405 protein-coding genes, 14 pseudogenes, 4 riboswitches and 1 other annotated feature (1 of these 424 cut by a window edge) are annotated in these 461,373 nt (G+C 44.0%); of the genes and pseudogenes, 184 read left to right on the forward strand and 235 right to left on the reverse strand.

Annotation, left to right across the window (positions count from 1 at the left end):
- Positions 1 to 1,228: the 3' portion of a glycoside hydrolase family 13 protein gene (locus EL84_RS22270; protein ID WP_047843156.1), read on the forward strand. 401 nt of this gene lie to the left of the window's left edge; 1,228 of the gene's 1,629 nt are visible here — the last part of the coding sequence; its start codon lies off the left edge, out of view; it ends in the stop codon at positions 1,226 to 1,228.
- Positions 1,229 to 1,280: 52 nt separating this feature from the next.
- On the forward strand, positions 1,281 to 2,951 hold the full coding sequence (locus EL84_RS22275) for a glycoside hydrolase family 13 protein (RefSeq protein WP_047843157.1): 1,671 nt from the start codon (positions 1,281 to 1,283) through the stop codon (positions 2,949 to 2,951).
- Between the two features lie 104 nt (positions 2,952 to 3,055).
- Here the strand turns inward: EL84_RS22275 and EL84_RS22280 are convergent, their stop codons facing one another.
- From EL84_RS22280 to EL84_RS22295, 4 genes are all read right to left on the reverse strand, one after another.
- The gene (locus EL84_RS22280; protein ID WP_047843158.1) at positions 3,056 to 3,337 is read right to left on the reverse strand and encodes a GNAT family N-acetyltransferase; all 282 of its coding nucleotides are present in this window, start codon (positions 3,335 to 3,337) and stop codon (positions 3,056 to 3,058) included.
- Positions 3,330 to 3,581 (reverse strand): (4Fe-4S)-binding protein, encoded by a 252-nt coding sequence (locus EL84_RS22285; RefSeq protein ID WP_047843159.1) that lies wholly within the window; start codon positions 3,579 to 3,581, stop codon positions 3,330 to 3,332. The genes EL84_RS22280 and EL84_RS22285 overlap by 8 nt, the downstream gene beginning before the upstream one ends.
- Before the next feature lie 269 nt (positions 3,582 to 3,850).
- The gene (locus tag EL84_RS22290) at positions 3,851 to 5,605 is read right to left on the reverse strand and encodes a methyl-accepting chemotaxis protein (protein WP_047843160.1); all 1,755 of its coding nucleotides are present in this window, start codon (positions 5,603 to 5,605) and stop codon (positions 3,851 to 3,853) included.
- Positions 5,606 to 5,888: 283 nt separating this feature from the next.
- Positions 5,889 to 6,728, reverse strand: a complete 840-nt coding sequence (locus EL84_RS22295; protein WP_047843161.1) for an alpha/beta fold hydrolase — start codon at positions 6,726 to 6,728, stop codon at positions 5,889 to 5,891.
- Between the two features lie 151 nt (positions 6,729 to 6,879).
- On the opposite strand from EL84_RS22295, the gene EL84_RS22300 reads away from it, so the two are divergent.
- Positions 6,880 to 7,743: a LysR family transcriptional regulator gene (locus EL84_RS22300; RefSeq protein WP_082219099.1), complete on the forward strand. Its 864-nt coding sequence runs from the start codon at positions 6,880 to 6,882 to the stop codon at positions 7,741 to 7,743.
- A gap of 17 nt (positions 7,744 to 7,760) precedes the next feature.
- On the opposite strand, the gene EL84_RS22305 is transcribed toward EL84_RS22300, so the two are convergent.
- A complete protein-coding gene (locus EL84_RS22305) occupies positions 7,761 to 8,165 on the reverse strand; it encodes a VOC family protein (RefSeq protein WP_047843163.1) in 405 nt (134 codons plus the stop codon).
- Between the two features lie 307 nt (positions 8,166 to 8,472).
- Here EL84_RS22305 and EL84_RS22310 point away from each other — a divergent pair, with 307 nt between their 5' ends.
- A complete protein-coding gene (locus EL84_RS22310; protein ID WP_047843164.1) occupies positions 8,473 to 10,212 on the forward strand; it encodes an ABC-F family ATP-binding cassette domain-containing protein in 1,740 nt (579 codons plus the stop codon).
- A 70-nt stretch (positions 10,213 to 10,282) separates the two neighbouring features.
- Here EL84_RS22310 and EL84_RS32315 read toward each other — a convergent pair whose 3' ends face one another.
- Together EL84_RS32315 and EL84_RS22320 are read right to left on the reverse strand one after the other, a co-directional pair.
- Positions 10,283 to 10,666, reverse strand: a complete 384-nt coding sequence (locus EL84_RS32315; RefSeq protein ID WP_047843165.1) for a hypothetical protein — start codon at positions 10,664 to 10,666, stop codon at positions 10,283 to 10,285.
- 324 nt (positions 10,667 to 10,990) lie between these two features.
- Positions 10,991 to 12,592, reverse strand: coding sequence for a response regulator transcription factor (locus EL84_RS22320; RefSeq protein ID WP_047843166.1), 1,602 nt, complete (start codon positions 12,590 to 12,592; stop codon positions 10,991 to 10,993).
- Positions 12,593 to 12,933: 341 nt separating this feature from the next.
- On the opposite strand from EL84_RS22320, the gene EL84_RS22325 reads away from it, so the two are divergent.
- Positions 12,934 to 15,216 carry a beta-glucosidase gene (locus EL84_RS22325; protein WP_047844342.1) on the forward strand — a complete coding sequence of 761 codons (2,283 nt, stop codon included), beginning with the start codon at positions 12,934 to 12,936 and terminating at the stop codon, positions 15,214 to 15,216.
- A 190-nt stretch (positions 15,217 to 15,406) separates the two neighbouring features.
- On the opposite strand, the gene EL84_RS22330 is transcribed toward EL84_RS22325, so the two are convergent.
- A complete protein-coding gene (locus EL84_RS22330) occupies positions 15,407 to 15,967 on the reverse strand; it encodes a TetR/AcrR family transcriptional regulator (RefSeq protein WP_053061564.1) in 561 nt (186 codons plus the stop codon).
- A 150-nt stretch (positions 15,968 to 16,117) separates the two neighbouring features.
- Entirely contained in the window at positions 16,118 to 17,800 is a 1,683-nt protein-coding gene (locus EL84_RS22335; protein ID WP_047843168.1) for a sensor histidine kinase, read from the reverse strand.
- A gap of 192 nt (positions 17,801 to 17,992) precedes the next feature.
- Between EL84_RS22335 and EL84_RS22340 the strand changes: the two genes are divergently transcribed.
- The 6 genes and pseudogenes from EL84_RS22340 (at position 17,993) to EL84_RS22365 (ending at position 26,301) form a co-directional block, all read left to right on the forward strand.
- Positions 17,993 to 19,639: an extracellular solute-binding protein gene (locus EL84_RS22340; protein ID WP_047843169.1), complete on the forward strand. Its 1,647-nt coding sequence runs from the start codon at positions 17,993 to 17,995 to the stop codon at positions 19,637 to 19,639.
- A gap of 52 nt (positions 19,640 to 19,691) precedes the next feature.
- Positions 19,692 to 22,532: an alpha-L-rhamnosidase gene (locus tag EL84_RS22345; RefSeq protein ID WP_047843170.1), complete on the forward strand. Its 2,841-nt coding sequence runs from the start codon at positions 19,692 to 19,694 to the stop codon at positions 22,530 to 22,532.
- A 55-nt stretch (positions 22,533 to 22,587) separates the two neighbouring features.
- A complete protein-coding gene (locus EL84_RS22350; protein WP_047843171.1) occupies positions 22,588 to 22,794 on the forward strand; it encodes a cytochrome P450 in 207 nt (68 codons plus the stop codon).
- A gap of 328 nt (positions 22,795 to 23,122) precedes the next feature.
- Positions 23,123 to 23,392, forward strand: a pseudogene (locus tag EL84_RS30935) (alpha/beta hydrolase); the annotation flags it as partial.
- Positions 23,393 to 23,832: 440 nt separating this feature from the next.
- Complete coding sequence (locus EL84_RS22360) at positions 23,833 to 24,606, forward strand: SDR family NAD(P)-dependent oxidoreductase (protein ID WP_047844343.1); 774 nt, start codon at positions 23,833 to 23,835, stop codon at positions 24,604 to 24,606.
- Positions 24,607 to 24,894: 288 nt separating this feature from the next.
- The gene (locus EL84_RS22365) at positions 24,895 to 26,301 is read left to right on the forward strand and encodes an MFS transporter (protein ID WP_053061566.1); all 1,407 of its coding nucleotides are present in this window, start codon (positions 24,895 to 24,897) and stop codon (positions 26,299 to 26,301) included.
- Positions 26,302 to 26,372: 71 nt separating this feature from the next.
- Here the strand turns inward: EL84_RS22365 and EL84_RS22370 are convergent, their stop codons facing one another.
- On the reverse strand, positions 26,373 to 27,593 hold the full coding sequence (locus EL84_RS22370) for a cytochrome P450 (protein WP_047843172.1): 1,221 nt from the start codon (positions 27,591 to 27,593) through the stop codon (positions 26,373 to 26,375).
- A 396-nt stretch (positions 27,594 to 27,989) separates the two neighbouring features.
- On the opposite strand from EL84_RS22370, the gene EL84_RS22375 reads away from it, so the two are divergent.
- Together EL84_RS22375 and tenA are read left to right on the forward strand one after the other, a co-directional pair.
- Positions 27,990 to 30,662, forward strand: coding sequence for an endo-1,4-beta-xylanase (locus tag EL84_RS22375; RefSeq protein WP_047843173.1), 2,673 nt, complete (start codon positions 27,990 to 27,992; stop codon positions 30,660 to 30,662).
- A 205-nt stretch (positions 30,663 to 30,867) separates the two neighbouring features.
- Positions 30,868 to 30,965: riboswitch (TPP riboswitch) on the forward strand.
- 113 nt (positions 30,966 to 31,078) lie between these two features.
- On the forward strand, positions 31,079 to 31,741 hold the full coding sequence (tenA, locus tag EL84_RS22380) for a thiaminase II (RefSeq protein WP_047843174.1): 663 nt from the start codon (positions 31,079 to 31,081) through the stop codon (positions 31,739 to 31,741).
- Positions 31,742 to 31,943: 202 nt separating this feature from the next.
- Here the strand turns inward: tenA and EL84_RS22385 are convergent, their stop codons facing one another.
- Genes EL84_RS22385 through EL84_RS22405 form a run of 5 tightly spaced genes read right to left on the reverse strand, consistent with a single transcriptional unit; the run spans position 31,944 to position 34,256 of the window.
- Positions 31,944 to 32,240 carry a spore coat protein gene (locus EL84_RS22385; RefSeq protein WP_047843175.1) on the reverse strand — a complete coding sequence of 99 codons (297 nt, stop codon included), beginning with the start codon at positions 32,238 to 32,240 and terminating at the stop codon, positions 31,944 to 31,946.
- A gap of 10 nt (positions 32,241 to 32,250) precedes the next feature.
- Positions 32,251 to 32,451 carry a hypothetical protein gene (locus EL84_RS22390; protein WP_047843176.1) on the reverse strand — a complete coding sequence of 67 codons (201 nt, stop codon included), beginning with the start codon at positions 32,449 to 32,451 and terminating at the stop codon, positions 32,251 to 32,253.
- 31 nt (positions 32,452 to 32,482) lie between these two features.
- Positions 32,483 to 33,619 carry a zinc-dependent alcohol dehydrogenase gene (locus tag EL84_RS22395; protein ID WP_047843177.1) on the reverse strand — a complete coding sequence of 379 codons (1,137 nt, stop codon included), beginning with the start codon at positions 33,617 to 33,619 and terminating at the stop codon, positions 32,483 to 32,485.
- Positions 33,616 to 34,002 (reverse strand): spore coat protein, encoded by a 387-nt coding sequence (locus EL84_RS22400; protein ID WP_047843178.1) that lies wholly within the window; start codon positions 34,000 to 34,002, stop codon positions 33,616 to 33,618. Before EL84_RS22400 ends, EL84_RS22395 begins: the two co-directional genes overlap by 4 nt.
- 11 nt (positions 34,003 to 34,013) lie before the next feature.
- On the reverse strand, positions 34,014 to 34,256 hold the full coding sequence (locus tag EL84_RS22405) for a hypothetical protein (protein ID WP_036615405.1): 243 nt from the start codon (positions 34,254 to 34,256) through the stop codon (positions 34,014 to 34,016).
- A gap of 188 nt (positions 34,257 to 34,444) precedes the next feature.
- On the opposite strand from EL84_RS22405, the gene EL84_RS22410 reads away from it, so the two are divergent.
- From EL84_RS22410 to EL84_RS22425, 4 genes are all read left to right on the forward strand, one after another.
- Positions 34,445 to 34,729, forward strand: a complete 285-nt coding sequence (locus tag EL84_RS22410) for a hypothetical protein (RefSeq protein WP_047843179.1) — start codon at positions 34,445 to 34,447, stop codon at positions 34,727 to 34,729.
- Positions 34,730 to 34,981: 252 nt separating this feature from the next.
- Entirely contained in the window at positions 34,982 to 36,067 is a 1,086-nt protein-coding gene (locus EL84_RS22415; protein WP_200904537.1) for an L-dopachrome tautomerase-related protein, read from the forward strand.
- A gap of 294 nt (positions 36,068 to 36,361) precedes the next feature.
- Positions 36,362 to 36,628, forward strand: coding sequence for a CD3324 family protein (locus tag EL84_RS22420; RefSeq protein WP_047843181.1), 267 nt, complete (start codon positions 36,362 to 36,364; stop codon positions 36,626 to 36,628).
- A gap of 156 nt (positions 36,629 to 36,784) precedes the next feature.
- Positions 36,785 to 37,867, forward strand: a complete 1,083-nt coding sequence (locus EL84_RS22425) for a nucleotidyltransferase domain-containing protein (protein ID WP_047843182.1) — start codon at positions 36,785 to 36,787, stop codon at positions 37,865 to 37,867.
- Positions 37,868 to 37,917: 50 nt separating this feature from the next.
- Here EL84_RS22425 and EL84_RS22430 read toward each other — a convergent pair whose 3' ends face one another.
- Positions 37,918 to 38,259, reverse strand: coding sequence for a nuclear transport factor 2 family protein (locus EL84_RS22430; protein ID WP_047843183.1), 342 nt, complete (start codon positions 38,257 to 38,259; stop codon positions 37,918 to 37,920).
- Between the two features lie 28 nt (positions 38,260 to 38,287).
- Positions 38,288 to 39,082, reverse strand: a complete 795-nt coding sequence (locus EL84_RS22435; RefSeq protein ID WP_047843184.1) for an SDR family oxidoreductase — start codon at positions 39,080 to 39,082, stop codon at positions 38,288 to 38,290.
- A gap of 176 nt (positions 39,083 to 39,258) precedes the next feature.
- On the opposite strand from EL84_RS22435, the gene EL84_RS22440 reads away from it, so the two are divergent.
- From EL84_RS22440 to EL84_RS22450, 4 genes are all read left to right on the forward strand, one after another.
- Positions 39,259 to 40,140, forward strand: a complete 882-nt coding sequence (locus tag EL84_RS22440; RefSeq protein WP_047843185.1) for a LysR family transcriptional regulator — start codon at positions 39,259 to 39,261, stop codon at positions 40,138 to 40,140.
- Between the two features lie 228 nt (positions 40,141 to 40,368).
- Positions 40,369 to 40,518, forward strand: a complete 150-nt coding sequence (locus EL84_RS32320) for a hypothetical protein (protein ID WP_164783315.1) — start codon at positions 40,369 to 40,371, stop codon at positions 40,516 to 40,518.
- Positions 40,519 to 40,955: 437 nt separating this feature from the next.
- Positions 40,956 to 42,506: a glycoside hydrolase family 32 protein gene (locus EL84_RS22445; protein ID WP_414855724.1), complete on the forward strand. Its 1,551-nt coding sequence runs from the start codon at positions 40,956 to 40,958 to the stop codon at positions 42,504 to 42,506.
- 66 nt (positions 42,507 to 42,572) lie between these two features.
- Entirely contained in the window at positions 42,573 to 46,376 is a 3,804-nt protein-coding gene (locus tag EL84_RS22450; protein WP_053061568.1) for a GH32 C-terminal domain-containing protein, read from the forward strand.
- A 124-nt stretch (positions 46,377 to 46,500) separates the two neighbouring features.
- Here the strand turns inward: EL84_RS22450 and arr are convergent, their stop codons facing one another.
- Positions 46,501 to 46,917 carry an NAD(+)--rifampin ADP-ribosyltransferase gene (gene arr / locus EL84_RS22455; RefSeq protein ID WP_047843187.1) on the reverse strand — a complete coding sequence of 139 codons (417 nt, stop codon included), beginning with the start codon at positions 46,915 to 46,917 and terminating at the stop codon, positions 46,501 to 46,503.
- A gap of 385 nt (positions 46,918 to 47,302) precedes the next feature.
- Between arr and EL84_RS22460 the strand changes: the two genes are divergently transcribed.
- From EL84_RS22460 to EL84_RS32325, 4 genes are all read left to right on the forward strand, one after another.
- A complete protein-coding gene (locus tag EL84_RS22460) occupies positions 47,303 to 47,785 on the forward strand; it encodes a MarR family transcriptional regulator (RefSeq protein WP_017688279.1) in 483 nt (160 codons plus the stop codon).
- 20 nt (positions 47,786 to 47,805) lie between these two features.
- A complete protein-coding gene (locus EL84_RS22465; RefSeq protein WP_047843188.1) occupies positions 47,806 to 48,381 on the forward strand; it encodes a nitroreductase in 576 nt (191 codons plus the stop codon).
- 17 nt (positions 48,382 to 48,398) lie between these two features.
- A complete protein-coding gene (locus tag EL84_RS22470; protein ID WP_047843189.1) occupies positions 48,399 to 48,884 on the forward strand; it encodes a nitroreductase family protein in 486 nt (161 codons plus the stop codon).
- A 185-nt stretch (positions 48,885 to 49,069) separates the two neighbouring features.
- Positions 49,070 to 49,219: a hypothetical protein gene (locus EL84_RS32325; RefSeq protein WP_200904538.1), complete on the forward strand. Its 150-nt coding sequence runs from the start codon at positions 49,070 to 49,072 to the stop codon at positions 49,217 to 49,219.
- Between the two features lie 506 nt (positions 49,220 to 49,725).
- Here the strand turns inward: EL84_RS32325 and EL84_RS22475 are convergent.
- Positions 49,726 to 50,670 carry an NAD(P)-dependent oxidoreductase gene (locus EL84_RS22475; protein WP_047843190.1) on the reverse strand — a complete coding sequence of 315 codons (945 nt, stop codon included), beginning with the start codon at positions 50,668 to 50,670 and terminating at the stop codon, positions 49,726 to 49,728.
- A gap of 177 nt (positions 50,671 to 50,847) precedes the next feature.
- On the opposite strand from EL84_RS22475, the pseudogene EL84_RS22480 reads away from it, so the two are divergent.
- A pseudogene (locus EL84_RS22480) lies at positions 50,848 to 51,150 on the forward strand (MFS transporter); the annotation flags it as partial.
- 52 nt (positions 51,151 to 51,202) lie between these two features.
- Here EL84_RS22480 and EL84_RS22485 read toward each other — a convergent pair.
- The 3 genes from EL84_RS22485 to EL84_RS22495 form a co-directional block, all read right to left on the reverse strand.
- A complete protein-coding gene (locus tag EL84_RS22485; protein WP_047843191.1) occupies positions 51,203 to 52,759 on the reverse strand; it encodes a glycine betaine uptake BCCT transporter in 1,557 nt (518 codons plus the stop codon).
- Between the two features lie 261 nt (positions 52,760 to 53,020).
- Positions 53,021 to 53,446, reverse strand: a complete 426-nt coding sequence (locus tag EL84_RS22490; RefSeq protein WP_047843192.1) for a MarR family winged helix-turn-helix transcriptional regulator — start codon at positions 53,444 to 53,446, stop codon at positions 53,021 to 53,023.
- A gap of 132 nt (positions 53,447 to 53,578) precedes the next feature.
- Complete coding sequence (locus EL84_RS22495) at positions 53,579 to 54,217, reverse strand: nitroreductase family protein (RefSeq protein WP_047843193.1); 639 nt, start codon at positions 54,215 to 54,217, stop codon at positions 53,579 to 53,581.
- Between the two features lie 290 nt (positions 54,218 to 54,507).
- Between EL84_RS22495 and EL84_RS22500 the strand changes: the two genes are divergently transcribed.
- On the forward strand, positions 54,508 to 55,443 hold the full coding sequence (locus tag EL84_RS22500; protein ID WP_047843194.1) for an NADP-dependent oxidoreductase: 936 nt from the start codon (positions 54,508 to 54,510) through the stop codon (positions 55,441 to 55,443).
- 124 nt (positions 55,444 to 55,567) lie between these two features.
- Here the strand turns inward: EL84_RS22500 and EL84_RS22505 are convergent.
- Positions 55,568 to 55,678 (reverse strand): annotated as a pseudogene (locus EL84_RS22505) (GlsB/YeaQ/YmgE family stress response membrane protein); the annotation flags it as partial.
- A gap of 157 nt (positions 55,679 to 55,835) precedes the next feature.
- On the opposite strand from EL84_RS22505, the gene EL84_RS22510 reads away from it, so the two are divergent.
- From EL84_RS22510 to EL84_RS22520, 3 genes are all read left to right on the forward strand, one after another.
- Positions 55,836 to 56,543: a response regulator transcription factor gene (locus tag EL84_RS22510; RefSeq protein WP_047843195.1), complete on the forward strand. Its 708-nt coding sequence runs from the start codon at positions 55,836 to 55,838 to the stop codon at positions 56,541 to 56,543.
- 41 nt (positions 56,544 to 56,584) lie between these two features.
- Positions 56,585 to 57,979 carry a sensor histidine kinase gene (locus EL84_RS22515; protein ID WP_047843196.1) on the forward strand — a complete coding sequence of 465 codons (1,395 nt, stop codon included), beginning with the start codon at positions 56,585 to 56,587 and terminating at the stop codon, positions 57,977 to 57,979.
- 101 nt (positions 57,980 to 58,080) lie between these two features.
- Entirely contained in the window at positions 58,081 to 58,785 is a 705-nt protein-coding gene (locus tag EL84_RS22520) for a hypothetical protein (protein WP_235431576.1), read from the forward strand.
- A gap of 123 nt (positions 58,786 to 58,908) precedes the next feature.
- Here the strand turns inward: EL84_RS22520 and EL84_RS22525 are convergent, their stop codons facing one another.
- The 4 genes from EL84_RS22525 to EL84_RS22540 all read right to left on the reverse strand — a co-directional run bounded on the left by EL84_RS22525 (position 58,909) and on the right by EL84_RS22540 (position 63,815).
- On the reverse strand, positions 58,909 to 60,216 hold the full coding sequence (locus EL84_RS22525) for a sensor histidine kinase (protein WP_200904539.1): 1,308 nt from the start codon (positions 60,214 to 60,216) through the stop codon (positions 58,909 to 58,911).
- Positions 60,191 to 60,889 (reverse strand): response regulator transcription factor, encoded by a 699-nt coding sequence (locus EL84_RS22530; protein ID WP_036613934.1) that lies wholly within the window; start codon positions 60,887 to 60,889, stop codon positions 60,191 to 60,193. Before EL84_RS22530 ends, EL84_RS22525 begins: the two co-directional genes overlap by 26 nt.
- Positions 60,876 to 61,838: a phosphatidylinositol-specific phospholipase C/glycerophosphodiester phosphodiesterase family protein gene (locus EL84_RS22535; RefSeq protein WP_053061570.1), complete on the reverse strand. Its 963-nt coding sequence runs from the start codon at positions 61,836 to 61,838 to the stop codon at positions 60,876 to 60,878. The genes EL84_RS22530 and EL84_RS22535 overlap by 14 nt, the downstream gene beginning before the upstream one ends.
- A gap of 891 nt (positions 61,839 to 62,729) precedes the next feature.
- Positions 62,730 to 63,815, reverse strand: coding sequence for a DUF1648 domain-containing protein (locus EL84_RS22540; protein ID WP_047843198.1), 1,086 nt, complete (start codon positions 63,813 to 63,815; stop codon positions 62,730 to 62,732).
- 460 nt (positions 63,816 to 64,275) lie between these two features.
- Here EL84_RS22540 and EL84_RS31820 point away from each other — a divergent pair, with 460 nt between their 5' ends.
- The 6 genes from EL84_RS31820 to EL84_RS22560 all read left to right on the forward strand — a co-directional run bounded on the left by EL84_RS31820 (position 64,276) and on the right by EL84_RS22560 (position 68,127).
- The gene (locus EL84_RS31820) at positions 64,276 to 64,602 is read left to right on the forward strand and encodes a hypothetical protein (RefSeq protein ID WP_161799443.1); all 327 of its coding nucleotides are present in this window, start codon (positions 64,276 to 64,278) and stop codon (positions 64,600 to 64,602) included.
- Positions 64,603 to 64,637: 35 nt separating this feature from the next.
- On the forward strand, positions 64,638 to 64,832 hold the full coding sequence (locus EL84_RS33150) for a hypothetical protein (RefSeq protein WP_366520059.1): 195 nt from the start codon (positions 64,638 to 64,640) through the stop codon (positions 64,830 to 64,832).
- 222 nt (positions 64,833 to 65,054) lie between these two features.
- Entirely contained in the window at positions 65,055 to 65,300 is a 246-nt protein-coding gene (locus EL84_RS31430; RefSeq protein ID WP_082219104.1) for a hypothetical protein, read from the forward strand.
- A 345-nt stretch (positions 65,301 to 65,645) separates the two neighbouring features.
- Positions 65,646 to 66,209, forward strand: coding sequence for a GNAT family N-acetyltransferase (locus EL84_RS22550; protein ID WP_047843200.1), 564 nt, complete (start codon positions 65,646 to 65,648; stop codon positions 66,207 to 66,209).
- 96 nt (positions 66,210 to 66,305) lie between these two features.
- Positions 66,306 to 66,881, forward strand: coding sequence for a TetR/AcrR family transcriptional regulator (locus tag EL84_RS22555; protein ID WP_047843201.1), 576 nt, complete (start codon positions 66,306 to 66,308; stop codon positions 66,879 to 66,881).
- Positions 66,882 to 67,086: 205 nt separating this feature from the next.
- The gene (locus tag EL84_RS22560) at positions 67,087 to 68,127 is read left to right on the forward strand and encodes an NADH:flavin oxidoreductase (RefSeq protein ID WP_200904540.1); all 1,041 of its coding nucleotides are present in this window, start codon (positions 67,087 to 67,089) and stop codon (positions 68,125 to 68,127) included.
- Between the two features lie 292 nt (positions 68,128 to 68,419).
- On the opposite strand, the gene EL84_RS22565 is transcribed toward EL84_RS22560, so the two are convergent.
- Entirely contained in the window at positions 68,420 to 69,439 is a 1,020-nt protein-coding gene (locus EL84_RS22565; RefSeq protein ID WP_047843202.1) for an alpha/beta fold hydrolase, read from the reverse strand.
- Positions 69,440 to 69,585: 146 nt separating this feature from the next.
- Here EL84_RS22565 and EL84_RS22570 point away from each other — a divergent pair, with 146 nt between their 5' ends.
- The 28 genes and pseudogenes from EL84_RS22570 to EL84_RS22705 all read left to right on the forward strand — a co-directional run bounded on the left by EL84_RS22570 (position 69,586) and on the right by EL84_RS22705 (position 99,420).
- Positions 69,586 to 70,494: a LysR family transcriptional regulator gene (locus tag EL84_RS22570; RefSeq protein ID WP_047843203.1), complete on the forward strand. Its 909-nt coding sequence runs from the start codon at positions 69,586 to 69,588 to the stop codon at positions 70,492 to 70,494.
- Between the two features lie 66 nt (positions 70,495 to 70,560).
- Positions 70,561 to 71,277 (forward strand): class I SAM-dependent methyltransferase, encoded by a 717-nt coding sequence (locus EL84_RS22575; RefSeq protein WP_047843204.1) that lies wholly within the window; start codon positions 70,561 to 70,563, stop codon positions 71,275 to 71,277.
- 255 nt (positions 71,278 to 71,532) lie between these two features.
- On the forward strand, positions 71,533 to 73,464 hold the full coding sequence (locus EL84_RS22580) for a fructose-bisphosphatase class III (RefSeq protein WP_047843205.1): 1,932 nt from the start codon (positions 71,533 to 71,535) through the stop codon (positions 73,462 to 73,464).
- A 192-nt stretch (positions 73,465 to 73,656) separates the two neighbouring features.
- Entirely contained in the window at positions 73,657 to 74,544 is an 888-nt protein-coding gene (locus tag EL84_RS22585) for an RCC1 domain-containing protein (protein ID WP_047843206.1), read from the forward strand.
- Between the two features lie 353 nt (positions 74,545 to 74,897).
- Positions 74,898 to 75,098, forward strand: a complete 201-nt coding sequence (locus EL84_RS22590) for a cation transporter (RefSeq protein WP_047843207.1) — start codon at positions 74,898 to 74,900, stop codon at positions 75,096 to 75,098.
- A gap of 29 nt (positions 75,099 to 75,127) precedes the next feature.
- Positions 75,128 to 77,566, forward strand: coding sequence for a heavy metal translocating P-type ATPase (locus EL84_RS22595; protein ID WP_152683058.1), 2,439 nt, complete (start codon positions 75,128 to 75,130; stop codon positions 77,564 to 77,566).
- Positions 77,567 to 77,594: 28 nt separating this feature from the next.
- Complete coding sequence (locus EL84_RS22600) at positions 77,595 to 78,473, forward strand: hypothetical protein (RefSeq protein WP_235431577.1); 879 nt, start codon at positions 77,595 to 77,597, stop codon at positions 78,471 to 78,473.
- Between the two features lie 16 nt (positions 78,474 to 78,489).
- Positions 78,490 to 79,119, forward strand: coding sequence for a nitrite reductase (locus EL84_RS22605; RefSeq protein ID WP_200904541.1), 630 nt, complete (start codon positions 78,490 to 78,492; stop codon positions 79,117 to 79,119).
- 5 nt (positions 79,120 to 79,124) lie between these two features.
- Positions 79,125 to 79,328, forward strand: coding sequence for a heavy-metal-associated domain-containing protein (locus EL84_RS22610; protein WP_047843210.1), 204 nt, complete (start codon positions 79,125 to 79,127; stop codon positions 79,326 to 79,328).
- A 33-nt stretch (positions 79,329 to 79,361) separates the two neighbouring features.
- Positions 79,362 to 79,601, forward strand: coding sequence for a glutaredoxin family protein (locus tag EL84_RS22615; protein WP_047843211.1), 240 nt, complete (start codon positions 79,362 to 79,364; stop codon positions 79,599 to 79,601).
- Positions 79,602 to 79,839: 238 nt separating this feature from the next.
- Positions 79,840 to 80,169, forward strand: a complete 330-nt coding sequence (locus EL84_RS22620; RefSeq protein WP_047843212.1) for a metal-sensitive transcriptional regulator — start codon at positions 79,840 to 79,842, stop codon at positions 80,167 to 80,169.
- 259 nt (positions 80,170 to 80,428) lie between these two features.
- The gene (gene licT / locus EL84_RS22625) at positions 80,429 to 81,268 is read left to right on the forward strand and encodes a BglG family transcription antiterminator LicT (RefSeq protein ID WP_047843213.1); all 840 of its coding nucleotides are present in this window, start codon (positions 80,429 to 80,431) and stop codon (positions 81,266 to 81,268) included.
- A gap of 146 nt (positions 81,269 to 81,414) precedes the next feature.
- On the forward strand, positions 81,415 to 83,280 hold the full coding sequence (locus EL84_RS22630; RefSeq protein WP_047843214.1) for a beta-glucoside-specific PTS transporter subunit IIABC: 1,866 nt from the start codon (positions 81,415 to 81,417) through the stop codon (positions 83,278 to 83,280).
- A 13-nt stretch (positions 83,281 to 83,293) separates the two neighbouring features.
- Positions 83,294 to 84,754 (forward strand): glycoside hydrolase family 1 protein, encoded by a 1,461-nt coding sequence (locus EL84_RS22635; RefSeq protein WP_047843215.1) that lies wholly within the window; start codon positions 83,294 to 83,296, stop codon positions 84,752 to 84,754.
- A 307-nt stretch (positions 84,755 to 85,061) separates the two neighbouring features.
- Positions 85,062 to 86,279, forward strand: a complete 1,218-nt coding sequence (locus EL84_RS22640; RefSeq protein ID WP_047844350.1) for a DNA polymerase IV — start codon at positions 85,062 to 85,064, stop codon at positions 86,277 to 86,279.
- Positions 86,276 to 86,623: a YolD-like family protein gene (locus tag EL84_RS22645; protein ID WP_036673624.1), complete on the forward strand. Its 348-nt coding sequence runs from the start codon at positions 86,276 to 86,278 to the stop codon at positions 86,621 to 86,623. Before EL84_RS22640 ends, EL84_RS22645 begins: the two co-directional genes overlap by 4 nt.
- Position 86,624: 1 nt before the next feature.
- Positions 86,625 to 86,993, forward strand: a complete 369-nt coding sequence (locus EL84_RS22650) for a hypothetical protein (RefSeq protein ID WP_047843216.1) — start codon at positions 86,625 to 86,627, stop codon at positions 86,991 to 86,993.
- A 456-nt stretch (positions 86,994 to 87,449) separates the two neighbouring features.
- Positions 87,450 to 88,370 carry a phosphate/phosphite/phosphonate ABC transporter substrate-binding protein gene (locus EL84_RS22655; RefSeq protein ID WP_235431579.1) on the forward strand — a complete coding sequence of 307 codons (921 nt, stop codon included), beginning with the start codon at positions 87,450 to 87,452 and terminating at the stop codon, positions 88,368 to 88,370.
- 30 nt (positions 88,371 to 88,400) lie between these two features.
- Positions 88,401 to 89,168: a phosphonate ABC transporter ATP-binding protein gene (gene phnC / locus EL84_RS22660; protein ID WP_047843217.1), complete on the forward strand. Its 768-nt coding sequence runs from the start codon at positions 88,401 to 88,403 to the stop codon at positions 89,166 to 89,168.
- 1 nt (position 89,169) lies between these two features.
- Entirely contained in the window at positions 89,170 to 89,961 is a 792-nt protein-coding gene (gene phnE, locus EL84_RS22665; RefSeq protein WP_047843218.1) for a phosphonate ABC transporter, permease protein PhnE, read from the forward strand.
- A complete protein-coding gene (gene phnE, locus EL84_RS22670; protein WP_047843219.1) occupies positions 89,958 to 90,797 on the forward strand; it encodes a phosphonate ABC transporter, permease protein PhnE in 840 nt (279 codons plus the stop codon). The genes phnE (EL84_RS22665) and phnE (EL84_RS22670) overlap by 4 nt, the downstream gene beginning before the upstream one ends.
- Before the next feature lie 47 nt (positions 90,798 to 90,844).
- Positions 90,845 to 91,849: a tyrosine-protein phosphatase gene (locus EL84_RS22675; protein ID WP_047843220.1), complete on the forward strand. Its 1,005-nt coding sequence runs from the start codon at positions 90,845 to 90,847 to the stop codon at positions 91,847 to 91,849.
- Between the two features lie 155 nt (positions 91,850 to 92,004).
- On the forward strand, positions 92,005 to 92,658 hold the full coding sequence (locus EL84_RS22680) for a GntR family transcriptional regulator (protein ID WP_047844352.1): 654 nt from the start codon (positions 92,005 to 92,007) through the stop codon (positions 92,656 to 92,658).
- A gap of 326 nt (positions 92,659 to 92,984) precedes the next feature.
- A complete protein-coding gene (locus tag EL84_RS22685; protein WP_053061573.1) occupies positions 92,985 to 94,271 on the forward strand; it encodes a diguanylate cyclase domain-containing protein in 1,287 nt (428 codons plus the stop codon).
- A gap of 461 nt (positions 94,272 to 94,732) precedes the next feature.
- Positions 94,733 to 96,207: pseudogene (locus EL84_RS22690) on the forward strand (spore germination protein).
- Positions 96,208 to 96,210: 3 nt separating this feature from the next.
- Positions 96,211 to 97,305: a GerAB/ArcD/ProY family transporter gene (locus tag EL84_RS22695; protein ID WP_047843221.1), complete on the forward strand. Its 1,095-nt coding sequence runs from the start codon at positions 96,211 to 96,213 to the stop codon at positions 97,303 to 97,305.
- Entirely contained in the window at positions 97,302 to 98,429 is a 1,128-nt protein-coding gene (locus tag EL84_RS22700) for a Ger(x)C family spore germination C-terminal domain-containing protein (protein WP_047843222.1), read from the forward strand. Before EL84_RS22695 ends, EL84_RS22700 begins: the two co-directional genes overlap by 4 nt.
- Positions 98,430 to 98,586: 157 nt before the next feature.
- Positions 98,587 to 99,420: an SPL family radical SAM protein gene (locus EL84_RS22705; protein ID WP_047843223.1), complete on the forward strand. Its 834-nt coding sequence runs from the start codon at positions 98,587 to 98,589 to the stop codon at positions 99,418 to 99,420.
- A 196-nt stretch (positions 99,421 to 99,616) separates the two neighbouring features.
- On the opposite strand, the gene EL84_RS22710 is transcribed toward EL84_RS22705, so the two are convergent.
- The gene (locus EL84_RS22710; RefSeq protein WP_036613919.1) at positions 99,617 to 99,973 is read right to left on the reverse strand and encodes a winged helix-turn-helix transcriptional regulator; all 357 of its coding nucleotides are present in this window, start codon (positions 99,971 to 99,973) and stop codon (positions 99,617 to 99,619) included.
- Positions 99,974 to 100,330: 357 nt separating this feature from the next.
- Between EL84_RS22710 and EL84_RS22720 the strand changes: the two genes are divergently transcribed.
- Positions 100,331 to 100,750, forward strand: a complete 420-nt coding sequence (locus EL84_RS22720; RefSeq protein WP_036613917.1) for an ester cyclase — start codon at positions 100,331 to 100,333, stop codon at positions 100,748 to 100,750.
- An 82-nt stretch (positions 100,751 to 100,832) separates the two neighbouring features.
- On the opposite strand, the gene EL84_RS22725 is transcribed toward EL84_RS22720, so the two are convergent.
- Positions 100,833 to 102,143 carry an amidohydrolase family protein gene (locus EL84_RS22725; RefSeq protein ID WP_047843225.1) on the reverse strand — a complete coding sequence of 437 codons (1,311 nt, stop codon included), beginning with the start codon at positions 102,141 to 102,143 and terminating at the stop codon, positions 100,833 to 100,835.
- Between the two features lie 166 nt (positions 102,144 to 102,309).
- Here EL84_RS22725 and EL84_RS22730 point away from each other — a divergent pair, with 166 nt between their 5' ends.
- The gene (locus EL84_RS22730) at positions 102,310 to 102,738 is read left to right on the forward strand and encodes a MarR family winged helix-turn-helix transcriptional regulator (protein ID WP_047843226.1); all 429 of its coding nucleotides are present in this window, start codon (positions 102,310 to 102,312) and stop codon (positions 102,736 to 102,738) included.
- Between the two features lie 354 nt (positions 102,739 to 103,092).
- Here the strand turns inward: EL84_RS22730 and EL84_RS22735 are convergent, their stop codons facing one another.
- The 4 genes from EL84_RS22735 to EL84_RS22750 all read right to left on the reverse strand — a co-directional run bounded on the left by EL84_RS22735 (position 103,093) and on the right by EL84_RS22750 (position 106,787).
- Entirely contained in the window at positions 103,093 to 104,511 is a 1,419-nt protein-coding gene (locus tag EL84_RS22735) for an MFS transporter (RefSeq protein WP_047843227.1), read from the reverse strand.
- Between the two features lie 83 nt (positions 104,512 to 104,594).
- Positions 104,595 to 105,185: a TetR/AcrR family transcriptional regulator gene (locus EL84_RS22740; RefSeq protein ID WP_047843228.1), complete on the reverse strand. Its 591-nt coding sequence runs from the start codon at positions 105,183 to 105,185 to the stop codon at positions 104,595 to 104,597.
- Positions 105,186 to 105,446: 261 nt separating this feature from the next.
- Positions 105,447 to 105,923, reverse strand: coding sequence for a nuclear transport factor 2 family protein (locus tag EL84_RS22745; RefSeq protein ID WP_047843229.1), 477 nt, complete (start codon positions 105,921 to 105,923; stop codon positions 105,447 to 105,449).
- A gap of 480 nt (positions 105,924 to 106,403) precedes the next feature.
- Positions 106,404 to 106,787 carry a RidA family protein gene (locus EL84_RS22750; protein ID WP_047843230.1) on the reverse strand — a complete coding sequence of 128 codons (384 nt, stop codon included), beginning with the start codon at positions 106,785 to 106,787 and terminating at the stop codon, positions 106,404 to 106,406.
- A gap of 351 nt (positions 106,788 to 107,138) precedes the next feature.
- Here EL84_RS22750 and EL84_RS22755 point away from each other — a divergent pair, with 351 nt between their 5' ends.
- The 5 genes and pseudogenes from EL84_RS22755 to EL84_RS22775 all read left to right on the forward strand — a co-directional run bounded on the left by EL84_RS22755 (position 107,139) and on the right by EL84_RS22775 (position 113,652).
- Complete coding sequence (locus EL84_RS22755) at positions 107,139 to 109,082, forward strand: DUF4832 domain-containing protein (protein WP_047843231.1); 1,944 nt, start codon at positions 107,139 to 107,141, stop codon at positions 109,080 to 109,082.
- Between the two features lie 332 nt (positions 109,083 to 109,414).
- A complete protein-coding gene (locus EL84_RS22760; protein ID WP_047843232.1) occupies positions 109,415 to 110,317 on the forward strand; it encodes an NAD(P)/FAD-dependent oxidoreductase in 903 nt (300 codons plus the stop codon).
- A gap of 89 nt (positions 110,318 to 110,406) precedes the next feature.
- A complete protein-coding gene (locus tag EL84_RS22765) occupies positions 110,407 to 110,808 on the forward strand; it encodes an Rrf2 family transcriptional regulator (protein ID WP_047843233.1) in 402 nt (133 codons plus the stop codon).
- Positions 110,809 to 110,873: 65 nt separating this feature from the next.
- Positions 110,874 to 112,330, forward strand: a pseudogene (locus EL84_RS22770) (DHA2 family efflux MFS transporter permease subunit).
- Positions 112,331 to 112,452: 122 nt separating this feature from the next.
- A complete protein-coding gene (locus EL84_RS22775) occupies positions 112,453 to 113,652 on the forward strand; it encodes an epoxide hydrolase family protein (protein ID WP_047843234.1) in 1,200 nt (399 codons plus the stop codon).
- Between the two features lie 89 nt (positions 113,653 to 113,741).
- On the opposite strand, the gene EL84_RS22780 is transcribed toward EL84_RS22775, so the two are convergent.
- A complete protein-coding gene (locus tag EL84_RS22780; RefSeq protein ID WP_047843235.1) occupies positions 113,742 to 114,590 on the reverse strand; it encodes an MBL fold metallo-hydrolase in 849 nt (282 codons plus the stop codon).
- Positions 114,591 to 114,995: 405 nt separating this feature from the next.
- On the opposite strand from EL84_RS22780, the pseudogene EL84_RS32595 reads away from it, so the two are divergent.
- Together EL84_RS32595 and EL84_RS22785 are read left to right on the forward strand one after the other, a co-directional pair.
- Positions 114,996 to 115,196, forward strand: a pseudogene (locus EL84_RS32595) (peptidase G2 autoproteolytic cleavage domain-containing protein); the annotation flags it as partial.
- A 499-nt stretch (positions 115,197 to 115,695) separates the two neighbouring features.
- Entirely contained in the window at positions 115,696 to 116,487 is a 792-nt protein-coding gene (locus EL84_RS22785) for an SDR family oxidoreductase (protein WP_047843236.1), read from the forward strand.
- A 160-nt stretch (positions 116,488 to 116,647) separates the two neighbouring features.
- Here EL84_RS22785 and EL84_RS22790 read toward each other — a convergent pair whose 3' ends face one another.
- A complete protein-coding gene (locus EL84_RS22790; protein ID WP_036613911.1) occupies positions 116,648 to 116,905 on the reverse strand; it encodes a GlsB/YeaQ/YmgE family stress response membrane protein in 258 nt (85 codons plus the stop codon).
- A gap of 204 nt (positions 116,906 to 117,109) precedes the next feature.
- Between EL84_RS22790 and EL84_RS22795 the strand changes: the two genes are divergently transcribed.
- The 13 genes from EL84_RS22795 to EL84_RS22855 all read left to right on the forward strand — a co-directional run bounded on the left by EL84_RS22795 (position 117,110) and on the right by EL84_RS22855 (position 131,522).
- On the forward strand, positions 117,110 to 118,762 hold the full coding sequence (locus EL84_RS22795) for an extracellular solute-binding protein (protein WP_047844354.1): 1,653 nt from the start codon (positions 117,110 to 117,112) through the stop codon (positions 118,760 to 118,762).
- A gap of 78 nt (positions 118,763 to 118,840) precedes the next feature.
- Positions 118,841 to 120,679 (forward strand): sensor histidine kinase, encoded by a 1,839-nt coding sequence (locus tag EL84_RS22800; protein ID WP_047843237.1) that lies wholly within the window; start codon positions 118,841 to 118,843, stop codon positions 120,677 to 120,679.
- Between the two features lie 3 nt (positions 120,680 to 120,682).
- Positions 120,683 to 122,224 carry a response regulator gene (locus EL84_RS22805; RefSeq protein ID WP_047843238.1) on the forward strand — a complete coding sequence of 514 codons (1,542 nt, stop codon included), beginning with the start codon at positions 120,683 to 120,685 and terminating at the stop codon, positions 122,222 to 122,224.
- A gap of 153 nt (positions 122,225 to 122,377) precedes the next feature.
- Complete coding sequence (locus tag EL84_RS22810; protein WP_047843239.1) at positions 122,378 to 124,426, forward strand: family 16 glycosylhydrolase; 2,049 nt, start codon at positions 122,378 to 122,380, stop codon at positions 124,424 to 124,426.
- 292 nt (positions 124,427 to 124,718) lie between these two features.
- Positions 124,719 to 125,093 (forward strand): DUF2750 domain-containing protein, encoded by a 375-nt coding sequence (locus EL84_RS22815; RefSeq protein ID WP_047843240.1) that lies wholly within the window; start codon positions 124,719 to 124,721, stop codon positions 125,091 to 125,093.
- A 198-nt stretch (positions 125,094 to 125,291) separates the two neighbouring features.
- Entirely contained in the window at positions 125,292 to 125,729 is a 438-nt protein-coding gene (locus EL84_RS22820; protein WP_047843241.1) for an Imm26 family immunity protein, read from the forward strand.
- Positions 125,730 to 126,052: 323 nt separating this feature from the next.
- Complete coding sequence (locus EL84_RS22825) at positions 126,053 to 126,259, forward strand: helix-turn-helix transcriptional regulator (RefSeq protein WP_036613900.1); 207 nt, start codon at positions 126,053 to 126,055, stop codon at positions 126,257 to 126,259.
- On the forward strand, positions 126,260 to 126,700 hold the full coding sequence (locus EL84_RS22830) for a hypothetical protein (RefSeq protein ID WP_047843242.1): 441 nt from the start codon (positions 126,260 to 126,262) through the stop codon (positions 126,698 to 126,700).
- Between the two features lie 359 nt (positions 126,701 to 127,059).
- Positions 127,060 to 127,632, forward strand: a complete 573-nt coding sequence (locus EL84_RS22835) for an RNA polymerase sigma factor (RefSeq protein WP_235431581.1) — start codon at positions 127,060 to 127,062, stop codon at positions 127,630 to 127,632.
- A complete protein-coding gene (locus EL84_RS22840; RefSeq protein WP_047843243.1) occupies positions 127,607 to 128,452 on the forward strand; it encodes a hypothetical protein in 846 nt (281 codons plus the stop codon). Before EL84_RS22835 ends, EL84_RS22840 begins: the two co-directional genes overlap by 26 nt.
- Complete coding sequence (locus EL84_RS22845; protein WP_047843244.1) at positions 128,433 to 129,308, forward strand: ABC transporter ATP-binding protein; 876 nt, start codon at positions 128,433 to 128,435, stop codon at positions 129,306 to 129,308. The genes EL84_RS22840 and EL84_RS22845 overlap by 20 nt, the downstream gene beginning before the upstream one ends.
- Positions 129,305 to 130,375, forward strand: coding sequence for an ABC transporter permease subunit (locus tag EL84_RS22850; protein WP_047843245.1), 1,071 nt, complete (start codon positions 129,305 to 129,307; stop codon positions 130,373 to 130,375). The genes EL84_RS22845 and EL84_RS22850 overlap by 4 nt, the downstream gene beginning before the upstream one ends.
- A 403-nt stretch (positions 130,376 to 130,778) precedes the next feature.
- The gene (locus tag EL84_RS22855) at positions 130,779 to 131,522 is read left to right on the forward strand and encodes an AAA family ATPase (RefSeq protein ID WP_414855725.1); all 744 of its coding nucleotides are present in this window, start codon (positions 130,779 to 130,781) and stop codon (positions 131,520 to 131,522) included.
- A 717-nt stretch (positions 131,523 to 132,239) separates the two neighbouring features.
- Here the strand turns inward: EL84_RS22855 and EL84_RS22860 are convergent.
- Entirely contained in the window at positions 132,240 to 132,440 is a 201-nt protein-coding gene (locus tag EL84_RS22860; protein ID WP_036673648.1) for a hypothetical protein, read from the reverse strand.
- A 298-nt stretch (positions 132,441 to 132,738) separates the two neighbouring features.
- Here EL84_RS22860 and EL84_RS22865 point away from each other — a divergent pair, with 298 nt between their 5' ends.
- Positions 132,739 to 133,929 carry a glycine C-acetyltransferase gene (locus tag EL84_RS22865; RefSeq protein ID WP_036673649.1) on the forward strand — a complete coding sequence of 397 codons (1,191 nt, stop codon included), beginning with the start codon at positions 132,739 to 132,741 and terminating at the stop codon, positions 133,927 to 133,929.
- Positions 133,930 to 133,966: 37 nt separating this feature from the next.
- Positions 133,967 to 134,926 (forward strand): L-threonine 3-dehydrogenase, encoded by a 960-nt coding sequence (locus EL84_RS22870; protein WP_047843246.1) that lies wholly within the window; start codon positions 133,967 to 133,969, stop codon positions 134,924 to 134,926.
- 735 nt (positions 134,927 to 135,661) lie between these two features.
- Here the strand turns inward: EL84_RS22870 and EL84_RS22875 are convergent.
- Positions 135,662 to 136,246: a TetR/AcrR family transcriptional regulator gene (locus EL84_RS22875; protein ID WP_051447337.1), complete on the reverse strand. Its 585-nt coding sequence runs from the start codon at positions 136,244 to 136,246 to the stop codon at positions 135,662 to 135,664.
- A gap of 157 nt (positions 136,247 to 136,403) precedes the next feature.
- Between EL84_RS22875 and EL84_RS22880 the strand changes: the two genes are divergently transcribed.
- The 5 genes from EL84_RS22880 to EL84_RS22900 all read left to right on the forward strand — a co-directional run bounded on the left by EL84_RS22880 (position 136,404) and on the right by EL84_RS22900 (position 143,538).
- Positions 136,404 to 137,093: an SDR family NAD(P)-dependent oxidoreductase gene (locus EL84_RS22880; RefSeq protein ID WP_047843247.1), complete on the forward strand. Its 690-nt coding sequence runs from the start codon at positions 136,404 to 136,406 to the stop codon at positions 137,091 to 137,093.
- Between the two features lie 277 nt (positions 137,094 to 137,370).
- Positions 137,371 to 137,614, forward strand: a binding site (T-box leader).
- Between the two features lie 108 nt (positions 137,615 to 137,722).
- Complete coding sequence (locus EL84_RS22885) at positions 137,723 to 139,603, forward strand: alanine--tRNA ligase (RefSeq protein WP_047843248.1); 1,881 nt, start codon at positions 137,723 to 137,725, stop codon at positions 139,601 to 139,603.
- Between the two features lie 882 nt (positions 139,604 to 140,485).
- A complete protein-coding gene (locus EL84_RS22890) occupies positions 140,486 to 141,481 on the forward strand; it encodes a glycoside hydrolase family 43 protein (protein ID WP_047843249.1) in 996 nt (331 codons plus the stop codon).
- A 561-nt stretch (positions 141,482 to 142,042) separates the two neighbouring features.
- The gene (locus EL84_RS31830; protein ID WP_106427116.1) at positions 142,043 to 142,180 is read left to right on the forward strand and encodes a paeninodin family lasso peptide; all 138 of its coding nucleotides are present in this window, start codon (positions 142,043 to 142,045) and stop codon (positions 142,178 to 142,180) included.
- Positions 142,181 to 142,701: 521 nt separating this feature from the next.
- Positions 142,702 to 143,538, forward strand: a complete 837-nt coding sequence (locus EL84_RS22900) for a class I SAM-dependent methyltransferase (protein ID WP_047843251.1) — start codon at positions 142,702 to 142,704, stop codon at positions 143,536 to 143,538.
- Between the two features lie 187 nt (positions 143,539 to 143,725).
- Here the strand turns inward: EL84_RS22900 and EL84_RS22905 are convergent, their stop codons facing one another.
- Positions 143,726 to 144,790 carry a GntR family transcriptional regulator gene (locus tag EL84_RS22905; RefSeq protein WP_047843252.1) on the reverse strand — a complete coding sequence of 355 codons (1,065 nt, stop codon included), beginning with the start codon at positions 144,788 to 144,790 and terminating at the stop codon, positions 143,726 to 143,728.
- Positions 144,791 to 145,051: 261 nt separating this feature from the next.
- On the opposite strand from EL84_RS22905, the gene EL84_RS22910 reads away from it, so the two are divergent.
- The 4 genes from EL84_RS22910 to EL84_RS22925 all read left to right on the forward strand — a co-directional run bounded on the left by EL84_RS22910 (position 145,052) and on the right by EL84_RS22925 (position 149,232).
- On the forward strand, positions 145,052 to 146,389 hold the full coding sequence (locus tag EL84_RS22910; protein WP_036673653.1) for an ABC transporter substrate-binding protein: 1,338 nt from the start codon (positions 145,052 to 145,054) through the stop codon (positions 146,387 to 146,389).
- An 84-nt stretch (positions 146,390 to 146,473) separates the two neighbouring features.
- Positions 146,474 to 147,370, forward strand: coding sequence for a carbohydrate ABC transporter permease (locus EL84_RS22915; protein ID WP_036673654.1), 897 nt, complete (start codon positions 146,474 to 146,476; stop codon positions 147,368 to 147,370).
- A gap of 31 nt (positions 147,371 to 147,401) precedes the next feature.
- Positions 147,402 to 148,220: a carbohydrate ABC transporter permease gene (locus EL84_RS22920; protein WP_370739079.1), complete on the forward strand. Its 819-nt coding sequence runs from the start codon at positions 147,402 to 147,404 to the stop codon at positions 148,218 to 148,220.
- 28 nt (positions 148,221 to 148,248) lie between these two features.
- Positions 148,249 to 149,232, forward strand: a complete 984-nt coding sequence (locus EL84_RS22925) for a family 43 glycosylhydrolase (protein WP_152683060.1) — start codon at positions 148,249 to 148,251, stop codon at positions 149,230 to 149,232.
- Positions 149,233 to 149,858: 626 nt separating this feature from the next.
- On the opposite strand, the gene EL84_RS22935 is transcribed toward EL84_RS22925, so the two are convergent.
- Positions 149,859 to 150,299 (reverse strand): GNAT family N-acetyltransferase, encoded by a 441-nt coding sequence (locus EL84_RS22935; protein ID WP_047843253.1) that lies wholly within the window; start codon positions 150,297 to 150,299, stop codon positions 149,859 to 149,861.
- A gap of 144 nt (positions 150,300 to 150,443) precedes the next feature.
- Positions 150,444 to 150,648, reverse strand: a pseudogene (locus EL84_RS32600) (LysR family transcriptional regulator); the annotation flags it as partial.
- 42 nt (positions 150,649 to 150,690) lie between these two features.
- On the opposite strand from EL84_RS32600, the gene EL84_RS22940 reads away from it, so the two are divergent.
- From EL84_RS22940 to EL84_RS22985, 10 genes and pseudogenes are all read left to right on the forward strand, one after another.
- Positions 150,691 to 151,008 carry a hypothetical protein gene (locus tag EL84_RS22940; protein ID WP_235431582.1) on the forward strand — a complete coding sequence of 106 codons (318 nt, stop codon included), beginning with the start codon at positions 150,691 to 150,693 and terminating at the stop codon, positions 151,006 to 151,008.
- Positions 151,009 to 151,167: 159 nt separating this feature from the next.
- On the forward strand, positions 151,168 to 152,292 hold the full coding sequence (locus EL84_RS22945) for a dimethylarginine dimethylaminohydrolase family protein (RefSeq protein ID WP_082219107.1): 1,125 nt from the start codon (positions 151,168 to 151,170) through the stop codon (positions 152,290 to 152,292).
- 26 nt (positions 152,293 to 152,318) lie between these two features.
- Positions 152,319 to 153,014, forward strand: coding sequence for a response regulator transcription factor (locus EL84_RS22950; RefSeq protein ID WP_036673666.1), 696 nt, complete (start codon positions 152,319 to 152,321; stop codon positions 153,012 to 153,014).
- A complete protein-coding gene (locus EL84_RS22955; RefSeq protein ID WP_047843254.1) occupies positions 153,001 to 154,317 on the forward strand; it encodes a sensor histidine kinase in 1,317 nt (438 codons plus the stop codon). Before EL84_RS22950 ends, EL84_RS22955 begins: the two co-directional genes overlap by 14 nt.
- A 523-nt stretch (positions 154,318 to 154,840) precedes the next feature.
- Positions 154,841 to 156,817, forward strand: coding sequence for a sigma-70 family RNA polymerase sigma factor (locus EL84_RS22965; RefSeq protein WP_047843256.1), 1,977 nt, complete (start codon positions 154,841 to 154,843; stop codon positions 156,815 to 156,817).
- Positions 156,818 to 156,890: 73 nt separating this feature from the next.
- Positions 156,891 to 157,001 (forward strand): annotated as a pseudogene (locus EL84_RS32605) (tyrosine recombinase XerS); the annotation flags it as partial.
- A 502-nt stretch (positions 157,002 to 157,503) separates the two neighbouring features.
- Positions 157,504 to 158,169, forward strand: coding sequence for a GntR family transcriptional regulator (locus tag EL84_RS22970; protein ID WP_047843257.1), 666 nt, complete (start codon positions 157,504 to 157,506; stop codon positions 158,167 to 158,169).
- Positions 158,170 to 158,184: 15 nt separating this feature from the next.
- Positions 158,185 to 159,876: a dihydroxy-acid dehydratase gene (gene ilvD / locus EL84_RS22975; protein WP_017688240.1), complete on the forward strand. Its 1,692-nt coding sequence runs from the start codon at positions 158,185 to 158,187 to the stop codon at positions 159,874 to 159,876.
- Positions 159,877 to 160,619: 743 nt separating this feature from the next.
- Positions 160,620 to 161,196 (forward strand): annotated as a pseudogene (locus EL84_RS22980) (helix-turn-helix transcriptional regulator); the annotation flags it as partial.
- A 457-nt stretch (positions 161,197 to 161,653) separates the two neighbouring features.
- Positions 161,654 to 162,634, forward strand: a complete 981-nt coding sequence (locus EL84_RS22985; protein ID WP_047843258.1) for a patatin-like phospholipase family protein — start codon at positions 161,654 to 161,656, stop codon at positions 162,632 to 162,634.
- Between the two features lie 93 nt (positions 162,635 to 162,727).
- On the opposite strand, the gene EL84_RS30940 is transcribed toward EL84_RS22985, so the two are convergent.
- The gene (locus EL84_RS30940; protein ID WP_053061576.1) at positions 162,728 to 163,120 is read right to left on the reverse strand and encodes a hypothetical protein; all 393 of its coding nucleotides are present in this window, start codon (positions 163,118 to 163,120) and stop codon (positions 162,728 to 162,730) included.
- 404 nt (positions 163,121 to 163,524) lie between these two features.
- The gene (locus EL84_RS22995; protein WP_047843259.1) at positions 163,525 to 164,337 is read right to left on the reverse strand and encodes a hypothetical protein; all 813 of its coding nucleotides are present in this window, start codon (positions 164,335 to 164,337) and stop codon (positions 163,525 to 163,527) included.
- 207 nt (positions 164,338 to 164,544) lie between these two features.
- Between EL84_RS22995 and EL84_RS23000 the strand changes: the two genes are divergently transcribed.
- The 7 genes from EL84_RS23000 (at position 164,545) to EL84_RS23030 (ending at position 174,190) form a co-directional block, all read left to right on the forward strand.
- Positions 164,545 to 165,540, forward strand: coding sequence for a S8 family peptidase (locus EL84_RS23000; RefSeq protein WP_047843260.1), 996 nt, complete (start codon positions 164,545 to 164,547; stop codon positions 165,538 to 165,540).
- Positions 165,541 to 165,603: 63 nt separating this feature from the next.
- Positions 165,604 to 166,515, forward strand: coding sequence for a trypsin-like serine peptidase (locus tag EL84_RS23005; protein ID WP_053061577.1), 912 nt, complete (start codon positions 165,604 to 165,606; stop codon positions 166,513 to 166,515).
- A complete protein-coding gene (locus EL84_RS23010) occupies positions 166,512 to 168,011 on the forward strand; it encodes a S8 family serine peptidase (RefSeq protein WP_047843261.1) in 1,500 nt (499 codons plus the stop codon). The genes EL84_RS23005 and EL84_RS23010 overlap by 4 nt, the downstream gene beginning before the upstream one ends.
- 57 nt (positions 168,012 to 168,068) lie before the next feature.
- Positions 168,069 to 169,304: a histidine phosphatase family protein gene (locus EL84_RS23015; RefSeq protein ID WP_053061578.1), complete on the forward strand. Its 1,236-nt coding sequence runs from the start codon at positions 168,069 to 168,071 to the stop codon at positions 169,302 to 169,304.
- A 498-nt stretch (positions 169,305 to 169,802) separates the two neighbouring features.
- The gene (locus EL84_RS23020) at positions 169,803 to 172,193 is read left to right on the forward strand and encodes a hypothetical protein (protein ID WP_235431583.1); all 2,391 of its coding nucleotides are present in this window, start codon (positions 169,803 to 169,805) and stop codon (positions 172,191 to 172,193) included.
- A complete protein-coding gene (locus EL84_RS23025) occupies positions 172,180 to 173,235 on the forward strand; it encodes an NAD(P)/FAD-dependent oxidoreductase (RefSeq protein ID WP_235431584.1) in 1,056 nt (351 codons plus the stop codon). Before EL84_RS23020 ends, EL84_RS23025 begins: the two co-directional genes overlap by 14 nt.
- A gap of 49 nt (positions 173,236 to 173,284) precedes the next feature.
- Positions 173,285 to 174,190 (forward strand): DNA/RNA non-specific endonuclease, encoded by a 906-nt coding sequence (locus EL84_RS23030; protein WP_047843264.1) that lies wholly within the window; start codon positions 173,285 to 173,287, stop codon positions 174,188 to 174,190.
- A 544-nt stretch (positions 174,191 to 174,734) separates the two neighbouring features.
- On the opposite strand, the gene EL84_RS23035 is transcribed toward EL84_RS23030, so the two are convergent.
- Positions 174,735 to 175,208, reverse strand: a complete 474-nt coding sequence (locus EL84_RS23035; RefSeq protein ID WP_053061579.1) for a MerR family transcriptional regulator — start codon at positions 175,206 to 175,208, stop codon at positions 174,735 to 174,737.
- 180 nt (positions 175,209 to 175,388) lie between these two features.
- On the opposite strand from EL84_RS23035, the gene EL84_RS23040 reads away from it, so the two are divergent.
- From EL84_RS23040 to EL84_RS23095, 12 genes and pseudogenes are all read left to right on the forward strand, one after another.
- Positions 175,389 to 176,231, forward strand: a complete 843-nt coding sequence (locus EL84_RS23040) for an SDR family oxidoreductase (RefSeq protein ID WP_047843265.1) — start codon at positions 175,389 to 175,391, stop codon at positions 176,229 to 176,231.
- A 57-nt stretch (positions 176,232 to 176,288) separates the two neighbouring features.
- Positions 176,289 to 177,014: an SDR family oxidoreductase gene (locus EL84_RS23045; RefSeq protein ID WP_047843266.1), complete on the forward strand. Its 726-nt coding sequence runs from the start codon at positions 176,289 to 176,291 to the stop codon at positions 177,012 to 177,014.
- 234 nt (positions 177,015 to 177,248) lie between these two features.
- Entirely contained in the window at positions 177,249 to 178,085 is an 837-nt protein-coding gene (locus tag EL84_RS23050; protein WP_047843267.1) for an oxidoreductase, read from the forward strand.
- A gap of 130 nt (positions 178,086 to 178,215) precedes the next feature.
- Complete coding sequence (locus EL84_RS23055) at positions 178,216 to 179,352, forward strand: NADH-dependent flavin oxidoreductase (RefSeq protein ID WP_047843268.1); 1,137 nt, start codon at positions 178,216 to 178,218, stop codon at positions 179,350 to 179,352.
- 113 nt (positions 179,353 to 179,465) lie between these two features.
- Positions 179,466 to 180,650: an MFS transporter gene (locus EL84_RS23060; protein WP_047843269.1), complete on the forward strand. Its 1,185-nt coding sequence runs from the start codon at positions 179,466 to 179,468 to the stop codon at positions 180,648 to 180,650.
- A 114-nt stretch (positions 180,651 to 180,764) separates the two neighbouring features.
- Complete coding sequence (gene licT, locus EL84_RS23065) at positions 180,765 to 181,613, forward strand: BglG family transcription antiterminator LicT (protein WP_047843270.1); 849 nt, start codon at positions 180,765 to 180,767, stop codon at positions 181,611 to 181,613.
- Positions 181,614 to 181,708: 95 nt separating this feature from the next.
- Positions 181,709 to 183,579: pseudogene (locus EL84_RS23070) on the forward strand (beta-glucoside-specific PTS transporter subunit IIABC).
- Positions 183,580 to 183,655: 76 nt separating this feature from the next.
- Positions 183,656 to 185,068, forward strand: a complete 1,413-nt coding sequence (locus EL84_RS23075; protein ID WP_047843272.1) for a 6-phospho-beta-glucosidase — start codon at positions 183,656 to 183,658, stop codon at positions 185,066 to 185,068.
- A gap of 46 nt (positions 185,069 to 185,114) precedes the next feature.
- Positions 185,115 to 185,765 (forward strand): YczE/YyaS/YitT family protein, encoded by a 651-nt coding sequence (locus EL84_RS23080; protein WP_053061580.1) that lies wholly within the window; start codon positions 185,115 to 185,117, stop codon positions 185,763 to 185,765.
- A gap of 27 nt (positions 185,766 to 185,792) precedes the next feature.
- On the forward strand, positions 185,793 to 186,866 hold the full coding sequence (locus tag EL84_RS23085; protein WP_047843273.1) for an NAD(P)-dependent alcohol dehydrogenase: 1,074 nt from the start codon (positions 185,793 to 185,795) through the stop codon (positions 186,864 to 186,866).
- Between the two features lie 131 nt (positions 186,867 to 186,997).
- A complete protein-coding gene (locus EL84_RS23090; protein WP_053061581.1) occupies positions 186,998 to 187,474 on the forward strand; it encodes a hypothetical protein in 477 nt (158 codons plus the stop codon).
- A gap of 299 nt (positions 187,475 to 187,773) precedes the next feature.
- Positions 187,774 to 188,208, forward strand: a complete 435-nt coding sequence (locus EL84_RS23095) for a hypothetical protein (RefSeq protein WP_047843275.1) — start codon at positions 187,774 to 187,776, stop codon at positions 188,206 to 188,208.
- 138 nt (positions 188,209 to 188,346) lie between these two features.
- Here EL84_RS23095 and EL84_RS23100 read toward each other — a convergent pair whose 3' ends face one another.
- The 5 genes from EL84_RS23100 to EL84_RS23120 form a co-directional block, all read right to left on the reverse strand.
- Positions 188,347 to 188,745 (reverse strand): RDD family protein, encoded by a 399-nt coding sequence (locus tag EL84_RS23100; RefSeq protein ID WP_081746009.1) that lies wholly within the window; start codon positions 188,743 to 188,745, stop codon positions 188,347 to 188,349.
- Between the two features lie 303 nt (positions 188,746 to 189,048).
- Positions 189,049 to 189,513 carry a hypothetical protein gene (locus EL84_RS23105; RefSeq protein ID WP_047843276.1) on the reverse strand — a complete coding sequence of 155 codons (465 nt, stop codon included), beginning with the start codon at positions 189,511 to 189,513 and terminating at the stop codon, positions 189,049 to 189,051.
- 148 nt (positions 189,514 to 189,661) lie between these two features.
- A complete protein-coding gene (locus EL84_RS23110; protein WP_235431585.1) occupies positions 189,662 to 190,624 on the reverse strand; it encodes an ABC transporter substrate-binding protein in 963 nt (320 codons plus the stop codon).
- 86 nt (positions 190,625 to 190,710) lie between these two features.
- A complete protein-coding gene (locus tag EL84_RS23115; protein WP_047843277.1) occupies positions 190,711 to 192,459 on the reverse strand; it encodes an ABC transporter ATP-binding protein in 1,749 nt (582 codons plus the stop codon).
- Positions 192,456 to 194,255 (reverse strand): ABC transporter ATP-binding protein, encoded by a 1,800-nt coding sequence (locus EL84_RS23120; protein ID WP_047843278.1) that lies wholly within the window; start codon positions 194,253 to 194,255, stop codon positions 192,456 to 192,458. Before EL84_RS23120 ends, EL84_RS23115 begins: the two co-directional genes overlap by 4 nt.
- Positions 194,256 to 194,686: 431 nt before the next feature.
- Here EL84_RS23120 and EL84_RS23125 point away from each other — a divergent pair, with 431 nt between their 5' ends.
- Both EL84_RS23125 and EL84_RS23130 read left to right on the forward strand, forming a co-directional pair.
- Complete coding sequence (locus EL84_RS23125) at positions 194,687 to 195,244, forward strand: helix-turn-helix domain-containing protein (RefSeq protein ID WP_036613859.1); 558 nt, start codon at positions 194,687 to 194,689, stop codon at positions 195,242 to 195,244.
- A 55-nt stretch (positions 195,245 to 195,299) separates the two neighbouring features.
- Positions 195,300 to 195,773, forward strand: coding sequence for a YbaK/EbsC family protein (locus tag EL84_RS23130; protein WP_047843279.1), 474 nt, complete (start codon positions 195,300 to 195,302; stop codon positions 195,771 to 195,773).
- A 169-nt stretch (positions 195,774 to 195,942) separates the two neighbouring features.
- Here EL84_RS23130 and EL84_RS23135 read toward each other — a convergent pair whose 3' ends face one another.
- The 10 genes from EL84_RS23135 to EL84_RS23180 all read right to left on the reverse strand — a co-directional run bounded on the left by EL84_RS23135 (position 195,943) and on the right by EL84_RS23180 (position 212,663).
- Complete coding sequence (locus EL84_RS23135; protein WP_047843280.1) at positions 195,943 to 198,450, reverse strand: WG repeat-containing protein; 2,508 nt, start codon at positions 198,448 to 198,450, stop codon at positions 195,943 to 195,945.
- Between the two features lie 174 nt (positions 198,451 to 198,624).
- Positions 198,625 to 200,040, reverse strand: a complete 1,416-nt coding sequence (locus EL84_RS23140) for a DUF4179 domain-containing protein (RefSeq protein WP_047843281.1) — start codon at positions 200,038 to 200,040, stop codon at positions 198,625 to 198,627.
- Positions 200,041 to 200,053: 13 nt separating this feature from the next.
- Positions 200,054 to 200,596: a sigma-70 family RNA polymerase sigma factor gene (locus tag EL84_RS23145; protein WP_047843282.1), complete on the reverse strand. Its 543-nt coding sequence runs from the start codon at positions 200,594 to 200,596 to the stop codon at positions 200,054 to 200,056.
- A 224-nt stretch (positions 200,597 to 200,820) separates the two neighbouring features.
- Entirely contained in the window at positions 200,821 to 201,099 is a 279-nt protein-coding gene (locus EL84_RS23150; RefSeq protein WP_047843283.1) for a hypothetical protein, read from the reverse strand.
- Positions 201,086 to 202,918, reverse strand: coding sequence for a hypothetical protein (locus tag EL84_RS23155; protein WP_047843284.1), 1,833 nt, complete (start codon positions 202,916 to 202,918; stop codon positions 201,086 to 201,088). The genes EL84_RS23150 and EL84_RS23155 overlap by 14 nt, the downstream gene beginning before the upstream one ends.
- A 4-nt stretch (positions 202,919 to 202,922) precedes the next feature.
- Positions 202,923 to 206,480 (reverse strand): DUF4132 domain-containing protein, encoded by a 3,558-nt coding sequence (locus EL84_RS23160; protein WP_047843285.1) that lies wholly within the window; start codon positions 206,478 to 206,480, stop codon positions 202,923 to 202,925.
- A 19-nt stretch (positions 206,481 to 206,499) separates the two neighbouring features.
- A complete protein-coding gene (locus EL84_RS23165) occupies positions 206,500 to 207,723 on the reverse strand; it encodes a VWA domain-containing protein (protein WP_235431586.1) in 1,224 nt (407 codons plus the stop codon).
- Positions 207,708 to 210,176, reverse strand: a complete 2,469-nt coding sequence (locus EL84_RS23170) for a DUF5682 family protein (RefSeq protein ID WP_047843286.1) — start codon at positions 210,174 to 210,176, stop codon at positions 207,708 to 207,710. The genes EL84_RS23165 and EL84_RS23170 overlap by 16 nt, the downstream gene beginning before the upstream one ends.
- Positions 210,164 to 211,264, reverse strand: coding sequence for an ATP-binding protein (locus EL84_RS23175; RefSeq protein WP_047843287.1), 1,101 nt, complete (start codon positions 211,262 to 211,264; stop codon positions 210,164 to 210,166). Before EL84_RS23175 ends, EL84_RS23170 begins: the two co-directional genes overlap by 13 nt.
- Positions 211,265 to 211,685: 421 nt before the next feature.
- Positions 211,686 to 212,663, reverse strand: coding sequence for an aldo/keto reductase (locus EL84_RS23180; protein ID WP_047844366.1), 978 nt, complete (start codon positions 212,661 to 212,663; stop codon positions 211,686 to 211,688).
- A 189-nt stretch (positions 212,664 to 212,852) separates the two neighbouring features.
- On the opposite strand from EL84_RS23180, the gene EL84_RS23185 reads away from it, so the two are divergent.
- From EL84_RS23185 to EL84_RS23200, 4 genes are all read left to right on the forward strand, one after another.
- Positions 212,853 to 214,052 (forward strand): cytochrome P450 family protein, encoded by a 1,200-nt coding sequence (locus EL84_RS23185; RefSeq protein WP_047843288.1) that lies wholly within the window; start codon positions 212,853 to 212,855, stop codon positions 214,050 to 214,052.
- A gap of 40 nt (positions 214,053 to 214,092) precedes the next feature.
- On the forward strand, positions 214,093 to 214,434 hold the full coding sequence (locus EL84_RS23190; RefSeq protein ID WP_047843289.1) for a ribosomal protein L7/L12: 342 nt from the start codon (positions 214,093 to 214,095) through the stop codon (positions 214,432 to 214,434).
- Positions 214,435 to 214,604: 170 nt separating this feature from the next.
- A complete protein-coding gene (locus tag EL84_RS23195) occupies positions 214,605 to 214,889 on the forward strand; it encodes an ArsR/SmtB family transcription factor (protein WP_036613842.1) in 285 nt (94 codons plus the stop codon).
- Between the two features lie 231 nt (positions 214,890 to 215,120).
- Positions 215,121 to 216,305 (forward strand): MFS transporter, encoded by a 1,185-nt coding sequence (locus EL84_RS23200; protein WP_047843290.1) that lies wholly within the window; start codon positions 215,121 to 215,123, stop codon positions 216,303 to 216,305.
- A 108-nt stretch (positions 216,306 to 216,413) separates the two neighbouring features.
- Here EL84_RS23200 and EL84_RS23205 read toward each other — a convergent pair whose 3' ends face one another.
- From EL84_RS23205 to EL84_RS23245, 9 genes are all read right to left on the reverse strand, one after another.
- Entirely contained in the window at positions 216,414 to 217,169 is a 756-nt protein-coding gene (locus tag EL84_RS23205) for an SDR family NAD(P)-dependent oxidoreductase (RefSeq protein ID WP_047843291.1), read from the reverse strand.
- Between the two features lie 323 nt (positions 217,170 to 217,492).
- Entirely contained in the window at positions 217,493 to 219,220 is a 1,728-nt protein-coding gene (gene poxB, locus EL84_RS23210; protein ID WP_047843292.1) for a ubiquinone-dependent pyruvate dehydrogenase, read from the reverse strand.
- A 256-nt stretch (positions 219,221 to 219,476) separates the two neighbouring features.
- Positions 219,477 to 220,238, reverse strand: coding sequence for an SDR family NAD(P)-dependent oxidoreductase (locus EL84_RS23215; RefSeq protein ID WP_047843293.1), 762 nt, complete (start codon positions 220,236 to 220,238; stop codon positions 219,477 to 219,479).
- Between the two features lie 151 nt (positions 220,239 to 220,389).
- Positions 220,390 to 220,695, reverse strand: a complete 306-nt coding sequence (locus EL84_RS23220) for a Dabb family protein (RefSeq protein WP_047843294.1) — start codon at positions 220,693 to 220,695, stop codon at positions 220,390 to 220,392.
- A 403-nt stretch (positions 220,696 to 221,098) separates the two neighbouring features.
- Entirely contained in the window at positions 221,099 to 221,350 is a 252-nt protein-coding gene (locus tag EL84_RS23225) for a type B 50S ribosomal protein L31 (RefSeq protein ID WP_036613829.1), read from the reverse strand.
- A gap of 144 nt (positions 221,351 to 221,494) precedes the next feature.
- Entirely contained in the window at positions 221,495 to 221,761 is a 267-nt protein-coding gene (locus EL84_RS23230) for an HPr family phosphocarrier protein (RefSeq protein WP_047843295.1), read from the reverse strand.
- Between the two features lie 166 nt (positions 221,762 to 221,927).
- Positions 221,928 to 222,995, reverse strand: a complete 1,068-nt coding sequence (locus EL84_RS23235; RefSeq protein WP_047843296.1) for an NAD(P)-dependent alcohol dehydrogenase — start codon at positions 222,993 to 222,995, stop codon at positions 221,928 to 221,930.
- 110 nt (positions 222,996 to 223,105) lie between these two features.
- Positions 223,106 to 225,253 (reverse strand): alpha-glucuronidase family glycosyl hydrolase, encoded by a 2,148-nt coding sequence (locus EL84_RS23240; protein ID WP_053061583.1) that lies wholly within the window; start codon positions 225,251 to 225,253, stop codon positions 223,106 to 223,108.
- Positions 225,250 to 227,439 carry a glycoside hydrolase family 52 protein gene (locus tag EL84_RS23245; RefSeq protein WP_047843297.1) on the reverse strand — a complete coding sequence of 730 codons (2,190 nt, stop codon included), beginning with the start codon at positions 227,437 to 227,439 and terminating at the stop codon, positions 225,250 to 225,252. Before EL84_RS23245 ends, EL84_RS23240 begins: the two co-directional genes overlap by 4 nt.
- Positions 227,440 to 227,659: 220 nt before the next feature.
- Here EL84_RS23245 and EL84_RS23250 point away from each other — a divergent pair, with 220 nt between their 5' ends.
- Positions 227,660 to 228,571 (forward strand): AraC family transcriptional regulator, encoded by a 912-nt coding sequence (locus tag EL84_RS23250; protein ID WP_047843298.1) that lies wholly within the window; start codon positions 227,660 to 227,662, stop codon positions 228,569 to 228,571.
- Positions 228,572 to 228,600: 29 nt separating this feature from the next.
- Here the strand turns inward: EL84_RS23250 and EL84_RS23255 are convergent, their stop codons facing one another.
- The gene (locus EL84_RS23255; RefSeq protein ID WP_047843299.1) at positions 228,601 to 230,004 is read right to left on the reverse strand and encodes an aldehyde dehydrogenase; all 1,404 of its coding nucleotides are present in this window, start codon (positions 230,002 to 230,004) and stop codon (positions 228,601 to 228,603) included.
- A 90-nt stretch (positions 230,005 to 230,094) separates the two neighbouring features.
- Positions 230,095 to 230,397 carry an ArsR/SmtB family transcription factor gene (locus EL84_RS23260; protein ID WP_017688208.1) on the reverse strand — a complete coding sequence of 101 codons (303 nt, stop codon included), beginning with the start codon at positions 230,395 to 230,397 and terminating at the stop codon, positions 230,095 to 230,097.
- 272 nt (positions 230,398 to 230,669) lie between these two features.
- Between EL84_RS23260 and EL84_RS23265 the strand changes: the two genes are divergently transcribed.
- The 5 genes from EL84_RS23265 (at position 230,670) to EL84_RS23285 (ending at position 234,651) form a co-directional block, all read left to right on the forward strand.
- Positions 230,670 to 231,347, forward strand: coding sequence for a GntR family transcriptional regulator (locus EL84_RS23265; protein WP_026081054.1), 678 nt, complete (start codon positions 230,670 to 230,672; stop codon positions 231,345 to 231,347).
- A gap of 40 nt (positions 231,348 to 231,387) precedes the next feature.
- Positions 231,388 to 232,455, forward strand: a complete 1,068-nt coding sequence (gene uxuA, locus EL84_RS23270; RefSeq protein WP_047843300.1) for a mannonate dehydratase — start codon at positions 231,388 to 231,390, stop codon at positions 232,453 to 232,455.
- Complete coding sequence (locus tag EL84_RS23275; protein WP_036613819.1) at positions 232,452 to 233,315, forward strand: SDR family oxidoreductase; 864 nt, start codon at positions 232,452 to 232,454, stop codon at positions 233,313 to 233,315. Before uxuA ends, EL84_RS23275 begins: the two co-directional genes overlap by 4 nt.
- Positions 233,316 to 233,524: 209 nt before the next feature.
- Positions 233,525 to 234,253 carry a DUF421 domain-containing protein gene (locus tag EL84_RS23280; protein WP_051447333.1) on the forward strand — a complete coding sequence of 243 codons (729 nt, stop codon included), beginning with the start codon at positions 233,525 to 233,527 and terminating at the stop codon, positions 234,251 to 234,253.
- 26 nt (positions 234,254 to 234,279) lie between these two features.
- Positions 234,280 to 234,651, forward strand: coding sequence for a DUF4363 family protein (locus tag EL84_RS23285; protein WP_047843301.1), 372 nt, complete (start codon positions 234,280 to 234,282; stop codon positions 234,649 to 234,651).
- 113 nt (positions 234,652 to 234,764) lie between these two features.
- Here the strand turns inward: EL84_RS23285 and EL84_RS23290 are convergent, their stop codons facing one another.
- The 6 genes from EL84_RS23290 to rpmG all read right to left on the reverse strand — a co-directional run bounded on the left by EL84_RS23290 (position 234,765) and on the right by rpmG (position 239,034).
- Positions 234,765 to 235,466 (reverse strand): M50 family metallopeptidase, encoded by a 702-nt coding sequence (locus EL84_RS23290; RefSeq protein WP_036613817.1) that lies wholly within the window; start codon positions 235,464 to 235,466, stop codon positions 234,765 to 234,767.
- A 54-nt stretch (positions 235,467 to 235,520) separates the two neighbouring features.
- Positions 235,521 to 236,003, reverse strand: a complete 483-nt coding sequence (locus EL84_RS23295) for a hypothetical protein (protein ID WP_036673725.1) — start codon at positions 236,001 to 236,003, stop codon at positions 235,521 to 235,523.
- A gap of 165 nt (positions 236,004 to 236,168) precedes the next feature.
- A complete protein-coding gene (locus EL84_RS23300; protein ID WP_047843302.1) occupies positions 236,169 to 237,302 on the reverse strand; it encodes a metal ABC transporter substrate-binding protein in 1,134 nt (377 codons plus the stop codon).
- On the reverse strand, positions 237,289 to 238,182 hold the full coding sequence (locus EL84_RS23305) for a metal ABC transporter permease (RefSeq protein ID WP_047843303.1): 894 nt from the start codon (positions 238,180 to 238,182) through the stop codon (positions 237,289 to 237,291). Before EL84_RS23305 ends, EL84_RS23300 begins: the two co-directional genes overlap by 14 nt.
- Positions 238,128 to 238,835: a metal ABC transporter ATP-binding protein gene (locus tag EL84_RS23310; protein WP_047843304.1), complete on the reverse strand. Its 708-nt coding sequence runs from the start codon at positions 238,833 to 238,835 to the stop codon at positions 238,128 to 238,130. The genes EL84_RS23305 and EL84_RS23310 overlap by 55 nt, the downstream gene beginning before the upstream one ends.
- A gap of 49 nt (positions 238,836 to 238,884) precedes the next feature.
- Positions 238,885 to 239,034: a 50S ribosomal protein L33 gene (gene rpmG, locus EL84_RS23315; RefSeq protein WP_036613813.1), complete on the reverse strand. Its 150-nt coding sequence runs from the start codon at positions 239,032 to 239,034 to the stop codon at positions 238,885 to 238,887.
- A 169-nt stretch (positions 239,035 to 239,203) separates the two neighbouring features.
- On the opposite strand from rpmG, the gene EL84_RS23320 reads away from it, so the two are divergent.
- The gene (locus EL84_RS23320; RefSeq protein ID WP_047843305.1) at positions 239,204 to 240,067 is read left to right on the forward strand and encodes a stalk domain-containing protein; all 864 of its coding nucleotides are present in this window, start codon (positions 239,204 to 239,206) and stop codon (positions 240,065 to 240,067) included.
- 69 nt (positions 240,068 to 240,136) lie between these two features.
- On the opposite strand, the pseudogene EL84_RS23325 reads toward EL84_RS23320, so the two are convergent.
- A pseudogene (locus EL84_RS23325) lies at positions 240,137 to 240,688 on the reverse strand (CobW family GTP-binding protein); the annotation flags it as partial.
- Positions 240,689 to 240,817: 129 nt separating this feature from the next.
- Between EL84_RS23325 and EL84_RS23330 the strand changes: the two are divergent.
- Positions 240,818 to 241,852 carry a permease gene (locus EL84_RS23330; protein WP_047843306.1) on the forward strand — a complete coding sequence of 345 codons (1,035 nt, stop codon included), beginning with the start codon at positions 240,818 to 240,820 and terminating at the stop codon, positions 241,850 to 241,852.
- Positions 241,853 to 241,935: 83 nt separating this feature from the next.
- On the forward strand, positions 241,936 to 242,919 hold the full coding sequence (locus tag EL84_RS23335; RefSeq protein WP_053061585.1) for a TIGR03943 family putative permease subunit: 984 nt from the start codon (positions 241,936 to 241,938) through the stop codon (positions 242,917 to 242,919).
- A 125-nt stretch (positions 242,920 to 243,044) separates the two neighbouring features.
- Here EL84_RS23335 and EL84_RS23340 read toward each other — a convergent pair whose 3' ends face one another.
- The 6 genes from EL84_RS23340 to EL84_RS23365 form a co-directional block, all read right to left on the reverse strand.
- Positions 243,045 to 244,346 carry a pyrimidine-nucleoside phosphorylase gene (locus tag EL84_RS23340; RefSeq protein ID WP_047843307.1) on the reverse strand — a complete coding sequence of 434 codons (1,302 nt, stop codon included), beginning with the start codon at positions 244,344 to 244,346 and terminating at the stop codon, positions 243,045 to 243,047.
- 179 nt (positions 244,347 to 244,525) lie between these two features.
- Positions 244,526 to 245,233, reverse strand: a complete 708-nt coding sequence (gene deoD / locus EL84_RS23345) for a purine-nucleoside phosphorylase (RefSeq protein ID WP_017688193.1) — start codon at positions 245,231 to 245,233, stop codon at positions 244,526 to 244,528.
- Positions 245,234 to 245,330: 97 nt separating this feature from the next.
- Positions 245,331 to 246,509 carry a phosphopentomutase gene (deoB, locus tag EL84_RS23350; RefSeq protein WP_047843308.1) on the reverse strand — a complete coding sequence of 393 codons (1,179 nt, stop codon included), beginning with the start codon at positions 246,507 to 246,509 and terminating at the stop codon, positions 245,331 to 245,333.
- A 29-nt stretch (positions 246,510 to 246,538) separates the two neighbouring features.
- The gene (locus EL84_RS23355) at positions 246,539 to 247,726 is read right to left on the reverse strand and encodes a NupC/NupG family nucleoside CNT transporter (RefSeq protein WP_036613804.1); all 1,188 of its coding nucleotides are present in this window, start codon (positions 247,724 to 247,726) and stop codon (positions 246,539 to 246,541) included.
- 230 nt (positions 247,727 to 247,956) lie between these two features.
- A complete protein-coding gene (gene deoC, locus EL84_RS23360) occupies positions 247,957 to 248,607 on the reverse strand; it encodes a deoxyribose-phosphate aldolase (protein ID WP_036613998.1) in 651 nt (216 codons plus the stop codon).
- A 213-nt stretch (positions 248,608 to 248,820) separates the two neighbouring features.
- Positions 248,821 to 249,759 (reverse strand): sugar-binding transcriptional regulator, encoded by a 939-nt coding sequence (locus EL84_RS23365; RefSeq protein ID WP_036613997.1) that lies wholly within the window; start codon positions 249,757 to 249,759, stop codon positions 248,821 to 248,823.
- Positions 249,760 to 249,995: 236 nt separating this feature from the next.
- On the opposite strand from EL84_RS23365, the gene EL84_RS23370 reads away from it, so the two are divergent.
- Positions 249,996 to 250,622: an FMN-dependent NADH-azoreductase gene (locus EL84_RS23370; RefSeq protein WP_036613802.1), complete on the forward strand. Its 627-nt coding sequence runs from the start codon at positions 249,996 to 249,998 to the stop codon at positions 250,620 to 250,622.
- A gap of 113 nt (positions 250,623 to 250,735) precedes the next feature.
- On the opposite strand, the gene EL84_RS23375 is transcribed toward EL84_RS23370, so the two are convergent.
- From EL84_RS23375 to EL84_RS23390, 4 genes are all read right to left on the reverse strand, one after another.
- Positions 250,736 to 251,086, reverse strand: coding sequence for a hypothetical protein (locus EL84_RS23375; RefSeq protein WP_036613800.1), 351 nt, complete (start codon positions 251,084 to 251,086; stop codon positions 250,736 to 250,738).
- A 132-nt stretch (positions 251,087 to 251,218) separates the two neighbouring features.
- Positions 251,219 to 251,881: a class II aldolase/adducin family protein gene (locus EL84_RS23380; protein WP_036613789.1), complete on the reverse strand. Its 663-nt coding sequence runs from the start codon at positions 251,879 to 251,881 to the stop codon at positions 251,219 to 251,221.
- 69 nt (positions 251,882 to 251,950) lie between these two features.
- Positions 251,951 to 253,441 carry a rhamnulokinase gene (locus EL84_RS23385; protein ID WP_047843309.1) on the reverse strand — a complete coding sequence of 497 codons (1,491 nt, stop codon included), beginning with the start codon at positions 253,439 to 253,441 and terminating at the stop codon, positions 251,951 to 251,953.
- A gap of 124 nt (positions 253,442 to 253,565) precedes the next feature.
- Complete coding sequence (locus tag EL84_RS23390; RefSeq protein ID WP_047843310.1) at positions 253,566 to 255,356, reverse strand: L-fucose isomerase; 1,791 nt, start codon at positions 255,354 to 255,356, stop codon at positions 253,566 to 253,568.
- A 413-nt stretch (positions 255,357 to 255,769) separates the two neighbouring features.
- Between EL84_RS23390 and EL84_RS23395 the strand changes: the two genes are divergently transcribed.
- The gene (locus EL84_RS23395; protein WP_036613786.1) at positions 255,770 to 256,786 is read left to right on the forward strand and encodes a LacI family DNA-binding transcriptional regulator; all 1,017 of its coding nucleotides are present in this window, start codon (positions 255,770 to 255,772) and stop codon (positions 256,784 to 256,786) included.
- Between the two features lie 228 nt (positions 256,787 to 257,014).
- Here EL84_RS23395 and EL84_RS23400 read toward each other — a convergent pair whose 3' ends face one another.
- From EL84_RS23400 to EL84_RS23410, 3 genes are read right to left on the reverse strand one after another with little or no spacing between them, the layout of a single operon-like run.
- Positions 257,015 to 257,908 (reverse strand): NAD-dependent epimerase/dehydratase family protein, encoded by an 894-nt coding sequence (locus EL84_RS23400; RefSeq protein WP_036613785.1) that lies wholly within the window; start codon positions 257,906 to 257,908, stop codon positions 257,015 to 257,017.
- A gap of 21 nt (positions 257,909 to 257,929) precedes the next feature.
- Positions 257,930 to 258,691 (reverse strand): SAM-dependent methyltransferase, encoded by a 762-nt coding sequence (locus tag EL84_RS23405; RefSeq protein ID WP_081746007.1) that lies wholly within the window; start codon positions 258,689 to 258,691, stop codon positions 257,930 to 257,932.
- Between the two features lie 30 nt (positions 258,692 to 258,721).
- On the reverse strand, positions 258,722 to 259,702 hold the full coding sequence (locus EL84_RS23410; protein WP_036613784.1) for a Gfo/Idh/MocA family protein: 981 nt from the start codon (positions 259,700 to 259,702) through the stop codon (positions 258,722 to 258,724).
- 190 nt (positions 259,703 to 259,892) lie between these two features.
- Between EL84_RS23410 and EL84_RS23415 the strand changes: the two genes are divergently transcribed.
- Both EL84_RS23415 and EL84_RS23420 read left to right on the forward strand, forming a co-directional pair.
- Positions 259,893 to 260,477 carry a bifunctional transcriptional activator/DNA repair enzyme AdaA gene (locus EL84_RS23415; RefSeq protein ID WP_082219113.1) on the forward strand — a complete coding sequence of 195 codons (585 nt, stop codon included), beginning with the start codon at positions 259,893 to 259,895 and terminating at the stop codon, positions 260,475 to 260,477.
- On the forward strand, positions 260,474 to 261,292 hold the full coding sequence (locus tag EL84_RS23420) for an SPL family radical SAM protein (RefSeq protein WP_047843311.1): 819 nt from the start codon (positions 260,474 to 260,476) through the stop codon (positions 261,290 to 261,292). Before EL84_RS23415 ends, EL84_RS23420 begins: the two co-directional genes overlap by 4 nt.
- Before the next feature lie 168 nt (positions 261,293 to 261,460).
- Here the strand turns inward: EL84_RS23420 and EL84_RS23425 are convergent, their stop codons facing one another.
- The 6 genes from EL84_RS23425 to EL84_RS23450 all read right to left on the reverse strand — a co-directional run bounded on the left by EL84_RS23425 (position 261,461) and on the right by EL84_RS23450 (position 268,511).
- A complete protein-coding gene (locus EL84_RS23425; protein ID WP_047843312.1) occupies positions 261,461 to 262,567 on the reverse strand; it encodes a Gfo/Idh/MocA family protein in 1,107 nt (368 codons plus the stop codon).
- Between the two features lie 96 nt (positions 262,568 to 262,663).
- A complete protein-coding gene (locus tag EL84_RS23430) occupies positions 262,664 to 263,389 on the reverse strand; it encodes a ThuA domain-containing protein (RefSeq protein ID WP_047843313.1) in 726 nt (241 codons plus the stop codon).
- Between the two features lie 70 nt (positions 263,390 to 263,459).
- Entirely contained in the window at positions 263,460 to 264,632 is a 1,173-nt protein-coding gene (locus EL84_RS23435; protein WP_036613779.1) for a Gfo/Idh/MocA family protein, read from the reverse strand.
- A gap of 54 nt (positions 264,633 to 264,686) precedes the next feature.
- A complete protein-coding gene (locus tag EL84_RS23440) occupies positions 264,687 to 265,736 on the reverse strand; it encodes a LacI family DNA-binding transcriptional regulator (RefSeq protein ID WP_047843314.1) in 1,050 nt (349 codons plus the stop codon).
- A 483-nt stretch (positions 265,737 to 266,219) separates the two neighbouring features.
- Complete coding sequence (gene glpX / locus EL84_RS23445; RefSeq protein ID WP_036613775.1) at positions 266,220 to 267,302, reverse strand: class II fructose-bisphosphatase; 1,083 nt, start codon at positions 267,300 to 267,302, stop codon at positions 266,220 to 266,222.
- Positions 267,303 to 267,992: 690 nt separating this feature from the next.
- Positions 267,993 to 268,511, reverse strand: a complete 519-nt coding sequence (locus EL84_RS23450) for a GNAT family N-acetyltransferase (protein ID WP_047843315.1) — start codon at positions 268,509 to 268,511, stop codon at positions 267,993 to 267,995.
- A gap of 121 nt (positions 268,512 to 268,632) precedes the next feature.
- Here EL84_RS23450 and EL84_RS23455 point away from each other — a divergent pair, with 121 nt between their 5' ends.
- Positions 268,633 to 269,277: a YczE/YyaS/YitT family protein gene (locus tag EL84_RS23455; RefSeq protein ID WP_047843316.1), complete on the forward strand. Its 645-nt coding sequence runs from the start codon at positions 268,633 to 268,635 to the stop codon at positions 269,275 to 269,277.
- Between the two features lie 81 nt (positions 269,278 to 269,358).
- Here the strand turns inward: EL84_RS23455 and EL84_RS23460 are convergent, their stop codons facing one another.
- From EL84_RS23460 to EL84_RS23555, 19 genes are all read right to left on the reverse strand, one after another.
- Positions 269,359 to 271,938 carry a X2-like carbohydrate binding domain-containing protein gene (locus tag EL84_RS23460; RefSeq protein ID WP_047843317.1) on the reverse strand — a complete coding sequence of 860 codons (2,580 nt, stop codon included), beginning with the start codon at positions 271,936 to 271,938 and terminating at the stop codon, positions 269,359 to 269,361.
- Positions 271,939 to 272,301: 363 nt separating this feature from the next.
- Positions 272,302 to 272,820 carry a (2Fe-2S)-binding protein gene (locus tag EL84_RS23465; protein WP_047843318.1) on the reverse strand — a complete coding sequence of 173 codons (519 nt, stop codon included), beginning with the start codon at positions 272,818 to 272,820 and terminating at the stop codon, positions 272,302 to 272,304.
- Entirely contained in the window at positions 272,817 to 275,345 is a 2,529-nt protein-coding gene (locus EL84_RS23470) for a molybdopterin cofactor-binding domain-containing protein (protein WP_047843319.1), read from the reverse strand. Before EL84_RS23470 ends, EL84_RS23465 begins: the two co-directional genes overlap by 4 nt.
- A 33-nt stretch (positions 275,346 to 275,378) precedes the next feature.
- The gene (locus tag EL84_RS23475; protein WP_047843320.1) at positions 275,379 to 276,293 is read right to left on the reverse strand and encodes an FAD binding domain-containing protein; all 915 of its coding nucleotides are present in this window, start codon (positions 276,291 to 276,293) and stop codon (positions 275,379 to 275,381) included.
- Positions 276,294 to 276,583: 290 nt separating this feature from the next.
- Complete coding sequence (locus tag EL84_RS23480; RefSeq protein ID WP_053061586.1) at positions 276,584 to 277,231, reverse strand: NTP transferase domain-containing protein; 648 nt, start codon at positions 277,229 to 277,231, stop codon at positions 276,584 to 276,586.
- Complete coding sequence (locus tag EL84_RS30945; RefSeq protein WP_053061587.1) at positions 277,197 to 278,477, reverse strand: XdhC family protein; 1,281 nt, start codon at positions 278,475 to 278,477, stop codon at positions 277,197 to 277,199. The genes EL84_RS23480 and EL84_RS30945 overlap by 35 nt, the downstream gene beginning before the upstream one ends.
- Positions 278,478 to 278,519: 42 nt before the next feature.
- Positions 278,520 to 279,842, reverse strand: a complete 1,323-nt coding sequence (locus EL84_RS23495) for a 5'-deoxyadenosine deaminase (RefSeq protein WP_047843321.1) — start codon at positions 279,840 to 279,842, stop codon at positions 278,520 to 278,522.
- A gap of 138 nt (positions 279,843 to 279,980) precedes the next feature.
- Positions 279,981 to 281,576, reverse strand: coding sequence for a gamma-glutamyltransferase (gene ggt / locus EL84_RS23500; RefSeq protein ID WP_047843322.1), 1,596 nt, complete (start codon positions 281,574 to 281,576; stop codon positions 279,981 to 279,983).
- Positions 281,570 to 282,811, reverse strand: a complete 1,242-nt coding sequence (locus tag EL84_RS23505; protein ID WP_047843323.1) for a pyridoxal-phosphate-dependent aminotransferase family protein — start codon at positions 282,809 to 282,811, stop codon at positions 281,570 to 281,572. Before EL84_RS23505 ends, ggt begins: the two co-directional genes overlap by 7 nt.
- Positions 282,812 to 282,817: 6 nt before the next feature.
- Positions 282,818 to 284,125, reverse strand: coding sequence for a Zn-dependent hydrolase (locus EL84_RS23510; protein WP_047843324.1), 1,308 nt, complete (start codon positions 284,123 to 284,125; stop codon positions 282,818 to 282,820).
- Positions 284,122 to 285,525, reverse strand: coding sequence for an allantoinase AllB (allB, locus tag EL84_RS23515; RefSeq protein ID WP_047843325.1), 1,404 nt, complete (start codon positions 285,523 to 285,525; stop codon positions 284,122 to 284,124). The genes EL84_RS23510 and allB overlap by 4 nt, the downstream gene beginning before the upstream one ends.
- 43 nt (positions 285,526 to 285,568) lie before the next feature.
- Positions 285,569 to 285,946 carry a hydroxyisourate hydrolase gene (gene uraH / locus EL84_RS23520; RefSeq protein WP_047843326.1) on the reverse strand — a complete coding sequence of 126 codons (378 nt, stop codon included), beginning with the start codon at positions 285,944 to 285,946 and terminating at the stop codon, positions 285,569 to 285,571.
- Positions 285,946 to 287,451: a factor-independent urate hydroxylase gene (gene pucL / locus EL84_RS23525; protein ID WP_047843327.1), complete on the reverse strand. Its 1,506-nt coding sequence runs from the start codon at positions 287,449 to 287,451 to the stop codon at positions 285,946 to 285,948. Before pucL ends, uraH begins: the two co-directional genes overlap by 1 nt.
- Before the next feature lie 241 nt (positions 287,452 to 287,692).
- The gene (locus tag EL84_RS23530; protein ID WP_047843328.1) at positions 287,693 to 289,315 is read right to left on the reverse strand and encodes a PucR family transcriptional regulator; all 1,623 of its coding nucleotides are present in this window, start codon (positions 289,313 to 289,315) and stop codon (positions 287,693 to 287,695) included.
- A gap of 221 nt (positions 289,316 to 289,536) precedes the next feature.
- Complete coding sequence (locus EL84_RS23535) at positions 289,537 to 292,281, reverse strand: CHASE3 domain-containing protein (RefSeq protein WP_047843329.1); 2,745 nt, start codon at positions 292,279 to 292,281, stop codon at positions 289,537 to 289,539.
- A gap of 176 nt (positions 292,282 to 292,457) precedes the next feature.
- Positions 292,458 to 293,846: a class II fumarate hydratase gene (fumC, locus tag EL84_RS23540; RefSeq protein ID WP_047843330.1), complete on the reverse strand. Its 1,389-nt coding sequence runs from the start codon at positions 293,844 to 293,846 to the stop codon at positions 292,458 to 292,460.
- 132 nt (positions 293,847 to 293,978) lie between these two features.
- A complete protein-coding gene (locus tag EL84_RS23545) occupies positions 293,979 to 294,989 on the reverse strand; it encodes an aldose 1-epimerase (RefSeq protein ID WP_047843331.1) in 1,011 nt (336 codons plus the stop codon).
- 179 nt (positions 294,990 to 295,168) lie between these two features.
- Positions 295,169 to 295,978, reverse strand: coding sequence for an MBL fold metallo-hydrolase (locus tag EL84_RS23550; protein ID WP_036673769.1), 810 nt, complete (start codon positions 295,976 to 295,978; stop codon positions 295,169 to 295,171).
- Between the two features lie 180 nt (positions 295,979 to 296,158).
- On the reverse strand, positions 296,159 to 296,431 hold the full coding sequence (locus EL84_RS23555; RefSeq protein ID WP_047843332.1) for a hypothetical protein: 273 nt from the start codon (positions 296,429 to 296,431) through the stop codon (positions 296,159 to 296,161).
- Between the two features lie 210 nt (positions 296,432 to 296,641).
- On the opposite strand from EL84_RS23555, the gene EL84_RS23560 reads away from it, so the two are divergent.
- From EL84_RS23560 to EL84_RS30950, 4 genes are all read left to right on the forward strand, one after another.
- Positions 296,642 to 297,874 carry an aminopeptidase gene (locus EL84_RS23560; RefSeq protein WP_036613753.1) on the forward strand — a complete coding sequence of 411 codons (1,233 nt, stop codon included), beginning with the start codon at positions 296,642 to 296,644 and terminating at the stop codon, positions 297,872 to 297,874.
- A gap of 90 nt (positions 297,875 to 297,964) precedes the next feature.
- Positions 297,965 to 299,197, forward strand: a complete 1,233-nt coding sequence (locus tag EL84_RS23565) for an aminopeptidase (RefSeq protein ID WP_047843333.1) — start codon at positions 297,965 to 297,967, stop codon at positions 299,195 to 299,197.
- Between the two features lie 246 nt (positions 299,198 to 299,443).
- Complete coding sequence (locus tag EL84_RS23570; RefSeq protein WP_017688141.1) at positions 299,444 to 300,034, forward strand: RNA polymerase sigma factor; 591 nt, start codon at positions 299,444 to 299,446, stop codon at positions 300,032 to 300,034.
- Positions 300,012 to 300,965 (forward strand): hypothetical protein, encoded by a 954-nt coding sequence (locus EL84_RS30950; RefSeq protein WP_053061588.1) that lies wholly within the window; start codon positions 300,012 to 300,014, stop codon positions 300,963 to 300,965. Before EL84_RS23570 ends, EL84_RS30950 begins: the two co-directional genes overlap by 23 nt.
- A gap of 2 nt (positions 300,966 to 300,967) precedes the next feature.
- On the opposite strand, the gene EL84_RS23580 is transcribed toward EL84_RS30950, so the two are convergent.
- A complete protein-coding gene (locus EL84_RS23580; RefSeq protein ID WP_047843334.1) occupies positions 300,968 to 301,480 on the reverse strand; it encodes a hypothetical protein in 513 nt (170 codons plus the stop codon).
- Positions 301,481 to 301,713: 233 nt separating this feature from the next.
- On the opposite strand from EL84_RS23580, the gene EL84_RS23585 reads away from it, so the two are divergent.
- Positions 301,714 to 302,364, forward strand: coding sequence for a hypothetical protein (locus EL84_RS23585; RefSeq protein WP_047843335.1), 651 nt, complete (start codon positions 301,714 to 301,716; stop codon positions 302,362 to 302,364).
- Between the two features lie 68 nt (positions 302,365 to 302,432).
- Here the strand turns inward: EL84_RS23585 and EL84_RS23590 are convergent, their stop codons facing one another.
- From EL84_RS23590 to EL84_RS32610, 17 genes and pseudogenes are all read right to left on the reverse strand, one after another.
- Complete coding sequence (locus EL84_RS23590) at positions 302,433 to 303,749, reverse strand: hemolysin family protein (RefSeq protein ID WP_036613746.1); 1,317 nt, start codon at positions 303,747 to 303,749, stop codon at positions 302,433 to 302,435.
- A gap of 377 nt (positions 303,750 to 304,126) precedes the next feature.
- The gene (locus EL84_RS23595; RefSeq protein WP_082219116.1) at positions 304,127 to 305,710 is read right to left on the reverse strand and encodes a sigma-70 family RNA polymerase sigma factor; all 1,584 of its coding nucleotides are present in this window, start codon (positions 305,708 to 305,710) and stop codon (positions 304,127 to 304,129) included.
- Positions 305,711 to 305,936: 226 nt separating this feature from the next.
- Positions 305,937 to 306,395 carry a spore coat protein GerQ gene (gene gerQ / locus EL84_RS23600; RefSeq protein ID WP_036613981.1) on the reverse strand — a complete coding sequence of 153 codons (459 nt, stop codon included), beginning with the start codon at positions 306,393 to 306,395 and terminating at the stop codon, positions 305,937 to 305,939.
- Between the two features lie 75 nt (positions 306,396 to 306,470).
- Complete coding sequence (locus tag EL84_RS23605; RefSeq protein WP_036613979.1) at positions 306,471 to 306,893, reverse strand: cell wall hydrolase; 423 nt, start codon at positions 306,891 to 306,893, stop codon at positions 306,471 to 306,473.
- Between the two features lie 160 nt (positions 306,894 to 307,053).
- On the reverse strand, positions 307,054 to 308,739 hold the full coding sequence (locus EL84_RS23610) for a hypothetical protein (RefSeq protein WP_152683063.1): 1,686 nt from the start codon (positions 308,737 to 308,739) through the stop codon (positions 307,054 to 307,056).
- Between the two features lie 204 nt (positions 308,740 to 308,943).
- The gene (locus EL84_RS23615; protein WP_047843337.1) at positions 308,944 to 309,693 is read right to left on the reverse strand and encodes an SDR family NAD(P)-dependent oxidoreductase; all 750 of its coding nucleotides are present in this window, start codon (positions 309,691 to 309,693) and stop codon (positions 308,944 to 308,946) included.
- A gap of 147 nt (positions 309,694 to 309,840) precedes the next feature.
- The gene (locus EL84_RS23620) at positions 309,841 to 310,233 is read right to left on the reverse strand and encodes a DUF2500 domain-containing protein (protein WP_017688132.1); all 393 of its coding nucleotides are present in this window, start codon (positions 310,231 to 310,233) and stop codon (positions 309,841 to 309,843) included.
- A 208-nt stretch (positions 310,234 to 310,441) separates the two neighbouring features.
- Entirely contained in the window at positions 310,442 to 311,011 is a 570-nt protein-coding gene (locus EL84_RS23625; RefSeq protein WP_047843338.1) for a hypothetical protein, read from the reverse strand.
- A gap of 252 nt (positions 311,012 to 311,263) precedes the next feature.
- Complete coding sequence (locus EL84_RS30955; RefSeq protein WP_053061589.1) at positions 311,264 to 312,349, reverse strand: collagen-like protein; 1,086 nt, start codon at positions 312,347 to 312,349, stop codon at positions 311,264 to 311,266.
- 316 nt (positions 312,350 to 312,665) lie between these two features.
- Positions 312,666 to 313,259: a C39 family peptidase gene (locus tag EL84_RS23635; RefSeq protein WP_047843339.1), complete on the reverse strand. Its 594-nt coding sequence runs from the start codon at positions 313,257 to 313,259 to the stop codon at positions 312,666 to 312,668.
- Positions 313,260 to 313,302: 43 nt separating this feature from the next.
- Positions 313,303 to 313,797, reverse strand: a complete 495-nt coding sequence (locus EL84_RS23640) for an AAA family ATPase (RefSeq protein ID WP_047843340.1) — start codon at positions 313,795 to 313,797, stop codon at positions 313,303 to 313,305.
- Between the two features lie 35 nt (positions 313,798 to 313,832).
- The gene (locus EL84_RS23645) at positions 313,833 to 314,375 is read right to left on the reverse strand and encodes a GNAT family N-acetyltransferase (protein WP_047843341.1); all 543 of its coding nucleotides are present in this window, start codon (positions 314,373 to 314,375) and stop codon (positions 313,833 to 313,835) included.
- Between the two features lie 28 nt (positions 314,376 to 314,403).
- On the reverse strand, positions 314,404 to 315,150 hold the full coding sequence (locus tag EL84_RS23650) for a class I SAM-dependent methyltransferase (protein WP_152683064.1): 747 nt from the start codon (positions 315,148 to 315,150) through the stop codon (positions 314,404 to 314,406).
- A gap of 241 nt (positions 315,151 to 315,391) precedes the next feature.
- A complete protein-coding gene (locus EL84_RS23655; RefSeq protein WP_047843342.1) occupies positions 315,392 to 315,817 on the reverse strand; it encodes an NUDIX hydrolase in 426 nt (141 codons plus the stop codon).
- The gene (locus EL84_RS23660) at positions 315,814 to 316,458 is read right to left on the reverse strand and encodes an SMI1/KNR4 family protein (RefSeq protein ID WP_053061590.1); all 645 of its coding nucleotides are present in this window, start codon (positions 316,456 to 316,458) and stop codon (positions 315,814 to 315,816) included. The genes EL84_RS23655 and EL84_RS23660 overlap by 4 nt, the downstream gene beginning before the upstream one ends.
- 208 nt (positions 316,459 to 316,666) lie before the next feature.
- Positions 316,667 to 317,446, reverse strand: coding sequence for a phosphotransferase family protein (locus EL84_RS23665; protein ID WP_047843343.1), 780 nt, complete (start codon positions 317,444 to 317,446; stop codon positions 316,667 to 316,669).
- A 300-nt stretch (positions 317,447 to 317,746) separates the two neighbouring features.
- Positions 317,747 to 317,919, reverse strand: a pseudogene (locus EL84_RS32610) (IS630 family transposase); the annotation flags it as partial.
- Positions 317,920 to 317,926: 7 nt separating this feature from the next.
- Between EL84_RS32610 and EL84_RS32615 the strand changes: the two are divergent.
- Positions 317,927 to 318,217, forward strand: a pseudogene (locus EL84_RS32615) (hypothetical protein); the annotation flags it as partial.
- 560 nt (positions 318,218 to 318,777) lie between these two features.
- On the opposite strand, the gene EL84_RS23670 reads toward EL84_RS32615, so the two are convergent.
- The 4 genes from EL84_RS23670 to EL84_RS23685 form a co-directional block, all read right to left on the reverse strand.
- On the reverse strand, positions 318,778 to 319,191 hold the full coding sequence (locus EL84_RS23670; RefSeq protein ID WP_047843344.1) for a hypothetical protein: 414 nt from the start codon (positions 319,189 to 319,191) through the stop codon (positions 318,778 to 318,780).
- A gap of 165 nt (positions 319,192 to 319,356) precedes the next feature.
- On the reverse strand, positions 319,357 to 319,629 hold the full coding sequence (locus tag EL84_RS23675) for a hypothetical protein (protein ID WP_053061591.1): 273 nt from the start codon (positions 319,627 to 319,629) through the stop codon (positions 319,357 to 319,359).
- Positions 319,630 to 319,752: 123 nt separating this feature from the next.
- Complete coding sequence (locus tag EL84_RS32165) at positions 319,753 to 319,962, reverse strand: hypothetical protein (RefSeq protein ID WP_047843345.1); 210 nt, start codon at positions 319,960 to 319,962, stop codon at positions 319,753 to 319,755.
- Positions 319,963 to 320,109: 147 nt separating this feature from the next.
- Complete coding sequence (locus tag EL84_RS23685; RefSeq protein WP_053061592.1) at positions 320,110 to 321,387, reverse strand: WD40/YVTN/BNR-like repeat-containing protein; 1,278 nt, start codon at positions 321,385 to 321,387, stop codon at positions 320,110 to 320,112.
- 337 nt (positions 321,388 to 321,724) lie between these two features.
- Between EL84_RS23685 and EL84_RS23690 the strand changes: the two genes are divergently transcribed.
- Positions 321,725 to 322,654 (forward strand): L-lactate dehydrogenase, encoded by a 930-nt coding sequence (locus EL84_RS23690; protein WP_036613729.1) that lies wholly within the window; start codon positions 321,725 to 321,727, stop codon positions 322,652 to 322,654.
- Positions 322,655 to 322,926: 272 nt separating this feature from the next.
- On the opposite strand, the gene EL84_RS23695 is transcribed toward EL84_RS23690, so the two are convergent.
- The 5 genes from EL84_RS23695 to EL84_RS23715 form a co-directional block, all read right to left on the reverse strand.
- Positions 322,927 to 323,847 (reverse strand): tyrosine-type recombinase/integrase, encoded by a 921-nt coding sequence (locus tag EL84_RS23695; protein ID WP_047843346.1) that lies wholly within the window; start codon positions 323,845 to 323,847, stop codon positions 322,927 to 322,929.
- 99 nt (positions 323,848 to 323,946) lie between these two features.
- A complete protein-coding gene (locus tag EL84_RS23700; RefSeq protein ID WP_047843347.1) occupies positions 323,947 to 325,026 on the reverse strand; it encodes a hypothetical protein in 1,080 nt (359 codons plus the stop codon).
- A gap of 259 nt (positions 325,027 to 325,285) precedes the next feature.
- Positions 325,286 to 326,722, reverse strand: coding sequence for an amino acid permease (locus tag EL84_RS23705; protein WP_036673796.1), 1,437 nt, complete (start codon positions 326,720 to 326,722; stop codon positions 325,286 to 325,288).
- A gap of 521 nt (positions 326,723 to 327,243) precedes the next feature.
- Entirely contained in the window at positions 327,244 to 328,614 is a 1,371-nt protein-coding gene (locus tag EL84_RS23710) for an amidohydrolase family protein (protein ID WP_390925575.1), read from the reverse strand.
- Between the two features lie 120 nt (positions 328,615 to 328,734).
- Positions 328,735 to 329,286 (reverse strand): CGNR zinc finger domain-containing protein, encoded by a 552-nt coding sequence (locus EL84_RS23715; protein WP_047843349.1) that lies wholly within the window; start codon positions 329,284 to 329,286, stop codon positions 328,735 to 328,737.
- A 143-nt stretch (positions 329,287 to 329,429) separates the two neighbouring features.
- On the opposite strand from EL84_RS23715, the gene EL84_RS23720 reads away from it, so the two are divergent.
- The 6 genes from EL84_RS23720 to EL84_RS23745 all read left to right on the forward strand — a co-directional run bounded on the left by EL84_RS23720 (position 329,430) and on the right by EL84_RS23745 (position 335,469).
- Positions 329,430 to 329,930 carry a DinB family protein gene (locus EL84_RS23720; RefSeq protein ID WP_047843350.1) on the forward strand — a complete coding sequence of 167 codons (501 nt, stop codon included), beginning with the start codon at positions 329,430 to 329,432 and terminating at the stop codon, positions 329,928 to 329,930.
- Positions 329,931 to 330,014: 84 nt separating this feature from the next.
- Positions 330,015 to 330,168: riboswitch (FMN riboswitch) on the forward strand.
- A gap of 144 nt (positions 330,169 to 330,312) precedes the next feature.
- Positions 330,313 to 331,293 (forward strand): DMT family transporter, encoded by a 981-nt coding sequence (locus tag EL84_RS23725; protein ID WP_047843351.1) that lies wholly within the window; start codon positions 330,313 to 330,315, stop codon positions 331,291 to 331,293.
- 326 nt (positions 331,294 to 331,619) lie between these two features.
- Positions 331,620 to 333,116, forward strand: a complete 1,497-nt coding sequence (locus EL84_RS23730) for an amidase (protein WP_047843352.1) — start codon at positions 331,620 to 331,622, stop codon at positions 333,114 to 333,116.
- A gap of 134 nt (positions 333,117 to 333,250) precedes the next feature.
- Positions 333,251 to 333,859, forward strand: coding sequence for a DUF1989 domain-containing protein (locus EL84_RS23735; RefSeq protein ID WP_047843353.1), 609 nt, complete (start codon positions 333,251 to 333,253; stop codon positions 333,857 to 333,859).
- 139 nt (positions 333,860 to 333,998) lie between these two features.
- Entirely contained in the window at positions 333,999 to 334,625 is a 627-nt protein-coding gene (locus EL84_RS23740; protein WP_047843354.1) for a LysE family translocator, read from the forward strand.
- An 82-nt stretch (positions 334,626 to 334,707) separates the two neighbouring features.
- Complete coding sequence (locus EL84_RS23745) at positions 334,708 to 335,469, forward strand: YqcI/YcgG family protein (protein ID WP_047843355.1); 762 nt, start codon at positions 334,708 to 334,710, stop codon at positions 335,467 to 335,469.
- A 56-nt stretch (positions 335,470 to 335,525) separates the two neighbouring features.
- On the opposite strand, the gene EL84_RS23750 is transcribed toward EL84_RS23745, so the two are convergent.
- From EL84_RS23750 to EL84_RS23765, 4 genes are all read right to left on the reverse strand, one after another.
- Positions 335,526 to 336,872 carry an amino acid permease gene (locus EL84_RS23750; protein ID WP_047843356.1) on the reverse strand — a complete coding sequence of 449 codons (1,347 nt, stop codon included), beginning with the start codon at positions 336,870 to 336,872 and terminating at the stop codon, positions 335,526 to 335,528.
- 623 nt (positions 336,873 to 337,495) lie between these two features.
- The gene (locus EL84_RS23755) at positions 337,496 to 338,389 is read right to left on the reverse strand and encodes an aldo/keto reductase (RefSeq protein ID WP_047843357.1); all 894 of its coding nucleotides are present in this window, start codon (positions 338,387 to 338,389) and stop codon (positions 337,496 to 337,498) included.
- A gap of 134 nt (positions 338,390 to 338,523) precedes the next feature.
- A complete protein-coding gene (locus tag EL84_RS23760) occupies positions 338,524 to 339,297 on the reverse strand; it encodes an SDR family NAD(P)-dependent oxidoreductase (RefSeq protein ID WP_047843358.1) in 774 nt (257 codons plus the stop codon).
- Positions 339,298 to 339,555: 258 nt separating this feature from the next.
- Positions 339,556 to 340,044 (reverse strand): GNAT family N-acetyltransferase, encoded by a 489-nt coding sequence (locus tag EL84_RS23765; RefSeq protein WP_047843359.1) that lies wholly within the window; start codon positions 340,042 to 340,044, stop codon positions 339,556 to 339,558.
- Positions 340,045 to 340,222: 178 nt separating this feature from the next.
- Between EL84_RS23765 and xerS the strand changes: the two genes are divergently transcribed.
- Positions 340,223 to 341,329 (forward strand): tyrosine recombinase XerS, encoded by a 1,107-nt coding sequence (gene xerS, locus EL84_RS23770; protein WP_047843360.1) that lies wholly within the window; start codon positions 340,223 to 340,225, stop codon positions 341,327 to 341,329.
- A gap of 240 nt (positions 341,330 to 341,569) precedes the next feature.
- Here xerS and mobB read toward each other — a convergent pair whose 3' ends face one another.
- A complete protein-coding gene (gene mobB, locus EL84_RS23775; RefSeq protein WP_053061593.1) occupies positions 341,570 to 342,109 on the reverse strand; it encodes a molybdopterin-guanine dinucleotide biosynthesis protein B in 540 nt (179 codons plus the stop codon).
- A 6-nt stretch (positions 342,110 to 342,115) separates the two neighbouring features.
- Positions 342,116 to 343,405 (reverse strand): gephyrin-like molybdotransferase Glp, encoded by a 1,290-nt coding sequence (glp, locus tag EL84_RS23780; RefSeq protein WP_047844381.1) that lies wholly within the window; start codon positions 343,403 to 343,405, stop codon positions 342,116 to 342,118.
- A gap of 200 nt (positions 343,406 to 343,605) precedes the next feature.
- Between glp and EL84_RS23785 the strand changes: the two genes are divergently transcribed.
- Complete coding sequence (locus EL84_RS23785; protein WP_152683065.1) at positions 343,606 to 343,896, forward strand: HNH endonuclease; 291 nt, start codon at positions 343,606 to 343,608, stop codon at positions 343,894 to 343,896.
- A 112-nt stretch (positions 343,897 to 344,008) separates the two neighbouring features.
- On the opposite strand, the gene EL84_RS23790 is transcribed toward EL84_RS23785, so the two are convergent.
- From EL84_RS23790 to EL84_RS23810, 5 genes are all read right to left on the reverse strand, one after another.
- Positions 344,009 to 344,749 (reverse strand): DUF4247 domain-containing protein, encoded by a 741-nt coding sequence (locus EL84_RS23790; protein ID WP_047843362.1) that lies wholly within the window; start codon positions 344,747 to 344,749, stop codon positions 344,009 to 344,011.
- 12 nt (positions 344,750 to 344,761) lie between these two features.
- On the reverse strand, positions 344,762 to 345,268 hold the full coding sequence (locus EL84_RS23795; RefSeq protein WP_047843363.1) for a DUF4178 domain-containing protein: 507 nt from the start codon (positions 345,266 to 345,268) through the stop codon (positions 344,762 to 344,764).
- A 23-nt stretch (positions 345,269 to 345,291) separates the two neighbouring features.
- On the reverse strand, positions 345,292 to 345,693 hold the full coding sequence (locus EL84_RS23800) for a DUF350 domain-containing protein (protein ID WP_036613690.1): 402 nt from the start codon (positions 345,691 to 345,693) through the stop codon (positions 345,292 to 345,294).
- 95 nt (positions 345,694 to 345,788) lie between these two features.
- The gene (locus EL84_RS23805) at positions 345,789 to 346,460 is read right to left on the reverse strand and encodes a PspA/IM30 family protein (RefSeq protein ID WP_047843364.1); all 672 of its coding nucleotides are present in this window, start codon (positions 346,458 to 346,460) and stop codon (positions 345,789 to 345,791) included.
- 111 nt (positions 346,461 to 346,571) lie between these two features.
- Positions 346,572 to 346,913 carry a hypothetical protein gene (locus EL84_RS23810; protein WP_047843365.1) on the reverse strand — a complete coding sequence of 114 codons (342 nt, stop codon included), beginning with the start codon at positions 346,911 to 346,913 and terminating at the stop codon, positions 346,572 to 346,574.
- A gap of 153 nt (positions 346,914 to 347,066) precedes the next feature.
- Here EL84_RS23810 and EL84_RS23815 point away from each other — a divergent pair, with 153 nt between their 5' ends.
- Positions 347,067 to 347,858, forward strand: a complete 792-nt coding sequence (locus tag EL84_RS23815; RefSeq protein ID WP_047844382.1) for a polysaccharide deacetylase family protein — start codon at positions 347,067 to 347,069, stop codon at positions 347,856 to 347,858.
- Between the two features lie 107 nt (positions 347,859 to 347,965).
- Here the strand turns inward: EL84_RS23815 and EL84_RS23820 are convergent, their stop codons facing one another.
- The 3 genes from EL84_RS23820 to EL84_RS23830 all read right to left on the reverse strand — a co-directional run bounded on the left by EL84_RS23820 (position 347,966) and on the right by EL84_RS23830 (position 351,234).
- On the reverse strand, positions 347,966 to 348,640 hold the full coding sequence (locus tag EL84_RS23820) for a 3D domain-containing protein (RefSeq protein ID WP_047843366.1): 675 nt from the start codon (positions 348,638 to 348,640) through the stop codon (positions 347,966 to 347,968).
- A gap of 2 nt (positions 348,641 to 348,642) precedes the next feature.
- Positions 348,643 to 348,837: riboswitch (cyclic di-AMP (ydaO/yuaA leader) on the reverse strand.
- A 224-nt stretch (positions 348,838 to 349,061) separates the two neighbouring features.
- Positions 349,062 to 349,784 carry an amino acid ABC transporter ATP-binding protein gene (locus tag EL84_RS23825; protein WP_017688094.1) on the reverse strand — a complete coding sequence of 241 codons (723 nt, stop codon included), beginning with the start codon at positions 349,782 to 349,784 and terminating at the stop codon, positions 349,062 to 349,064.
- Positions 349,771 to 351,234, reverse strand: a complete 1,464-nt coding sequence (locus EL84_RS23830; RefSeq protein WP_081746001.1) for an ABC transporter substrate-binding protein/permease — start codon at positions 351,232 to 351,234, stop codon at positions 349,771 to 349,773. The genes EL84_RS23825 and EL84_RS23830 overlap by 14 nt, the downstream gene beginning before the upstream one ends.
- 183 nt (positions 351,235 to 351,417) lie before the next feature.
- Here EL84_RS23830 and EL84_RS23835 point away from each other — a divergent pair, with 183 nt between their 5' ends.
- Both EL84_RS23835 and EL84_RS23840 read left to right on the forward strand, forming a co-directional pair.
- Positions 351,418 to 352,593 (forward strand): M20 family metallopeptidase, encoded by a 1,176-nt coding sequence (locus tag EL84_RS23835; protein WP_047843367.1) that lies wholly within the window; start codon positions 351,418 to 351,420, stop codon positions 352,591 to 352,593.
- A gap of 238 nt (positions 352,594 to 352,831) precedes the next feature.
- A complete protein-coding gene (locus tag EL84_RS23840) occupies positions 352,832 to 354,598 on the forward strand; it encodes an alpha-glycosidase (protein WP_047843368.1) in 1,767 nt (588 codons plus the stop codon).
- 147 nt (positions 354,599 to 354,745) lie between these two features.
- Here EL84_RS23840 and glgA read toward each other — a convergent pair whose 3' ends face one another.
- Together glgA and glgB are read right to left on the reverse strand one after the other, a co-directional pair.
- Positions 354,746 to 356,188, reverse strand: coding sequence for a glycogen synthase GlgA (glgA, locus tag EL84_RS23845; protein ID WP_047843369.1), 1,443 nt, complete (start codon positions 356,186 to 356,188; stop codon positions 354,746 to 354,748).
- Positions 356,185 to 358,191: a 1,4-alpha-glucan branching protein GlgB gene (glgB, locus tag EL84_RS23850; RefSeq protein ID WP_047843370.1), complete on the reverse strand. Its 2,007-nt coding sequence runs from the start codon at positions 358,189 to 358,191 to the stop codon at positions 356,185 to 356,187. The genes glgA and glgB overlap by 4 nt, the downstream gene beginning before the upstream one ends.
- Positions 358,192 to 358,384: 193 nt before the next feature.
- On the opposite strand from glgB, the gene EL84_RS23855 reads away from it, so the two are divergent.
- Entirely contained in the window at positions 358,385 to 359,611 is a 1,227-nt protein-coding gene (locus EL84_RS23855; RefSeq protein ID WP_047843371.1) for a glucose-1-phosphate adenylyltransferase, read from the forward strand.
- Positions 359,612 to 359,741: 130 nt separating this feature from the next.
- Here the strand turns inward: EL84_RS23855 and EL84_RS23860 are convergent, their stop codons facing one another.
- The 5 genes from EL84_RS23860 to EL84_RS23880 all read right to left on the reverse strand — a co-directional run bounded on the left by EL84_RS23860 (position 359,742) and on the right by EL84_RS23880 (position 365,279).
- Complete coding sequence (locus EL84_RS23860; RefSeq protein WP_047843372.1) at positions 359,742 to 361,250, reverse strand: sensor histidine kinase; 1,509 nt, start codon at positions 361,248 to 361,250, stop codon at positions 359,742 to 359,744.
- On the reverse strand, positions 361,247 to 361,945 hold the full coding sequence (locus EL84_RS23865; RefSeq protein ID WP_017688086.1) for a response regulator transcription factor: 699 nt from the start codon (positions 361,943 to 361,945) through the stop codon (positions 361,247 to 361,249). The genes EL84_RS23860 and EL84_RS23865 overlap by 4 nt, the downstream gene beginning before the upstream one ends.
- A complete protein-coding gene (locus EL84_RS23870) occupies positions 361,938 to 363,257 on the reverse strand; it encodes a hypothetical protein (protein WP_053061594.1) in 1,320 nt (439 codons plus the stop codon). The genes EL84_RS23865 and EL84_RS23870 overlap by 8 nt, the downstream gene beginning before the upstream one ends.
- 22 nt (positions 363,258 to 363,279) lie before the next feature.
- A complete protein-coding gene (locus EL84_RS23875) occupies positions 363,280 to 364,005 on the reverse strand; it encodes a phosphonate ABC transporter ATP-binding protein (RefSeq protein ID WP_036613671.1) in 726 nt (241 codons plus the stop codon).
- Positions 364,006 to 364,088: 83 nt separating this feature from the next.
- Complete coding sequence (locus EL84_RS23880; protein WP_047843373.1) at positions 364,089 to 365,279, reverse strand: MFS transporter; 1,191 nt, start codon at positions 365,277 to 365,279, stop codon at positions 364,089 to 364,091.
- 391 nt (positions 365,280 to 365,670) lie between these two features.
- Between EL84_RS23880 and EL84_RS23885 the strand changes: the two genes are divergently transcribed.
- Both EL84_RS23885 and EL84_RS23890 read left to right on the forward strand, forming a co-directional pair.
- On the forward strand, positions 365,671 to 366,591 hold the full coding sequence (locus tag EL84_RS23885; protein WP_036613670.1) for an ArsR/SmtB family transcription factor: 921 nt from the start codon (positions 365,671 to 365,673) through the stop codon (positions 366,589 to 366,591).
- 49 nt (positions 366,592 to 366,640) lie between these two features.
- Complete coding sequence (locus EL84_RS23890) at positions 366,641 to 367,405, forward strand: HAD family hydrolase (protein WP_047843374.1); 765 nt, start codon at positions 366,641 to 366,643, stop codon at positions 367,403 to 367,405.
- A gap of 35 nt (positions 367,406 to 367,440) precedes the next feature.
- Here the strand turns inward: EL84_RS23890 and EL84_RS23895 are convergent, their stop codons facing one another.
- The 9 genes from EL84_RS23895 to pdhA all read right to left on the reverse strand — a co-directional run bounded on the left by EL84_RS23895 (position 367,441) and on the right by pdhA (position 379,405).
- Complete coding sequence (locus EL84_RS23895) at positions 367,441 to 369,780, reverse strand: type IA DNA topoisomerase (protein ID WP_047843375.1); 2,340 nt, start codon at positions 369,778 to 369,780, stop codon at positions 367,441 to 367,443.
- Positions 369,781 to 369,905: 125 nt separating this feature from the next.
- Positions 369,906 to 370,397, reverse strand: coding sequence for a Fur family transcriptional regulator (locus EL84_RS23900; protein ID WP_036613667.1), 492 nt, complete (start codon positions 370,395 to 370,397; stop codon positions 369,906 to 369,908).
- 231 nt (positions 370,398 to 370,628) lie between these two features.
- Positions 370,629 to 372,116, reverse strand: coding sequence for a glutamate synthase subunit beta (locus tag EL84_RS23905; protein ID WP_036673826.1), 1,488 nt, complete (start codon positions 372,114 to 372,116; stop codon positions 370,629 to 370,631).
- A gap of 617 nt (positions 372,117 to 372,733) precedes the next feature.
- Positions 372,734 to 373,222, reverse strand: a complete 489-nt coding sequence (locus tag EL84_RS23910) for a dihydrofolate reductase (protein WP_047843376.1) — start codon at positions 373,220 to 373,222, stop codon at positions 372,734 to 372,736.
- Positions 373,223 to 373,272: 50 nt separating this feature from the next.
- Positions 373,273 to 374,067: a thymidylate synthase gene (thyA, locus tag EL84_RS23915; protein ID WP_047843377.1), complete on the reverse strand. Its 795-nt coding sequence runs from the start codon at positions 374,065 to 374,067 to the stop codon at positions 373,273 to 373,275.
- Positions 374,068 to 374,343: 276 nt separating this feature from the next.
- Positions 374,344 to 375,759 carry a dihydrolipoyl dehydrogenase gene (lpdA, locus tag EL84_RS23920; protein ID WP_036613658.1) on the reverse strand — a complete coding sequence of 472 codons (1,416 nt, stop codon included), beginning with the start codon at positions 375,757 to 375,759 and terminating at the stop codon, positions 374,344 to 374,346.
- Positions 375,760 to 375,762: 3 nt separating this feature from the next.
- The gene (locus tag EL84_RS23925; RefSeq protein ID WP_047843378.1) at positions 375,763 to 377,082 is read right to left on the reverse strand and encodes a dihydrolipoamide acetyltransferase family protein; all 1,320 of its coding nucleotides are present in this window, start codon (positions 377,080 to 377,082) and stop codon (positions 375,763 to 375,765) included.
- Between the two features lie 176 nt (positions 377,083 to 377,258).
- Positions 377,259 to 378,236 (reverse strand): alpha-ketoacid dehydrogenase subunit beta, encoded by a 978-nt coding sequence (locus EL84_RS23930; protein ID WP_036613653.1) that lies wholly within the window; start codon positions 378,234 to 378,236, stop codon positions 377,259 to 377,261.
- 101 nt (positions 378,237 to 378,337) lie between these two features.
- Entirely contained in the window at positions 378,338 to 379,405 is a 1,068-nt protein-coding gene (gene pdhA / locus EL84_RS23935) for a pyruvate dehydrogenase (acetyl-transferring) E1 component subunit alpha (RefSeq protein WP_017688072.1), read from the reverse strand.
- Positions 379,406 to 379,661: 256 nt separating this feature from the next.
- On the opposite strand from pdhA, the gene EL84_RS23940 reads away from it, so the two are divergent.
- Positions 379,662 to 380,396, forward strand: a complete 735-nt coding sequence (locus EL84_RS23940; RefSeq protein WP_047843379.1) for an alpha/beta hydrolase — start codon at positions 379,662 to 379,664, stop codon at positions 380,394 to 380,396.
- A 165-nt stretch (positions 380,397 to 380,561) separates the two neighbouring features.
- On the opposite strand, the gene EL84_RS23945 is transcribed toward EL84_RS23940, so the two are convergent.
- Together EL84_RS23945 and EL84_RS23950 are read right to left on the reverse strand one after the other, a co-directional pair.
- Complete coding sequence (locus EL84_RS23945; protein ID WP_047843380.1) at positions 380,562 to 381,032, reverse strand: low molecular weight protein-tyrosine-phosphatase; 471 nt, start codon at positions 381,030 to 381,032, stop codon at positions 380,562 to 380,564.
- Between the two features lies 1 nt (position 381,033).
- Entirely contained in the window at positions 381,034 to 381,735 is a 702-nt protein-coding gene (locus EL84_RS23950) for a trimeric intracellular cation channel family protein (RefSeq protein WP_082219118.1), read from the reverse strand.
- 182 nt (positions 381,736 to 381,917) lie between these two features.
- Between EL84_RS23950 and EL84_RS23955 the strand changes: the two genes are divergently transcribed.
- Complete coding sequence (locus EL84_RS23955) at positions 381,918 to 382,559, forward strand: thiamine diphosphokinase (protein WP_047843381.1); 642 nt, start codon at positions 381,918 to 381,920, stop codon at positions 382,557 to 382,559.
- Positions 382,560 to 382,855: 296 nt separating this feature from the next.
- Positions 382,856 to 383,356 (forward strand): C40 family peptidase, encoded by a 501-nt coding sequence (locus EL84_RS23960; RefSeq protein ID WP_047843382.1) that lies wholly within the window; start codon positions 382,856 to 382,858, stop codon positions 383,354 to 383,356.
- Positions 383,357 to 383,466: 110 nt separating this feature from the next.
- Here EL84_RS23960 and EL84_RS23965 read toward each other — a convergent pair whose 3' ends face one another.
- From EL84_RS23965 to metH, 26 genes are all read right to left on the reverse strand, one after another.
- Positions 383,467 to 384,171, reverse strand: a complete 705-nt coding sequence (locus EL84_RS23965) for a response regulator transcription factor (protein ID WP_047843383.1) — start codon at positions 384,169 to 384,171, stop codon at positions 383,467 to 383,469.
- A gap of 119 nt (positions 384,172 to 384,290) precedes the next feature.
- Complete coding sequence (locus EL84_RS23970) at positions 384,291 to 385,340, reverse strand: ThiF family adenylyltransferase (RefSeq protein WP_047843384.1); 1,050 nt, start codon at positions 385,338 to 385,340, stop codon at positions 384,291 to 384,293.
- Positions 385,337 to 386,104 carry a thiazole synthase gene (locus EL84_RS23975; RefSeq protein ID WP_047844385.1) on the reverse strand — a complete coding sequence of 256 codons (768 nt, stop codon included), beginning with the start codon at positions 386,102 to 386,104 and terminating at the stop codon, positions 385,337 to 385,339. The genes EL84_RS23970 and EL84_RS23975 overlap by 4 nt, the downstream gene beginning before the upstream one ends.
- Before the next feature lie 2 nt (positions 386,105 to 386,106).
- Entirely contained in the window at positions 386,107 to 386,310 is a 204-nt protein-coding gene (thiS, locus tag EL84_RS23980; protein ID WP_036613636.1) for a sulfur carrier protein ThiS, read from the reverse strand.
- A complete protein-coding gene (gene thiO / locus EL84_RS23985) occupies positions 386,307 to 387,479 on the reverse strand; it encodes a glycine oxidase ThiO (RefSeq protein ID WP_047843385.1) in 1,173 nt (390 codons plus the stop codon). The genes thiS and thiO overlap by 4 nt, the downstream gene beginning before the upstream one ends.
- A gap of 17 nt (positions 387,480 to 387,496) precedes the next feature.
- The gene (locus EL84_RS23990) at positions 387,497 to 388,159 is read right to left on the reverse strand and encodes a thiamine phosphate synthase (protein ID WP_047844386.1); all 663 of its coding nucleotides are present in this window, start codon (positions 388,157 to 388,159) and stop codon (positions 387,497 to 387,499) included.
- Between the two features lie 226 nt (positions 388,160 to 388,385).
- Positions 388,386 to 388,495, reverse strand: a riboswitch (TPP riboswitch).
- A gap of 75 nt (positions 388,496 to 388,570) precedes the next feature.
- Positions 388,571 to 390,121, reverse strand: coding sequence for an ABC-F family ATP-binding cassette domain-containing protein (locus EL84_RS23995; protein ID WP_036613631.1), 1,551 nt, complete (start codon positions 390,119 to 390,121; stop codon positions 388,571 to 388,573).
- Between the two features lie 138 nt (positions 390,122 to 390,259).
- Positions 390,260 to 391,243, reverse strand: coding sequence for a hypothetical protein (locus EL84_RS24000; protein WP_047843386.1), 984 nt, complete (start codon positions 391,241 to 391,243; stop codon positions 390,260 to 390,262).
- Positions 391,230 to 391,781: a hypothetical protein gene (locus tag EL84_RS24005; RefSeq protein ID WP_047843387.1), complete on the reverse strand. Its 552-nt coding sequence runs from the start codon at positions 391,779 to 391,781 to the stop codon at positions 391,230 to 391,232. Before EL84_RS24005 ends, EL84_RS24000 begins: the two co-directional genes overlap by 14 nt.
- The gene (locus EL84_RS24010) at positions 391,778 to 392,176 is read right to left on the reverse strand and encodes a hypothetical protein (RefSeq protein WP_047843388.1); all 399 of its coding nucleotides are present in this window, start codon (positions 392,174 to 392,176) and stop codon (positions 391,778 to 391,780) included. Before EL84_RS24010 ends, EL84_RS24005 begins: the two co-directional genes overlap by 4 nt.
- 16 nt (positions 392,177 to 392,192) lie before the next feature.
- Positions 392,193 to 392,678, reverse strand: a complete 486-nt coding sequence (locus EL84_RS24015; RefSeq protein WP_036673846.1) for a hypothetical protein — start codon at positions 392,676 to 392,678, stop codon at positions 392,193 to 392,195.
- A 62-nt stretch (positions 392,679 to 392,740) separates the two neighbouring features.
- Positions 392,741 to 394,807 (reverse strand): hypothetical protein, encoded by a 2,067-nt coding sequence (locus EL84_RS24020; RefSeq protein ID WP_047843389.1) that lies wholly within the window; start codon positions 394,805 to 394,807, stop codon positions 392,741 to 392,743.
- On the reverse strand, positions 394,797 to 396,623 hold the full coding sequence (locus tag EL84_RS24025; RefSeq protein WP_047843390.1) for an ATPase, T2SS/T4P/T4SS family: 1,827 nt from the start codon (positions 396,621 to 396,623) through the stop codon (positions 394,797 to 394,799). Before EL84_RS24025 ends, EL84_RS24020 begins: the two co-directional genes overlap by 11 nt.
- 7 nt (positions 396,624 to 396,630) lie before the next feature.
- Positions 396,631 to 397,461 carry a hypothetical protein gene (locus EL84_RS24030; protein WP_047843391.1) on the reverse strand — a complete coding sequence of 277 codons (831 nt, stop codon included), beginning with the start codon at positions 397,459 to 397,461 and terminating at the stop codon, positions 396,631 to 396,633.
- Positions 397,458 to 398,171 carry a hypothetical protein gene (locus EL84_RS24035; RefSeq protein ID WP_017688052.1) on the reverse strand — a complete coding sequence of 238 codons (714 nt, stop codon included), beginning with the start codon at positions 398,169 to 398,171 and terminating at the stop codon, positions 397,458 to 397,460. The genes EL84_RS24030 and EL84_RS24035 overlap by 4 nt, the downstream gene beginning before the upstream one ends.
- A gap of 75 nt (positions 398,172 to 398,246) precedes the next feature.
- The gene (locus EL84_RS24040; protein ID WP_047843392.1) at positions 398,247 to 399,266 is read right to left on the reverse strand and encodes an SAF domain-containing protein; all 1,020 of its coding nucleotides are present in this window, start codon (positions 399,264 to 399,266) and stop codon (positions 398,247 to 398,249) included.
- Between the two features lie 26 nt (positions 399,267 to 399,292).
- A complete protein-coding gene (locus EL84_RS24045) occupies positions 399,293 to 400,771 on the reverse strand; it encodes a serine/threonine protein kinase (protein ID WP_047843393.1) in 1,479 nt (492 codons plus the stop codon).
- A 227-nt stretch (positions 400,772 to 400,998) separates the two neighbouring features.
- On the reverse strand, positions 400,999 to 402,048 hold the full coding sequence (locus EL84_RS24050) for an SAM-dependent methyltransferase (RefSeq protein ID WP_047843394.1): 1,050 nt from the start codon (positions 402,046 to 402,048) through the stop codon (positions 400,999 to 401,001).
- Between the two features lie 6 nt (positions 402,049 to 402,054).
- Positions 402,055 to 402,834, reverse strand: a complete 780-nt coding sequence (locus EL84_RS24055) for an ABC transporter ATP-binding protein (protein ID WP_414855718.1) — start codon at positions 402,832 to 402,834, stop codon at positions 402,055 to 402,057.
- Positions 402,831 to 403,148, reverse strand: a complete 318-nt coding sequence (locus EL84_RS24060) for a thioredoxin family protein (RefSeq protein ID WP_036673857.1) — start codon at positions 403,146 to 403,148, stop codon at positions 402,831 to 402,833. Before EL84_RS24060 ends, EL84_RS24055 begins: the two co-directional genes overlap by 4 nt.
- Positions 403,148 to 403,486, reverse strand: coding sequence for a cyclic-phosphate processing receiver domain-containing protein (locus EL84_RS24065; protein WP_017688046.1), 339 nt, complete (start codon positions 403,484 to 403,486; stop codon positions 403,148 to 403,150). Before EL84_RS24065 ends, EL84_RS24060 begins: the two co-directional genes overlap by 1 nt.
- A gap of 19 nt (positions 403,487 to 403,505) precedes the next feature.
- The gene (locus tag EL84_RS24070) at positions 403,506 to 404,354 is read right to left on the reverse strand and encodes a deoxyribonuclease IV (RefSeq protein ID WP_036613608.1); all 849 of its coding nucleotides are present in this window, start codon (positions 404,352 to 404,354) and stop codon (positions 403,506 to 403,508) included.
- Positions 404,344 to 405,165, reverse strand: coding sequence for an Fpg/Nei family DNA glycosylase (locus EL84_RS24075; RefSeq protein ID WP_047843395.1), 822 nt, complete (start codon positions 405,163 to 405,165; stop codon positions 404,344 to 404,346). The genes EL84_RS24070 and EL84_RS24075 overlap by 11 nt, the downstream gene beginning before the upstream one ends.
- Positions 405,166 to 405,171: 6 nt before the next feature.
- Complete coding sequence (locus EL84_RS24080; RefSeq protein ID WP_047843396.1) at positions 405,172 to 405,981, reverse strand: TIGR01457 family HAD-type hydrolase; 810 nt, start codon at positions 405,979 to 405,981, stop codon at positions 405,172 to 405,174.
- A gap of 356 nt (positions 405,982 to 406,337) precedes the next feature.
- Entirely contained in the window at positions 406,338 to 407,276 is a 939-nt protein-coding gene (gene rnz, locus EL84_RS24085; protein ID WP_017688042.1) for a ribonuclease Z, read from the reverse strand.
- A 77-nt stretch (positions 407,277 to 407,353) separates the two neighbouring features.
- Positions 407,354 to 410,794, reverse strand: a complete 3,441-nt coding sequence (gene metH, locus EL84_RS24090) for a methionine synthase (protein WP_047843397.1) — start codon at positions 410,792 to 410,794, stop codon at positions 407,354 to 407,356.
- Between the two features lie 179 nt (positions 410,795 to 410,973).
- Here metH and EL84_RS24095 point away from each other — a divergent pair, with 179 nt between their 5' ends.
- Positions 410,974 to 411,519: a cupin domain-containing protein gene (locus tag EL84_RS24095; protein ID WP_047843398.1), complete on the forward strand. Its 546-nt coding sequence runs from the start codon at positions 410,974 to 410,976 to the stop codon at positions 411,517 to 411,519.
- A gap of 96 nt (positions 411,520 to 411,615) precedes the next feature.
- Here the strand turns inward: EL84_RS24095 and EL84_RS24100 are convergent.
- From EL84_RS24100 to EL84_RS24135, 8 genes and pseudogenes are all read right to left on the reverse strand, one after another.
- A pseudogene (locus EL84_RS24100) lies at positions 411,616 to 412,289 on the reverse strand (GntR family transcriptional regulator).
- 102 nt (positions 412,290 to 412,391) lie between these two features.
- Entirely contained in the window at positions 412,392 to 414,026 is a 1,635-nt protein-coding gene (locus tag EL84_RS24105; RefSeq protein WP_047843399.1) for an extracellular solute-binding protein, read from the reverse strand.
- Positions 414,027 to 414,273: 247 nt separating this feature from the next.
- Positions 414,274 to 415,146 carry a carbohydrate ABC transporter permease gene (locus tag EL84_RS24110; RefSeq protein ID WP_036613592.1) on the reverse strand — a complete coding sequence of 291 codons (873 nt, stop codon included), beginning with the start codon at positions 415,144 to 415,146 and terminating at the stop codon, positions 414,274 to 414,276.
- Positions 415,147 to 415,158: 12 nt separating this feature from the next.
- On the reverse strand, positions 415,159 to 416,088 hold the full coding sequence (locus EL84_RS24115) for an ABC transporter permease (protein WP_339177159.1): 930 nt from the start codon (positions 416,086 to 416,088) through the stop codon (positions 415,159 to 415,161).
- A 590-nt stretch (positions 416,089 to 416,678) separates the two neighbouring features.
- Positions 416,679 to 417,470, reverse strand: a complete 792-nt coding sequence (locus EL84_RS24120) for an HAD family hydrolase (protein ID WP_047843400.1) — start codon at positions 417,468 to 417,470, stop codon at positions 416,679 to 416,681.
- Positions 417,471 to 417,498: 28 nt separating this feature from the next.
- On the reverse strand, positions 417,499 to 418,008 hold the full coding sequence (locus EL84_RS24125; RefSeq protein ID WP_017688037.1) for a hypothetical protein: 510 nt from the start codon (positions 418,006 to 418,008) through the stop codon (positions 417,499 to 417,501).
- Between the two features lie 125 nt (positions 418,009 to 418,133).
- On the reverse strand, positions 418,134 to 418,343 hold the full coding sequence (locus tag EL84_RS24130) for a DUF896 domain-containing protein (RefSeq protein ID WP_017688036.1): 210 nt from the start codon (positions 418,341 to 418,343) through the stop codon (positions 418,134 to 418,136).
- Between the two features lie 95 nt (positions 418,344 to 418,438).
- A complete protein-coding gene (locus EL84_RS24135) occupies positions 418,439 to 418,816 on the reverse strand; it encodes a LysM peptidoglycan-binding domain-containing protein (protein ID WP_047843401.1) in 378 nt (125 codons plus the stop codon).
- Between the two features lie 297 nt (positions 418,817 to 419,113).
- On the opposite strand from EL84_RS24135, the gene lexA reads away from it, so the two are divergent.
- Entirely contained in the window at positions 419,114 to 419,740 is a 627-nt protein-coding gene (gene lexA / locus EL84_RS24140) for a transcriptional repressor LexA (protein ID WP_017688034.1), read from the forward strand.
- Between the two features lie 104 nt (positions 419,741 to 419,844).
- Here lexA and EL84_RS32760 read toward each other — a convergent pair whose 3' ends face one another.
- Together EL84_RS32760 and EL84_RS32765 are read right to left on the reverse strand one after the other, a co-directional pair.
- The gene (locus tag EL84_RS32760) at positions 419,845 to 420,516 is read right to left on the reverse strand and encodes an aldehyde dehydrogenase family protein (RefSeq protein ID WP_268794700.1); all 672 of its coding nucleotides are present in this window, start codon (positions 420,514 to 420,516) and stop codon (positions 419,845 to 419,847) included.
- A 1-nt stretch (position 420,517) separates the two neighbouring features.
- A complete protein-coding gene (locus EL84_RS32765) occupies positions 420,518 to 421,144 on the reverse strand; it encodes an aldehyde dehydrogenase family protein (RefSeq protein ID WP_268794701.1) in 627 nt (208 codons plus the stop codon).
- Between the two features lie 599 nt (positions 421,145 to 421,743).
- Here EL84_RS32765 and EL84_RS24150 point away from each other — a divergent pair.
- Both EL84_RS24150 and EL84_RS24155 read left to right on the forward strand, forming a co-directional pair.
- Entirely contained in the window at positions 421,744 to 422,223 is a 480-nt protein-coding gene (locus EL84_RS24150) for an FxLYD domain-containing protein (protein ID WP_047843402.1), read from the forward strand.
- 921 nt (positions 422,224 to 423,144) lie between these two features.
- The gene (locus EL84_RS24155) at positions 423,145 to 423,483 is read left to right on the forward strand and encodes a hypothetical protein (RefSeq protein ID WP_047843403.1); all 339 of its coding nucleotides are present in this window, start codon (positions 423,145 to 423,147) and stop codon (positions 423,481 to 423,483) included.
- Between the two features lie 129 nt (positions 423,484 to 423,612).
- Here EL84_RS24155 and EL84_RS24160 read toward each other — a convergent pair whose 3' ends face one another.
- Positions 423,613 to 423,918: a hypothetical protein gene (locus EL84_RS24160; protein WP_047843404.1), complete on the reverse strand. Its 306-nt coding sequence runs from the start codon at positions 423,916 to 423,918 to the stop codon at positions 423,613 to 423,615.
- A 91-nt stretch (positions 423,919 to 424,009) separates the two neighbouring features.
- Between EL84_RS24160 and EL84_RS24165 the strand changes: the two genes are divergently transcribed.
- Positions 424,010 to 424,462: a site-specific integrase gene (locus EL84_RS24165; protein ID WP_235431587.1), complete on the forward strand. Its 453-nt coding sequence runs from the start codon at positions 424,010 to 424,012 to the stop codon at positions 424,460 to 424,462.
- 333 nt (positions 424,463 to 424,795) lie between these two features.
- On the opposite strand, the gene EL84_RS24170 is transcribed toward EL84_RS24165, so the two are convergent.
- Positions 424,796 to 425,815 carry a phosphotransferase enzyme family protein gene (locus EL84_RS24170; protein WP_047843405.1) on the reverse strand — a complete coding sequence of 340 codons (1,020 nt, stop codon included), beginning with the start codon at positions 425,813 to 425,815 and terminating at the stop codon, positions 424,796 to 424,798.
- Positions 425,816 to 427,160: 1,345 nt separating this feature from the next.
- Here EL84_RS24170 and EL84_RS33155 point away from each other — a divergent pair.
- Positions 427,161 to 427,307 (forward strand): Arm DNA-binding domain-containing protein, encoded by a 147-nt coding sequence (locus EL84_RS33155; protein WP_282321089.1) that lies wholly within the window; start codon positions 427,161 to 427,163, stop codon positions 427,305 to 427,307.
- A gap of 33 nt (positions 427,308 to 427,340) precedes the next feature.
- Positions 427,341 to 428,240: a tyrosine-type recombinase/integrase gene (locus EL84_RS24180; protein WP_414855719.1), complete on the forward strand. Its 900-nt coding sequence runs from the start codon at positions 427,341 to 427,343 to the stop codon at positions 428,238 to 428,240.
- Between the two features lie 509 nt (positions 428,241 to 428,749).
- On the opposite strand, the gene EL84_RS24185 is transcribed toward EL84_RS24180, so the two are convergent.
- Positions 428,750 to 429,079 (reverse strand): YolD-like family protein, encoded by a 330-nt coding sequence (locus tag EL84_RS24185; RefSeq protein ID WP_047843407.1) that lies wholly within the window; start codon positions 429,077 to 429,079, stop codon positions 428,750 to 428,752.
- Between the two features lie 11 nt (positions 429,080 to 429,090).
- A complete protein-coding gene (locus tag EL84_RS24190; RefSeq protein ID WP_047843408.1) occupies positions 429,091 to 429,375 on the reverse strand; it encodes a hypothetical protein in 285 nt (94 codons plus the stop codon).
- A gap of 432 nt (positions 429,376 to 429,807) precedes the next feature.
- On the opposite strand from EL84_RS24190, the gene EL84_RS32055 reads away from it, so the two are divergent.
- Positions 429,808 to 430,605 (forward strand): hypothetical protein, encoded by a 798-nt coding sequence (locus tag EL84_RS32055; RefSeq protein ID WP_053061596.1) that lies wholly within the window; start codon positions 429,808 to 429,810, stop codon positions 430,603 to 430,605.
- Between the two features lie 41 nt (positions 430,606 to 430,646).
- On the opposite strand, the gene EL84_RS24205 is transcribed toward EL84_RS32055, so the two are convergent.
- Positions 430,647 to 431,186 (reverse strand): hypothetical protein, encoded by a 540-nt coding sequence (locus EL84_RS24205; RefSeq protein WP_047843410.1) that lies wholly within the window; start codon positions 431,184 to 431,186, stop codon positions 430,647 to 430,649.
- Between the two features lie 195 nt (positions 431,187 to 431,381).
- Between EL84_RS24205 and EL84_RS24210 the strand changes: the two genes are divergently transcribed.
- Together EL84_RS24210 and EL84_RS24220 are read left to right on the forward strand one after the other, a co-directional pair.
- On the forward strand, positions 431,382 to 431,960 hold the full coding sequence (locus EL84_RS24210; RefSeq protein WP_053061597.1) for an Ltp family lipoprotein: 579 nt from the start codon (positions 431,382 to 431,384) through the stop codon (positions 431,958 to 431,960).
- A 305-nt stretch (positions 431,961 to 432,265) separates the two neighbouring features.
- A complete protein-coding gene (locus EL84_RS24220) occupies positions 432,266 to 433,123 on the forward strand; it encodes an ATP-dependent DNA ligase (protein WP_047843412.1) in 858 nt (285 codons plus the stop codon).
- A 53-nt stretch (positions 433,124 to 433,176) separates the two neighbouring features.
- On the opposite strand, the gene EL84_RS32630 is transcribed toward EL84_RS24220, so the two are convergent.
- Positions 433,177 to 434,205 carry a fibronectin type III domain-containing protein gene (locus tag EL84_RS32630; protein ID WP_047843413.1) on the reverse strand — a complete coding sequence of 343 codons (1,029 nt, stop codon included), beginning with the start codon at positions 434,203 to 434,205 and terminating at the stop codon, positions 433,177 to 433,179.
- Between the two features lie 204 nt (positions 434,206 to 434,409).
- On the opposite strand from EL84_RS32630, the gene EL84_RS24230 reads away from it, so the two are divergent.
- Both EL84_RS24230 and EL84_RS32330 read left to right on the forward strand, forming a co-directional pair.
- The gene (locus tag EL84_RS24230; protein WP_047843414.1) at positions 434,410 to 435,081 is read left to right on the forward strand and encodes an SOS response-associated peptidase; all 672 of its coding nucleotides are present in this window, start codon (positions 434,410 to 434,412) and stop codon (positions 435,079 to 435,081) included.
- Between the two features lie 149 nt (positions 435,082 to 435,230).
- A complete protein-coding gene (locus EL84_RS32330; RefSeq protein ID WP_047843415.1) occupies positions 435,231 to 436,043 on the forward strand; it encodes a hypothetical protein in 813 nt (270 codons plus the stop codon).
- A 346-nt stretch (positions 436,044 to 436,389) separates the two neighbouring features.
- On the opposite strand, the gene EL84_RS24240 is transcribed toward EL84_RS32330, so the two are convergent.
- On the reverse strand, positions 436,390 to 436,731 hold the full coding sequence (locus tag EL84_RS24240; protein WP_047843416.1) for a hypothetical protein: 342 nt from the start codon (positions 436,729 to 436,731) through the stop codon (positions 436,390 to 436,392).
- Between the two features lie 263 nt (positions 436,732 to 436,994).
- Between EL84_RS24240 and EL84_RS32635 the strand changes: the two genes are divergently transcribed.
- Positions 436,995 to 437,702, forward strand: coding sequence for a hypothetical protein (locus tag EL84_RS32635; RefSeq protein WP_053061598.1), 708 nt, complete (start codon positions 436,995 to 436,997; stop codon positions 437,700 to 437,702).
- 334 nt (positions 437,703 to 438,036) lie between these two features.
- Positions 438,037 to 438,501: a hypothetical protein gene (locus EL84_RS24250; RefSeq protein ID WP_047843417.1), complete on the forward strand. Its 465-nt coding sequence runs from the start codon at positions 438,037 to 438,039 to the stop codon at positions 438,499 to 438,501.
- Between the two features lie 93 nt (positions 438,502 to 438,594).
- On the opposite strand, the gene EL84_RS32640 is transcribed toward EL84_RS24250, so the two are convergent.
- From EL84_RS32640 to EL84_RS24335, 18 genes are all read right to left on the reverse strand, one after another.
- The gene (locus EL84_RS32640; RefSeq protein WP_082219120.1) at positions 438,595 to 438,798 is read right to left on the reverse strand and encodes an IS3 family transposase; all 204 of its coding nucleotides are present in this window, start codon (positions 438,796 to 438,798) and stop codon (positions 438,595 to 438,597) included.
- 160 nt (positions 438,799 to 438,958) lie between these two features.
- Positions 438,959 to 439,201 (reverse strand): hypothetical protein, encoded by a 243-nt coding sequence (locus EL84_RS32060; RefSeq protein WP_047843418.1) that lies wholly within the window; start codon positions 439,199 to 439,201, stop codon positions 438,959 to 438,961.
- Between the two features lie 831 nt (positions 439,202 to 440,032).
- Positions 440,033 to 441,361 (reverse strand): type I glutamate--ammonia ligase, encoded by a 1,329-nt coding sequence (gene glnA / locus EL84_RS24260; RefSeq protein WP_036613569.1) that lies wholly within the window; start codon positions 441,359 to 441,361, stop codon positions 440,033 to 440,035.
- A gap of 129 nt (positions 441,362 to 441,490) precedes the next feature.
- Positions 441,491 to 441,904 (reverse strand): MerR family transcriptional regulator, encoded by a 414-nt coding sequence (locus EL84_RS24265; RefSeq protein WP_017687924.1) that lies wholly within the window; start codon positions 441,902 to 441,904, stop codon positions 441,491 to 441,493.
- A gap of 82 nt (positions 441,905 to 441,986) precedes the next feature.
- Positions 441,987 to 443,240, reverse strand: coding sequence for an aminotransferase class I/II-fold pyridoxal phosphate-dependent enzyme (locus EL84_RS24270; RefSeq protein WP_047843419.1), 1,254 nt, complete (start codon positions 443,238 to 443,240; stop codon positions 441,987 to 441,989).
- 83 nt (positions 443,241 to 443,323) lie between these two features.
- Positions 443,324 to 444,610: a GTPase HflX gene (gene hflX / locus EL84_RS24275; protein WP_047843420.1), complete on the reverse strand. Its 1,287-nt coding sequence runs from the start codon at positions 444,608 to 444,610 to the stop codon at positions 443,324 to 443,326.
- 124 nt (positions 444,611 to 444,734) lie between these two features.
- Entirely contained in the window at positions 444,735 to 445,706 is a 972-nt protein-coding gene (locus EL84_RS24280; protein ID WP_047843421.1) for an AAA family ATPase, read from the reverse strand.
- Between the two features lie 110 nt (positions 445,707 to 445,816).
- Positions 445,817 to 446,380, reverse strand: coding sequence for a DUF402 domain-containing protein (locus EL84_RS24285; protein ID WP_036672757.1), 564 nt, complete (start codon positions 446,378 to 446,380; stop codon positions 445,817 to 445,819).
- Between the two features lie 301 nt (positions 446,381 to 446,681).
- Positions 446,682 to 449,360 (reverse strand): PBP1A family penicillin-binding protein, encoded by a 2,679-nt coding sequence (locus tag EL84_RS24290; RefSeq protein WP_047843422.1) that lies wholly within the window; start codon positions 449,358 to 449,360, stop codon positions 446,682 to 446,684.
- A 170-nt stretch (positions 449,361 to 449,530) separates the two neighbouring features.
- Positions 449,531 to 449,773, reverse strand: coding sequence for an RNA chaperone Hfq (gene hfq, locus EL84_RS24295; protein WP_017687918.1), 243 nt, complete (start codon positions 449,771 to 449,773; stop codon positions 449,531 to 449,533).
- A gap of 373 nt (positions 449,774 to 450,146) precedes the next feature.
- Positions 450,147 to 451,103 carry a tRNA (adenosine(37)-N6)-dimethylallyltransferase MiaA gene (gene miaA / locus EL84_RS24300; protein ID WP_036613558.1) on the reverse strand — a complete coding sequence of 319 codons (957 nt, stop codon included), beginning with the start codon at positions 451,101 to 451,103 and terminating at the stop codon, positions 450,147 to 450,149.
- Positions 451,084 to 451,869, reverse strand: coding sequence for a class I SAM-dependent methyltransferase (locus EL84_RS24305; protein ID WP_047843423.1), 786 nt, complete (start codon positions 451,867 to 451,869; stop codon positions 451,084 to 451,086). The genes miaA and EL84_RS24305 overlap by 20 nt, the downstream gene beginning before the upstream one ends.
- A 17-nt stretch (positions 451,870 to 451,886) precedes the next feature.
- Positions 451,887 to 454,121, reverse strand: a complete 2,235-nt coding sequence (gene mutL, locus EL84_RS24310; RefSeq protein ID WP_047843424.1) for a DNA mismatch repair endonuclease MutL — start codon at positions 454,119 to 454,121, stop codon at positions 451,887 to 451,889.
- Between the two features lie 21 nt (positions 454,122 to 454,142).
- Positions 454,143 to 456,944 carry a DNA mismatch repair protein MutS gene (gene mutS, locus EL84_RS24315; RefSeq protein WP_047843425.1) on the reverse strand — a complete coding sequence of 934 codons (2,802 nt, stop codon included), beginning with the start codon at positions 456,942 to 456,944 and terminating at the stop codon, positions 454,143 to 454,145.
- A gap of 207 nt (positions 456,945 to 457,151) precedes the next feature.
- Positions 457,152 to 458,402, reverse strand: coding sequence for a putative amidoligase domain-containing protein (locus EL84_RS24320; protein WP_235431588.1), 1,251 nt, complete (start codon positions 458,400 to 458,402; stop codon positions 457,152 to 457,154).
- A gap of 201 nt (positions 458,403 to 458,603) precedes the next feature.
- Positions 458,604 to 459,164 (reverse strand): outer spore coat protein CotE, encoded by a 561-nt coding sequence (locus EL84_RS24325; protein WP_017687912.1) that lies wholly within the window; start codon positions 459,162 to 459,164, stop codon positions 458,604 to 458,606.
- Positions 459,165 to 459,239: 75 nt separating this feature from the next.
- Positions 459,240 to 460,217: an aromatic acid exporter family protein gene (locus EL84_RS24330; protein WP_036613548.1), complete on the reverse strand. Its 978-nt coding sequence runs from the start codon at positions 460,215 to 460,217 to the stop codon at positions 459,240 to 459,242.
- Between the two features lie 348 nt (positions 460,218 to 460,565).
- Positions 460,566 to 461,357, reverse strand: coding sequence for an ABC transporter permease (locus EL84_RS24335; RefSeq protein ID WP_370739078.1), 792 nt, complete (start codon positions 461,355 to 461,357; stop codon positions 460,566 to 460,568).
- Positions 461,358 to 461,373 lie beyond the last annotated feature (16 nt).

The raw sequence follows: 461,373 nt of genomic DNA on the forward strand, positions 1-461,373 counted from the left end.
AGGAACACCTCCGAACGACCTGGGGTCCACCTTTGGTGGTTCAGCCTGGGAATGGGTGCCTGAGATCGGGCAATATTATTTGCATCTCTTTTCCGTAAAACAGCCAGATCTCAACTGGGAAAACCCCAAAGTCCGGCAGGAGATATACAACATGATCAATTGGTGGATCGACAAGGGTGTGGGTGGTTTTCGCCTTGACGTGATCGACTTAATCGGTAAAGAACCGGATTTGAAGATTACGGGAAACGGACCTAATTTGCATAAATATATCAGGGAACTGAGCAAGGAGACGTTTCAAAAAGCGGAAGACCTGCTAACCGTTGGAGAAACATGGGGCGCCACTCCGGAAATCGCCAAACTGTACAGTAATCCAGACGGAAGTGAGTTTTCAATGGTCTTCCAATTTGAACACATCAGCTTGGATGAACAAGAAGGCAAAGGAAAGTGGGATCTTAAACCTTTGGATGTGATGGCATTAAAAACAGTGCTGTCCAAATGGCAGACAGAGCTCAAGGGTGACGCCTGGAACAGTCTGTTCTGGAACAACCATGACTTGCCTCGAATCGTGTCACGTTGGGGAAATGATGGAGAATTCAGAGTTGAATCGGCTAAAATGTTGGCTACCCTTCTTCATGGCATGCAAGGTACGCCTTACATATATCAAGGTGAAGAGCTGGGTATGACGAATGTTCAATATGCGATCGAGGATTATCGGGATATTGAATTGCTCAACTTTTATAAGGAAAGAATGGAGAAAGGTTATCCTGAACAAAGCGTGATGGAGTCGATCTACGCCAAGGGCCGCGATAATGCACGCACACCTATGCAATGGGATACTTCCGATAACTCGGGTTTTACACAAGTGGAACCTTGGATTAAGGTGAATCCAAATTATAAGCAGATCCATGCCGAGGAAAGTTTGAATAACCCTGAATCCATATTCCATTATTACCGGAAGTTAATCCAACTCAGAAAAGATCATGAAGTCATTGTATATGGTGATTATGAGTTGATCTTTCCAGAGAACCCAGACGTGTTTGCTTATACCCGAACGTTGAATAGTACGACAATTCTTGTGGTATGCAATTTCCAAGGATATACGACTGAACTTCCGCTTCAGGAGCAATTAACAGGTTCTCATCAGCTTTTGGTAGCTAACTATACAGGTGAACTCTCGGAGAGCGAATTACGTCCATATGAAGCCAGAATGTACCTTATCCATGATTAAAGCATAATACGTTATATAATGTTCAGTTCTCAAGAAAGAAGGATTGTATTCAATGAAAAGAGTATGGTGGAAAGAAGCAGTAGCTTATCAAATCTATCCGAGAAGTTTTATGGATTCCAACGGGGATGGCATTGGCGACATTAAGGGGATCATTTCAAAACTGGATTATATTCAAGATCTCGGTATTGATCTGATATGGATCTGTCCGATGTATAATTCACCTAACGACGATAATGGGTATGACATCAGCGATTACTGTTCCATTATGGATGAATTCGGCACGATGGCGGAATTTGATCAATTACTGAATGAAGTTCATCTTCGCGGCATGAAACTCATTATGGACTTGGTGATCAATCATACAAGTGACGAACACCCGTGGTTTATTGAATCCAGAGCTTCACTGGATAATCCCAAACGGGATTGGTACATCTGGAAAGATGGGAAGAATGGGGACGAACCGAACAACTGGGAGAGCATCTTTGGCGGTTCTGCTTGGGAATATGATGAAGTCTCCGGACAGTACTATCTCCATCTGTTCTCCAAAAAACAACCAGACTTGAATTGGGCAAATAAAGAAGTTCGGAAATCCATATATGAAATGATGAATTGGTGGCTGGATAAAGGGATTGATGGTTTTCGTGTGGATGCAATCAGCCATATTCACAAAGAAGAGGGTCTCTTGGACATGCCAATAAGAGAAGGCGTCAAATACATCTCCTCTTTTGAAAAACATATGAATGTCAAGGGAATCCAGAGTTATCTGCAAGAAATGAAAGAGAACACATTATCCAGATATGACGTCGTGACTGTTGGGGAAGCAAATGGAGTTAAGGTAGAGGACCAAGAAGATCTGCTGGATTGGATCTGTGAAGTCAGAGGGAAATTTAATATGGTCTTTCAATTCGAACACCTGGACCTTTGGAAAAACAGTACAGACAGGCAACTGGATGTTCCCAAATTGAAAAACGTCTTGACCAAGTGGCAAAAATCACTGGAAGGCGTCGGCTGGAATGCTTTGTTTATTGAAAATCACGATCAGCCTCGCAAAGTTTCATCTTGGGGAAATGATACGGAGTATTGGTATGAAAGTGCCACAGCACTTGGAGCCATGTACTTTTTCATGCAAGGCACACCTTTCATATATCAGGGGCAAGAGATAGGCATGACAAACGTGGCTTACCCTTCCATAGCGGATTATAACGACATAGCCGATCGGAATTTATATCAGATCAAACGCGAAGAGGGGATGTCGCATGAGGAGATCATGAACATCATCTGGGCTTCGAGTCGCGATAACTCCAGAACACCGATGCAGTGGTCTTCGGCCAAAGAGGCCGGGTTTACCAGTGGAACACCATGGCTGAAGGTGAATGACAATTACATCAATATTAATGTAGAGAAACAACTCCAGGAACCACGTTCTATTCTTCAATTTTATAAACAAATGATTCAGCTGCGAAAAGAGCACGATACGCTGACTTATGGGATCTATGAGCTCCTTATGCCGGATCATCCGAGTGTATATGCATATACACGCACACTGGCAGACCAACAGGTGCTGGTAGTAATCAATCTTTCTGAAGATATTGTGCAGCTTGGGGAAGAAGAACTCGGCCTCAACTTCTCAGAGATCTGGCTTACCAACTATGAGAATGGCTTGCTGCCACTGGTGTTGCGACCGTTTGAAACTATTGTTGGATTAAGCGATATAGTAAAGTAAAGTAGGATACGTAAAAAGAAAAAGGCGCCTATATCATTCAGAAAATGATATAGGCGCCTTCTATTGTTGTGTAACCACATGAAAATTAGCTGCGAATACTCGTTTTATTGATGGAGAACATCCGCGTATTCAGAGATACGATCGAAACGTCCCTTGGCAAACGGACATAGAGGTAAAATCTTAATACCGTTTTCCCGCGCGTATTCTACCATCGCTTTGATAAGTTCATCGCCAAGCCCTTGTCCTCGGTAAGCATTTTCCACCAATGTGTGATCAATGATGTATAGCTCTGTACTCGAGATTACATAGGTCATCACCGCAGCAATGTCACCGTTATCTTGAATAAGAAATCTTTTATTGGCAGGTTCATGTTCTACGTTATGCATGTTCATCCTCTTTCTTTGTTGAATATTCACCGTCCAGAAGCTTATACGTCAATGCTCCGCTTGGACATGTGTCAATATGCTGGGCAATGGCCTCCGAAGTGTCACCATCAGGATCAACCCAAGGACGCTTGCTTAAATCAAAAACAGCAGGGAGGCCCTTTACGCAAATACCGGAATGAATGCAAACATCCGAATTAAACATAACCTCGATATCTTTACCATAATATAATTTCTCTTTAACCATAGTGCATTCACATCTTTCACTGTTAAGTTTGAGTTTGTTTACAGATCGATACCCTAGGCATCCATGGTAAGCCATGTCTGCCTAGCCCTTAATGTCCGAATTATAAATGAGGAATCGTTAATAAGTCAACGTGACACAGGACAAGAACACGGTCATTTTATATGCTGATCATAACCCTGAGTCCTCCGAAAAATTAACGCTCCAAGAAAGTTATATTTCCGGCGATTCTAAGTTGTCATCTAACAACACCTTTAATGGAGTTTGGGAACTTATTTAGTGACTTCGATCTGAAATTGATCGGAATATGATTTGAGGTTGCCTGCAAGACCAGCGAGTTCCCCGGAGATGTTCGACAGTTCGTTTGCCGATCGCTGCTGCTCCACAGCACTAGCCGTGACTTCTTCGGCCATGGCTGAAGTTTCCTCGGTTGCGGAAGCAATATAACTGAGATTCTGTTCCAACTCCTGACGAATAGAGTGCATATCCATCGTCCGGCTGTCCAAACTCTGAGCCAACTCATGCACTTCGGTCGATAAGCGGCTAACCTGTCCAAATGCCTGGAGACAATCAGCGATTTGTTTCTCCTGTTCCTTAACAGCTACCATATTCGCATCAAAATGACTGCCCATCCGATGTATCTCTTGAACAAATGAACCCAGGATCTCATCAATCTCCTGGATCGAACGTTCGGATTGTTGAGCGAGCTGTCCCATTTCCCCAGCAACGACTGCAAAGCCTTTACCCGCTTCTCCAGCCCGGGCTGCTTCAATTGAAGCATTCAGGGATAGTATTTGAGTTTGTTTTAAAATGTTGTGAATCTGACCGCTAATAGAGGAAGCGAGTTCGGATTGAGTCGTCAGAGACCTGGAAATATCCTGTTGATGCTCAACACGCTTGGCATTCTCTCGGCCCTTCTCAAGCAGAACCTCATGTTCACGTGTAACTTGTACTTGAACAGAAGATAGCTGCTCTGAAGTATAAGTAAACTGTTTCACATATGAACCTACTTCATCCATTATTTTGCCGAGATTCTCTGAATGCTGGACGGAGTGTTCTGTCTCTTCAGCCTGTTTCATTGAACCTATGGCAATTTCCTCGATCGCTCTGGAAAGTTCTTCGCTCTGACGCTGGTTTGTCTGAGCGGTTTCCGAAATATCTTTTGATGACTGCTGTAATGTATTTGAACCTTGCTGTATTCCCATCAGAATGTTCGTCAATTGGGCAACCATGATGTTAATCAAATCACTAATGTCACCGAGTTGATCATTGGACATGTGTGTGGATACGACTTTGAGATTCCCATCAGCAACCTGCTCGAGACTTGACTTAATATCGCGTACTTGTCTAAGAATACCTCGTACTACGAATAACATCATGACCAAAGAAAGAATCAGTACAACCACAAAAATCGGGATAATGGTCTGATAAGCATTATTCACAGATGTCGCGGAGACTTGATTCACTGCTCCAGCAGAAATATCAATGCCCAGATAGCCAATGACAGCACCTTGCGAATCCTTGATTGGTGTAAAGGAGGACAATAGCTGTCCCCAGGTTGGATCATCTACAATGCCTGTTGTGACGACTTCACCGCGTAACAAGCGTTCCTGAATCTGGGGATTGAATTCCATTGCAGTGCCGTAAGGACTATATTCCGTATCGTCCCAATTCGCTCCATCCACGGTGTAAATCCACCCGTCCGAAGTTTTGTTATACATATAAACATACAAGGCTCCCGATTGAAGCCTAACTTTAACGAGTTCGTCCCTAAGACTTTTATATTCGTTGCTCTCCTCTGAAGCAGTAGAAGATAATGTCTTAATTAATTCCGACTCCTGACCTAGTTGAGAGGCGGTATTCACAGCCAGCTGCTGATTGTTATGCTGCATGGTCATTAATGATGCATTTTCACTGGAGTCGATGGTGGCCCATATGATTAGACCGCCCATGGCCAGTAGCGGAACCAGAATAATCAAATACAGTTTGAACCTTAAATCCATCTTTTTTTTGCGAGTCTGTCTCACGTACGGTTCCCCCTTGGATGTAATAAAGTAAATATGGTTATTCGTATAACCCCATACTATTTATCGTAATATTGAAGGGGGAAATGAAGACTAACACTAAATTTGTATATACATATACGTAGGAGAATATGATCATTTGTAGTACCAGTGCACTCAACCCGAATGTAGAAGTTACGTCTTGCATCAAGAAACGTTGTCATTAACCAAAAAAAGCTCCACCAGCTTTATGCCAGTGGAACGCTTAATTTTTCTCTAAGACATTCTGTTCAATATACAAATATACTCATGGATGCTCATTGCAGAAACGGTCGATATAATCGGAACATTGCCCAGGTTCATCTTCCATAACGAAATGACCTGCTTTGGGAATGACATGCAGGCAGGCATGGGGAATATCCTGGACAAGCCTCTTTGCATAAGCGAGGGGCTGCCATTCATCTTCTTCCCCCCATAAAATTTGAACGGGAACCTTCAGCTTGGGTAAATCTGTTCCATAGGATTCAGTATATTTTGCATTATAGTGAGCTACCTGATGGGAGAAAAAAGAGGCTTTGCCCAATGAACCTGTATGGGGTTCCAGATATGCATCCAGTGTATCGCCAGTCATAAGCTCTTTATTATACACTGCCATGGGTAATTGTTTCTTTAGCATGATATCAAAATCTGCACGGGGCATTTGTTCAACCTGTTCAAGCTGTTCTTCAATAATTTTCTTCCAGGTTGGTGAGGGCCACGAATCATAGCTGGGCATGTTGAGTAACGTAAGCGATTGTACACGTTCAGGCTGTTCCAAGGCCAGTTGGACTCCGACAATTCCACCTAGATCGTGGGCTGCGACATGTAAACGATCCATTCCGAGTTCGTCTAAAAGCTGACTAAACAGCGTATATTGTGTTGCCACAGAAGTATCTGCTTCGAGTGGTCTTTCGGATGCTCCATATCCAAGAAGGTCATGTACGTAGACTTTATACCCTTTTTGAACCAGCGCGGGTATTACTTTTCTCCATTCATAGCTATAAGAGGGTGTTCCGTGAAGGAGCCATATGGGAGAGCCTTCTCCGTATTGCTCATAAGCGATTCGATATCCATTAATCAAGATGGATGACGTTGCTACTGTTTGCATAGTGATTACTCCCTTCCATAAACGATTGAGATTAAAAATGAAATGGGCTCTTAATGAGCTACATTGAATATAAACGATTGCTTTACATTAGTTAAATTGATAGTTTATATGTAAACGATCAGTTTTAATGATGTTACAAAGAAGGGAGCCAATGATGGAAATACGTCATCTGGTCACATTTATTGCAATTGTGGAACACGAGGGATTTACCAAAGCTGCTGAACATCTTGGATACGCGCAATCTACAATTACATTGCATATTAAGGCGTTGGAAGAGGAGATTAACTACCCTTTATTTGATCGAATTGGTAAGCGGGTTATTTTAACGGAGACCGGGAAAAAATTGTTGCCACATGCCCAAAAAATGCTTGAGCTTTATCATATGATTAAGGAAGTGACTGTTGCACAAGGTGAATTAACAGGTAATATCGTGATCAGTATTGGGGAAACGTTGTTGATCTATCGTTTTCCACCTATTATTGAAGAGTTCAAAAAATTGCATCCTCATGTCAATATCGAGTGGCACCAATTAGATTCCGTACATTATAAAGAGAATTTGATGCAAGGTAAAAGTGATATTTCCTTCATGTTGGGGACAGAGGTGCATGATCCCAATCTGTACAGTGAGAAATTGGCTGAGGAGCCCATGATGCTGCTGTACCCCAATTCATTTGAGCTACAACGGGACATTGTACGAAGCAATTTACTTTTTACCGAAAGAGGTTGCGGTTATCGCACATTGTTTGAACAATGCATTGAAGAGTATCAGATTGGGATTACTTCCAATATTGAATTCTGGAGTATTGAAGCTGTGAAACAGTCGATATTGAGCGGTATGGGCATATCCTTGTTACCTCGAATTACGGTAGAGAAGGAGCTGAAGGAAGAAAAACTTTCAGGTCAGCAGTACAAACAAAATCTAGCTACGCAGTTGCTGTATCCCAAAAACAAGTGGATCTCTCCCCAAGTAGAAGCTTTTATTGAGATCGTTAGAAAGCATGCCGCCCTCTGGTAGCTCATTTCAACCGTCCTTTATAGCCTACCACTGAACCGTTGGATTGCTTCCTCGGTCACCGGCGTGAAGAGATTAACCAGATTACCGTCAGGATCACGAAACAGCACAGCACGATTCCCCCACGGCATTGTGCTAGGTTCCTTTACCCACTCATCAACAAACGGCTTCAAGCGCTCGTATTCGGCATCAACATCGTGGACGTGGAACTCAATAATGACAGTACGATTGTTGGCTGCCACAGCGGAACCAGCGCCAAATAGTTGCACCGTCTGGGAGTGGCCGATCGCTAGAGTGCACGATGGCATAACGAGTTCGGCAAAGACAGGTGCAGGGCGTTCCGCCGAAACACCCGTGATTTTCTCATAGAACTCGACGAGACGATCCACGTCATCAGTAATGATACGCAAAGAAGCAAAATTCACGAGATATCATCCTTCCTATAATAAGTAATACATTTTGGACCAAAAACACTTCGCATTTACTTCTACTCCTTTACAATTGCTTACTCCAACTATACAAATACACTACTGACAACAGTATGTCAGTAGTGTTTTACGAAGAAACCACCGTCCACTAGCCATCATTCTATAGAACGTATTAGAGTTTCAAAGTGAGGGTAAGTGCTAAAAATCGATTGTACTTGGTGGTAAACAGTGTTACTCTAAAAGTCTGTGTTCGACAATATATTTAATACTAGCCACCAATTTAGTTGTAAAGAAAGGTAACACTATGATAAAAGTTGAAAACTTATCCTTCTCATTTCCACAAAAGGAACTATATAAAAACATTTCATTTACGTTTGAAGAGGCACAACATTGTGCTTTTATCGGAACAAGCGGAAGTGGAAAAAGTACACTGATCGATATCCTGATGGATCCGGAACGATATTTGTTCGAGGGCAGGTTAGAGATAGACCCTGATTGCAGAATCGGGTATGTGAGTCAGTTTTTGCAAGTAGACAAAACAAAAGAAATGACCGTTTTTGAATATATCGCAGAAGAATTCATCAAGATACAAGATGAAATTACAGCGATTTATGCGGAGATGGCCACCACATCGGATATGGATTCCCTGATGGAAAAGCTTCAATTGGCTTTGGATGCCTTCGAGGCGATGGATGGTGATAATTTCGAAAAAAACATCAATAAGCAGTTAAACCTTGCCAACCTCATGAAGCTCAAAGATCTTAGTATATCCGCCATAAGCGGCGGGGAATTCAAACTTATTCAAGTGATGAAGGAAATGCTGAATCGTCCAGACTTCATGATTATGGACGAACCCGATGTATTTCTAGACTTTGAAAACCTGAACGCGCTTAAAAAATTGATTAACTCCCACAAGGGAATGCTGCTGGTCGTTACACACAACCGGTATCTGTTGAATCATTGTTTCAACAAAATCATACACCTAGAAAACACAGAGCTCCAGGAGTTTGACGGGCGATATATCGATTATAACTTCTCACTGCTTCAGTCTAAGATCGAACTGCAAGAAATCGCGGTTGCAGAAGCTGAAGAAATTGAGAGATACGATCACATCATCGACAATCTTAGAGAGATCGCCACATATAATTCGGAAGCCTCGAGAGGCAGAGCGTTAAAAGCCAGAGTCAAGTTTCAAGAGAGATTGGAAGCACGTCGAATAAAAGAACCCTTTGTCGATATCAAACAGCCAAATATCCGTTTTGGGATCGATAAGGAAATGGAAGACACCGTTGTAGTTAACGTCAATAACTATAGCGTTTCCTTTGACGAGTTGCTTTTGGAAAATGTGAACTTTGAGATCAAATCGACAGATAAAGTAGCCCTGATCGGTCCTAACGGTACCGGGAAAACGACTTTACTCCGAGAAATCTTTAAAAATAATCAGGATTCCATTGAAATAGATACCGATGTTAAAGTGGCCTATTTATCTCAGGTTCAAGGCGAAATGTTAAAGGATTCGAATACCATCCTAAATGAATTCATAGATTCCGGGTTTCAAACGTATGATGAAATTAGATCGTATCTTCCAAACTATGGCTTTGAAGGAGAAATCCTTGATCAAAAGATTGAATCATTGTCTGGCGGTGAAAAAAACATGCTTCAATTGGCTAAAGTTTCTGCCAGTCAAGCCAACGTATTGCTCCTGGATGAACCAACAAGCCATTTGGATATCTATACACAAATCGCATTGGAGAAAGCCATTGAAGACTACAAAGGTGCGATTATCATGATTTCTCATGATTTTTATTCGGTTGTAAATGGTATGGATTATGTTTTAATTATTGAGGACAGAACGATTAGTAAAATGAGTATAGAAGAATTCAGACAGATGATTTATGCGAGTCATTTTGATGAAAACTATCTAGAAAATGAACAAAAGAAAAAGTCTGTTGAAATGAAAATTGAATTGGCTTTAAAAGATACTAATTTTGAACTTGCAAAAAGTTTGGTTGATGAGCTAGAAAAGCTGATTAAGTTGCTTTAGACAAGGTGAATATTCCATAAATCTAAATCCCCCTGTATGTGGATTAATCCGCATACAGGGGGATTTACTTCTAGAAACAGCTAAACGAGCTGATTCGCTGCAGATCAATGCCGGTGTATAGCCAGAAGAAGCCATTCCAGCGGAAGCCAGCCACCGAATTTCTACCGACAAATACCGGGTACATCCAGAAGCCGGGACCACGATCCGGCCAAATATATGTGTAGCGAAACAAACAGCCGGATATGGCTCTTGGATCTACCGCATATAACGAAGCGGGTTGCTGTGGAATGAATGATGGTGGCGGTCCGGTAGGTGCCTGCACGCCTTGTGGTCCGCCGCCTCCACCCCCGGGGAACGATGGCGGACCAGGAAATCCGCCGGGTCCTCCTGGTCCTCCGGGACCCCCAGGTCCGCCAAATCCTCCACCAGGTCCAAAAGGAGGTAAAAATGTCATATCACATCACTCCTGTTCATTAGTCTAATGTATTGTATGTAGGCAATTGAGCAGGGGAATGGGTGAAAGCCTATAAAAGGCTGCTAATTTGGTCATGGCCTTGTCAGGCGGATATTCAAAATAAAGACAAGCTCAAGCTGCGACCGTTTATCCTTGGGCATGTCCGAGTAGTGAGTTTCTTTCATGTTTTGGGAAAATTGGACAAAACTACGGTGAAGCCATAATAGATTTATACGAACTGCAAAAATGCACTGGGAGCAATCCCGGTGCATTCTCCTTTTAAAATGAGCGATAGGCCAAGACCTTTTTTTTCCATTCATTTCGTTAACGAGTGCGAAAGTCCTGTGGTGTGCAACCATAATGCTTTTTGAATATTTTTATAAAATGCGGCGGAGCCAAAAAACCAAGCGCCTTGCTGACATCTGCAATTTTGAGGTCTGAGTTCAATAACAGGTAAGATGCTCTGTTCATACGTAAGCTGTACAAATAATCACCAATCGTTTCTCCAGTGACCGTTTTGTACACCTTGGACAGGTAAACGGGGTGCAGGCCGATATAATCGGCAATGACCTGAAGGGAGATACCTTCTGCCAAATGCTCCTGAATGTATGTTCTCACTTTAGACGTAATTTGTTCGTGCGCATTCATCAGCTGATTGGAGGCCTGCTTGCGTCGCTGATTAATCATTTTCTCTGCCCAGCTATATATGCGTTGGCCGGATAACTGGCTTTTTTTCCGAAGCAAAAATTCGAACTCCTCCCCAAGCATTTCCTCAACCGTCGTGTCCTGCGATTTTAGTGAAATCGAGAATGTGGAAGACAGGTAGAGTAGTACTGTAAACAATTGATCGTGGGACAGTTCTTTGCCAACTTCGTTCAAGAAAAGAATTCTGGAAATTTTGCTTATGGCCTCATCCCAATTACCTGATTCCAGCAAGTTAGGGAGCAAGGGTGGCTCATACAAATTAATTAGGTTTTGCTGTTCATGGGAATCCGCATCCTTTTTGTCCAGCGTAATAAAATAGCTTTTGTTGCTGCCCACATTCCGATTGATGGCTGACACGGAGGCTAAATATAGATCGGAGAGGTGGTCAGGGAAGAATTGCTCTTTACTCAGACAAATGGAGATGGCTCCCTTTAAAAATTTTTGCACATTGTTTTGCAGTCTGACCGCGTGGGAGTCGACTGAATCGAGTGCATGCAGATCACTGTTTTTGATCAGAAATACCAGATATCCCTGCTCTGTAATGCAATGCCACAGCTTGAACGGATGCTGAAACACTTCTTCGGCTATATTGGTTACAGCATATTCGAGCAAGGATAATGACCGAAGATCATAACCGGAAAATTCTTCCTCCATCCGAATGACCATCATAATAAAGGGGTCAGAGGACGCAAAGGGAATCTCCAGCATGCTGAGACGCCCGGCCAAAATCTGATGGCTCATGGCTTTGTTCTGAAGAAGTTCCTTGAGCAGCTGATTGCGCAACAAGGGCATATTGGCGTGAAGAGCATGCTGAATTTGCTGAAATGAACTGATGCGTTCCCATTCGTGCTCAATATTGGCGATAGCCTTTGTTACAGCTTGGATGAGCTCATCGGTATTTATCGGCTTCAGCAGATAATTAGCAGCCTGATACTGAATTGCTTTTTGGGCATATTCAAACTCATCGTGACCAGACAAAATAATACATCTAATTTTACTGGAGAATCGCCGAATCTCCAAAATAAGCTCCAAACCATCCATCTCGGGCATACGAATATCGGTAATCATGATATCAACAGCGTATTTGGAAGCGATATCGAGAGCCTCCGCAGCCGAGTAAGCTCTATGCACTTCCTGGATGCCATAATCTTCCCAGGGAATTGTCAGCGCGAGACTATCAACAACCGATTTCTCGTCATCCACTATTAATAAACCGTACAAGCTAATTCCCCCTCTATAGACAAGCTGTTACAACACTTATTGTATTGTATGATGGCCGAACTATCATTTCAATGGATGCCGCCTTGGCTCACCTCAAATCTTAAGAAAACGATACAGATGTTCAGAAATACCTATGCGGATTACCGCTGCATATGGCTTGCGAGGCATGAAAGCTTTCTTTGTATTCAGATTGCGTTATATCACATTAAGAAAGCGCTATTTCATGTCATTCAACGAGACAGTATTATTAAAAAGAGAACTAAAACAATATTATGCGGGACCTTACATAACCGTTTTGCATGTCAAGGATACCTGCCGATAGATGAAGGAGTGTCTGGATGATGAATCGTGATATCAAGCAAATCGTGAAACAGTTAACTTTAAACGAAAAGGCAACACTATGCTCAGGTAGCAGCTTTTGGACAACGCATGCTATAGAACGTTTGGATATTCCATCCATTATGATGACTGATGGTCCTCATGGATTACGCAAGCAAGCAGGTGATGCCGACCATTTGGGACTGAATGGAAGTGTTCCCTCCACTTGTTTTCCATCGGCGGTTGGGTTGGCCAGCTCCTGGAACCGGGATCTCGTTCAACTTGTCGGAGAAACAATTGGTAAAGAGGCGCAAGCGGAGGATGTCGCCATTCTGCTCGGCCCAGGGGCGAACATCAAGCGTTCCCCGTTATGCGGGCGCAACTTCGAATATTTCTCAGAGGACCCTTACCTGACGGGTGAACTGGCAGCATCTCATATTTCAGGTGTGCAAAGCCAGGGTGTGGGAACCTCACTTAAGCATTTTGCAGTGAACAATCAGGAGCATCGCCGAATGACTACCGATGCGGTGGTCGACGAGCGGACGTTAAGAGAAATCTATCTTACCGGGTTTGAGAAGGCGGTCAAGCAAGCGCAGCCATGGACAGTAATGTCTTCTTACAATAGAGTGAATGGAACGTATGCGTCGGAGAATGAATATTTGTTGAATACCATTCTGAAGAAAGAATGGGGACATGAGGGCTTTGTTGTGACAGACTGGTCCGCAGTGAATGAGATCGCAGCCAGCATCGCCGCGGGACTTGGACTGGAAATGCCTTCTTCCAACGGAGAAGGACCACGTAAAATTGTGGAGGCGGTGAATGGCGGCGAGTTATCCGAAGAAAAGCTTGATCAATCCGTGGAGAGGTTGTTAGCTGTTATTTTCAAGACGGCAGAGCATAAACGTCCAGAAGCAACCTTTGATTCTGAGCAGCATCATCAGATTGCCAGAGAGGTAGCAGGAGAAACAATGGTTTTGTTGAAAAACGAGGACGATATTCTTCCGCTGAGCAAGAATAGCCGCATTGCCGTTATCGGAGAGCTAGGTCAGAAGGTCAGATATCAGGGCGGCGGCAGTTCGCATATCCATCCTACTCAACTGGATAACCCTTATGAACAGATGGTTTTACTTGCTGAAGCGGATGCATCGGTGACTTATGCTGAGGGCTACAAGCTTGCTTCAGATGAAAGTGACCCGCTATTGATGAAGGAAGCCGTCGAGGCGGCCAAGGCAGCGGAAGTCGCTGTGCTGTTCATTGGTCTGCCTGACCGCTATGAATCGGAAGGATATGACCGGTCTCACATGGACATCCCCGCTAACCAATCGGCGCTAATCAAAGCCGTTGCCTCAGAGCAGCCTAACCTTGTTGTCGTATTAAGCAATGGATCACCGATTGTGATGCCATGGCTTGATGATGTGAAGGGAGTACTTGAGGCTTATCTGGGCGGTCAGGCAACTGGAGGAGCCATGGCGGATCTGTTGTTCGGAGAAACAAACCCAAGCGGTAAGCTGGCGGAAACGTTCCCGCAATCGGTGCATCATAACCCTTCGGCTCTGTTTTTCCCCGGGGACGGAGATCGTGTGGAATACCGTGAAGGCATATATGTTGGTTATCGTTACTATGATCGTAAGGGCATTGAACCGTTGTTCCCGTTTGGTTACGGATTGAGCTATACACAGTTTGAATATACCGGTCTGAATCTGAACGATACACAGTTCAAGGATACGGATCGGGTTACGGTAACTGTTACGATTCGAAACACAGGCACTCGTTACGGTCAAGAGGTTGTGCAATTGTATGTGCGGGATCAGCAAACCGTAGTAAGTCGTCCGGACAAGGAATTGAAGGGATTTGCCAAAATCGGACTGGAGCCGGACGCTGAGGGCAGCGTTTCCTTCACACTGGATAAACGCAGCTTTGCCTATTATAATGTTGATTTGAAGGACTGGCATGTAGAGAGCGGTTCCTATGATATTTTGATTGGCTCATCCTCTCGTTCCATTCTCCTGCAACAGACGGTCAACGTGGAGTCCACAACAACCGGGCCAGTACCTACCTTTGACCGTAATACAACGCTGGGTGAGCTGCTCGCCAATCCAAAAACGATGGCTGTCATGAGTCAATTACAGGGACTGGTTCCAGAGGGAACGGAAGAGGCACAATCCGATGCGATATCCTCCGAAATGATTCAGGCAACCATGAAATACATGCCGCTTCGTTCGTTGATTCCGTTTACGGGAGGGGCTTTCACGGAGGAAACTCTTTCCCAGTTGCTTGCTGGATTAAATGCGGCTGTTCGTCAGTAAAATCAAACTTCTGCTTCAACTATAAAACGCTCAAAAACGCCTATAAGTCATGACTTATAGGCGTTTTCCATCTAAGGATGTTATAAGATGTATTCAGGATGTACACATCATCGAGAGGGCTGCTCCATCTGATCTCACAGCGGTCCTCATAGCACAGCTATCAGTTATATCTTAAAATCGGAACCGCTATTCAGGACTTGAGATGATCCAAAAATATGTTCTTAAGGATATTAAATTGCTCGGCTTCGTCCACTTTTGTTTGGAAGGCTTCAATGCCATTGAGCATCGCTGTTTTTTTGGAGAAGTTGCCAAAGACATTAATCATCGTGTTAATCGTTTCAACCACATTAGCATCGTTACGAACAGATCCATCCTTTTGACCAAGCTCAGCCAGCTCTGCACAAAGCATAATAATCTGTTGGTAGTTAGAATGATACATCTCGATATCCTCCAACGGGGACTTGGACATTGCGACGTAACACTCAAAAGCTTCTATTAATTTGGAACTTCGCTGGCTTTCTACCTGCTGGAAAAAAACTAACGAGTCGAAAAGGCGGCCAAGCTTGTCGTAGCAGGTGCCTTCACCTCTGATAATATCGGAGAATACCAGAACCTCGGACTGAACAATATCTGAAGCTACAGCAACAATAAGCTGCTCTTTCCGCGGAAAGTAGCGAAAAATTGTGGCCACGCCTAGTACTGCCTCGTCCGCAATATCCTGCATGGTCGCTTGCTCGAAGCCTTTATTCAAAAAAGCAATTTTAGCTGCTTCAATTATAGCTGCTCGTCTTCTTGTTTTGAGGTCACTGCGCTCTTGTTGAAGCCTTTGACGGGGTTCTATTGTAAAAACCTCCTTGTTGGAATGAACTCAAACTATGCTATCAAACTAGACTCTTTTCTGTCAACGTAAGGATTCATTCTGCCAATTGGCGAGCGACCAGTTTAATCGGACACGCATGCCTCCAAGGGGACTCTGTTCAAACTGGATACCCGAATGGGTAGCGTCCTGAATGCGCAGACGCTCCGCAATATTCCAGAGTGCACATCCCATCGTGTCCACAGGCGGCTCGGATATTCTGGCCTTAAGTGCATTAATTTCTTCCTCCGTCATGCCTTTCCCGTCGTCGTCAACCACAATACAGAGCCCGTGTTCCGTGCGCTCAACGGTGATATGAATGGAACCGGAATCCCACTTGGCTTCTATGCCATGGATGATGCTGTTTTCCACCAAAGGCTGAATGAGTAGTTTGGGAATCGGGACAGATCTTAGCTCGTCCGGTAGCTCAATCTGATAAGAGAGACGGTCCATGCGTAAGCTCTGTATCTCAAGGTAATTGCGAACGATACCCAACTCTTTTTCCAAACAGGTCATCGGCTCGTCAAGGCGTGTGGTGTACCTGAAATATTCAGCCAAGTTCTGGGTCATGGCAGTAACCGCTTCCTCATTGCCCAATCTTGTCATATTATTAATGAAAAAGAGACAATTATATAAAAAGTGAGGATTAATCTGGGCTTGTAGCTGTTTCAGCACCGCTTCACGAGCTACGATTTTTTCCTTGTATACCTTTTCAATCAAATCCTCAATCTGTCCGGCCATGTCGTTGAATTGACCATATAAGTAATCAAATTCATTACCGCTCTGCCGCTGAATACGATAAGAGAAGTCGCCATGCTTCAAAAGACGAACACCTTTTAACAGAGCAAGTATGGGGATCTGTACCTTGCGGAAAAGAACAACAATAATCGTGACCCCCGCCATAAACAGCATGACACAGGCAGAGTAAAACCAGAATTGGGTCATTCGTATAGGCTGTAACGCTTTATCAAGAGGCATAAAATCAATTAAATACCAACCGAGCTGATGAGAGTACACATAATTGACAATGTACTGGGCTCCGTTAACCGAAACGGTTTCTGTACCGGAGGATGGTTGTAGATGACCGGTTAGCTCCTTCATGATGAGAGGGGTAATGGAATTAGCCTCTTTGCGAGTAATCAATTGCTCGTCCGGTTTATAGAATAACGTCTCATTCTCGCTCTGATGTGAGTTCTCAACTATATCCTCCAGATTGCTGCGCGGGAACTCCAACCGAATAATGATCTGTGGACTGACCTTGTATTTATAATATTTAGCTGTAGCTGCATCATAGTTCCAGCCTGATTTCAGTGAATCTACAGAGGGAGTCTTCATATCTAACTCCGAAGAAATGATCCATTGATTCAACAGAACCGAGTAGACCGATATTTTGTTATTCCATCCCTCGGACAAACTTTGCAAATTGACTCTCACAGCAACATTTTGAATCAACTGTACCTGCTCAAAGGAACTCATCACGTCAATGGATCGCAGCAGTGCAATAGAATTGTCCGTTTCCATGGAGATGGATAACATATTCAGCCGATTTATGCTCTGATCGAGTGAGTTAACGACAAACTGCACTCGATTGAGATTGTTGGTTTCAATATCCTTTTGAACGGTATCCAGACTGGATTGAACCGAGAAGGTATACATGACCAGGACGGCGACAAGCATAATCAGCGTGATGGCCACTATGTTCATAAAGGTCCTGTATTTCTTTTTCAACCCTTAACGCCTCCTGCCAACGATGTAAATTCACCTTATTGTAGGCTGGCATTGGATGAAATACAAGTGATTTGGAATGTAATATAGATGAAGGTTAAGAATGAATTATCTAATGTTGAAAAAGCGTTATTTCGACTGTATAACTGGCACGATATGATGAAGATGAATTAGATGAAGGAGTGCATTTCGCACATGAGTAGCAAAATATACCTGTCTCTTTCTGTTGCTTGTTTGATTCTGTTTACCGCCGCATGCAGTGGTAAAGCACAAGAGCCTATGCCTGTAAAAACAGGTGTGATCGTAACAACAGTCAAAATGAATGATCCAACCACCATCTACAAAAATGGCGAAACTGCTGCCGATAATGTACATATCCGTTGGGCCAGAGAAACGCTTGGCGTGGATATTCGGACCCAATGGAGTGCTCCTGTCGATGACTATGATATGAAGCTTCGATTAATGCTCTCTGCTGACAATACGTTACCTGACGTGTTCTCATCCAATGTCATGGACACAGTCAATGGATTTATGATCTCAGGCAAACTGTTGGACGCTGGACAAGCCTTTGATCGATATGCATCATCCACTTGGAAAGCGGCTATGGCTGAAGTGCCAGAAGCATGGAAGCCTTTTGAGATTGACGGGAAACGGATGGCGATTCCGATCATTACGGAGCAAGCCTCGCAGTCCGTACTTTGGATTCGCAAGGATTGGCTAGATTATCTGAACCTGAAGGCACCAAGCAATCTTGACGAACTGGAAAGTGTAATGAAGGCCTTTACCTATGATGATCCAGACGGTGATGGCGTACAGAATACCTACGGTATTGATTTTGCAATCAAGGACCAGTATCTGGCCTCGCCTATCGGAGACATATCCTGGGTATTTGGTGCGTATGGAGCGATTCCAAGTATATGGAGCAAGAATGTACAGGGCAATCTCGTGTACGGAAGTATCCAGCCTCAGATCAAAACCGCACTGGCAAAACTGCAAGACTGGAAGAAAAAAGGATATGTGAGCAATAACATAGCTCTGCAGGACTTCAATCAGGTCAATAAAAATATCCTTGATGGCAAAGTTGGCATGGTAGCTGGTCCACGCTGGTTTGGAGATTATCCGCTGCAACAACTTAATGAAAAGGATCCGAAGGCTGAGTTTGTGCCTTATCCGATTCCTGCAGGAATGGACGGAACCACAGCGAGATTCAAAGGAAACTCTTACAGCGGGGCTTTAATGATCAGCGCAAACATTTCTGAAGAAGCCTTGCAGGCTTTTTTTAAGTATCAGAACTATCTGTATGAGGCTACGGTGACGAATAATCCGTTGTATCTGAGTGCCTATCAGAATGGATATGATTATGTACTGAACCCGGATGGTTCGGTGGATAGTGACAGCCGCGATATTCCCGGGGGGAAAGTGATAACGTTCAAATATACCCTCATGGGACAATATGCGAGTTACCCTTCCCGATTCAGAGCAGCTCTTCTGAAAATGGGCAAGCGAGAAGGGCTGAGCTCTCATGATCGCGCCATTTTGTTCAGTATGGGAATTGACCCTAAGGATGAGAAGCAGTATCCCATTATGAAGGCAAATGTTGTAGAGACCAGGCAGCGGCAGATTGATCGAGTCAATCTGTTTCAGGGGCCCCCGACAAAAACAATGCAAGCTCGAAACACTTATTTGCAAAAAATGGAACTGGACACCTTCAACTCCATTATTTATGGAGAGGAGCCACTCGCCATTTTTGATGAGTTCGTGAAAAAATGGATGGATTCAGGCGGAAGAAAAATCACGGAAGAAGTGAATGAATGGTACCAATCGGCGCAGACTCGGCCTTAAAGCAGGATGGTTAAACGTTCCGAAAGGTAATCGACAAGGGGAGGTTTCATCGATGAACATTACTCATATGAAAACAAATCACATCACTAATCCGCTCGGTTTTGCGGTAACCAAGCCAACCTTTTCTTATACCGTTACGGATACGACAGCGACAACACAGATCGCCGCACAGGTAGAAATTGCACTGGATGAATCTTTTGCAGAGCTTGTATTTGATAGCGGAATAACAGAGGATATGGATTCGCTCGCGTATTCACCGGATCTGGAACTGGTTGCACGGACGCGTTACTTCTGGAGAGTTCGATTATGGAATGAGCTTGGGGAAAAGGCGACCAGTGAAACGGCCTGGTTTGAAACGGCGAAGCAGGATGAACCATGGACAGCAAAGTGGATTACACCTGAACTGGAACCGACGATTCATCCAGTCCTCCAGAAAACGTTCGAAGTCAAAGGTCCCATCGCCAAAGCACGGGCGTACATCTGTGGTTTGGGAGTATACGAATTGGAACTAAACGGAGTCAAGGCTGGGGATGAGTACTTGGCCCCTCATTATAATGCCTATCACAAATGGCTTCAGTATCAAACCTACGATATTACCGACCTGCTGCAAGAAGGGTCCAACGCGATAGATGTCCGTTTGGGGAATGGCTGGTATAAGGGACGGTTTGGTTTTGAAGGAGATACCACTGCCAATTTGTATGGTGATCATTTTGCATTGCTGTCCGAGCTGGTGATTACGTATACGGATGGAACAGAAGTTGTTGTCCCTTCAGATCTGTCCTGGCATGCCACCCGCTCGAATGTGGTGGATGGTAACATCTATGATGGAGAAATCTATGATGCCACGCTGGACGTGACTGAGATTTATCCAGTTCGGGAAAGTGAAATGGGGTATGAGCTTTTACAAGCAAGAAAAAGTCTTCCGGTCGTGATCAAGGAAACCTTGAAGCCGATCGAAATTTTGACCACGCCTGCGGGAGAAACGGTCATTGATATGGGCCAGAATATGGTAGGCTGGCTGCAATTCCGTACTACGGCACCAAGCGGAACGGTCATCCATTTGCAATATGGCGAATTGTTGCAGAAAGGCAATTTCTACCGGGAGAACCTTCGCTCGGCTAAGGCGGAGTACATCTATACAGCAAACGGTGAAGAAGCTATTGTGCGTCCGTATTTCACATTTTACGGTTTCCGATATGTTAAGGTTGAAGGCTGGGCAGGCGAACTGGATCTGAATGACTTCACAGGCTGTGTGGTTTACTCGGATATGGAACGTACCGGGTATTTAGAAACCAGTCATGCTGGCGTGAATCGTTTGTTCGAAAATGCACTCTGGGGGCAAAAGGGAAACTTCCTAGATACCCCTACCGATTGTCCACAGCGCGATGAGCGCATGGGCTGGACAGGGGATGCACAGGTATTCTCCGGTACAGCAAATTACAATATGGATACGTATGCCTTTTTTAACAAGTATGGATATGATCTGTGGATGGAACAAGAGGATCGGAACGGTATGGTTCCGATGGTCATTCCGGTTGGACGTGTGCAGGGCGGAGGGTCCAGCGCCTGGGGAGATGCGGCAACCATTATTCCGTGGAACACGTATCTGCATTCCGGGGACCCATCCATTCTGGAGCAGCAGTTTGACAGCATGAAGACATGGGTAGATTACATCAAGCGTTCGGATGACGAATCCGGTAGTACACGTTTATGGGCGATAGGTTTTCACTTTGGTGACTGGCTTGCGCTAGATGGGGATGATCCGAACTCTCCAATGGGGGGAACAGATAATTACTTTATTGCCTCAGCCTACTATGCCTATTCTTCAGATATCGTAGCCAAGGCTGCCAAAGTACTTGGACATCATGATCTTGCCGCATCCTATGACCAGTTGGCGCAAGAGGTTAGAGCTGCAATTGTGAAGGAATACTTTACTGCGAATGGACGTCTGGCAGTAGATACACAGACCGCATACGCTATAGCGTTGTATATGGATCTCGTTCCTGAGCAACATAAAGCACGGATTGCAGAAGCTATTCGCTTGCGTGTACGCAAGGATCAGAACCACTTGAGAACTGGCTTTGTAGGTACGCCGTATTTGAACCGGGTTCTATCAGCATATGGAAGCAATGATATCGCCTATACGCTTCTGCTCAATGATGATTACCCAAGCTGGCTGTATGCGGTCAATATGGGAGCAACAACAATCTGGGAGCGTTGGAACTCCATTTTGCCAGATGGTACAATCAGTGAAAATGGTATGAACTCGCTTAATCACTATGCCTATGGTGCCGTTGTTGAATGGATGTATCGTCATATGGCGGGGATCAATCCAGTAGAGGATCGACCTGGCTTCCGCCATGCACTGCTGGCACCGATGCCTGATTTCAGAATCCAGTGGACTAAAGGTCGCATTGACACCGCTGCAGGAACTTATTGCAGTGAATGGAGGTTTGATGAAGCAGGTAAGCTGTATTTAAGCTTCTCTGTTCCATTTAATGCAACAGCAACGATCAAGCTGCCACGCGCCGTGGTTGATCAGGTGATGATGAACGGAATTACACTTTCGGATACAGGCCTGATTGTCGTTCAGGTTGAAGATGAAGTGATCATCGAAGTGGTGAGTGGCACGTATGATTTTATTTATGTACCATCCGTGCCATACAAACAAACGTTAAGCACCCGTACACCTCTGAATGTACTGCTTCGTAACGAGCATAGCCGGAGTATGCTGCACGAGCTTTCACCGGTGCTGGCTTCGCTGGACCCGGGGACAATTGGCCCGATGGGGGAAGCAAGCTTGCGTGATCTATCCACCTATCCTTCGTTCAGTACGCCAGAGGAAGAACTTGACCAGCTCGATCTCAAGCTGGAGACCATTCAAATCGTATAGAATAAATCATTGCTCCTAGATACGACGAAAACGAAACACGATGACGTTTCTTTAAATGCAAATCATCTCAAACCGATGGCCTGCTGAGGTGAGTAATATTCGCTGGGCTACCGAGGATGTCGAATTCGGTGGCAAGCACATCCGTAAGGGCGACATGCTCTTTGTTTCCTTTTCCTCAGTCAACCGGGATGAGAATCAGTTCGCTGACCCGGATGCATTTGATATCACACGGAAGGTCAATAATCATAATACGAGAGGATAGCCCTACTTAACCGCGATTTCGCGGTTTTTTCTTTGTCTTTGACTAGCAATGGGCTTGAATTACGCTACACAATCTTTGTATCGCGTTATAGTCGATCGTCTCACTTGAAATCTACAATAGAAGTATCCTTTTGGCCATGTCAATCCACTCTACCTGTTGGATTCTTCACCCGAGCTGGCAAATACCAAAAAGCGGCCAGCGGTACTTGTGCTTCCAGGTGGAGGATATAGAGCTTGTTCTGATCGAGAAGCTGAACCCGTTTGCTATGGCATTTTTGGCTGAAGGTTATCAAGTCTTTATCCTGTGAAATTCACTCAATCAGCATGCTGTATTTCCAAAACCATTGAACGATGCGGAGGAAGCGTTGACACGCAAGCGGGCCAACAGTGCGGACTGGAGAATTGATCCTCAAAAAGTAGCGGTATGCGGCTTCTCCGCAGGGGGCCATCTTGCTGCAGCTTTGAGGATGATGGGTTCCACTCGGCCTAATGCAATGATTCTTGGTTATCCTTGTATTCTGGAGGAGATGAGTGATATTTTTCCTAAGCCCGTTCCAGGCGTGGAACCTGTTAACCGAGGAAGAGCAGAAGCAGCTTAACGATGGGCTAAAGACTATTTCGGTGACATAACACTGGAGGCAACACAGCATAAACAGAATAAGTCCTTTAGCCATTTTCGGGCTCGTTCCTAATCTATTAAAATGACGAATTGCAAAAAAAGACACAAAATGATAGTATTTATATCAAGATAATAGTAAAACTATCAAAATAAAATTTGGAGGAAACAACTATGACAACTTACAATGAAAACATTAAAATTTCGGAACTATTGAATAATGATGAAGCAACAACATTGCTTACCAAACATCTACCTGAATTCATTAACGAGCCATCATTCAAAATGGCTTCCCATTTTACGCTGGATCAACTCGCAGCCGTTCCACAGGTCGATCTGCCAGAAGACATTTTGTCCGCACTGAAAGCGGATCTTGCTAACGTAACCTTCGAATCTGCAGAGGCTCCTAAAGCGAGCAAAGCTGTGAATACCAAATCCGATTCGCTTGCAGGCAAAGTGATTACCATCACAGGCGCTGGTAGCGGTATTGGCCGAGCTAGTGCAGTGTTGATGGCATCGAGAGGAGCCAAGCTCGTTCTGGTGGATTACAATGTAACAACAGGGGAAGAGACACTTGCGCTTGTGAAGGAGCAGGATGGCGAGGGCATCTTTGTTCAAGCTGATGTATCCAAGGAAGAGGATGTAGAAAACTATATTCAAAAAGCAATTGAAACATTTGGTAAAATCGATGTCGCGTTCAACAATGCAGGAATCATTCAGAAGTTCCAGCCTTTCCATGAAACATCCCTGAACAATTTCTCCCGTATCATTGACGTCAACTTGAAGGGGATCTTCCTGGGGATGAAGCACGCTCTCAACGTGATGGTTCAACAAGGTTACGGTCATGTGATAAATACAGCATCAACCACGGCGCTTCGAGCTGAGCACAGTCTGGCCGCTTATACAGCGAGTAAACACGGTGTTGCCGGATTGACAAAAGCAGCAGCGATTGAGTACGTCAGAAAGGGCATTCGGGTAAATGCTATCTGCCCTGGGGGTGTAGCCACTTCGCTGACCGCAGCTGTTCCGCAAATGTTACAAGAAAGCGATTATATGCCCGAAGAATTCCCAAATATGAGAATTGGGCGTTTTGCGGAGCCGGAAGAGCTGGCTGAACTCGTAGCATTCCTGGCATCGGACGGCTCCAGTTATATGACAGGCTCTATCATAGTAGCAGACGGTGGGTTGACACTTTAAGGAGTAACAGCAAGTCTTTCGATCATGGTTCTAGCGGTTTTAAAGCCGATTCCTGATCTATTTCGGTTCATTTTATTCATAAGGATCGTGCATAAAACATATGGACCAAAAACTGATTCAGTATACCTGAGTCAGTTTTTTTGTCATTCAAACAGCAGGAATACCTTCTGTTTGGATTGCGTTATTTGATCTTAACAATGCGCTATATCTGTTATATGTGCCAGGACATAAAATGAAAGTATAGAAGAGGAAAGAAATTCAACATGAAGAGTAACGGAGGCGAGTGTTATGGGAGTTGCAGTGAATGAGCAGCATATTAAAGTAGATAATACGCCGACTCAGCCACCCCGGGAAATACCAACGAAAAAGTTAATTGGCGATTCAATGGGACAGTTCGGGTTAAACATTTCAAGTGGATTGTTGGGTTTGATCACGTATTATTATACGGATGTCGTTGGCGTGTCTGCCGCTGTAGTCGGTACGGTAATGCTGCTTACCAAAGTTTTGGATGCGTTTGCAGACATCGGTATGGGTGTACTGGTGGATCGGACCAAAACCAAGTATGGGCAAGCTCGTCCCTGGTTGTTATGGATGACCATTCCAATGTTCATCTCATTATTCTTAATGTTTTCCGTGCCGGATATAAGTTCTACAGGCAAAATTATATATGCGATTATTACGAATCTTGTATTCTACATTTTGGTGTTTACTCCAACCTCGATTCCATATAACAGTTTGATGGCGTTAACAACGCGTAACAGTTACGAGCGTTCCTTAATGGGTATTATCCGTTCAAGCAGCGGGTATCTGGCAGGTATGGTTGTTGCCGTTGCATTTGTTCCAATCGTTACAGCAATGGGCAATAGCAGAAGTGACTGGACGTTGCTCGCATCAATTTTTGCTGGTGTTGCAGCAATCGGGATTTTCATTTCATTCCTGTCCAATAGGGAAAAGTACAACAATGTTCAATTGGATGAGCTTGGCATGTTTCAGGATAAAACGCCGATTCGTGAAGGACTGAAATTGCTCTTTGCCAATAAATACTGGGTATATATGTTCTTCGTAATGGCTCTCGCTAGCATTTTGTTTGCTCTGGGCGTGGCAGCAGGAAGTTATTATGCCAAATATATTTGGGGCAATGTAAGCCTGATCGGCATCATGGGTGCTATTGGTTTGATTCCGGTTATTATCGGATTTGCCTTGTCCGGACCATTCATCAAACGTTATGGCAAGCGAAATACAGCCCTCGGCGGTATATTAATCGGACTCCTCGGAGCAGCCGTTCGGTTAGTCGCTCCCGAGAGCATTACATTGGGTCTGATCTGTTCTATCTTCCAAACGCTTGGTACAATTCCGCTAATGGCAGTAGGTGGAGCAATGGTCACAGACACGATTGAATACGGCGAATGGAAATTTAACAAAAGACTTGTTGGTTTAACGAATAGTGTCATCGGTTTCGGTTCAAAAGTAGGCACAGCCATTGGCACAGCAATGATTGGATGGTTCCTCGCGCTAGGAGGATATGTCGAACAAGCTACAACCCAAGGAGAAGGAGCAAAGCAGGCCATCATCGCGTTGAATATATACGTCCCCATTGTTGTATTCATTCTTCTTGTAGTATTCCTTTACAAAAACAAGCTGGACAAGGAATATCCAACGATTATTAGAGAGCTTGAAGATAGAAGAAAGGCATAACAAGATTTAAGTGTCCTTACACACAGCCAATCGCTTGTGTGTAAGGGCACTTTTAATTTGATGAAATTAGTTCAAAAAAGCTTGGTTGTTACGATGGCTGACAGGTTTTGAAGAGTCTGTGTACCCGGGTAGAGCTGGCTTGCCGCTTCAAATTTGATTTTTGCAGTAATATTGGAAAAGTGATTCGTGAACCCTCTCAGCACCAGTTGGCCCTCTAGCCTGGCTAATGGAGCGCCCAGACAAAAGTGAGGTCCTTTGCCAAACGAGAGATGACGATTGCTGTTGGGACGGTAGATATCAAAGCGGGAAGGTTCGGGAAAATGTCTAGGGTCATTGTTGGCTGCACCCAGCCAGGTTAATATAACATCTCCTTTTTTCATAGGCACGCCAAGGATGTCTGTATCCTCTACTACCACACGATCAAGTGTCGTGGGAAAACGATACCTTAACGATTCTTCAACAGTATTCTCTATCAGTTCTGGATCTGCGGCAATATCCTGATAGATTCCGGGTTGATCATACATAAAACTGTAGAACAGGCTGTTTATCATGTTAGTCGTTGTTTCGTTCCCAGCAGCAAGGAGGCCCAAGCTAAAGGTAACAACCTCTTCATCGGTTAGTTGATCCCCATCCAGCTCGGCAAGTGTGAGATCGGAAATAATGTCCTCGGCAGGATGCTTTCTCTTCTGCTGAACAATGGGGAGCAAAAATTCGTTAAATTCTTGCATAGCCGCATACTTCGCATTCATCTGCTCCTGCTCATTACCTGTGGCATTGGGGAAAAATAACATGTCAGACCAGGCTTTGATCTGTGCCCGGTGTTGCCTCTCTACCCCAAGTAGATCGGCAATGACAGTAACAGGAAGTGGAACCCCTAGGTCTCGAACAATGTCCACATCATCTTTCGTCTTCATCTCAAGCATTAACTCATCAACGATAGCCGCGATTTGAGGCTCCCAGGTTTTTAACTGACGTGGGGTGAAGGCACTAGAGACTAACTTTCTAATATCACGTTGAACAGGGGGATCAACAGAATTGATGTTCACTCGGGTAACTACCGGTGGAACCGGGGATACACTCCGTTTACGAACACTGGAGAACCGTTTCCAGTCTGTTAGAACGGAATTGACATCATCATAACGATACAGATTCCATACTTGCTGCTTCTCGTCAAAATAGATGGGATGATTCTCCAGCATGTACTCATAATAAGCATATGGATTCCAAAGTTCTTCAGGTGTCTCTAAATTAGATACCTGATGAATAACGATCGATCTGTTATCAGTCTGCATGTCTCCTCGCCATCCTTTAATGTAGTTTGTGGAAATCTCCAAATAATGATAGCCAACCTATCATTATTTGTTTTAAAGGTACCATAAATCACACTTATTTAGCAATTAAATGAAATGTTTTACTGAATATCAATTATTTAGAGATACTCTTAGGGTCACAGATGAAGAAACATTTTCATATCAAAATGCAGAAAAATGTCGAATAAAGTGTTTCCTAACTAATTTATTGTGTGATCTGAACGGCCGGGACGGGCATTGTGAATTACCAATTGATAACTTTTTATTATAATCATTGGAAATTTGTTATATGTAAGCGCTATCCAAAGAGCTATAATCTATTTATCTGGATGTTAATCCGTTCAGAAATACTTAGACCCAATCAAGAGGAGGAATTGTATGAAACGGTTACGTCAATGGAATATTGCAGCCTTGGTTCTTGTGCTGATAGTCGCCATGCTTCCATTTTCGAATGTCTCACATGCTGCCAAGGCAGTTACGGAAGTGGAGGGAGGTCATTTGAGTACAAACTTTGAAGACGGTACACTTCAGGGATGGACTCCACGTACAGGTAACGAAAGGCTGACAGTGACACAGCAGGAGGCACACGAAGGTCAGTCCAGTATGCTGGTCGCCAACCGTGAGCGTTCCTATCATGGACCGATGTTATCCATGAAGGATCTGCTTAAGCGTAACCAAGAGTACGAAATTGCGGCATATGTAAGACTTACCCAGGAGCCCACCACGGATCAAACACTACAGCTCACCACATATAAAAAAACAACTGCCGAAAGCTGGAACCCGATCGGTAGCGTGAAGATTGCCAAAGCAGAATGGAATACATGGCACAAAATCACCGGAAAATTTCAGTATAGTGATGATCCCACTGAATTGAATTTGTTCATCGAAACACCCTACATCTCTGAAGATAGCCTAGATACGTTATCGTTCTATGTGGATGATGTATCATTTACTCTGGCCGAGCAACTGGAGATTGAAGAAGATATTCGGTCTCTGGAGGACCTGTATCAAGATGATTTCCCCATTGGTGCAGCGGTGTATCGCTGGCAGTTGGAAGGCGCATATGGACAACTGCTCACAAAGCACTTTAACAGCTTGACCGCAACCTATGAGATGAAACCGAAGTACATGTCTCCTTCCGAAGGTGTTTATGAGTTCGAGGCAGCCGATCAATATGTTCAGTTCGCTGAGGAGCATGGTATGGGCGTACGCGCACATGCGTTGTTGTGGCATATTGATGCTGCGGAGTGGATGTTCAAGGATCCTCAGGGTAACCCTGCGAGTCGAGAATTACTGCTTGCCCGGATTCAGGATTATGTCGAAACCGTCATGACCCGATACAAAGGTAAGATCTATGCCTGGGATGTGGTAAACGAGGCGATTGCGGATAGCAATGGTGATGCCAACGGTTTACGTAAAAGTCCCTTTTATGAAATAATCGGTCCGGATTACATTGAGAAAACCTATGAATTCGCTCGTGCAGCCGATCCGGATGCCAAATTATATTACAACGAATACTTCACGGAAATCCCTGAGAAAAGAGAGCATATGTATCGATTGGTCAAACGACTGAAAGAGAAGGGGCTCATCGATGGTGTGGGTTTGCAATCCCACTATAACCTGGAATCCCCGCCCATCAAGGAAATTGAAAAAACGATCAACATGTTCGCCGAACTTGGATTGGATATTCAGATCACGGAACTGGATGTGGATAGCGGAATTCCATTTGGTGAAGAGATGTCCGATGAAGTTGCAGTAAAGCAGGCGTATCGATATAAGGAACTGTTGGATTTGTACAAAAAACACAAAGACCACATTTCTTCAGTTACCTTATGGGGACTCCAAGATGAGAAGTCTTACAACAACCAGGCTATGCTGTTTGATTCAGCCCTGAAGGCCAAAAAAGCATACTGGGGACTCGTGGATGAATCCAGTTTGCCTGTGTTGACACAGAGAGCCGCCTCACTTTCGGGTAAACCGGATATCAAAAAACAGTCACAAGATCCGCTCTGGAACAAAGCGGTGTCCACTCCACTGAAGGGTGACTCTTCGGAATCAGCCAGTTTCCGCACCTTATGGGATCATAGTAATCTGTATATCCTTGTGGATGTTCAGGATGCAAAGGCAGACGTGAATGACAAAGTAGATATCTTTGTCGATCTCAATAATGGCAAGACTACCTCATATGAAGCAGATGACCGACATGTAATCATTAAGCGGTCGGGCAAAGCTGAGGGCGCGGTGCAGCGTTCGTATCGTGTACGCGAGACAAACGCCGGATATCAGGTTGAATTGTCTATTCCATGGGGTGGTATACAAGTCGGATCAGAATATGAAGCCGGCTTGGATATCCGTGTGACTGATGGCGGTTCAAGTGGGACACAACCTTATAATCCACTGTACTGGAATGATCGAACACAATCTCAGGAACAAGATACAAGCAAATACGGCGTGATTCAACTCACCCCTATGCCCAAATCTGCACAAGCTGTGCAAGGGATTGTTCAGATTGATGGGAAGAAAGACGCCCTATGGAATAAGGCTGTACCATTTGAAGTAAAACGGTTGAATGAGACCAAAGGTGCAGAGGCAGTGGCTCGCGCAATGTGGTCAGGTGAGTATCTATACCTGCTGATCGACGTCACTGATCCAAACATCATTACAGACAGCATCAACCCATGGGATCAGGATTCGGTTGAGATTTTCCTGGACGAGAATCACCAGCGCACACCGTATTTTCAATATGATGATGCCCAGTTCAGAATCAGTGCAGACAATGTAGGAACCTTTGCAGGCGGTGCCTCACCCGGACGCCTTGTAAGTGCTGTGAAGAAAACGAATAAAGGATACCTCGTAGAAGCCAGAATTCATTTACAATCATTGACGCCCAAAACAGGAAATGTTCTCGGCTTCGAGCTTCAAATTAACGACAACCAGGGCGGAGGTAAGCAGAGCGTAGCTAAATGGAATGATACGACCAATGAGAGCTGGAGAAACACTTCCCAGTACGGAATACTCACTTTTGTCGGAAAGAACAAACTCGGGCATTAAACAATCGGCAGTAGTTGCAAGAATAGAAACCATCATAACAGTGGCTAAAACTCAACCATTGTTGTGATGGTTTTCATCGTTTACATACGTCACTCAAGCTGATGAGGGCGATACAATCTGCCTTGACTATATTTAACAGCCCTTGATATACTAAATGGATGTTATTTTTTCTTTTATGCGGATAAGAAAGTAATCAACTACATACAACCGTTTGCGAGGGAGCCTTAACCGGCTGAGAGGGTGTTAAACCGACCTTACCTGATTTGGATAATTCCAACGTAGGGATGCAACGATGAAACGCTGTACTTGGGTAGCTCATGCGAACCCCCTTGTTTTAGTGTATTTGTCTGCGAAACATCCTATGGATGTTTCGTTTTTTTGTTTTTAAATACGTACATTATGAATTGGAGGAACACATGTTGACTATTTCAGAGAGACTATATCAGGCAGCACAGCCTGTGTGGAAGGAATGTCTTGAGCATCCCTTTGTTAAAGGAATCGGAGATGGTTCCTTAACGGTTGAACAATTTCGTTATTATTTGCTGCAAGACTACTTGTACCTGTTCGATTATGCCCGTGTATTTGCACTAGGTATCATCAAGTCGCACGACCCGAAATTGATGCAGTTTTTTAGTAAAAACGTAGATAACATCCTAAATGGTGAAATGAAAATTCATCGTTCTTATATGGAGCGATTAGGAATTACAGAGGATCATGTTTTCCAGGTAAAACCTGCACTGAAAAATGCAGCCTATACTAACTATATGCTCTCTGTTTCCCATGCCGGTGGCATAGCAGAAGTACTTGTATCCATTCTGGCCTGCTCATGGAGCTATGCAGAGATTGGTCAAGTCCTTGCCCAAAAGCCAGGCGCAGCTGATCATCCTTTTTACGGAGAGTGGATCACAGGATATGCTTCCTCTGAATACAACAACAACAATCACTCCCTAGTGACGTTAACGGATAAGCTATTAGAAGGCTGTAGCGAGGGAACGTACCAACGGATGGAAGATATTTTCGTGATGTGCAGTCGCTTTGAACTTGATTTTTGGGAGATGTCATGGAGGCTGGAGCCTTAAGTTCACTGTAGTCAATTAAAGTTGAGAGCAGCGTCCATAAAACAGTCTCAGGATGGAAATTAAGTAAAGGAACGCTTGTATAAGCGTGTTTCGTGATGATACCGAAAAAAGGGCGGAGTGTATCCGCCTTTTATTATTGTTGAAATTCTTGACATAGGAACATTTTGTTCTCTGAAGTCTCTGGCTAAAATCAAAAAGGGTGTCAGGACGGAATGTTCATAGCAGTCTGAATGTTTTTCAGATCGAGCTGAATTTGCTCTGCAATATGGTAAGGGTGGTATAAGCCATGCTGCACCATGTAATTTGATATCTTTTCATGAGAGTCTATCGCTTCATCGAGCTGTTTCATCAAAATTTGTTTGATTTCGGGGGTGGCACATTCGGTCACAGCCATGGCGTAGTTTCTGACACTGCTCTTGGCGTTCATCAAAAAATCCATTGCGATTACGTCATCGGTCAACGTATTAAGACCAGTCATATGTTCTAATATTGGGTTCATTTTTTATCTCCTATACAGTCGCTTTAGACAGCACTTCACCGAGCTCCTGAAGTTGCTGTTGTGATAATATCGCATCTTGTTGCAAAATTTGCTTGAGCTCCGGGTCGGTTACCAGAGCTTGCATGGTCTTGGATTTAGTCATACAAACCGTCTTGAACGCAGCTATTTCATGCACCTCGAGCATCTCATGCAAAGCGTAAGTGGAATCCATTCAGATTGTCCTCCCATGTATCTATTCATATTTAAGGCTTTAAGATGACTTTAATGCAATCGTCCGTTTTTGTATCGAACACTTCATAGCCCCGTTTGGCCTCGCTGAGCGGAATGACGTGCGTAACAATGTCGCCAGGGTCCACTTTGCCAGACGTAACCAACTCGTACATGTATGGCATGTAGTGAATGACCGGAGCTTGTCCGGAACGGATATTCACGTTTCGCTGCATGATATCACCGAGCGGGAATCCGTTATAACGTCCGCCGTATACCCCAGTGACTTGAATGGTGCCACCTTTGCGAACAGCCTGAGATGCAATGATAAATGCGCTCATGGTGCCGCCTTGCAGTTTCATACCGCTGGCTAGAAATTCAAGATCGCTCATCTTGCCGTCCATTCCTACCGCATCAATGACAACATCGGCGCCGCCTTTGGTCATTTCCTTGAGAGTGTTCCCAATATTCTTATCCTGTTCGAAGTTTACTATTTCCACATGGTTTGTTCGCTTCGCATGCTTTAAGCGGTAATCGACATAGTCGACGGCTATGACCCGCTTAGCTCCTTTCAGCCAGCAGAACTTCTGGGCCAGGAGTCCGACCGGGCCGCAGCCGAGCACAATGACCGTATCTCCATTTTTAACGCCGGCGTTATCTACGCTCCAGAATGCCGTCGTCATGGCATCGGCGATCAAGCTTAGCTTTTCGTCCGGTTGTTCGCAGTTTTCAGGGATCTTAAAGTGGGTAAAATTAGCAAATGGGACCCGTAAATACTCCGCTTGCCCGCCGGGATATCCACCGGTCGTTCCAGAGTAGCCGAAATATGCGCCCATATCCCCGTGCTCGTTGGAATTGTCACATTGGCTTTCCAGCTGATTTTTGCAAAAAAAGCATTCTCCGCATGCGATGTTAAACGGGATGATTACGCGGTCGCCTTTTTTTACCTTGGTCACGCCAGGGCCCACTTCTTCTACGATCCCCATCGGCTCATGTCCGATGACATAGTTTTCCTGAAGGTTAGGGATCATCCCGTGAATAAGATGAAGGTCAGAACCGCAAATCGCGGTACTGGTGATCTTTACGATCATATCGTCCGGTTTCACAATCTTCGCATCCGGCACCTCTTTGACCACGACATTTTTAACCCCTTGATACGTTACCGCCTTCATGCTTTATGTCCTCCAATATGTTCATCTGGGGTCCGATCAAACATCCCTTTACGTGACGTATCACCCGGGAACAGATTCATCTGCCCGATCATCACCGTATTTTTCGCCGAAAGCTGATCGAGTTGGTACTGTTCGTTCAGCTCATAAGGATGAAACCATTTTTTGCGAATCATGAGCTCCGAAATTTCTTGGTGCATTGCAATTCCCTGCTTCAGATGAGTATGCAACAGGGCTCTTACATCCGGTGAAGCCGTTTCCGTCAGGGCGATGGACAAATTACGTACACCCTCCTTGGCACGAAGAAGGAAGTCCATGGCAAAAGTCATATCTGCCATTTCCGGCATATTCAATGAATTAATCGGATCTAAATAATCGGTATTCATCTGAGTTCCCCTTAATGTGTTATAGGTGTCGGATTATTCGGAACGGGTGCTTGAAAAGGAGCTCTTGCGTAGATTGCTTGCAGCTCAGCAATCTGTTGTATGGATTGAATTACGTCTTTCTGCATTAATGCTTTTAGCTCTTGGTCAAAGACCAGGCCTTGCATAAGTTTCGACTTAGCGATGCAGAGCGTTTTGAAGTTTAACGCTTCATGCAGTTCCATCGATTCGTGCGGCGCTAGCGTTGGATTAGCCATTCAGAAATGATCCCCTCCTTTTTCATCAAGATTAGATTTTCCAATGCACCGGATCTTATACTAATATGGATCACCGGAGAGGTAAGATCCGAATATTCCCATACAGTCGCAGGGATATAAACAAAATCTCAATCCCATACTTATTTCTGTTTAAATGAATGATCTTACTCATGGAAGGAGGAGTCACGGTGCCCAATAAAAACAAAATTGATCTAGCAACCGAAAACGCAAGAAAACCAGCAGAAGATGCACTTAACTCGAGTGGTAGTAATACGCTGGAGCAGCATGCATCTAACGCGGTTTCTGAGGTGCAGAAGGCTTTAAATCAGGCAATAAGCTCGTTAAGTGAATCTAATGCGGCAACAAATTCACAAGCGTTGGAGATTGCCAGGCAGCAATTGACCCGAGCAGAGGAATTTTTAGATCAAGCGATAACTTCAGCCAATGCATTAGGTTTACCGGACCAACAATAAAACGGTTTTGGTACTGATAAGCTTGGCAAAGTTTTGCGTTGACGATCGGAGGAAGCATTTTTCCTAGAACACATATAGTTACAGTCAACATGCTTCGGCTTACGCCGAAGTTTTTTGTATTTTTAGATCTATCGGACAATTTCAAAATGAAGGTTGAAAAAGAATGATTAAGGGAGAGGCATTAGAATAAGTCTTGAACATAATTATAGGTAATATCTATTCAACCTTGTTGAGGAGGACATCATACTGCCTATGTTACCTATGGAAGAATATTTTGGTAAGTTAGAACTCGTTCATTCCTTTTACGGGGCTATGCCTACAGGCGTTAGTGTATCCGAAACCGGGCGTATCTTCATTTGCTTTCCGAAATGGGGAGATGACGTTAGATTTACGGTAGCGGAAATTGTTGATGGTCAGATGCAACCTTATCCTAATGAAGAAACGAATTTGATCAACCCATTGAATATCGTTATGTCCTTCATTAGTGTCCAGAGTGTTGTTGCAGATGGAAGGGGAACCCTGTGGGTACTGGACACGGCTGCACCAAACTTTTCAGAGCCTATTAAAGGAGGGGCAAAATTAGTCGCGGTAGATTTAGAAACAAATACAATAAGAAAAGTATATACATTTGCAGATGATGTAGTCTTGCCAACAACGTATCTGAATGATGTCCGATTTGACTTTCGTGTAGGAAAAGCAGGTTTCGCATATATAACGGATTCTTCTTCCAATGGTCCAGGCGCTATTATCGTCGTAAATTTAGAAAACGGAAATGCGTATAGACGGTTGCATGGAGCAAGCTCGACCTCACCCGATCCATATTTTGTGCCAAAAGTGGAAGGTGAAATTTTGATGAATCGAAACGCGGATGGTTCGACATCTCCCTTTCGATTGGCCTCTGATGGTATAGCCATTTCCCCTGATGGAAAAATGTTATTCTATTGTCCATTAACCAGTCGCCAGCTATACTCGATCTCAACAGAATCGTTAAGAGACAGAACGATACCGGATTTTAAGTTAAGTGATCTTGTGCAGTATTGGGGAGAGAAGGGTGCATCTGATGGGATGATCACAGACGCTAAAGGAAACGTTTATGCTGGAGATTACGAAAACGATAGTATTCGAAAGATATTGCCGAATGGAATCATGGAAACCATCGCCCATGATCCCCGAATTTTATGGCCGGATACTTTTTCGATTGGTCCGGATCAATACTTATATGTGATTGTGAACCAATTACATAGGCAGGCGAGATTTCATTATGGAAGAGACCTGCGACAAAAACCGTACAGTTTACTACGTATAAAAATTGATGAATTACCGGCTCCTACCTTTTGATATACATCCCACTTTACGCGTACAATCGTGTCAGCCCCAAAAGACATAATTAAACATTTCAACAACAAGCCCTGATATAATAAGCAAATAGCAACTATCTATTTTCTATGGAGGTGAGGCTATTGAAAACAATCGGGGTAGGATTCTTACATGCATGGCTCTATGCAAAGCCAGTGAAGGTTATGGCAATGCTTTGCATAGAGCCCGGGAATAAACACATTGCCAACGACGAATCGTAATATTCTACTAACTGGCTTTGTACCTTATTGATCTATTAAATAAGGAGTGAGGCCCATGAAATATTCAAAAGCCGAGTCTATTTTTCCGGAAGAATTGTTACGGATCATTCAAAAATACGTTCAAGGGGAATTGGTTTATATCCCAAAACCCAAAGAGGCACACCTAAAATGGGGCGAGAAAACAGAGAGCAAGAGCAGGGTCTCTGCTCGAAACGCTGAGATTAAATCCTTATTCCGTAATGGAGTCAGGATAGAGGAGTTGGCGGATCGGTATTTCTTGTCCTGCGAAAGCATAAAGAAAATAGTCTATACAAGAAACTAATGAAATCCGCTAACTCGTCGTATCGACGGTTTAGCGGATTTTGTGCAAAGATGACTTAAGTCATCTTATACATAGTAACCGCACCTCTAAATCGATAGACTCAAGTTAAGGTTGTTGTGATAAAGGACGGCCGGACCATACAAAGAGGGGTAACGAATGAACGAAATCATAAAAAAGAAGCTGCTGGACAAAAATGAACTGCTCATTAACATGGTGATTGAACGCGTAAAAAGAGATTTTCTAGACGATATCGCCATTATTGGGCTTACTGGTTCATTTAGCACCGGTGACTTTCACGAGAAGAGTGATCTTGATTTAATTATCATTAATAATACAGAAAAGGGATGGGAAATATCCGATTGCTTCATCTTGGACGACGTTGGATATGATATCTATTGCACGCCATGGGATTCAAGAATACAAGAGCAATCCACCTTGGAGAGTCCTAACGTATCGAGCCTAACCGAGCTTAAAGTACTCTACTATGCGAAGCCTGAGGATTTGGAGAAATTGAATGACTTCAGGCAAAAAGCTCTTGATGCACTTGCGAATCCGATAGGAGAAGTGTGTCTTAATCGAGCAAATAAATGGATCGATCTGGCTAAGCAAGCATACAGCGATACGATGCTTGGTGAAGATATCGGTTCAGTGCGATATGCATCTGCTGGCGTTCTGTACAATCTCGTCAATGCCTTGGTGAGTATGAATAACACGTGTATCAAACGAGGGATCAAGCGATATTTGGAAGAGATACGCTCGTTTCGCTATGTTCCAGATGATCTCGAATCCTTATACATGTCAATCATCGAAGCTCATACCATTGAAGATATTCGAATAACATCTTTTAATATGTTGAATAGCGTTACGAGGTTACATAACACAATGTGTGATAACTTCATTGTTAAACCGGCTCCGACCTTTGATAATCTAAGGGGAACATACGAAGAATTGTGGTGCAATTACCAGAATAAAATTTTGAACAGTGTTATAACAAACGATGCTTCCTACGTCTTTCTTTCGGCCTTTGGAGCACATGAGTATCTTGATGAAATGGCCTTGGAGAAAGGCACCAAGAAATATGATCTTATGCAGTACTTTGATGCAAGTAATTTACCAGTTATGAAAGAGAAGCTCCTTGAAGTGATGGATGATTATCTAGAAGAGTATGATAAGGTCGGCAGAAAAGTCGAACGTTTTACAACCTTCGAGGAACTATATGCCCATTATATGAATAATTGACCTTACGTTCCAGGTAGTCAACCAAACATTGTGTTTACATTTGGATATCTTTAGAAAATGGAAAGTCTGACGATTTTATCGTCAACAATAACAAAATGATAATTCAATAATAGTGGATCGGGTAGACCAGTCTTGTCGTAGGTACCATCCAGCTCGCATGTTAGCACAATTTCATCACCTATTTTTTTTGCTAATGTTGGCTTTAACGTTACATTCGCCGCGAAATGGTTTTGATCACTCCATTCCCGAATCGCCTGTTTGCCATTTCGCTTTTTTCCTTCATCCAACACGACGGCATTTTCTGAGAAACAATCTACAAATGCTATCGGGTCTGGCTTGTTAGATGCAGTAATGTATTTGGCGATTACAGACGGTAAATGATTGAGATCCATATTGTTCTCACCCTTTATTAATTAGTTTTTAGACGGTAGGGATCGTTCCCCCATCTATGACATATTCACTACCTGTAATCGATGCTGCTCGGTCTGAGACCAGAAATGCGACCAGCTCAGCGACTTCTTCAGGAAATCCTGGCCGACCAATTGGAATACCTCCGAGTGAAGTCATAAGTTGTTCGAGCGCACTTTCTCGACTTCCGGTTTCCGTTGCGATCCGATCAATTAATGCGTCAGACGCTTCTGTCTGAATAAATCCGGGAGACAATGTATTGATGCGAATTCCTTGAGGGGAAAATTCATTCGATAATCCCTTGCTATAATTAGTCAGCGCGGCTTTGGCAGATGCATAAGCCAGTGTAGTTTCATATAAAGGCAAACGTCTCTGGATGGAAGTGAAATGAAGAATAACTCCTGAATTATTTTCTAACATAAGTGGAATTAAGCCACGATCAATTCGAACTGCTGCGAGTAAATTCCAATTTAATGTATGAAGCCAATCCTCATCACTCAATACAAGTGCGCCTCCTGGTGGTGTCGTTGATCCACCTACGCAATGGACAATAATATCGATACCTCCAAGTTGTTCTTTTACTGCTGAAATTATTTGCTCTACACCTTCAGTTGTGGCGACATCTGCTTGAACAAATTTGACCGAATTTGGCAAGTCAGCAGATAGGGAACGGGCAGTAGTAAGAACTGTAGCTCCGCCGTTTGCAAGTCTTTTTACAACTGCTTGCCCCATTCCCTTTGTTCCTCCGGTTACAAGCACCCTTTTACCTTTAAATTCTGATACAGAGAACTCAAACTCTTTATGCATAACTATTCCTCCTAGTGATGGTATTCAATGATTAATTTGAAATTGCTCTGTCTCTAAACCTTAATGTGTTGTTCGAGAGGAGCTAGAACTAATACTACACTTGCTACTTTCATAACGTCCAATTTATTATAATAATAGAAATGATGAATATTATTAATATATGGAGGGGTGTTTTAATGGAACTTACACAATTGGAATACTTTATGACCGTTGCACAGCTTGAACATATGACCTTAGCCTCCAAAAAACTCGGTATTACTCAGCCAGCGTTAAGTCATGCAATTGCCAAGCTTGAAAACGAGATAGGAGCTCCTTTATTTGAGAGAAATGGACGAAATATTAAGCTGAACCGCAACGGTACTATGTTCTCTAAATGGATTGGTAGGGCCCTACATAATATTGAAAATGGTCTAAAGGAAATCGAAGAGTGGTCCAATCCGGATACTGGTGTGATCACGTTGTCTTATCTAAATATTCTCGGTGTTGAATTGATCCCTAGCCTAATTCGGAGTTATCAATTGAAGTATCCCAAAGTTCGGTTCGAATTGACACAAGGGAACTTAGGAGATATTGATGAACATCTGGAGCAAGGATTCTCGGATATTATGATTACATCGAGGGAATCTACTTTGAATAATCATCACTGGAAGACGATTAAAAATGTTCCTTTATACATTGTTGTTCCCTCCCAACATCGTTATGCAGATTGTAGCGCTCTTAGTTTGACAGAGCTGTCTGGCGAGCCATTTATTGGATTGAAAAACAACTGTGGATTAAAAGCAACGATCATATCCCGGTTCCGACATACCGGATTTTTTCTTGCTTCGGCTTATGAAGCGGAGGACCTGATCACTGTAGCCGGTTTTATAAAGTCGGGTCTAGGTGTATCAGTACTGCCTAAGACGTTGGGGTTGATGTTAGATGAATTGGTCTGGATCCCTATCATTGATGAAGGATGGTACTGGGAAATAGGATTGAAGTGGAGAGATGATCATAATATTTCCCCAGCAGCGAAAAGGTTTATTGAATATGTGGATACTTCACATCAAGGAGAATGACCGCCAAATTTTTTAGTTTTGAAAAGAAATTCTGAGAAAACAATCATACTTTATTGTATTTGAACACAAGGAAAAAACCCTTTTACAATCATTGTCAGTACGTTATAATACAATCACCAGGTAGATTGCCCAACAAAAAAGTGAAATATTGTAATATCTAGTCACACCCGGCTCATCATAGTTCTTTGAGCCGCATAACACAACATAATAGATATCGGAGGTATGGTTATGGTCAAGAAGAAAATTTCCACAGCCCTCAGCGCAGCTTTAATCGTTTCTATGCTGGCTACTGGCCTAATAGTCACTATCCAAGGTAACACAACGTTAGAGGTAGCGAAGTCAGCAGGGGATAAAAAGGTTGAAGTTGTTAAAGCATAAGCGAGCCGTTAATTTATTTAGAACATGTTAAGAGACAAGAGCATATTCCTATTGAAGTCGCTATTTTAGCGGCTTTTTTTGTTTTATCGGTAATATTAGGTTTAATACTAACGATATTTTGCTGAACAAGTAAAGAGAAGTTTAGATATAAACATTTTTACATTTGTAAACCATTAGGTTTAAATCATTAAAAAAATGATTAGATCAACTTAAATAAAAATTATTATTTTCTATAACTAATCATAAATTGTGCAAATGTAAACTAAAACAGATATATACATAAAAAATAGTGTTCATTTATACAAAAATACTTTGACAAATGAAAACAGGTGGCTTATTTTGTTAATAAGGAATGCATATTACTTCTTTTAGATTATAAATAGCCTTAAGGGAGCGTGAATTAAATTAAAAAAGTACATCTATCAGGTGAAAATAGTATCAGCAAAGGTCCAGAAAACTTTATTTATAAAAATGAATACAGACCGCAAATACATTATTCCCCTAAGGGAAATTGGATTAACGATCCTAACGGAATGGTTTATTACGAAGGAGAATATCACCTTTTCTACCAATATACTCCCCATGATACGCAGCCTGACTTCGGCAGAATGCATTGGGGGCATGCAGTAAGTAATGATTTAGTACATTGGGATGAACTCCCACCAGCCATCCCGCCTGGGGAAGATGGAGCGATATTTTCGGGAAATGCGGTAGTCGATAAGAACAATACAAGCGGATTCTTCAACGAAGCAGGATCAGGATTGGTTGCAATTTATACTAATAATGGTAACAACGCTCAACCCGGTAAAACGCAGGTTCAAAGCATCGCTTACAGCAAGGACAAAGGTCGAACCTGGACAAAATATGAAGGTAACCCTGTTTTATTCCCCACGGAGACGCTAGACTTTCGAGACCCAAAGGTATTCTGGCATGAAGAATCTTCAAACTGGGTAATGGTTCTTGCTGTTAGCGACCGTGTAGAATTTTACACATCTTCGAATCTTAAGGATTGGTCTTTTGCAAGCGGTTTCGGTTCTGATATTCCGGGCATCCATCGTGGAATATTTGAATGTCCTGATGTTTTTAAACTCCAAGTGGATGAGGACCCTAATACCACTAAATGGATTCTGACACTAAGTGTCGGAGATAGAAATGGCGTAAATCCAAACGATTCAGAACCACCCGCAGGCGGTTCTGGCATGATGTATTTTATAGGTCACTTTGATGGTAAGGTTTTTACACTAGATGAAACATTGGAATCATTCGATACAATCCAATGGATAGATTACGGATCTGACTTTTACGCGGCCGTGACCTGGGATGGTATACCGAATGAGGATGGGCGAAAGATTTGGGTCGGCTGGATGAATAATTGGCGTTATGCTTCCACTCTTCCTTCTAAAGAATGGCGTGGCCATATGTCCATCCCACGAGAGATTCAGCTCAGGACGTATTCGGAAGGACTTCGCTTAATTCAAGCACCCATAAGTGAGTTAAATCAACTTAGAAGATCAATTCTGTCTCTACAAGACATTACGATTAAACCAGATATGAACGTTTTGTCTGATGTTTCTGCTACAAAGATGGAAATTATTGCGGAACTCGAAATCGGTAATGCAATAGAATTTGGGTTCAAGGTGCGAAAGTCTTCCTCTTCCAACCAGGAGACAGTCATCGGATATAATGTCTTGAATGAGGAGTTGTTTGTCGATCGAACGAAGTCAAACGCTGTTGATTTCCATCCCGATTTTGCTACAAAACACAAGGCCCCTATGAAGCCAGAGCATAGACGGATACAGTTGAGCATCTATGTTGATTGGTCAAGTGTAGAGATCTTTGGCAACAATGGAACAACTATCATTTCAGACACGATTTTCCCCGACTTGGGAAGTAGAGGGCTGGAACTCTATGCCATTGGCGGAGAACTAAAGGTCGTGTCGCTTCAAATCAATGATCTCGTAAGCATTTGGGAAAATCAACCGAACTGAACTGGTTGTCCAAAACCAATTAAATTTGAACCGACTTTACAATCCTATTAGAAAAGAGGGTATGGAATGAAAGATAAATCTAAATTCGCAATATGTCTTCTGATGGTAACGGGACTAGTTCTTACTTCAAACGGTATTTTTACATCTAAATCAATTGCGGCTAGTGCTGTACTTGCTGATCAGGAAACAAATAAACAGGCAAAGGAGGAGCTTGATATTTTTGAAAGCGCATCCAAATCAAATACCAATCTGATAGGCTGGCAAGTGAAAGGAAAAGGTGGATTAGAGGATACTTCAGAAGGAATCTTGCTGACTTCACAGCCTAAAGAAAATGTAATGGCCATCTCAGAGACAGTGTCCGATGATTTTATCTATGAAGCTGATGTCATGATCAGGGATACGAAGGCGGATGCAACATTGTTGTTTCGATCTAATGAGGATGGATTTAGCTCGTACATGCTGCAAATCGTTCCGGAAGCAGGTCTGATTCGGTTAAGAGATGCAAAAAATGGAGATGGGAAATTAAAGGAGGAGCGTAAAGTTTCTGTTGAAATGGGGCAAATCTATCATCTCAAAGTGAAGGCAGTGGGTTCCTCGCTAAAAGTATATTGGGGCAATCAATATAAACCATTAATTGATGTTCAAGACATTTCGTATCAAAGCGGAAAGCTTGGACTCCATGTATGGGATGGATCCGCCTTGTTTTCGAACATCGTGGTGAGCGATCTGAAAGGTAATTTGGGGACGGTGCTTTCTAGCAAGGGAAAATGGCAGCCTGATATCAACGGCAAAAGAGGGACGGTAGAACAGGGGAGCAAAGCACAGCAAATCTATAATAAAAATGCGACTGATATGGTGTATGAAGGGAATATTACCCTTCGTCCTGATTCTATTGTAGCTCTAGCATTTCGATCTTCAACCGATGGAGCTGAAGGATATGAAGCTACTCTTACGAAGGAAGGAGATCAGGTCCGTGTAAGTTTGACGAATACAAAAGGAACAGTAATTGCAAGTTCGCAACGTACTTATCCGAGTCAGATGGGAGCCAAACATCATGTGGAAATCAAGGCAAAGGGAGATCGAATTCAGGTCTTCCTGGACGGATACACTACGGCCGCGATTGACGTGAAAGATTCAACCTACAGGAGTGGAAGTACCGGAATCGTCGTAAAAAAGGGGACGGCTTACTTTCAGGATACTTATGTGACGGAACTGAGCCAATATTACAATGAGATATATCGTCCACAATATCACTACACGCCAATACGTGGTTCAGCGAGTGATCCGAATGGACTTGTCTACTTTGAAGGAGAATATCATCTCTTCCATCAGGATGGAGGAACATGGGCGCATGCGGTAAGTAAAGATATGCTGAACTGGAAACGGCTTCCGATTGCACTTCCCTGGAATAATCACGGACATGTCTGGTCTGGGTCGGCTGTTGCGGATATGACAAATGCATCTGGTTTATTCGGAGATTCAGGAGGCAAGGGCCTTATTGCATACTATACTTCCTTTAATCCGGATAGCCCGAATGGGAACCAGCGTATAGGTCTAGCTTACAGTAAAGACCAAGGTCGTACTTGGGAGTATTCGAAGGAGCGCCCGATTGTGATCGAGAACCCAGGTAAGAGCGGAAATGAAGCTGGGAATTGGGATTTCCGCGATCCGAAAGTAATCCGTGATGATGAGAATAACCGATGGGTTATGGTTGTGTCCGGAGGAGATCATATTCGTTTCTATACTTCAACGAATTTACTTGACTGGACATTGACAGATAATTGGGGATATGGGGATTACGTCCGCGGAGGAGTATGGGAATGCCCTGATTTGTTCCAGCTTCCGGTAGACGGAACGTCACAGAAAAAGTGGGTTATGATGATCAGTACAGGAGCGAATCCCAAAACAGGCGGATCAGATGCCGAGTATTTTATCGGTCATTTAACAGCTGATGGTAAATTCGTGAACGATAATCCGGCAGGTAAGGTGTTAAGAACAGATTTTGGTAAAGAATTTTACGCTTCGATGTCTTTCACTAACATGCCTGATCATCGCACAGTGATGATGGCGTGGATGACGAATTGGGACTATCCGTTCGCTTTCCCAACGTCCAATTGGAAAGGTGAACTAACCATTCCGAGAGAAGTATCATTGGTAACAACCAAAGATGGAATTCGGATGGTGCAAAGTCCAATCAAAGAATTGGAATCACTGCGTAAACCTTTGTATTCTGCTTCTAACAAGTCGGTGAGCCCTTCTTCCGGGAATCTGTTAAAAGGTATTATTTCAGGTGCTTACGAAATTGAAGCTGAAATTGAAATCCCTGAAACCAGCACAGTGACCGAGTTTGGCTTTAACATTCGTGAGGGTGCAAATCAGAAGACGGTCGTGGGTTATAAGGCAAGTGATAGTCATATGTTTGTGGACCGAACTGCATCCGGTGAAACGGATTTTTCTAACCTTTTCAGTAAGAAACATGAAGCACCTACGCAGATGGAGAATAATCGGATCAAGATGCGTATTCTTGTGGATGAGTCTTCTGTTGAAGCCTTTGGTAACAATGGCAAAGTCGTCTTTTCAGATGTAATATTTCCGGATCCTGCTAGTAGAGCGATGAGTTTTTACGTGAAAGGTGGGAATGTGAATGTTGTTTCCTTGAAAGTGCATCAACTTCAATCTGTCTGGAATGCGGACATTCCTTCAAAAGCTCAAATAAAGATGGATACGAGCGTTCGGGAACTGGGGGTAGGCGAGTCGGATACACTGCAAGCGATGGTCGAGTATGGACCAGGTTTAGGCGTTCAACCGCTTAAGTGGAATTCCAGTAATAACGACGTAATCGCCATAGACTTGGTAGACAATTCACATGCAGTTATTAAGGCAAAAAAAGAAGGGGAGTCCACAGTCACTGTATCTACTCCGAATGGTAAAGCTTCCAGTAGTGTGCTCATTAAAGTCTCAGGTGGCGAGTTCCGGACAAACCTGAGTGGATGGACTAAAGATCTGTCTGCTGCTTCATGGTTAGTTAGTGAACATGGGATTCGTGGTAAATATTTTAGCGATGCGAATTATATTGCCAAAGAGAAGGCTGGGAATTTTACGTATGAAGCAGACATGAAGCTTGGTGAAACAGGAGGGGCAGGTTCTATTTTGTTTAGGGCTAGCGAAGATGGTCGCAGTGGTTATTATCTGAATCTAGACCCTAACATGAAGGCCATTCGTCTGTTCTATAAAATCAATGGAGCATTTGAAGAACGGCAGGTTCTTGCAAAAGTACCAACGTTCATTCAGCCAGGTCATACGTATAAGGTGAAAATAGAAGCGAATGGTCCGCATATTGTCGTTCACGTGGACAGCCAAAAAGTCATAGATATCATGGATGGGACTTTTGCAGAAGGCCACTTTGGACTGAATGTATTTGGCGGCTCCGCATCTTATCAGAACGTCAATGTCAGCAACGGTGAAGCTGCAAACCTCACCAAGTCCAGCCTTGTAAATGCCGCAACGCAGAAATCCATTTACACAGCTAACCTTGTCAACGGAGAGCCGGTTACCTTGCATGATGCAAGTGCAGCTTCCATCCAGAAGTGGGTATTTGTTCCGACAGGTGACGAAGCAGGTTCGTATTCAATTCGTACTACGGCCGGTCAGACACTTGATCTGGATATAGGGCAAAACAAACTTCAGCTGTATCATTACTTAGGGTACAACAACCAGCGTTGGGTCCTTCACGAGAACAAAGACGGATCCGTTCATATTACTTCAGCTCATCATCAAAAAGCATTAGAGGTATCGGAAGATGGGACCGAACTCTTCTTAAGTGAACTGAATCCATCACTTGATCGACAAAAGTGGATATTAGCAAAATAATCAAAGTTTATTCCATGATGGCATATCTCATAGATATTCCAATAAAGAAGTGTCGTGGGACGGGAACATTGTTCAATTCAAGTCGCTATTATAGCGGCTTTTTTTTTTAACGAAACGAGAGGGATCAATCATATATTATATTTTTTCCTTCTTCACTTAGTTTTCTCAAAGATGTAATCATGTGATTAATCTCTTCTTCAGAGTGTCTTTCCCATGAAGCTAATTCAGCTATTATTTTAAGTGGCGATTTAGATCTATATGAACGTGTTGGATTTCCAGGAAACTTTTTATCAGTTACGTTAGGATCACTTTCAAAATCTCCTAATGGTTCTACAATGTAGATTCTTTCTTTTGCATTAGATCTTGCCAATTCAGCACCCCATTTGGCAGCATTTAATGTTGCAGTAAAGTATATATGGTTAGAATTTTTCTCTTGGTAATTTGATAAGAACTGTGGTTCTAATAAATCACCAATTTGCAGTTCTGCTTTTGTACCATGAAAAAAAGGACCTTGGTCTATGATCACTTTTTTGTCATCCATAATGATCCACCTCTTTTTTAGTTTTGTATTTAGCAGTATAGTGTAGGAATTTCAAAAAAAACAGTCTATAAAAACATAAAAAATAACGGTATAATTTAAGTAGAGAGAACGATACTGAGTCCAATAACCCAAGTTTAAGAAAGCAGCCGATCAGCGTGATCGGCTGTTTTTGTTTAACTAACGAGCAGGTTAAAAGATAATCCGTTCAAGGCAGGTCTCTGTCCTGGATTATAGAGTAATGTTGTAATGTCAGAGAATATAGTTGATAAGCCTTATCATTCATGATATATTGTTAACCAGTAAACTAAATATAATAATTTATTTAGAATAACTCTATTTTTAAAAGAATATTTTTGTTTACAAGTAAATAAGGAGCGATCAAAGAATGATCTCAAAAGATCGAACAAAACAGTTGCTTTATGACCAATTTATCCGTTTTTTACATGTGTATGAGAACCACAAGGATACAGAAATCGAGCATTTCCTAAGTATCGCCCAGCGTGAAAGCATCGAGAAAATCCCTCAGCATTTGACCGCGGTTCATATGATAGATTGCATAGGCAAGCATGAGCCCATTAACAACACGGGTATTGCCGAGGCGATGAACTTGTCCAAAGCAAGTATCACCAAAATTGGCAACAAACTGCTGGAGGAAGGATTCGTCAAACGTACGAAAATGAACGACAACAAAAAGGAGAGCTATTTCCGGTTGTCACCGCAAGGCAAAAAAATCTTTGAATTACATGAACGTCTGCATATACATGAGGCTGAGCGCTTTTATCGTACTCTTGACAAATATTCGGAAACGGAGCTAAAAGTAATCCATCAATTTCTTCAAGACAGCAGTATTAATATTGAATCCAGATAGAACGAAGGAGAGTGAAGCATATGAGTCTGGCGGAATTGATCAGAGAGCGCAGGAGTATTCGTAAATGTAACTCTACGCCGGTGGACCAGGAGTTGGTTGTTGAACTACTGCGTAAGGCTATACGGCTTCAACCATTTGTTGAGTCTGGCTCATGGCGTGTAGTATATGCCGGAACTCCAGAAGCACGCAAACGGTTGGTGGACTGCATGCTGGAACAGATGTCACAAAGCAAGCTCGGCAAGCTGATTCCAGGGAAACTTCTGGATGTTTTTAAAAAGAGATTTACCGATATTCCTGCCCACGTCATTGTTATGTCGACTGTAGGACCGAATCGTCTGACCAATGACCGCAATTATGCGGCTGCCTGCGGGGTGATGCAGAGCTTCCAACTGCTGGGCTGGGAACGAGGCTTAGGAATGTTGTGGGATACAGAGTCCATGATTCAGCATGAAGGGCTCTTCAATGGAATTGGCTTACGTGAGGAGGAAAGATTTGTTGGTATTCTTCATATAGGGTATTACGACAAAGCGCCAAGAAGTCGGAAAAGGACACCAGCCGAGCAGAAGTGGACCGTATTGCGAGGGCAGCCTACATAGAAGAGGAGGATAAGAAAATGAAATTGTCAGATTTGGAAGGAGACATGGACGGTCCGAGTGAGTTTTTGGATCAACCGGTATCGCAGGAACTAATCCTTGAGTTGCTCAATCATGCCGTATGGGCGCCAAATGATGGCCTCCGAGAGCCGTGGCGATTTATCTTTGCTGATAACCGGTATGGGGACATCATGCAGGGATTACAGAACCAGGCTCCTGCGTATCTTCTGGTCTTGGTGAAGGAAGAGGCGGATCAATATAAGCGGGAAGAGGACTTTGCAGCTGTCTGTTGCCTAATTCAGAATTTCCGCTTGCTGGCTTATGAGCAAAGTCTGGGTGTGCGCTGTACCTTGCATGACTGGATGTACGACCCGAGCCGTACTGAAATGTTTGGTGTACTAAGTAACGAGCGCATTGCTGCGGTTCTGGAATTGGGATACGGTGCGAAGCAGTGGAAAGAAAATACGGAGGTACCTGAGACTCAACTTCATTTTGAACTGCTGTAGGGGTGGAGACGATGGGATGAAACTCCAAATGGAAAAAATTGTTTTACAATCATTGTCAGTACGTTATACTACAATCATTAGGTGAATTACTCAATAAAAAAATGAAATATTGTAATTGATTAGTCACCCTCGGCTCGTCATCGTCCTTAGCCGCTTATTACATAATAAATATAGGAGGTATGATTATGGTCAAGAAGAAGAAAATGTCCACAGCACTCAGTGCAGCTTTAATCGTTTCTATGCTGGCTACTGGCGTGATAGTCGCTATTCAAGGGACAACAACGTTAGAAGTAGCGAAGTCAGCAGGGGATAAAAAGGTTGAAGTTATTAAATAAAGCATACGTGAGACCTGCTAGAAAGTTAAAAGAACCTCAGCTCGGTTAACCCGGCTGAGGTTTTTTTCTGTATCATTAGGCATTGAAAAAATGCAGACCTAAGTCCGTGAACGCTTGACCACCATTTACCATGACGCAAAGTCCAATCTAATGTACACGGAACTGGAAATGACCAACCAGGAAAAACGGCAATCCAAGCAGTCACAATTAGTTGCTTACTACAAAACACCAGATAACGAGTATTAACAGCTCAACATTACGAGAGGTGAGGGAACGCTTAACGCAGGGAAAGATATTAACACACTTGGTACCGATTTAACCGTTGGCAATAATAGATCAAACTTCATGAACTTGAATACCAACTTAAGCAAAATCATAAATAGTGGGACAGTTCGAATCAATCTGTATGATGGACCTCTGTCAAGAAAGTGGACACTTACGCTACGGATTTTGCGGTAAATTGCTGTGCAAAACGGGCAGGGGAAAGGTACCCCTGCACCAAAACATCATAACTGATTGAGCTTGCTTTCAGGCTCCTCACCATTTTCTACACGTTTTATATTCTTTATAAAGAAATCATATCTTGTTTTATGAAATTTCCGACCATCAGGCATTCCCGCTGTATGGGGAGTAAGTATCACATTACCCAGACTCCGGAGCTCACTGTCAATCGGAAGCGGTTCAGATTCAAACACATCCAGGCATGCGCCTGGAATATCCCCGTTTTTTAATGCATCAATCAAGTCTCTTTCGTTGACAATGCCTCCGCGGGCTGTATTGATAAAAAGAGTGGTATTTTTCATTTTTTTGAATGTCGCTTTGTTGATCAGCTGTTTGGTTTGCTCATTCAAGGGTACATGTACACTGACTATGTCCGATGTGCTTACAAGAGTATCAAAATCCGTCATTTTCACAAAACCGTCCGATTGTGCAGTGGCATTTCTCGCATATGCCAGCACATTCATATCAAAAACCCTGCAAAACGCAGCTACTTTTTTTCCAATAGCACCCAAACCGATAATTCCAATCGTTTTTCCTTTTAACTCACTCCCTGCATAGTCCAATTGATTTTCATCCATCTTGTTTTTCATGAAAGTATCAAGAAACGGTATGTTTTTATAATAAGACAATATCAGTGCCATGACGTGCTCGGCCACTGCCTGTGCATTCACTCCTCCAGCATTGGCCACCCAAATGCCGCGCTGTGTACAGGCAGGGACATCCACATTATCAAATCCTGCACCTGTCTGTACCAATTTTAATTTTTTTGCGTTAGAAAGCAGGCTGTGGTCCACTTTAATATGTTCAGGAATGATTACTTGGCAATCTTCAATATGATCCAGCATTTCTTTTCCGGGCGGAACAATTACAACGTTCCAGTCTTGCGGAAAACACCTTGCAATATTTGATTTTGAGGTCTCGCTAAAATAGCCAACGATGAGAATTTTCATTGCTAAACCACCTTTCATAAGCTATACCATTCTTCAAATAAAACCGTTGATGCTCGTCATTTTATCCTTTTAATACAATTTTATCAATAAAATCTCATCACGTTCTATTGAACGGGAATGGAAAAGAATCTAGATAAACAATATACTAGCTATATAGTTTTTTTTGTTGAGGTGAATAGTTCTAATGTCATTCTGTTGTGGATCGTCATACTCGGAATTGGTGGAGGTTTCGCCTTTAGTTTGGCCATGATGTTTTTCGGGTTGCGTACTGAAAATGCGCATCAAGCAGCGGAACTATCTGGCATGGCCCAATCGATCGGATATCTTCTTGCCGCAATCGGTCCAGCCCTTATAGGATATCTGCACGATGCAACAAATAGTTGGAACCTGCCACTTTTCATTCTTCTTGGGGCTTCGGTGTTACTCTTTGTAGTTGGTATAGGAGCAGCAAGTAATCAAAAACTCAATACCATGAAATAATAAAAAGCCCGCAAGGACGCGGGCTTTTGTTAGTTTTAACATCAAGTATACATTACCTGCCGGAAATTTCCTTCAACGAGATTTCTTGTTCCTCCAGCAGTCGTTTCAGCTTTTGGCGCTGCCGTTTTTCCTTCTGACGGCGCTCTTTGTCCTCAGCCTTTAGAGCCTTGAGCAGGGAGAAACACATACCGATAAGGACAATAGCGAACGGCAATGCGGTTACAATGGATGCTGTCTGGAGGCCAGTTAACCCCCCGCTGATTAGCAGTACTACCGCGATGGAGGACTGCATAATTCCCCAGGTTAATTTCACTCTTGTACTTGGGTCCAGTTTGCCATCTGAAGTGAGCATGCCCAGTACAAAGGTAGCTGAATCAGCCGACGTAATAAAGAAGATCATGATCAGCATTGTGGCGATGAATGCCACGATCGTGCCCAAAGGCAGCTGCTCCAGCATAAGGAATAAAGCGGTTGTCGTATCTTCCTTGACAGCCTCCGCCAGATGAGCGGCATTGAACAATTCCATGTGAAGTCCTGTTCCGCCAAAGACGGAGAACCAGATAAATCCGAAAAGACTTGGAATAACCATGACGTAAATTACAAATTCCTTTATGGTTCTTCCTCTGGATACCCTTGCGATAAAAGTGCCGACAAAAGGAGCCCACGAGATCCACCATGCCCAGTAAAATAACGTCCATGCTCCAATCCAGGTTTCTCTTGAGAACGGCGTCAGTCTCAAACTCATGTTAATAATATTCTGCATGTAACTGCCCAAGGTTGTTGTGAATGTGTCAAATATAAAAGAAGTCGGTCCAGTCACCAATACAAACAACATCAATAACAAAGCTATAACGAGGTTGACGTTGCTCAGAATCTTAATACCTTTATCCAGACCGGAGGTTGCCGAGATTAAAAACAGTACGGTTACAACGATGATAATGACAACCTGAGACAGAGTCGAGTTAGGAATACCGAATAAGTGATTCAGACCCCCGCCGATCTGAAGAGCACCCAATCCAAGCGAGGTCGCAACACCAAAGATGGTGGATATGACCGCCAGAATATCAATAACCTTACCAAGCCAGCCAGCAGCAAGACGCTCACCGATCAGAGGAATAAAGGTGGAACTGATCAGCCCTTTGTATCCTTTCCGGAACTGGAAGTAAGCAAGTGCTAAGCCGATGACGGTATAGATAGCCCAAGGATGCAGCCCCCAGTGGAAAAAGGAATAACGCATTGAAAGTATGGCTGCTTGCGTTGTTTCGGGTACCGCCCCCTCAGGTGCAGATAAATAGTGGGACAGCGGTTCAGCAACTCCCCAGAAAACCAGCCCAATGCCCATACCTGCGCTAAACAGCATGGACAGCCAGGAAACCGTAGAATACTCCGGCTCATCATCGTCATCCCCAAGCCTAATACCGCCAAATCGGCTGAACGCCAGATAGAAAGCAAAGATCAGGAAGAACAGTGTCGCTAGCAAATAAAACCAGCCAAAATTCTGAATAGAGAAGTTGTAGGCAACATTAGCCACATCCGCTAGCTGATCAGGAGCGACGGCTCCCCATATTGCAAACAGTGCAACGATGATAATTGTGATTGTAAATACCATGATGAGACCTCCATTATGTAAGCTTCAGCCAACTGTTTCCTTAGTATGTGCTAGTCCAACTTGTAATATTTCGAAAAGCTAGCTGTTGATAAATTAAAACAAACCGCCATGTAATGAAACACTCAGCGGTTTGTTTTGATCTTGCCTGAATAATATATGGCCTATAATCTCTTGTTAATCTGAGATATTGTATCATCTCATCTAACTAGTTTTATTCATTTATGAAAAGAAATCTGAAGAAGGCTGACTGTCATCGTAAATTTACAGATCCTTCAGATTATATTGCATGCGTGTAAGCATGTCGGTCATCATTGCAACTTCTTCTTCACTGAAATCCAGTATCATCTGATGAAGAAACTGGTTTCGATCCTGCTTGAAATTGGCGATATGCGTTAGCCCTTGTTCTGTTAACCGGACGAAGGTTTCCCGATGATCGTCAGGGTTTCTTCTTCGTGACACCAAATCGTCTGCTTCCAGTTGCTTCAAATGGCGTGTAACAGCAGCACTGTCAATATGAATGGCCTTTTGCAAGTGGCTTTGTGTAACTTCTTCATGAAGATAGAGATGATACAGCAGAACGTATCGTGAGGAACTGATCCCCGTACAACGTTCAAATTTAGGTTTCAACTGATTGCTTATATTTTTAAGTAATATTAATAAGGTTTCTTGTTCCAGCGAACAATTCATGTTTGCCCCTCCTTGAATGGTGCAGAATGTCTTGAAAAGCTTCATGTAACAAGGGCAGATTCCTTCCAAGACATTCAACAACTAAAGGCAACTATATCACAATGTGGAGACTGCTCGCACTATCGCTTTGAATCATGCCCAAAACGTGGTCTCTTCGGCTGGCATACGGTAGGAGGTGTATCCCTCGCTTGCAGCTTTTCCAATTGTCAGTAGCATGACTGGTACATAGCGTTCTTTATCCAAGCCAAACACTTCAGCAATTTGATCTTTTTCATAACCACCGACTGGATTGGTGTCATACCCATGTGCACGGGCAACCAGCATCAATTGCATGGAAACCAGACCGGCGTCAAGCATAATGACATCGTTCATTTCAGCATCGGACATGTTGTTATAGATCGGTTTGAATGCCTTCAACTGAAAGTCCTTAACATCTAGTGGCATTAAGCCATGCTCAACAGCTTTTCCATAGATGTTTTCTGCATAATCGAAATTGTTTTTGTCTGCAAACACAGCAATGACAGCAGAAGCTTGAGCGACTTTTTCTTTGTTAAAGCGGGACAGTGGGACGAGTTTTTCTTTTCCCTCTGGAGTATCCACCACAAGGAAGCGCCAAGGCTGCATGTTGATGGAGGAAGGGGCAGTGCTAGCTTCATTGATGATTTGAGTCATTTCTTCCCTGCTGATTTTTACGGATGAATCGTATGTCTTAATGGAGCGGCGTCCATAAATAATTTCGTTAAAATCGTTTGTTTGTTGGTATGGTTTCATAATAGTTACTCTCCCTTTATATTTAGTTGAGCCATCAATGTTTGACTAGTCAATTGTTGATAAGTCAAATATAAACGAACACTAAGTCCATTTCAATAGTTTTTTTATGTAAAAATATAATAATAAAAGCAACATTTCTGACGATTCTAACTTAACTTTTGCATAATTTTATCCTGGTTGTTTAAAAATGAGTAAGGATAATATGCATGAACTCCAGTGACTAGATACAAATAAATAAATAATCGGGAATAACATGTAAGAGGATATTAGCTTAGAGGAGTGATACAAAAATGAAAGCAGTTGTGATTAATCAATATGGAAGTAAAGAAGAGTTAGTTGAGCAGGAAGTGAATAAACCGAGGGCAGAAGCCAATCAAGTGGTTGTAAAATTAGAGGCTACATCCATTAATCCAATCGATTGGAAATTAAGAGAGGGTTACTTAAAAGAAATGTATGATTGGGAATTTCCTATTATCTTAGGCTGGGATGTAGCTGGGGTCATAACTGAAATTGGTTCAAACGTTACCAAATGGAAAGTTGGGGATCGAGTATTCAGTCGTCCTGATACAACACGTTTCGGTTCGTATGCAGAATATACAGCAGTTGATGAGCACCTTCTGGCAAAACTACCTGATTCAATCTCATATGAGGAGGCTGCGGCTGTACCTTTGGCTGGTTTAACAGCATGGCAGGTACTGTTTACTCATGGCGATCTAAAAGAAGGTGAAACTGTACTTATTCACGCTGGAGCTGGTGGTGTAGGTATGTATGCCATTCAATTAGCAAAACATGCCGGCGCTCATGTTATTACAACAGCAAGTGAAAAAAATCATGAACTTCTTTACTCGTTAGGTGCTGATCAGGTCATTGATTACAAAAAGGAAAACTTTGAAGAGATTCTAAAAGATATAGATTTAGTGTTTGACACGATGGGTGGAGAAGTAGCTGAGAATAGCTATAAGGTGCTTAAGCCAAATACCGGAAGACTAATTACCATTGTTGGTGAACCCAATCATGATACTGCTAAGTCTCACAATGTATTAGCAAAGGGGATTTGGCTACAGCCAGATGGTGATCAATTGCAGAGAATGGCAGAGCTGATGGAAGAGAACAAGATAAAGTCAATTGTAGGGGCAACATTCCCGTTTAGTAGACAGGGGATTTATGATGCACATGCTTTGAGTGAAACTCACCACGCTGTAGGTAAGATTGTCATTACATTTTAAAAAAGGACCGTAAGTGTTCATCTTCCATCGATGAATGCTTTCGGTCCTTCTATGTTTATCCTGCACTAATGAATGACGGGATCGGTTTCCGCCTCTCTATGTTAACGTCTTCGGAAGGCTCCGCAAAACCCGCAATAATGTTCCCAAGTACACCACCCGGTACGTCCCGCCCAATCAAGTTGCCGCTTAACCAGCCAATAAGTCCACCAACAATGAGTACCCAGAGCAGATCCATGGATTGTTCTCCTTTCTTCGGGTTTATTACAAGTTATGTTGGGTTCGTTGGAATATACCTTATCTTCCTGATGGTGGAGGAATCTAAAGCGCCTGTGCTAAGATGGGTTAATAATTGATTAAAGCTGGTGAAAACAAGGCTAGATAGGGGTGTACAGTTGAAGAAAATCCTAGTCATTGATGATGAAATTGCAATTCGAGATTTAATTGAGCTGGTGCTAAGGCGAGAGAACTACGATGTGCAGACTGCAGAGGACGGCAGAAAGGGCTTGCAGCTGCTCGACTCTTTTCAACCCGATTTAGTCGTACTTGATCTGATGCTGCCAGACTGCTCCGGATATGACTTGTGTAAGGAAATTACCGGAAAGCGTGCCATTCCTGTGATCATGCTCTCTGCCAAAAATGAGGTGATCGACAAGGTGTTGGGACTAGAGCTAGGGGCGGAAGATTACATGACCAAACCCTTTGACAATCGTGAATTGCTCGCTCGGATCAAGGTCATTCTGAGAAGAAACGAGAGCAAGGAGGAATCAAGTGAAGGAACAGAAGTGAAATCTACACGCATCATTCATGAAGAGCTGACATTTGATCTGGAAAGCCGCAGGGTGCTGAAAAACGGTGTACCCGTGTCTTTAACGGCCAAAGAGTTTAAAATTCTGGAAACGTTACTCAAAAGGCCAGACAAAATCTTTACTCGGGATGAGCTACTGCAGATCGGATGGGGATATGACTTTATGGGAGACAGTCGCAGTGTGGATATGACCATCATGCGATTACGGAAGAAGCTGGAGGATAACGCGGACGAACCGAAGTATGTCCGAACGATCTATGGATTTGGCTATCAACTTGGAGGTGGCGAGGCCTGAAGTATGCAACCCGGTTACTGCTGAATTATTTATTTTTCTCCGTGCTGTCCTTTGGCATCATCATTTTTGCTGTAAATAAAGCCATCGATTACTACAGCTTCATTACCATTGAGAAACAGATGATGGAGAAGGCGGATCTGTCCGAGTTGTCCTTCCGTGAGGTGTTATCACAGCATAGGTCATCTTCAGGAGAGCCCCAGACCAAGGAAATTGTCAGACTTGCTCTAGAGAAGCTGAAAGCTTCGGGCAAGGAAGTACGTATCTATGACAGCTCCAAGCAGTTGATAGGCTTAGCTGTGGATGGCATCATCATTAATGATGGCAAACCTCTTATTTTTGAAAAAAATATTGAGAAAGCCCTGAGCGGCAGTTATGCCTACACTGTAACGGAAGATCATCTGCTTTATTTTGCGACTCCCATTCAGGATCAATTCTACGAGAACGCTTATGTGTATGAGTTCGTGGAGGACATTTCCTACTTTTATGCGATTATGGATCAAATCCGTTATATCCTGTTTGCGGGTGCAGGCGGATTTATTGTACTGATTACGTTATCCAGTCTGTGGATTGCCCGCAACACTACCAAGCCGATTAAACTGTTGCTTAGCGCTACGCAAAGTTTCTCTAGACAGGAGTTTCGGAGAGTTCATCTAAACCGGAAGGATGAACTGGGCATGCTGGCAGATGGACTGGATTCTATGGGGCGGCAACTTCATGATTACATTCAGTACCAGAGGCAATTCGTCTCCAACGTATCTCACGAGTTAAAAACACCCTTGGCAGCCATTCGTGGTTTCTCTCAATACTTGGTTGAAGGGGAGAACGAGGACAAGGAGTTGCAAAAAATCTATGCTCATCTGCTGCAGGAATCGGATCGGCTGACACGTTTGATTAATGAACTGTTGTTGTTATCCCGATTCGACAAGGCTGGTTCTAACGATTTGGAAGTCGAGAAGACAGAAATGAACGAACTGATTCTGCAAGTCGCAACGAATATGGGTGCCAAGGCCAAGGATAAAGGGATAGAGATCAGAGTTAGTCAGGCGGAGGAAGAACCGGATGATAAGGGTAAGACAAGAGTTTACGCCAACGTAAATCCAATGCTGATGTCTCATGCGATTGCGAACCTTGTGGACAATGCCATCAAATATTCAGGCGGTCCATCGCTAATCCAATTGAAGTTGGAACATACGCCAAGCGAGATAGTTATACGGATACGTGATCAAGGTATTGGTATCGCGGGCGATGAGCTGGAGAGAGTGCAGGAACGTTTTTACCGGGCGAAAAATGCAAGCACAGCGAACGGTTCAGGTCTTGGACTTTCTATTTGCAAAGAGATTGTCGAGCGGTTTAATGGTTATATTGACATGGAAAGTCAAATCGGGGAAGGAACAACCGTTACCATTGTGTTGCCCCGTGCGGAAACACAATCGTAAATAATTAACGTTACAAGATTGGTACATTTCTGTTATGAGACTAACAAATGTTTTATTTATAATCACTTCATAAGAACAAATCACACATTTATGGAGGGATCATGATGAAATTGATAAACAAAGCAACAGGTGTTATCGTACTAGGTGCTTTACTAACGGTGGCATTAACGGGCTGTCAGTCCAATGATGCTACGCCCCCAGCAACCGGACAGAACACAGCGAATGAACAGAGCAAAGGCGAAGGAGCAACAAATGCTAATGCGCCTGCTTCCGAAAGTTCTGAAGAAAAGGGTACTGAAGCTATTAAGGAAGGTTCCATGGAGAAGGAAGGCAATGTGGTGCTAAAGGAGCTTGCTTTTGTCTATAATGAGCACACCATTGCGATTTCGGATACAGCGAATGAAGATCAGATGGAACAGATGCTGGGCAAACCGGAGAACCTGAAATCTCATACGTACAGTGCTGATGATGGAACAAACATGGATACGTTAATCGGTTTTACAGAAAAGGTCTATACGTATCCTGGTCTGGAGATTAAAACAATCAGTATACCAGAGGGAAAACAAGACTCCATCTTTCATATCGAAATCACAGATCCCAAGTACGCGACAGTGCGAAACATTAAAGCAGGAGATAGCCTGGATACACTCAAAAACGCCTACCCTGAAGGGAAACTGCTTGGTGATGGAGCTCCAGATGAAGAGGATGACTTCCGTTACGAGCCATCCAATTATGTGGATGTGATGTCGTTCCATATCAAGGATGCCAAGGTGGAGAGCATTCAGATCTACAGCCTTCTGGACTAATATTTAGGAATCGATGTTGGTAAGCCATTCATACGATTCACCTTTTATACCTGAATAAAAATGAAAAGTTAACCCTCATACTCCTGAAAAGGAGCATTGAGGGTTAACGTAGTTTTAGGACTTTTAAATTAAGCGCTGCTTGGGCAAATGCAGAATAACGTTGAATTGATCACCATGAATTTCGATTTTGATCTCCCCGCCGTGCAGCTCAACGATACTTTTCACAATGGACAGCCCTAGGCCGGAGCCTTCTGTCTGGCGGGATTCATCTGCTCTTTTGAAACGCTCGAACAACTCTTCCGCAGCAAAATCAATCTCATAAGCAGCAGTATTTTGAATTTTGAATAGCACCAGATCATCAGACTCATCCAAATAAATATAGATTCTGGTTCCCGGAAGCGAATATTTCTGCGCGTTTCCAATTAAATTTTCGAATACACGCCAAATTTTATTGCCGTCCAAATGTGCATGGATCGGGAATTTCGCAATCCTCTCCCGAATCACAGGCGACGCTTGTCCTATACTGGTGTTGGACTCGGCAATCGCCTGTGTCAACAATGTCGCGACATCGACGTACTCAATATCCAGCTCTACTGTACCGCTGGCCATCTTTGAGATTTCGAACAGGTCTTCAATCAACAGCTTCATCCGTAGCGCCTTCCGGTCCAGGGTTTCAATATAGGCTCGGGTGGTCTCCGTAGACAGATCTTCTTTTTTTAATAAATCAACATAGTTGATAATAGAAGTAAGCGGGGTCTTCAAATCATGTGATACGTTGGTAATCAGCTCTGTTTTTAACCGTTCGCTCTTCATTTGATTCTCCAGCGCGCTTTGATACCCGGCTTTCATATTGTTAATATAACCAGCAAGCTTGGATAGATCATCCTTGCCGGTATCCTGAATTGTGTTTTGAATATTTCCTTCGGCAATCTCTTTGCTCCCGTTGATAATGGCGATGAATCTTCTAAGCTTGGAAAGTATATATGGAACCAAGAACAACACGTAGAGCAACAAATAAAGTAGAAGCCACCCCTGTCCGTAATATGTGACTGCCTGCCAAATACAAATGCCGGCTATCGCGGTTAGCAAAAGCATCATGATGAGGCCAAACGTTAGTCTCCCGTTTTGTAAACTGGCTCTAAGACCGGTCCTCCAAACATGAAAGTAATCCATCAGCAGACTGCCATGCCAGAAGGAACGCCTACTATGGGGTGCCTTAAAATAAAGAAACAGTCTGCTTGCCAGCAGGCAAAGAATAATTAAGGCAAGCAGTGTCTGGATATAACTTGAAGTTGAATAGCTCAGACTCAACCCCGTGTATGAATACCTGTTTATGAGTACGAGGCTCCATAGAATCGCGGCGACAATGATGACAATAAGGTCGATTGGAACCTTCCGATCGGCTTTATTTTTTCTCGATTTTGTATCCAATTCCCCATACCACCTTTAAATATTTTGGGTCTTTAGGATTGATTTCAATTTTTTCACGAATGTTTCTCACATGTACGGCAACCGTATTCTCTGAAGTGAAGATCAGTTCATTCCACACGCGCTCATAAATCTCTTCGATTGAGAAAACCCTACCCTTGTTCTCCATCAGCAGCTCCAAAATTTTGTATTCTTTCGGGGTCAATCTGACGTCCTCTCCATCTATCTCAACAGTCTTCGAGCTTTTGTTCAGCACGAGTCCTCTTACTTGAATGAGCTCATCCCCGTTTGACTGGAAGGAACCTAAATTCGTAAACCGGCGCAGCTGAGATCGGACTCTAGCGATCAGCTCTAGAGGATTGAACGGCTTCGTAATATAGTCATCAGCCCCAACGTTGAGTCCCAAAATCTTGTCGCTATCTTCTGACTTGGCGGAAAGCATAATGATCGGTATATTTTTGTTTTCACGAATTTTAAATGTCGTTTTAATTCCATCGAGCTGTGGCATCATGTTGTCCATGATAATAAGATGAATGGTTTCTTGTTCAAGAATTTCCAGCGCCTCCAATCCGTTAGAGGCAGTTAATACATCCACATCTTCGCTTTTCAAATAAATAACGAGCGCTTCTCGAATTTCCGGTTCATCGTCTACAACAAGAATGTTATTTATAGCCATTATTTCTCACCTTCATCACGATATTTCTTATATTTACTAATCCGGAACTCATGTATCCCGAAAATTCAACATGGCCGGGGGGAGCGTCTGCAAGCATCAGCTCCGCTGGTGATTCTTCCTGATCCGTGTAAAATCCATGCACCCCGAACCTGGACAGAATCTGCATAACCGGTCTGCTGTTGACGGTGTGAACATAGCTTTTTACCCCAAACTTATGTAGTGTTGGAACTAAATTGGGGTTTAGATACACACGGTATACAGGCATGGCAACCGCTGTCAGTTGTTTGTCCCTTACGAATTCTACAATACTTTCGGCGGAGGCGCCAGTTTTGTAAAGTGAATATATTTTGTTTGGAAAGGGGTGGATTCCCATAACCGTGTCATACATTTCCGGGCTGAAAATTTCAGGTATAATCCGGTTGAGCAGTGCAGGATCCGTACGTCGAACCTCATTGACTAGATGCGCAAACTGCTGCTGAATTTGCTCTTTGCTGCCTGCTTTCGTATCCACAATTAAGTCAAAATCAGGATATTGCTGCATCAGCTGCAGTATGTCCGGCAGGGTAAGAGGGTGGAATCTTCCCATAATAAGCGAGTTTTCAAACTGAAGCGTTGTTACGTTTCGTCCGCGATGAGCGGCCAAATCCGGCTGTAGCCTCTGCGACCAATCATGTCTGGCTACAAGCTTCCCGTCCGTCGTCTGCACAAGATCAACCTCGAACAAACGGTACCCTCTATTGTAATTGGTTATAAATGCCTCATAAGAATTGGTGTAGCTAGCACCGTTAACTCCACCAAATGCATGTGCAATAAGCCTATTTTCCTGCCAGCCGCTGGTGCCAAATGTAGAGTCCGGCTGATTCTGACCTGTCCTAACAAGCCCCCAGTTGCACCAGATCATTCCTGCCGTAATGACTATGAGTAAGGTTAACATCATCGTTTTCTTCATTCGTTGTGCTCCTTCATTATCCCGATGTAAGACATACTACAGGACGCAAATGAAGAAGGAGTGGTATAAAAACGAAGGAATTTATGAAGTTTGTATACATTGAAATCCATATAAAAAGAATCCCCGTATATGTAAAGTGTCGTTAGACAAAAACATAGTCCCATTGTAGTCGCTATTATAGCGGATTTTTTACACGCAGTATTGGGTATGAAACGTGAGAGGAAATAGGAACAATATATTTTTAACATGGCGAGTACGAGACTAAGGTACTTCTTAGCATGCAATGGGACCAGTTGTAGCTGTTGAAACAGGGGAAATTGTGGTATCTATCATTTCGAAAGACCAGCTTTATTAAGTTTAGTCCTTATTTATACTAAAACCTCCACTGTAGTGGAGGTTGAGTGATCACACATGAATTTTTGTTTAGGTTAATTCGTCCCCATTGGTTTCGATTACTTTTTTATACCAGTTAAACTTTTCTTTCTTGTTCTATTCAATGTTCCTTTTCCTTCGTTATTCCGATCATCGTTGGAAGGAAGCTTCCTGAGTAGTCGTATAATAACCCAATGAAAGTAGGTCCAACTGCACCAAAGTTTGATGTGATGGGAGTAAGTTCGCAGCGAATGAAGCCGTAGACACGATCTCGTCAAGCTTACAGACGGTTTCCGCATACATTATGCTCGGAGCTGACTTAACATTCCAAAGAGCATTAGAACGTATTGAATATAAATGTCCTTACCAGAATAAAAGTTGTCGTGGGACAAGAACTTGTACCGATTGACGGAATGGATAATAACATAGTCCCATCACCCGGCATGACATCAAAGTCAAATCACGCCACAGGTCTGCCCTAGCTAGAATACTCCAGCGAGTACTAACCTCCAAGCCTGGTTACACCACAACTAACAGTACGATAATTCCGAGAAAAATCAGCCAGCATACTGGGTGACCGAAATTTAATCCCCAGCCGACTCCAAACCTTTTCTCGACGATTAGGTTTGAATCCTTGCGATTGAAATAAATCATACCTAATAGCCATTTATCATCATCATGGACAGGTCTAGAATTGGAGCGATCTGCCGATTGCTCCAATCGGCTTCCGCCCTGACCAGCCCAGAACGATAAGGCTAAGGCGTATAGGATGATAAAGGCTATTATGATTAGGACAATGGGAATAGCGAAATTGATGTTAAGCAGAGATATCATATTTAGTTGCACGACGGACAACAGGATAACTACTAAGAAGCTTGCTGTAATCATAAAACCTGACCAAGTACGGCGGAAAGTTATGTCTTGTCTGATGGAACGGTTCGGATCAGTGGGTTGAACCTGCTGCTTCACTCTGCGAATACTCCAATTCTCAAATATGAACACAAGTATTAAGAACACTTGCATTATCGTAGGCATAAACACAGAACTATAAGATTTAGCTGCATAGCCGTCTACGTTCCAACTGCTGTTGTAATGGATCGGAATCTGGTCAGGAATTAGTTCGTAGTTGAGTAGCACAGTTACAATACCAACAACAACAATGAAAACATGGATGAGGAACCACTTACTAGACAAGCTAATGTTTCTTTTCCGAAAACCAGTGTCCACTGCTATGATCGATGGTTCCAGAGCAATAGGCAGCATAGGTAGTAAACTTTTCATTTTGAAATGATAGCTAATGTTTATGACTAGGGAGATTACGGCCATGGCGAGTGAATAAGCGACAATGATCCAACTTTGTTGCTTGGAATGTTCATCACCGTATATTAGGCAGATGATACAAACAATGAATAGGATGGTATGCAAGGTAGCATTAATCCTAGCATATGACTTCCGCATCTGGCGTAGAGGTTCGCTATGAAATTGTACAGGGCTGACGGTGACTCCAAAACTAATCGTCTCTCTTGTTAAATAAGGCATGCTTACCATGAGTACAATGGTAGGTACAAATACAAAGATCATTACTATAACAGGCATTATCGCCATATCATTCACCCCCTCTTATACATAAGTGTGTATTCGAAAACTATATAACCCTTAGAACATACGCGATGCATCACTATGTCTTTTTGCGTATGATTATCCTTTTAACTTAGGGTGGGTAATCGACTTAATATAAATTAATTATAATTGATTTTATTGACTACATGGGTGAAATTAACATTTATCCAGATATTTTTGCTCCGCAGCGATACTCATCTGACAACTAAATTATGGCAAGTACATCATTTGAAATTTTGTGTAGGTACAGGGCAGTAAAGTTTAGTTATAATCAACTTTTATCACCATAAAATAAAGTTCACTTGGTAAAATTGTGAAGTATAAATCACATTAACTGGAGTGGATACTATGCTTTCTGAAGAAGATTATGCGAAGGTGGCGAAAGAAGCTTTACATCAATACCCAATCTATTGGGAAAAACTTGTGTATCTCGGAAAGAGTGATAATGTTAAATTTCAAGTTCAGACCAACGATGCATCAAAAGTTTCTTATCAAAATCCATATCTCAACGATTTCCATTCAATCAAAAGGGAATATCACATCAGAGTTTATTTGGCTTGAAGCTTTGGTTAAAGATACAAATCTCGTCATACCTGTACCTGTTAGAAATCTTCAAGGTGATCTGGTAACAAAAATCTCAACTGATCTTAGCGAAAATACAATCATGGTGACTATTCATCAATGTATTCATGGAAGCGTACTTCAAAGAGAGCCAACAAGTAATGAAACTGAAAATTTAGCTCTCTTAATGGCGGCTCACTTAATCAATTAAAATGGTTAGTAAATTTAGAGCTTATCTCAAGTGAAGTGTTTGTTCATGTAGAAGAGTCAGCACATAAAATAGCAAATGTGATACAAAATCATAAACGTTTGCCAAGTAACTGGGGAGTTATTCATTCTGACCTTCATGAGAGTAACTATGTTTTTTATGAGGATACTCCTCAACCTATAGATTTTTCGAATTGTGGCTATGGCTTTTATTTATTTTATTTCATCGTATAGCAAAGTAAATCAACTGGAAGAGAATTATGTCTAGTTATTAGAAGCATTTTTTATTTGGTCAATCATTAGGACTTTCGCATTCCATTCTCTAAATACAAATGAACAACAATCCTTAGCGGCAAATTTTCCAACAGTTATTGAAAACTATTTTAGGAAATATCTTAAAGGAGAATTTTTTTTGTTAAACTAAGGAGTAGGAATACAATAAATGGAGGGGTAGGATTGAACAAGTATGTGTTACATATAGTTGCAAGTGTAGTTTGCATATTGTTACCTGCTGTTGGTCTCTTATATGTTTTGTGGGATAGCCACCAACCCAAAATAGGACCTGTAGGAGACGGAAAACCAAATTATCCTTCAATATCTCAATGGATATCTATTAGCTCTTCTTTTATTCTTGGAGTAGTTAATTTACCTCTTTCCATAATTCGATATAGACAAAAGGCTGAAAAAGATATTAAAAGTTAATGCTTTATTACGCTAACGTAGAAACTATAATTGAATAAACGACGAAAATGAAGCTGCCTGTGTCGGCAGCTTTCATTACGTTAACGGGTAGGGTAGATGAATTTTGTGAATATACGCCAGATATGCGAACGATAAAAACATAAACTTTTAAGATTAAAGACATGCTACAGTCTTCAGAATTGCAGAAAAAAGAGGTCGAACCCGCCCGGATTTTATGGCTATCAGCCCTTCGATGGTGAAGTGCCTTCATGCACAAGATACGATCATAATCCATTAAACCGGAAGGAATATCTCTTACATGTCTTGAATCACGATAAATCTGAATTAAAGCTGGAGGCGAATGAGATGTTGGAATTAGAGTTTACGACTATAGAGGAGTGGGATGAAGCATTGTGGGCGCGGATGGAGCGAATCTATCATGAGGCTTTTCAAAGCGGCGCTAAGACAAAAGCGATTCTGCGCAGTATGCTGGACCGGAAGATTGGTTATTTACACACGGGCGTGCATCATGGAGAAGTGGTTGCGATGGCTGTTACTGGACTGGAGGGGAAGGTTGCGGACCGCATCCTGATCATCGATTACCTCGCGGTTGAACAGAAGATGCGTGGGTGGGGCATAGGGACCTGGATGCTGGAGCAGCTCAGAGCCTGGGCGTTAAGGGAACACCGGATTAAAGGTATGATTATCGAGGCGGAGTTCGGGACAACAGAGGCTCATCAGGAACGCATACAGTTCTGGCAACGCAACGGGTTCATCCTAACCTCCTATGTCCATCAATATAGAATGGTGCCAGAGCCGTATCAGGCAATGATGCTACCACTGGATACAAGTACGCATGTGCCTGATGATGGTGAAGCACTGTTTCGTTATATCAATGCTTTTCACAAGGTTGCTTACCGGAAGAGTTAGACCGCATTCAATGGACCTGCAGGAAATTACCGTAGAGATTAGGATGTAAAATGATCAGTTCTTGACTGCATGGTCAATAACTGATACATTAATCCCATGAGCAGACCAAGAGAATTTGATGTCGATCGTGTATTACACCAGTCTATGGAAGTGTTCTGGAATCAAGGCTTCAAAGCAACTTCTTATGAGGACCTTACGCGTACTACAGGAGTCAAAAAGCAAAGTTTGTACTGTGTTTTTAAAGACAAGCGATCGTTGTTCCTGAAGGCGCTGGCACTTTACCGTGAACAGGTTATAGCGAAACTGAAAGAGATTGAAGCCCTGGATTCGTCTCCCGTTGATAAACTGGATACCTTACGATATTCCCTTTTAGACGATGAAACTAGCTGCCAAGGGTGTCTAATTGTGAATGCATCACTCGAATTCGGAACAGATGACGAGCAGGTCACACGCGAAACTGAGCTCATGGCTGAAGAGATTCAACTGGTATTAGAGAAGATCATAAGTAGTGGCCAGAATCAACAGTTAATTTCCAACCGGTATACGAGTATAGAGCTTGCATCTTATCTAAATAACACCATTCTTGGTGTGAGAGTTATGGAGAAATCAGGTTCATCCCGTGAACAGATCGAGACGGTTCTGCGTACTTCATTTGGCATGATCATGTCTTGATCTTTTTTTTGTGAAATTCTTGACTACGAAGTCAACAATAATTGAAGGCGGATTAATACACCACGAAACCTTGAAGGAGGTGGGGCTTTTCGATAAAAATCGTGTATTGATTCATTTGGAAATAACGTCTAGTTGTTAACCAGGCTAGTTGCTGTTTAACATCTCCTAGGTCAATTTATATAAAACGAAATATGTGGAGGTTATTATGAATTATTCTCAATCCGTAGAAGCATTGTTCCAACCTATAGAATTAGGTCACTTGAAGTTATCCAATCGGATCGTGATGGCGCCGATGACGCGTCAATTTTCTCCGGACGGTATTCCGGGTTCAAATGTTGCGGGCTATTATCGCCGCAGAGCAGAGAACGCAGTGGGGCTTATTGTGACAGAAGGGACAATAATTAATCATCCGGATGCATCCAATCAAGCCAATGTGCCGCACTTTTATGGCGAAGCTGCAATGAATGGCTGGGCACATGTTGTATCTGAAGTACATGAAGCTGGTGGTCGAATTATTCCACAGATCTGGCATATGGGAGCCAAAGGTCATGTTAATGATTATTCGGAAGCTGAGATTGCTACAATCGTTCAGGAATTCGCACAAGCAGCCTCAGAAGCGAAACGCGTTGGGTTCGATGGTATTGAAATCCATGGAGCACACGGCTATCTGATCGACCAATTCCTGTATGAGAAAACCAACTCTCGTACGGATCGTTACGGTGGAGATATGATGGCTCGCACACGTTTTGCAGTTGAAGTGATTGAGGCTTGCCGTAAAGTAGTGGGATCGGAATTCCCTATTGTACTGCGTTTGTCTCAGTGGAAGACAGATGATTATCAGGCTAAATTGGCTGAAACACCGGAATTACTGGAGCAGCTTCTCGCACCGTTGGTTCAAGCTGGAGTCGATATCTTCCACTGTTCCACACGCCGTTTCTGGGAGCCGGAATTCGAAGGGTCTGATCTGAATTTTGCTGGTTGGACCAAAAAACTGACTGGTAAACCGACAATCACTGTTGGATCGATTGGTCTTGATGGTGACTTTACAAGTCTGTTCACAGAAGGTAAAGGCGCAAGTAACGTCGGTATCGAGGGATTGGTACAACGACTCCAGAATGATGAGTTTGATCTGGTTGCTGTAGGCCGTGCTCTTCTAGTCGACCCTGAATGGGTTAAGAAAATTCAAGAAGGACGTACTGATGATCTGGTTCCATTCACAAGAGAGGCGATGACTGTACTTACTTAATTGTAGTTATAATCATTAGGAATATGTATTAATCAAACACACCTTCAAGATCATCTTGGAGGTGTGTTTGTAATGCCAACCAGAGTGAGTTATCCGGTGGAATTAAAGATGAAAGACATAGAGATGAGACTGGCAGAGGATGCAAAAGAAAGATCGGAATAAGGTCCTCAACTTCATTATTGCTGGTTCCTTAATTTCTACATCATCACTCAACAACACCACTGCTTGGGGGGAGCTCTCCCTCCGAAAGATCAACGCTTCTCTTCACTGAATTCCCAATGCAAGTGACGATCTATTCATTAGTGCTAAGTGACAACAACTGTTTTAGATTGTCATCAATAAATTGATTATCGGCACTGTTGATTCCACGACCGGCAAAATGGCCCCAGATCGATTGAATTGGTTTCAAGACAGCATTAGGTATACGCTTAGCTTCGTATTCATTATCGGCCGCTGTGCAGAAGAGATCCGTGCTTCCCGGCATGATACAGGCATAAGCTTTTATGCTCTGAAGTGCTTTATCAAAGTCTCCGTTATAGGAGGGGTTTGCACTGATATCTGCATGTTGTCCTGTCCATAACATGGCCAGAACATTATGCGGATCCATATTCATAAAGCTATTTTCCCAAACACCAGCTACAAAATCCTCCAATGTGTCAAATCCCATCTCACGGTATAGCTCTTCTCTATAAAACGCATGTGATAGTCCCCATCCCGCATACACCCGACCAACGGCACGCATGTCTGTAGAACTTAGTTGGTTTAATTTACTTGAGTCGAAGCCGACTGCAGATAGCAGTGAAGCTTTCACGCCTTCCAGGACCACAAATGTGTGAGGCCAAGGTTTGGCGATGCCTCCAAAAGGTGCGATTCGTTCAACCATCTCCGGGTAACTTGCCCCCCATTGAAATGCCTGAATGCCGCCCATTGACCACCCGACGACGAGAGCAATCTTTTGAATACCGAATTTTTCGGTCAGCAGTTGGTGCTGGAATCGTACGTTATCATAGATGGTTACCTGTGGAAAGTTAGCCCGATCGAATGGAGGAGGCGTGTTACTGGGAGAGGAAGAGAGTCCATTGCCCATCAAATTCGGAACGATAATAAAATATTTCTCTGGATCCAGTGCCATCCCGCTGCCAATGAGCCATTCATTCTGAATATGCTGATCTCCAAAAGCCGTTGGATAGACAATAACATTGTCTTTCTGTTCATTTAATTTTCCGTAAGTTTGATAAGCGAGATAAGCGTTTGGTAACGTCACTCCTGATTGTAAGAGTACATCACCCAAATTAAAAATTTCATAATCCATCGTATAATTGCTCCCTTCAAAATGAAAAACCACAGGTTCACTGTGATCTCTTGTACTCAGTATAGAGCTTGTGATACTCTCAATAAAAGTGAATAGAATTCAAGATAGTATTCAATAAAATTGAAAGATGAAGGAGGGATCATTGGATGGAATTGCGTCAACTGAATACGTTTTGTACGGTTGCAAAAACATTGAATTTCACGCGGGCAGCAGAAGTGCTGAGCTACGTTCCTTCCAACGTCACGATGCAAATTAAAGCATTGGAAGATGAGCTAGGTGTTCGCCTCTTTGATCGGTTGGGCAAGCAACTCGCGCTCACAACTGCGGGTAAACGCTTTTTAACACACGCCCAAGGCGTTCTCGAAAAAATGGACGAGGCTCGTAGTGCTGTCCATAATAATGAAAAACTAAGTGGAACCTTAACGATAAGTGCGAATGAGGTTATTTGCTCCTATCGGCTTCCACCTGTCTTCCAACGGTTTCGTTCGCAGCATCCGGGAGTTCGCTTAATTTTCCGCTCAGTTCCGAATCAAGAGCTCAAGCAAACGCTCTTTGAGGGGACCACGGATATTGTTTATATGTTGGATGAACCAATTCGCTCGAGTGGACTTTCCGTGGAACCTTTGCTGGAAGAACATTTCCGATTGTTAGCTGCTCCAGATCACCCACTCGCCAAACGAACTGTGTTGCAATTGGAAGATTTTCATGATGAAGTGTTCCTGACAAATGAGAAGGGTTGTCCCTATCGGACGATGTTTGATCGGTCATTTGAGAAAGAGGGCATTGATAGCATTACATATTTAGAGTTTCAAAGTGCTGAAGCCATTAAACAATGTGCAATTTCAGGAATCGGTATTGCCTTTCTTCCTGAGATCGTCGCGGAATCTGAAGTTGAACGCGGAGAACTTGTTGTCCTCCCATGGCAAATTCCGGACTTGCAGGTATATACACAGATGTTGTGGCATAAAGACAAGTGGCTTTCACCAATGATGTTATCTTTTATAGAAGCAACCAGGGAAGTTTTTGGTTCACAGAGTAAGAATAAAACCGTATAGCTTATGTACGAGACATCAAACTGTTGAGCACAGTAAAATGCTGTTGAAAGTGAGGAGACATTATTTATGATTCCATTAGTATATGACCAGATTAACCATTGGGGAAAAGACGATGAATTTTTCCTTTCATTGTTAAAGAGATTACAAGTAGAATCTATAGCTGACCTGGGCTGTGGAACAGGAAGATGGACTACTCATCTTGTTCAGTGCGGTTATAAAATTACCGCTATAGATCCCAATGAAGAAGCGATTGAAATAGCGCGAAGTAAAGATAATTCTGAAAGTGTGGAATGGATTATAGGTGATAGTGCGGATTTACAAACCAATACCTATGATGCGGTAATTATGACAGCGAATGTTGCACAGGTATTTCTTACAGATGACAGCTGGAAACGAGTAATCTCAGACGTATTCCGATCCCTAAAAATCGGGGGTCACTTTATTTTTGATACAAGAAACCCTTTGGTAAAAGTATGGGAAGAATGGGAGAAGGACAAAACTCCTGACTTAGCTAAAGATAGACTAAGCGGAGATCCTTTAGAAATTTATACAGAATATGAAGGGTTTGAGGGAGATATTTACACTTTCTATGAAATAGTAAAAAATACTAAAACAGACAAAGTGTTAGTTCATGAAAAAATGCAGCTGAGGTTTCGAAATCAAGAAGAATTCAATGAGTCGCTGAAACAAATCGGTTTTTCAAAAATTAAAACATATGGTGATTGGGAATTCAAACAAGCAAATTCTGAGAATAGATCGTTTATTTTTCATTGTGTAAAATAGCAGTTAGTAAAAAAATGTCGAGGGACCAGAACAGATTGAACACAGTTCTTATTCCTAAATAACTACAAACATTGTTTCATTCAAATCCATTCAATGAAATTTGTTCATATATGATGAACTGGAGTATGATGGGGGAAGGCGATGCTGATAATTACCATATAATCAATGCCAAGTATAGAGTGTAATTTGATATCGGTCTAAAGCTTTTGGACCCGGCTATACAACACCATACTTCCTTGAAGGGGGACATCTGTTTTGGATGAGCAGTTTCTAGATTTATTGGCCGAGAAATATGATACGGAAGAAAAAATTATAACAGAGATCATCAACCTTGAAGCGATCTCCAATCTCCCGAAGGGAACCGAGCATTTTGTCAGTGATTTGCATGGGGAGTTTCAGGCTTTTCAGCATGTACTACGAAACGGTTCGGGTACCGTCAAAGAGAAAATCAAAGAATTATTCCGGGAGGTTTGGACGGATCAAGAAATCAATGATTTTGCGGCGTTGGTTTATTACCCGGAAGAAAAAATTCAGCTGGTTATAGGGGAACTGAGCAATAAACAGGCTTTGAACCAGTGGTATAGACTAACAATTGAACACATGCTTAAGCTTATTTCTTATGCCTCTTCCAAGTATACACGCTCAAAATTGCGTAAAGCTCTGCCGGAGCAATATGTATATATTGTAGAAGAGCTTCTATACAAGACGGATTCGACCAACAATAAGGATCCTTATTACGAGGAAATATATCGGCAAATTATTTCTTTGGGCCAGGCGGACAATCTCATTATCGGCCTTGCTTATACGACACAGCGCCTGGTGGTTGACCATCTTCATGTGGTTGGAGATATCTATGACCGGGGGCCGTACCCCGATAAAATTATGGATACGCTGATCAACTACCATTCTGTAGACATACAGTGGGGGAACCATGATGTCCTCTGGATCGGAGCCTACGCAGGTTCTCTGGTCTGCCTTGCGAATATTATTCGGATCTGCGCCAGATACGATAATCTGGACATCATTGAAGATGTATACGGAATCAATCTGCGCCCACTGCTAAACCTGGCGGAGAAATATTACGAAGACAATCCGTCCTTCAGACCTAAGTTACAGGCTGGACATAATGTATCGGAGCAGGAAATTCTGCAGATCACCAAAATTCACCAAGCCATTGCCATGATTCAGTTTAAACTTGAAAGCCCGATTATCAAGAGACGCCCATACTTTAATATGTCTGAAAGACTTTTGCTGGAGCAGATTGATTACGACAACAATGAAATCAACATCTGCGGTAAAACGTACCTGCTGGAAAACACCTGTTTTGCAACCGTAAATCCGCAGAAACCTGAACAATTGCTGGAGGAAGAACGCCAGGTGATGGAAAAGCTGCTGTTCTCCGTTCAGCATTCCGAAAAGATGGCCAGACATATGAATTTTCTCATGAAAAAAGGTAGCCTTTATTTAAAATACAACGGGAATTTGTTAATCCACGGCTGTATTCCTTTGGATGAAGAAGGAAATATGGAAGAAATGCAGATTGAAGACAAGACATATGCGGGCCGTCAATTGCTTGATGTTTTTGAAGATTATTTACGTTACGCCTTTGCGCATCCGGAAGAGACAGAAGATCTGGCGACGGATATGGTATGGTACATCTGGACAGGAGAATGTTCCTCGCTCTTTGGAAAGAGAGAAATGACCACTTTTGAACGATATTTTATCCAAGATAAAGAAGCACATAAAGAGAGAAAGAATCCGTACTACCATTTACGTGAAAATGAAGATATCTGTCGAATAATCTTGCAGGAGTTTGATTTGAATCCAGATCATGGACATGTCATTAACGGGCACACGCCAGTCAAAGAAATTAGTGGAGAGAGCCCTGTTAAAGCAAACGGAAAAATGATCGTGATTGACGGCGGTTTTTCCAAAGCCTATCAATCCACAACGGGCATTGCCGGATATACCTTGTTGTACAATTCCTTTGGCATGCAGCTCGTTGCCCACAAGAAATTTAATTCAAAAGAAGATGTGTTATGTAACGGAACGGACGTGTTATCTCTAAAAAGATTGGTGGACAAAGAACTGGCGCGGAAGCTGGTGAGGGAAACCAATGTCGGAGAAAAGCTGTTGCAGAAAATTTCAAATTTGAAGGATCTATTAGACTATCGCTACATGAAATGAAATGATTGCTAAAAGTACACATTCGGATCAACCGTTTGAGTGCAATATGACATAGACGCTCGTATTGGGCAGGGAAGTAATAATACCCTGCCTGTGCGAGCCTTTCTTTTGTAACATGCGATTTAACAACAAACTTTATAACTTAACAGTTGAACTAACCGCGGATTTTCAATTGGTGGAGAGGAGGAAGATATGGACTACAATTCACGGAAGGAAGCGGTTTTTGAGACGAAACGGTTCCGTAACTGTACCATAGCGGCAGGTCGTCGTCATACCGTTGCTCTTAAATGTGACGGAACAGTAATAGCTGTGGGTGATAATAAATATGGTCAATGTAAGGTAAGCGATTGGTGCGATATCGTCGCAGTTGCGGCTGGTAATGTTCATATGGCTACGAACACCGGTAATGCACATACCGTTGGTCTTAAATCTGATGGTACGGTAACTGCTATAGGTTGGAATAAGCATGACCAATGCAATGTAAGCGAATGGCGCGATATTGTAACCGTTTCGGCAGGTTGGTGCCGTACGGTTGGGGTTAAATCAGATGGCACCGTGGTTGCGGTCGGGCGAAATAATGAAGGGGAATGCAACGTGAGCAGCTGGCGCAATATTGTATCGGTCACGACGGGTGACTGGCATACAGTTGGTCTAAAATTAAACGGAACGGTAACAGCAGTTGGTAACAATAAATATAACCAATGTAACGTAAACGACTGGGGCGACATATTGGCTGTTTCGGCGGGGTATCTTCATACGGTTGGGCTCAAATCGGATGGCACGGTATTGGCTGTGGGTAGAAATAATAATGGCGAATGCGATGTAAGCGAATGGCGCGATATTGTAGCAGTTGCAGCGGGGAGTTATCATACCGTTGGTCTTAAGTCCGACGGTACAATGGTTGCTGTGGGTTCGAATAAACATAACCAATGTGATGTACGTGGCTGGCACGGAATTAGAGCTGTTTCGGCGGGGTGTGCCCATACGATTGGACTGAAATCGGATGGTACGATGGTTGCTGTGGGTGATAATGATTATGGACAATGTGATGTAAGCGGATGGAGTAACATTCAACCATAAATAAAGGAATTTTATATCGTGGGACAAGATCATGGTCCCATTGAAGTCGCTATTTTAGCGGCTTTTTTGTTTTATCGGTCCAAGTTTTATTCCCAAATCAAGGACAAGAACATGATCCGACTACCAATCAGCGTATAAATAATCGGTTCTTCTCTCCATAAATTCATTGATCTAACGAGAAAGATAGTCCATATAGGGTAGGGGGGTATAAAAATATGTTGACTAATATAGGGTAGGGGGGTATTGTATTGTACAAGAGCTTGATGAGACCTGAAAAACTGGCCTCGAGAGTTTAGCCCATCGTTTAGGTCAAACTAAACCAAAAAATCACCCACAAGAAGGGACGAAATAAGATGAAAAACATTGTTTTGAATGTACAAGGTATGAGCTGCCAACATTGTGTAAACTCCATCGAAGGTGCTCTGAAAGAAATTGGAGTGAGTGGCAAGGTGAACCTCAGTGATGATTCGGTTGAAGCGACGTATGATGAAAATCAAGTCTCCTTGGAGCAAATTAAAGAAGTTATTGAAGAGCAAGGCTACGAAGTAGCGTAAGTAATGGACGATGAGGGGAGTGAGTTATTGTGGCAACAGCAGAGGCTCAGACAAAACAGTCGAGTATACAAATTACAGGAATGACCTGTGCAGCATGTGCAAACAAAATCGAAAAAGGCCTCGGTAAAATGGACGGGGTCACATCAGCAAATGTTAACTTTGCTTTGGAAAAGGCAAGTGTAACGTATGATCCCACGAAAGTGGAAATGAAAGAACTTGAGGAAAAAATCAAAAAACTTGGATATGGTTCCGTATCAGAGGTTGCGCAGTTCAATCTTGAAGGCATGACCTGTGCAGCATGTGCGAACAAAATTGAAAAGGGCCTGAACAAGTTGCCCGGCGTGACTAACGCTTCAGTAAACTTCGCCATGGAAACGGCCCGAGTTGAATTTTCCCCTGGTGAAGTTTCCATCGAAGACATGAAAAACAAGGTGAAAAAACTTGGTTATACGGCGATCGTGAAGGCAGACGGTTCCAGTGGTGGTGCAAGTGACCATCGTGCGAAAGAACTGAGTAATCAAAAACGGAAATTACTGATTTCGGCGATTCTTTCCTTGCCGCTGTTGTGGACTATGGTAGGTCACTTCTCGTTCACTTCATGGATCTATGTGCCGGAATTGTTTATGAATCCGTGGTTCCAACTAATCCTAGCTACACCAGTACAATTTTATATTGGTAGACAGTTCTATGTAGGTGCGTATAAGGCTCTCCGAAACAGGAGTGCCAACATGGATGTGTTGGTATCACTTGGTACCTCTGCAGCCTACTTCTATAGTTTGTATTTAACCATTCAATGGTCAAGTATGGCTGACGGGATGCATCATGGTCCATCCCTCTATTATGAAACGAGTGCGGTCCTTATTACATTGGTTCTTATGGGTAAATTGTTTGAATCACTTGCGAAAGGCCGAACATCAGAGGCAATTAAATCACTGATGAGTCTGCAGGCGAAGACGGCATTAGTGGTTCGGGATGGCAAAGAACTTACCATTCCAGTGGATGAAGTCATTGTAGGAGATGTTGTCCTTATTCGCCCAGGAGATAAAGTTCCTGTAGACGGAGAGGTGCTGGAAGGGATCTCATCTGTAGATGAATCCATGCTTACGGGTGAAAGTCTTCCAGTAGAGAAAAAAGTCGGAGATGCTGTGATTGGAGCTACGATTAATAAAAACGGTATTCTTCGGATCAAAGCAACCAAAGTAGGTAAAGAAACCGCTCTTGCACAAATTATTAAGGTTGTTGAAGAAGCTCAGGGATCAAAAGCACCAATTCAGCGGGTAGCCGATGTGATCTCGGGCATATTTGTCCCGATCGTTGTAGGGATTGCAATAGTTGCTTTTGTGGTTTGGTACTTCTGGGTTACACCAGGCGATTTTGCAGGTTCGTTAGAAAAAGCAATTGCGATTCTTGTTATCGCATGCCCTTGTGCACTTGGACTTGCAACCCCAACATCCATTATGGCGGGGTCTGGTCGTTCGGCTGAACTAGGGGTGTTGTTCAAAGGCGGGGAACATCTGGAACAGACACATAAAATTGATGCGATCCTTCTGGATAAAACCGGTACTGTTACAAAAGGTAAACCTGAATTGACTGACGTCGTCGCTCTTGGCAATGAAAATGAATTCCTGAAACTTGTTGGAGCTGCAGAGAAAAATTCTGAGCATCCACTTGCAGAAGCCATCGTTGTGGGCATCCAGGAACGAAATATCGAACTACCAGGAACTCAATCCTTTGAAGCATTTCCGGGTTTCGGAATCCAAGCAATGGTTGAAGGTAAACAACTACTCGTGGGTACGCGTCGACTGATGGAAAAGTATAATATCGATGCAAAAGCGGCTTATCATTCGATGTCACGTCTGGAAGAAGCGGGCAAAACTGCGATGCTGGTTGCCATTGATGGTCAATATGCAGGTATGGTCGCTGTAGCAGACACGATTAAAGAAACTTCGAAAGCTGCAGTGAGCCGTCTGAAAGAAATGGGCATTCAGGTCATTATGATTACAGGTGACAATGAACGGACGGCAAAAGCCATCGCTGCTCAAGTAGGTATTGACCACGTTCGTGCAGAGGTCTTGCCGGAAGGAAAAGCGGAAGAAGTGAAAAAACTGCAATCACAAGGTAAAAAAGTGGCCATGGTTGGCGATGGTATTAACGATGCACCAGCTTTGGCCACTGCAGATATTGGTATGGCGATTGGCACGGGGACAGATGTAGCGATGGAAGCGGCTGATGTAACACTCATGCGCGGTGATCTATCCAGTATTCCTGATGCTATCTACATGAGTCGTAAGACCATGCGCAACATTAAGCAAAACTTGTTCTGGGCACTTGGTTACAACACTTTAGGCATCCCTATTGCAGCTATCGGTCTGTTAGCACCATGGGTTGCAGGCGCAGCGATGGCCTTGAGTTCGGTATCCGTCGTTCTGAACGCCCTGCGATTGCAACGCGTAAAAGTACGTCACTAGTCAAAGTACTAGAATAGGAGCGAACATAATGATGATGAGGAGTAAAAAAATCATGCTAATGTTAACCGGTGTTTTAGCTTTCGGTGTGTTGTCTGCTTGCGGAACCCCTAAAGAAAGTGCACATACAGATGGACATGGTGGTATGAATCATACTGAGATGAATTCTGAAACTGAAGGTGCGAGTCATGATCATGCAGGGCCTCATGCTGATTCAACAGCAAGTACCCTTAAAGTCTCGTTCTCCTTTGCATCAGATGTGAAGGCCAATGAAAATTCGCATCTGACAATCCAAATCACGGACGTCGATGGTAATCCGGTTAATGAATTTGAAATGGGTCACGAAAAACGAATGCACCTTATCGTAGTGAGTAAAGATCTTTCTTACTTTAATCACATTCATCCTGATTATAAAGGCGATGGAAAGTTTGCGATTGAAACTTCATTTCCAGTCGGTGGCGAATACAAAATCCTTGCCGACTTTGTTCCAAAAGGTGGAGCGAGTACTGCACTCAGTGAATGGGTGAACGTTGGGGGACAAGAAAAAGCCCAAAAGCCTGTTCAAGCGGATTCCAACCTTGTAAAAGAAGTGGATGGTAAAAAAATCGAACTTTCATTGAGTACCAAAAAGGCCAACAACGACGTAAATCTGACCTTTAATATCATGGATGCGTCAACGAACGAAGGGATCAATAATCTGGAACAATACCTCGGTGCTGTAGGTCATGTTGTTATCCTTTCTGAGGATGCAGAGCAATATCTGCATGTTCATCCAACAGAGGAAAAGGCAACAGGTCCAAAAGCGGAGTTTATGACCTCCTTCCCGCATAGCGGAATCTATAAAATCTGGGGCCAATTCCAGCATGATGGAGAAGTCTTTACAGTACCTTTTGTAGTAGATATAAAGTGAGTAGAGAGGTATGAGCATGGGAGATAAATTTAAAATAGCGATTAGTCCAGCAATCCAACTTGGTGGAAGCTTATTCACTCCGGAGCAACTAGTTAAAATTGGTGAGATTATTGGTCCAGATTCAAAAGTGGAGATGACACCCTTTAAGCAACTATACGCAGAAGTATCGATTGAACAACGAGATCAGATCAAAAATAAACTTGAGGATCGCGGTCTTGAAATAAACCCTGCAGGATTTGTAACCAAAAGTCTGATCGCTTGCAACTTTTGTAGAGGTGCAGAAGAAGCAGGCATGGAAACAGCCAAAAATTTAAATCAGGCCATTTCCGGTATCGATACGCCTACACCACTCAAGATTGGATATGCTGGATGCGCCTTAGGCACAAGTGAACCGTTGATTAAGGATATTGGGATCGTAAAGATGCGCGATAAGTTCGATGTTTATGTTGGTGGCGAGTCGAAGGGGCTTAAACCCTCCTTCGCCAAGCTTCTATACTCCGGATTAATGGAGGATCAGCTTATTCCTTTCGTTACCGCAATTATTGATTATTATAAGATGCATGCGAAAGGCAAAGAAAAGTTCAGCAAATTCGTTAATCGAATGACACTGGAAAACTTGAAGTCTATGACGCTTGAAAGGGGGTGAAAACAGTGAAAGAAGCAACTGTAAAAATTCAAGGTATGTCTTGCCGTTCTTGTGTATCTAAAATTGAAAGTGCAATTAGCGCTCTTGGCGCTGAAGGCCACGTTAATTTTGAACAGGGAACAGTAGAAGTTCGATTTGACGATTCTAAATTTCAAATCGCTGAAATTGAAGAAGCGATCCGTAAAAAAGGATATAACGTCGGAGCGTAATATATATTGAAATACAAGGGAGAGTAATTGGGCATGACGGAATCCATTCAGATTTATTCAATCCCAACCTGCAGCGATTGCAATTATGCTAAACGTTACTTTAAAGAGCGTGAGCTTCCCTATACGGATTACAATTGTGAAGAAGATGCCAAGTACGCTGAGGAAGTCTGGAAGTTGACTGGAAAACAGGTTGTTCCAACCATTGTCATTAGAGATAAGGTGTTTGTAGGCTTTGCCGAAAATCTCACTGAAATCAGTGAGTTAGTTAAGTAACTGTTATGACCCCGGTCAACTTCCGACTGGGGTTATTCTTAATAAAAAATACCTTTGACTGATATATCTTTGTAGGAGTGGAGGGTATAATATGCTTACAAGATGCAGTAGATGGTTGCCCAACCGATTCAATCTTGGTTGATGACAAGCCGTTCTCTTAGCACGTACCATGATACTTCTTGCTCCCTTTACATAGGGTAGGGGGGATGGTAATGTGTTAATAAAGGAGTTGATCTACATGGATGATACGATACTTGAGGCCGCCTCATGTGACCATACATCTTCAAACGAGCGGAAAAGCCATCATTCGGAGAGTACAAAGCGAAAATTAATTAGCCGGTTGAATCGGATTGAAGGGCAAGTGCGTGGAGTAAAAGGAATGATTGAGAAGGATACGTATTGTGATGACGTGTTGCACCAAATTGCCTCCATTCAATCCGCATTGAATGGCGTAGGAAAGCAGCTTTTGGAACATCATATGAAAAGCTGTGTCATTGAACGCATTTCAGAAGGCGATCACAAAGTTTTGGATGAACTGATGATCACTGTAAATAAGTTAATTAAGTAAGCTAGGATAGGGGAGATATCCTCTTGTTTTATTCAGGCAAATGCCCCATCAGTACTTCAAATGACCATATTGACAAATCTAACGCCTTCCACTAAGATAATCGTACAAGTAAATAATGAATATAATCAGGATTGTTACTGATCAGCAGGCTAGACCGATTAATATGCAAACATGTAGAGTTTAATACCATGGGTGCACTATTAATGGTCTTTTTTATTTGCTAAATTCTGTTAACGTTTCATTTTAAAAGGAGATTCGTATGAAAATCACGCGAATTATTAATAATAATGTCGTCTGCGCTGTAAATGAAAGACGCCAGGAGATGATGCTTCTAGGAAGTGGCATTGGTTTTCAGAAGAAAAAAGGAGACGATGTGGACACAGAGAAGATTGAGAAAGAATTTTTCCTGAAGTCCAAAAATGTAACTGGCAAATTATATGCCCTGCTCGCGCAGATTCCGATGGAGTACATCCGTGTGTCCGATAGTATTATTCAATATGCCAAGGAGTCCTTGGATAAAGAGCTGAATGAAAATATATATTTGACGCTAACAGACCATATTAACTTCGCCGTATCACGCTATAAACAGGGAATGAACTTCAACAATGCGTTATTGTCTGAAATTAAAGCATTCTACGCCAATGAGTATCGAGTGGCTTTGAAGGCTTTGGATATGATTAATCAAGAATTCAACATTACGTTGCCTGAAGATGAGGCCGGCTTTATTGCGCTTCATATCGTCAATGCAGAACTAGGATCTGAAATGGAAGATACCATGAAGATGACACAATTGATTCAAAAGGTCTTAAATATTATTCGTTATCAGTTCAAAATTCACTTTAACGAAAGCTCCCTTCACTACTCCAGACTGGTCACGCATCTAAAGTTTTTTGCCTATCGTCTGTTTAACAATACGGTGATGAAAAGTAATGATAACGATTTCCTCAATATTATTAAAGAAAAATATAAGCTAGAGTACCAATGTAGTCTAAGAATTGCGCAGTTGATTCGGGTAGACTATGGGAAAGAATTAACCGAAGACGAATTGGTGTATTTAACTGTTCATATCAAAAGGGTGACTGATGAAGAAAGGGATTGACCCATCATCGCTCCATAATGACTATACTAGGATTGTTACTGGTGATGCAGGCAAGACCTAGAGTTCCATCGTGTATAGAGCATATCTATATTCGATAGAACTCTAGGTCTTTTTTTGTAAAATAATACATTGAAGGGGGAACAAAAATGAAACATGAACAAACGGCTACCGACATTCTAAAACTTGTTGGTGGTGAAAAAAACATCGAAAGTGTTACACACTGTGCTACCAGGCTGCGCTTTAACTTAAAAGACGAGTCGATTGCAAACAACGAAGCACTGAAAAACGTACAAGGAGTTGTGGGCGTTGCCAGTAGTGGAGGTCAGTATCAGGTCATTATTGGTAATGAGGTCAACAACGTCTATAAAGCCCTTGCGCAACTAGGGAACTTTACAAGCAAGAATGATGCTCCAACTGTGAAAAAAGGAAAAGTCTCCACTGTTCTGGACACGATTTCCGGAATCTTTACACCCATCCTACCGGCGATGATCGGTTGTGCCATGATTAAGGCAGTTCTTCTTATTTTGAAAACCTTTGATCTCGTTGACCTTGACGGTCAATTTAATACGATTATGACTTTCGTCGGGGATGCGGCTTATTACTTCTTGCCAATGCTACTCGCCTGGAGTGCTGCTGTTAAACTTAAAGCTAATGTGGGCTTTGCTTTAACCATTGCGGGTATCTTGTTACATCCTAGCTTTTCGGCGTTAATGTCTGCAGGTGAGCCTGTTACGTTCTTTGGTCTGCCTGTCACACAAGCGACGTATTCTTCTTCCGTTATTCCAATTATTCTAGCCGTATGGATCCTGTCATATGTGGAACGATTTGCTGAAAAGTATTCTCCTTCCGTGATCAAATCCATTTTGAAACCTTTAGTTGTAATCCTTGTTATGGCGCCTCTAACATTAATTATTCTAGGACCATTGGGTGCAATTGCCGGTAACTATCTTGCTTCTGCTGTATCCTATGTCAATACACACGCAGGATGGTTAGTGTCTGGTATTATTGGCGGCGCATTCCCTTTCCTGATTCTGACTGGGATGCACTATAGTTTGGGACCCGTTGTCCTCACTGCTTATGCACAAACAAAAACCGATGGCATTGTTGGCCCAGGTATGCTCGTACACAATATTGCTCAAGGTGCAGCTGCGCTCGCGGTCGCATTAAGAACCAAAAATAAAGCGTTTAAACAAGTTGCTTACTCTACTAGCGTAACTGCGCTGTTAGGAATTAGCGAACCTGCATTGTTTGGTGTAAATCTACGGTTAAAAAAACCACTGATCGCTGTTGTCATTGGTGGTATTGTAGGCGGAATATACGTTGGCTTGTTCGGTGTAGCTCGATCTGCTCTAGGCATTGCCGGCTTGGCTACGTTACCAGCATTTATCACAGATAATCCATGGAACCTAATCCATGCAGCAATTGGTCTGGTCATTGGCTTTGTTGTTACCTTCTTGATGACGCTTATTTTAGGATTTGAAGATGTTCCTGAGGATGGAGAGGATCAACGAACACCAGCCAATTCATCTTCAACAAACCGTGTGCCTGTTGTTAGTGTTTCTGAACATGTGCTCATAGCACCAATGACTGGTCGAGTTCTAGAGTTATCAACAATAAAGGACGAAGCCTTTGCAACTGGAGCTATGGGAAAAGGGATCGCCATTGAACCTACAGTTGGAAAGCTTGTTTCACCAGCCGATGGTGTAATATCCGCGGTATTCCCTACCTTCCACGCAATGGGTATTAGCTCGAATAATGGCGCTGAACTCCTCGTTCATATTGGCATGAACACGGTGAAGCTGAAAGGTGAACATTTCAAGGTACATGTGCAAGAAGGTGATGAAGTAAAAGCTGGGGATTTACTTATCGAATTCGATACAGATGCAATAGCCGCCAAAGGTTATGATCTGACTACACCTATTATTGTTACGAATTCAGATGACTTTACAGATGTAATTGGTATAGACAAACCATCGATTACGATCGGGGAAAAACTAATTAAGATCATATAAGGAGGAATTTCCAATGAAGAACACAACCGTATTCCCAGACTCTTTTATGTGGGGCGGCGCAACAGCGGCGAATCAATACGAGGGTGCCTGGAACATTGATGGTAAAAAGGCAAGTACAGCAGATATGATGACGGGTGGAACGCATACTATTCCAAGACGGATCACTAAACACATTGAGGAGGGTGTAAACTATCCTTCCCATGAGGCAGTAGACTTTTACCATCATTACAAAGAAGATATCCGTCTGTTTGCAGAGATGGGCTTTCGATGCTTCAGAATGTCCATTGCTTGGTCCAGAATATTCCCCAACGGGGACGATGTAACGCCAAATGAAGCAGGACTTCAATTTTACGACAAGGTGTTCAGTGAACTGAAAAAGTATAATATTGAACCTATCGTTACAATCTCACATTACGAAGCTCCGTTTGCGCTAACAGAGAAATTCAATGCCTGGGCTTCCAGAGAGATGATCGACTGCTACGTACGGTATTGTGAGACCATTTTCACCCGTTACAAGGATGTCGTGAAGTACTGGATTACATTTAATGAGATCAATAGTTTAATTGTTCCAGCAGGAGCATATATAGCAGGGGCATTATTAGTTGATGATAGTGGTGTATTTAACAATACGGTTGTGGATAGTACGCAATTAAGATTCCAGGCTTTACATCATCAATTTATAGCAAGTGCAAAAGCTGTCAAACTTGCTCATGAGATTAATCCGGCGTTCCAAATCGGTTGTATGATTAATTATAGTCATGGTTACGGAAGTACATGTAAACCGGAAGATATGTTGAAGGCTCTGAGAATGGATCAGATTAACAATATGCTGAGCAGCGACGTGCAAGTTAGAGGGGAATACCCTGACTTTGCCAAAAGATATTTTAATGAGAACAATATTCAGATTGAGATGGCAGAAGAGGACGTAGAAGTGCTAAAACAAGGCTGTGTTGATTTCTATAGCTTCAGCTACTACAAGTCTCATGTAGTGGGTACCCGCCCAGAAGGTGATGAGACCCAGGGGAATGTCTTTGGTGGATTCAAAAATCCTTATTTGAAGGCAAATGATTGGGGATGGCAAATCGATCCAGTTGGACTTCGTTACGTACTCAATCATGTGTACGATCGGTATAGAATCCCTGTAATGATCGTTGAAAATGGTCTGGGAGCGGTTGATATCATCGAAGAGGATGGCTCTATCCATGATACGTATAGAATCAATTTCCTGCGAGATCATATCGAACAAATGAGAGAAGCTATCCTCGATGGCGTTAATCTTATCGGCTACACGGCTTGGGGTTGCATCGACATCGTTAGTGCCTCAACTGGCGAAATGGAGAAACGCTACGGATTCATTTATGTAGATAAGAATAACGAGGGCGGAGGTACCCTGAAAAGAAGTAAAAAGGACAGTTTCCACTGGTATAAAAAGGTGATTGAATCCAACGGGGAAAGATTGGATTTGGAAATATAATTTGCACTCGAACGAAAGATGATCCAATCTTTAAATTCCATCAAATAGACCAAGTACTTATCACTTTGTGAGACAAGTACTTGGTTTTTTGTGCATCAATAATAAAACTAAGAATTAATTATTTGGATGGCTACAGTGGCTGACAATATCCAGTCTACAGTTCATTATGGTGTCCAAGGGTTTTCAAAAGCTAATTATAAATATTTACCTCTTGCATAAAGAACGTGTGTTCGGTCTATAATATATACAAACATACGTTCTCAAAAGTACAGGAGTGATTACAGTGTTGACTAAGCAACGAACCATTATGCTCATTGATATGCAGAGCTTTTATGCTTCAGTCGAAAAGGCAAAAATGCCTCAATACAAAAATAGACCATTAGCTGTTGCGGGAGACCCCGCAAGACGCTCTGGAATTATCCTTGCCGCTTGTCCACTAGCCAAAGCGAAGGGTGTGTCTACCGCGGAACCACTCTGGCAGTCTCTTCAGAAGTGCCCTGAACTGATCATTGTGAGACCACACATGCAAGAATACATCGAAGTATCCACTCAAATCATGTCCATTATTGAGGAGTTTACCGATCTGGTCGAACCGTACAGTATAGACGAATTATTCGCTGATTTTACAGGGTCTATGCATCTATTCGGTAATGATCCAGTCGATTTGGCCAAGCAAATTCAAGACAAAATCTATAATGAAACAGGCGTTTACGCAAGAGCTGGCATTGGTGAAAACAAAATCATCAGTAAATTGTGCTGTGATATGATCGCTAAAAAAGCAGAGGGGGGTATTTTCCACTTAAAGAAAGAGGAATTACACCTCCACATTGGAGATAAGCCCATCCGCGATATGTGGGGGATCGGCTCAAGAATGGAAAAACATCTGTGGAAGATGGGCATCCGAACCATTAGAGACCTGGCGAATACGCCTCTTTCCAAGTTAAGAAGTAAGTGGGGTGTTAATGGAGAAGTCATTTGGCGAGTCGCAAATGGACTCGACAATTCGCCGGTAACCGTCAACACGCACAGTACACAAAAGGATATCGGAAACGGAATGACCCTGCCTAGAGATTTCACAGAGGCTTGGGAGATCGAAGTGGTTATTCTCGATATCTGCACTGAAGTATGCAGAAGAGCCCGCCGAAAGGGACTGATGGGTAGTGTCGTTTCCGTGAGTGTGTCTGGAGCGGATTTTGACCACCCCACTGGTTTTCACAGGCAGGTTAAACTGTCTGATCCTACAAACATAACCGTTGATGTATGCAAGATAGCCAAACGCATATTTCATCAACACTGGGATGGGCAACCTGTGCGCCGTGTAGGCGTATCCCTGTCTCAATTATCCAACGCGGATACATATCAACTTTCTTTTTTTGATGATCAAGAGCAGAAACGGGCCATTGATCAGGTTATGGACGACATTAAGGATCGATTTGGCGACATTGCCATTCTACGAGCGAGCTCCATTACGGCTGCGGGTCAAGCGATCGATCGAGCATCTAAAATTGGGGGGCATTATAAATGAGCAAAAAACTGGAGGCCAATGGATTATGGGAATCGAGCCGCATGATGCTTCCTCAACATAAAGAACGAATTATACAGCATCGTACTCAAGTTCATTATCTAACGAAACCGCTGATCCATGAAGATGAGTGGGAGATTATTACACAAAATATAGATATGTCGCTCAATTATACATTGCAAGCCACCTTTGCAATATTTACTGAGTCAGGCAATCGGTATATACACGGGATCGTCACTTCAGTCAGTACCTTTGGAAAGAAAATCAAAATTGAAATGGAGAATGGATTTGAATGGGTCGATTTTGATCAATTGGTCGCTGTAAAACTTGAAGAAGGAGGCGTGTAAAGTGCGACAGACTTTGGAGGAACTTTCACTCGTAAAGAGGGTAGTGGAGCTCCCTTATCTGTTAGGTGCTCTGGAGGTAGATAAGCATAAAATATACGCTTCAAACTTCAAAATGAAATCTGTGTATGTTGACTACCTGGACGGTACCCAAAAGAAAATAGCTTTAGAAATGTACAAATCAAAGCAAAGGCTAAAGGAACATCATATTAAAATCATAGATGAAGTGAGATCTGAGCTGAGTTTAACGGTAGATTATTCGGTGAGAGGTTACATTCATAAAATGACATTATTATGGAGCAAAGTGAAAGTGGATGTAACCTTAATGCTTACTGAACATATGAACGTTGATATTACTGAATTGCCCACATGAACATGGAGTTCAAGCGAATAAGGTATTAAACTTCATAGGGTGGAGATAATGCAGTTATGACCATTGTTTTCTTCTCCCATATGGGTAAACCGACCTTTGAAGTTGAAGGGTCGGTATTTTTTGTCTCTATGTCATAGAAAATATATGTTGAGTTTCTGAAAAGTCTGTAGTTGAAAATAAAGAATAAAATAAATAAAAATCTGTCGGCGAAGAGCAAGAACATATTCCCTTTGAAGTCGCTATATTAGCGGCTTTTTTGTTTATCGATACAAGTTTCGTGTTCCGAGCCAAGGATAAGAACTTGTACAGATTGCTGAAATTGACAAAACATAGTCCGATAAATGTTTTACAAATTCGGTGATTCACCAAATCACTCTTCTTACATTCAACTTGTATCCTACTTGTGTACCAGATAATTCGGTATGGAAGCAACCAAATTTCAGGAGGGTATACATTGTGAAAAATAGTAAACGTAAAGGTTATCAAAGCTTGATCCTCTCGCTTGTATTTATGCTTGTCATCCTGTCTGGATGCGGGGCATCAGCAAGTTCAAGCTCCAGTGAAGGCGGAATGCCAGAAGTAATCCGAATCGGTATTATGCCAAGCGAAGAGGGCGAGATGAACCGTTCTCAGGAACAGCTTGCAACAGACATTACTGAAGCAACCGGCATTCCTGCGGAAATTTTTGTAGCAGAAGATTATAACATGGTTATCGAAGCCCTACGTGCAGGCAAAATTGAAGTTGGACTGATCGGGCCGTTTGGTTACATCATCGCTACGGAAAGAGCCAATGCCCAACTGCTTGTCCGTTCCGAAAGTGATCAACAATCGAATACGGTCATTCTTGTTCGTAAGGACTCTCCATATCAAAGTGTACAGGACCTAAAAGGAAAAGATTTTTTGTTTGCCGATCCGGCATCAACATCAGGCAATCTGTACCCACGTGCCACATTAATGAAAGAACTTGGTCTTTCCAATAAGGAACTGGATTCCTTTTTCGGCAGTGTAGCGTTCTCCGGTGGACATGACAAATCACTGCTTGCACTGGCAAACGGTAATGCAGATGGGATTGGGACGTCAAGTCTCATGGTGCCGATGATGGCAGAATCAGGACTTATTAAAGAGGAGGATTTCCGCGTGATTGCCAAATCCGATCCGATCGTCGGTGGAGCTCCACTGCTTTATCGTCAAGACTTGCCAGAGGAATTGGTTACACAGCTGCGTGATCTTATGCTGGATTACGATACGAAAAATCCCAAATTCCTGGAAAGTGTCGGTGCAGCCCGCTTTGTAGAAGGCAGTGACAGTGACTTTGATCCAATCCGGGAAGTCGCCAAAGCACTGGATATGTCCCCTGAGGAACTGCTGAAGAAGTAGGATTCAAACTTGAGAGAAGGAGGAATTAAAATGACACTTTTACAGGTGGAAGGGTTGTCCAAGGTATATCCCGACGGAACAAAAGCACTTGATAACTTGAACCTAACAATTAATGCTGGAGAATTCGTTGTTGTCATTGGACCGAGCGGAGCCGGGAAAAGCACATTGCTGCGCAGCCTGAACCGAATGATCGAGCCGACAAACGGAAAGATTCAGTTTAAAGGTAATGAAACAATGGGCATCAAGGGTAAAAAGCTCCGTGAACTTCGCCGCCATATGGGCATGATCTTTCAGGGATATAATTTGGTCACCCGCGTGTCCGTTCTTAATAACGTGCTGCATGGACGATTAGGCTACATGAATCCGCTGAAAGGGGCACTGGGTCTTTACTCAAAAGCAGATACAGAAGCCGCCAAGCTTATGCTTCATCGTGTTGGTTTACATGAGCAGATGTATAAGAGGGCAGATGAACTCAGTGGAGGTCAGCAGCAGAGAGTGGGTATTGCACGTGCACTTTCTCAAAAGCCGGACTTGATATTGGCAGATGAACCCATAGCCAGTCTTGACCCTGCTTCCTCTGAGACGATTATGCATTATTTATATACGATCTGCAAAGAGGAAGGCATTGCCTGCCTGTGCAATCTGCATCAGGTAGATATCGCGAAGAAATACGCAACCCGAATCATCGGTATCCATAAAGGATCCAAGGTGTTTGACGGGACACCGGATGAACTGACGGAAGATATGATCCGTCTCATTTACAACCAGACCAATCCCCAAGTGAAGGAGACAGCCTGACATGAATGCGGCTCAGTTACAATCTGCCCGAAAAATGAAACGTACACAGACGATATTGTTTTTTATCGTGCTGTTGGCTCTCATCATCTGGTCTTCCATCGGCGCAGAGTTTTCATTTGGAGCTTTGTTTGCAGGGGTAGGAGAGAGCTTCCGATTTATCTTTTTTGATTTTCTTCCACCTGATTTATCTTCACTTTCCCAGCTCATTGAACCTGCCATGCAGACCCTTTATATGAGTGTGGTGGCGATGGTCATCGGGTCGGTTGTAGCAGGGATGTTATCCTTTTTAGCCGCGGCCACGACAAGCCCTCACCCTTACCTTCAGGTATTTGTTCGTGCGGCTACATCGCTATTTCGTAACATTCCGGTAATTATCTGGACGATTCTGCTTGTTGCAGCGTTTGGACTGGGGGCTGTAGTCGGTACGATGTCGCTGATCCTGATCTCAATTGGTATGTTGACTCGTTCCTTTGCCGAGGTACTTGAAGAAATTGACACGGGACAGGTAGAAGCGGTTCGAGCTGCTGGCGGGAGTTATTTACAAGTGTTGTCCCAAGCCGTGTTTCCACAATTCTTACCCGGGTTTATCGGTTGGAGCTTGTACAACTTCGAAATCAACGTACGCGCTTCTACAATTGTAGGGATGGTTGGAGGCGGTGGTCTCGGATTTATTTTGCAATCCAAATTGAAGTTGTTTCAGTATCAGGAAGCCAGCATGGCCGTGTTGCTTGTGCTCGTTATCGTTCTTGTTGTGGAAATGATCACCAATCGCGTAAGGGAGCGAATCATATGAGTATGCGAATGAACGAAGCGAAGCCATCTTTTACGCTGTATACTTCCATACCAGAGCCACCCAAGCCAAAAAGAAACAAGCTGTCCGTGATCGGTCTGCCGCTTATTGCTGTGCTTTTTGTGTTCAGTCTCGTTCAGCTGCAGTTCGACTATTCTAAGATGGCCCAAGGCTTTACGAAACTCGGCGGTTACATGGGAACCATGTTTCCACCTGATTTCTCGGCCTGGCGCCATGTCCTGCTCGCTGCTGTAGAATCATTGCAAGTTGCCATTCTTGGATCGGTGCTGGGTATCGTCGTAGCGTTCTTTCTCTCCTTTTTGGCTGCAAGCAATTTGACGCCTCATCGGTTCGTCGCTTGGATCATTCGAAGCGCCGCTTCCTTGCTTCGTGCGATTCCCACAATCGTGTGGGCCCTTATCTTTATCGTGTCCGTGGGTCTTGGACCGCTTCCCGGAGTGCTTGCGATTGCTGTCTCTGCCGCAGGCATGCTTGTCAAAGTATTTGCCCAGTCACTGGAGGAAATCGACAAGGGGGTACTCGAAGCGATGCAGTCTACGGGTGCCAGCTGGCTGCAGATTATCATGCAAGGTATTTTGCCTACCGTGAAGACAGCCTTTATTGCCTGGTGCGTGCTCCAGCTGGAAGGCGGTATTGCCGAATCCACTATTCTCGGTGCGGTTGGCGCGGGAGGTATTGGATATGAGATGACTCATGCCATGAAATCCTATAACTTTGCGGCTGCTTTGTTTGTCGGATTGGTCGTTTTTGTCATGGTATTCAGCGTGGAATTTGTGGCAAACCGATACAAAATGAAGCTAAAAACACGTCAAAACTAATTTATTCAAATTCATAACGATGAATATCACTTTGAGGAGGAATATCAATGTCAACATCTAATTCACTTTTGAAACAAGGCCCTCAGGTACAGGCTAGGTATAGCGATAATAACGGGATTACGTTAGTTTGGAATATGGAAGAGAACATGGAGGCGGAGGCAGTTTACCATTCTGTTCTACCGGAATTGATTGAATCCAACAGCACACTGCTTGATATACATATCGACCCGGCAGGAGCAGTATTTACGAGAACGGTGTCTCCAGGCCGAAACTATTATCATGTGAAGTTCACGAATGGGTCGATATCAACCATTAACGATCGCATGATTTACACCGATGGAGTAATTAATTTCCGTGATATGGGCGGTTATCTCACAGAAGATGGTCGTACGACTCGATGGGGAATGCTGCTGCGGTCTGCTGATCTGCATGAGCTTAGTGAGCAGGACCTGCACACGGCGACTGCGCTCGGTATTGACTGGATTTGTGATCTGCGCAGTGATTTTGAAGTAGCTAGCCGTCCAAGCCCAGCCATTGGCCATGCGATCAACACGAATATTCCCTTTATGGCGGAAGCAAGTCCTGAGGAAATGCAGAAGATCGGACATGATCTGCATGCAGGCTACAAAGCGATGATCTTAAATACGGACAAATGTGCACTTATCCTAAATGAACTATTAAAAGAAGAGCGGGATACCTCCTTGTTCCATTGTGCAGCCGGCAAAGACCGGACCGGAGTCGTATGTGCAGTGATCCTTCTCACCTTGGGTGTGCCGCAAAATGTAGTTATTGAAGATTATGAACTGACGAATCTCGCGGTGGACGGACTCATGCAGCGCTTCCTCTCCGGAAGCAACAAGGATTATCAAAAATACATGGATCAAATGCCTGAACTTAAGGGAGTGATTCCGGAAATGATGAAAGCGGCCTTTATCCAAGCGGCACTTGAAGCAATCGACGAGAACTACGGCTCTTTTGAACAGTATCTTAAAGAGGGACTAGGCATTAGTGCAGAGCAAAGGACAGCTCTTCAAAACAAATATCTGGTTTAAAAAATGGAGTCCAGAAACTGGGATACAGTGTTGGACTCCTTCTTGTCTCAGTCTTGTTGCGTAACTTCTCCTAAGACTGGTAATATAGGATGAAATGTGTAGATTGCATTAAAATTCAAATGAAGTCCTCATCAATGAGAGAAAGGGATTATGATATGAACAAAATATCGCTTGTCGATACAGCATATATGATGCTTCGTGAGCGAATGGTTTGCGGTGAATTAATGCCCGAAACCCTGCTTTCAGAGAACGAATTGGCGGAGGAGTATCAAATGAGCCGTACACCAATCCGTCATGCCATTGCTCGCCTTGAATCAGAAGGTTATGTGACTTCTCTCAAAAATCGTGGTGTATTGGTCAAGGATGTAGGGGGTAAGGAATTTCTTGATCTGATTGAACAGATTCAATCCATGCTTTTTTACTCTTTCGAAATGATGAAAAACCCGAACCGAGAGATCTACTTAAATCTTGAATCACTTGCAGCTCATGTTGAGGTCCAGCGGACCGCCGAGAAAAGGAATGACTATGCCTTATACACCGAACATCATTTTCTTTTCATGCGCGAGATCGTTGAATCCTTGAACAATGGTGTAATGCTGAACACATTTGACTCCTTTCGGGATAAACTTTACATGTACTCCATCGTCCGCTTCAAGCGAACTCCGCATATCAAACATTACAGTGCGATTGGAATTAATCGGGACACGCTGCACGCTTTATCCAGTAATGATTATAAGGCAGCTCAAGAGGTTGTGTTATCCCTCATTCCTATAACCAGAGAACGTATGCTTGTTACAGGACAATTTTAATTTTGAAGTTAGTGGGTTGAGTGCTATCGTCAATTCTGCTGAACCAAAAAGCGGCTGCCTTAACGGGCAGCTTATTTTGTAAGGGCGGACGATACGGACGCCAATCTTTTTAAAAGCATCACTCGATTACCCATTATTGTACATATAACAACCAAAGTCTTTCCTTATGGATCGGCTTTTTTTATATTCGAGGAATTGAAGTGATCAGCAGCAGAAAATGTGTAATTGGATAATTTTAGTAATATTAAATAAAAACAAAATTTGCTAAAATATTGTATAGTTATTCTACAAATTTAGCCATTTTAGCGGAGGATTGATCGGGAAGCATGAAAGAGTTTTTGAGCGAGCAGTCCATTGAGGCATTTAGATCAATCATAAATCACAACCCAGATGCCACTTTTATCGTTTCGAACGAAGGAACGATCGTAGAAGTAAATGAAGGGGTTACAGAGTGTTTAGGATTTCAAAAGAAAGAAATCATGGGTTCATCCTACAAAGATCTCTTTTGTCAACATCAGCTTGATTTGAACAGTCAATATTTTTCGGAAGTCTTAAAGGGTGCATCCTGTCAATATGTTGCCGAAGCCCATCATAAAAATGGAGAAATTGTTTATTTGCAAATTAAGCAAGTTCCTTTGTTTTTTGAAGGTAAGGTAAACGGGATCTTTGGAGTAGCTAAAAACATTACTGAGTACAGGCATCTGCTTAAGGCTTTGAAAGAAAGCGAAGAGCGCTATCGACTCTTAGCCGACAACTCCCTTGATCTGATCCAGTTGATCAACCTGGATGGCATTGTGGAGTATGCCTCTCCTTCTCATAAAATGGTGCTTGGCTTCGATCCAAAAGAATATATAGGTAAATGGGTATTCTACCAACCTAATGGAGATGTGGACGATAAGTTTCGTACAGTATTTATGAGTATGTTGCTTTTGAGAAAGCCCTTTACCTATGAAATAAAGCGACAGCATGAACAGGGCTATCCTGTATGGCTGGAGATAAAAGGGACACCCATGTTCAACGAGGACGGTGATTTTAAAAACATGATGCTCGTGGGAAGAGAAATTACAGAGCGGAAAAAGTACCAAGTTCAATTGGAACAATTAAGTTATCATGATGCACTTACCGGTGCCCCTAACCGGAGATATCTTAATAAAATGCTCGGCGATGCTTTAAGTGCAGCAACGACAAGCGCTGGCCAGCTAGCCGTCATGTTTGCGGATCTAGACAATTTTAAACAGATCAATGATACATTAGGTCATGATGCGGGGGATGAATTGCTACGGCAATTTGTAAAGCGAGCAGGATCTTGTCTTCAAGAACACGATGTCCTGGCCAGAATGGGTGGTGACGAATTCGTCTTTGTACTTCCTCATGTCAAATCCTCCTCAGAACTTAGCCTTTTGGCGGAAAACATCTTAGAAACATTGCAGCTCCCTTGGATACTCGGTGGGAAGGAGCTCTATACAACTTCAAGTATCGGCATTGCCTTTTATGAAGAAGACGATTCAGTAAAAGAACTGCTTCAGAAAGCAGATGCAGCACTTTATCTTGCCAAGGCGGAAGGCAAAAATACATATCGCATCTACTCATTCCGTGACTTGTCAATGCGCTGATTCAATCGAAAGTGATGGCGCTGTTTGTTGTATTCAAATTCTCTACTACGAAAAGACGATGATCTAACAACAGCGGTTAATAATATGGATTCAACATGACAATACAAATATCTCCATTAGTAGAAAGTCAATTTACTAAGAATCTTCTTCAACTATCCTTTTTCAGCTGACGGGTAGGTTAACATAACAGCAAGAAAAAGCACTTCTAAATACAGAACTCTTAGAGAGTTTTAAGGAGCAGCCCGCGCGGGCTGCTTTCTTGTATGTGTACTTATGATTAATGCAGAAGTGCAGGATAGAAGGGAGTACGACGGTATCTTTACTCCTATGATGATGTAACTGTTTTTCGGAAACGGAATGATTGCACGTAAATACCTTTCGAATGAACAACCCGCCATGTATATCAAGGAGAATAATCGTCATAATAAGGAAATGTTGCTCTAAGAAGGGAGGTAAGGGTAGTGAATGAACAATCTGCCACGAACACAAATGAGGAGAATATCACCGAAAGTTTGAACGAATCCTTGGGTAGAATTGAAGATATCTTTACAAATACTCCCGACTTAATCATCCGAAAGTTAAGCATAAAACAGACCGGAGAACTAGCCGCTATAATCTATATGGAAGAATTGACAGATAAAGCGTCACTTAATCAAAATGTGCTTGCTCCGCTTCAACTAGAAACCGGAAATTCTTCCGGAGATTTCATTACAACAGTGGGTTATGTAAAACCTCACGCCAAGTGGGAAGAGCTCAGACTTTCCATCATACTCGGCTACAGCGTGTTATTTATTGAAGGAAGAAGTACTGCATACGCATTAGATACAAAAGGATTCCCGCAACGCGCTATTGAGGATCCTCAGCAGGAGCCCTCACTGAAAGGGGCGCATCAAGGATTTATAGAGACAGGTTCTCAAAATATAGCCATGATCCGTCGTTATATTGCGGACAAAGAGTTAAAGGTGAAGCGGTATATTGTTGGGCAGCGGGGACAAACGCCAGTATCTTTGCTTTATTTGGAAGATGTGACTCAGCCAGATATCATTAAAGCGCTGGAAGAACGGATTCAATCCATTGATGTGGATGCCATCATTAACACTGGAGAATTGGCTGAATTTATTGAGGACCAACCACTTGCGTTACTTCCCCAAATGATTACGACAGAGAGAAAATACTGCAAGGCCGTTGTGTCGTTGTAGTCGATGGTTCGCCAAGTGTTCTGGTTGCGCCAGCTACGTTCATGTCTTTTTTTCAGACGGTTGATGATTACAGTTCCCGATGGTCCATTTCGTCATTCCTCAGAATATTGCGCATTTTTGCCTTTTTCATCGCTATTTTTTTGCCTGGAATTTTTATAGCCGTCATTTCGTTTCATTTTGAGATTATACCTTTGAAACTCCTATTAACGCTTGGTGAGTCACGAGGGCAAGTTCCGTTCCCGCCATTTGTAGAGGCGATTATTATGGAAATAACACTTGAGATGTTAAGGGAAGCGGGAGTTCGCCTTCCAGCTCCAGTAGGACAAACAGTAGGAATCGTAGGTGGTATTGTCATTGGACAGGCAGTTGTGGAGGCAGGGTTGATCAGCAATGTAATGGTTATCGTGGTGGCTTTTACAGCTATTTCATCTTTTATTATTCCCAATCAAGACATGATGGCAGCTGTACGCATCATGCGGTTCATGATGATGATACTAGCTACCTGGTTCGGGTTTGTTGGACTGGTCGTGGGCATGATGAGCTTCATCGGTCGACTAATAACATTAAACTCACTCGGTACCTCCTATAGCACACCTATAGCCCCATTTAGGGCCATGGATTGGAAGGATACCTTACTGCGGGTACCGTTGTGGATGATGAACAACCGCCCCGCAAGCACGAATTCACGTCAGTCAAAAAGACAGGGGAAAAGCAGAGGATGGAAGGAGAATAAATAGAACATGAAGTCATTACGCCCGGTAACGATGCTTCAATTCATTCTTATTATTTCTTCTTTCCAAATCAGCGTTGCTTTTTTGTCTATTCCCAGAGAGCTGGCGAGGCATGCGGGGACAGATGGCTGGATGGTCATTTTCTTGGGCTGGGGGCTGGCAACGTTAGCTTCCTTAGCGATCGTCAAGTTGATGAAATATAGTCCAAACAGTTCAATACTTGAATTGATTCAGCGTTATATCGGCGTGTGGGCAGCAAAATTAGCTGCTTTAATATTTATGTCCTATTATTTGCTTCTGGCGTATGACGGTTATATGATTGCTTCACTTGTCATTAAATTATGGTTATTGCCAAGCACGTATATTTATATTCTAGTCCTGCTACTGCTCATCCCCACATTTCAGATTGCGCAGCATGGCTTTCAGGCCATCGGGCGGTACAGCGAAATGGTCACCATACTCTCCATTTGGATTCCGTTCATTTATGTGTCTACGCTAAGTCGTGCCCATTGGCTCTATTTATTGCCCATCTTTAAAGAGGGATGGTTCCCAGTTCTTTCATCTATCCAATTTATGATCTATCCGATGCTCGGCATCGGCCTGGTTTTGTTTCTCTATCCCCAACTAGTAAACAAAGAAAAAGCATTGCCTGCCATGATCATCTCCAACACGCTCACTTGCATCGTTTACTTGGGAATCACCCTGATTTGTTACGTGTACTTTAGTCCTGATGAGATCGGGGAGTATAACGACCCCGTGATTAGCATTATGAAGTCCATTGAGTTTCAGTTTATTGAGCGCGTAGAAGTGGTATTTATCGCATTTTATCTGTTCGTGTTCTCTTGCATATGGATTCCCTCCATGTATCTTGTCTCGAGGTGCTCCGCGTCGCTGGTAGGAAAAGGTCAGGAAAAATACCATCTTGCAGTGTGGTGTATTGTCATTGAGATTAGCTTTTTCCTCTATCGGCCCAGCTTTATCGAATCTGCCCAAGTAAACTACGCACTCAATTACATTGGATTTATGATGGAGTTTGTTCTGCCTGCGGGCGTTCTTCTGTATGTAGCAATCCGTAAAAAGATGGGAGGGGGGCAACGCACATGAGCTGGGTCGGGAAATTTATTATCTCGGGTGTGTCCTGTATTTTACTGGTTGCACTCGCAGGTTGCGTCAATGACAAAACCAATTTAGAAGACGCAACGGTTCCTTTGGCTCTTGGATTGGATGTCGAAGATAAAAAGCTCCATTATTATATATCTGCCCCTGTATTCAGTAAGGACATTCAAAAGAAAAGCCGCGAAGGGGGAGGAATAGCAGAAGGTTTAAGACAGTCGAGAAATCAGCAGGATGCCCAATTTCCCGGTTCGCTTGCGGGACGTAATTTTCAAGTCGTCATTGTAGGGAAACAATTGCTTCAATATAAGGATTGGTTTAAAGTACTTGATGTCATGTTCCGCGATCCTCGCAATACGATTACCGACCGCATCATTGCTTTTGACGGTCCTATTGCGGATATTTTTAATTTTCAAGCCAAAGATCAGCCACCGTTACCTTTATTTATAAAAGCGATTGTCGATTCAGGAAGCAGAAGTTCAGCTACAGTAAAAACAACCGCGCAGGAGCTACATAGACAATTGTATGATCGAGCGATGACGCCTTCCATCTCCGAAATCAAGATCGAAAATAATAAAATCATGCTAAAAGGAACAACTCTTTTATCCCGAAAAGGGGAGTACAGAACTTCCCTGACCTATCAGGAGACTTCACTTCTTCACATTTTGAAAAATGAAGCTGAACCAGGGGTCACTCTCACTTTTCCTGTTGATGATTTACAACAAACCTTGCCATTTAACATCGACAAAGTGAGTTTTTCTTTAGGTGACATATCGGTAAAAACGAAATCCTCTCATGAAAAAGGCAGATTTCAATTCAACATTAAAGTGAAGTCGATCGTAAGCATAACTGAAAAGTTTCTTGAATTTGAGCTTTTGGGAAATTCCGAGGAAATGGCAAATAAATTAAGCCAGGAAATGAAAAAAAACATGGAGGCGCTTATTAAAAAGTGCCAGAACTTTAATATCGATCCTTTCGGGTATGGTTTTTATGCCAGGGCATATCAGTATCCCTTATACAAGGAAGCACAGGCCGACTGGGGGAAAGAGCTTTCCCGAGCACATTTTGATGTGGAAGTTGATCTTCGAATCGGCTCCACTGGAGCAGTAGAATAATCGAGTTGAAACGGTTGTTTTGTTGTTAACACCCAATAGTTACATTCTGGTTCCTATCTAATCAAAAGGTGCCTACTTTTCAAGTAGCATGAGAAATTTTAAGATAAAACGCAAGAGGAGAAGTGGGCATAAAAGTAATTGAGGGGATGGTAGCGTCATGCCAATTGAAATCAAAGACATTGTGTCTAAGAAAATATTAAGTGAAGTAAAAGGTTATCTAGATATTGGTTTTACTCATTCACTAAATCCCTATACGGGTTGTGCATTTGCTTGCGAATACTGTTACGTCAGAGAAATGCCTATTCAAAAGTTTAAGGATATTCCTTGGGGATCGTGGGTGGATGTTAAGAAAAATGCAGCAGAAAACTATCTAAGGGAAGTCTCTCTTCTAAGACGTAAAAATAAACCCATAAGTATATTCATGTCATCAGCCACAGATCCTTATCAACCTGTAGAGCAGAGGGCAAACATTACAAGAAGCCTATTGGAAGAAATGGATAAAAACCCACCAGATTCACTTCAAATTCAAACTAGAAGCCCGCTGGTTGCCAGAGACCTTGATATACTGCTGAAATTAAAGGAAAAATGTAGAATTATGGTTTCAATGACAATCGAGACAGATCGCGAAGACGTGAAACGAATTTTTTCGCCCTATGCTCCTGGAATAGATTTACGAGTTAAAGCCTTGAAAAAGATAAATGATGCAGGGATACATACACAAGTATCTATTTCCCCTGTGCTACCTTTTTCACCTAATTTCGCTAACATGTTACAAGACATAACTGATCGAATTTGGATTGATACGCTATTGATTGGTGATGGTCAAATGGGGATGAGATCTAAGCGGTTAGGGATGCCACAATTATTTGAGGCGAACGGCTGGGAGAAATGGTACGAGAAAAGAATTCATCTGAAAGTCGAAAAATATTTTAAGGCAAGGTTTCCATCTGAAATTATTCATGTATCCAAAAACAGTGCATATCCATTTTGATTTTAAATAGCCATTCATTTAATGAGGATCTTGCCCGTTTTTTCTTCATGCAATAGAAATATTGCAGAAACTGATGTTCGAAGATCAACTCTCTCATACGAGTTAATGGAGGACGTATGAGTCCTCCATTGATTTAACTTGAAGATGTAGAGGGATTCATTCTATTTTGAAATGACCGTGGAGTAACAATTTGACATCATTCACTCTGATGAATATCGTTTGGAAGTTCATCATTGAGTTTCTGGTACCCGAGCCCCCATGTTTCCATAGAGAATATAATTGGCTTCAGTGAATTTCCTAAATCACTTAAGCTGTATTCGACTCTCGGAGGGACTTCTGCAAAAACAGTACGAATGACAATTCCGTCCTCTTCCATTGAACGTAAATTTTCAGTGAGAACCTTTTGACTGATCTCCGGGATACTTTTACGAAGTTCTCCGAATCGATGAGTTCCCTTCAAAAGATCCCTCATAACCAATAACTTCCACTTGTTACCTATCAATCCAACTGTCGTTGCGACGGGACACAACGGCAACTCTTTTTTTGAAATCACTACATTATCACCTCCAATAGTTACTATTAGGTTCCTATATAACAAAAAGGTGCCTACTTTCAAAATCAATACATTGCTTATATTATAATTCTGTCGATGAAAAATCAAATGAAAGGAGGGGAGTTTGCAAGAGAGTTTATGCAACTGAGTGACTATTTTTTGAATCATATGTTAACGTTCTTGAATTCTTGGAGACAGCATTTAGAGATCAGTTTATTGGCTCTGCAACCTAAAGATAAAATAATAGTTACAAAAAGGTTCCTATGCAACATTAAGGTGCCTACTTACCAATTATCTAAAGTAGAGATAAAATTTTAATGAAGGCATATGCTCACGAAAATAGAAAGGGGTTTAAATATGACGATTACAGAAAACAAACAATTGATGTATCGTTTCACGAACTTCATTAATACGGCAAGCAAGGAACTTGCTGAAGAATTGATTTCTCCAGATGCTGTTTTTTATGTACCTATGCAAAAAGAACCAATGAATGGTCCAAGTGGTTATCTCTCCATAATTCATATGATGAGATCTGGTTTTTCCGATATACAATGGACTGTTAAGGAGCTGGTAGCAGAAGAGGAACTAATAGCAGCTCATTTTGTCATGAAGGGCACACAAGACGGAGAGTTTCTCGGGTTTCCACCAACGAGCAAAAAAATCGAAGTAAATGCAATGAATATTTATCGGATCTCTAATGGCCAAATTATTGAAGAGTATGGTCAACCCGATATGCTTGGCTTGCTTCAACAAATAGGGGCAATTCCAAAAGCATAATTAGATTAAAGTAGAAGAGGGACTGCATTTTGCACTCCCTCTTCTTAGTGATTTTACAATTAGGAAATATAAACTACTAGTTTTAGCCTAGTTTTTGCGAACCATTGAACCACACGGATTGGATTGACAAGGTATCTGAAATATTAGTGATCGGATCACCGTTTATGAGAATAAGATCAGCACGTGCACCTTCGGTAATCCGGCCACGATCTTGTAGACCAAAGCAACGGGCCGGTTTGGAAGTAGCCGACTGAAGAGCTTCGATCGGAGTGAACCCAGCCTTCACCAGCAGCTGCATTTCGTGATGAACACTGGCCCCATGAGCAAGACCACCAAGGTTCGGAACGGGAACCGGTGCGACATCCGTCCCTACAAGAATATCAACTCCGGCACGGTGAAGATCCATCACATTTTTAAAGCTGTTCTCCATATTGCCTTGTGGGAATGTATTGAAGCTTGAGTTCAAGATATCGATCCAATCAGGACTTAATTTGGAATGAACTCGTGGATCATTAGCCAATTCTGATGCCGGATTACCTATAATCGATGAATTCAACACCAAGCACGGTGTAACAAAAGCTCCAGAATCAGCTATGGATTTGACCAATTCGGACGTGTACTCGGGTCTGTCGATAAACAAGTGGCCCAAACCGTCGACTCCAAAATCGATGGCTGCTTTCGATGAAAGAGCCGTCAAGACGTGGGCAATGACCAACTTATCGAACTTGTGGGCTTCAGTAACAGCTGTTTTTAGAATCTCGTCACTTAGAACAGGCAGGCCAGGTGCACCCATGACCGTTCCCTCTTCAATCATGATCTTAATATAGTCAGATCCATTCTCCACTTGAGTATGCACATGTTTGATCGCTTCTTCAACCGTCGTCACTTGAGGTATTTCGTCGTGATCGTGAGCGTAGGCGGCCAACATTGCTTCCCGGTCTTCCTCCGACAACTTCTCTAGTTCCTTTAATACGAATTCAGGTATTTCATCTCCATCAGGCAGCAATTCATCTGGGTGCCCACCAGGAGCGGTAATCGCTGTCCCAGCAGATCGAACGTCTGCGATGTCATCCACATTTTTTAGCTGAATTTCGCGCCCTCTTTTCGTAAAATCGCCGTTCATTTCAAGTTCTGTTGTAACACCGAATTTTAAGGCATCTCGTAATCCACCAATGGAGGTATGGACATGTGCATCAATCAGACCAGGTATTAATGTCGCATTTTCTCCATCGATAATTGTTGCATCGCTTGGGATGTCTCCGCCCACTGAAATAATGGAAACCCCTTTAATGACAATATGTCTGGGAGCAATAATTTGATATCCATCAAAGATTCGTACATTTGTAATCGCCGTAATTTCTTCAGACCCAGCATTCTGATTTAATTTCTCCATCATAAATCCTCCTAATGTGTTTGTGATTCAACACTTCGGAGTATAACTGTTAGATATCTAACAGTCAATAGTCTAACTTTTGTTTGACAAGCCTACTGGGATCACTGTATATTTTAGCTACTTACAATTAGATTCCTAACAATTACAGAGGGGACGATGGACGGTCATGCATTCCCGAGAAGATACGCCTTATATGGAATTGTTTCAAATTATCGGTCTTAAGTTAAAGAAAAGAGCGGATGAGAGTATAAAAGAGCTAGGATTAAGTTCTCAACAAGGAAAAGTAATTGATTATATTTATGAGAATCAAGATAATCATATTATTCAAAAGGATCTTGCAGATCGGTTTCATCTGCGTGGGGCAAGCGTTACAAGCATGCTTCAAGGTCTAGAGCAAAAAGGTTTCATCGAACGTAAAATCCCGGCCAATAATGAACGGCAAAAAAATATTTATGTATTACCAAAAGCGGTTGACTTGATTGAAGACTTTAATAACTCTTTTCAAAAAGTGGAGGATGAAATCGTTCAAGCCCTTAATGACGAGGAGAAGCAAATCTTAAAGAAATTACTGATCAGAATTAATGAACGCATATGACAGACGGGCAGGCAGAGGTAACTGGGGGCGGCTTTAGAGGCTAGGACCTCGTAACAAAAACAGTTCTCCCACGACTTCCCAAAAGACCATGTTTAGGCTGGTAGAGGCAGTTGACCCCGTATAACAAGCGAAGCTATGGGTTTGGAAACATCGTGGAAAGGACTGTCGAAACGAAAGATAAGGACTGAGAACATAAAACCTGTTGTTGGCGTAGATATCGCTAAAGGTTCAAGTGTGGTTCAGATTTCGAAAACGAAATGAGCCCGTTGGCAAAGCTACAGTCATTGCGCATGTTGCGAGAAAGTAAATAAGTACAGAAATCCTTTAAATAACAAAATGTCTTCAAGGACAAAATTATAGGTCATATTTTTCGTTGATTTCAACTCCTTTAGAATATATTGTTATTTTATTGTTGGATTTACGTCCAAACTGATAATAATAAAGAACTGTCATTACAACGACTACCACGGCTAGAGCCAGCAAAATGTTACTATACACAAAAGCAACATTATCATGTACAAACGGATTTAATTGAATAGTACTTGTTCCACCGTCAAGTATCTTGCCAATGACAGCCGTAGATCCTGCTGCTGCAATAAAGTTAAACATCGATAACAATCCCATACCGATCCCAATTTCATTCTTAGGCAAGGTACGTGAAATGGTGTTTGACATAGCAATTTGCATATAAGATTGACCTAGTACACCTAGTGTGAGGAAAATTTGAATATACGTAGGTGACATCCCCACGACTGAAGAGAGAATAATGAAACCACCAACAAGCAGTGTTGAGGCAGTATACAGTAGAAAAGGATTCCCTTTCTCATCAGCTAATTTTCCGCCCTTACGACCAAGAAACGCTGTAACAAGGGCTGAAGGCAACATTATGAATCCGATTAATGCAGGAGACAGACCATTCACATTCGATAACATGAGTGGTGTCAGGAATGGAATGCCGAAGCCAACCGCGATTAGTACAAATGCAATAACCATCCCCATCGAATATTCTTTATTTCTAAAGATCACGGGATTCACGAAGGGAACGGAAGCATAGCGAATTCGCAGGATAAACAAACCTAAGATGACTAATCCACTTACTAACAACCAGATATTGGATTGTGAAAGTGCCAGTAAGAAAGTGGAGACTGTTCCTGCCAACAGAATACCGCCAATATAATCAATTTTTTCGTTTGTCACTGGCTGATCATCCAAATATTTTCTATAAAAGGGTAACGTGATAAGAGAGAGCAGAGGTATTACAAAGAGAAATTTCCAATTTAAAGCACTCGAGACGAATCCAGCAATAATGGGACCAAGTGCTGATCCAAGAGCAGTCCCGATTGCAGAAGTTCCCAAAGCGTGACCACGGTTCTCAGGAGAAAAAAAACGAACAGGAATTATCATGGCTAACGCCGGTATTACAGCCGCACCAGCAGCTTGCAAGATCCTCGCAACGATGATCATCCAATACTTTGTTGCCACCACACCCACAATGGACCCAGCCGCGAGAAGTAAGAGACCAAACGTAATTAAAGCTTTAATACTAAATTTATCTGATAATTTCCCATAGGTTACTGTACCAATGGCATACACAATCAAGTAACCTGAGACAATCCAAGTTACTTGTGATGCGGTGAGTTCAAATTCCTTGCTGATTACCGGCAATACCACATTAAACATCGTTCCGTTCATAACTGAAATAATAAGCGTGAAGACTAGAACACGGAGTAAAAGTTGGCCTGTTTTATCTGTTGTAGCAGCGTTGCTGTTCATTTAATTTTCCTCGATTCTTTATATGCTATGAATAATTAAACAAATGACCGTCAGTGCTCACTGTCACATTATCGAGAAAAAAACTAGGGAGTTAAGGCCCTAGAGAATAGCCATACAAACTCTTTAATAATATCTTCTAAAGAGAGAGCTGGAAAATAAGTTCCTGCATTCAGATTATTTATAAATGTACCATAATTCAGTGACATAAATGAAAAAGCTTGTAGTTCAGGATTCGTTTCAATCAATTTTCCTTTATCATACATAGTTTTAAAATAATTGGTCAAAACCTCCATCAGTTGACGAGGATGTTTTATTGTTCGTTCCCTGAAACCAGGTAAATTATCTTCTTCTTTCAAGCTAATCATAATCATTTTTCGATTACGATTCATAATTTCATGATAAGTTTTACAGATCAATGTTAAGTCCGTTTGTAGGTCCCAAACTAGCCTTTCATTAAATATCTTGGCCATTTCTTCTGAATAGTGATAATGGTCGAAGGCTGTTTCTAACAAGTTTTGTTTCGTTCCAAATTGCCGAAACAATGTTTTTTCACTTAAACCAGCAGAAGTAGCAATTTCTTGAGTTGTTACACTGCTATAGCCTTTTTTTGAGATTAAGTCAATGGCAGCCGTCATTAATTTTTCCCTACTGCTTAATTTTGTATTGTTAGACATCTTCATTCCTCTTTTCTAATCATGTCAGTAATCACTGTCATCATTGTTATAGTAGCTAAAGTACATAACAATGTCAAATAAAATTAGAGACGTTAGAACCATTGGGAAATAAACATGGTACCATCACCTCTTTCAGGAAATGGTACCATGTTTATTACAATAAATTATAATGAAAATGCATTGATGGTCCGACGTCGTTCGTCGCTCTTCGTGCTAGCATCAGCGGAGGGCATAGGCATCAGCTAAAAACATGGCTTCCCCTCAGCTCCCAAAAGTCACACTGTGGTCATCAGGATCGGACTGCACGTCGTGGGGGGTGAGCGCCTCGATCGCTACTAGTGGGTTCCAGTAGTCCAAGTAGTGGGTGATGAGCGCGTCGTCATTGGTCCGAACGACGGAGATGCAAGTCTGCTCGTACGGCTTGCCGGTCGGCAGCGCCGTTCCCGTCGAGCGGAATTCGGCGATCACCAGATTCGGATCGACCGTCTCGTGGAATACCAGGTCGACGAACTCCACGTCAAAGGTCTTGGGAAAGTTACTCATGTGAGCAAACAGTGCGTCTCGGCCCGTAACCCGTTGGGGGACGCCGGCCGGCGCGTACGGGAACTCGAGCACAGCGTCCGGGGCAAACAGCTTCAACCATTCGTCGACGCGTCCTGCTGCGGTAAGGCGCAGGTGCTCGGTCAGGGTGTGCTGTGCAGCGGTGCGGCGTGTGTTATCGTCTTTTTTCAATGTCATGTCATGTTCACTCCTTGGTTAGTGGTTGGTATTCGACTGATCAAAACTTACTTAATTTAAACTATTTTCTTCATCCGTATTGCGTCATTTTTATCTTTGTTCTGCCAAACCACCACCCTTCAAATTGAAATGACTGTCTGTACTGACTGTCATCATGTGAGTAAAAAAACTAGGGGGTTGAGCCCTAGTGATTATCTGCACATCTTGTAACCTTTTTCCGTGATTAGATCGAGCGTTGCCAACAGCATTTTATTCATTGTTGCTAAAATTTCACTGTTACTTATTCGCTATCCCTCGCCTTAATGACTGTCAGTGGTGACTGTCATCTAAGGTAATATTATCGCAGTTTATATAGAATGTCAAGGCTCAACTCATACAATCATTTTTATAAAGATCCGATATAGCGAATAATGAAATGATTCTCTTTTAAGCATTCAAGAAATATCACATTTAGTGACATATAAAAAAACAGTAATGAAGTTAGTTTGTGTGTGCAACGGCACTGATTTCGATCAACTGCTCAGGTGACGCTAGGTATGTCACACCGATACAGCTGCCCGCAGGCCGGTGTTGTCCCATGTATTCCTTAAACAACCCAATGCACGGCTCGATATGCTCTTGTGCGTTTGTCAGATAAATCTCCACATAAGCGAGGTTCGATTTTGTGATACCAAATTCCGCCAGCACGCGATCGAGATTCTCCAGCGTCTGCCGGGTCTGTGCTTCAATATCGCCCTCACCAACGAATTCACCCTCCGTATTGTGGGAAAATTGTCCCGAAATATAAATGGTGCCGTTGACGCTGTAGCCCTGGCTGATGCCGTGATCCCAAAGATCGTGACTGTAGGTTTTGACTTTATTCATTGTTTTTGACTCCTTTCCTCAAAGTAAGGCTAGTATAAAATAAAAACTTACTTAAACAAAGTACGCACTTTATTGATAGTTACTATCAGAAAGGATAGTGTGTGTATATATAAGTATGTTTAATATAAAGGCGAAAGAAGGGCATGAAACTTACCAAAATAATTAAAACAAGACGACCTCGACGTTCACAGATACAATTTGGATCGGTTGATTATTGATCATATAATAGAATCTTGAGTAAATTATTGACTAAAGGCAGTGAGGTGGAAAAGACGTCTACATAATGTTATTGCAAACTTAATTTAACACTAGCAACAGTAAGTTTATATCAGATATTGGGAGGAATCATTGATGAAAAGAAAATTACTTAAACCGATGGCCATGATATTAACTCTTGGGTTATTCATAGGAGGTCCATTAGCGGTAATGTTTCCTAAAACGTCAGCAGCAGCTGGTACAATCACCGTTAATCTAACTGAAACGCAAGAGGCTTTCAAAAACCCTTTTAAGGGATTTAGACCTACTCGGTTTATGAATGACACCAAATTTCCGAATCATGAATACGGAACGGTGTTTAAGCACTATATCAAATACACGGATTTGGAGAATGCGTCATCGGACTCTGTACAGAAAATCATGGATTGGAGCAATGCAGCTTGGGCCGGGATTGAAAGCCAAAATAAAAAAGTTATTCCTCGCGTTCTCATCGTATATCCGAACGAAGGAGAATTTTGGCCCCAAGGGGTTCCTAGTGGCGACGTGGCTACACGCTGGACAACAAATATATTGAAAGATCGTCTTGCTGCATTTATTCAAAAGCTAGGTCAGGCATGGGATAGCGATCCCCGTGTTGCTTATGTGGAGCTGGGATTGTGGGGGAATTGGGGAGAACATCATATTTATCCGGATCAACTTGCCGATGAGACCGACCGGATTCCGCTCAGCTTCCAGACAGCTTTAGGAGACGCTGCTGAGCAAGCTTTTCAAAATAAGAAAGTTCAAGTACGTTATCCCGATACGTTCCAGAATTATGATTTCGGCCTTCTTTGGGACTCATTCGCATTAATTGATGATTTGGAAGGTGGGGAAGGCATTGTTGCTAGAGATAGCTGGAGAACACAAGTCAACGGCGGCGAGGTTGCTTATGATTGGGGACAGAAACATATCCAGCCTGGCGATTCTCCGGATGATACGTTAAGCGATATAAGACATCGGAATTATGTTATCGATTGGATCAAAAAGACGCATACGACCAGTCTAGGCTGGATTGATCTGTACGATGCCAAAAATTCCGCTGTCTCTCAGGGAGCTGCACTGATGCAGAAGGAACTCGGATATCGATTCGTCATCAATCAAGCGACATTTTCGGAAAACGTGCAGCCTGGTGAGAAAATGAAAGTATCTTTTCAAGTTGTAAACAAAGGTTCTGCCCCGTTCTATTATAAATGGCCCGTTGAAGCCAGCTTGCTGAGAAGTGATCGCTCAGTTGCTTGGAAGGGCATATTCAACAATGAGGATATTCGGAATTGGATGCCAGGTGACGACTGGAACAGTTCTACGCGTCAATATGATCAGACGCCTTCGGATCAGCAAGTTTCCGGGGAATTTGATATCCCTTCCAACCTGCCAGCGGGTACTTACACCTTGGCGCTGTCCATTCTTGATCCTTATGGCAATCGTCCGAGCGCAAGATTTGCCAATACAAATTATTATACCGGCGGCAGGACACCGATTGGAAAAGTCGGCATCGGCATGGATCCTGCTAACCAGAACATCGGGCCTTTCGACAGCTTGAAGTCTGAAAATACACTTTCGTATAGCTTAACTCAAACTCCTTATGACGGCGGTTACAGCAGCGGAACGAGCAGTTTACTCCTGGATGAATTTAAGGACTTAATGAGTTGGCCGGGAAGCAATGGTATTAGCAAATGGACAGGAGCAAACGGGTTTGTAAACGATGCTGGTGTCATTGAATCAGGCGCGTTGAAGCTTCAGTATAACAATAACGGATGGTTTGGCTCTGATATTAAGCAGAACATAGAAAATTATTCAAAGATGGTAATTAAAATCAAAGGTGCACATGGCGGTGAACAACATCATATGCAGCTCTCGATCGGGGGAGTGTCCCAAACACTGGCAGCTTTCAGCGGGGATACGGTAACAACCAGCTTCAAAGAAGTTGAAATTGATTTGGCAGCGAAGGGTATAGATCGTAGCAGCCCAGGACAACTAACGATGACATTCTGGCATGGTGGAAATAGTACAATCTGGATAGATGAGATTCGTTTCGAATAATTAGCTTACCAATGGTAGCTTAATAAAGACAGTTGAAAGCAGTCGATCAATCAATTTAATCGGCTGTTTTTTGTTCAACTAATGAGTAGTTTGACCATAGATATTGGTACAATCGGCACAAGCGATTGAAGTTACAATGACCTGTTTATATGGAATCATGAAAACGATATTTCTGGGTACTTTTATCTGTTTCTTGTACTTCCCCCATCACAAATAGCGTACTCATGCCATCTAGACATTAATAAAAATTTAATTACTTTATTTACAGATATTAAGGGTCTGTGATATGTTGATTAAGGCCCGACAAACAAATTTGAAGGAGGCGAATGAATATGATTTATGATTGTGCCATTATTGGCGGTGGTCCCGCAGGATTGAATGCGGCATTAGTACTGGGTAGAGCCAGACGGAAGGTTGCCCTGCTGGATAACAATCAACCACGCAATGCAGTTACACATGCTTCACACGGATTTCTGACACGGGATGGGATTACACCGTCAGAGTTTCGGCGCATCGCTTATGAAGAGGTCACGAGTTATCCATCTGTAGAACATCACCCACTTACGGTCATGGATATCCAGAAGATACCGGAAGGGTTTCTAATTATGGCAGGAGATCAGATGATACGAGCACGCAAGCTGTTGATTACTACAGGGATGAAGGAAACGGTACCCGATATTCCCGGTTTGAAGGAGTTGTATGGGAAAAGTCTGTTTCATTGCCCCTATTGCGATGGATGGGAACTTAGAGATCGTCCGCTAATTGTTATTGCCGAGAACGAGGGTCTCTTTCACTTGGCAAAGCTGTTATATAACTGGAGTCGTGATCTTGTCATCTGCAGCAACGGGCGCAGTATTCTGACCGATGAACAAAAGCAAAAATTGATTGGCTACAATATCACGGTTTCTGAAAAAAAAGTCGCGGCATTTCATGGCGAAGACGGGATACTGCAAGAAGTCGAATTTGTTGACGGCTCCAAAATTAGACGAACAGGTGGCTTTGTTACTCCGAACTGGCAATCGAATTTTGTGTTTTCTGAGCGGTTAGGCTTGGAGACAAATGCCTTAGGAGGGGTCATTGCCGATGCTACAGGAAAGACGGGGATTACCGGAATATTTGCTGCCGGTGAGGCAGCTTCAGGTGCCCCTTCACAACTTATTGTGGCTGCCGCTGCAGGAAGTGTTGCTGCCGCAAGCCTGAATCTTGAGCTGACCGAAGAAGAATTCAGCCAGTAAAGCGACTTGACCTTTCATAAGCTTGATCCAACGATCAATTTAAAAATAGTATGAATATGTAGATTCTCTAATAAAGAAGGTTGATGAGCTTGAAATACTCAAAAGCTACCGATTATGCGCTTCATACGATGCTTTTTTTGATGGCCGCTACCCCCGACAAGACAATTGGGGTACATCAGCTGGCTGAGAAACAGGGGGTATCTCCTACCTATTTGTCCAAAATTCTGACCAAGCTCGCTAAAGCGGACATGATCGAATCCGCTTCCGGAGCTCATGGGGGATATAGATTAAAGCAAAAATGGGATGAACTATCTTTACTTGATATCGTTCATGCTATTGAAGGTACATCGTCTTTATTTGATTGCAGTTTTGACCATGGACCTGAATGTCCGATTCAGCAAGTCGTTGAAGCCGCAGAGGCCAAAATGGAGCAGCATTTAGGAGAGCAAATGTTGGTCAAACTTGTTATTAAAATGAAGGACAAACTTTAATTTTTTTTGAAATAATTAGATACATAAAGTATCTATAAAATCTATTATGCATAGGAAGTGTACAGATGAATGTGCAAGGATCAGAAGTCGTACAAAATTCAAAAAAAAACTACCAAACAACTCTCATTATGGCAGTCTTCTTGCTTAGTGGTTTTGTCGGACTGTTCAGCGAAACAGCGCTGAATGTCGCCTTAAGCAGCTTGATGGACTTGTTCCAGATTTCAGCTTCCATGGCGCAGTGGCTAACCACTGGTTACTTGTTAACACTGGGCATTTTAGTTCCGTTGTCGGGACTGCTACTGCAATGGTTTTCCACCAGGCAACTGTTTATTTTCTCCTTAAGCTTATCGATAGGCGGTACATTAATTGCCGCCCTTGCCACAGGGTTTGAGGTGCTGTTAATCGGACGAATCATTCAAGCTGCAAGTATGGCCGTGTTGGTGCCATTGATGTTTAATACTATTCTTATTATTTTTCCTCCAGAAAAAAGAGGCGCGGTCATAGGTATTTTGGGTCTTGTGCTGGTTGTAGCACCTGCCACGGGCCCAACGTTGTCGGGAATAATTATCGGAAGCTTGGGGTGGCAGTGGATTTTCTGGTTGTCCCTTCCCATCATCGGAATTTGTCTGCTGCTTGGATTGAGGTTCATCCAAAATGTGTCTACGATTTCCAAACCCAAAATCGATTTTTTGTCTCTTTTCGTTTCTACGGTAGGATTTGGTGGAATTGTATTTGCTTTTAGTGGTGTAGGTGAAGGTGAGGGCGGTTGGGGTAGTGCGATGGTTATATTACCGATGATTGCAGGAATATTGGCTTTGTTGGTATTCGTGTGGCGCCAGAACCGAATAAAGCAGCCGATGTTGAATCTACGTGCACTCAAATACCCCATGTTTTCGATTGGAACACTCATGTTGTTTGTTTGCATGCTTCTCATATTAACTGCCATGGTGGTGCTCCCCATGTACTTGATCAGAGGCTTGGGACTTCATGCCTTAACAGCGGGTTTGGTGCTATTACCTGGAGGCATTCTGCAAGCCATTATGTCCCCGGTAATGGGGAAATTGTTTGATAGATTTGGCCCACGCTGGATTGTTCCTCTGGGCTTGATCGCAATTTCTACGGCTTTGTTATTTCTTAAGGGAATTTCGGAAAGTACCTCGTTAATACTCATTATGATCATGCACACCGGATTGATGGTCGGTATCTGTGCGGTATGGATGCCATCGCAGACCAATGGTCTTAATCAACTGCCTCCGGAACTATACCCGCATGGAAGCGCGATTATGAATACGATTCAGCAGATTGCGGAGCAATCGGTACGGCAGTCGCCATCAGCCTGATATCAGTCGGGAGTCATGCTTTTATGGAAACGGCAATCGACCCGACAAACCCTGTAAATGATTCGTTAGCTCTAATAGCAGGTGTCCAGACTAGCTTTGTTTTTGCGTTTGTGGTTGCTCTTGTCGGCTTGCCTCTTGCTTTCTTCATAAAACGAGTACAAGTAGGTAACCCATCATCCTAATAGATGGAGAGGGAATGGTTGCTATTGTTTAATGCAGACATTTGGGAGGATGCCTGCCACAATGGATCTCATCGATTTTATTGATATGGAATCAATATAGTTTTAATAGGAGGCTTTAAAGGATGAATGATTCAAGGAAACGAGGAACGGAAGTGGCAGATCCAACTTTGGAACAAATTCAATCTTTTCGCATTTCTGTGCCTCAAGCTGATCTTGATGACCTGAAAAATCGTTTAGAACGCACTCGATGGCCAGATGAATTACCTGGAGTGGGATGGGATTACGGTGTACCACTTAATTATGTTAAGGAATTGGTAAACTACTGGAGTAAGAATTACGATTGGCGAAAACATGAAGCTAGACTTAATGAGTTTCCTCAGTTCAACACAACGATAGACGGTGAAAACATACATTTTCTCCACGTTCGTTCTCCTGAGCCCAATGCGTTACCGTTGTTAATGATCCACGGCTGGCCGGGATCGATTGTTGAGTTTCTAAATATTATTGGTCCGTTAACTAACCCTCGGTTCTATGGAGGGAATCCAGAGGATGCTTTTCATCTGGTTGTGCCTTCCATTCCAGGATACGGATTTTCAGGACCGACCCGGCAACCTGGATTGAATATCCAACGTATCGCTCAGATGTTTATAGTGCTTATGGAACGATTAGGATATCAACGTTACGGCGTACAAGGTGGAGATTGGGGTTCATTTATTTCTCAACAAATAGGATTGCTAAACCCTGATCATATTATTGGGATTCACCTTAATATGTTGACGACATTTCCTCCTGAAGATTTTAAAGAGGTAGAGAGTCTGACAAAAGAAGAAAAAGAGCGTTTAGAAAAATTGAGGCATTATGATCTTGAACTATCTGGGTACATGAAAATCCAAGCCACACGTCCACAGACTTTAGCCTATGCTTTAACCGACTCACCTGTTGGTCAACTAGCATGGATTGTTGAAAAATTTAAGGAGTGGACGGACTCTACAAACCTTCCAGAAGAAGCTATCGATCGTGATGATATTCTTACAAATGTCATGCATTATTGGCTAACTGGAACAGCTGGATCTTCAGCACGTCTATATTATGAGACATTATTTAAGTATGATCCTTCAGTGGAAAACAAGGAAATTTCTACAGTACCTACTGGTGTAGCAGTTTTTCAGAAGGATACTATGCTACCGATTCGTCGATTTGCCGAGCGCGATCATAAGATCATTCACTGGTCAGAGTTTAAACGTGGCGGTCACTTTGCAGCCTTAGAACAGCCTGTACTCCTCATGAACGATATAAAAAAGTTTTTTGGCAGTTTTAAATAAACGAAGGTTCTGGTACTAAAAAGTTAAAGCATTGGTTTGGACAACGGAATTGTACCGCTGTCCAAACACTATGCTCGAAGTGAACAAAATTAGTTAACATACTTGCCGTAATCCGGTACGGCAATTTGGTCAAACTCATTAACCAGTTTTTTCAGGCTTGTTGTCAGCAATTCACCGGACATCGGTAATCCATGGCCAGTTACAGCAACAGAGGGCTTTAAATTCTCAAGGTTAACAACAGATTGCTTCGCAGCAACCCAATCTGTTGTTAAATAGCGAGGGGGGCCACTTATCTCCAATTCCTGATTAAATACTTTATACATATACTCTTGTTTTACAGTAGTGAAAGCATCACCTGCGATTAAAGCTCCGTCATTTTCCCGAAACAACGAAATATGACCCGGGGAATGTCCTGGCGTATGAATCCATCTAAATCCCGGCATATGGGGTACAGTTCCGTCAGGAGGTAACGTTTGCACATGGCTTCCAAGATTTATTGATTCATTCGGAAAAGATGGGGACATCTTCGCTACCAAACCACCTTCAACTGTAGGGTCTGGTTCCGGGTAGTTTTTTACCCCTGTGAGGAAGGGGAGCTCCAACGGATGTGCATAAACCGGAACTTCCCAGTGTTTTACAAGTTCGATCACCCCTCCGACATGATCAAAATGTCCATGAGTCAAGATTACCGCTTTGGGACGGCTGTTTGCACCGAAACGCTCCTCAATGACAGAGATTATTTCATTTGCTGACTTTGGCATTCCCGCATCTACTAAAACGAACTCGTCAGATTCCGGGTTACCCACTAGACAGATATTGACGATTTGGATAGTGTAGCAAAATAAATCAGGTAATATTTCAATCCCCACACCATTTCCTACGGAAGTTACGGGGACGAACTTATAATCTGTACCATAATTCAATTGTTCTTGATTCATTACTCATCCTCCTTGAAGTTGTTCAATCGACATGCTGTAGTATACCCAGAAGCAAAAAAATATCCGGCTTACATAGCCTCCACAGATAGATTATAAAAAACTGTCAATTGACAAGAATAGAGGCGCATTTTGCATTCATGTCGCTATAGAAGTGGCTTATTGGGAGAAAATCAAGGAATTCTGCAAATGATATAGTACCTTATCACTCTTCAATCCGAGGTTAGAAAGAAGTTTCGATTGAAGAGTTTGCTACTTTAGATGAAGAAAATTAAAAACTGATATGGTACGCCATCATTCCTCAGATGGAATGATCTATACATCAAAGATAAGTGGGAAGAATTCAATATCATGATGTTGTTGTACCTGAAGTGAAAGATAAGGAAGGTCGAATAATATGACTCATCGAAGGAATATATCCCGCGATTGCAAAGGGTAGAATGGATACCGATTGGTGTTGTCGGTAAATTGCTTGTTCGTGATGACGGTACTAATCAGGTAGGGGGATTTTGCCGGCCGAATAACGAGGGAATTGCAACATCATCTACAACAGGCTACCGGGTTATGAAAAGGACTGGACCTAATCAAATTTTGATATTTGTGAAATGAGAATTATCTCTTCCATCAAGATTAAATTATAGTGTCAAAGAGAATTCTAAAATGTTGCTTTCAACAAATGTCTAGGGAAAAGAACTTGTTCCTAATTGCAGAATAGGCGTAATCGTTATTTTGCCCTTTAATTTATTAAGCTAACGGGCAGGTTAGTTTAATAAGAATTGCTATATTTGTCACTACCATGTATTTATCTTGACAGTAATTGAGTCTGACTCGTAATATTTGAAGTGGAGATGTAGGAAAGGGGACTCGCTGGACAATGTGGACTTCCTTGTAATGGTTATCTAAACTGGATCGCTCGACTTGGTGTTTTGGTTATAACCACACGCCTGGTTTGTGATGCCGATCCGCAATCATTCAAGGGACGCGAGGAACCGTTTGAATCAAACCCGGGCGCGGATACTTGATGTATCCGCTTTTTGTTATACCTAGGATAATTCCATCTCCAATGAAAAATGGTTTTCTCCCTCCCTTATTAAACGGAGGTAATAAAATGACCAAACTATACGGAAAAACCGCTATTGTGACAGGCACAAGCCGCCCCGGAGGTATTGGAACCGCTGTCTGCCGCACGTTGGCACAAGAAGGCGCTAATGTGTTCTATACCCATCTGTACGATTACGATAAAACAGAGAATCCGGGGGATGCCGACAAAAACTGGCCGGATCTCTTTGCCGAAGAACTTCGCTCCTATGGCGTTAAGGCAGCGCATATGGAGGTCGATCTTACCGATCCCAATTCTCCAGCGCAACTGCTTGATGCATGCCGGTCGGCTCTCGGGCTGCCGACCATTCTCGTCAACAACGCTACCTACAGTGTAGCAGCTGATTTCCGTCAATTAAATGCATCATTGATCGATGCGCACTGTGCCATGAACATTCGAGGTACATTCATGCTATCGGCCGAATTTGCGCGTATGCTGGAGGTTGAACTGGCCGTCCATCAGGACCTTTGCGGCGGCCGGATCATCAACCTCACGTCCGGTCAAGGTAAGGGGCCGATGCCTGGCAATCTCGCTTATGCCGCAACGAAAGGCGCTGTCTCCACCTTTACCGAATGTCTATCTGCTGAACTGGCTCCGTTTCACATTACTGTGAATGCGGTTGATCCCGGGCCTACTGATACGGGTTGGATGTCAGAAGAAGTGAAAAAAGCTTTGCTACCGGAATTTCCGATGGGCAGGATCGGTCTTCCTGAAGATGTATCCCGTCTGATTGCTTTTCTGGCAAGCGACGATTCCCAATGGATCACCGGACAAATCATTCATTCTAGAGGTGGTTTCTAATTTCCATAAAACCAAAGGAGGCCGCCGATCAACAGGATCGGCGGCTTTATTCGACTACCAGGTGGATACTATGCTTTGTGAAGAAGATTATGCAAAGGTGGCGAAAGAAGCTTTACGTCAATACCCAATTAATTGGGTAAAAACTTGTCGTCTCCGCCTGTTAACGTCTTCGGAACGCTCCAGCGCGCGCCAGAGCATAGAAAATCAAGAGAGCAATGATTGACCCGACGATCGCGGGTATGATATGAAATCCACCCACCACCGGCCCCCTCGGTCCCAACAGTTCATACCCTAACCACGATCCAACAAAGCCAGCAATGATATTTCCAAGTACGCCTCCCGGCACGTCCCGTCCAATCAGATTTCCACTTAACCAGCCAATTAGCCCACCGACAATAAGTATCCAGATTAAATACACGAATTGGTCTCCCTTCCATTGATTTATTACAAGTTATGTTTCGTTAGGGGGAATGTTGCGGATCATCTGCGAATCGACCACTAAACCATTTCCATTTTAATCCAAGGGTAGTAAAATCGGTTGTACCATCACTAGTATGAATGCTGTTGCAGATGGGGATGGAGATGGAGATGGCCAGTATAGAAAGGAGGCGCTTAGTTGTTTATGTTTCGAAGTCCTTTTATTACAGCGTTGTTGATGATGTGTCTGATGTCGGGCTTGTCTGCTTGTTCTGAGTCAGAGCAATCGGAAGATAAGGGTGCTTCGACAAAGGCTGACTTCACGGAGCAGATACAGAGCCTTACTCTGAATCTGGAAGAACCGGCATGGAAGATGGATACCACCCCCGTGAATCTAGAGTGGTTCGTTGGAGCCGAATGGTACGGGCACACTTGGGGTGAGAGCCTGACTTCCAAATATGTCACCCAAAAAACAGGGGTCAATATCGAATTTGAAGTATCCACTGGTGAACCAAGCGAGATGTTATCACGAATGTTGACGACCGGTAGTCTGCCGGATCTGATAACCATCGGTTCCTGGGAGAGTGCGGTTAACAAACTTCGGGAGAGTAATCTCATCTATGCCCTGGATGAGCTAGCCAACCAGTATGATCCTTACTTTTACAAAGTAGCAGGTGATGGTGCTCTACAATGGTATCGGCAGGAAGACGGCCACACCTATGTCATTCCCAACGATGCATATAGTCCCGACCAGATGCGTTCAACCGGCTTGACGGGAGCGAACCAAACCTTTCTCGTGCGTAAAGATCTGTATGAGTCGATGGGCAAACCGGACCTTAGCACACCGAAAGGTTTTCTAGATGCACTGCAATTGCTGAAGAATCAATATTCTGTTTATAAAGGCCAGCTGATCAGTCCATTTTGGGCACAGGGGAATGCATCCTATGGGTTGACCGAATATTTGCAAAATCTGCTTGCGATCCCCCATGAACAGAACGGTAAAGTATACGACCGAATGACAGATCCCGATTATATGGAGTGGCTGAAAACATTTCGTATCGCTTACGAGCAGGGCCTGATTAATGTTGATTTTCTGGTCGACTCCAGTGCACAGGTGCAGGAAAAAACCAACCAAGCCCAATATTTTATGATGATTCGGGAATGGACAGACATAGCAGACCTTAATTCGAAATTGGAAGTCATTACGAATCAGAGTTCATACTATATTGCTGTAGATGGACCCCGGAGCAGCAGGGGAGAATCCGCCAAACTGTTTCCTGGCAGCATGGATGGCTGGATGGTTACGATGATTAGCAGATCCACGGAAAACCCTGAACGGGCCATCCGATTTTTGACCTATCTGGCTAGCGAAGAAGGACAAAGGGATTTATTTTTGGGCAAAGAAGGTGAAACCTGGGCGATGAAAAACGGCAAACCGCAGTTGACGGCGGCAATGGTTCAGTTGCATGACACGGATAGGGAGCGGCTGGAAAAGGAATATGGCATTATGGATACCTACTGGATGCTGCGAAACCCTGCTTTCGTTAACAAGTGGAGACCAGAGAATGCACCATCCATTAAGCAAATGGAGGAGTTCGCCAACCAACAGGCCGATCTGGACAGCGGCATCTATAAGGGACTAGATCCTGTAGGGGATTCCGATATAGCGTTAGCCTGGTCACGTATTTCTCAGAATTGGGAAGAAGTGCTGCCAGAACTGATTACAGCGAAGGATGAAGCAGCCTTTGACAAAATTTTCGAAAATTTTCTGATACGTCGTGTGAACTACGGCTTTAACCAGGTGATGGAATATCGCCAGGCTGAACTGGAACTGCGGAAAGCCAAGATAGCCAGGTAACCATTCCCTACATTGTTAACTATCAGCTAACTGGTGATATATGGTATATGGTATAACAAAGGTGGTGAATACATCAGAATGAAATACCTGCTAACGAGATTGAGGAAGCTTTATCGCAATGCCCGTATATCCCAAAAGCTGTTTCTGGCATTTAGCTTGATGATTGCCATACCTGTTATTTTGATATCCTTTGTATATATCCGCATGCAAGAAACCCAGCTATATAAGGATGCTATGGCAACGGGCAACAGCCACGTTACATGGCTGAATGAACAATTGCGCAGAAGAATGGACATGATTGATAACGCTTCCAATACAGCCCTCACTCAGAAATCATTTGTGGATTTTATTCATTCCAATATGCTTGTGGATGGACTGCGTCTGGTGAAGTTCAAGCAAAATCAGTTTGAGCAAATGATTAATATCATTCAAAGCAATGCGATGATCAGTGAGCTTAGCTTTTACGTTGATAACCCAAACTTGTATGAAATCTGGCCTGAAATCTATCATTATAAGAAATTTTGGCCGCAGGATTATTGGGTAAAGCTTCGGGACGAAGGTGGTGCGGCTTACCGTTTATTTTCTTTTAGGGATGGTGAACACACATTATCCTACTATCGTCTCGTTCGTCTTCAAGGGCAGGAACAAAAACGCCCTAGTATTATGGAAGTGCGAGTCCCGCACAGCATGTTTTTCAGCGACCTGCTCCAGGAGAGCAAGGGGGACTTCTTTTCGGTGTTGATGAACGCAAGCGATCCTCCCGAGTATGTTTACAATCCCCAGCATGAGTTTTCTGAGAAGTACGGGCAGGGGATGGAGGAGATCCTTGGCAGTATTCATCGCCAGCTGGATATAATGCCGCAGGAAAGCCCGCTTCAGGTTAAGGTGGGAGATCAGAGCTTCTATGCATTGTATCGATACATCGCTCCGTTGAACACTTATGTGGTTGATATTGCTTCCCATCAGGCATTGATGAAGGGGCCGCGCAGTTGGTATGCATTTGTGGTAACGATTACATTATGTGTATTGCTGCTGATTATGCTACTCGTATCCCAAACGACGCGGCGCATTTTCCGGCGGTTGGACAGCGTACTGGTATCCATGCGTCAGGTAGGGAAAGGCGAGCTGGATGCAATGATTGATACAGGCCTTGATGAGAACGAAAGAGGGGATGAAATCGATGAGGTGGCGGTGAATTACAATAAAATGTTACATGAGGTCAAACGCCTAATGACACAGGTCGTGGATAAGCAGTTAATTGCCAAAAACGCACAACTGCACTCGCTACATTCGCAGATTAATTCTCATTTTTTATATAACGCCCTGGAATCGATCCGTATGGTGGCAGAGGTACAGAGGCAGCCTGCTATAGCCAATTCATTGGTGTCGTTGGGCTCCCAGTTACGTTACAGCATGCAGTGGCGTAGCGATACCGTTGCTCTTCGTGAGGAGCTTGCCAATATCCAAAGTTATATTGAATTTATCAACTTTATGGAAGGTGGCAGTATCGTTATGACCGCCGATCTTCCTCAGGAGATCCTTCGTTACACCATTCCCAAGATGTGTATGCAGCCCATCGTTGAAAATGTAGTTCATCACGGGGCACCTTCAGGCGGCAGGGTAACTTTAGAGATTACCTTTTCTGTGGAGAATGACAATCTGCTTTTCATTAACATAAGAGATGACGGAAAGGGGTTAGAGCCTGAGATGTTACACCGTCTTCAGGCAGTACTGCGGAGCGAATCGGATACACCGATGGTTACTAGCAGGAGCGGACTTGGTTTGGAAAACGTGAATAAGCGATTGCAGCTTCATTATGGCAAGAATTGCGGTCTTTGGATTGATAGTGTGCAAGGTGCATATACCTGCGTAACGATACGCTTGCCTTGGGAAGATGTAAATCTTGGAGGGTGGTAGAGCATGATTAATATCCTGATTGTGGACGATCAAAAACACATTCGTGACGGCCTGCAGGCCATGCTGCATCAATTTCCTCTGGAGCTGAACAACATATACTGTGCCGCGAGCGGGATTGAGGCGCTGGGCCTATTGCGGCAGCATTGCATTCACATCGTTATTACCGATATTATGATGCCCGATATGGATGGGTTGGCACTCATGGCTCAAACCAAAGAGGAATACATGGATGTGGAATACCTCATTATCAGCGGTTATCGTGATTTTACATATGCCCAAAAAGCGATCGGGCTTGGGGCAAAGGGCTACTTGCTCAAACCTTTGAAGCGAGAGGATCTGCAACATTCCCTGGAGCATGTATGGCAAGAGATCCAGACACGGCAGGCACTTACGCATAGTATGCAGCGTGTATCCCGTCTCGCCCGAGAGACCGATCGTAAAGAATTAAGAATGTTTATGCAGGGTGCGTTAAGTGATGACGCATGGATTCTTCAGATTGAGGAACAGAATGATGCGTTATGGCGTAATTATCGCCTAGCCCTGCTGCGGGAAGAAGTTTGCTTGAACCAGCCCGGGGCCAGTAGCGCCCATAGTTTGGAAGCCATTGCTTATCGTGTGTTTGGCAAACAAGGTTGTATTTGCCTGCAACATCGCCCATACCTGATCCTTGCGGTGGATGCGTCCATAGATCCAAGTGTTTGGACTGCAGCGCTCAAGGAAGCAAAGATCGATGCCATAACGGCCATGACTAACCCAATTCAGGGGTTAAAAGAACTACCCGACAGCTATACCCAAGTGCTTGAGCTTTATCGCCACAGTTACCTGTTTCCTGATCAGTACAGTATCTTCCCAGCACATATTGAGCATATGGAACAACAGTGGCAACTTCCCTATGAAGACTTATATGAACTGTTCCAGTCGATTGGAACAGATAACAGTGGAACAATTACTCAGGGTATTTCTGCAATATTTCATAAAAAGGTGCTTCAACGCTATCCTATTCGCTATACCCAACAGCTCTGCGCCGCCACCGTTCAGATGATGGAGGAATACGAACGAGTTATCCGCCCTTATATGGGGGAAGAAGTGCTGGACCTTGAATCCTTGCGTAATCTCTTTGATTATCAAGGGATGCGTGATTATATACAAGCACTGCAAGAGCAGCTGCTTCGGTTGAATCAGTTATATTATGACTATAAGTGCAGCTATCGCCATTCGCAGGATCTAAATGAAGCCATTCGTTTTATACACGAGAGTTACCACAAACCGCTGGACCTCGCGATGGTATTCAATCATGTATCGCTTAATTATGCTTATTTTTCCAATCTGTTTAAGAAGAATATTGGTAAAGGTTTTGCTGAATACCTACGAGATGTACGTCTGGATAAAGCGCGGCGGCTTCTCGCCGAAACCGATCATAAAATTGTTGAGGTGGCTGCTATGGTTGGCTATGAAAGCTACAAAAGCTTTACACGCGCGTTCCGACTTGTGATGCAGATCCAACCCACAGAGTACCGACAGATGATGCGGCAGAAGGCAGATTGAATCAAAAGCCAAAAAAATGGGATACCACAAAAACAATTGTACCTTTTCAGCAAATGAACCTATTCGATAGAATAAAGATATTCCCACATGTAAGCGATTTCCTTAATGCGCATGGATTGGGAGAAGCTATTATTCTATTAAAGGAGGGCAATTATGAAACCATCTCACTTTACGGCGAAACGGTTTATGAAAAAGGTGCTCGGTATGTTCCTTGTGGTTGTGATGCTGGCTAGTATTGGCATACTGCCAACTTCAAAGGTTCAGGCAGCGGGAACTACTGTAACCTCAATGGAGTATTTCTCACCAGCAGACGGGCCTGTTATTTCAAAATCTGGGGTTGGCAAGGCCAGCTACGGATTTGTTATGCCTAAGTTCAATGGAGGCTCCGCGACATGGAATGATGTTTACAGTGATGTAGGCGTTAATGTTAAAGTGGGCAACAACTGGGTTGATATCGACCAGGCAGGCGGTTATATCTATAACCAAAACTGGGGGCACTGGAGCGATGGCGGCTTCAATGGCTATTGGTTTACCCTCTCCGCAACAACCGAGATTCAACTGTACTCCAAAGCGAATGGTGTTAAGCTGGAGTATCAACTTGTATTCCAAAACATCAACAAAACAACCATCACAGCGATGAATGCGACACAAGGTCCACAAATCACAGCAAGTTTCACAGGCGGTGCGGGCTTTACATATCCAACGTTCAACAATAATCCTGCGGTCACTTATGAAGCTGTTGCGGATGATTTGAAGGTGTATGTCAAACCTGTAAACAGCAGCACCTGGATTGATATTGACAATAACGCAGCCAGCGGCTGGATCTACGATCACAATTTTGGCCACTTCACGGATGGCGGCGGTGGGTACTGGTTTAACGTAACGGAGTCGATCAATGTCAAATTGGAATCAAAGACTTCTTCGGCTAATCTTGTTTATACCATTACGTTTAATGAACCTACAAGAAATTCATATGTCATTACGCCATACGAAGGGACAACTTTCACAGCAGATGCGAATGGTTCCATTGGGGTTCCGCTTCCCAAAATTGATGGAGGGGCACCAATCGCCAAGGAACTGGGCAATTTTGTATACCAAATTAACATGAATGGGCAATGGGTTGATTTGAGTAACTCCAGCCAGAGCAAATTTGCATACTCCGGTAATGGGTATAACAATATGTCCGATGCCAACCAGTGGGGTTACTGGGCCGATTATATCTATGGTCTTTGGTTCCAGCCAATCCAAGAAAATATGCAGATCCGGATTGGATATCCGCTGAACGGACAGGCGGGTGGAAATATTGGCAACAACTTCGTCAATTATACCTTCATCGGCAATCCAAATGCCCCGCGTCCGGATGTATCCGATCAAGAGGATATCTCCATCGGAACGCCAACCGACCCGGCAATCGCGGGCATGAACCTCATTTGGCAGGATGAATTTAATGGAACTACGCTGGATACAAGTAAATGGAACTATGAAACAGGATATTATCTCAATAACGATCCCGGTACTTGGGGATGGGGAAATGCAGAACTGCAGCACTACACAAACAGCACCCAAAATGTATATGTACAGGACGGGAAGCTGAATATCAAAGCCATGAACGACAGCAAATCTTTCCCACAAGACCCGAATCGGTATGCACAGTATTCTTCGGGAAAGATTAACACCAAGGATAAACTATCCTTAAAATACGGCAGAGTAGATTTCCGTGCCAAGCTTCCTACAGGTGATGGTGTATGGCCAGCACTGTGGATGCTTCCACAAGATTCGGTATACGGCACTTGGGCTGCATCAGGTGAAATTGATGTTATGGAAGCGAGAGGCCGTCTGCCTGGATCAGTAAGCGGTACCATACACTTTGGTGGACAATGGCCCGGGAACCAGTATTCGGGCGGCGATTATCACTTCCCGGCGGGGCAAACTTTTGCCAATGATTATCATGTATACTCAGTAGTATGGGAAGAGGATAATATTAAATGGTATGTGGATGGCAAGTTTTTCTATAAAGTCACTAACGAGCAGTGGTATTCCGCAGCTGCACCGAATAATCCGAATGCACCTTTCGATGAGCCGTTCTACCTCATTATGAACTTGGCAGTCGGCGGAAACTTTGACGGCGGCCGTACCCCGAACGCCTCCGATATCCCGGCGACGATGCAAGTGGATTATGTACGCGTGTATAAAGAACAGTAATTTGCGATTTCGGATAGAGCGAATGAAGATCAGATGGAACAGATACTGGCCAAACCGAAGAACCTGAAATCTTATACTCTAAAATAGGCTTACGACCGATTCCCAATATTTCTACCTGGGAATCGGTCGTTTAAATTTAGACTTGATACTGTAGTTCATCGGCTGCAACTCTTGTCGAAGGACAAGAACATAGGTAAGTACTGGTTACCTGAATAACCAGAAAATGATTCCTAGACGCAACATAGATACAATAATAATGGAAAAATAAGATAAAACATCATTAGGAGGAAATATGAATCAGAAAGAATTTGAATCAGTCATCAATCTCCCTGCAAATATTCGTTATGAATACTTCATCAAAAAAGTAGTGGATTCAGAAGAAGTGTGGGGGCTTTATGAGAATGGTTGGTCAGTTACTGAAGATGATAAAGGTAATAAATTACTTCCATTTTGGCCTAAGAAAGAATTCGCGGAATACTGTGCAACTGATGGTTGGGAAATTTACTCAAGTAAACGTATGGATTTGTACGAGTTCATAGACGATTTTCTACCCAATTTAAAAAAAGAGGGTTTTAAACCTTCAATATTCTTAAATAATGCTGATTCTGCTGTATTAGAAGTCGATATACTAATTGAGGATTTAAAGACAGAACTTGAAAAATACTAACAGGATTGATAATGGCCATTCCCAGAATATCAACCGACCGGGGACGGTCGAATGTAATGAATTACGAGTACTGTTTATACTGGGCGAACAAGTGGAAAAGGTACGTCTTTAGAAAACATCGCTAAAAGGGATGCTAACCACCATAAATAAGAAGTACAGTAAGTATATCAAAGCCTCAACGAAGGAGTTTGGAAAACCGTGAAAAATACGAGACGTAAACGAATAAAATTGGGTGATATCTACGCTATACCTCTGCCTAACGGTAAGTTTGCCTTTGGGAGAAGGCTTAAAGATGCCAGCATTGCAATCTATAATGTGATAAGTGACACGATAGAAGAGATACCTCAAGAAGAGGAATACCAATTTATCGTGGGTGTATATGATGATGTACTGAAATCAGGTGATTGGCGGGTCGTTGAAAATCGTCCGTTCCCGGATGAAGAAGAGGCTTGGCCCCCACCTGCCTGTATCATTGATAAGATATCAGGAGAATATTTGACTTATCATATGGGAGAGATTAGACCTTCTAAAAGCGAAGAATGCGAAGGATTAGAGATTGCGGCTGTTTGGGAAGCCCATCATATTGTTGATAGAATAATGGGAGATGATAAGTGGCACCGAGACCCGAATAAATAGTGTACGAGTATACCATCTATGGTTCCAGAGATCAGGTGTAGCGGTTTGAACCGCTTTTTCACTTTCCAATACAAACATTAAGTCACGGCCTACATACGTTTCTATAGGGGTAACACCAAGCGCATCAACCATTTGCTCTGTTAAAGTAAACTCTTCTGGCATCTTATATAAACAAAATCAACCAAGCCAAGCCCTCCTTTTACAAAGAGGGGCTTAGCTTGTTTTGCATTCAGAGGTAAGTAAAAATGCAAAGTTAACTTGACACATAATGCAAAGTGAACTATGCTAAAAATGCAAAGCAAACATTGCAAGGACGTGATCACTTGAAAACAAGAATTGCAGAACTGCGTAAGCAGCATAAGCTGTCACAGGAAGAGCTGGGACGAATTGTTGGTGTTACCCGGCAAACCATTACCTCTCTTGAAAGGGGAAAATACACGGCTTCCCTTATTCTTGCTTACAAAATTGCCAATTTTTTTGGACTCGCCATTGAAGATGTTTTTGATTTCAGCGAAGTGGAGGAAATGTAAATGGACAAGTACAAGATTAAAATAAAAACTCGCAAAAACGTACTGTCACTGGTAGCCGCTGCTACCCTATTGATCTATGTAGGACTTATATTTTACCGAGGTGGACTACCCGATTTACCTAGTTTTATAAAGGGATTTCACACAGGCGCTTTTATCGGGGTTGAAGTGGCCGTCGCTTTTTTCCTCGTCAGGTATATAAAAGCCAGTAATAATGAAGCCGAGCTGAAGAAGCAGTATATTGAGGAGAATGACGAGCGGAGTGTAATGATACTCCAGAGAGCCGGCACACTCAGCACAGCAATCATTCTCGTTGGTCTGGGCATTGCCTCCGTGATCGCCGGTTTCTTTAATCCCTTGATATTCTACACCTTACTAACTTGCTTATTATTTGTTTTAATCGTATTTTTTGCACTGTGGATGTTTTATGCGAGAGAAATTTAAGGTTTAGATCAATGATGATCATACAACCAAAACTAATATACTTAATATAACAAAGTTGTCGAGGGACACGAACATATTCCCATTGAAGTCGCTATTTTAGCGGCTTTTTTGTTTTATCGGTACAAGAACATCTTCCGCTTATCGATTAGATGAATATCTATAGGCTGGTGAGACTTTCTCAACAGCTTGGAAGCAGGAATTTCCCCGCTTTTTTAATAATATAGGGCCTTGACCTTCACATGGGCTACCCAGGAATATTCGTAATGGCTAATTTTGTATTATGCATAAAACAAGACATAAATAGTTTTGATCTTTTATGATCAAGTTATCGTTAATTAGTTTGAGGGGGTGAGGGAGCGTTGGATGATGAAGAATTAATTCATGAGATTCGTGAAGGTAGTCGGGCTGCAATGGAAGTTTTGGTGAAGCGGCATTACAAGTCGATATTTTCATATGTGTACCGAAAAACGGGAGATTATCATATCTCTTTTGATCTAACTCAAGAGGTATTTGTAAAAATGATGAATTCATTGGGGAATTATCGAGATAACGGAAAATTCAGTCACTGGTTACTGAAAATAGCAGTGAATCATTGTATGGATTATTTTCGTGGGCGCGAGTTCAAGCAACAACTCAGAGAGAGTGAGTTAACAGAAGAGGCGCTCCCAGCAAGTGAGCACCAGAATGTGTGGAACATATTCTATAAACAGCTTCAGAATGACAAGGTCAGGCTGGCGATACAAAGTTTGCCTGAGCACCAGAGGGACGCGGTCATTCTGAACTATTACAACGGACTAAAGATCAAAGAGGTTGCCGAGCTGACGGGATCGAATGAGTCGACAGTGAAATCACGTATACGCTTGGGCATAACGAAATTAAAAGAGATCATTGTGGGAGGTGAGCGGGATGAAACGTACAGAAAACGAAGATAGAAGGAAGCGTCGAACTGAATTGGAGATGGAGGAGTACGCCGAAATTGCCCCTTTTTTGGATGACTATGTGGTTGAATATCCATCCGAGATGGAGATCGATAGGACGATAAGGGCCTTGGATGCACATATGCCAGGACAGATGAATGTTCATCTGGAGCAATCACCGGGGAAATCATTTACTGAACTGTTCCAACTCGTTCGGGGTGAGGTTATGATTTTCCACAAATCGTACTGGCTAGTTTGCGCATTGCTTCTGTTGTGCGGATTCTGGTTGGGAACCCGCAGCACAATATCCCCATACATGAGTGGACTTATTCTGGTACCTGTACCTTTTATTCTCGGATTACTGGAAGTATTCAAAGGTCGGGATCAGGGGCTGATGGAGATCGAACTGACCTGTAAAATTACGGCACAACAGCTGATGTTGACTCGTCTGATCGTCGTGCTTGCAGGAAATATGGTATTTGTTCTGCTTCTTATGCTATTGGTATCTGGCGGAAGAGGAAGTTTCATCTCATGGAGTGGCGTCGGTCTGTGGTATACCCAACTGATCATTGCGGCAGGGGCTAGTTTGTGGCTGGCTATGCGTGTTCGGGGTGGAACAGCTGTTAGTATTTTCTTGGTCGCATGGTTTGGGCTTTTCTGGCTTATGTTAAGCAATCCCCGATTTGTTACTTTAGTACAATCTATCCAGACCCCAGTACTTATTGCAATCGCATTATGTGGAGTGGTTCTGTTGATCAGTCAGATCCGGCAGATGACGCGAAAATATACATCACAAACGGAAAGAGGTTATTCCTTTGAAATTGACCATGGATAACGTATCCAAGAAGTATAGAAACAAGTGGGCCGTGAAATCGTTCACGTTAGAGCTGTCCAGCGGTGGCGTCTACGGCCTGCTTGGACCAAATGGAGCGGGCAAAACAACGCTGCTTCGCATGCTTGTAGACATCGCCAAGCCAACGTCCGGACAAATTATGCTGGATGGGCAACCCATTGAACAGATGGGGGATCGTTATCGCGATATATTGGGCTATATGCCGCAGCGCTTTGGATTTTATAATCGTTTCAGTGCTCATAAATTTCTCATGTACATGTGTTCGTTAAAAGGACTGAGTACGAATCAAGCCGCTATTCGAGTGCAGGAGACATTACGTATGGTTGATCTGGAAAAGCAGGCACAACATAAAATTCGTACGTTCTCTGGCGGTATGAAGCAGCGGCTCGGAATTGCACAAGCCTTGCTAAATGATCCGCAAATTCTAGTTCTCGACGAACCTACGGCTGGCCTTGATCCGAAGGAGCGTATTCGATTTCGTAACATTATCGGTGAGTTGGGAAGAGACCGGATTGTACTGTTATCGACGCATATTATCTCTGATCTGGAGTTCTCGTGTAAGGAAATGATCCTGATGAATGAAGGTCGACTGATTACTCAGAACACACCGGAAGCGATCATGAACAGTATGCAAGGTAGCGTTTGGACTGCAACGTTAACAGAACAGCAGCTTGCCGAACTCACCTCTCGTTTCAAGGTAAGCGGATTGTCCTATCAGTCCGATGGTATTGTGGCGAGAATCTTGGCAAAAGAACGGCCTGTCCCACAAGCTATGCCAGAGGCCCCTCGGCTTGAAGACGTATATATGCACTATTTTGATGAGGAGGCGACATCGTGATTCGTTTGACCGGATATGAATTTGTTAAAATAATGACGCGTAAAAGTATCTATCTTGCACTCACCGGGCTACTAATGCTGCTTGTTCTGTATGCCTATCTCGGACATCCGGGGCCGATGAAGGGTACATCGTTCTACAAACCCTATGAAGGAGCCATTACGGCTGAGAAGGTTCAGGCTGCACAGGAACAGTTACAAAACAAGGGTTATAGTGATGAAGCGAATCAGAATCGATATGGCGTATTTTATGAGATTTCCATGTTTTCGCCGGAATTCATAAAAAACTACACCAAAACTGATGATAGCGGGAATGTCATGGAACGGACCGTAAACGTCACTGAAATTCACTACAATAAACCTTGGGGTTATCTGTTGGAATACATTGATCAATTTGGCGTGCTTTTTATGATGATTATGATTTTACTGGGACTGGCTCCCGTATTCGCAGAGGAATATGCATTGGGAACGGCAGCGTTGGTACGCAGCAGCAAGCGAGGGAAGAGCCAAATCGTATCGGCTAAATTGATGGCTTCAATAGTATATATTGTCCTATGCGTCATCTTGTTTACAAGTATCAACTTGCTAATCTACTGGTTGAGGTTTGGAAATTTGGCTGGAGCAGATACCCCAATACAGAGTGTAGGCATGTACTTTCAAGGCTTCGATTATGAGTTCTCGCCTTATAGGTTGTCTGCGCTTCAGTATTATGTAGTTCAGTTGGTCACACACTTGGCAGGCAGCCTGATTTTTGGATGCGTTGTGCTATGGGTTTCTTCGCTCAGTTCAACGGCGTTTGTTGCCATAATCATTAATGTGGCTATTGTAGGCGTGCCCTATCTGGCATTTGATGTGATGAACTTTAACCCAGGATGGGCGAAGTGGATTGAGGAATTTTCCTTCAGTACAATGATGCGGGTAACGAGACTGTTCCAAACTCCAGTAAACTACTGCATATTCAGGGTGGAGGTGTCATATCTACAGTTGTATTTGCTTATTATGACTGTAGTTACAGCTGTAGTTGTACTTGGTACATATCGAGCGTTCCGTAATCGTGAGGTATTTTCTTGACTTGAAGCACTATGAGGAACATGATGTATTACACAATTAGGTCCGCAGATTCTGCGGACTTCTTTTCATATGAATAAGCATGGCAGTGTCCCCAGCTGAGGACAAGAACATTGTGTCACGTCAGATTAGGTAGCTATCTAAATAGAAGCATGATGGAACTCCTATGGCGAGATAAAACCCACATTAATATAAGACTTCGTTTGAATAACGATTTTAAGAACATGGTACCCATGTCGATTAGAACATTTATCTGTTTCATTAAACTAACGGGCAGGTTAGTTTCGGTATGTGGTATTATTTGTTTGATGGAGTAAACTAAAGGGCGAGACTAACATGTGTCAGCGTTTCCCAACATAGGTAAGCATAACGATCAAAGTTTTAAAAGGGAGTGAACTATATTAATATACAGCATCCCTATTTACGACAAATTCAGCTTAAGCGGCAACAAGTACCCACCTATAATCGTTACCCCTTTGATTTGGCGGTCATTCGAAACCTAAATACTCTTGATTTTCACCCCAAGGTAACCTATATCGTAGGTGAAAATGGGATGGGCAAATCAACACTGATGGAGTCCATTGCTGTCGCATGGGGATTTAACCCGGAGGGTGGGACGATCAACTTTTCCTTTTCAACCCAGGCTACTCACTCGAGCTTATATGAATATATACAATTGATCAGAGGTCCGCGACGACCGAAGGATGGCTTCTTCTTCCGGGCAGAGAGTTATTATAATTTAGCCACAACGATCGATGAGTTGGACAGCCAACCTTCATTCGCTCGCCCTATAATAGAATCGTACGGTGGCAAGTCCTTGCATGAGCAATCGCACGGAGAGTCGTTCTTTTCCACGTTCATTCATCGGTTCGGGGAGAATGGATTATATATACTGGATGAGCCTGAGGCTGCACTGTCTCCCCTTCGCCAAATGGCGATGCTGACACGAATCCATGAACTTGTTTTGCAAAACTCTCAATTTATAATTGCGACCCATTCCCCAATCCTTATGGCATACCCAGATTCGATTATTTACAATCTAAAGCCGGATGGTATCGAAGTCCAAGTATTGGAAGAAACCGACCATTATATGATTATGAAAGAGTTTGTGAATAACAAGGATAGGATGCTCAGAGAGTTATTCGAGTAAGCTAAAGATTAATTCCACTGCTATCCTATAGAATCTAAAAGCTTAAGAGAGATCGTTACAAAGAAAGCGATCTATTGTCGAGATTAAGCTAACGAGAAACGTTAGCTTAATCAAACTTAATAAGGTATCAAATTGATCATCTGCTGATTTCAACTAGCGGACTGACAACAGGGATCGTTGCAGAAATGCTAACGATCCTTTTTTGTATATGTTTACGTATGAGTATTTAAATCACGAAAAAGGGCTCCTCCGTAGACTAGGACGCCCCAAGTGCAGGTCAGCGATCACGTACCTGGATATAAAGGGAAAACAGTGGGTGTTGCCCGGCAAAGTGATGTTTTTATTTTTCACAGTCCGATCGGTAATTTTGGTGATGCTGAGTATCTTACATGCTGTAAGCTTAGTAGAAGTGACTTTGTAGAACCATTCAAACGCTCTACACAGAGAAACAACGGATCGAACAGGAAGAACAGTACGGTATACTTCAACTACTTGAAGAACGGTTTATGCCCATTATATAAGCCTATTGGCAAGAAGATGGGGAGATGTATAACTATATTGGATTTTATGGAAAAAAGGTATAGAAAACCGCTTATTTTCTAGCATGGGTGCTTGTAGGGGGGGATGCATGTTTCATTATTTTCTGAAGATAAGCAGAAACATTGTTAGGATTGCAACTGCGAAGCATTCGTCCTAAATCGAGGAAGTATAAATATACTACTCACTATTTTCATCATCTAATCGCCGACGAAATATCAAAGCCGAAACAGCAAATATAATAAAAGATAATGTTGAAGCAACAGTAACCATCTTCAACACACTTCCTATTGGGGGGTTAAACAACAGAGCAATTGAGATGATTAAAACAGCACCTGTTAAACCCATTCCCAAAATCGAGATCGCTAAAATCTTGTTCATCAAATCACCTCACAGGTTGAAATAGAGTTTCATTGCATAATAATAGTTTAATACATGATGAATTAGTATAGAATGTAACAAAAAGTATAGCAAAGATTTAGTAGCGATTGCTTCCGAGAATGGGGAAGCAATCGCTATGTTTTTTTGCTTATTTTTTTATTTTTTTGTCCGCCACATGTGTACAAAAAATAAAAATGATGATACATTGAATTTAGTTTATTTCCTTTTATAACAGGGTTTTTTCGAAGAATACTGTGTCTCCTGTACGAGGACATACGTATATCGAGGAGGGAATGGAATGTCAAGTCAAGCACTGGACCAATTTTTAAGTTCGAACATCGAAGATCTAAAGACTAAAGGTCTATATAACGTCATCGATACGCTGCAGGGTGCAAATGGTCCTGTTATTCGTATCGACGGAAAGTCCTTAATCAATTTGTCTTCCAATAACTATTTGGGACTGGCAACAGATCACCGCCTGATTGATGCTTCAGTTAAGGCGTCGCAGACATACGGGGCAGGCGCAGGGGCTGTGAGAACAATTAATGGTACGATGGATCTTCATATTGAGCTTGAAGAAAAACTGGCCCGTTTCAAAAAAACGGAAGCCGTTATCGTGTATCAATCGGGATTTAACTGCAATATGGCTGCTATATCCGCGGTAATGGACCAGCATGATGCGATTTTATCAGATGAGCTGAACCACGCTTCGATTATTGATGGCTGCCGCCTGTCGAGAGCCAAGGTGATTCGCTTTAAGCATTCGGATATGAATGATTTAAGACAGCAGGCGAAAGATGCGAAGGAATCCGGTCAGTACCATAAAATTATGGTCATCACCGACGGGGTTTTCTCCATGGATGGTGATATAGCAAAGCTGCCTGAAATCGTGAAAATAGCAGAAGAATTCGATCTGATTACTTATGTGGATGATGCCCACGGTTCGGGCGTTCTCGGAGCAGGTGCGGGAACCGTGAAGCATTTTGGATTGTCCGACCGCATTGACTTTCAAATTGGTACTCTTTCCAAGGCGATTGGCGTTGTCGGCGGTTATGTGGCGGGTAAAAAACAACTGATCGAATGGTTGAAGCTGAGAAGCCGTCCGTTTCTGTTCTCGACATCGCTACCTCCGGCTGCAATCGCTTCTTGCAGCGCTTCTGTCGACATTTTGATGAATGACAAAGAGCTGATCGAGAAGCTGTGGGAGAACGGCAATGATTTGAAAAATGGCTTGAGCCGGCTTGGATATGATGTAGGCCAAAGCGAAACGCCGATCACACCTTGTATCATTGGCGATGAAGTAACCACCCAACAGTTCAGCAAACGGCTTTATGAAGAAGGCGTTTACGCCAAGGCAATCCTGTTTCCGACGGTTCCGAAAGGAACCGGAAGAATACGCAACATGCCGACAGCTGCCCATACCAAGGAGATGCTCGACCAGGTGATCTCCGTTTATGAGAAAGTTGGCAAGGAAATGAAGCTGATTTAGCTGCATTCGCGGGAGTACATTTCGGGAGGAATGTCTTATGAACAAGATTTTGGTGACCGGAGCACTGGGCCAAATCGGTTCTGAGTTAGTTGTTAAATTACGTGAAATTTATGGTGCGGATCACGTCATTGCTACGGATCTCAGATCATCAGCCCACGAAATTACCCGATCCGGGCCATTCGAGCTGCTGGACGTTACGAATGATAAGGCGATGTTCGAAATCGCCAAGCGGTACGAAGTTGATACCGTCATCCATTTGGCTGCGCTGCTGTCGGCTACCGCAGAGGAGAAACCGCTGCTTGCCTGGAATTTGAATATGGGTGGATTGATGAATGCACTTGAAATATCCAGGGAGCTCGGATGCCAATTTTTCACTCCAAGCTCCATTGGATCTTTTGGTCCTTTGACTCCGAAAGACAATACCCCTCAGGATACGATCCAGAGGCCCAATACGATGTACGGCGTGAACAAAGTGTCGGGCGAACTGCTTTGTGATTATTATTTTCACAAATACGGCCTGGATACTAGGGGACTGCGATTCCCGGGTTTGATATCTTATATGACGCCTCCCGGCGGAGGAACGACGGATTACGCCGTGGAAATTTATTACGCAGCCGTGACGGCTGGCCGGTATACATCTTATATCGCCAAGGACTCAAACATGGACATGATGTATATGCCGGATGCCCTGAACGCAATCATCGATTTGATGGAAGCGGATTCTTCCCGGTTGATGCACCGAAATTCATTTAATGTCACCGCAATGAGCGTGGATCCGGAGGCGATCGCTGCAGCGATTCGGGATGAGCTTCCCGGCTTTATCCTCGATTATGACGTTGATCCGAAGAGACAGGCGATTGCCGATAGCTGGCCTCATTCCATTGATGCAACGGCAGCGAAAACAGAATGGGGATTTCATGCTCGCTACGACCTGAAGGCCATGACGAAGGATATGCTTTCACAGCTAAGCGAGAGACAAATGCTTCGCAAGGCTTAAAGTTATTATGAATTCGATCGAAGAGTGACATCGCTAGAAAAAGCAAGAAACGAAAATGTCGAGGGACAAGAACATTGTTCCATTAAAGTCGCTATTACAGCGGCTTTTTTTGTTTTAAGGACAAGAACATTGTGTCATTTCGGATTAGGTATCTATCTAAATAGCATCATGATGAAGATCATGTGGCAAGAAAAAAGCACATGAATTTAAGAATTCGCGTGAATAACGATTTTTTTATTAGAAATAACGTTTTTCCGGTAAAGACCAATCAATCTGCGCCAACCATCGGGACGCGTATATGTGCTTACGAACTCGTCGATGTCGGTTTCGTAGATTGCTCTTGGTATCTCACGCTCATGCTTAGGAACACGAATTGTGGCTTCTTGGCAGAGGTAGTAATTCAAATGTTCGTGTCCAAATATGAAGATGTATGAGGATTTATACTTAACGGGGGATATTCTGCTTTGTAGTGGTGGAAATTACCCATTAAGCAAGTTGATTCAAAGTATATCGGACTCGCATTATAGCCACGTAGCTTTTGTCATGTGGATTCATGACAGGCTCATGGTACTTGGAAGCGTTGAGAACGCCGGAGTTAGGACAGTACCGTTATCTTCGTATCTGACTGCAAACATTATTCTATGCCTGCCTAGTTCTGACAGATCTAAGCAGGGAGTCGAGCCAGATCAGATTCGGCAAGAATAGCCTTTCTGTTCAGATCATACTAGTTTAGTATCAAGTATCCTTCAGCAAGTCAACCATGTTAGAATAGTGAATTTCACTCAATTGCTCGATAAAGTTATCTACCCTGTAGTTCTCCGGTTCAACTATCCAGAGACAAATTACTCCTACCAATCCAGATATCATGTATTCGATGCCAATTTTTATCTTCTCATCGTGGCGATGATCGCCGATTCCCGAAAAAATGATCGTTTTAAAAGCCTCTTTCAAGTATACGGAGAAGTTTGGATAAATATTTTGAGTGATCATTGTCTTAAAAAATATCATATTGGCTTCAATATCGTCGAAAATCGTTTTTAACATGGTAGCAAACATATCTTTATCCATCTCATGAATTGAACTCACTTCCAGGCTTAAGCAAGCATTTAAACTCTCCACGTTTTCCTGAAATAACTTCTCCATGAATTGAGGTTTATCTACATAGTGCAAATAAAATGTGTTGCGATTTATCATCGCTTCTTTGGCAATGTCCTGCACAGTAATTCGTTCATAGCCTTTGGTTTGTACTAATCTCAGAAACGCTTCTTTAATGGCTTTCCGCGTTTTGAGAATGCGCAGATCCACTTTATCTTTACCCAATTCGTGCTTCCCCTCCATAAATAATAGCCAGATTTATCAAAAGTGATGTTTATTTAACACATTGAATTATATCGACCATTGAGTCTTTTAATTGTACGTTTTACAATTACAACTGTCAATTGAACTCACTAACTCATTCATAAAAGGAGAATCATAAATGAAAACACTGGCGATTGTTGGTGCAGGTAAGGGATTAGGATTATCTATTGCGAAGAGCTTTGGCAAGCGCGGCTTCCAAGTGGCATTAGTTGCAAGAAATGCTGCAAAACTGCAAGATATGGTGGATGAACTGAAAGCGGATGGTATCGAGGCATCTTATTTCGTAGCAGATATTTTTAACAAGGAACAGATTGAACAGGCTATGACCAACATGAAAGAAAAGTATGGTCAGATTGATGTGTTGGAATTCAGTCCAACAGCAGGCAATTATCCTCCCACTTCTGTATTGGAGTTAACGGCGGAGAACGCCAGGGACGCATTTGAGGCGAATGTGGTTAGTGCCATCCATGTCGTCAATGCTGTTCTCCCTGATATGCTCGCTAGGAAAGAGGGAGCCTTGCTCTTTACCTCAGGATTATCCGCCATGTACCCTGTGTCCATGATGGGGAATATCGGTATTGCTCTTGCAGGGTTACGCAATTATGTTGCTAATCTTCATACTTCATTGTCTGCTCAAGGGATTTTTGTGGGCCACCGCTCATTAGGTTTATTGATCAAGGAGTCAGGTACTGGCGCAATTAATGATCCGGATGTAATTGCCGAGATGTGGTACCAGGCCTATGTAGAGAAAAACGTATGGGAGGAAGAGTATCCTAAGGGTGTTACCCCCGAAACCATTCTGTTTTAAAATTGGTGATGATTTTAGCGTTATATGCAGCTAACAAAGCCAGAATTGGTTGATCTACTGATTCGGATGGAACAGTATATTGCATATCAGAATCAGCATTGGCTGAAAAGTGAATTTGAGAAGTTTGTCAACGAATGAATCCTATCTCTATCGCTTTAACAAGCAATAACCTCCAAAGAAAAGGGCAGATTAACTAATTTCTGCCCTTTTAAGAATTTAACATAAATGTTAATTGACGGAGCAAGTTGAGTGTGATAGCATAGCTTTAACTTAAAACGAAAAGGCTATGATGAGAAATAGTAGCTATTAGGGATCTCACAGAGAGAAGATGGTTGGTGCGAATCTTCATTGATCTAATAGCGAAGCAGTCTCGGAGCTGTGAACCGAACAGAGGAATCTCAGTAGGCTTCAACGGAGTTCCACCGTTATTCAGGAAACAATATCGGAGATATCCCGTATTGATCGAGTGCAGAGAAATCTGAATTTAGGTGGTACCACGGACATAATCGTTCGCCCTAAGTTGACATGAAATATGTCAGCTTAGGGCTTTTTTGTTTTATTCTTTTTCGTTTAAACATATGCAAAATCATTTTTCAAGTATAAATAATAATAAAATGGAGGTATTGAGCATGGTTAAAATGACACCAGATGAATTAAGAAAATCATACATTGACTTTATGAAAGGAATAGGGGCTAGCCAAGTGCCCTCTTCTAGCTTGTTGCCAGAGAATGATCCCTCAACACTGTTTACGGGAAGCGGAATGCAACCTATGGTTCCATATTTATTGGGGGAAAAGCATCCAATAGGCAATGACATTGCTAATATTCAGAAGTGTTTAAGGACAGGCGATATTGATGAAGTAGGAGATACGTCGCATCTGACATTTTTTGAAATGGTAGGTCGATGGGAGTTTAAAGCAAATGAAAATCACTATAAGAAAAAGCAAATCGATGCCGTTTGGAATTGGCATATTAAAGAATTAGGAATTGATCCTGGCAGACTATATATCAGTGTTTTTATAGGAAGTGATGATTTGAATATACAGAAAGATACGGAAACCATTCAAATCTGGTCAGAAAAATTTAAATCAGTTGGTATAGAACCTATCGTTGAAGATGATCCGTATCAATATGGGGCATCTAGAGGTGGGAAAATATTCTTATACGATGAAAAAGAAAATTGGTGGAGTCGATCCGGAAGTCCAGTGGATATGCCTGTTGGTGAACCCGGTGGGCCTGATAGTGAAATGTTCTACGATCTTGAGCCAGATGGTGATTCACTGGATCATCCTGCTTCTGAAAGCGAGAGATTTTTAGAAATTGGGAACAACGTATTTATGTGTTACAAAAAAGAAGACACAGGATTTGTAAAAATGCAAAATCCCAATATTGATTATGGAGGTGGATTAGAAAGGGTTGCAACAGCCCTTAATAGTGACAAGGATATTTATAACACGGCTTTCTTTTTTAATCCCAAGATAAAATTGATGGAGATAAGTGGTAAACAATATACTGACGATTTAAAGTGGTTTAGAATCATACTTGATCATGTGAGAGCGGCTACTTTTTTAATTAATGATGGTGCAGAACCAGCGAATAGTGATGCAGGGTATATAACAAGAAGATTATTAAGAAGGGCGATTCGAGCAGGTAAAAAGATAGGCATACAAGGCAGTTTTGTGGGTAAGTTGTCTGAAGTTTATATCGATGAAGCAACAACTTATGAAGATTTGACGGATAATAAAAAGAAAGTTATCGAAATAATAAATAAGGAAGAAAATCTTTTCTATAGAACTTTACAGCAAGGAGAATTTGAAATACAAAAACATCTTAAGAATAAGGGTAAAGTTACAGGTGCAGATGCTTTTTATTTTTACGAAACATATGGGTTTCCCTTGGAGTTGACGGAAGAGTTTCTAACTGAAAGTGGATATAACATGGAGGATAAGGCTTCTTATTTAGAGGCGGCAAAGAAACATGCCGAAAAGAGCAGAACTGCTTCTTCGGGTAAATTTAAAGGTGGACTCGCTGAACATTCAAAAGAAACAACAGCGCTGCACACGGTATCTCATTTATTACTTGCTGGTTTAAGGGAAGTGTTAGGTGATCATGTTCATCAACAAGGCAGTAATATTACTTCAGAACGATTACGGTTTGACTTCAACCATGATGAAAAACTTACGCCAGAGCAAATAGCTGAGGTGGAAAAGTATGTGAATGATGCGATTTCATCAAAAGCAGTTACCTATATTTCCGAGATGCCTAAAGTTGAAGCAAAAGAAAGTAATGTGGAAGGGAATTTTTGGGATAAATATCCGGATATCGTTAAAGTGTATACAATCAAAGATAACGAAGGGAAAGTTTGGAGTCGAGAAGTATGTGGAGGACCTCATGTAGAAGATACAACAAACTTAGGAAAGTTCAGTATTAAAAAAGAACAATCTTCTGCTGCTGGAGTTAGAAGGATTAAAGGAGTAATTAATAAATATTTCCAAAACATGGAACAATAGCTGATGTTTTAGGATTGCCATTTGCAACAACGTTATGAGTTGCCGGGAATCCAGGATGAATGATAAATCCGGCAATCGAAGAGGGTTTGAAATCGCTTGGCCTTTCCGTTGGCGGGATTAAGTCCGAATTGCTTTTTTAATGCAAGAAAGGGGAACTTATAAAAAACAGAACGAAAATCGAGCTATATAGTGTATGACACTAAATGTTGAGGGACAAGAACATGATCCTATTGAAGTCGCTATTTTAGCGGCTTTTTATTTTATCGGACTAAGTTCTTGTCCCGAGCCAAGGACAAGAACTTAGTCCGATTGCCGATTAGGCTAAAATCTAATTGTTATTTTGCCTGTTAATTCATTAAGCTAACGGGCAGGTGGTTTAACATGAAAGCTCGTTATTATATAATTAGAAAAATCATTTTTCCTGGAAGATAATAACGAAAGAACACACAAAAAATAACGGTTGCGATCCAGAGGAGAAGAAGTAATCATGTGTGACAAGACAACGCAAAAAAGTTGACTTCATTGAAGTATTCTTATTTAAGATATAAGAATGTATATGTTTCACCTCATAACTTATCTTTGTATGGGGAGAAGATCTGTTACAAAGTTTGCGGCCTGTAATAGAACTCACCAAAAATGTCCCGCCGGGTAAACAAAATGCGAGCAATTGGTGTATATTTCCAATATAATGAGATGGGCGGGAATTGTACATTTTTTCGGGGGAAGATCTTTATTATGTGTACTAGGAAAGAATAAGCGGGGCTTATACAATAACATTAGAGGTTGTAAACGCTTGCTTTTAATTCTGAGGATGCAATCAATGAATTACCGTAATCCCGTACATGAAGTATTTTATTATTCCAATACCAAAGGAGATGCCTTATGAATCAACAACAACTACCTAAGCCCCACCAACCGCTCGTAACCCACATCTTCACTGCTGACCCGTCCGTCCATGTCTACGAGGGCAAAATCTACATCTATCCTTCCCATGACCTCGATCATGACGAGCCGAGCAACGATAACGGCGACCAGTATAAAATGGAAGACTATCATGTCCTCTCGATGAACAACTTCGATTCCCCGGTGGTTGATCACGGTGAAGCGTTGCATCTGAGAGATATTCCGTGGGCCTCCAAGCAGCTCTGGGCACCAGATGCCGCTTATAAGAACAATACCTATTACCTGTTTTTCCCGGCACGGGATCATGACGACATCTTCCGTCTGGGTGTGGCAACATCAGAGTCTCCGGCAGGCCCATTCATGCCGCAACCGAATTATATGGAAGGCAGCTTCAGTATCGATCCGGCCGTATTGGTGGATGACGACAATCAGTCATACATCTATTTCGGCGGACTCTGGGGTGGCCAGTTGGAGAAATGGCAGACCGGCAGCTTCGTGCCAGATGCAGAAGGACCTGCTCCTGACCAGCCGGCGCTTGGACCGCAAGTTGCACTGCTTAGCGACGACATGCTGTCCTTCCAAGGCAAGCCTGCCGAGATATCGATTATCGATGAAGACGGGAATCCGATTCTGGCTGGGGATGAGGAACGGAGATATTTTGAAGGCCCATGGGTGCATAAATATAACGGCTATTACTACTTGTCCTACTCTACAGGAACCACGCATAAGCTCGTATATGCGATCGGCAAGAACCCGATGGGACCATTCACGTTCAAGGGCGAGATTCTCTCTCCGGTTATCGGCTGGACAACCCATCACTCCATTGTGCAAGTTGAAGACAAGTGGTATCTGTTCTATCACGACAGCTCCCTGTCGGAAGGCGTCAACCACAAGCGCTGCGTTAAATATTCGGAGCTGAACTACAACGAAGATGGAACGATCCAGAAGATCAATCCTTATCCGGGTGCGGAGTAAGTTAGCTGGTAACGGAAACAGATAAGATTACAATATAAGGCATAATACATGAGGCAGCTCCTGACGGGGCTGCTTTTTTGATAGGAGGAGGATCAGTTGTTTCACTCAAACTTGGAGAAAATCTCTGCTGAACAAAGAATACTTCAGCAGTATACTAATTGAATTAATAAATTTATCTTAATTAGAATTTTGTTGACACACATATATCCTAATGGCTTTATCCAGTTGAATGCGTGAAGCGCGTGTCGACGAGTTTTAGTAGGGAACTTCTTTTCCTGTGGAGGGACAAGAAAATAGTCCGATTAACGATTAGATGAGTATCAAAATAAAAAAGCTATATAGAGGAGAGTGGGCTTTAACTTGGGTCAGTAGCGCTACAGGGAAATACTTAACCCATAGAAAGGGATGAAATAGTTGTTTACTTAGATACGTATTGTGTCTTATAATTTTCAAAAAGATACAAATCGTATCCCAAAAAAGTTTGTATCGCACAAGTAATGTAAGGGTGCTCGCATCTTGGTTCCAGTTGGTTCCATTTTTTGCAGAAAGAGGGGACGGCCGATGGAAACGAAAAAAACGCCTTGGCAGGCACCGGAATTAGAGGTGCTGGATGTGCAGCAAACGATGGCTGGCTATGGATTCAGGCAAATTGATTGGATCGAAGAACATGATGCAGACCTATATGATCCATCGTCCTGATGATCATACTTCAAATTAGAAATCGTATTCTTGCTCAAAAGGTCGCCTGTGGGCGGCTTTTTCGATGCTCAGATGAGGGACAAGAACATTGTACCATTCCAGACCAAGACGACTATGATTGATATTGAGCAGCAGCTAAATAAGGCGTAGCATTAGCCTCCTGTTGATGTAACATTTGCTCGAATACGTTGCGAAATTCGTTACGCCGCTCGACAAACATTGTCCAATTGAGGCCTCCACGAAAAAATGATTTCTCCAAAAACGGCTTATACAGACAGTTCATAATATATAACGGAACCTGTTCTTTCAAATCCAGTGGTTGAAACACATGTGATACACCAGGGGGATGACAGACAAGTCGCCTTTGGAAACCAAAATACATTGGCCCCCAATCTGATGAAGCCCTTCTCTTTCATATACATAAGCGATTTCAACAAAACATTCAACCATATATAGGATTTGTTTATTATGTTAAAGAGGTTCTACACCATTTATAGCGTTGTGAGAGGGAAGTGATCATTTTGAATACTTCTAAACAAATGATGTCTCATAATTCCAATGATCGTTTTAGTAAACTTGGAATTTATAGCGTCCAAAGTGTCTTTATTATTCTGTTCTTGCTGTTAACCCCTGTCTACTATTTGAACAAATGGGACTTTAAACGTCACAAAAAGCGGAATCCTTTCTACACCAGTAAATTGGTTCGATTGCAAGAGCGTTATCCGATTTTCTACGAATTGGCCATGTACGTTCAAAATTTTCCTATTCCTCGTAATGTTTACAAAGTTTTACCCCCTTTAAAGGGCGATGTTCTTCAGGTGGGCTGTGGTACAGGTTTATTGAACAAGTATCTTCGCAAGCAGAAGGATGTTCGTTTTCTTAACATGGATCCGAATATAAATGCTCTAAAACTTGGAAAGAAGTGGGGAAGGTTTAATTCTTATATCCATGCTTTCATTGATAAACCGACTTCTTTACCTGATCATAGCTGCGATATGATTTTGTTTGCAAGAAGCTTTCATCACATTCGCTATCACAAAAAAGCCTTCATAGAGAGCTGCAGACTGTTACGTGACGGTGGATCTATCATTATTGCGGACCCGGTTGTTCTCAAGTCTCTTTCAGGTTCTGTAACGGACGGTGGTTATATGGCGAACTCTTCGATTGATGGTGTAATTTGGAGATTTACCAAAGAAACATTAATTACTCACATAGAGCGCTGTCTTCCTCCTGAATTAAAGATAGAATCAGTAACCGAAACGAGACAAGTGCATGTAACGAATTATAATTTATTTGTACCTCAGACAGATATCGTAGTGGTACTGCGAAAAAGGGAGGCTGTATACAATGACAACTAAATTTATTTATGGTGTTTGAAATCTGCAGCATTATTCAATGTTTATCCATTGCTCAGCCAGAAACATGTCTTGCGGATAATATAGGTAAAGGTATCTCTCCACAGAGGTGCCTTTTTTTGTTTTTAGGAACCAAGTCTTGTCCCAAGCTGAAGACAAGATCATTGTGTAGGCTGCAACGTTTGTCGTGTCAAGGGAAGATGAGTTGCACGGGAATAACGGCGTTCTTGGGAGAATAGATATCATCCATTTGTTCACGTAACAGCTTTACAGCTGTTCGTGCCATTTCCTGTTCATCCTGCTGCACATAAGCTACGCCTGAAAGATGTGGATTATCAAAAGATAGCAAGTCGATATTTGAGTGAACGTTCAGAAGACTGATAGCGGCGGATGTAAGGCGTGCTGTTTCTTCAGTCAAGGAAAAGGCTGCCGAAATTCCACTGTGGTTCTGTAAGAAGTTGCTTACATAGTCCAATGCTTGCTCGCTGCGTAGAATGTCGAGAGGGATGTGACACCACAAGCTCTTGTCAATCGAGATGCCTTGATCTGTGTACGCCTGCTCAAAGCCGAGCGTGCGATCCTCGACGGCTGTATTGGCATTTTCAGGTGAGATGAGCGCAATCTGCTGATGACTCTTGGATAACAAATGGGATACAGCTTTATACGCACCGCCGTAATTGTCGGATGTAATGGTGTACGTCTCAATGTTGCGCAGATAGCGGTCGATGAACACACACGGGAATTTATCGAGCGACAGACGCAGTAATGATTCGTTATACTTCTCATCTTCTGTTGGAAAAACGATCAACCCCTTCACACCGAGCTCCGTTAGTGTACGAATGACGTTTGATTCGATAGAGGAGGACTCGCGCGTGATGCTTAGTACCATGCTGAGGCAGGCTTCTTGTAGGAAGTGTTCCGTGTAGTCAACGAGCTTCTGAATGACACGGGTTCTCATCGTCGGAATGATGAAGCCGATGAGCGGCATGGAGCACGCGCTGCGTGGGGATGGCGAGAAATTGATGCTAGAAACAACAAGACTAGAAGAGACGAATGAGCCTTTGCCTTGTACGCGTATAATTAATCCTTCGTCAGCTAGTAGGGTTAGGGCGTTCCTGACGGTTATTTTACTTACTCTGAATTCGTCCATTAGTTCTTGTTCAGAAGGAATGCGGTCCGTTGGCCGAAGCTGCCCTGATTTAATTTTCTGTATAATGTTTTCTCGAATTTGTTTGTAGAGCGCCAGCTTTTTCAAAGAGTAGCATCTCCCCATAAACTTTATGATTTTATAATCAATTGGTTATATAAAGCTTATTTCATATATATTATAATACGGCATGTAAAGCGCTTACAATATGGAATCTGAGAAATTGTTGCGAAGGGGTCTTTTCTTTGAAAGGTTAGAATTATGTTAAGGATGGTGGTGCCAAGATGGATTGTAACCGCTTAAATTAACAGAACTAACTAGTCAGCCGACTTTTCAAATGCATAACAAAAAAGAGAGGATGACGAACAAATGAAAAAACGCAGTGCTTTAATCTCCATCGTTACTCTCCTGATTATGTCACTTGTTTTTACTGCATGTGGTAGTCCTTCTGGTTCAAAAACGGAAACACAACAATTAGGCGCTAATGCCGGTGAGAATGCAACAGAATTATCATTTTGGACATTCGCAGATTTGCACGGCAAGCATTTGGATAAAATGCTGGGGTTATGGAACCAACAGAACCCAGACAAACAGATTAAGTTGAATGTAACGGTTATGCCTTACGATGATATGCACAACAAGCTCTTATTGGCAGTTACAAGCGGAAAAGGTGCTCCTGATATCGCGGATATTGAGCTTGGTCAATTCCCTAAATTCTTGGAAGGTGACAACGTTCCCCTGGAATCTTTGAATGATGTATTTACACCATACAAAGACGTTGTTGTTCCTTCACGTGTCGAGATTTACTCCAAAGCCGATCAGGTTTATGGCTTTGATTATCACGTAGGTGCTACGCTTGCTTTCTACAACACTGAAATTCTCGAACAAGCAGGTGTTGACTACAAGACAATCAAAACGTGGGAAGATTACAAACAAGCAGGTATCAAGGTTTACGAAAAGACTGGCAAGTACTTAGGTACTGCTGATACATCAGCTTCGTGGCAAGCATCGCTGCTACTAGCTCAGCAAAATGCCGATTTTACAGATGAAAATGGTAATCCAAAAGTGAACTCGCCTGAAATGATTAAAGCGTATGAAATGTTAGTCGATCTGCAGAAGAACAATGTTATTCATACGATCCCTGGCGGACAACCCGACACAGAAGAAGCAAAAGGTGAATATAACAAAGGCAACTACGCAAGTGCATTGATGCCTGAGTGGTACATGTCCCGCTTTGTAAACGAAATGAAAGACCTTAAAGGTAAGTATGCAATAGCTCCATTGCCTGTATTCAAAGAAGGTAATCCTCGTTCCGTTGGCTTAGGCGGTACTGGCACAGTTGTTACTAAGAATGGTAAAGACGTTCAGTTGGCAAAAGAATTTGTAGCCTTTGCTAAGCTTTCGAAAGAAGCTACTACAGAAATCTGGAATACACTTGGATTTGACCCAATCAACATGGAAGTATGGAAAGATGATGCAGTTACGAAAAACCCTGAAAATGAATACGTCCAATACTTTAAAACAAATGCATTTGATACTTTGAATGAAATCAAAGACGAAATTAGAGCGATTAAGTCCGTTAAAGCTTCACCAACCATCGGCAATATATTCAATACGGTTACTTTGAATGCTATCTTTGAAGATGGCCAAGACGTGAAGGAAGCGTTGGATGAAGCACAAGCAGCAATTGAACAAGAATTGAAATAAATATAATAAGTAAATGATTTGATTAAACCTGTCGGCAGGTACAGTGGTCGGCAGGTTTAACCATAGTCAAGGGAGATTGAGAATATGATAAAGAAATTTGTATACTCTCAAAAAGTTGCACCTTATGTTTTTGTATTGCCATTTATACTCATATTTTTGGTATTCTGGTTTTTTCCGCTTGTAAATTCATTCGTAATGAGCTTTCAAGATAGGATGCTGGGACAGGATCCTAAATGGATTGGTGAAGCAAATTATTCGAAATTACTCACTGATAAAGTGTTTTTGACATCTATTAAAAATAGCATTGTGTACATGTTAGGAACCTTAGTGCTGTTGATTCCTTTTCCCATGTTATTCGCCGTTATGATCAACAGTAAGTTAATGATGGGAAGAGAGTTTTTTAAATCTTCTTTCTTTCTCCCTGCATTGACATCTGTCGCAGTTGCGGGTACCATTTTCCGCCTTACATTCGGTGAGATGGAAGGTTCATTAATGAACAGTTTCCTAGGTATATTTGGTGTAGAGCCTATCAAATTTTTGAAAGACGGAAATTGGAGTATGGCAGCACTGTTAATCCTCGCATGTTGGAGATGGACAGGCGTTAATATGCTTTACTATCTATCGGGTTTGAAAAGCATTGACAATGAATATTATGAGGCTGCTTCAATTGACGGTGCATCTGCTTGGCAGAAGTTTAGAACGATCACAATGCCATTATTGAAGCCGACCACGGTATATGTTACCACAATTAGTGTTTATGCAGGTTTAGCAATGTTTACCGAGAGCCTGATGATGTTCAACGGTAACAAATCACCCCAAAATATTGGCTTAACCATTGTTGGATATCTGTATAGACAAGGGATTGAGCAGAATAAGCTGGGTTACGCAGCTGCAGTTGGTATCGTTCTGTTAGTCATTGCTATGGTTATCAATTTAACGCAGTTGAAATTTAGTGGAATGTTCAAAAAGGAGGAGGATTAAAGTGGGCAGAAGTCAGACGAGGAGTGATTTCATCTCTAGAATAGTAATTATTTGTTTATTCATTATACTATTCGTTATAATTATGATCCCATTCTACGCAGTGGCCCTATCTTCCTTTAAACCAGGTGAATCATTAGTTAGATATGGACTTAACCTAAGTTTGGATTTTGAAATCATGAGTTTTGATAATTTCATCTTTCTGTTTACTGGAGAACATGATTATTTTGTGTGGTTTTGGAACAGTATGATTTTAACAATCGTTCAAGTGGTTTTAACACTTTTTGTAAGCGCATTTGTTGCATATGGTTTTGCAGCATATCATTTTAAAGGTAAGAACTTCCTCTTTATATGTGTTTTACTCATTATGATGGTGCCTTTCGAAATACTGCTGGTTCCTTTGTACAGCCTAATTAATGATTTGGGAATGGTGAATAGCTATTCGGCAATCATTCTGCCCGGTATAGCCAATGCCGCGACAATATTTTTCTTCAGGCAATATCTACGAAGCATACCCAAAGAGATTATTCAATCTGGGCGGGTTGATGGCGCAAACGAGTATGCGATTTATTTCAGACTAATTATGCCGATTATGAAGCCATCGTTTGCAGCAATGGCCATATTGAATGGTATGAATAGCTGGAATAATCTATTGTGGCCATTCATGGTGCTCGGAGATCAGAGTAAATATACACTTCCAATCGGTTTGAAAACGTTGTTAACTCCTTATGGCAATAACTATGACTTATTAATCGTGGGCTCCTTCTTCTCCATCATTCCAATTTTCATACTATTCATTGCTTTTCAGAAATATTTCATAGACGGTATGACTGCAGGCGCTGTTAAAGGGTAATCTATATTATGATGAAACAGGTGATAAGATGGAAATCCAACAACGAGCGTCACACGACATTCAACCATTAATTGAACAGAGAGCTGATCCTTTTATTTACAGACATTCGGATGGTTATTATTACTTCGTAGCATCCGTTCCGGAGTATGATCGGATTGAAATCCGTAGAGCCCAGAACCTTGAGAAGCTTGTTACATCAACTCCTGTAGTGATCTGGAGAAAGCGCGAGACTGGTATCCTTAGTGCCAATATTTGGGCACCCGAACTGCATTTTATTGATGACAAATGGTACGTGTATTTCGCTGCCGCACACACGACGGAAACGAATGAAGGCTTGTTCGACCATCGGATGTACGTGCTAGAGAATGAAAATGCCAATCCGCTCGAAGGCATTTGGACGGAAAGAGGGCAGGTTCGTACCGAGTGGGAAAGCTTCGCCCTCGATGCCACTACCTTTGAGCATAATGGAAGCCGGTATTACGTATGGGCACAAAAGGATCCGAATATTGAAGGTAACTCTAATCTGTATATATCTAAAATGAGCAATCCGTGGACGTTGACTGGGTCGCAAACGATGATTTCGATGCCGGAATATGACTGGGAGATCATTGGTTATAAAGTGAACGAAGGCGCGGCATTTCTTCGCAAGGGTAATCGGGTATTCCTCTCTTACTCGGCTAGCGCCACCGATTTCAATTATTGCATGGGCTTACTTGAAGCCGATGCGGATGCTGATTTGCTCGATGCCACCTCATGGCGCAAGTCTCAAGCAGCGGTTTTCTCTACAGATGAGAGTATCTCAATGTATGGTCCCGGTCATAATTCCTTCACGGTGTCAGAGGACGACGAAGAGACGCTATTTGTGTTTCACGCAAGAACGTACAAGAACATTATAGGAGATCCGCTGTACGATCCGAATCGCCATACATTTGTGACAGCGCTTTTGTGGACGGCTGACGGCAGACCCGATTTCCGCGGTTCTGTTGCAGCACTTGCACGTTCTTTACAATGAACGAGTGTCCGAACAAGGTTGGTTAATGGATTTGAGTTCGTTTATCCAACTTGCCAAAGAGAGACAGTAAGAAAATCGAAGGCACCCTATTGGGTGCCTTCGATTTCGCTCTACAGATAATACTTCGAACCGTATCATAAGGGCAGGATAGTTTAACAAATAAGTCGAAGAGTTGAGTGGGACTAACCTTGCTTAAAGAGGAAAGAGATAACGTTAAATTATAAAAATGTTGTTCACACTTAAATTAACCATGAATTAACCAAAAGTGAGGAAAAAATACTTGTGATAATTTTGGGTTTTATCGAACAAATAGCTTTAAGTAATGATGTTGATGTTCGAAATGTTGTAAGTGTATCAGTTATGACTCGGTTAGGCGACGATACAACAGTTCTGACTAACGACTTGAAATATCTAGGGGAACAAACAAATGTATTGTCTAAAGAAATTGAGGCGAGTTATGGAAGAAGTTGCAATCTAAAGATTCGGGAAACGATAGCTCAATAAAACCGAGGATAGGGCAGGTTATAATCAAACTGCTTAGCGACTTTTTTTGTTTTAAGGAACCAAGTTCTTGTCCCAAGCTAAGGACAAGAACAAACCGACCAGATTTACACGTGATAACGGCATCATTTCGATAATAAATCTTTTACCATTAGATAATGCGGAATTCCATCTTCCATAAATACATCGGAAGTAGTCTGGTATCCTAGCTTGTGATAAAATCCCTCTGCATGTGTCTGTCCGTGTAATTTAACTTTGGATATTCCTTTATTTTCTGCAATTTCTTCCAGTGATGTAACAATTAATTTACCGAGACCATATTCGCGATAAGGTTTTAAGATACATATTCGATCTAATTTACCTACGCCATCTCGAATAATAATTCTGCCTGTTCCGGCGGGTAGTTCATTAAAATAGACCAGGATGTGCTCACACTGTCCATCTAAATTATCATAATCATCAAACTCATCTTCAATTGGTACATTTTGTTCTTTCACAAACACTTCTTCTCTTATTTGAAAAGCGATGTTGAGCCCCTCAATTGAGTCTATTTTTTTTGATTTCATTTCTTATAATCCTTTCAGAAATTCATTTTGTAATTAAAAACAAATTAAACATACTTTTAGAATGATTATAAACGATATTTTTTTGTTGTAAATACAACAAAAAAGAGGAGCTAAAGGACTACGAAAGATCATTAAAGACTCCTAGATACCGAGTGTTAAATTACCAGTTGCCTTATCATTTGTAGTGAGCGCTTGAGTGTACAACTCAATGATTTTTAAAGCATACGGCAGGAATTGATGACCATACTGAGTAAGAACGACTTGTTTACCCAAGCGTTGATAAACTGCTTTCTTAAAATCCCCCTTTTTCAACGATGGTCTTTAAGGTAATTAGATGACGAAGTTCCATAATTACATCCTTAATTAATTGCTCTTAATAGGAGGTTTTATTATGATTTTAATTGAACTTTGGAATCATTATAAGGCAGATAAACGAATTCAAGGGTTGAGCCTGAATACATTGGGTGCGTATGCTTTACAACTCAAGATGTTGGTTTCTGATCAAGGGATTGTAGATATTTCGGGAGTAACTCTAAATCTCCTGAAGGAATACTTAGCAAAGCAACCTGATCGTCTAAAACCAAGCAGCCTAGGGCACCGTATCCGTTTTGAACGTTCCTTATTTTGCTTTACATATGAAGAAACCTATCTATCTAGCAATCCTTCTATTAAACTGCGTGAGCCAAAACATGGAGAAGCGGGTATCTAAGTTTTTGATGGAAGAAGATGTGATTCATTTAAAAGATCTCTTGTCAGACCTTACGGGGAGGAGTTTAAATTAAAATAGTATGCCTTCATAAACTGTTAAGAATTGCTCTCTATAATTCAAACTGTAAGCATTAAAACAAATTATTAGGAGGGCATTAATATGAAAAGAAAGAGTTTGAAGTGGGTTGGATCAACAGCATTATCACTTGTACTGGTAACTAGCATATTACCAGTGGCAGGGGCGACTGGTGTGTCTAAAGTTAATAGAGTTACGGAAGTGAATGGAACTGTGACTACAAAAAGTGAGAAAAACAATGTATATGTAGAGAGTGAATTCGCCACGCTAAAAAGAGTTGTATTGACACAATCTGAAGCTTTTATGCACTTCAATTTTGATGATTTTCCAGAAGGAGACATGCCTATGCCTGAAGGAGGCATGTCTATAATGAATACGGATCCGGCAGAGGCACAGAAAAAGTGGGAAAAAGAGCGTGAAGATCTTAAAAAGGTTCTTGAAAAATACGGGGTTGAGGTTCAACGTCCACGCCTTTTAAATGAAAAAGAAAAACAACTAGGGGCTGTGAAAGATGGCATTACAGGTGGCGAAGGAGTAACTAATTTCTTTGTCAGAGATCCATTCTTCACAATCGGAAATCATCTAATTGAAGGTTCATTTAAATCGGCTTACCGGAGACTTGAGGTTTTACCTGTTAGAAGTATTCTGGATAAGGAAGCAGCCCAAAATAACGTTCCGCATGTAGCTGTCCCACAACCAGACGTTTCTAAAGGAATCAACTCTGCTGCCGGTCCTTACCTTGAAGGTGGAGATATCCTCGTGTATGGAAAGACTGTATTCGTCGGTAATTCTGGTCTAGCTTCAAACAAAGCCGGTATTGATTGGCTCAGAAACTATTTGACACCATCAGGTTATAAGGTGGTTGAGGTGAAGCTAGAGCCTGGCACATTGCACCTGGATTGTGCTATCAGTTTTGTAAGAGATGGATTAATGATTGTTAGCATGGATTCGTTAGCCAATGGGCTCCCAGAAGAACTTAATAATTGGGACAAAATCGAAGTGAGTTACAAGGATGCTCAAGATTTGGCAGTAAATGGATTGCCAATCAGTAGCAAAGTATATGTTACGGACATTGCATTCAAAAATACAATTGGAAAAGAGCTTGAGAAAAGAGGAATCAAAGTAGAATATGTTGATTACGAAATTTCTCGTTCTTTCGGCGGAGCTTTCCGTTGCAGTACACAGCCATTGCTTCGCACGGATAGCTAAAAGTTAAATCAAGTATGAGGTGAACTATGACAAGCCGGATTTTAGTGGTTGAAGATGATCAGGAAATTCGTGATCTGCTACGTATGTCTCTTGTCCGTGAAGGTTATGAAGTAACAACAGCTAAAGATGGAGAACAGGGAATTGAATTAGTAAATGAGTCATTGGATTTGGTGATTCTGGATATTATGATGCCTGGAATAAACGGACTGGAGGCTTGTATACGAATCAGAGAACGATACAATGTTCCTATTCTTTTTCTAACTGCTAAATCCGGAACTTTGGACAAAACGGAAGGTTTGCTTGCTGGTGGAGATGATTACTTAACTAAACCTTTTTCTGTACAGGAGCTTCTGGCAAGAGTTATTGCTTTGTTGCGTAGGTATACGATTTATCAAGATAAAAAGGATTATGGCGAAACATTTCTTATCGGAGGACGCTTAAAAGTAAGTGAACAATTTAACGATGTATGGAAAGGCAGTCAGAAGATTGAGCTTTCCGATCTGGAGTACGGTCTACTTAAACTGTTGATGACCAGAAGAAATAAAATTTTCTCTGCCCAAAATATTTATGAGAGTATTTGGAAAGAACCTTATTTCTACAGTTCAAATAATACGGTAGTAGTACACATCCGAAAATTACGATTGAAAATCGAAGAAGATCCAGCAAAACCAGCGTATATCTTAACGGAATGGGGAAGAGGTTACCGTTTTGGCCACTCATAAACTTACTATAACTAAAAAGTTGACTGTTTTAATAATTATTGCTCTCACCATAAGTGTTCTTTGTTTTTTACTTTTGCAGTCCATAAGCAATCGGGTTATGGATCATTATTTTACTTCTGATGAGCGTTTAAAGTCCGAATCTCAAGTTTATGTCCAAAAATTTTCAGAATATGTTTCAGCAAACGATCTGTCAACGACAGATCGTATTGCGTTTTCAGACTGGATTAAAAGTCAGAAGAGTAATTTATTTTTATACGTATTTCAGAACCAGGTGCTTCAATATGATTCCTTGTACCATGCTGATGACGAAGGAGCATATGGAAGTCAGCCTGAAACTGATTATGATCGACGGAACTCTTACCCAGTACAATTTAAGGATGGGACAGGTAACGTTTCAATCTATGGATTTTATTTTTCTCACTACTATAATGTGGCCTACATGCTTGAAATATTGCTGTCCGCAATGTTATTTATAACCATTGTTTTATTAGGAATACGTAGAGGGATCAAATATTTACGCACAATTAATAATGAAATTCATATCCTTGAAGGCGGCTCATTAGACTATTCTATAACGGTACGAGGGTATGATGAATTGGCGATGATTGCGGAAAGTATAGAGGAACTACGTAAAGCATTTTTAGGCAGGTTAGAAAGGATAGAAAATTTGCAAAATGAGAGTAGAAATCTTGCAACCGAAATGTCTCACGATATGCGTACGCCACTGACATCTCTCATCATGTATTTAGAGTTTGCCCGTAATACACCAGAAGATTTATGTGTAGAAACAAGGTATCAAATCGAGAGTGCGTATCAAAAGGCTCTCCAACTTAAGAATCGTACAGACGATCTGTTTTCATATTTTTTATTAGATAAAGAGAGGGAGGCAGACTTAGTAACCCTTTCAGTTCGGGAATCAATTCATGATGTATTGTCAGATATTACAGCTGTACTTAGAGCGGAAGGATTTCAGGTGCTTGTAAATGCCTCCCCTACTGATGTCATAATTATTGTGGATATGGAAAATATCGGACGTGTATTTGATAATTTTCTGTCTAACATACTAAAATATGCAGATCGAGAGCAAAAAATTAATTTATTTACTTATATAGAAGATAATCATTTTGTGATTTGTGTAGAAAACAAATTAAAAATAAAGAATGAATCTGTAGAAAGTTATAAATTGGGTGAAAAAATCATAGAAAAAGTTATGCATCGGATGATAGGAGAATTCTCTTCATCTGAAGATCGAGAGAATTACAAGATTATTCTGAAATTTAAAATAAGTCGAGCTTTTAAATAGCTGACTAAAATTGCATGTAACATGTTTTCGTAGATCTATCACGTTGACTGTATTCAATTCGTTCGACGATGAAGTTATGCGGGGGTTGTTACGACAAAACGGGTAATTCTGTTGGAAGAAGGTACAGCAGAGATGAAAGAGCTAATGGGCAGTAAAGGGGCTCAACGAAGCGAGCACTGGAAATCTGCCCATAAAGACCCAGCCACAACTCATGTTCACCTTTATAATTGGACTGATGAAGTGAAGGAGCTGAAGGTACTGGCCCATGCTGATCGATCAACCACAGGATGCCCTGACATCACGAGAATCAACCCATTGAAGTCGCTATTTTAGCGGCTTTTTTATTTTATCGGTACAAGTTCTTGTCCCAAGCTAAGGATAAGAACTTGTACCGATTGCCGATTAGGTGTATATCTAAATAATCAGCATATGCACTTATTTGGGAGCAACTATAAGAATAATGTTACATTAATTAAATCCAAACCCCCGAGTTAGCTGTCTATATAACAGGAGGTAAACGACAATGATCGATGCACAGCAACAAATCAACGCCGCACAAAACGGAGATCACGATGCCTTCGTATCTCTTATAAAGGATCGAACGGATAAGCTGCACCGAGTGGCTCGCCATTATGTACGGGAGTCCAAAGATGCGGAGGATATCGTTCAGGATGCCCTCGTTAAGGCTTATGAGTCACTGCAAACGCTGCAGCAAGCCGAAGCGTTTGAGAGCTGGCTTACCAGAATTGTGGTGAACCGGGCGCTCAATCATTTGAAGAAATCCAAGCGTGTTCACCTGAGCGAAGACCCGCAGGCGCAAGAGCCATTGGTCGTTAATGATATCGATCAAACCCTGGATCTGGAGCGTGCATTGGCCAGTCTGAATCCGAAGCTGCGTCAGCTCCTGTTCTTAAAATATAAGAAGGACCTGACCCAGCAGCAAATCGCCCATCTCCTGGATATGCCATTAGGTACTGTAAAAACACAATTACGGAAGGGGCTGGAACATTTGCGCAACGAAATGGCTCAAGATTTTCTCGAACGAGACCTGGATACATTACGCCTGCAGTTAAGACAACAGGCAGAGCACCAGTTTGCCGTTTCACCGGATTATGATCTGATCGTCAATGACTATCAAGAGAACACCGGGAGGGGAACAGGGAAGGGAGAAGCGGGATTCTTATGGGTTAAAACGGGGAGTGATGACGCCGTTTCTGCCACGCTCTCCAGGGACGGCAACTTGCTAGACTATGCCATTTCCTGGGCCTCATTGGACAACGAGACACGGATATCTGAGGAGGAGCTCAAACAGCAGGCAGAGCAATTCCTGGAAGATCATTATCCCGGCGCACTGCGTGATTTTCCGTATTGTGAGATGGAGTGGATGGAAGGGATGTTTGTGTACACACGACAGCAGAAGGCGATGGGGCTGCCGCTTCCTGAGACGGGATGCCTGATTATGGTTCATCCCAGCGGTCGCGTGGTCGGATTTAGGTACTATGGAACCGTTCCAGGGCCAGCACTCCCAACCATGATCACACCAGAAGAGGAACAGATGGCGTGTATGAAGGCGAATTTTTTGCTACATGTGGAGTATTGCGTATTGGACAAAGCCGTGTACACGGATGGTGACGATCAGGTCCATCTTGTTTACGCCCCCCGAAGTAGAGGGCTAATCTATACTGCATCATCACAGGAGGAAGTTCCGACAGCCTATAGGGCAGAAGCTGTCCCCTCTGACCCAAGAACTCTGGACGAGTGGCCAGGTGAGTTCCCGCCCGCACGAAGCCTAGAAGAGTGGATTGGCGTAGACAACGACCAATTTCAGTTAGTACAAGACGACAATATTGGCTCGAACACCAAGTTGATGGTGTGGAAGCAACAGAATGAAGAGCGTCCAGCCAAGAATGACCGGTCTTGGAAGGCCTATTGGGCTGATCAGATGGAGGGAGCGGTCAAGGCGCGAGTAGACAGCCAATCCGGACAACTGATTGACTTTGTTTCGCATGGTAAGCCAGATCAACTAGCTCCATTAACCTGGGATCGAGACGCATGTATAGAAGTAGCTATGGACTATGTCCGAGGACTAGCAGCCGAAATGTTGCCGTATCTCAAGCTTCTAACTGAAGAGAGCGACGACGAAGATCGTTTGGAAATCATTCGCTTTGGTGTATATGTTCAAGACATATCTGTCAGGGATGAATGCTATCAACTAGCTGTTGACCGCTCTAATGGGAGGGTCAAAAGTTTGATGTCCCCCTCCATAAGGCCAGAACAGTTAAAGAAGCTGGAGACCGTGCCTTCATTTGATTACCAGACAGCCATCCTCCGATGGACGGCACAGGCCAAGCTGCGTCTGCAATGGGAACGGATGCACAATGCTAGGGTGGAAGAGGCCCCGTACGAACTAGTGTATCGAATGATTGGTAGCGAGCACGAGCGGACGCCCGAAGTGCTTGATGCGCATACGGGGAAGTTATACGAAAATACTTTTTACTGACAAACAAAAACATCTAGCCCGAAACTCAGGGCTGGAAGGCATTCAAAAGCCTGCGGACGTAGAACAGCATTTTAAAAATAGACGTTTAACACAACGTTCTATAGAAAAACTTGTTGAGAAATATGCAACAGCCTTTGGAAAGCCGGCTTTGACGGTTCATTCTTCTTTGAGGCATTCATTTGCCATTATTTAGACAAAGGGCATAAATTCATGAACCTGGAGGATGCGAGAGTCGATCAAACCGGCATATTAATTGTGTCCATTGAATTTTAAAAACGCCGAACTCGGAATATGAGTTCGGCGTTTTAGGTAGATTATACGACGGAGGGGTGGGAGTTAAAACTACAAACTCATGTCGAGGGACAAGAACATGTACCGATTACCGTAATGGACAAGAACATCGTCCGATTTCCGATTAGATGTATACTTAAGTAAAAAGTACATAAGCCCTCATTAGTACCAAATAATTTTATATAATAACATTCACATTAAAATATATTACTTATGTAACATTTCTCAAAGAAAGACTCTTAAATTATAGTTCTCTTTTTTTGTCTCAGACTCTCAATAAAAACAGGTAGTTATCTGGATAAAATTAATTGAGCGAGTAAATGAAATAATAATTGCTTCTCGATCGTGTATGCGATATATTGCATATAAGAATAATTGTAATGAGGATGAAAACAATGCCAATACCTAAAGATTTTTCCTTACCAGTCCGTATGTCCGCAAAAGAAAGAGCCTTTTCTCAGATTCAACGATGGATCATTGATGGAACACTGCAACCAGGTGAAAAGCTTATTGATGCGGAAATGGCTGAATCGCTTGGAGTCAGCCGGACACCGATTCGGGAGGCATTTCAGTTACTCGAAGTTCAAGGCCTAGTGTCCATGCATCCAGGAAAAGAAACAAAAGTAACGAATATTGAGAAAAACGATATTTTTAAGATGTATTCAACGATGGCTGCTCTTCAGGCCTTAGCTGCTGAAATTACCGCCAAAATTATTGTTCCAGAACAGATTGAGAAACTAAGATCCATAAATTTGGAATTCGCAAGTTCCATTAAGAATGGCCAAGTTTATCAGGCTATGGAGGTGGATGAGCAATTTCATAATTATATTGTGGAGCTCTCAGATAATCCTTATGTAGCTACATTTAATACATCTCTTCAGATTCACATTAGGCGATTTAAATACGTATTTTTAAAACAACCTATTACGGCTACACTAGCTTCAGTTGAAGAACATGATCAGATTATTAAAGCTTTTGAAGGCAAAAATAGCAACGATGCCCATAATTTAATGAAACAAAATTTTATTCGACCGATGCAGGAACTGAACGAAATACTTTGAAATGAGGGAAGAAACATGGAAAATAAAAAAGATCTTCGCATTCGAAGCAAGGTAATCAGTGAAGGTGCTAACCGGGTACCGAACAGAGCGATGCTGCGTGCAGTTGGATTTCAAGATGAGGATTTTAAAAAGCCAATGATCGGAATAGCAAGTACGTGGAGTGAAGTAACACCGTGTAATATGCACATCAATGATTTAGCGGTGCAAGCTAAGCGGGGCGCACGTAATAACGGCGGTGCCCCACTAATTTTTAATACGATTACCGTTTCTGATGGGATCTCGATGGGGCATGGCGGGATGTTGTTCTCGCTACCAAGTCGGGAAGCTATAGCTGATTCGATTGAAATTGTGACCGGAGCCGAGCGTTTTGACGGCGTTGTTGCAATCGGTGGGTGTGACAAGAATACGCCTGCATGTTTGATGGCTATTGGACGGATGAATATTCCTTCTGTTTATGTATATGGAGGAACCATTCAACCTGGTAATCTCGACGGTAAAAAAGTGGATATCGTTTCAGCTTTTGAAGCCGTTGGGCAATATCAAGATGGAAAAATAACAGACGAACAATTGCATAAGGTCGAATGCAGTGTTTGTCCAGGTCCAGGGGCTTGTGGGGGGATGTATACCGCTAATACGATGGCCGCAGCTGCAGAAGCAATGGGTATGTGTTTGCCTGGTTCATCTTCGACATCAGCTATCTCAGCGGATAAAGCATTGGAATGCGAAGCAGCCGGTAAGCAGGTCATCTCACTTCTTGAACAGGAAATCTACCCAAGAGACATTATGACGAAGAAAGCATTTGAGAATGCGATCACCGTTGTTATGGCTCTAGGGGGATCAACCAACGCATTTCTCCATCTGCTAGCTATTGCGCACTCCGTAGAAGTGGATTTAACCTTGGATGATTTTGAACGAATTCGCTTGCGTGTTCCTCATTTGGCAGATCTGAAGCCAAGTGGTCAGTATGTCATGCAGGATTTGAATGATATTGGTGGTGTTTCCGGGGTAATGAAGCTATTGCTCGCTGAGGGATTACTTCATGGGGATTGCCTCACCGTAACTGGTAAAACGTTGGCGGAGAATTTAGCGGAAGCTGCTCCACTTCAGAATGATCAAGAGATTATACGTCCACTCAATAATCCGCTTAAACCAAATGGACCACTGGTTGTGCTTCGAGGAAACCTAGCTCCTGAAGGCGCTGTTGCCAAAATGTCAGGCATGAAGATACAACAGTTTTCCGGACCGACAAAGGTGTACGATAGCGAAGATGAAGCGACAGAAGCGATCATGAATGATGAAATTCAAGAAGGGGACGTATTGGTCATACGCTATTGTGGACCGAAGGGTGGACCAGGTATGCCTGAGATGCTTTCCGTTACAGCACTCATTGTAGGGAAAGGTCTCGGTGGGAAAGTTGCTCTCATAACAGATGGTAGGTTCTCGGGTGGCTCGCATGGATTTGTAGTCGGCCATGTATCCCCTGAGGCACAAGTAGGTGGACCGATCTCTTTGCTCCAAAATGGAGATATTATCACCATTGATAGCGACATTCAGGAAATTAAGGTTGAAGTGCCAGAAGAAGAGTTGGCCGCTCGAGCGCAAGCTTGGGTACAACCGCCACTGAAAGTGAAATCCGGTGTACTTGCCAAATATGCTAAATTAGTTTCCTCTGCTTCAAGAGGTGCAGTAACAGATTTGATGGAATAAACAATTAAACATTGATGCTAAAATGGGAGGGGAGAAGCTACTACAACGAATGCATGAAGCGCGCTAAACAAAAAAACGCCAGCTTTAGAGATCAAGAATGTCGCAAGAAAAAGATGAAGAATTTAGTTTCATCATTTGAAAATGAAGTGCACCCCCTAGAATAGACATTGGAAAAACCCCTGAGTTTAGCCGATGAAATTCTAGGGGGTGTATTTTTGCTTGTACCGCAATGCAAGTCGCTCGAAGAAAGGGAGAAATGTCGAGGGACAAGAACATAGTCCCATTGAAGTCGCTAATTTAGCGGCTTTTTTATTTTATCGGTACAAGTTCTTGTCCCGAGCCAAGGACAAGAACTTGTACCGATTGCCGGAATGGACAAGATCATAAGCCGATTACCGATTAGATGGAGATCTAACATTGATCACATGCACTTAAAGATTCATTAAGTACCATAATACATGAAAATGTTCACAATGTTATGTGACAACTGAGAAGATGAGAGGTTAAACACGGTTGCTAGGTATTAAAAAAGCGAAATATCGGACTGAAAGTAGCTGCTGAGGACAAAAACTTCTACCGATTACCGTATTGGACAAGAACATGTTCTTAGGAGAACTTAATTAGACAAGATTTGTTGGGATTGGTCTTCAGGGGATGCGAACGATGCTGACAATTTGGTGCAGGAAATGCAAGGAAAGTCTTTTTTATTTACGATAGTATTTAACTCGAAGGGAGGGAGAACGATGGATTGGTTGGAGAGGATGAAAAGTTCAATCGATAATATCGAAACAAATTTGGAGAACAATATCTCATATGATGAAATAGCGCAGATTGCCTGTTGCTCTACCTATCATTTTCAACGAATGTTCCCTTTCATTAAAGGAATCACGTTATCCGAGTACATCAGACGTCGTCGTTTGACATTAGCGGCTTTTGAACTGCAGGCAAACGATGCGAGGGTAATCGATGTTGCTATGAAATATGGATACCAATCGCCGGAAGCGTTCGCACCAGCGTTTAAGAATCTCCTTGGGACTATGCCGATATCTGCGCGCGATAAAGGCGTTTCCTTAAAAGCCTATCCTCGAATGTCCTTTCATATCTCAATAAGAGGAGATGTCGAGATAAATTACTGGATAGAACAAAGAGGATCTTTCGAGATGTTCGGCATTTTGTCTTGTGAGTCAGGATTTACAAATGTCATTTACTGATGTTCCTCAGTTCCGTAAGCAATGTGATGAGGACGGCAGTATGGATCTAATGAACGAGTTACTATGGCGGTTTGGTAATACCGTGCTGCATGCTGCCTTATATGACCATATGTTAAACGTTAACGGTATTGATCTTGCTTATGACAGTTATAGCGATGAAAAGCATGAAACCATGCTCCTGATTGCCTGCCGGGAACACAAATGATCCGATGGACTGTTCCATTTTGTGAGATGCTGGCGGCAAAAGGATACAGGGTGATTCGTTTTGATAATCGGGACACAAACTTATCTACCTATTTTATCCATCACACTACACTGGATTTTGAAGCCCTCGCCAGAACACTTATGTCAGGACAACGCCCGAAAATTCCTTATACGCTTGAGGGTATGTCTGCCATCACAGCTGTTTGAAGCCGTTGGGGAGGAATTGGGCGGATCGCTCGGCACAAGGGTTAACCGATTGAAGGGGGAAGCAAGCATAACAAACATATCCTCAACGTGAATAGTTTAATTTACAAAGCTAATAATAACCAGGAAATATTTCATTTTGTAAGGAGGAAATTCAAGTGAAGGCAGATGCAGTCTTTGAAGGCGGGGGGGTCAAGGGAATTGCTTTTGTGGGAGCCATAGAGGTGATGGAGGCTAGAGGCTATACTTGGAACAAAATTGCAGGTACTTCAGCTGGAGCGATTGTTGCGACATTGTTAGCCTGCGGTTACAACAGTGCTGAAATTCGGAATTTGATGAGCTCGCTAGATTATACTAAGCTGCTCGGACGGACAGGAATAAGCAGGTTGCCTCTGTTTAACAAGACCCTTCCATTCATATTTGACTCTGGAATCTATAGCAATCACATTTTAGAGCAAGTGATGACAGATTGGCTGAAACGTAAGAACATTGTAACGTTTGGAGATCTTCCAGAAGGAAAGCTTTCCATTATCGCCTCGAATATAAGTAATGGTAAGATCGTCGTTTTTCCTAATGATTTGCCTCATTACGGACTGAAAGCATCTGAATTTCCAATTGCTGCAGCTGTGCGAATGAGCACAACACTGCCTTTCTTTTTTAAACCTTATCTATGGCATACGCCATTACAGAAGAAACCGTATTATATGCTGGATGGAGGCATGCTCAGTAACTTTCCGATCTGGCTCTTTGATGTGGAGGGGATTCCACAGTGGCCGACCTTTGGCTTCCGGCTGTCAGAAAAGCGTACGTATGCCCAATCTATGGATATCAACGGTCCGGTTTCTTTACTCAAAGGAATATTCAAAACGATGTTACAGGCCCACGATCAAAGACATGTAGATGAACATACGGAAGAACGAACGATGTTTATTCCTACTGGAAAAGTAACAACGACGAAGTTCAATTTGACGGAAGAAGACCAGCGTTTCTTACTGCAATCAGGACATGTTACAGCAACGAAATTTCTGGAAAGTTGGAATTTTGAAACGTACAAGAATAAATTCAGACAAAATCATGCAATCACACCGATGGAACTTTACTTTGCAGAACAGCAGGAGGGACATAAAATTTACCAATAACTATGATTTTCCCATGATGTATAACATAAAGAAACCTTCATGACCACTCGGTGAACGGGTGGTCATGATGACTTAACATTCCCTATATCCTGCCTATTTAGAATAACGGATAGGGGGGTCATCCAATATCATAGATCCCTTTTTGCTTAATTCAAACCAACAGCCTTCTTTATTACCCAGTGTACATTGATCCCCTTTAGTTTGCTTCGCAATAACTGTACTAGCTAGACGCTCTCCAAGTTCCTCTATATTCATCGTCGCGCCTAATGAAATAAACTCATTTCCATAACGGAGAAGAAGTGTCGGGTAGCTGTTTACTCCAAGGCGGTGTACTTGGGCAAACTCTGCGTGTGCCTCGGCAATTGCCGCTGGATCATTCAGTATTTTCATCACTTCATCAGCATCAAGGTCTTTCTGCAGCGCAATTTTATAGTACGTCTGTGGATTGCTAAGGCTTAAGCCATCATAATAAAATGCCTTTTGCATCGCAGAAGCGAGATCGATTGCGCGGTCAGGGGCCAGTGAACGCAGAGCATTAAATCCGATTGCTGCAATCTCGGAGTCCAGAACTAGGCTACCTTCGTTTAGAAGCTCCTCATAAGAAGGCCCAAACTCCGCCCCTGTAATTTGACTAATCCGTTTGTTGGCCTCGGGAATATGAGGGAAGGCCGCGATGGCAATTGTGAGGCTCAGTGCTTACCGGGATAATGTGGTGTTCACACATATCCTTTCTCGAAAGCTTAACACAATAACCCCAAGGCCCTTTAGAACAAGATAAAGGGTCTTGGGGTTATTTACATAAAATAAAACAGCTTAATGATGGGGATGTTTCTACAATGCCGGAGTCTTCAGAACAGGTTCATCTGATTTACTGATCCAAGTGTGAATTATCAGCCCATGACCGGCTCCGGTGCGGGCGTGGCTACGCCCGGATACATTTGACGCATGAAGTTTTTATCCGTTTCCGACAGGGTGGTGTTGAACGGCGTACCTCTTCCGTCGCAGGTCAATTTACCCGGGAAAGGATACAGCATGATTGATTTGGGGTCAAATGCAGTGAAGTTTGTATTTAAGGGGTTTTCTTTATTCAATACATTGTGTCTTGTTGTCTCCTCGTCCCAGCCGCTTCTACGGAAATGCTCCAGAACAGCTTGTTCGTTCCAGCAGATACCAGACGATGGACTCTGGTGCTCATGAATACATCCCAGGGCATGGCCGAATTCATGCATGACGGTTCTTTCGAACTCCGACTCCTCGGTATCCTGGTCAAACCAGCCGAAATTCATGGTTGCCCCAGTATTGAATAACAGCGCATCCGTCCCTACGGCCGAGTAGGCCTTCTCTTTGTCGAGAAAGGTAATCCGGATCTCAGTCACCAGGTGATCGCCGAAATCAAAGGTGATATTTGCATACTTTTCCCATTCCTTGGCCCAACGGACGACCTTGGCCTGAATCGCAGGCTCTCCGTCCAGAAAGCGGACGCGTAGCGTTCTACCGTTTCGCCACAGTTTTCGGACCACAAGGGCAATCTCAGGACCGACTTCATTGCGGGCGGTCATGTTCTCCAAGTCGTCGGCTTCAAGTTCAAGCGAGCCGGCATTATCTGCCCGTTCTTTTATTGCGATGGACACCGCTTCGTTGTTTTTGTCAGCAGGGGGTTTCAAGATGACACAAATCTTCAATGCGTTCTGCGGTTCGGTCATTGACGTTACTCCTTTTCGTAATGAGTATTTTTTAACCAAACTATATTATGAACCAAGGATCACCCAGTATCCGGATTAACTTTTGGAAAATTGGCAATGCACTGCAGTGGCTTAACACGTTAACAAAAAAAGGAGTGGATGATATGAAAAGATGCTCAAATAATAACCACGCAGCTAAAAGCTGAAATTTGTTACAAGAGGTGAATCATGTCAACGTTAGTAGACAATGCAGATGACGTACAGCTGCCTCCGTTCGAAACGGTAAGTGTGCAGCAGCATGTGAAAGAAATCCCGAAAGGCGTGCAGATGATCCAGGCCCCGCAATACTGGGAACAAGGAAATTATGGGAAGGGAGTTATGATCGCAGTCCTGGATACCGGCTGTGATGCCGAACATCCCGATTTACGCGAGCGGATTATGGGCGGTAAGAACTTCACCGATGATGACGATGGAATTCCTCGCGTGTACAAGGACTACAACGGACATGGAACGCATGTGGCCGGGATTATCGCTGCGACGAAGAATGGGGACGGCGTGGTAGGCATTGCTCCCGAAGCGGGGCTGCTGATTCTGAAAGTTCTCAACCGTCAAGGGCGTGGAAGACCGGAATGGATTGCCCAGGCGATTCATTATGCGATTGACCAAAATGTACAGATCATCTCGATGTCATTGTCTTTTGCAACTGACCACAAAGGGATTCATGATGCCGTTAAGCGTGCAGTGGACAACGATATTATAGTCGTGTGTGCAGCCGGAAATACGGGAAAAGAAGAGTTTCGTTATCCGGCCGGGTTCAATGAATCGACTTCAGTGGGGGCCATTAATTTCAACTCTGATTCGGCACCATTCCTGACGATGAACAATGAAATTGATCTGCTAGCTCCGGGTGTGGAGATCAAATCGACGTTTCCGCTGGAGCTGGCGGAGGATAAAACCATCCCCTACAAAATTCTTTCCGGCACTTCGATGGCTGCCCCGCATGTAGCCGGGGCATTGGCGCTGCTGATCAATAGCTGCCAAAGTGCGGAACAGTTTAACCGTCAGTTAACCGAGCCGGAGCTTTACGCCCAATTGACGAAGCGGACGATCCCGCTGGGAAGGCCTAAATCCGTTGAAGGCAACGGTCTGTTGTATCTTACCGCCGACAAGCTGCTGGAGGAACATTTACGGCAACACCCGGTCAATGTCAGTGAATATGCCTAATCTAGAAGAGCAAAAATGCCGGATAATTAGAATATGTACAAATAGTCGTAAGGAGTGATTTAGATGGCTGATACATTGCATAATATGGTGAACGGTAAAGGAGAAGTTGTAGTCGCCCCTGCCAATACAGCGGCTGATTCGGCGCAGACCGAAGCTTTTCAAGGAACAGGTACCCTCTCCAATCGGGGGACAGCGGAAACAGATATCAAAGACAAACACCTTCCATCCATTGAGTCGTTGCTATTTGTGAATAAAGAGGAAGTCTGCCAGCTTGATGACAGGCTTAGAGTAATGGATACGGCGAAATTCTCCTGGTCCGCGGTCTGCCGGTTAATTATTACACTGGATGATGGACGTGAGGGCGTTGGAACGGGGTGGCTATGTGGTCCGGGTACTGTGATTACTGCGGGGCATTGTGTATTTGACAGCGAAACTAGAAAATGGCATAAATCGATAGTTGTCATTCCGGGTAAAGATGAAAGACGCGAACCTTATGGACGTTTCACGGTTACTACCGAGCATTTCTGGTCCGTCAACGGCTGGGTTCAAGAAGGGAATCAGGAGTATGACTACGGGGCAATCATTCTAAATTCTACCATAGGCAACAACACTGGCTATTTTGGCTTCAGGTATGATCCTAATGACACTATCAATCAAAAGCCTATATTGAATACAGGCTATCCTTCCGATAAAAACGGCACACAGTGGTACATGAAGGGGATTGTCGATAACGTGCAGGCGCAAAAAGTATATTACAAACTGGACACAATGGAAGGTAACAGCGGAGGTCCGGTATGTCTAGGCGAGACTAATCAAGTCATTTGTATTCACGCTTACGGCGGTTGTGCAGCCACCGGCAGCAACTCCGGTACCCGGATTAACCGTGATGTATACGCCAATGTGCTGAAATGGAAGGAAGCTGGCGCATCTCCGCAAGCATCCGCAGAATCCGAACACGAAATGGTAAAGGTATGAGTCGGGCATCGGCGGCTGGGCACAAGCCTGAGAACAGGCGCGAGCTGATTGTTATATCAGACCCCGGTGCATTAAATCCTCCAGAGAGCTCCTTGATTCAGCCGCTGCCTACAGTCCACACGCTATTGTCGGAATTGTCTGCGGAGATGGGAGAATCCTTTCAACTGCTTCCTTTATTTGCACGGGAACAGGAAGCTGAAGCTGAGACTGTTGAAATGACCGCTGAGATGGCCGAGGCCAGAGCAGGATTGCACATCTTCTACAGGGTCGACGCTCCCGATGATAAATTGGATCAGATCGCCAAGAAATTACGTCAAGACAGCCGAATTCAAGGTGCTTATGTGCGGCCTGAACCGGAAATTCCCCACCCAGTTGCTTTGGAAGCGGAGAAGGAAGTATCCCCCTTGCCGTCAGCTACTCCGGATTTCGGCGAACGGCAAGGTTATTTAAATGCGGCACCGACAGGGATTGATGCGTATTATGCCTGGACCCTGCCCGGCGGTTATGGTAACAGAGTGCGGATCATTGATCTTGAAACCGGATGGAACTTTTCACATGAGGATTTGCAGGTCAATGAGCAAGGTATCATTGGTACGGAGAATGACTATAACGATCACGGAACTGCCGTGCTTGGGGTGATGGGCGGGGATCACGATGCCAAAGGGATTAAAGGGATTTGCCCCGAAGCGCGCATAGCGGGCATCGCCTGGAATGAAAGCTGCGCGTCCGCAGGTGACAGCCCTGACGTGCTGCTGGATTCCATCCGGATTTGCGCCCCGGAAGCGATACGCAAAGCGGCCGATCAATTGCGGACCGGCGATATTTTGCTGCTGGAAATGCATGTCCCCGGTCCGCACTATAATTATGTCTGGCGTCCCGATCAACGGGGATACATTGCCATTGAATGGTACCCCGATATGTTGGCTGCGATAAAATATGCTGTTGCTAAAGGGATTCTTGTTGTGGAGGCGGCGGGGAACGGCGGCGAAAATCTGGATGCTCCGATCTACGATCAGCCCAAAGATGGTTTTCCTCCCAACTGGAGCAATCCCTTCCGCAGACAAGGAAGGGATTCCGGAGCCATTCTTGTCGGAGCAGGCGCTCCCCCGAAAGGAACCCATGGACGAAATCACGGTCCCGCACGATCCAGACTGGACTTCTCCAATTATGGATCGGCGATTGACGCGCAAGGTTGGGGAAGGGAAGTGACAACTACCGGTTATGGCGATCTATCACGGGGCAGCGGCGAGAATTCGTGGTATACCGACCAGTTCAGCGGTACCTCCAGCGCATCTCCAATTGTTGTCGGGGCTCTGGCATGCTTGCAGAGTATTCATCTGACCCGCGGTGGAAGGCAACTGCCCTACGCAATAGTGCGGGAGATGCTGCGCACAACGGGCAGTCCGCAGCAGGACGCGCCAGGCAGACCTGCCAGCCAACGGATTGGCAATCTACCCGATTTGAGGGCACTGATCTCGCGTTTGAACGGTTTTTAGGGAACAAATTTACCGACATGTGGATTTTGTGAACATATGAAAGGAGTGGGTTTTGCATTGAGTAATGTAGACACGCAGTATGAAATCAAGTTTCTGCTCGATGCCAACCAGGTGCTTACGGATGAGCATACATTGCGCACAGAGCTTGTGCATTTAGATCAATCGGAGGGGCAACAGATCGATATCCGTTTCATAGATACGCCAGAACAGGATTTCTTCCGCGATAATTGGATATTACGTGCCCGGCTGAAACCGAATAAAGATCAATGGGAAATCACCTATAAGAAGAGGTTTAACTTTTCTGAGGGTCAAGATCTGCAGCAGGTAATGGATCATGCAAAGGAGCTTGGATTTGATCTTGAGGACCCCACCTGCAAACAAGAGGTTGATTGGAGCGGAGCTGACCTTACGTTTGATCTTTCCTATGAAGTAAAAGCAAAGATCGTCCAAGAGGATAACTTGGATGAGTGGAGAGGCATTCTGAATGAAAATGCCCCGCCAATGCTGAAGACTCAAAAATGGGGAGAACGCGACTTTAGCGCCATTTTGACAGAAACCAGGGTGTTAGGCCCAATAACTGCTCTAAAGTATAAGGGGCAAAAGGATGGATTTCAAGAGAGTGTGGAGATCTGGACGGTGGCCGGCAATTCCATCGTGGAGATATCGACAGAGGCGACAGGATTAGAGGCGGCCGAGAGCAGCCACCGGACAATGGAGAGTCTGCTGGCCCAGCAGAACTTGCTCCCAATCCAGCATAAAACTTCAAAAACTGGATGGGCTATGGATATGCTTCAGCATCCGGCGAAAAGAGAGGATCCCTTTTCGCTGTTGCTTCAGGGTGGCTTTAATCTGTACTTTCGCCATGCCCGGCCTGTTGGGGGCAATGGTGATGAAGACCCTTTAAGCGAGTTGGGGAAAACACAGGCGCGGCAGTTAGGGGAAATTTTGAGGAATAAAAAAATCCCGTTGCAAATACCGGTTTTTTCCAGTCCGGTTATACGTGCGCTGCAGACGGCTGTCTTGGCTTTTCCGAATGAGGGTGAGGTGAAAACTGATGAACGCCTGCCCAGGGTAGATGAATTACAGCAAGTGCTGGAGATGAAGCCGGCGCTCGGAACCAATCAGGTTTTGGTTGCGCACTATCACACGTTCAAGAATCAGCTCCAGGAGTTTCTGGATCATCTAGCTTTGGTCATCCTCCAACCCCTAGGAACAGAGCAAGGATATCGGATCATCCGACAACTGGATATCTTGCAAGCATCGCTTGTGAAGTATGGTAGCGGGAGTTATTGAACCTGCTGCCTTCAATGACAACCATTGAATAGGGGAGTGAAAAAGGGACGGCAAATTCGCCGTCCTTTTCACATGTAGACACTTCCTATGCAGCAAGTATTCCAGTCAAGGATGCCGCTTTCTGGCATAAACTTGATTGCAAATTGTTCCATTCAAATTCGCCTTTATTAGCGGCTTTGGATGGAAAATCGGTACTAGTTCTCTCTTCTACGCGGACAGAACATGTTCCGATTTAAATGTTTCTTTCCAAATTCTCCTTATTGATGGATTCTGAAATAGTTTTATCCGTTAAATGGCGTATATCTAATTCGTTAATGGAGAGGCAATGGAATAACAAAAGAAGGTTATCCTAAATCGATCGTTGTAAATTATTTGTTATTCCATAGGTCCAAGTGTTTTAATTTGGAATTAATTGTTTTATTAGGATGAAAAGAGAATTTCTTGTCGAAATTACGCCCATACTGAAAGTAAGTCATACAAACAAATGAAAGGATGTATATGATGGTTTTATTAACAAAACAGGTCGAACAAATATGTAAACGGCTTGCTCCGCACGGGTGGAGAGATTTACTTCTGATACATGGAGTAGATATCACTGCACCGGATTTGCAGGGAGAGCTGAGTAAAGAATTAAAGATTGATCGTACGATAAAAGGTTTTGAAGATTTCTCAATTGAAGGAAATCGGGGTATTGAACCTGGCTACCCAGCTAGAAGCTTGCTTTATCACGCCTTAGCTTCACCGAATGTCAATCTGGGGCTTAATGGTTTACCACTGTCTGTATTTCCAACGTTAGCTGAGCTTGATGTCGTCGAGAATTATGTTTATGGCATCAAGCCACCATGCTTATCTGAACTGCACCAGCGTGCAGGTGGAGATCTAGCCATTGTAGTGTTTTCGACGGAATATCGCCCTTCACCAGAAACAGTTCATCGAAAACATGCTGATGTTTGTTTCTCACGCACTGGGGTAGCACGAGTTGGGACGAAGGAGCCCCTTTACAACCCCGAAACCCGAGGGTTTCTTCCCTTTTTTGAAGGCGATGATTTTGCATTTAGAGTCCTACCCGCGCGGTACTCAGCTTACTTAGCAGTCCAAAAAAAAGGGGATTCAGGGAATTTTGGACCAATGAGTATCGCTGAGGTTGCAGAAGAGGATAAAGATAGAATGTTTTGGGTACCTATTCACAAGATTTTTACCGGTTCGGAATGTTTAAAAGACGATAAAGGTAATCCATTGAAGTTAACTTTAGAGCTTAAGGCGACTCTTGTTAACGAGAAAATTCGTCGTATACATCAGGTTTTAAATGATAAAGAATATGTGGGTGAAAGAACTTATGATACCGGCTGGAAAGAACCAGATATTCATGAGCCGCCGTTTTATTTCACTGAGGGAATAGCTGCATGGTCCGGTAATCCTGATTTTGGACCTCACGTGCTTGTCCCTGATGTACATCCAGCACTTATTGAAAAAGCAGAATATAACAATAAGTTACTGACCTTCATTGTTCCTGAAAGCAGTGATTTAGAGGAAGGGACTATTTCAGGTTTAGATATTCGGCCCTTTTCCTCAAGTTTACAATTTCGTTTCTATAAAGAGCAGCAGAGCCTTGAGGAAACAAAGAATGTTATTTTCGGAAGACCAGTGCCTGAATATGTACATGTACGTCATGAACTCTTAGACAATGGAAGCCCACAGAACCTCAACAATATGACAGTGGAAGAGATGATAAAAAAGGTAAGGAGAGGAGGCTACCAAGCCATTCATTATAAAGACTATACAGGGGATGGATGGATAGAAGCAGTCTGTCCAGAAATAACGGATATACAATATTACCCTGCCTATTCTATGGTAACAGCCCCAGACTTCTTCCCGAACTGTGACCAGAGAGAGCTAATGGAATGGTACGAGAAGGAAGTGAATGAAACTATAAAAATTTATGTTTGGGAAAACAAAGATGACTTGCCTTACACGCTATCTGATATAAGATACCCTGTAAATATAAAATTAACTAATGAAGGGTCATCAGTGTTTAGTCTAAACGATGACACGACAACGGCGATCGTATCGACATTGTATGAGCAAATTCCAGATGAAACAACGTTACGTGTCCCTTTTACAACGAGACATTCCTATTTGCCGGATGCGGCTTCTGGAGTTTTCGCACCAGGTTGGGACGTAAGCTACGATCTCAGCAAGGAAGGACAAGAATTTATTGCGGGTTATGGTCTAGGAAGTCCATTCCCTGAAGATGCCAAGCTGTGTGCAGCCTTGAGTACATTTTGGCCCGCAGTTGCCCCGGATGCCGCAAGGACGTTTGAAACAACATATCCTACGGTATGCCCGTTAACCGATGAGGAGCTTGGCATTGTGGAGGGTTTACCTTGGGATGGTGTTCCAGGTCCAATCTTAGATCAAACCAAAGGTGAAGTGGAGTACAATCGTTTATCTCATGCAGACTATGTTGAAAATGCTTTGAACAATAAATTCACTTTGTCTCTTACCGGAAAAATAGATGTTACGGAGTATAAGCAAAGGCTTTTAACGATGGCTTATGTTTATAAAGCGTTAGGATTGGCTCCAAGCCCAAACCCTGAAAATAGCTTAAATAGACAAAAAAGTGAATGGAGAGTTTTATCTTTTCAAGTAGTTGCAGGTCATAATGAAGAGCTGAAAAGAGCCCAGTTGCAAACGAGAACTGAATTTGCAGGTAATATCTATCGATTTGATGTGTATAAGTCAGGAGATGCTATTACACAAAGTAATAGTAAAAAGATCCGATTAACAATCAAAGAAAGAGTCATCCTATTTGTAAGTGGGCCGAATATTTTACTTCGTTACGTAACATGTGAAGATGAAGTGTGGACATATAAGAATGGGAATGAATGAAAAGTACGATGTCATTGTTATTGGATGTGGACCAGCTGGGGCAGCAACTGCAATCACTTGCGCAAGTAAGGGACTCAAAGTTGCCATGATCGATGGGGAGTCTTTCCCACGACAAAAACCGGGAGAAACATTACATCCAGGTATTGAGCCTGTATTGCACCGTTTAGGTGTTGCACAGATCGTCCACCAAGCAGGTTTTTTACGTCATAAGGGACACTGGATTACATGGGAGCAAGATCGTCAATTTGTCCCGTTTGGTGCTGATGAAACAGGTGTTTGGTATGGATACCAGGCACGACGTGCCGAATTTGATTCCATTTTGCTCGAGCGTGCGATGTCTTTGGGCGTAGAGGTTTATCTTCGGCATCGTGCGCTGAGACCGATTATACAAAATAATCGTGTGGTAGGCGTCGTTACAGCAGGAGGTCAATTGATGTCCTCGTTTCTAATCGATGGTACTGGGCGTCAGCACTGGTTAGCAAAAAAGTTGCAATTACCAATGGATACGTATTCACCTCAACTTATTGCACGATATGGGTATGTACAAGGAGAATGCCATCTCCATGATGATGAACCTGCTATTGTTGCCGATCATGAAGGATGGACATGGACAGCAAAGATTGGAGCTGGCATGTACCAGTGGACACGCCTATCTTTCAACAATGTTCCACTGAAAAAAGGGTGGCTTCCAAAAGAATATCAGGAATTAACTCCAATAGGCAAAACTCTCGGAGCAGATATGACTTGGAGAGCAGCTCGACAACCTGCTGGTCCAGGCTACTATTTAGTTGGTGATGCTGCTTCTGTGCTGGATCCTGCCTCATCACACGGTGTCTTAAAAGCAATCATGTCAGGTATGATGGTGGGTCATTTGATTGACAAAGTAAACATGACTGGTTGTAAAGAGCATCTTGGGAGTGAGGAGTATTGTAAATGGATAAGGAAGTGGTTTCAACATGATGTAAAAAAATTAAAGGAGCTCTATGTGCTATTACCGATCAATCGTTCAAAGGGATGGTTAGAAACTGATACTTCTGTCTAAGACGACAATAAAGCGCGTTTTGTGATGATGAGAAAGAGGTGTACACGAGATGGGATTAAATGAAGGGTTTAATGAGACTTTTCTGGGGGAGCAATACCCCATTCCTTTTCCTCAGTTAAGGGAAGATATTGTTCAGATAGCAGTAGAGGAAGGAAAAATATTTCCTTTCACTCATTTTTCAATCGTTATGAATAAGGACAGGAAATTTGCAATTTACGGAGCAAACAATACGGATCTAGAACAAGATTTGCGAATTGACAGATGTAATGACTGGCATTTTGATGAACGAATCGGTGAGGGAAATCAAGTAGGAGACTGGCTTTACGCCGGAGGCCAAGTAGATTTATGGGATCGAGGTCATCTAGTCAGAAGAAACGATGTAGGCTGGGGAGAAGACGTAGAGGGTAATGATGCAGATTGTGATTCCTTTTGCTTTGCGAATATCGTGCCCCAACATAAGAAATTTCACGCTACAAAATGGGGGGACATTGAGAGGTGGATAATTGAAAGAACAGAAAGTAAAAACAAAAAGCTTTCTATTTTCACAGGACCAATATATACAGAGAGTGATCGAGAATATTGTGGATTTAGAAAACCCCTAGGCTGTGGAATTAAAATACCGGCTGGTTTCTGGAAAGTCGCATTTTATATTGGAACCGATGATAAACTACATTCCACCGCTTTCAAAATATTACAAGATGACTATTGGAGAAATGAGGGGGAATTCCATACTTCAAGCTCATTCGGGTTTCTAGAAAGAATGGAAACCTTAACGATGTATCAAGTTTCCTTAACAGCGATTACAGAAGTTACAGGTATTGTATTTGAAGAACACCTATACGAGACCAATCCACTATTATTTAACTCGAATACATTTACGGAGAGCTTGAATATAGTTACACCAGAAATGCACGTTATTCGATCTCGATCAGATCTAATATTGGATCGGACCTAGTGAGTGAGGGGAGCAAAATTTAAAATTTGCTCCCTTAGTTAGTTTGGTTCAAAGGGGGGTGTAGAATGACATAAAGTTCCCTACCAGACTGGAATTTGACATAAAGTTCCCTACTACCCTGGAAAAGAGAAGCTATATGGTCAAATCTTTTTGTTTATTCGTAACAAATATCTAAATTCGATACAGATACTTGTCCCGGTTGCCAAATTGATGACTATCTAAACAATATTAATACTTAGGGGTAGTGATTGATTATCTGTAACAGGTGTCGCGGAAGACCCTTTTAGTAGACAAGAGAAAAAAAGACTTTTGTTAAGATGGTAGATCTGTAGCTAGTCCTTTTAAAAGGTTTGGCTTATCACATTAAACATATCAGATTTTCATAAAAACACGTTAGTAATGAATTAAAACAACTCCATTCGCTGTAATTGGCGATTGGAGTTGTTTTATATTGATAACCAATGATCATAAAAGTTAATTCAGCAATTTCATCGATAAAAGTTTGACTTCGAGTACACACGAAGTATTAAACTAACTACTATCGTCAGTTTTGAACTTTGACGGCCCGTTGAATTTGTTGAGATTCTGCACCACAATCGGGACCATGAACAGGATTCCATGTATCATCCGCTTGACCCATCGATACGTTTTGATAATAAGCTTTCTTTTTCTTAATGTGCATTAATTGAATGTTGTACTCATGAATTTTCTTCTCAAGTGCTTCTTCCTGCTGTGCGATCAATTCTGCCCGTTGTGGAATGGTCTCATCTCCTTGGAGGCACATATCAATGTAATGCTTTACTTCTGATATTGGCAATCCAGAGATTCGCAAAGAATGAACCATACGTAGCCAGTCCAGATCATGTTCAGAAAATAATCGAATGTTTCGTTCGTTTCTTGAAGTGAATGGAATTAAATGCTGATCATCGTAATATCGAATCGTGTGTTTTGTAAGACCGGTCATTTCAGATACATCTTTAACAGTGTATTTAGGTTCGTGAGTAGTCTGATCTAACAAAATAAATCCCCCTTAGGTGTTGACTTCGAGTTACTCGAATATACTATGATGGCATTGTAACAGTGTTCGCGGTAATCCTCAAGTAGTGATTTCCACGATGATGCCTGTTTATCCAAGAGGAGCTTTTAAAATCAAAACATCAGCCACTTCATCATAAGGCTAAGAAAGGAATGATAACCGATGAGAAAAAATAAAGTTTGGTTTGTAACTGGTGCATCGAAGGGACTGGGTCTAGCCACAGTCAAGAAATTGTTGGAACAGGGGTATAAAGTAACGGCTACATCAAGGTCTATTGAGGATTTGCAACAGGCAGTAGGCAAACATGACAACTTTCTACCGCTCGAAATGGATTTGTTGAATGAAACGGCAATCCAAGAGGCTGTAGAAGTTACAGTTAACAAATTCGGAAGTCTGGATATCATTTTTAACAACGCAGGGTATGGTCAAGTTGGTATTTTTGAAGAAATATCTGATGAACTGGCCCGCAAAAACTTTGATGTCAATGTATTCGGTACTTTTAATGTAATTCGCAATGTACTTCCACAATTAAGAAAGCAAAAATATGGTCATATCTTTAATACTTCCTCAATCGGAGGCTATGTTGGTTTTCCCGTAAGCACAATTTATAATGCTGCAAAATTCGCGGTCGATGGTTTGACTGAAGCCTTGACACATGAATTAACACCGCTAGGTATTCATGTAACATCATTAAAACCAGGTGGTTTTCGTACTAACTTTTTGTCATCCGGTTCATTGGTATGGGAAGATTCGAGTCCCTCTGAGGATTATGACGAACTTCGTCAAAAATCAAAAACAAATTTATGTAAAAATGATCATAATCAAGGCGGAGATCCGGATAAGTTTGCAGATCTGTTGATCCAAATGAGTCAAGTTGAACATCCACCTTTGCATCTATTTGTCGGGGAAGATGCTTATAAACTTGCTGAAAATAAAATCGATCATATTCAAAAAGAAATGAAAGTATGGAAAAACCCGGCTACCTCTACAGGATTTGACGAATAAAGTGAACATAAATCCTACAAAATCAGGACATTTTCTAACTCGAGAGGAGATCACATCATGCAGGATAAAGTAATCATCATTACGGGAGCAAGCAGTGGTATTGGAAAGGCAACGGCAAAATTACTAGCCCAAAAGGGAGCTAAAATTGTAGCAGGAGCTCGAAGAAAGGAAAACCTGGAGGAGCTTGTGACTTCTATTCAAGCAACGGGTGGTACTGCTACGTTTCAGGTTACCGACGTGACTCAACGTGGTGATGTGGAGAATTTGGTTCAGCATGCCGTTGATATGTATGGCAAAGTAGATGTGATCATCAACAACGCCGGTGTAATGCCATTGTCAACAATGGACAAGCTGAAAGTGGATGAGTGGGAAAAGATGATCAGTGTCAACATCAATGGGGTGCTTTATGGAATAGCTGCTGCCCTACCTGTGATGCAAAAGCAAGGGTATGGTCATATCATCAATACATCTTCTACGGCAGGACATGTGGTCGAACCTACCGCTGCCGTCTATGCGGGTACGAAATTTGCAGTTAGAGCAATTTCAGAAGGACTGCGGAAAGAATCCGGCGGTAAAATCAAAGTAACCGTCATAAGCCCTGGGGTAACAGAAACAGAACTGGGTCAGGATATCACCGATGAGACTAGCGCGGCAGGATTAAAAGAAATTCGTAAGACTGCTCTACCTGCTGAGGTTATCGCAGACGCTATCGCTTATGCCATTGATCAACCGAGTTATGTTGATGTAAGTGAAGTGCTTGTACGAGAACTGGGAAGAATTTAATCAGATTAGACTCAGGAGAGGAAACACCAAAAATCTGTTCCAAAACCGTTGCTGAAAAAACTAATTTTTATAATGCACAATGTGGCAAATGAAAATGAATGGTTACAGCTAGTGGAAGTATCACACACAGGCAAGTACCCTTTCTTGATGGTCAACAACTGGATATTGATGGAGGATATACAACTCGTTAAACGATAAAACTGTCAGATAAATTAAGTAGATGGAGGTCGTCCAATGAGAAGAGTTTGGTTTGTAACTGGAGCTACACGAGGTATGGGAGCTGAAATTGCTAAAGTAGCCTTGGCAGCTGGAGAGCAGGTTGTCGCTACAGGACGGAAAAAGGATGCGGTTATCCATGCACTAGGTAATGCTGAGAACTTGCTTCCACTTGCTTTAGACGTTACGGATGAGAATCAAATTAAAGTCGCTGTAAAGACAGCAATCGATCGTTTTGGGCGCATCGATGTGCTAGTTAACAATGCAGGCTATGGTCATCTAGGTGTATTCGAAGAGAGTACAATGGAAGAGATACAGGCACAATACGATACCAATGTATTTGGGTTAATGGCCATGACTCACGAAGTGATTCCTTATATGCGAAAACAACGCAGTGGGCGCATATTAAATATTTCTTCTGTGGCTGGTTTAAAGGGAGTGTTCGGTGGTTCCATATATAATTCCAGCAAATTCGCGGTAGAAGGCTTTTCGCAGGCAATTGCGGAGGAATTTGCTCATTTTAATGTAAAAGTGACAGCTGTTTCACCTGGATTCTTCAGAACCGATTTCTTGGACACTTCCTCGGCTAAATACACGGACCAAGGCATTACCGAGTATGCGAAACCTCTAGCAGAATTCCGCGAATTCCATGACAATCGTAATCATCAACAGGCAGGGGATCCTGTAAAACTTGCACAAGTAATCCTTAAACTTTCACAAATAGAGAATCCCCCAGTTTCCTTTATTGCTGGGTCGGATGGGTTAACGTGGGCTGATACCGTCGTTAAGAATCAAATAGAACAGATTGAGCTATGGAAAGACCTATCCGTTAGCACGGATGGAACCTGGGACTAAACAAAATGGATAGGGAGTAAGTATTGCATTCCATAAAATATACGTCATATTACAACGGGTTTTCGCATTTGTTTGATGAGATAAAAAAACATCTCAACTAAGAAATTTAACACCTAAGGAGTTTTAAGTCATGAAAGAAAAGTATAGCAAACTGTTTGAAAATTTTACGCTCAAAGATGGAATCACGCTTAAGAATCGATTGGTTATGGCTCCGATGACAACTTGGTCCAGTAACGAGGATGCGACAATATCAGATGCTGAAGCTGATTATTATCGTGAGCGGGTCAAAGGAGTTGGCTTGGTCATCACGGGATGTACTCACGTAGCAGTCAACGGTCTTGGATTTAGTGGTGAGTTTGCATCGTATGACGATCAGTTTATCCCAAGCTTAAAAAAATTGGCGGATGCAGCTAAAAGTGGTGGTGCACCAGCTATTCTTCAAATTTTCCATGCAGGTAATAAGGCCATACCTGAATTGATACCGAATGCAGATGTCGTGAGTTCAAGTGCGTTGAAAACAGAAACGACAGCATTTATGGAAGGACATGTTCAACCTAGAGAATTACCTCATGAAGAGATTTTGGAGATTATTGAAGCCTTTGGTGAGGCGACAAGAAGAGCGATCGAAGTGGGTTTTGATGGTGTAGAAATACATGGAGCACACGGATTCCTAATTCAAAATTTCTTTTCTCCATTCTTTAACCAACGTACAGACATATGGGGTGGATCTCTTGAGAACAGAATGAGATTCCCGCTTGCTATTGTTGAGAAAATTAATCAAGTGATCAAACAACATGCATCTAAACCTTTTGTACTTGGATTTCGCATATCTCCGGAAGAATCTCAGGAAGGTGGATTACGTATTCAGGATACGTATGCATTAATTGATCGTCTTATAGATGAGAAAGTAGACTACTTGCATGCATCATTAAGCAACGTCTTGAGTTCCAAACCAATGGGGAGTCAGGATGAGGATACGATTGCACAAGCTATTGTAACACACGTAAATGGGAGAGTCCCTGTTCTAGCAGCAGGATTCCTGAGAACTCCGGATGATGTAGCTAAGGCGCTTGATATGGGATTGCCATTGCCGGTTATTGGACAAGCATTGGTTATGAATCCCAACTGGGTAGAGTTGGTACAAAATGGTCGTGAAGATGAGATTGATGTGGAACTTAAAGTTTCTAAAGTGGAACAAATTCGTTTGCCAGAAAAGATGTGGACTGCCATTAAGGGCACTCCAAGCTGGTTTGCAATCTCAGAATGATATCAAAGATGAATTAAGACTTGACTTCGTGTTACACGAATACAATACAATGCCAGAAGAAGCAGGTCCTAGGAGCTCTTCTTTTGGCTCAATAATATAGTAAGGAGGATGGAATGGAAGTTTTACAGAAAGGTAAGAACTGGACAAGTATTGTTTTCCTAATTACAACCTTTTGTCTTGGTATGACAGAATTTGTGGTAACTGGACTATTAACACAGTTCTCAGTAGATTTGAACGTGGATATTTCAGTAACCGGTATGTTATTGGGAATGTATGCTTTAGGGGTAGCTGTACTTGGACCGCTATTGCATATGATGACAATTCGAGTATCACCTAAAAAGTTACTTGTAGGGTATATGGTCGTGTTTATTTTGAGTAATGCAGCCGCAGCTGCAGCACCTAACTTTGAGGTACTCCTAGTATCTAGAATGTTATCTGCTGCCATTCATGCACCCTATTTTGGCGTAGCCATGTTGGTAGCTGTTCGTTTAGCAAAACCTGGGCAGGCTCCACGCGCTATGTCTCTTGTCAATGCAGGTGTGACAATCGCTCTCCTCATTGGGGTGCCTTTTGGTTCATATCTCGGTGGAGTATTTGAATGGCGTTATGTGTTTTGGTTTGTTGTGGTTCTGAGTTCATTATCCTTGTTAGGGCTTATTTTTGCGATTCCAGATCAAAAACCTGAGAAAGCTCCTGATCTTCGAAGTGAATTAAGAATGTTTAAGAATCGCCATGTACTCTTAATCATGGCTGTTGTCTTGTTAGGTTATTCTGGCGTATTTGCAGCTTATACTTTCACCGAACCCATGCTAAGAGAAATATCAGGTTTTAGTGTTCTCGGTGTGACAACCGGTCTCTTTTTATGGGGACTTGGAGCAGTATGTGGGAACTATCTTTCAGGGAAAATCAAACAACATAACTTAACGTTCTGGTTGATTGCTGCACTTATTATGTTAGCCTTTGTGATGTCGTTGTTTACACAGTTACTTGTTTTTCCGATCGTAGCATTTTCACTCTGTTTTTTGCTCGGTTTTGGCACGTTTGGGACGATTCCTATTCTGAATTCAAAAATAGTGTTGGCTGCAAGAGAGGCGCCTTCAATGTCAGGTACCATAGCTGCCTCAACTGTTAACATGGCCAATTTCCTAGGGGCTACTCTTGGAACGTTTCTTGTTAATTCAGGTGTGTCCTTTACGGGATTAACCTGGTTCTCTACAGGTATCGTACTTTTGGGTATTCTGATAAGTTCACTGATGTTTCAATTAGAAAAAAGATCGTACTTCACGACTTCTGCATGATTATAAAAAAAGGGTAAGCATTTTAAACGGGTTGTCACTGTTAAATCAGGCAAAACCGTTTACCTATCAGCTGGTAAAGGTTTTGCCTGATTTAATATCGGAGATGATAATAAAGTGAAAATAGATAGAATCTTAAATAACAATGCCATTATTTCTATCAAAAATGATCAAGAAATCATTATTATTGGGCGCGGCATAGCTTTCAAAAAAAGTATTGGGGATTTAGTTGAGGAGCAGCATGTTGAAAAGGTATTCACTTTAAACAACGAAGATATTAATAATAAGCTCAAAACCTTAATTCAGGATATCCCAATTGAATACATGGAAGTGTCAGAAAAAGTGATTGCCTATGCGAAAATGAAGTTGGGAAAACACTTAAATGAAAGCATCCATGTTCATCTTGCGGATCATATCTACTTTGCTATCCAACGTTTTGAAAGCGGTTTGCTTATTAGAAACGGTTTACTGTGGGAGATCAAACAATTTTATAAAGAAGAATACGAAATTGGATTGGAAGCATTGAATATGATCTGTGATCAATTTGGTGTCATATTACCTGAAGATGAAGCTGGATTTTTAGCTCTTCATTTGGTGAATGCAGAATTGAATGAAGAAATGCCTACTATTCAGAGTATGACAAAAGTAATGCAAGAAATTTTGACTCTGGTGCGGTACCATTTCAAAATTACTTTTGATGAGAATTCCCTTATCTATTATCGGTTTATGACTCATTTGAAGTTTTTCGCTCAACGACTAGTGAGAGGGAATCATTATCAAAGACACCATAAAGATAAGTTGTTTGAGGTTATTCAAGAGCAGTACCCAGAGGCGCATAAGTGTTCGGAAAAAATCAAAAAGTTTATTGAGAATAGCTACACCTATGAATTAACGGATGAAGAACAGATGTATTTAACGATTCATATCGAACGAGTTATACGGCAACACGAAAAGAAACCAATTTAGGGTTGTAACCAAAAGGCAAAACCTAAACAAATCTCTTAAGAGGTGAGTTTAGGTTTTTTGGTCTTCAATATGAGAAAAATTAGAGGAGAATCAGCATGAGCCATAACGAACTCGCTAAAGAAATAATTCAGTTAATTGGCGGAGAAAAAAATGTATCTGGACTTACACACTGCGCCACTCGCTTACGATTCAATCTAAAAGACAATGGCAGAGCGGACAAAGAAACGTTAAAGAAACTGAATGGTGTTTTAACGGTGGTCGAAGGAGGTGGACAATTTCAAGTTGTAATTGGAAATGATGTGGGGAATGTGTATAACGAAATCACGAAAATGACTAACTTAAACACCGAGAACCTGAATGATGATTCTGAGAAAGTAGAAAAGACCAAGTTATCTTCACGCATCTTTGAAACGATATCTGGAAGTTTTTCACCGTTATTACCGGCTTTTGCTGGAGCAGGTATGCTCAAGGCTCTTTTGACTGTACTGGTCCTCCTTGGATGGCTATCCACAGAAAGTGGATCTTATGCAATTTTATCCGCAGCTGGGAATGGAGTGTTTTATTTTCTGCCGATCCTTTTGGGTATTACGCTAGCGATAAAGCTGGGTGGAAATCCGTATGTAGCCGCTGGGATTGGCGCGGCCTTAATGGAGCCCAATTTTACAGGTTTGATGACTAACACTGGAGATATATCAGATTTTGCTGGGATACCGGTCGTGCTGATGATTTACTCTTCAACCGTATTTCCTATCATTATTGCGATCAGTGCCTATATTGTATTGGATCGTTTTCTAAAGAAAGTCATTCTCAAATCGTTGCAATTTTTCCTAGTGCCCATGATTTCGTTATTAATCATTGTTCCATTAACCGTAATGGCGTTAGGACCGATAGGTGTTTACGTAGGTAATGGTATTGGTGTTGTTATTTCTTTCTTAAGTGGACAAAGTGGTTTACTTACGGGTGCACTCATCGGTGCCACAATTACGTTTCTTGTTGTCCTCGGATTACAATGGGGGCTAATTCCTATTATGCTCTCTAACATTGCCGTGAATGGCGGCGATCATATTGGACCGATGTGGGCTGCTGCAACGTTTGCACAGATGGGAATCGCCTTCGGTGTTTTTCTTAAAAGCAAAGATAAAAAGATCAAATCGTTGGCTGGTTCCAGTGCATTGACAGGAATATTAGCCGGAGTAACAGAACCGATTGTTTACGGTTTGATTCTCAAATATAAACGTACATTGCCATTATTGATGATCTCAGGAGCAGTAGGCGGGGGCATTATCGGTTTCTTCCGAGTTACATTCAGCTATCCCGCATTCCATAGTATTTTCACGATTCCGGTGTTCTCACCTATTGGATTGTATGTGGTTGGTATTGCTTCGTCTTTCTCTCTAGCAGCAGTTTTAGTTGTGATGTTTGGATTCAATGGGAAAAAAGCAGAAACAAACTTGGAAAAGTCAGACAACCAGGTTTCACCCTTAACACCTGTTATCGACGACCGTAAACAAGCCGAGGAGATAGGTAGTCCATTATCAGGTGAAGTGAAACCGTTGGATCAGGTGGACGATGTGGCTTTTTCTTCAGGAGCCATGGGAAAAGGTATTGCTATCGAACCAAGTGAAGGAAGAGCAATTTCTCCAGTCGATGGTATCGTATCAACAATATTTAAGACAAGCCACGCCATTGTAATTACATCCAGGGATGGAGCGGAAATTTTAATTCATATTGGAATCAACACAGTCAAATTAAAAGGAAAATATTTTGCACCAAAAGTACAGGCTGGAGATCAGGTGAAACAAGGGGATTTGCTTGTAGAGTTCGATATTGAAGAAATCAAAGCAGAAGGGTATCAGGTAACGACGCCCATTATTGTTACAAATTCCGACCAATACTTGGATGTAGTGAGAATACAAGATCCACTCGTGTTCAAGCCAATGAGACTTTAATTACTTTATTAGCATAAACAGCTCGTTCTTAACACATGGAGAGAAGATAGCTAATCATCTCTCCACTAAATATTATCATAGGAGGCTTATACAATGACACAGATGAAAAAGGAATTTCCAGAGGGTTTTATGTGGGGTGGTGCAGTAGCCGCAAACCAACTAGAGGGGGCATATAGGGAAGGAGGTAAGGGGCTTTCCACCGCAGATATTCACCCGAATGGGATTATGTTTCCCCCAGATGAATCTTCAGAGAGAGTTAATTTATATCATGACGGTATTGATTTCTATCATCGCTATAAAGAAGATCTCGCCTTATTTGGCGAGATGGGCTTTAAATGCTTCCGTACGTCGATTGCCTGGACACGAATTTTTCCAAATGGAGATGAATTGGAGCCTAACGAAGAAGGTCTGAAATTTTACGATGATTTGTTTGATGAGATGCTGAAGCATAAAATTGAGCCTGTCGTGACGATTTCTCATTATGAGATGCCGGTGGGTTTGGTCAAGACTTACGGTGGATGGAGAAGTCGTAAACTCATCGAATTTTATGATCGGTATGCCCGTACAGTTATGCAGCGCTATAAGGACAAGGTAAAGTACTGGATGACCTTTAATGAAATTAATGTCATTTTGCACGCTCCCTACACCGGCGGAGGCCTCGTATTTGAAGAAGGTGAAAATCGGAAAAATGTGATGTTTCAGGCCGCTCATCATCAGTTCATTGCAAGCTCACTTGCTGTAAAAGCCTGCCATGAGATCAATCCCAACGCCAAAATCGGTTGTATGATTGCAGCCTTAACCACCTATCCGCTTACACCAGATCCGGATGACGTATGGGCCGCTTTCGAAGCAGACCGTAAGAACTTATTATTTTCGGATATACAGGTCCGTGGATATTATCCAAGTTATTTAAAGCGACATTTTATCGAGAATGATATTTCGATTGCAATGGAGCCTTCGGACGAAACTATACTGAAGCAGTATACCGTTGACTTTATCGGGCTTAGTTACTATATGTCTTCCATAGCAACAACGGATGTAGAGAAAGCTAAAAACACCACGCCAGGTAACCTTCACCTTGGTGGTAGAAATCCCTATTTAAAACTCACCGAATGGGGATGGCATATTGATCCTAAGGGACTTAGAATCACACTGAACCAGATGTATGATCGTTATCAAAAACCTCTTTTTATTGTTGAAAATGGCTTTGGTGCTTTGGATACCATTGACGAAGACGGGAACATCCATGATGATGCTAGGATAGAATTTTTGAGTGCCCATATTGTTCAGATGAAGGAAGCCATCGCTGATGGTGTTGATTTGATGGGATATACAACATGGGGGCCAATTGATATCGTGAGTGCTTCCAAGGCAGAGATGAAGAAACGATATGGATTTATATATGTTGATCGAGATGACGAAGGGAAAGGAACATTCAACAGAATCAAGAAGAAAAGTTTTGATTGGTATAAGAATGTTATTGCAACAAACGGGGAGCAATTATAGCCTCATGATTTATGCCTGACTCTTATAGAAATAAAGGAGAGTTTCCATGACTGAAAACAATAATCAAATTGCGGCAAAACCCAGAAATATGGTGTTTATTTTCAAAAGATGGCTATTTTACTTTATTGGCCTGATTGTTCTTGCTCTAGGGGTCTCTAGTGTCATTGAGTCTAATGTTGGAGCGAGTGCTTGGGATGCATTTTATGTAGGGTTATCCAAAACGGTAGGACTCACAACAGGCACCTGGGTAATTATCATTGGACTGCTCGTTATATTCCTGAATGCCTTTTTAGGCAAAAAACGTCCTGACTTTCCCGCATTTATAACCATTTTCACGATGGGAGTAGTCATCGATTTCTGTACGCTTCTTATTTTTCAATCCTTTGAATTAGTCGGCCTAGGCGCAAGAATTGCGCTGTTTGTACTTGGTTTTATCTTAATTGCAGTGGGTTCAGGGATTTATCTCCAAGCCAACTTTGCAGCACACCCGATGGATAGACTGATGTTTGTGCTCAATGACAAGTTTGGCCTCAGTATCGGGTTTGCTCGGTTAATTTGTGAAGCGACAGCATTGATCTTAGGATTTTTATTATCAGGTCCTGTTTCGTATGGAACAGTAGTTATTGCACTCAGTGTTGGTCCTTCTATACAATTTGCATACAAAAAAATGGAGCGGTTCTATACTCGTATTACTTGATTCTAGCTTGGGAGGATGGTGCAGCATATGAAGATACAAGCCGTAGTTCAACAAAAACCAGGAGAACAGGCTTCCATAAAAAATGTTGAGTTGTCTGTCCCTAGAGCTGATGAAGTTTTGGTCAAAATTGTAGCCAGTGGCATTTGCCATACCGATCTCTATGCAACTGAGAACAGCTCTTATTATCCAATTGTTTTAGGTCATGAGGGAAGTGGGATTATTGAGAGCGTCGGAAACAACGTAAACCACCTTCAGGTAGGAGATCATGTTGTTCTTTCCTATACTTATTTTGGTACATGTACGGCTTGTTTGGATGGCAGAACATACGAATGTGATCACATCTATCAGAACTTTGAGGGTCTACGTAAGGATCAAACATCACCGATTAACTATAATAAGCAAACCGTAGCTGCTCTAATTCGGCAGGGCTCATTTACTTCTCATGTGGTTTGTCATAAAAATAGTGTGGTGAAGGTGGAGAAAGACTTAGATTTGCGTCAACTTGGTCCGCTAGGGTGTGGCTTTATGACTGGTGCAGGTTCTGTTCTCAACTATTTGAAACCGAAGAGTGGTGACTCAATTGTAGTTATAGGTGCTGGGAGCGTTGGATTGGCGGCAGTCATGGCTGCTAAAATCGCGGGAAGCCATCCTATTATTGCTATTGATCAAGTTGCATTTAAATTAGAGACTGCACAAAGTATTGGGGCGACGCATTTTATTAATGGAATGAAGTCAGAAGATGTAGCACGAGTTCTATTCGAAATTTCAAATGGAATTGATTATATATTTGATACAACGGGGAATGAACAGGTTTTGAATGAAGTACGAAAAGTGATGAAACCAGGAGCAATCGGATGCGGGGTAGGGGGTAACAGACCCCATCTAACCGATACCGAGATCAACGAAGGAAAAACCTGGGGAGAAGTAGACGAGGGGGCTGCCATTCCGCAAGTATTTATTCCCCAATTAATCCAGTATGCAAGAGATGGTGCATTTCCTTTCGCGCAATTAATACGATATTTTCCACTGGAAGAAATTCATACGGCTATGGATCTCGCTCGCCAAGGGAAAATTATTAAACCGGTACTAATCATGCCATAAGTACTAATCACATGCTTTAATATGCTCTCCTGAAGAGAGAACTGGGAGCTGTCTATTCAAGCAGCTCCTAACTAAAAAAAGTAAACGGAAATGATTAGCCGTTTACTTTTTTTACTTTGTGTCATTTTATTTTGGGTACTTTGAAAGGAAACTTTAAAAAAGAAGATTGGACATCATATTATGATATCGGGAAAGTTTATGAAGGAAAAGAATTCACACTGTCAGACTATCTATCTTTTGAGAGTAGATATATTGATGCAATAGTAACTCTAATGCAATGTATGAAAGTTTCTTCGTTTAAAATTACAAACGTAGAAAAATATGATGATAATGTTACTCAGAATCTGTCTATTTCGAGTAAAATGGCTGATTTGTTTGCAACCGTAAAAGATGGTGATACCATTGATAATTCAAATTTATCCGATATATGTAAACTAATTCTCCGAGAACATTTATGGGGGAAACAGTCCGTGTCATCCATGTTTGTTCATTTCGGTAATGACTACTATATGTACATTGGACTACAAGAAGAATGTGTGGGAAATCTAAATGAAATCAGGAATTCAGGGTTGTTTGTTGAAACATATACTTCTCCGTATCAAAGCTAGATTGATAATGTCTAAGTCGATATGACGCGGGACAAGAACATTGTTCCATTCAAAGTTGCAATTTTAGAGGTTTTTCGAATTATCAGGTCAGCCAGTAAATACTGGTTGGCCTTTTTTTATATTCGTTTAACGGTTGGGTTAGCAGAAAGATCGTAGCGGTTTAATGGGTCAGTGCCTCGAAACAAAACAGTTCTCTCACGACCTCCAAAAGACTACGTTTAGGCTATAGAATTTAATGTATACGTTTTTGTATTAAAGCTTATGCTAAGAATGGAAAACTCAAGCACAGGAGGGTACACATGAAAAAGAAAATGCTTCTAGTTCTAAGTATTATATGGTTATTGGCCACTATGTCTCCAGTAAGTGCAGGGCCATTAAATGTGGAAGAAATAAATCCCAAGATTAAATCAAAGGAAGTTAGCCCACTGTATGCCACTATTCCTGGAAACTTTGAAGTTGTTACTAAAAAGATTAATGGTTCATTTGTAATTTTCTACTTGTCAGAGAATGACTCCGTACTGAGTATTTCTGAGAGCTATTATCAGGGACAAGAAATCAATCAATCGGATAAAACCGAGATCATAATTAAAGGGGATGTTAAGTACTTTTATAGCCCATTCATTAACAGATCTGGAGGAAGCATAGCTTGGATTAAAGACGATATCCTGTTTGAAATGAATAGTGTGTACTTTGATAAAAACACAATGTTAAATTATGCAACCACACTTAAGTAGTAAAAGAGAAGACGCGATTCAGTTACAAACGATCTATATACATATGTACAAAATACGAGTTTTGTGAAACAGTACTAATGATTTAAAAGCTGCACAGTGATTTTTACCCCTGTACAGCAATTCTTTATAATCTTCGAATTAATCCCAAACTACTTCTGTTCCTGCTACAAAGTCATGAATCGCACGTCGATCCTCACGCAAACCGACCATAAAAGCACTCACAATAACTCCGATACCCAAAGTTAATACGTACACAAGTCCAGCTACAACAACTCGCATCAGCATCGTACCAATTTTTGGCGGTTCGTGTGTATCGTATTGGCGGATTCGAATTCCACATATACGTTTGCCTATGGTTCGACCATACCAGTAAACTGGTAATAAAATTGAGTATAACGCACTAAGCAGTTTGGCAATCGGCTCATCCGTATCAAAGTTGCCCGTCAGCACACCTGCAATAATCACTAACGGAATTGAAATAATAAGACTATCCAATACACCTGCTCCTAATCTAATCCAAAAACCTGCTTTATACAAAATGCTTTCCTCCAAGCTACAATTTTAAACTAAACGGCTAATTTACTTCATGAACTCCCTTCATTAAAATATCTAACTTTATGTAAACAACTCAAATAGTATAACAGAAAATTTTACCTTTTTACGATAAAACTCCTATTTCATTTTAATTGCATCCTTTGTGAATTTTATAACAAACTATCGAATTAACTTAACCGCTGTTCATATTCACTAACTACTTACTCTTACATAATCCTTTCTAACTGAACCACCAATGAAAACACCATAATAATTATGTAAACCAAGAAGGCTACTCAACATTTGTTAAGTAGTCTTCTGTTCGTTCTGCATCTGTCCTCTTCGCCAAATCTTATTCTCCACAATGGCATAGACTAACCCCGCGACGGCAAATATCCATATCGATGTCATTCGGTTCAGATGATATCCATTCACGAAATATGGACTGTACATGAGATCAAAAACCCACAGCCCGCCCCATCCAAACCCAATCATATAGATGAAAGTTCTCACCATAGGAAAGCATACATATTTCCGCAGCAGCCATGAGATCGGGCTAAGAATAACAACATAAAAAGCGACTAAATATTGACCGAATCCCAGGATGAGCGACAAAATATATATCAAGCCCCCTAGATTACGTAAGCCGTAATACTCTGTCGTTGTAATATGGTACCCTTCAATCCTCTCAAGCACGATGAGTGCTGTAAAGAAGATCCCGATAAATATAAGTCCTAATACCATGTACCGTTGAACCGCGTTCACCAACATCAGATCACCCCAATGTCTAAACGCAGCCAGAACCACTCAAGTTACATGATTTCGAACAAATTACACAATTACACATAGGCGTTATTAGGTTCTGTTAAATGTTAGATTTAATCTATCGTTTCAATGGCTCTAATCCAACGACTACTTCTTACTTCTGACCTTCCAGAATCATCGTACCCAAACGGTCCATAAGCTCCATTCTCCCCATCGCTGTGTACGAATAATTGTAATTATCGACATTAGAGATTTTGTAGATCTTTCCATTCTTCACTGCGTTCATGTTATTCCACACCTTACTATCTACCATCTTATTCTCGCTATTCTCCATCAATAACAGACGATCCGGATTAACGGTAGCCAGAGCCTCCAGTGCGATCTGTTTACCTCCCCAGCCCTCTGGATCAGGGATACCCTCTGTGCGCTTCAGGCCCCATTCACCGTATAACATCTCAGCTGCCCCTTTATTGGAATAGATGACCAGGTTGTTTGGATATGTCTCAATTACGGCAAAGGATTCACCATGTACAGCCGCCTCCAGCTTTTGTTTCCACTCTGCAGATTTCGCATCATATTTGGCCAGATATTCATTTTTCTTGCTTTCTTCTCCAAACGTATCTGCCAAGAATGTCAGGCGTTCTCTCCAATCATAGTAGGAGTATGGCAATGCAATTGTAGGTGCAATTTTAGATAAAGTTTCATATTGATCCGTGTTAAAATCCTTTCCCAAGATGATCAGATCCGGATTGGCACCCGCTATAGCTTCAATACTGAACGGGAAACCATACCAGCCCAGATTAACGGTATCTGCACTCAGCTGATCCTTAATGGTTGGCGTGAGTTCCTCCGGGTTACCGTAATCTGCGCTCATCGTGGCCACAGGTGTTTTCCCAATGATCAGTAGTTCTTCTGTAGAGCCGGATAGATCAACAATGCGCTCTGGATTCAAAGGGATCGTAATCTCTTCTCCATTTGGGTTGGTAATCAATTTGGTCGTTGCTTGTGCAGTCCCCTCTGAGGAGCTGGCCACTTCACTGGTGGTCTGGGTCGTTCCACAGGCCGCCAAGGTGAGCATACAGCATAGTGCAATCCATACAGGAATTCGTTTAAACATCGTTGTCATTCTCCTTTTATGTCAGTTCATTAGCCACATGAGGCTTATTTGCTTCAGTTACTTTATCTATCTCATCGAACTCATTATTATACGTTTACTTTTACCTGCCAGCCTTCTGCATCCTGTTGTAATTGCCACAACCGAGCGTAGATGCCTGAGTGATCTAACAAATGCGCATGAGTTCCTTGCTCTACGAGCTGACCTTGGTCCAATACAAAGATCTGATCGGCATTCTGAATGGTCTTTAATCGGTGCGCAATCAAAATAACCGTCTTGTCCGCGACCAATTCATTAATCGCTTGCTGCACGGCGGCTTCGTTCTCCGGATCAAGTGAAGCTGTAGCTTCATCGAGCAATACGATTGATGCATTTTTCAACAAGGCACGTGCAATGGAAATCCGTTGCTTCTCCCCACCAGATAACGTCGATCCACCCTCGCCAACGAGCGTATCGTACCCTTGAGGCAGACTGGAGATAAACTCATGACAACAAGCTCTGCGTGCTGTTTCCTCAATCTCGAATTGCGAAGCGTCTTTCTTTCCTACACGAATGTTGTTGCCGATCGTATCCTGGAACAGATACACGTCCTGGAAGACCACAGAGATATCCTGCAACAGCTTCTCGGGGTCCATCTGATCAACGGGTTTGCCACCAATGCGAATGGTGCCTTGCTGTACATCCCAGAAGCGGGCAATGAGACGTGTGACTGTACTTTTACCACTACCGGATGGGCCAACCAGCGCAGTGATGGTATGCGGCTCAATCGTAAAGGACAAGTCTTTCAAGACCGGCTGCCGGTCATCATATCCAAAGGTCACCTGGTCGAATGAAATCGCCTGATTGGGCTGTACATCTCCCGTTCCTGCCATCGGGGCCTCCTGCTGCACATCCATAATGCGTCTTGCACTATATGCTGAGTACCGCATCTCCCCATAACTCATCAGTACAACCGTTAACGGTTCGAATACCTTTGTACCTACCAGCAAAAATAACAGAAATACCGGTAAGGACAACTCACCACCTGCAAGCAAATAACTGCCCACCAGAATCATCCACGTCATCCCCGATCGTGCGAGCAACATCGCGCCCATGATCATCGGTCCCATGATACCTTCCAACCGAATGGAAGCTGATTTCAATTCGTCAAAAGAACGACGCAGCCGTTCAAAACGTTTGCCCCCCATATTGTGGGCCTTAATCTCACGAATACCGCTCAGATACTCCTGAAGCCGGCTGGCGGCTTCGTTTTTGGCTCGAACATGGTTCTCACTCAGTCGTGCCTGAATGGAATCCGTAAGCCATAACAGAGCCACACCTAAGGGAACCGCAACAAACATGGTTACGGCCATTCTCCAATCCACCAACAGAAGTCCGCCAAAAGCAAGTACCGGAAGCACAATCGCGCTGATCAGCTGTGACAGATTGTGAGAGATCGTATGCTCAACCTGACCATAATCACTCAGGATCAGATTTGTCAGATCTCCAGGATCACGTTTTCCGAAAAATCCTAGTGACAGATGGCGAATGTGTTCGGCCAGTTTCAACCGTCCTGAAGCCGCAAGGCTGTATGCTGCCCGATAGGTCTTGTCATAGAGTGAAGCGTACGCTGCATATTCCACCAGAAGCCAGGCAAACAGGATGCAGCATACAACCCACATTCGGTTGATATCCAGTCCTTTGTCTGGTTCAGCGAAAGATTTATATATCGTATTGAATATGTCTACAAGCAGCGCCGCAGGAACAATCTTTGCAATCCCGTCCAGAATCGCTGCCATCACCGAAGGAAGCAGACTATGCGGGTTACCGCCAGATATATTGTATAAATAATTCTTCATCGTCCTGCACCTCCAAGCTTCCAGGAAGCTGCACTGATATGGGCCTGCCACATGTGCTCATATACTCCGCCTAATGCACGCAATTGATCATGTGTCCCACGCTCAGCAATTGTCCCTTGCCGGATCACAAGAATTTGCTCTGCTGCACGAATCGTTGTTAGACGATGCGCAATAATCAGTACCGTTTTGCCTTGAACCAATTGGGCCAGACCTTGCTGTATCTTGTGCTCATTCTCTGCATCCGCGTAGGCCGTCGCTTCATCCAAGACCAGAATGGGAGCATTTTTGAGCAGTGCTCGTGCAATTGCAATTCGCTGTGCTTCACCGCCAGATAGATACGTACCGCCTTCTCCGATTTTGGTGTCATATCCGGCATCCAGTTTCTCAATGAATTCATGACAGCAAGCAGTTTGAGCCGCAGCTATAACGTCCTGTCGTGAAGCCGATGTATTGCCCATCCGAATATTTTCTTCAATCGTATCGTAGAACAGATGTACATCCTGAAATACAAAGGACACGGTATCCATCAGTTTCTCCGTACCCATCTCCTGAATCGGAATTCCACCAATCGTAATCTCACCTTCCTGCACATCCCAGAAACGAAGCAATAGATTCGCTATGGTTGACTTTCCTCCACCAGAAGGTCCGACAAGTGCCGTCATCTCGCCTGCTTTGGCTACAAAATCAATCTGATCAAGTACAGGTTTATATGCTTCGCTCTCCTTACGTTCATAAGCAAAAGATACCTGCCGAAAGGCAACCTCATATGTATCCGGAACTTTGGGAAACACAGGTTCTCGTACAACCGGCTCGGCAAACACCGATTCAATCCGTTTCTGTCCTTCCACAATCTCTCGCATCCCACTACCCAGATACATTAACTTCAATAACGGTGCAGATAGACTCGGGGTAATGATCAGAAACAGAATAAACGTGATCGCAAACGACTGATTCCCCGCATTTCCACTCGACAGCAGAATACCCACCGGAACGATGAATGTAAATAACGAGATCATGATTACAAAAAACAGTCCGTAGGATGTTTTACACAAATCTGTTATTTTCAACGAAATATCCCGATAACGCGTCACCGCCTGTTTAAACGTCAGAAACGAATCGGCTGTAATCCCAAATACTTTCACTGCCGGCATACCTCTCACGTATTCAACACCCGTCGCATTCATCTCTTCGATGGCAAGTTGAAAATCACGATAAGCCTGACGGCCTTTTTCGCTGCGGAAAAGGCGACTTTGGAGCCAGAACCCGATTCCGATTGGAACCAACAGCGCCAGCGCCATCCGATAATCGAGCCAGAACAGATATCCCAAGAGCATCAGTGGAATAACGATCGCACTTACCAGATCCGGCAACTGATGGGCGATAAACTTCTCAATTTTCTCCACACTGACTTCGATGATCTTCTTCAGCTCACCGGTTGCCGTCCGGGTATGATACCCCATGGGTACTTTGGCAACATGCTCCGCAAGTCTAACTCTAAGCTGGTACAAAATGTTGAATGCAGCGATGTGTGAGCACATCCCCCCGATATAAAGCGCAATAAGCCCTGCAATGAGGGCTACGAATGCGACGATCCCCCAATAGATCAACAGATCTCTGTCCATCGCAGATGGTTGGCCCGCATGCGTTAGCAGTTCCTCGACGATCTTATACACTCCGACAAAAGGAACAATCTGCAACAGACTCGACAGGGTCGAGAAGATACTTGCTGTAATCAGCAGACCTTTGCGCTCCTTCGTTACTTGCATTAGTCCGGACACTTCAGATGTGTTGTTCATCTCACCCATCCTGATATTAATAATCATTCTCAATATAGCACAGTGCTATATACGCACATTAATATCTCATAGAGCCCTGAATGATCACTACCTCTTCACGGAGCATTAATACCTCATCACGGATTATTGTTGTCTAACAGCATCTTATAAGCCCTATTGGACATATGACCTCGTCGCTTAACTTGAGAATGTCTGGTGAAGTATTTACATTCTTGCCAAGCAAAAAAATTGTTGTTGGAGAAAGTTTTCGTTTTTTGCTTGTATAGATAAATATGACTTCTTTGATCTGTAACTCCCGTAATATTTTCCATTTAGTATGGATAAATATGTGAAAGAGTTACTTACATCATTTAACTGTCGCCTATTGAATTCAACTGTTAGTATGTTATATTATATTTCAACATGTTATAACATACAAAAGGAGTGATGCAATGCAATCGCCAGTATTAACTATTGGAGAACGGTTAAAAGAAATACGAGCAACTAGAAATCTTACACTTGAAGATGTTTCTAAACTTACTGATGTAAGTAAGCCTATGCTTGGACAGATTGAAAGAGGACAGTCTTCACCAACGATTACAACTCTTTGGAAAATCGCAGTGGGCTTAAAAGTTCCTTTATCTTTATTATTGGAAGAGCTAGAAGATGAGTGCAATGTGGTTGATACACGGTCCAAAGACGCTATCATTGAAAATGATGGAAAAATGAGAGCATTTCCTGTTTTTCCTTTTGACCCTACCCGTAACGTTGAGATATTTTATATCGAATTTGATCCTGGGTGTCACCATCCATCTGAAAGGCACCTTGAAGGTGTGGAAGAATATGTTTTTGTGCTACAAGGTATGTTAGAGCTGGTAGTCAACACAAAAAAAATTGTTCTAAAAGAAAATCAAGCACTCCGCTTTCGTGCTAATGTTTTTCATTCCTATAATAATCCCTATCAAGAACCATGTGTCATTTACAACATGATTTTTTACCCAAGAACATAGGCAAGTTTCATCTATGATCTTCTAGAAAATATTTTAAAAATGAGGTGTGATGATTATGGCAATTGAAAAAGTAAAAGATTTTTTTAAACAATATGGTATGGATTCTCAAATTATCGAATTTGAAGTATCTAGTGCAACCGTGGATTTGGCTGCATCTGCATTAGGTTGTGAGCCAGAGAGAATCGCAAAAACACTTTCTTTTATGGTGAATGGACAAGCTGTTTTAGTGGTTGCTGCCGGGGATGCAAAAGTGGATAACAAAAAATTCAAAGAGTATTTCAAAACAAAAGCAAAAATGCTTTCTCCTGATGAAGCCATTGATATGGTTGGTCATGCCATTGGAGGTGTTTGTCCATTTGCTATTAAAAATGATGTTTCTGTTTATCTAGACATATCTCTAAAACGTTTTGACACAATCTATCCAGCTTGCGGGAGTAGCAATAGTGCTATTGAACTTACAATAAAACAATTAGAAAAATACTCTAGTTATTCAGAGTGGATTGATGTGTGTAAAGGATGGAATGATTGATTTATAGTAGCGCTCTATGGAGTAGTTCTATATGGGGTAGCGCCAACATTTTGACTGTTATATAAGCTAAGCATTAGCGGACATTTGCTTAAAGCAGGAAAAATCCGCTGTCTTTGTGCCTCAACGTCCTTAGCGTATATTTTCGTTAAAATGTTGGCTGTCCCCTCAATCAATTATGAAAAGCTCTCCAGAACGAACCTTCTGTATTAATGATATCCTTGATCTGAACAAATGGAATCGTAAACGTTGGAAAACCTGCCGCATAGGGAGCGATGTCATATGGATTGAAGTAGAGATGTAGAGCATCCGCTGTGACAAAAAACGGCTGATCCCCACTAATCCCCGTATAGGTGTCCGGAAACACATACGAGTATTGAGGATCATTTTTGATCTGATCCCCCACAATCTGGCTCAACACTTTTACATAGTCACTATTCGGTTTAAATAAATCCTTCAACTCATACAACTGACCATTCGTCAGATTAATGATCGCATAGATCATCGTAGGCATACCATGCGCTGCACCCGCCGGGTAGTTATAACCTGTGAGTTGCAGTTGCAGCAATTGCTGCTGATAAAACGTTATATCAAAATCACCTGTATACGTGTAATCCAGCTGCTGATCGGCAGGGATCGGTTTAACCTGAGAGAGTTGCTTCAACTTGGCATTCAGCGCAATTTGCTCCGCTTGGTTCGTTAATCCCTCCACCTGCGGATAATATACGAGGTAGTCCCTGTTTGGTTTGTACTTCTCTTCGCGTACACGGTACGGTGGATGAAGTGGAACGATTGTATTTTGCCGCCAGATGATCTGTCCGGCCCGATTCACATACGATAAACGCTGGTCTACATAGGCCTTAATCAGATCTGGTGCCACGACCTCCAGCGTACCCGAACCTTCTACATGGGGATACCCAGCGGCAGGTCTTCCACTCAAATCCAACAGATAGGTCTGTCTTCCATCCGATGCGGAAGCAAGGCCGTTTTTGTAATTGCCTACTTCGCGATATAGGAACTCCGTAAGTCTTCTGCCATTGGTATCTGCAATCGCGTATACAGAGCCAATATACGGCTGCTCCGGATTAATTGCTTGCCCCAGCGCATAACGATGCTCGCCTAGTTCGCGGATGTCATTATAGGCGGGTTGAATGATAAACGATCCTTGCGTATTAATGACGCCATAGTTCGATTTGTAGTCCTCTGCTGTATTAACGATCGCTTGCCCGTTGTTAAAAGGAAATGCCGATGAAAATTTGGGCTGAATACGAATATTACCCCGTTCGTCGATGTACCCATATTTGCCCGAGGTTTCTTTTTGAAAAGCAAGCAGTCCATCCCCCAGTGGTCCCACATAGGCATATGGATACGTTGCGAGCCGATGTCCATTGCGATTAATGAGCGCATATTCATTGTCCTTAATCTGCACAACCGCTTTACCATCTTGAAAATCATTCGCCGAAGCGAATTGTGCCGGAATCACCTCATTGCCCGACGCATCCAGATAACCGTACCGACTCACCGATCCATCTGCCTGGCCAGGATTAGAATCGTAAAATAAAGCTCGACCGTCGTTCATGTTCGAGATATACGGGTACGCCCGTTTGGTCAGGACTGTACCTTGTTCATTAATCATCTTAAATCCTTGAGGATCAATTGTTATCGCCCGTTCTTCGGAAAAGGAATTGATGGAATCGTATACAGGTTGAACGACATACTGCCCCTGAAGATTAATAACGCCGGCACGACCGTCCTTCACAACCACAGCCAATCCATTCGGCTGAAACTCTTGCGCGTCATCCAGAACCGGCTCAAGCCGAATGTGACCTTGGGCATCCATATACCCCCAACGCGTCCCACTCGTGGTTCGAACGGAGATTGGATATAACCATGTCGCTACCCGGGCATGGCTTACAGGGACCATCGCCTGCTTAATTTTCTTTTCCAGCTCCAGTAGCGCCTCTCTGGAAGGATACGCTTCCGGAAAGCTGAGTGCTTTTTGAACGGAAGCAAGTGCTGCCGGATACTGGCCGGCATGGTACTGAGCATCCGCAAGGTAATACCAGTAAAAGATATAATCAGGATATTGCTGGGTTAGTTGCTCGTAATATTGCACCACTTTTGGATAATAGGTTGCATATACGTCCGGTGCAGGAACCCATTTCCCATTCTGCCATCGGATAATCTCCACACGATAGGCTTCACCTGTGTCATGTATCCAGAGTGCAATCTCCACTTTCCCATCTCGACCATGCGGACCAGGCATATCTATAATCTCTGCATAGCTATAGTATAGATCGTCAGGCGCCAGATCTTTGAGCCCTGATTCGGTCCACTCATATACGGCAAGCTTAGACCAAATAGAACCAATCCGCCAACCGATAATGAGATTGTTCCTTGCCGTTGAAGTTACAGGGGCTGCAGTCATTAAAGTCACCCCATACCCCAATCCCTTAATTAGTGCCATCTTGATCCAATGTCCTTGAACAAATTTCAGAATGAGCAAATACAGCTCACCATTCAACTGATAGACTGTAGCAATCTCCGGCATACCGTCACCGGTAAGATCTGCCGCATAGATCGCTGGATGTTGAACAGGTTTATCAATAGTGACGACCGTTGCGCCAGCCGGAATATGTTGATTCACAATTTGCGTTAACAGCGGTTCGCTCATGGACATCTTAGTTTCCTCCCTTATGACCGCATTCGCCTAATGGTATGCGTCATAAATCGGGATATGACATGTAATTCATTTTATATAAGTTGAACTAAAGAATATTCTCACTTACCACTCCGATAACAGAACAGCCTTCTGATTGCACTTATTCCCCGATTCTTTGATTCACTTTTTATATTATCTATCTTGCAAAGTTACTTTCTCTCCATTGATTAGCAGGTAGCTCACATCATTCACCGGAATGGTCTTAGGGGATATCCACTTAATGAAATCCTGATCCAGCTGGAGGAAACCGGATTCGCCAGTCAACTTTGTACCATCCTTCAGGTGCACTTTAATACTCAGATCCTCCATCCGAATCATACTCAGTGCCTCACCTGTAAGTGTGACACCAACCGGGGAAAGAGTAACATTTGCCTGTAAGCCTCCATTTGCATCAAGCTGAATGTTTCCTGTTTTACTCAAAGCATTTTGACTCAAGTTAAAGGTCGTTTTCCAATTTCCCTGCACAACTTCACTTATGCTCGTAAAGCTGCCTTGAATTCTCAGCTTATCTAAATTGTCAACAGCAGACAGATCATACACAAACTCCTCATAATCTCCTCCATACCCGACCCCATCTTTCATATAATGTCCATAGCTAACGGAATATTCAGGTATATCGAGTTTTTGACCTTGCTCATCCGTGAAGTAGAAATATCCATGATTATACTCGCCAATCTCATTATTCGGATTAATCTGAATGTGTAACTTGCCCTCCACAAAACCTATATTGGAAATATGCATCCAATCAATACCCTCAACGGGGACATTCGTTACATCCTGATGCAGTACGGGAATTGGATCGGTTTCCAATTGAATATCGGTTGTACCTCCCAAGCCACTTATACGATCTTGATCCACGATATCATAGTTATTGTTTTGCTTTTCTTGTAACAACTGCTCCCAGTCCACTTGTACGTTGTAACCATCTTGTCGAGATGCACCTGACATCAGCGTATTGATCTGAACGGTAATCCGATTTTTGCTGACTTTTCCTTGAATGAGGAATCGGACAATAGCCGTTTTGTTCGCATCATCATAATGAATAATCTGAGCGTTGTTTGCATTACCTCCGGTTACTCTGTAATCATATACATCCAGTGTATCGTCAATGCGATGACCCGTCAGATCCGATAATGAAACATAGATTTCCGTTGTATCTCCGTCCCTGACAGCACCTATAACCTCCATTCGAATCCCTTGATCTTCACTCACCTGATGAACAGGCTGAAGAATGCCAATCCGATCTACACCTAGAAAATGAAGAACAGTAGACAGATCAATGATGCCCACCGATGCAGCTGCCCCTGTAACAAGACATAACGATAACGCAGCGGTTACAGGAATATAGATGGCTTTGCGATACCTTTTTCTTTTATTCATGGACTTCTTTGTCTGTGCGGATGGAGCGGATGGATATAATACAGATGGATAAAATGATGAATCTGATCTCGTAACGGTCGGTGGTTCATTCAGCGCCAATTTATCATAGAACAACTTTTTAATATTAAAGAGGTTCTGCTCAGTGAATTCTTTTTCGGATTTTCGCATTTGATCGCCTCCTTTATTTCCTATTCATCCACCATGTCCTCAATCGTTGCCTGGAGCGATAAAGCTTGTTATGGACTTGCCTAACGTGTAGGGACAATGCTTCCGATATCTCATGGGGTCTCTGTCCTTCGTAAAACCGACGTTTCATAATCTCCCGTTCCGGTTCTGGAAAAGATTCAATCATTTGATTAAGTTCCGTATATGTCTCTTTACTGATCATCTGAACCAACAAATCATCCGTTTGCACCGAATGAATCTCCTCTTCATATGTAAGCTCAGTTCTTCGATTAAGTTTCCGGTAGCGATCAATCGCTTTATGTTTTGTGATTGTTGCAAGGTAATTTTTCAGGCTACTTCGCCCAAACTGGAATGCATCCGGATTCTGCCAAAAAGCAAAAAATGTATCTGCTACGCATTCTTCAATCTCTTCTGTCGATGCATGATGTAGGATGGAATGAGCAATCTTCCATAACAAACCTGCGTAGTGGTTCATCACCCATTCCATGGCTTCAGGATCACGATTCGCTACTGCCTTCCGTATCTGTTCTTCTTCCACGATTAGATGTCCCCTCCCTTCCATGCTCATATGATCACGAGTGCTCGTGTTGATCCGTGCTTCCTACCTATATTCGTTTGGCAAATGACTTTTACTTACTCCACGATAAAAAAAGATTTGCAGTGGCCTTGTAGCCTTCTGCAAATCTTCTCATCTTCTATAATACATCTTATTTACTACATCATATCGCTCTCATTGGCCTTCGCTTCGATTACTACCCAATATCACGCCTCTTCTTGTACACTGAGCTGTACATATTGGGTAAGACGACAATACTGAGATAACAGCAACTCTTCATCCCCTTGTCCAAGAGCCACGCTACGTCCTTCCTTAATGACGTGATTCAACAATTCATGAAGGAAACTCTTCTGCAACTGTAAGGATTCCACTGAGAGCTGCTCAAGTACCTCAATATCTCGGATCGTAAACTGAGATAACCCGCGCAGCAGCAACTCTTCTGACCAGCCGTTAATTTTCTGCATGAACTGATTATATTCTTCCAAGTCTGCCCATCCTCCCATTACCGATATCCAGTTTCAGACTGAGCACCGTTTGACCCTTCAGGAAACTGATTGGGCTAATCCGTTTTGGTTCCACACGCACAAAGGCATAGAAATGTTCAAGTGATTGGGAACCATATCCTGACTCCAGTCTTTGGATCATCGCCTGCCAGTCAGATGAATACGGGAGAGTGAGTGCCAGTCTTTCCCCTTCGGTATTCTCAACCGTCAGGACAAGATCCTGCGTTTGTTTGACAAAGTTATGGTCCACGATTCGAGAAACTTTGATCACAGCCAGTCGTTCTTTGGGAGCAGCAAACAAGTCGAATGATCGCGATTCCTCTTGAAGTACAGACGTTACGTCTTGCATGGTTTTGCCCAGATTCAACGTTTCCACACCCGTTCGTGTCAAAATCGCAAGTTTGGCACCTTCCCCTGAAGAGATCCGGCGTTCTTCATTCACTTTAACTGAATGGAATTGAACTTCTTCACCCACAAACTGGCGAAAGGTCAGATTAGGCAGCCATGGTGTGAATGCACCATAATGCTCTGTATATGAGAACTGCTGATCATCATAATATACAGCACGTACATCGCTATAGGTGTAGATTTCCTCATCATCGAAACAATAGAAATAATAAGTGATTCCACGGAAACCGGATCGTGTCTCCCAAGCGTCAGCTCCCAGTCCATACAGGTGAAGTGAAGGAACCGTAAAGTATTTACTTCGAAAATTGCCAATGAGCTGACTCTGCTGAATGACAGACACCTTTTCTTCTTCAAGAACCTGGAGTGCAAGATATAGCTTGCTTACCCGATCCAACATGGATTGCATGGAGAAACGTATATGTCTGTTGAAAAACAACTGTAGTTCTCCTTGAATCCCTCGTAAACTGCGTTCTATGTCAGGCAGGTTGCCACTATGAGCAGCGATTGCCAAGGTCTCCAGTTGTGCCATATAGGACTGAGGAAGGCGGGCCAGTCCCGTCTTCAACAATCCTGCCAGCATAACCCGACATTCCTGCACCGTCTGAAGAGAGAACTTGGCTTCGTACACCCGTCCACTTAATGCATCCCTATCATCTAGGCCTTTTAGGTTCCGGTACCGTAACAAAGCTTCAAGCTTGGCCATTTTCCCGGCTGTCTGCTGCACCTTACATAGTGCTTTTGCAAGGTTCGCTTCCTCAGTAAAAGACACCTCGATATTCTGGGTGGTCAGATGAACCGTAAGAAGTGAATCTTCAAAGATCTTAATTTCCTCTGGGTATCTCAGTCGGAAAACAACTTCCTCAATCATGGAAGAACTATACGATTTAATTAACACGGGAAGGTCAGACTCCGTCATCCAGCGGAAGCGAGACTCGATCTCACGTGACACCGTATGCGGAATTTCGCTTGGATCGTCCACATTTGATACTAAGTTTGATGCTGATTCTGTTACTGATACGTTTTTTGGTACGTCCAACGGATCATTGTCCGATATCCCTGAGTCCTTATCCAGCGCATGCTTCTCGTCTGCATTCATTGAATCCTCTGCCGTATATTCCCGTTGATCATACAGAATTGCAATAAGCACATGCTTGCAGATATGATCGGCCGGGCAGGAGCATTCCCAATGATCCAGCGTATTTTCAAGCGTACATTGTGTCCCGTCACTGAGCTGACAACTCACAGATGATGCATTCCATGTGTACGTTACACTTACACCATTGTCCAACTCTTTCAAAGACCTTTTGTACAACCCCTTGTTGGCATACCGAATCAGATAATCCTCCGTGCACAGCTTCGAAAAAATCCGGAATTTTTCCTTGAATCCATTCACGTCATCAACGCCCCGTTGCTCTCAGAATGTCGTAGATCGTTTCACTGAACACGCGACCTGGAACGTTGCCTAGAGCAATGGGTTTGTTGTCACCATAGTAATAATATTGCTTGTTATTCGGTTTGAAGAAATGAAGGGATTCCAGGGTAATGTCATCCAATCCCTCGTAATACGTGATGCTCGTACCGCTGAATTGCAATTCTGCAACAAGATCTCCGTACTCTTTATAAAATTCATGATACCAGCCGCCGTCCTGTGCCGGTCCTTTGATCCAACCGTATTTCTCCAGTGCTTTGGGGAAAGCCGTTGGTGAGAAATCAGACTCAGGCAGACGATCGTATTCACTCTTTGTCTTGTCCTCATCTTCAGGCTGGTGAATCTCACGATTCAGTTGCTCAAATGGCTGCTTGATCTCGTAATCCTCCAACTGCGTTGTCCAACCTTCAAGCGTCGCCTGATCCAGTTCCAGCGGGTGTATAAGTCCCACTTGCGCACCCGAAGGCAGATCAACCTCATCTTCATCCACAGAATTGAAGGTGCCGTCCTCCATATAACGGAAGGTGCTCATCAGAGCGCCATCCTCATACGTTCCCCAGATCAGACCAACAGCAAATTTTTGCATGATTACATTTTGTACAAACAATGCTTTCCACTCATCGGCAGACCACAGACGTTGCTTGGACAATGACTCTTCCAGACGCTGCGCCTGAATGTTAACCATGGATTTGAGATCTTTTTTCAGCTGTGTGAAACGTGCCTTGGACTGCGCTGCCAATTCAGGATCATCTTTCTGTGCAGGAGCAGGCAGACTCTTCACGGATTTGCCCGTTTCTTCATTTAAGACAACGACTTGTAAGTCTCCATTGACCTTAACCAGGAAGGAACGCTCTCCGTAACTCAGCTGCATGGTTCCTTTTTCATCAAAACCAAGTGTGGTGACCAGCCGATCCTCCAGTTGTTCCGAGGTAAGTCCCATATTATCGGCTGCAAGTTGCAACGCTTCTTCTGCTGCACCTTTCACCTGACGGTTCTTCACGCCACGTTTGATCTTGTCAATCGCCATAAGAGCAGATGGATCTTTCAGATAAGCGAGCACTTTCACAGCATCTGCTGCAATCGCGCCGCGGCTGTTTTCTGTCCATTCCTTAATTTGCGGAGCTAAAATATTTACAATCTGAATATCGCCAAAGAGTGCTGATACATACATCACCCATTTCTCTTTTGCAGGAGCACCTTCCTGAATCCAGACCTGGAGCAGTTCACTTGCAAAACGAGCGAGCGATGCCTCACTTACGTAATCTCGTAATTCATTCAACCGTTCATTAGGACCGGATGTATGATCCAATGATTGGACCAAAGCATACTGTTTAATCCGGTCATCTAAAGGCTGATTGTCTTCAATACGTATCAGTGAAGGGAGATCTTTCAAGGACAACCAGCTCAGTCTCGACAACTTTTTGGCATCCGCCTGATCAGCGAGTGCAGCATGGGCATACTCTGGACTTAGATCTGCGGTATCCAGCAGAATTTGGATCAAGCTCTTCCAATCGTCGGACTTCTCTTTCTTCAAAAGCTCACCATACAGCTCCTTGCTATTTTCCAAACTGCGGATCGCGGTCAAAGCCATCTCTTTGATTCCCACTTTTTTCTCCGAGAGGTAGACGAGCGTATACAAGTCCTGATCAGGAATTCGGTTGAATTCCGCTAACGCCACGCCGTTGGCCTTTTTGGAAGAATCCTGCAGTCCGGCACGAATCGCTTCAGCCAATATTTTCTTCGATAACTCATCACGCTGTTCAAAGGTAATCTCCAGAATTAAAATGCGTGTATCTGTTGGCAGTTTCTTGTACTGTGTCAGTGCATAGTCCAGATTCTGCTGAATGATTCGGCGGTATTCGTCATGCGGCATCGATTTGTATCTGTAGTCGGTCATGCCATTAAGTGAGATCAGGCTGGTTAGCAATTTCTCACGTTGCACCTCAGGGTCTTGCCCGTAACGTTGAAGCAGCTGCTCTCCACTAAACGCGTATGAATTGTACATGTCCGAGATAATATCCAGTGTCCAATCGGGATGAGTGGTCAGGATTGCGAACCTGCGCATCGCCTCCGAATCCAAGGGCAGAAAACTAATACTAATGAGGTTGTGAACACGCTTTTTATCCCGATTCAGTTGATTAAACAACCCACGACTATTTGGGTCCTCCCAATATTCCTCCAGGGTGTTTTCCCCACTTAAGTATCTTGCAATCGCAAGTCCTTGACGTCCCCCGTCCAAAGGATGCCGAAGAGCGTTAAATACCGCTTGCTCCAGTGACCCCTCCGCATTAGGCAATGTCAATCCTTGATCCTCCATGAATTTCTGAATGCAGAGTTTGAGGAATGGCGGTTTGATAATCTCGTATGCTCGAATCGCTTGTTCAGGACGATTCGCGATCGCGGATTGTAACATGTTCCAAGATACCGTGTACGAATTAAGCTCGTCCCGCAACATTTCAACCAACTGATAAGGTTCATCCAGAGGCACAAGTCCAGCAAGCAGATCATTTGGACTCTTGGATCTAGGGTCCATACTCAGCAAGTAACGGCGAACTTCAAGTGGATAAATCTCATGTAATTGATGTACTGTGTGAAGCAAAACATGCCCAATCTCACTATTTGTATCAAGGAACCGTTGTTTACCTCCACTAATGTTAATCAGGTACAACAAGGCACCACTCACAAGTACCATAGTTTGATGGAATACTGTGTGTGAACATTGCTCTTTTGAAGAGAAAGACGTATTGGGATACAGTTCAGCTATGAGCTGACTACGCTTCTCCTTGAGGAATTCATCCTTCAATTCTTGGGAAGATCCGTTATGTTTCCCTTGAATATTACTGACCACTACAGGTTCAATCAACGTATGTAGCTCGTCCCGCAACTTATCTGCATCATTAGCCATCACATGTTGAAACAACACTGGTAACGATTGAACAGAAGATTGAACCTCTGCAAGATGAGAAGCCGTGTCACTGAGTCTTGAATATAATTGCAGCAGCATTAAAGCATTAATTACATCCCGGTAATCCCCTTGACTGTCCGCTTTTTTGGAATCAAAAAGCCACTGGGCACGCTTTAATTTACTCTTTAATTCAGTCAGAATTTCGTTCTCGCCTGCAAACTGTTTGATCTTCTCCAACCGGGACAACAATCCATCCATACGATCAGCGCTTTTGCTCTTCCCGCTTAATCCGTAAGCTTCGGAGTCATTTCCCATACAGACAGTAAAGGCATCCGTTCTCCATGAATTTCTTTTGGAATAATTGGATTCCAGATATATCACAATAGCCCCGGCACGGTAAAAGATATCTCCATCGTCTTTTTTGGCAAGCTTCATGAGCAGATCAATCGTTTGATACACATAATGACTCGAATTTCCCATCATATCCGGGAACTTGTCTGTCGTTCCCAAGACGTAATCGATAATTTCGGAGCTTCGATCTGTTTTTAATGAATACTCGTTTGAACAGGTTACTGCGAATTTCTCCACCAAAGTTTCAACTGCGCGGTCTGCGGTAAGCATTACACATTCCTCCTTGAATTTAAGTGATGATCTCGCCAATCCAATCCGCGAGTTCGTTAGGCGTAATTGCTGCTACATGTGCCCCCATATTGGTTAATGTCTGTGCGGCATGTTTGTTATAGACTGAATCCCCGTTAAAATCGAGCGCGGTGAGAACCAGCAATTTACATCCTGCATCGATGATATCTTTACAGGCTTTGTACATCTGCGCAATCGGGTAACCTTCCTCCAGATCACTAACCAGAATAAAGATGGTTTTGCCCGGATTATCGATTAACGTCTCGCCATAACGCAGCGCTTTGGTAATATGTGTGCCCCCGCCGAGCTGTACATTCATGAGCACGTCTACGGGGTCTTCCAGCCTGTCGCTCAGATCAACAACCTGCGTATCAAATATGAATAATTGGGTGCGCAACGCATTCAAACGGTAGAAGATGCTGGCCATCACCGAACTGTAGATGACTGAATCCAGCATACTGCCACTTTCGTCCACACCAATGATGATGTTCCACTTGTTATGGGGCTGGATATTCCCATCGAAATACAGACGATCAATCACAAACCTGCGCTTGTTTTTATCGTAATTTTTCAAATTCTTGGTGATGGTTCGCTTGAAATTCAGATTGCGTAAGGATCGTACTGAACTGGAGGTATAGCGACTGCGCTTGCCCATGATACTGGCTCGGGTCTGCGATTCCAGCTTGCTGCGGAGCTCTTCAACCACAGTTCGCACGATATCCTTGGCGCTCTTTAATACCTCACCTTTCATCCGTCCTTTGAACTGCATAATATTCTTGAGCAGATTCATGTTGGGTTCAAGGGATTCAAGCAGCTTTTTGTCCGTTAACAATTCTGTCAGCCCGTAACGATCAAGCGCCTGTTTTTCCAAAATTTCTACCGTTGGTTTGGGGAATAGATCCCTGACCTTGTGCAGCCATTTTGGTACAGTCAGGTTAGACACACCGCGTCCTCCCTCTTTTCGGTAACCTTGTTCTTCACCGTATTCACGGTTATACAGATACCCCAGAATCTCATCGATTTCCGTATATTGAAATTCAGCCGAAGTGTATTGGTCTGTATTACACAACCCTTCTTCCGCCGATTCACCGAGAATCAGACGCCATCGATTTAAGGTTTCAGCAGAATGTTGATCCCCTCGTTTGCTTCCATCCGGATTGGAACTTTCATTGATTTCTCCGGTTTCGTCCGTTGTCCGATTCGCTTCATTCATATTAGCTTCCATGCGGCAAACTCCTTTCGAAGCGCTTCATCCCACGTCTTGGACTGAATCAGCATCTGTTCATCGACCGCAGGCCTCAACATCTCCTCTGGTTCAACCTGATGCAGACTCGCCACCCGCTCCGCAATCAAGCCCGTCTCCATTGGTGTAAAGTAGGTGAATGCCAACCGCAATTCCGGTACCATACTGATGAAGTCGTCGTATGACAGCTGTTCAATCAGATAATTCAACTCAGACAAGAGCTGATCTTCATATAAAAAAGCGTCACGCGCTACAGTGAATACTCCCTGCAAAAAAAGTGCCGTTTGACGGGTCTGATCCGGTGTACCATGGATATACCCGCGAGCACGATCAACAATCTCATCCCTGGGCCTGTCACCGAGCCCTGAGGAAATAGCCACACACACACCCTCCAGCTGAGCCGGAAGCTGGTGATCAGACAGAAGCTCATTCAGGTGAATTCGGAATGTCTCATCCTGAAAATTCTCCTCTGATGACTCCGCGAGCATGGCTAGCAGCTTCAATCCCTGAATAATAGCTTCATGTTCATCCGGATTGGCTCTGGAGAGCTGTAACAACTTGTCTACGGCATTCCTATAAGCTTCGGATACCAGGTCAGGGAGATGTTGCTCGTCAGATAATCCCAGCAACCTGCGGTGTTGATGAATTCGGTTCAAGACATGCAGACTGTTACATAAGGATAGAAAATTCCCGTCCGTTCTCAGCGCTGAACGGACCTGTTCATAAAGTTTCATCGCAGTGTCCTGAAGTCCCATGAGCAGCGCTTGAAGCATGAGTCGGGCAAGTTCACCGCTATGATGATCCGGTACTTCCTGCATCTGTTCTTCCATTTTGCGTGTAGCGGCCCCGGCAAGTGTTCCACCATAGAGAGAGTTCTCTATCAATCTGGCTTCAATGCGAGATGAGTACATATAAACCCAGGTTTCGCGAACAAGATTCATATCACGCTCTGCGATCCAGTCCGGCCCCGATTGCCGTTTCGCGAATTCCGGAACCAGATAGGTGATGCATTGAATCAATTGGCTTATCTGACGATGCTCCGGTTTCGCATACAGATCCAGCACTTTCTTGTGTTGACCTGTTGTACGAATCTGCAGTTTGTACTCTGTACAACGAGCCTTGAAGTCCTCCACGATGGGAATACTGAATGAATTGGGAGCCACGCTTCCAATGACGTCTCCTGTCAATAACTGCTGCAGCTCTTGCAGCGGTTTATCAGTCGCCAAGGTAAGCTCACCCTTCACAAAGGAAGAGAGTGCTGCATCCATCAACTCATAGACGCCGCCTTCCCTTTTACCACGAAGCCCGGCAAGACCTTGAATCATACTGTATGCCTCAATTGCATCACTCGTTGATACATGCTCGTGTCCATCCCGTAATTGGCGCATCAGCCGAGATAACAAGTCCAGAGCCGTTAGATTATACGGTGTACTCTTTTTGCGAAGCAGCTGGTTCCAGATCTGATCGTAATAATTTACATAAGGCATGCCGCTCGCATATCCATTGAGCCGATCCGCCTCAGCAAAGGTATAGACCATCGGGTACATTTGTTGGTGAACCGTATCTGGATTAACCTCACTTTGTTGAGACGTTCCTGGTTTACCTTGTCCATCCAAACGTTGGTCTGTATGTCGTTTATTCATTTCTGGCTGTTCCAATTCCGATTCATGTTTCTCTGACATCAACAGTCCATACGTATGAAACCCACCGGTAATGACAAGCACACGGTCATGCTCCTGCACCGCTTGTTGAATATGTTGTTTCATATGTGCTTCTCTTGCCAGATCACCTGAAGACTGTAATCGTTCCGTGGAATAGCACATTCGGGATAAAGTACAATACGTGAATACATCCTGCACGAATGCCCGAGTGGATTTTTCCAGACCACCAATTTCAAACACCTTTTCCCACAATTCATCAAAACTGCGACAGTTTGTTTTTTGGCATAATCGGTTAATGAAATCAGACCCCGCAAGCAAGGTTTCGTCCTGAATGGAGATCTCCTTTTGTTCTGTCTGGTCAGATTTGGATGCACGAGTGGAGAAGTGTTGATAGTCCAAATCAATAAACTTCGCCGGAATGTCCAGCCGTTTTGCTTCTTTCAAAGCTACATATTCAGGCGAATACCGAAGCATCGGATAATAGCAGGCTTCTCTCTCCAATTCACTCTCATAGGTATAGTACAGACTGACAGGAGGTATCGTTGCCTCATCACTCAGCACCGAAATTAATGGATTACCGCTCTCCGGTCCTTCGATCAGAATGATATCCGGCTTGTACTCCCCGATTAATCGTAACAAGTGATACGAACATGCAGGGCTGTGGTGTCTAATAGGATAATAGACCGTATGATTACTCAGGTTATATACCTGGGACTCGAACAAGGATTGTAACTGCTCAACATCAGGGTCCAGAACTGCTGTTAACCGATCCATTTTCTCTCCTCATAATAGTCCTTCCACATTCCCTCTTCTCTGGAACGCTCTTTTACGACCTTGGAGAAGTAGGTTTTGAGAATGGACAGATCCTTGTCGTTTTCCTTCGCAATGGTGCCCAGCATGTTCTGCACCAACCGATCCAGTGCAATAGCTTTATCTTCGTAATAATAGGAAGTCATCGCACTCTGGACATAGACAGACACTGCTTCCGCCGTACTCATGGATGCTTGAGGGGTATCGAGCTTGTATCCTTCCCGTGTCATGCCGGTGCGTAGTTCCATAAATGTTGTAGCCAGCAATTCAACCACATCCGGGTTAATTTCAATATCAATTCCACTATGTAACAACAGGCTTCGTGCCTGGGATTCAATGATTTTGGCTTCCATCTTTACGTTATGAATGGGCTTGATCGTTTCAAAATTGAACCGACGTTTCAATGCACCACTCATTTCGTTAACACCTTTATCCCGAATATTGGCTGTAGCAATAACGTTAAATCCCGGTTGGGCAAACAATACACCACCATCCAGTTCAGGAATGCTCATGACCTTGTCACTGAGAATACTGATCAGACTATCCTGCGCTTCCGCGGGACAACGTGTAATCTCTTCAAAACGGGTAAGAATGCCTTTCTTCATGCCGTTATATAACGGTGATGGCACAAGTGCAGCTTCCGAAGGGCCTTTATCAAGCAACATGGCGTAATTCCAGGAATACTTGATCATATCTTCTGTCGTGCCTGCTGTACCTTGAATCGTGTTCAGACTGGTACCGGAAATCGCAGCAGTTAACAGTTCGCTAAGCATAGTCTTGGCTGTTCCGGGTTCTCCCACGAGCATTAATCCTCGATTGCCTGCAAGAGTAACCACTGCACGTTCAATTAACACGTCATTGCCATAGAATTTGCGGGTAATCGTGACTTCTTCTCCATTCAATAATGCAGGCTTATCCCTGCCAATAATAAAATCGCGCACATAGGCGGGAGATAACAGCCAGTTCGGGGGACGTTTCCCCAGATCTTCCTCTCGCAGCGCACGTAATTCAACCTCGTATAATGTCTCGGCGGGTGGTTTAAGCATCTCCATCGTCAAGGTGTCTCCTCTCACGTAAACAGATCGTATGTTCTTATTCCTATCATTTTATCACAGCACTCCAGCAACTACCCGGTAAAACGTTAAAAATGGTTGAAACGTCCTTCTTATCAGCACTTCTTCTAAGTCCATGGACATAGCCTCTAGCGCAAATATGAAGGTGAAATATCCTTACAGCCGTGCCAACACACTGGTTTCGGATCCGAATCAGCATGCTTATTACCCATTTAAAAGCATTGTAGGCCATATGACCTTAGGAATCATTACACTTTCGATCGTGTGTTTCAACCAAATGAAGCCCATTATTACAAAGAAGACACAGGCCATCAGCAGCCTGTGTCTTCTTATATGTTCATATTTCACCCAATATCTATGAATTTTGATCGAAACTAACCAATCTCTCAGAAGACTCTACTTACATTCTACGCCCACACGAAGCCGAATACAGCTCGTACCACTCATAACGGGTAAGTTCAATATTCGTTGCATCACGACAGGCCAGAATACGTTCTGGTCGAATCGAACCAATGACAGGTTGAATCCCTGCTGGATGCTTCATTAACCAAGCCAATACGATGGATTCCGGTGTAACTCCACGCTCCTTAGCCATTCGATCAACCAGTTGAGCCGTATGCTCAATCTCCGCGCGCTGTCCCTCAACTACCCTGCCAGTAAATCGCCCTTGAGCAAGTGGACCCCAAGCTTGCAGTTGAATATGCTCTGCCTGACAATATTCCATCGTGCCATAGGGAAACACGTTGTCTCTGGCTTGAGGACGATTTACCGTCACACCAGCTTCTACGAATCCAATTTTGTCTAAACTCATCTCTAACTGGTTCACAATCAGAGGTACTTTACTATGAAGCTGAAGAAGACGAATCTGTTCAGAACCCATGTTGGACACACCAAAATGGCGCACTTTACCGGAATGATGCAGCTCAGCCAGTGCTTCTCCAATCTCTTGCGGATGGGCAAGTGGGTCAGGACGATGTAACAGCAAAATATCCAGATATCCGATTCCGAGCCGTTCCAGGATACCGTCCACACTCGCCAGGATATGTGCACCTGAGGTGTCATAACGCTGTGGCCCTTCATCATCACCCACAAGACGTATACCACACTTCGACTGTATAATGATCTGTTCACGCAAACCGGGAGTTTCGGATAAAACTCGTCCCAAGACATGCTCTGCCTTACCACGTGTGTAAATATCCGCCAGGTCAAAGTGATTAATGCCGATTTCAATAGCTGCTTCTACCGCTCGATGACCTTCTACGACAAGATCTGAAGTAATGGGGAACCCATCCCATTCACCCCCAAACCGCATACAGCCAAGAACCATTCGACTTGCCGGAATCTGGTGATGATGCAAAGGAAGTTGTGCGTAAGACATGTCAGCGTTCACCTCATTTTCATTTTTACCAAGCATAATAACCGATTCTCTCTACCATGTCTTCTTCCATCTTCCTCTATTTTCCTGCTCTATCATCCATATGAAGAAAAAACAAGGTTTCAAAAGCTTGTGTATTGAATATATAGAGGGTGCAGGTATTATGCAGGAATATGAGAGGAGATTTTGCATTTGAACCCAAATGAACCCAAAGAGTCCTCAAAGCCAGCGTTTTTTACCAAAGAATTCACACACAACCCTTACCCGGTATATGAAATGTTAAGAAAAGAGGAGCCTGTTTTCAGACTCATGTTTCCTCACGGGGAATTCGGCTGGATTATTACGCGATACGAGGATGCAGTCCAGATCCTGAAAGATCCTCGCTTCAGCAAAGATATGGTCCGACGTTACGGAGCTGATAATCAAAGCATCTTCTCCAATAATATGTTGTTCTCCGATCCACCGGATCATAAACGTCTTCGGGGACTTGTGCAGAAAGCATTCACACCCAAACTGGTCGCAGACATGCGGAGCCATATTCAGGACATTGCTGATGAACTGCTGGACAACCTCCCGTCACAGGAAAAAATGAATCTGATCGATGACTTTGCCTTCCCGCTGCCCATCATTGTCATTAGTGAAATTCTGGGAGTCCCTCTTGAGGATCGTGACAAATTCCGCATCTGGTCCAATACGATAATTGATGCTTCCATAGCCGAGAGCGCCGAGCTGTTTGAGCAGCATGCCAGGGAGTTTACGGATTACCTGACGGCCTGGTTTACAAAAGTTCGCCGAGATCCCGGCACTGATCTGATCAGCCAGCTCGTCATTGCGGAAGAATCCGGGCAGCAATTAACTGAACAAGAACTGCTTGGCGTTGTCTCCTTATTAATTATTGCCGGTCATGAAACAACCGTGAATCTGATCGGAAATGGGATTCTCGCCCTGCTGGAGCATCCGGAGCAACGCGAACTGCTCATCAACCAGCCCGAGCTTATTCACAATGCCATTGAAGAGATGCTTCGCTATAACGGACCGGTGGAGTTCAGCACATCCCGCTGGGCTCTGGAAGATATTGAATACCGTGGACAACGTATCGCTCAAGGTGATCTTGTCATTGTTGCGCTTGATTCCGCCAACCGGGACGAACAGCAGTTTAAGGATGCTGATATTTTCGATATCACACGCGAGAAGAGTTCGCATCTGGCTTTTGGCAAGGGCATTCATCTCTGCTTGGGAGCACCGCTTGCTCGTCTGGAAGGTGAGATTGCAGTCAGCACACTTCTGAATCGTTTTCCAAATATACAGCTTCAGGCAGATGTGAATGAACTGGAATGGAGACCTGGTATGAATGTTCGTGGTGTCAAGGAAATCCCGGTTCAACTAAAATAATGGCTAAATATGAATAAATGAAAGTGAGGCACATGACATCATGGAAATGAACACCTTGGTATGGATCGTTTTGCTGCTTCTGATCTTTGTGTTACTGGTCAGAGTCACCAGCCTGCAACGCCAATTAAATGAATTGAAAAGAGATGTCGAGCGTCTGGAGAACGGTTCAACCGGCAGCGTCCGATCCGACTTCAATTACACCTTGTCGCCGAAAGAAGCACTTCCTTCCCACACAATCCAACCAGCCCAAACGGATCTGGATCAGGAACTGCTTACACTTATACAACAAGGGAAAAAAATTATGGCGATCAAACGACTGCGTGAAGCCCGAGGTCTTTCGTTGAAGGAAGCCAAAGACTATGTTGATTCTCTGGATCGGTAATATACAACTCACATAACTCTCGGGAGAAGTTACTCCAGACTTTCGGCTGTTAACACAGACGCATTAGAAAGTGTGGAATCTTCGTCCGAGAGTTTACTTTTCAAACAACATATGCTACTGTATTTCTATATTACTAGAAATAAGAAATAAAGACGAAAGGACAGATCATTATGCAATCAAACTCAAATGAGATTGAACAAGTCGTCAAAATTCATAAAGCGCTGGGCGAACAAACACGCTACAAAATCATTCAGATTTTATCGGGCGAAAGCAACCTGTGTCCTGCCGATCTGGAGAGCCGCCTTGTTACGGTTGCCCTATCGACTCTGTCTCATCACCTGAAACAGCTGTCCGATTGTGGTCTGCTCACATCGCAGAAGAAAGGTACGTATATCTACTACAGCCTAAACACGGAGACCGCACAAAAGTTTGTTCCCTATCTGCTAAATAAATAAAAAATTTGATTTATATTTCTATATAATTAGAAATATTGAAACAACGCACAATATTTATTAGTAAAACCAGGTCACCTAAGTTTACGCTTATTCCAATATTCATTATCTAGGTTGTAACATTACCATTCGCGCAGATGGGTTGCATTCAGAGCATTCATGTCTTGTTCTATCGTCTTTATTTCTATATTTCTAAAAATATAATAATTATAATTAGAAAGAGGTTATGTTTCCATGTCTTCTACGCTCAAAATCTATGTTCTTGCCTTGGTCAGTTTCCTTGTAGGAACGTCCGAATATGTCATTGCCGGCATTTTGGATCGTATTGCAGATACGATGAACATCTCTTTAATCGCTGCCGGACAGCTCATTACGATTTTTTCGCTCGTATACGCGCTAGGTACACCTGTCATTATTGCACTGACTTCGCGCTGGGACCGTCGCAAGCTGTTGCTATACTTCCTCGGTCTATTCGTTGTGGCTAATGTTCTTGCCTACCTGTTGCCGGGTTATGGACTGTTCGTGGCAGCACGAGTGTTGATGGCTTTGGGCGCAGGTGTTGTTGTTGTCACGGCATTAACGGTCGCTTCCCAAATAGCAGCGGAGGGCAAACAAGCTAGTGCAATCGCCACAGTAATCACTGGATTTACGGCTTCTTTGATCGTTGGCGTTCCGCTCGGAAGGCTTGTAGCTGCATCTTGGGATTGGAAGCTTGTTTTTGCCGGTATCGCTGTTCTTGGCGTTCTCGCCATGCTGGTAATTGCGGCCGCCATTCCGCCTTCCAAAGCAGAAGCGCCTGTTCCGCTGAAGAAACAACTGTCTTTGCTCAAACAGCCACGCATTGTACTGGCACTGCTGGTGACATTTTTCTGGTTAGGTGGTTATTCCATTGCCTACACGTACATTTCACCTTACCTTGTATCCGTTTCAGGAATGAGCGAAGCACTACTCAGTTCAGCTTTACTCGCATTTGGCATAGCAAGTCTGATCGGTTCAAAAGTTGGAGGGTTCAGTGCTGACCGATGGGGTGTAAAACGAACGCTGATCACAGGCATGACATTACATATCGTAAGTCTGGTCCTGTTGAATATAACGGCAAGCTCTCATCTCGCTGTCTTCCTTGTTCTGATTTTGTGGTCTTTTGCCGCGTGGTCCTCAGGACCAACTCAGCAATATAACCTGGTCACCATGGCTCCGGAATCCTCTGGCATCATGCTTAGTCTGAACAGTTCGGTGATGCAATTAGCCATGGCTGCCGGCGCAGGTATTGGCGGAATCGCGGTCAGCAGCGTTTCATTATCATCCATTACCTGGATTGGCGCTGTCGGGGTTGCTGTTGCCGTCATCATCGTTATAAGCTCGTATCGTTCAGCACCTGTCAAAAGTACACAAGCCAATACATCGCACAACGTTGCATGATATGAATTTGTAGTACAAAAAACAAACCAAAAAGAGAGGCACTGTACGTATACAGTGGCCTCTCTTTAACCATTTTAACGGCTATTCTATTACCGATAAGCAGAACTCTTATTGAGCCGTAACTGCACCATCGATCGGATATACTGCACCATTGATATACGGTGCTTCATCTCCAAGCAGGAAAGAAACCAGGTTTGCGATCTCTTCTGGTCTGCCCAGACGTCCGGATGGAATGCTATCAACGGTTACCTTGAATACTTCAGGGTTGTCTTTACCGAACTGAATGACCATCGGCGTCTCAATTGTACCTGGGGCAATCGCATTTACACGAATGTTGTCCTTGCCATATTCAATCGCAGCTGTGCGGGTCAAGCCCACTACGCCATGTTTGGTTGCTGCGTATGGTGCAACTGCGGGTACACCAACAATACCGGCTGTGGAGGCCGTGTTCAGAATGGAACCTCCACCTGTTTTGAGCATTTCAGTAATTACATACTTCAACCCGTAGAATACACTTCTCAGGTTAATATCAATAATCTGGTCAAACTGCTCAATCGTATGTTCAATCAGCTTAATACCAGGACCTGCAATACCTGCATTATTAAAGAACATGTCGATTCGTCCGAACTCTTCGACTGCTTTTTTCACATAATTCTCAACTTCAGGTGCTTTACTCACATCTGCTTGTACAAAAATAGCTTTGCTTCCCAGCTTCTCAATCTGCTTAACCGTTTCAAGACCTGTCTCTTCGACAAGATCCACAACAACAATGGATGCACCCTTCTCAGCCAGCTTCAACGCTGCTGCTTGGCCCAATCCACTTCCTGCTCCAGTAATAATGGCTACTTTTCCTGCGTGACTCATGTTGATCTCCTCCATGTGTGTGTGTCATCTTGTGATTGGATCGATGAATACGATATGAAACGTACTTACATGCAATGATGCAATATGTAGGTCAAAAATGGCATAAAACCTTCCTGACTTTACCTATTCTAATAGACTTTCGACATAAAAACAAATCATATAATATGTATTCATACTATATGACCTGTCACTTTTTCAGCATTTTAATTGAAGGAGCACACAACTATTACGTCTTGTTGCATGCTCCTCTTTTACATATACAATACTTTTTAAGTCGGTATCTCTATAACTTCAAACGGTGCATATCCGCTTATCAAAACACTTTAACGCAGCAAATTCGTTTTTGCCAATTCAATAATTTCGTCACCGCGTCCATTGAGCACGGCTTTCATCATCCATAAGGTGAATCCTTCCGCCTGTTTGATATCAATCTTCGGAGGTAAGGACAATTCCTGACGATTCACCACCACGTCAATCAGCACAGGACCATCATGATGAAGGGCACGCTGCACAGCTCCTTCCAGTTCATCCGGATCCTCAACCCGAATACCTTCCATGCCCATGGCTTGAGCAACCATCGCAAAGTTGGGATTGACAAGCTCTGTTCCAGATTCCAGGAATCCGGCAGCTTTCATCTCCAACTCAACAAAACCGAGTGCTCCATTATTAAACACCACAACTTTGATCGGCAGATTATGCTGTTTCAATGTCAACAGATCACCCATCAGCATCGTAATACCACCATCACCCGACAAAGAGATGACTTGTCTGCCCGGATCAGCGACCTGAGCGCCAATGGCCTGTGGCAAAGCGTTTGCCATCGTACCATGACTGAATGAACCGAGCAGTCTGCGATTACGAGACATCTCGATATAACGGGCCGCCCATACTGTCGGAGTACCGACATCACAGGTGAAGATGGCATTTTCAGCTGCGACATCACTAATGACCTTGGTCAGGTACTGCGGGTGGATGGGCTTTTTACCCGGTTTTCCAACGGCCAGCTCGTCCAGATCTTTGCGTACTTTCACATAACGATCCACACTTTTACGCAGATGTTTGTCACTGTGTTCCTCTGTCAGATAAGGAAGCAAAGCTTCAATGGTCGCTTTTACATCCCCACATACGCCGTAATCCAGCTTCGTGCGCCGACCCAAATGGGAAGATTGAATGTCGACCTGAAGGACTTTCGCATCTTCGGGATAGAATTGACGATATGGGAAATCCGTTCCGAGCATCAATAGTACATCACAGTCCATCATGGCATGATAACCGGATGAATACCCAATTAGACCCGTAAGACCCACGGAATAGGGGTTGTCATACTCCAAATATTCCTTCCCTCTTAACGCAATAACCATGGGGGATTTCAATCGATCACAGAGCTGCATGAGGGGTTCCCGAGCGCCTGCGCAGCCTGCTCCGCACAACAACGTAATTTTTTTGCCTTGATTCAGATATTCCGCCAGTTTCACGAGTTCAGGCTCAGAAGGATGTACCACTGGATTGGTCGCATGATACACGTGCTCAGGCACAGGCAGATCCGCTGCTTCAAGTCCTGCTACATCGCCCGGCAATACAACGACGGACACACCTGAACGTGCAACTGCTGTCTGAATGGCCATCGTCAGAGAACGCGGCATCTGTTTTGCTGTTGTAATGACTTCACAATAATCACTACATTCCTGAAACAGATACTCCGGATGGGTCGCCTGAAAATATTCACTGCCAATCTCGTCACTTGGGATATGTGCAGCGATAGCGAGTACAGGAACACGATTGCGGTGACAATCGTACAGACCATTGATCAGATGCATATTACCAGGACCACTACTACCTGCGCAGACAGCGATACTTCCACTGACCTGAGCGTCCGCCCCAGCAGCAAATGCAGCTACTTCTTCATGACGTACATGAATCCATTCGATCTTGCCCGAACGACGGATGGAGTCGAGTACCGCATTCAAGGAGTCTCCAACAATGCCATATATGCGTTTGATGCCAGCGTTCAATAAGGATTCAACCAGAACGTCCGCGACTGTTTTTTTCATAATAGGTGAGTCTCCTTTAATTGCTCATTTTGATTATGTTTCCACTCGGTTAATATACCTATTCTTATACCCCAATCTTTCGAAAACCGAACCAACTCAATATGTATGTCTGGATATATGAAACAAAACCGGCTCCTTAAACCTTTATTCCAGTTATAGCAAAATGCCAAAAAATCCGTTTGTCGAATGACAAACGGATTACGGTTAAACTAGGTTTATTGTTATTCCATCTGGATTTCCGAATCCAAATCAGACATTAGATAGCAGGCATCACATTGCCACCACTAACCGGGATATAGGCACCCGTGATAAATGAGGACAGGTCCGAAGCGAGAAAAGCTACCGCATTGGCGATTTCCTGATCTTCACCCCTGCGTTTCAGCGGCACGGTACGTGTATATGCCTCATCATGTCCAGGCTCACTGGACCGATCACGTTCGCTAATTGTCCATCCAGGTGCAACCTGGTTTACGGTAATCTGATACTCACCAACCTCCTTGGCAAGTACGCGATATACGCCATCCATTCCACGCTTACCAGCCGTGTAAGCCGATTGGTGAGCGAAGTTTTGCATCGCACATTCTGTATTGATACCAATGAACCGACCGGCTCCGATATCTTGCATATGTGGAATGAAAGCTTTGGCCAGATACACACTTTGCATGACACAGGATTCAAATTGGCTCAAGTAATCTTCAGGAGACTGTTCCAACACCGTTGTCCATTCATATTGAATGACCGCATTGGCAACAACGATATCCACTCCGCCGAGGACAGACTGAATCTCATCACGCATCCGAAATGCTGTATCCTGCTTTGTAATATCTCCCTGTACAATAACAGCCTGACGACCGAGTGCTTCAATCTCACCTTGAAGCTCCCGAGCCTTGGTATCATTATTTATGTAATGTAGAGCCAGATTGGCGCCACAGGCTGCCAACGTGCGGGCGATGACTCTCCCCAGCTGTCCGGTTGCTCCTGTAACCAGAGCCGTTTTTCCTGAGAGATCCAATTGCATAACAGCGAAAACCTCCTTGAATTCATTTGATCGAAAACGATTTCGAAAATATGTTACTTTTATTCATTAATTACGCGTTATTCAGAGAGATATACAGCATTGTTCAATGCTGTATATGGTAGTTCAACTTTTTTCCTATATGTGGAGACTATTAATTATGATGTTGAATAAGATCAATTTCCTGGAAGCGACTGACTTCCTTTTCCCAACGCTCTTCTACATATTGACGGTGAACCGGGTGATTGTTGTATGCATCATACGCAGCCTGATCTGCAAAGACCATAGAGAAACTGTAGTCAAACTCATTCTTCTCACTTACCTGTTTCAGAACCTGAAATTGCTCTACGCCAGGAATGATAGCCAGTGCATCCGAACTTTCCTTCAAAAAGGCTTCGGCCTCCAGTGTATCTTTACCCGCGTAAAGTGTAAACGTTACCATATGTGTGATGCTGCTCATCTCTATATCCTCCTCCAATATGTTCGTACTCGTTTCCTAGTGTACATCCGAATGTGTTGTAAGCGCAATAATTGGTTGAATTAATTTTTATGAAATGGATATTTCTATATAAATTGAACTAAGGAATATTTACACTGGTCACTTCGATGACAGAACAACCTTCCGATCGCTGTTATCCCCAGATTTTTTTGATTCCTTTTATAAAGGTTAAATCCGGGGATAAAGGCGAACGCTCCGCTTCTTCAGGTTCTTTCTGTCCTCTCCGTTTTGTGTAAATGTTTATCTCAATTTATATAGTTACAAATATTAATTTCAAGTAAAATTCACTAGCCTTTACCCTGAATATGTACACAAAAAAACCTCAGGACAAATCCCGAGGTTTTTTTGTAATGTATGGACAAACTTATTTGGTGATGTTGTATTTACGGTTAAATTTATCAACACGGCCACCGATATCCACGTTTCTTTGTTTACCAGTGAAGAATGGGTGGGATGCGGAGCTAGTGTCCACACGGATTACTGGGTAAGAGTTACCGTCTTCCCATTCCATAGTTTCGTTAGAGAACTTCGTGGAAGAACTCAGGAATTTGAAATCAGCACTTGCATCGTAAAAAATTACGAGTTGTGTCTTTGGATGGATGTCAACTTTTGGCATAATCTATTTACACTCCTTTAATATGGGTACTTCTTTAGAATCAAACTACATTTTATTATACTCTTTTTTTGGACAAAGTACCAGCAGGTTTTGAGGAATAGCTAAAAAAAATATGATATCTGTGATTTTGCACCTAATCAGGTGTCAAGCCGTCCCTTTCTCCAGTACATTCAACATGTACTCCAAAGCCTCCAGTTCATCCCTGCCTCTTGTCTGTAATCTGACAACACTACCATATCGAATGGGTAGTAACGCCATTCCAAGCAGGCTTTTGACATCTACACGATGCTCATGCTCAGACTGCATATACGACAAAATAATATCCGAGGAAAAACGCGACGCTTGAGAAGATACCGACATCAGATCATCCCGATGAAAATCAGCGTGTATCATAAATTCATGTACTCTCACAACCTTCAGTTCCTTTCGCTAAGTACTTATTCACCAATATGGTGTGTATCCATTTATATATTAAAATCTTCATGAATTATACCATGTTATGGGAGCTTGACCCATACTTTTTTTGCAAAAAAAACAAAAAAAGAGTCCTATACCGCAGGACTCTTCCAGGTTGTTCTTACATACCGTTCGGATATACCATGACCTTCAGACTGCCGCTTTTATTGTGTAATGCACGCTCCATCGCTTGCTGTGTCTCTTCGAGTGAATAACGATCTGTAATCAGGGACATCACGTCATGCTGGCCGGAGCTCAGGAACTCAATTCCTGCCGGATACGTATTGGCATAACGGAATATGCCATAGATATCAACTTCATTGTCCGCAATAAATGGAACATTGAGTGCGATCTCATCCTGTGCAGGCAGGCCCACAATCGCAAGTTTGCCTCCACGTCGAAGTGAATACAGAGCAGATTGTAGTGCCTTCGGATTCCCCGCTGTTTCCCATGCGGTATCAACACCCACACCACCTGTTAACTCGCGAATCACAGCCAGCGCATCTTCATTCCGCACATTAATGGTATGAGTGGCACCCATGCGACGAGCTGCTTCCAGCCTAACTTCCTCCAGATCCGTTACAATGATCTTCTCTACACCGAAAGATTTGGCAGCAGCCACAGCCATGAGTCCAACGGGACCCATACCCATAATCGCCAGGGTTGTACCCGGAGCCAACTTGCTGCGGCGTGCAGCGTGAATACCAACAGAGAATGGCTCGTTCATAGCTGCTTCCTCATAAGACAGATGATCCGGGATCGGGAATACCATATCTTCACGTATCACCATGTACTGTACAAATGCCCCATCCACCGGAGGGGTCGCTAGAAATTGTACATCCGGACACAGGTTATAACGACCTTCCTTGCATGCCGAGCAACGTCCGCAAGTCACCCCAGGCTCAATAGCAACCCGATCCCCTGTTTTCAGACGGGATACGTTCGAGCCGACAGCAGCAATGATCCCTGCACACTCATGACCCAGAATGATCGGTTTCTCCACCACAAATCTGCCAATGCGTCCATGTTCAAAATAATGCACATCCGAGCCACATACCCCGACAGCCATCACCTGGATTAACACCTCATCCGCTGACGGTTGCGGGACGGGTTGTTTCTTAATAATAATGTGTCCTGGCTCTGTCATGATAGCAGCTTTCATGGTCTCGGGCAGTTGATGTTGTCCCATACGGTTCTCCTCCTCATGTATGTCCATGCTGTCTATTGTACATCAAAGAAAACAAGGTATCTTCTTACTTCCTTCCTAATTACCAAGTTCATCTGCATCCGCAATTCCACTCAATAGATAGTTCGACCTTGTTCATCCGCAATGCCGCTCTTGCGATAGAAGTACGTATTGATCATGTCCCGCCATTCCTTGGCATGTTCGGCCTGGTTGTCCTGTAATGAAGCAACTTTACTGAAAATAACCGGGTCGATTTTCCCCTCCAGCCCTCTCCATGTCTCGGCTAACGCCTCTGCCTGCACAACACCTTCAAAGTGTGTATCATAAATATGCTGAATGACCGTTTTACCCGAATGCAGAACATGGGTGTACGGCACGTGATGGAAAAATAAGATCAGCTCATCCGGACAGGTGTCTACGGACTCATAACGATCAGCATTCTCAGGGTGATACTGTGAAGTGTATCCTGTGCCACTGTTCACGGTGCGATCTACACCGATGCCATGACAATCGGCAAAGTGATACGTTCCCCATTTGGAATACTCGTATCCATCTACATTCGGCCCGTAATGATGTTCCGGATTAACCATCCAACCCACACCGAGAGGCGCAGTATAATTCTCATAGATATCTAATGAAGTCAAAAGCATGCCCGTAACCTGCCGCACAACTTCGTCTTCATGTCCAAATGTGAGTCTCACCCACTCATCAGCAATCTCTTCCGAGGACAGCTCCGGGTTCCACGCCAGTCTTCCGTATCCATATAGATTCGCCTGCGCGAGGGGATGTCCTGTCCAACAGGCATCTGCACCAATATTGGATACTGCGGCGAATCCACTGTATGGCCGTTTATACAGAGAACCGTCCGCAATTCGCTTGATCTCTGAACCTTCGCCTTTAGCGTATGTGTCAAAGTCCAATACTTCTTTCCACTGGGGAACCAGATAACAGAGATGACGTTGTTGCCCGGTATACTCCTGTGTAATCTGAAATTCAATCACCTGATTTGTATTTTCCATGGCCCCGAACAGCGGGGATACCGCCTCTCTTACCTGAAAGTCCATCGGCCCGTTTTTGATCTGCAAAATTACATTTTCGGCAAAACGCCCGTCCAGCGGCGTAAAGTGGTCATAGGCTGCACGTGCACGGTCAGTGGAACGATCCCGCCAGTCCTGCTTGCAGTTATAGACGAAGCAACGCCAGATGACCAATCCACCGAATGGCCGAAGGGCTTCAGCCAACATGTTCGCACCATCGGCATGATCACGGTTATACGTGAACGGTCCAGGACGATTCTCGGAGTCTGCCTTGATCAGGTAACCGCCAAAATCCGGAATCGCTGCGTACACCTTTGCCGTTTGAATGTTCCACCATTCCCGTACCTGCGCATCCAGCGGGTCAGCCGTACGCAATCCGCCAATCTCAATTGGACTCGCGTAGTTGGCGCTCAGGAACAATCGAACACCATACGCTCTGAATTCTGCGGCAACCTTCGCCACATCACTAAGATAACGTTCCGTCAGAAACAGGCTCTCACGGCGGTGTACATTGACGTTGTTGATCGATATGGCATTGATTCCCGTGGAAGCGAGTAAACGTGCGTAATCCCGGATGCGTACCAAGTCCAGCGTAAATTCCCCGTTATCATAGAAAATGGAGTCTCCTGCGTAACCACGCTCAATGCTGCCGTCCACGTTATCCCACTGATTAATCATTCGTAGCGCATTGGTTGGCTGCTCTGTAATACAGCTCCACTTATTCACAGCGTCATCGGGCTCATGTGCACTTCCTTGATCCATTGTCAGTTCTCGCAGCAGATGGAATGCACCATACAGCACACCTTGGGGGGTCTCTGATCCAATGACCAGTACACCTTCGCTCTTGTTCTCACGAATGATGTACCCTTCCCCTTGAACAGTTGAACGCTCTGTCTCACTGAACGACCCAGCCACCAAATCGCTCCCTGTCCAAGTGCCGATTCGTATTGCGGGAGCGGAAGCGTGATTGTCCCGTTCACTTTCCTGAGCATCAGACAGATGACTGACCGACGGTTTCACGCCATATAACCTCTCCAGTCCCCGTGAAAGTTCGGTCAGAGCTGTTGTAATTACTCCATGGTTCTCTTCCACCAATATCAGCTTGCTCCACGCAGGAGCCGTCTTTTGGGCAAGTCCATTCGCTCTTGGCAATTCAGAGTGATACCCCAGCCACGCATCGTACTGTGGACCCGACAAAGCAGATTGAACGACGGATTGGCTCATTGTACCGCCTCCTTGCTGGCATAGATCTGCCCAAGGTGATTCCCTTTTCCTTCGAGTAGCCATAGAATCGACGTTACACCACGCGGATAGTACTTGCTGCCAACCGCCACACCAGACAGGATCTGATCACTCCAGCACCAGTAGGATTCCTCCGGATGCAGCAGCCAGTTGACATGAGCCGCGTCTGCAGCCTTGCCTGTCTCATTCCATTCCACACCCAGCAGCTCTCTAGCGATAAACTGGGACAAATAGATTTTGCTCAGCCACGAGTTATTGCTTGTTGAGGACAGTTTCCAGCCTCCATCTTCGAACAGACATGTTCCCGGTACAAGAACCGTCTTCAGATGAGTTTGGAGTGCTTTCAGATAAGGTCCAAAACGACCATTGACATCCAGTGCTGCTTCACAGCCTGTAAAGTACGGGAACACCAAACCTTCAATCGCCGGAATGATTCGAGAATCATTATTTTCTGCAATAACAGCTGGAATGTAGCCGCCATCAGTCAACTGTGCAGCAATACTGGCAGCGCAGCGATCCGCTTGAAGCCCTGCTTGATGGGACAGATCGGCCAACTTCTCAGTAGCGAACAGCTTCTCCAATGCAACATAGACCGCCCAACATTTACCCGCCAGATAGATATTATTTCGAGACTGACCAAGTGACACATCCAGGCTGTCGTAAGTTGTAATCTCCGCTCCACCTTGGGTACGGCTGCTATCCAGACCCATTAGACCGTTACGCTGCTCAGCGTCGGGATGGTCCCGATTAAGCATGCTTTCGAAGCAATCCTGGATAACAGGCAACATGTTTTTCACAAAAGCTTGATCCTGTGTCTGTTCAATGTATACTGTCGCGCAGCAGAGCCAGTTCACCAGTTCCTCGTGGCTCATCTGTGAGAAACAGTCGTCAATGCCAACCAGCTCATATGCCGAGTGTCCAGGGCGTGAGAACACATTGGCAACACCAATATCATGTGTAAAGGTAATTCCGCCCGGATATAACTTCTCTTCCCCCGGGAAACGAACCTGATCCGTATAACTGTATCGTTTCACAAACCACTCCAGCTCATTACGCACCGTCCATGGATTCAAGGCAAGCTCGAAGTACAACTGATCAGCCGTCAGATCAAGTGTGTTCATCATCCGATACTCCCCTTCGTTCACCACCCAGAGTGGCTCACCATCGGCATCCAGCAGTTGAGTACTGGCATAATAGCTGTGAATGGAATGAGCAAGCATGAATGATTGATCTTCGGTCAAAGCAGCCGATCCAAGGCGCTGTTCAACCTCTCCACAGGATGCAGTCAACTCACTGAAGCGTTGAAGTGCATACTCTCCTGCTGCCTGAATATCGGAGAAGTACCGCGTATACCAATACGTTGTGTCCATTCCTGTCGTCACAATGCCCCCGCGATAGAAACATACTGCGAATTGATACGTACGTTTCTCTCCAGCCGGAACCTCCATCAGTAGTGCAGCTGTTGAACCAAGTCCAAATGCCAGATTCTCCCGATGTTTCTCCTGCAACAGTTTCTCCAGCGTAAATCCGCGTGCGGGCCACAGTCCGTCATCTGCTGACATAATCGCTGTAAGTCGACCTTGTCCCACACCTGTGATGGAGCCACCTTCCGGTCCCCCAATCAGACGCATCGCAGAGTACGGATCATTGCCCTGATAGCCAAAGTAGGCTTTGCGGGATTGTTGACCTTCCGTATTGTCAATTGTCATCTCAACCAATACGGCAGGTACGAGTGCATCCATTAATTCTTCACGATCCCCATTCGTTGGATCAGGTACTGGACGTACAGGCGAGTAGATACGGAACGTCAGATCTCCAGCAGTCCACGTATCCGTACCTGAGGTAAATTCACGTGTAATATCTTCATCGCGAAAAGCCGTAATAAGAGGTTGTGGAGCTTTGGTCGCGTTTGTCGACGCCGGGTCCCCATTCTCCAGCTTCTCTACATCATAGCGGCTGCTCTCATCCTCGGAAGCTTCATAAAAAGGAAGCGCCTGATAATTGTCGCCATCGCGAGATTGTAATCCAATATATACATTCTGGTCAGCCGGCTTGCCGAGTTCAAGACCCAGCCCGCCTTTGGCTCCTTTGTAACCCAGTGTAAAACTCGCAAAAGCACCAATCGGTGCATGATGTGCATTATAAAAGATGGATTTGAATGTGCTCATGAATCATAACCCCTCTCAGAATGGTATGCATGCGTTTTCATTAGCCCCATCCTAACACGTGGTTCCACCTCCGACCATGATCAAATCAATCGGATATTTACCCAAATCAAGCTGATAGACTATAATGGATTAAAGCGGTTACACAAAAACATTCCATTTGATATACGTGCGTAATCAAAATCACATTTTTTAAACAACCTCTTATGAAGGAGGATCTTCCATGTCTTCAACGTATTTGCCTCCTACTTTGGGAGAAAGTGTCCATGAAGTTTTTTATCCAGATGTGCAAACAACGGTTAATCTGTTCGCCATTCATTTACGAAGTGTGGGTTTGGACTGGGATTATCCGGCGCATGAGCACCCTCAATATGAATTGAATTATGTCACGGAAGGCGAGCAACGCATGATGGTGAATGGTACCCTATATATTCAAAAGGCTGGCGAACTGCTCCTGATTCCTCCGGGAAGCGTTCATTCCAGCCAGAGCCATAACGGCAAGGGATTCACGTATTTTTGCATGCATTTTGACATTGATGATCAGTTGTTCTTATCGTTGCTGGCGCGTATCAAACAAGTGCGATTCAGTGCGGATAGTCCGGTTACACAGCAGATTGAGCCGGTTTTACGCAAATTGATGTCATCTGCCGATGATGAAACAGCCAATACGATGGTACAGCGTATGCAGCTGCAATCTGCGGTATTTGAACTTTTTGGCCATCTGTGGGAGGCGGTCTCGCAAGAGGCAGCGCAATGGTTTACCGACGGACAGGAGAAGATCGAACTCGCCCACCAGATTCGTAATCGATTGCAAGGCCTGATGAGTCAGCAATTCAAACAGGGACACGAGTCCAAAGGTCACTATGGCATTGATGATATTGCAGCAGAGCTGGGCATCAGTTCTTCTCACTGTAATCGCGTGTTCAAGCAGGTGTTCGGTCAGTCTCCTCGTGCTGTATTGTCCCAGTTGGTTTTGCATGAAGCAAAGCTTCTTCTGGGCAATCCGAAGCTGTCCGTTCAAAATATTGCCGTCATGCTTGGTTATAAGGATATTGCCCATTTCAGTCGTCAATTCAAGCGCTGGTCCGGCATGTCACCCTCCCGTTACCGACAGGAACAGCCTGCTCTGGAATAGGTCCAGTAGCAGGCTGTTAGTCTTTCTTATTATTTCAACAAACGCTTAATCAGCTTCAGCTTGTTATCATACGGTGGATACAGAATCGGCAGATTCAATTTGGTGCTTTTTTTCAGTACACTTTTGAGATGAGAGAAGGTTTCGAAGCTGTACTGCCCATGATACGAGCCAACACCAGAATGACCAACACCGCCAAACGGCAGACGTGGATTCGCTACATGCGTGATGGTATCGTTAATGCAGCCGCCTCCAAAAGAAACTTCGCGCAGCACTTTGTCCTGAACCCGGGTGTCGGATGTAAACAGATACAAGGCGAGTGGTTTCGGCCGCTTTAAGATCTCTACAATGGCTTCATCCAGGTTACGATAACTAATGATCGGCAGAATCGGTCCAAAAATCTCATCTTCCATCGTCGCTGCATCCCAGGACTCCGCATCAATCAGGGTAGGTTCAATAAAACGATCTTCCTCATCCGAAGCTCCTCCATATATCACTTTGGCCTGATCCCGCTCAATCAAAGTCGTCAGACGTTTAAAATGTCCCTTGTTCACGATTCGCCCATAGTCCTTGTTGTGCTGAATCTCCGAACCAAAGAAGGACACGATCGCTGCTTTCATCTCCGTAATTAACGGTTCCTTCACGCGCTCATGCACAAGTAAATAATCGGGTGCGATACAGGTCTGTCCTGTATTAAGCAGTTTGCCCCATATAATGCGCTGCGCAGCTACTTTGATATCCGCTTGTTCATCAACGATGACCGGACTTTTGCCTCCCAGTTCCAACGTAACGGGAACGAGATTTTTGGCAGCTGCCTCCATCACAATCTTGCCTACCGGTACACTGCCTGTAAAAAAGATATAGTCGAATGGCGCGTTAATCAGCGCTGTCGTTGTATCTTTTGCACCGTCAAGTACCTGGACGTATGCCGGTTCGAACACGCTCGCAATCATTTCACGTACAATAGCGGACACCGCAGGTGTATTCTCTGACGCTTTGAGCACGGCTGTGTTACCTGCTGCAATAGCACCTACCAATGGTTCGATTAAGAGTTGAAAAGGATAATTAAACGGTCCGATAATCAGAACCGCCCCGTAGGGTTCGGGTATGATATAACTTTTCGAACCCAGGAGCGCCATTTGCGTTTTCACTTTAACGGGTTTCACCCATTTATTCACTTTACGAATGGTGTGTGTGATGCTGTCCATCATAAATCCGATCTCGGTTGTGTAGGATTCGAACTCACTTTTGCCCAAATCCTGATAGAGAGCTTCTGTCAGTCTGGATTCGTACTTTTGAATGGCCTGCTTCAGTTGGGTCAGACGGGCAATTCGAGCTTCTGCCGATCTTGTGGCCCCGGAACGAAAGAACTGTCGTTGCTGCTCCAAAATCTGTTCAACTTCATGACTGGTTACTTCCTGTATCGTCGTTGTCATATATACATACTCCTCTATTCATTATTGATCAAGCGTTTAAACTTACGAACCTATAAGACACATGCAAAAGCATGTTTGATCACTATTACTCTACAGACACTCTTCTTCCAAAGCAGCTACCAGTTCCTTCAGCAATTCCACCGATGCATTCAATGAAGCCGAATAATAACGCTGCGTCCCCTTCTGTTCCACAGATATAAGCCCTTTCTCTAACAACAGCTTGAGATGATGAGATATGGCTGGCCGGGATAGGCTGGATTGTTCGGTAATTTCATTCACCGTCATTCTGCCCTTCTCGGTAAGTGTCAGCAAAATGGATTGACGATGGTTGTCACTTAAGACCTGAAATAACGGAATACAGGTTTGAAAAACGCTAATTGCTTTTTGTCCCATGGTTTCACCTCTATACTATTTCTTCTTCATTATTTCTACGTATATTTTCTCTGTTCAATGTCTGTTGGTTTAAACATTCGAACCTAATGACTGAATTGTACTCTTTAATCACTTGAACTGCAAGTGAACCATCAACTAAATTTAATATAATGCTTATAAAGCGCTTCCATACTACCATACAAGTATGGTAGTATGTCATTGAAGGAGTTGAAGTTGTGGAATATACCCCAAAGTTATCATCCAAAGCCGGTTTGTTGCCTGTTGCGAGCAATATGTCTTCCATGAATAATAAGCAATCTTACTCAACGCGAGATGTCGTTTACTTCACGCTGAAACAACTCATTTTGAGTTTGAAAATGCCTCCGGGAACAGCTATTTCTGAGAAGGAAATTTCGCTGGAGTTCCAGGTAAGCCGGACACCTGTTCGAGAAAGTTTTGTAAGGCTTGCACAGGAAGGTCTGCTGGAAGTGTATCCACAGCGCGGCACATACGTCTCTCTGATTCAGGTCGATCTCGTTGAGGAAGCACGGTTCATGCGTGAACAGCTCGAACGAGCCGTAATCAGGCTCGCCTGCGAGAACTTTCCGAACGAACAGATGGTAGCTCTTGAACAGAACCTTGCGTGGCAACAGGAATGCAGGGTCAAACCGGATGATGAACGAATGTTCCAATTGGATGAGGAATTCCATAGCACTCTTTTTGCAGGCTGCAACAAAAGCAACACCTGGACTGTTATCCAGCAGATGAATGTACATTTGAATCGAAGTCGCATGTTACGCCTGTCCTCGGACCACCAGTGGGATCACCTGATTGAACAGCACCGGTCTATGGTCAAGGCCATTCAGCAGCATGATGCCGACACAGCAGAGCGACTGATGCAGGAACATTTGCATTTAACTGTCACCGATTTGGCTGTCCTGCAGGATACATATCCGTCCTATTTTCAATGACTGAATTTTTCTTCCTACTATTCATGATGAGGTGAACGTGATGAGAATGGTTTTTCGCTGGTTCGGCGAAGGCAATGATACGGTAACGCTGGATCATATCCGGCAGATTCCGGGTGTTGAAGGTATTGTGTGGGCACTGCACGATGTTCCTGCTGGCGAGGAATGGCCGATGGACAAAATACTCGCTGTAAAAACAGCAGCGGACAAGGCCGGGTTACATCTGGATGTCGTTGAGAGTGTGAACATCCATGAGGATATCAAGTTGGGCCTGCCATCAAGGGATAAATACATTGCGAACTATATTAAAACGATGGAGAAACTGGCTCAAGTTGGTGTGAAGGTCATCTGTTACAACTTTATGCCGATCTTCGACTGGCTTCGCACGGATATGCACAAGGAAATGGAGGATGGCTCAACTGCCCTCTTCTATGAGCACAGTAAACTTGCAGATATAGAACCTCTAGAACTCGTTCGACGCATTACGGAAAACTCCGCACTCACCATGCCAGGTTGGGAACCAGAACGATTGCAGTATTTAACAGGTCTGTTCGAAGCCTACAAGGATGTAACCGAGGATCATATGTGGGAGCACGCACGTTATTTCCTGCAAGAGATTATGCCTACAGCCGAACGGCTGGGGATTCGAATGGCCATCCATCCGGATGACCCACCATGGCCAATCTTTGGATTACCAAAGATTATTACAAGTCAGGAGAATGTTCGGAAATATTTGAATCTTTATGATAGCCCTTACAACAGCGTGACACTATGCAGTGGCTCTTTGGGAGCGAATGCTGATAATGACATTATCGGGATGATACACGAGTTCAAGGATCGGATTCCATTTGCCCACATTCGTAATGTCAAAATCTACGAAAACGGCGACTTTATTGAAACGTCACATCGCAGTCAAGATGGAAGCGTCGATATTGCGGGGGTTGTTGAGGCTTATCATGATATCGGTTATGAAGGTTATGCAAGACCCGACCATGGTCGTCACCTCTGGGGAGAACAGTGCCGACCTGGTTATGGACTCTATGACCGGGCTTTGGGGATCATGTATCTCTGGGGCGTCTGGGATTCCCTGCAAAGGAGGGCAAAAGAATGAGTGAACACCAATATGAACGCTCATCTCGTCTTGAAGGCAGAACAGCTGTAATCACCGGAGGTGCCGGAGTATTATGCCGCTCCATGGCGGAAGAACTCGCTCGGCACGGTGCAAGTGTAGCCATCCTGAACCGCACGGTGTCCAAGGGACAGGAAGTTGTATCTGCGATAGAAGCTGCCGGTGGCAAAGCGATTGCTATTGCCTGTGACGTAACCCAGGCCGATAGTGTGCAAGCAGCAGCAGATGCGGTGCTGGAACAGCTCGGACCATGTGATATTCTGATCAATGGCGCGGGTGGCAATAACGCCAGTGCCAACACCACCAATGAAATTTTCAGATTGGAAGATCTGGAAAAGAGCGATGTCACTACATTTTTTGATGTGAGTGTAGAGGGATTTCGTCAGGTGATGGATCTGAATTTTGTCGGTTCTCTCATCCCTACTCAGATCTTTGCAAAACATATGATAGAGCGTGATGTTCCCGCTACTGTCATAAACATTTCTTCCATGAGCGCCCCATCGCCCATGACAAAAGTTCCAGCGTACAGCGCTGCGAAGGCAGCCATTAACAACTTCACGCAGTGGCTCGCCGTTCATCTGGCCGAATCCGGTATTCGTGTCAACGCTATTGCACCCGGGTTTTTCTTGACCGAGCAGAACCGTAATCTATTACTGCAACCAGACGGCTCACCTACGGAGCGTTCCAGTAAAATTATTGCTCATACACCCATGCGCCGCTTTGGCAAACCGGAAGACCTGCTTGGCACATTAATGTGGCTTGCGGATGAAAGACAATCCGGCTTTGTCACTGGCACAGTCATTCCGGTAGATGGCGGATTTATGGCCTATTCAGGTGTATAATGATTTCTTACACAGACACTCCGATGAAAGAACAACCATAGGTATTTAATGAAACCGAAGCTTGGGATGCATACCCAGGTTTCGGTTTTTTGCGTTCAAGCATAAGATCCTCCAGCGTAGGAAAAGCTTGTTATAATGCGTGTTCAAAGCAAACTTTTCAAACTAGCTCTTAATACAGCTACGGTGAACTAAAGGAAGGTGATACATATATGATGGAAGAAACATGGGTTGTTGCCGTACGGTCTATTATTGCCTTTCTGACCCTGATCATCTATACAAGGGTGCTGGGCAAACAGCAGATGGGTAACTTGACGTATTTTGATTACATTAACGGTATTACAATCGGTTCCATTGCGGGTACGTTTGCAACCGATCTCTCGTCCAAGGCGTGGATTCATTTTGTGGCCTTGACCATTTTCACAATCATTACGATCATCTTTCAGTATATTACGCTGAAGAATCGCACCATCTCCAAATTAATGGACTCAGACCCCACATTGATCATCCAGAACGGTAAAATTCTCGAACAGAACCTGAGTAAAATGCGAGTCAAATTTGACGAATTGACCATGATGCTGCGGCAAAAGGATGTATTTGATATTACGACGCTGGATTATGCGATTCTGGAACCGGATGGCAGCCTCTCGGTTGTTTTGAAACCTGAGAATCAGCCTGTAACCGCCAAAGACATGCATATGCATCCTCCAAAGAGTAAGCTGATGACTGAGATTATCATTGATGGCCTGCTGATTAAGCAAAATCTGGAGGAAAGACACAAAGATATTAATTGGCTCAGTGAACAGCTTAAGAAACAAAAGATCACGATACAGGATATTGCTTTTGCCGCCATATTGCCTAATGACAAATTGTATGTTGATCTGTTCAAGGATAAGATCACCGAAAAAATCGACATGGGCGATTATGAGGGGCCTTTCTAAACTCTTTACATCAAGGAGGCGGTTGAATGAAAACGCGTTTCTGGCTGTTATATGTGCTTCCGATCTTCCTCATTCTTGTGTTCGTTGCAATTATGGCTAGCGGAGCCTTTCTCAAAAAGCCCTTTGGTACCGATGATCGCTTGCTTGAATCTGTACAGATGTTGGAGAAACAAGTCGAGGGAAAACAATGGACTGAAGCCAAGTCCCAAATCAATTATGCAATGCAAGCTTGGGATAAAGTCGTCAACCGCATTCAGTTCAGTGTGGAGCGTGAATCAATTTATGATATTCTGGGGACCCTCGCTCGGATGAAGGGCGGCGTTACCGCAGAGGACGATAAGGCGATTATGGAAGAGATTTATTACTTTTATGTGTTATGGGATAATCTTGGAGATTAGGTTCAATATCTTTAATATCAAGCTTGAATACAGAAGTAAGTCCAAAAACAAAAGGCACTATCCTTTTATGAAAAAGGAAGTGCCTGCTTTACTTTTATATAACTTTATATCCATTACGCTCTTCGTAATCCCCGAGACCGTGACGATCGCGAAGTACCTTCTTTGCGGAAAAAGAGACCGAGTGCTCCCTTGGCACACCACAGTGCAAACAAAGCGAACAGCGTGCCCCAAAACAGCGCGGGAAGGAATGTCTGTTGAGCGAGATTCGCTGCATCCCCTGCCCGTGAAGGCTGAGTCCAGGACATAAATCCAACGTATACAGCACTAACAACCGACTCTTCCAGCGTAAGAAACGCCAGTAACAGATAATAGTACTTCACGATCTTGGCACCAAAAATCATAATGACAACGTTCAGTACGATGAACCCGGTCAGCCATAACATGCCGAACTCCCCTCTTACATATAACAGGAGCGACACCAGAGCGACAGCCGTCATAATACCAAGTCCCCACATGTGCAAGCCTTTGCGGTATAAGTAAAACAACAGCAAGGCGAACAGTGATGCACTGATATATCCCGCCAGAGAAACCAGGATCGATCTGCCTGGCGTCAGCATGGAAGAGTAAGTTACACCACTATGATCAGCGTATAATTCAATGCGCAGCACTTTACCGGACAATACCAGTGTCATTAGTGCATGACCGAATTCGTGAATCATCGTATCCAGGTTACGGAACAAGGACGAAAATGGGATGAATCGTGTAAGAAAGACGGAGCCTAGTAGAAAAAGTATCGTTTTGACCCACTTATTCAATCGTGTATACCTCCTTTACCTTCAAGTAAACAATCAAGTAAACAAGCCTATCCTTTATACTACGCTTTTTTCACTCGATTCGTTTCGGCTTCCGAACTGTAAGGCACAGTGCTCCATCCACCAGCAGAAGCTCCGATTGTGTCCAATGAAAAAAGAAGATAGATCATAGCGGCCCTTTTCGGCCTCTAGCGTAACGAGCAGTCGATTCCGCATCCGACGGAGGGCATAGTGCACGAATTGATCTGCTACCTCACTTTGTATCAGGGTAACATAAGCATAAAGGGAATGATCGACAGGTTCATCAAGCGGACTCACCCCTGCACATGAAAATTCCGTCCTCACGCCCGCACTCTGAAGTATGGACAATGCCTTCACGAGTTCGGCATCAACTTCAACACCGTTCCAAATCTCTGTTTTCTTCGCGGATACTGTATGTTTATCACGTTCCGTCCAGTGCATCAGCTCCAGCTTACGCCGTCTCCACAGATGGGCAGGCTGTTCACTTAACAGCACTTCATGTTCCTCATTTAAATTCATGCAATGCGTCCTCCTGTTCTGCTTGATCCGGTCACCTTATTCAACAAAGAGAGAGCACATCACTGTGCTCTCTGCTTTGCAAAAAGGCAAAGGAATGGCGATCCATTCCTCAGCATGTTGTATTATTGTACCTTTTTCGGTGACAGGCATCAAACTGATTTTAAATTATTCGTTTAGTGCCAGTTTCAGAGCCTCCAGATTCTGTCTCATCACGCTAATGTAGTCCATTCCCGCCGCAATTTCTTCCTCGGTGAGTCCCTCAATCGGATTCAATACAGCCGTCTTGGCCCCCACTTCACTTGCGATTGTCTCAGACACTTTGGATGAAACCAGTGTTTCGAAAAAAATCATTTTCACCTGATGCTCTTTTGCAAAATCAATGACAGATGCCATCTGCGCTGCTGAAGGTTCTTGCTCAGGAGACAATCCTGCGATGGGCACCTGTTGCAATCCATATTCCTTGGCAAGATAACCAAATGCAGCGTGTTGTGTGATGAAATCCTTACGTTTGCTATCCGTCACAGCCGCCTTGAAGTCCTGATCCAGTGACTCCAGTTGAGCAATGTAGGCATCTGCATTCTGCTTGAACTGTTCGGCATGTTCCGGGGCAGCCTGCGCCAAACCTGCTTCAATATTGCGCACTTCTTTTACAGCCAATGCAGGTGACAGCCATACGTGGGGGTCGAGTCCACCGTGATCGTGATCATGTCCTGCTTCTGCTTCTGCCTCTGCCTCTGCCTCTGCGTCATGATCATGGTCGTGTTCTTCAGCAGTTGCTTCATCCGCATGATCGTGATCATGTGCTTCTGTAGTAGCTTCATTCGCATGGTCATGGTCATGATCGTGTTCTGTTGCCTCAGATTCACCATGATGGTGTTCATGCTCTCCACCTTCAAGAAGGTTGATGCCTTTGCTCGCTTCCACCTGAATGAGTGAAGCATTGCTCAGACTTCCGGTGACCTGATCAATCCAAGATTCCATGCCCGCACCGTTGTATACAAGCACATCCGCTTCTTCAATGCTGGCAATATCTTGTGGTGTTGGCTCCCAATCATGGGGCTCCGTTCCTGCCGGAACGAGTGTATGCACATCGGCTAGATCACCTGCCACATTTTTGGTGAACTCATACATCGGGTAGAAGCTGACCTGCACGTTTAATTTTGCAGTTTCCGTCTCGACTGGAACGGAAGTGCCTGTCGAAGCTGTATTTGCATCAGAAGCGGATTTTTGTCCGCAGCCTGCGACGATAAGTGTAAGACTAAACAACAATCCGAGCGTAGCTTTTTTACTGAATTTCATGTGATGTATTCCTCCTAGAATGGTTGACCAGAATGACGTGCTGTGATTTCGTTTCTTTGCGGTGACGCTTGCGGTTATATCGTGCAATCAGCTTTTGCGCTGATATTCCAGTCAATAGGATAACCAACAGGATGAGTGCAATTGTTCCTCCCGGTGGTGTATTTAGATGGTAAGATGTTGTGAGCCCGCTAAAAATACCGATTAATCCTGTAATTACCGCGACAATAATCGCTGCTGTGAAACTGCGAGACACTCTCAATGCCAAGGCAGCAGGTAAAACAATGAGAGCAGATACCAGCAACACACCGACGATCGGCATGGCTGAAGCTACAGTCATTCCTGTCAGAATGGCAAATGCAAACGATAAACCTCTTACCTGAACGCCTCCAATGGAAGCAGTCTCTTCATCAAACGTAAAGTTATACAACGGTCTCCGGAGCAGGATGAAAAAAAGTAAACCAATGACACACACACCTGCCATCATCCACAATTGTATATCGCTAACCGCGACAATAGATCCAAATAAGTATGAGCTGAAGGTCTTGGACAGATTGGTTTTGAGACTCATCAATACCACAGCAAGAGCCAGCCCCGAAGTCATGATGATCGCCACAGGTACCTCGCTGTAGGTTCGGTAGCTTCGCCGTAGTTGTTCAACCAGTAATGCACCGATAATTGCAATGGCGAATCCGCAGATCACGGGGTTAAGATTCATGACCGAACCGAGCGCAACCCCTGCCAGTGAGACATGGGATAACGTGTCCGCCATAAGGACCTGCCGCCTGAGCATCAGATAGACCCCAAGAATTGGAGCGATGACTCCAATCAGTCCACCTGCCCAGAAGGCACGTTGCATGAATTCGTACTCAAACACTGCCATTCCTCACTTTCTTGCCGCTCCAGAGTAATCGTTCGGTCCAATCGATCTCCCATCTCTTCCAGTCCATGAGTAACCATAATAATCGTTAACCCATGAACATCAGCATAGTGGTGCATCAGATTGTAAAATCCTTCACGGCTGTGGCGGTCCATTCCAGTTGTTGGCTCATCCAGTACCAGAACCTGCGGTTGCCCAGCCATAGCTCTGGCAATACAGATCCGCTGCTTCTGTCCGCCAGACAGCTCACCGACGCGTGTATTCCGATAATCCCACATACCAACTTCCCGCAGACTGCGTTCAACGATGGCATCCTGCTCTGCTGTGAATCTGCGGAATAATCCCAGCCTGGTGTAACACCCGGACCGGACCAGTTCATTCACCGTACTGGGAAATCCACTATTGAACGATGCAACCTGCTGGGGCACATAACCGATATTGGACTTGTTCCCACGTTTCAACTGCGGATTCATATGTATCGTGCCGCTCCAGGGCTTCAATAGCCCTAGCAGCAGCTTTAACAGGGTCGTTTTGGCAGAACCATTGGGACCTGTGATGCCTATGAACTCTCCCACATGGATATCCAGCGACAGTTGATCAATGACCGGCTCTTTGCCATATCCAAATACAACATCACGCATGGAGGATAGTATCATGCCATTCCCTCTTTTCGTAAATATTACGATTTAAAAATAACAAAAAATTTTATCTGGTTTCCCGGTGGATCGTCATTTTCTTCAAACGTGGGGAGTACTTCTTCATCTCAAGTCTCTCTGGATGGTTACGTTTGTTCTTGGTTGTTGTATAGTTGCGGTCCCCGCACTCGGTGCAGGCTAAAGTTACAATGACTCTCATGGTTGTTGCCTCCTCTTATTTAATCGTAATTATTACTATTTAATGATATTAGTCTATAGCTTTTCTTTTGTCAACTCCATATCTGTTACAGTAAAATTTTGTATGCATAATATAATTTCATATGATATACTGCTTTGGTATCATTATACTTTACCTACGGAGGAACTAGATGAAGATCAAAAAATCAACTTTTATTGGGTCATTGGTAGCATGCAGTTTGGCTTTCGGTGCCCTGGGTGTAGCAGCTTCAAACGGAATTCAAGATATTGAAGCAGCACTCGACAGCAACATTAGCTTTAAAGTAAACGGTCTGTCTTGGACACCCAAGAATGAAGCTGGGGACAAACTGAATGCACTGGTATATGACGGTGATGTATACTTGCCTGTAAGTACCACAGCAGAAGCACTCGGAGCCAACGTATCTCTGAATGTTAGCAACAAAGTTGTAAGTATCACGAATTCAGGTAGCGGTAAGTCAAGCAGTTCGAGTAGTAATAACAGCAGTACAGGTACCAAAGGTTCTGAAGATTCAAGTAAACCAAGTAGTTCAAGTAACTCAAGTACTTCTAATTCAGGCTCAATCAAGATGACTGGAACTGACGCTCAGATGATAGTCAAATTGCAGAAAGAATCTTTAACACTGATCAAAATGTATGGTAAAGCACTTAAAACAGGTAGCACTAGTGAATTTGATAAATACATAGATGCTAAAGTTATTGAAAATCCTGAGATCGACATTTTTGATCTGGGTAAGCAATCCCAGAAAGATAAATTTAAGACTACAGTCAAAGGTATCATTGCAGCAAATGATAAAAAAACGCTGACTAAATATGCAGATCAGTTGATTAATGTGAAATCAGCTGATTTTAAAGTGATTGCAATGGATGATAAAACCAAAACAAGACACAGCTACAAAGCCATTTATTATCCACAAGGATGGACGGGTTCCTATGGAGTGTACCTTACCTTTGTGTTTAGTCCGCAAAAAAGTGGCAACGGTGATTTTTATCTTGGCGATTTGTACTTTAGCTAAGATGCTTTAAGCAGTACTATTTTTATCTTCAGGTGCATACGTGCACTTGAAGATTTTTTTATTTAACTGTCATCTCCATGCCGGAAATGGATCTTTCAGTTCACGCCAGTTCATACGCATCTCCTCCTCCGTAAGAAGAGTCTCATCCAATGTACGTTCAATCTCAGCCCGGTCCATGTCAATGCCGATAAAGACCAATTTCGTCACCCGATCGCCCCACTCATCATCCCAATCCGGTATGCTTGGCAATGTATCACCAAAGTGAAGTTGTCTTTCCTCCTCACTCATCGCACTTACCCATATTCCTGCTGGCGCAAGCTGCTTGGATGTACCTGCATGACTGAAAGAGATTGCCATATGGTTTCTTGTCGCCAGCCACATCAGACCTTTGGATCGCACGATGTTATCTGGCCATTTCGCAATCCAACGCAGTAAGCGTTCCGGGTGGAATGGACGTTTACGATGATAGACAAATGAATGAATTCCATATTCTTCAGTCTCCGGCGTATGTTCCTCTTTCATTAATTCGCGGATCCAACCCGCGGACTGGCTTGCTTTTTCAAAATCAAAACGTCCCGTATTCAATATCTCTCTCGGATCAATCTGCCCATGTGTCGTGCGATGTCAACTCTAATATGATGAAAAATCTTGATTAATCGTAAAAATGTTGATTAGAACATAGGAATGATGTATGTTGCTGCACGTACAAGCATATATTTTAGCAAAGTCCTAGTTGTGGAGGTCTGTTTCATGAAAATGGCAGCCAATCTGAAGCTCCTGTCCTTCCTGGTCCCTTGTGCATTTCTTGTTCCCGTGTTGATCACAATGGCTCCAGACTTGAAGGAAGCATGGAACAGTGAAGCTTTGCAAAATATGAAAACCGTATTCATAGGTATTTTCCTTGAAGCCGCACCCTTTCTGCTCATGGGTGTGCTATTATCCTCGCTCATGCAATGGTTTGTATCCGAAGAAATGGTCCGTAAACTCACGCCAAAAAATCCGATCGGTGGTGTGCTGGTCGCAGGGCTACTCGGTATTATTTTCCCCATCTGTGAATGTGGCATGATCCCGGTCGTGAGAAGGTTGATGCACAAAGGTATGCCAGCCTATATCGCAGTTACGTTCATCCTGAGTGGTCCCGTAGTCAATCCCATCGTATTTACCGCAACCTTGCTCGCCTTTCCCTCTCATCCTGAGATTACCATTGCCCGTATGGGACTGGCCTTTGCTGTAGCAGCTTCCATAGGCATGCTCGTATATGTGTTTGTCCGTCGAAATCCTCTTCGGATGCCAAAGGTCGCAGTGACAGAGGTCAAGACACATCCTGGGTTTAAAATGGTGCAACCTCACGCGCACGCAAATGCACATGATCATAACCATGTAAAAAACTGGCGTAGCTTCTTCATTCACGCCGGAGATGAATTCGTCGATATGAGCAAATATCTGGTGATCGGTGCCCTGATTACAGCCTGCATCCAGACATTCATTAGCCGCAGCGATCTGATCTCACTTGGTAATGGTCCTGTTGCCTCCTACGTGTTCATGATGGGTTTTGCTTATGTATTGTCCCTCTGCTCAACTTCTGATGCTTTTGTGGCTTCTGCGTTCTCACATACGTTTGCACTGGGGCCGCTGGTATCCTTCCTTGTACTTGGTCCGATGCTGGATTTCAAAAGCACGCTCATGCTACTCTCCACCTTCCGTACCCGATTTGTTATTGGTCTAAGTCTAGCGATTATTACGCTCGTTTTTGCCGGCTCGTGGTTGATTAACCTACTGGTATAAAGGTTGAGCAACATACTTCATGGCCTGAATGGTTAATCACATGAACTTTCATACTAACTATGAATAGAGATGAGGTGATGATTATGAACCACACTGTCTATACGATGACCAAACCTCCTGTTCCAAGGTCACACGTCATCCAATGGCATAACCTGATCCGTGCAGGCTGGATCGGCGGGGTGGCAGTGTACATTATTCAGTTGAATTCAAGTGATTCGCTTCATTATTATTTGGCTCCTACCATGCAAAAACTGCTATTATGCTGTCCTGTTCCCTTATTGTTTATTGCCATTATCATGGCTTGGCATGGACTGTTCGGCAGAAACGAGGTTCATTGCGACTGTGAACATCCACCACCCTCGGGGTTCCTTCGTAGCTTAATGGTATATGGTCTGATTGCTATCCCCTTGTTGCTGGGGTTTCTGTTACCTGATCGGGCTCTCGGCAGTTCCATGGCCAGTCAGAAAGGCATGTCTCTCACCTATGCCCCTCCCGAGATTCGTCGAAAAGAGCCTTTACCTGATCCAGCAACGCAATTGAATGTACAAGATCTCACACAAAAATCAACGACCGTTCAGCCTGCATCGGCCACCAAAGTACAGTTCATTCCCCCAGACGAGTATAGCCGCGAATTCGCTGAACTGGCTGAGAAGTTGTATGCAGAACAGGTCATCCGAGTCTATCCCGAGATCTTCTCTGAAACCCTCGGCACGATTGATATGTTCCAGCGACAATTTGCAGGCAAAGATATCTCCTTAACCGGATTCGTTTATCGGGACAAAAGCATGGACCATGAATCACATTTTGCGCTGGGTCGATTTCTCGTCATGTGTTGCCCCGCAGATGCATCTCCCTTTGGCGTGATGATTCACATCCCCGAAGCGGATAGCTTCCCTACAGACAGCTGGGTGCAAATTGATGGCAGCATCGGCTCAGCACAGGTGAATGGTAAGGATACGATTGAAATTCGCGCCACAAAGGTGACACCTGTATCTGAGCCATCCACGCCTTATATTTACACCAATGCGGACTCGGTGATGGCGTATGAGAAAATAAAGAGCCCGTAGTTGTTGCTAGTAGTAGTAACAACTTGCACCTCAACGACAAAAAGCCCCAAAGCTATGGATTACATCGCTTTGGGGCTTTCATGTTCAGTCAGTCATAAGATTACATCTCGTCTTGTCTGATTGTATTATTCCGTTACGATATCATGAACCAACACAGGAGCATCGGCATGATCCGCAATTGTAATGTTTTCTTTGATCTTCGCGATGACGTCTGCTACGTCTTCACGATTAGCATGAATTGTTACGAGGGACTCACCAGCCTTGACTGGGTCACCCACTTTTTTGTTCAGCATCAGACCAACCGCGAGATCGATCTCGGACTCTTTTGTTGCACGGCCTGCGCCGAGCAGCATTGCTGCAGTTCCGATTTCGTCAGCGACGATTCCGGCAACATAGCCGTCTTTGTCTGCTGGGACTTCAACCAGATATTGTGCTTGTGGCAAACGATCTGGATGATCCACAACCGAAGCGTCTCCGCCTTGGTTTGCCAAGAAATCTTTGAATTTCTCCAGTGCTTTACCGTTCTGGATCACTTCTTTCAATTTCTCCTCAGCGTGCTCCAAGGAATCTGCCTTGCCAGCAAGGAATACCATCTGACGTCCAAGTGCCATACACAGTTCTTCGAGATCTTTCGGACCTTTACCTTGCAGGGTGAGGATGGCTTCTTTCACTTCAAGTGCGTTACCAATCGCCAGACCCAGTGGTTGGGACATATCGGAGATAACAGCCATCGTTTTACGTCCAACATTGTTACCGATGCTTACCATGGCATGTGCCAATTCTTTAGCATCTTCCGTTGTTTTCATGAATGCACCAGCACCCGTTTTAACATCCAATACGATTGCATCAGCACCTGCTGCAATTTTCTTGCTCATGATGGAGCTGGCGATCAGTGGAATGGAGTTAACGGTAGCTGTTACGTCACGCAGTGCATAGAGCTTTTTGTCTGCAGGCGTAAGGTTACCACTTTGTCCAATAACTGCAACTTTGTGTTCGTTTACGAGACGAATGAACTCTTCTTTTTCAAGCTCTACGTGGAAACCAGCAACGGATTCCAGCTTGTCTGTTGTACCACCCGTGTGACCAAGTCCACGTCCGGACATTTTAGCAACAGGAACATCCAGCGCAGCAACGAGCGGAGCGAGTACCAGTGTTGTTGTATCGCCCACTCCTCCTGTGGAGTGCTTGTCTACTTTGATGCCTTCGATAGCGGACAGGTCGATCGTCTCACCGGAATTCACCATCGACATCGTCAGATCGGCGCGTTCCTTGTCTGTCATATCTTTGAAGAATACCGCCATCGCCCAAGCGCTGACTTGATAGTCCGGGATCTCTCCTTGTGTGTATCCTTGAACAACAAAATCAATCTCAGCTGTTGTCAGTTCTTTTCCGTCGCGTTTCTTAGCAATAATGTCTACCATTCTCATGATGATCTCTCCTTGTGTGTGTATTGATTGTATTGAACACCTTGTTGTTAGTCCGTTACGGCTCCGGATCGTTCCTGCGAACGCTTTGCTTCTTCAGAATCGATTCCGGGTCCTTCACTCTGTGCTTAAAACAAAAGTTTCGATCCACATCAATTGATTATGAATATAAAATGCAACAATTACAGTGTGATTGCTGTGTCCAGGGCAACTACCATCATGTCGTTAAACGTTTTTTGACGCTCTTCGGCAGATGTTTCTTCGCCTGTCAGCAAGTGGTCACTTACCGTCAGGATGGTCAGTGCGTTAACACCAAACTTGGCAGCAATAGTGTACAATGCTGTTGTTTCCATCTCTACGCCGAGTACGCCGTGTTTCATCAACTTCTCGGTTACGGAACGGTCATCGCGGTAGAAAGAATCGGAGCTGAATACGTTACCGACGTGAATCTTCATACCTTTAGCTGTTGCACGGTCATATGCTTCTTTCAACAGGGAGAACGTAGCGATTGGTGAGAAGTCATAACCACCGAATACGTGTTTGTTCATGCTGGAATCTGTACATGCTGCTTGTGCAAGGATAACGTCACGTACACGTACATGCTCCTGCATACCACCACAAGTACCCACACGAATCAGGTTTTTCACGCCATATTCGCTGATCAATTCGTTAGCATAGATTGCGAAGGACGGAATACCCATCCCTGAACCTTGCACCGAAATCCGGTGTCCTTGATATGTACCTGTGTAACCGAGCATTCCACGAACTTCGTTGTAACATACAACATCTTCGAGGTACGTATCTGCAATATATTTCGCGCGCAAAGGGTCACCTGGCAATAGGATCGTTTCTGCGATATCTCCGGGTTTTGCTCCAATATGTGTACTCATGAATGAATCTCCTCCAGTTATACAAATTAGTCTATTATGATGGCAGGACCGGAGCAGCCCAAGCTACTCCGACCTCCCCTATCCAGTTTTGAAAAACTTATTTCAAATCTTTCAGGAAGCTGGTGCCGTATTCCGGCATTTTCACTCCAAAGTTCTCGGCTACGGTTGCGCCAAGGTCAGCAAATGTGCTGCGCAGGTCAAGCTTTTTGCCCTCGCTGAAGCGCGGAGAGTAGGCAAGCAGTGGTACATATTCACGTGTATGGTCTGTACCGCGGTATGTTGGATCGTTACCATGGTCAGCTGTGATCAGCAGCAGATCATCATTGGTCATTTTGGCAAAAATCTCTGGCAGCCGTGCATCATAGTCTTCAAGTGCCTGAGCATAACCTTGCGGATCACGACGGTGACCGTACAGGGCATCAAAATCAACCAGGTTCAGGAAGCTGAGTCCAGTGAACTCTTCATCCATCGTTTCAGACAACTTGTCCATGCCATCCATGTTAGAGACGGTACGAACAGCCTTGGTCACACCTTCGCCATCATAGATATCTGCGATTTTACCCAAAGCAATCACATCAAATCCGCTATCTTGCAGTTCATTCATAACAGTACGACCAAAAGGTTTAAGCGCATAGTCATGACGATTTGCAGTACGTTTCCAGTTACCCGCTTCACCTACAAATGGACGTGCAATAATGCGGCCGAGCATATACGGATCTTCAAGTGTAATTTCACGGCAAAACTCACAGATCTCATACAGCTCTTTCAGTGGAACAACGTCCTCATGTGCTGCAATTTGCAGAACCGAATCGGCAGATGTATAAACGATGAGCGCGCCAGTTTCAACATGTTCTGCACCCAGCTCATCCAGAATTTCCGTGCCACTGGCCGGTTTGTTACCAATTACTTTGCGGCCCGTTTTCTCTTCAATGCGCTGAATCAACTCATCGGGAAAACCATTCTCGAACACACGGAAAGGTGTATCAATGTAAAGACCCATCAGCTCCCAGTGACCTGTCATTGTGTCTTTGCCTCTGGATGCTTCCTGCATTTTGGTGTAATACGCTTTAGGTGCATCCGCTACAGGGACACCCTCAATTTCTTTGATGTTGGACAGTCCGAGACTGGCCATGTGAGGCATTTTCAGACCTCCGCGTTCACGTGCAATGTGACCGAAGGTATCTACATCAAAATCATCAAATTCTGCTGCATCCGGCGCTTCGCCGATCCCTACAGAATCCATAACGATCAGATGTACTCTTTTGAATGTTGACATAACCTAAGCACTCCTTCCAATAATCCGGTTTACAAGAACAGTCCAGTAATGATCGCTGACAGCACGCTGACAAGCGAAGCACCGTAAAGCAGTTTCAGACCGAAGCGGGCGACCACATTACCTTGCTTCTCATGGAGTCCCTTCACCGCACCAGCAATGATACCGATGGAGGAGAAGTTGGCGAACGACACGAGGAAGACAGATACGATACCCGTTGTTCTGGCAGACATTGCAGTCTCCTTCAAATTAAGCATAGCTACGAATTCGTTGGATACCATTTTGGTTGCCATAATACTTCCTGCCTGAATCGCTTCTTTCCATGGAACACCCATGATGAAGGCAAATGGTGCAAACACATAACCAAGTAGCTCCTGGAACGAAATGCCAAGCACCGCGCTGAAAATTCCGTTAACAAGTGCGATCAAGGCAACAAAACCGATTAACATCGCAGCTACGATGATAGCAACTTTGAATCCATCCAGGATGTATTCGCCGAGCATTTCGAAGAAGGACTGTTTCTCCTCTTCCTGTACTTCCAATATATCTTCTTCCTCTGTAACCTCATAAGGATTCACAATAGAAGCAATGATAAAACCGCCAAACAGGTTCAGTACAAGAGCTGTAACCACATATTTCGGCTCGATCATGGTCATATAAGCACCAACAATCGACATCGATACCGTGGACATCGCCGAAGCACACAAGGTGTACAGCCGATGTTTTGGCAACAACCCAATTTGTTTTTTCACAGAAATGAACACTTCAGATTGCCCCAATACAGCCGAAGCAACCGCGTTATATGATTCCAGTCTGCCCATTCCGTTGATTTTGCTTAATACCAGACCAATATATTTTATAACAAAAGGCAAGATTCGGATATACTGCAATATACCGATAAGGGCGGAGATGACAACAATCGGCATCAATACGCTGAGGAAGAACGGTGCCCCCCCGCTTTCGGCACCTACAGTAGTCAAACCCCCAAATACAAATGCGATACCTTCATTCGCATAGTCGAGTAAACTTTTAAATACGGTCGCGAAACCGCCAATTAAAAAAGTACCCACTCCTGTATTCAACAGAGCATAAGCTAATATAACTTGCAAAACAATCATGATAGCCAGCGGCCGGTAACGAATCTGCTTTTTGCCGTTGCTTGCGATATAAGCCAGTCCAAAAACAACGAGTAAGCCGATAATGGCAATTAGAAATTTCATTTGATTTCTCCTTTGAAGGTAGTTAAGCCGGATGTGAAAATTCAGCTCAAAGGGCTCTTAAGCATTCTTATCAGTAATCTTTCAGAAAACTTATGAAGCGCTTACAATTAGTCCCGTTATTTAAAATACAAGTGTAAGTTGTATTCCCTGTACCTGAGTCGAATGCCCAAGTACAGAGAATATAACATTACTTTTATTTATTAAGCTTTTTCTTAATAAGATGCTTTTGCTTAATAAGAAGATGTAGACTGACCACCCTGCATAATCTTCACGCCAGAACTTGCACCGATACGAGTTGCACCCGCTTCGATCATTTTTTGCATATCTTCCAGGCTACGTACGCCACCGGAAGCTTTAACGCCAACATCAGGACCTACAGTACGACGCATCAAAGCGATATCCTCTGGCGTTGCTCCACCTGTGGAGAAACCTGTAGAAGTTTTAACAAAATCAGCTCCAGCTCGCACAGCTGCCTGACAAGCACGTACTTTCTCTTCATCCGTCAACAGACAAGCTTCAATAATAACTTTCACCAAAGCTTTACCCGCAGCCGCTTCAACGACAACACGAATATCTTGTTCAACGTAATCATCTTTGCCATCTTTCAAAGCACTGATGTTGATGACCGTATCGACTTCAGTTGCACCTTTAGCAATCGCATCTTTCGTTTCGAAAGCTTTTGTCTCCGATGTAGATGCTCCCAGAGGGAAACCAATAACGGTGCAGATATCTACGCCAGTACCCTGCAACTGCTCAGCAGCATAAGCAACCCAGCCTGGATTAACACATACGGAAGCAAACTGGTATTGTTTCGCTTCTTCGGTTAACTTGGCCATTTCACTTTGCGTTGCGTCCGCACGAAGCAACGTATGGTCGATCATTTTCGCTAATTGTGGTGTAGTCAATTAAATCTCTCCCTTATCTGAACTAGTTATTTTCTATACATTTACACTAACATGAACATATGTAAAAATCAACTTGAACTTTTGTTCACAGTTACACTTACATTTCTTCTTCGTTATATTTTCTTCCTAAAAAAGCAAAACATCCGCCCTTTTTACGTGGCAGATGTTGTCATCCATATCCATTTGAAATTAAAATCGAAGTAATGCCTGCGCTGTGTACTGATCCGTGACCAGAATATTTGCGTAATGACCTTTGAGCGCGGCGTGTATGGCTTCAATTTTGCGTTGTCCCCCAGCGACAAGGATTGATTTTTCCTTATTTCTCAACTCGGCTAGATCAATACCAACGGTTCTGCTGTTAATCTCTTCACTGATCAACTGACCTTCCGCATCGAAAAAGCGTGAACAAATGTCACCTGCACCGGAGTTCATCAGCAATTGTTGCTCTTCTTCATTGAAGTAACCGAGCCTGAACAATAATGCATCTTCTTTCACAGTACCCACGGTAAACAAAGCAATATTGGCCTGTCTGCCGAGTTCCACGATTCTGCCGATATGTCGATCCGCTTCCACCATGTTTTTTACTTCAATGTTGTCGAAAATAACAGGCAGCGGCAGATACCTTGGTACCGTATGGAATGCCTCAGCGAACAAATGAACAATCTCAGCGGCATACGTATTGACATGGGAGTGGCTTACGCCCCCCTTCAATTGCACGACTTCGACACCTTTAACCTGCTTGGGACGAAGCTGGCGTGCTACAGCATGCATGGTTGTTCCCCAAGTCACCCCGATAATATCTGCATCCTGAACCGTCTCTTGAAGATAATCCGCTGCTCGTTTACTGATATGCTTCTGTATTTCCTCATCACTCTTCAACGGGGTAAAACACACAAGTGCCGTATCCAGATCATATTTTGACTTAAGTTCTCCGGCAATGATGTCGATATCCTCCAGCGGGTCCATAATTTCAATCCGGACATATCCACGATCTTTGGCGTACTGAAGTAACCTTGATACGGTTGGACGCGACACGCCCAACCTTGCGGCAATATCCTGCTGGCTATAATCGGACTGATAATACAATTTCGCTGCTTCAATGCTTAATCGTTGCTTCTCCAGGTCCATTCCCATGTGCGATCATCTCACTCATCCTATTGTCTTTGGAAAATAAATACTCGTCCTGTATATTATACATGGATTGAGTATCCGGTCACTATATAGCATCTAATTCAGTATCATGATCAATCCATACATATCCCTTTCTGACGTATAAAACGGGGGAAACGATGCATACTACTTCGGTCGCTTCATCGTTGCCAAGATTGCTTCACCCCATTAATCGCACAGAGAGGAAGAACTACATGTCTACCTTATTGTATATTACTGCCCATCCTCATGATCATGAAACCTCCTTCAGCATGGCTACGGGCAAAGCATTTATTGATGCATATCGTGAAAGTCACCCGTCTGATGAGGTTGTTCACCTCGATCTGTATCGCTCGGATATCCCCCATATCGATGCGGATGTCTTCAGTGGTTGGGGCAAACTGCAATCGGGCAGTGATCTGACTGCCGAAGAGCAGACCAAAGTAAGTCGTTTGAATGAACTGTCGGATCAATTTGCCTCAGCAGATAAATATGTTTTTGTAACCCCGATGTGGAACTTCTCGTTTCCTCCTATTCTGAAGGCTTATGTCGACTCGATCTGCGTAGCTGGCAAAACATTTCGTTATACCGAACAAGGTCCTGTTGGACTGCTGTCTGATAAAAAAGCACTGCATATTCAGGCGCGCGGTGGCATTTATTCCGAAGGCCCAGCGGCTCAAATGGAATCCGGTCATCGTTACTTAAGCATTATCATGTCATTCCTCGGTGTGCCGAAGCTTGATGGCATTTTTGTTGAGGGGCACAATCAATATAAAGATCGTGCAGATGAGATTAAGCAACAAGCTATCGAACAAGCACGCACTTTCGCAAAACAGTTTTAAGAGAGGTAGTTCAAAAAGTAGAATAACACTCAAAACATAAACAAAACCCGCGTGCGACCTAGGGGATAATCCCAGGAAACACGCGGGTTTTCAATGTATAATCAACCTAGAGCTTATTGATGTCCAGCGCTGGCACGGCTCATGGTTTCAAGTTTACGTGTGATCGCATGACGGTCTACTTTCAATCCCCAGATCATTTCAATAATCTGCTCTTTCTCCTCAGGACTGTCGGCATGCTTCAATTGCATTAACAGATCATGCATTTGTTCATTAATGCCTTCAAATTGAATCCATAAATCCTGTCTTACCTCTTTGGAATCCAGATGATGATTCGCATCGACTTCTTCCTTCAATGCTTGCAGAATAGCATCTTTCCATTCGTCATCACCTAGCTGTTTCGCAATGTTCAGGAGATCCAGATAATCGTCAACAAGAAGTGAGTTCAATTCAGCATGTGTTTTCATCGTTTATTGCATCCCCTTTTCGTTCTATTTACCAAGTATTATACTCGGTATTTCAGGTTATGCAATAGTTGACGAGAAAAATAGTGGATTGTCCAGTTTCATGTCATGTTTTGACGAATGATTAATCTCCGATTAAGACTTGAGTTGTTGCAATAACTGCACACGGTAGGCTTCACTTTCAAGCGATTGAATTTCCTTATATTCTTCGGCAGTAAGCACTTTGGGTTCCCCGGCTGCTTTGGCGATCATATATACCTTCGCGCTTTCTTCCACCACTTGGGTGCGGTAATAGGCTTCGCGGAGGTTTTTACCGGTCGTAACCAATCCGTGATTGACGAGAATGAGTGCCGTATGTTCTTCTACCTTTGCTGAGACTGCATCGGCAAGTTGTTTCGTCGTTGGTAGAACATATGGAACAAATCCGATATCACCTACCAAGGCGGACTGATCAGGGAACAAGTGTGGCAATTCATCGAAAACGAGACTGAGTGCGATCGTATATGCCGGGTGCGTATGCACAATGGCTTGGATATCAGGATTCACACGATAACTGTACAGATGCATCAATACTTCGGAAGAAGGGCGTATTGCTCCCGCACGAGTCTCTCCTGTCTCGATATCAATGGCGATCCATTCGTCAGGCTCCAGATCCTCAAGTGCATAACCACTCGGAGACAACAACATCGTTCCCCCAGAGCGAGCGCTCAGATTCCCACCAGGTCCGACTACCAGTCCTTGAGCAACTGCTCTCTGAGCATACTTCGTTAACTCTTCCCTTACTTGTTGTTCAGACATGTTTTCTCCACTCCTCATACTTTTCTTTTTAGCATTTTGCGTCAATGCTCATTGCATTGAATCTATTTATTACCTTTTGATTTGATTCAGACTTTGGTAGTTTTCATAAGCTTCCTGCCACAGCTCTGTATCCTCAGGTTCATAGGTCTCAGGGGAAAAGGAAGCAGCCATGACCTCCCGTACCTCGGCCAAGCTACTCACTTCTCCATGCGCAAGGAATTGCAGCATGCAATTCCCGGCTGATGTCGCCTCTGCCGGGCCTGCCACTACCGCGACACCGGCTGCATTGGCTGTAAACTGGCATAGTAGTCGATTGTGTACACCACCACCAACCATATGAATGACACGAGGTCTTGTACCTGTAATCAACTGCAGTTCATCCAGCGTTTGTCTGAATTCTAATGCAAGACTTTCCAGAATGCAGCGCACAATCGCTCCAGTCGTTTCAGGCACAGTCTGTCCGGTGAGATTGCATTGTTGCCGTATTCGTTCAGACATATTTCCTGGCGCCAAATACACGCCATCTCCCGGCGATACATAACTTTGATGCGGCGTTGCCAAGGTAGCCAATTGAATCAGTTCTTCATGTGTAAAAGGTTGATTCTCCCGCTCCCATTGCCGTTTGCATTCCTGTAGCAGCCACAAGCCTGAACGATTTTTCAGGGTGCGTACTTTTCCACTTACCGTCCCTTCATTGGTGAATCCCAATGCACGACTTCGGTTATCCAATACAGGTGTATCACGCTCCACCCCCATAAGAGACCAGGTACCACAGCTGATAAAAGCGAAATCCAAATCATTCGCAGGTATTGCTGCCAAGGCAGATGCCGTATCATGTGAGCCCACAGAGACTACCTGCATCGGTCCAGTCCGTAACTCTTCGCACAACTCATTTGTTAAATCACCCAGCACGGTACCCGGTTGAACGAGTTTTGGAAATAATGTTTCCGGTATACCGAGACGCCCGATCAGATGTTCATTCCAACGCGCCTCGCCTGCATGCAACAGCCCGCTAGTACTTGCAATCGTATACTCACAAGCCTGCTGACCGGATAGATAATAGTGAAATAAATCCGGCATAAATAACATGCGCACATCCGTACGCAAACCTTCGGCCTGCTCTCGTACACTGCCTAGCAGTTGAAATACTGTATTGATCTGCTGCGGCAAAACGCCAGACATGGCATACAGTTCTTCATCTTTCACCATGTGCAGAACTTCTTCCATCCACTGTGCATTGCGTGCTTCCCGATAGTGACGTGGGTTCGAGCACAACCTTCCCGCACCATCCACCAGTCCATAGTCCACTCCCCACGTATCCACTGCTATAGAACGGACCGATGGAGAGACGCCTTGCGTCCCTTTCACAATGCCTTGTTTTAATTCATGAAAAAGTCGCAAGAAATCCCAATACAATCCGTCCCCCAGCTGCACGGGTTCGTTGTTGAATCGATGCACTTCTTGTAACGAGAGTCTGTTTCCGTCAAAAGAACCACGGACTACGCGTCCACTACCGGCACCGTAATCGGCAGCAAGCACATGTGTTGCTTGATCGCCCATTCTTTCAAGCCTCCTTAACTCTACGCGATAAGCCGTATTCGAGTTCTGAACACAGCTTTCAAGAGAACGCCATGTTACCTCATTTCATAAGGAACATGGCGTTTGACAGGAATGGAACTTTATTTTAACGATATAACGGACCAAATACACTGCAAGCACGGTAGTCTGCGCTCTCCGGCTCACTTGTGCCGAACAATCCCCATGCACGCGGACGGAAAATTTCCGTTTCAGGTACATTATGCATATTTACCGGAATGCGAAGCATAGAAGCGAGTGTAATCAGATCAGCACCGATGTGTCCATACGAGATGGAGCCATGGTTGGCGCCCCATTGATTCATGACCTCGTATACGGAAGTAAACGCTCCCGATCCGGTTAGAACAGGTGCAAACCAGGTGGATGGCCAGGTTGGGTCTGTCCGCTGATCCAGCGTATCATGCACATCTTCAGGCAGATCGACTGTGTAACCCTGAGCGATTTGCAGCACTGGTCCCAGTCCTTTGACCAGATTCAGACGTGTCATCGTTACAGGCATGCCACCTTTGGTCAGGAAATCCGCTGAATAGCCGCCCCCGCGGAAATACTCTACGGATGCCGGTCTCCACGATGTTGCTTTCAGGCAGTCCTGAACTTCCTCATCTGTAATTTCCCAGAATGGTTTGAGTACAGGCTTACCGTCTCTGGACTGTTGCCCAGTGCCATCCAAAGCTGCGGACCCGGAGTTGATTAGATGCAGAATGCCATCCTTTGCGTTCCCTCCCAACTGGTGCCCCGTCACACGCTGTACCGAATCCGGACTCCAATACGTCCGCACATCAGCAAAGATCTGTGCCGTATGTGTGAGCAGCGAACCGAATAACATCGATACCCCGTTCAGGCTGTCATTCTCCGTTGCAACCAGATAAGGCGCACGTTTGCCATTCCAGTCAAAGGAAGAGTTTAATATCGACTCCAGAAAATCTCCGTTAGGTGAATGATCCGTCCACTGCCGTTGTCCCTGGAAGCCGGATACAATCGCGTGGTGACCCATCGACTCCTCTGTAAACCCAAGCTCTGCCAATCTTGGGTTGCCCGCCATCAAGTCACGCACGATTTGGGTCATTTTCACAACGGTTTCCCATTCGTACTCTTTGCGTTTGCGATCCGTTTGCAGATGGGCAGCATTGTTGTCCGGACCCTCGCTACAATTCTCCTTCACCCAGGCCAGTGCGAGCTTATACTCCTCAGGATCGTAGATTTCTTCTTCAATACGACGAGTGAGTTCGCTCATATCCACATATTCGTTGCGCATGCCCAGGTACTCCTGGAAAAATGAATCGTTCACAATCGAACCTGCAATCCCCATGGATACTGATCCAATAGACAGATAGGCTTGCCCTTTCAAGGTCGCAGCTGCAAGACCCGCACGGCTGAACCGGAGCAATTTCTCACGCACGTCCTCGGGAATCGTTGTATCTCCGCCGTCCTGCACATCTTCTCCATAGATCCCAAAGGCAGGAATTCCCTTCTGTGCATGGGCAGAGAGTACCGCTGCCAGATATACTGCACCCGGACGTTCAGTTCCGTTAAAACCCCAGATGGCTGTAGGAATGGATGGTGACATATCCATCGTTTCCGTACCATAACACCAGCATGGTGTCACGGTGATCGTTACGCCAACGTTCGAACGGCTGAACAATTTTGATGCTGCGGCCGCCTCGGCTACCCCGCCAATACAGGTCTCAGCCACAACACACTCCACTGCGGACCCGTCAGGATAACGTAGTTCTGCTGCAAGCAACTCGGCAACAGATGTCGCCATCCGCATCGTTTGTTCTTCCAGTGACTCCCGAACGCCTTTTCGTCTTCCATCAATCGTGGGACGAATACCAATCTTGGGGAAAGCCTGCTTATAACGATAATCCTGATGTGTCATACTGGAATGTCCTCCTTCAATTCGTTTCATAGGATTTGGGTTTAATTGAGAAACCTTCTGTCTGATCCATATGCATTGATTGGAATGAGATAATGACGGAAATACAACCGATACCCGAGTGGCACACAAGAGCTACATACACAGATTATCAAGAGCCTTATTTTAGTTTGAATACGTTTACATATTTAAAAAAATAACAATAAACCACTTCATTAATTAGCTATGTATGTAGTTCCTCTATTCAAGAAAATGGAACGTGCATGAGCGAATTCAACGAAATGGTTTATGTAGTAAAGACGTTCAGAAACCTGTTAGGGTTATCGGTAACCCTAACATAGCATGAGCCTATCTTGCTGTCAATTGGCATTATCCTATAGAATGGTAAGACTATGTTGCGGAAAGGTTAGATTCTAATGATTACCATTTACGATATTGCCAAAAAAGCCAACGTCTCCGCCATGACGGTCTCCAAGGTCATTAATCATACAGGCCGTATAAGTTCCGCGACACGTGAACGTGTGCAACAGGTGATCGACGAACTGGGTTACATCCCGAACTCCAATGCACGCAGCCTTGTGCTTCAACGAACCCAGATGCTCTCCCTGCTTATTACGGATATTACCAACCCTTTTTATACAACACTGGCGCGTGGTGCTGAAGATGCAGCCCATCTTCGTGGGTACCGTCTTTTATTCGGCAATAGTGACGAGGATTACAAAAAGGAAAAGGATTATGTAGATGCGATTCTGTCTACTCGTGTGGATGGTGTACTCTTTGCCCCAGCGGGAGATCGTTCTCTCCAACATCTGAAACAGCTGCAGGAACGTCACATTCCGTTTGTCTTTCTGGACCGCACCGTACCTGGCATTACGTCAGATATCATTGCTGGAGATAGCCGGGAAGGCGCGATTGCTCTGATCCGATATCTGGTGCAATTGGGGCACCAGCGCATTGCACTGGTCAATGGTTCTTCGGAGGTTTCTACCGCCAGACTGCGGGAGGAAGGTTATATAGCGGGTTTACGAGAGGCCGGAGCTGATATTGATCCCGAGCTTGTGCTTCGAACCGGGTACCGGGATTTCAGTGATGTAGAGGGACTCGATCGACTACTCTCTCAACCAAATCAACCAACAGCCATTTTTGCAGCCAACAACATGCTGGCGATTGGGGTCATTCGGCTTTTGCGCAAACGGGGACTACGTGTACCAGAAGACATTTCTGTTGTGTGTTTCGACGATCTGGATCTGGCTTCTGCCTTCGACCCTTTCCTGACTGTAGCTGCACAGCCAGCATATGAATTTGGGTTTCAGGGTGTACAGATGCTGATTGACCGAATTGAGGGTAAGTCCCCTTCCGAAGCCCAAACCCTCATTCTACCGTCAGAACTGCGCATACGGGCTTCAGCTACTGCTCCACGTGAGCAAAAATAGAGTTAAGCGCGTGAGTTGACTAAATATTATCGTGTAATGATTAGTCCCACTTATCTGGATTAGGTCCCGTTCAAATTCGAAAAATGTACAACATAAACAGGGTGCAGCGGAGATTACGCTCTGGTTGCACCCTGTTTGATGTTCATTCGTTAGAATGACCCGTTCGTCCGAACTGGTTGGTTAGACAGGTTCATTCAGTTTCATTTCAGTTCCATCCGAGCCGATATTCTACCGCTCCGACTGTAATGCAAGAGCGACCTCACGAACGAGTCCCGGGAACCAGTCCATCAGAGGTTCGAACGTATATCCCGCTTGTTCAGCTTTGGTCGTCTCCATCGTCCATGATTGCTCAATTCCGAAGGGTGACATGTCCTCTTTCACCGTTTCCGTGAGGATCTGGGACTGCATGCCCGTGACCGTCTCGATCAGATGTATCATGGCTGACAGCGTAATCGCACCCTTGGAAGCTGCATTCACCGGACCGGTAATGGACGAATGTCCAAGCCAAGCGAGAAATCTTGCCGCTTCGGTGGAATTGATAAATCCAATCTCCGCATCCGGATTTGGCATACCGATCGGTTTTCCTTTTTGCACATGTTCAATATGAAAATGAAGTCTTCTCGTATAATCATCAATCCCGAGTACAATGGGAATGCGCATCGCCACAACCGGGAAATCAGCTTCCTGGAAAAATACAGCCTCCGCAAGCCGTTTGCCTTCTCCATACGAAAAATCCTCTGCACTTCCATACTGCAATGGATATGTATACGGGTCAAAATCCGTTTCCTTAAATCCAGGTCTGGGATCACCGTACACCGAGAGTGTGGATGTCAGAACGTATCTTTTGGTGCGCCCTGCAAAAGATTCACATGCCGCTTTCGCCGCATCTGGGGAATAACAGATATTATCGTACACAACATCCCACATGTCTGTCTGCGCAACCTCTGCCAGAGATTCCGGGTCTTCACGATCCATCTTGATTCGGTTTACTTCGGGTCCGAAGTCAACATCCGTTTTACCACGAGTTGCGACTGTGATCTGAGACTTCCCTTCCCACAGCAAGTGATCCACAAGACGTTTGCCAAAAAAACGTGTACCCCCAAGTATAAGTACTTTATTCATCCAAAAAACCTCCTATCATGTTCAATTATGTTTAACAATTTGAAGCATGGTGTGAGCATTCCGTTGAAACTCATATGAAGTTGGTTCTTCGGATACCGTGCACCCACGCTCTTCGAGTATTAATTTTAAAGCATCCATGTGTTTGTAACGTTCACCAGACAGATCCACTGTTGGAAAAATGCGAACCTCTTGTTTGGTCACACGCAGCAACTCCATTATGGTTGCAACATGAAAATCAACATCCAATCGATCCGCATAAGTAAACAGGAAATGGGCGGATAACGTCAGATCGAATTGTTCATCTGCAAAGGGTAGATCCGGGAGCACAGACGCCACATAACTGTCAGGAAACATTCTCATATCTGCGATGCAATCTGTGATGGCACGAGTTCGTTCTTCCTTTAACCCCTGGATTGATCCAAATTGATCCCACACATATATCCCTTGCACGGGTTCCATCTGTTTCATCGTATGCTCAATGTCCTGAAATCCCTTTACTTCAAGCTCGTCGATCTCGTATTCGTAGGCAATATCCACGGCCACGGGATCAGCACCCAACTTGCGCGCCTGGCTACTGAACGAACATGCTCCACCTGGACAATCCAGAATAGACTTGCCATTAATCTCGTCCACCGTCAGGTTGAACATCTTCATATATTCTTCGAAGGTTCTTCCTATGAAAACGATCTGTTTCAGTTCCAAACCTCCAGAATCATTGGACTGCTGATCTTCTCTACTGTTCTTCTGCACTTCTTTACTGTTGCTCTGCTCATCTCTGCTCATCTCGTCTCAGCTTCCTTTCCTGCGCTTGAATCAATCGTTGGGGAACACAAGCCCAATCTGCTTCCGAATCTGATCCATGACTTGCATCGTCACATAAGAGCGTTCATACGTGTTCATGTCAGACTCCTTTTGGCCCTGCTCAACCAGATTCACGAACTCCTCCACTTCATAATACATCGCCGGATGGTTTTGTTCGACTGTGAGCTGCTCCACCGTACCGTCATTGTAACGTATCTCTGCATGTTCCGGTGAGCCAATCTTGTCAATGATGATGCTGCCCAGCTCACCCATGATTTCGCTTGGTAGATGAGAGTTGGAGATTTTGGAGTATGTAACGACCGCATCCATCCCATCATAGTCCAGCAGCACACTACCTTGTCCATCCACGCCAGATTCCAGCATCATCGCTTGGGATTGAACCCGGTTAGGTGCACCGAACAACGTAATCAATGGATAGAGACAATACACACCGAGATCCATTAACGCCCCATTAGCGAGTTCAGGCTTGAACGCGTTCAGGACAATCCCCTCTTTGTACTTGTCGTAACGCGAAGAATACTGAGAGTATCCTGCTACGTATTTGCGGACAGGACCGATTTTATGCAGGCTCTTCTGCACCATTTTGAACTGGGGAACAAGGGTCGATTTCATCGCTTCCATGAGCAGAACCTCGTGTTCTCGTGCTGTATCGATCATGCTCCGAACTTCGGCGCTATTTGCAGCCAGAGGTTTCTCGCACAATACATGTTTACCGTTTCTCAGAAAAAGCTCAGCCTGCTCTGCATGAACCGTATTTGGTGTTGCAATGTAGACTGCATCAATCACATCACTTGCCGCCAACTCTTCCAGATCGGTGAATCGGTGTTCAACATCATATTTATCTGCGAATGCATTAGCCTTATCTTCAGTTCTGGAATACACAGCGGTTAATTTGAATCCTTCAACCTGTGCTGCGGCTTCAAGAAGCCTTTCTGTAATCCAGTTGGTACCCACTACGCCAAAACGAACCATGCTTACCTACCTCTTTCATCTATAAATTTCATTTGAGATATAAACCACTTCCATCCTGTATATTGTAGCTCATATTTCGTTCAGATTGAAGGAAGGTACTTTATCTCCAAATATTGATATCTTGCTTTTTAAGTTAAAACTTCGTCAATCCCTTGGAATCAGGGGTATAATTAGAGATGAGGTGATCACCGTGGAAAGTCGAGATCAAGATCGCATACTGCCTGAATCTATAGATGAAAAATACTGGCATGCCATCATCCATAACGATAGTTCTTATGATGGAACGTTCTTTTACGGTGTGCAGACAACGGGTATTTTCTGTCGACCTTCCTGTAAGTCCAGAGCACCCAAAGTTGAGAATGTCCTAATATTTCAACATGTTGAAGAAGCGTTAGCACGAAAGTTCAGACCCTGCAAACGTTGCAAGCCAACCGGCGAGCGCGTACCTGATCAGGAGTGGATATATGGGATCACCGATTACATCGAACATCATTATGCCGAGCCTCTAACCCTAGATGTCCTAGCCACTGTAAGTCATGGCAGTCCCTATCATCTGCATCGTGTGTTCAAGCGGATTACAGGCCGCACACCGGTTCAATATATTCAGGATAAACGAATTACCGAAGCCCGGAAGTTGCTTGAACATACCGGACTTACCGTCACCGATATTGGCCGCCATGTCGGTATACCTAACTCAGCTTATTTCATTACTGTATTTCGCAAACACACAGGTCTCACACCTGCACACTACCGCGAAAGGCATGAGAACTTATGAAGACGAATCTTACTTACAAAGTACCCAAAACGTTACTCAACAAGGGGACAGGGTTCCTTAATGGCTATACACATACGCTGAATCCTTACACAGGCTGCGCCTTCGGTTGTTCTTATTGTTATGTCAGACAGATGCCTGTCTCCTTATTTCGCAAAGAGGATTGGGGAAGCTGGGTCGATGTGAAACAAGAGGCCTCCCGAGTGTTCGCCAAAGAGTTGCAGCGTGCCCTGACCAAAGGGAAAGTCACTCTGTTCATGTCATCCAGTACCGACCCGTATCAACCCGCCGAATACAAGGAGTGTATCACGCGTTCATTGCTTGAAACGATGGTACAGCATCCGCCCGATTTTGTATTAGTCCAAACCCGCAGTCCACTCGTTACCCGGGATATAGATCTGCTACAACAGTTAGGTGACCGGGTTCGGGTCAGCATGACGGTGGAGACGGATCTGGACGATATGCGCAAGCATTTCAGTCCTTCCGCTCCCCCAATTGCAGGCCGATTACGTGCACTGGAACAGTTGCGGGATGCCGGAATACCCACGCAGGTTGCGATTGCTCCCGTATTACCCAGCAGTGAACAGTTTGCAGCCATCTTGAGACCTCTGGTTCAGCGTGTATGCATTGACGATTATTTCATGGGCGATGGCAGCGAGGGCAAGCGAACCCGGCGACTCGGCATGGAGTCGCTCTATCAAGAAGTGGGGATGGAGCATTGGTATCATCCAGATGCGTATCAGACTGTTGTACAGTGGATGAAAAACGTTTTTGCCGAAGATGAGATCTGGATCAGTCAGGCGGGATTTGAGCCATAAATGGCTATATAAGTTGGACTAAAAATTATTTACACTGGACACTCCAATGACAGAACAACCTTTCGAGCGCTGTTATTCCCAGATTTTTTTGATTTAATAAAAAACAGCCCCTTTCCTTGTTCGAAGGAAAAGGGGCTGTTTATCATGATATAAGTCATAATGGCTATCTTATTTATCCAATGTATACAATGGCAGATCCACCGGCAATGCAGCCGGGCGCTGACACGAGCTTTTCATCTGGTAGAACGTCTGTTCATCTGATGAATCGTGGAATGCCCACATGGCCTCAAGTACGTGGTATGCCAGTTCCCCACTCGCACGGTGTGCACGTCCACTATGTGCTGCATAGGCCATATCTGCCACACCGATGCCACGTGTATTTTCCTGATATCCTGGGAGGAGCGGAACTTCCGTCCATTCATGTTCACCCAGCAAGCGATAACGAACCGGACCACCAAAGGTGTTGGGGTCAGGTACCTGTAATGTACCGTGCGTGCCATATATCTCAATCGGTGGCAATGCACTTCCGCCAAATACGTCAAAACTTGTAATCAGTGTGCCAATGGCTCCCTGTTCAAACTGTAACAGACCGGTAACGTGAGTTGGAATTTCGACGGGAACCGTCTGGCCCCTCTTTTTCTCACTCGTAATCGTCCGCTCTTCCATGGCTTTACCTGTCATACCTGCGATCGACTTGATCGGTCCCATTAGTTGAACCAATGCGGTGAGATAGTACGGACCCATGTCAAACATTGGCCCACCGCCTGACGCGTAATAAAACTCCGGATCTGGGTGCCAGTGCTCATGACCACGACTCATCATAAATGCGGTCGCCGCCACCGGCTTGCCGATTACCCCTTCTTCCACCAATTGAAGTGAAGTCTGGATACCTGAACCAAAGAACGTTTCTGGTGCACAGCCCACAAGCAATCCTTTACGCTTCGCTGTTTCGAGCACGGCCTGCCCTTCTTCACGGGTAACAGCGAGCGGTTTTTCTACATAAACATGTTTGCCAGATTCAAGTGCCCGCAAGCATACATCCGCATGAACGGAAGGAATCGTCAGGTTGATGATCAGCTCAATCTCGGGATCAGCCAAGATTTCGTCGACGCTGTATACGTTAGGGACGTTATAGGCTGCTGCCTGCTCCTCGGCACGTTTCCGGTCGAGATCCGCAACAGCAACAAGTTCCAGCACCTCGAACCGGTGACAGTTTTCCATATAAATACCGCTGATTTTACCGCAGCCAATAATGCCTACTTTCATTGTTTTCATACCTGGGGCTCCCTTCGCCGTGGATCAGAAATGGTTTATCCATTGAGGATGAATGGTTAACACTGAAGTTACGTTTGCAATCAAACTATAATCTCATTAGTTCTGGTTGTCCGCCATACCTGTGTACACTTCGGTTGCTGAACTTACTCGACTCTTGGCAAGCTCTTTGCCTGCTGCTGTCCATTTGAAACCACTGCGCATCATTTCAGTCACGGGTTTCATGTCTACAATGTCTGCATGGTGTCCCAGGGAGTTGTAGAATACCCGCCCTGCGCCCCAGCGTTTCGTCCAGACAACAGGCATATCTACAGGACCATTCGCCGCATGCGGACCAGCCACCACTGGGAAACGAGTTGTTGCCAGCACTTCCACTGCCGGGTCTACGTGCAGGTAGTACTGTTCACTTTTCACCTGAAAATCTTCGATATGATCCAATAACGGGCTAGAGCCACGCTTCATGTTCACCATATACTCCACACCATCGTTACCTGGATGAGCAACCCATTGTCCACCCGTCATAAACTGCCAGTCTACGTTATTTCGGAAGGCATCACACATCCCGCCATGAAGACCAGCCAAGCCCACACCGCTCTGAACAGCCGCTGATACGTTATTGACGAGTTCTTGCTCAATCTGTCCCATTGTCCACAAAGGCACAATCAGATCCAGACCCAGCAGCTTCTCTGCATCCGCATAAGACTCCAACGTATTTGAGACCTCAACCTCAAACTGCTCTTCCTTCAAAATACGCTCAAAAATCGCTGCTACCTGCTCCGGTTCATGTCCATCCCAGCCGCCCCATACAATCAGTGCTTTACTCATCGTTTATTCACTCGCTTTCGCCTAGTTTAGTTGTGTTCAACCTTATTTCTGACGTCACTGTTTTGCTTGCTCACATCTCTTCAAGCGTCACCCAGCGCCGTTCTGTTACCGAACGTTCTACTGCTTCCAGTACAGCCTGACAAGCGACCCCGTCGTGGAAACTCGGTGATGGTTGGCGTCCTTCAGAGATTGCTGTTACCAGCTCCAGCATTTCATGGGTGAACGTGTGCTCGAATCCAATCGTATGTCCAGCAGGCCACCAGGCTTCAGCATATTTATGTGCCGGATCGGTTGCCAGTACACGACGGAATCCCTGTACGTCCTCTTCATCCTTTGTGAAATACACTTCCAGTTCATTCATCCGTTCAAAATCAAATCGTACACTGCCGAGACTGCCGTTAATCTCAAACGAGTTTGTACTCCGATGCCCCGCTGCAAAACGTGTAGCCTCGAAGCTGCCCAGCGCCCCTCCTGCGAATCGTGCCAGGAACAACGTAGCGTCGTCGACGGTCACTTCTCCTTTGGGTGCATCCGCATTCGAACTGCCCTTTGCACTCAGACCGGTCATTTCAGCTGCAAGCGGACGCTCTTTGATGAAGGTTTCGCTCATACCGATGACTTCCTGGAATTCACCAACAAGGAAACGAGCCAGATCGATTAAATGCGCACCCAGATCCCCATGGGAACCGGAGCCAGCCACTTCTTTTTGCAAACGCCATACCAGCGGGAACGAAGGGTCCATGATCCAGTCCTGCAAGAAAAAAGCACGGAAATGATAGATCTTACCCAGTCGTCCGCTCTCCACCAGATCCTTCGCTAATTGCACCGCTGGTGAGAAACGGTAGTTGAACCCGACCATATGAGCGACTCCAGCATCCTCTGCTGCCTGAAGCATCTCACGCGAATCCGCAAGCGACAGGGCCAGAGGCTTCTCACAAAACAGATGTTTGCCCTGACGAGCTGCTTCCAGCGCAATTTCCTTATGGGCATCACTTGGCGCGTTAATATCAATCAGATCGATATCATCCCGCTTCACCAGTTCACGCCAATCCGTTACACTTTCGGACCAACCGAACTGATTCGCTGCCTCCTGCACTCCCTGCTCGTTACGTCCACAGATCACAGACATCTCAGGCTGCAACGGAGCAGACGGGAAAAACATCGGCAGACTGCGATAGGCATTACTGTGGGCCTTCCCCATAAACTTGTATCCAACCATTCCGACACGAAGACGATTTGACATGGTCATTTCCTCCTTTGGAATAATAAAAAATCTTTCAATATGTGTACCAATAAACTATTGACGGATAGAAGAAGCACGGATGATCAGTTCGGTAGGCAACAACGCTCTCGCTGATTCGGTTACCGCTACAACAGAGTTATTCGCTTTGTGTGTGTCACCCACAGACCCATGCATAAGCTTCGATACTGCAAGTTCACCCATCTCGAAAAATGGAACCCTGACGCTGCTCAGCGGCGGAACCGCCATCTCGGCGGCATCAGAGTCGTCATAACCCACAAATGCCGGAAAATCCGCAGGCCCTATTCCCCGCTCACGCAAACCATGCATGACACCAATGGCCATCCGGTCATTGGCCGCAAATACAGCATCAATCTCATGTAGGCGATCTGCTACAATCGCTGCCGCCTCAATGCCACTTCTTCTACTATAATTCCCTTTAAGCAATAGACTCGGGTCCAGCTCCATACCTGCTTCTTGCAGGCCAAGACGAACGCCTTCCATTCGCTCCTGGCTGTTGGAATAGCTGTCTGGACCATTGAGAAAAGCGATTTTGCGATACCCCTGATCCGTAAGATGACGTATGGCAAGTCTGCTTCCTTCCACATGATCCGCATCCACTTCCGTGAACGATTGGCCCTCAAAATGCTGATTCATGACACAGAATGGGTGTCCTTCCTGATGAAGCTGCTGCATGGCCGCCAGTTCTTCATGATCGTCTCTGGCACCAAGGATAATGCAGGCGTCCACTTTCTGACGCCGGAACAGATCCGCATAATTCATCACTTCACCGGGTGTTCGGAACATAACCAACAGGTCCATGCTATTGTCTCTGGCTTTGCTTCCAATCCCACTCAGCATTTCCGAGAAAAAATACGCCGAGAACAGGTGCGCCTTCGGAACATAAGGTAATACCACGCCAAGGTTCCCGCTTTTACTTCTGGCAAAACTGCGAGCAAGAGCGCTGGGCACATAGCCTAACTGTTCGGAAGCTTCAAGAACCTTGCGGCGTGTCTCTTCTTTAATAGGACCTACCCCATTAAGCACCCGGGAGACCGTCGCCTCGGAAACACCCGCAAGATCAGCCACTTCTTTACGAGATGCCATGAATTTCACCCCCTTTTATATAAGTTGAACTAAAGATTATTTACACTGACACTACGATGACAGAACAACCTTCCAATCGCTGTTATCCCCAGATTTTTCGATTCCTTTTTTCTAAAGGGGAAAATCCGGGGATAAAGGCGAACGCTTTGCTTTTTCAGGTTTTTTCTGTCCTCTCCGTTATCGTGCAAATGATTAGTTCAACATATATAGCTCATCAATAAATCAAATAGTAATTAAAAATCGATATTTATGTACGCGCGTACATTTTCTCATGCCATGTAACCGTTGTCAATGCTTTTAACACAAAAAAATAATGAGGGTTTGGGTTAATCCAAGCCCTCACTATTATCTTGCCAGAGATGGTATTTTCATTAACTTCATGCTCTGTAATCTTAGAGGTTCAAGTTACTTATCAAACTTAAATACAACCTTAAATACAACGATTTCAGTTGATCCTGTTTGTTCAATTATGGGGAGTACAGCTCACAACGTCGTTGTAACGCCAAGATCAACGGAGGATTGACTAAACTCAGCCTGCTCCATTGTTTTCGCATGACTCGGAATGCGATCCGAGGGTTCTGGCGTGGATTGGAGCTGTCTTACTTTGTGCAGCACTTCTTTGTTCGGCAGAAAGTGTTGGGAACGAATAAACCGAATTGTTTTGGTTTTGGCACGCATAACAATCGAATCGGTCTCAGCCCGATCATCCGCAAGATATCGTACCCCTCCCAGAATCTCACCTGGCGTCACACCTGTTGCGGCAAAAATGACATCCTCTGTGCCGATCATATCCTGCATCGTTAACACTTTGTAGGGATTATCGATCCCCATCTGCAAGCAGCGCTGGAATTCGTCTGCGTTGGCAGGCATCAGACGACCTTGGATCTCACCCCCAAGGCAAGATAGCGCTGCGGCAGCCAGCACACCTTCTGGCGCTCCTCCAGATCCGACATACAGATCAATGCCCGCCTCCGGGAAGGCCGGTGCCATCGCACCCGCAACATCACCGTCACTGAGAAACTTGATCCGTACGCCAACCTTGCGTAGCGTCTTGATGGTACTCTCGTGTCGAACACGATCCAGAATCATCACAGTGAGGTCCGAGATGTTTTTGTTCAATGCGGCAGCGGCTTTCTCCAGTGTGACTTCAACCGGGTCTTCAATGCTGACCTTGCCTACAAGCGCAGGCCCTACCGCCAGTTTCTCCATATACATGTCCGGTGCGTGGAGCAGGTTACCTTTTCCCGCCACTGCAATAACCGATAGAGCGTTGTTTAGTCCTTTGGCCACGATTTCTGTACCTTCGAGCGGGTCTACAGCCACGTCAACCTCAGGGCCCTCAGCGTTGCCTACTTCCTCGCCGATGTACAACATGGGTGCTTCATCCATTTCTCCTTCACCGATTACCACCGTGCCGCGAATGGACACGGAATCGAACATGGCGCGCATGGCCAAAGTAGCCGCTTCATCTGCACTGTTCTTGTCGCCTCGTCCCATCCAAGGTGCTGAGGCTAACGCAGCCAATTCTGTTACTCTGACAATTTCCAACGCCAGTTCGCGTTCCATTTTTCCCACTTCCTTTCCAATTTCCAAAAGCATAACGTGAAAGCGATACTAAATCCATCGCAAATCCATATGAAATTGATCTATAATCGGCGTAGTAGCGCCTTTTTAATGATGTATACCTTATTTATCCAATTAATATATTGATCGATTTCGCTCCTTTTTTCGGCTGGTTTTAAGAGTCCAAATCCTCCTGAGTTCTTACTTAAAATATTAATTTTATTTTCCATTTTCCGCTCTAAAACTAAATAATTCAACATGGTGGATTAACACGTCCATTTCATATGCAAAAAGTTCTTTTAACATGAGGTATATACAACTTATATACTGATTATTAAAACTTAACGCTATCTAACAGACTACGAACGAAAACGATTTTCGGCTGAATGTCCAAACGTAGAAATAAACTAATAAATTGTATTGACGATCCTTGAGATCAACCTGTTACCTTCACGATTATTGAGCAAAATTATACTGCCAGTTATGTATTAATCAGGCCTTTAACTTTTGCTAAAGCCATAGATGCAGCTTATGAAGGTCATCGAAAATAATAAGTTTACATAATATTTATTATGTATTAATTCTCATCGATTTCTTCATTTTATTACTCAACGGTTCTGGCAAAACATAAAAAAGCCCGAAAGAATTCTGCTCAATAGCATTTTTCTCCCAAGCTTTCCCTCGATGATCCAGTTACAATATCGTTTTGTTCATTATAAAATCAATCTGTTTCTCATCTCCCATGTAAAAAGCATGAGCTCCTGTCTGTACAAACCCCATCTTTTCATAAAATGCGATGGCATTTTCATTTTTCTCCCACACGCCTAACCAGATATTCGTTTTGTGTTGTTCTGTTGCCATCTCTATGGCTTTATTAAGCAGTACCTTACCCAAGCCATGTTTTTGGAACTCTTTCTTGATGTACACACGCTCGATCTCAAGAGATTCCACACCCATATTCTCAGACTGAGCATCATTGATATTTACCTTCATGTACCCTGCCACTTTGTGGTTGACATAAATAAAAAGAAATTGTGAATCCGCAATGGACAGTTCAGTTTCTAATTGCACCCTATTAAATGCCTTTTCCAGATAAGCTTTCATATTTTCGGGTGAATTTTGCCCTTTAAACGTTTCATTAAACGTCTCATAACTAATCTCCTGCAGTTCACATACATGTTCAATGGTACATATCTCTATACGAATCGTCATCTATATTCACATTCCTTTAACAAGTTAATCGTTGTTGCAAATGCAATAAAAAAGGGTTACATTGAATTTAGCTTAATTTTGTTGTATTTGCAACATAATATTAAAAAAGAGGTTGAATAAATTGAAATATGTACTTTTTGTCGCAGGTATTCTAATCTTAACACTTGGCATTTCCCTTACCATCCAATCTGAACTGGGCACCTCACCGTTTGATGCACTTCTGGTAGGGCTGTCACATCATGTAGGGCTAAGTGTTGGTAGCTGGGAGGTCATCATTGCTTTCCTATTAATTGGATGTAATTCGCTTTTGAAGCAGCAAAAACCCGAGTTTCTGGGGCTCGTCACCGCATTCATTACTGGTGTGGGGATTGATATCTGGCTTTATGTATCTGATTCCTTGATCACACCCGAAGTTTGGTACAGCAAATTAATGACTTTTGTCATTGGTTTAGTGATCATAAGTATCGGCACGGCGATTTATTTACAGACCAATTTTGCACCCATTCCGATTGACCGCTTAACATTAATCTTGCATGAAATCACTCGAACTCCCTTATTTGTATCGAGAACATTCATTTACCTTGTATTTTTAATTCTGGCGTTTCTGCTCAGTGGGCCAATCGGGCTTGGAACGTTGATAACCGTATGTTGTGCAGGTGTACTTCTTCAATTCATCATGGGCCATACGAAAAAGATAATAGATCGCATATTAACAGATATGGATACATCGTCACATACTACAAGTGAAAAAGAACATTCCGTCTAATCGGTGTCACCTTCGACGCCATAAAAAGGCTGGATCAGAGGTTCAATCCCTGATCCAGCCCATTAAACGTGCTACCTATCTTTACGGCTCAATTCCCCATACCAGCTGACCGTTCACATACCCGGTAACCTTATCATGGTTTGCGAACTGACTACCGGTTGCCTTGAACGAGTAATCGTTAGTCTGTGTGTAATTCGACCAATTGTTTTTGGAAAAGCGTGTTTGAACCTCTGCGCTCTGGCCCGCATTCAGTGATCCCGCCGCACTTGTAAAACCCACTTCCAGATAATGATCCGCTCCGGCAACTGGAGTCGCCAGTTTAACGAAATTGCTCGTTACATTCGCACTGCCCATACTGGCCCAGTCGGACCAGAAACTCTGAGCTTCCTCCCCGTCAATTGTATAGTAATACCGGAGTTTTACATCACTCAACGGAATAGCCGAATTGCCTGAGTTGATCAATTTGAACTTGGGTGAGACGCCGTTGGTGGATGCACTTGTATTACCGTTAAAAGCTTGAATCGTCAAATCCCCTGCTGGCACAGTAACCGTGCTGTCTACCACATTCACTGTGAACACAGCGTTATTTCCTCCATTGAAGTGAAAGGTCAATACGTTCTGGCCCAGCGGAAGCGTGGCAAGATAGGATTTGTTCAGAACAACAGCAGCGCTGGATGCTGTATAATTCTGACCCGCTACAAGTGTAACATTCCCCTTTGTGATACTTGTAAGCTGACGGCCATTTAGGGTGAGAGAGACGTTAATATCCTGCGCGGGATTCGTCGCTTTATCAAATGTTGCATTCACAGGAGAAATCACAGCATTTGTACCCGGTGTTGAATCCACAATTTTGACTTTTAACACAGGGTCCTGACCTTGATTAAAATCCAGAACAATCGAATGCTCACCAACTGGCAGGGTTGCCAGATAAGCTTTTTTCAGCAGCAATGTGCTTCCGTTCAAGGTATAGTCTGTCGTTGCGGTCAACGCATTGTTGCCTGCCCGGAGAGCAGTTAGCGTATTGCCGTTTGCATTCACGGTTACGGTTTTATCGCTTTGATTGGGTGTGTATTTGTCAAATTCAACGTTTCCAGGTGTGATGGATGCATTGGGGTTGGGATTGTTAACCTTTAGATTGGGCAGCTCATCCAACGTAATGACATAATCACTTTGATAAAGCGTTTTCAATGTTGCCGGGTAATTAAAAGCAGAACTCATCAGATGTTCGCCATACCAAGGACAGAAGTACAGCCATCCTGATTTCTCCTCGGTCAGATTTTTCACGCTTGGGATCGTGTCGTTCTCCGTCATGGCTACCATTTTTGTACCGTTCGTCAACTCAACAAGCTTATAGAAAATCGAGGTAATCGCATCTTCATTCGGTACGCCGGACAAACCGTCATAACGGTTGTAGATCGTATTGTATTTATCATATCCGACAAGATCTACCTGATCATCGCCCGGATACCAGGCAGGAGAAGTGCTGTATACGTAGCTGTTGTAGGTCCAGATCAGATTATGCAAGCCATACGTCTCGGTCAGTTCGGTATACAGCAGATCCCATAGCTCTTTGTACACTTCTGCACCTGCCGAAGCCCACCAGAACCATGCACCTTCCCCGTTCAGCCCGCCGTTGCCTTCTGCTTCATGATACGGACGGAAAAGCACTGGCACATCGTTATCTTGCAAAATCAGCAATTGTTCTGCCAGATCCTCGATGGTCATCATCACGTATTGATACTCTTTGGTACCGGGAATTACCGCATTGGCTGTATTAAAATTCGTTTCTGTTGGCTTGTAGGTCGCCTCTTTCCAATCCACAAAGTCCCCAAGCTCATACGTATTGAAATTACGAGGTACATTGATATGCCAGGAAGCGGTTGCAATACCTTCACGGTTATTCACCCAATCAATCATGCGATCAGTTGTACCGTCCTCCCAACCATACAACGGATTATAGTTCATCAGATCAAAGCCACGGATAGCCGGATACTTTCCAGTCAGATCATGAATCCACTCGAATTCAAGCTCCGAATCTCCGTCATTCCCTCCTCCGTAAATCTCTTGCTGACCAGAAATAATGTTGTTTCCGTATACCTCCGTTAAATAATTCATCAAAATTTGAGTTTCAGGTGTAGCTTCAGGATCAGTGAGAACTGGCTGCACATTCAGGGGATCCAGATCAGCATGATCCACTGTAAAAGTATCAAAATACGCGAAGCCCCAGCCAGCCTTCAGCTCAATCGTGTTGGCACCCTGATTCAGCTTGTGAAAGCCAAAATCGAAGTCTGACCATGTTGTCGTGTAAGGTAGCATGAACGCCCCTTTCGTAACACCATTCACGATTAAATTTTGTGACCTGCCATCTGCACTGAGCTCCTGCATATATCGTGTGGAGATCGCGTACATGCCGGTTTCCGGGACAGTCACTGTGAAGGTTAGTGTGCCAGAGTTCTGCATCCAGACAAATCCGGCCCCTGAGAATCCGGGCTTGGGTTGCCCATAGATTGAAGTAACCACTTGAAGATCCGGGGTGAGCTGAGCATCTTCGCTTTCGATGGTGAACAATGGTGTGTCTGCATGAACGGGCGCTGTCATTAATCCAAGCAGTAGGACCAATGCCAGCATCATTGCGGTTGCCTTTTTGAGCAAATTTTTCATCAATTCCATCTTCCTTCCCAAGTGAAATGTGATAATGAAATGTCAATGAACCCATTCATGGTTGCGCTTTCATTTTAAACATAGCATGCACACCAATATTTGTAAATATATGGTGAATGAGAATGTTTGAAATTCTTTTGTACCAGTACTTTGAACATTATATCTCCTTTCTCTCATCCGAATTGATAATTGACGAAAACGGTTCATAATCTAATCAATTTAGCGTATGAAACTTCATCTCACATTAGATGTGCACTTAAAAGAAAAACTGATAAACAACAAAAAAAAGCATTCCTATTCGGATGCTTTTTCACGTATGTTTCTTCAATTGCCCTTGCTTATGTCTGCGTCCTGCGTCCTGCCTCAACTTACGGTTTCCTCGGTAGACGTTTCTTTTACCACAGAGCGTTCCCCTGCCTTGCGTACCGCCCGAATAATGCCACCGTAGCCGGTACAACGACACAGATTCCCGCACAATCCTGTTTCAATCTGTTCTTGAGAAGGCTCAGGATGTGCATCCAGTAATGCCTTGGTTGATATCACCATGCCCGGAGTGCAATAGCCGCACTGAAAACCACCTTCCTCTACAAAAGCCTGTTGAATTGGATGCAGAGTGCCTTTCTCCTCGCCGTGCAGACCTTCAATCGTCATAATGCCACTTCCTTCACATTGATAAGCCATGACAAGGCAGGAATTCACAGGCTCTCCATCCATCAGAACCATACATGCGCCGCAGCGACCAACTTCGCAGGATACTTTGGTACCCGTTAGTTGCAAATGAGTTCGAAGCACATCGACAAGTCGGGTCGTTTGCGCGATCTCCAGATGTTTCTGTTCGCCATTTACAACGGCTGTCCAGTGATTCTCAAGTGGTTTACTCATGATGGACTCACTCCTTCCTGCAAAGGTACATTTAAAGGTCTGACCAGTTGTTCCCTCGGTACAGGAAGACGGTTAACCCATACGCCTGTCGCCTGGTGAATTGCGGCTGTAATGGCTGGCGCAAGCGCAACGGAGCCTATCTCACCGATCCCCCTAGGACCAAACGCATCACCCTCGGGTAAGCCTTCAATAGCCTCAACCTCCAGATTGGTATGAATATCCTGAATGGTTGGGATCAGATACGTGTCGAGGTTCGTGGTTACATAACGGCTGTCCTGCATGACCGCATCCTCCGTTAACGTGAATCCAAGCGCCATGACACTGCCACCTTCAATCTGTCCGATATAACCCATAGGGTTGATAACCGGGCCTGCCGCTACAACATGGCGTGTATCAAGTAGCTTGGTTTCGCCGGTCAATGTATTTACTTCCACCTCTGCCGCAACCGCCGCATACGTATACAAATAATGCCCGCCTACCACGTTGTCTGGCGTAGTTGGGTAATCAAACTTTGTATCAAAAATCCATTCATCGGCTTCGCCCTGCGTTGCGAGTTCAGCATACGAGATCAATAAGCCTGATGAAACTCCCTGTTTCGCCAGGTATTGAGATGCACCTAAATAACTACTTTCAGCAGTTTGACCACTTTCAGTCCCTCCAGCAACAATATCAGCCACTTTAGTTCTTTCAGCCTTCTCTAGTTTTCCTGCTTCTTCAGACGTTTGATTTACGCCTTCCAGCGCCAATGCTACTTTCTTCTCGCTCTTTCCTGTTCTTTGCACATCTGTTTCTACTTCTGAACTTTCGGCAGGAAGCTGGCCTTTGCGCCGTATACCACCAGGTCCTGTTAACAGTTCATCTGCCGGAACGCCTGACATTTCAGACGCGACAGCGAGAACACGGGAACGAAATGGAGTCTGCAAGCGTTGAAGAGCCATCCATGCCATCGTTGTTGAACGTGAAGCTGTACTTGATCCGCTGTGGGGCACACGATCCGTATCGCCGATGATAATACTGAGATCCGATGTACTGCATTGGAACAGATCACATAACATAATTTCCAGCGTTGCAATGAGCCCCTGACCAAATTCCTCGTAGCTGAACGCCACCTCAATCTTGCCTTCGTTGTTCAGGGACAGGCGGCCTCCCGCAGGGTCTGGAATGCCATAACCCAGCCCTGCACCGTGCATGGCGATGGCTGCTCCGACTCCGCGTTTGATCCACGGTGGCAGAGCAGGATGTGCCGGGGGACTCTGATGTTTTTGCCACAGTTCGGAGCGATCCAATGCCTCCCATACTTGGGACAGTCCATCCGTAACCAGAATGCGTTGATTCAGTGGTCCAGGATCATTCTTTTCCCTCATATTACGTCTGCGGAACTCCCAAGGGTCCATGTTCATGATTGCTGCAAGCCGATCCATCTGGCCTTCCATGGCAAAAATCGCCTGATTCCCGCCAAATCCGCGAAACTCACCTGACAGCCCGTTATTCGTATATACAGATACGCCTTCCACATCCACATTTGGAATAGCGTACGGTCCAAGGCAATGCTCGGTACAGAAGTTCAGTACGGGTGCACCAAGTGTGGCGTACGCTCCGGTATCTGCTGTTATACGGACACGATGCGCTTGGATGATGCCTTCTCGACTCATGCCGGTCTGCATTTCAATCTTCATTGGGTGCCGTTTCAACCCTGCACGCACGGATTCTTTACGTGAATTATGCATTTTCACAGGACGTCCGCATCTTAAAGCCAGTAATGCACCATAGGGCTGTACGTTTAGTTCATCTTTTCCGCCAAATGAACCCCCAATCGGTGAAGACACCACCCGGATATCTTCTTCAGAGCAACCAATAATGCGCGCAAGTTGCATCCGGTCTTTATAACCGTGTTGCGTTGCCGCGTATACATTCAGCCTTCCCTCTTCATCCGGGACAAACAGGCCACCTTCTGTCTCCATGTACGCATGCATCTGACGAGGCGTATAATACGTCTCTGTCACGATATGATCACACGTGGCAAAGGCTTGCTCAGCATCTCCGCGTTTAATCTCCGTCCGATGCAGCACATTACCTGGACCATGCTCATGCAGCTCTGGTGCGCCGGGAGCCAATGCAGCGTCTGTACTATTCAGCGGAGTGAGTTCCTCATACACTACACGGATCGCATCCAGTGCAAGCGCCGCACGTTCCGGGGAATCCGCAGCAACCGCTGCAATGGCGTCACCGATATAACGTACAATATCCTCGCAGAACACAGGTTGATCCGGGGTTGCTATGCCAAAACGATTCAGTCCAGGCACATCTTTGGAGGTCAGAACCGCATAGACACCTTCCAACGCCTCAGCTTCCGAAGTATCTATAGACAGTATACGAGCATAAGGATATTCGCTTCGCAATACTCTGCCATGGATCATGTCAGGTAACGTCATATCCGTCAGATATTGAAGTTGGCCTGTAACTTTGGGTGCCCCATCTGGCCGCAGGTGCCAGCGTTTCCCGCTCTGTTTCCGATTCAGCAGCATGATGCCTCTCCTCCTTTGCTTGATCGAAGTCTTCTATTCGTGAAGTGCTTCCCATAACCCGGCACCAAGCATATTGCCTGCGGTCTGTTTGCGATAATGTTCCGTTGCAAATGCATCGCCATAAGTCGTAAATTCGCTAGCCACGGCAGCTGCAAGAGTTGCTGCTTGCATGACAGTAGCTTCGCTACCAAGAAGCTGTTGTTCCGACTTCAGAAGTCGCATCGCCATGCCTGAGCCTCCACCAGCCGCAATCGCAATCTTGGTCCAGCGGTTATCCAAATCAATCTCACCGTATAACGCAACCGTCACCAGCGAAGCACTGAACGTCTCCCGTCGACCCAGCTTGCGGTAAAAGGAAACTTCTCGTGCAGCAGGTCTGTGCTCACTGTTCACATCAAACAGAGGGGACGGTCTCATTGGAATATGAATCGAGATTAATACATCCCCTGGATTACGGCTGCCATCCCGTCCACCCTGCAGCCAGGTAGACACTCTACGGATCTCAATGCCGCTGTCTGTCAACCAGTGCAGCTCCGCATCATATACAAGCAAAGCAGGCAGCGTATCCCCTACTCCGGACACAATATTCCCGCCAATGGTTGCCACATTACGAATGGAAGGGGCCGCAATTGCATTCACAGCTTCTTGCAGAATCGGCAGTTGATGCAGCAACGCTTGTGCAGCACATTCCTTTAATCGGGTCATGGCTCCAATGACCAGCTCATCTCCACGAATAGATATACCGCTCATTTCAGGAATACGAGCCAGACTAATCATGTGTTCAGGCGCTGGAATTAAGCCACCTTCCCACTGGGTTCGCAGCAATGTTCCGCCTGCCGTGAAACAATATATTCCCTTTAGTCTACTTCTCAATGTTTGCAGTTCTTGCAGGTTCTCAGGCTGCCATACCGATGGCATGGCTCCAGAACCGTATGCCGGTGTTACCATCGCTGCATCCCCTTTCTCTCTCTTCCATGGGCAGGAAATTCAACCGTCTAATCCAGATAATTCTTCAAATCATATGAGAGTTCAGCAGCAACGTCAATTCCCTTCACATCGTTTTGGATAAATGTATAAAACCTGCATTCCATTTGTGCTTGATGCATTATGATCTATTGAAAGCTAACACAGACTCTCTTTCACCACACGTTAAAAGAAGACAAACAGGCCAACCAGACTGCCTGGCTGACCTGATCATGTTATTAAATTATACATAGTTAATAATCTTCTCCTGTTATTTAGTCTGTCTGCTGTGATTCATATACATAACTCAGAATGCGTTCCAATTCCGGTTCTGTATCCGCATCCCAGAAACTAGTCTCAGACAGTGGTACATGTACACCTGAATAGTTAGCGCTGCGCATAATCTTACGTGCCCCCTCATCTCCATGCAAGGATAACAGAGGTCCGAACATATGGGAGCGAAAAGCAACGGGCGGTTTACCTCCCTCACCGTCGGTAGCTGCGACATAGTCACATAACTTGTGGGTAGCCAGTTCTGTAGTCACCCGATTAATATCCTGCGTTTTTAATAAAGGCTGATCACCCAGTAACATGAGAATGCCCTCCGGTTTGTACTGCATGGCCGACAATACGCCAGAATGAAGAGAATTGGCCATGCCGCAGGCATAGTCAGCACAGACCACAATTCGAAGTCTCGCTGTGGGATGGTAGGCATACGTGGCAGAATCAAACCATTTTACAGGTAGCCATGCCAGCGAATCTTCCGGTTTGACCACACAGACCACTTGATCTAGCTCCGAATTCAACGCAGCTTCCAATGACCATGCAGCCAGTGACCTTCCGTCAGGCATGACAACCGAGAGTTTATCCCGACCAAGGCGACGACTCTTACCTGCTGCCAGAACTATGCCCGTCATTCGCATGTGCAACGCTCCCCCTCTGCACCTCAGAACTCAAGGAAGAAACCTTATGTTTACATGCGATCAATTCCGCTACAATGCTGATGGCGATCTGTTCGGGACCGTCTGCTCCGATGCTCAAACCAACGGGAGAATGCACATATTTCAACGGTGGTAAGCCATCCAGCAGACGGACTGTTCGTGTTTTGGAACCCATGATGCCAAGATACGCGTACTCACAGTCCACTACCATCTCCAACAGTTCACGTTCGCGGGGAAAATTGTGACTCATTAAAATCAAATAATCTCCGTTGTTTACGTTTAACTGAGGCATGATCTCACATGGGAAACCAAGTATAAGTTCAGTTTCTGGGAACCTTTCCGAGGTGCATAAGGACTCTCGCCAATCGGCTACGACTACTCGGAATCCTGCGGATTGGGCGAGTCTGGCAACAGGAATAACATCATTCCCGGCTCCGATGATAATCAGGCGAGGTTTAGGCGTGTACAGCGAAGTAAGTTGCTGCGGGAGGTCCCAGGGATTCGTTGAAACCGTGTTGTTTGTCGCTATTTCAGCATCAGACTCAGAGATATGTTGTGAATCACCGGATAGATGGGAAGAGTGAGATTCGTTTGACAAAACAGGTACCACTTCAGGCACAAGCGTAAGGCGAGGTATGTCGGGAGAATATTGTTTTGATGCCGTATGTTCATGCTTGATATTACCACTGCTGTGTTGTACATCAACCTGCAATGAAGCTGGATTATTGTTCGTCACGCGATCATGAGTTGGGACGAGCGAAGGACGCAAGATTGGCTGGCGCCGAGTACCCGTTGGTTCAATCCGTTTCCAGCCATATTGAACCTTCGTATAATCATCTTGGAACGTTCGGGTTAACGCTGTTGCAGCGCCGGATTGAAAACAATCATACATCTTCTGCAACGTATCTCGGAGTTCACCACACACAGGTTCAAGCAACACAACAACGAGTCCGCCGCAGCCAATCGTCTCCCCCCAGGACAGATCATCCTCGGGACGCATGTCGTACTCCGCGAATTCCATCTGCTTCGTATCCAGCACATGGCTCACCCGGGCCTGAAGATCACTCTCCAGACATCCCGGACTGATACTGCCAACCATTTTGCCATCCTCGGTCAACAGCATAGAGACTCCCTGCTTACGGTAAGCATGACCTTCTACCTTGATCGCCGTTGCGAGCACACAGCGCGTTTCACGGGCTGCGATTGCACACAGATCATGCATTTCCATAGCGGTCTCCATCCTTTCTGGAATTGCATAAACTTCCTTCAGTCAGATACGTTTCATCAATCTCGCAATACTCTTATCCGACTCACGCAGCACAATGCCACGATCAATCGTCTGAATCTTACGATTCTTGAGCACGATACTTCCGTCAATAATAACGGTATCCACACAGCTACGTGTTGCGGAATACACTACGCGGGAATAGACATCCGTCTCATAGGAAGGGTACGTGTGGAAATCATCCAGATCCAGCAGCAGCATATCTGCCTTTTTGCCCACTTCGAGACTGCCAATTTCCTTCGACAAGCCAAGCACTTCTGCTCCTCCCATGGTAGCCATGCGTAATACGGTCCGAGCATCCATCACCGTTGGACCATGAGGAATCTTCTGCATCAGGGCCGTCAGGCGCATCTCCTGAAACATATCCAGATTATTGTTGCATGCGGCACCATCTGCCCCAATCCCAACCGCGATCTGCCGATTCAGTAGATCCGGAATATCTGCTACCCCGGAGGAAAGTTTCATATTTGATCCAGGACAGTGAGTGACTTTGACACCACGTTTGCGGATGATCTCCTTCTCTTCCTCACTCAACCATACACAGTGTGCCAGTACCAATCTGGGGGTCGCCAGACCGATATGATCGAGGTATACGATGTTACGCATTCCGCGTTCGTGTTCTACCAGTTCAATCTCTCCGCGATTCTCGGAGGCATGGGTGTGGACTTTGACATGATATTTATTCGACAGGTCGCGCACCTCTACCAGCAATTCTTCGGTACACGATACAACGAAGCGTGGACAGAAAGCATACTGAATGCGACCTCCGCCAAACCCGTTCCATTTCTCCAGCAGATCCACACTCTGTTGTAGCGAAGTTGCTGTATCCTCACGCAGGGGTTCCGGAACTTCGTCTCCATGATCCATCATCACTTTGCCAGAGATGACCCGGATGCCGCTCTGTGCCATCGCCTGAAACGCCGAGTCCGTGTGATGTACCGTCTCCATATCCAGAATGGTCGTGGTTCCACTGGAGATCAATTCGCCGAGTCCAAGCATTGCCGAATAATACACGGACTCCTCATCATGCGCTGCTTCCAGCGGCCAGATACGTTGACGGAGCCAATCCATCAGTTCCAGATCATCCGCACGTCCACGGAACAAGGTCTGACACAGATGAATATGCGTCTGGATGAAACCTGGCAACAGCACTTTACCACGAGCATCAATGACTTGGTCAGCTTGCATGTCGATGTGCGCTGCAATCTCCTTGATTTTATTATCCTCGATCAACAGATCTCCAATGAACACTTCCTCTTCTGCATTCATCGTCACAAGCTGTGCGCCTTTCAGCAGGATCGTTCCCATGCCAATCTCCCCTATCTGTGTCTGTCTATATATTACAACTCATACATATTTACACTTGCACTCCGATGACAGACCAATCTTCCGATCGCTGTTATCGTGTAAATATCTAGTTGAACTTATAAATGTCCAATGTAGCTGTTACCACCCAATAGCCATACCATCACCTCTAGGGTCTGCTGCGCCACTAATCATGCCGTCCTCACGAATGACAATGCCTTGCGACTGTCCCATAATGCCGTCCCACGGCGCTCTCGCTTCAACGTTATGTCCCCACTGGGCAAGGGTTGCACATACGTCATCGTGATATCGGTTCTCAACACGCATCGTATCGCCTTCTTCGCCCCAGGTACGTCCGTACACCCAACGTGGCAGGCTGATTGCTTCCTGAATGTTGAGCCCGTAATCAAGCACTCCGGTGAGCACCGATAATTGTGTCTGTGGCTGCCCTTCTCCCCCCTGTGTACCCACGAGCATATAAGGTTTGCCATCTCGTGTAACAAGGCCCGGCATGAGGGTGTGGAATGAGCGTTTATTCGGTTCCAGTACGTTGGCATCCCTCGGATCTAAGGAGAAAAACGACCCCCGGTTCTGCATGATAACCCCCGTATCCCCCGGAACATACGCTGCACCGAAGTCAAAATACAGGCTTTGGATGAATGAAACGGCATTGCCTTCGCTATCAACCACCGCTGCATATGCCGTGTCCTGACCTATCGTTTTGGACAAAAACGGTTGTGCCACAGGTGGAGCAGACTGAATCTCATTCCACAAATGGTCTCCGTAACTCTTGGATAACAAGTGATCAAGCGGAATGTCCCTGAAATCCGGGTCCGTCAGATAACGATCACGATCCCGAAACGCCTTTTTCACCACTTCCGCCATCAGATGATAGAATTCCGGTGAGGTACGTGCTACAGAGGACAGATCGGTATGCTCCAGCATATTTAACATCATCAGCATCGAGAATCCCTGCGAGTTGGGCGGCATCTGATGAACTTCATAGCCACGATACTCCGTACTGACCGGTTTCACCCACTCGCCACGATGACCCGCAAAGTCTGCTGGTGCAAGCATGCCCCCATCCTCACGAATAGCCGAAGTCAGACGATCCGCAAGCTCTCCTGTATAAAAAGTGTCTCTTCCACCCGTCTGAATCAGACGAATGGAGGCAGCAAGATCAGGCTGGATCAGCAGTTCACCTTCCTGCAAAAGTGTACCCAAAGGCGCAAATACCGCTCGCAGCGGTGTATGGCCCATAATGAAATCTTCATTCCTTTCCATCCACAGGCGGAGATTCCGGGATACAGGGCATCCTTTTTCCGCATACTGTGCGGCAGGTTCAAGCAACTGCTCCCACGGTAACTTACCGTACCGAGACCAGACTTCCCACCAGGCATCCACCATTCCCGGAACCGTGATGGCACTAAGCACACCGCGTTGAGGGATGGCATTCATGCCCATCGCTTTGAACGTATCGGCATGAATGCCTGCGGCTGAGCGGCCACTTCCGTTATAAGCGGTAATCTCACCGCTCGTTCCATCATGAATCAGGAAGAAGGCGTCCCCTCCAAGTCCGGTCATATGCGGATATACCACACCCAGAGCTGCACTGACCGCAACAGCAGCATCATAAGCATTCCCACCCTGCTGGAGGATGGAGCTTCCCACTGCACTCGCCAGATAATGAGGAGTAGTAACCATGACCTCCCTGGAGATTGGCATCTGGTTTAACATAAGGCACCCTCCTTCCCTGCATACACATCCAATGCGGCCTGCACCGCTTCACCGGCAGGTAATATGTGACGATGACGGAGAAGAACAGCTTCCAGCGCTCCAAGCACATGTAGTACGTTTTTGCGTTGGCAACTGAATCCCATTGTACCAATCCGCCAGATCTGTCCTTTTAACGGTCCAAATGAACTGGCTATCTCAATGCTGAAGTCGTTCAGCAACATGCTGCGCACCGATTCACCATCAATCCCCTCCGGAATCGTGATACAAGTGACCACCGGAAGTTTACTGGACATATCCCCATACAACTGTAGTCCCATTCCCTGAATTCCAGCAACCAACGCACGTTCATTCACCAGATGTCTCTGGAACCTGGCCTCCAATCCTTCTTGCAGCAAAATGCGTAAGCCTTCGTGAAGACCGTAGAGCATGGAGGTAGCTTCTGTATGGTGGTTCAAACGTGCTGAACTCCAGTAATCCTGCAATTGGCTCAGGTCAAAATAATTGCTGGCAATCGTGCGGCCTTCTGCCCTCGCACTGGTTGCATCTCGCAGTCCGCGTTCAACTGTTTTGCGGCTCATCAGTTTCTGCTCCACTCGACTGTTGTATGTGAGAGGTGCCATCCCTGAAGGAACAGACAGGCATTTCTGCGTACCACCCATTACCGCATCCAGATGCCACGCATCCGTCTCCACCGGAGTCCCACCAATGGTAGCCACAGCATCCACAACGAGTAAAATATCAAGATCACGACAGGCTTTGCCAATCTCGGCAAGGGGCTGCATCTGTCCGGTGGAAGTCTCACCGTGAACCATCGCAACCAGACTTGGTTTATGGGTATGGATCGCCTTGATCACCTCTTCCGGATCAAATACCGTTCCCCATTCCGTTTCAAAAAAGACAACCTCTGCACCGCAACGTTCCGAGATTTCAACCAGCAGATGTCCGAATCGCCCGTAGATCGGAACGAGAACTTTGTCACCGGGCTGAATTAGGCTGACCAACACAGCTTCTATCCCTGAACGGGATGTACCATCAACTGGATAACACCACTCGTTATCTGTCATATACAGCTCTCGCAGCATCGCCATTGTCTCGTTCATCAAGGATGTGAACTCCGGGTCAAACTGCCCCAGGATCGGAAAGGATAATGCTCTTAGCACACGCGGATCAACCTCAACGGGTCCTGGGGTCATAATGGTCCGCAAGGACGGAGATAACTCTTTATAGTTGGACATCTGCATTCAACTCCCGTAACCGTATTTATAGAGTAGCCGGACCAGAACCTGAAAACCGTGCATCAGGTCTGCTTCAGCTGTATATTCAAGTGGATTATGACTAATACCGTCCTGACTCGGCACAAAGATCATGGCCGTCGGACAAGCCGGCTGAAAAATCTGCGAATCATGTCCCGCGCCGCTTGGCATTAACCAGTAGGACAACTGCTCCTGCTCACAGGTATCCTGAATGTCTGAGATCATCTGTGCGTTCATGGGAATAGGTGTGACGGATAGATGCTCTTCCCAGTCCAGTACAAGCTGCTGCTCGGCTGCGATACGACTAAATGCCTGGAGCATATCCTGCCAGCAGCGATCAATACTCTCCTGCCGGATATGGCGGATATCGAGTGAAAACACCGCCCGTGCTGCAACTACATTCCCAACACCCGGATCGGCCGTGATTCGCCCAACCGTGGCTACAAGCGGTTCTCCTGCATCCAATGCGACACTCCTTACCACAGTAATCATCTCGGCTGCTCCGGCAAGTGCGTCTTTGCGCCAGGACATCGGCGTCGTTCCTGCGTGATTCGCTTCCCCGCTTACGGTAATACTGAACCGCTTCTGACCTACGATATCGGATACAACTCCAATCGAATGTCCAAGACGTTCCAGAACCTGACCTTGCTCAATGTGAAGCTCAATAAAGGCACCGTAATTTTTCGCGGCAGGTCTATATGCACTATCAGGTCCAAAACCCGCATCCCGGATCGCTTGTGCAAAGGTAACGCCGTCTTGATCCTTCAGATGCTCTACATCTTCCAGAGCCGTTATTCCTGTTATACTGCGTGAACCCCAATACGCAAAAGGGAATCGACTTCCCTCTTCTTCGCATAACGATACCACTTGAAGTGTTCGCTTCGGTGCTCCAAAATGCTTCTGTAAATACTCCAAAGCAAGAACACCAGCCACCACACCGTAAGCACCATCATATTTGCCGCCATACACCACCGTATCAATATGTGATCCGGTCACAATCGGCAATTCTTCAGCACCAGTCGCTGATTCCTTACCCTCACTCTTGAGTGTGCCATACAGATTACCAGACTGGTCAAATTCGGGAGACAATCCTTTCTCCTGCATTTTGACTGCAAGAGCACCTTGTGCTTCACACCAAGCCGAGTCATACAACAGTCTTGTAACGCCGCCCTGTGCATTCGCGCCATATGTCGACAGCCAGTCAAGCATGGCTTGCAGCTCCACCTGTTCCACATCCGGCAATGGAAGAGGAGCATTATTTGTACCGGATGACCGGTATACTCCAGATTCCGTCATGGCGTCTCCTCCGTTCCCGCTTCGATGGGACTAGAAGAGTAAGCCGTAATGTGTTGCCCGAGAGGCACAGGAGATAATCCGGATTCCGAGTTGTAGACACGATGCCCACGGCAAAATACGTCTGCAATCTGACAGTTAAATGTACGTCCTACATAAGGGCTCTGTTTATGCGTATAATGAAGATCCTCCGTGTTCAGGGTTGTGCTTCTCTCCCAGTCAATCAGGACCAGATCTGCATCCTTGCCAATCGCAATCTCTCCTTTGTTCTCCAGACCAAGCCTTCTGGCAGGCTGAAGGGAGAGCACTCTTCCGAGCAACGTGAGGTCGATATTACGCTGAAGATGTCCGTCCTCCAGCATGATCAGCAGTGTGCTTTGCGCTCCGGATATACCTCCCCAGATTTCAAAAAAGCTATCGGATTGTTTCATGGATGGCGGACATGGCGAATGGTCTGAGGCAATAACATCAATTAATCCTGACGTCAGTGCATCCCATAACTGCTCCTGCTCGGAAGAGCTACGAAGCGGTGGAGCGCATTTTGCCACAGCACCCAATCGGATCACATCCTGATCGGTCAGCGTCAGATAATGAGGGCATGTCTCCGAAGTGACGTCTTGCCCACACCGTTTGGCGTCTGCTATCAGATCCAGGGCTTCCCGGGTGCTAATATGCACAAAATGCAGCGCACACCCGGTCTGTTCACCGTATTTCAACGCTCGCGCAACCGCGACGACTTCGGCTTCCGCAGGACGGGACCGGACATAGTCCATCGGTTCAGTCCTTCCCTCAGCAATGCTTTTTGCACCGAGTTCGGCAACCATGCCTTCGTCCTCTGCATGAAGTGCCAGCACACGTTTTAATGTTGCAATTTCATGCATTCCGTCAAGTAGCGTATGGTCATCGGCTCTGGCAAAGATATCTTCCCCATCTCCGCCCGGCTCAGACATAAATGCCTTGAATCCGGCAGCACTCAGCCGTGACAGTGGAGCAAGTTCCTCACGATTGCCGGGAACCAAACCTCCCCAGAACGCATAATCAACATACGATTGGTCTGCGGCTGCTTTCTTTTTCATCTCCCATGCTTCCGGCCTTGTGGTTGGTGGTACGCCGTTAAGCGGCATATCGACATAGGTCGTGATTCCCCCTGCGGCAAGAGCTGCCGAACCCGATCGAAATCCCTCCCAACTGGCGAGTCCGGGTTCATTGAAGTGTACATGAATGTCCACGACACCCGGCATCACTGTAAGCCCCTCAGCTTCTATGATGCAAGCCGCTTCACCAGCGGTCAGCCGCGTGGATAGTTCCGTTATTTTTTCACCAGTTATGCCAATATCCAGTTGTTCTACCCGATCTCTCAGCACCACCCGGGCCCCCCGGATGATTGTATCAAATGTTGTCATGTGGATGACCCTCCCCCTGAATCAGAACCGGATGTGTGCATATTCAGCTTCCCCGGTATGTACTGTAACCTCCTGGAGCAATCAATAACGGAATATGATAATGGCTTGAGGCATCAGATACAGCAAAACGAATCGGAACAATCGTCCATAATGCCTGGCCTAGCTCCTCCAACGAACGCTGTGCGTAATAACTCTCGACATGGAATTGAAGCTCATATATGGCTGGCTCCAACTTGCCTCCATCCAGCAGCGGTGCATCCAAACGTCCATCCGCATTGGTAACCGATTCAGCCACTTTTGTCTTGCTTTCCTGCTCTCCATCCCTCTTCAGGGTATACAGTTCGATCCGAACACCCGCAGCAGGCACGCCTTTGGATGTATCCAGCACATGTGTTGTAATTCGTCCGCCAGATATCGACATCAGACGTCACCTTCTTTCGAGGAATCACGGCCGTCTGCTCCCAGGTCATCCCTTGTCATCGAGAAACCCTGGAATCCATATGGTGGTCTCGGCTCGGTAAATACTTTGCCTTCTCCCTCTTTCACTTCCTCCAGCACTGTCTCCCAAGTCCGATTGTTGGACTCAAACGAAACCTCACTCAGTTGCTCAAATCGACTTAACAACCTTCGTCCAATCTGGTAGATCAGATGTTGAATGGAAGCGGATCGACACTCATGAAATACCGCAGCAGCCAAATCTCTGACCTGTTCCGCCGCTACATACCGTCCACGCTGATCGTCCATGCCATCTCTCGGATCTTCATAACGCCAATTGATGTTCAGGAAAATAAATAACGGTCGATCCCATGTCTCTGGAAGAGTGGTATATTCATCCTGCATAAATCCGGCAAATTCACTGCCTTTGACCTTGATCAGTCTCAGATCGGCTACACCACTGAAATGGTTGCTGAGTTCAATCGAGTCTCCTGTTCGTTCTGCTTCCACGGCAGCTGTCGCACGATCATTCTGCGAATAACGAAATACGAGCGCACTCGGTCGATAACTTCCTTCTAATCCAATGGGTATATCTTCAAAAGGAATCTGATCTGCTGTCATCTGAACCTTGCTCATCTGCGGATACGTCTCCAGGAAACGCCGACTTACCAGCGCAAGAAATCCTTCCACCGTCGCACCTGTGTAGTCCGCTGCATGTTTGAGAATGAAATTTTTCATCGAATCGGTTGCCACCACCAGCGAATTATCCCCTTCTGCAAAAGAAGGCAAGAATTCATCGCCCTGCACAGCGACCTTAATGTTCAATCCAAACAGAATATTACTGCGTCCCATGAACGGAGATTCCGGGATCGACTGTATGCCCGTCAGCGGCTTGGCGTAGGAACGATACATCCACACATCCCCTTTGCCGTAATACATGGTCCGCTGCTGCACTGCGGCTGGTTTGCTCACGAACTCATGTTCATGACCGATCTGTGCGAGCCACTGCTCCAAACGAATGCCCGCTATCTTGAATACTTCCTTCAATGCAGTCTCGAATTCTTCTTCCCTGCCTCGGCGATGACGTTGCCGCATGGATTCGAGGATGGAGCTTGCGGTATGGCCTTTTACGGCCAATATGAAAGGAAAGCCAAATTGGCTTGTATATGCTTTGTTTAATTGTTGAAGTTCGTTGTATTGCTCTTGTGAGAGTGAATCAAGCCCTGCATCAGCTTGCTCCTGAACGGAGTTGCTGCTCATGCTGATTCGCGCTCCAAGATCCGGGTGATTTCGAAGCAACTGCAACTTCACCTGGTCATCCGATGCCTGAACCACGTTTTTCATCACTTTCATCATCTGTTCAAATGAATCAAAAGGTCGTGAAAGCCCCGCACGCTCAGCCACCCATGGTGATTCCTCAAATAAGCCGCCAAACGTATGCACAAACTGTGTAATAGACCAGTTGTTAACAAGTTTAATTAAGTCGCTCATGTTAGAACCTCCGGTCTGTTGTGGATTATTGTTCTTCATTCTAAGTGCCGTTCAATGTCGCGACAACAATATTTACGCAATTTTGTAATATAACATAACATCAGAGTTGTGATTTGTTTGCTGTGCACGGGAAGATCAGCTTTTGTTGCCCTTAAACATGAAAGAACCGCATTCCATCAAGGGAACGCGGTTCTGGGGGGGGTATGACCCGTTAGCATTGTCATGTTGCACAATGTGCGGTCTAGAGTTGGACATTGTGCGGTCTTGCAGCTGCTTTGTCCCGCACGAACTTGCGGAAGGTAAATACCAGCTTTAATTTAAGCAGATCATTCGTTTTCTTAAAGTCCATTTGCAGCAAGCTGCCGACTTTCTCCATCCGATAAGTGACCGTGTTGCGATGCACAAACAGCTGTTTGGCAGCTTCATTGATCAGTCCATCATTTTCGATAAAGGACTCCAATGTATTCATCAGCACCTGATTGGGATCACCATCCCTGGCAAGTAACGGTTCAAGTACTTTATTGCAGTAATTCTCCATGATGTTATCCGGTACGTGTTGGAACACATAGGCAAATTCGAGCATTTCAAATTGCAACGCACGGTCTTTCATGCCGAATCGACGAGCCAGTTGTCGAGTATCCAGACACTCCTGGTATGCTTCACGGAGCGATTTGGGCTCATGTTTCATTTTGCTGACCCAGAAACGCGGAGCTGGTGCTCCTTTTGCTTCTTGCGCTGCCAGAACATCACCGAAACGGCTCAAGAGAAAACTTGACAGCTCCTCTCCATAATCTCGCCCTGTTGGGCAGGTGTAGATGGACAAAATGCCATCCTCAATCTGAAAATGCTGTGAAGCCGTGAATTGCATCAGCGGATTGTATTGCAACTCGCGATGAATCTGTTTAAGTAGCTTTCCCTCGGCAAACAGAGTTGGTTCAAGTGTAATCAATACGCACTGATAAGTTCCCTGGAATAGATGTACACCTTTGTTCTCACTCATGGTGGTCAATTCCTGAACAGTCATTTTGTTATCCAGATACTGTGAAAGCAGTGTACGCATCTCATCTTGCACGGTCGGATTAATATGCTCGCGATAAGTCATATCCATATAAAATGCCAGCACATCGGCAGCCTGTTGAAACAGCTCTTCCTCTGCTCGAAGCGATAGGGCTGAATCCGTAAACACAAGCAACGAACCGTACTCTTCATCATTTTGCTTGATGGGTACGCGATGACAACTTCCCTGATTCCATTTCACTCGGTGCATGACAGATTTCCAAGGCCAGCCTTGGGTTACAGCATCCCCTGCAATGCCTTCACTACCATACAGCACATGCCCACGTGAACCAATGACGGCAAGGGGATAGTTCAGCACCGTGGCAAGTTCGGCAAACACATTCCGATGTGGCTGCTGTTGCAGCGCAAACTGCATTAATTTTTTCTGCTTTTGCACAACCTCATGCAGCAAACGGTTGCTACGTTCATGTTCAGCCTTGAACAAGGCATTCATCTGGTCGGAGAAGGTGAATTGAAAGGGGAGCTCAAGCAGTGGCAAACGAAGCCGATCAGCTTCCTCGACAATACCTTGGGGAATGGACTGCCAGAAACGTCCCAGCTTGATGCCGAGTCCTGCACAGCCGCGTTCATTCAAACGTCGCATCAAACGTAGTGCATCCGTCTCACTGTCTTTCATAATAAAAGCGGTGGTGAACAACATTTCTCCGGATTTGATCCAATCCGCGATATCAGGAGCGTCCATGACGTTAACGGATTTCATCATCCGTGAAGTCCCTTCTCCACCCGCAACCAGTTTGGCCTCTGACAACGGGTACACCTGTAAAGCCTCTTTAACCGTAAGTTGCATGGACACTACCTCCCATATATATAACACATTGTTATGTCATTCTGGTTAACGAAACTAAATCTCGCATTGTTTTTCTAATTAAATCCATATTTATGCGTTCAACTTTTATTTGTTGTTAAGTATTATAACATCAATTTTCTAAATAAAGCTTACACGGCAAAAAAATAAAACCTATGACCTAATTACAGCGCACTTTCCTGTAATCGGCATAGGTTTTTAGATCAGATTTCCATGGTTTCGTGATTCATCCATAATTTCATACGGGATAATACATCTTTGATATTCAGTGGTTTGCTGAGATAGTCCGAAGCACCTGCTGCAATACATTTCTCCCGATCCTCTTTCATGGCCTTGGCTGTCAGAGCAATAATCGGAAGCTGGGTCAGACCAAGTCGTTCACGGATCTGGCGAGTTGTCTCATAACCATCAAGTTCCGGCATCATAATATCCATCATGATGATATCAGGTTTGACTCCTCCACGCTCCAACAATTCCAGACACTCGTACCCGTTCTGCGCTGAAATGACATTCATACCGTATTGCTCAAGGGCGTTAGCCAGGGCATATACATTACGTATATCATCATCAACGACAAGTACTTGGCGTCCGCTGAGCAACGCTTCTTCCAGAGGTGTCAATAAAACATCCGATTGTCCGGAAGTGATTGAAGGAAGCTTAGTGATCTCAGGTGTAGTGGTAGCCACCTCATTCAGGAACAACCGCGATGCATTCATAGTCTCAGGTTCATCTCTTCGCAGTGGCAGGAATAGCGTGAACACGCTGCCCTGCCCCTCACGACTTGTTGCCGAGATCGAACCCCCCAGCAAATTCGCAAGCGATTGAGAAATAGACAGGCCAAGTCCGGTTCCCCCGTATTTACGTGCTGTAGCTCCATCCGCCTGTTTGAAAGCATCGAAGATCTGCACGAGTTTGTTATCCGCAATTCCGATCCCTGTATCACTGACGGAAAAAGCAATCACGTCGGTCTCTTGATCTTTCAATTCAGGATGAGCCAGACTCATTTTGGAGATGGTTAAGGCAACTTCACCCTCACTGGTGAACTTGAATGCGTTTGAGAGCAGGTTTCGGAGAATCTGATGCAATCTCATCTCATCCGTCACGATCGTTTCCGGTAAAGGACTTTGGAGCTGAATTCGGAAATCTATTTTTTTCTGTTCCGCTGTTTTCAGGAAATACTGGTTCATAACTTCAGGAACACTGCCCAGATAGACATCATCAAAATCCACTTCCATCTGTCCGGCTTCCACCTTGGATAGATCCAGAATATCATTGATCAGATTCAGCAGGTCTTTTCCTGATTTGTGAATGACTGAAGCATAGTTCTGCTCTTCACTATTCAAGTGTTGATTTTTATTTTCAGACAATATCTCAGATAAAATCAACATGCTGTTGAGCGGTGTCCGCAGTTCATGGGACATGTTCGCCAAGAATTCGGATTTGTACCCCGAGCTCGTTCGTAACTGATCTGCCACAACCGAAAGTTCATTGGCTGATGTCTCTGCAGCACTCTTCTGTACTTCCAGACGATCGTTAAGCATATGAAGTTCTTCGGTCTGCATTTGCAGTTCCTCCGTCTGAGACAACATCTCTTCGGTCTGAGCCTGAAGTTTCTCCGATTGTGCCTGTAATTCTTCATTCAGAACTTGTGACTCATCATATAATTGCTGTAATTCCATGCGAGTGACGGTAGAGTGTAGGGAAACACTAAAAATATCCGTCAGCTCTTGCATCAGCTTCATATCATTCTCTTGCAACGGCTTCATTGAAGCAAGCTCGATTACTGCAATCGTTCTGCCTTCGAACAGGACCGGGACTACAGTAAGTGATGTGGCAGATGTATACCCGAGACCCGAAGAGATTCGGATATAGTTCTGGGGCAGATCATTCATGCGTAGAACTCGCTTCTCCACAGCACTTTGACCTACAAGCCCCTCACCCGGAGCAAGCGACACTTTACCGAGCGAACGTTCTTTCTCTCCATCCCCAGCATATGCAGCCACGCGCAGCAGTCGATTGTCTTTCCAGTAATATAAGACGCTATAGGGAACTTCAAACAACATGGCTAGCTCGTTCAGGAACAAGCGGGACAATCCTTCCATATTGGTCGGGTTCTGTAAGAGTGTGGCAATGCCTGTGATCTGGTCTTTGACCCGATTCTGTTCCTGTACTTCATCCAGTAATTTGTTGGTTTCGTGGCCCAGGTCTCCCACTTCATCATGTGTGCGCACCTGAATTCGCTGCTTCAGGTTTCCACCTTTGGAGATATCACTGATGGTTTGCATAACATCTCGCAACGTTTTGACGATATTTCCTGATATCACAATCGCGGCTGCAATGGATAATGCTGCAATAATACCCCACAGCGTGTACATAATCGACAGCAGTGTAGAACTGCGTCTGGCAAGTTCAGTAACCCTCGCCTCGGTCAGAGTGATCTCTGTGTTACGGAAGGTTGTAAGTTGAGAGCGCAGTAGATCAATTTCAGTTTTACCCGGATCAGATTCGAAGAATGCAACTACTTTTGCTTGATCCCCTTGCTTTTTCAAGTCTACCGACGGCTCCCCAGCAATCTCAATCCAGCGTGTAATATGAGCTTTGATGCTTTGCAGACTCTGCTGCTGTGAAGGATTATCGCTAATGAGAGCATTCAACTGATCATAGTTGGAACTCCACTGGGATAGGCCTTGGGAATAAGGCTCCAAGTAACTTTCATTACCTGTAATCATGAATCCACGCTGTCCTGTCTCCATGTTCAAGACATTTTTTTCAATCGCGTTGGTCAGATTATGTACTTCCAGATCATGATGGGAGATAAAATCATTTTCCTTCTGTAACACATTAATTTGGGCCGTAAGCACTAACAGAACAGCTCCAAACAAAAGCACAACCACAAGATAGCCCAATAAAATTTTGGAGCGTATCGTAAATCTTCTCGTTTTTGACAACGCGGAAACCTCCAAATATATACGAATCCCATAATTAAATTAAAACTGGTGCATATGTAGTTTATATGTATACGTATAGTCTGACAAGCTTTAAGTTCATCGGTAATCATAAGAAAAACGACCTGCTTGTGCAGGTCGTCCTCTTCAGTGATCTATATTGCTCATTTTGGCTGATTTTAGGCCTTTGGAGCGATCATTTTGGCCGGATCGACATATTGATCAAATTGCTCTTCGGTAAGCAGGCCCGTTTGTAACGTCGCCTGTTTCAAAGACAAACCTTCTTTATGTGCAAGTTTCGCGATTTTGGCTGCATTCTCATAACCAATATGCGGGTTAAGCGCTGTAACCAGCATAAGCGAATTGTTCAGATTATGTTCAATCTGATCCAGATTAGGCTCGATGCCCACGGCACACTTGTCATTAAACGCAATAATGGAGTCCGCCAAGAGTTGCACGGATTGCAAGAAGTTATAGATGATAACCGGTTTGAATACATTCAGTTCAAAATTACCCTGACTTGCCGCGAAACCAATCGCTGCATCATTACCCATGACCTGCGTAACCACCATAGTGATGGCCTCGCTCTGAGTTGGATTGACTTTACCTGGCATAATGGAGCTGCCTGGCTCATTCTCAGGAATACGGATCTCGCCCAATCCACTACGAGGACCACTGGCCAACCATCGGACATCATTGGCAATTTTCATCAAATCAGCTGCAAGCGCTTTAACCGCACCGTGCGCATACACAACTTCATCATGACTTGTAAGTGCGTGGAATTTGTTTGGTGCAGATACAAAATCTTTCCCCGTATGTTTGCCAATCTCCTTGGCAGTGAAGTCCCCAAAGTCCGGATGCGCATTAATGCCCGTTCCGACAGCTGTACCGCCAATCGCAAGCTCCTTCAGATACTGTACACTTTCACGGATCATACGCTCACTCTTGCCCAGCATGGCTTCCCAACCACTGATCTCCTGACCAAGCGTAATTGGTGTTGCATCCTGAAGGTGGGTACGTCCAATCTTGATAATATCCTTGAATGCCTCCGACTTGTCTGCAAAAGTGGTTTTCAATACCGCGATTGCTGGCAAAAGTTGATCCTCAACAGCCAGAACACCTGCGACATGCAGAGCCGTTGGGAATGTATCGTTGGAGCTCTGGGACATGTTCACGTCATCATTTGGATGCAGACGCTCTTCCTTGCCCTTTTGCTCCAGCAGTTGGTTCCCCAGATTCGCAATCACTTCGTTCACGTTCATATTGGATTGTGTTCCGCTTCCCGTCTGCCATACTACCAGTGGGAAATGGTCATCAATTCGGCCTGCAATAATCTCGTCTGCTGCATAAGCAATAGCATCGGACTTAGCCGCAGATAATTTACCTAATTTATGGTTACTGGCCGCAGCACTTTTTTTCAAAATGGCAAGGGCACGGATAACTTCCATCGGCATATGTTCATTGCCAATCGGGAAGTTCTCCTTGCTGCGCTGCGTCTGAGCTCCCCACAGCCTGTCGGCTGGTACTTTCATTTCGCCTAACGTATCTCTCTCAATGCGGTATTCCACTTGCTTGTCCTCCTCCAAAAAGATGGTTTGGGTCTCTACAAAGCTTGTGTATCTCGTCATATTATACATGATTTGCGAGCAGGTTTTCACCTTTTCGACAAAATTGTAAGCGTAGCGCAAAATGAGCGTGAATTATTTTTGTGACGCAATTGGATACAATCGGCTGCTCTGTTCGAATAGTTCACCTGGTTCCAAACCGATCAATCCGATTTCTTCTGCAGGTATGCCTTCAACATTAGGAGCGTTAACCAGGTTCATCTGTGGTTCAGGACAGAAGAATTCGCCACCCATGTTATTGTTCCAGATCATCCAGTGCTTGTAGGAAGTACCCACATCGTATACCAGTTTGTCTCCAGTACGGTGATCCGTAAGTTCCATATAGTTACGTCCATTCTGCGGCTCCGCCGTGTAATGATTATCCATGGCAGCAAAGAACGGACTAACCCCGTCTTTCTTCAATTGTTCTTCCTCAGGTGTAAGCGGTTGAAATTGTCCTGTTGGCAGGGAACGCTCATTCAATTCACGACGTTGTCCAATCGTAACTTTGGCCGTGTAATCCGAGGCTTGACTGTCCGGTGCAAAAGGTACAGCAATCGCCGTGTGGAATGCAAACAAATTCGGCATATATTCAGTCCCGTTGTTGCGGACGATCAATTGTTGCTGAAGTCCTTGGCTGCTCAAAGAGTAACGAAGCGTCACCGTAAACGTAAACGGCAGGTACTGATGGAATGTATGCCCTTCTTTCACGTCCTGGCTAAGCAACACATAACTCTCCAGCTGATCAGAACCGTATCCCTCAACCTTCCACTCGGCATCATGCAAAAATCCATGCAAATGGTTACCTGTAGCCGGTTCGTTCACAGGCAACTGATAGACTTTACCATTCCAGGGAAAACGTCCATCCTCATAACGGTTCGGTGGAGAAAGAATCGGAATTCCATAGACCGCAGGTGCAGCCATAAACTCATCCATCTGATCCTGATTCGGCTCTCTCAAGTAACGGAAACCCTTTTCTGTATCACGGAAAGCAACGAGGTTTGCACCTACGCTTGGAATAACTGCCGCTTCAAACTGATTAAAACGAAGCCAAACGGCCGGAATCCCTCCAAATTGTTCTTCAAATGCTGCATTTTGCTGTGTCATCGTTATATGTACCTCCTGCATACTAAGGTTATATTATACGGCTCGACTATATCATGCCCGAGCGCAAAATACCAATCTATGATAGAGAACAAATTCATAATAGAAAAACAAAAAAGACAGGAAAAAGACAGCTGTAATACGTTACGGCTGTCTCTACTGTCTTTCATATGATGGTTCAATTAATCCACATATTTGCCATGATCCGGCACAGTGCTCTCTTCAAAGTCCAGATCAAGCCGCTTCAAGGATTCACTCAGCATATCTCCGCTCAAGGCATGCCCGTGCCCGGTAATCGCAAGTTTCGGCTCCAGATGCCTTATATGCTGGACAGATTGATGAGCAGCCTGCCAATCGGTTGTGAAATAAGATGGCGGGCCATGCAACTGTTTGTCCTGAAGCAACACACTCCACAGCGACTCCTGCTTCACTGTGATGATTGCATCTCCCGCAATTAACAAACGGTCTGCTTCTCGAAACAGCGACACATGTCCAGGCGTATGACCTGGCGTGTGCACCCACTCCCATCCTGATAGACCTGGAACGGAATGATCTTTGGGTAAACTGAATATCCGATCATCCAGATTGATTGCCTCATTGGGATAAGCGAATGACAACCTGGACATTAAACCTCCACCTACAGAAGGGTCCGCTGGCGGGTAATCTTTTAATCCCGTTAAATACGGAATTTCAAGCGGATGAGCATACACTGGCACACCCCAGAATTGTTCCAGCTCAATAACGGTTCCTACATGGTCGAAGTGACCATGCGTCAATATGATCGCAGACGGCGGACCTTGAAATCGTTCTGTTGCAACCTGAACAATATGATCTGTGAACCTCGCCATTCCAGTGTCCACGAGGACCCAGTTCCTGCTTCCTGGCTCTCCGATGAACACGACATTAACGAATAGTGTACGTAGACTGAGAATATCGGGCGCGACTTCTTCAAGTCCCGTCAACCCTTCTGTAATCAGATTGTCAGATGCCATTCACGGTTACCTCCCATTAGGCGGATTGTCTCTCTGGTTCCATTCATCTCGTAGACTTCCCTTTTCTGGATCATCTATTCAACATTTCCAATAAAATAGACGGTATACACCCTGTTTTGGGCATACACCGTCTAGTATAGTCATCGACACAACACAATAGAACAAGAACATCTCGGCCAGTTATGCCGGAAATGCCTCCAAAGCAGCATCGAGCAATTGATTATACAGATCGTCATCATTCTCAAGCAACTCGTCCATACGCAGTAACTCTTCTTCATCACCAGATTGCTCCGTGAAATGCAAGCTATAGTCCCAATCTTTTCCGTTCTTGCTCATGAAGGTAATCTCATATACTGACTTTTCGCCTTCTGTGCGGTAAACAGTATTTCCCACGTATCCTTTTTCACCTTCACGGCGCATTTCAGCACTTATAATTTCAATATTCACAATCATTCTCTCCTTTAATCTTTCATCTACAGTCGGTCTCCAACATTTCTGGTAAACCTAGTTTGGTAATTATTATTGGTTAATTGTACAATATATAACGTAGCAACGTATACCTTATTCAATGAAGGAACCATTCTGAGTCCTTACATAGTTGTAATGAGGACTATAATAGCCAACAAGCTACGATATTATTATCACATTGGAGGAAAAAATAGCATGAATACTTTTGAAACGAATCTGCAGCAATATGCTGAACTGGCTGTACAAGTCGGTGTCAATGTCCATCCTGGGCAGACACTCGTGGTTAACGCTCCAATCTCGGCAGCACACTTTGTACGACTGATTGTCAAAGCAGCCTACGGTAAAGGTGCGAAATTGGTCAAAGTAAACTGGAGTGATGAAACCGTTACACGTCTTCATTACGATCTTGCACCTGATGAAGCCTTCTCCATTGAACCGAAATGGTTTGCAGCTGAAATGACTGAACTGGTTGAAGAAGGTGCCGCTATTCTGCACGTCATCGCTGAAAATCCGGATTTGCTGAACGGTGTAGCGCAGGAACGCATTATTACCAGCCAAAAAGTGCGCGGCAAAGCGCTCGAAAAATATCGTTCTTATCAGATGGCTGATAAATTCAGCTGGTCTATCGTGGCCGTTCCTTCTCCGGAATGGGCAGCTAAAGTGTTCCCGGATCTGCCGGAAGCGCAACAAGTGGACCGCCTGTGGGATGTCATTTTCAAAACGGTACGGATCGGTGAGCAGGATGCTGTTGCCGAATGGAAAACCCATTTGCAAAACCTGGATTCCCGCGCTGATCTGTTGAACAACAAAAAATACAAGAAGCTTCACTATACAGCTCCAGGCACAGACTTGACCATTGAACTTCCAGAAGGCCATATCTGGGTATCCGGTGGAAGTGTGAATGAGCAAGGACATGTCTTTATTGCCAATATGCCTACGGAAGAAGTATTCACGGCTCCGCTGAAAACGGGTGTTAACGGTACAGTGCGAAGCACGAAACCACTGAGCTACGGCGGCAACCTGATTGACGGTTTCTCACTAACATTCGAGAACGGCCGAATTGTTGACTATACCGCCGATCAAGGTCTCGATGCACTCAAAAACCTGATCGAGATAGATGATGGCGCACACTATCTGGGTGAAGTAGCCCTCGTTCCACATCAGTCCCCAATTTCCGATACCAATATTTTGTTCTACAATACTTTGTTTGATGAAAATGCCTCCAACCATTTGGCGATTGGTAATGCCTATGCCTTCTGTCTGGAAGGTGGTAAAACGATGTCCAAAGAAGAGCTGATTGAACGTGGTATGAACTCCAGCCTCACTCATGTAGACTTCATGATTGGATCCGGAGAAATGAACATCCACGGTGTGACCTCCGAAGGCGCGGAAGAGCCGATCTTCCTGCAAGGAAACTGGGCATTCTAATCCCGTTTGATGTGATTTAGGAGAGAGGAGATTACTCCTCTCTTTTCCTGCGTCAACAGGTCAAAAATTCAACAATTGGAGGGAACTCATATGTTAAGTTTTGAACAAAAACTGGATCGTTACGCTGAACTTGCTGTAAGAGTAGGTGCTAATGTGCAACCAGGGCAAGTATTTGTCATCTCTGCGATGATTGATATCGCTGAATTTGTACGGTTGCTGGTACGTAAGGGATATGAAGCTGGAGCCAAGCAGGTGATTGTAAAATACGGAGATGAAACCGTCAATCGATTGCGGTTTGAGATGGCCCCTGAGGAATCCTTCCAAGAGCCGCCGAAATGGCATGCAGCGGAGCTTGAAGAACTGGCGGCCAATAATGCAGCCTTCCTGACCGTATTGTCATCCAGCCCAGACCTGATGAAAGGTATTGACCCGGAGCGGATTTCCACCCATCAGCGTACATATGGTCAGGCGATGGCCAAGTACCGTCAGTATCAACAGGCGGATAAATTGAGCTGGACGGGTGTGGCATGTCCTTCGCCCGATTGGGCAGCCAAAGTATTCCCGGATCTCCCGGCAGCTGAGCAGGTTAGCCAGTTGTGGGAAGCCATTTTTGCTGCGGTGAGAGCCGATCTGGAGGACCCTGTAGCGGCTTGGGAACAGCATATTGAACGACTGGAGACCAAAGCCGTTGCCCTGAACAACAAGAAGTATCAAGCATTACATTTCCTCTCCCCAGGGACGGATCTTACTGTCGAGCTTCCAGAAGGTCATATCTGGGCGCAGGCAGGTAGCGTGAATGAGCAAGGCACCCCTTTTGTCGCGAATATCCCGACAGAGGAAGTATTCACCGCTCCAGCCAAACATGGCGTTAATGGCAAAGTGTCCAGCACCAAACCACTCAGCTATGGCGGTAGTATCATTGATCGTTTTTCACTCACATTTGAGAACGGACGTATCATTGATTTTCATGCCGAAGAAGGTCAGGATACGCTGGAAAGACTCATTTCCATGGATGAAGGATCTCATTACCTCGGCGAAGTCGCTTTGGTTCCCTTCCATTCACCGATCTCTGAGAGTGGTATCCTGTATTACACTACACTGTATGATGAGAATGCGTCTTGCCATCTTGCGATTGGCAGTTCCTATGCATTTAATATCGAAGGTGGCAAAACGATGTCTCCTGAAGAACTTGCAGCCCGTGGCATGAACACCAGCATCACCCACGTGGACTTCATGATGGGCTCTCCCGAGACGGACATCTACGGTATCACGGCAAACGGCGAACGCGAAGCCATCTTCCTTAAGGGAGACTGGGCGTTCTAAATGATCGCGGAAAGTTATCTCCCGTAATGTATGTTCTCTGAATAGTCGAAAGGCTGTCTTGCATCCATGTATTCATGGTTGGCGAGACGGCCTTTTATTAATTTTCAGCAAACTTTCCCGCATGTTATACACACTTCTCTCATCTGGTTTTTCCCGGACCAACCTCCCATTGTACCGTTTCCATATTATGTTGTAAAATGTAATGATACCAATGTTTGTGGACTGTTCACCAGAAAGGAGAACATCATGGCCAATCGGCTCCAGTTATTACTAGCCTCAGATTTCCATAATTTAGGCTCTGCACTTCAAGAAGAAGTGTATTATGAATATTATAATATGGTACATGGTCTTATCGTTTATATCATCAAGGAGCGTGCTGCAGCAGAAGATATTATTCAGGAAGCTTTTATCAAAATCATTAAAAACAAACCCATCTTTGAAGACGAGGTCAAACTGAAAGCCTGGCTCAAGGTTGTCACACGGAACACAGCTATTAATTATCTGAGAAAAAATAAAAATAACCGTAACCAATTGGATACGGATAGTGTTTTTATAGATATGGAGACAATGAATCAGACGGCAGCTTCCGTGGAAAGCATGGTAGAAACGCAGATGATGGAAGAGTCCATTGAATATTATCTCAGACAGCTCAAACCGGAATATCGTGTATTGGTGGAGTTACGGTGGAAAAAAGGTCTCTCCTACCGAGAGATGGCCGAACTGCTGGATACCTCCGAAGACATTGTGAAGCAACGCTTGTTCAGAGCCCGTGGCAGTATTAAGAAGAAATTACATAAGGAATGGGGTGGAAGCATTGAGCAAAGGCAAGTCCGATAAAAACGTGGAGCGATTCGATTCAGAGCTGGAAGACGAATATTTCGACGCTGCGTTTGACCTGGCTTTTGATGAAGCTTTCCATCAGGCTGTCTCTGCCCCTTCCGCCTCCCATACCGAAGCCATGCAGCACTCCTGGCAGAAGGTAAACAGGGAAATTAACAGAATCGGTTTACGTAAAAAAAGAATACGTACCTTGCGACTTTCAGTTGTCGTAGCTGCGTCCGTGACCATCGGAGCCGTTATTTTCAGCCTGCCGTCCGGTACGCAAGCGGTATCCCCTTTTGTGCAATCCATCAAGGATTGGGGCAATGGCATGAAATCCATTATCATTGAGGATCGTACGACCCAACTGGGGGCTGATCCGTCAACAGCCAAAACGCCTCCACCACCAGAAACCAGCTTAGACGACATTCTTAAGGTACAAGAAGAAGAAGCTCTTAATACACCTTCGTATGAGTTATCGAGCCATCTGTTTCGTCCAGTACTTGTTACGGAAGAGATCGCACGCGAAGGGTTCATGGGTGACTTTCTGTTATCCAATGCCATTCCCGAGAGATTCAACAAGGTCAAATTCGAACTTGTGCTCGATACTGAAAACCCTGTGAATCCAGACGATTATTATGAGTCCACACAAATGAGAGTTCAATATACCAGTGAAGGCAAGAGCATAGAGGATGAGATCATCCAGTTTGATTATGTCCATGTCATGCCTGGGGAGAAAATTGAAGGGGCCATGCTTCGTGATATGAGCACCGTAAAGCTGGCGGATGGCTCGGAAGCACTGATGTATATCGGCCCACCCTATAACTCCTTTCAGTGGATGATGGGTTCCAACAATATGAGTCTGTTTGGCACCCTTTCGGAAGAAGAAATGACTGCTATTGCCAACGATTTTCAAGAGCAGAAGTTTCCCGGCAGCACCCGTCGATAAGATCAGAATAACACGGTGCCAGAGACATGTTTGCTTGTTTCCGTGGTACTTCCATCATACGCTGTATGAATACTGGTAACGCGATAATAATATCCTGGCATAACGGTCCAATCCGATGTAGCATTCAGTAAGTTTGTATTCGTTGCATTGTTGGAATTCGTTTTAAAAGTTACCCATGCTGTTCCTGTCCAGCGCTCAAGTCGATAATCTACGGAAAGTGTCTTCATTGCTGTATATGTCATGGTCTTGGTATTGACGATAGCCGATAGTCCACCCCCAGGAGTGACTGCACCGACCGCTTGATAGATATGTCCAAGTTCTCGAGTGTTAGCAAACGAATGGATGGATGGTTCCGGCGGAGGTGGGGGTGTAAGGGCACCAGAGGACACGTTGATCATCGGGCTTGCAACGGCTGGTTCGGACGTAGGTATAGCCAGGATTGTTGGCACCATTAACAAGGCAACAAGGGTTATTTTTAGCATAGATGCTGCACTCTTTGTTTTCATTTTCCACATATTGATCCATCCTCCGCTTCCATACTTGATTTTGTGTAAGGGTATAAACGGACGGATCGGGTGACAGGTTTCAAAAAAAAATTAGACGCTCTGATGTTTCTGTCGGCAGCGTCTTTTATCTTTGTATACATCTCCAGCATGGTTGAAACCTAAATTATTCCAGCCCGTATGTATTGGGTAATGGATACACGAAACCATATGAACCAACCAGATTTGCAAATGAGGTGTAAAACTTGAGTAAATTTCAATTCAAATCCAGAAGGCATCGTCACAGCTCCAATCCGAATCAACTACATATCGAAGTTTCCGGCTCGTTCAAACGTTGGCTTGTTATCTTGGTGAGTGCGCTTACCGCAGGGACCTTAATATATTTCTTGGCTACAGCTCGGGAAAGCTGGATAAGCATGGGGATTGACCGCTATGTATTGCCCTTTATGATCTGGGGACTTGCACTGTCCCCCGTCCTTGCTTTTCTTTTACTTAAGCAGAGCGGACGAACCCTTTCCCATGTCAAATTTTTACGTGTTTTCGGGATTGCTTTCTCCCTTCTGCCTCTGGTACTTCTGTTTTATGTGTTACCCGTAGCACTTGGCATGGTGAATGATCACCTGACCCAGTTTAAGCAAAATCCCGTGTTATCCACCACTAAGGTGGGGGACTACAATTCTCACGAGGTTACTTTTGTCGATACGCCTATGTACGCCATCATCACCATTAAGACACCGATAACAACCCAATCCACTCGAAAAAAGCTGAATATCCAGTATGATCTTGCTCCGGGAGAGAATGTTTACGTCACTTATAAGCGAATTTCTATCGAGAACAGCTTGGTCACGGAGAATCGTTACGCCGATATTGTCATTCATGCACCCAAAGAATCATGAACATGTAAAGAAGCTGTACGATGACCATTACGTCACCATACAGCTTCATCTGTTACATTTCGATCTGGCTACGCGCCTTCTTCTTCAACCAATAGTTCCAGCTTAATCACATTTACTCGGGAAATCCGCTTATGCTCTGTCTCTTGAATGACAAATACATAACCCCCATACTCAACCGATTGACCGACCTCAGGTGGAATGGCATCTACTCTGGAGTATAACCAGCCCCCGATGGTATCGTAATCGGCACGATCCATCTCCAGTCCGAATCGTTCGCTGACTTCTTCAATCAGCATCAATCCATCAATAGAGTATTCCATCTCATCCACTTGTTCAATGACAGGACGCTCATGGTCGAATTCATCCTGAATCTCGCCTACGATCTCTTCCATGATATCTTCAAGTGTGACAAGGCCGGAGGTTCCGCCGTATTCATCAATCAGAATCGCAATCTGTGTCTTGCTACGCTGCATACGTTTGAGCAGATCACTGATCAGCGTGGTATCTGGCACAGCCAGGATGGGCCGGATTACGGAGATGGTATCCGTAAGTTGGGATCGCATCAGATCCTTAATGTGAATAAAGCCGATAATATGATCCTTGTCTCCGTTATATACCGGATACCTTGTTCGCATACTCTCACTGGCAATCTCCAGATTCTCCAGCATGGACTCATTGGCATTCAGACAGATCATTTCCGTCCGCGGAATCATAATTTCACGGGCGGTTGTATCCGTAAAATCAAATATATTATCAACAAGTGCTAATTCAGTGTTATCAATTAAACCGCTCTTATTGCTTTCTTTCATCAGAATGCGTATTTCATCTTCGCTATGTGCGGAGTCCATCTCCGAAGCTGGTGCCATTCGGAACAGTCTCAACAAGCCGTTAGCCATACCGTTCAGTGCCCATATGAATGGATACATTAACTTGTAGAAGAACGTTAGCAAAGCCGCAGACCACAACGTGATCGTCTCAGACTTTCGAATCGCCATCGTTTTGGGAGCAAGTTCTCCCAGTACAATGTGCAAGATCGTAATAATCACAAATGCAATGGCAATAGAGATTCCATGAACGTAGACTGGTCCCAGTCCAAATGCGGTAAACATGGGCTCTAACAGATGTGCAATTGCCGGTTCTCCCAGCCACCCGAGTCCCAGTGAAGCCAAAGTTATACCTAGTTGGCAAGCTGACAGATATGCATCCAGATTACGTACGATATTGGAAGCATAGATGGCATTTTTGTTGCCTGTTTCCACCAAAGCCTCAATCCGGCTTCCACGAACTTTCACCATCGCAAATTCCGCCGACACAAAGAAACCATTCATTAATACAAGTAAACCAATGATTACTAAATTTAAAATACTCGGTAAGGGGTCACTCAAATTTTCATCCTATTCGCCGTCATTCTTCGGCAAATAGGTCCACCTCCTTCGAAAATGTAGGATATTTGCCATTCTGCCGCTCATATGCAATTTCAACTTCCCAATGCTTCCACCTCCACCTTGTTCTGTCGAATAAAAAAGATATGCTTCTTTTATTATATAATTCTAAACTACACAGTCAATCCGTGTCCTATGACAACGAAATGGCACAAACGCCTTTTTTCTTGAACAAAAGTCTCGATTACGCTGTTTTTTTAACATTTCACAAACAATGATCTACCATAACCAAACCAAAAAGAGCATCCTCGCTCATGCTTCGACATGGCTGGATACTCTCTTTTTTGTAATACGTTATTTTCTTAAATTCTATCCGCTGATTACGATGTCGACTCAATCTCCACTACGGTTTCCGAAGCGGGGTTCCAACGCCATCTGGCTAGTTTCCCGCTTTCGTTATGCAATCCACCGATCCAGAATTCATCCTGCTTCAGCAATGCCCAATCGACTTCTCCATTTAACACCTGAATTCCGAGTTCCGTTAGCGACAGGATTCCGTCACGGAATTTTTCATCATGCTGCTTGAAATTAGGGAAAGTGGTTGCACCGCTCATCTGAAGAAGAGCATGAGGTCCTTCTGTCATCCGCTTCAGATGTGCCCAGTATTCAAGATCACCCATCCCAAGAATATGCAGCTTGTCCCCTACCTCACGAAATAATGGATACGGATGCTCCACACCTGCTCTTATGGTCTCCAGTGTTGTCTGCTCAATGAGTCCCAGACCGTTCGATACAGATGGCAGACGGGACAAATGTGCCTTAAAGGCAGCTTTCGCAAAGGGTAGCGCAGAATTGTCTGCCTGCAAGTAATCCAGATGATGCCGGAAATCAGTCGACGTATAGGCTTCCCAGAACTGCGCACCGGCTTGTAACTCGTTTTTCTCAATCACATGCCAACTGCCAGACAGACGTTCAATCTGTGTGGAGGTAAGCTGTCCAAGTCCTCTAAAGTGCTCAATCTCTGGATACGAGTCAATACAGAGCAGATTCAGTTTCGTATTCTGGAGTGCTTGTCCTTTGAAATAATGCAATAGATACGATAACATCGTTTGATCATAGAGATCGTATTCGAACCATAAAACAATTTCTTTGTATTGTTGAAACGAATGCAACTTGCGTTCAAGCTCTTCAATCTTCAAGTATTCCGCCTGTGGAATGCCCAACTGCTGCTCTAACACGGTTGCCCGATTCTGCCGCTCCTTCGTATCTCCCATCTCTTTGGCTACCGGGCCGAACGTGTACAACTCTCTCCATACCAAGATGTCTCCCTGAATTCCACTTTCTCTTAAACGATTGGCAGCGTGATCCCCATTCATAATGTGTAACAATCCTTTTCCCCCTTCATACAAGTCACTGAATACAGAGACCAGATCCCTTACTGGCATAGAGCGCTTGAGTTTGGATCGGGCATCGAACAGTCTTTTCTTTAATGCAGGTACCTTCACCCCGAGGAAATCCGATATTTCCTTGAGCGAGTATCCTTCCAAATAAAACAGTTCAACAGCAATCCGCATCGATGATGGCAGTATTGCAATGGAATCACGCAGCGTACGATACATTTCATTTTGCACCGCTTGTTTTTCCGGATTATGCGACTGATCCTCTTCATGGAATACATGCTCCAGCTCCTGAACTGGGATCATGGTATGTTGCTTGCGTCTTAGCCAGCGATAACACTGCCTCTCCACGATAACCTTGAACCACCCGGGAAAAGCCTCAGGAGCTTCCAGCTTGGACAGATTGCCAAAGGCTTCAGTGAACGCCTCCTGTACGACATCTTCAGCCCAAAATGTATCTCCTAAACGATTATAGGCAACAGCAAGAGCCATTCCGCGATATTGAGACATCAGTTGTGCGTAAGCTTCGGTTTCGCCCTTCATCGCTCCTTCAATCCATGAATTCAATGCTATGGACTCCCTTCATATAAGCATGCTGCTTGTTCTATTCATGTATAAGTGCCATGTTATCTCCAAAAGGTTACGTATGACTCTAAACCTATATTAACCTTCGTATATATGTTTATGTAAAAAGCTGTCCTGTCTGCGGATTACCTCCACATACAGGACAGCGAAGTAAATCAATATGTGTTAGACATGTCAGTTATCAATCAACATGATGAGGTGCCAATGATTATCTGCTTGGAGCTTGCGGGTAATTGCCTACTACGCCCGGATATTGATACAACAACGGCTCATCAAATGTAGCATAGTCGAAGTTGACCATCAACAGCATGATCCGTCTTCCTGTCTTCGGGTCACTGATGATAATATGGTCACGGCCCGCTGCTTCAATAATACCTTGGAATATGCGAGCGTTCCATTCTTTGTTGCCTTCATATGTCATGTAGAATGTACCGAATTTACCAAGGTTCAAACGTAAAATATTCTCAATGTATGACTGCTCAAACTGTGGAGCTGTTGTTGTAATCACTGCACCCGTTGGTGTCATTGGGCTTCCACTGGATACGAGTGGCGGTACACTTGTGGAGCTTGGTGATACCATCCCTGGCGTTGGTGACATGGCAGGCATTCCGTTACCGATTTTGTAAGACGTACCTTGAACCTGAGAATTAGCTTGTTGACCCAACACGGAATTCGCTTGCTGACCCATTGTTTGAGTTGTTGGTTGATAAGGCTGATTAATCATGATGATTCCTCCCAAAATTTAATATACTTCCGGACAGTCATCGCCTGTCGGACTGAAGAAACAATGCGCTTTGAAACGTCCTGTATTTTGCTGGTCATACCACGTTGGTGGGCAGTCGCCCACAGGTCGGAAAAACCACAATGAATTGCTCGCTGGCCAGATGCGCTCTCCATTGATCACCCGTTGTGCGAGACGAATCTCGGACTGTCTTGCCCGTTGGTAAAAGTACCCCTTCTGTGTTGACTCGTAGCCTCCTGGATTCTGGAATACCATACGATTGATATCGCGAATATCCTTAAAGTCCAGACAATCCACCAGCACCCGGTTCACACCTACATTGCCCACAAGCAACATACCCTGATCGCCGTCACCTTCAGCCTCTGCCCTCATGAGCCTAGCCAGCAGCTTGACGTCCTCTGAGTTGGCTTTAATAACAGCCATAGTCTGTTTCCTCCCTTGTTTCAGCTGTTCATCTCCGTACATCGTATTGTGCAGGAGCCCATTCGGTGACACGATTCCATCTTTTTTCCATAAAAAAAAGCCCGGAACCTCACCCAAGGTGAAGTCCCGAAGCAACTCGTTTCTTATAATACTCGCCTGTTTAAGGCTTGGCTTCAATCCAATAATCATAGGCATGAACAATGTTGCCTTGGTAAGCCTGATATTCGGCCAGCAGATCCGGAAGCTTGGCAAGCTGAAGTTCCATCTCCGCTGCCCCTTTTTCATAAAAAGAAATATGAGGACCTTCGTGGTTCTGCTTCATTTCGACCGAAATCATCAACCTTTTACCGAAACGATCGGCGATCTCCATCTCCTGACTCACAACAGCAGCAATCCCATTGGAACCTTCGGCGTTGTTACGGAAAGCCATCAGCGACACATGATCGAGTGTACGGATCATAAATTCAGCCACAGATGTATCCTTTCCTGGTAACGCGAAGCTATCCAGCCATACAGCAAGGTCTGCGCTTGTTTCGAGATCACTGTCCTTCTTTGTTTCTTCCTGGAAAAATGTAATATTGGCAGCCCATTCGGTCAATAAGGTGTCCCGACTATTCTCCCACTCTGGCAAAGTGTAAGGCTCAATATCCAGATGGATGCCTTCAAATCGTTCATCAGGTTCGGATTCAGCATTATAGTTTTTCACATAATCAATCAAGCGCTGAATGCGTGGACGATTCTCCTTTTTGCCCCAGATGGGGTGTCCACCCATCGCATGGATCTCAATGCCCTGCGCTTTTGCCCGTTTCACAAAACTGCGATAGCTGGAATAGGGTTGATCCAGGTCCAACCGGACATACAACCAGTTAATATTCTGCTCTCTAGCAAATGCTAGTATGTGCTCTCCCCCGTCATTCGTCACCTGAGAGGCCTCCCAGATATACGTTCCCCGAATCTCTGGCTGATTGGATGGAATCTCGGGTGATGGCAGTTCCGACGGCTCCAGTTCTCCCCAGTATACGATGTCATGTACAGCAGAACCTGCGTAGGAACTATGCTCGCCGAATGCGGAGGCAACTTCTTCAATAACACTTTCCAGTTGTGCCGCACCTTTACCGGCAAATGACGTGAACTCCTCGCCTGGCATGGGCTTGGTGTTCAACCCAACCGTGACGCTCACATTGCTGGCATCTGCCCAGTTCATTTCCTGTTCAATCAAACGTATGATACCATTGTTCCCTTGCGCATTATCACGGTAAGCGAGTAAAGTGACATGCTCCACTCGGTCAATGAACCAACGTGACAATGGTTCGTTATCTGCATCTTCAGAAACTCTATTTCCTGTAACGGTATAGGAATCCAACCAAAATGGCAGGTCAATATTCACTCTAACTGCGCCATCCTGTCTTACTTGCTCAAATAACAGATTCATATTGGCTACCCAGGATTGTACCAATGGTTTAGCATCTTCTTTCCAAGCTGGTAACACATAGGGCTTGATATCCAGATGTATGGCATCAAATTGCTCGTTGGGCTCAGCAGCTTGATTGTAATCACTTACCCAAGACGCTAATCTGAGCATGGGGCCTTCACGGCCACTGAGTGCCCAGGATGGATCGCCTCCCAGCGCTTCAACCGCAATACCTGCACGGCTTGCTTTGGCTATAAACGTCTGGTATACCTCTTTGGACAGCGCCATGTCTACATTCACGTACAGCCTGTTTATCTTATGTTTAGCTGCATTGGCCAACAGCTCATCTCCGTTGCTAACAGACTGTGCCTGCCATACCCAGGCCGCCCGTATATCTGCGCCGTCTGCTTCAGCAGGTGACTCATTCCCTATCATTATCATCCCTCCGATCAGCAGTAACAGCCAAAATACCTTCCGGGATTGTTTCCCGAACATATACTCCCTCCATTCCTCTACTGTTGTAAAATCACATTTATTATAGCAACCGAGTTATTAAAAACAAATAAGCCCAAGTGCTTAACTTGGGCTTATTGCTCTGAAGTTGGGACAGCTTAGGGCTCGCCCGGTTCAATCCCGGTTCTAGTCCTCATATATCATTTTTCGGGTCATGCCTCCATCAATAACGAGGTTGGTCCCTGTGACAAAGGTATTGCTTGGATCAGACAAATATAAACAAGCACGGGAGATATCCGAAGGAACACCCACACGACCGGAGGGATGCTGTTCATGATCCTCCTTTTTCAATTTCTCCACGTCACCTGTCTCAATCCATCCCGGACTGATACAATTGACCCGAATTTGGTCTTTGCCCAATGAGACCGCCAGCGCATGCGTCAGAGCTACAATCGCTCCTTTGGATGCTGCATAAGCTTCGGTATCCGGCTCAGACATCAGCGCACGAGTTGAAGACATGTTGATAATGGCACCCCCATGTTCATTGCTTTTCATATGTTTGGCTGCTTCCCGACTCGCCAAAAAGCAACTTCTCACATTGGTATTGAGTACATCGTCCCATTCTTCCAGCGTCAGCTCATAGGGTGACTTCCACTTGGCGAGTCCTGCATTATTCACCAAAACATCAATTTGTTTGAATTCTTCCACGGTTGTCCGAAACAGATTCGTAATATCCTGCTCGCTCCGAACATCACATTGGACAAAGATGGCTTCTCCGCCTTCATTACGAATGGAAGCTGCCGCGGCCGCCCCTTCTGCTTCCTTGTAGTCGGCAAGTACAACTTTGGCTCCAGCGACTGCATAAGCCTCAGCCACACTTCGTCCTATTCCCTGAGCGGCCCCGGTTACAACAACGACCTGATCTGTAAATGACATATTGATTGCCTCCTCTATGGTAATGATCTTTTGATCATAATCTGATTAAGCCTCTTCTTATATAAAAACACGTTATGCCCATTAAGAAACGCTTGTCCAATAAATAATCAAAAAAAGCTCACGCCATCCTGGCGCAAGCTGCTCAGTTTAACCCCGTAGGCGTTCAGAATATACGCGATTATATCGCTCGAAGCCTACATAACGCGTTCCTTTGAACGAGAGCCGTCCTTCATCCCCCTCAGCACACAGGCCATACTCTTCGCCATTGACTTTGAATTCGAGCCGATCTCCACTTTCCACTTCAAAGGTGACGTAGTATAACGTTCGTGCTGTACTGCCCGGTTCAGATTGCGACTGACTCATCTTCATCCGTCTGCTGGTGATTCGTGAAGGCACGGTCAATAGGGGCTCCGAGTTGTTACGTCCCCACCTCCATACCTCCTTTCCCATCGACAGAAGAACTATACCTATAATCAGAACAAATACAACCGGAAAGACGGTTCCAAACAAATCAAACATCCAGGATGATTCAATGCCCATGTCTCTCCCTCCGTTCATACAACTTAGGACAGCCGGAGTCTTGACCCGTCTCCAGTAATGTATATGCACGTAAACAAGGAACTTGTTATCCGGATTGAAATCCAACGATGTGAAGGGAAAAACCCTCCGGCAGAATACCGAAGGGTTGCTTCATACGAAAATAAGTACTATTTCATTATCTAATACCCTGCTGCCTGGCAGCCATGTTTTACTTAAAGGTTGTTGCAAATCGTTGATCCGACAATATAACCTGATTAACCTGTCCCTCTTTTGTCAGCATAAACGATGCACGATAGATAGCCAAATCATCTTTTTCCGCTTGCAGCGACTTCTCATCCAGGAATGTTTCCTTCTGAATATGATAGGCATAATCGATATTACGTTCAGATTCGACCAAAACATGTTCCTTGCCATACAGATCGAGAATCTCTTGATGTGTCATCCCCGCCTCTGCCCCGCGAGCCGTCTTAAAGTACCCTTTCGAGTCCTTATTCAAGATGATACTAACGACTTGGGCATCCCTATAACCAATCGTGATTCCATTATTGTATTGATAGGATTGACCCACACCGGTTGATGTTCCCTCACCGAGGATTTTCTCCGTCTCTTCCTGACTCATTCCATACGTAATCTTATCCTCACTGTCGGTCTTCGTCACAGCCAGATCCTGTTCTGAAAATTCGTTTGGATTGAATTTGCTATTGCTGCAAGCCGTGACCATGATTAATAATAATGCCGCAACAACCCATGTAATTTTTATCCAGTGTCCATTCTTCATGCACTCACCTCTGATGTTTTTCCAATATTTTATCATATTATCTACTGAAAAAATAATTAGTAGTGACGTTTTCACCATTCCTCAAAAACAAAAAGGGTATCCGATATGTACTTACTCCTGTACCATTATCCGCTCCAACTGAGATAACAGCCTCAGGTAAAGCACTGCTATCTCAGTTCAAGCAAACCCATGTTACCGTTGTGGATGCATATTTAATAAAGTTGAGGAGAGTTTGCTAGCCTGTTAACGGATTCACGCTATTTGTGTGATCACAAGATGTGCCGATACAGGTCTGGTTCCGCCTGCAAGAGGCGTCATGGTTAATGCAGTGGAATTACCTGCTGGATTTCGTACGGTTAGAATTGAATTTATTACTGTTGTTTGCACGAGAGCCATTCCTGGCATCTGACTTGTACCTGTTGCCCGTCCCACTACTGAATTGGAAAGATCACCACCATTGAGTGTTAACATAAGTTGCCCAGCTTCATTCATACTCCCCTGGAACATAACTAAATACGTACCAATGGCTGCCAGATTGAATGAACTAGGGCCCGTGCGAGAGATCGTCGTTCCACTTGTTGGACCATCTTGAGGGAAGTTAACATCTGCACCTGGAGCAACCGTAGCAGCATTATCAGGTGGCATCAGGGCGAAAAAGTCAGCGAACCCCAATACGCCTCCAGCTGCTCCTGTCGCACCTGTAACTCCTGTAACTCCTGTGGCTCCAGCGGGACCAGCTACTCCAGTCGCACCTGTCAGGCCTACTGCTCCCGTTGCACCTGCTGGTCCTGTCGAGCCCACTGCTCCGGCAGGGCCCACTGCTCCGGCAGGGCCTACCGCGCCTGCCGGTCCTGCTACTCCTGTCGCCCCCGTCGGCCCAACAGCTCCAGGAAAACCTTGAGGTCCAATTGCTCCGGCAGGACCTGGATTACCTTGAGGACCTTGTGGCCCTACGGCCCCTGCTTCTCCCGGAATCCCCTGTGCTCCCATAGGTCCAGCAGGTCCGACCGGACCTTGAGAGCCTATCGCTCCAGCAGGACCTGGCTGTCCCTGAGGCCCTTGTGGTCCAGGTGGCCCCCCCGCTGGTCCTTGAGCTCCAGGTGGCCCTTCAACCCCTTGTTTACCTGGAATACCTTGTACGCCCTGTACGCCTTGTATACCTTGTGGTCCTGTTGGGCCAACAACAGTAGGTGTAGATATGTTCACTTCTGGAGGCGGACATTTTACTCGAACGAACTTTTTGACCACTTTCAATCGGCGTTCTTTTCTTTTAACTTTACACGGATGGAATGTTGCCTTTTTTCTCTTCATACGTTTCTTCACTTCTGAATGACTCACAGTGCGGACACCTCCCTACAGACATAGTTTAATGTACGTATGTAGATGAAAAGGTGCGTGGACGAACAACCATTTTAGTTAAAAACTCAGCTAATTCCCAGAAAAAACAATAAAATGGATATCACACCGCCCATACGGTTGATCTAAATTGTTCATAACCATTAATTGAGGCGAGCTGGTTTACGTAGCGATATCTGTTCAAAAAAACTCATGCCATTTGGGCATGAGTTTCATGATTTAACAACGCAGACGTTCCGAATAATGCCGATTAGTTCGTTTAAAGCTAATAAATCATGCCCATTGAAAGAGAGCCGTCTTAAATCTGCGTCGGATGGACGACGATATAGGAGTTTTGAGAAAAAGGTAACCACGACCTCCATAACGTGTTGAGTTCACTTATGCTGATTTTTCGATTGTAATATTCTTCATCACAATTAATCTTGTGGTCTAACGATTCTGCCAAGTAAAAATGCGTTTCATCATAGCCAACGACGGGAACAAAATGCAAATAACGTTGTTTGGGATGTACTCTAATAAATAAAATAACAGGCACACCCTGGCTGATCTGTTTTTTCAACGTATTCACATTTCCTCGTAAGTACATTGCCTGATATCCTAGTTTTCTGAAAAAAACAACGACCGCTTTGGGATATACCGTCCCATCCAGTAATTTGCGAGGATAGGTTTCATAAAGCTTTGTTCCGTTGGACTCCAAACCGAAATGTCTCAAGACAAACGCACTGGAAAATGCAGCGCATTCGTAGTTTTTCTGAATATCCAACCGATTTGAAGATTGAATGTAATATGTGCTTGGCACATTGACTGTGTACATGCGATCTTTCTTAGGAAAACTGAAATAAAGGGAGATCACCCAGAGAATAATCAACCAAAGTAATACATTGAGAAACAATTCGTGACCTCCTTCGTCTCATCAGACGATGTCTTTTAGATGTTCATTCAACACACCAGTTCTTTAAAACCCATTCTTTAACTTGTTCAGCTACTTCCACTGCTGTAAGTTCTGTCGTATCAACTGTTTGCATTGGCGGGTCAAACGCAGTTTCCGAATTCTGGAGTAACCAATTGGCAAAATTCTTGTGATCTTCAATCAAGTTCACGTCCCACCCACGGGCTCTTAAACGCGTCTCGCGAGTAACATCGTCACAATGCAAATTCATATATAGAATTCGATCAAATCGATCTATGTAATCCGACGATGCAATGTTTTCCGGAACCATCGTTCCGCATAAAACAGTCCCTCGTCCACTTAGCGATATGTTATACGCAATCCTCAACCAATTCTCTTTGGCAATCTGCCAATCCACGTTATCGATGATATCCATATCAAAGACGTCAAATTCGGGAAGTTGCTTCCGAACAAGCGAAGAGATCGTTGTTTTTCCTGTTCCACTCGCGCCTGTCACTACAAACAGCGGTAATTTTCTCATAACTAGCCCCTTTAGTTAAAATAAAATTTGATCTATTACGTTCTCCATTGATCTGCTTTCAACCCATAAATAATCCTGTTTAAATATGTACCGTTAATATATTCGTAATCTCTTAATTCACCTTCACGTTGAAAGCCTAATTTTTCAGGAATTGCGCGGCTTTTGAGATTGTCTGTTGCTACGCCAATTTCAACTTTATTTAATTCATGTTCATCAAATGCGTAATCAATTAGAATTTTAATCGATTTTGTAATAAGTCCCCTACCCTCATAATCCTGACCAAGCCAATATCCTATTTCAGTCTTCTTGTTTTCTTGATCAATGTATAAGTATCCAATAGAACCAGCAAGCTCGTCTCCACACCAGATTCCTAACCAATAACCATCATCTTGAGCATAGCGTATACGTGTTCTCTTGATGAAATTTCTTGAATCATCTTCTGTTAATGTCATGCTGGGGAACTTCAACCACGCTCCTATATGATCCCTGTTTCGATCGATCAGATTATATAATTGGGGTGCATCTTTCATTGCCAATAGCGATACATAGGTAGCAGTATCCATTTGATATTTAAACATATCCCACTCTCCGATTCATTTCATTTAATCATCGTTTTCTTGCTTTAATTACAAAGGATACAGGTAACATCTTCGCTCTTTTAAGGAGACTATCGCTATTATTATGTAATTGCATGATATCCTCATCGGATTCTTCTATCATTTGTTCAATGACAAATCCCGCTTTCGCTAACGCATTGACATAGGTTGATATTTGACGATCAGCCAAGGTTAATTCACCCTGACAAAAGTCAGGAGATATCGCATACCACGATTCATCAGAATATGGCTTATTGAAGACAAATCTATCATTTTCTTCAACGACACATCTATGAATTGGATGAGACCAACTGAAAATAAAAATACCATCTTTCTTTAAATAAGAAGCGATTCGGCTGAAAGTAACTTCAAGATCGGTTGTCCAACCTATGGCATAAATCGAATACACAGCGTCAAAATAATTAGTAGGAATACCGCATTCCTCTTCCATGGGTGAACATATCAATGTTGCAGGAATTCCGTATGTCCTCAAGTGTTGTTGTGTCTTTTCTATCTGTTTCTGGGATAAATCCATACCCCACAGTTCACCTGCTTTGCGGTCTCCATGATACTGCAAGGATTGAGCATTTCCACAGCCCACCTCTAACATCTTTAATCCTGAGACATCACCAAAAAGTTGGTGTTTTTCTTCTGAGATAAATGCTCCATAATGTGGAAGCACGATTGCACTCAAAAAGTCATTCCCTTTTGTATCCCAATAAAAGCTGTTTGTTTCATAAACACTGTACTTGTTCATCTGATAGCCTCCTTTATACACTACATTCAGAACATTACTTGTTACCTTCGTTGAAATATGTAATCTCATTGCCATTAAGTAAGCTTTTAAAGCCGTTCTTGTAGTAAGGCATAAGCTCATCTGCCTGTGTTATATCCAACCATGCAATCTCAGAGATTTCGTCTGGTCTTGATATCTCCTCTCTCCCTCCAACGATTTACATCGACTCGTTTCAATGATTGAACCTCCTTTTCGGAAACTTTTAAATATTATTTTTATCACTGAACTCAATGCAAAAAGGTAGCATCTCAGGTTTTAAGCAATACTCTATTCTTTCTCTGAAGTTTTTCCATTCGACTTTTAAAATGGCTTCTTCGATCGGAAAGAAACCAGACTCTAAGCTCTCCGATGATGTAATAAATTCTCCTCCTATTGGTTTGGCTAGAAATAATGTGTTACATATTGAATTTTCGATATTCTGAAATATTCCACAGAATTTGATGATTTCAATGTCGATTCCGGACTCCTCTTTCGTTTCTCTGATCGCAGCTTGACTTAGAGATTCTCCTTCTTCCACTTGACCACCTGGCATTTCCCATCCTCTTCGTGGTCCTCTAATAAGTAATAATTCATTTTGTTCGTTGATCACGATTGCAGCGGCAGATAAGATATGTTTTGGAGGGCTCATTTATTCGACTCCTTCTTTGACAAAGCGAGCGTATAGTTCTTGCCATCATAGTTATTCACATTTTCAATGTGTCCTTGTAAATGCCTATAATAACGTTCAGAATTTTCATTATTCCAATTCCAGAAATGCGCGCCATTACATATAATCAGTCTTTCAAACCATCTCTCAAAATTCATATTCACCTTAATTGCGCTATCAACGAACAACATTTCAGTCCAATACAAATAGCTAGAAAATCTATCAATGCATTCATTCGTATTTATAAAAAGCATATCTCCATTATCCGAACCTATTGGAATCCAACCCTGCGGTATCATGCTAACATAATCATAATCAATGTATACCTGTCGAATCATGTTTAAGCTATACAATTGGATCCCCCCTCCATAAAAGGGATGCACGAATAGATCTGCTCCATTATGATTTAGTAAAAAAGCTTTATAGTCCCAAGGAATAACTAAATTTAACTCTTCAAATAAAGAATCGATCTCCTGATTTGATGAACCCGGATAAAACGTAAATCTTGCAGGCTCACTATAACCAGTTGAACCTTGTATTAATAATGAATTATTACTATCTAATCTTTTCTTCAAACCCTCTAGAGTTAACTCAACTATATTGAAGATTTCCGAAGATTCCATAAGATTTCATCCCTTTGCTTAAAGTTATCGTATACCTGTCTTGAGTTCACGACTTCCTCCGAATTAAGCTCAATCGCTAGTTGCGATGTGGATAGTCCGTGCGGTTGTGTTCGTGTGAACTTACTTCTCTAATGCACTCAACAGATCAAGAGTTAAATGACTGAAACGGAACATTTTTTAATCCGAAACAACATGATTTTCAGCCAGACTAAAAGAAGTTATATATCCCATCTTCAAAATAATTATATTCTTCATCCGTTATTCTTAACTTTCCATACCCGTTATAAAAGATTTCTCTATCTCTTTCATTATCAAACGCATTATGTTTCGGTCTAATGGCTAATGCTACATCATATCTTGGATCGCCATAAGCTGCTCCTGCCCAGTCAATAACTCCAACAATATTGCAATCATTAACTAGCACATTATCTATAGTAAAATCTCCATGGATGAAAGTGTTCTCTATTGGTTTTGGTCTTCCTTCTTTCAACTGTTGAAGTAGTTCTGCTGATCCGTCTACAGCAAAGTGAGTTAGATTATATTCTGCTTTACTAAGCATTGTATCTAACCAAGGACTATCATTGTTCAATAATTCAACAGGACAAGTGCATTCATGTATTTTCTTTAAACAAAGCCCAAAGTTAAAAATCGCTTTTTCTTTACTTTGAAGGTCAGGCATCTTAGAGAGAAATTCTCTTAAACTTATTCCATCAATATAATCCATCAGAAGCCATCTCGATGTGTCCTCAGTATGAAATGAATACACCTTTGGAACAGGGAGTCCCGTATGGTAAAGGTATTGGAGTACCTTATATTCATCGGATAACCATTCATTATAAAGATCGTTTTCTGTCTTCTTGATGATGTACTTTTGATCAAACGTATCCAGTATAGCCACAGTAGAAGTATGACCTTGCTTAGGAAAAGTGATTTTCTGGACTTCCCCTATATGTTCTTTTATTTCAATCGGGAGATCTTGAATATTCATAGTTTTATCCTTTCTGCTATTTCGGACCTTTATCACGAATTCCACATTTTGAGTAAATTACCTTAATTGTTTCTATAATAACCCATGCTACAATATTTGCGAAGTGAATTTAAAAACGCATACATTTATCAACAAATCAAAAAGAACACTCCCGCAGGAGCGTTCTCCGTGAATCATTAGTCTAAGCGTACATCAGATCCATCTTACTATAATTTTCTCTCACATACGTTTGTAGTTGTACAAGCTGATTTATTGCTTCTCATCTGAGTTCTATTTAAATGGAACTAAAGAAACGACTCGCTAGAACCTGACGCAGAGCAGATCTATGATTGTCAAAGGCACTTGCATAATCTGTTCATGAATTGCTCTACGTTGATGCGAATTTCAGTCACTTTGTGGTAGAAGACGTTGTTAATTACATCGGATTTCAGCCATTTCCATAATCCCTCGACTGCATTTAGTTGAGGGCTGTAAACTGAACCAGAACCAGAACAACCTTCTATCCCAGAACCACAGCCTGAACAACCATCTGGGGATCGTGCTATCCTAGTAGTCACATTGACAACTGGTTTAGAGAAAGAATACGATCTTCCAATGAGTGAGGTAAATGCATTCCTCAACTGGTATGATGCTCGTGATGGAGGAGCTTGACCGGCCAAGTTCGCCATCAACAAATACAGCAACAACAAAGGTCCATTTAGTAAGCGTACAGATTACGTGATATTCGATAAAATTCTAACGTTTGAAGTAAGTGAATATACGACCAAATAAAAAGAAAGAGCAGTGAGGTAATCCCTCTTGCTCTATTATGTATTCAATTCAGGAGATATTTCATTAAGCCCAATTATACTACCGGTCATAAATTCCAGAAAAAAACAGAATTGTTCTATTGGAGATAACTTTACCTTGGAAGTATAACAGCGCGGGAGACATCACATACATTTATGGGAATGGGGCAGATAAGTATTATCAAGCGGTCCGGATTGTCAAACGTTTACTAGGCCGCAAGGCTACTGCTGAGCTACAGACAAACAAGAGCCGGACACGCTGCTTGATAAAACTCTATAATTAAAAATAGAGCCCCACTAACTTTTAGTAGTGGAGCTCGTTCATAATTTATAAGTCCAATTATTTAGTTAATGCATAGAATAAGAATAACTTGTAGCCCGAGCCCATACCTGTAGCAGTTACAGTTGCTTCAGAGTTACCTCTAGGACCTGAAACGGTTGAGTCAGGATACCAATTCACATAACCCCAGCCTGTAATATAATTAAAGGTATTAGAAGTTGGATTTTTACTGAGAACCTTTCCAACTCAATTCCGATATTACCCTAAATTTTCTTTGGTAAAGCTGACATTATAGAGAATCCTAAGATTACACTAGCCACAATCACTAAATAGTCATTAACAACAATATATTGATATACAGAATCATTTAACCATCCAAATGAGGCCCATACATAACTTAAAGAAACAATAAGAGCCGGTAAAGTTATCAGTAGGAAACCCGATGTGTCCTGTTGTTTTGTTGATCTCAATTGTCCTCTAATCATTAATCCAAGAACCACACCAATACCTCCGAAGAAAACAATTGGTATAATTGTCATCAAAAAAGGACTAACATCAAATCTCGTTCTGGCTTGCGTAAGTTGGTTATTGAGTAACATAGATCCAACTGCGAATAAAACAATAATTAAAACAAGGTAAGTCAAATTTTTGAGAACTCCATTTGCTTTAGTTTCCATTTAAGTATTCCCCTATCTTCTGTCGGATATCCTAACTTTAACATTTGTGGGATTTAAAATCCAAATAATAAAAAATGACTCCTCCAGCTTTATGCCAGTGAAGTCATATTTACCGATGCTATCGGATTTGTTCCTATATCACCATAATTATTCTTTTTGTTCAGATTAGTCTGAGACAATGAACCAATCGAAGTTCTCAGGACCTACACGAATAACAGGTACCAGACTAGTGCCTATAAAAGCAGTGTACGTCAATTGTAGTAAGAGTGGTGGATTGAAATCTTTTGCTGGAAATGTGATAATCTGTGGTGCCAGAGGGCCAAAGTCATTCGTAGATGTCGCGGAATAAATAACTGATTCAGTTGCTAACGTTCCTCTTACAATAGTAATCGTGATAACAACCGAGATAACACTTTCAAAGTGTCCTTTAATCGCCATAAAAAAATACACCCCCTAGAATTTCATCGGCTAAACCCAGAGGTTTTTCCAATGTCCTATTCTAGGGGGGTACTTCAGGGGCAAAACGTTGATATATCAGCCTTCTTTGATCCGTTTTGATAACTATGCGTACATCAAGTCCATATACCCGCGAGTTACTTCTCCACCTTCAGCTGGTTCGGGCTGGTCTGCCTGTGCGTGTTTTGCCATGCAAGCCTTCACTGCATCCTCTGTGGTACAACGATTCGCATCGTCGCATGTGTAGCATAATTGAAGCATATATCTGGTTAATTCATCCGCCTGCGTGAATTGAGTTTGACCGTTGGTTCTCATCTTCATCACTCCTTCTCTTGTTGAGTTAAATATATCACCTTCTGACGTATTTATTTGTGATTTATTTCACAAACTAAGCAAAAAAAGAAAAGGAACCCTTAGGCTCCTCTCCATTCTCCTATCTATTCACATCGATAACACTCTACTTTAGAGTACTTTCCAATGTACACCGCCATCTACCGTTTGCAATAACAACGATCTTTTGGCATCTGTATTTTCAACCAATATCCAGCCAAGCTTGGGGGTAACCATCTGCATCTTCACAATTTCCGGATAATCTTCGAGAATTTTCTCCAGTACACTGCTTGCAGGAAGAGCGCTCCACGTTTTGCCCGCATCCTTGGTGTGGTAGGTTATGCCCTTTTGCATCGCCCAACCTTCCGATGCGTTCAGAAATACTGGTGAAAGGTTACGATTCGGACCCGTTTGTTTGTTTAAAGTGAAATTGGACAGCTTCCAGCTCTTTCCGCCGTCGGTGGTAAAAAATCCATTGAATGTCGTGCCCTCCCCTTTAGAACAGGACATTGACATCCAGGCTGATTGCGCTTCACGTCCAAAAAATTGTGGTGAACTGACACTGAAATTCCCACACCCGTTGAATTTGTTTCGATCAAAGAAAGATGGTCCAGTATCCCAGTTCTCTCCACCGTCTGATGTTACATACAACTTCGGTGTGCCGAACTCCAGCGCTGTTAAGAAACCATGTTTTGGATCCGAGAAAGTCATGCCCGTGGTGTATCCACGTTTGGAAATCTCTTCTGCTTCCTGTTTGCCATCTTCATCACTGGATGACATCCGATTCCAGGTAATTCCACCGTCCTCGGTGAAGTAAAGTTTCTTGTCCTGTTTACCAATAGCGGTATCGACCGTAGTGAGAATCCAGCCTTTTTCAGGAGATACAAATGAGATCGCAGTCACTTTATCCGTCTTGGACAGAGAAGACAGACTCCATGTCACGCCCCCATTGTTGGTGCGAAGCACCATGGTATCTGTTCCACCCATACCTTCACGAACAATCCAACCGTGCGCACGATCTACAAAATAAATGCTTTGTCCATATTTAGGGTTAGCCGGAAATTGTACATTTTCCGAAGGTGAAATATTGGTCCAGGTCTTTCCCTGATCCTGAGTGTAGTACAGGCGCAGCGCATTCCGCGTCACCCCCCACGCCAATCCTCCGTTGTCATTAAGCAACTGAAAATCGGTCAAACGGGTCTGTATTTGGTACTTGGCCATATCTGCAGATTCTGTACTGTTCACAGGGGGAACGACAGTTAACGTCTGCCCTGTATTCCCGGCGTCCTCCTGCTGCTGCGGAGGTTCTGCTACCGGAGGTTGATCTGAGTCGTTGCATGCAGCCAATACAGCTGCTATACCTATAGACAGCAATGCTGTCTGCGCGATTTTAATCCATTGCAAACGCAAGTGGGTTCCACCTCTCTCATCCAATATACAGGCGCGCATGCCTGTCCTATGGCGTTTTATTTACGATTCATCAGAATCCACTGCTCCTATTCTACCACAAACCTTATGTAAAAGGCTCATTGCCCACTCATGGTCGGCCCGCTCCCTTTTTCCAGCTCATACTCTGGGCTATAGGTCGCACATTTATTACCATTAATTTCATCCTAAACTGTTTTTCGACGGAATACTTGGTAAAAAGACATGAAATGTGAACTATTTTATAGACAACACTCGCTTTATATTCTCTAATCCCTTAATATGGATGGGAGTATAACCCAAAAAGGAGAGGATATTGAACATGACAAATAGTGCAGCTCTGAAACCAAGTCGTGTCGTGATTGTAGGCATGGGTGCGGTGGGAACAACAACGGGATACACGCTAATGTTGAGACAGCGTTCGTCCGAGTTGGTATTTGTGGATGTGAATCATGATAAAGCAACCGGCGAAATGCTGGATATGAACCACGGTCTTCCATTTACGGGAGGCGTGAAAGTATGGGCTGGCGATTATTCCGACTGCAAAGATGCAGATATCATTATTATTACAGCCGGCGCTTCCCAGAAGCCGGGCGAAACCCGGATTGATCTGCTGAAGAAAAATGCAAGCATTTTCAAAGATATTATCGAGCGTATTACTGAAGTGAATTCTCATGGTATTTTGCTGATTGCAACCAATCCTGTAGATATTTTGTCCTATACTTCATGGAAACAAAGTGGATGGCCTGCTTCACGTGTCATCGGTTCAGGTACATTGCTCGATAGCGCACGTTTCCGTTACCTGATTGGTAAAAATAAAGGGATCGACCCGCGTAGTATTCACGCACATATTATTGGTGAGCACGGCGATTCCGAAGTACCAGTATGGAGCCTGGCTAACGTTGCAGGAACAGATCTGGAATTGGATGAAGAAACACAGCAGGATATCTTCGACCGTACCAAAAATGCAGCGTATGAGATTATTAATGCCAAAGGAGCGACTTCCTATGCAATCGCCCTTGCTCTGGACCGCATTGTAGCTGCAATTCTCGGCAACGAAGGCTCCGTTCTGAACGTATCCACGTACCTTGAAGATTACAATGGTGTATCGGATGTTTATCTGGGTGTTCCATGTGTTGTCGATCGCAACGGTGTGCGCGAAATTCTGCCTCTTCCGTTGAATGAAACCGAAAAAGTGGCTTTCCAGGCTTCTGCTAACAAATTAAAAGAACAGATCGCTGGACTCGAGTAATTCAATCGCGCAATCATTCATATCGTGAACGATTTAGCACGTTAAAAGTTGTAAATTAAGATATCTGTCTTAGCCAAAAGGGCCATTTGTTTCTTCTAAAGAGAAGAGGCGAATGGTTCTTTTGTTTGATTTCTATTATAGGCCTATTTAGATTTCAGATATTAGTTTACATAATATTAATTATGTTTAAATATCCACCATCCAAATCAATAACAAAAAAAGCCTGTCACTTGGACAGACTCCTTTTCGGATTAAATATTGGCTTTTTTCTTCTAATATGTCGGAAGTTTTACGTCCAGCAAAGCCATAGCCTCTTCTTTCTCCCTACTGGTGACGTGTGTGTACACGGTTGTTGTTTGAATCGATGCATGACCAAGTAGCTCCTGCACGGTACGCAGATCGGCTCCACGCCGTAACATCATGGTCGCGAAGGAGTGACGCAGCTTATGACTGGAGTAGTTTTGACGTTGATTGGCTGGTGATTCCTGCTGGAAACGTTCAAAGGTTTCTGTAGATATGAGCTGGATGCTGCGAATCGACAGTCTCTTCCCTTTCTGCGAGACAAATAACGCTTCCTCTTTTGGCCGCCAAGGATCGAGACGCTCAGCCATCGCTTGAGATAATACTTTTGCCACAGTCTCCGGTACAGGAAGCGAGCGCCATTTCCGACCTTTACCAAATACATCCAATGTACGCCGCTCCGCATTATAGTCTTTGCAATCCAACGCATGTACTTCTCCAACCCGTAATCCCATATATCCCATCAATAGAAAAACAGCCAGATTACGTGTACGATACTTGCCTTCTACCGACTCCAGAAAACGTGTCAGCCCACTTTCATCAAGGAAAACGGGCGCACGGTTTTTTTCGGTTTTGGATTTTTTGATCCCAAACGCCGGATTATTGGTTAACAATTCGAGTTCAATGAGGGACTTGTAAAAACAGTTCACCGCCGCATGTTTGCGATTTCTCGTGGCATCACTAACCCCACGCTCCCGGGCACGGGACAGAAAAGACAACACATGCAGCTTTTTGACCTGCTCCAGTGACTTTCCTTGAATGGAGACCAGGAATTCCACCACGTCACCGGTGTATGATTTTACTGTATGGCCTGTATATCCGGCGTCCTTCATCCATATGTGAAAAGCTTCTAGCTCGTCCGCATATTGCTCCTGAATCTCCTCGGTCATCATCTGCCTACGTCACCTCAATTCGGTTCTTTATAAATTGACTAAGATTATTTACACGGGCACTGCGATGACAGAACAACCTTCTTAAGCTGAACAGAGCCCCTAGGCTTCATCCACAATGACAACATCAATCAGTGGAATGATCGTTTCGGGTTTGCCTTGATTGCGAGTAAGTACAAACGATGGCAATGGATTCTCGTGCAACCCATTCACGGATTCACAGATCTGAGTATACAGATCCATATGCAACGTCTCGCCTTCGCCCGCCACATCAATGACAGGCCAATCGTTCTGAACGCAGGCAGGCCAGTAAGCTAGCTCATTCGCAGGTACGATACTTAATTGTTGAATGGACGGATCGAGATGGTAGATCCCTTGCCGTTCAGGTTCATCGCCCAGCTTGTCCACGGCGAGTATTCGAGCAGACTGCTCATCTGGTGCAGAATAGAGTGAATAACACCACGGAGTCACGCCCCAGGCGATCGCCATCAGCCCCTCATCCAGCAAAGTATCCGACAAGTTTCCTTCAGCAAATTGTTCGATCAGATTATGCTTACCCGGTCCTATCAGTGCCTCTACACGTTCAGCGAGTCGAGGCAGGTCAGCGAGAATAAATCCTCCTCTGCCGTAGGAGTCAAACACATGATGGTTTCTGCTCCACACAGCTTGAGATGGTGAACTCAACGACGCTGCATCTGCCGGGAAAAGCGATATATATGCGGTGATAACTTGCGCATACTTAACCATTGCAAGTTGTTCTGGTTCGAGTGTACCTTCAGCAATACGAGGTGTTTTCATATGCAGGGAGATTCGAAGTTCGTATTCCCCCTCTGTAAATGCTGCCCAACTAAGATTAACAGACTGTTCAACGCCTTCAATAGATGCAATGGAGATTGAGCTATCCGGTTTCAGGTTAACAGCATACTGCACGTATGCCAGCTCCTGACCATAGATGATATTGGCATCCTGACGATTGACCGGTGAATCCAACTGTTGTGCAATGACAGATACTTTACGTCCATCCTTCAGAAGGCGCTGCGGATCAATATCTAACTGTAGGTCACCTGCACCTCCTGATTGTGAAACAACTAATTGTGCCTCTGCAAGTACGGATGAGTCAGCTAATGCAAATCCAAAAGCTGCATTTTGATGATCTGAATTCGTATGTAATGGTGTGTTCATGATACATCCCCTCTCTTATGTCTGATGGCATGTCACATCCCCAAATATATTTCATATTTGGCTTAGCCGCAACCCCGCCCCCGTGATTAAGTTCGTCACGTCCCTTATTACTTACCCATATATGAAGAAAATCCCAACCTTCCCCTGCTGTTATCTTCCTTTATCTTTCTATATAAAAAAATCCCCATCCCGCTTCGCCTAAGCGATACGAAATGAGGAAAAATGAAGATATTCTCGGTTAAAGATGTTCTCGACTAATCTATTTATCCTTTGCTCTGAAAGCACTCGAGATCCGGCGTTTCGGATTCAGATGACTGTAATGCCTTCCATACGCAAAGTAGATAATTAATCCAATGATCAACCAAGCAAAAAACGTAATCCATGTCAGCGCTGCAAGGCGTGTCATTAAGTATACACAACCCAAGGCACTCAGAATCGGAATCAGTGGCACAAGTGGAACGCGAAATCCGCGTTTGAGATCCGGGTTATTTTTACGCAATACGATAATGCCCAGACTTACAACTGCAAAAGCAAACAACGTTCCGATGTTCGTAAGCTCCGCCAAATGTCCCAACGAGATGAACCCGGAGAACAGAGCGACGATAATGCCCGCAACCCATGTCCCTACCGCTGGTGTCTGACTCTTGCCACTAACTTTGGAGAAGACAGGTGACAGCAGGCCGTCACGAGACATGGAATAGAGCAGACGTGTCTGACCATACATCATGACCAGCAATACGGTCGTAATGCCGGCAATCGCTCCAAGAGATACAATCCAGGACAATCCCTTCAATTGAACAAATTCAAATGCAAACGCAACTGGATCACTTACATTCAACATGTTATAAGGCACAATCCCTGTGAGGATCAATGATACAACAATGTAGAGAACGGTACAGATTGCCAGTGACGCAATAATTCCAATCGGCAAATCCCGTTGTGGCTGCTTAACTTCTTCTGCCGCTGTGGAGACCGCATCAAATCCGATGTAAGCAAAAAATACGGTTGCTGCTCCAGCTGTTACACCTGAGATACCAAAAGGCAAAAATGGCTGCCAGTTGGTTGGCTCTACATAGAAAACACCTACACCAATGAAGATCAGCACCACGATAATTTTAATCGCTACCATGATGCCATTCGCACGAGCCGCCTCCTTCACCCCTCGGGTAAGCAGAAAAGTGATAATTAACGTAATGACCGCAGCTGTGATGTCAAAATAAGTTCCCTTTTCCGGGCTGAACGCACTCGTAAGAGCATGTGGTAACTCCAGCCCGAATCCGGACAACAACGTTTGAAAGTATCCAGACCATCCACTGGCTACCGCCGCACTCGCAAAACCATACTCCAATATCAGATCCCATCCCAGAATCCAGGCAATAACTTCACCAAAAGCCGTATAGCTATACGTGTACGCACTACCCGATGCCGGTATGCTTGATGCAAATTCCGAGTAACATAATGCCGCGAATGCACATATGATACCTGCCAGCAAAAATGACAGTACAAGGCCCGGGCCGGCATACGTTGCGGCAGCTACACCAGTCAACACAAAAATCCCTGTGCCGATAATGGCACCTACCCCGAGTGTGGTTAAGTCCAACGGACCGAGCGCCCGTTTCAATGCACTGCTGTTATCGCCCACGGAGGCAATTGGTTTTTTACGAAATAATGAAGATCGTTGTTTGTTCTCATGCATAGTCATGTTCCTCTCGTCATGAATCTTGAATGTGCTATGGATGTAGCAGCGATTGGATGGCTTCCCATCTGTTCTATGAAAAAGTCATTTGTTCTATCTTATCGATCACCTATAAAAACCTATCGAATTCTACACGTTATCGCGTTGCTTGGTTAAATTTATTTTTGAAGATCACTTATTTTGTTCTTTTTCCGCGAAATTTATCATGATCTGTTGCACGTGGTTGAATATGAAAATCGATTTAAAACAAAACTGCGTATAATTTATATTATGCGCAGTTTTTATGAGCATAATTTTCTGCGAAAAACATCTCTGGTTCCTTGTTATCTGAAGTTAAGAAAAAGAGAGCTCTTTTCGTCTTTTTCCGCTGTCCCTTCCTCTCTTATCCTGTCTAATTCGACGATATGAAGGGCATGTCAAAGAGCCACATAGCGTTATGCGGCCCTTTATTTCTTACTATAGGTAGAATTGTATATAAAAATACAAACTGACTTCATTTCAGGTTTTTATGAAAAAGTAAATTATGAGAACGTAATTCTCTCCGCGTCCGACATCCGGTATTGGGTTAACAAATAATCTTTGCTCTGCATGGCCGCATGACGAATCGCATCCAGATCAACATTCAACAGCTTACCCTCTCGCTTCACGAGTCTACCTGCCACAAAGACCGTATCCACATTGGATGGATTGGCAAATTGCACAACAGCGCCAATTGGATCATGAACGGGGAACATATTCAGATCGGTGGTACGAATCATGATCAGATCCGCTTCCTTCCCTGGGGTCAACGTACCGACCTTCTGCTCCAATCCCAACGCTTGGGCACCAGCTGAAGTTGCAAATCTCAGCACTTGGCTGGACTGCAAGTTCAACTCACCAGGCATCTCACCCTGCTGCAAAAGTTGTTCATTGGCTCTGGATCGTTCAGCTTGAAGTGCAAACTTCATCTGCGAGAACATATCTCCGCCTGTAGACGTCACTACATCTACACCAAGTGTAGGTGTTCCCCCATGTTCAAGAAAATAGCCGGTGGCCGGATATCCATGACCCATCATCATTTCAACCTCAGGTGTGACCGACAAGGAAGCGCCGCTATCTGCCAGCATTTTGTATTCATCCATGCCCATGGTGTTACCATGAACGATATTCACCCGTGGACTTAAGAGTCCCGCTTCGTACAAGTGACTGATCGAGCGATCCACAGATCCCCAACTGCCAAATCCGGCATGCATGGAACAGATCGCATCCAGTTCTTGTGCTAGCTCGATCTCTTTCACGGTTGTATCCCAATGACTGAACTCCGGACCACGAATGGCAAGCCCATAAGTAAGCAATTGATCCCGTGATGAAAAATAACGTTCTTTGACTCTTCTCACATCATTATTCGAATACGTGAGTTGACTATCCCGATTCCAGTAGTCCGTCTCACCAGGTAATCCGTGAGCAAATACCGCCCGAATGCCAGCATCCTGAAGTCCACGAATCAGTTCATCCGTATGGTCAGGGGAATATGGCATGCTCCAATCCATTACTGTCGTCACTCCTGCGTTAAGCGCTTCCAAGGAACCGAGCAGGTTGGCAATATAACTATCTTGTGGGCGGAGCTTGCTTCCCATCGCACCATAATAGAGATTTTGCAAATAAACTGGTAACGACCAGTTGGTTCCCGCTGTTTTGACAAGTGATTCCCACATATGCCGATGCGTGTCCACCAGCCCAGGCATAATAATCATCGATGAAGCATCAATGATCTCCGCATCCGGAATATCCAGGTCGGGCTGAACCGCCATGATCAGTGAATCCTGAATCAGAACGTCCGCCCTCTTATACTGTCCAATTTTAGCATCCATCGACAACACACAGCCATTTTTCAACAGATAACTTGTCCGCACAAGAAACATCTCCCATCTATTTTGGTTTGAAAGACGATCACATCCTGCTTACGAATCTGTACTACTTCTGACTATTTTTTCGCTAGTATATATACATTATATAGTTATTGTTAGTATTTATCAATTTTGGGATTTACGTTTCGCCCGAAATCTTCTAACCTTCATCAGATTGCCACACATCTTATCATCACAGTACTTCTGTGTTCTGCTTCGGGTATCATCATAGAACATCCAGCGACAATCCGAATTATCACAGATCCGGATCCTGCCGCCTTCTCCCTCTACCAAAGTCAAAGCAAAGTCAGCAGCTACATCAGCTATAACCTGATGCCAATGCGCTTCTACAGCTACCAGTTGGAGTTTCAGTCCCTGATTAATTGTAGTCAATGTTCTTCTCACATGCCCTGCTCCCATAACGCCGTTCAACCATTGTTTTTCTACATCCGTTAATGATGCTCCAGAAGACACGCGGGCTCCAAGAGCCAACAATTCATTCCTGAAATTTCTCATCGACAACTCCTCTTCTGGAGATGCAGGGACAGCAGCGTTAAGTTGCCATCGTTCCAGAAAATCTTGCTGCCAGCTCGCCTTCCCAAGTCTGTCCTCCGATCGATCTCCCCCACGCCAGTCGTGATAATCGCTGTTTACAAAATCGGTCCATAACCTGTCCATATATACCTCCGTTTATTGTAACCATCTAATTAAACAAAGAAGGTTACAACTCATCTTTGATGTGTTATATTAAGTGTAACCTCATTAATCAGTTTTAGCTAGTTACATCACCTATCACAATTATACGCAAGGAGGAAAAGGCAATGACGAACACAACAGCACTAGATGTGTTACTTATTCAAAAGGATGATACTTGGGATCAATGTAATTGGATTGTACCTTTGTTGAAATCCTTGGAGGGTCTTACAGCAGAACAAGCAGCCTGGATTCCACCCTCAGGGGGATTAAGCATCTGGCAGTTGGTTAACCATATGTATTATTACAACCATCGCTTATTATGTCGCATGCAAGGTAAGGAGCCTACCCTTCCTGCTGTAGACTCCAATGAATACACATTTGGGAATCCGGGAGATGCAACGGATGCAGCTGGTTGGAATACACTGATGCAGGGTACAACTCGATTAGCCCAGCAGTTGCGAGATCAATTGGCTGCACTTCAAGAGTCAGATCTTGAAGCCGCATATATGGACTCCGAAGAGAAATGGGCACACGAACTAGCTCGCTGGGTACTCCATGATGCGTATCACGCAGGTCAGATCGTGCTCCTTCGCAGACAGCAAGGAAGCTGGAAAATCGTTTTCTAAAAAAAATGCTTGAACTGCTAGCGCTTACAGGAATAAGATGAACTTATTAATGTTACAGCTTGTTCAACACACTATATAATTGAATAGGATCTTCGGGGTAGGGTGCAATTCCCAACCGGCGGTGATGTTCTTCGGAACCAGCCCGCGACTCGCTATTAGTTCTTAACGAAGGACATTCAGCGACTGACTTGGTGTGAATCCAAGGCCGACGGTACAGTCCGGATGAGAGAAGATCAACACATTGACATGCCGTTCACGGGAAGGCCTCTTTCCTGACGCATGTCCTTGGATGAGCCCCCGTTTATTTGGTATATACCAAAACGGGGGCTTTTGTCGATTTTGCCAACTGAAGATTCCGTGTTCTGACGAAGGAGTCCTGAATATGGAAAAGACATCAGCAGCATCACCTGTTTACCGCAAGGAACGAAGTAATACCGGATTCTGGCTTGTAGTTCTCGGCGCCGCCTTATGGGGTGTCGACCCACTCTTCCGCATTATTTTGCTAAATACGATGACATCCACGCAGATTGTACTGGTGGAACATATCATCGTCAGTCTTATTGCCATTCCCGTACTGTGGAAATTTCGAGCTGATCTGAAAAACCTGCGTGCTCGCCACTGGATTGCCGTGATTTTTATCTCATGGGGAGGATCAGCACTCGCAACGGTATTGTTCACCATGGCACTAACACATAACGATCCGAATACTGTGCTTTTATTGCAAAAAATGCAACCACTCTTCGCTATTGTGCTGGCTAAACTGTTACTAAAAGAAACGTTGCCACGTCGCTTCGGTGGATTGTTCTTCATTGCATTAGCAGGAACGTACCTGCTTACATTTGGATTCACATTGCCATTAGGTAACTGGGACAACTGGATTCATGCTGGAAGCTTGTTATCCCTTGGGGCTGCTGCCCTATGGGGAGGTTCAACCGTTATGGGACGATTGATGCTGGGTCAGGCGCGTTACGAAACCGTCACCTCCCTGCGCTTTGTCGTTGCTCTCCCGCTCCTGATCTTTATGACGTGGAACGAAGGTGCGGCATGGACGTTTCCGTCCGGAACGGGTGAACAGACTGCTGTCATCCTCAACATTCTCGGTCAGGCATTGTTACCAGGTTTGCTCAGTCTTCTGTTGTATTACAAAGGTCTGTCGTCAACCAAAGCCTCTGTTGCAACACTCGCAGAACTTAGCTTCCCGATGGCGGGTGTGTTGGTGAACTGGATTGCTTTCCGTACACTGATTACATGGGAGCAGCTGCTTGGTTTTATCCTGATCTGGGTGGCCCTCTTCGCCATTTCCAGACAGCAGGAAAGATCATCAACTGCGGCCGATGCTGCACCAAAGCTTCGTACAGAGTAAGTGGATATATGTGAGGTTCTCATATAAACAAATAGTCGTCAAATATAAAAATAAAACCATTGCACATCAAATAAGATGAGCAGTGGTTTTTTATTTCCATGACTCGATATTACTCGATCATTTTCTCAATTAGCAAAATGATCGAGTAATCCTTTGCTTTATTTCTATATCGCAAATGCAAATACTCCCCTCTTTCCCTCCAACCTCATAACGAATATCCATATCATCGCACTACGATTCTTCTATGTTTTGTCTTTTGTCTAATCGGGTGGTACGATGACATATGGAATAAACAGATGAATTATATTCAGAGAGGAACGATCATAATGTCTTCATTCTCATATACCTCCTACGACGCCGTAGGTTTGGCTGAACTGATCCGATCCCGGGAAGTATCCCCGGTTGAAATGCTTGAAGCGGCGTTTGCACGCCTTGAAGAAGTGAATCCGCAACTTAATGCGGTTATTCGTACATATGAATCTCGTGCACGGGAGGAAGCCGGTTTGGTTCGACCTGGAGAACAACCTTTTGCCGGTGTTCCCCTGCTCCTGAAAGATATCTCGCAATCCTTGGAAGGTGAATTTCTGACTTCAGGCTCCCGTTTGTTCAGCGAGCATCGTGCATTACGCAATTCCAATTTTGTCACTCGACTCCGTGATGCAGGCTTTATCTTCATAGGACATACCAATACACCTGAATTTGGTTTGAAAAATATTACCGAGCCCCGTCTTCATGGTCCCACTCGCAATCCATGGAATATCAATCACTCCCCGGGTGGTTCAAGTGGTGGTGCCGCTGCTGCTGTAGCTTCGGGTATTGTTCCTCTTGCCGGAGCCAGTGACGGAGGAGGTTCGATTCGTATCCCGGCTTCCTTTAGCGGATTGTTTGGATTGAAGCCAACCCGCGGGCGCACACCTGTAGGACCGGGAGTTGGTCGTCAATGGCAAGGCGCATCGATTGATTTTGCCCTCTCTCGCTCGGTTCGGGACAGTGCTGCATTGCTTGATACGTTGCAAGTCATTCAGCCCGAAGCTGCGTTCCATGCTCCACTCTTTCCAGGCAGTTACTTGGCTGATATGAGCTATCCACATCAACGCAAACTGAAAATTGCATACACAACGGATTCGCCCGTGGGAACACCTGTCAGCGCAGAAGCCAAAGAGTCTGTATACAAGCTCGTTCGCTGGTTGGAAGATCAAGGTCATCATGTTGAAGAAAAACTGAGTCCAGTCAATGGAGTTCGGTTGATGGAGAACTATTACATGATGAACAGTGGTGAGATGGCTGCGATGATCTCTTCCATGGAACGATCCATGGGCCGGGCTCTGACCTCCGATGATATGGAGATTGAATCTTGGGTTCTGGCTGAAGCAGGCAAAAAGGTGTCCGCTGCGGAATTTGTACATAGCTTAGCTGAATGGGATGTAGCTGCAGCCCAGATGTCCACTTTGTTCGAGCGTTATGACTTCTACGTCACACCTGTTAATGCTTTTCCTGCGCCTAAGATTGGTGAATTAACGCCTCATGACGAACAGATCCGTAATCTGATGCGAATTAGTGAATTGGACAAGACCCAGCAGCAGCAACTCATTTATGAAATGTTTGAGCCAAGTCTTACGTATACACCGTTCACCCAGCTTGCAAATCTGACAGGTCAGCCTGCGATAAGTGTACCTCTGCATATGACACCTGAAGGGTTGCCAATGGGCGTTCAAGTGATGGCAACCAAGGGACGTGAAGATTGGTTATTACATCTGGCTGGACAGCTTGAACAATCAGACCTCTGGATCGGGATGAGAGGTAATCCACTATTTCCAGCATAAAGACGTATTATGTGGTGTGTCAAATTTACCATTGGATGTTCCTGCCTGAGTACAGAGTGCATCGCCATAACAGTGCATGAAAGCATCATCTGCTCCGCATACTGAAAGCAAACAGTAGCGGAGGAATGTAACAGATGAATACAAATCAGCGCCATAAACAGTCTTATCGTATCCCAGCCAAAACGGGATATGCCTTGAAAGTAAACAAGGGTTCTTTACTACGCATAACGGATCTGGAGGGACAGCAAGTCATTGATTTTGTGGCATACGATGCTACGGATGCTAACCATCGCTTGGACCCCGGTGTGACAATGGACGTATTGCGTACTTATCGAATTAAACCAGGACAATTTGTATATTCCAATCAGTATCAACCTTTACTCAAGATTGTCCGTGACACCGTTGGGGTACATGATTTCTTCAACTCTGCTTGTCGTCCCGAGATGTATGAGGTGTTATACGACAAAAAGAATCACGCCAGTTGTTATCACAATCTGAACACAGCACTAGAACCCTTCGGAATCTTACCGCCGGATCAACACTATCCATTTAACCTGTTTATGAAGTCCGTTGTAGACAGTGAAGGCAAGATTGATGTTGTAGCTCCCGACTCTCGTGCAGGTGATTATATCGAGATGGAGGCATTAATGGATCTCACAATTGGGCTCTCCGCCTGTCCTTGTGAAGAAAGCTCATGCAACGGATACAACTGCACCCCAATTCAATTGGATGTGGAACTTTAACAGAATAACAATGCCTTGACGCAGTATGAGATAAAAGTAGTTTGTTCTATTTCACTCCTTGCGGGAATACGATGACTTGTACCCATTTTCTGTGACAACTGGTACAATTCATCGAACCCGTTAAGGAGTGAACGTGTTTATGTCTGTACTGTTCAGTTATATCATTCTGGGAATATCATTGTCCGCTCCAATCGGTCCGATTAACGCCGCCCAACTCGACCGTGGAGCCCGCCACGGATTCATGCATGCCTGGATTCTAGGACTCGGAGCTATGTTTGCAGATTTGGTGTATATGTTGCTGATTTATTTTGGAGTTGCCCATTTTCTGGACACGCCGTTCATGCGCTCTTTTCTCTGGTCATTTGGCAGTTTTATTCTGATTTACACGGGAGTGGAAACGCTCTCGAAGCTAAAGCAAGGCATTCAAGGCACATCTACTGCGGAAGCAACTGTTCGAAAATCTTTTATTTCCGGATTTTTGATGGCCCTGTCCAATCCACTGAATATTTTATTTTGGCTGGGGATCTATGGCTCTATTCTTGCGACAACTGTGAAACATACGGATACCGCTCATTTGCTGCTCTACAGTTCAGGCATATTCATTGGTATCCTGGTATGGGATGTCATTATGGCTGGAATGGCCAGTCGATTCCACAAACATAGCAGTGAGAGTGTATTGCGCTGGATCTCTATCATTTCGGGAATCTGCCTGATCGGATTTGGTTTGTATTTTGGGTACGAAGCTGTACGTTCCATTTTTTTCTGACAACAAAATCAGGCTGGACAGTCACCCAACTTCCCCCACATTAATACTGTAACGGTATCATGTGGAATGGAGTTGGGAATCAATGGCGGAGCTGTATAGTGCCGACGAAATAAACACCTTGTTTGAGCGTCTTCCATCTTGGCAGCAGGACGCTTATTCGCAATTTGCAGATATGATCGCCGATGAAAATAATACGTATCCGTGTGTACCTGGACGAATGGGATTTCTGTCAGGGCATTTGAGGTACGGCTTTACTTGTGACCCCCGATCTGAACATGCTGCCGAAGATATGGCCGATCTGCTTAGACAATATGGTCCTGTCTCCAGAGACACTGGTCATTACGCTTCGATGGTCGTGATCTGTGAGACGCCAAGTGATCTGAAAGATCATACAACGGTAGAGCAATATCAGACGTTATTCTGGCAAATGCTCAATCGGGTAAGTTCACACGATACCGAGCCGTGGCCGGAACATATTTCAACCGATCCTCATGATTCATCATGGGAGTTTTGCTTTGGCGGAGAGCCTTACTTTTGTTTTTGTGCAACTCCTGCACATGAACTCCGAGCCAGCCGGCATTTTCCTTATCTCATGTTTGCTTTTCAACCACGGTGGGTATTCGAATCCATTAATGACAACACCCCTCTTGGCCGTAAAATGAAAACCTTAATTCGCAAACGTCTCGCTGCATATGATGCTGTACCTGCTCACCCTTCGCTGATGTGGTATGGTCAGCAGGATAATCTGGAATGGAAACAGTATTTCCTGCCTGATGATGAGCAGACACCTTCCAAATGTCCATTCATGCGGATGAAGCAAGCCTTAGGCAAGTTGACGAAATAATCTTAAAGCACTCATTAATCCGTTGTACGACCTCCACGAAAGTTGCTGAGAGTTGCTTATGGTTTGGATGGTGCTGACTGCGATGCTTTCGAGCCACGTACCTTATGAACAACATACGTGATGATCCCAAGGAACACCAAAAGTCCCACACTTGCCAGCAGACCCGTTCTGCTGGCTTTTTCCATCGCTGTCCCAGCCACAGCAGCCACAATTAATACTATGGCAATCCACACTTTGATGCGATTCCACTTCACGGGCTTCATTTTTTTAATGTACGTGATACAGATGAGCAGCCATGTATACATTAATACCAGACTACCTGCTGTCGTCACATATTCAAACAAACTCTTGGGCATCCATAATGCCATCAACGTAGACAGGACTAATCCAGCCGCTGTACAACACAATGCCTGAAGTGGCATGTCCTTTTTTCCCCGGGTCTTCGTGAACAACTTTGGTGCATCTCCATCTTCCGCGAGTTTCACCAACATGGACGTAATGGCATATAACGAAGCCACCATTGTCGAGAATCCGGCTATAATCAGAATTCCGTTGAGAATGTGGACCACAACAGTGAATCCAATGGTTGACATGGCTTTGACAAGCGGACTTTCATCTGGAGTTAACTGAACTGAAGGCACAAGCAACAGGATCAACGCAATTGCAATCACATAGAGTGTACTCACCGTCAATAGCATTACTCGACCTGATTTCACTGCATCTTTTGGTTCTTTCAGGTTAGCTGCCATCAAACCCATAACCTCGATCCCGGCAAAAGCAAAGAATGCATAGATGAAACCGGTCCATACGCCTTTACCTCCATGCGGGAACCATTCATTCTTCAATTGCTCGGGTGTGACTTTTACAGGTAACCAACCCAGACAAGCCGCTCCTGCTATAGCTATAAATGCAACCGTTGCAGCAAGTTTGATTACAGCAAGAATATTCTCCGTTTTGGTTAATCCCTTCGCTCCCAGTGCAGCAATGAACAGACCTATAGCGGCATAGATCGCAACAAATGCCCATAGCGGAAACTTGGGAAACCAGAATTGAGAGAACAGCCCAAGTGCCGTTAATGAGCTGCCCATGATGAGCATTTCAGAGAACCAGTACATCCATCCACTACCGAAACCAGCCCAAGGTCCGAATGCTTCGCCCGCATACGTTCGAAAAGCGCCTTCCTTTGGATCATCTGCCGTCATCTGTGCCAGCGCACCAAATACAAAGTAAGTACCTGCTGCCGCCAGCACCAACAATATAAGTACGGATATGCCGGCCCAATGAATCGCCAGACTGGTCCCTAGAAAAAATCCCGTTCCCAGTGTGCAACCCGCGCCAAACAAGGATAGGCTGAACCAACTTAGTTTTTCGTCGTCGTTTTTACGGTGTTGCTGACTTTTCATGAAGCTCCTCCTTCTGCCTTATCCCCTTACGATTTACAGGTCATGGAGGTTTTATGTCTGTATTGCCAAAAGAATTATTGTTAGTTTACATAATAATAAATATGTTAAAAACATTCTGATGATGATTTTAAGCTGTGTGCTTTTAAGCATTATTCATAAAGATATATTTTCAATTTGATTTAAATCCGCAAAAAAAGGGGTTGACTTCAATCGCTTTAAATGGTTTTCCTTTTAAACTTGGTGGTGCGTGAATGTGGCTATATGAGAGATGGTAACTAAGGTGAGAAAATGATCTCTCTATTGTGAATTTTTCATATGTTGAAATATTATAACTAAGTCGTTATTTCTTTTACATTGAACGTAGATTGCCTATTTTTCGTATTATCTCAATAGCTTTATCTTTTTTTATAAATTTAATTGTTTTAAATAAAGGCTATTTCCTGGGATTTTTCCTCTTTCATCCTTTTTCACCCGTTTTCGGGCTAGGCTGACGTATAGACATTATCCACTAAAATTTTTCGCACTCTGTTCCGAATTCTGTTGTGAATTTTTCATATGGTGAAAATATTTTATGTTTGTCATAAAAAAAGCCGCCATATGGCGGCTTCGCTAATATTTCTGATTTAAGTCCGGCCAGTCCAATCAGCTCCGGCGATTTCTTTCCATCGTGCTCTAATCTCATCATACAGTTCCTGGAGGAGTGGCCCTTTAGCCACAAGATCAGCATTTTGCTGCCAGCGATTGGGCTTGGCTGTTCCTACAATAGCTGTGTCTACACCTTCGGTACTTAGCGTAAAACGCAGTGCTGTTTCCACCGCTGCCTGGGCATCTTCTCCCAGAAAACCATAGTTCAGTTCACTTAAGCGCTTCCAGTATATAAATGGATATGCCTCTTCCGAAAGTGTTTCATACGTCCAAGCCGCATTGGCAATTGGTCTTTTCGCGATGACACCCATGTTTCTCTTCCTTGCCTCAGGCAACGTAAGATCAATTGCTTCCTGATCTGCGATATTTAATGAAGTCTCCAGGCTGTCAAATACTCCGGTCTGAATCGCATATAGCGCATCTGTTGTATCCCCACTGTATCCGATAAATCTGGTTTTCCCTTCTTCCTTGGCACGCTGTAGTACTTCGATCACTGCTCCTTGTCGGAGTACTTCTTCGGAGCAGCTATGCAAATGGATAACATCCACATAGTCCGTTTTCAGCCGTTTCAGACTACGGTCAATCGTTTGCTCCAGTACTTTGGCATCCCAATCCGGGCCTTCGATCCCGGCAGCATGTCCACATTTGGTGAACAAATAGTAGTCATCACGCCGATGTGACAACACCTCACCGATTAATTCTTCGCTGTCACCGTAACATTCAGCCGTGTCTATCACGTTTAATCCAGCATCCAGGGCACTATTCAGCAATGTCGCTACATCCGTTTTAGATACATCTTTGCCTATTTCCGCTCCGCCAAATCCAAGTGTACTTACGTTCATACCAGTATTACCGTACTTGCGCGTTTCCATGGTTATCTTCCTCCAAGTTCAGTGAATTGGGTACAGATAAATAGAAATACAGATTAACTTCAACTTCCCTTATGTTATTACCCATGAGTTGGTTATGCCACCCACTTTTCTAAACTACAACCAACGTCATTTATTTAGAAACCATAAATGGACATTCCACCGTCAACCAATAACGTCTGACCCGTTATGTATCCCGCTGCATCTGATGCCAGAAATACAACCGGCCCTACCACTTCTTCCAGTTCTCCCACTCGCTGTAGCGGTGTGCGGCTTACAATTTCCTGCAAATACTGGGGATCATCCAGCAGTTTTTCAGTCAGAGGTGTTCGGAAATACCATGGCCCTACTGAATTGACACGGATTCCATACTTGCCCCATTCCAGTGCGAGCACTTTGGTCATATGAATTAACGCAGCTTTGGTCGCGCCATATACAACCCCTGTCCGCAAAGCCGTATGGCCGCCTACCGAAGAGATGTTAATGATCTTCCCGGTCCCACGTTCTTTCATATGCTGACCCGCCAATTGCGAAGCGAAGAAAGCCGATTTTAAGTTTGTCTGCATGATGGTCTCCCACTGCTCGTCCGTTACTTCAAGTGCTGGTGTCCGTATGTTCATACCTGCGTTATTCACCAGAATGTCCAGACTCCCCATCTCCGAGATCGCCTCTTGAAACGTCTCTTCCATTTGTTCTTTTGATGTCACATCCGCAGTCAGAGCTAGCGCTTTACGCCCTGTCTGTTCATAGATGTAGGCTGTTGTCTCCTCAATTTCTTTCATCGTTCGGGATACAAGTACAACGTCACTGCCTGACTGGGCAAGTCCAATCGCAATTGCTTTTCCGATCCCTCTCCCTGCACCTGTCACCAGTGCTGTCTGTCCATCAAGATGGAATGTGGGTACGTTCATGTTACTCACTCCTTCATCAGATTTATAAGTTGAACTAAAGATTATTTACACTGACACTACGATGACAGAATAACCTTCCAATCGCTGTTATCCCCAGATTTTTTGATTCCCTTTTCTGAAGGGGAAAATCCGGGGATAAAGGCGAACGCTTCGCTTTTTCAGGTTTTTTCTGTCCTCTCCGTTATCCTGTAAATGATTAGTTCAACTTATATCGCAATCATGCAAATGCTTCTATATGTAGGTAAACCCCGATAGGAATCAGGTTACAAAATACTGGCTTGGATTGCCCAGTTCCGGATGGAACTTCTCTCGAAAGCGGCCTCCGGTATAATCTCCTATAATTTTTCGCCAGAACGCCTGCGCAATGACATTGTTACGAACTTGGGTCACTTTCCATCTTCCTGGAAAACGTTTAAACAGCTCATATGCTGCTCGAGTGCCCACTCCACTGCGCCGATATTTTTGCATCACAAAAAACTCAGTCAAATAGTAGTCATTATCCTTACTACCAGGCTCCAATTTCTCCACCAGAGCAAACCCTGCAGGTGCCCCATCACTTGTAATCAAAAAAGGAAACTTGCGGTCCTCTTCTGCCCAGAATGCCTCCAGACCGGGATATTCCGGAAAAATGCCGTTACTGTCCACATCAATATTCAGGTATTTGGTAAAATCATATAGATAAAATTGCATTAAATGCCGAATCACCTGACTGCGTTCCCGGGGAACCAGTTCTATTTTCATACTCATCCGGTTCACTTCCTCTGCTCTACGTATACTAATTACTTTAAAGGTTTACGCGCCGAAGGGCAAGGAAGCATACCCTAGTTACTGCCTGCTTTGGTGAACAAGCTGTGAGCATGTAAATTATGGTACACTAGAGCATAGAATACTATTAAATTGAATATTAATCTTATATGTTTTTCACATGGAGGTGTCGAACTTGACCAACGTGCAAAAAGAGATTGATCGACGCAAGCTGGATGACAAACTACCTTCCATGCCTTGGTTCGTTCAGCAATTTATGGACTACAAACTGCCTGACCTGTCCCCCTCTACTCTGCTCGAATATCTGAGAGATTACGAAGCTTTCTTCGGATGGTTGCGAGCAGAGGGGCTATCCGAGGCAAGCTCTAATAAAGAAGTTACCTTGACTGAACTGGAAGTCCTTCGCATGGATTCGGTTACCGCCTATCGGTTATTTCTTACAACCAAACGGGAAGGAACCAATTCCAGAATTACCGTATCTCGCAAACTCTCTTCCCTTCGCTCCCTTTTTCATTACCTGAGCCAAATTGCGGAAGATGAAGACTTTTATCCTTTGCTGAAGCGGAACATTATGGCCAAAATCGAGATCAAGCGTACCCATAAACCCAAGGACACCGCTGCCAAACTCAAAGGTAAAATCCTGGAGGAAGAGGAACTGCTGGAATTTATTGGATATATCCTTGAAGGTTACGCTGTGGATATGGAGAAGAACAAGCAGGCCCTGTACTCCCATGAAATCAACAAAGAACGGGATGCCTGTATTGCCAGCCTGATCCTCAATTCAGGTTTACGGGTGTCGGAAGTTGTGAACCTGAACGTCGATGACCTTGATCTGAACAACAAACTCCTATATGTCTATCGCAAAGGTAACAATGATGAGACGTACAAAACTCCCGTTTATTTCAGGGAACAGGCCAAGGACGAACTCGCAACTTATATGAACCTGCGGCAATCACGTTACCGCACGCCCAAGCGGGAGAAAGGTCTGTTCATTGCTTTGCGTAACGGAGATTCAGAAGGCAGTCGAATGACCAAAAGAGCGATCCAGGCCATGATTATGAAATACGCCAAGCGCTTTGGCAAACCATACTTGACCGTGCACAAATTACGCCATTCATTCGCAACCGACTATTATTTGCAAAATGATATATACAAAACGAAGGAGCAACTCGGACACGCTTCTACGGAAACGACTGAGATCTATGCTCACCTTACCGACAAAACGATGTCCGAAGCCATCGAACGTCGTACCGAAGACGGGATGTAACATCCCGAACATAATAAAAGCAGCAAACCGCATCAAGGATTTCGATCCGAGAAAGGTCTGCTGCTTTTTGGTTTTTTTGCATCATTCAAGGAGAAGAGCATAAGTAGAAACAATTTAGTTTACATAATAAAAATTACGTTATATCCGAAGTCGATCAATCACGCTCTCTGTACATTCAATCATATCCAGCGATCATAATATCCTACTTTTTTAACGTTTCTACGATTAGACTTCACCATTCTACCTACACTCGCTCTCAACCATCTGTAACAACGCTTTGGCTATATCCTCCGTTTCATGAACCGAGTACCATGTTATATCTCTGCTTACGGTGCTCCGCTCTATAAACTGCTCTGAAGGTAACCATGAGATTATACCCACTACCCCTTTAAGTTGATTAACCAAGGTCAGATCTTTCTCTTCTCGAACCATCACAAATTTGGGATAAGAAGCATCCTTGAATCCTTCAACAACAATCCAATCATAATCCGATAGATAGCTCAGCATATCCTCCAGCTTGGTTGCCTGTCGCTCCATAATCGCAGTACGTTTCTCTGACATGATAACCACCGCCGAAGCCCCAGACTCTCCAAATCGATAAGAATCCGTTCCTTCTTGATCCATCTCAAAATGGTCATGACCATCATGCTTAATTGCCGCTACTTTAAGTCCCATAGAAGAAAAGTGCCCGATCAGCGCGGCTGTCAGGGTTGTCTTGCCCGTGTTTTTGTATCCAACAATCTGTATGATATGTGGCTTTGCATCACTCATTGTAGTCATCTACCACTACCTCACATGACCTGAGGGCAGTTTGAGAATACGTACCTGCTCACCCGCAGGAATGCCTTTTTTCTCAGGTGGAACAACAATCAGGCAATCACTGTCCTTAATGGTGATCATCACACTGGATTCATCTACACGGGCGGCAGCCGGTATTGCGTACACCATGCCGTTGCGGATCTCTGTGCGTCCACGTACGAACCGTGTAAAATTGTTTACTTTGGTGTACTCTTCTTCCAAGATCGCGGTCCATTCTTCCATATAAGGATGAGCATCCGCCTGCATGGAACGTATGGTTGGACGAACAAACAAACCAAAACCTACAAAACAAGCCCCCGGGTTACCCGAAAGTGCAAAAAGCAATTTATCTTTATATATAGCAGCTGTGGTCACACTGCCTGGTCGCATCGTCACTTTGTTAAACAACATCTCCACATGTTCTTCCAGCACAAGTTCACCCATAATATCATAATCCCCGACGGATACACCGCCTGTGGTCACCACGATATCATTATCTTGAATGGCTTCTTCCAGTTTGGCCCTTGCCGTATTCACATCGTCTGCAATAGAGCCGTACATCACAGGCTCTCCACCTGCTTCAACAACCAGAGAGCGCAGCATGTAACTGTTGCTATTCCGAATCCGACCTGGTTGTAATGGCTCATCTACATCAAGCAATTCCGTACCGGTTGCGAATATCGCCACCTTTGGACGTTGAAATACGGGAACTTCTGCTATGCCAAAAGTAGCTAACACGGACTGCTCTCCTGCCCTGATGATCGTTCCTGCTTCGAGCAGTTGCTCTCCCTGTTGGACTTCCAGTCCGATTGGAGTGATGTTAGCACCTGACAATATGTGCCGTTTCAATGCTATCCACTGTTCTCCGTCCTCTACCTTGCTCTCGGTCATCTCCATCATGACCACCGCATCCGCACCTTCCGGAACCTGTGCACCGGTCATAATGCGAGCCGTTGTACCTGAAACAATGGTATGGTCCGAGGTGTAGCCGCAAGGAATTTCATCAATGACTCGAAACCAAACTTGATGATCACTCGATGCATCTATGGTATCTGTACTTATAATCGCGAATCCATCCATACCCGATCTCCGGAAGAATGGATACGGATGGGGTGCCTGAATCGTCTCTGCAAGTGTGCGGCCATGAGCAGATTCAAGATGAACTTTCTCTATGGAGCCAACAGTAACTCTTGCAGCTATTTTGGCTTGGGCATCCGGTACCTGTACAGCTGTACGATTGAATTTGGCAGTTGTCATATCATGTGAATGTGAGTTCATTTTCAAAAGTATTCTTACCCCCTAAAGACTATCATCCTTTAAGAAAGTGTAGCCCGAATACTATAAGATAACAAGTACATCACTTATTGAATCCTGTGACAAAATCTTATTTCTTACAGTTGTAACATTCCTTGAGATATATTCAACATGAAAGGCATCTTGTCTGCCCATAATATAAGTGACAAAGGGAGGCGATGATCATGAGTAATCGATGTGAATTATGCGAAAGAGAACCTGTGAATACGACCGTTCATCATCTGACACCCAAAGAAATGGGCGGAACATTACTGCCAACAGCCAACCTGTGCATCCCCTGTCACAAACAGATTCATTCGCTATACACCAATCGCGACATTGTAACCCTTGGTCTCACGGATCTGCAATCCTTGAGACAAGCTGAACGAATGATTCCATTTATTCGCTGGATTCGCAAACAACCTGCCACAACGATTCCCCGCGTACGCAAGTCCAATCATGTTCGCAAATCGTAAACCAAAAAGAACAGTTCCAAGGTCATATGCCGGCGAGGTGAATCCGCCTTCCCTTGTCACTGTTCTTAAATGAAATATGCGATTGGCAGCCATCCTTATGATTAGATGTTTATTATCTTCGCCTCTTAATTCGGCCGCCGCCCACTCTGGTTTTTGGTTTTTTATAGGATTTCTTAGGTGAATCAAACAACCCACCACTGCTCTTGTTGCGATCAATGGTTCCCTTGCTCTGATCCTTGTTGCGGTTGAATAATCCTCCGCCAGATCCCACGCTTGAATCTTTATCGCTTCCGCGCCTTGTAATCGTACCTTTCCGATCAACAGTAATAGGTGGAGCAAGCTTCTTGTCATTACTTGTTGGTGCACGATAAGATCCTGCACTCGGTTTATACGTATCTTTATTGGTATATCCTCGATAGTTGCCATAACCTCGCCCGCCAAAAGAATCGAACAGATTACCAATTAATGTAGCGGTGAGGTAACCTTGTAAAAAAGATGAATCGTAATTCTGCCGAACATATTCCTTGGAGTCCACCTCAATCAAGGTATCCTCCGGCTTGTTCGGATCTTGTTGCAGGTGATAATACTCGTCCTGATACACGAGGAACATACGCTCTGTGTTCTCTGCCGAGATCTGATCCGGTTGCCGCTGGTCAGACAATTCCTGAGCCACTTCCGGAACGGTACGGTCCGAAGCCCGGTACACATAGGACGTTGAGTTACCACTGCCGTTAACCGATTCAAGCGGATAGGTGTCCTGAACAGAAGGTGCTGCTCCGCACGCGGACAACAGAGACATCACAAGGCTGAGGACCAGCATTAATTTTAATCCATGTGCCAAGCGTTTTTTCATTGGGAACCTCTCCTAGCTCGAACGAATCACTTTGATATCCGCAGGAAGAATGGACTCACCCTCATACAGTGTAAATCTTCTGTCTTGCCACTCCACGCGAAGAAGCATATTATCATCCGACTGATACTGCCATACCAATTGTTCTCCGTCCTGGCCATATGGAGTTCTACCTGCCGTTGATACCATGCCTCCATACTCTTCCTCCAGATGAAATGCGCGTCCATCCAGATCCAGCAATGTGGGCACCTCATCAGGTGCATCAAGCCTGCCATCAATTGGTGTATATAGGGCGTAACGTGTGAGTTCCCGTTCTTCGATATGCAAATATCGAAATGCGGTACCATCCTGCAGCGTGAGCACAACTGCATTTCGAGCGCGATTTTGTACCCGACCAACGACTTCATAAGTGACCAGAGAAACCTCACAGATATCACCAGGTGCAAGCTGAAGCATCGTTTTCTCTGCCTGCGGTGGTTCAGGTTTCGTTAGTATTCCTTTAATTCGTTTCCATACACTCATGAGAATTACTCCTGTTCCTTATCTTATAAACAAGCTGCAATAATCAGTGCGCCCACGATATGTAAAGCGCCAGAGAACAACCCGTATCCTGTCTTCCCTTGCTGAATTCCCGTATCCAGATCCAGATTGGCCCATTTGCGAATCATAAAGTGTACAACACTCTCCAGAATCAACAAAATGATAAAGGATACAACGGAGACCAGCAGTGCTTCTCCCAGGTGACCGGCCGTAGAAATGGACGTAGCGAGTACATATCCTTGTGCAAATAATTTCATAACCATACGTGTCGTAACGGCCATATTGCCAGCCTTAACTTCAGCAAAATCCTTATATTTCGTGAACAGTGAATCAACATACATCAAGACAAACAGCAAAACCGAACCAGATCCGGTCCAGACCAGCATCGCCAAAATGTTCAAATCCATTTACACAGCCCCCACATATCAACATGAACCGCATTTAAAAGCGAAGGAGAAATACTCTTCTCCTCCGCTGGTTAACCCTGCTGACAACCAAGGTATTAGTTCTTATTATCGTACTGTTTCATCAATGCTGCGAGTTCATCTTCAACAGCCTGATCTTTACCCAACTTCTCGAACTCTTCATCCAAAGATTTTCCTTTGGAAGACATTTCGTTACTTGCTTCGGCCTGTGCTTCCATCTGCATCATTTTCTCTTCCATACGCTTCATACCAGCACTTGCGGTATCAGAGCCAAACCCATTCAACGCTTTGTTGATTTCCGTTTGGGCTTTTGCTGCATTGTAACGGGCTACCAGTGTTTCGCGTTTGTTCTTCATTTGAGTCAGTTGCTTACGCATCTCGTCGAGCTTGCCACGCAGGTTATCTGCAGAAGCCTTGTTTTGGTCATAGCTGGTTTTGTACTCAGCCATCTTCTCTTCAGCAGCCTTTTTCTCTTCCAGAGCACGTCGAGCCAAATCCATATTCTGAGCACGTGCCGCCGTATGCGCCTGCTCTTCACGTTTCTTCACAAGAGCTTCCTGCTCTTCGAACAACTGCTTGAATTTCTTCTCAATGGCGATCTGTTGAGCTACTGCTTTCTCCGCATCTTCCAGATCCTCTTGCATGTCACGGATATATTGATCCGTCATCTTGATTGGATCTTCCGCCTTGTCAATAATGGCGTTGATGTTAGACATAGTTAGATCACGCAAACGTTTGAAAATGGACATTATGTTATTCCTCCTAGTCGATATTACATCGTATATAAACATACATACGTAACAATCTACAACTCGTTTCAATTTTAGCAAATAAAATCAAAACATTCGATGGCTCTTATGTCAGGAAGATCGTTTATCTTTGTTCAGATGATCCTCCATCAACCTCTCTGCAGTCTGCACGATTTCGTCGATCTGCATCCGCGTGATGGAATCAAAATGAATACCCATGATCACCGTAACGGTTACTTTCAGCTGCAAGGCAGCCTTTCGGGCGAGCCGCTCACACAGCTCTTGTTCTTTATGCCCAGGAATATGTACCGTCGACCCGCTTACGCGCTCATAATCCACGTAGAACGTGGCTACTGCGCCAATATGTGCCTTACCTCCGGTAACGAGAAAAACCTTATCTTCTCCTGCTTCAATCACCTGTAAACGTATGGATTTCAAATCATATGTACTCATACCCATCCACCTATCCTTTTCTATATGTTATATATGGAGGAATTATGGCTGTCATGAGCTAAATCCACAATGAAACTTCTCACACTGCGCATATTTTATGGAGCCCCCGGGCATACCAAGGAGAACGTCATTTTGGAAAAGGAGGCCGATATTATGCGCGTACGCCTCATTATGCTGATGGTTATCGTTATTTTTCTCGGAGGATATCATGCTCCAGTTTCATCGCGGGATGTTTCAAGCCCGCCAAGTGAATCAGTATCAGGTTCGGATTCTGCGGAAGAAGAACAACTGACATTGGGACAATTACGTCAAAAATATGCCGATACGTTCAAAACCAATGGTCCTTCAACCAAGAAGGTTGCACTGACTTTTGATGATGTACCTGATCCACGATTTACTCCACAAGTGCTGGATGTATTGAAGAAATACAATGTCAGAGCTACATTCTTTATCGTGGGTAGTCGTGCTGAGAAACATCCGGATCTGGTGAAACGCATCGTTAAGGAAGGGCATATGGTTGGTAATCACAGCTACAATCATCCTGAATTCAGTAAGCTGTCGATGAATGCCTTTCGCAAACAAATTTTACATACCGGGGATATTATTCGACGTTTGGCAGGATATACGCCCAAGATGATTCGGCCGCCTTATGGAGACATTAATGAAGAACAGCTGAGATGGGCTGCCAAACAACACTATAGCATTGTGAACTGGAACGTAGACTCCCTGGACTGGAAAGGCCTTTCAAAGGAACAGGTGAAAGATAACATCCTGTCTGCCGTGAAACCTGGCTCCATCGTTCTGCAACATGCTGGAGGCGGTGTAGGGTCAAACCTGAACGGCACGATTGAGGCTTTGCCTGAAATTGTTGAGGAACTACGTAATCGGGGATATGAACTGGTCACCTTGGACGAAATGTTGGGATTGCCAAAGGCCAAAGATTAGGACGACCGTGATAACAAATAATGAGAATATTAAAAGGGTGCTGTTCAATCGCGAATTAGCGACTGGCAGACACCCTGTTTGAATTCATTTTAAATGTTATTTTCTCTCTACTTCAGAATGTACAGCTCGATATCCTGAAAACCAAATGAGCTTACAGACTGTTTGCTACCCGGGATAAAGATATCAATCCGGTGACCCTTGATTGCACCGCCCACATCACGTGCTGTGGCTACAAAAGCTTGTTTTGGCAATCCTGGATGGCTGTGACCAGTTACCAGTACTTTAGTTCCAAGTGGAATTACACTTGGATCAACTGCAATCGTGCCCAGTTCAAGGTCATTTCCGAAATAATCGACTGCACCCCATCCTCCATTTTCAGACGGATCTGCAGAGTATGCCGTTGCTTTCACGTTAACGGCTTTGCTGTAATCGAATGTCTTACCCCAGGCTTGAACCACTTTGTTATCTGCGTTAACGTCCAAGCTCGCTGTAGTAACAGTCTTCGCTTGGGTCTTGCTCTCCGTTGCCGCAGCGGCTGCTACATTGTTTGCCTTACCGGGAATCGTAATTTTCAAACCACCATAAATGTTGTAAGCCGAAATGTCGTTGTTTGCTTTAACCAACGTGTTGAGTGCTACTCCATATTGTTTTGATAAGGTGTAGAAGGTATCCCCTTCTTTGGCCACATGAACTGAATCGGCGTGAGCCGGAACGGCTTGAATGAGCATTGCTGTTGTCATTAATGCTATTGCTGTTTTGGCTATACGTTTCTTGTTAATCATGGTCTTCCTCCCTCATTGTGCCTGCGAAGTTAGTTGTCGGATTCGGATGAGGAGCCCACCCTATAGGTTATTCGTTACATTTGAAACGTTATGTACCCAATTCACCCCAAGCAGTGTGCTGTAGATCTTCCCCCTGCACAATCTGCATCGTTACATCCCCCGCACTCCCTGTCCGGAAGTTTCGGCAGAGATCAATATATCACAATTTTGTAACCTGAACTTGTAGTAATTCTTACCAAATGGTTTTTAGCATGTCATCAACTGTAAGAATACTGGATAATTCAGAAAAGTTGGCGAACCGACTTCTTTATATTTGGTAACAGAAAAGTTACTTTTCCGAATCCACACGTGATTATTATCCATAAAAAAATAGCATTACCGACTCGAAGTCAGTAACGCTATTTGATCAACCATTTAACATTTAGAGTACTTTGGCAAGAAAATCACGTGTACGTGAATTTTTTGGAGCTCCAAAAACCTCATCAGGTGTTCCCTCTTCCACAATAACCCCGCCATCCATGAACAGGATTCGGTCTCCCACTTCACGTGCAAAACCCATCTCATGTGTTACGATGACCATCGTCATTCCGCCTTCTGCAAGACGTTTCATGACATCCAGCACTTCACCGACCATCTCAGGGTCCAGTGCCGACGTAGGCTCGTCAAACAGCATCACATGCGGCTGCATGGCCAATGCTCTAGCAATGGCGATCCGCTGTTTCTGTCCACCAGACAGCTGATTCGGGAATGTATCTTTTTTATCGTACAAGCCCACGGTGTTAAGCAAATCAGCAGCAATTTTTTCCGCTTCCTGAGTCGATTGTTTCTTCACTTTAATCGGAGCAATCGTGATGTTTTGCTGTACCGTTTTGTGTGGGAACAGGTTGAAGTGCTGGAACACCATGCCCATTTTTTCCCGAGTTGCATTAATGTTGTGCTTCGGATCGGTGATTGACACGCCTTCAAAATCAATCTCACCCGAGGTAGGCTGTTCCAACAGGTTCAGACAACGTAAGAAAGTACTTTTACCTGAACCGGAAGGGCCGATGACTACAACAACCTCACCTTTGCCAATCGTCACGTTAATGCCCTTAAGCACATCGTTATTACCATAAGATTTGTGTAATTGTCTAACGTCTATCACTTGCACTCAACTTCCTTTCCAGTCGTCCCAGCAGCTTGGACAAAATGAACGTCATTACAAAGTAGATGGCTGCTGCAATCAAAAATGGACTCAAGCCTTGGTACGTAATGTTTTTGACCACACTTGCCTGATACATAATGTCCACCATACCGATAACGGAGATAATGGAGGATTCTTTGATGATAGTTATGAATTCATTACCGATCGCCGGTAATACAGCTTTGAATGCCTGTGGCAATATGATATAACGCATCGCGGCGCCTCTGCCCATTCCGAGGGAGCGAGCTGCTTCCAACTGACCACGATCCACACCTTGGATACCTGCACGGAAAATCTCCGCCAGATACGCACCACTATTAATGGAAAGCGTGATGATACCTGCCTGAAGTGCAGTGAAGTTAATGCCAAAGCTCAGGGAAAAACCATAGTAAATAATCATCAATTGTACCAACATCGGTGTGCCACGGATCACTTCAACGTAAGCAGTACCGATCCAGCGCAAGATTGCAGCGTCATGCAAACGGAACAAACAGATGATCAATCCAATAATTACCCCGAAGATAACCCCAAGTGCAGACAACAGAAGTGTGTATCCTACACCTGTAGCATAGAAACTTTTGTACTCCCAGAATACTTGGAAAATATTTTGTGATTTATTCGCTTTATCCGCCATCAAAAGGCTGGCGTCCGTCACCATCTGATTGATTTTATCTTCGCTTTTCAGTCGCTCCAGTGTTCCATTTACTGCAGCTAGCAGCTCGGTATTCCCTTTACGAATCCCGATTGCTGCTTCTGCTTGCTCTTCGTCCGGAACAGCAGCAGCAAGTCCAATGATATCGTCCAGATAACCTGCAGCAACGGTATCTTCAACGATTGCCGCGTCAATGCGTTTTGTTTGCAATTGAAGCACGATATCCGAGATTTTATCCAGCGCAGTAAGCTTCGCTCCTGGAATACTCTGTCCGATCGTTTCCTGAATGGAGCCTTTCTGAACGCCAATCTTCGCATTTTCAAGTTCTGCCATGGTTGGATATTTGTCTTTATCCACATTGCGAACCATAATCACTTGTTTTGACTTATAATAGGTGTCGGAAAAATCGATACTTTTCTTCCGCTCATCCGTCGGCGTCATACCTGAAATCACCAGATCAACACGCCCGCTCTGCAATGAAGGCAGAAGACCGTCGAAGCCCATATCCTCAATCACAAGCTCAGCGCCAAGATCTTTGGCAATCTCTTTGGCAATCTCAATATCGAAGCCGACGATTTCATCTTTGCCATTAATCACTTTATGGAATTCATATGGTGCAAAATCGGCACTTGTACCGAGCACCAGCTTTTTACTGCTTGAATTATCTGTAGTTCCACTTGCAAGTGCCACAGGAACGGCAGTCGTCAGCAGAATAACAAAGGTCAACAGCATCATGGTGTAACGACTTATTAATTTCAACCTTTTTCTCTCCCCTTACAATACTTTGTATGCTTCTCATGTTGATGACTGAGTCATTATAAAGTACAATGCATGATTATGCAATGCATTTTGACAATACAAATCTTGACTTGTTTCTGAAAAAATAAAGCAAACATGATATAATCAATGAATTATTTTCATTTTTGCATAAGGAGTTTACTAATGACAGCTAACAAATCACAAATTCTGACGGTTATTGATCAATATGCTTCCCGTTTTAAAGCCATTTCATCATATATCGGTGCCAACCCCGAACTGGGAAATGAAGAGTATCTCGCTTCTGCCCGTTTGAAAGAAGAACTGCTCTTCCACGGTTTCACTGTAGAGGCTCCAATCCTCGGTCTGGAGACAGCCTTTATCGGAACCTATTCAGCCGCCAAACCCGGCCCTACCATTGCTTTATTGTGCGAATATGACGCCTTGCCGGAGATCGGTCACGCTTGTGGTCACCATCTGATCTGTATGATGAGTCTTGGGGCCGCTGTTGGGCTAAAATCTATTCTGGATGAAGTAGGTGGAACCATTAAAGTGTTTGGTACCCCCGCTGAAGAGACACGTGGTGCCAAAGTTCCGATGGCTGAAGCAGGTTTGTTCGATGACTGTGACGTCGCTCTCATGGCGCATCCATATTATGCCTACGAAAAGTCAGGCAGCTCGCTGGCTATTGATGCTGTGCAATTTGAATTCCATGGCCGATCTTCACATGCTGCTGCAAGTCCGCACGAAGGCATTAATGCTCTTGATGCCGTCATTCAAACGTTCAACGGAATCAATGCATTCCGGCAACAAGTGAAAAGCACCGTTCGGATTCATGGTGTGATCAACAACGGAGGTCAGGCAGCAAATATCATTCCTGACTATGCTTCTGCCCAATTTTATGTACGGGCAGCAACTCGTAAAGAACTGAATATCCTCACAGAACGTGTGATTCAGATCGCTGAAGGTTCTGCTCTCCAGACAGGTTGCAAGCTCGTGACATCCAACTATGAAACATCCTATGACGAGATGGTTACCAATGAAGCATTCTCAGCTGCGTTTAGTCAAAATCTGATGGAACTTGGTATCCCGCAAGAAGAGATTGTGAGTGGTAATGATCACGGCTCTATGGACATCGGTAACGTTTCCCTGAAATGTCCTGCAATCCATCCCTACATTCGTGTTGTAGACGAGGTGCATACACTGCACTCCATAGCCTTCCGTGACCTTGCACTACAGGAGCGTGCGCTGGATGGCATGATTCTGGGAGCAAAGGCACTTGCAACAACAGCCTATGACGTACTGAGCCAGCCAGAGCTGCTTCAAACCATCCGCACGGAGTTTGAGCAAGCTATTCGCTAAAATTTGCTTTTATCATGTTATATAGGGGTGCCCAGAACAATCTTGAAATTCCAAGCTGTTCAGGGCACCCTTTTTCTAAATTAGCTGTAAGTATATTCAGCACAAAGCTGGAAATGCTGTGAAAGAAACCTTTGAAAACGATGAAAATAATACATTTTATTACAGTAAATGTGATTCGTTTGCTGGCTAACTTGGTTAATTATAACTATAACTTATCCTATATTCAGGAGGTGCTGTCATGCTGCTCGAAGCCATGTATCATGTTCCTCGTGACAAATGGGCTTATGCTTATAATTCGTCTACCATACATCTGCGCGTACGAACCAAACGTAATGATGTGCAATACGTGACTGCACTGACCGGAGATAAGTACGATTGGAATGGAACGTACAAGGAAATTCAATTGGAGAAGGCTGCTTCAGACAATATGTTTGATTATTGGGAGGCTGCCGTCAAGCCACAATTCAAACGTCTCACCTATATATTTCGGATAACTGCCGGTTCAGAAGATGTTTTTCTAGCGGATAATGGAATTCATTATGAGACCCCCTATCCAACTGGAGGATATTATGAGTTCTCGTATATACATGGAATAGATGTGTTTAAGGTGCCCGAGTGGGCCAAAGAAGCTGTCTTTTATCAGATCATGACGGAACGGTTTGCTAATGGAGATCCCAAGCTGAATCCAAAAGAAACGCATGACTGGGGTGGCAAGCCTGAGTTGGACAATTATTTTGGTGGAGATCTGCAAGGTGTGCTGGATCATCTGTATGACTTAACTGAACTTGGCGTGAACGCCATTTACTTTACCCCGTTATTCCAGGCCAATTCCTACCACAAATACGACACGATTGATTATAAAAAAGTCGACCCTCATTTCGGTGATAATGCCCTGCTCAAACAATTGACAGAAGAATGTCATCGCCTGGGCATACGTGTCATGCTTGACGCGGTGTTTAACCATTGCAGCGAAGACTTCCCTCCTTTTCAAGACGTTCTCCAGAATGGAAAAAACTCTAAGTATGCCGATTGGTTCCACATCAATGAATATCCGCTTCAGATCAAGGATGGTATACCGACCTATGATACATTTGGGTTCTATGGCAACATGCCCAAGTTCAATACAGCCAACCCTGAGGTTAAGGCATATCTACTTGATGTAGCTGAGTACTGGATCAAGGAAATTAAGCTGGATGGGTGGCGTCTGGATGTAGCAAATGAGGTGGACAACCATTTCTGGCGTGATTTTCGCAAAGTTGTTAAGGCAGCGAATCCTGACGCCTACATTGTTGGTGAAGTATGGAGCGATTCCTTAACCTGGCTCATGGGAGATCAATTCGATTCCGTCATGAATTATCCATTTGCCGACAAAGTGCTTCAGTTCTTCTGTGGTTCAATGGACGGTTATAACTTTGCCAACGAGATGGGTTCACTGATTATGCGCTATCCGCAACAAACCAACGAAGTGATCTTTAATATGCTGTGCAGCCACGATACCCCACGACTGCTCACCCGGTTAGGAGAAGACAAACGACGATTAAAATTGTCGGTTGTATTTCTTTTCACCTATATCGGTACACCTTGTATCTTCTACGGCGACGAAGTTGGGATTAGTGGTGATGCTGACCCGGATTGTCGAAAATGCATGGAATGGGACCCGGCCAAGCAAGACAGAGAATTGTATGATTTCTATCGTCTGATGATTGATTTACGCAAAAGTAATGAAGCCCTGCGCAAAGGACGCTTCCGATTCCTCAAGGCTGATCACAATGATCCCTGTATCGTGTACGAGCGTGTGGATGACAACCTTCACTTTACCGTATGGATGAACAATACACCTCAAGATCGAACGCTTTCTCATCCTATGGAAACAAAAGACTGGAAAGACGCATTAACTGAAGAGCCTGTGTTTCCAACCGATGGAATGATGAATATTAAGCTTGACCCCTATGGGTACCGCATTTTGTACAGACAGCTTGATCCGGCAACTATCCAACACAACTGAGATTTAAATTCTAAACAGTCATATAAAAGAAAAGAAAAACACTTCCACCGTCTCAGATGATACTTCATTCTGAACTTTGGAAGTGTTTTGTTTATTTGATTAAAAAAAGCCACAGCATGGATATGCTGCGACTTATTCAGGATTGCATCAGTTTACAGGGTCAAGTGTGATCCGACGATAAATATCCATATATTCTTCAGCTGAGACATTCCAGCTGTATTCTCCGCCCATTGCATTTTTCACAATTTTCTTCCAGTGTTCTGGCTGTTTGTAGATCTCCTCAGCACGCCGAATGGTACTCATCATGTCATGAGCGTTAAAGCTTGTGAATGAGAAACCATTACCTTCTCCAGTAAACTCGTTATATGCCTGCACAGTATCGTTCAGACCGCCTGTTTCCCTTACGAGAGGCACACTACCGTACCGCAGAGCCAGTAACTGACTAATACCACACGGTTCGAATCTGGACGGCATCAAGAAGATATCACTGCCTGCATAAAACCGACGGGATAATCCGTCGTTGAACTTGATCTGTGCAGACATTTTAAGTGGATAACGATTCGCGGCTTCACGGAACCAGTGTTCATAGGACTGCTCCCCTGTTCCAAGTACAGCGAATTGAATATCATCATAATACAACAATTCATCCAGGATACGGCAGACCAAGTCAAGTCCTTTGGAATCCACAAGCCTTGTGACCATGACCATAAGAGGTACATCAGGACGAACAGGAAGTCCAAGTTCCTTTTGCAGCTCAATTTTGTTTTCCGTTTTCTTGGACAGACTTGTTCTGTATTTCACCGGGATCTTGGTGTCTGTAGCCGGGTTGTAGCTCTTGGTATCAATGCCATTTACAATCCCGCTGAATCGATCTCCAAGTGAACTAAGCAGTCCGTCCAGACCGTATCCGTAATAAGATGTTTTCACTTCCTGTGCGTAAGTTGGACTAACGGTTGTTACATGGTCAGCGTAGACAATTCCAGCCTTCAGGAAGTTGACATTACCGTAATACTCGGCTCCATCCACGGTGAAATATTGATCGTCCAGCTCAAGGATATCACTGAATAACTGATGCGGGAATACCCCTTGATACAACAAGTTATGTATGGTGAATACCGTACGAATATCACTGTAGAATGGATCGTGTCTGTAGTGTGCTTCAAGCACCAAAGGAATCATTCCTGCATGCCAGTCATGACTATGCAACACGTCAGGCTTGAACTCAATCTGTGGCAACACTTCGAGAACTGCACGGTTGAAGAAGGCGAAACGCTCGCCATCATCCATATAACCGTACACTCCATCACGCCCAAAATAATACTCATTATCCACAAAATAGACTGGAATCCCATCATGAACCAGCATTTCTATTCCACAATAGGGCCTGCGCCAGCCAAGAGGCACATCCGTTGTAATTACGGGCTGTAACGCGTCTTTATACTCATCGGGAATCCCCTTGTACTTAGGCATAATCACCCGCACATCTGCCCCGCTCTTCTTCAATGCAAACGGGAGAGCACCGATTACGTCAGCAAGGCCTCCTGTTTTGATAAATGGATGTACTTCAGCAGCAGCAAATAGAATATTCATGCCTTTGTCCTCCTCTTCGGTTTGAGCGTGTTGCTTTCCTTTTTATTCTTCGTTTTTGAACTGACGGAAGTTATACTCGCAGGTGATTCATCCGTTTTCCGACGTGTGTTCTTTTTTAGAATCACGATGCTAAGCGGAGGTAATACCAATTCGAGACTATGCGGATGCCCATGAAAAGGAATCTTTTCGGTAGGCAGTTGCATATCATTAGTAATGCCTGAACCGCCGTACACGGAATGGTCACTGTTCAGAACTTCGGTATACATACCGGGACGCATGACACCAATCCGGTAACGCTCCCGCTTGACCGGCTGAAAGTTAATAAGCACAAGGAGTGTATCCGCAGGTTTTTTTCCTTTGCGTACGTATGAAATGACACTCTGGTCCTGATCATCCGGAGTGATCCATTCATAACCGTCTAGGGAATGATCAAGCTCCCACAAAGCTTTTTCACTCAAGTACAGGTTAGACAGCTCACGCTCAAACTTATGCAAATTGCGGTGACTGTCATAATCCAGCAAGAACCAATCCAGTTGATCCTCATCTTTCCATTCGATGAACTGGCCAAAGTCTCCACCCATAAACAACAGCTTTTTCCCTGGGAAAGTCATAAAATAGCCCAGAAAAGCACGCATGCCGGCAAATTTCTGCTCATAGATTCCTGGCATCTTGTCGAGGAGCGACTTTTTGCCATGAACAACCTCGTCATGTGACAGAGGTAGCACATAATTTTCAGCAAAGGAGTATACGACCGGGAAAGTCAGCAAATGATGTTTGGAAGGACGCTCATGAAAATCAGATTCCATGTAATCAAGCGTATCGTTCATCCAGCCCATGTTCCATTTGTAGTTAAAACCCAGACCACCTTCATCTACAGGTAAAGTCACCATTGGCCATGCACTGGATTCTTCAGCCATCATCAATGCATAAGGGAAATACTTGAACACCGTCTCATTCAGCTGCTGCAAAAAGGCTACAGCTTCCTTGTTCTCCAGACCACCTTCATCATTGGTACGATATTGTCCTGGCTGCTTCTCAAAATCAAGCCGTAGCATACTCGTAACCGCATCAACACGGAGTCCGTCAAAATGATACATCTCCATCCAATATAATGCATTGGAGATTAGAAATGAACGAATCTCAGGTTTCGAGTAGTCAAAGCTAAGTGTGCCCCAGCCCGGCTTCTCTGCTAACATCGGATCTGCATACTCATACAAAGGCGTACCATCAAACATACGCAACCCATGAGCGTCTTTGGCAAAATGTGCAGGTACCCAATCCAGCAATACGCCAATCCCGGCCTGATGTAGTGTATCCACTAGATACATCAGATCTTTTGGATGCCCATAACGACTGGTTGGCGCATAAAACCCTGTGTTTTGGTAGCCCCACGAAAGGTCATATGGATGCTCACTGAGGGGCATCATTTCAACATGTGTATATTTCATTTCTAATAAGTAAGGAACAAGCAAATCAGCCATCTCGCGATAACTATAGAGGCTTCCGTCTTCTTTACGCTTCCAGGTTCCCATGTGCATTTCGTAAATATGTAGAGGTTTGTTATACATGGCACGTTGTTTGCGTCTCCAGGCTCCATCATTCCATTTGTACCCTTCGATTGAACTGGTGACAGAGGCTGTCTGAGGTCGAACCTCTGCTTGAAACGCATATGGGTCCGCTTTGAGCAATTCTGTTCCATCTTCCGTTAATATACGGAACTTGTATAAAGTTCCTTCGCTGATTTCCGGAAAAAAACGACTCCAAAATCCTGATTCGGGTATCTTATATAAAGGTTCCTTTTCGCCTTTCCATTCATTGCGGTCCAGAGCCAGTCCTACTTCTACGGCATTTGGTGCCCACACGGTAAAGCGATACCCCCGAAGGCCATCGCAACTCTCAGGCTGCGCGCCCAACATTCGATAACTGTGATGAAGGTTACCTTCATGAAATAAATAAATATGCTCCGGCAATATGTCCGGGTGTGCTAACGGTTGAATGGCCAAGAGATCACCTTCTTCTCAAGAAAATAGATATAACAGTAACCATTACCCCATTCTAGCCAAGTTGAAAAGAAAAATGCGGTGAATTAGAAAATGTTGTTCATTTTCAGAATTTTTACAGTAACAATCGTTTCATCTGCTCTACTTTGCGTTAATGATGTACTACAATGCACAATATTTTGGGAGGGAAACGATTATGTTTAATAAAGATTGCATCGCTATGCTGTTGGCGGGAGGAGAAGGGAAGCGATTAGCCCCTTTAACCTCGAGTATCGCAAAACCCGCTGTACCGTTTGGCGGGCACTACCGGATCATCGATTTTCCTCTCAGTAACTGCGTAAACTCAGGGATCGATACTGTAGGAGTATTGACGCAGTACCAAGCGGAATCTTTACACGATCACATCGGTGGAGGAGAACCATGGGGACATGGCAACTCAAGTGAGGCAGGAATCTCCTTGCTTCCATCTTATCATACAGGAAATGACGAATACTTGGGAACGGCGGATGCTATTTATAAAAATATCGACTATATTGACCAACAAAACCCCGAAAATGTTCTAATTTTGTCGGGTGACCATATTTATCATATGAATTATCGTGATATGTTGGAGGCTCATCAAGCCAATAATGCCGCAGCAACGATTTCAGTTATGGAAGTTCCATGGGATGAAGCACATCGCTTTGGGATCATGGCTGCCGATGCGGATTTGCGTGTAACCGAGTTTGCCGAGAAACCGGCTGAACCAAAAAGTAATCTGGCTTCAATGGGCATCTACATGTTCAAATGGGAGTACCTGAAGCGCCATCTCATGGAAGATGCCGCTAACCCTGAGTCCAGCCATGACTTCGGTAAGGATGTTATTCCTCAGATGTTGAACGAAAACAATCCCCTCTTTGTCTATAACTTTAATGGGTATTGGAAAGACGTAGGTACGGTTAAGAGCCTTTGGGATGCACATATGGATCTGTTACACAATGAGGAAGACTGGAGTCTGCAAAAAGAAAACTGGCCGATGTTTACTCGCGACTGGCGCTCCAAACCAAGTGCTTACAAAGCAAGACATACAAAGATCGAACATGTTACTTCCATGATTCACGACTCTTGTGCAATCGAAGGTCGTTCAGAACGTTCCGTTATCTTCTGCGGTGCAGAAGTGGGTAAAGGCTCTGAGGTTAAAGACAGTGTTGTTATGCCTAACGCACGCATAGGCCGTGGGGTTCACATCGAACGCGCCATCATCGGTGAAGGTGCAATAATCAAGGACGGTGCAATCGTTAAAGGTACAGCAGATGAAATTGTGGTCGTTGGACCTAACGAGATCGTCTCTGCCAAACCGGCTGTCCGTACGCAACCTGTTCGTATGTTGAAAGAAGTATATGAGAAAAGTGGGCGCCTGCGTGCTGGTGAACTTTCTTCATAATTAAGCAAATATAATATGAAAAAGGCGAGCCTCCGATGGCTCGCCTTTTTTTGGTGTTGATGTTGATATGGATGTTATAAAGCGTACATGCTCGATCATCAGATAGAAAAATCTCTTATCTTTTAAAACCTTAAGACTTTTCTAGATCTGATTTTGTATCACTAGCATCACTAGCTGTTCGCTCATCTGTGACTTCAGCATCACCAGACGCGGTTACAGATTCTTCTGGACCCATCTCCTCAGCCACAGCCGGTAACGTAACCGTAACGGTTGTCCCCGATCCGAGTTCACTTTGCATCGTGATCGTTCCCTCATGCAGTTCTACCAGTTCCTGCGTAATCGCAAGCCCCAGTCCCGTTCCCCCATTCTGATGATTTACCTGGAAGAAGCGGTCCCGCACTTTAATTAGATGTTCCTCACTAATTCCGATACCGGTGTCCTGAACAGCTGCAATAATCTGACCATTCTCCTCTTTGACCGACAAGAAGATCCAGGAATTCTCATGTGAAAATTTGATCGCATTATCCACAACATTCAGGAAGACTTGTTTCAGTCTGTTGCCGTCTCCATGGACATTATAAGCACGAGTCTCGTCCGTCTCCAACTTGAGATGGACCTGTTTTTGTTCCGCTTTGGCCCAGACATTCAACATCGTTTCCTGTACAATTTCACGAATGTTGACAGTTCCTTTGACCAGCTTCATCTGATTCTGCTGCAATTTGGAGAAATCCAGCATCTCTTCAACAAGTCCAATCAGTCGTTCGGTTTCCTTGGAGATAATACCCATACCGATACGGGTTTCATCCGGATCATAACCGCCTGAATCCAGTGTCTCACTCCAGCCTTTGATACTGGTCAAAGGTGTTCTTAATTCATGTGAGATCGAAGAGATAAAATCATCCTTGATCTGATTACTGCGCACGATTTCATGTGCCATGAAGTTAAGTGTTGATGCCAATTCGCCCAGTTCGTGCTTATAATTCCCCTTGACCCTGACATCCAGCCGTCCTCTAGCCATTTGGGCAGATACTGCGGTGATGTTATTAATTGGACGTACAATGGAATTTGCCATACCAATGCTGATGATCAATACAAGAGAAAGCACAGCAACACCTACAGCAGCTGCAAGCAATCCCATCACTAGTAATTTTGAATTAACTAGGTCAAGAGATGTCAAGTACCTGACAACGTAAGTATTCTCGCCTCCAAGGTCAAGTTTATGAGATACTGCCATCACTTGTTCTCCTGTAATTGGCTGTCTCCCGACCCAACGACCCACATTCCCGTTCATCGCCTGAGAGATGTCACTGGTCTGAAGAACAGCATGTTCTGACTCAAATGCCGTAGAACTGGCCAATACTCTTCCGTTCAAATCGAGAATTTGTAATTCAGTATTATCAAGTTGAAGATTCACAAGCAGATACGATAGATTATTACCATCTTCTGCACCATTCACTAGAGACAAAGGTTCTTTAAAATCATTTGTCATCGTAATCCGCTGGTTTATAGTATTATAGATACTCTCATAATAGTATCTTTGCACTGCAAGCATAAATATGAATTCAACTAACAACAGAGCAAGAAAAACTACGATGAAGTAATGTAATACGATCTGTCGCGTAATGCCTTTTTTAATCATTGCTCCCGGCCCTTCCATTTGTAGCCGTGACCCCATACAGTCTGGAGGTATTCGGGCTCGGAAGGATTGTTCTCAATTTTCTGACGCAGACGACGAATGTTGACATCCACAATTTTGGGATCACCCATGTACTCTTTGCCCCATACATGATCTAACAACACATCGCGGCTGAGCGGTGTGTTTTCTTTTTCCAGGAAAAACTGAATTAAGGAAAACTCCGTTGGAGTCAATTCAATGGCTTCATTCTGTTTCTTGAATTGCTTCGAGATCAAGTCCAGTGAAAATGGTCCAGACTGGAACGTAACCTTCGCCGCAGTTTCCCGGTGCACGTTCACACGGCGTAATAAAGACTGAATACGCGCAATCAACTCTGTTGGGCTGAAAGGCTTGCTTACATGATCATCTGCACCAACAGAGAGTGCGTATACTTTATCTTGTTCCTGAACTTTGGCGGTTAAAAAGATGATGCCCAGACGTTCATTGGTCTCACGGATCCTGCGACACACCTCGAAACCATCTATACCAGGTACCATAACATCCAGTAGAGCCAGATCAATGTCAGGTACTGTTTGCAGTATGCGAAGCGCTTCATGCCCGTCTCCAGCTTCAAGTACTTCGAATCCGTTTCTCTTCAAATTGATTACAATAAAACTGCGGATGGATTCCTCATCCTCAAGAATAAGTACTTTACTCATTAAGTTCTTCCTTTCTATTTGTCTGCGATAAATTTTCTAAGAGTCCAGGGTTCCCATCAAGTTGAGAACCACGTGAAGCAATAATATGTTCATTGTTCCGTGTAATTTCTTTCCAACTCTTTCCCTTCTCCTGTTCCCACTGCGAAAGTGTGAAGTATTTAATTTCACCAACAGTTTCATCAGTGTCAATCATTTTAAAGCGAATATACTTGTTTTTTTCCGATTTAGTATCAATAGTTATTTTCCCATACCAATCCGATTTGAGATTTAAATGGAATGAATTTGCATCGTCTCGATACTGAAAAGAGACAAATTTCTTCCCATCTTTTCCATCCCATTGGTAAAAAGTATAGAACCACATTCGCTCATCAAAAACATAATGCTCCCAACCCTTTGGTGTTTCTTTTAATCCAAATTCAATAATATCATCATTATTGACATCACTACTTAAAATTTTGTCATCTCTATAAGTTTGATCGGGTGATTTGAAAGCATTTATCAATTTATCGTCTTTTACATATATGATCTGTGAAAAAGTACTTCGATCATCTAACTCAGCATCCAAAACAATACCCATTTTGTTCTCAGCAATCTGTCCGCCGAGTGCGCTATATATTTCTTTAACAGTATAGTCAGTCTGCATGCGATCAACTTCTTTAAAACTACCCTCATTAAATTGATATAAGGCAATTGTGGCAAAACCACTCGTATTTAATGTCACTATCACAAAATCACTTTCGTTGTCCCCATTTAAATCCAGCGCGTTTCCTTGAATATCGTCAATAATAAATTGATTGTAGGGCACACCACCCATTACCTGTTCAAGGGCACCTCCTTTGTAGGAGTAGGCCATTAAGGCTTTCTGGGCTTCAACACTTACCCCGAGAACAATGTCTGGATTTCCGTCATCTGTAATATCCAATAATTTAAATGATTGCAAGCTATTCCCCGGAACGTCAAATGTAAGTTTTTTCACCCATGTATCACCCTGTTCCTCTAAGAGCATTCCATGAATCCGCACATTCTCATTAGGGGTTTCGTAGAAAACAATAGCCTCACGAGTACCATCACCATTCAGATCAGCAACACGAATCATGCTTGTATTATTCAGATCTTTGGGCCGGATTAACTTACTCTCCGATGGTTGTTCCTTCTGTACAATCGTATATAATTTCTCCTTGTCCATGGACATCATAGGTTGCTTCATCAGAAGCTTGGGATCACTTATGACTGTACATCCGCTTAGAACAGAACCAAGCATAATTGCCATAGTTCCTGCTGCTACAAAGCGTCCCCACCGTGAATTAAACAATCTCATCACTCTTTTCAATAGTTTAAATCTGGTTTTTTTCTTGCTGTGTCAGTCTTCGTCCACGAATATCAAAAGCAATCTTGCCTTCTGCCAATCCCCAGATCCGTGTGGCATGTTTCTCAGCAAGCTCAATAGGCAGCACTGCAATGACTGTTGCACGTTCTTCTTCACATAATTTGCGCAGCGTTTCCAGCACCGAATCTGCTGTGTGAGGGTCAAGACCAATGACTGGTTCATCCGCCAAAACGACTTTGGCACCGTGAGCAAGTGCTCTTGCAATAGCAACACGCTGCTTCTCGCCACCACTGAGCTTCTCTGCTATTTGATGTGCTTTATCAAGTAATCCCAACCCTTCGAGATAATCCATAGCACCCATATAGTCATCGGAACGTACCATACCGGTTACCATTCTCCATACAGGAGTCTGACCCGATCGTCCGATTAATACATTTTTAAGAGCCGTACGTCTAGGAAATAATTCTGGATTTTGTTCCAAGTATGCCCATTCCCGTTTGATTTTCCGTTTTCCAGACCAGCCTTCTTTCAAAATCTCGGCGCCATCCACCGTAAACCGGCCTGAATCCCATTTCTCCATCATAGCCAGACATTTGAGCAGCATGCTTTTTCCGCTACCGCTTGAACCAACTACAGCTATCATCTCACCCTGTTGCATATCAAATCGAATATCCCGCAGAACGGGAACGCGGTCCACGCCAACGGATTTACTCAAGTTCTCTACTCTGATCATCGCGATGTCTCCTCTTGTCCATGTTTTTCCCTACCACTAGTGTACTCGGAAATGGACATCAATTTCCATGCGAACACCAGCTTCTATTTTAACACAGATTCGAACTCAGGTTTACGACGAAATAATATACCTGCCACGCCGAAAAGAAGGTACATGATTCCGAGCAAGGTGAACATGCTTCCGGGTGAAATCCAGTTGATCATCTGACCACCCAGATTCGGCCCAATAATACTTCCAATCGTGAAATGAAAGGATGCCACAACGTTGGCTGCAGGCAGCAACACCTTAGGCAAAATGTCTGCGGCATAGGCCAGGCCCAGTGAGAAAAATGAACCAACCAGGCCACCTGCAATTGTTAACAATACAAGAGTCCACCAGAAATGCGTACCTGCGATTGGAACCAGCATGAAGATGATTCCCCCGCTGATGCCCGCAAACATCAATATCTTCTTACGCCCATATCGGTCACTCAACATCCCGAGTGGCAATTGAAGGAACAAACCTCCAATCCCGATAAAAGGAAGCAACGACGAAATCTGATTGGTATCGAATCCAATACGCAGCCCATAAACGGGGAAGTTACTATTCATACCCGCTTCCATATATCCGTATAAGAGTGCTGGTAAAAGTGCATACCAGGCCCATGCCAGACTTCGACGGAAGCGACGTTCCGGCAGTTGGCCATGCTCTGCTTTTTCCGGTTTTGTATCCGGAAGCTTCATTAATACCAGTATAAGTACTGCTGCGATACAGATGAACAAAACCCAGAAAGGGACAGCATAACCGAAGCCAAGCAGCTTAATTCCCAGCGGACCAATACTGAATCCCAGCCCATAGGACATGCCATATAGTGATATGTAGCGTCCACGCTTTTCAGGAGCGGTAACAAGCAGTACCCATAGTTGAGCCGCATAATGAAGTGCGCTGTCTCCTATTCCAACGATCAGACGTAATATGAACCATATTTTAATATCTGGAAAATACGGAAATAGTATTAAAGGGACCATGACTAATATCAGGCCACCTACAATCAGCTTTTTGAACCCGAATGCACCCAGTAGTCGCTCCGCAACGAGAGTCATGGCAAAAGAGCCAATGTACAACGCGGCGGCGTTTAATCCGTTTAAACCTGGTGAAACCCCTTTTTGCTCCAAAAATATCGAAAGCACAGGCAGCAAAAGCCCCTGACTTATTCCCGCCACCACAATAACCGTAATCAAAATGAGATAGTTGGCTGTCGAGTGTGATAGTTTGGGACGAGTAATCGATGACACGAATTCATTCCTCCTGCGAGCACACAAAGAAAAATCGCCATCGCTGACGACTTTTGTATGGTATACATATGGTTTTAAACTGCTATTCAAAGATCAGGGCTTTGCCCCGGACTTGAACATTATAGTGGACAACGCCCTGCAAAACAAGCCATAATAGAGGTTGTTCAAAAAGTTCACTTTTGATTACGAATCATACCTAGTGGCATCATCAGCTTCGAAGATGAAATTCAGCCGAAATGTCCGTTGCTCACGTAGTTTTCCTACGCTCCGCTACTCCATTTCTAGCTTCGTTCCATCTTCTTGTTACTGAAAACCAGACTTTTTGAACACGCACTAATCGTACTTAAGTCGCTGCGTACATTTAGATGTGACGGGAGGATTCTGCAACATTATGGCTTATCATGTGAAAATTGATGTTTCACCGATATATGAAATGCTTAACAGCTTTCTAGTTTATGTCACGAAAAAATGGATTCAGCATCTGGATATTGGTCCTGAATGGATTCTGGAAGTGGAAGGCAAACTAAGTTCCAATGTACGAGCTGCGCTCGCACCTGCTGCCACTTGGCCTTTTGATGATTTTGATGTTTTGTTTGCATGGGCAGCCTATCAAAATGATACATCGGAGAATCGTGATTTCCTGGACATGCTTGCCGGAATGACAGCGGAAGACCTGTTTGCACGTGTGTCTCCTCTTCTGCCGGCTCTTACAATAGAAGAATCTACGCGCATTCGGAACAGCTATGTCCCATTATTGCGACTATGGGATGAACACTACTGTCAGAATATGAGCGAAGATCAGCGTGTGTGGCTGGAAGAAGATGCCGAAGAAAAACGCATTTTGCTTGATAAAATGGGCTCTGAACTGCTTATTGAATATGCTACAGCGGGCGTTCTTGTTGAACCGATGCCGGGACTGAACGAAGTCATCCTGTTTCCAACGGTGCACAATCGTCCTATTAATATGTACTGTTTCTATGAGGGTATGATGATCATGCAGTATCCCGTAGATGCACCTGAAGAGAACGAAGACCAGCCGCCAACATGCCTTTTACGTTTCACCCATGCGCTGGCTGATCCCGAAAGACTTCGCCTGCTTCGTTACGTATCGGATGAACCCAAATCCCTCGCTGAGATGTGTGAAGAATTGGGTAAAGACGAAGACACGGTCAAAGACCAGGTTATGGCGCTACGCATCGCAGGTCTGCTACGGACCCATCTGCTCGGAAGTAACCGTAAAGAGAAATACAGTATTCGGCCGGATGGCGTATCTGAATTGAATATGTTCCTGGAATCCTATATTCGCATTTAATTTAGTTGAACCATTGTGGATTTACTGGCTACAAGGAGTGAGTTAGATCATGAAAATAATGAAACAACATATTTTGTTTGACCTTGATGATACACTCGTATATTGCAACAAATACTTCAACCTGATTTTGGGAGAGTTCTTTGAGAATATGCAAGAGTGGTTTGATGGACATTCTCTGACAACACAAGAGATTCGGGAAAAACAGCTGGAGATCGATGTAACCGGAGTGAACAAGCTTGGTTTTGCGAGTCATCATTTCCCGCAATCCCTTATAGATACCTATCGTTATTTCTCCAGCAAGTTCGCCAGATTAACCTCTCCCAGAGAAGAGTCTTATCTGAGCAAGTTGGGTATGAGTGTGTACGATCAGGAGGTTGAACCCTACCCTCATATGGTTGAAACGCTTGAGAACCTCAAAGGTGCTGGACACTCCCTCTACTTATATACCGGCGGCGAAACCGTGATTCAGCAGCGCAAGATTGATCAGATGAAACTCTCGGCTTATTTTGATGATCGGATCTATATCCGACAACACAAAAACGTCGAGGCACTGGAAGGCATTCTGTCTAATGGTCCGTTTGATCGTCGTGCAACATGGATGATTGGCAACTCACTACGCACAGATATTATGCCTGCGGTAAAAGCCGGAATTCACAGCATTTATATCAAACAACCGAATGAATGGCAATACAACATCGTAGAACTTCAGCCTAATCCGGAAACGTCGATGTATACCATCACTGCACTGGAAGAGGTACCAAAAGTCATACACGAAAATATACAACAGCAGCAACAGAAAAGGACCCTTGGTTAAGGGTCCTTTTGCTGTATGTTAACTGTTAACTAAGATCAGGCATCCTGCTTCTCGCCAGATAATTTGCCTGTTACTACGTCCTGCAAAATAATCCGTGCTTTCACCGTACTCCCGTCTTTTCGTTTAAACGATAGTACTTGTGTACTGCCCTTCTCAATCAGCGATTTTAACATCGTACTGGTGATTTTTTTGCCCGCATACTCTTTCCAGACCACAAATGAACAGCCTTCCTTGAAACGTGAGCATCCATAACCCTTCTTGCCCTCTATAATCTGACCCGTGCAGCCAGGAGAGGGGCAAGGTGCCAGTAACTCTCTCACTCCAGATGAGCTCGCACTTGAGGACGGCGCCTTGGTGGTCGTGCTTTTCCCACTGCCAACTCTCGATGAAGATGCCGTAGCCTGACGAGACGTTTTTACAGTTGAACCGCCACTAGCCGTCTTGGCAGATGTCCTTGTATTCCCGGCCTGCGTTCTGGCTCCCTTGCCTTTTCCCCTACCTCCACGCGAATCTTCCCCAAAAGCATCTGCTGGTGCCGGGGCTTGTACACGCACTTTCTCAATGATGGACAAGGTGAATTTCTTAACGTTCTCCATGAACTTGTCCTGACCCGCCTCACCTTTGGAAATCTGATATAACCTTCTTTCCCATTGCCCGGTCATCTCAGGTGAAGTTAACAGATCTACACCCGCGCGACGAATCAACTCAATAGCCGTTCTGCCTTTGAGCGTTAACTGCATTTTCTTCCCTTGCAGCGTAATGTAACCTACGTTTTTGAGACGCTCAATTGTAGCCGCACGTGTAGCCGGAGTACCCAGACCACTATCTTTCATCGCATCTCGCAGCTCTTCATTCTCGATCTGCTTGCCTGCACTCTCCATCGCTTTCAGCAATGTTCCCTCGGTATAACTTTTGGGAGGCTGGGTCGCCTTCTCCTTGAACTCACTCTTCGTACATTGGACAGGCAATTCAGGTTGCACAGCAAAAGCCTTGTCCGTCCACTCTTCAGCTTCCTCTTCCTCATTGCCGTTTTTCTTGGTCTTTTTCTTGCCTGCACCGCCCTGTTCCTGATCTCCAGAACCGAGAACCACTTTCCATCCGAGGGACAACAGCTCTTTGACAGATGTCTTAAACTGATGTTTCTCCACTTCGGTGAGCACGGTATGTTGCTTATACTCCGCCGGAGGATAAAAGTGAGACAAGAAACGTCTGACAATCAAATCATAGATGTTCTGCTCATCTTTGGATAAGGTACCTGGTCGTTTCAAAGTAGGTAGGATCGCATGGTGATCCTCAACCCTGCTCGGATTACATACCCCTTTATTATTCTTATGAACAAGCTCCGACTTGGCCCCTTGCGCAAGCTCACTATAGGTACCATTTTTAAGCAGGTTTAGTGTTTTGTGCATACCTTCAATATTCTGTTCTGTAACATAGTTGGAGTTTGTCCGCGGATACGAAATTACCTTGTGTTTTTCATACAAGGCCTGTGCAATATCCAGTGTTTTTTTGGCTCCATATCCGAACTTGGCATTGGCTTCACGCTGTAAAAGGGTCAGGTCATACAAACGATACGGATACTCCTTCGTCTGCTTTGCTTCGTATTTGGTAATCTGCCCTGTCTTGCCCTTCACACTGGCTGCAATGGCCTCTGCTGCCTCCGCATCGGTCAACTTATCTCCCTGACGCAGTCCCCGGTACTCCACACCTTCCTGCCGAAACCAGGCGGCTACTTCATAAAAGGTCTGTGACTGGAACGCTTCAATCTCGATTTCCCGATCGTAGATTAGCGCGAGTACCGGCGTCTGTACACGGCCTACAGACAACAATGCATTATGGCGGGTTGTAAACGCCCGTGATGCATTCATGCCGATCAGCCAATCGGCTTCACTTCTGGCGCGAGCAGCATGGGTCAGATTTTCAAATTCAGAGGCATCCTTCAGACCATCAAAACCACGTCTAATGCTCTCTGCCGTCAAATCCGATATCCATAAACGCTTTACAGGCTGACGCAGCTTCAATTGCTGTTGTATGAGGGCGAAGATGTACTGACCTTCTCTCCCTGCATCGCAAGCATTAACGATCGCTGAAGCCCGTTTTGCCAGTTCTCCAATCATTTTGAGCTGATCTTTTGTTCTCGGATTGGGTACAATCTTGAACTGATCGGGTATGATCGGCAGGTCCGCTATATTCCAACGCTTGTACTTTGTATCATAGGCATCCGGTTCAGCCAGTCCAAGCAAATGCCCTATCGCCCAAGTAATGATGTAATGCTCACCCTCCAGATACGTGCGATTGTTCTTGGCTTTTGGTTCTATGACGGCGGCAATGGTTCGACCCATGTCGGGTTTTTCCGCTATAACCAGTGTCTTCATCCGTCCATCTCTCCTCCTTCACCGTCCGCATGACGGCAAAAAGGGGCATTCCGCCGACGGAAGCCCCTTGCTTCTGAAACTCATTATATCAGATTTTGGATTCGGGAGCACCTTCCCGAAATGAATTATCCTGCTGCTTGTTCCTTTAATACATGCTTTTGTCTGCACTCTTTGCATACACCTTGGAAATCCAGACGATGATCCGTAACAGCAAAGCCATACTGACGCTCGATTTGTTGTTCCAAACGAAGCAGACCATCTTCCATAATCTCTTCCACTTTACCACATTCTGTACAAATCAAATGATGGTGGTGATGGGAACCGTCTGTACTTCGCAGGTCAAAACGCGCAGCACCGTCACCAAAGTTAATCTTTTCAACGACCTGAAGGTCACTCAACAATTCAAGAGTTCGGTATACGGTAGCCAATCCAATCTCAGGGAACTGCTCCTTAACCAGCAGGAATACTTCCTCTGCGCTAAAATGATCCTTCTCATGTTCAAGCAATACACGTACAGTAACTTCCCGTTGTTGTGTTAACTTATATCCTTTTTCAACCAATTGATTTTTAATGTGAAAGATCTGTTCTGAAATGGACTTGTCCCGGTTACTTGCCATAGCAGGTCGCACCTCCGATTTATATTCATTGAAATTTACTTTTATCGTAGGGATTCATGGTTTCAGGTAATCCTTATTTATAATCATTATAATATAATAATAAATCTTTATCACTTAAAAAGCAATGATATTGCTCACACTTACATGAAATATGTAGTCAAATTGGTTAAAATAACAGCAAACAACCCTCGCTGATCGCGAAGGTTGTCATTGATATCTTGTTCTATACTTTTACACCAGAACCGAAGCACCCATCAAGTATTTGTCCACTTCACGAGCAGCCTCACGTCCTTCATTAATCGCCCATACAACCAAGCTTTGACCACGACGCATGTCACCTGCTGCAAATACTTTATCCACATTGGTGTTGTATTTGCCGTAACGTGCCTTAACGTTTGTGCGACGATCTGTTGCAAGTCCCAGTTGCTCTACCAACGTTTGTTCCGGTCCATCAAAACCAATGGCAATCATGGCCATCTGAGCCGGGAATACACGCTCTGTACCTGGAATCGGCTGATAAATCTTGCGACCAGTCTCATCCACAATACGCTCGATCTGTACTGTATGCAATTCTTTGAGGTTCCCCTCATCGTCTCCAACAAATTTTGTTGTCATGATGGAGAACTCACGCGGATCTTGACCAAACAACGCTTTGGCTTCCTCTTGCGCATAATCAAGTGTGTATACGTTCGGGAATTGCGGCCAAGGGTTGTTAATGCGATCACGCTCCATAGGCGCTTGTGTATGCGTACCGAATTGAGTGATCGTACGACAACCATGGCGCAGCGATGTAGCCACACAGTCAGATCCTGTATCACCGCCACCAATGACGATAATATCTTTATCTTTAGCGGACAGATATTGACCATCTTCCAGATTGGAGTCCAGATAACTCTTAATGCTGCCATTCAGGAAATCCATTGCGTAATGAACGCCTTTCAAGTCGCTGCCTTCAATATTGAATTCACGCGGCTTCGTTGCACCACCGCACAATACAACAGCGTCATATTCATCCACCAGTTGTTGTGCTGCAATATCTTTACCAATCTCGGTGTTCGTAATGAATTGAATGCCTTCTGCTTCGAGCAGATCAACACGACGTTGAACTACGTTTTTATCCAATTTCATCGTTGGGATACCGTACATCAGCAATCCGCCGACACGGTCCGAACGCTCATATACGGTTACCGAGTGTCCTGCTTTATTCAACTGAGCCGCAGTAGCTAATCCCGCTGGACCTGAGCCTACCACAGCTACACGTTTACCCGTGCGTTTTTCAGGAGGTTGGGGAACCACCCATCCTTCTTCGAAACCTTTTTCAATAATTGCTTCTTCAATCGTTTTGATGGTTACAGGCTGACCAATTAAGCCAACTGTACATGATCCTTCGCAAGGAGCTGGACAGACGCGACCTGTAAACTCTGGGAAATTATTCGTTTTGTGAAGGCGCTCAAGTGCTTCTCTCCACAGTCCGCGATATACAAGATTATTCCATTCTGGAATCAGGTTATGCACGGGGCAACCTGACGTGCCGCCAATCATATCTATACCTGTATGGCAATACGGGGTACCACAATCCATGCATCGTGCACCTTGTGTTCTGAGCTCTTCTTCAGCCATGTGTTTATGAAACTCTTCCCAATCCTTAATCCGCTCCGCTGGCTCACGATCTGTTGGCAGTTGACGTTTGTATTCCATAAATCCAGTAGGTGTAGACATCTTACGTTTTCCCCCATCCGTTCTTGTCTTAATCCCTTCATGTGCATGGTTCTATATGAAATGGATTACTCATTACTTGAGTTTTTGTATATTGTATCACAAAATCTTCTCGAAGATATTTCAATTATAGTAGCATTTACTGTGCTGAATATTAAATGGATTATCCGCATAATTATTTGTATTTTATACATCATATCTTTCAAGTCTACCCATGGTCAATACCCTTATTTTGGTGTTAAATGTGGTTTTGAACTGCGAAATCTGGTGTGTGTTACAGAAATAAAAGGTCGAAACGTTAAGTGAATGTTAGATAATTTGTCATCAAATTCAACATATTTTGCTATAAATCGTTCTCAATTCCGAATATCAGACCTGTTTTAGGGCTTCACGACGTTAAACCCCCAAAATTTTTACACTTTTTTACTGTTTAATGATTGGTCGTATGTATATTATACATAAATTCCAATTACTTATGTTATATTAATGTTATATGTATTCCAGTTTAAACAAGTGACTCATTTTTTTTATAAAGAAAAGACGCTGTTCACGAATATTTCGTAATCAGCGCCCTCTCATCATACAAATACGACCGAAGTCAGGAATTTCTTATGCCCTATTTACCGTTTACGTTCGTAAAATTCGAATGTATACGCATGAACATTTTTTTCATCCTGTTCGCCTTCAATCTGTTCAATCAGTTCCCATTCGGACCAATCCACTTCTGGGAAAAACGTATCTCCCTCAAAATTCTCATGAATTTTGGTCACCACAAGACGATCTGCAAGTGGCAGGAACTCACGATACACTTGGGAACCCCCAATTACGCACAGTTCCTCACCTTTGGTTAGACTCAGACCCTCCTCAATCGTATGTACGATTTCAGCCTGTTCCACCTTGTAGTTCAGATCTCTTGTCACTACGATGTTACGACGCTGAGGAAGCGGCTTACCGCCAAAAGATTCCCACGTATTACGTCCCATGATAATCGTTTTGTTTAATGTACGTTGTTTGAAAAAGGCCATATCCTTGGGTAAACGCCATGGAATCGAATTATTTAATCCGATCACACCGTTTTCCCCCATTGCCCATACCAATTCAATACTCAAGGGTAATACACTCCTTCAATCCAAGTCTCTTGTCGAGATTGAACACATAATTAGACTGCAATTGGAGCTTTAATGCCCGGATGATGCTGATAGTTCTCAAACTCGAAATCTTCAAACTTATAATCAAAAATAGAATCCGGCTTACGCTTGATTACCAGCTTAGGTAAAGCATAAGGTTCACGCTTCAGCTGCGTTTTAACCTGATCAACATGGTTGGAGTAGATGTGAACATCCCCTCCAGACCAGATGAAATCACCCACCTCAAGATCACATTGCTGGGCGATCATATGAGTCAAGAGCGCATAACTCGCGATGTTAAACGGCAATCCGAGGAACGTATCCACGGAACGCATCGTAAGCATACATGATAATTTACCCTCTGCAACGTAAAACTGAAACGCAAAATGACAAGGTGGCAGCTTCATATTATTGATCTCAGCCACATTCCATGCGCTGACAAGGTGACGACGTGAATCCGGATTATTTTTGATCGAATCGATGACTGCAGCGATCTGATCAATTTTTTCTCCGTTCGGTGCTTCCCATGTACGCCACTGCGAGCCGTATACCGGACCGAGATCCCCATTTTCGTCCGCCCAGTCGTCCCAGATCTTCACACCGTTTTCTTTCAAATAAGATATATTCGTATCGCCACTCAAAAACCATAACAGTTCATGAATAACCGATTTGAGATGAATTCGTTTGGTTGTTACCAGCGGAAATCCTTCGGAGAGATCATAACGGAGTTGTCTGCCAAATACAGATTGTGTTCCTGTTCCTGTACGGTCTCCTTTATGCACGCCGTTGTTCAGAATATCCTGCAATAAATCGAGATAGTTTTTCATGTTGTTATCCCCTCGCACTTCTTATTTGTTACCTATTCAGACTAAGACTGGCATACACCACATCACGTCCGATCATTTTAATATTGTATCATTTGAGCCTCTAGATAAAAAGGGCTTCCTCAAACATTATGCTATGTGTGACATTATAGTATAACATGTAAACCTTCACATGATCTCTCCCATTTTAAAACAAAAAAAGAGACGAATAACGCGTTAACGTCATTCGTCTCTTCTGATATACGTATAATGCCGGACGGATCCGAAGCTTAGATGATCTTAACGGGAGATGATGTGGATCGGGTGACCCATAACCAATTCCGCAGCTTCCATCACGATTTCGCCCAAAGTTGGGTGAGCGTGAATTGTGAGAGCCAGATCTTCCAAAGTTGCGCCCATCTCAATTGCCAAACCAAGCTCAGCAATCAAGTTGGAAGCTTCCAGACCTACGATTTGGCAACCCAATACAAGGCCGCTTTCTTCGTCAGCTACGATTTTCACGAAGCCTTCAGCGTGGTTCAAAGATACAGCACGGCCGTTACCCGCATAAGGGAACTTGCCAGCTTTTACTTTGTAACCTTTTTCTTTAGCTTCTTTTTCAGTGTAACCTACGCTGGAACACTCTGGATCTGTGAACACAACAGCTGGCATACATTTGTAGTCAACTACAGATGGTTGTCCTGCGATTGCTTCAGCAGCCACTTTACCTTCATAAGAAGCTTTGTGTGCCAGAGCCAAGCCAGATACGATATCACCGATTGCGAAGATATGAGGAATGCTAGTGCGACCTTGGTGGTCAACTTTGACAAATCCACGCTCGTCAACGTCAACACCAATCATATCGAGACCAAGTTCTCCATCTGTGTTTGGACGACGTCCAACAGTTACCAGCAGGTAATCTGCAGTTACTTCTTTGGACTCACCATTTACAGAGTACTTAACAGTTACATCTTTATCTGTTTGCTCAGCACTTTCAGCTTTTGCACCCGTTACGATTTCGATGCCTGTTTTCTTCATGTTTTTAGCCACGAGGCTAGTCATGTCTTTATCGAAACCTGGCAGTACTGTATCCAAACCTTCGATGATTGTTACTTTCGCACCGAATTTGGAGTACATTTGACCAAGCTCAGCACCGATATATCCGCCACCGATAACGATCATGCTTTTTGGTACTTCAGGCAAGTTCAGAGCTTCTGTCGAAGAAAGAATGCGTCCGCCAAACGGGAAAGGTTTCAGTTCGATTGGACGGGAACCTGTTGCAATAATTGCATTTTTAAATTTGTAACGCGGAGACTCGTGGTCATTGAATACACGAGCTTCGTTTTCGTTGATGAACATGCACTCACCGTTGAAAACTTCAACTTTGTTGCCTTTGAGCAAACCAGCTACGCCGCCAGTCATTTTCTTAACAACGCCGTTTTTGAACTCTTGAGTTTTGCTGAAGTCCACTTTTACGTTCTCAGCAGAGATACCAAAAGCTTCACCGTGAAGTGCAGACTCATATTGGTGTGCAGCAGAGATCAGGGCTTTGGATGGAATACATCCACGGTTCAAACAAACACCGCCCAGTTCGGATTTGTCTACGATCAATACGCTTTGGCCCAGTTGAGCAGCGCGGATGGCAGCTACATAGCCGCCAGGACCCGCACCAATTACTAATGTGTCGATATTGAGAGAAGCGTCGCCTACTACCATATCTTACACCTCCATAACAAGCAGCTCAGGGTTAGCGAGCAGCTGTTTAATGTAATTCATAAAGTTTTGTGCTGTTGCGCCATCGATGATACGGTGGTCAAAGCTCAGGGAAAGAGCCATTACAGGTGCTGCAACTACTTCGCCGTTTTTGATCACTGCTTTTTCGCTGATGCGTCCTGTTCCAAGAATAGCAACTTCAGGGAAGTTGATGATTGGAGTGAAGAACATACCGCCAGCAGAACCGATGTTACTGATGGAGATTGTGCTTCCTCTCATTTCATTCGCGCTCAATTTGCCCTCACGACCACGAGCAGCCAGATCACGGATAGAATCAGCAATCATCCAGATGGATTTACGATCAGCATCTTTGATAACAGGAACGATCAAGCCGTTGTCTGTATCTGTAGCGATACCGATGTTGTAGTATTTTTTGTAAACAATTTCGTTAGCTTCTTCATCAATCATAGCGTTCAGAGCCGGGAATTGGCGGGAAGCCGCAACCAGTGCTTTAACGATGAATGGCAGATAAGTAACTTTTGTTCCTTTTTTCTCTGCAATTGGTTTCATGCGAGTACGGAAAGCAACCAATTCAGTTACGTCCACTTCGTCCATGATTGTAACGTGAGGTGCTGTGTAAGCCGATTTAACCATTGCATTAGAGATCGCTTTACGGATACCTTTGAATGGTACGCGCTCTTCTTCAACGTGTTGATCAGCTGCAGCTGCTGGTGCTGCGGATTTTTTCTCTTCTTGAGCCGGAGCTTCGGAAGATGCCGCTGCGGAAGAACCGCCACCGTTTTTGAAGGATTCAACATCTTCTTTGGTTACTTTACCGTTGTTGCCAGTGCCGTTAACCTGAGCGATGTCTACACCTTGTTCGCGAGCAAATTTACGCACGCTTGGTGTTGCCAGAACGTCTTTGGCAGGTACTGCCGGAACGCTGTTGTTGCCGCCTTCTTTAGCTGCATCCGAGCTGGAAGCTGCTGCAGAAGAACCGCTTGTGTCAGCTCCGCCTTGAGCTGCATCTTTCTCTTGCTCGCCTTGATCGCCAGCAGGAGCGTCGTCTTGCTCAGGAAGTTCGCCTTCTGCATCGATGATCGCTACAACTTCACCAACGTGGCAGACTTGACCGTCTTTAGCGAATACTTCTGTAACTGTTCCGTTAACCGGACAAGGTACCTCTACAACCGCTTTGTCGTTCTGTACTTCCATGATGATGTCGTCGTCAGTTACTTTGTCACCGACTTTGATGTGCATCTTGATGATTTCGCCTTCGTGCAGGCCTTCGCCCAATTCAGGGAATTTATATTCAAATTTAGCCAACTGAAAAACCTCCTTGATTATGTGCTCAATCCTGAAAACAACCCTTAACTCCAAGAAACAACTGTTACTGCTAATGCAAATAACTGTTACTCAAGGGGCTAATGGCTGTTTACAGTGCAGCTTGCGCTGCGGTGTGAATCACCATACTGCGCCTTGCGGCATGTCAGATGATTAAATTAGAAATTTACGACTTTGTTAACCGCAGCAATGATACGCGCCGGGTTAGGCAGCCATGTATCTTCGATTTGTGCAAATGGATATACAGTATCCGGGCCAGCTACACGCAGAACCGGAGCTTCCAAGTGCAGGATTGCTTTTTCATTGATTTGGGCAATGACTTCAGCTGCAACACCTGCGCTCTTTTGAGCTTCCTGTACAACAATTGCACGGTTTGTTTTCTTAACGGAAGCAACGATAGTATCGATGTCGATCGGGCTAACCGTACGAAGGTCGATAACTTCAACTTTGATTCCTTGTTTTTCAAGTTCATCTGCTGCTTTCACAGAAGTGTGAACCATCATACCGTAAGTAATGATCGTTACATCGGAACCTTCACGAACAACGTTCGCTTTGCCCAATTCAACAACGTAATCTTCTTCAGGCACTTCTGCACGGAAAGCATGGTACAAGTTCAAGTGTTCCATGAAGAATACAGGATCGTTATCGCGAATAGAAGCGATCATCAGACCTTTTGCATCGTAAGGGTTAGAAGGAATTACGACTTTGATACCTGGTGTTTGCGTGAGCAGACCTTCCAGGGAATCTGTATGCAATTCTGCCGCTTTTACACCGCCACCGAATGGTGTACGGAATACGATTGGAGAATTGTATTTTCCACCGGAGCGGAAACGCATACGAGCAGCTTGCACTACCATTTGGTCAAGGGCTTCGAAGATAAAACCAACGAATTGGATCTCAGCAACCGGACGGAAGCCTTGTACACCCAGACCTACAGCCAGACCACCAATAGCGGACTCAGCCAGTGGTGTATCGAATACACGCTCTTCGCCAAACTCTTTTTGCAGACCTTCCGTTACACGGAAAACGCCGCCTACATTACCTACGTCTTCACCGAAAAGCAGAACGTTAGGATCACGTTTCAACTCCACGCGAAGCGCATCACGGATTGCTTCTTTCATGTTCATTTGTGCCATTTGCTTCATTTCCTCCTTAAACATTGACAGTTCACATTTGAATTCGTACATGTATACCGGGACATTAAAGTCGCGGATGTTTATGCTTTATCGGAAAAAACTTATTGGAAATCAGCTTTTTGCTCTTCCAAGTGCTTAGGCGTTTGTTCGAACATGCTGTCGATCAAGCCTGAAATCGTCATTTTCTCGGTTTTTTCCGCTTTTTTGATCTCTTCATTTACTTTAGCTTTTGCTTCTTCTTTCACACGTGCTGTATCTTCTTCAGTCCAAAGACCTTTTTTCTCCAGATATTTAGCGAAACGTGCGATAGGATCTTTAGCAGACCATTCTGCCTCTTCTTCTTTTGTACGATACTTGGAAGCATCATCCGAAAGGGAGTGAGGACGGAAACGGTAAGTTACTGCTTCGATCAATGTTGCGCCTTCTCCGTTACGTCCACGCTCAGCAGCTTCCTGAACAGCTTTGATAACAGCGAAGATGTCCATACCGTCAACTTTAACACCTTTGATACCTGCTGCTACCGCTTTGTGAGCGATGGACAGAGCTGCTGTTTGTTTAGCAAAAGGAGTTGTGATGGCATAACCATTGTTTTGTACAAAGAAGATAACAGGCAGTTTGTATACACCAGCGTAGTTCAGACCTTCATAGAAGTCACCTTCAGAAGAACCGCCATCACCTGTGTACGTGATAACAACTTGTTTTTGTTTCTTCAATTTGTAACCCATAGCGATACCCATTGCATGCAGAATTTGTGCACCAATGATGATTTGTGGCATCAATACATTAACGCCATCTGGAATTTGTCCACCATGTTGGTGTCCACGGGAGTACAAGAATGCTTGATAAAGAGGAAGTCCATGCCATACGAGTTGCGGAATGTCACGATAGCCAGGACATACAAAGTCTTCTTTTTCAATTGCAAATTCACTACCAACCATTGTAGCTTCTTGACCAGATACTGGAGCATAGAAACCAAGACGACCTTGACGGCCCAGGTTTACTGCACGGTCATCCCAAGTACGGGTAAATACCATGCGGTACATAATTTCTTTTAATTGATCATCGGAAAGTGTAGGCATCATGTCTTTGTTAACAATTTCGCCGTCAGGAGACAGCACGGACAGAGCTTCTACATCCTCTGTATACACTTCATAAGGAACCTTGCTCATTTTTTTCTTCACCTCAACAAAAAATTTGAATATCAAGTTCCGCTGTTATAATATTATTATACACCTGTTTCACTCCATACGTCAAAGAAATCCGTAATTTTTTTATGTTTCCTGCCGGATTGTATGTATAACAGGGGCTTAATATTGGTATAACAGCATAATACATGACTGCGTGTTTGACCTAACCCCGCACAAGGGTAATCTTACCGTATTGCGCGGTCGAATGCAAAAAATTAACCGAGAAAGGTGACGTTTTATGACGGATTCCCGCTATTTGAAACGCACGATTGTGAAGGAAGAGATTGAAAGTCGCTATCTCGGAGAGAAGCGAACGCTCCGTATTTACCTTCCTCCGGGCTATAACGAATTGCTTAGCTACCCTGTCGTATATTGTCAGGATGGCGAAGAATTTTTTAATTTCGGACGAATTGCTACAACAGCTAACCAAATTATTCTGGACGAAGGAGCCGAACCTTTCATTATTGTAGGGGTTCAGGTCGATGTGTCCGTGAGAACGAGGGAATATGCTCCATTTGGAGATCGGTTCAAGGCATATACCGCTTGCTTCGCTGAAGAGATTATTCCCTATATAGAAGAGAAATATCCTGTGCGCCGTTCTCCGCAGGAACGCATTCTTGCCGGAGACTCGCTCGGTGGCAGTGTTTCGCTTCATCTTGCTCTGTTATATCCGGATCTGTTCACACGTGTGATCAGCCTGTCTGGCGCCTTCTACTCTGCTTCTCAGGAAATCTATGCCGCAGCTGAAGATCTTTCTTGGCTCTCGATCTGGATGATTGTTGGTTTGCAGGAGACTGATTTCGAAGCAGACACAGGTACGTATGATTTCGTTCAATTAAACCGGGATACTCGAGAATTGCTGGAAAAACGTGGTGCCCTCGTCTCCTACCAGGAGAAAGACGGAAAACACCAATGGGGTTTTTGGCAGAAGGAATTGCCCGAAGCATTACTTTATTTTCTCCAGGAAAGATAAAAGGACCACTTTAACAGGCGGCTGAAATGCCGCTATTGTTTTTTATTTTAATGATACCGCTTACAATTGTAACCTGAAAAAGAAGCAGGATATCCCGCTTGCTTTAAGTGCTCTACTCCTGCTTCTTTGTCGAATTACAAATTAAGCATGAATTTCGTTTACCTTTTAGGCTAAGGAATGTTCCGCTTCAATCTTTCTCAACAGAACATCGCAGCCTGCGTTAACCAGCTCGTACACCTCTTCAAAATTGCCTGTGTAATATGGGTCAGGTACTTCTCTGAGTTTTCCCTCGGGAAGCATGTCCATGAACTTGATGATGTCCGCCTCAGCTCCGCCTGGAACGTTGCGCACATTATCTGCATTGGAATTATCCATACACACAATGTAATCAAATTGAGTAAAGTCTTCGCTGGCGAACTGTCTTGCTGCCATGTTGGTATAAGAAATCTGGTACGAATCCAGCAATTTTCGAGTCCCTTCATGCGGAGGTTTACCAACATGCCAGTCCCCTGTACCCGCTGAGTCCACACGAATCTGGTGTTCAAGCCGCTTCTCCAGGACTTTGTGACGCAAAACGGCTTCAGCCATTGGTGATCTACATATATTACCCAGACATACAAACAAAACATTAATCATATTAATCCCCCTTGCTTAACGTACGTTGAAGTACCGACGATGTTGGCTGTGTCACAATGTTCTCTGGCTGAGGACTGACGTTTCCGGTCTCAGATGGTACGAGCGAACGACGTGGCAGTTTCCATTTATAATGTACAGAGCACATCCGGAAGAACACAACGGCCGCGAAACAAAATAATAATCCAGCATTCGTTGTTAACCAACCCATACCTATAACAAAACCGGCTGTCATTGCCCATACAGCATAGATTTCGTCACGCAATACAAGCGGTTTACGTCCAGCAAGCACATCACGAATAACGCCTCCACCAATGCCGGTCATTACTGCTGCAACGATAACTGCGCTAATGGGATGTCCCATGTTCGCCGCGTACAGCGCCCCTTGAATTGCAAATGCTGCGAGTCCGATTGCATCAAACAACGCCTCTGTTCGCTTCCAGTGACTAATCCACTTGAGAGGTAATATAAACGCAATCGCTACAGATACTAAGGCTAACATAATAAGTGATCCCTGACTCCATAGTGTCGTTACAGGTATACCTATAAGTACATTCCGGATAATCCCGCCTCCGAATGCCGTGACAAGTCCAAGCACTAGTACACCCAGAATGTCATACTCCTCTTCCATTGCCACGAAAGCGCCGGACATTGCAAATGCGATAGTGCCTATAATGCTGAATACTTCAAAAATGTGTAAGTCCAACCTGTTCAAACCTCACTTTTCAAGTCATCTCCATGTCGCTCTACCCATTGTATCCGCGAGCACTTAAATTGTGCAACCACATTTTGTGGATTATACTGGTTTGGTGAATATATTTGTACAGGTTCCAACATTATATTTGGACTATGAACTATTTTTCTCTGAATTAGGAAGGATGAAATAAAATGACGGCGAAACGGATTATTATTTTTACAGGCGGAAACTTATCTGTAGAATTACTTCAGGAAATACGAGAAGATGATATGATCATCGCGGCCGATCGCGGTGCATTATTTTTAATTGAACACGGCATTCAGCCTCACATTGCAGTTGGTGACTTCGACTCCATTAATGAAGAGGAACGTATTATTGTAAGTAACAATAGCATTCGATTCATTACATGTGACCCTGTTCATAAAGATCTTACTGATACAGAAATGGCTTTTGAGACAGCGCTAGATTACGAACCATCTCACATCTTAATGTTAGGTGCTACAGGTACACGTATGGATCACACACTCGCCAATGTACATATCATGGTTCGCGCGATGCAGCATCATATCTCCTGTGCCATTCAGGACAAGCACAACTACATGACACTGACCACATCCAAAGCTGAAGTTGAGCACCGTGACTATAAATATGTTTCTCTGCTCCCCTTGACTCATGAAGTTACAGGAATAACTCTAGATGGTTTTATGTATCCACTAGATCAAGCCACCATACGCATGGGACAATCCTTGGGTGTAAGCAATCAGCTCTTAGGCTCCTCCGGTACAGTCACTATCGATAGCGGCTTATTACTGATTATTCAGAGCAAAGATTGAATCTACTCGTATGCTTTATAGTTATTTATTACGTTTTTGTAACCAGTGATTCAATGAAGTAAATAGGTTCACACATAATAAAGACCCTTGATATTCAAGGGTCTTTGTTATTTCATCTTTATTCTTCATCCGTCAATGATTAATTTTTTGACATTTTTAATCATATTTTAATAAACATACCCAAACCATTGTGGCGCAAGGGATTACACTTCCCTATCCAATTTCTAGGCTGTTACAAAGCTGTTATACTCGCTCTAGCAACTTAACGAAAACGAATTTTGGAGGTACTAACTAACATGAGAACAAACATCTTTGTCCAAAAGGCCGTAACCGTCGGGTTGTGCGCTACACTAGGTTTTGGAGCTGTACTAATGACTAACGCACCTGTTGCACAGGCAGCAACTGCTTCTGTATCCACAGGTCAACAGATTGTTAACTATGGCAAAAAATTCACTGGAACTCCATATAAATTTGGTGCTTCAACTTCAACAACCAAGGTTTTTGACTGCTCTTCTTTTATGAAATATATTTTCAAAAAGTATGGTGTAGATTTGCCGCGCACTTCCGTGAAACAATCCAAAGAAGGTAAAGCTGTTTCTAAAGCTAATCTGCGTGTCGGAGATCTGGTATTCTTCTCCAGTGGTAGCCGTTCTACCGGTTCCAATGTCACTCACGTAGGCGTTTATGCGGGAAATGGTAAGATTCTGCACACGTACGGATCTCCAGGCGTAACCCTCTCTGATCTGGACTCTGGTACTTGGAAGAGAACGTATGTTAAAGCTCGTCGTGTACTTTAGATTCACATCATAGCTAATGAGTAAGGACCGGGGTTTATTATCCGGTCTTTTATTTTTACCCTCTTTTTGCCACACTTTAAACTGGTGATTCATGGAACTAACTTCGTAATCTAATTTTTATCATGCAGCATATAACCGATCCCACGCACAGTATGAATCAGTTTCACACTTCTTCCCTTATCCACCTTAACCCTCAGATGTTTGATATACACATCCACAACGTTGGTATCCATCGCATACTCATATCCCCATACTTCCCGCAAAATATCACTCCGGGTACATGCTTCATTCACATGCAGGGCCAGGAATTCCAGCAATTCGTACTCTTTTGGTGTTAATGTCAGGTATTCACCCGCACGATTTACCCGTCTTGAACGCAAATTCACTTTAAGATCATGAACTACAATTACTTCTTCGCCCTCTGGTGTTGCATTCGCAAAAACACGCAATAAGTTTCGTATTCTGGCAAGCATTACGGTCATGTGGATAGGTTCCTCCATCACGTCATTAGCTCCATAATCCAGCCATTCCACGATGAACTGAGGAGATGCAATTGAAGTAATAACCAGTAGAGGTATAACCTGACCTTTATCTAACCATCGTTTTAATTCTAATTTCTGATCCTGGCCACAATGTTTCGTCCCCTCTTCCCGGTCTACCAGGATGATCAGGTTAATATGCAACAACGAAGGCTCGACGGATTGGTTTAGTTCGGACCACTCCATTCGTTGCACCTCATACCCTTCGCTACATAAAACATCCTGAATAAGGCTGACCTGCTCTCCTGCTCCAATCAGTAAAATGACTGTTTTCACTCTTTTTCACCCGGCCTGTCTCTATCCCCACCGCTCGCAGCAATGGTTGGTACAGATAGCATGCCGTAAAATGAAAAAGTCCATTCCCTTAAGGGAACAGACTTTGCTTCTTTCTTGCTTTAACCAAAGTAGCGATGGACGAGCGTACGTGCTTCAGCTGTGTCTTTTGTTCCGTGTACGAGGACACGTCCATCTTGGAAAATAACCATTCTATGGACTCCTGTTGTAAAAGAAACCAGAAACGGATTGGATTCCACTTTTCCTTCTTGAAGCCTGTTCAGGCGATCTGCTGTATGTTGAAGATCCAGATTCATGCGCCTTGCAGGTCGGATCTGAACGGTGTCCCTGCCACACAACACATCTGTTTTCTCCAGATTGGACGCAGAAAGATATGGATACGTTGCCGAAGTACCGCAGGAAGGACAGTCTTTCTTTTTCGCACCATCCACATTGATGGATATGTATTCGTTCCTCCACACGTCAAATGACAACAACTTACGTCTCAATGCATTTGCATTGCCACTAAGTAACTTCATCGCTTCTGCTGTCTGATTCGCCGTTACCATCTGTACCGCTTGAGGTATGATGCCAGACGTATCACAGGTATCTCCACCCAGAGGGACTTCACCCAGCAAACAATTTAAACATGGCGTATCTCCGGGCATAAACGTATAGGTAATACCATAACTACCTACGCATCCACCATAAATCCAGGGAATACCGTACTTCTGTGCCATATCATTAATAAGTAGTCGGGTATCAAAGTTATCCGTTGCATCCATGATCAAGTCTGTATGCTGAACGAGTTCTTCCAACTCATCTACTCTGACGTCCAACACTTTCCCTTCCACATGAACCGTGGAATTAATGGCAGATAAACGTTTTTCCGCCGCCATTGCCTTCGGTATCCGCTCCATCGCGTCCTGTTCTACATATAATTGCTGCCGCTGCAGGTTACTCCACTCCACATAATCACGATCCACAATCGTTAAGTGTCCGACTCCTGAACGAACTAACGTTTCTGCAATTCCTGTTCCAAGTGCGCCAGCGCCTACAATTAAAACTCTGCTGCCCTTTAATCTGGCCTGGCCTTCCTTGCCAAGTGGCGCGTACCGTTCCTGTCTGGAATAACGATCGGCCTGCTCGGAAGATGTTATTTGATCTGTCATGTATGAACCATTCCTTCCACCGGACTACTGGCTGCTGCATAACGCTTTACGGGAATCATGCCTGCCTCATATGCCAATCTACCCGCTTCTACCCCCAATCGCATCGCTTTAGCCATGCTCACTGGATCCCCTGATCCGGATACGGCTGTATTTAACAATACGCCATCGGCACCAAGTTCCATCGCATAAGCAGCATCTTTTGGAGAGCGCAATCCTGCATCTACAATTACAGGAACAACGGCCTGCTCAATGATGATACCAAGGTTATAGGGATTGATGATGCCTCTGCCAGCTCCGATGGGAGAAGCGCCAGGCATTACAGCATGTACGCCAAGCAATTGCAGCCTTTTGGCTAGAATTACATCATCCGAAATATAAGGCAATACCGTGAATCCCTTTTCAAGCAAAATTTCGCAAGCCTTGTACGTTTCAATCGGATCTGGGAATAACGTAATTCCATCTCCGATGACTTCGACTTTTATCATATCACAAAGTCCTGAAGCCCGCGCAAGCTTAGCAATCCGCACCGCCTCTTCCGCAGTGGAAGCACCAGCCGTATTCGGAAGAAGAGTGTATTTGTCCAGATCCAACGTATCCAGGAAATGCTTCTGGTTACGCTCTTCCAGATTCAGACGACGAACAGCAAAGGTTAAAACTTCCGTTTCAGATGCTTCCACAGCCTGACTTTGCACTTCCAGATCCGAAAACTTGCCTGTTCCGAGCAATAATCTGGACTCAAACGTATATTTACCAATGTTCAACATCATCAACCGCCTCCTACAAAATGTACAATCTCAATTCGATCGCCTTCTCTTAATGCCGTCGTTTCATGGTACTCGCGGGTTAAAATATGCTTATTCAGCTCTACAACTACAGTCTTGACTTGCAGATCAAAAGATTGAAGCAGTTTATCCACACGATTCAATCTGTCTTCAATCTCCATCCGTTGACCATTAACGATGATATTCACTGCACCACTCCCTTTCTGTTCAATCGCTCAGGGCTCAGCGCCTCAATTCCGAGCTCTTCTGAGCTTTTGCCCGCGAGCAATTCAGCGATTAGTCTGCCTGTTATCGCACTGAGCAAAATACCGTTACGGTAATGTCCAAAGGCGGCAAACAGCCCGGGAACACTTTCGCAAGCACCTATATAAGGCAGACCATCCGGAGTTGTCGGCCTTACGCCTGCCCACGCCCGCAAAAATTGTGCTTCTTTCATCCCAGGCACCCAGTGGGTAGCCGCTGTTAGCAGCTTCTGAACACCCTGTACAGAAACGTTTAAATCCGTTCTGCCTGGCAGACTGGTTGCCCCGAGCCAAACCTCTCCATTGGCTTTGGGAACAATATAGATATCCTCTGCATACACCGTTCTGTCAGGTCTGTACCCTGCATGTTCATCTGAGAACTGAACGGCGGATATTTCACCTTTTACCGACCACACAGGCAAGCTCAGATTCACATGTCTCATCAACTCTTCACTCTGTAATCCAGCCGCTATAATGACATGTTTGCATTTCATCTCACCGATCGATGTGGTGATCCCCTGCACGCCGTGTTCGTTTGCTTGCACACGTATATCCTGTATGCCCTCCATAACCCGTGCTCCCAATGCTTGAGCGGATTCAGCATATGCCTTCGTTAGATGGACAGGAAGAATCTCACTCTCGTAAGGTCTGTAGTAGGCTCCATACGTATCTCTGTTAAGCCATGATGCCTCCTGTTGCACAACGGAACGGTCCCACCACACCTCATCAGCAGAAGCAGACAACGCAGACTTCCGATTGTCCTTATAACTACTTAATTCACTGTATGAACGAAAAGGAGTTAGGAATCCCTGGCGTTGCAGACCAGTCTCTACCTCACTGAGTGTAGCCATTAGCACCTGTTGCTCGATAAGTAACTGCCTGCTCTGCCTGGCAAGCTTAGCCATCAAAGGATGAGCAAAATCCTCACTGTCTGCTGCCAGCATCCCAGCCGCTGCGCAAGAAGTCCCTCCTGCAATCGCCGAACGCTCCAGTAACAGCACATCCTGTCCACGGGAAGCAAGCTCATACGCAATGGCACATCCAACAACGCCTCCGCCTACAATAATCGTTTCTGCATAAATCTTATCCGGTCTATCAGTAATGATCTTTTTCATCCTCTCATCTCCTTGATTCAGCGGCTCAAACTTTCTGTAGCAACGATAGCCTGCTTTAATAATGCAGCAGCCCGATCCGGGGAATCGCTCGCCCATACATTCGAGATCACAGCGACTCCCTGTGCGCCTGCAGAGCGAATAGCGTGAATGTTTCCCGGTTCGATGCCCCCAATCGCCATGACAGGAATGGAGACACCAGAGCACACTTCAGCCAGAGCATATAATCCTCTTGGTTCAAGATCAGGCTTACTGTTGGTTGAGTAGACATGCCCGAAGAAAAGGTAATCGGCTCCCCGTTCTTCAGCGATTTTTGCCTCATCGATTGAATGAACAGATACACCCAGACGAATTCGCTGGACATTGCTTATAACAGCAGGGTTGTAGTTACGTATAGCCTCTTGCCCCCAATGTACACCGCCATAGATGTCATTCTGTGGTGGCAGTTCTGAACCATTGATAACGATGCGACAAGACGGAACGCCAACACCACGCAGACTTTCAGCCCAACCGATCTTTTGTTGCCACGAGAGTTGTTTCTCTCGTATATGGATGTAGTCCACCCATGGCCAAACGTCCTTTGCAGCTTTTACAAAAGATGCTTGATTCCCTACACCCGTAGATACAACATGCAGTTCAAATGATCCGTGTACACGTTCATGAGAAATTACCGTACTTTTCATCTCCTTCCATGCGTGAATGCTATGAAAACACAAAAAAGCCACTCCCGTAGGGGAGTGGCTGCGTATTAATTATAGGACCAGATGACTGACTGATACATACAGTTCATTTCGTGCAATAAAGCTATAGACCTTATAGCCATAACGTTATACACGCAACTGCATGTTTCAATTCGTTAAGCAGACGGTTGAAATCCTTCCGAATTGCCGTTTGCTCACGTCATTCACTGAAACGCGCTCGCCACTTCCCTACGCTGGTATGATCCAGATCAGGTGCAAAGGGTCCGGAATCGCATTCTTCCATCTCAGCCACATCGTGCGGCCCCCCTAGTGTTCATATGAAGTTGTAGCCTATGTTACCATAGACGGATTTTTTTGTCACCGTCATTTCTGTTAAACATTGTCTTGAATCTTCTAGTTTTTCTCAGACCATTCTTCGACATTCCATGTTTTGGTGACCCAACCCTCGTAAAAATCAGGTTCATGAGATACCAGTAACACCGTTCCCTTGAATTCTTGCAAAGCACGTTGCAACTCCGCTTTCGCTGTGACATCCAGATGGTTTGTCGGCTCATCGAATAGAATCCAGTTGCTTTCACGCATCAAGAGTTTGCATAAACGAACCTTGGCTTGTTCTCCACCACTCAGCATGTTAAGCGGACGGGTAATATGCTCATTTTTCAACCCACAGCGAGCGAGATGACCCCGGACCTCATTCTGGGTCAAATGTGAAAACTCATTCCAGACATCCTCAATCGGCGTGATATTTCCAGCACGAACTTCCTGCTCAAAATAGGCCGTTTCGAGATAATCTCCCAAAAAGGTCTTTCCACTGAGTGGAGATATTTTGCCCAAGATGGTTTTCAGCAGCGTCGATTTACCCACACCATTACAACCTACGATGGCAATTTTCTCACCACGTTCAATTGTCATTGTCATCTTAGGCAGCAAAGGATACGTATATCCAATTTCAAAATCAATGCCCTCAAAGACCGTTTTGCTACTCGCACGGGCATCCTTGAATTTGAACGTTGGTTTGGCCGCTTCATCTGGACGATCAATACGTTCAATTCTGTCCAGCTGTTTCTCCCGGCTCTTCGCTCGACCCGAAGTTGAAGCACGTGCCTTATTACGCTGAATGAAATCTTCTTGCTTCTTGATGTACTCTTGCTGTTTCTCGTATGCATCAATATGCTGGGCTTTATTCATATCAGCCATCTCAAGGAACTTGTTATAGTTCGCTGCATATCTCGTTAATTTGGCAAATTCCAAATGATAAATGACATTTACGACTTCATTCATGAATTCCGTGTCATGGGAAATTAAGAGGAACGCATGAGGGTAGTCCTTCAGGTAACGTGACAACCATTCAATGTGCTCTACATCCAGGTAGTTGGTCGGCTCATCCAGCAAAAGGGCTGTAGGCTTCTCAAGCAGAAGCTTGGCAAGAAGCACCTTTGTACGTTGTCCACCACTTAGAGCTGCGACATCCCGATCAAGACCAATTGCGGACAAACCAAGTCCATTGGCCATCTCTTCCACTTTTACGTCAATCAGATAAAAGTCGCCCTGTTCCAGTTGTTCCTGAATATCGCCCATCTCTTCCAGCAACTGCTCTAGCTTATCTGGATCTGCATCTGCCATCTGGTCCGTTATATTCATCATTTCTTTTTCTAATTCAAGCAACGGAAGGAAAGCATCTTTAAGAACGTCACGAATGGTTTTGCCTGGGGTAAGCTTCGTGTGCTGATCCAGATATCCATAACGGACCTTAGGTGTCCATTCCACTTTTCCACTATCTTTAAGCAATTTACCGGTAAGGATGTTCATTAATGTGGATTTACCCACACCATTGGCACCAACAAGTCCTACGCGCTCTCCCGCAAGTAAACGAAACGATACATTTTTAAATAACGTGCGATCTCCAAAATTGTGACTTACGTTCTCTACTGACAATAAACTCATAAGATGAGGTTGCTCCTATCTATTAGACATTACTTTTATTATTGTTCCGAAACCCTATTCTAGCACAGGTCCCGTCTTTTCTGAAAGTAATGTAAACAGTTCAGGAACCTCTTACATAATTTTGTCATACAGGCTACCCTAACGATTAGAGCATTTATATTCGAAATAGCCTTGTGCAGCTGCTTGTCTTGCGTCTGTAAACACCTCTTCAGCACGGTAACCATTACCACAAGTGGAGGGATAATAGTACTTGATACCCGTTAAAGGATCTACCCCACCTACGATGGCCGTTTTCTTCACAAGTCTGCCTCCACCGATTGCGTAGTTGTTGATCTTCTGGTCACCCACACCTATACCTTGGATAAAGGCCATAATCCCTGTATCGTTAATGGAGTTGTACCAATCTTCCTGCGCAATCAGGGGCATCGTAAACGTATAGGAAATACCGTTCTTTCTGGCAAACTCATTATGGCGGTTAATCACATCAGCCAGATCATCCTGCACAGTAGTCACAATCCGGCTTTGTCTAACTTGCTCAAATACGCTGGTATTCTGAAGTAAAGGAATCTGAGAGCTAGCAGCGAGTTCTTTTTGAAATCCTTCAATCCATTTCCCTGCGTTTGCGTCATAGGCATATACGTAGTCGTCCAGTGTAAAGTTAATACTGTTACCATTAGAATCTGAATATGTATAAGGTTTCTTGGGGCTCCACACTTGCCTGAAAGAATCTTCACGATGACCCGTCAACTCTGTTTCTGTGGACATCATATAATAGCCATCATAATCCAGAATAACCACGGCAGGAATGTAATTAAACATGTTTCGAATAGCTGCGGGATCATCCTGAATCCCTATATTCAAAGCCATCGTCTGCGTAAATGTTAACAAGGCAAGCTCTTTGTCCGCTTTAACAAACTTGGTTGAATCATAACCGGCTTCATCATTTTGCTTCTCATTTTGATGCATCACTGCACCTGCATCCATGACTGCAGTTTGAAGTGCAGATCTGTATCGTTGGCCAAGATATTGAGCCTCCTCGGCATCTTGCGTATGGAGTGAGATGATCCAAAAGAGCGGGAAAAAGATCAACACAAATACAATGGATAGTTCAGTAATCTTCATTGAGGACCATACCTCCGTATGTTACAAATACTGCTGAAGCCTGAACCGTGCCACTCAACCATTCACGAATGAGCATGGAAGGTGTACGATTTGTATTTTGGAGCGTCACGGTGAAAAAATCCCCTGTCGTCAACGTATATCTTCGGCCAGGATCATCAACCGGTATCACACCTGAGGATGGGAATAGTCTTTCTCGAATCTGAGCTGCATAATATCCATCCTGCACCACTTCATAGGTCCCGTTAAAACTGTTATTGTCCATCGGGTCTATATAGTGAGGTACATATTTCTTATGTAAATGTTCCATCGACACCTCATACACATTGCCCGTCTGGGCCAGTTGCTCCTCAAAATCAGCCAACATTCGAGGTGAAATATACCCTTTCGTTCGGACAGCATCAACAAAACGTGTTACATTCTGAACAGCCGTCATACGTGCTATATCATCCTGCCGATCGGCTGTTTCAGCAGCTGGGTACACATAGAGCAGAAGGACTGCGAGCAATACGGCAAGCAGCTTGGATGCGGCATTAATCAATTCACACTCGCCTCCTTCCAAAAAACAATCTTGAGCAGTTCTCCAGTTTCATTTCTTATAAACTCTGGTCTGTAGGTGGCATCGAGCTGGACAGGAATCGTCGCTGTTTTGCTGACAAGTGGATCGATCACATACGAAGTTCCATCTACCTCCACAGTAATGCCTGTGCCTGTCATCTGTCTAACGGTATGCAACACTTCCGCACCACTATACTGATACGGATTGGTGGTATGCAGTGTTGTTGTCAGCCGACCTTCCATGCCTGCTGTTGTCTGTACTCTGTCGTTCAAGGCCGCTGATAAAATCTTAACATTCTGTTGCCCGTACAGGCAGGCTGTCACAAACAGGACAACCGCCGTACAAAACAACATGAGATGCTGTGTATTCCGGGACATGTTAAACCAACTCCTGTCAGGATTGCTGGAAGATCAGCCCTCTTACCACGTTCGAACGGTCTTTTACGATAATGGCTTTGAATTTACCACTTGGATTGACATATTGATTTTCTTTTTCACTCATGGTCTGGTTAATAATCCCCACTTTATCGTCGGGTGCAATAACCGAGCCGTAGTCCGCATTATTGAGATCCTGTGAAATGTTTAATTGATTGCCGTACCATTGACCCGCTTTATTTTTACCTGTAATAACTTGAATACCGAACTGATCCTTGTCCGCATATTTACGCAGCGCATTCGTTACCTGTGATCCACTGATGGTTGTTCCGTCATATACCGTAAATGCAGCCTGGGACAACTCGGTTTGGATATCAGCAAAATTGTTCTGGGCCGTCTTGGTTGCCTCCTGAGCCGAAATAAACAACAGAACTACAATTGTGATCAAAGCGATTGTTAAGAATATCCCTGCTGCCACCTTTAAAGCGCTTGATGCATTGTTCATGATAAATCCTCCCAAGTTATAAGTTATTAAACTATTTCAGACTGTCACACAGATGAATTGTGCTACAGTTTCTGAATTTGCTCATAATAAATGCTCATCTGTAAGAAGCTCATACCGACTAATGGAATAACCAGATACAAAAAGATAAGGGCGTACATAGGTGTAAATCCAATGGTTCTCCCCCATGATGCTTTGACATCTATCATTTTGCTGTACTCCTGTTTGCGTTGTTCAAAATAAAATGCCATCATGCTCTCGAGATCATCGAAGGCTTCACGTATTGAGATTTTGCCAAGGGCAAGCTGCAATTTATCAACCAGTCTCTGGAACTCGGGCAAACCCGCCTCTTCCTTTAATTGTTCAAGTGCAAGCTCTGGTCCATGTTCAAAATGCAACAAACATTTTTGCAGCGGGCGCTTGAAAATGACGGCAAATCGATTAAGCCACTCCAATATTTCCTCGACTGACATTCGGTCCATCTCACGCAAAATGGAAATTACTGTCTGGAATTGATATATTTCATGTCGCATATCCAACCTTCGCATTTTCCGCTGAAATAACATGAGCCATACGGGCATGTAGTACCCTGCTGCACCCATGAGAATGGCTATAATCATTTCCCACCAGCGTACATATTGCTTGTTATACACCTCAAGTTTCTGCATAATGCGCGTGATGGTCTCATTCTGGGTATCATGGTCTAACTGAACTGGAGATAACTGCTGTAACGCTTTGGAGACTTCTTCGTATGTAGCTCCTCGGTTCATTTCTACACTTTCCAACACGGATTGATCCAACGCTGTTTTTTCCTCAGCTTTCCTGAGATCCGCTTCAGCCATTGCACCAAACATTCGATCATCGCGGATTGGATCATACAAGATGTGGTTACGTTCAACCTGGTGCAACAGCAAGATGCACACCATTGTAAGGACCAAACAACCTGCGAATAACATCACTCGACGAATGGCAAGCCATTCGTATTTCAACTCTGAACTGCTCTCCCTCATGAGCCGTATCGTTTGACTGTACTGTGTACTGCCAGGTTTCGCCGCAAACAACATCGCCAATTTCCGTATGAAGATTTGCTTGTACAGAAACTGATCCAACCATGAATGCTTATGCCCTGACCGATAACGGGTCTCATCGTATTGCTGGAGTCTTTGCAGAAGCAAATAAGCAAGGATGATGATCACATAGATCGATATTTTGGTAACAAAACCGATTTTGCTGCGATAAAATTCATCCATCGTTGGGAAACTGACTCTAGCCCAGCGTTCGATCGGAGCGGTGAATAATACCGGAGCGAGCGCGATGATATTAAGTCCTTTGAGCAGGTAATCCAATTTATCACGCCGCAAAATCTCCAGATGAATCTCCTGAGTCAGATTACCAAGTCCCTTGAGATAGATAGACCCTTGTGCTCTGTCCTTATCCCCGAACTCCATGACCATATAGGAAACGCCTGCGAATCCTTTGAGAAAACGGTTGGGAGCCACTTCATAATAACGCTCAAGTGCTTCATTTGGATCTGGAGAAGTTAGAGCTTCGTAGATCAGTCTTACTTGTTCTGCTGCTTCTCCTGTACCTGCTTCAGCGGCTTCATAGAGCGCTTCCTCAACTATTCCATGCTGATGATACCGATGCCTTACATCTGCAAAGAGATCCAACATCTGCACCAGCAACCTTTTCTCCATACGACTAAGGCACATATCCAATACCAGGCTGTTTAGTACCACAGCACAGAGCACGGACAGTATTACAAAAGCGATACCCGGCTGCAGAAGAAACAGAATGACACTTATGCCGCCATAACCTCCAAGAACAATTAGAACCACTGTCATCGTCAGCCTGCGAAGTGAGGGCTCATCCCCAACATGGCGGAATGAAATACGTTTCTGCACCTGTAGAATATAAGCTGATAGCAATGGCACTTTCATTCCAAGACGGTAGGACTGCAACAAGATTGATCCCAGTCCTTTGAATCCCTTCCCGCTAGGAACAAAAATCACGCCGGATTGACTTGTTGAACCACCTCCTCTGTGACGTAACATGCTTAAAACCAGAAGTGTAATCAGCAAACCCCCTGCACAAATACTTAATACGAGGAGCAGAATCCATTTAATTGTCATGCTGATCACCCCAGTGTTGCTTCATAAACAGTTCAAATTTCTCGGCATCCTGTAATGTCATCTGGTCTCGCATATCCACCATGCTTCCAGAGGAGATTGGAGCTGTTGCAACATACGCTCCATCTCTGTACTCCACAACATTATGAAATGTAAAACCTGCCCTCTCTTCCACGCTATCACCTTGATTCGCACGAGGAAGACACTCCGTAATTCGTTCGATATATCTTCGTCCCTCAGCATCTTTCTTCATATGAACATCGAAGTTGATTACACTCACAACCTGCTCCTCAGCAATATGCTCATGCTGGAACATACCTGTCTTGAGCAAGGAATTTCGGAGGGAGAAGACCAGATCACGAAACGTTTTGGCATGGTGGGTAAACAGGGTGAACAGACTGGCAACCTGAGACATTTGAATCATCCAAGCGGCCACCTCATCACTCGCAACCTCACCGAGAATATTGACGGTACCATCCGTTTTTTTCTGCAAATCAAGCCCTTGTTGACCTGAAATGTGTTCGGTCTCTCGGAAGCTCAAAATATTACGCCGACTATAGATCCGTCTTAATTGAAGTTCAAACGCCATTTCCTGCACCCGAAGGGTGTACGATGCATAGATGTGTTTGACCATAGCCATAAGCAACGTTGTTTTACCAGAACCCTGTGCCCCGGTCACAGCTGTGATCCGGCTTCCTTTCATCAGGTATTGAAGCAATGTAATTGGCAGATCTGCGTTGTTACCCGTAATTAACTGTTCAAGTGAAGCATTCGGAATATCGAACTTCCGGACGAAGAACGCCCACGATTCTGCAAAAGGAGGTCTAACAACAACGACACGGGAGCCGTCTTTCATCTCGTTCACCTTGTATCCACTTGCTTCCGACAACTGTCCGGGGTAATTGTATTTGTATATATTCTGGCATACCCTTTTCAGTTCACGAATACTGCCGAAGGACAGAAAGGATAGATGAATGGACTTACCTTTATAGAAAATCCAGACACTTTCCATACCGCTAAGCGGTTCTTCATGTGCATTATCCTCCAGTCCTTGATCCAGCAAATCATTCCATGATGCCGGTTTTCGAAGTCCCATATTATGAACAGCATCAAGCATACCGCTGACACCACCACTAACACCGTCAATACGTTGGTCCCTTATCTCATCAACAACCGAGAATCCTTTATAATGTTGGTAGATACGTTGCACGATGATATCCGTCTTTTCTCTGAATCCAAGCTCTCGATATTCGCACTCGAACACATACTGAATATCCTCCTCAGAGATATAATAACTTCCTCCATCGTCCGTACCTTCCTCCATTCTCAGTCTGCCAAGATCGTAGGTATCAATCATTCGGGAGAGTGCATCCACACCGAATTGCTGTCGGTACAGATAAAATACAATTTCGAATCGGTCCTGGATCGTCAGCAAATCTGGTTCTGCAAACAAAATAACTTCATCCACATTTGATTTGTTCAGCCCTATGCTTCGGGTCAGGAGATCCCCTATCAGATTTTTGACATACGTTTTGTCGCTGATACTGCCTGAGACACAGCCCTTCAGTGCTTTTCTCATCTCGGCACGCTGATTAATTCTTCGACGATATTCTTCTTCATGCAGACCCGCATCCGCGAGCTGACTATGACTAAGCTCATGAAGTGAGTTCTTCACCTTCTCAATCAACATGTCAATCGTGAATGATTCCTGTTCAGGCACACGAGCACTCTTTGCACGAAGAAACGTTCTATACTTGAACCAGATATAAGTCAGGCACAGAATCAAAATCAAACTTATCCATATGGTATTCCAGAGCATCGGAGGTTCAGGCTCCCCTTTCCAGCCTCTTCAGAACTGTGCGCATACCTGCACCGTCCATAATCAGGCGAGCGAGTTCGCTCATGCTTGCAGCAAAACTCCCTTTACGAATATCCTTATCCTCAGTCAAACTTTCCAACTGCAAGTATCTAGCGACATCTCGCCGATTCATTGCATCTAGGTATCCGGTTGTGTACGGTATCGCAGATATCGTGCCTTTATATCTGAACTGTCGCTTAATATTGGAAAGCGTTGCACGGGAATGCAAATCGTATTTGTTAATGACGACATGTATATTCTTATTGTTCATTCGTTCTGGTAGGATCTCTTCAAAGAACAACTCCAGATTTCGCATATTTTGATCGAGATTAATTACAACATAGTCCGCCTGTTGCAGCTTGAGCTGTGAATCAACACCAGCATGATCCGCATCCAGAAGAACCAGATCATAATACTCGTTAGCTACATTTAGCAGCTTTTTCACTGTCTCACCATGTTCCTGAGGGGAACGTTCCATCTCATCAATTCTTCCGGTTAGGAAATCAAGTCTTTCCTTCAGAAGTGGCTTGGTATAATCCCTGAGATTGTGCTTATTCAGACTGCCGCTCGAATGCAGCCGTTCAATCGCATCCCAGCCACCCTCTTCAAAGGAGAACATAAAATCCGCTGAATCCGTATCTTTGGATGGTAGAGCAGCTTCTGTGCCAGTTCCGGCAAGGCCTGCATTAACAAGTAACACTCTTGTCCTGTAGTGAAGTGCCATCGCATAAGCACTAATTAATGTGCTTGAAGTGCAACCTGTTCCTGCAAAAGGGCTCCAAAAGGTAATTGTGCTCATGCTCTCATCCTCTCTGCTTCTTTCATCGCACGGCGACTGCGAACACTTTCCCAACCTGTTAACTGCTCGACCACGCGACACAACGATTTTTTGTAATTTCGTGACAGAGGTCCAAGATGAACTCGGCGATGATGCTCATTCTCAAGCTTAACTGCAGCTGTTAATTCATCCCACGGAAGCACTAAGGATTCTCCAGTCCACACAAACGGACTGCCCTCCAGATACGCCCACAGATAACGAGCTTCAAGCTTGCAGTCAACCCCGTTAATTAAGAGCCGCTGAAATGACAGCTCACCAGGCAATGACTGTTCTTCAAGCAACCGCTTCAACCAGCCCTTGCCACGTTCCAGATTGTAACGCTCATAATCACTCACCCAGACTCTTACATCAGCGGTTAGCCAGAGATTACGTGATGCAAAATGCGAGGTCTCCATGTCATATAACACATAGTCATAACTGTCCAATCGCTCTCCATTTACTTCAAGATGATTCTCTACAGCTGCTGAAGTGACAAAATGACAAGCGATATCAAATCCTTCAAATTCCGTAATTCGCAAAGACTGCTGACTATCACCCACGCCGTACCCATACTTCTGTTGTAAGGTTCCATCTACGAGTAGGACCTTGTTGCCTGTGGAAGCCAATATCTTGCAAAGATATAACATCAGATCATTCTTCTCACATAAACCCGCAAAGATCCATGTATGCATAGATGTTACAACTCCTTTCTTTTTCCCAAACTCCCTGTTATCTGAATTATTCTAAATTAAACCTCGGATTTCACTTTATTCTCCACCCGTTAACAAGCTCTGTTGTTCTGTTTGTGAAGCATCAGCAGGATCATTTACGCTTCCAGAATTAGCTCCTGCTCCGTTTCCTGAACCATCATTCCACATCACTCCATCCGACGTTGCCGGATTATTGGCTGATGGACGATTGTTATATGTAACTGAGGATTGTGCCACATCCTGTTCAACCCCTTTTGACGGTGCTGTCATGGAGGCGGCCAGTGAACTTTCAAGCGAACTTCGCACCTGTCTGGATAATTCCTGTTCGGCTCGTCGAACAATATTCGGATCACTCTCCAGCAGTTTTAACACTTCTGAATTGGCAGGATACGTCGCGATTGCAGGTGTCTGAAACTGTGGTTCTACATAGGTTAAGGCATAGATTGAAGCTTTATGTAAATAGGCATCTACAATTGCACTTGAGAGTGACAGAATTTCTTCCTCCGTCATCGTAATCCATAAGGTAGCTGCATTGAGTCGCTCCACTTTTTTCTTCGATAAGAGAACATAGTCTTGTCCGGTAGGGAATTGAATACGAACATCAATAATATCTCCCTTAACAAGTGAGGACGGCAGTAATACAACTTGCAGCTCTCGATTTCTTAAATCGGGAGGAGCCGGTACATCCTCATACACCATCTCGGTGGTAATGGCTGTTCCTTTTTTTAACTCTATTTTGGCCACTTGGCCTTCCATCTGCTTGGTACTGGACCAGAGGTTTCGCGGTGCTTGTGCATCCGGAACAGCAATGAGCTTCAGATCCTCCGGTAATATCGGTTCACCTGCTTCAATATCCCGAATCGTAACCCATCCTTGTGCTCCCGAATCCCATTGTTGCTTTAATTCAGCTTCCTTTTCCTCATATGCCGATAAATAACGGGCTTCTACAGCTGACCTGACATCCCCCATCGTTTTGACATTGTAAATAACATATCCTCCGAATACCAACCCTACAGCTCCTGCTCCGATAAGTCCGGCATAGATCAGTTGACGGCTTTGTTTTCTTAATTTAGACAAAAGAGGCTCTCCTTTCGTAATCTCTTCTAATCATGTACTTTCCTTCGTGAAAAGAACGAACGTTTCTTGGGTTGTCGTACCATCATATGCATTAAAATATGTGAAAACACTTTATCCATCTGTGCGTCCTTGTCAAAAGGATCGATATGTAACGGCAGACCATATACACTCGATGTATCCAGAGCTTTACGAATGCGCTGAACTGCCTCACTTGCTGCCAGGGGCAGACAATAGATCCATTTCTCTCGTGGATACCGATGATGTGATCGAACAAAAGCGCCAATCTCCGCCTGTCTCCATTCGGCACCTGAGCCTATAACAATCGGCAGATCTGCACGCAGGAATTCTTCCAGCCGGTTCTGGTCCTGACCACTACCGAGATCCATCACGATGAACTGATAACTCCCCCCAAGCAAAGACAAAATATCCGCTCGCCCGGATTGTTTCCAATAATGCACACCATCCACAGCAAACTGTCTGCCTGCTGGCACCGGTTTACCCGCTTGAGCGATTTGTTGAATCCTTGCAAAGGATTGAGAACGAGGTGACATTTCAATCACAGCTACTTTGAAGTTTTGCCTTTCGAGATAATGACTGATAGCTATAGCCGTGTGGGTAACCCCTACACCAGATGAAGCACCAGTTAGGGCAATAACTCTTGTTCCCCCATTCAAGGTCATCGTTGTATCTCCACCGGGAATTGTTCCGCCGGGTATTCGGAGCAGTTCCTTCCTTACCTCATCGGCAGATTGGAATCGCTCTTCGGCATTATACCTTAACAGTCTTCTCGCCACGGGGATGTATGTCCGCGGAACATCACTCCGGATAGAGCTTTCCACACCCTGAATCCATTCCGTATATGCACCACTTGTCATAAGATACAGTAGCAATGCTCCGAGTCCATATAGATCTGAACGTGCATCGGTCTGACCCGAGCCATATTGTTCTGGAGCGGCAAAACCAGCGGTTCCCAACTTAACGGTATCTTCAGCACTTTGCGGTTTGTAACTTCTGGCGATGCCAAAATCAATTAATCTTACTTCATGTTCCGGCGTGATCATGATGTTTGATGGTTTCAGATCCCTATAGATCACAGGTGGATTCTGATTATGCAAATAACTCAACACATCGAGCAATTGAAGTACAAGCTCCGTCAACTGCTCCATCGGGATCTTCCCACGACACTGCTTGAAATACTCACTGAGTGTTAACCCGTCGATGTATTCCATCACCAAGTATGTGTACCCGTCTTCATCCGGAACAAAAAAATCAACAATTTGCGGCAATCTTGGATGACGAAGAGATGTTAGCAGTGCTGCCTCCGTCTCCATACTGCCTTCATAGGGCATAATCGTTACGCTTTCTTTAATTGCCCATATCTTGCCCGGCAACTTCAGATCCTCCGCCTCGTATACATGGCTCATTCCGCCTGTTCCCAGAATGGATACGATACGATATCTACCTCCCAGCAGGCTTCCGCGTTCCAGCCTGGCCGGATGTCTCATACCAATTCCTCCTTCAATACACAACAAAAAAGGGAAAGCTTCACCGAAGAAGAACAGACCGGATATCCGGTTTTGTTCACTTCGGGATGCTTTCCCTCAGGTTTGTTATGGTTAATATTGGTATCATTATAGTACAGGCAGGAATAGATTGTAAAGCACAAAATTTAATGAGCTTAATCGAATCAATTTCATAATGCCTTTAGCTACTTTAATCAAAGCTAGATCTCTTAATATTTGACCATATAAAGTGTAATCTCTTCCCGGTTATGGAACAACTGCTTGGAACGTTGAATCTGCATCCGCGAACGCTCAAACGTATCAATAACATCTTTAATGAGCGCGAGCGGTTTTTTATGCAATAACTTCACGGTAACAATCGCTGTTCCTCCGGGTTGCAGGCTATATAGAAGATCCGATACAAGTCGGCTCATCAGCTTCGGACTCCAACTCATATCACATACGAGCAGGTCGAATTCTCCTTCACGGAAGCGCACATCCCCTGCATTCTTTTTCAAGAAAGTCAGTTTGGGTGATGCCAGCAGCGTTGCATCCATCTTCGCCGGATCTACCGCCGTTACTTCAAGCCCGCGTTCAAGCAGGAACGAAGTCCATCCACCTGGTGCAGCGCCGATATCAAGTGCTTTATGAAATGAAGTAAAGTCAATGCCAAACGTTTGCTCGGCTTCAAGCAATTTGAACTTAGCACGCGAGATCTGCCCATCTTCTTTTTGAAAACGTACGGCTCCCCCGCTCCAGTCTGACAAGTTCTGTTCAGGTCTGGATATGCCAGCATACAGCATATCATTCGTTGCAAATACAGAAATGACATATTCAGCATCACGTACAACCCATTCACAGCCTAGCTCATCCAGCTTTTCAGTTAGCAGTTGCTTCAATGAGGCTGCATTTTCTTGCCAAAAGGCCCCTTCTGTCTTCCGTACCTGTAGCACGACAGAGGCACCGTTCAATTCCTTATGATTCAACACAAATACAATCAATTTCTCAATAGACTGCTCCGAATCTTCTGTATTCTCCTGAAACTGAACAGGTTGAATATGACGTAAAAACGTTGGATACTCTGCCCACAGCTTATCTGCAACTTCTTCCTCCGCTACAGGCAGACCCGCAAGCAGTATTTCTCCTGGTACGAGTACCGTGCTCTTCACCGCACCAAACGTACGGCGCAACTCTTCCTGAGCATAAGGGGCAAAGCCATGATTGGCTGTGCAGATAAAACGGGAGAAGTTGCCTTCTTCCCAAGACGATTGTGTACTCAAATTGTGTTACCCTCCAGAACGTACGCGTATCCACGGACGACCATTATCCCACTGGATATCGACCGGAACATCGTACGTATGCTTAATTGTATCTTGTGTCAAAACTTCATGTTTGGGGCCGGCTGCCGCAATACGTCCATCGCGGATCAAGGCCACATGTGTAAATAAAGGTACGATCTCTTCAACATGATGTGTTACATACACAACTGTAATGTTACGCTGGCGCAGACGATCAATCTCAGCCAGCATTTTCTCACGTTCATATAAATCTAGGCCGGCACAAGGCTCGTCCATAATCAGCAATTTTGGCTCGGCCATTAATGAACGAGCGAGCATGACTTTTTTGCGCTCCCCTTGGGATAACGTTCCAAGCGGGTTGTTAGCCAGGTTGGCAAAATCCATGTCATCCAGCAAACTAATTGCCTTTGCTTTTACTTCATCCGGAATTGTCTGATAAAAACGCAAAAAAGCATAAGCTCCTGTAGCGACGACCTCCCATACCGGATCTCTTGGTGTGAGTTTCTCAATCAACGTTTGGCTGATATAACCGATTTCCTTACGAACTTCCCTGACGTCACATTGTCCATACAGATTACCGAGTACTTCAATACGTCCCTGGCTTGGAAACATATATCCGTTCATCATTTCCAATAACGTTGTTTTGCCAGAACCATTCCGACCCAGAATAACCCAATGTTCTCCTTGTTCGATGCGCAAATGTACGTCATCCAAAATCTGATTCTCTTCTCGTCTAAGTGAAACATGTTCCATCGAGATTATACTCATTTCAGCACCGCCTTCCGGATCTCCGAGAGCAAATGCTCCACAGAGCTCATCCGATAAACCATTTTTGGAACATCTTGCTGGCCGTCAAAAAGCATCACTGCTGGAACGCTTGAAATTTGAAATTGTTGTACAAGTTCAGGAATGTCATGAATGTTCATTTCGAATAAAATACCTTCTGGCAGCATGTGCTCAACGACCTCTAACATACGCCGTGCTGCCGCACATGTCCCACATAAAGGGGTATATATAAATACAGCCTGTGGCATGCCTTCCCAAACACTACGCATTAACATTTTGGATGTAATTGGCTTCATTAACTTTCTTCTCCCGCGGCAACACGCAGCATGACCTCACCCGTCATTGGTCCATTATGAATGGTTACCGAATCGGGTTTATTGCTATATAACATCTCGTACATCTGGCGTTTCCCAAACATACTGGACGTATGCAAATAGATCTCGCGCGGAAATAAACCTTCTCGTACAATAGATGCCGCGACCTCACCGCCATTGGGCGAATCTGGACCAAGCTCATAATCCAGAGACAAAATGTCCACGTCACCTTCTCTTAGCAGCATCAGGCACTCTTCTGCATTCGTTGCCAGAACAAATCCTTTCGGACATGCCCGATAGTCATCCAAAAAAACATGCATACAATCGCTCCTCTCCCCATTATAACCAGGAACGCATGAGCGCTATATCATCACGGTGCGTTCCATCTTCGCCCGTTTCTGTTTCGAGCACAACAACCGCATTTTGGAACTCAGGCGCCTTTAACAATGCTTTCATTGATTCATTGCCGATATATCCCTGTCCGATCCTCGCATGTCTATCCTTACACAAACCAGACGCATATTTGGAATCATTAAAATGGACAGCAGCAACATTATCCCAATACCCGAGCATCCTGCCCTTATCGAGCATCGCCGCTTCGTTGCCTGACGACCACAAACCTGAAGCAAAAGCATGGCATGTGTCAAAACAAAAAGCAATATGCTCCGGATAACGGCTTAATTTGCGAATCTGTATCATTTCTTCCATTGTCGTGCCCATCGGGCCATGATCACCTGCCTGATTTTCAATCAGCACCTTTGAGTGTCCATTCCAATTTTCCAAGGCGGTATCCAGACAATGAATGAGGTTCTGATAACCCTCCAGCGGATCGTTTGTTTTGATATGTCCAAAATGGACCACCGTCCCAACAGAACCGCAAGCATTCGAAATTTCAAGATCATTGCGAATAGAAGCTATTGTAGCATGAAAGCCCGCCTCTCCACGGGTCATGCCCAACGCCGGATTCGTGGGATAGGGTGAATGTGCAATCGAAGCAAGTCCCTGCTGTTCACACCAATCCCTGCACTGCTCAGCATCCTTGAGGTCCAGACTTTTCAGGCTGAGACTACGCGGGTTCTTCGGAAAATACTGAAACGCCGTTGCCCCCATCTCATACGCTCTCTTGGCTGCCTGAAGAAATCCGCCTCTCGTGCTGACATGTGCCCCGATACCGGTTTTAGGCCTCATGCTGGCAATTCGGACAGAAGAACGCCTTCTTGCCCGTAATTTCCACTCGTTCAATCGTTCCCCCGCAGCGCGGACAAGTCTCGCCTTCCCGATCGTACACGCGACATTGCTCGTCAAAACTTCCTGTCTTCGTATCCCCTTGCATCAGCGGCATTTCCATATAACCGCCCTCAGAAGCTGCTTCACGCAACACGGACTGCAACGAATGGAACAAACGCTCCGTCAGCTCAGGTGAAGCTGCGATATTCTGCGTTTTGGAGCTTGGTCTCAGACCGGCAGCAAAAGCAATCTCATCCGAATAACAATTGCCAATCCCCGCAATAATATGTTGGTTTACCAATGTTGTCTTGAGCGTACCCCGGCGACCTTTCAACAGGGAAGCAAAACGTTCCACATTCATCCGTCGATCCAAAGGTTCAGGTCCAAGATCAGACATCGCCTCTTCGGTTTCTTTCGAAGTAAGCAGATGTAAATAACCCAAGCGCAGTCCGATAAAGAATAAAACGTGATCGCCAAACTGAATTTCCACTTGTGTGGAACGATCAGGACGTTCTTCTTCCGTGCCCCAGAAAATCATACCGCCCAACATAAGGTGCAGCACCAGGCGTTTGCCATTAGCCAAGTGGAAAATCAGATGCTTCGCTCGGCGCTCAACAAATATGATGCGATTACCTGTAAGTTCATTGATAAACAGATCAGGCTCCGTATTTATCGTTTTATCGCGGTTAATTACAACACCTGTAATCAGTAGATCAAGTATTTTCTCGGACAGCAAGGTCCGGTAATTTTCCATTTCCGGTAGTTCCGGCATCGTACATTACCCCTTTTTGGAAGCTTGGTCTGCCTCTTGCGACAGCCACTCCATCAATTTATGCAAATCTTCAAACACATGATCAGGTCGAGCCTTCGCTGCTTGAATGTGTCCATCCATATTATCCCGTGTTGTCACACCGGTAAGTACCAACAGCGTCTCACACCCTGCTGCCACTCCAGCTGCAATATCGGTTCGCATATTATCTCCGATCACTGCCACTTCATGAGACGCCAGGTTTAGCCGGCTAATGGCCGACTTCATTATAACACTCGATGGCTTGCCTATGACTGTAGGATGAACTCCGGTCGCGGCTTCAATTGCTGCTCCAATAGTCCCCGCCCCAGGTGTCAGTCCATCATCGGAAGGAAGCTGCAGATCCGGGTTGGTCATGATGAATTTTGATCCCGCATTAATCCACCTTAGCGCCTTGGTCAGTTTATGATAGGAAAATTCACGATCAATCCCCTGTATCACGTAATCTGGTGCATCTTCCGTCAGCTGTAGTCCTGCTTTTTCTATGGCTTCCAGCAGTCCTGCTTCTCCAATACATGCCACTTTTGCGCCCGGGGACTCTTCAGCAACATATTCAGCAGCTGCCACAGCAGAAGTACATACTTGAGACGCGTCGGCAGGTATGCCCATCCCGTTCAGATGATCTGCCACACCTTGTGGTGTACGGGAAGAATTATTTGTTACGAATAAATACGGCTTTCCTAGCTCTTGCAGTGTTCGAATAAGCTGATCGGCTCCTTCGATACGATGTCTGCCATGATAGAGCGTACCATCCAAGTCAATCAGATAGGCCTTAATCACACACAGCACTTCCTTTCTTCATTCCATTAACGTTTCATGTCCTTAATCATTTACCTCGAACTTGACCGCGATCCTATGTATTCAGGCAAAAAATAATGGCTTGCTGGCATATGCACGCAACAAGTCGAACCGGATCGAACACCGACGGTTTAACTCGCGCGTCTTCTGTACAAGCTTGTCATTTCCTGCGCTTTCCCGGAAAATAATTTGAATCATTTCCCTCTTCATATTGCCCATCCTACACGCTTTCTGACCAGATTGCAAAAGGGACCGCGGGAGTTCCTCTCCCTCAGTCCCGTGCAATTACCCGGATCTTTATATGACGTGTTTAGCCGTGCACTGGTTCGCAATCAGGGTTAAGATTCTTGCTTGCGATGCACGACAGGAATAAGCTGGTGTTCGTTTGCAAGTCTGGTATTCGGGAATACGGACTGCGCCTCTTCCAAAAGTGGCTGAAGTTGATCCTCATCCTTATAGCGTGAACTGAAGTGAGTCATGATTAGTTGCCCTACATTGGCTGCTCTAGCCGCTTCTGCCGCTTGCTTAGAAGTACTATGATAGTACTCATGCGCTGTATCGGCCAGATCATGCATGAATGTAGCTTCATGTACAAGTACATCTGCATTGATGGAAAGTGGCTGTACGTTGTCACATGGACGTGTATCACCCAATATGGTGATCACCATACCACGCTTGGGCGCTCCCAATACATCTTCTGGACGAAGCGAATCACCGTTATCCAGCGTAATGGTTTCTCCACGTTTCAGGCGGCCGAACAATGGGCCTGGTTTCAGACCATATTCCGCCAGTTTGGCTGGGTCCAGGCTTCCTGGACGATCTTTTTCCGTGATCCGGTATCCATAACTGTCAATCCGATGCTCAAGCAAAGCAGCTTCCACGATAAAACTGTCATCCTCGAACAGGACGCCGCCCGTATGTTCCACGATATTCAGATCATAGTTAACCCGGGATTGGCTCAGCTCCATTGTTGTACTGATCATTCGTTCCGTACCTGGCGGACCATATACGGTTAATGGTGTGGTGCCACCTTGATAGGCTCTGCTCGAAAGCAGTCCTGGAAGTCCAAATACATGATCACCATGCAGGTGAGTAATGAATATTTTCTCCAATTTGCTCAGTTTAAGCGGAGAACTTAAAATCTGGTGCTGCGTTCCTTCCCCGCAGTCAAACAACCACAAAGCTCTGCGCTCATCCAACATGCGTAGCCCAATGGAAGTTACATTCCGTTGAAGCGTAGGTACACCAGCATTAGTTCCCAGGAAATATAGTTCCATTCTGGATCGCACCTCTTTCTGTTGCCAGCAAAAAACCTCCGACAATGCGGAGGGCTTTGCCTGACACTCTACTGAATTTATGCCTTCTCTACATTAAAATACTTAGCTTGCGGGTGGCTGAATACCATCGCTGATACGGAAGCTTCAGGTTCCATCATGAAACCTTCCGTCAATTCCACACCGATATCCTCAGGCTGCAGCAACTTGAATAGCGGCCCTTGGTCTTCCAGATCCGGACAAGCCGGATATCCAAAAGATACCCTGATGCCTTGATAGCGTGCACCATGACGTTGCTTCATGGTCATCTGGGCAGAATCCGGGAATCCCCATATATCTCTCATCATATGATGCACACGCTCAGCTAATCCCTCTGCTACTTCGAGCGCTACGGATTGCAGAGCATGCGAGCGAAGATAATCCCCTTGATCTTTCCACGCCGTGGATAGTTCACGCACACCGTGTCCGGCAGTAACTACCATGAAACCAACGTAATCCATCTGACCGGATTCAACAGGTTTCAGGAAGTCGGACAGGCATAGGAACGGCTCGACTTTTTGACGTGGGAACGTAAATGTATGCAAAATATTACTGGTGTCCTTTGGATCATAGATAATGACGCTGTTACCACTGGACTGAGCCGGGAAGAAACGATACATTGCATGCGCCTGAATAATCCCGTCACGAACAGCCTCTTGCATAATATCATCCACGACTGCTTTCAGGTCGGTAGCCTTCTTATCACCTGAAGCAAGCAGTTGTTCTACTGAACCGCGCAACCCCAGATGATGTCCAAGCAACATCTGCATGTTCACGTATGGCAGGATATGTGATAAAGGATAGTTACGCATCGTATGCCGCTCCAGATCAGGCGGTACAAGAACCGGATGATCTACAGCAATATCCGAACGTTCTACCCGGGTAAGCTCTGGAAGAGCCTGAACAGCTACAGCACTTGAAGCATCAGCTTCTTTCTCAGCTTCCATCTCCAGTTGCATCACTTCACGTGAAACAGGATTCATCAATTTGTTCGCCAGATCCAGACCGTCCATCGCATCTTTCGCATATACAACCATTCCGTTATATTCAGGACGAATACGATTTTTGGTGAATTTACGTGTTAGCGCCGCTCCGCCAACCATAATAGGCACATCAATACCTGCTGTTCGCAAATCCTGAGCGGTAAGAATCATCTGTTGCGCTGATTTTACCAATAGACCCGAGAGACCGATTGCATCGACTTTTTCTTCTCGGTATGCCTCAATGATACGTTCTGGTGGTACTTTTATACCCAAATTAATGATCCGGTAACCGTTATTGGACAGGATGATCTCAACCAGATTCTTCCCGATGTCATGCACATCGCCCTTGACCGTGGCGAGAATGATCTTACCTTTAACCGAAGTCTCGTTCTTCTCCATGAATTGCTCCAGATATGCTACAGAAGCCTTCATAACCTCCGCACTCTGCAACACCTCAGCTACAATCAACTCATTGTTGTTAAAGAGACGACCTACTTCCTCCATCCCCCGCATCAGTGGACCGTTAATCACTTGAAGTGCTGTGTATTTGGCAAGTGCCTGCTCCAGATCCGGCAGCAATCCTTCTTTGCTTCCTTCCACAACATATGAAGCTAGACGCTCTTCTAATGAAAGGTTTGAGATTTTTTCCTTCTTCTCAACCTTCTTGTTACGGAACGCCGCTACGAACGCCGCCAGAGTTTCATCATTCGTGTTATATAAAAGCTCTTCGGAGAGTCTGCGTTCTTCTTCAGGAATGGAGGCATAACGCTCCAGTTTCTCTGTGTTCACGATCGCATAGTCAAGACCTGCTTTGGTACATTCATATAAGAATACTGAGTTCAGCACCTCACGGCCCGCTTCAGGCAGTCCGAATGAAATGTTACTGATCCCGAGGATCGTATGACATTCTGGCATCGCTTCCTTAATCACTCTTATACCTTCAATGGTTTCTTTGGCTGAACCGATGTACTGTTCATCTCCCGTACCTACCGGGAACACCAACGTATCGAAAATGAGGTCTTCTGGTTTGAGACCATATTTGTTCACCAGCAGATCGTAAGAGCGCTTGGCTACGTCAAGCTTGTCTTCCCGACTAATCGCCTGACCCCGTTCGTCAATCGTTCCGACAACTACTGCACCACCATATTTATGAAGCAACGGTGTAATCAGCTCAAATTTCTCTTCGCCATCCTCAAGGTTAATGGAGTTAATTATCGCTTTACCTTGCGAGTACTGGAGGGCCAGATCAATTACTGAAGCATCTGTTGTATCAATCATGAGAGGAACCTTTACTTTTTTTACAACCAATTCAAGGAACTTCACCATGTCTTCAGACTCTTCGCGGTCCGGATCTTGTACACACACGTCAACAATGTGCGCTCCATTTTTCACTTGAGCACGAGCAATTTCCGAGGCTTCTTCATATTTACCTTCTACAATGAGTCGTTTGAATTTCCGTGATCCCAGCACATTCGTACGCTCACCAACCATGTATGGACGATTGTCCTGTTCGATGTAGATCGGTTCTATACCAGACAATGCCGGTGGATGTGTTCCGTTCATTTCTCTTGGGGGGTACTGAGCAAGTGTGTCGCGCATCGCCCGAATATGTGCAGGGGTTGTCCCGCAACATCCACCAGCGATATTCAACCAGCCCTGTTCGGCAAAAGCACCGATCTTCTGTGCAAGCGAGTCTGGTGACTCATGGTAATTACCATTCTCATCCGGAAGACCCGCGTTCGGGTAACAACTAACGGCAACCGATGCCATTCCGGAAAGTGAACGAATGTGATCACGCATGAACTCAGGACCTGTAGCACAGTTTAGTCCTACCGAAATTGGGTTAAGGTGTTCTAAGGATATATAAAAGGATTCGATGTTCTGACCCGCAAGGGTCGTTCCCATTGGTTCTATCGTTCCTGATATCATCAGGGGCAGTGTAACACCACTCTGTTCGAAGGCCTGCTGAATTCCAATGCTGCCTGCTTTTACATTGAGGGTGTCCTGTGAGGTTTCGAGTAGTAGCGCATCAACGCCTCCCTCTATTAAAGCAAGCGCTTGCTCCAAATAACTGTCGATAAGTTCCTGGAACGTTACGCCCCCAGTTACAGACAGTGTTTTGGTTGTTGGTCCCATCGCACCTACCACATAACGTGGAGATTCAGGTGTAGAGAAACGATCAACCGCAGCTTTCGCAATTCTGGCTGCTTCCAGGTTGATCTCGCGTGCCCGATCCTGAATATCGTACTCCGCAAGCACAACGGATGTGGCACCAAATGTATTGGTTTCAATTAAATCGGCGCCCGCCTCCAGATATTCTTCATGAATGCGCTGGATCAGTTCTGGACGAGTAAGCACTAACATTTCATTACATCCATCCAGATCTTCGCCGCCAAAATCTTCGCCAGTCAGATCAACTTGTTGAATCATGGTCCCCATTGCACCGTCGAGGATTAATATTCGTTGTTTTAATGCATCGTGTAGACTAATCTTATCCAATATCTTCACCCCCGCAAAACGTTAGATCTTAGTTTAACAGAAACTAACTTAATGTGAAAGATCGGGTTTGGTCCCGAAAGATGGCGGGTTTGCACGAATATGAACGGAATTTGAGAATCGACAAAAACAAAGCAATCCGATATAATTCAATTAAACCAAGTGGAAAAGAGGGAAAGAACATGGCTGAAATTGTTATCCGAAATACGAACGAACGCATCACTGGTGACGAAAATGTTCGAAATTTCTTGAACAAATACGAAGTATTATATGAGAAGTGGGACGCTTCCAAACTGAACACTGATCTGCAAAATAACTTTGGATTAACTGATGAACAGAAAACCGAGGTTTTGGAAACTTACGATTATGAAATCAGAGATTTGGCTGCACGTCGCGGATACCAGATCTGGGATGTCATCACGCTGTCCGAACAAACACCAGATATCGAAGAAAAGCTCGCCAAGTTCGAAGAAATTCACACCCACGCTGAAGATGAGATTCGTGCAATTGTTGCTGGTAAAGGAATCTTTGTTATCAAAGCTACAGATGATGTGGGCTACTTTAATGTAGAACTGTCTCCTGGAGACGTCATCTCTGTTCCTGAGAATACACCGCACTTCTTCACTTTAATGGAGAACAAACAAATTATTGCTGTACGTCTGTTCATCGAAAAAGATGGCTGGATTGCAGATCCATACCCTGATCCTACTTTTATCAAACAAGCCTAACACTCTCGTGTTACAACTTGCTTAACCAAAACCCCTGTTCAATTGAACAGGGGTTTTCGCATATGCATATGGAGAGTAGTATACAACATCGGTGCATTATACAAAATAATGCGGGTATTTCGCCCTTATCGATTCCTGTTCAATAACAACTAGTCTAAGATGAGCTTCCATCACCTGAACAGCTTGCTCGGTCTGACGCTCAGTGATAAGACGATAAATCTCTTTGTGCTGGGAGATAATGACCTCCAGGTTGGAGTCCTCCGCTAGACGTAATAAACGCAACCGATTAAACGGAATATTCAGTTGTTGCAACATTTTCCATGTTCTCAGCTTACCCGTGCCCTGGAACAAAATCTGATGAAACTCTTCATCCAGTTCAAAAAGCCGATAGAAATTGTTTTCCCTATACAGACTTCCTGCATTGCAATGTTGGTCTCAAGTCGAAATCTGAACTCTTCAGGAAAAGAAACACAAGCCAAAGTCACGATTTCCTTCTCCATCTTCTCCCGCATAAACCTGCCTTCTTCCACATGCTCCAGATTAATATGAGAGACGATCGTTCCACTCTGGGGAATAATGTCCAGCAGTTCTTCTTCAGCAAGCTTCATGAATGCTTCTCTAACGGGTGTTCTGCTCACCTGCAGTTCATCTGCAATCTCTTTCTCTGAAATCTTGGTACCCGGCTTAAGTTCCAGGTGAAGAATTCGTTCTTTTAACAGGTTATATGAATATGCCCGGGTCGAGCCTCTAATTTTTTGATTAAGTGACATGCCTAGACCTCTTTCTATCAGCCGTATTCATTCATCTTAGCACAAATTACCGTTCCACTTATATATCGGTGTGAAACGGTAATCTGGCCAACATCAACTATATTATTGCTTGTTTTCTTTGTAGGCTTTGTACGTGTCATTTGCCAGCTTCAGATAATTAGATAATCCTTGACTATCCAGCTCTTTGGCAAACGTATCGAATTCAGACAAGTCCCGTTCACCCAAGATAAATTTAAGTGTATTTTGATCCGAATAATCTTTCAGTGGTGTACTCAGAAGTGTCACCCGTTCACGGTCCTCTGAAGAGTAAGGAATTGGTGGTTCTGCCGGGATCACTTCCTTGGTATCCTTCATGTCTTGCTGGAATTTCAACTCTTCTTCACTAAACATCGATTGCAGCAGATCTGTCGTACCACCGTAGGCAAATACTCCACCAGAGAAACCAAAGTCAATACGCAGATCCTTCGTGCCTTTAGGATTCAAGCCATTGTAGTTCACATCTTCTACCAATTCACGTTTTCCGCCCTCTTTGGTAAATGTCTCGCCTTCAACGCCCCATTTGGCAAACTCTTGACCCTCATCACTGTAGTATAACCAATCCACAAATTGCATAATGGCTTTGAAGTTTTCGCTTTTTTGAATTTTCCCGGATATCATGACACCGTTTTCAAGTCTTGAGCCAGACATTAATTGCCCTTTTGGCCCACCAGGAACTGTAATCTTCGCAACAGAGTATTTACCTTCTCCCAGCGTTTTGTTCATATCATTTCGGTGCAGCACTACCGTTTGGGAATTACCATTAATCATGAATGATTTGCCGGATACAAATTTCTGTACAGCCTGATCATCATCCTGTGTGAAACTTTCTTTGTCCAGCAATCCTTCGGATACCAACTTGTTAAAGTACGTTAGCATTTCCTTATACTCCGGCGTAGTAGCCGTGTACACAAATTCATCCTGATCTTCCTTATACGTCAATCCGTTACCAAAACCCCATCCAGCCTTGGTACCAAAGCCGGTAGCCGCAATACCTAATGTGCTATTAAATTGGAATCGGTCCGAGAACGGAACGGAATCCGGGTACAGCTCTTTAAGTTTCTTTGCAGCGTCATACAGTTCATCCCATGTGGTTGGGATCGCAATGTTATTTTCTTCAAAAACATCTGTTCTTACGATTAATGTATAATCTGGCCATACTTCTTCATGCAGACCCGGGAGTACATAATACTTGCCATCTTCCTGTCGAAGTCCTTCGATTTCTTCTTCCAATCCCCATTTTTCCACTTTATCCTTGAAGTTGGGCATCAAATCAATATAATCACTAACGGGCAGAATCGCACCGGAAGATACAAATGCAGACTCTTCACCAGGGTACGTTTTAGGAATAACCAGTGGTGCATCACCAGAACTGATTAGAAGAGATCTCTTCTGAGAATAGTCACTCATAGGAACAATCGTTGGCTCAAGTGTAACACCAGTCATTTCAGTCATCTTTTCGAAAAGCAACCAGTCTTTTTTGTACGGATAGGTAGGTTGATCACTATACAGTATCGATAGATTAAACGGCTCAGTCGCCTTGAATGTATCCCCGACATTGTACGTCTCCATCGCTGCCTTGGTTTGAACTTCTGTGACGTCACCTCCAGCTCCATTACCGCTGCTACATGCTGCCAGAACAACGGTCATCATTGATGCCAACACCATTTTACCAACAAACTTACGTGGCTTTTGATTCATTTAGGTTATCCCCCTGAATTTGGTTTAGGTTGACCTTGACTTAAAACTTTTTAATCAATAAAAAGCGAAGCGCTCGCCTACAAGCTTTCTGAAAGAAAGCTGCATCGGAAGCATATGCTATCACCGGATTTTCCCTTTTACAAAGGGAATCGAAAAAATCTGGGGATAACAGCAATTGAAAGGTTATTCTGTCATCGGAGTGTTCCGTGTAAATCATCTTTAGTTCAATTTATATAGCTGCTAGGTATTACTGTTTAACAGACCCTAACATGATACCGGTTACAAAGTATCTTTGGACAAATGGATAGATGGTGAGTATCGGCAAGATGGTTAATACCATCGTTACTGACTTAATATTGGCAGCAATCTGTGTCAGGTTATCAGCTGAGGTTGCACCGGCAGATGCCCCACTTGTCGCTCCTGCAATCATATTGCGCAAATAAATGGTGACAGGGAACAGTTCTTTTTTGTCCAAATACAGAAAGGCTGGGAACCAGGAATTCCAATGACCTACTGCGTAGAACAGCACCATGGTTGCCATAACGGCTTTACTAAGCGGCAATATAATGCGTAACAAGATCCCGTAGGTGTTCAAACCGTCAATGGAGGCAGCTTCCTCCAGTTCTTCAGGCATATTTTCAAAAAATGACTTCATGATCAGCATGTTGTATATGCTAATTGCGCCAGGAACAACAAGTGCCCACATGGTGTTGTTGAACCCAAGGGAATTAATCAACACATAGTTTGGAATCAATCCACCACTGAAGAACATGGTAAATACGGCGAACATCGTCAGAAACTTGCGACCCATCAACCTCTTTTTGGACAGGGCATAGGCGAAAATAGTCGTCATAAACATGGAGATTAATGTACCTACTACAGTATAGATAATCGTATTTTTATAATTCGTCCAGAACATGCTGTCACGTGAGATGGTCTTGTATGTCTCCACATTGAATCCTCTTGGGAACAAACTAACCTTACCCGAATTAATATAGGACTCACTACTGAAGGATTGTGCCACGACATTTAAGAATGGATAGAGCGTTATAAATACCACGAACAGCAGAAAGATGACATTGAATACTTTAAATACCTTGTAAGATCTGGATTCCTGCATGGTGCTCCTCCTTTACCATAAGCTTCTTTGTGTCAGTCTGCGTGAAATGGCATTTACGGAGAACACCAGAATCAGACCGATCAGCGATTCGAACAAGCCAATTGCGGTAGCATAACTGAAGTTACTGGATTCCAGTCCCACCCGATACAGGTAAGTGGAGATCACATCAGATGTCTCGTAGATCAGCGGATTGTACAAGAGTAAGATTTTTTCAAATCCAACAGCCAGGAAATTACCCATGTTCAAAATCAATAACGTCACAATCGTTGGCAAGATCCCTGGTAACGTTACATGAATCGTTTGCTTCCACCGATTGGCACCATCGATACGCGCAGCTTCATACAAAGAATCATCAATGGTTGTCAGTGCAGCCAGATACAGAATCGCTCCCCAACCCATACCCTGCCATACCTCGGAAGTGATATAGATTGTTCTGAACCACTCAGCCCGCTGCATAAAAGGAATATTGTCTCCGGTGAAGAAAGCCACCAGTCCATTAATGGAACCATTCACTGCTGTCAGCTGCAGGATCATACCTGCAACGATAACGATGGACAGAAAATGAGGCAGATAAGACGCGGTCTGTACAAACTTTTTGAATCGTTTACTCTTCACTTCGTTAAGCATCAAGGCAAAAATAATTGGAACCGGGAATGTAAAGAGTAACGCAAGTCCGCCTAACATCAGCGTATTACCGAATACTCTCCAGAAGGTAGGGTCCTCAATGAACATTTTGAAGTACCTTAATCCAACCCAAGTTTCTCCAAATATACTTCCCCCGGGAACAAAACGTCTGAACGCAATCACATTACCAATCATCGGTCCATATTTGAAAATAAGGAGATAAATGATGGGAAGGATTAATAGTGAATACAGCTGCCAGTCTTTGCGAAACAAGGTTGCTGCCGTTCGTAATCTGCTCTCTTTACGTAAAGATGTCATGGTTAACGTTGTTTTAGCGGTTTCCGACTCCATGTGTTTTCACTCCGATCCAGGACTTGATAAGTAAGAGTAATTCATGTACAATCTCCATCGTTTCTCCTCTTGTAGAAGACAACAACTCCTTTAACTTCACCCCCACTACCAAATAGATAATCGCTAAATGTAAGCGATATCAATTTGATGTATTATGTAGAATCACACAATCCAATGTGCTTCACATCATTCATTAGCACTTACTAAGTGGTGTGATTTCCAAATCGGAAGAAGATATTCTAAAATATTAAGCGCTTACAATCAGTCGAAAATAATAAGCAATAACTCCCTGCCTCCATTTAATGAAGTAAGTCAAAAAGAAATTGCTTTATGACAATCTAAATACTAGTCATACTAGTATGTTAGTTATATTCTAATCCAGCTTCCCTCTAATTTCAATAACTTTTAGCAAAAAAAAATGGAGATCTCTTTTAACAAGGTAATTTACTCAACAAGCTCAAATAAAAAAACATTGGTAACTTCAAGAACGATATCATCGTTCATTGAAGCTTCCAATGTTTCAGGGTGCTGAGGAAAGATGTTATAACTGATTGCGCTTAGAAATTAGCAATAAGCTGATTTAATTCCGATAAATGTGTTATTTCATGGTCTGGCGCATACGTTTCATTGTTGGTCTTATGCTCACGGTTAATCCATACGGATTGGATGCCAGATGATAAAGCACCACGAATATCAGTCGTTAACTTGTCTCCAACCATCATGCTCTCTTCGGGTTTAACACCCAGTTTACTCAAAGCATGTTCAAATATCGACGGATCTGGTTTTCCTTTTCCGAAGTTACCCGAGATAATAATCTCATCAAAGAAAGGAGTTAATTCAGGTACACCATCCAACTTCTCTTGTTGCAAAGCAGGACAACCGTTTGTTAACAGCAACAGTTTGTACTTTCCTTGTAACTGACGCAAGGTATCCATCGTTTCTTCGTATACATGAGGTCTGGATCTCCGTTCTACTCCAAACTGCGCGGCAAGTTGTTCAGCAAGATCTTCCCGATCTATACCCAACTTCAACAAGCCACGACGCCAGGATTCTTTACGGTAAACTGGAGCAAGTTGTTCCAACTGACGGAACTCAGGTTGATCCCCACCAGTAAAGTTAGCCCAAAGGCCTTCAAACGGATTGATTCCAATCATTTTAGTAAAAGGAAAGGTTTCATATGATTCATACAGTCCACGTGCCTCATTACGAACAGCTTCTTCAAGTTCTTCTGGTTTAACCCCAGACTCTTTCGCTGCGATTAGACAAGTCTCATGAAAAGCTTCTCGAACACTACGCTCATCCCATAATAAAGTATCATCTAGGTCGAACAAAATCGCTTTTAACGCCATTCCGATCATCTACCCCTTTATGCAATAATTACTTTTCGACGGTTTCCACGGTGATCTGGTGTGCTTTCGCAAATTTCAGCAAACGTTCTGCAATCGCATCTGTATCGTAACGGTTCAATAACTTGGTGAACACCCATCTTTTCCCGCGACTGTTATGTTCGATAACAACTGTACCTGGTTCAATTCTGAATTTGACGATATCGTCAACCCCAATTGAACGTTCACGATTACCCTTCGTCGTTATAATCCGATTACTGCTAATCTTGATGTATGGACGTCGAAGCATGAAGATGACTGCCAAAAATACGTAAAGCAGCATGGTCACCCAGTCCCAAGTTGTCATTGGAGCTTGCACAAGGAACGTGCTCATAAACAGATACAAAAAGGCGAGACCAATCAAAAATATAGGGAACAAAAGACTGCGTCCCTTAAAGACTTCTTCACCTGGTGTACCTGTGATTGGTTGACCACTTTTTTTGCGTTGCTGATTTAACTGCTTGGAATTTTTCTTAACCGTTCTCTCGAACGAACGCGACATGAGAATCCCCCTTATGTGTCTTTGTATCGGCTTACATAATTGCAAACCAACATTTCCCCCTATAAATTGCACACTCAAAATAACAGGAAGAAACCTAAATATCATAATGATATCATTAGGTTTCGTTAGTGTTTGAGTTTGCCTTGGTGGCCTTTGTCATTCTCATCATCAACAATCTCAATGGTATCCAGTTGTTGTCTGAAATTGCTGCGAATATTACTCAAATAAATCTCTCTTAGCTCGGCACGTTCAGCAAGCTCTTCCTCCGACAATCCAGTGGACTTTTGCTTACGAGCCAATTCGTTAATGCGTGCTACCAGACTATCTATATCCAAGCTTGTCCCCTCCAAAAATACAAAGTCATATTAACTTTGCCATTATAAAGGCTGCTTGTCAAGCTGACACGCGCTAACACTCATTGATGTGCATTTTATTCTGCAAATTGCGGTAGAGCTAGTACTTGTCCCACTTGGATGGAAGTTGTATGAAGTTGATTCACTTTCTTAATTGCTTCTATATAAATACGTGTATCCATATTCGTCGGTTTATGTTCCAAAGAAATACTCCATAATGTTTCCCCTTGTGAAACAGCTATCTTTCCTCCAAGCAGAACATCATTCTCATTGCCAGCAAAAACAGTTAAAACGGTGCTGCATCCAATAAATATAATCATAGAGGTAATGGCTACCTTTAACATCCATGAAGAAATCTTGAAACGCGCTAAAACCTTCTTGTAGTTCCCTATGTTAGACTTCACCAGTTCCGAATTGATTGGTTCATAAATGCTTTGATAAGTAGAATATCTCATTAAATACCCGCCTCCAAACGTTTGTTCCTATCTGTTGAAATCAATATAACACGAACACTTGTTTTGTTCAATAGATTTTTAGAACAATTGTTCGCTTCTTTTTTAGAAGGAACAATATCTTATTTCAAGTACTTTTGCAAAACATTTGCAGTATTATGCTCTGACTTTTGGACAATTTCTGTTCTATAAGTTAAAAAACACTGATTTAATGCTATTTTATTTAGAACTTATGTTTGTACGAACGGAGGTTCTATGTTATAATTTTCCCAAACGTTACTAAAATGGGGTTGATACGGTATGTCGAAGATATCCAGCAGGCAGCAGGCTATTCTGGAGTTTATACGAAATGAAGTCCGGTTGAAGGGGTATCCTCCTTCCGTACGGGAAATTGGTGAAGCGGTTGGACTGGCTTCCAGCTCAACAGTACATGGACATTTGGATCGTTTGGAGAAAAAAGGTTTGATCCGACGCGACCCTACCAAGCCAAGAGCCATTGAGCTTTTGAGCCAGGAAGAATCTGAGCATTCTCATCAATTTGCTCATAGCGTTGCACGTATTCCTGTTGTTGGTAAGGTTACAGCCGGGGTTCCAATCACTGCAACCGAGAACATTGAAGACTACTTCCCTCTTCCTACACATTATGTAGGCGAACAGAAAGTGTTTATGCTTTCGGTAGTGGGAGATAGTATGGTGGAAGCTGGAATCGTTAATGGAGATTATGTTATTGTCCGCCAACAGCAAACTGCTGATAACGGTGATATCGTCGTTGCAATGACTGAAGACGATGAAGCTACAGTGAAAACGTTCTATAAAGAGAAAGATCATATTCGCCTTCAACCGGAGAATGCGACCTTCGAACCTTTACGTTTGAAACACGTTAGTATTCTGGGTAAAGTCATTGGCCTTTTCCGAGATATTCATTAATATTTAACTTGAGTAACAAAACTAGATGTAATGAAATACGAAAGAGGTTGCCCTGATGAACAGGACAACCTCTTTTTTCATGTTTATGTTATTTTAGCGGCTAATTATTTACTTCGTTTCAAAATACTCTTGTGATGCGAGAACACATCAAAGCTCTGTTGTCCGTGATATGAGCCCATACCGCTCTCTCCTACACCACCAAACGGGAGATAGTGTGAAGTCATATGAGAAAGTGTGTCATTAATACATCCACCACCGAAGGATACTTGATTCAGAACCTGATCCTGCAGTTGCTCATCCTGTGTGAAGAGATATAGTGCCAATGGTTTTGGCCGGCGAACAATCTCATCCAGCATAGGATTCAGGTCACTGTACGTAAATACAGGAAGAATCGGACCGAAGATCTCTTCTTGCATGACAGCTGATTCCCAGTTCACATCACCAATTACCGTCGGCTCAATAAGCAACTGCTCACGTACAGAACGCCCACCAATTAGTGTTTTGCCATCTGTGAGGAATTTCGACAACCGATCAAAATTACGCGCGTTGACAATATGCGGGAAATCAGAGTTCTGTAACACATCATCCCCAAATTTATCTTTGATCTCTGCGCTAATCAGATTAATCAGTTCATCATGAACTTGTTCATGCACAAGCAAGTAATCCGGAGCGACGCATGTTTGCCCTGCATTCAGGAATTTACCACGAACAATACGTTGGGCCACCAGCTTCAGATCTGCATCACTATGGACAATAGCAGGACTCTTGCCGCCCAACTCAAGAGTTACAGGTCAAGTGCTCCGCAGCTGCCTTCATAACAATGCGACCAACACCTGTGCTGCCTGTGAAGAAAATATAATCAAACTTCTCTTTCAACAATGCTGTGCTAGCCTCAACTTCGCCTTCCATAACCGCAATATACTCCTGAGGGAAGATCTCCTGAATCAGATCATACGTCAGACGAGATACGGCTGGTGTTAATTCAGAAGGTTTGATAACTGCACAGTTACCGGCTGCAATTGCTCCAATCAGTGGACCAAAGGCCAGTTGGAAAGGATAGTTCCAAGGTGCAATTATAAGAGCCACCCCGTATGGTTCAGGGTAAATGGTACTCACCCCATCCGGCATAGCCGAATTGGTTGGGACTTGTTTTGGTGCAGCCCATTCCTGCAGGTGTTCTAATGCAAAATCCAGTTCACCCAGAACAATGCGAATCTCGGAACCGTAAGCTTCCGCCTCTGATTTGTTCAAATCTGCCCGAAGTGCATCTTGAATCCGTTGCTGATACTTTTCAATTCCTTTTCTAAGCTGTTGAAGCGCATTAATCCGATAATCAATATTTTTAGTTTGACCTGTATAAAAAAATGTACGTTGTTCTGTCACCAGTTGTTTTGCCTGATCCATATTAACATCTCCAATTAATTATTTAAAATTAAATTGTTCAAAATTCAATTAAAGTATACCTCTTCTATATGAAACTTTCAACATACAAATGAAACATCCATATTGTATGTATTTGAACGATGGTTGGAATTTTGAAAGAGTGAAAGCTAGTATTCCTTTCTATTTCGTGGCTATCAAGTTGCCTTATGAGGGTGCTATGTAAGTCTTTCATTCGATAGACAGTATCAGCTTACTGCGATAGTAGGTGAGTTCTGGCTTTAAACTCAACAGTCTTATGGAATACATCTATTATCGTAGCAGGTTATTCTAATGTCTGAGTAAAAGGATGAATGGCTAAGGAGAAATGACTAAATGTTCAGTCGTTGCCTGATAAGAACAACTGAGATGCCTAAAGACAAGGTACAGCAAGAAGTTAGAAGTTCGCGACCATCTAGGACAGACTGACAGATACAATGACCTTTATTAAGGTTTATGAGAGGCCATCCCCTTCTAGTTGCGACTCCTCATGTATTAGCTTTTCCTTATCCACTCATTTACATAGAAAAATATACCTAGGTCTGATAGACTATATGCAGAATACATATATTGGAGGAATCATCTTGAAAAAAGCATCACTTTTATTTTCAGCCTTAATGTTAACAATAGCAATAACAGCATGTGGAAGTGAGACAGAAAAAACAGCCAATATAGTGCCTGTGAAATCAACTGAAACAGAACTAGTAGAAACGAATGTATTAATAGACACTGAGCAGGCAAAAGAAGAAACTAAGCAAGAGGAAGTAGCAGAAACAGTTGAAGCAATCGAATATGAACTTGATGGTTTAAAAATATCGGAAGTGTCCGTCAAAGATGATAATGGGATGTGGTCTTTAACAGCCTCTATTGAAAACACTGATAAAGAATTCGAAGTTGCTTTGCTCAAGGCGACCATTAACGACAAAGACGGAAAACAAATCGGTACAGCAAACGGTACGGCTGACTTCCTGGGAAAAGGTGAAAGCAAAACGGTTGAGTTTTACTCAATGGATGATCTTACGGGTTACGCTTCTTTCAAATTTCAGATTGAGAGTAAAATGTAATGAAGATCGGATTGTGAAGCCCAGCCTGAAAGAGCATTTTCCGGCTCAAACCAATATAAATAAGTCATCGTTCATCAAACTGGGATATGGATAGCTATGAAATCCGAAATGGGCATTTTATAACTAAGTCTACCATCAGACGATATTCGACATTGTTAAGAAAAGTCTGATTAAATGAAAATATGGCCCTGTCAGCTAAGTGCTGATAAGGCCTTATTTTATTTCTATACGCCTGGAAATATATCGCTTATAAAAATTATACATTTAGCGATAAAAGTAGCAATCTTAGCTTTCTAATTACAGAGTAAATTACTCTGAAAAATCTCTTTAATTGATCTTGTTAATAACTATTTTTACCCACTTATTTCTCACAAATAGAAAATTTTGCGGGGATTTTGTGGGCCTTTGGTTTTTCATTAAGCATGTAGAGAGTTACCCACAAAAAGAAAACCTCCTCAGCGCTAGAGCACCCTGGGATTGAGCTATTAAGGTACAACGTGATATATTGACGCGTTCCCATTGGTGGACTGGGGTGCGGTTTATGTACGATCACTTCATATTATTGTTTCTTACAATATTTATGCGCTATTTACGCAATCGAATAGGAACTAAAGTTCGTAGTCGATCATAGCTTTTTTCGACTTGGGGGATGCCCCAAGAACTTTAAATGAACCGTCAGGACAGCTCCAATGGATTATAAATCAAATGTCAGAACCCCCCTATATAATAGTACAACAGCGGTCAGGCGATACCGATTGACACACACAAAAGCATCGACCAAAAGATTAGCGAGTTTTCTTATTCACCAAAACCAAAATAATAACTAAACAACTTAAATTTTTAATTATTGTTTATATTTTCCATATAAGGTATGATAAATTTACCGATCGGGATAAAATAACTAAAGGGAGAATAGATTAAATGAAAAAGAAATTACTTGCTGGATTATTAGCTGTATCTGCATGTTTTTCAATTGGATCCACGTCCTTCGCTGATGCCAATATTTCAACACCTAATTCTTCACCATCGGAAATGTCCCAGGTGATAGCACCTCATGCTTTTTTTGAGCGCGATATTTACCTAAAAGTAGGCCAACCTGGACAATGGTATAGCGGCTACACTTATGATGTGATCTATAGCGATGGCGCTTGTGATATTGGCCCTGACTTTTTAGTTACTCCTATTCAACCTGGGCTTACAGTTGTAAGTGCAAACCACGGTACTTATACGATACTTTTCAAATTCCATGTTAGCTATTAGTATCAACGAACAATGACAAACTTTTGTGCACCCATGCCAGGTGTACTAAATTAACAGGCGCTGTCAGGAGTCCCTCCGACAGTTCCTGTTTTAAATCGAACTGGTTTTCCTATTCTTTCATTACGATAGTTAATAACTAACAACCTCCAAAAATCCATAGCTACCTATATTATCATCTATGCAGTCCTTGTAAAACTCATAACCTTCTCCTGTCCATTTAGGATATTCCATGTTCTCCTTTGCCTTCTGAAGTGTAATCCACTTGGCCTGCGATTTAACAATGGCCTTCAGCTCCTCCAACTGTTTCATCACTTCTATCGTCATAGGCTTCTCCCCCTTCACGGATTTAGTCTTCAGTCCCAGGTATGCCACAACACCATGAACATGACCGTCAATAATCGCATCAATCACCGAAGCCTGCTTGAGACGATCCAAAAAGGAAGTCCACTTTATTGATTCCGATGATATACCATTGTTTAAGCAAAACTAACGTCATTATGGTTATGTATACTGGATATTTTTCCGAGTGTTAATTGAAACTGGTATGCGAAAAGGCGAAGCAGCTGCTCTAAAATGGATCGATATTGATTTGGATAAACATTTTATTACAATTGATGAAACTCTAGATTTTACAGCGAAAAACAAAGAAAAATTATTCGGTGACACCAACAGACAGTGGCAGGAACATAACAAAGGGATACTTGGGGATAGATACCACCATGACCTTGATCTGGTTCTATGTAGGGAAGATGGAAACTTCATGCCTAAATCATCATTGTTCAATGCCTTCTCCCGCATCTTACAACGTTGTGATCTCCCATCCCTCCCCATTCACTCTCTCCGACATACCTGCGCTGTTCTTTTACTTGAGTCCAGGGCAAATATGAAATTCGTTCAAGAACAATTAGGTCACGGAAGTATTCAGATCACATCAGATGTATGTGCCAAATCTCAGGCAAGATCCAGAAAAGCAATATAGATAGAGTTGAGAAATTCACTGAAGAAATTTTCGAATAGAAAAATATTTTGTGGGCACTTTGATTTTTCTTTAAATATATATGTACTTGCCCACAAAAATAAAAAACCCTCAGCGCTAGAGCGCCAAGGGATTGAGCTATTAGTACAAAGTAATATATTGATCGCGTTCCCATTGGTGGACTTGTGTTCTATTTATGTTCCATGCTCTCAAAGTGAATCATCCACCATAAGAAATCGGCTTAAAACAAGTATTATCAGTGATCAGCTTTTCAAAACTAATCATAATTATTCAGACTTTTGTGGGCGCCCTTTTTTTCTTATTGTTCGGTTAGTATTAATCCACATTTACAGGCTCGATCACTTCGAATAAAAATGGATTACCATTTAAATATTCTCTTATGTATGCTTGGGCATACTTTTGTTCAGCGATTAAACTGGTTGTTTCTCTTGGATCAGAGGAGTGATGGCAGGAGTTCTCGATTATGAACATGACAAAAAAACATTCCAGATCCCGAATATAGTCCGTTTCCAACTTCCTAATACTCTCATAACCTTGGATAAGCATCCATCGATGCTTTGGCCAAAGCTCCAATATGGTGCCTGCCATATCGTAGAGATAATATCCGTACCCACATCTTCCAAAATCAATCGGATAGGGTTGATTATCCTCAAATACCATATTACCGGTATGTAAATCAGCATGAATGAGCCCATAGTTATGTTCACTTGGATGCATCGTGGTAAGTTGGGATACAACCTTCTCAGCTGCATCTTGATAGAGCTTCCATCCCTCTTCGGATAAAAAACGCTCATAGTAACGTTCCAACTTAGCCATTTCACGTTTAAAACTTTCTACTCCCCAAGTAGGTCTTACAAAATCAGAAGGTGGATTGAAATCCTTTGCTGCTTCATGGAGCCTGCTCATCAATACACCCATATTATATGCTTGACTATCTGTAAATTCACCTGCTGCTTTTTCACCCTCTATCCATCGCATCATCGTTATATAAGGGCGCCTATATCCTGTCTCTGTTTCGATGTCCAATACATAAATACCATCACAATTTGCCATCCCTTCTGGTACTTTTAGATCTTTCGATTTGTTCAGTGCTTGTAACAGTAGGAGTTCCGAACGAATTTCCTCTCTGCTTAATCGGTCCGAATGAATGCGAAGTAAATAATTGTTATCTGTACTGGTTTCAATTTTATACGTGATCGTATCGGATAGTTGAATAAACTGGATGTTATCCCATTCTAAGTTATACTTTCGAATTGCAGATAAAGCGACTTTCCTTGCTCTGATTAATAACGCCCGCCGTTCTTCATCAGTATCAAATCTAAAAAAATCATTCATTTGTTATCCCCCCTGCAGTTTTTATGAAGTAAATCAACTACTTCTCTTATATGTTATTATAACGATAGTAAAAGCTTGAAAATATGTAATAAACAATTTAAACTATACTATACACAAAAAAGTCACATTAGGATTTCTTCCAATGCGACTTTTGTTAAGCTATTATTTTGTATAAACGATCTTTTTAATAGTATCGCTTGAAAGGAAAAATCGATCTGAAAGTTTCTCGATAGTGTCACCATCGAGAAACTTTCGCCGGATTTCATCATTTCTAAGATTATAATTTTTCTGCTGCCTGAATTTTCACCCCGATTTTTAACGTAAACCTTTTGATTTAGGGACGTAAACCAATCCATCGTTCATATACTTTTGTATTTCATTTAATAATTCTTCCGGAAAGATGATGTCGGCATTTACATATCTCATGATAGCCGCTCCTTAAAATAGTTGAATATTAAGGTAGCAAAGTCTACACTATAACAATTATCACTATCCGGATTTAAGCGGTTACTTATATTATTAGCTCTATACAAACAACCGCCGTTGTTCATAAAATAGACTTTGCATAGAACATATCTCGAACATTGTCATAGTGTCTTTCCTTCATAAATAACATTCAAACTATCTTCATCAGAAATAGAATGCTATCTCAATAGTAACATATTACTCCAAGTGGGCGAAGTGTCAACACTATACAATTAAGTCGTTTGAGCTAAACTGTCACATCTCATCTATTCCTTACGGACCATCAATATTAGACACTCCACATGTATCGAGTACGTGAATACTTTAAGCTCCTTCCTGCAAACTCAGCGTTGCCGATGCGATATCCAGTTCAATTCTCTGCTTTATCACTAGCGATGATATGGTTCACCTCAGTTAATCTTAAACTAAACTGCCCGCGAGCTTAATGAATTAGAGCAGTGACAAGTAGTTAAATACTTATCTAATCGGTAATCAGATCATTTCCTTTTCGGCAATCGGTACAAGTTCTGGTCTCGAACCAAGGACAAGAACTTTAAAGCTAAAGTATGATCAAATCCTGTGAAATAGGGTAGAATTGTTTTAGTTACTTTTCCGCAAGAAACCTCTGCACTAATTTAAACATAGTTATTGGAGCCAAATATGACTCCTGCACAAACGAGCCTTAGTTACCGAAGGCTCGTTTTTTGATGATTTTTTTAAAATATCTTTTCCGACTTTAATTCGAAGCTCTTTCTCCTTTTTCATCTTTAACCCAGAATATTTCACTACTCTGCTCAAAATTGATTAACTTACGCTTATATCGCTGTGAGGCGGTTTTACATACAAAAAGAAAACTAACGTTCTAGTAGGAGGAATGAAATTGGCAAGTTTTAAGAAATTAAAAAGTGGCTGGAGGTATCGGTTAAAATACACCGATCCGTTCACTCAACAACAAAAAGAGAAATCCGAAGCGGGTTTTCGAACTAAACCAGAGGCTGAATTAGCTGCTGCTGAATTTTTAAGGTAGCTAAAGCAAGGGTTCGAACAGAGCGACATTCCTTTGGTCGATTACATTCGAAATTGGATAAATAACTACAAAAAAGAAGTTGTACGAAAGAATACGATCAAACTACATGAAAACAACCTTAATACCCATATCAAAGCTTATTTTAAGCGTCTGATTCTCAAAGATTTAAAACCAGATATGTATCAGGTCTTTTTAGACTCTCTATTTAAAAAGGGACTCAGCAAACGTACGGTTGAGATCATCAACTCTACTGTATACTCAGCCATGGAACATGCACTGATTCAAGGAAAAATATTACGCAATCCATGTAAAGGTTCAATTATTAAAGGAGCGCACAAAAAGAAGACGATCCAATTCATTGATTCAGAAGACATCCCCAAATTTCTTCATACGGCTCGAGGGTATGGGTACATTTATTGGATTTTCTTCAAAGTGCTTATTGAAACGAGGTTACGAAAAGGCGAAGCTGCCGCTCTAAAGTGGTCGGATATCAATTTCAAAGAAAAGATGATCCGTGTTGATGTAACACTCGATTTTCAAGCTGAAGACGAGGACGAACTTTTCGGAGATACAAAAACCGGAAATTCTACCCGCACCATTAATGTAAGTAACGGAATCATAAATGATTTGAGGTATCATGCTTCATGGCAGAATCAAAATAAGATCAATTTAGGGGAGTCCATGTACAGACACGATTTAAATCTCGTCTTGTGCAGGAATGATGGTAGTCCGATGCCTAAATCTAGTCTTTTTAATGCTTCGAAGAGAATTTTGAGAAAAGCGGGTTTAAGTGAGGATTTAACGATCCATTCCTTGAGACATACCTATGCCGTGATCATGCTTGAAGCTGGGGCCGACATAAAAATTTGTACAAGAGTAGCTTGGGCATGGGAGTGTGCAAATTACATCCGATGTGTATGCTCATATTTCTAAAAAGCTAGAGAAGCGTAACATTGATAAATATGAAGAGTACTTCAAAAACCGAGGATCGTTTAGGGGACGCAACCTCAATAAAAGTGCAATTCCCTCAAAACGTCCCCCGACTCATTCCTTCAAAACCCCGTAGTTACAAGGTTTTTTTCAATTAGTACGAAGTGATATATTGATCGCGTTCCCATTGGTGGACTTGTGTACCGTTTATGTTCCATGCTTTCAAAGTGTATCATTCACCATAAGAAATTGGCTTAAAACAAGTATTATCAGTGATCAGCTTTTCAAAACTAATCATAATTATTCAGACTTTTGTGGGCATTTTGTGGGCGCTTTTGTGGGCGCCCTTTTTTTATTATTATAATGAAGAAACTCGTTTCAAATACTCACTTTGATTGCATTACTACTCTGACATATGACGCTGGTTTAATCAAAAATCTCCTAATTAAAATAGTATGCTTATACAGATATTATAAAGTATAAACTCGCAATTCTAAAGCGATACAATCTCATTAATTAACAGAGACAATTTCCGCTAAAGAAACCCAGTGGAACTCATCCTTTAACATCAACTTTATTTCATACCGTGCAGAGTTTAATCCCACAACTACTCCTGAGAGCGGCTCTTCGAAGAAAGGGTTAAATAATATCAAATCAACCGTACTACTTCTATCATAATAGTCAACAAGTACTTCACTGATCCGTTGCATCTCCTGATCGTCCAGTTCCGTCTTACCGCGTCTCTTCTGTTGTTCACACTGAGCAAACCAAGCCTCTCTGTGTTCAGGCATAATAATCATGGATGTCTCATACAACCCGTTATCCTTCAGTCTGCTACGCATGACAAGCCCCCTTAATATTGAGTCCAATAGTCACTGTTCCCAGACAATGGTGTATGGTCTACCTTAGGACGTTCTCCCTCACGTTCCCATCCTTCCAGTATCACTATGTTGGCCGTGTCAGGCCTATCTTCCCAATGTATGTATTCCGCAGCCACAAGAGCATCAAGAGCAGCCATAACGTCTGGTTTATGCTTACCTGTTTTGACAGTCAGTTCATGGATTGTAGGAAGCCTACGCCGTCCACCTTTGTAGTTATATAAAATCCGAAGGACCTTCCTTTGATAATCCGTCAACATTTTGAATCCCCCTGTCCTGTCGTTCTTATTGGACGGCATGCCAGTAAACCAGATTCCCTAAACGTACGTGGCTTTCCGGACAATAAATCATCAGCTTTAATCATTCCCGATCGTATGCTCTTGACTTGGATACGACGTTTCGTGATCTTTCCGCTTTGATCCTCGTAGATAATTTCAACTAACCAACCCAAGTATTTCACTGGCATGTTCATACCCCCAATGATAAGAACGTTTGTTTGCTTTTAGCTATTATATGCGAATATACGTTCGATATTCAATAGAAAAAAATACCCTCATTTTTCTACTTAATCCTTAAATTAATTAACCATTTTTACACTTTTAATTGAATTTGTAGGATTTAATGTTTAGACGACCCTTGTTAAATTATGTATGATAAATCTCTAATTAACCTTTGGGAGGACATAAAAACTAATGAAAAGAAAGATCAACCTATTTTTTATTCTTACACTAATTGTTTCGGTATTTATCCCACTATCTTCTGTAAGCGCCTATACAGGAGGGTATGCTAACGGCAAAGATTCCACGATTATGGTGCCTGGTACCTATTTCATTACACAGCCGCATCATTCTAAAGTTGTCACACCAACTATTACAGATAACGACGAGAAAACAGGATCAATAATTCCGAAAGAATTAATGTTGATGATTGATTTAGGCGAAGATAGAACAATAGATTCTTATAAAATAAATAGTGATTTAAAAGGCATGAGAATAAGCTTTTATGATAGATCTGTTGGTTACTTAGGTGAGTTCGCACTTAATGGTGGTGACGGTAAACTTGAACCACTTCCTAATGAAAAGGTAATAAAACAAGTAAGATACATCACTTTGTATACTTTAACTGGAGAAGATATCAATATTAACGAACTTGACTTCTTCTATAGTAAGGATCCGAATACATCACCAGACCCTACTGATCCGGTTGATCCGGTTGATCCAGTTGATCCAGTAGATCCGGTTGATCCATCTGCAGATCGTGCCATTCTAGTTGTAACGATGACTACAGGATTGGAGAAAGAATATGATCTTCCAATAAGCGACGTCAATGCATTCCTTAAGTGGTATGATACTCGCGATTCCGGAAGCGGTCCCGCTAAATTCGCCATTAATAAATACATAAATAATAAGGGTCCATTTAGTAAACGCACAGATTATGTAATTTTCGATAAAATTCTAACGTTTGAAGTAAGTGAGTATACAACCAACTAACAAAAAGAGCAGTGAGGTTATCCCTCCTGCTCTTTTTAGTTTTATATATTCGTTAAAATTATGCTATCAGCATAGCCACTTGTATCAAAATAAAATGATGCATTGTAAGACTTTTCTAAACCATACTTCTTATCTTCGATTTCACTTTCTGATAGTTCCTCTCCATTATTTAAAATATATTTCATTTCTATAGCACTTGAATTCTCGGTTATTACAAATTTATGCCCATACTTCTCCAAAACTTCACCTTTTAATATACCTACTTCAGCACCACGAGCTGTTTTGTAGTTCCCTTTTGATTCTCCATTCAATTTAATGGAAGCGACAACGTCTTCACGATATTCAATTAAAATGCCACTAGCATATTCTAAAGTGCTTACAATGCCGGTTGTTCCTTCGCCTTTGCCAAGTATTTTTTCAGCTTCCAATCTACTCATCCCACATTTTACTTTCTCATCTGTTTCTATTTTGATTATTGCCATGTCATCTTTTGAGAATTCGTCTGGTTTAAAACTTCCACCACCACAAGCGCTCATAATAAGAACCATAATTACCACCAGTATGTACATACTCTTTTTCATGAATTCACTCCCAATTAACTATTCTACGAAAATAAAAAATCGCCGACCTAATCAGGTTAGCGGTCTTCACCGATGCTTTCGGATATAGGTATATTATACCACTTCGATAGTTTTGTAAATTGTTTCAAAAAAACATAGAAACATTTTCCTAGGTCTGATAGACTAACTTTATCTAAATACATAGGAGGAAGTACCTTGAACAAAAAACCGATTTATAAGAAGTGGTGGTTCTGGCTCGCTATTATCTTTGTTATTGGAGCAATTGGTAATCTCGGTGATAAATCAGCCAAACCCAATGAGTCTGCATCCCAAGTAGCAGCACAGCCTAAAACAGAGAATGTATTAACAGAACAAACTGCCGCAGACAAAGAGAAAGCTGAAGCTGAGAAGAAATCCGCAGAAGAACAGAAAGCGAAAGACGATGCTGCAGCAGCAGAACTGGCTAAAAAAGAAGCCGAAGCAAACAGTGTACCCAGAGAACATAAAGCTGCACTAGAAAAAGCAATAACCTACGCAGAAGTTATGAACATGTCTAAAGCCGGTATTTACGATCAGTTAACATCTGAATATGGCGAGAACTTTCCGAAGGAAGCCGCCAAGTACGCTATTGATACCATTGATTTTGATTGGAAAGAGAATGCTTTAAAAAAGGCACAGACTTACGCCGAATCAATGAGTATGTCTGATTCCGCCATTTACGATCAACTAACATCTGACTACGGTGAAAAGTTCACAAAGGAAGAAGCCAAATACGCAGTAGCTAATTTAAAATAACAGATCGGCGGCGCGTTGCATGAAGTTTGGATTCCGGAAGACCAGCCTAAAAAAACGGATAGCCGTTAGAACCAGTATTAAACGACAGATCGTAAATCGTGTCGGATTGAAAATGCCCCGTGGATATGGATGGTTACGTAATCCGAAACGGGCATAGTATAACAAAGTGTACAACAAGACGACATTCGGTATTTTTAAGGTGATCAAACGGATTTTTAAGTAACCAATCCGCTCAAAGTAATACCCCATAACTTACCGCCTCAACCCTTTATGGCAAAACGCTATAATTAGGTTGAGGTGTTTTTATGTTCATAAGTCCTATGTTACTTGAAACAGCACCGGGTCCATTCAGTCACTCGAATTTTATATATGAACCTAAAGTTGACGGGCACCGGTTGATATATTCGCAACAGTCCGGCAATGTCCGGTTATACACACGTCACAATAACGATTGTACTCGCCAGTATCCTGAGTTAGTCCTGCCGTTTGACTCTGTTATTATCTTGGACGGCGAGGTAGCTTGCACTGATCCAGAGACAGGGCTTAACGACTTTGAAGCAGTCATGAGTAGATTCAGCACAAAGCAGGCCAGCAAGATAACGCAGCTCACTCATAAACTGCCTGCCACATTTGCTATATTTGATATTCTTTTCTACCAGGGACGAGATCTACGTAAGCTACCTCTTATGGAACGCAAGATGATCCTACACAGTCTATCTCTTCCTTCCTCTAACTTTGGAGTTGTGCCCCATATAGAAGGTGCTGGAGAGGAGTTATACACTCAGATAGAGACTATGGGTATGGAAGGTGTAGTTGGCAAGCGCAAAGACAGCCAGTACGTTAGCAGGCGCTCCAAGGATTGGTTGAAGGTTATTAACTGGTCATACGCTGACGTGTACATTACGGGATACAAAAAATCCGAATTCGGGTGGCTTGCTGCTGTTCCAGATCCAACTGGAAGGATGCGCCCGGTAGGGATCATTGAGCATGGTCCAAGTCCAAAACATAAGCAGGCTTTCCGCGGAGTGTGCCAGCAGCTTGTGACTGGAGAGGACACAAATCACGTTTACCTGGAACCACGGATACAAGCTAGGGTAAAAATGCGAAATTGGACCAAACCCGGTTTGCTGCGTATACCCGTGTTTGATCAATTTATTGTGTGAAACAACGCAAAAAGGCTTCGCAATTCAATGCGATAGCCTTTTTTTAAAAATAATTAGTACTCGCTTACTTCAAACGTCAGCACCCGATCAAACAGGATATAGTCCTTACGGCTCTTGAATGGTCCTTTGTTATTGTCGTGTTTGTCGATGGCGTACGTTGCCTTACCGCTTCCGGCCTGCTTGGTCTCGTACCAGTCGATGAAGGCATTTACCTCTTGCATACTCAGGTCGAATTCTTTTTCGAGTCCGGTTGTCATGGGGACCACGAGGATAGCACGGTTACTCGAAGGCTGCTCTGGTTCAACAATAGGCCCTTGAGGAGTTGCAGAGGCTTCGTTGGAGTACCCAGATTCTACACTATCAACAACAGCGCTCACAACAAAATAATATGTAGTACCATTCTTCAATCCTGGAATAACGAAATTCTCATACGCATCTTTTGTTGCTGTTACGGTTTCAGTGTAACTTCCTGCTTCAGTCCCGTACCTTATAACATAACTAGCAGCTCCTTCAACCGAGTCCCACGTCAGTGTTGCTTGGTCATTGCCACCTACAGCCTCTAAATTAATTGATGCATTGTTGTAAAAATTCAATTCAGCTACATTATATGTTTTTGTGCCTTTCTGAAAAATGACTATTTGTTTTACATCCTTTATTACATTGGAAAGCTCATATATTCCATCGTCACCTGGAATCGGTTTAGTAGGAATGCTACCTAGAAGACCAGTACCGTTTTTATCCATAAAATATATAGCAACAGGGCCGCCATCATAATTTAAAATATGAAGCTTATAGCTATTAATATTTACTGGTGTTTCAAATGTATAGACAAGTGTATCTGCAACTTTTAAGTCACTTCTTTCAGTGGGTAAAGCAAAATAAGTTTCAGTATCGTTATCAGTAACAGCCATTGTTGACCCAAATACGTTTATCTCGCTTGAACCTGTTTTAACGAGTTTACCATCTAGCAACCCTTTTATATTAGTATCCGAAGCAGCATTGACACTAGCATTACCAAAGAATAATAATATACCAAAAACTAATACCTTAAACTTTCCGAAATTGATAAGATAATTCCTCATTTGAATCCCTCCATATTTTTGCTAATGAAAATGTAACGTATAGTGTTGCAGGCTGTCTAAACATAAACTTGCTGATCTATAAATATCATCTAATTTATTGCATTTTTATTTTATATTGGATGCATGTCTCCACAAATTACCCGTTTCTATTCTTAAAAATTTGAGTAAAATTACATAGTATAGAGTCTCAAAGGAGGCATTATCATGTGCGGAAGGTTTACAATCACTGACCCCATAGAAGCTATAATGGACAGGTACTATGCATCTATTGCAGATGGATTTGAGTACAAGCCTAATTACAACGCTGCTCCTATGCAGTACATCCCCACCATTATAGGGAGCAAAGACGGCAATAGACTGGGCTCACTCCGATGGGGTCTGGTACCCGTTTGGGCCAAGGATGATAAGATCGGTAACAAGATGATCAACGCCCGTGCTGAGACGTTAACCGAAAAGACTTCCTTCAAGCGTCTAATCAGTTCCAAGCGGTGCATTATACCGACGAATGGATTTTATGAATGGCGTAAGGAAGGATCGACCAAACAGCCTATGCGCATTTTGATGAAGGACGACCGCTTGTTCTCGCTTGCCGGCCTTTATGATACTTGGACAGATCCAGACGGAAAAAAGCTGAGTACTTGCACCATCATTACAACTGAACCAAATAGTCTTATGGAGAATATCCATAATCGTATGCCGGTCATCTTGCGATCTGAGGATGAGGCTGAGTGGCTTGGAAGAGATAATGACGATGTTCAGTCACTACTTGGTCTGCTTAAGCCATATCATGCTTCAGAGATGCGCGCATATGAGGTGCCGAAGGAAGTCGGTAATGTGCGGAATAACAATGAAGGATTGCTAAAAGAAATAGGATAGAAATACTCAGCTTTATCGACTCAGAAAGGTCGGTAAAGCTTTTTCATTACATCTAACACTTACTTGAATATATAGGTTTAATTGTTTAGATATGTAACTAATAATAATTTATTCTTATGTAATTAAAATAACGTTATAAGGAGATCACAATGCAAAAGTTAAAAATGATTGTTACTACAATATTTACCTTAGTTCTTCTATTAAGCTTCTCAACAAGTACATATGCGGCAACTGTAGATAGTGTCCTTAAGGCACCTGAAGAGGGTTGGACGAGATTCGATGATAGGACCCCTGAATTAGTTTATTCTAATGATGACTTGGTATTGCTTAATAACGCCGATACAGTAGGTGACTACAACAAAACTGTTTTAGGCGCAAAACATAAGAAAAAAAGTGAAATTAAATTTAAATTTGAAGGATCGAAAATCAGATTAATTACAAACAAGTCAGATTCATATTCAAAAAAAGTTGCAATAAGTATTGATGGTAACACCGAGTATTTTTCTACATGGAAGGAATCTTGGAGCCATCAAATAATTGCATATGAAAAATTGGATCTTGACTATGGTATCCATGAAGTAATTATATGGACCGAAACTCCTTCGTCAACTGTAGTAGTTTACAATTATCGATTTGATGCAATCGATATCGATGGATCTTTAGTGGACTTTAATTATGTAGAATCTGAAGTTCCAACCACTCCGGAACCTGAGCAACCGACTGAAGGTAGGGCAATACTAGTAGTTACCATGACAACTGGTTTGGAGAAGGAATATGATCTTCCAATGAGTGATGTAAATTCATTCCTCAACTGGTACGATACTCGTGATGCAGGATCTGGACCAGCTAAATTCGCCATCAATAAATACAGCAACAACAAAGGTCCATTCAGCAAGCGTACAGATTACGTGATCTTCGATAAGATATTGACGTTTGAAGTAAGTGAATATACGACCAAATAAAAAGAAAGAGCAGTGAGGTTATCCCTCCTGCTCTATTTTTGTACCCTAAATTCAAACGTATTACGAAAGTATTTCTTCCCCATGATCTTAATGGATACAGTGCTATACGCTTCTACTGATCCTCCCTAATCAATGATGTATTCATGTTCACCTAGGACATGCCAGACGTATACACGGATTTGGTTTAAAGCTACTGTAAGGAAATCTAGGTCTGTGTGGATAGTGCTTTGTATGTATGATTCATTTTTATCACCGTTCACTTTTATTGTGATAGACGCAAAACACCCCACGAGTATTTTCGGTGGGGTGCTTCCTTAAAGGTTGTTGCGTACAGAGGTTTTACAAATTAGTATTTAATTTGTACTGTTACTTCTTCAATAACATCACCATATCTATCTATTACATATACATACCCTGCCACTCCAACATTAATTGGTGAAGAAGCTAATTTCAATAACCCACTGGAGGACACCGTGATATCAGGCGTTCCATCCGAACTTGTGCTTGTGATTACTTTGTATTTATACCCCGATCCATAACCCAATTGATAAGTTCCATTGGGCTGCAAATTAACTGTGTAAACCAATTCTTTTGCTTCAACCTTTGTAGCGAAAGACGAATTGTCTGATACTGACAAACCCGTGGCTACGAGTACACCTAATGATAATGCTACCAGAAATTTCTTCATATTAGTAAGTCTCCTTTTCTTATGTATTAATATACTATAATTCCCATTAGATAATATTGTCAAGAAATTAAATAAAACCCCATATATATTACATGAGGTAAGAGTATAGTTATCACCAATCTTATTAATGGATAGTACTTTATATGTATTGTTCATTAAAATTTTCCTACAACATCAAATGATTCAAAATTTTATAGAAAATATTACCTAGGCTTGATAGACTATTCATGTTGTTAATTATTACTATATCAGGAGGAAGAAGATTGAAAAAGCCTATTCAGAAAAAATGGTGGTTTTGGCTTATTGTTGTGATTATAGTGGGAGGTATCTTCGGCAACAAAGATGAGGAGAAAACTAAGAAAGAGGCAGTTGCAGCAACCAAAGTTTCCGCTCCGGCTGAAACCAAGTCAGAAACTGTTATTGCTGAAAAATCTGCTACTAAGTCCGAGGAAGTTATGGTAGCACAAGAGAATGTAAAGAAGCAAGAGGATAAGAACTTAGAAATACGAGGAACTCTGGGAATGACTCCGGAAGAATCTCGTAAATCGTTCAATAAACGCGCAGATGAGCTTAATAACTCCAAACTGAAAATTGGCAAGAAATTAAACATCGAAACTGGACCAGCTCAAGATGTATTCCAGTATATGACCACAGATTACATAGGTATAGCCGGCTCAGTAAACAAATCAGACGGATCATTACGTGATGTAATGATGATTGGACAAGAAAATGGCACTCTTTCCTCTGGAGCAGATATTATTATAAGTATTGGATTGGTTATATCGGGAACCAACCCTGACATACCTACATCAGCCGTAGGCGATATTATGAAATATTTGGGAGTCATCGATGAAGGTGTAGATTGGACAACAATTGATGAATCCACAGAGGTTAATGGCGTTCGTTATACTCTTACCGGTTCTGATGTTCTTGGAATCATGTTTAGCGCTAGTGACGCAAATGATAAGTAATCTATAAAGGAGACTATTATAAAAAGATTACTAGCTCTACTCCGTGCCATAGCAATGTACTGAATACATTTGAATAAACAAAGGTGGCAGGTTATCCCTGTCGCCTTTTCTTTTGTTATTAATAGAGTTCTTAATTGCTGAAAATTTCCAATATAGTATTCACTGAACTAATATTTTACATGTTAAGTATTTACAATATTAAATTATATATGGTATATTTAACCATGGTTGGCCAACCGTCATATGTGAGAGGCTATTCGACATCTAAGTTCAAATAATCAGACAAACCAGAATCTCTATTTTATTGGTTCTAGTATATTTAGGAGGTTTGAATATGAAAAGATTAAGAAAATTCTCTATTTCTGTTATGGCAACTGCTTGTTTATTAGCATTCGGTTCCGGCTCTGCATTCGCTAAAACTGGTTGGGCTGATTCCTTTGAGACAGCAGAAGTGATGTACTCAAGTGTTAACCAGTCTTCCGGATTTAGCGCAACACAGTATTTAGATAGCATGAGTGATAACGATTATTATGTTGTAGACAACACAAATGGATCTTCTGTTGTCACATTTAGTGTTATTGCTACCCCACCACCTAATTTCGATATTATTATGGGTATTATTAAAAAAGATGCTAGCGGTGCGATACTGTCCATTCAAATGGATAACTGGAATGGACCAGGATACGCTGAGGCAGTTGGTATGAGCGCTAAACCTGGTGAGAAGGTTTACTTCAGAATTATGGATAATGGTATCAACAACTACAACCAACCTTATACAATTCAATTCACTAAAAACTGATCATTAATTTTATCAAAAAGCTCCCCCGCTTAATCTGCAGGGGAGCCATTTTATTTATAGTACTTTGACGACAGGATGAGTACAATGGGAAGTTTAACCTACGCGTTCCAAAGAGTCTCCACGAATCTGGAGTTCTCTCATTAAGCGACGTACCTTTTTGTGATTCACCACGAGGCCTTCCTTTCCTAACGCGGTTCGCATACGTTTGTAGCCGAAATAAGGACGAAGCCGATGAATGCCTAAAATATGTGCTTTCAGATCCGCATCCCGATCCGCTCGTTTCTCTCTGAGGATGATATTCCATTTGTAGTAACCCGTACGATTTCAGCAATTTTCCAAAAAAACCACAGATGCCCACTTACTTATTTCTCGAACGGACTGGCACAGGGCTTCGAAATCCAGCTTCCCTCTCCGTGCAAATTTGGATTGAGCTTTTTTAGATATTCTACCTGCGTTTTCAGATAAGCATTTTCTTCTTCTGCACTGCTAAAATGCTTCTTCGTCCAACGTCCTCGATAATCCTCAAAACTCTCTCCATTTTGGCTTTTCCGTACCCAAGTAATAATCTGGCCATCACTCTAAATACCAAACTTCTCCATGATCCGACTGTATGTCTAACCCTCTTCCAATCGTAGACGAACAGCTTCGTTCTTCGTTTCTTCACTATATTGATTAAAAGTTTGGCCTTTTTCGCTGGCATAACAAAAATCCCCTTCTGTTTTCAGTGTTGAGTTCATTTTAAAATGATCTCTTTTTTCACTGCCTACCTTGAGGGGATAATACCATTGATTCGGAGGACATTGCTATTTTTCTATATGCAGCTAGAGGATATGGATATATCTATTGAATTTTCTTTAAGCTTCTTCTTGAAAGAGGCATGAGAAAAGGTAAAGCAGCAGCTTTAAAATTGTCTGATATTAACTTCAAGAAAAAAAGATACACATTGATGAAACGCTTGATTTTCAGACAGAAAATGATGATGAGCTATTTGGAGATACCAAAACCTTCAGATCCACGCGCACAATTACTGTAAGCGCTAGCTTAATCAATGATTTGAGATATCACGCCACTTGGCAAAACCAAAATAAAATTAACCTGGGAGAATCCATGTACAGGCATGATCTAAATTTAGTGTTGTGTCGAAACGATGGAAACCACATGCCAAAGTCTACCCTCTTCAATGCTTTCCAGAGGATTATAAAGCGTGCAGAATTGAGTGATTATCTTCGAATCGATTCTCTTCAACAGACCTATGCTGTACCCATGCTTAGGCCGTTGTAAGCATAAACTTTGTTCATGAACAGCTTGGTCATGGAAGTGTGCAGATCACCTCTAATATATATGCTCACATCTCCAAAAAGTTAGAGCAACGCAATATTGATCAGTATGAACAGTATACCGCCAACATTCTTGGTTCAAAAAATCAAAATGGGGGACGTTTGGGGGACACTCCTTAATAGAAGTATAATCCCCTTTCAAACGTCCCCCATTTAAACCCTCAAAAAACCCCGTAGTTACAAGGTTTTTTCAATTAGTACAAAGTAATATATTGATCGCGTTCCCATTGGTGGACTTGTGTGCGGTACATATCCCACTCAATTTCTTTCAGCTCATAGAAGTGAGCCAAGGCGTGGTCGCCGAGAGCATCGCAGATTACTTCGCTGCGGATCAATTCATTCAATGCTTCTTTCAGGTCAGCTGGCAAGCTTGGAATGCCTTCTTCCACACGCTCTTCTTCTGACATGATGTAGATGTTACGGTCAATTGGAGTTGGTAAGGAAAGCTCACGTTTGATTCCGTCCAGACCTGCTTTTAACAGAACAGACAAAGCCAGGTAAGGGTTAGCAGCCGGATCCGGGTTACGAACCTCAACACGTGTACTCAGACCACGGGAAGCTGGAATACGAATCATTGGGCTACGGTTACTAGCAGACCATGCTACATAACAAGGTGCTTCATAACCTGGTACAAGACGTTTGTATGAGTTCACAGTTGGGTTAGTAATTGCTGCAAACGCACGTGCGTGCTTCAGAGTTCCAGCCATGAAGTGACGAGCAGTTTTGCTCAGACCCAACTCGTCCGACTCATCAACAAATGCGTTCTCATTGCCTTTGAACAAGGATTGGTTACAGTGCATACCGGATCCGTTCATACCAAACAGTGGTTTCGGCATGAATGTAGCATGTAAACCATGCTGACGTGCAATCGTTTTAACAACGAGTTTGAACGTTTGGATCTGGTCAGCAGCTTTCAGAGCATCAGCATATTTAAAGTCGATCTCATGCTGACCTGGAGCTACCTCATGGTGGGAAGCTTCGATCTCAAAGCCCATTTCTTCAAGTGTGATAACGATGTCACGACGACAGTTTTCACCAAGATCCGTAGGCGCAAGGTCGAAATAACCACCTTGGTCATTCAGTTCGTTAGTCGGGTTTCCTTTTTCGTCTGTTTTGAACAAGAAGAACTCGGGTTCAGGACCAACGTTGAAGGAAGTGAATCCCATATCTTGGGCTTCCTTCAGGTTACGTTTCAAGATACCACGTGGATCTCCTGGGAACGGATTACCATCCGGAAGATATACGTCGCAAATCAGACGTGCAACACGGTTCTCTGCAACCCATGGGAAAATAAGCCAAGAATCTAGATCTGGATAGAGGTACATGTCGGACTCTTCAATACGTACATAACCTTCAATGGAAGATCCATCGAACATCATTTTGTTATCCAGAGCCTTAGTCAACTGACTCACAGGAATCTCAACGTTTTTGATAGCTCCAAGCAAATCAGTAAATTGCAATCGAATGAATCGTACGTTTTCTTCTTTCGAAATGCGGAGAATGTCTTCTTTTGTATAACTCACTATAACCTCTCCCTTTCTTATCTGCGTATTTGGCTTGCCTGTTATATTTGTACATTAGAAAGTTCCACGGGTCAAGGAGTCTCACACCAAAAGTGTATGTTTTCCCCTCACTCGCCAAGTTATGCGAATTTAGTTTTTATTAAAGAATCGGGAAAGCTCTCCCTGAATGAGAGATACTTGTCCTGGTCTCTTACCTGATACAAGCTGCTGCTTCAGCAAGCGGTGCAACTGCGTATCGGACAGCTCTCTGCGTTTAACTTCAGTATCTGGCGTGATAACTGTAGCTTCCTCGGATTCTTTTGAAACAGGATTCATCACTTGTTTGATGCCCGCGATGTTAACTCCTTTTTCAATCAAAGCCTTGATCTCTAGCAATCTCTCTACGTCATTAAAAGAGAATAACCGTTGATTACCTGACGTTCTCGCAGGAACGATCAAGCTGTGCTGCTCATAGTAACGAATCTGACGTGCAGACAGATCCGTAAGTTTCATTACAATACCAATTGGGAATAAGGCCATATTTCTGCGGATTTCATCACCCATGTTCATCAACCTTCCAGTCATCTATTCTTCACCCTATTGTACATTTAGTTATTACCAAGTGTCAATGACGTGTTAGATAAACTCACAATAATTTACGATCTTTCATAGTCTGTAACGCCATCAAAACGCCATATTTGACATGAGAGTACGTTAATCCGCCTTGCATATACCCGATATACGGCTCCCGAATAGGCGCGTCGGCTGATAATTCCAGACTTCCACCCTGAATGAACGTACCTGCCGCCATAATGACAGGGTGCTCATAACCAGGCATATCCCACGGTTCAGGAACCACATGGCTATCCACAGCTGCTGCACGCTGAATCCCCTGCACGAAGGCGATCAGATGCTCGGCAGAGCTAAACTTAACAGCCTGGATCAGATCTGTGCGAGCTTCATTCCAGGCGGGTTTGGTTACAAATCCGGATTCAGCAAACATCGCAGCAGCAAACGCACTTCCTTTGATAGCTTGTCCTACAATTGTCGGTGCCATGTAAAGTCCTTGGTAGATGCCACGTGTTGTCCCCAGCATTGCTCCAACCTCTCCCCCAATTCCAGGGGCTGTTAGACGATAAGCTGCCAGCTGTACGTATTGTTCCTTCCCACATATGTATCCACCGGTTTCCGCAATGCCTCCACCAGGATTCTTGATCAGTGATCCGGCCATCAGATCAACTCCGACTTCTGTCGGTTCACGTTCCTCCGTGAATTCACCGTAACAATTGTCTACGAATACGATGACATCTTCCTTAAGCTCTTTAACACGCGTAACCATGTCAGCAATCTCAGCAACACAGAAGGATGAGCGCCAGTCATAACCACGTGAACGTTGAATCCCAATGACTTTTGTAGCCGGTGTAATGCTTTTTTCAACTGCTGCCCAGTCCACTCCACCTTCATCAGTTAAGGCCGTCTCACGGTAACCGATGCCAAAATCGCGTAATGAACCTGTACCATCACCGGGTTCGCCAATAACTTTATGCAATGTGTCGTAAGGCTTACCCGTGATGTACAATAATTCGTCACCTGGACGCAAAACTCCAAAGAGAGCTGTACTAATCGTATGAGTACCTGAAGCAAAATGAGGACGCACCAACGCGGCTTCCGCGCCGAATACATCAGCATATACTTCATCAAGTACTTCACGCCCACGATCGTTATAGGCATAACCTGTTGAACCTGCAAAATGAAAATCACTTACTTTTCGCTGTTGGAAAGCATGAATCACCTTCCATTGATTGTGATCTGTGATCCGATCAATCTGTTGCAGTTGTCCTTCAATCTGACGCTCCACTTGACGTTGAAGTTCAGATATTTCTGAATCAAAGCTTACCATCTTACTTCATTCCCCTTCATAGCACGAATCTGACGTCGAATATCCATTATCGTGTAACTTATCACATCAATATGTCATGAATATTACAATTCAATGAATTCTTCAAGCATATAACCAAATTTCTCATATTCACCTTTTTGCAATTCAACTTCATAAATCACATCACTCTCTTCAAAGCTGGTATCCACTACATCACCAATTTTATAGAGTACCGACGTAAGATCACCACGTTCTGCCGGAATACGGAAGCGCTTCGTATCACCTGTCAGCTCTGTCTGAATGAATTCACGGATTTTAAGCAGATCCTCCGAGTCTAATGCGCTTACTTTAATATGGTCTTTATCCAATGGAAGCATCTCAAGCTGCTCTGGTGTGCACGCATCTTTTTTGTTATACAGGACTAACTGCGGCTTGTCCCCTGAACCAAGTTCTTGCAGAATCGTATTAACCGTCCGCATCTGATCTTCACGCATAGCTGATGAGGCGTCCACAACATGCAGGATCAGGTCTGCCTCATTCACTTCCTCCAGCGTTGCCCGGAATGCTGCAATCAGATCATGCGGTAGATTTTGAATAAATCCAACCGTGTCGGTAAGTACGATTTCTTTTCCACTTGGAAGTTCCATCGTACGTGAAGTGGGATCCAATGTAGCGAATAGCTGATCTTGAATATACACATCTGCAGCCGTCAACTGCTTGAGCAAGGTTGATTTGCCAGCATTGGTATAACCAACAAGGGCTACCTGGACAATACCTGTTTTTTTACGGCGTTCACGATGCAATTTGCGATGACGAGTCAATTCATCCAGATGACGCTTCAGATCATCGATACGACCACGAATGTGACGGCGGTCTGTCTCCAGTTTGCTTTCCCCCGGGCCTCTTGTTCCGATTCCGCCCCCGAGTCTGGACAGGTTCTTTCCATGACCCGACAACCGTGGCAGCAAATAGCTATGTTGAGCCAATTCCACTTGAATAATACCTTCTCTAGTGTTTGCCCGTTGTGCAAAGATGTCCAAAATCAATTGGGTACGGTCAATAATTTTGAGATCGAGGGTTTCTTCCAGATTACGAACCTGTGCACCTGACAATTCCTGATCAAATATAGCTGTAGTTGCTCCCAGTTCCTCTGCAATCGCACGGAGCTCTTCCACCTTACCTTTACCAATGAACCATTTGGTATCACGTTTTTCCCTGTTCTGAGAAAGTACACTTAGCACTTCCACTCCAGCTGTCTCGGCAAGTTTCACCAGTTCTTCTAAAGAGTACTCAGGGTTGATACCTGTACGTTTTACATCATCCGTAACAAGACTCACCAAGACGGCGCGATCTTTTTTGACCATATCTGTATCATGCGTGCCATTTGTCATATATATGTTCACTCCCTCTAATTACTAAATTAATCCGTTGATATACATTGCCACGAATATGCCATGGCATGCCTTAAGCCGAACCGGTTGGCCCGGCCGGCTGGTGTAAAAACTATATTATCGCTTACTTTCGCTCAAAGTTCAAATCCTCTGTACGGATTGTCATCAGCTCCAGTTTTCCTGGACTGCCTTCCGAGTATTGTTCCAACAAACGAACTGCCTGATGCCTGATCGAACGCTCAATGGCATTACGAACGTATCTGGCGTTACTGAACGCATGCAGCGAATCATTTTTTTCCTGAAGCAAATGTTGTTTTAGCTTGAGTATGGTCTGTGGCATTAGAATATAGTCACGCTCTTTGGCCATAATCTCAGAGATTTGAATCAACTGATCAATGCTATAGTCTGGAAACTCCACTTGAATGGGAAAGCGGGAAGGTAATCCGGGATTGGTCTGAAGAAAAAAATCAATCTCATCTGAATAACCAGCCAATATGAGAATAAACTGATTTTTGTTATCTTCCATTGATTTTACAAGCGTATCGATTGCTTCCTTGCCAAAATCCTTCTCTCCCCCGCGGGCCAAACTGTAAGCTTCATCAATGAACAATATTCCACCGAGTGCCTTCTTGACCAGATCTCTTGTTTTCTGCGCCGTGTGACCGATATATTCTCCAACCAGATCCGCACGCTCTACTTCAATAAGATGACCTTTACTCAACACACCCATCTTCTGAAAGAGTTTGGCAACGATCCTCGCCACGGTGGTCTTACCGGTTCCGGGATTGCCTTTGAAGATCATATGATACACGTGCGCACCACTAAGTAAGCCTGCTTCGGTACGCATCTGAGCAATCTGTAGGAAAGCATAGATCTCAAACACCAAGTCTTTGATATTTTCAAGTCCAACCAGTTGCTCCAATTCACCCTGTATCTCCTGGAAGTGCGCATGTTTGGTTATACTCTTGGCTGCCTGTAATGCCGCTGCTTCATCTTTGACCAACATCTGAGGTTCCTGGTTACGCAACACAATATTAATTTGTCTGGATGGTCTGCCTCCTGGTTGCTCTCCTGCAGCCATGACCCGTCCGTTCATTCGCCATCACCTCTATTTTATCGGGCTGAACTCTCCTGATTATTAATGTATTCTATCAGGTGCTCCAATATTAGAAGGATCATGAAGAATTCTACGGATAATTAGATGTCTCAAATCTGAATGTTTTTTCGAAACTCTCCGTTCTCAAATAAACTCGGCCTATGCTTCAGTGATAACTGAAAGTATGGGAATACATGTGCATCAATGGCATGCAGCAATTCCTTAGCCGTCTTGTTAGCCAAGTCATAATCACCCGTTGTAATATGTTTTCGTGACAGTGCATCTTCAAGCTCATCTTCATCCAGCAAAAAAACTTCTCCATCTTTCAGTACAACGACATCCAGATACAGGTCATCAAACCAAGGAACACCCTGATCGGTTATCCCCTGACTACGACATGTATCAATGTACCACTCTACAATCCGTTCCTGATCGTCAAACATCGCCGTAACTACAAAGTGCTCTCCCTTCGGATAGTATTGCAGCCAGGAATAACCTTTATCTGCGATACAGAAGGTACTGCCTCCATAAGTTTTCCACAGAGGTTCTTTCAAATCCTGTATGGTGTACAACGTAATATAACCTGTGAAAATTTTGGATTGAACGAACCGGCATGTGAATTGTCGGTTCGTAATCCGGCGCCAGTTCGCGCGATCCCCGAATTTCCGTTTCATACGAACCCCTCTTTGCCGACTACAGGTCCGTGACCTGCTCTGATGTTATTGGTGAACAATGTAATAACGTCCGCCTGATGGATTCCAGCGCTCTGGGCCCGCCCTTGCACAACGTATTACGAATAGTTACAGCTTACCATATTTAAGGTTTACACTCAAAATCAAGCTTTGTCCCACCTATTCATCAAATCGGTTTCCATTAGAGTTGGTTTTGTATAACACAAAAAAACTGCTTCACCGGTTTCCCGGGAAGCAGTTTTTTCAATGTAGCTATAATGTAGCTATTTAGTGATTCATTGGCTTAGCCGCCGGTGCCAGCTTGGGAATCTGCAGGTGCATCTGTCCCTCCAGTATCCCCACTTGTTCCGCTGTCCGGAGTTACAACTTCGCCCGGCGTTGTTACGCCCCCGTCATCGGAACCTTCACCATTTCCGCCAGGATCTGTTGTGCCCTGACCAGGTGGGGTCGTATTTCCTTCCCCAGGTTGACCGTTTCCGCCGTTATTACCACCGTTGCCATTGTTTCCGTTATTACCATTACCATTACCATTACCGTTATTGCCATTTTCATTTCCATTACCATTACCGTTACCGTTATTACCGTTCGAGTTGCCATTATCCGGTGTACCATTGTCCGGATTCTCCGTACCTGGCTGCTCAGGATCTATCTCTGTTCCAGGGTCTATACCAGGATCAGGTTCCTCCGGCGGTACTTCCTGCGCTTCAATCATCAAGGAGATGGTGTTGGAAGGATCCGTCTCAAGTCCTGATGCCAAGTCGTAAGCTGTCACATAGTACTCATAGGTTAGACCAGGCAACGCACTTAAATCTTGTGCATTGGTCGCTCCTATTGCATCAATGAGATGAGTGAACTGGGCTTCAGATGTTTCTTTCCGATAAATTCGATATTGCGTACTCGCGTCACCCGTTCCAGTCCAACTCAGGGAGACGGTTTGTGCATTTGGATCGTATGATCCACTCAGCCCACTAACGGACAGAGCCGGCTTTTCTGGTTCTTCTACTGGCGGAGGTGCCTGCCCTCCAGCTGGTGCTTTGAATTGCTTCACTGGAACGCCTTTTAAAGCATCTCCCATGACTTTGGCAAAGAAAGCTGCCGACAGCTTACTGCTGTTCTTAAGCATATGATTGGCATCCGGATTGTCATAGCCCATCCAGACTGCGGCAGTCCATTCCGGGGTGTATCCAACAAACCATACATCACGGTTGGCACTGTTGCCAGAGATACCACTTTGAACTGTTCCTGTTTTACCCGCTACCGGACGATCCAGACGTGCTGAACGTCCCGTACCGTCATTAACAACGTTCTGTAGCATCTGTGTAAGCTGATACGCATTTTGCTCACTCATGACACGTGTTGTGTCCGAGTTATCATGTTTATAAGTGGTTTTGCCTGCGCTATCCTTGATTTCTTTAATCGCATAGGCTTGTCGGTATTCTCCGAGGTTGGCAAATGCACTATAGGCCTGCGCCATTTCCAGTGTATTTGTACCTTTACTTAGACCACCGAGGGCAATCGCCAAGTTTTTGTCTTCATCTGTCAGCTGTATGCCTACACTCTTGGCAAAATTAATGCCTGTGTTAACACCTATTTTATCAAGCAGCCAAACCGCAGGGATATTTTCCGACTTCGTAATGGCATCCGTCATACTGATCGTTGAAGAATATCCATGCAAGTTACCAGGACAGTAGTTACCAAAACATTGCTTCGCATTACTCAGCGACGAGTTGGCACTGTAATTTCCTGATTCAAGCGCAGGTGCATAAGACACAATCGGTTTAAAAGCTGAACCTGGTTGTCTTCGACTCTGCGTTACACGGCTATAACCTTTAGTCTGATAATCCCGTCCTCCCAGGAGGGCAACGAGGCTACCATTCTCATGGTTCATGATAACCATGGAGCCTTGAACCTGTTGATCGTCTTTACTTGCCTCGAACAGACTATCATCTGTGAAGGCAGTTTCCATGGCTGTTTGAGCCTGAGCATCCATAGTTGTATAGATTTTGTATCCGCCGATATTCAGATCATCTTCCGTTTTGCCTGTTACACGTTCAGCTTCACGGAGCACATAATCTATAAAACCTTGATACTTCCTGTCTTTCTCTGGTCGCTTGTAATTATAGTTAATCTCTTTTGCTTCGTCCATCTCCGCCTTGGTAATGTAGCCTTGTTCATACATCAGCTGCAATACCACACCTCGACGTGCTTTTGAGTCGTTTGGATTGCTCACCGGATTATAGGCAGAAGGCCCTTTCGGCATAGCCGCCAATGTAGCAATTTGCCACAACTTCAACTGACTCAGATCTTTTTGTCCAAAGTAAAATTCAGATGCCGCTTTAATCCCGTAACGCTGATGACCGAAGAAAATCCGGTTCAGATACATCGTCAGGATTTCGTCTTTTGTGTACTTGCGCTCTAATGCCATGGCAATCGATACTTCCGTTGCTTTACGGAAGAACGTTTTGTCACGGGACAAGAACATGTTCTTGGCAAGCTGTTGGGTTAGTGTACTACCACCTTCCACCATGGAACGAGCCATGACGTCCTTAACCGCCGCACGCCCAATGGACCAAATATCCACGCCCTGATGATCGTAGAATCGCTTATCCTCCGTTGCAACAAAGGCTTGCTTTACAAGCTCAGGAATATCGTCTTCTTTGACAGGTTCCAGCTTCTGAATGGATAGTTCCCCCATTAATTGGCCATTGCGATCATATACTTTTGAAGTTTCATTAATTGTGGTTTTGTCCTTATTGGCTTTGAGCAGATTTTCACCACTCACCATAATAAATAAATATCCGCCAAGTGCACAGAATATGGCGATTGCCATTGTGAAAAACAGTGTCCATCCAACGCGTTTACCCGTAATTTTTTTCTTTTTAGAGGTCTTTGGCTTCGCTTTTTTGGGTGACTTGTTATTGTTGTTGCGATTGTTAGACCTCGACAACGGATCGTTTGGCATGTTACCTCCTGACTCCCTTTCGGTTGCATAATTTCTAATCGTCTGTAGGCTCAGGCATATATTAAACATATTTTGCCCGGAATGAAAAGAACAACCCTTTATTCAGGTTGCTCTGTTTCAATACCTATACTTGTAGACGAAATGGTTGGTGAAAAGGTTTCGTAATTTTTTTAAGCTTCGCCGCTGTTATCTTGCTGCATCAGCGATACGCTGCGTTGCGGCGTGAACGTGGAGATGGCATGCTTGTAGACCATTTGCTGGCGTCCGTCGCTGTCAATGACGATCGTAAAATTGTCAAATGCCTTGATCGTCCCGCGGATTTGGAAGCCGTTGGTCAGATAGACCGTAGCAGGAATATTTTCTTTCCGCAGTTGGTTCAAGAACGTATCTTGGATGTTGATGGACTTGTTCATTAGCCGTACCCCCATTGGTTCATTTGAATTCGTGTTCAAGTAATATTCAATATCGCTGAGTAGCTTTCGTGCTATTATATCATGAACAGTTTCATATAATCCACAAAAACCCCTTGTCTGCTATTTTACCCCCATTCTTAGCGAGGTGAACAAATAGAAGACTTATCCATTATACACCGCTTGTCTGTTTTGCAAAAGAGGGACAAAATCTTCATTTTAAAGTACATTTATTCGTTGTTTAGCGAATGCTTATCCTCTACCATCTGTTCTAGTGATAAATAAAAACCTCTATCCTTTTGATAACCAGAAGGTAGAGGTTTACATATCTTGATCTAATCGATGCCTGTCAGAAGAATACTAACAATCGCTCAAATCAATCAAATTTTTGTGTAATCAATTCACTAATCTGCTTGTATTTCCCTTCAAAATCCTGGGTATCCGTCATGTCCACCCATTCAATATCCTTCATATGGCGGAACCAAGAAAGCTGCCGTTTGGCAAACCGACGCGTATCCCTCTTCAACCACTCAACCGCAGCTTCCCAACTCACTTCCCCTTGCAGGAACGCTGCAATCTCCTTATACCCCAGCCCTTGCATGGAAATATGACCTCTGGCTACTCCGCGTTCCAACAGGGACTTCACTTCATCCACAAGACCTTGTTCGATCATCAGATCAATCCGCTCTTCTACCCGGGCGTACAACTTCTGCCGATCCATTGTCAAACCAACAATAAGAAGGTCATAAGGTGACTCTTTCTTCTGTACTGCCAGCTGATCAGACCACTTCTCTCCTGTGAGATGATGGATCTCAAGCGCACGTACAATTCGCCGTTGGTCATTCGGATGCAGACGATCCGCACTAACGGGATCAACTTCCCTCAGTCGATCATGAAGGGCCTGAGCTCCATTTAGCTCAGCATAGCTGAATTGTTCCTCTCTGAACGCTTCATCCGAACCGCTATCCGAAAATTGAAAGCCGTAACATACCGATTCCACATACAGACCGGTGCCCCCTACAATAAAAGGCATTTTACCGCGTTCGTGGATTTCACTAATCAATCGTGTGCAACTCTCCTGAAACTCGGCCACAGAATACGGATACTCCGGTTCATGGATATCAATGAGATGATGGGGTACACCCTTCATTTCTTCAGAGGTAATCTTGGCAGTTCCGATATCCATTTCTCGATATACCTGCATCGAATCTCCTGAGATAATCTCACAATTGAAAGCTTGGGCAAGCTCGATGCTCATTCTTGTTTTGCCTACTGCTGTTGGTCCAACCAACACAAGCAGTTTAGGTTTTGGTTTAACTTCCACTTTCAACATTAATCACTCCGTACAGGGTTTTTGCATTCGCCCGATCAAGTATTTCAAATCCGAGCCTGTCAAACTCCGCGCTGCCGCGCTTTTCTTTCATGACTACCCGTTTACGGGCAACCCGTTTTGCTTCCATAATGCTCTGTTCATCCAGCGCGTGAGCATTTGCATAATCTCGCAAGGGCTGTATAGCACTTGAATCCATCATTGGCTCACGAAACATGGGGTCAAAATATACGGTGTCACAGCTTTGATCTGGCAACGATCGAAGCAAATCGAGATGATTCGCATGATGCAGCTCAATACGCCGGAAAGCTTCATTTACCGCTGGCTTGATCGTCTCATATTGAGACATCCCCTCCACTAATAGTGTATATAGCGGAAGAGAGCTCTCACATGCAATCACCCGTCCACTTTTGCCCACTGCAACCGAGAACACCAGTGCATCCGTGCCCAGTCCGGCTGTACAATCGATGATGGTATCCCCTTCATTCACCGCCCCCGCCTCCAGCAGTGGATCAGGTTCTCCTCGCAATATACGTTTGGCACGAACAAATCCCATGCTGGGGTGGAACTCCAGCAACGGTGAATCCTTCCGAAATAGACGCACTTTACCCTGGAGTACAACCAGAACCTCCTCCGCCTCATAGTGTTCAATCATCATGGGCAGAGACATTTTATTACGGCGCACGTAAGTACCCCCTGTTGTTTCAGCAAGGTTTTGGGCCCGCTCCACAAGTAAAGCCGCTTCCTTTTCACCGGTTGTAATATACATAGATTCCTCCTAAATAGCTACATAACACGTTTGAACAATTTTTCCAGATCATATGTTGAAAATGAAATCACAATCGGCCGCCCATGTGGACAAGTGTAGGGCTGACGACATGAACCCAATCGCTGAATTAGCACTTCTGCTTCCTGATCCGTCAGCTTTTGGTTCGCTTTGATGGACGCCTTGCAGGAGCACATGATCGATGCAGCTTCTCGCATCTTGGCGACATCTATGCTGCGTTCACTCAACACCCACTCGGACATTTCTTCGATAATGTCTTTCTCGTCCCCTTTGGGGAACCAGAACGGATGGGAGCGCACACGGAACGTCTGTCCACCGAAATGCTCCAAATATACACCCGCCTGTTCGAACCAAGCCAGCCTTGTTTTCAGCTTTTCCGTCTCCGAAGGTGTAAACTCCAGCGTAATAGGCAGCAGTAACTCTTGTGAGGCCTGGGCAGGGTTACCAAACTTCTCGTAATAGTACTCATAATTTACGCGTTCATGAGCGGCATGCTGATCAATCAAATATAAACCTTGGTCATTTTGCGCGATCAAATACGTACCATGATGCTGTCCGATCAGACTCAGCTCCGGAAATTCAGGCATGGATGCATCCGATTTAATGGCAGCAGCAAGTTTAGTGGCATCAGGTAGACCTGAAGTTTTCCACGTCCGTTCACTTCTCGGAACTGAAGACGGATTATACGATGAACGCGCTTCCCTAACCGGTGAATATACGGAATCGGAGCGATACGTAGCTGGTTTGCCTTCAGCCAGCGGTTTCTCTGTTGCTCCACGATCCCCACCATCTTGAGAAGAGAGGTCAGATTTGGGAACAGTTTCGGTTGAACTTGTACTTGAACTTAAACTTGTACTTACATCCTTAGTGCCTTCTTGCACGTTAACGGATGTCTGCCCCCCGTCATGACTAGCAATCTTCTGTAAAATATCCCCGTTCCAACTTTCTAACTGCACAGGGGGGTGTGTAATCTCAGGTGGAGCTTCGGGCAACGGTACTGAGTGACCCTGTTCAGATACTGGCTGTCCTGTGGTCACATCCGCCGGAGCATCCAAATCCAGATCATCATCTTCCGTAGTTAACTTCAGCGATGTACTAGCAGGTTTCCCGAGTGGACCTTGTTGTCCATATCCTTCTGCATCAGATGCATCTTTCAGCGGACCACGTGGAAAGAGGAATTGTTCCTGGATAAAGGAACTATCGTCCCCACGTCGAATCTGCTGTTTTTTGACCTGTGGAATCAGTACCTCCTGCCGGAGTATACCCCGCAACGTCGTCTCTATGAATTCATACAGTTCTGGTTCCTTGCTAAAGCGAACCTCCAACTTGGCCGGATGCACATTCACATCCACAAGAGAGGGGTGCATCTCCAACTGCACCACGACAAGTGGGAAGCGATTGATGGGCAGCAAGGTATGGTAGGCTTTGAGAATCGCCTGATTGAGACCGTAATTGCGAACAAATCTCCCATTAACAATCGTTGACATACCATTACGATTCGCTCGTGTCCATTCTGGCAGGCTGATCAGCCCGCTCACCCGGTAATCCAGACTTTCACCCTGGATGGGAAGCATCGCTTTCGCTGCACTTGTCCCATAGATCGCTGCAACCACTTGCAGCAGATCGCCATTACCCAATGTCTGAAGCAACACATTCTCATTATGGCGCAGTCGGAACGAAATGTTTGGGTGAGACATCGCCATCCGGTAAAGGACATCTGATATATGTCCCAGTTCCGTCTGGATCGTTTTCATATATTTAAGTCTGGCTGGTGTATTGTAAAATAGTTCTCTCACTGCAAAATCTGTACCTTGGGGTGAGGTTGCATCTTCATGAGAGACAAGGTTCCCGCCTTCAATCACGATGCGGCGTCCTCGCCCGTCGTTATCACTTGCGGATAACACCTCTACCTTGGACACGGCGGCAATACTCGCCAAGGCTTCTCCGCGGAATCCAAGACTTGTGATCTGGAACAGATCTCGGCCATGGGCTATTTTACTGGTCGCATGACGATAAAAGGCGGTTTCCATGTCCTCTGGCTCAATACCTGTACCATTGTCTTTGACACGAATACTGAGGAGTCCGCCCTCTTCCACCGTCACTTCAATCTTGGTGGCGCCTGCATCCACCGAGTTTTCGAGCAACTCTTTGACAACTGAAGCAGGCCGTTCGACCACTTCACCCGCCGCGATCTGGTTGGCAATATGTTCATCAAGCACATGTATTTTCGCCACAGGTTTTCCCCTCCCTTATACTCAGGATAATTGCTGTGCCTTCAATTTGAGATCATTCAATATCTGCATCGCCTGAAGAGGCGTCATATTCATGACATCGATATCTTTCATCGTACGGATGAATTCTCGCGCTGGTTTATCCACCGCAACTACATCCGGTTTCGTTGCCACATTCGGCTCATCATCTCCAAAGATGGACAGTTGAACCACATCCGAATGGTTTGCGCTGGACTGTCCTTTGCTGTTTGATTTCTTGGCATGTTGCTTCCCAACCGAATCTTCAATAGAAGGTGTGTACTCTGCACTCTCCTCAATCTCGTGTTCCCGGATCAATGGTGCTGAATCCGTGTGTTGGAATTCTACACCTTTTAATTTCAAGCCTGCTTCCTGCTTCTCATTCCCGATATATTCACTGCCCACTGCTACCTGAGCAGCCGCATGTTCAAACCCATGCAACAGTCCATTCGCCCGCTCAATAATGCTATCAGGCAGACCTGCAAGACGTGCACAATAGATACCATAACTGCTGCTGGCTGCCCCGGCAATCAATTTGCGCAGGAAATTAACTTTGTCACCACTCTCCTGTACCGCCATCGAGTAGTTGGCCAGCTTGTCCAGACTCTCCTCCAGATGAGCAAGCTCATGGAAATGAGTTGATACAAGGGCTTTACAGCCGATAATATCATGTACATATTCAATAACAGACTGAGCAATCGCCATACCTTCACTGGTCGACGTTCCCCGTCCCAATTCATCTATAATAATCAGACTACGTGGTGTGGCTTTGTCCGTCATGACCTGAATGTCGGCCATCTCCACCATGAATGTGCTTTGTCCACCAATGAGATCATCCGCGGCACCGATCCGTGTGAAAATGCGATCCATAATCGGCACTTCCGCCTGACCCGCAGGTACAAAACAACCTACTTGCGCCAAAATGGAGATTAAAGCGACCTGTCGCATATACGTACTCTTACCAGCCATATTTGGTCCAGTAATCAGCAGAATACGTGCCTCTTCCTTGGTCATTGCCGTGTGATTGGCAATAAATGCGCCATCTCGCATGACCGCCTCAACGACCGGATGGCGTCCTTCTTCCACAACCAGATCATAACCGTCGGTCAACGTGGGCCGTACAAAGTTGCGCTCAGCACTGATCACCGCAAAAGATTGATACACATCAATTTCCGCTACCTGTTCAGCCAGCTTCTGCAATCTTGCAATCTCTTTGTTCAGCCGCTCGCGCAGCTCTGCGAACAGCCCATACTCAATATCAACCATTTTGTCCTGAGCTTCGAGAATCAGCGTCTCTTTTTCCTTCAACTCCGGCGTAATGTAACGTTCTGCATTGGCAAGTGTCTGTTTACGTTCATAACGTCCTTCTGGCAACGCGGACAGATTGGACTTGGTGATCTCGATATAATAACCAAATACTTTGTTATATCCAATCTTCAGCGATCGAATGCCTGTCGCCTCACGCTCTCGCGCTTCCAGCTCCGCAATCCACTGTTTCCCGTTAACTGAAGCCTCACGCAATTCATCCAGACGTTCATGGTACCCTTCACGAATCAGACCTCCGTCCCTTACCGATACCGGCGGCTCGTCCACAATGGCTTGCCCGATAGCTTCACGCAGATCATTGCAATCATCCATCGTTTCGGCAATATGCTGCAATGTTGCGGAAGATGATCCTGCGCAATGCTGACGAAGTCCTGGAATTTTCTCCAGCGATGACTTGAGCGCATTCAGGTCACGACCATTCGCATTACCAAACGCAATCCGGCCTACCAAACGCTCCAGATCATAGATGTCTTTAAGTTCTGTCCGCAGGTCCTCACGCAATATAAACTGGTTGTACAACGTATCCACTGCTTCAAGACGCTCACTAATCTTCCCTTTTTGTAACAATGGCTTATCGACCCAGCGACGCAGCATTCTTGCACCCATGGACGTCTCGGTCCGATCAAGCAACCAGAGTAATGAACCTTTTTTGGAGCGTTCACGCACGGTTTCCACCAATTCCAGGTTCCGGCGGGTAAACGGGTCCAAGATCATGTAATGATCGGGCTCATACGTTGAGATTTGAGTTAACTGCCCCAGAGAACGTTTCTGTGTCTCACTCAGATAGGAGAAAAGACGTGCAATGCACGCTTGACGTTCAGGCTCTAATCTTGCCCAGACAGCCTCGCCAAACTGCTGACGGACCAGATCTTCCTTATTCTTTATCCACGACGTGTAGACCACAGGACGACCGATTGGAGACGCCTCGGCTTCTACCGTTTCAAGCAGCGCTGCATCCCCCACCAGCTCCGATGGTTCGTAGATGCCGATTTCATCCTTGAGCCATTCCTTGGAATAGGGTACGGATGTCACATACAACTCACCCGTTGACAAATCACAGGCCGCGAGGGCCAGCGTATTTTGATTACCTGTAAGACAGACCATGTAGTTGTTGGACTTGTCACCCAGCGTCTTTCCTTCCATCACCGTTCCGGGTGTAACCACACGTACAATTTCGCGTCGTACCATGCCTTTGGTTACACTTGCATCTTCCATCTGCTCACAAATTGCAACTTTATATCCTTTTTCAATCAGACGCTGTATGTAATTGTCAGCCGAATGATAAGGTACACCGCACATCGGAATTTTGTCATCCGTGCCTCCGTTGCGTGCGGTCAGCGTGATCTCAAGTTCACGGGAAGCATTAATCGCATCCTCGAAGAACAATTCATAGAAGTCACCCAGTCTAAAAAATAGAAAAGCATCTTGTGCTTCGGCCTTCACTTGCAAATATTGTTGAATCATTGGCGTATACTGAGCCATGATGAATATCCTCCATCCCGTTCCTATAATGTCAGGAAGAAACGCGTCCTGGAAGGACAATAAGACGGTCAGGCACTGTGTTTGCGCCTCCGCCTTATGTGTTGGCTAATCGCCACTTCCTTCAAAGGTTGCTGCTCCATATCTTCCGTAGTAGCTTATTACTCATAAAAGACTTGTTTATTATTATATCAAAAAAACGTCCGTACTTCATGAACCTGCCCGAATATTCCAGAGTTTGCGAATATCACGGCTCTCATCCCAAGTTCTTCCCAGTTTTAATTGAAGGATTAACGGAGACGCATACCGTTCATAACGTGCATATCCATCCAACCTCTTCAGATCATCTACGAGTGCTGGGATGTGATCCTTAATCACTTCGCGCTTTCCTTCATAAAAAGCCGTATGAACCTCAGCTTTCGCCAACGGACGCTGCCGTAATTGAGTATACCCGCTCGCGATCAGACCTGCCAAGGCCACAACACCTTTCGCAACAAGGGGCGACACAAGAAAGCTGGGTAACGTACGATACTCAAACCCACCATAGGATTTCAGACGAAAATCACCAAGTGCTCCATAACGGGGTCGTCTTCCCGATCCACGGGGGTCTTGCAGAAATGCCAGTGGCAATGCCAGATAATTGTCCAGTGCACGAAGCAGTTCCCCGGTAAGATTCACCCCGCTAAAATGAATATGACCACCCAAAGGTAACCCCCGTTGTGGCATCCCTCCTGCCTGCCAGATGAGCGAGTGATCACTAATGCTGCGGGAAGCAGCTGCGAATGCCCTCATCAGATGAGCCAGCAATTCTCGTGGTTCGGAGCTGGGAGCCGGTCTCAGTTCGGCAACCGGATATATGCGCCGTCCACCAATCGTCACGGAATCACAGCCTGCCATTCCGGTACGTTCAAGAAATTTGGAGGCGGGTACGATTTTGGATTCCGGCATCTGAACCAGAAGGAACTCGGGGTCCATGCCGAGTATCGGAGTGGGTCTGTGACTCACTTCCTCATCCAGCAGTTCCTGATGCTGCTTCCAGCTTTCCCTATAGGTAGCAGCAAGGTTGGTCACCCCTTTCCAGGGACATGGATCAATCGAAATCACTGCACAACCGCCGTTCCCTGAGGATTCCATTCGAACAGCTCCATGATCCAGTCCTAGCGTATACAGCGTTTTGATCGCAAGTCGTTCTATGCGCTTGAATAAGGTTGAACTCGCTTCACGCTCCAACAGAGTTTCCTGTGCCCCTCCCATGCCACTAGTATCCTTGCGCTTGATCCGGATCGCCTGCAGACAGCTTATCTCTACGTCATAGCGTACACGCAAGCCTGGTTCACGTTTGCGCCGATCGTGCAGTGACAATACTTCAATGCCTGCCTGTTTCAACCGTTCTGCACGTTCTCCAGAAGTCATCCTTTCATATCGGCGCAGCGCTTCCTCCGCTTGTTCCATCACATTCATTACGTCCCCCCTCCCGGATCATGCAACTAAAATAAAAATAACCCCGCAATGCGGAGCCTTCCCGTGAAAGGTATTCCAGGCACATTGCGAGGCTCGTTACCACCCATTTTTTAATATTTAAGAAGAAAGAGGGCTTACGCCCTCTTCACCGCGCCTTCTGGCGCATATGATACCTTAGGTTATCAAATACAGGCGTCAAACTCACAGCTCATCGTCGAGCAGATCGGGATCGAGATCGTCATAATCTCCATCGGCACTGCCAAAGTCATAGTCCTTGTCTTCGTAGTCACCGCAACCATCTGTGCAGACCTTCACACAAACTTTGGTTTCGGCAACGAGTTCCACAGCGAATTCCCGTTCTACCCGGATAATTACACTGCTTCCACCTGCTGATACTGTGGCTTCCACACAGCTAGGTTCCTGCGTTGCATCCGCAGATACCTCCACTGTGGAAGTCCGGTGTTTCGGGTCCAGATAGGACAAAGGCACATGTTCTACATACGAGACCGTTTCTTTGGCTACATCCGTCTGAGAGTTCTTGTCGTAGGAATACCAAATGTTGATATCGTAAGTACCAATAACTTCAATTCCGTCACCCGCTGATACGGCTTCATATTGGTGGTTGATAATCCAAGCCCCCAAAATACTTGTCGGACCATTTGGCGGAGTCACGGTATGTGTTACGGTAGAGAACTTACGACCTTTGCCGCAGATCGCCTTCGTGATAATCTCTCTACATTGATGTTTATGACTCAATGACATCTTTAAACCTCCTCCATACAATCATTCACTACAAGTGTATGCAGGGCATTCGTCTAGGGTGACAACTATTTTCTATTATTCGTTTGTAGATTGGGACCGGTCCGAGATTGGGGACGGTGCTTTGTCCTTCTTCGCGACTTTCAGATACAGCGCGAGTTCGCGGCACAACTGGAGAATTGCAGAACGAATCTCGAATTCTTCCCTTGTATCCGGCAGCTCCATACGTTTGAATTCTTCTTGCACATCTGCAAGAAGTTTTTCAGTTCGTCCCGTGTAGGATTCAGTGAGTACGTCCTGACTAAGCTGATCGAACAGCTCCGATACCATCTCCGCATGTGGCATCTTCTGATAGATCTGGGACACGAGATGCATCATGTGCTGGATGGAGTCCAACTGCGTTTTGCGCATATAGAAGTAGACGCTCCATTCCTCATTCGGATGAATCACCTGATTCTCCAGAGAACGTTTGGCAGCATCAATACCGCCAAGTATCGCTTTATCTGCTTCAATCAGCTCTCTCCCTGCCCATGCTTCATTGGGATTACGCAGCGTGGCCGCAAATTCCTTGAAAATCTTCGAGAAGAGTTCATCGATTCGTTTGCGAATGCGCAGCATCTGTGGATCTGCTGCCGGCATATAGGCCAGATTAACCGCCATTGCGGAACCAAGACCAATTAACAACAAAGCAATTTGCACGAGGACGACATGCACGTCCATCTCCCCGCCGCCGAACACCCGAAACACCACAACAGAACCTGTAACAATGCCTTCTTTAAATCCTACCCGGACAATAGCCGGGAATGCGATCAATATGTATACCGCCAGCACCCAATAATGGAAGCCTAGAAAGTGAAAAAGTACACTTGCAAATAAAAGTCCAACTACGGAAGCAAAGAACCGCGCCGATATGGTGCGAATACTTCGTTTTCTCGTTACATCCACACCAAGAATGGCAAGCAATCCCGCTGATGTTGGTCCCGGCAAGCGACACCAGTCTGCAATCAATACAGCCATTAATGCGGCGATTGCAGTTTTAATTACCCTAAAACCCATTTAACATTCCATCTCCTCTAAGCAGCAAAAAAATTCTTAGCCAGCTCGTCGCCTCATTCATTTATCATGACTAGTATGTCTCATCCAAAAGTAAACTAGACGACATCAACCGACATGCGCATGCATGCCGGTCACAGCAACACGCCCCGAATGAGGGACGCTGGCAAGTTAGATCGTTGCGACAGAACCTCAAGGCCCTCTTCTCCAATCATCGCATTCATTCCGGATCTGCGCGGAATAATCATACTAAATATGGTACTTGATTTTACGGTATCGGGCAACGTGACACCCCTTGTGAAATTGTATACATATCATACCCGGTCACATTACGAGTAAAACACTTCCGAATCACCTTCGGCCAGCCAGCATTTTGCGTTCTGCATAGACAACAAGTTGGTACATGGCTGTTGCAACTGCAGCAATAATTAACAGACTTGATAATACAAGTGTGAAGTTGAATACCTGGAATCCATAGATAATGAGATAACCGAGTCCTTGTTTGGCGACAAGAAACTCACCCACAATTACACCCACCCAAGCCATGCCAACGTTCACTTTCAAGGTGGATACAATCGCCGGAAAAGAAGCAGGTAATACAACTTTGGTAAAAATCTCGGAACGTTCTCCACCAAACGTACGAATGACTTTGATATAATTGGGATCGACTTCATTGAAGCTGTTATACACGACCAATGTTGTAATAATAACCGTAATGGACAACGTGGTCATTACAATCGCTGTAAAACCCGCGCCGAACATCACAATAAAGATTGGGCCAAGTGCTACCTTTGGCATACTGTTGAATACAACCATATAGGGGTCCAGCACTTTGGACAAAAAAGGAGACCACCAAATTAAAACCGCAAGCAAGGTTCCCACCAGTGTTCCCAGTAAAAAACCAACCGCCGTTTCCCCTACGGTTACCCCAACATGTGCCCACAACTCGCCACTAGCGATGTCCTTGCCAATCTGGGCAAAAACCTTACTCGGATAACTGAATAACAGTACATCAATCCAACGGAGTCTGCCTGCCACTTCCCATAGCAAAAACATACATACTAACATAGATAACTGTACGGCAAGCACTTGATGTCGCCATCTAGCCACCTGCTGAATATGATTCCGATGCAGCTGCCCCATCCATTCGTCACGCTTT

The organism is Paenibacillus sp. VT-400 (genome assembly GCF_001029205.1).
GTDB classification, from domain to species: domain Bacteria; phylum Bacillota; class Bacilli; order Paenibacillales; family Paenibacillaceae; genus Paenibacillus; species Paenibacillus amylolyticus.

Excerpts from the sequence above, each read along its gene's own strand:
- EL84_RS23530 (WP_047843328.1), bottom strand. The coding sequence starts at position 289,315 with ATGCAACTTACGGTTAAAGAGGCTTTACAGGTGTACCCGTTGTCAGAG.
- EL84_RS24030 (WP_047843391.1), bottom strand. The coding sequence starts at position 397,461 with ATGAGCACAATTACCTTTTGGAGCCCTTTTGCAGGAACAGGTTGCACT.
- EL84_RS23080 (WP_053061580.1), top strand. The coding sequence starts at position 185,115 with ATGACTGAAAACAATAATCAAATTGCGGCAAAACCCAGAAATATGGTG.
- EL84_RS22375 (WP_047843173.1), top strand. The coding sequence starts at position 27,990 with ATGAAACGGTTACGTCAATGGAATATTGCAGCCTTGGTTCTTGTGCTG.
- EL84_RS22915 (WP_036673654.1), top strand. The coding sequence starts at position 146,474 with ATGATAAAGAAATTTGTATACTCTCAAAAAGTTGCACCTTATGTTTTT.
- EL84_RS23355 (WP_036613804.1), bottom strand. The coding sequence starts at position 247,726 with ATGAAATTTCTAATTGCCATTATCGGCTTACTCGTTGTTTTTGGACTG.
- EL84_RS23375 (WP_036613800.1), bottom strand. The coding sequence starts at position 251,086 with ATGAAAACACATGCTGAATTGAACTCACTTCTTGTTGACGATTATCTG.
- EL84_RS23365 (WP_036613997.1), bottom strand. The coding sequence starts at position 249,759 with ATGGACCTGGAGAAGCAACGATTAAGCATTGAAGCAGCGAAATTGTAT.
- EL84_RS23560 (WP_036613753.1), top strand. The coding sequence starts at position 296,642 with ATGAATACTTTTGAAACGAATCTGCAGCAATATGCTGAACTGGCTGTA.
- EL84_RS23120 (WP_047843278.1), bottom strand. The coding sequence starts at position 194,255 with ATGAACAACACATCTGAAGTGTCCGGACTAATGCAAGTAACGAAGGAG.
- EL84_RS23890 (WP_047843374.1), top strand. The coding sequence starts at position 366,641 with ATGAAAATAATGAAACAACATATTTTGTTTGACCTTGATGATACACTC.
- EL84_RS23300 (WP_047843302.1), bottom strand. The coding sequence starts at position 237,302 with ATGAAATTCAGTAAAAAAGCTACGCTCGGATTGTTGTTTAGTCTTACA.
- glpX (WP_036613775.1), bottom strand. The coding sequence starts at position 267,302 with ATGGAACGCGAACTGGCGTTGGAAATTGTCAGAGTAACAGAATTGGCT.
- EL84_RS23170 (WP_047843286.1), bottom strand. The coding sequence starts at position 210,176 with ATGGATCGGTTAACAGCAGTTCTGGACCCTGATGTTGAGCAGTTACAA.
- EL84_RS22340 (WP_047843169.1), top strand. The coding sequence starts at position 17,993 with ATGAGTAGCAAAATATACCTGTCTCTTTCTGTTGCTTGTTTGATTCTG.
- EL84_RS23840 (WP_047843368.1), top strand. The coding sequence starts at position 352,832 with ATGCTGCTCGAAGCCATGTATCATGTTCCTCGTGACAAATGGGCTTAT.
- EL84_RS22840 (WP_047843243.1), top strand. The coding sequence starts at position 127,607 with ATGAAACGTACAGAAAACGAAGATAGAAGGAAGCGTCGAACTGAATTG.
- EL84_RS23745 (WP_047843355.1), top strand. The coding sequence starts at position 334,708 with ATGGCGGAGCTGTATAGTGCCGACGAAATAAACACCTTGTTTGAGCGT.
- EL84_RS23895 (WP_047843375.1), bottom strand. The coding sequence starts at position 369,780 with ATGAAGACACTGGTTATAGCGGAAAAACCCGACATGGGTCGAACCATT.
- EL84_RS24045 (WP_047843393.1), bottom strand. The coding sequence starts at position 400,771 with ATGAGACATCCGGCCAGGCTGGAACGCGGAAGCCTGCTGGGAGGTAGA.
- EL84_RS23130 (WP_047843279.1), top strand. The coding sequence starts at position 195,300 with ATGGCAATTGAAAAAGTAAAAGATTTTTTTAAACAATATGGTATGGAT.
- EL84_RS23810 (WP_047843365.1), bottom strand. The coding sequence starts at position 346,913 with ATGAGTACATATGATTTGAAATCCATACGTTTACAGGTGATTGAAGCA.
- EL84_RS24230 (WP_047843414.1), top strand. The coding sequence starts at position 434,410 with ATGTGCGGAAGGTTTACAATCACTGACCCCATAGAAGCTATAATGGAC.
- EL84_RS22970 (WP_047843257.1), top strand. The coding sequence starts at position 157,504 with ATGCCAATACCTAAAGATTTTTCCTTACCAGTCCGTATGTCCGCAAAA.
- xerS (WP_047843360.1), top strand. The coding sequence starts at position 340,223 with ATGGAGGTGTCGAACTTGACCAACGTGCAAAAAGAGATTGATCGACGC.
- EL84_RS24290 (WP_047843422.1), bottom strand. The coding sequence starts at position 449,360 with ATGCCAAACGATCCGTTGTCGAGGTCTAACAATCGCAACAACAATAAC.
- tenA (WP_047843174.1), top strand. The coding sequence starts at position 31,079 with ATGTTGACTATTTCAGAGAGACTATATCAGGCAGCACAGCCTGTGTGG.
- EL84_RS23110 (WP_235431585.1), bottom strand. The coding sequence starts at position 190,624 with ATGTTTAAACGAATTCCTGTATGGATTGCACTATGCTGTATGCTCACC.
- EL84_RS23085 (WP_047843273.1), top strand. The coding sequence starts at position 185,793 with ATGAAGATACAAGCCGTAGTTCAACAAAAACCAGGAGAACAGGCTTCC.
- ilvD (WP_017688240.1), top strand. The coding sequence starts at position 158,185 with ATGGAAAATAAAAAAGATCTTCGCATTCGAAGCAAGGTAATCAGTGAA.
- EL84_RS23650 (WP_152683064.1), bottom strand. The coding sequence starts at position 315,150 with ATGAACAAGTACAGTGTTTATGAAACAAACAGCTTTTATTGGGATACA.
- EL84_RS23860 (WP_047843372.1), bottom strand. The coding sequence starts at position 361,250 with ATGATTAAAAAAGGCATTACGCGACAGATCGTATTACATTACTTCATC.
- EL84_RS23105 (WP_047843276.1), bottom strand. The coding sequence starts at position 189,513 with ATGTTGGTGAACGCGGTTCAACGGTACATGGTATTAGGACTTATATTT.
- EL84_RS24185 (WP_047843407.1), bottom strand. The coding sequence starts at position 429,079 with ATGCGTAGCAGACTGAAGGATAACGGGTTGTATGAGACATCCATGATT.
- EL84_RS24105 (WP_047843399.1), bottom strand. The coding sequence starts at position 414,026 with ATGAATCAAAAGCCACGTAAGTTTGTTGGTAAAATGGTGTTGGCATCA.
- phnE (WP_047843219.1), top strand. The coding sequence starts at position 89,958 with ATGAGTATGCGAATGAACGAAGCGAAGCCATCTTTTACGCTGTATACT.
- hfq (WP_017687918.1), bottom strand. The coding sequence starts at position 449,773 with ATGAACAAGTCCATCAACATCCAAGATACGTTCTTGAACCAACTGCGG.
- EL84_RS24250 (WP_047843417.1), top strand. The coding sequence starts at position 438,037 with ATGAAAAGATTAAGAAAATTCTCTATTTCTGTTATGGCAACTGCTTGT.
- EL84_RS32165 (WP_047843345.1), bottom strand. The coding sequence starts at position 319,962 with ATGAGAACCAACGGTCAAACTCAATTCACGCAGGCGGATGAATTAACC.
- EL84_RS24305 (WP_047843423.1), bottom strand. The coding sequence starts at position 451,869 with ATGTATATTACAACCGGTGAAAAGGAAGCGGCTTTACTTGTGGAGCGG.
- EL84_RS22745 (WP_047843229.1), bottom strand. The coding sequence starts at position 105,923 with ATGACATTGAAAAAAGACGATAACACACGCCGCACCGCTGCACAGCAC.
- EL84_RS22740 (WP_047843228.1), bottom strand. The coding sequence starts at position 105,185 with ATGTCTAACAATACAAAATTAAGCAGTAGGGAAAAATTAATGACGGCT.
- EL84_RS22945 (WP_082219107.1), top strand. The coding sequence starts at position 151,168 with ATGAAAAGAAAGAGTTTGAAGTGGGTTGGATCAACAGCATTATCACTT.
- EL84_RS24060 (WP_036673857.1), bottom strand. The coding sequence starts at position 403,148 with ATGAAGCCAATTACATCCAAAATGTTAATGCGTAGTGTTTGGGAAGGC.
- EL84_RS22695 (WP_047843221.1), top strand. The coding sequence starts at position 96,211 with ATGAAGTCATTACGCCCGGTAACGATGCTTCAATTCATTCTTATTATT.
- EL84_RS23215 (WP_047843293.1), bottom strand. The coding sequence starts at position 220,238 with ATGCAATTGGATCTCTCAGGAAAAACGGCTCTGGTTACAGGAGCAACC.
- EL84_RS23225 (WP_036613829.1), bottom strand. The coding sequence starts at position 221,350 with ATGCCAAAAGTTGACATCCATCCAAAGACACAACTCGTAATTTTTTAC.
- EL84_RS23760 (WP_047843358.1), bottom strand. The coding sequence starts at position 339,297 with ATGAACGTACCCACATTCCATCTTGATGGACAGACAGCACTGGTGACA.
- EL84_RS23900 (WP_036613667.1), bottom strand. The coding sequence starts at position 370,397 with ATGGCAAGTAACCGGGACAAGTCCATTTCAGAACAGATCTTTCACATT.
- EL84_RS22425 (WP_047843182.1), top strand. The coding sequence starts at position 36,785 with ATGAACGAAATCATAAAAAAGAAGCTGCTGGACAAAAATGAACTGCTC.
- EL84_RS23905 (WP_036673826.1), bottom strand. The coding sequence starts at position 372,116 with ATGTCTACACCTACTGGATTTATGGAATACAAACGTCAACTGCCAACA.
- EL84_RS23055 (WP_047843268.1), top strand. The coding sequence starts at position 178,216 with ATGAAAGAAAAGTATAGCAAACTGTTTGAAAATTTTACGCTCAAAGAT.
- EL84_RS24020 (WP_047843389.1), bottom strand. The coding sequence starts at position 394,807 with ATGACAATTAAATGGATTCTGCTCCTCGTATTAAGTATTTGTGCAGGG.
- miaA (WP_036613558.1), bottom strand. The coding sequence starts at position 451,103 with ATGTTGAAAGTGGAAGTTAAACCAAAACCTAAACTGCTTGTGTTGGTT.
- pdhA (WP_017688072.1), bottom strand. The coding sequence starts at position 379,405 with ATGAGCAAGGTTCCTTATGAAGTGTATACAGAGGATGTAGAAGCTCTG.
- EL84_RS23190 (WP_047843289.1), top strand. The coding sequence starts at position 214,093 with ATGGAAATGAACACCTTGGTATGGATCGTTTTGCTGCTTCTGATCTTT.
- deoD (WP_017688193.1), bottom strand. The coding sequence starts at position 245,233 with ATGAGTACACATATTGGAGCAAAACCCGGAGATATCGCAGAAACGATC.
- EL84_RS23945 (WP_047843380.1), bottom strand. The coding sequence starts at position 381,032 with ATGATTAATGTTTTGTTTGTATGTCTGGGTAATATATGTAGATCACCA.
- EL84_RS23480 (WP_053061586.1), bottom strand. The coding sequence starts at position 277,231 with ATGCGAATGACGGGCATAGTTCTGGCAGCAGGTAAGAGTCGTCGCCTT.
- EL84_RS22465 (WP_047843188.1), top strand. The coding sequence starts at position 47,806 with ATGAGTCTGGCGGAATTGATCAGAGAGCGCAGGAGTATTCGTAAATGT.
- EL84_RS23835 (WP_047843367.1), top strand. The coding sequence starts at position 351,418 with ATGACAGCTAACAAATCACAAATTCTGACGGTTATTGATCAATATGCT.
- EL84_RS23140 (WP_047843281.1), bottom strand. The coding sequence starts at position 200,040 with ATGCGAAAATCCGAAAAAGAATTCACTGAGCAGAACCTCTTTAATATT.
- EL84_RS23000 (WP_047843260.1), top strand. The coding sequence starts at position 164,545 with ATGTCAACGTTAGTAGACAATGCAGATGACGTACAGCTGCCTCCGTTC.
- EL84_RS23440 (WP_047843314.1), bottom strand. The coding sequence starts at position 265,736 with ATGGCATCTCGTAAAGAAGTGGCTGATCTTGCGGGTGTTTCCGAGGCG.
- EL84_RS23380 (WP_036613789.1), bottom strand. The coding sequence starts at position 251,881 with ATGTCTGAACAACAAGTAAGGGAAGAGTTAACGAAGTATGCTCAGAGA.
- EL84_RS22805 (WP_047843238.1), top strand. The coding sequence starts at position 120,683 with ATGATTAATATCCTGATTGTGGACGATCAAAAACACATTCGTGACGGC.
- EL84_RS23670 (WP_047843344.1), bottom strand. The coding sequence starts at position 319,191 with ATGGAAACTAAAGCAAATGGAGTTCTCAAAAATTTGACTTACCTTGTT.
- EL84_RS22605 (WP_200904541.1), top strand. The coding sequence starts at position 78,490 with ATGGGAGATAAATTTAAAATAGCGATTAGTCCAGCAATCCAACTTGGT.
- EL84_RS23750 (WP_047843356.1), bottom strand. The coding sequence starts at position 336,872 with ATGAAAAGTCAGCAACACCGTAAAAACGACGACGAAAAACTAAGTTGG.
- EL84_RS22675 (WP_047843220.1), top strand. The coding sequence starts at position 90,845 with ATGTCAACATCTAATTCACTTTTGAAACAAGGCCCTCAGGTACAGGCT.
- EL84_RS23220 (WP_047843294.1), bottom strand. The coding sequence starts at position 220,695 with ATGAGCAGCATCACACATATGGTAACGTTTACACTTTACGCGGGTAAA.
- EL84_RS23665 (WP_047843343.1), bottom strand. The coding sequence starts at position 317,446 with ATGAATATTCAAGATCTCCCGATTGAAATAAAAGAACATATAGGGGAA.
- EL84_RS22810 (WP_047843239.1), top strand. The coding sequence starts at position 122,378 with ATGAAACCATCTCACTTTACGGCGAAACGGTTTATGAAAAAGGTGCTC.
- pucL (WP_047843327.1), bottom strand. The coding sequence starts at position 287,451 with ATGAGCGACTTAATTAAACTTGTTAACAACTGGTCTATTACACAGTTT.
- EL84_RS22470 (WP_047843189.1), top strand. The coding sequence starts at position 48,399 with ATGAAATTGTCAGATTTGGAAGGAGACATGGACGGTCCGAGTGAGTTT.
- EL84_RS23660 (WP_053061590.1), bottom strand. The coding sequence starts at position 316,458 with ATGGAATCTTCGGAAATCTTCAATATAGTTGAGTTAACTCTAGAGGGT.
- EL84_RS24280 (WP_047843421.1), bottom strand. The coding sequence starts at position 445,706 with ATGAACGGACGGGTCATGGCTGCAGGAGAGCAACCAGGAGGCAGACCA.
- EL84_RS22750 (WP_047843230.1), bottom strand. The coding sequence starts at position 106,787 with ATGAATAAAGTCAAAACCTACAGTCACGATCTTTGGGATCACGGCATC.
- EL84_RS23875 (WP_036613671.1), bottom strand. The coding sequence starts at position 364,005 with ATGATCAGAGTAGAGAACTTGAGTAAATCCGTTGGCGTGGACCGCGTT.
- EL84_RS22640 (WP_047844350.1), top strand. The coding sequence starts at position 85,062 with ATGCTCATTGATATGCAGAGCTTTTATGCTTCAGTCGAAAAGGCAAAA.
- deoC (WP_036613998.1), bottom strand. The coding sequence starts at position 248,607 with ATGATCGACCATACGTTGCTTCGTGCGGACGCAACGCAAAGTGAAATG.
- EL84_RS23235 (WP_047843296.1), bottom strand. The coding sequence starts at position 222,995 with ATGGGACAACATCAACTGCCCGAGACCATGAAAGCTGCTATCATGACA.
- EL84_RS23310 (WP_047843304.1), bottom strand. The coding sequence starts at position 238,835 with ATGATACTATCCTCCATGCGTGATGTTGTATTTGGATATGGCAAAGAG.
- EL84_RS23305 (WP_047843303.1), bottom strand. The coding sequence starts at position 238,182 with ATGGCAGTGTTTGAGTACGAATTCATGCAACGTGCCTTCTGGGCAGGT.
- EL84_RS23885 (WP_036613670.1), top strand. The coding sequence starts at position 365,671 with ATGGCTTATCATGTGAAAATTGATGTTTCACCGATATATGAAATGCTT.
- EL84_RS22800 (WP_047843237.1), top strand. The coding sequence starts at position 118,841 with ATGAAATACCTGCTAACGAGATTGAGGAAGCTTTATCGCAATGCCCGT.
- EL84_RS22645 (WP_036673624.1), top strand. The coding sequence starts at position 86,276 with ATGAGCAAAAAACTGGAGGCCAATGGATTATGGGAATCGAGCCGCATG.
- EL84_RS24015 (WP_036673846.1), bottom strand. The coding sequence starts at position 392,678 with ATGAACAATGCATCAAGCGCTTTAAAGGTGGCAGCAGGGATATTCTTA.
- glgA (WP_047843369.1), bottom strand. The coding sequence starts at position 356,188 with ATGAATATTCTATTTGCTGCTGCTGAAGTACATCCATTTATCAAAACA.
- EL84_RS23330 (WP_047843306.1), top strand. The coding sequence starts at position 240,818 with ATGAAAATGGCAGCCAATCTGAAGCTCCTGTCCTTCCTGGTCCCTTGT.
- EL84_RS23730 (WP_047843352.1), top strand. The coding sequence starts at position 331,620 with ATGTCTTCATTCTCATATACCTCCTACGACGCCGTAGGTTTGGCTGAA.
- EL84_RS22910 (WP_036673653.1), top strand. The coding sequence starts at position 145,052 with ATGAAAAAACGCAGTGCTTTAATCTCCATCGTTACTCTCCTGATTATG.
- EL84_RS23620 (WP_017688132.1), bottom strand. The coding sequence starts at position 310,233 with ATGGGCATTGAATCATCCTGGATGTTTGATTTGTTTGGAACCGTCTTT.
- EL84_RS22370 (WP_047843172.1), bottom strand. The coding sequence starts at position 27,593 with ATGCAGACTGATAACAGATCGATCGTTATTCATCAGGTATCTAATTTA.
- EL84_RS23450 (WP_047843315.1), bottom strand. The coding sequence starts at position 268,511 with ATGACGATTCGTATAGAGATATGTACCATTGAACATGTATGTGAACTG.
- EL84_RS23030 (WP_047843264.1), top strand. The coding sequence starts at position 173,285 with ATGGGATTAAATGAAGGGTTTAATGAGACTTTTCTGGGGGAGCAATAC.
- EL84_RS22430 (WP_047843183.1), bottom strand. The coding sequence starts at position 38,259 with ATGGATCTCAATCATTTACCGTCTGTAATCGCCAAATACATTACTGCA.
- EL84_RS22345 (WP_047843170.1), top strand. The coding sequence starts at position 19,692 with ATGAACATTACTCATATGAAAACAAATCACATCACTAATCCGCTCGGT.
- EL84_RS22735 (WP_047843227.1), bottom strand. The coding sequence starts at position 104,511 with ATGAACAGCAACGCTGCTACAACAGATAAAACAGGCCAACTTTTACTC.
- EL84_RS23060 (WP_047843269.1), top strand. The coding sequence starts at position 179,466 with ATGGAAGTTTTACAGAAAGGTAAGAACTGGACAAGTATTGTTTTCCTA.
- EL84_RS22940 (WP_235431582.1), top strand. The coding sequence starts at position 150,691 with ATGATTTTAATTGAACTTTGGAATCATTATAAGGCAGATAAACGAATT.
- EL84_RS23370 (WP_036613802.1), top strand. The coding sequence starts at position 249,996 with ATGTCTACCTTATTGTATATTACTGCCCATCCTCATGATCATGAAACC.
- EL84_RS23990 (WP_047844386.1), bottom strand. The coding sequence starts at position 388,159 with ATGAAAAGTACGGTAATTTCTCATGAACGTGTACACGGATCATTTGAA.
- EL84_RS22755 (WP_047843231.1), top strand. The coding sequence starts at position 107,139 with ATGAAAAGAAAATTACTTAAACCGATGGCCATGATATTAACTCTTGGG.
- EL84_RS23405 (WP_081746007.1), bottom strand. The coding sequence starts at position 258,691 with ATGAGCAGAGATGAGCAGAGCAACAGTAAAGAAGTGCAGAAGAACAGT.
- EL84_RS23735 (WP_047843353.1), top strand. The coding sequence starts at position 333,251 with ATGAATACAAATCAGCGCCATAAACAGTCTTATCGTATCCCAGCCAAA.
- EL84_RS22530 (WP_036613934.1), bottom strand. The coding sequence starts at position 60,889 with ATGGCTATAAATAACATTCTTGTTGTAGACGATGAACCGGAAATTCGA.
- EL84_RS23715 (WP_047843349.1), bottom strand. The coding sequence starts at position 329,286 with ATGGACAGGTTATGGACCGATTTTGTAAACAGCGATTATCACGACTGG.
- EL84_RS23470 (WP_047843319.1), bottom strand. The coding sequence starts at position 275,345 with ATGCTGCTGAATCGGAAACAGAGCGGGAAACGCTGGCACCTGCGGCCA.
- EL84_RS23955 (WP_047843381.1), top strand. The coding sequence starts at position 381,918 with ATGACGGCGAAACGGATTATTATTTTTACAGGCGGAAACTTATCTGTA.
- EL84_RS32320 (WP_164783315.1), top strand. The coding sequence starts at position 40,369 with ATGGTCAAGAAGAAAATTTCCACAGCCCTCAGCGCAGCTTTAATCGTT.
- EL84_RS22400 (WP_047843178.1), bottom strand. The coding sequence starts at position 34,002 with ATGAATACCGATTATTTAGATCCGATTAATTCATTGAATATGCCGGAA.
- hflX (WP_047843420.1), bottom strand. The coding sequence starts at position 444,610 with ATGACAAATGGCACGCATGATACAGATATGGTCAAAAAAGATCGCGCC.
- thiO (WP_047843385.1), bottom strand. The coding sequence starts at position 387,479 with ATGAAAAAGATCATTACTGATAGACCGGATAAGATTTATGCAGAAACG.
- EL84_RS24190 (WP_047843408.1), bottom strand. The coding sequence starts at position 429,375 with ATGTTGACGGATTATCAAAGGAAGGTCCTTCGGATTTTATATAACTAC.
- EL84_RS23795 (WP_047843363.1), bottom strand. The coding sequence starts at position 345,268 with ATGAGTGTATGGAAACGAATTAAAGGAATACTAACGAAACCTGAACCA.
- EL84_RS22540 (WP_047843198.1), bottom strand. The coding sequence starts at position 63,815 with ATGGCGATAATGCCTGTTATAGTAATGATCTTTGTATTTGTACCTACC.
- EL84_RS22885 (WP_047843248.1), top strand. The coding sequence starts at position 137,723 with ATGGTTAAAATGACACCAGATGAATTAAGAAAATCATACATTGACTTT.
- EL84_RS23395 (WP_036613786.1), top strand. The coding sequence starts at position 255,770 with ATGATTACCATTTACGATATTGCCAAAAAAGCCAACGTCTCCGCCATG.
- EL84_RS24115 (WP_339177159.1), bottom strand. The coding sequence starts at position 416,088 with ATGACATCTTTACGTAAAGAGAGCAGATTACGAACGGCAGCAACCTTG.
- EL84_RS23040 (WP_047843265.1), top strand. The coding sequence starts at position 175,389 with ATGAGAAAAAATAAAGTTTGGTTTGTAACTGGTGCATCGAAGGGACTG.
- EL84_RS23705 (WP_036673796.1), bottom strand. The coding sequence starts at position 326,722 with ATGCATGAGAACAAACAACGATCTTCATTATTTCGTAAAAAACCAATT.
- EL84_RS23960 (WP_047843382.1), top strand. The coding sequence starts at position 382,856 with ATGAGAACAAACATCTTTGTCCAAAAGGCCGTAACCGTCGGGTTGTGC.
- EL84_RS22285 (WP_047843159.1), bottom strand. The coding sequence starts at position 3,581 with ATGGTTAAAGAGAAATTATATTATGGTAAAGATATCGAGGTTATGTTT.
- EL84_RS23165 (WP_235431586.1), bottom strand. The coding sequence starts at position 207,723 with ATGGAAGCTAATATGAATGAAGCGAATCGGACAACGGACGAAACCGGA.
- EL84_RS23740 (WP_047843354.1), top strand. The coding sequence starts at position 333,999 with ATGTCTGTACTGTTCAGTTATATCATTCTGGGAATATCATTGTCCGCT.
- EL84_RS23805 (WP_047843364.1), bottom strand. The coding sequence starts at position 346,460 with ATGTCCATTTTCAAACGTTTGCGTGATCTAACTATGTCTAACATCAAC.
- EL84_RS32765 (WP_268794701.1), bottom strand. The coding sequence starts at position 421,144 with ATGGATCAGGCAAAACAACTGGTGACAGAACAACGTACATTTTTTTAT.
- EL84_RS23160 (WP_047843285.1), bottom strand. The coding sequence starts at position 206,480 with ATGCTTACCGCAGACCGCGCAGTTGAAACTTTGGTGGAGAAATTCGCA.
- EL84_RS24155 (WP_047843403.1), top strand. The coding sequence starts at position 423,145 with ATGAAAAAGAAATTACTTGCTGGATTATTAGCTGTATCTGCATGTTTT.
- EL84_RS22620 (WP_047843212.1), top strand. The coding sequence starts at position 79,840 with ATGGATGATACGATACTTGAGGCCGCCTCATGTGACCATACATCTTCA.
- EL84_RS24070 (WP_036613608.1), bottom strand. The coding sequence starts at position 404,354 with ATGAGGCCTAAAACCGGTATCGGGGCACATGTCAGCACGAGAGGCGGA.
- EL84_RS24220 (WP_047843412.1), top strand. The coding sequence starts at position 432,266 with ATGTTCATAAGTCCTATGTTACTTGAAACAGCACCGGGTCCATTCAGT.
- phnC (WP_047843217.1), top strand. The coding sequence starts at position 88,401 with ATGACACTTTTACAGGTGGAAGGGTTGTCCAAGGTATATCCCGACGGA.
- EL84_RS22760 (WP_047843232.1), top strand. The coding sequence starts at position 109,415 with ATGATTTATGATTGTGCCATTATTGGCGGTGGTCCCGCAGGATTGAAT.
- EL84_RS22475 (WP_047843190.1), bottom strand. The coding sequence starts at position 50,670 with ATGAAAATTCTCATCGTTGGCTATTTTAGCGAGACCTCAAAATCAAAT.
- EL84_RS22310 (WP_047843164.1), top strand. The coding sequence starts at position 8,473 with ATGATAAAAGTTGAAAACTTATCCTTCTCATTTCCACAAAAGGAACTA.
- EL84_RS22555 (WP_047843201.1), top strand. The coding sequence starts at position 66,306 with ATGAGCAGACCAAGAGAATTTGATGTCGATCGTGTATTACACCAGTCT.
- EL84_RS22795 (WP_047844354.1), top strand. The coding sequence starts at position 117,110 with ATGTTTCGAAGTCCTTTTATTACAGCGTTGTTGATGATGTGTCTGATG.
- EL84_RS23475 (WP_047843320.1), bottom strand. The coding sequence starts at position 276,293 with ATGGTAACACCGGCATACGGTTCTGGAGCCATGCCATCGGTATGGCAG.
- EL84_RS23260 (WP_017688208.1), bottom strand. The coding sequence starts at position 230,397 with ATGGGACAAAAAGCAATTAGCGTTTTTCAAACCTGTATTCCGTTATTT.
- EL84_RS23495 (WP_047843321.1), bottom strand. The coding sequence starts at position 279,842 with ATGGGAACGATCCTGCTGAAAGGCGCACAGCTTGTGACGATGAATGCA.
- EL84_RS23400 (WP_036613785.1), bottom strand. The coding sequence starts at position 257,908 with ATGAATAAAGTACTTATACTTGGGGGTACACGTTTTTTTGGCAAACGT.
- EL84_RS23815 (WP_047844382.1), top strand. The coding sequence starts at position 347,067 with ATGCGCGTACGCCTCATTATGCTGATGGTTATCGTTATTTTTCTCGGA.
- EL84_RS24265 (WP_017687924.1), bottom strand. The coding sequence starts at position 441,904 with ATGGGTGATGAAATCCGCAGAAATATGGCCTTATTCCCAATTGGTATT.
- EL84_RS23465 (WP_047843318.1), bottom strand. The coding sequence starts at position 272,820 with ATGAGTAAACCACTTGAGAATCACTGGACAGCCGTTGTAAATGGCGAA.
- EL84_RS22490 (WP_047843192.1), bottom strand. The coding sequence starts at position 53,446 with ATGAATTGTTCGCTGGAACAAGAAACCTTATTAATATTACTTAAAAAT.
- EL84_RS23975 (WP_047844385.1), bottom strand. The coding sequence starts at position 386,104 with ATGTTGAACATTGGTAAATATACGTTTGAGTCCAGATTATTGCTCGGA.
- EL84_RS23285 (WP_047843301.1), top strand. The coding sequence starts at position 234,280 with ATGAAAACGCGTTTCTGGCTGTTATATGTGCTTCCGATCTTCCTCATT.
- EL84_RS22705 (WP_047843223.1), top strand. The coding sequence starts at position 98,587 with ATGCCAATTGAAATCAAAGACATTGTGTCTAAGAAAATATTAAGTGAA.
- EL84_RS24135 (WP_047843401.1), bottom strand. The coding sequence starts at position 418,816 with ATGAGATATTCTACTTATCAAAGCATTTATGAACCAATCAATTCGGAA.
- EL84_RS22325 (WP_047844342.1), top strand. The coding sequence starts at position 12,934 with ATGAATCGTGATATCAAGCAAATCGTGAAACAGTTAACTTTAAACGAA.
- EL84_RS22495 (WP_047843193.1), bottom strand. The coding sequence starts at position 54,217 with ATGAAACCATACCAACAAACAAACGATTTTAACGAAATTATTTATGGA.
- EL84_RS22460 (WP_017688279.1), top strand. The coding sequence starts at position 47,303 with ATGATCTCAAAAGATCGAACAAAACAGTTGCTTTATGACCAATTTATC.
- EL84_RS24325 (WP_017687912.1), bottom strand. The coding sequence starts at position 459,164 with ATGTCATTGAGTCATAAACATCAATGTAGAGAGATTATCACGAAGGCG.
- EL84_RS24330 (WP_036613548.1), bottom strand. The coding sequence starts at position 460,217 with ATGGGTTTTAGGGTAATTAAAACTGCAATCGCCGCATTAATGGCTGTA.
- EL84_RS23580 (WP_047843334.1), bottom strand. The coding sequence starts at position 301,480 with ATGTGGAAAATGAAAACAAAGAGTGCAGCATCTATGCTAAAAATAACC.
- rnz (WP_017688042.1), bottom strand. The coding sequence starts at position 407,276 with ATGGAACTATATTTCCTGGGAACTAATGCTGGTGTACCTACGCTTCAA.
- EL84_RS24335 (WP_370739078.1), bottom strand. The coding sequence starts at position 461,357 with ATGGGGCAGCTGCATCGGAATCATATTCAGCAGGTGGCTAGATGGCGA.
- EL84_RS32060 (WP_047843418.1), bottom strand. The coding sequence starts at position 439,201 with ATGCCAGCGAAAAAGGCCAAACTTTTAATCAATATAGTGAAGAAACGA.
- EL84_RS22520 (WP_235431576.1), top strand. The coding sequence starts at position 58,081 with ATGATGAAATTGATAAACAAAGCAACAGGTGTTATCGTACTAGGTGCT.
- EL84_RS23340 (WP_047843307.1), bottom strand. The coding sequence starts at position 244,346 with ATGAGAATGGTAGACATTATTGCTAAGAAACGCGACGGAAAAGAACTG.
- EL84_RS23255 (WP_047843299.1), bottom strand. The coding sequence starts at position 230,004 with ATGACAACGACGATACAGGAAGTAACCAGTCATGAAGTTGAACAGATT.
- EL84_RS23025 (WP_235431584.1), top strand. The coding sequence starts at position 172,180 with ATGGGAATGAATGAAAAGTACGATGTCATTGTTATTGGATGTGGACCA.
- EL84_RS23250 (WP_047843298.1), top strand. The coding sequence starts at position 227,660 with ATGTCTTCAACGTATTTGCCTCCTACTTTGGGAGAAAGTGTCCATGAA.
- EL84_RS24170 (WP_047843405.1), bottom strand. The coding sequence starts at position 425,815 with ATGAATGATTTTTTTAGATTTGATACTGATGAAGAACGGCGGGCGTTA.
- EL84_RS23570 (WP_017688141.1), top strand. The coding sequence starts at position 299,444 with ATGGCCAATCGGCTCCAGTTATTACTAGCCTCAGATTTCCATAATTTA.
- EL84_RS24000 (WP_047843386.1), bottom strand. The coding sequence starts at position 391,243 with ATGAAGATTACTGAACTATCCATTGTATTTGTGTTGATCTTTTTCCCG.
- EL84_RS23970 (WP_047843384.1), bottom strand. The coding sequence starts at position 385,340 with ATGACAGATCAAATAACATCTTCCGAGCAGGCCGATCGTTATTCCAGA.
- EL84_RS23335 (WP_053061585.1), top strand. The coding sequence starts at position 241,936 with ATGAACCACACTGTCTATACGATGACCAAACCTCCTGTTCCAAGGTCA.
- EL84_RS32315 (WP_047843165.1), bottom strand. The coding sequence starts at position 10,666 with ATGACATTTTTACCTCCTTTTGGACCTGGTGGAGGATTTGGCGGACCT.
- EL84_RS23280 (WP_051447333.1), top strand. The coding sequence starts at position 233,525 with ATGATGGAAGAAACATGGGTTGTTGCCGTACGGTCTATTATTGCCTTT.
- EL84_RS24320 (WP_235431588.1), bottom strand. The coding sequence starts at position 458,402 with ATGAATGTGATGGAACAAGCGGAGGAAGCGCTGCGCCGATATGAAAGG.
- EL84_RS23240 (WP_053061583.1), bottom strand. The coding sequence starts at position 225,253 with ATGAGCCAATCCGTCGTTCAATCTGCTTTGTCGGGTCCACAGTACGAT.
- ggt (WP_047843322.1), bottom strand. The coding sequence starts at position 281,576 with ATGTTAAACCAGATGCCAATCTCCAGGGAGGTCATGGTTACTACTCCT.
- EL84_RS24240 (WP_047843416.1), bottom strand. The coding sequence starts at position 436,731 with ATGAAGAAATTTCTGGTAGCATTATCATTAGGTGTACTCGTAGCCACG.
- EL84_RS22560 (WP_200904540.1), top strand. The coding sequence starts at position 67,087 with ATGAATTATTCTCAATCCGTAGAAGCATTGTTCCAACCTATAGAATTA.
- EL84_RS23430 (WP_047843313.1), bottom strand. The coding sequence starts at position 263,389 with ATGAGTAAAGCACTGATTGTATGGGGCGGCTGGGATGGACATGAACCG.
- EL84_RS22435 (WP_047843184.1), bottom strand. The coding sequence starts at position 39,082 with ATGCATAAAGAGTTTGAGTTCTCTGTATCAGAATTTAAAGGTAAAAGG.
- EL84_RS23790 (WP_047843362.1), bottom strand. The coding sequence starts at position 344,749 with ATGAAAAAACGCTTGGCACATGGATTAAAATTAATGCTGGTCCTCAGC.
- EL84_RS23075 (WP_047843272.1), top strand. The coding sequence starts at position 183,656 with ATGACACAGATGAAAAAGGAATTTCCAGAGGGTTTTATGTGGGGTGGT.
- EL84_RS23045 (WP_047843266.1), top strand. The coding sequence starts at position 176,289 with ATGCAGGATAAAGTAATCATCATTACGGGAGCAAGCAGTGGTATTGGA.
- EL84_RS24035 (WP_017688052.1), bottom strand. The coding sequence starts at position 398,171 with ATGCATACATGGATCTTTGCGGGTTTATGTGAGAAGAATGATCTGATG.
- EL84_RS22720 (WP_036613917.1), top strand. The coding sequence starts at position 100,331 with ATGACGATTACAGAAAACAAACAATTGATGTATCGTTTCACGAACTTC.
- EL84_RS23265 (WP_026081054.1), top strand. The coding sequence starts at position 230,670 with ATGTCTTCCATGAATAATAAGCAATCTTACTCAACGCGAGATGTCGTT.
- poxB (WP_047843292.1), bottom strand. The coding sequence starts at position 219,220 with ATGAAAAAAACAGTCGCGGACGTTCTGGTTGAATCCTTATTGAACGCT.
- EL84_RS22550 (WP_047843200.1), top strand. The coding sequence starts at position 65,646 with ATGTTGGAATTAGAGTTTACGACTATAGAGGAGTGGGATGAAGCATTG.
- EL84_RS31820 (WP_161799443.1), top strand. The coding sequence starts at position 64,276 with ATGTTAAATTTCAAGTTCAGACCAACGATGCATCAAAAGTTTCTTATC.
- EL84_RS30945 (WP_053061587.1), bottom strand. The coding sequence starts at position 278,477 with ATGGAAATGCATGATCTGTGTGCAATCGCAGCCCGTGAAACGCGCTGT.
- EL84_RS23135 (WP_047843280.1), bottom strand. The coding sequence starts at position 198,450 with ATGTCCATGAGCGAACCGCTGTTAACGCAAATTGTGAATCAACATATT.
- EL84_RS31830 (WP_106427116.1), top strand. The coding sequence starts at position 142,043 with ATGGAAACGAAAAAAACGCCTTGGCAGGCACCGGAATTAGAGGTGCTG.
- EL84_RS23725 (WP_047843351.1), top strand. The coding sequence starts at position 330,313 with ATGGAAAAGACATCAGCAGCATCACCTGTTTACCGCAAGGAACGAAGT.
- thyA (WP_047843377.1), bottom strand. The coding sequence starts at position 374,067 with ATGAAAAACTATCTCGATTTATTGCAGGATATTCTGAACAACGGCGTG.
- EL84_RS24010 (WP_047843388.1), bottom strand. The coding sequence starts at position 392,176 with ATGTCCCGGAATACACAGCATCTCATGTTGTTTTGTACGGCGGTTGTC.
- EL84_RS23625 (WP_047843338.1), bottom strand. The coding sequence starts at position 311,011 with ATGAAGAATGGACACTGGATAAAAATTACATGGGTTGTTGCGGCATTA.
- uraH (WP_047843326.1), bottom strand. The coding sequence starts at position 285,946 with ATGTCGATATCTGGCGGACGAATTACAACACATGTGCTGGATACATCC.
- EL84_RS22680 (WP_047844352.1), top strand. The coding sequence starts at position 92,005 with ATGAACAAAATATCGCTTGTCGATACAGCATATATGATGCTTCGTGAG.
- EL84_RS23605 (WP_036613979.1), bottom strand. The coding sequence starts at position 306,893 with ATGGCTGTTATTAAAGCCAACTCAGAGGACGTCAAGCTGCTGGCTAGG.
- EL84_RS22295 (WP_047843161.1), bottom strand. The coding sequence starts at position 6,728 with ATGCAAACAGTAGCAACGTCATCCATCTTGATTAATGGATATCGAATC.
- EL84_RS22785 (WP_047843236.1), top strand. The coding sequence starts at position 115,696 with ATGACCAAACTATACGGAAAAACCGCTATTGTGACAGGCACAAGCCGC.
- EL84_RS23755 (WP_047843357.1), bottom strand. The coding sequence starts at position 338,389 with ATGGAAACGCGCAAGTACGGTAATACTGGTATGAACGTAAGTACACTT.
- EL84_RS23005 (WP_053061577.1), top strand. The coding sequence starts at position 165,604 with ATGGCTGATACATTGCATAATATGGTGAACGGTAAAGGAGAAGTTGTA.
- EL84_RS23510 (WP_047843324.1), bottom strand. The coding sequence starts at position 284,125 with ATGACGGAATCTGGAGTATACCGGTCATCCGGTACAAATAATGCTCCT.
- uxuA (WP_047843300.1), top strand. The coding sequence starts at position 231,388 with ATGAGAATGGTTTTTCGCTGGTTCGGCGAAGGCAATGATACGGTAACG.
- lexA (WP_017688034.1), top strand. The coding sequence starts at position 419,114 with ATGTCGAAGATATCCAGCAGGCAGCAGGCTATTCTGGAGTTTATACGA.
- EL84_RS23820 (WP_047843366.1), bottom strand. The coding sequence starts at position 348,640 with ATGATTAACAAGAAACGTATAGCCAAAACAGCAATAGCATTAATGACA.
- EL84_RS23425 (WP_047843312.1), bottom strand. The coding sequence starts at position 262,567 with ATGAAAACAATGAAAGTAGGCATTATTGGCTGCGGTAAAATCAGCGGT.
- EL84_RS22995 (WP_047843259.1), bottom strand. The coding sequence starts at position 164,337 with ATGACCGAACCGCAGAACGCATTGAAGATTTGTGTCATCTTGAAACCC.
- EL84_RS23675 (WP_053061591.1), bottom strand. The coding sequence starts at position 319,629 with ATGGCGATTAAAGGACACTTTGAAAGTGTTATCTCGGTTGTTATCACG.
- EL84_RS23275 (WP_036613819.1), top strand. The coding sequence starts at position 232,452 with ATGAGTGAACACCAATATGAACGCTCATCTCGTCTTGAAGGCAGAACA.
- EL84_RS22925 (WP_152683060.1), top strand. The coding sequence starts at position 148,249 with ATGGAAATCCAACAACGAGCGTCACACGACATTCAACCATTAATTGAA.
- EL84_RS32055 (WP_053061596.1), top strand. The coding sequence starts at position 429,808 with ATGAAAAGAAAGATCAACCTATTTTTTATTCTTACACTAATTGTTTCG.
- EL84_RS23205 (WP_047843291.1), bottom strand. The coding sequence starts at position 217,169 with ATGAGTCACGCAGGAAAAGTAGCCATTATTACTGGAGCAGGAAGTGGA.
- EL84_RS23245 (WP_047843297.1), bottom strand. The coding sequence starts at position 227,439 with ATGAGCACATTCAAATCCATCTTTTATAATGCACATCATGCACCGATT.
- EL84_RS22865 (WP_036673649.1), top strand. The coding sequence starts at position 132,739 with ATGTCAAGTCAAGCACTGGACCAATTTTTAAGTTCGAACATCGAAGAT.
- EL84_RS23175 (WP_047843287.1), bottom strand. The coding sequence starts at position 211,264 with ATGGAGATGCTTAAACCACCCGCCGAGACATTATACGAGGTTGAATTA.
- EL84_RS23610 (WP_152683063.1), bottom strand. The coding sequence starts at position 308,739 with ATGATAGGGAATGAGTCACCTGCTGAAGCAGACGGCGCAGATATACGG.
- lpdA (WP_036613658.1), bottom strand. The coding sequence starts at position 375,759 with ATGGTAGTAGGCGACGCTTCTCTCAATATCGACACATTAGTAATTGGT.
- EL84_RS23615 (WP_047843337.1), bottom strand. The coding sequence starts at position 309,693 with ATGTCATTTACAGATCAGGTCGTTGTTGTAACCGGGGCCGCTCAGGGA.
- EL84_RS22830 (WP_047843242.1), top strand. The coding sequence starts at position 126,260 with ATGGACAAGTACAAGATTAAAATAAAAACTCGCAAAAACGTACTGTCA.
- EL84_RS32330 (WP_047843415.1), top strand. The coding sequence starts at position 435,231 with ATGCAAAAGTTAAAAATGATTGTTACTACAATATTTACCTTAGTTCTT.
- EL84_RS22775 (WP_047843234.1), top strand. The coding sequence starts at position 112,453 with ATGAATGATTCAAGGAAACGAGGAACGGAAGTGGCAGATCCAACTTTG.
- EL84_RS23195 (WP_036613842.1), top strand. The coding sequence starts at position 214,605 with ATGCAATCAAACTCAAATGAGATTGAACAAGTCGTCAAAATTCATAAA.
- EL84_RS23720 (WP_047843350.1), top strand. The coding sequence starts at position 329,430 with ATGACGAACACAACAGCACTAGATGTGTTACTTATTCAAAAGGATGAT.
- EL84_RS22565 (WP_047843202.1), bottom strand. The coding sequence starts at position 69,439 with ATGGATTATGAAATTTTTAATTTGGGTGATGTACTCTTACAATCAGGA.
- allB (WP_047843325.1), bottom strand. The coding sequence starts at position 285,525 with ATGACAACATTTGATACAATCATCCGGGGGGCCCGGGTGGTGCTGAGA.
- EL84_RS23695 (WP_047843346.1), bottom strand. The coding sequence starts at position 323,847 with ATGATGACCGAGGAGATTCAGGAGCAATATGCGGACGAGCTAGAAGCT.
- EL84_RS23125 (WP_036613859.1), top strand. The coding sequence starts at position 194,687 with ATGCAATCGCCAGTATTAACTATTGGAGAACGGTTAAAAGAAATACGA.
- EL84_RS23095 (WP_047843275.1), top strand. The coding sequence starts at position 187,774 with ATGAAAAAGAAAATGCTTCTAGTTCTAAGTATTATATGGTTATTGGCC.
- EL84_RS23385 (WP_047843309.1), bottom strand. The coding sequence starts at position 253,441 with ATGGGCGATCAAGCAACACATGTGCTTGCTGCCGATTACGGTGCCGGT.
- EL84_RS22275 (WP_047843157.1), top strand. The coding sequence starts at position 1,281 with ATGAAAAGAGTATGGTGGAAAGAAGCAGTAGCTTATCAAATCTATCCG.
- EL84_RS22815 (WP_047843240.1), top strand. The coding sequence starts at position 124,719 with ATGAATCAGAAAGAATTTGAATCAGTCATCAATCTCCCTGCAAATATT.
- EL84_RS23010 (WP_047843261.1), top strand. The coding sequence starts at position 166,512 with ATGAGTCGGGCATCGGCGGCTGGGCACAAGCCTGAGAACAGGCGCGAG.
- EL84_RS23855 (WP_047843371.1), top strand. The coding sequence starts at position 358,385 with ATGTTTAATAAAGATTGCATCGCTATGCTGTTGGCGGGAGGAGAAGGG.
- EL84_RS22575 (WP_047843204.1), top strand. The coding sequence starts at position 70,561 with ATGATTCCATTAGTATATGACCAGATTAACCATTGGGGAAAAGACGAT.
- EL84_RS23785 (WP_152683065.1), top strand. The coding sequence starts at position 343,606 with ATGAGTAATCGATGTGAATTATGCGAAAGAGAACCTGTGAATACGACC.
- EL84_RS32325 (WP_200904538.1), top strand. The coding sequence starts at position 49,070 with ATGGTCAAGAAGAAGAAAATGTCCACAGCACTCAGTGCAGCTTTAATC.
- EL84_RS23940 (WP_047843379.1), top strand. The coding sequence starts at position 379,662 with ATGACGGATTCCCGCTATTTGAAACGCACGATTGTGAAGGAAGAGATT.
- EL84_RS22395 (WP_047843177.1), bottom strand. The coding sequence starts at position 33,619 with ATGAAGGCGGTAACGTATCAAGGGGTTAAAAATGTCGTGGTCAAAGAG.
- EL84_RS22585 (WP_047843206.1), top strand. The coding sequence starts at position 73,657 with ATGGACTACAATTCACGGAAGGAAGCGGTTTTTGAGACGAAACGGTTC.
- EL84_RS22870 (WP_047843246.1), top strand. The coding sequence starts at position 133,967 with ATGAACAAGATTTTGGTGACCGGAGCACTGGGCCAAATCGGTTCTGAG.
- EL84_RS22485 (WP_047843191.1), bottom strand. The coding sequence starts at position 52,759 with ATGGTATTTACAATCACAATTATCATCGTTGCACTGTTTGCAATATGG.
- EL84_RS24025 (WP_047843390.1), bottom strand. The coding sequence starts at position 396,623 with ATGCTCTGGAATACCATATGGATAAGTTTGATTTTGATTCTGTGCCTG.
- EL84_RS23545 (WP_047843331.1), bottom strand. The coding sequence starts at position 294,989 with ATGACACAGCAAAATGCAGCATTTGAAGAACAATTTGGAGGGATTCCG.
- EL84_RS23115 (WP_047843277.1), bottom strand. The coding sequence starts at position 192,459 with ATGAAGAATTATTTATACAATATATCTGGCGGTAACCCGCATAGTCTG.
- EL84_RS23645 (WP_047843341.1), bottom strand. The coding sequence starts at position 314,375 with ATGTTTAAATATCAAATGGATACTGCTACCTATGTATCGCTATTGGCA.
- EL84_RS23390 (WP_047843310.1), bottom strand. The coding sequence starts at position 255,356 with ATGACACATCAGGATTATCGTTATAAGCAGGCTTTCCCCAAGATTGGT.
- EL84_RS22600 (WP_235431577.1), top strand. The coding sequence starts at position 77,595 with ATGATGATGAGGAGTAAAAAAATCATGCTAATGTTAACCGGTGTTTTA.
- EL84_RS23295 (WP_036673725.1), bottom strand. The coding sequence starts at position 236,003 with ATGAATTTAAATGAGGAACATGAAGTGCTGTTAAGTGAACAGCCTGCC.
- EL84_RS23050 (WP_047843267.1), top strand. The coding sequence starts at position 177,249 with ATGAGAAGAGTTTGGTTTGTAACTGGAGCTACACGAGGTATGGGAGCT.
- EL84_RS22950 (WP_036673666.1), top strand. The coding sequence starts at position 152,319 with ATGACAAGCCGGATTTTAGTGGTTGAAGATGATCAGGAAATTCGTGAT.
- EL84_RS22630 (WP_047843214.1), top strand. The coding sequence starts at position 81,415 with ATGAAACATGAACAAACGGCTACCGACATTCTAAAACTTGTTGGTGGT.
- EL84_RS30940 (WP_053061576.1), bottom strand. The coding sequence starts at position 163,120 with ATGCAAAAGGCATTTTATTATGATGGCTTAAGCCTTAGCAATCCACAG.
- phnE (WP_047843218.1), top strand. The coding sequence starts at position 89,170 with ATGAATGCGGCTCAGTTACAATCTGCCCGAAAAATGAAACGTACACAG.
- EL84_RS24055 (WP_414855718.1), bottom strand. The coding sequence starts at position 402,834 with ATGAGTATAATCTCGATGGAACATGTTTCACTTAGACGAGAAGAGAAT.
- EL84_RS22570 (WP_047843203.1), top strand. The coding sequence starts at position 69,586 with ATGGAATTGCGTCAACTGAATACGTTTTGTACGGTTGCAAAAACATTG.
- arr (WP_047843187.1), bottom strand. The coding sequence starts at position 46,917 with ATGGATGACAAAAAAGTGATCATAGACCAAGGTCCTTTTTTTCATGGT.
- EL84_RS24120 (WP_047843400.1), bottom strand. The coding sequence starts at position 417,470 with ATGGCGTTAAAAGCGATTTTGTTCGACCTAGATGATACTTTATTATGG.
- EL84_RS23700 (WP_047843347.1), bottom strand. The coding sequence starts at position 325,026 with ATGAACACACCATTACATACGAATTCAGATCATCAAAATGCAGCTTTT.
- EL84_RS23505 (WP_047843323.1), bottom strand. The coding sequence starts at position 282,811 with ATGTCCAACTATAAAGAGTTATCTCCGTCCTTGCGGACCATTATGACC.
- EL84_RS22365 (WP_053061566.1), top strand. The coding sequence starts at position 24,895 with ATGGGAGTTGCAGTGAATGAGCAGCATATTAAAGTAGATAATACGCCG.
- EL84_RS23555 (WP_047843332.1), bottom strand. The coding sequence starts at position 296,431 with ATGATTGTGAATATTGAAATTATAAGTGCTGAAATGCGCCGTGAAGGT.
- EL84_RS24095 (WP_047843398.1), top strand. The coding sequence starts at position 410,974 with ATGGCTGAAATTGTTATCCGAAATACGAACGAACGCATCACTGGTGAC.
- EL84_RS24065 (WP_017688046.1), bottom strand. The coding sequence starts at position 403,486 with ATGCATGTTTTTTTGGATGACTATCGGGCATGTCCGAAAGGATTTGTT.
- EL84_RS22860 (WP_036673648.1), bottom strand. The coding sequence starts at position 132,440 with ATGAACAAGATTTTAGCGATCTCGATTTTGGGAATGGGTTTAACAGGT.
- EL84_RS22700 (WP_047843222.1), top strand. The coding sequence starts at position 97,302 with ATGAGCTGGGTCGGGAAATTTATTATCTCGGGTGTGTCCTGTATTTTA.
- EL84_RS23420 (WP_047843311.1), top strand. The coding sequence starts at position 260,474 with ATGAAGACGAATCTTACTTACAAAGTACCCAAAACGTTACTCAACAAG.
- EL84_RS22685 (WP_053061573.1), top strand. The coding sequence starts at position 92,985 with ATGAAAGAGTTTTTGAGCGAGCAGTCCATTGAGGCATTTAGATCAATC.
- rpmG (WP_036613813.1), bottom strand. The coding sequence starts at position 239,034 with ATGAGAGTCATTGTAACTTTAGCCTGCACCGAGTGCGGGGACCGCAAC.
- EL84_RS24285 (WP_036672757.1), bottom strand. The coding sequence starts at position 446,380 with ATGAAACGGAAATTCGGGGATCGCGCGAACTGGCGCCGGATTACGAAC.
- glp (WP_047844381.1), bottom strand. The coding sequence starts at position 343,405 with ATGAACTCACATTCACATGATATGACAACTGCCAAATTCAATCGTACA.
- EL84_RS22405 (WP_036615405.1), bottom strand. The coding sequence starts at position 34,256 with ATGGCTAATCCAACGCTAGCGCCGCACGAATCGATGGAACTGCATGAA.
- EL84_RS22935 (WP_047843253.1), bottom strand. The coding sequence starts at position 150,299 with ATGAAATCAAAAAAAATAGACTCAATTGAGGGGCTCAACATCGCTTTT.
- mobB (WP_053061593.1), bottom strand. The coding sequence starts at position 342,109 with ATGACTACAATGAGTGATGCAAAGCCACATATCATACAGATTGTTGGA.
- EL84_RS23020 (WP_235431583.1), top strand. The coding sequence starts at position 169,803 with ATGATGGTTTTATTAACAAAACAGGTCGAACAAATATGTAAACGGCTT.
- EL84_RS24125 (WP_017688037.1), bottom strand. The coding sequence starts at position 418,008 with ATGTCGCGTTCGTTCGAGAGAACGGTTAAGAAAAATTCCAAGCAGTTA.
- EL84_RS23765 (WP_047843359.1), bottom strand. The coding sequence starts at position 340,044 with ATGAGTATGAAAATAGAACTGGTTCCCCGGGAACGCAGTCAGGTGATT.
- EL84_RS22880 (WP_047843247.1), top strand. The coding sequence starts at position 136,404 with ATGAAAACACTGGCGATTGTTGGTGCAGGTAAGGGATTAGGATTATCT.
- EL84_RS22730 (WP_047843226.1), top strand. The coding sequence starts at position 102,310 with ATGCATTCCCGAGAAGATACGCCTTATATGGAATTGTTTCAAATTATC.
- EL84_RS23550 (WP_036673769.1), bottom strand. The coding sequence starts at position 295,978 with ATGGCATCTGACAATCTGATTACAGAAGGGTTGACGGGACTTGAAGAA.
- EL84_RS23435 (WP_036613779.1), bottom strand. The coding sequence starts at position 264,632 with ATGTCAAATCGTCTTCGTGTCGGAATGGTTGGATACAAGTTTATGGGG.
- EL84_RS22420 (WP_047843181.1), top strand. The coding sequence starts at position 36,362 with ATGAAATATTCAAAAGCCGAGTCTATTTTTCCGGAAGAATTGTTACGG.
- EL84_RS23320 (WP_047843305.1), top strand. The coding sequence starts at position 239,204 with ATGAAGATCAAAAAATCAACTTTTATTGGGTCATTGGTAGCATGCAGT.
- EL84_RS22300 (WP_082219099.1), top strand. The coding sequence starts at position 6,880 with ATGATGGAAATACGTCATCTGGTCACATTTATTGCAATTGTGGAACAC.
- EL84_RS22965 (WP_047843256.1), top strand. The coding sequence starts at position 154,841 with ATGATCGATGCACAGCAACAAATCAACGCCGCACAAAACGGAGATCAC.
- EL84_RS32630 (WP_047843413.1), bottom strand. The coding sequence starts at position 434,205 with ATGAGGAATTATCTTATCAATTTCGGAAAGTTTAAGGTATTAGTTTTT.
- EL84_RS24205 (WP_047843410.1), bottom strand. The coding sequence starts at position 431,186 with ATGAAAAAGAGTATGTACATACTGGTGGTAATTATGGTTCTTATTATG.
- EL84_RS22635 (WP_047843215.1), top strand. The coding sequence starts at position 83,294 with ATGAAGAACACAACCGTATTCCCAGACTCTTTTATGTGGGGCGGCGCA.
- EL84_RS22385 (WP_047843175.1), bottom strand. The coding sequence starts at position 32,240 with ATGAACCCAATATTAGAACATATGACTGGTCTTAATACGTTGACCGAT.
- EL84_RS22440 (WP_047843185.1), top strand. The coding sequence starts at position 39,259 with ATGGAACTTACACAATTGGAATACTTTATGACCGTTGCACAGCTTGAA.
- EL84_RS22415 (WP_200904537.1), top strand. The coding sequence starts at position 34,982 with ATGTTACCTATGGAAGAATATTTTGGTAAGTTAGAACTCGTTCATTCC.
- EL84_RS23995 (WP_036613631.1), bottom strand. The coding sequence starts at position 390,121 with ATGAGTTTATTGTCAGTAGAGAACGTAAGTCACAATTTTGGAGATCGC.
- EL84_RS22725 (WP_047843225.1), bottom strand. The coding sequence starts at position 102,143 with ATGGAGAAATTAAATCAGAATGCTGGGTCTGAAGAAATTACGGCGATT.
- EL84_RS24075 (WP_047843395.1), bottom strand. The coding sequence starts at position 405,165 with ATGCCGGAACTACCGGAAATGGAAAATTACCGGACCTTGCTGTCCGAG.
- EL84_RS23930 (WP_036613653.1), bottom strand. The coding sequence starts at position 378,236 with ATGGCACAAATGAACATGAAAGAAGCAATCCGTGATGCGCTTCGCGTG.
- EL84_RS23460 (WP_047843317.1), bottom strand. The coding sequence starts at position 271,938 with ATGAAAAATTTGCTCAAAAAGGCAACCGCAATGATGCTGGCATTGGTC.
- EL84_RS23410 (WP_036613784.1), bottom strand. The coding sequence starts at position 259,702 with ATGGTTCGTTTTGGCGTAGTGGGTACCAACTGGATTACAGAAAGGCTT.
- EL84_RS22535 (WP_053061570.1), bottom strand. The coding sequence starts at position 61,838 with ATGAAGAAAACGATGATGTTAACCTTACTCATAGTCATTACGGCAGGA.
- mutS (WP_047843425.1), bottom strand. The coding sequence starts at position 456,944 with ATGGCTCAGTATACGCCAATGATTCAACAATATTTGCAAGTGAAGGCC.
- EL84_RS24270 (WP_047843419.1), bottom strand. The coding sequence starts at position 443,240 with ATGGTAAGCTTTGATTCAGAAATATCTGAACTTCAACGTCAAGTGGAG.
- EL84_RS23690 (WP_036613729.1), top strand. The coding sequence starts at position 321,725 with ATGACAAATAGTGCAGCTCTGAAACCAAGTCGTGTCGTGATTGTAGGC.
- EL84_RS23655 (WP_047843342.1), bottom strand. The coding sequence starts at position 315,817 with ATGAGCCCTCCAAAACATATCTTATCTGCCGCTGCAATCGTGATCAAC.
- EL84_RS23180 (WP_047844366.1), bottom strand. The coding sequence starts at position 212,663 with ATGTCTTACGCACAACTTCCTTTGCATCATCACCAGATTCCGGCAAGT.
- EL84_RS22590 (WP_047843207.1), top strand. The coding sequence starts at position 74,898 with ATGAAAAACATTGTTTTGAATGTACAAGGTATGAGCTGCCAACATTGT.
- EL84_RS22450 (WP_053061568.1), top strand. The coding sequence starts at position 42,573 with ATGAAAGATAAATCTAAATTCGCAATATGTCTTCTGATGGTAACGGGA.
- EL84_RS23640 (WP_047843340.1), bottom strand. The coding sequence starts at position 313,797 with ATGAGAAAATTACCGCTGTTTGTAGTGACAGGCGCGAGTGGAACAGGA.
- EL84_RS22350 (WP_047843171.1), top strand. The coding sequence starts at position 22,588 with ATGCAAATCATCTCAAACCGATGGCCTGCTGAGGTGAGTAATATTCGC.
- deoB (WP_047843308.1), bottom strand. The coding sequence starts at position 246,509 with ATGTCAACATTCAAAAGAGTACATCTGATCGTTATGGATTCTGTAGGG.
- EL84_RS23565 (WP_047843333.1), top strand. The coding sequence starts at position 297,965 with ATGTTAAGTTTTGAACAAAAACTGGATCGTTACGCTGAACTTGCTGTA.
- licT (WP_047843213.1), top strand. The coding sequence starts at position 80,429 with ATGAAAATCACGCGAATTATTAATAATAATGTCGTCTGCGCTGTAAAT.
- EL84_RS22780 (WP_047843235.1), bottom strand. The coding sequence starts at position 114,590 with ATGAATCAAGAACAATTGAATTATGGTACAGATTATAAGTTCGTCCCC.
- EL84_RS22890 (WP_047843249.1), top strand. The coding sequence starts at position 140,486 with ATGAATCAACAACAACTACCTAAGCCCCACCAACCGCTCGTAACCCAC.
- EL84_RS22390 (WP_047843176.1), bottom strand. The coding sequence starts at position 32,451 with ATGGATTCCACTTACGCTTTGCATGAGATGCTCGAGGTGCATGAAATA.
- EL84_RS22280 (WP_047843158.1), bottom strand. The coding sequence starts at position 3,337 with ATGCATAACGTAGAACATGAACCTGCCAATAAAAGATTTCTTATTCAA.
- EL84_RS23865 (WP_017688086.1), bottom strand. The coding sequence starts at position 361,945 with ATGAGTAAAGTACTTATTCTTGAGGATGAGGAATCCATCCGCAGTTTT.
- EL84_RS23800 (WP_036613690.1), bottom strand. The coding sequence starts at position 345,693 with ATGGATTTGAACATTTTGGCGATGCTGGTCTGGACCGGATCTGGTTCG.
- EL84_RS22615 (WP_047843211.1), top strand. The coding sequence starts at position 79,362 with ATGACGGAATCCATTCAGATTTATTCAATCCCAACCTGCAGCGATTGC.
- EL84_RS24110 (WP_036613592.1), bottom strand. The coding sequence starts at position 415,146 with ATGCAGGAATCCAGATCTTACAAGGTATTTAAAGTATTCAATGTCATC.
- EL84_RS22500 (WP_047843194.1), top strand. The coding sequence starts at position 54,508 with ATGAAAGCAGTTGTGATTAATCAATATGGAAGTAAAGAAGAGTTAGTT.
- EL84_RS23200 (WP_047843290.1), top strand. The coding sequence starts at position 215,121 with ATGTCTTCTACGCTCAAAATCTATGTTCTTGCCTTGGTCAGTTTCCTT.